This window comes from Chelativorans sp. AA-79, from assembly GCF_029457495.1.
Classification (GTDB): domain Bacteria; phylum Pseudomonadota; class Alphaproteobacteria; order Rhizobiales; family Rhizobiaceae; genus Chelativorans.
In genome coordinates this window covers 2,905,222-3,354,791 of sequence record NZ_CP120361.1, presented here as the reverse complement: position 1 = coordinate 3,354,791, position 449,570 = coordinate 2,905,222, and the positions used below count along the sequence as shown (strand labels likewise).

Annotated in this window: 435 protein-coding genes, 13 tRNA genes, 8 pseudogenes and 1 riboswitch (2 of these 457 only partly in view); of the genes and pseudogenes, 270 read left to right on the top strand and 186 right to left on the bottom strand. The window is 63.6% G+C overall.

Features of this window, described 5'->3' with window-relative positions; all coding sequences use genetic code 11:
* Positions 1-1,952, bottom strand: partial view of a PAS domain S-box protein gene (locus PVE73_RS16415; RefSeq protein ID WP_277363271.1) — the 5' portion only. Its footprint begins 661 nt before the window's first position; only the first 1,952 of its 2,613 coding nucleotides appear in the window; its start codon is at positions 1,950-1,952; its stop codon lies beyond the left edge, outside the window.
* Positions 1,953-2,442: 490 nt separating this feature from the next.
* Between PVE73_RS16415 and PVE73_RS16410 the strand changes: the two genes are divergently transcribed.
* Positions 2,443-3,180 carry a hypothetical protein gene (locus PVE73_RS16410; RefSeq protein ID WP_277363270.1) on the top strand — a complete coding sequence of 246 codons (738 nt, stop codon included), beginning with the start codon at positions 2,443-2,445 and terminating at the stop codon, positions 3,178-3,180.
* Positions 3,181-3,183: 3 nt separating this feature from the next.
* The gene (locus tag PVE73_RS16405; RefSeq protein ID WP_277363269.1) at positions 3,184-3,714 is read left to right on the top strand and encodes a hypothetical protein; all 531 of its coding nucleotides are present in this window, start codon (positions 3,184-3,186) and stop codon (positions 3,712-3,714) included.
* 128 nt (positions 3,715-3,842) lie between these two features.
* On the opposite strand, the gene PVE73_RS16400 is transcribed toward PVE73_RS16405, so the two are convergent.
* Positions 3,843-3,933, bottom strand: a tRNA-Ser gene (locus tag PVE73_RS16400).
* A 498-nt stretch (positions 3,934-4,431) separates the two neighbouring features.
* On the opposite strand from PVE73_RS16400, the gene PVE73_RS16395 reads away from it, so the two are divergent.
* Entirely contained in the window at positions 4,432-5,562 is a 1,131-nt protein-coding gene (locus PVE73_RS16395; protein WP_277363268.1) for a porin, read from the top strand.
* A 352-nt stretch (positions 5,563-5,914) separates the two neighbouring features.
* Here PVE73_RS16395 and PVE73_RS16390 read toward each other — a convergent pair whose 3' ends face one another.
* Entirely contained in the window at positions 5,915-7,960 is a 2,046-nt protein-coding gene (locus PVE73_RS16390) for a lytic transglycosylase domain-containing protein (protein WP_277363267.1), read from the bottom strand.
* 385 nt (positions 7,961-8,345) lie between these two features.
* On the opposite strand from PVE73_RS16390, the gene dapA reads away from it, so the two are divergent.
* Positions 8,346-9,227 carry a 4-hydroxy-tetrahydrodipicolinate synthase gene (gene dapA, locus PVE73_RS16385; protein WP_277363266.1) on the top strand — a complete coding sequence of 294 codons (882 nt, stop codon included), beginning with the start codon at positions 8,346-8,348 and terminating at the stop codon, positions 9,225-9,227.
* 27 nt (positions 9,228-9,254) lie between these two features.
* On the top strand, positions 9,255-9,728 hold the full coding sequence (gene smpB / locus PVE73_RS16380; RefSeq protein WP_277363265.1) for an SsrA-binding protein SmpB: 474 nt from the start codon (positions 9,255-9,257) through the stop codon (positions 9,726-9,728).
* A 73-nt stretch (positions 9,729-9,801) separates the two neighbouring features.
* Here smpB and PVE73_RS16375 read toward each other — a convergent pair whose 3' ends face one another.
* A complete protein-coding gene (locus PVE73_RS16375; RefSeq protein ID WP_277363264.1) occupies positions 9,802-10,473 on the bottom strand; it encodes a uracil-DNA glycosylase in 672 nt (223 codons plus the stop codon).
* Positions 10,470-11,054 carry an NYN domain-containing protein gene (locus tag PVE73_RS16370; protein ID WP_277363263.1) on the bottom strand — a complete coding sequence of 195 codons (585 nt, stop codon included), beginning with the start codon at positions 11,052-11,054 and terminating at the stop codon, positions 10,470-10,472. The genes PVE73_RS16375 and PVE73_RS16370 overlap by 4 nt, the downstream gene beginning before the upstream one ends.
* 302 nt (positions 11,055-11,356) lie before the next feature.
* Here PVE73_RS16370 and rpoZ point away from each other — a divergent pair, with 302 nt between their 5' ends.
* The 8 genes from rpoZ (at position 11,357) to recO (ending at position 18,732) form a co-directional block, all read left to right on the top strand.
* Positions 11,357-11,752, top strand: a complete 396-nt coding sequence (gene rpoZ / locus PVE73_RS16365) for a DNA-directed RNA polymerase subunit omega (RefSeq protein ID WP_277363262.1) — start codon at positions 11,357-11,359, stop codon at positions 11,750-11,752.
* 315 nt (positions 11,753-12,067) lie between these two features.
* Positions 12,068-14,317: a bifunctional (p)ppGpp synthetase/guanosine-3',5'-bis(diphosphate) 3'-pyrophosphohydrolase gene (locus tag PVE73_RS16360; RefSeq protein WP_277363261.1), complete on the top strand. Its 2,250-nt coding sequence runs from the start codon at positions 12,068-12,070 to the stop codon at positions 14,315-14,317.
* 177 nt (positions 14,318-14,494) lie between these two features.
* Positions 14,495-15,079, top strand: coding sequence for a DUF2062 domain-containing protein (locus tag PVE73_RS16355; RefSeq protein ID WP_277363260.1), 585 nt, complete (start codon positions 14,495-14,497; stop codon positions 15,077-15,079).
* On the top strand, positions 15,076-15,477 hold the full coding sequence (acpS, locus tag PVE73_RS16350; RefSeq protein ID WP_277363259.1) for a holo-ACP synthase: 402 nt from the start codon (positions 15,076-15,078) through the stop codon (positions 15,475-15,477). Before PVE73_RS16355 ends, acpS begins: the two co-directional genes overlap by 4 nt.
* A gap of 104 nt (positions 15,478-15,581) precedes the next feature.
* Complete coding sequence (gene lepB, locus PVE73_RS16345; protein WP_277367481.1) at positions 15,582-16,331, top strand: signal peptidase I; 750 nt, start codon at positions 15,582-15,584, stop codon at positions 16,329-16,331.
* A 6-nt stretch (positions 16,332-16,337) separates the two neighbouring features.
* Complete coding sequence (gene rnc, locus PVE73_RS16340) at positions 16,338-17,054, top strand: ribonuclease III (RefSeq protein WP_277363258.1); 717 nt, start codon at positions 16,338-16,340, stop codon at positions 17,052-17,054.
* A complete protein-coding gene (gene era / locus PVE73_RS16335; protein WP_277363257.1) occupies positions 17,051-17,968 on the top strand; it encodes a GTPase Era in 918 nt (305 codons plus the stop codon). The genes rnc and era overlap by 4 nt, the downstream gene beginning before the upstream one ends.
* 17 nt (positions 17,969-17,985) lie before the next feature.
* The gene (recO, locus tag PVE73_RS16330) at positions 17,986-18,732 is read left to right on the top strand and encodes a DNA repair protein RecO (RefSeq protein ID WP_277363256.1); all 747 of its coding nucleotides are present in this window, start codon (positions 17,986-17,988) and stop codon (positions 18,730-18,732) included.
* A gap of 131 nt (positions 18,733-18,863) precedes the next feature.
* Here recO and PVE73_RS16325 read toward each other — a convergent pair whose 3' ends face one another.
* Positions 18,864-20,102 carry an MFS transporter gene (locus PVE73_RS16325; RefSeq protein WP_277363255.1) on the bottom strand — a complete coding sequence of 413 codons (1,239 nt, stop codon included), beginning with the start codon at positions 20,100-20,102 and terminating at the stop codon, positions 18,864-18,866.
* A gap of 265 nt (positions 20,103-20,367) precedes the next feature.
* Complete coding sequence (locus PVE73_RS16320) at positions 20,368-21,264, bottom strand: mechanosensitive ion channel domain-containing protein (RefSeq protein ID WP_277363254.1); 897 nt, start codon at positions 21,262-21,264, stop codon at positions 20,368-20,370.
* Between the two features lie 303 nt (positions 21,265-21,567).
* Between PVE73_RS16320 and PVE73_RS16315 the strand changes: the two genes are divergently transcribed.
* Together PVE73_RS16315 and PVE73_RS16310 are read left to right on the top strand one after the other, a co-directional pair.
* Complete coding sequence (locus tag PVE73_RS16315; RefSeq protein ID WP_277363253.1) at positions 21,568-22,032, top strand: GNAT family N-acetyltransferase; 465 nt, start codon at positions 21,568-21,570, stop codon at positions 22,030-22,032.
* Positions 22,029-23,489 (top strand): RimK family protein, encoded by a 1,461-nt coding sequence (locus tag PVE73_RS16310; RefSeq protein ID WP_277363252.1) that lies wholly within the window; start codon positions 22,029-22,031, stop codon positions 23,487-23,489. The genes PVE73_RS16315 and PVE73_RS16310 overlap by 4 nt, the downstream gene beginning before the upstream one ends.
* A gap of 16 nt (positions 23,490-23,505) precedes the next feature.
* On the opposite strand, the gene PVE73_RS16305 is transcribed toward PVE73_RS16310, so the two are convergent.
* The 6 genes from PVE73_RS16305 to PVE73_RS16280 form a co-directional block, all read right to left on the bottom strand.
* Positions 23,506-24,120 (bottom strand): HD family hydrolase, encoded by a 615-nt coding sequence (locus tag PVE73_RS16305; protein ID WP_277363251.1) that lies wholly within the window; start codon positions 24,118-24,120, stop codon positions 23,506-23,508.
* Complete coding sequence (locus tag PVE73_RS16300; protein ID WP_277363250.1) at positions 24,120-24,986, bottom strand: folate-binding protein YgfZ; 867 nt, start codon at positions 24,984-24,986, stop codon at positions 24,120-24,122. The genes PVE73_RS16305 and PVE73_RS16300 overlap by 1 nt, the downstream gene beginning before the upstream one ends.
* Positions 24,987-25,056: 70 nt before the next feature.
* On the bottom strand, positions 25,057-25,731 hold the full coding sequence (locus PVE73_RS16295; RefSeq protein ID WP_277363249.1) for a cytoplasmic protein: 675 nt from the start codon (positions 25,729-25,731) through the stop codon (positions 25,057-25,059).
* Between the two features lie 129 nt (positions 25,732-25,860).
* On the bottom strand, positions 25,861-26,118 hold the full coding sequence (locus PVE73_RS16290) for a hypothetical protein (protein WP_277363248.1): 258 nt from the start codon (positions 26,116-26,118) through the stop codon (positions 25,861-25,863).
* A gap of 159 nt (positions 26,119-26,277) precedes the next feature.
* Positions 26,278-26,649: a TIGR02301 family protein gene (locus PVE73_RS16285; RefSeq protein WP_277363247.1), complete on the bottom strand. Its 372-nt coding sequence runs from the start codon at positions 26,647-26,649 to the stop codon at positions 26,278-26,280.
* Positions 26,650-26,691: 42 nt separating this feature from the next.
* Entirely contained in the window at positions 26,692-27,099 is a 408-nt protein-coding gene (locus tag PVE73_RS16280) for an NUDIX domain-containing protein (protein ID WP_277363246.1), read from the bottom strand.
* A gap of 80 nt (positions 27,100-27,179) precedes the next feature.
* Between PVE73_RS16280 and PVE73_RS16275 the strand changes: the two genes are divergently transcribed.
* Both PVE73_RS16275 and PVE73_RS16270 read left to right on the top strand, forming a co-directional pair.
* Positions 27,180-27,929 (top strand): SOS response-associated peptidase, encoded by a 750-nt coding sequence (locus PVE73_RS16275; protein WP_277363245.1) that lies wholly within the window; start codon positions 27,180-27,182, stop codon positions 27,927-27,929.
* A 73-nt stretch (positions 27,930-28,002) separates the two neighbouring features.
* Positions 28,003-28,623 (top strand): LysE family transporter, encoded by a 621-nt coding sequence (locus PVE73_RS16270; RefSeq protein ID WP_277363244.1) that lies wholly within the window; start codon positions 28,003-28,005, stop codon positions 28,621-28,623.
* Here the strand turns inward: PVE73_RS16270 and PVE73_RS16265 are convergent.
* The gene (locus PVE73_RS16265; protein WP_277363243.1) at positions 28,597-28,782 is read right to left on the bottom strand and encodes a transcriptional regulator; all 186 of its coding nucleotides are present in this window, start codon (positions 28,780-28,782) and stop codon (positions 28,597-28,599) included. The genes PVE73_RS16270 and PVE73_RS16265 overlap by 27 nt on opposite strands.
* Before the next feature lie 345 nt (positions 28,783-29,127).
* Here PVE73_RS16265 and cysS point away from each other — a divergent pair, with 345 nt between their 5' ends.
* From cysS to rarD, 5 genes are read left to right on the top strand one after another with little or no spacing between them, the layout of a single operon-like run.
* On the top strand, positions 29,128-30,618 hold the full coding sequence (gene cysS / locus PVE73_RS16260) for a cysteine--tRNA ligase (RefSeq protein ID WP_277363242.1): 1,491 nt from the start codon (positions 29,128-29,130) through the stop codon (positions 30,616-30,618).
* Entirely contained in the window at positions 30,615-31,013 is a 399-nt protein-coding gene (locus PVE73_RS16255; protein ID WP_346772371.1) for a VOC family protein, read from the top strand. The genes cysS and PVE73_RS16255 overlap by 4 nt, the downstream gene beginning before the upstream one ends.
* The gene (locus PVE73_RS16250) at positions 31,010-31,513 is read left to right on the top strand and encodes a GFA family protein (RefSeq protein WP_277363241.1); all 504 of its coding nucleotides are present in this window, start codon (positions 31,010-31,012) and stop codon (positions 31,511-31,513) included. Before PVE73_RS16255 ends, PVE73_RS16250 begins: the two co-directional genes overlap by 4 nt.
* A gap of 43 nt (positions 31,514-31,556) precedes the next feature.
* On the top strand, positions 31,557-33,170 hold the full coding sequence (cimA, locus tag PVE73_RS16245; protein WP_277363240.1) for a citramalate synthase: 1,614 nt from the start codon (positions 31,557-31,559) through the stop codon (positions 33,168-33,170).
* Between the two features lie 2 nt (positions 33,171-33,172).
* Positions 33,173-34,093 (top strand): EamA family transporter RarD, encoded by a 921-nt coding sequence (rarD, locus tag PVE73_RS16240; RefSeq protein ID WP_277367480.1) that lies wholly within the window; start codon positions 33,173-33,175, stop codon positions 34,091-34,093.
* Here rarD and PVE73_RS16235 read toward each other — a convergent pair.
* Positions 34,077-34,676: a TIGR00730 family Rossman fold protein gene (locus tag PVE73_RS16235; protein ID WP_277363239.1), complete on the bottom strand. Its 600-nt coding sequence runs from the start codon at positions 34,674-34,676 to the stop codon at positions 34,077-34,079. The two genes, rarD and PVE73_RS16235, sit on opposite strands and share 17 nt — an antisense overlap.
* Before the next feature lie 193 nt (positions 34,677-34,869).
* Here PVE73_RS16235 and PVE73_RS16230 point away from each other — a divergent pair, with 193 nt between their 5' ends.
* The 3 genes from PVE73_RS16230 to PVE73_RS16220 all read left to right on the top strand — a co-directional run bounded on the left by PVE73_RS16230 (position 34,870) and on the right by PVE73_RS16220 (position 38,913).
* Positions 34,870-36,507: a LysM peptidoglycan-binding domain-containing protein gene (locus PVE73_RS16230; RefSeq protein ID WP_277363238.1), complete on the top strand. Its 1,638-nt coding sequence runs from the start codon at positions 34,870-34,872 to the stop codon at positions 36,505-36,507.
* Between the two features lie 161 nt (positions 36,508-36,668).
* Entirely contained in the window at positions 36,669-37,031 is a 363-nt protein-coding gene (locus PVE73_RS16225) for a metalloregulator ArsR/SmtB family transcription factor (protein WP_277363237.1), read from the top strand.
* A gap of 4 nt (positions 37,032-37,035) precedes the next feature.
* Positions 37,036-38,913, top strand: coding sequence for an ABC transporter ATP-binding protein/permease (locus PVE73_RS16220; protein WP_277363236.1), 1,878 nt, complete (start codon positions 37,036-37,038; stop codon positions 38,911-38,913).
* A gap of 228 nt (positions 38,914-39,141) precedes the next feature.
* Here PVE73_RS16220 and PVE73_RS16215 read toward each other — a convergent pair whose 3' ends face one another.
* Positions 39,142-40,287 carry a hypothetical protein gene (locus PVE73_RS16215; protein ID WP_277363235.1) on the bottom strand — a complete coding sequence of 382 codons (1,146 nt, stop codon included), beginning with the start codon at positions 40,285-40,287 and terminating at the stop codon, positions 39,142-39,144.
* Between the two features lie 344 nt (positions 40,288-40,631).
* Between PVE73_RS16215 and PVE73_RS16210 the strand changes: the two genes are divergently transcribed.
* The gene (locus PVE73_RS16210) at positions 40,632-41,249 is read left to right on the top strand and encodes a transglutaminase-like cysteine peptidase (protein ID WP_277363234.1); all 618 of its coding nucleotides are present in this window, start codon (positions 40,632-40,634) and stop codon (positions 41,247-41,249) included.
* Positions 41,250-41,297: 48 nt separating this feature from the next.
* Here PVE73_RS16210 and PVE73_RS16205 read toward each other — a convergent pair whose 3' ends face one another.
* Positions 41,298-41,741 (bottom strand): hypothetical protein, encoded by a 444-nt coding sequence (locus PVE73_RS16205; protein WP_277363233.1) that lies wholly within the window; start codon positions 41,739-41,741, stop codon positions 41,298-41,300.
* Between the two features lie 196 nt (positions 41,742-41,937).
* Here PVE73_RS16205 and PVE73_RS16200 point away from each other — a divergent pair, with 196 nt between their 5' ends.
* The gene (locus PVE73_RS16200) at positions 41,938-42,633 is read left to right on the top strand and encodes a phosphatidylserine decarboxylase (protein WP_277363232.1); all 696 of its coding nucleotides are present in this window, start codon (positions 41,938-41,940) and stop codon (positions 42,631-42,633) included.
* A 2-nt stretch (positions 42,634-42,635) separates the two neighbouring features.
* Positions 42,636-43,448: a CDP-diacylglycerol--serine O-phosphatidyltransferase gene (gene pssA / locus PVE73_RS16195; protein WP_277363231.1), complete on the top strand. Its 813-nt coding sequence runs from the start codon at positions 42,636-42,638 to the stop codon at positions 43,446-43,448.
* A gap of 22 nt (positions 43,449-43,470) precedes the next feature.
* Here the strand turns inward: pssA and PVE73_RS16190 are convergent, their stop codons facing one another.
* From PVE73_RS16190 to rpsF, 11 genes are all read right to left on the bottom strand, one after another.
* A complete protein-coding gene (locus PVE73_RS16190; protein ID WP_277363230.1) occupies positions 43,471-44,187 on the bottom strand; it encodes a 2-acyl-glycerophospho-ethanolamine acyltransferase in 717 nt (238 codons plus the stop codon).
* A 185-nt stretch (positions 44,188-44,372) separates the two neighbouring features.
* On the bottom strand, positions 44,373-45,119 hold the full coding sequence (locus PVE73_RS16185; RefSeq protein WP_277363229.1) for an SDR family NAD(P)-dependent oxidoreductase: 747 nt from the start codon (positions 45,117-45,119) through the stop codon (positions 44,373-44,375).
* A gap of 28 nt (positions 45,120-45,147) precedes the next feature.
* Positions 45,148-46,620 (bottom strand): amidophosphoribosyltransferase, encoded by a 1,473-nt coding sequence (gene purF / locus PVE73_RS16180; protein ID WP_277363228.1) that lies wholly within the window; start codon positions 46,618-46,620, stop codon positions 45,148-45,150.
* A gap of 51 nt (positions 46,621-46,671) precedes the next feature.
* Positions 46,672-47,247 (bottom strand): CvpA family protein, encoded by a 576-nt coding sequence (locus PVE73_RS16175; RefSeq protein WP_277363227.1) that lies wholly within the window; start codon positions 47,245-47,247, stop codon positions 46,672-46,674.
* Between the two features lie 68 nt (positions 47,248-47,315).
* Positions 47,316-48,704: a DNA repair protein RadA gene (gene radA, locus PVE73_RS16170; protein WP_277363226.1), complete on the bottom strand. Its 1,389-nt coding sequence runs from the start codon at positions 48,702-48,704 to the stop codon at positions 47,316-47,318.
* A gap of 80 nt (positions 48,705-48,784) precedes the next feature.
* Positions 48,785-49,945, bottom strand: a complete 1,161-nt coding sequence (gene alr / locus PVE73_RS16165) for an alanine racemase (RefSeq protein WP_277363225.1) — start codon at positions 49,943-49,945, stop codon at positions 48,785-48,787.
* Position 49,946: 1 nt separating this feature from the next.
* On the bottom strand, positions 49,947-51,437 hold the full coding sequence (locus PVE73_RS16160) for a replicative DNA helicase (RefSeq protein WP_277363224.1): 1,491 nt from the start codon (positions 51,435-51,437) through the stop codon (positions 49,947-49,949).
* Between the two features lie 218 nt (positions 51,438-51,655).
* Positions 51,656-52,909, bottom strand: a complete 1,254-nt coding sequence (locus PVE73_RS16155) for a cyclopropane-fatty-acyl-phospholipid synthase family protein (protein ID WP_277363223.1) — start codon at positions 52,907-52,909, stop codon at positions 51,656-51,658.
* Between the two features lie 271 nt (positions 52,910-53,180).
* On the bottom strand, positions 53,181-53,798 hold the full coding sequence (rplI, locus tag PVE73_RS16150) for a 50S ribosomal protein L9 (protein WP_277363222.1): 618 nt from the start codon (positions 53,796-53,798) through the stop codon (positions 53,181-53,183).
* Positions 53,799-53,995: 197 nt separating this feature from the next.
* Complete coding sequence (gene rpsR / locus PVE73_RS16145; RefSeq protein ID WP_011581252.1) at positions 53,996-54,244, bottom strand: 30S ribosomal protein S18; 249 nt, start codon at positions 54,242-54,244, stop codon at positions 53,996-53,998.
* The gene (gene rpsF / locus PVE73_RS16140; RefSeq protein WP_277363221.1) at positions 54,244-54,681 is read right to left on the bottom strand and encodes a 30S ribosomal protein S6; all 438 of its coding nucleotides are present in this window, start codon (positions 54,679-54,681) and stop codon (positions 54,244-54,246) included. The genes rpsR and rpsF overlap by 1 nt, the downstream gene beginning before the upstream one ends.
* Positions 54,682-55,018: 337 nt before the next feature.
* On the opposite strand from rpsF, the gene PVE73_RS16135 reads away from it, so the two are divergent.
* Positions 55,019-56,140 (top strand): lysozyme inhibitor LprI family protein, encoded by a 1,122-nt coding sequence (locus PVE73_RS16135; protein ID WP_277363220.1) that lies wholly within the window; start codon positions 55,019-55,021, stop codon positions 56,138-56,140.
* Between the two features lie 5 nt (positions 56,141-56,145).
* On the opposite strand, the gene PVE73_RS16130 is transcribed toward PVE73_RS16135, so the two are convergent.
* The gene (locus PVE73_RS16130; RefSeq protein WP_277363219.1) at positions 56,146-56,907 is read right to left on the bottom strand and encodes an ABC transporter permease; all 762 of its coding nucleotides are present in this window, start codon (positions 56,905-56,907) and stop codon (positions 56,146-56,148) included.
* The gene (locus tag PVE73_RS16125) at positions 56,904-57,830 is read right to left on the bottom strand and encodes an ABC transporter ATP-binding protein (RefSeq protein WP_277363218.1); all 927 of its coding nucleotides are present in this window, start codon (positions 57,828-57,830) and stop codon (positions 56,904-56,906) included. Before PVE73_RS16125 ends, PVE73_RS16130 begins: the two co-directional genes overlap by 4 nt.
* Before the next feature lie 261 nt (positions 57,831-58,091).
* Between PVE73_RS16125 and fabD the strand changes: the two genes are divergently transcribed.
* From fabD to gmk, 7 genes are all read left to right on the top strand, one after another.
* Positions 58,092-59,033, top strand: coding sequence for an ACP S-malonyltransferase (gene fabD / locus PVE73_RS16120; RefSeq protein ID WP_277363217.1), 942 nt, complete (start codon positions 58,092-58,094; stop codon positions 59,031-59,033).
* Positions 59,034-59,064: 31 nt separating this feature from the next.
* A complete protein-coding gene (gene fabG, locus PVE73_RS16115) occupies positions 59,065-59,802 on the top strand; it encodes a 3-oxoacyl-[acyl-carrier-protein] reductase (protein ID WP_277363216.1) in 738 nt (245 codons plus the stop codon).
* Between the two features lie 240 nt (positions 59,803-60,042).
* On the top strand, positions 60,043-60,279 hold the full coding sequence (locus PVE73_RS16110) for an acyl carrier protein (protein ID WP_011581104.1): 237 nt from the start codon (positions 60,043-60,045) through the stop codon (positions 60,277-60,279).
* A 43-nt stretch (positions 60,280-60,322) separates the two neighbouring features.
* Positions 60,323-61,579 (top strand): beta-ketoacyl-ACP synthase II, encoded by a 1,257-nt coding sequence (gene fabF / locus PVE73_RS16105; protein ID WP_277363215.1) that lies wholly within the window; start codon positions 60,323-60,325, stop codon positions 61,577-61,579.
* A gap of 186 nt (positions 61,580-61,765) precedes the next feature.
* The gene (gene mltG / locus PVE73_RS16100; RefSeq protein WP_277363214.1) at positions 61,766-62,944 is read left to right on the top strand and encodes an endolytic transglycosylase MltG; all 1,179 of its coding nucleotides are present in this window, start codon (positions 61,766-61,768) and stop codon (positions 62,942-62,944) included.
* Between the two features lie 36 nt (positions 62,945-62,980).
* A complete protein-coding gene (locus tag PVE73_RS16095; RefSeq protein WP_277363213.1) occupies positions 62,981-63,868 on the top strand; it encodes a YicC/YloC family endoribonuclease in 888 nt (295 codons plus the stop codon).
* 2 nt (positions 63,869-63,870) lie between these two features.
* On the top strand, positions 63,871-64,527 hold the full coding sequence (gmk, locus tag PVE73_RS16090; protein WP_277363212.1) for a guanylate kinase: 657 nt from the start codon (positions 63,871-63,873) through the stop codon (positions 64,525-64,527).
* A gap of 20 nt (positions 64,528-64,547) precedes the next feature.
* Here the strand turns inward: gmk and rsmA are convergent, their stop codons facing one another.
* The 6 genes from rsmA to lptF form a co-directional block, all read right to left on the bottom strand.
* On the bottom strand, positions 64,548-65,375 hold the full coding sequence (rsmA, locus tag PVE73_RS16085) for a 16S rRNA (adenine(1518)-N(6)/adenine(1519)-N(6))-dimethyltransferase RsmA (protein ID WP_277363211.1): 828 nt from the start codon (positions 65,373-65,375) through the stop codon (positions 64,548-64,550).
* Positions 65,372-66,412, bottom strand: a complete 1,041-nt coding sequence (gene pdxA / locus PVE73_RS16080) for a 4-hydroxythreonine-4-phosphate dehydrogenase PdxA (RefSeq protein WP_277363210.1) — start codon at positions 66,410-66,412, stop codon at positions 65,372-65,374. The genes rsmA and pdxA overlap by 4 nt, the downstream gene beginning before the upstream one ends.
* Before the next feature lie 20 nt (positions 66,413-66,432).
* Positions 66,433-67,371, bottom strand: a complete 939-nt coding sequence (locus tag PVE73_RS16075; protein WP_277363209.1) for a peptidylprolyl isomerase — start codon at positions 67,369-67,371, stop codon at positions 66,433-66,435.
* Positions 67,372-67,467: 96 nt separating this feature from the next.
* Positions 67,468-69,774: an LPS-assembly protein LptD gene (locus PVE73_RS16070; RefSeq protein ID WP_277363208.1), complete on the bottom strand. Its 2,307-nt coding sequence runs from the start codon at positions 69,772-69,774 to the stop codon at positions 67,468-67,470.
* A 53-nt stretch (positions 69,775-69,827) separates the two neighbouring features.
* Complete coding sequence (gene lptG / locus PVE73_RS16065; RefSeq protein ID WP_277363207.1) at positions 69,828-70,910, bottom strand: LPS export ABC transporter permease LptG; 1,083 nt, start codon at positions 70,908-70,910, stop codon at positions 69,828-69,830.
* On the bottom strand, positions 70,907-72,088 hold the full coding sequence (gene lptF, locus PVE73_RS16060) for an LPS export ABC transporter permease LptF (protein WP_277363206.1): 1,182 nt from the start codon (positions 72,086-72,088) through the stop codon (positions 70,907-70,909). Before lptF ends, lptG begins: the two co-directional genes overlap by 4 nt.
* A gap of 317 nt (positions 72,089-72,405) precedes the next feature.
* On the opposite strand from lptF, the gene PVE73_RS16055 reads away from it, so the two are divergent.
* Complete coding sequence (locus PVE73_RS16055) at positions 72,406-73,905, top strand: leucyl aminopeptidase (RefSeq protein ID WP_277363205.1); 1,500 nt, start codon at positions 72,406-72,408, stop codon at positions 73,903-73,905.
* 31 nt (positions 73,906-73,936) lie between these two features.
* The gene (locus PVE73_RS16050; RefSeq protein ID WP_277367479.1) at positions 73,937-74,362 is read left to right on the top strand and encodes a DNA polymerase III subunit chi; all 426 of its coding nucleotides are present in this window, start codon (positions 73,937-73,939) and stop codon (positions 74,360-74,362) included.
* A 194-nt stretch (positions 74,363-74,556) separates the two neighbouring features.
* On the opposite strand, the gene PVE73_RS16045 is transcribed toward PVE73_RS16050, so the two are convergent.
* The 3 genes from PVE73_RS16045 to PVE73_RS16035 all read right to left on the bottom strand — a co-directional run bounded on the left by PVE73_RS16045 (position 74,557) and on the right by PVE73_RS16035 (position 78,149).
* Entirely contained in the window at positions 74,557-76,434 is a 1,878-nt protein-coding gene (locus PVE73_RS16045) for an ABC-F family ATP-binding cassette domain-containing protein (protein ID WP_277367478.1), read from the bottom strand.
* Positions 76,435-76,550: 116 nt separating this feature from the next.
* Positions 76,551-77,429 (bottom strand): hypothetical protein, encoded by an 879-nt coding sequence (locus tag PVE73_RS16040; protein WP_277363204.1) that lies wholly within the window; start codon positions 77,427-77,429, stop codon positions 76,551-76,553.
* Positions 77,430-77,636: 207 nt separating this feature from the next.
* Positions 77,637-78,149 (bottom strand): DinB family protein, encoded by a 513-nt coding sequence (locus tag PVE73_RS16035; protein ID WP_277363203.1) that lies wholly within the window; start codon positions 78,147-78,149, stop codon positions 77,637-77,639.
* A gap of 132 nt (positions 78,150-78,281) precedes the next feature.
* Between PVE73_RS16035 and PVE73_RS16030 the strand changes: the two genes are divergently transcribed.
* The 3 genes from PVE73_RS16030 (at position 78,282) to ndk (ending at position 80,111) form a co-directional block, all read left to right on the top strand.
* Positions 78,282-78,878, top strand: a complete 597-nt coding sequence (locus PVE73_RS16030) for a GNAT family N-acetyltransferase (RefSeq protein WP_277363202.1) — start codon at positions 78,282-78,284, stop codon at positions 78,876-78,878.
* Between the two features lie 43 nt (positions 78,879-78,921).
* On the top strand, positions 78,922-79,614 hold the full coding sequence (locus tag PVE73_RS16025; protein ID WP_277363201.1) for a glutathione S-transferase family protein: 693 nt from the start codon (positions 78,922-78,924) through the stop codon (positions 79,612-79,614).
* A gap of 74 nt (positions 79,615-79,688) precedes the next feature.
* Positions 79,689-80,111, top strand: a complete 423-nt coding sequence (ndk, locus tag PVE73_RS16020; RefSeq protein WP_277363200.1) for a nucleoside-diphosphate kinase — start codon at positions 79,689-79,691, stop codon at positions 80,109-80,111.
* A 181-nt stretch (positions 80,112-80,292) separates the two neighbouring features.
* Here ndk and PVE73_RS16015 read toward each other — a convergent pair whose 3' ends face one another.
* The 6 genes from PVE73_RS16015 to PVE73_RS15990 all read right to left on the bottom strand — a co-directional run bounded on the left by PVE73_RS16015 (position 80,293) and on the right by PVE73_RS15990 (position 84,747).
* Positions 80,293-80,775: a molybdenum cofactor biosynthesis protein MoaE gene (locus PVE73_RS16015; protein ID WP_277363199.1), complete on the bottom strand. Its 483-nt coding sequence runs from the start codon at positions 80,773-80,775 to the stop codon at positions 80,293-80,295.
* A gap of 2 nt (positions 80,776-80,777) precedes the next feature.
* Positions 80,778-81,029 carry a molybdopterin converting factor subunit 1 gene (moaD, locus tag PVE73_RS16010; RefSeq protein WP_277363198.1) on the bottom strand — a complete coding sequence of 84 codons (252 nt, stop codon included), beginning with the start codon at positions 81,027-81,029 and terminating at the stop codon, positions 80,778-80,780.
* A gap of 1 nt (position 81,030) precedes the next feature.
* A complete protein-coding gene (gene pgsA / locus PVE73_RS16005; protein ID WP_277363197.1) occupies positions 81,031-81,624 on the bottom strand; it encodes a CDP-diacylglycerol--glycerol-3-phosphate 3-phosphatidyltransferase in 594 nt (197 codons plus the stop codon).
* A gap of 177 nt (positions 81,625-81,801) precedes the next feature.
* Positions 81,802-83,793 carry an excinuclease ABC subunit UvrC gene (gene uvrC / locus PVE73_RS16000; protein ID WP_277363196.1) on the bottom strand — a complete coding sequence of 664 codons (1,992 nt, stop codon included), beginning with the start codon at positions 83,791-83,793 and terminating at the stop codon, positions 81,802-81,804.
* A complete protein-coding gene (locus tag PVE73_RS15995; RefSeq protein WP_277363195.1) occupies positions 83,763-84,521 on the bottom strand; it encodes an SDR family oxidoreductase in 759 nt (252 codons plus the stop codon). Before PVE73_RS15995 ends, uvrC begins: the two co-directional genes overlap by 31 nt.
* A gap of 22 nt (positions 84,522-84,543) precedes the next feature.
* On the bottom strand, positions 84,544-84,747 hold the full coding sequence (locus tag PVE73_RS15990) for a hypothetical protein (RefSeq protein ID WP_277363194.1): 204 nt from the start codon (positions 84,745-84,747) through the stop codon (positions 84,544-84,546).
* Positions 84,748-84,889: 142 nt separating this feature from the next.
* Here PVE73_RS15990 and PVE73_RS15985 point away from each other — a divergent pair, with 142 nt between their 5' ends.
* Positions 84,890-85,537, top strand: coding sequence for an outer membrane beta-barrel protein (locus tag PVE73_RS15985; protein ID WP_277367477.1), 648 nt, complete (start codon positions 84,890-84,892; stop codon positions 85,535-85,537).
* A gap of 78 nt (positions 85,538-85,615) precedes the next feature.
* Here PVE73_RS15985 and PVE73_RS15980 read toward each other — a convergent pair whose 3' ends face one another.
* The 3 genes from PVE73_RS15980 to PVE73_RS15970 form a co-directional block, all read right to left on the bottom strand.
* The gene (locus PVE73_RS15980; protein WP_277363193.1) at positions 85,616-86,272 is read right to left on the bottom strand and encodes a ribonuclease; all 657 of its coding nucleotides are present in this window, start codon (positions 86,270-86,272) and stop codon (positions 85,616-85,618) included.
* A 258-nt stretch (positions 86,273-86,530) separates the two neighbouring features.
* Positions 86,531-86,968: a hypothetical protein gene (locus PVE73_RS15975; RefSeq protein ID WP_277363192.1), complete on the bottom strand. Its 438-nt coding sequence runs from the start codon at positions 86,966-86,968 to the stop codon at positions 86,531-86,533.
* A gap of 59 nt (positions 86,969-87,027) precedes the next feature.
* Positions 87,028-87,891, bottom strand: a complete 864-nt coding sequence (locus PVE73_RS15970) for a 23S rRNA (adenine(2030)-N(6))-methyltransferase RlmJ (RefSeq protein WP_277363191.1) — start codon at positions 87,889-87,891, stop codon at positions 87,028-87,030.
* 106 nt (positions 87,892-87,997) lie between these two features.
* On the opposite strand from PVE73_RS15970, the gene PVE73_RS15965 reads away from it, so the two are divergent.
* Positions 87,998-90,100 carry a molybdopterin oxidoreductase family protein gene (locus PVE73_RS15965; protein ID WP_277363190.1) on the top strand — a complete coding sequence of 701 codons (2,103 nt, stop codon included), beginning with the start codon at positions 87,998-88,000 and terminating at the stop codon, positions 90,098-90,100.
* Positions 90,101-90,131: 31 nt separating this feature from the next.
* Here the strand turns inward: PVE73_RS15965 and PVE73_RS15960 are convergent, their stop codons facing one another.
* The 5 genes from PVE73_RS15960 to purM form a co-directional block, all read right to left on the bottom strand.
* Positions 90,132-90,590, bottom strand: a complete 459-nt coding sequence (locus tag PVE73_RS15960; RefSeq protein ID WP_277363189.1) for a hypothetical protein — start codon at positions 90,588-90,590, stop codon at positions 90,132-90,134.
* 122 nt (positions 90,591-90,712) lie between these two features.
* Complete coding sequence (locus tag PVE73_RS15955; protein WP_346772370.1) at positions 90,713-91,048, bottom strand: GNAT family N-acetyltransferase; 336 nt, start codon at positions 91,046-91,048, stop codon at positions 90,713-90,715.
* A complete protein-coding gene (locus PVE73_RS15950; protein ID WP_277363187.1) occupies positions 90,955-91,218 on the bottom strand; it encodes a hypothetical protein in 264 nt (87 codons plus the stop codon). The genes PVE73_RS15955 and PVE73_RS15950 overlap by 94 nt, the downstream gene beginning before the upstream one ends.
* A gap of 128 nt (positions 91,219-91,346) precedes the next feature.
* Positions 91,347-92,057 carry a phosphoribosylglycinamide formyltransferase gene (gene purN, locus PVE73_RS15945; RefSeq protein WP_277363186.1) on the bottom strand — a complete coding sequence of 237 codons (711 nt, stop codon included), beginning with the start codon at positions 92,055-92,057 and terminating at the stop codon, positions 91,347-91,349.
* Positions 92,054-93,118, bottom strand: a complete 1,065-nt coding sequence (gene purM / locus PVE73_RS15940; RefSeq protein ID WP_277363185.1) for a phosphoribosylformylglycinamidine cyclo-ligase — start codon at positions 93,116-93,118, stop codon at positions 92,054-92,056. Before purM ends, purN begins: the two co-directional genes overlap by 4 nt.
* 184 nt (positions 93,119-93,302) lie before the next feature.
* On the opposite strand from purM, the gene PVE73_RS15935 reads away from it, so the two are divergent.
* The 5 genes from PVE73_RS15935 to PVE73_RS15915 all read left to right on the top strand — a co-directional run bounded on the left by PVE73_RS15935 (position 93,303) and on the right by PVE73_RS15915 (position 97,763).
* Positions 93,303-93,860 (top strand): CDP-alcohol phosphatidyltransferase family protein, encoded by a 558-nt coding sequence (locus tag PVE73_RS15935; protein ID WP_277363184.1) that lies wholly within the window; start codon positions 93,303-93,305, stop codon positions 93,858-93,860.
* Positions 93,832-94,974 carry an AI-2E family transporter gene (locus tag PVE73_RS15930; RefSeq protein WP_277363183.1) on the top strand — a complete coding sequence of 381 codons (1,143 nt, stop codon included), beginning with the start codon at positions 93,832-93,834 and terminating at the stop codon, positions 94,972-94,974. The genes PVE73_RS15935 and PVE73_RS15930 overlap by 29 nt, the downstream gene beginning before the upstream one ends.
* Positions 94,974-95,675, top strand: a complete 702-nt coding sequence (hdaA, locus tag PVE73_RS15925) for a DnaA regulatory inactivator HdaA (RefSeq protein WP_277363182.1) — start codon at positions 94,974-94,976, stop codon at positions 95,673-95,675. Before PVE73_RS15930 ends, hdaA begins: the two co-directional genes overlap by 1 nt.
* Positions 95,676-95,854: 179 nt before the next feature.
* On the top strand, positions 95,855-96,523 hold the full coding sequence (locus PVE73_RS15920; protein ID WP_277363181.1) for an HdeA/HdeB family chaperone: 669 nt from the start codon (positions 95,855-95,857) through the stop codon (positions 96,521-96,523).
* Positions 96,524-96,668: 145 nt separating this feature from the next.
* A complete protein-coding gene (locus PVE73_RS15915; protein ID WP_277363180.1) occupies positions 96,669-97,763 on the top strand; it encodes an AbrB family transcriptional regulator in 1,095 nt (364 codons plus the stop codon).
* Positions 97,764-98,169: 406 nt separating this feature from the next.
* Here PVE73_RS15915 and PVE73_RS15910 read toward each other — a convergent pair.
* From PVE73_RS15910 to phaC, 3 genes are all read right to left on the bottom strand, one after another.
* A tRNA-Glu gene (locus tag PVE73_RS15910) sits at positions 98,170-98,245 on the bottom strand.
* 87 nt (positions 98,246-98,332) lie between these two features.
* Positions 98,333-99,577 carry a D-Ala-D-Ala carboxypeptidase family metallohydrolase gene (locus tag PVE73_RS15905; protein WP_277363179.1) on the bottom strand — a complete coding sequence of 415 codons (1,245 nt, stop codon included), beginning with the start codon at positions 99,575-99,577 and terminating at the stop codon, positions 98,333-98,335.
* 352 nt (positions 99,578-99,929) lie between these two features.
* A complete protein-coding gene (gene phaC, locus PVE73_RS15900) occupies positions 99,930-101,753 on the bottom strand; it encodes a class I poly(R)-hydroxyalkanoic acid synthase (protein ID WP_277363178.1) in 1,824 nt (607 codons plus the stop codon).
* Positions 101,754-101,831: 78 nt separating this feature from the next.
* Between phaC and PVE73_RS15895 the strand changes: the two genes are divergently transcribed.
* The 8 genes and pseudogenes from PVE73_RS15895 (at position 101,832) to recJ (ending at position 111,292) form a co-directional block, all read left to right on the top strand.
* Positions 101,832-102,194, top strand: coding sequence for a hypothetical protein (locus PVE73_RS15895; RefSeq protein ID WP_277363177.1), 363 nt, complete (start codon positions 101,832-101,834; stop codon positions 102,192-102,194).
* Positions 102,195-102,273: 79 nt separating this feature from the next.
* Complete coding sequence (locus PVE73_RS15890; protein WP_277363176.1) at positions 102,274-103,491, top strand: LL-diaminopimelate aminotransferase; 1,218 nt, start codon at positions 102,274-102,276, stop codon at positions 103,489-103,491.
* Positions 103,492-103,532: 41 nt separating this feature from the next.
* The gene (locus tag PVE73_RS15885; protein ID WP_277363175.1) at positions 103,533-104,843 is read left to right on the top strand and encodes a homoserine dehydrogenase; all 1,311 of its coding nucleotides are present in this window, start codon (positions 103,533-103,535) and stop codon (positions 104,841-104,843) included.
* A 168-nt stretch (positions 104,844-105,011) separates the two neighbouring features.
* Positions 105,012-105,523 (top strand): annotated as a pseudogene (locus PVE73_RS15880) (MarR family transcriptional regulator).
* Positions 105,520-106,674, top strand: coding sequence for an HlyD family secretion protein (locus tag PVE73_RS15875; protein WP_277363174.1), 1,155 nt, complete (start codon positions 105,520-105,522; stop codon positions 106,672-106,674). Before PVE73_RS15880 ends, PVE73_RS15875 begins: the two are co-directional and overlap by 4 nt.
* Before the next feature lie 37 nt (positions 106,675-106,711).
* The gene (locus PVE73_RS15870; RefSeq protein WP_277363173.1) at positions 106,712-108,250 is read left to right on the top strand and encodes a DHA2 family efflux MFS transporter permease subunit; all 1,539 of its coding nucleotides are present in this window, start codon (positions 106,712-106,714) and stop codon (positions 108,248-108,250) included.
* Positions 108,251-108,446: 196 nt separating this feature from the next.
* Positions 108,447-109,424, top strand: coding sequence for a class II fructose-bisphosphatase (gene glpX / locus PVE73_RS15865; RefSeq protein ID WP_277367476.1), 978 nt, complete (start codon positions 108,447-108,449; stop codon positions 109,422-109,424).
* Between the two features lie 59 nt (positions 109,425-109,483).
* The gene (recJ, locus tag PVE73_RS15860; RefSeq protein WP_277367475.1) at positions 109,484-111,292 is read left to right on the top strand and encodes a single-stranded-DNA-specific exonuclease RecJ; all 1,809 of its coding nucleotides are present in this window, start codon (positions 109,484-109,486) and stop codon (positions 111,290-111,292) included.
* Positions 111,293-111,329: 37 nt separating this feature from the next.
* Here the strand turns inward: recJ and PVE73_RS15855 are convergent, their stop codons facing one another.
* From PVE73_RS15855 to folE, 3 genes are all read right to left on the bottom strand, one after another.
* A complete protein-coding gene (locus PVE73_RS15855; protein WP_277363172.1) occupies positions 111,330-112,310 on the bottom strand; it encodes a patatin family protein in 981 nt (326 codons plus the stop codon).
* Positions 112,311-112,421: 111 nt separating this feature from the next.
* The gene (gene hisI, locus PVE73_RS15850; RefSeq protein ID WP_277363171.1) at positions 112,422-112,838 is read right to left on the bottom strand and encodes a phosphoribosyl-AMP cyclohydrolase; all 417 of its coding nucleotides are present in this window, start codon (positions 112,836-112,838) and stop codon (positions 112,422-112,424) included.
* Positions 112,839-112,841: 3 nt separating this feature from the next.
* Positions 112,842-113,510 carry a GTP cyclohydrolase I FolE gene (gene folE, locus PVE73_RS15845; RefSeq protein ID WP_277363170.1) on the bottom strand — a complete coding sequence of 223 codons (669 nt, stop codon included), beginning with the start codon at positions 113,508-113,510 and terminating at the stop codon, positions 112,842-112,844.
* A 231-nt stretch (positions 113,511-113,741) separates the two neighbouring features.
* On the opposite strand from folE, the gene PVE73_RS15840 reads away from it, so the two are divergent.
* The 3 genes from PVE73_RS15840 (at position 113,742) to thrS (ending at position 116,596) form a co-directional block, all read left to right on the top strand.
* Positions 113,742-114,188 carry an iron-sulfur cluster assembly scaffold protein gene (locus PVE73_RS15840; protein WP_277363169.1) on the top strand — a complete coding sequence of 149 codons (447 nt, stop codon included), beginning with the start codon at positions 113,742-113,744 and terminating at the stop codon, positions 114,186-114,188.
* Position 114,189: 1 nt separating this feature from the next.
* Positions 114,190-114,519 carry a membrane protein insertion efficiency factor YidD gene (yidD, locus tag PVE73_RS15835; RefSeq protein WP_277363168.1) on the top strand — a complete coding sequence of 110 codons (330 nt, stop codon included), beginning with the start codon at positions 114,190-114,192 and terminating at the stop codon, positions 114,517-114,519.
* Positions 114,520-114,622: 103 nt separating this feature from the next.
* Positions 114,623-116,596: a threonine--tRNA ligase gene (gene thrS, locus PVE73_RS15830; RefSeq protein WP_277363167.1), complete on the top strand. Its 1,974-nt coding sequence runs from the start codon at positions 114,623-114,625 to the stop codon at positions 116,594-116,596.
* A 28-nt stretch (positions 116,597-116,624) separates the two neighbouring features.
* Here thrS and PVE73_RS15825 read toward each other — a convergent pair whose 3' ends face one another.
* Together PVE73_RS15825 and PVE73_RS15820 are read right to left on the bottom strand one after the other, a co-directional pair.
* The gene (locus tag PVE73_RS15825; RefSeq protein ID WP_277363166.1) at positions 116,625-116,771 is read right to left on the bottom strand and encodes a hypothetical protein; all 147 of its coding nucleotides are present in this window, start codon (positions 116,769-116,771) and stop codon (positions 116,625-116,627) included.
* Between the two features lie 11 nt (positions 116,772-116,782).
* Entirely contained in the window at positions 116,783-117,736 is a 954-nt protein-coding gene (locus PVE73_RS15820; RefSeq protein ID WP_277363165.1) for a hypothetical protein, read from the bottom strand.
* Between the two features lie 113 nt (positions 117,737-117,849).
* Between PVE73_RS15820 and PVE73_RS15815 the strand changes: the two genes are divergently transcribed.
* Positions 117,850-118,434, top strand: a complete 585-nt coding sequence (locus tag PVE73_RS15815; RefSeq protein ID WP_277363164.1) for a nitroreductase — start codon at positions 117,850-117,852, stop codon at positions 118,432-118,434.
* Between the two features lie 664 nt (positions 118,435-119,098).
* On the opposite strand, the gene PVE73_RS15810 is transcribed toward PVE73_RS15815, so the two are convergent.
* Together PVE73_RS15810 and PVE73_RS15805 are read right to left on the bottom strand one after the other, a co-directional pair.
* Complete coding sequence (locus PVE73_RS15810) at positions 119,099-119,971, bottom strand: CoA ester lyase (protein WP_277363163.1); 873 nt, start codon at positions 119,969-119,971, stop codon at positions 119,099-119,101.
* Positions 119,971-120,423 (bottom strand): MaoC family dehydratase, encoded by a 453-nt coding sequence (locus PVE73_RS15805; RefSeq protein WP_277363162.1) that lies wholly within the window; start codon positions 120,421-120,423, stop codon positions 119,971-119,973. Before PVE73_RS15805 ends, PVE73_RS15810 begins: the two co-directional genes overlap by 1 nt.
* 123 nt (positions 120,424-120,546) lie before the next feature.
* Between PVE73_RS15805 and PVE73_RS15800 the strand changes: the two genes are divergently transcribed.
* The gene (locus tag PVE73_RS15800) at positions 120,547-121,686 is read left to right on the top strand and encodes a DUF2336 domain-containing protein (RefSeq protein ID WP_277363161.1); all 1,140 of its coding nucleotides are present in this window, start codon (positions 120,547-120,549) and stop codon (positions 121,684-121,686) included.
* A gap of 93 nt (positions 121,687-121,779) precedes the next feature.
* On the opposite strand, the gene parE is transcribed toward PVE73_RS15800, so the two are convergent.
* The 7 genes from parE to PVE73_RS15765 all read right to left on the bottom strand — a co-directional run bounded on the left by parE (position 121,780) and on the right by PVE73_RS15765 (position 129,654).
* Positions 121,780-123,828 carry a DNA topoisomerase IV subunit B gene (gene parE, locus PVE73_RS15795; protein ID WP_277363160.1) on the bottom strand — a complete coding sequence of 683 codons (2,049 nt, stop codon included), beginning with the start codon at positions 123,826-123,828 and terminating at the stop codon, positions 121,780-121,782.
* A gap of 198 nt (positions 123,829-124,026) precedes the next feature.
* On the bottom strand, positions 124,027-126,822 hold the full coding sequence (gene gcvP / locus PVE73_RS15790) for an aminomethyl-transferring glycine dehydrogenase (RefSeq protein WP_277363159.1): 2,796 nt from the start codon (positions 126,820-126,822) through the stop codon (positions 124,027-124,029).
* A gap of 10 nt (positions 126,823-126,832) precedes the next feature.
* Positions 126,833-127,201, bottom strand: coding sequence for a glycine cleavage system protein GcvH (gene gcvH / locus PVE73_RS15785; protein ID WP_277363158.1), 369 nt, complete (start codon positions 127,199-127,201; stop codon positions 126,833-126,835).
* A gap of 4 nt (positions 127,202-127,205) precedes the next feature.
* A complete protein-coding gene (gene gcvT, locus PVE73_RS15780; RefSeq protein WP_277363157.1) occupies positions 127,206-128,300 on the bottom strand; it encodes a glycine cleavage system aminomethyltransferase GcvT in 1,095 nt (364 codons plus the stop codon).
* 146 nt (positions 128,301-128,446) lie between these two features.
* A riboswitch (glycine riboswitch) is annotated at positions 128,447-128,533 on the bottom strand.
* Between the two features lie 111 nt (positions 128,534-128,644).
* Positions 128,645-128,914 (bottom strand): type II toxin-antitoxin system RelE/ParE family toxin, encoded by a 270-nt coding sequence (locus PVE73_RS15775; RefSeq protein WP_277363156.1) that lies wholly within the window; start codon positions 128,912-128,914, stop codon positions 128,645-128,647.
* Entirely contained in the window at positions 128,898-129,131 is a 234-nt protein-coding gene (locus PVE73_RS15770; RefSeq protein ID WP_277363155.1) for a DUF6290 family protein, read from the bottom strand. The genes PVE73_RS15775 and PVE73_RS15770 overlap by 17 nt, the downstream gene beginning before the upstream one ends.
* Positions 129,132-129,195: 64 nt before the next feature.
* Positions 129,196-129,654: a YaiI/YqxD family protein gene (locus PVE73_RS15765; RefSeq protein WP_277363154.1), complete on the bottom strand. Its 459-nt coding sequence runs from the start codon at positions 129,652-129,654 to the stop codon at positions 129,196-129,198.
* A 126-nt stretch (positions 129,655-129,780) separates the two neighbouring features.
* Here PVE73_RS15765 and PVE73_RS15760 point away from each other — a divergent pair.
* The 3 genes and pseudogenes from PVE73_RS15760 to PVE73_RS15750 all read left to right on the top strand — a co-directional run.
* A pseudogene (locus PVE73_RS15760) lies at positions 129,781-131,502 on the top strand (acetyl/propionyl/methylcrotonyl-CoA carboxylase subunit alpha); the annotation flags it as partial.
* Positions 131,490-131,717, top strand: a complete 228-nt coding sequence (locus PVE73_RS28260) for a hypothetical protein (protein WP_346772424.1) — start codon at positions 131,490-131,492, stop codon at positions 131,715-131,717. The pseudogene PVE73_RS15760 and the gene PVE73_RS28260, both read left to right, overlap by 13 nt.
* Complete coding sequence (locus tag PVE73_RS15750) at positions 131,647-131,793, top strand: biotin/lipoyl-containing protein (RefSeq protein WP_346772423.1); 147 nt, start codon at positions 131,647-131,649, stop codon at positions 131,791-131,793. Before PVE73_RS28260 ends, PVE73_RS15750 begins: the two co-directional genes overlap by 71 nt.
* Positions 131,794-131,811: 18 nt before the next feature.
* On the opposite strand, the gene PVE73_RS15745 is transcribed toward PVE73_RS15750, so the two are convergent.
* A complete protein-coding gene (locus PVE73_RS15745; RefSeq protein ID WP_277363153.1) occupies positions 131,812-133,083 on the bottom strand; it encodes a winged helix-turn-helix domain-containing protein in 1,272 nt (423 codons plus the stop codon).
* A 383-nt stretch (positions 133,084-133,466) separates the two neighbouring features.
* Here PVE73_RS15745 and PVE73_RS15740 point away from each other — a divergent pair, with 383 nt between their 5' ends.
* From PVE73_RS15740 to PVE73_RS15625, 24 genes are all read left to right on the top strand, one after another.
* Positions 133,467-133,832 (top strand): NADH-quinone oxidoreductase subunit A, encoded by a 366-nt coding sequence (locus tag PVE73_RS15740; RefSeq protein ID WP_277363152.1) that lies wholly within the window; start codon positions 133,467-133,469, stop codon positions 133,830-133,832.
* Complete coding sequence (locus PVE73_RS15735; RefSeq protein WP_277363151.1) at positions 133,823-134,395, top strand: NADH-quinone oxidoreductase subunit B; 573 nt, start codon at positions 133,823-133,825, stop codon at positions 134,393-134,395. Before PVE73_RS15740 ends, PVE73_RS15735 begins: the two co-directional genes overlap by 10 nt.
* Before the next feature lie 9 nt (positions 134,396-134,404).
* Positions 134,405-135,010: an NADH-quinone oxidoreductase subunit C gene (locus PVE73_RS15730; RefSeq protein WP_277363150.1), complete on the top strand. Its 606-nt coding sequence runs from the start codon at positions 134,405-134,407 to the stop codon at positions 135,008-135,010.
* 42 nt (positions 135,011-135,052) lie between these two features.
* A complete protein-coding gene (locus tag PVE73_RS15725; protein ID WP_277363149.1) occupies positions 135,053-135,421 on the top strand; it encodes a four helix bundle protein in 369 nt (122 codons plus the stop codon).
* Positions 135,422-135,487: 66 nt separating this feature from the next.
* Positions 135,488-136,678, top strand: a complete 1,191-nt coding sequence (locus tag PVE73_RS15720; RefSeq protein ID WP_277363148.1) for an NADH-quinone oxidoreductase subunit D — start codon at positions 135,488-135,490, stop codon at positions 136,676-136,678.
* Positions 136,678-137,964 carry an NADH-quinone oxidoreductase subunit E gene (locus tag PVE73_RS15715; RefSeq protein WP_277363147.1) on the top strand — a complete coding sequence of 429 codons (1,287 nt, stop codon included), beginning with the start codon at positions 136,678-136,680 and terminating at the stop codon, positions 137,962-137,964. Before PVE73_RS15720 ends, PVE73_RS15715 begins: the two co-directional genes overlap by 1 nt.
* A 10-nt stretch (positions 137,965-137,974) precedes the next feature.
* On the top strand, positions 137,975-139,279 hold the full coding sequence (nuoF, locus tag PVE73_RS15710; protein ID WP_277363146.1) for an NADH-quinone oxidoreductase subunit NuoF: 1,305 nt from the start codon (positions 137,975-137,977) through the stop codon (positions 139,277-139,279).
* Between the two features lie 23 nt (positions 139,280-139,302).
* Positions 139,303-139,644: a pentapeptide repeat-containing protein gene (locus PVE73_RS15705; protein WP_277363145.1), complete on the top strand. Its 342-nt coding sequence runs from the start codon at positions 139,303-139,305 to the stop codon at positions 139,642-139,644.
* The gene (gene nuoG / locus PVE73_RS15700) at positions 139,637-141,718 is read left to right on the top strand and encodes an NADH-quinone oxidoreductase subunit NuoG (RefSeq protein ID WP_277363144.1); all 2,082 of its coding nucleotides are present in this window, start codon (positions 139,637-139,639) and stop codon (positions 141,716-141,718) included. Before PVE73_RS15705 ends, nuoG begins: the two co-directional genes overlap by 8 nt.
* A 13-nt stretch (positions 141,719-141,731) precedes the next feature.
* A complete protein-coding gene (nuoH, locus tag PVE73_RS15695; protein ID WP_277363143.1) occupies positions 141,732-142,775 on the top strand; it encodes an NADH-quinone oxidoreductase subunit NuoH in 1,044 nt (347 codons plus the stop codon).
* A 34-nt stretch (positions 142,776-142,809) separates the two neighbouring features.
* A complete protein-coding gene (gene nuoI, locus PVE73_RS15690; RefSeq protein WP_277363142.1) occupies positions 142,810-143,301 on the top strand; it encodes an NADH-quinone oxidoreductase subunit NuoI in 492 nt (163 codons plus the stop codon).
* Between the two features lie 123 nt (positions 143,302-143,424).
* Positions 143,425-144,045 (top strand): NADH-quinone oxidoreductase subunit J, encoded by a 621-nt coding sequence (locus PVE73_RS15685; RefSeq protein ID WP_277363141.1) that lies wholly within the window; start codon positions 143,425-143,427, stop codon positions 144,043-144,045.
* A gap of 4 nt (positions 144,046-144,049) precedes the next feature.
* The gene (nuoK, locus tag PVE73_RS15680; RefSeq protein ID WP_277363140.1) at positions 144,050-144,358 is read left to right on the top strand and encodes an NADH-quinone oxidoreductase subunit NuoK; all 309 of its coding nucleotides are present in this window, start codon (positions 144,050-144,052) and stop codon (positions 144,356-144,358) included.
* Between the two features lie 13 nt (positions 144,359-144,371).
* Positions 144,372-146,360: an NADH-quinone oxidoreductase subunit L gene (nuoL, locus tag PVE73_RS15675; RefSeq protein ID WP_277363139.1), complete on the top strand. Its 1,989-nt coding sequence runs from the start codon at positions 144,372-144,374 to the stop codon at positions 146,358-146,360.
* Between the two features lie 3 nt (positions 146,361-146,363).
* Positions 146,364-147,866, top strand: a complete 1,503-nt coding sequence (locus tag PVE73_RS15670; protein WP_277363138.1) for an NADH-quinone oxidoreductase subunit M — start codon at positions 146,364-146,366, stop codon at positions 147,864-147,866.
* A gap of 15 nt (positions 147,867-147,881) precedes the next feature.
* Complete coding sequence (nuoN, locus tag PVE73_RS15665) at positions 147,882-149,318, top strand: NADH-quinone oxidoreductase subunit NuoN (RefSeq protein WP_277363137.1); 1,437 nt, start codon at positions 147,882-147,884, stop codon at positions 149,316-149,318.
* Between the two features lies 1 nt (position 149,319).
* Complete coding sequence (locus PVE73_RS15660; RefSeq protein ID WP_277363136.1) at positions 149,320-150,147, top strand: biotin--[acetyl-CoA-carboxylase] ligase; 828 nt, start codon at positions 149,320-149,322, stop codon at positions 150,145-150,147.
* An 82-nt stretch (positions 150,148-150,229) separates the two neighbouring features.
* Positions 150,230-151,837: a ribonuclease J gene (locus PVE73_RS15655; protein WP_277367473.1), complete on the top strand. Its 1,608-nt coding sequence runs from the start codon at positions 150,230-150,232 to the stop codon at positions 151,835-151,837.
* Positions 151,838-151,845: 8 nt separating this feature from the next.
* On the top strand, positions 151,846-152,250 hold the full coding sequence (gene mce, locus PVE73_RS15650; RefSeq protein WP_277363135.1) for a methylmalonyl-CoA epimerase: 405 nt from the start codon (positions 151,846-151,848) through the stop codon (positions 152,248-152,250).
* Positions 152,251-152,387: 137 nt separating this feature from the next.
* Positions 152,388-152,513 carry a hypothetical protein gene (locus tag PVE73_RS15645; RefSeq protein WP_277363134.1) on the top strand — a complete coding sequence of 42 codons (126 nt, stop codon included), beginning with the start codon at positions 152,388-152,390 and terminating at the stop codon, positions 152,511-152,513.
* Positions 152,514-152,607: 94 nt separating this feature from the next.
* A complete protein-coding gene (locus PVE73_RS15640; protein WP_277363133.1) occupies positions 152,608-152,877 on the top strand; it encodes a DUF1467 family protein in 270 nt (89 codons plus the stop codon).
* 375 nt (positions 152,878-153,252) lie between these two features.
* The gene (gene proS / locus PVE73_RS15635) at positions 153,253-154,581 is read left to right on the top strand and encodes a proline--tRNA ligase (protein WP_277363132.1); all 1,329 of its coding nucleotides are present in this window, start codon (positions 153,253-153,255) and stop codon (positions 154,579-154,581) included.
* Complete coding sequence (locus PVE73_RS15630) at positions 154,578-155,861, top strand: lipoprotein-releasing ABC transporter permease subunit (RefSeq protein WP_277363131.1); 1,284 nt, start codon at positions 154,578-154,580, stop codon at positions 155,859-155,861. The genes proS and PVE73_RS15630 overlap by 4 nt, the downstream gene beginning before the upstream one ends.
* Positions 155,862-156,551: an ABC transporter ATP-binding protein gene (locus tag PVE73_RS15625; RefSeq protein ID WP_277363130.1), complete on the top strand. Its 690-nt coding sequence runs from the start codon at positions 155,862-155,864 to the stop codon at positions 156,549-156,551.
* Positions 156,552-156,591: 40 nt separating this feature from the next.
* Here PVE73_RS15625 and PVE73_RS15620 read toward each other — a convergent pair whose 3' ends face one another.
* A complete protein-coding gene (locus tag PVE73_RS15620; RefSeq protein WP_277363129.1) occupies positions 156,592-156,945 on the bottom strand; it encodes a VOC family protein in 354 nt (117 codons plus the stop codon).
* On the opposite strand from PVE73_RS15620, the gene PVE73_RS15615 reads away from it, so the two are divergent.
* Entirely contained in the window at positions 156,935-157,231 is a 297-nt protein-coding gene (locus PVE73_RS15615) for a hypothetical protein (protein ID WP_277363128.1), read from the top strand. The genes PVE73_RS15620 and PVE73_RS15615 overlap by 11 nt on opposite strands.
* Before the next feature lie 47 nt (positions 157,232-157,278).
* Here PVE73_RS15615 and ggt read toward each other — a convergent pair whose 3' ends face one another.
* Together ggt and lipB are read right to left on the bottom strand one after the other, a co-directional pair.
* Positions 157,279-159,036 carry a gamma-glutamyltransferase gene (gene ggt, locus PVE73_RS15610; RefSeq protein ID WP_277363127.1) on the bottom strand — a complete coding sequence of 586 codons (1,758 nt, stop codon included), beginning with the start codon at positions 159,034-159,036 and terminating at the stop codon, positions 157,279-157,281.
* Position 159,037: 1 nt separating this feature from the next.
* Positions 159,038-159,775, bottom strand: a complete 738-nt coding sequence (lipB, locus tag PVE73_RS15605) for a lipoyl(octanoyl) transferase LipB (RefSeq protein ID WP_277363126.1) — start codon at positions 159,773-159,775, stop codon at positions 159,038-159,040.
* Between the two features lie 170 nt (positions 159,776-159,945).
* Between lipB and PVE73_RS15600 the strand changes: the two genes are divergently transcribed.
* Positions 159,946-160,030 (top strand) — tRNA-Leu (locus PVE73_RS15600).
* A 727-nt stretch (positions 160,031-160,757) separates the two neighbouring features.
* On the opposite strand, the gene PVE73_RS15595 is transcribed toward PVE73_RS15600, so the two are convergent.
* Both PVE73_RS15595 and PVE73_RS15590 read right to left on the bottom strand, forming a co-directional pair.
* Complete coding sequence (locus tag PVE73_RS15595) at positions 160,758-161,186, bottom strand: hypothetical protein (RefSeq protein WP_277363125.1); 429 nt, start codon at positions 161,184-161,186, stop codon at positions 160,758-160,760.
* Positions 161,187-161,341: 155 nt separating this feature from the next.
* On the bottom strand, positions 161,342-161,506 hold the full coding sequence (locus PVE73_RS15590) for a hypothetical protein (RefSeq protein WP_277367472.1): 165 nt from the start codon (positions 161,504-161,506) through the stop codon (positions 161,342-161,344).
* A 230-nt stretch (positions 161,507-161,736) separates the two neighbouring features.
* Here PVE73_RS15590 and PVE73_RS15585 point away from each other — a divergent pair, with 230 nt between their 5' ends.
* Positions 161,737-161,919, top strand: a complete 183-nt coding sequence (locus tag PVE73_RS15585) for a CsbD family protein (RefSeq protein WP_277363124.1) — start codon at positions 161,737-161,739, stop codon at positions 161,917-161,919.
* Positions 161,920-162,050: 131 nt separating this feature from the next.
* The gene (locus tag PVE73_RS15580; protein ID WP_277363123.1) at positions 162,051-162,401 is read left to right on the top strand and encodes an amphi-Trp domain-containing protein; all 351 of its coding nucleotides are present in this window, start codon (positions 162,051-162,053) and stop codon (positions 162,399-162,401) included.
* Between the two features lie 45 nt (positions 162,402-162,446).
* Here PVE73_RS15580 and PVE73_RS15575 read toward each other — a convergent pair whose 3' ends face one another.
* The 3 genes from PVE73_RS15575 to PVE73_RS15565 all read right to left on the bottom strand — a co-directional run bounded on the left by PVE73_RS15575 (position 162,447) and on the right by PVE73_RS15565 (position 164,649).
* Positions 162,447-162,968: a DUF6790 family protein gene (locus PVE73_RS15575; RefSeq protein WP_277363122.1), complete on the bottom strand. Its 522-nt coding sequence runs from the start codon at positions 162,966-162,968 to the stop codon at positions 162,447-162,449.
* Positions 162,969-163,086: 118 nt separating this feature from the next.
* The gene (locus PVE73_RS15570; protein WP_277363121.1) at positions 163,087-163,761 is read right to left on the bottom strand and encodes a BA14K family protein; all 675 of its coding nucleotides are present in this window, start codon (positions 163,759-163,761) and stop codon (positions 163,087-163,089) included.
* A 465-nt stretch (positions 163,762-164,226) separates the two neighbouring features.
* On the bottom strand, positions 164,227-164,649 hold the full coding sequence (locus PVE73_RS15565; RefSeq protein WP_277363120.1) for a hypothetical protein: 423 nt from the start codon (positions 164,647-164,649) through the stop codon (positions 164,227-164,229).
* Positions 164,650-165,077: 428 nt separating this feature from the next.
* On the opposite strand from PVE73_RS15565, the gene PVE73_RS15560 reads away from it, so the two are divergent.
* Complete coding sequence (locus PVE73_RS15560; protein WP_277363119.1) at positions 165,078-166,796, top strand: catalase; 1,719 nt, start codon at positions 165,078-165,080, stop codon at positions 166,794-166,796.
* Positions 166,797-166,852: 56 nt separating this feature from the next.
* Here the strand turns inward: PVE73_RS15560 and PVE73_RS15555 are convergent, their stop codons facing one another.
* Positions 166,853-168,655 (bottom strand): adenine deaminase C-terminal domain-containing protein, encoded by a 1,803-nt coding sequence (locus PVE73_RS15555; protein ID WP_277363118.1) that lies wholly within the window; start codon positions 168,653-168,655, stop codon positions 166,853-166,855.
* A gap of 129 nt (positions 168,656-168,784) precedes the next feature.
* On the opposite strand from PVE73_RS15555, the gene PVE73_RS15550 reads away from it, so the two are divergent.
* Entirely contained in the window at positions 168,785-169,558 is a 774-nt protein-coding gene (locus tag PVE73_RS15550) for an SDR family oxidoreductase (RefSeq protein WP_277363117.1), read from the top strand.
* A 161-nt stretch (positions 169,559-169,719) separates the two neighbouring features.
* Positions 169,720-171,152: pseudogene (gene mgtE / locus PVE73_RS15545) on the top strand (magnesium transporter).
* Here mgtE and PVE73_RS15540 read toward each other — a convergent pair.
* Positions 171,147-171,977, bottom strand: coding sequence for an RNA methyltransferase (locus tag PVE73_RS15540; RefSeq protein WP_277363116.1), 831 nt, complete (start codon positions 171,975-171,977; stop codon positions 171,147-171,149). The pseudogene mgtE and the gene PVE73_RS15540 overlap by 6 nt on opposite strands.
* Positions 171,978-172,173: 196 nt before the next feature.
* On the opposite strand from PVE73_RS15540, the gene PVE73_RS15535 reads away from it, so the two are divergent.
* The 3 genes from PVE73_RS15535 to PVE73_RS15525 all read left to right on the top strand — a co-directional run bounded on the left by PVE73_RS15535 (position 172,174) and on the right by PVE73_RS15525 (position 174,926).
* A tRNA-Tyr gene (locus tag PVE73_RS15535) sits at positions 172,174-172,258 on the top strand.
* Positions 172,259-172,601: 343 nt separating this feature from the next.
* A complete protein-coding gene (locus tag PVE73_RS15530; protein WP_277363115.1) occupies positions 172,602-173,564 on the top strand; it encodes a transferrin-binding protein-like solute binding protein in 963 nt (320 codons plus the stop codon).
* Between the two features lie 63 nt (positions 173,565-173,627).
* Entirely contained in the window at positions 173,628-174,926 is a 1,299-nt protein-coding gene (locus tag PVE73_RS15525; RefSeq protein ID WP_277363114.1) for a surface lipoprotein assembly modifier, read from the top strand.
* A gap of 5 nt (positions 174,927-174,931) precedes the next feature.
* On the opposite strand, the gene PVE73_RS15520 is transcribed toward PVE73_RS15525, so the two are convergent.
* Positions 174,932-176,056 (bottom strand): hypothetical protein, encoded by a 1,125-nt coding sequence (locus tag PVE73_RS15520; RefSeq protein ID WP_277363113.1) that lies wholly within the window; start codon positions 176,054-176,056, stop codon positions 174,932-174,934.
* 206 nt (positions 176,057-176,262) lie between these two features.
* On the opposite strand from PVE73_RS15520, the gene PVE73_RS15515 reads away from it, so the two are divergent.
* Positions 176,263-176,336, top strand: a tRNA-Gly gene (locus PVE73_RS15515).
* 62 nt (positions 176,337-176,398) lie between these two features.
* Here the strand turns inward: PVE73_RS15515 and PVE73_RS15510 are convergent.
* From PVE73_RS15510 to PVE73_RS15485, 6 genes are all read right to left on the bottom strand, one after another.
* Entirely contained in the window at positions 176,399-177,415 is a 1,017-nt protein-coding gene (locus PVE73_RS15510; RefSeq protein WP_277363112.1) for a hypothetical protein, read from the bottom strand.
* Between the two features lie 640 nt (positions 177,416-178,055).
* Positions 178,056-178,409 (bottom strand): hypothetical protein, encoded by a 354-nt coding sequence (locus PVE73_RS15505; RefSeq protein ID WP_277363111.1) that lies wholly within the window; start codon positions 178,407-178,409, stop codon positions 178,056-178,058.
* A gap of 84 nt (positions 178,410-178,493) precedes the next feature.
* On the bottom strand, positions 178,494-178,700 hold the full coding sequence (locus PVE73_RS15500; protein WP_277363110.1) for a hypothetical protein: 207 nt from the start codon (positions 178,698-178,700) through the stop codon (positions 178,494-178,496).
* A 38-nt stretch (positions 178,701-178,738) separates the two neighbouring features.
* The gene (locus PVE73_RS15495; RefSeq protein ID WP_277363109.1) at positions 178,739-179,386 is read right to left on the bottom strand and encodes an acyl-homoserine-lactone synthase; all 648 of its coding nucleotides are present in this window, start codon (positions 179,384-179,386) and stop codon (positions 178,739-178,741) included.
* 129 nt (positions 179,387-179,515) lie between these two features.
* The gene (locus PVE73_RS15490) at positions 179,516-179,761 is read right to left on the bottom strand and encodes a hypothetical protein (protein ID WP_277363108.1); all 246 of its coding nucleotides are present in this window, start codon (positions 179,759-179,761) and stop codon (positions 179,516-179,518) included.
* A gap of 185 nt (positions 179,762-179,946) precedes the next feature.
* Complete coding sequence (locus tag PVE73_RS15485) at positions 179,947-180,738, bottom strand: LuxR family transcriptional regulator (protein WP_277363107.1); 792 nt, start codon at positions 180,736-180,738, stop codon at positions 179,947-179,949.
* Between PVE73_RS15485 and PVE73_RS15480 the strand changes: the two genes are divergently transcribed.
* Together PVE73_RS15480 and PVE73_RS15475 are read left to right on the top strand one after the other, a co-directional pair.
* A complete protein-coding gene (locus PVE73_RS15480; RefSeq protein WP_277363106.1) occupies positions 180,737-181,081 on the top strand; it encodes a hypothetical protein in 345 nt (114 codons plus the stop codon). The genes PVE73_RS15485 and PVE73_RS15480 overlap by 2 nt on opposite strands.
* A gap of 393 nt (positions 181,082-181,474) precedes the next feature.
* Positions 181,475-181,834 (top strand): SPW repeat protein, encoded by a 360-nt coding sequence (locus tag PVE73_RS15475; RefSeq protein WP_277363105.1) that lies wholly within the window; start codon positions 181,475-181,477, stop codon positions 181,832-181,834.
* Positions 181,835-181,898: 64 nt separating this feature from the next.
* Here the strand turns inward: PVE73_RS15475 and PVE73_RS15470 are convergent, their stop codons facing one another.
* From PVE73_RS15470 to PVE73_RS15435, 8 genes are all read right to left on the bottom strand, one after another.
* Positions 181,899-182,384 (bottom strand): DUF2231 domain-containing protein, encoded by a 486-nt coding sequence (locus PVE73_RS15470; RefSeq protein ID WP_277363104.1) that lies wholly within the window; start codon positions 182,382-182,384, stop codon positions 181,899-181,901.
* 207 nt (positions 182,385-182,591) lie between these two features.
* Positions 182,592-183,537 (bottom strand): IS630 family transposase gene (locus PVE73_RS15465; RefSeq protein ID WP_246249038.1). Its coding sequence is split into 2 segments (ribosomal slippage): positions 182,592-183,198 and positions 183,197-183,537, totalling 948 coding nucleotides; the frame shifts between segments, so codons are not numbered across the junction.
* Between the two features lie 233 nt (positions 183,538-183,770).
* Positions 183,771-184,577, bottom strand: coding sequence for a hypothetical protein (locus tag PVE73_RS15460; RefSeq protein ID WP_277363103.1), 807 nt, complete (start codon positions 184,575-184,577; stop codon positions 183,771-183,773).
* A 13-nt stretch (positions 184,578-184,590) separates the two neighbouring features.
* Positions 184,591-186,048 carry an amidohydrolase family protein gene (locus tag PVE73_RS15455; RefSeq protein WP_277363102.1) on the bottom strand — a complete coding sequence of 486 codons (1,458 nt, stop codon included), beginning with the start codon at positions 186,046-186,048 and terminating at the stop codon, positions 184,591-184,593.
* Positions 186,049-186,442: 394 nt separating this feature from the next.
* Positions 186,443-186,799: a hypothetical protein gene (locus PVE73_RS15450; RefSeq protein WP_277363101.1), complete on the bottom strand. Its 357-nt coding sequence runs from the start codon at positions 186,797-186,799 to the stop codon at positions 186,443-186,445.
* A 394-nt stretch (positions 186,800-187,193) separates the two neighbouring features.
* A complete protein-coding gene (locus PVE73_RS15445; RefSeq protein WP_277363100.1) occupies positions 187,194-187,379 on the bottom strand; it encodes a hypothetical protein in 186 nt (61 codons plus the stop codon).
* Positions 187,380-187,811: 432 nt separating this feature from the next.
* A complete protein-coding gene (locus PVE73_RS15440; RefSeq protein ID WP_277363099.1) occupies positions 187,812-188,147 on the bottom strand; it encodes a hypothetical protein in 336 nt (111 codons plus the stop codon).
* Positions 188,148-188,307: 160 nt separating this feature from the next.
* Positions 188,308-188,502, bottom strand: a complete 195-nt coding sequence (locus PVE73_RS15435) for a hypothetical protein (protein WP_277363098.1) — start codon at positions 188,500-188,502, stop codon at positions 188,308-188,310.
* Between the two features lie 589 nt (positions 188,503-189,091).
* On the opposite strand from PVE73_RS15435, the gene PVE73_RS15430 reads away from it, so the two are divergent.
* On the top strand, positions 189,092-189,568 hold the full coding sequence (locus PVE73_RS15430) for a YetF domain-containing protein (protein ID WP_277363097.1): 477 nt from the start codon (positions 189,092-189,094) through the stop codon (positions 189,566-189,568).
* 16 nt (positions 189,569-189,584) lie between these two features.
* Here PVE73_RS15430 and PVE73_RS15425 read toward each other — a convergent pair.
* Positions 189,585-189,660 (bottom strand) — tRNA-Lys (locus tag PVE73_RS15425).
* Positions 189,661-189,873: 213 nt separating this feature from the next.
* Between PVE73_RS15425 and PVE73_RS15420 the strand changes: the two genes are divergently transcribed.
* Both PVE73_RS15420 and glmU read left to right on the top strand, forming a co-directional pair.
* Positions 189,874-190,611: a cytochrome c biogenesis protein CcdA gene (locus PVE73_RS15420; RefSeq protein WP_277363096.1), complete on the top strand. Its 738-nt coding sequence runs from the start codon at positions 189,874-189,876 to the stop codon at positions 190,609-190,611.
* 71 nt (positions 190,612-190,682) lie between these two features.
* Positions 190,683-192,056 (top strand): bifunctional UDP-N-acetylglucosamine diphosphorylase/glucosamine-1-phosphate N-acetyltransferase GlmU, encoded by a 1,374-nt coding sequence (gene glmU, locus PVE73_RS15415; protein WP_277363095.1) that lies wholly within the window; start codon positions 190,683-190,685, stop codon positions 192,054-192,056.
* Positions 192,057-192,174: 118 nt separating this feature from the next.
* Here glmU and PVE73_RS15410 read toward each other — a convergent pair whose 3' ends face one another.
* Positions 192,175-192,375, bottom strand: a complete 201-nt coding sequence (locus tag PVE73_RS15410) for a hypothetical protein (protein ID WP_277363094.1) — start codon at positions 192,373-192,375, stop codon at positions 192,175-192,177.
* Positions 192,376-192,712: 337 nt separating this feature from the next.
* On the opposite strand from PVE73_RS15410, the gene PVE73_RS15405 reads away from it, so the two are divergent.
* Positions 192,713-193,567: a Ku protein gene (locus PVE73_RS15405; protein ID WP_277367471.1), complete on the top strand. Its 855-nt coding sequence runs from the start codon at positions 192,713-192,715 to the stop codon at positions 193,565-193,567.
* The gene (ligD, locus tag PVE73_RS15400) at positions 193,567-196,062 is read left to right on the top strand and encodes a DNA ligase D (RefSeq protein ID WP_277363093.1); all 2,496 of its coding nucleotides are present in this window, start codon (positions 193,567-193,569) and stop codon (positions 196,060-196,062) included. The genes PVE73_RS15405 and ligD overlap by 1 nt, the downstream gene beginning before the upstream one ends.
* A 73-nt stretch (positions 196,063-196,135) precedes the next feature.
* Here ligD and PVE73_RS15395 read toward each other — a convergent pair whose 3' ends face one another.
* Entirely contained in the window at positions 196,136-196,948 is an 813-nt protein-coding gene (locus PVE73_RS15395) for a Ku protein (protein ID WP_277363092.1), read from the bottom strand.
* 159 nt (positions 196,949-197,107) lie between these two features.
* Here PVE73_RS15395 and PVE73_RS15390 point away from each other — a divergent pair, with 159 nt between their 5' ends.
* The 4 genes from PVE73_RS15390 (at position 197,108) to PVE73_RS15375 (ending at position 198,569) form a co-directional block, all read left to right on the top strand.
* Positions 197,108-197,746: a TerC family protein gene (locus tag PVE73_RS15390; RefSeq protein ID WP_277363091.1), complete on the top strand. Its 639-nt coding sequence runs from the start codon at positions 197,108-197,110 to the stop codon at positions 197,744-197,746.
* A 266-nt stretch (positions 197,747-198,012) separates the two neighbouring features.
* A tRNA-Pro gene (locus tag PVE73_RS15385) sits at positions 198,013-198,089 on the top strand.
* A gap of 80 nt (positions 198,090-198,169) precedes the next feature.
* On the top strand, positions 198,170-198,475 hold the full coding sequence (locus PVE73_RS15380) for an ETC complex I subunit (RefSeq protein WP_277363090.1): 306 nt from the start codon (positions 198,170-198,172) through the stop codon (positions 198,473-198,475).
* A 17-nt stretch (positions 198,476-198,492) separates the two neighbouring features.
* Positions 198,493-198,569: transfer RNA gene (locus tag PVE73_RS15375), tRNA-Arg, on the top strand.
* 90 nt (positions 198,570-198,659) lie between these two features.
* On the opposite strand, the gene PVE73_RS15370 is transcribed toward PVE73_RS15375, so the two are convergent.
* Entirely contained in the window at positions 198,660-199,097 is a 438-nt protein-coding gene (locus PVE73_RS15370) for a DUF3597 domain-containing protein (protein WP_277363089.1), read from the bottom strand.
* A 230-nt stretch (positions 199,098-199,327) separates the two neighbouring features.
* Positions 199,328-200,497: a cystathionine beta-lyase gene (locus tag PVE73_RS15365; protein WP_277363088.1), complete on the bottom strand. Its 1,170-nt coding sequence runs from the start codon at positions 200,495-200,497 to the stop codon at positions 199,328-199,330.
* Between the two features lie 249 nt (positions 200,498-200,746).
* On the opposite strand from PVE73_RS15365, the gene PVE73_RS15360 reads away from it, so the two are divergent.
* The 4 genes from PVE73_RS15360 to PVE73_RS15345 all read left to right on the top strand — a co-directional run bounded on the left by PVE73_RS15360 (position 200,747) and on the right by PVE73_RS15345 (position 205,402).
* Complete coding sequence (locus PVE73_RS15360; protein ID WP_277367470.1) at positions 200,747-201,772, top strand: amino acid ABC transporter substrate-binding protein; 1,026 nt, start codon at positions 200,747-200,749, stop codon at positions 201,770-201,772.
* A gap of 116 nt (positions 201,773-201,888) precedes the next feature.
* Entirely contained in the window at positions 201,889-203,079 is a 1,191-nt protein-coding gene (locus PVE73_RS15355; RefSeq protein ID WP_277363087.1) for an amino acid ABC transporter permease, read from the top strand.
* A 9-nt stretch (positions 203,080-203,088) separates the two neighbouring features.
* Positions 203,089-204,585, top strand: a complete 1,497-nt coding sequence (locus PVE73_RS15350) for an amino acid ABC transporter permease (RefSeq protein ID WP_277363086.1) — start codon at positions 203,089-203,091, stop codon at positions 204,583-204,585.
* Between the two features lie 13 nt (positions 204,586-204,598).
* Complete coding sequence (locus tag PVE73_RS15345; RefSeq protein ID WP_277363085.1) at positions 204,599-205,402, top strand: amino acid ABC transporter ATP-binding protein; 804 nt, start codon at positions 204,599-204,601, stop codon at positions 205,400-205,402.
* A 42-nt stretch (positions 205,403-205,444) separates the two neighbouring features.
* On the opposite strand, the gene PVE73_RS15340 is transcribed toward PVE73_RS15345, so the two are convergent.
* On the bottom strand, positions 205,445-206,653 hold the full coding sequence (locus PVE73_RS15340) for an FAD-dependent monooxygenase (RefSeq protein WP_277363084.1): 1,209 nt from the start codon (positions 206,651-206,653) through the stop codon (positions 205,445-205,447).
* A complete protein-coding gene (locus PVE73_RS15335; RefSeq protein ID WP_277363083.1) occupies positions 206,650-206,895 on the bottom strand; it encodes a zinc-finger domain-containing protein in 246 nt (81 codons plus the stop codon). Before PVE73_RS15335 ends, PVE73_RS15340 begins: the two co-directional genes overlap by 4 nt.
* A gap of 245 nt (positions 206,896-207,140) precedes the next feature.
* Here PVE73_RS15335 and PVE73_RS15330 point away from each other — a divergent pair, with 245 nt between their 5' ends.
* Positions 207,141-207,536 (top strand): RidA family protein, encoded by a 396-nt coding sequence (locus PVE73_RS15330; protein ID WP_277363082.1) that lies wholly within the window; start codon positions 207,141-207,143, stop codon positions 207,534-207,536.
* A 33-nt stretch (positions 207,537-207,569) separates the two neighbouring features.
* On the opposite strand, the gene PVE73_RS15325 is transcribed toward PVE73_RS15330, so the two are convergent.
* From PVE73_RS15325 to PVE73_RS15300, 6 genes and pseudogenes are all read right to left on the bottom strand, one after another.
* On the bottom strand, positions 207,570-208,256 hold the full coding sequence (locus PVE73_RS15325; RefSeq protein ID WP_277363081.1) for an ABC transporter ATP-binding protein: 687 nt from the start codon (positions 208,254-208,256) through the stop codon (positions 207,570-207,572).
* Entirely contained in the window at positions 208,253-209,002 is a 750-nt protein-coding gene (locus tag PVE73_RS15320; protein WP_277363080.1) for an ABC transporter ATP-binding protein, read from the bottom strand. Before PVE73_RS15320 ends, PVE73_RS15325 begins: the two co-directional genes overlap by 4 nt.
* Positions 208,995-209,966 carry a branched-chain amino acid ABC transporter permease gene (locus PVE73_RS15315; protein WP_277363079.1) on the bottom strand — a complete coding sequence of 324 codons (972 nt, stop codon included), beginning with the start codon at positions 209,964-209,966 and terminating at the stop codon, positions 208,995-208,997. Before PVE73_RS15315 ends, PVE73_RS15320 begins: the two co-directional genes overlap by 8 nt.
* 8 nt (positions 209,967-209,974) lie before the next feature.
* Complete coding sequence (locus tag PVE73_RS15310; protein ID WP_277363078.1) at positions 209,975-210,895, bottom strand: branched-chain amino acid ABC transporter permease; 921 nt, start codon at positions 210,893-210,895, stop codon at positions 209,975-209,977.
* A 300-nt stretch (positions 210,896-211,195) separates the two neighbouring features.
* Positions 211,196-212,332 carry an ABC transporter substrate-binding protein gene (locus tag PVE73_RS15305; RefSeq protein ID WP_277363077.1) on the bottom strand — a complete coding sequence of 379 codons (1,137 nt, stop codon included), beginning with the start codon at positions 212,330-212,332 and terminating at the stop codon, positions 211,196-211,198.
* Between the two features lie 29 nt (positions 212,333-212,361).
* A pseudogene (locus PVE73_RS15300) lies at positions 212,362-212,555 on the bottom strand (tryptophan 2,3-dioxygenase family protein); the annotation flags it as partial.
* A gap of 140 nt (positions 212,556-212,695) precedes the next feature.
* On the opposite strand from PVE73_RS15300, the gene PVE73_RS15295 reads away from it, so the two are divergent.
* Entirely contained in the window at positions 212,696-213,526 is an 831-nt protein-coding gene (locus PVE73_RS15295) for an alpha/beta hydrolase (protein ID WP_277363076.1), read from the top strand.
* Between the two features lie 27 nt (positions 213,527-213,553).
* On the opposite strand, the gene PVE73_RS15290 is transcribed toward PVE73_RS15295, so the two are convergent.
* From PVE73_RS15290 to PVE73_RS15275, 4 genes are all read right to left on the bottom strand, one after another.
* Positions 213,554-214,654: an alpha-hydroxy acid oxidase gene (locus PVE73_RS15290; RefSeq protein WP_277363075.1), complete on the bottom strand. Its 1,101-nt coding sequence runs from the start codon at positions 214,652-214,654 to the stop codon at positions 213,554-213,556.
* 26 nt (positions 214,655-214,680) lie between these two features.
* Positions 214,681-215,031, bottom strand: a complete 351-nt coding sequence (locus PVE73_RS15285; protein ID WP_277363074.1) for a RidA family protein — start codon at positions 215,029-215,031, stop codon at positions 214,681-214,683.
* 91 nt (positions 215,032-215,122) lie between these two features.
* Positions 215,123-216,238, bottom strand: a complete 1,116-nt coding sequence (locus PVE73_RS15280) for an FAD-dependent oxidoreductase (RefSeq protein ID WP_277363073.1) — start codon at positions 216,236-216,238, stop codon at positions 215,123-215,125.
* Positions 216,239-216,360: 122 nt separating this feature from the next.
* Complete coding sequence (locus PVE73_RS15275) at positions 216,361-217,968, bottom strand: ABC transporter substrate-binding protein (RefSeq protein WP_277363072.1); 1,608 nt, start codon at positions 217,966-217,968, stop codon at positions 216,361-216,363.
* 246 nt (positions 217,969-218,214) lie between these two features.
* On the opposite strand from PVE73_RS15275, the gene PVE73_RS15270 reads away from it, so the two are divergent.
* The 3 genes from PVE73_RS15270 to ppx are packed head-to-tail and all read left to right on the top strand — an operon-like array spanning position 218,215 to position 222,959.
* Entirely contained in the window at positions 218,215-219,168 is a 954-nt protein-coding gene (locus PVE73_RS15270) for a LysR substrate-binding domain-containing protein (protein ID WP_277363071.1), read from the top strand.
* A 60-nt stretch (positions 219,169-219,228) separates the two neighbouring features.
* Positions 219,229-221,433 (top strand): RNA degradosome polyphosphate kinase, encoded by a 2,205-nt coding sequence (locus PVE73_RS15265; protein ID WP_277363070.1) that lies wholly within the window; start codon positions 219,229-219,231, stop codon positions 221,431-221,433.
* A 5-nt stretch (positions 221,434-221,438) separates the two neighbouring features.
* On the top strand, positions 221,439-222,959 hold the full coding sequence (gene ppx, locus PVE73_RS15260; RefSeq protein ID WP_277363069.1) for an exopolyphosphatase: 1,521 nt from the start codon (positions 221,439-221,441) through the stop codon (positions 222,957-222,959).
* 21 nt (positions 222,960-222,980) lie between these two features.
* On the opposite strand, the gene rnd is transcribed toward ppx, so the two are convergent.
* Positions 222,981-224,159, bottom strand: coding sequence for a ribonuclease D (gene rnd / locus PVE73_RS15255; RefSeq protein WP_277363068.1), 1,179 nt, complete (start codon positions 224,157-224,159; stop codon positions 222,981-222,983).
* A 191-nt stretch (positions 224,160-224,350) separates the two neighbouring features.
* On the opposite strand from rnd, the gene aspS reads away from it, so the two are divergent.
* Entirely contained in the window at positions 224,351-226,135 is a 1,785-nt protein-coding gene (gene aspS, locus PVE73_RS15250; RefSeq protein ID WP_277363067.1) for an aspartate--tRNA ligase, read from the top strand.
* Positions 226,136-226,309: 174 nt separating this feature from the next.
* On the opposite strand, the gene PVE73_RS15245 is transcribed toward aspS, so the two are convergent.
* On the bottom strand, positions 226,310-227,500 hold the full coding sequence (locus PVE73_RS15245) for a hypothetical protein (RefSeq protein WP_277363066.1): 1,191 nt from the start codon (positions 227,498-227,500) through the stop codon (positions 226,310-226,312).
* Positions 227,501-227,735: 235 nt separating this feature from the next.
* On the opposite strand from PVE73_RS15245, the gene parC reads away from it, so the two are divergent.
* Together parC and PVE73_RS15235 are read left to right on the top strand one after the other, a co-directional pair.
* On the top strand, positions 227,736-229,991 hold the full coding sequence (gene parC / locus PVE73_RS15240; protein WP_277363065.1) for a DNA topoisomerase IV subunit A: 2,256 nt from the start codon (positions 227,736-227,738) through the stop codon (positions 229,989-229,991).
* Positions 229,992-230,132: 141 nt separating this feature from the next.
* On the top strand, positions 230,133-230,603 hold the full coding sequence (locus PVE73_RS15235) for an SRPBCC family protein (RefSeq protein ID WP_277363064.1): 471 nt from the start codon (positions 230,133-230,135) through the stop codon (positions 230,601-230,603).
* Between the two features lie 82 nt (positions 230,604-230,685).
* Here the strand turns inward: PVE73_RS15235 and PVE73_RS15230 are convergent, their stop codons facing one another.
* From PVE73_RS15230 to hemB, 3 genes are all read right to left on the bottom strand, one after another.
* Positions 230,686-231,435: an arginyltransferase gene (locus tag PVE73_RS15230; protein ID WP_277363063.1), complete on the bottom strand. Its 750-nt coding sequence runs from the start codon at positions 231,433-231,435 to the stop codon at positions 230,686-230,688.
* Between the two features lie 167 nt (positions 231,436-231,602).
* The gene (locus tag PVE73_RS15225; RefSeq protein WP_277363062.1) at positions 231,603-232,067 is read right to left on the bottom strand and encodes an RDD family protein; all 465 of its coding nucleotides are present in this window, start codon (positions 232,065-232,067) and stop codon (positions 231,603-231,605) included.
* Positions 232,068-232,141: 74 nt separating this feature from the next.
* Positions 232,142-233,173 (bottom strand): porphobilinogen synthase, encoded by a 1,032-nt coding sequence (gene hemB / locus PVE73_RS15220; protein WP_277363061.1) that lies wholly within the window; start codon positions 233,171-233,173, stop codon positions 232,142-232,144.
* 166 nt (positions 233,174-233,339) lie between these two features.
* Here hemB and PVE73_RS15215 point away from each other — a divergent pair, with 166 nt between their 5' ends.
* The 12 genes from PVE73_RS15215 (at position 233,340) to PVE73_RS15160 (ending at position 245,385) form a co-directional block, all read left to right on the top strand.
* Entirely contained in the window at positions 233,340-234,392 is a 1,053-nt protein-coding gene (locus PVE73_RS15215) for an enoyl-CoA hydratase/isomerase family protein (RefSeq protein ID WP_277363060.1), read from the top strand.
* Entirely contained in the window at positions 234,389-234,811 is a 423-nt protein-coding gene (locus PVE73_RS15210; protein ID WP_277363059.1) for a DUF6163 family protein, read from the top strand. Before PVE73_RS15215 ends, PVE73_RS15210 begins: the two co-directional genes overlap by 4 nt.
* A gap of 154 nt (positions 234,812-234,965) precedes the next feature.
* Positions 234,966-235,481, top strand: a complete 516-nt coding sequence (locus PVE73_RS15205; protein ID WP_277363058.1) for a MarR family winged helix-turn-helix transcriptional regulator — start codon at positions 234,966-234,968, stop codon at positions 235,479-235,481.
* 311 nt (positions 235,482-235,792) lie between these two features.
* Positions 235,793-237,052 (top strand): L,D-transpeptidase family protein, encoded by a 1,260-nt coding sequence (locus PVE73_RS15200; protein ID WP_277363057.1) that lies wholly within the window; start codon positions 235,793-235,795, stop codon positions 237,050-237,052.
* A 194-nt stretch (positions 237,053-237,246) separates the two neighbouring features.
* Complete coding sequence (glyA, locus tag PVE73_RS15195; RefSeq protein WP_277363056.1) at positions 237,247-238,560, top strand: serine hydroxymethyltransferase; 1,314 nt, start codon at positions 237,247-237,249, stop codon at positions 238,558-238,560.
* A gap of 36 nt (positions 238,561-238,596) precedes the next feature.
* Positions 238,597-239,061, top strand: coding sequence for a transcriptional regulator NrdR (gene nrdR / locus PVE73_RS15190; protein ID WP_277363055.1), 465 nt, complete (start codon positions 238,597-238,599; stop codon positions 239,059-239,061).
* Between the two features lie 74 nt (positions 239,062-239,135).
* On the top strand, positions 239,136-240,248 hold the full coding sequence (ribD, locus tag PVE73_RS15185) for a bifunctional diaminohydroxyphosphoribosylaminopyrimidine deaminase/5-amino-6-(5-phosphoribosylamino)uracil reductase RibD (RefSeq protein ID WP_277363054.1): 1,113 nt from the start codon (positions 239,136-239,138) through the stop codon (positions 240,246-240,248).
* Positions 240,248-240,862, top strand: a complete 615-nt coding sequence (locus PVE73_RS15180; RefSeq protein ID WP_277363053.1) for a riboflavin synthase — start codon at positions 240,248-240,250, stop codon at positions 240,860-240,862. The genes ribD and PVE73_RS15180 overlap by 1 nt, the downstream gene beginning before the upstream one ends.
* A 26-nt stretch (positions 240,863-240,888) precedes the next feature.
* Positions 240,889-241,359, top strand: a complete 471-nt coding sequence (gene ribH / locus PVE73_RS15175) for a 6,7-dimethyl-8-ribityllumazine synthase (RefSeq protein ID WP_277363052.1) — start codon at positions 240,889-240,891, stop codon at positions 241,357-241,359.
* A 3-nt stretch (positions 241,360-241,362) separates the two neighbouring features.
* Positions 241,363-241,869 carry a transcription antitermination factor NusB gene (nusB, locus tag PVE73_RS15170; RefSeq protein ID WP_277363051.1) on the top strand — a complete coding sequence of 169 codons (507 nt, stop codon included), beginning with the start codon at positions 241,363-241,365 and terminating at the stop codon, positions 241,867-241,869.
* Positions 241,866-243,080: an MFS transporter gene (locus PVE73_RS15165; RefSeq protein ID WP_277363050.1), complete on the top strand. Its 1,215-nt coding sequence runs from the start codon at positions 241,866-241,868 to the stop codon at positions 243,078-243,080. Before nusB ends, PVE73_RS15165 begins: the two co-directional genes overlap by 4 nt.
* Positions 243,081-243,246: 166 nt before the next feature.
* Complete coding sequence (locus tag PVE73_RS15160) at positions 243,247-245,385, top strand: sodium-translocating pyrophosphatase (RefSeq protein WP_277363049.1); 2,139 nt, start codon at positions 243,247-243,249, stop codon at positions 245,383-245,385.
* 73 nt (positions 245,386-245,458) lie between these two features.
* Here PVE73_RS15160 and PVE73_RS15155 read toward each other — a convergent pair whose 3' ends face one another.
* The gene (locus tag PVE73_RS15155) at positions 245,459-245,989 is read right to left on the bottom strand and encodes an outer membrane protein assembly factor BamE (protein WP_277363048.1); all 531 of its coding nucleotides are present in this window, start codon (positions 245,987-245,989) and stop codon (positions 245,459-245,461) included.
* 150 nt (positions 245,990-246,139) lie between these two features.
* On the opposite strand from PVE73_RS15155, the gene PVE73_RS15150 reads away from it, so the two are divergent.
* The 6 genes from PVE73_RS15150 (at position 246,140) to PVE73_RS15125 (ending at position 250,434) form a co-directional block, all read left to right on the top strand.
* The gene (locus tag PVE73_RS15150) at positions 246,140-246,685 is read left to right on the top strand and encodes a ubiquinol-cytochrome C chaperone family protein (RefSeq protein WP_277363047.1); all 546 of its coding nucleotides are present in this window, start codon (positions 246,140-246,142) and stop codon (positions 246,683-246,685) included.
* 3 nt (positions 246,686-246,688) lie between these two features.
* Positions 246,689-247,243: a DUF177 domain-containing protein gene (locus PVE73_RS15145; protein ID WP_277363046.1), complete on the top strand. Its 555-nt coding sequence runs from the start codon at positions 246,689-246,691 to the stop codon at positions 247,241-247,243.
* Between the two features lie 105 nt (positions 247,244-247,348).
* Complete coding sequence (gene plsX, locus PVE73_RS15140; RefSeq protein ID WP_277363045.1) at positions 247,349-248,401, top strand: phosphate acyltransferase PlsX; 1,053 nt, start codon at positions 247,349-247,351, stop codon at positions 248,399-248,401.
* 9 nt (positions 248,402-248,410) lie between these two features.
* Positions 248,411-249,382, top strand: coding sequence for a beta-ketoacyl-ACP synthase III (locus PVE73_RS15135; RefSeq protein ID WP_277363044.1), 972 nt, complete (start codon positions 248,411-248,413; stop codon positions 249,380-249,382).
* Positions 249,383-249,492: 110 nt separating this feature from the next.
* Positions 249,493-249,816 (top strand): integration host factor subunit alpha, encoded by a 324-nt coding sequence (locus PVE73_RS15130; protein WP_277363043.1) that lies wholly within the window; start codon positions 249,493-249,495, stop codon positions 249,814-249,816.
* Positions 249,817-249,921: 105 nt separating this feature from the next.
* Positions 249,922-250,434: a MerR family transcriptional regulator gene (locus PVE73_RS15125; RefSeq protein WP_277363042.1), complete on the top strand. Its 513-nt coding sequence runs from the start codon at positions 249,922-249,924 to the stop codon at positions 250,432-250,434.
* Positions 250,435-250,601: 167 nt separating this feature from the next.
* Here PVE73_RS15125 and PVE73_RS15120 read toward each other — a convergent pair whose 3' ends face one another.
* The gene (locus tag PVE73_RS15120; RefSeq protein WP_277363041.1) at positions 250,602-251,234 is read right to left on the bottom strand and encodes a MarC family protein; all 633 of its coding nucleotides are present in this window, start codon (positions 251,232-251,234) and stop codon (positions 250,602-250,604) included.
* A gap of 263 nt (positions 251,235-251,497) precedes the next feature.
* On the opposite strand from PVE73_RS15120, the gene gyrA reads away from it, so the two are divergent.
* The gene (gyrA, locus tag PVE73_RS15115; protein ID WP_277363040.1) at positions 251,498-254,296 is read left to right on the top strand and encodes a DNA gyrase subunit A; all 2,799 of its coding nucleotides are present in this window, start codon (positions 251,498-251,500) and stop codon (positions 254,294-254,296) included.
* A gap of 17 nt (positions 254,297-254,313) precedes the next feature.
* Here the strand turns inward: gyrA and PVE73_RS15110 are convergent, their stop codons facing one another.
* On the bottom strand, positions 254,314-254,448 hold the full coding sequence (locus PVE73_RS15110; protein WP_277363039.1) for a hypothetical protein: 135 nt from the start codon (positions 254,446-254,448) through the stop codon (positions 254,314-254,316).
* A gap of 192 nt (positions 254,449-254,640) precedes the next feature.
* Here PVE73_RS15110 and PVE73_RS15105 point away from each other — a divergent pair, with 192 nt between their 5' ends.
* From PVE73_RS15105 to glpK, 19 genes are all read left to right on the top strand, one after another.
* Positions 254,641-255,255 carry a LysE family translocator gene (locus PVE73_RS15105; protein ID WP_277363038.1) on the top strand — a complete coding sequence of 205 codons (615 nt, stop codon included), beginning with the start codon at positions 254,641-254,643 and terminating at the stop codon, positions 255,253-255,255.
* A 54-nt stretch (positions 255,256-255,309) separates the two neighbouring features.
* Positions 255,310-255,807: a pantetheine-phosphate adenylyltransferase gene (gene coaD / locus PVE73_RS15100; protein WP_277363037.1), complete on the top strand. Its 498-nt coding sequence runs from the start codon at positions 255,310-255,312 to the stop codon at positions 255,805-255,807.
* Between the two features lie 16 nt (positions 255,808-255,823).
* Positions 255,824-256,408, top strand: coding sequence for a peptidylprolyl isomerase (locus tag PVE73_RS15095; RefSeq protein ID WP_277363036.1), 585 nt, complete (start codon positions 255,824-255,826; stop codon positions 256,406-256,408).
* Between the two features lie 25 nt (positions 256,409-256,433).
* Entirely contained in the window at positions 256,434-256,910 is a 477-nt protein-coding gene (locus PVE73_RS15090; protein WP_277363035.1) for a peptidylprolyl isomerase, read from the top strand.
* 107 nt (positions 256,911-257,017) lie between these two features.
* Positions 257,018-258,094 carry a tRNA preQ1(34) S-adenosylmethionine ribosyltransferase-isomerase QueA gene (gene queA, locus PVE73_RS15085; RefSeq protein ID WP_277363034.1) on the top strand — a complete coding sequence of 359 codons (1,077 nt, stop codon included), beginning with the start codon at positions 257,018-257,020 and terminating at the stop codon, positions 258,092-258,094.
* The gene (gene tgt / locus PVE73_RS15080; RefSeq protein WP_277363033.1) at positions 258,091-259,221 is read left to right on the top strand and encodes a tRNA guanosine(34) transglycosylase Tgt; all 1,131 of its coding nucleotides are present in this window, start codon (positions 258,091-258,093) and stop codon (positions 259,219-259,221) included. Before queA ends, tgt begins: the two co-directional genes overlap by 4 nt.
* Before the next feature lie 152 nt (positions 259,222-259,373).
* A complete protein-coding gene (locus PVE73_RS15075; protein ID WP_277363032.1) occupies positions 259,374-260,783 on the top strand; it encodes a circularly permuted type 2 ATP-grasp protein in 1,410 nt (469 codons plus the stop codon).
* Positions 260,784-260,929: 146 nt separating this feature from the next.
* Entirely contained in the window at positions 260,930-261,871 is a 942-nt protein-coding gene (locus PVE73_RS15070) for an alpha-E domain-containing protein (RefSeq protein WP_277363031.1), read from the top strand.
* An 11-nt stretch (positions 261,872-261,882) separates the two neighbouring features.
* Positions 261,883-262,680, top strand: a complete 798-nt coding sequence (locus PVE73_RS15065) for a transglutaminase family protein (RefSeq protein ID WP_277363030.1) — start codon at positions 261,883-261,885, stop codon at positions 262,678-262,680.
* 34 nt (positions 262,681-262,714) lie between these two features.
* Positions 262,715-263,443, top strand: a complete 729-nt coding sequence (locus tag PVE73_RS15060) for a proteasome-type protease (protein ID WP_277363029.1) — start codon at positions 262,715-262,717, stop codon at positions 263,441-263,443.
* A gap of 77 nt (positions 263,444-263,520) precedes the next feature.
* Positions 263,521-264,285, top strand: coding sequence for a DeoR/GlpR family DNA-binding transcription regulator (locus tag PVE73_RS15055; protein ID WP_277363028.1), 765 nt, complete (start codon positions 263,521-263,523; stop codon positions 264,283-264,285).
* Between the two features lie 95 nt (positions 264,286-264,380).
* Positions 264,381-265,928 carry a glycerol-3-phosphate dehydrogenase gene (gene glpD, locus PVE73_RS15050; RefSeq protein ID WP_277363027.1) on the top strand — a complete coding sequence of 516 codons (1,548 nt, stop codon included), beginning with the start codon at positions 264,381-264,383 and terminating at the stop codon, positions 265,926-265,928.
* A complete protein-coding gene (locus PVE73_RS15045; RefSeq protein WP_277363026.1) occupies positions 265,912-266,988 on the top strand; it encodes an ABC transporter ATP-binding protein in 1,077 nt (358 codons plus the stop codon). The genes glpD and PVE73_RS15045 overlap by 17 nt, the downstream gene beginning before the upstream one ends.
* Positions 266,989-266,998: 10 nt before the next feature.
* A complete protein-coding gene (locus tag PVE73_RS15040) occupies positions 266,999-268,075 on the top strand; it encodes an ABC transporter ATP-binding protein (RefSeq protein WP_277363025.1) in 1,077 nt (358 codons plus the stop codon).
* Positions 268,072-268,941, top strand: coding sequence for a sugar ABC transporter permease (locus tag PVE73_RS15035; protein ID WP_277367469.1), 870 nt, complete (start codon positions 268,072-268,074; stop codon positions 268,939-268,941). Before PVE73_RS15040 ends, PVE73_RS15035 begins: the two co-directional genes overlap by 4 nt.
* A gap of 106 nt (positions 268,942-269,047) precedes the next feature.
* Positions 269,048-269,866, top strand: a complete 819-nt coding sequence (locus PVE73_RS15030; protein WP_277367468.1) for a carbohydrate ABC transporter permease — start codon at positions 269,048-269,050, stop codon at positions 269,864-269,866.
* Between the two features lie 2 nt (positions 269,867-269,868).
* Positions 269,869-270,150, top strand: a complete 282-nt coding sequence (locus tag PVE73_RS15025; RefSeq protein WP_277363024.1) for a DUF2160 domain-containing protein — start codon at positions 269,869-269,871, stop codon at positions 270,148-270,150.
* A 73-nt stretch (positions 270,151-270,223) separates the two neighbouring features.
* Entirely contained in the window at positions 270,224-271,951 is a 1,728-nt protein-coding gene (locus PVE73_RS15020; protein ID WP_277363023.1) for an ABC transporter substrate-binding protein, read from the top strand.
* Between the two features lie 76 nt (positions 271,952-272,027).
* Positions 272,028-273,527 carry a glycerol kinase GlpK gene (gene glpK / locus PVE73_RS15015; protein WP_277363022.1) on the top strand — a complete coding sequence of 500 codons (1,500 nt, stop codon included), beginning with the start codon at positions 272,028-272,030 and terminating at the stop codon, positions 273,525-273,527.
* Here glpK and PVE73_RS15010 read toward each other — a convergent pair.
* Together PVE73_RS15010 and PVE73_RS15005 are read right to left on the bottom strand one after the other, a co-directional pair.
* A complete protein-coding gene (locus tag PVE73_RS15010; protein WP_277363021.1) occupies positions 273,514-274,245 on the bottom strand; it encodes a LuxR family transcriptional regulator in 732 nt (243 codons plus the stop codon). The two genes, glpK and PVE73_RS15010, sit on opposite strands and share 14 nt — an antisense overlap.
* A gap of 154 nt (positions 274,246-274,399) precedes the next feature.
* Entirely contained in the window at positions 274,400-279,394 is a 4,995-nt protein-coding gene (locus PVE73_RS15005) for a hypothetical protein (RefSeq protein ID WP_277363020.1), read from the bottom strand.
* Positions 279,395-279,694: 300 nt separating this feature from the next.
* On the opposite strand from PVE73_RS15005, the gene PVE73_RS15000 reads away from it, so the two are divergent.
* The 3 genes from PVE73_RS15000 to PVE73_RS14990 all read left to right on the top strand — a co-directional run bounded on the left by PVE73_RS15000 (position 279,695) and on the right by PVE73_RS14990 (position 281,491).
* Positions 279,695-280,033: an Hpt domain-containing protein gene (locus PVE73_RS15000; RefSeq protein WP_277363019.1), complete on the top strand. Its 339-nt coding sequence runs from the start codon at positions 279,695-279,697 to the stop codon at positions 280,031-280,033.
* A gap of 91 nt (positions 280,034-280,124) precedes the next feature.
* The gene (locus PVE73_RS14995; protein ID WP_277363018.1) at positions 280,125-280,445 is read left to right on the top strand and encodes a 2Fe-2S iron-sulfur cluster-binding protein; all 321 of its coding nucleotides are present in this window, start codon (positions 280,125-280,127) and stop codon (positions 280,443-280,445) included.
* Between the two features lie 17 nt (positions 280,446-280,462).
* Complete coding sequence (locus PVE73_RS14990) at positions 280,463-281,491, top strand: NAD(P)/FAD-dependent oxidoreductase (protein WP_277363017.1); 1,029 nt, start codon at positions 280,463-280,465, stop codon at positions 281,489-281,491.
* Here the strand turns inward: PVE73_RS14990 and PVE73_RS14985 are convergent, their stop codons facing one another.
* Complete coding sequence (locus PVE73_RS14985; RefSeq protein ID WP_277363016.1) at positions 281,492-282,118, bottom strand: DUF922 domain-containing protein; 627 nt, start codon at positions 282,116-282,118, stop codon at positions 281,492-281,494.
* A gap of 184 nt (positions 282,119-282,302) precedes the next feature.
* Here PVE73_RS14985 and folP point away from each other — a divergent pair, with 184 nt between their 5' ends.
* The 3 genes from folP to folK are packed head-to-tail and all read left to right on the top strand — an operon-like array spanning position 282,303 to position 284,013.
* Positions 282,303-283,139 carry a dihydropteroate synthase gene (folP, locus tag PVE73_RS14980; protein ID WP_277363015.1) on the top strand — a complete coding sequence of 279 codons (837 nt, stop codon included), beginning with the start codon at positions 282,303-282,305 and terminating at the stop codon, positions 283,137-283,139.
* A gap of 9 nt (positions 283,140-283,148) precedes the next feature.
* Complete coding sequence (gene folB, locus PVE73_RS14975) at positions 283,149-283,508, top strand: dihydroneopterin aldolase (RefSeq protein WP_277363014.1); 360 nt, start codon at positions 283,149-283,151, stop codon at positions 283,506-283,508.
* Positions 283,492-284,013: a 2-amino-4-hydroxy-6-hydroxymethyldihydropteridine diphosphokinase gene (folK, locus tag PVE73_RS14970; RefSeq protein WP_277363013.1), complete on the top strand. Its 522-nt coding sequence runs from the start codon at positions 283,492-283,494 to the stop codon at positions 284,011-284,013. Before folB ends, folK begins: the two co-directional genes overlap by 17 nt.
* On the opposite strand, the gene PVE73_RS14965 is transcribed toward folK, so the two are convergent.
* From PVE73_RS14965 to PVE73_RS14950, 4 genes are all read right to left on the bottom strand, one after another.
* The gene (locus tag PVE73_RS14965) at positions 284,010-284,546 is read right to left on the bottom strand and encodes a hypothetical protein (RefSeq protein ID WP_277363012.1); all 537 of its coding nucleotides are present in this window, start codon (positions 284,544-284,546) and stop codon (positions 284,010-284,012) included. The two genes, folK and PVE73_RS14965, sit on opposite strands and share 4 nt — an antisense overlap.
* Positions 284,547-284,722: 176 nt before the next feature.
* On the bottom strand, positions 284,723-285,787 hold the full coding sequence (locus PVE73_RS14960) for a TIGR01620 family protein (RefSeq protein ID WP_277363011.1): 1,065 nt from the start codon (positions 285,785-285,787) through the stop codon (positions 284,723-284,725).
* Positions 285,784-287,250: a YcjX family protein gene (locus PVE73_RS14955; RefSeq protein WP_277363010.1), complete on the bottom strand. Its 1,467-nt coding sequence runs from the start codon at positions 287,248-287,250 to the stop codon at positions 285,784-285,786. The genes PVE73_RS14960 and PVE73_RS14955 overlap by 4 nt, the downstream gene beginning before the upstream one ends.
* Positions 287,251-287,334: 84 nt before the next feature.
* A complete protein-coding gene (locus tag PVE73_RS14950; RefSeq protein ID WP_277363009.1) occupies positions 287,335-287,847 on the bottom strand; it encodes a histidine phosphatase family protein in 513 nt (170 codons plus the stop codon).
* 251 nt (positions 287,848-288,098) lie between these two features.
* On the opposite strand from PVE73_RS14950, the gene dksA reads away from it, so the two are divergent.
* Complete coding sequence (gene dksA, locus PVE73_RS14945) at positions 288,099-288,515, top strand: RNA polymerase-binding protein DksA (RefSeq protein ID WP_277363008.1); 417 nt, start codon at positions 288,099-288,101, stop codon at positions 288,513-288,515.
* Positions 288,516-288,944: 429 nt separating this feature from the next.
* On the opposite strand, the gene PVE73_RS14940 is transcribed toward dksA, so the two are convergent.
* A complete protein-coding gene (locus PVE73_RS14940; protein ID WP_277363007.1) occupies positions 288,945-289,772 on the bottom strand; it encodes an arylamine N-acetyltransferase in 828 nt (275 codons plus the stop codon).
* 125 nt (positions 289,773-289,897) lie between these two features.
* Here PVE73_RS14940 and ilvA point away from each other — a divergent pair, with 125 nt between their 5' ends.
* The 5 genes from ilvA (at position 289,898) to PVE73_RS14915 (ending at position 295,951) form a co-directional block, all read left to right on the top strand.
* A complete protein-coding gene (ilvA, locus tag PVE73_RS14935) occupies positions 289,898-291,154 on the top strand; it encodes a threonine ammonia-lyase IlvA (RefSeq protein WP_277363006.1) in 1,257 nt (418 codons plus the stop codon).
* Entirely contained in the window at positions 291,151-291,699 is a 549-nt protein-coding gene (locus PVE73_RS14930) for a DUF1697 domain-containing protein (protein ID WP_277363005.1), read from the top strand. Before ilvA ends, PVE73_RS14930 begins: the two co-directional genes overlap by 4 nt.
* Before the next feature lie 315 nt (positions 291,700-292,014).
* Positions 292,015-293,352 carry a DEAD/DEAH box helicase gene (locus PVE73_RS14925; protein ID WP_277363004.1) on the top strand — a complete coding sequence of 446 codons (1,338 nt, stop codon included), beginning with the start codon at positions 292,015-292,017 and terminating at the stop codon, positions 293,350-293,352.
* A gap of 153 nt (positions 293,353-293,505) precedes the next feature.
* Entirely contained in the window at positions 293,506-294,726 is a 1,221-nt protein-coding gene (locus PVE73_RS14920; protein ID WP_277363003.1) for an MFS transporter, read from the top strand.
* A 184-nt stretch (positions 294,727-294,910) separates the two neighbouring features.
* Entirely contained in the window at positions 294,911-295,951 is a 1,041-nt protein-coding gene (locus PVE73_RS14915) for a cysteine synthase A (RefSeq protein WP_277363002.1), read from the top strand.
* A gap of 10 nt (positions 295,952-295,961) precedes the next feature.
* On the opposite strand, the gene PVE73_RS14910 is transcribed toward PVE73_RS14915, so the two are convergent.
* Together PVE73_RS14910 and PVE73_RS14905 are read right to left on the bottom strand one after the other, a co-directional pair.
* The gene (locus PVE73_RS14910; protein ID WP_277363001.1) at positions 295,962-296,849 is read right to left on the bottom strand and encodes an alpha/beta fold hydrolase; all 888 of its coding nucleotides are present in this window, start codon (positions 296,847-296,849) and stop codon (positions 295,962-295,964) included.
* Complete coding sequence (locus PVE73_RS14905; protein WP_277363000.1) at positions 296,846-297,058, bottom strand: hypothetical protein; 213 nt, start codon at positions 297,056-297,058, stop codon at positions 296,846-296,848. Before PVE73_RS14905 ends, PVE73_RS14910 begins: the two co-directional genes overlap by 4 nt.
* Positions 297,059-297,354: 296 nt before the next feature.
* Here PVE73_RS14905 and PVE73_RS14900 point away from each other — a divergent pair, with 296 nt between their 5' ends.
* The 5 genes from PVE73_RS14900 (at position 297,355) to PVE73_RS14880 (ending at position 300,827) form a co-directional block, all read left to right on the top strand.
* Positions 297,355-298,092, top strand: a complete 738-nt coding sequence (locus tag PVE73_RS14900; protein WP_277362999.1) for an alanyl-tRNA editing protein — start codon at positions 297,355-297,357, stop codon at positions 298,090-298,092.
* Positions 298,093-298,197: 105 nt separating this feature from the next.
* Positions 298,198-299,043, top strand: a complete 846-nt coding sequence (sseA, locus tag PVE73_RS14895) for a 3-mercaptopyruvate sulfurtransferase (RefSeq protein WP_277362998.1) — start codon at positions 298,198-298,200, stop codon at positions 299,041-299,043.
* A complete protein-coding gene (locus PVE73_RS14890; RefSeq protein ID WP_277362997.1) occupies positions 299,040-299,615 on the top strand; it encodes a GNAT family N-acetyltransferase in 576 nt (191 codons plus the stop codon). Before sseA ends, PVE73_RS14890 begins: the two co-directional genes overlap by 4 nt.
* 87 nt (positions 299,616-299,702) lie before the next feature.
* The gene (locus PVE73_RS14885; protein ID WP_277362996.1) at positions 299,703-300,269 is read left to right on the top strand and encodes an OmpA family protein; all 567 of its coding nucleotides are present in this window, start codon (positions 299,703-299,705) and stop codon (positions 300,267-300,269) included.
* A gap of 84 nt (positions 300,270-300,353) precedes the next feature.
* Complete coding sequence (locus tag PVE73_RS14880) at positions 300,354-300,827, top strand: DUF1203 domain-containing protein (protein WP_277362995.1); 474 nt, start codon at positions 300,354-300,356, stop codon at positions 300,825-300,827.
* Between the two features lie 46 nt (positions 300,828-300,873).
* On the opposite strand, the gene ald is transcribed toward PVE73_RS14880, so the two are convergent.
* Positions 300,874-301,989 (bottom strand): alanine dehydrogenase, encoded by a 1,116-nt coding sequence (gene ald, locus PVE73_RS14875; RefSeq protein WP_277362994.1) that lies wholly within the window; start codon positions 301,987-301,989, stop codon positions 300,874-300,876.
* A gap of 144 nt (positions 301,990-302,133) precedes the next feature.
* Here ald and PVE73_RS14870 point away from each other — a divergent pair, with 144 nt between their 5' ends.
* The 3 genes from PVE73_RS14870 (at position 302,134) to PVE73_RS14860 (ending at position 305,094) form a co-directional block, all read left to right on the top strand.
* Positions 302,134-302,607, top strand: coding sequence for an Lrp/AsnC family transcriptional regulator (locus PVE73_RS14870; protein ID WP_277362993.1), 474 nt, complete (start codon positions 302,134-302,136; stop codon positions 302,605-302,607).
* A gap of 125 nt (positions 302,608-302,732) precedes the next feature.
* Positions 302,733-304,706, top strand: a complete 1,974-nt coding sequence (locus PVE73_RS14865; RefSeq protein ID WP_277362992.1) for a bifunctional 2',3'-cyclic-nucleotide 2'-phosphodiesterase/3'-nucleotidase — start codon at positions 302,733-302,735, stop codon at positions 304,704-304,706.
* 97 nt (positions 304,707-304,803) lie between these two features.
* The gene (locus PVE73_RS14860; protein ID WP_277362991.1) at positions 304,804-305,094 is read left to right on the top strand and encodes a Dabb family protein; all 291 of its coding nucleotides are present in this window, start codon (positions 304,804-304,806) and stop codon (positions 305,092-305,094) included.
* Positions 305,095-305,174: 80 nt separating this feature from the next.
* Here the strand turns inward: PVE73_RS14860 and PVE73_RS14855 are convergent.
* Positions 305,175-305,882: pseudogene (locus tag PVE73_RS14855) on the bottom strand (transglycosylase domain-containing protein); the annotation flags it as partial.
* 348 nt (positions 305,883-306,230) lie between these two features.
* On the opposite strand from PVE73_RS14855, the gene PVE73_RS14850 reads away from it, so the two are divergent.
* Positions 306,231-306,776 carry a DNA-3-methyladenine glycosylase gene (locus PVE73_RS14850; RefSeq protein ID WP_277362990.1) on the top strand — a complete coding sequence of 182 codons (546 nt, stop codon included), beginning with the start codon at positions 306,231-306,233 and terminating at the stop codon, positions 306,774-306,776.
* Positions 306,777-306,918: 142 nt separating this feature from the next.
* Here PVE73_RS14850 and PVE73_RS14845 read toward each other — a convergent pair whose 3' ends face one another.
* From PVE73_RS14845 to urtA, 7 genes are all read right to left on the bottom strand, one after another.
* On the bottom strand, positions 306,919-307,095 hold the full coding sequence (locus PVE73_RS14845) for a hypothetical protein (RefSeq protein ID WP_277362989.1): 177 nt from the start codon (positions 307,093-307,095) through the stop codon (positions 306,919-306,921).
* Positions 307,096-307,256: 161 nt separating this feature from the next.
* Complete coding sequence (locus PVE73_RS14840; RefSeq protein WP_277362988.1) at positions 307,257-307,832, bottom strand: hypothetical protein; 576 nt, start codon at positions 307,830-307,832, stop codon at positions 307,257-307,259.
* Positions 307,833-307,930: 98 nt separating this feature from the next.
* A complete protein-coding gene (gene urtE / locus PVE73_RS14835; RefSeq protein ID WP_277362987.1) occupies positions 307,931-308,635 on the bottom strand; it encodes an urea ABC transporter ATP-binding subunit UrtE in 705 nt (234 codons plus the stop codon).
* A gap of 2 nt (positions 308,636-308,637) precedes the next feature.
* Positions 308,638-309,384, bottom strand: coding sequence for an urea ABC transporter ATP-binding protein UrtD (gene urtD / locus PVE73_RS14830; RefSeq protein WP_277362986.1), 747 nt, complete (start codon positions 309,382-309,384; stop codon positions 308,638-308,640).
* A gap of 5 nt (positions 309,385-309,389) precedes the next feature.
* Positions 309,390-310,565: an urea ABC transporter permease subunit UrtC gene (urtC, locus tag PVE73_RS14825; RefSeq protein WP_277362985.1), complete on the bottom strand. Its 1,176-nt coding sequence runs from the start codon at positions 310,563-310,565 to the stop codon at positions 309,390-309,392.
* Complete coding sequence (gene urtB, locus PVE73_RS14820) at positions 310,562-312,178, bottom strand: urea ABC transporter permease subunit UrtB (RefSeq protein ID WP_277362984.1); 1,617 nt, start codon at positions 312,176-312,178, stop codon at positions 310,562-310,564. Before urtB ends, urtC begins: the two co-directional genes overlap by 4 nt.
* Before the next feature lie 220 nt (positions 312,179-312,398).
* Positions 312,399-313,622, bottom strand: coding sequence for an urea ABC transporter substrate-binding protein (gene urtA, locus PVE73_RS14815; RefSeq protein WP_277367467.1), 1,224 nt, complete (start codon positions 313,620-313,622; stop codon positions 312,399-312,401).
* 131 nt (positions 313,623-313,753) lie between these two features.
* Between urtA and PVE73_RS14810 the strand changes: the two genes are divergently transcribed.
* The 10 genes from PVE73_RS14810 to PVE73_RS14765 all read left to right on the top strand — a co-directional run bounded on the left by PVE73_RS14810 (position 313,754) and on the right by PVE73_RS14765 (position 325,125).
* The gene (locus tag PVE73_RS14810) at positions 313,754-313,996 is read left to right on the top strand and encodes a hypothetical protein (RefSeq protein WP_277362983.1); all 243 of its coding nucleotides are present in this window, start codon (positions 313,754-313,756) and stop codon (positions 313,994-313,996) included.
* A gap of 76 nt (positions 313,997-314,072) precedes the next feature.
* Entirely contained in the window at positions 314,073-317,444 is a 3,372-nt protein-coding gene (locus PVE73_RS14805) for an ATP-binding protein (RefSeq protein WP_277362982.1), read from the top strand.
* A complete protein-coding gene (locus tag PVE73_RS14800; RefSeq protein WP_277362981.1) occupies positions 317,437-318,354 on the top strand; it encodes a response regulator in 918 nt (305 codons plus the stop codon). Before PVE73_RS14805 ends, PVE73_RS14800 begins: the two co-directional genes overlap by 8 nt.
* Positions 318,355-318,718: 364 nt before the next feature.
* Positions 318,719-319,933, top strand: coding sequence for a site-specific integrase (locus tag PVE73_RS14795; RefSeq protein WP_277362980.1), 1,215 nt, complete (start codon positions 318,719-318,721; stop codon positions 319,931-319,933).
* Between the two features lie 174 nt (positions 319,934-320,107).
* The gene (locus tag PVE73_RS14790; protein ID WP_346772422.1) at positions 320,108-320,260 is read left to right on the top strand and encodes an AlpA family phage regulatory protein; all 153 of its coding nucleotides are present in this window, start codon (positions 320,108-320,110) and stop codon (positions 320,258-320,260) included.
* 170 nt (positions 320,261-320,430) lie between these two features.
* Complete coding sequence (locus PVE73_RS14785) at positions 320,431-320,808, top strand: hypothetical protein (protein ID WP_277362979.1); 378 nt, start codon at positions 320,431-320,433, stop codon at positions 320,806-320,808.
* Positions 320,808-321,002, top strand: coding sequence for a hypothetical protein (locus tag PVE73_RS14780; RefSeq protein ID WP_277362978.1), 195 nt, complete (start codon positions 320,808-320,810; stop codon positions 321,000-321,002). The genes PVE73_RS14785 and PVE73_RS14780 overlap by 1 nt, the downstream gene beginning before the upstream one ends.
* Before the next feature lie 39 nt (positions 321,003-321,041).
* Positions 321,042-323,378, top strand: coding sequence for a DNA-primase RepB domain-containing protein (locus PVE73_RS14775; RefSeq protein ID WP_277362977.1), 2,337 nt, complete (start codon positions 321,042-321,044; stop codon positions 323,376-323,378).
* Positions 323,379-323,641: 263 nt separating this feature from the next.
* Entirely contained in the window at positions 323,642-323,824 is a 183-nt protein-coding gene (locus tag PVE73_RS14770; protein WP_277362976.1) for a hypothetical protein, read from the top strand.
* A 209-nt stretch (positions 323,825-324,033) separates the two neighbouring features.
* Complete coding sequence (locus tag PVE73_RS14765; protein ID WP_277362975.1) at positions 324,034-325,125, top strand: hypothetical protein; 1,092 nt, start codon at positions 324,034-324,036, stop codon at positions 325,123-325,125.
* A gap of 309 nt (positions 325,126-325,434) precedes the next feature.
* On the opposite strand, the gene PVE73_RS14760 is transcribed toward PVE73_RS14765, so the two are convergent.
* Entirely contained in the window at positions 325,435-325,623 is a 189-nt protein-coding gene (locus PVE73_RS14760) for a DUF3606 domain-containing protein (RefSeq protein ID WP_277362974.1), read from the bottom strand.
* A 472-nt stretch (positions 325,624-326,095) separates the two neighbouring features.
* On the opposite strand from PVE73_RS14760, the gene PVE73_RS14755 reads away from it, so the two are divergent.
* The 20 genes from PVE73_RS14755 (at position 326,096) to PVE73_RS14660 (ending at position 345,914) form a co-directional block, all read left to right on the top strand.
* Positions 326,096-327,004, top strand: a complete 909-nt coding sequence (locus tag PVE73_RS14755; protein WP_277362973.1) for a hypothetical protein — start codon at positions 326,096-326,098, stop codon at positions 327,002-327,004.
* Between the two features lie 137 nt (positions 327,005-327,141).
* Positions 327,142-327,576 carry a P27 family phage terminase small subunit gene (locus tag PVE73_RS14750; protein ID WP_277362972.1) on the top strand — a complete coding sequence of 145 codons (435 nt, stop codon included), beginning with the start codon at positions 327,142-327,144 and terminating at the stop codon, positions 327,574-327,576.
* The gene (locus PVE73_RS14745; protein WP_277362971.1) at positions 327,521-329,359 is read left to right on the top strand and encodes a terminase TerL endonuclease subunit; all 1,839 of its coding nucleotides are present in this window, start codon (positions 327,521-327,523) and stop codon (positions 329,357-329,359) included. Before PVE73_RS14750 ends, PVE73_RS14745 begins: the two co-directional genes overlap by 56 nt.
* Positions 329,359-330,660 carry a phage portal protein gene (locus tag PVE73_RS14740; protein ID WP_277362970.1) on the top strand — a complete coding sequence of 434 codons (1,302 nt, stop codon included), beginning with the start codon at positions 329,359-329,361 and terminating at the stop codon, positions 330,658-330,660. The genes PVE73_RS14745 and PVE73_RS14740 overlap by 1 nt, the downstream gene beginning before the upstream one ends.
* A complete protein-coding gene (locus tag PVE73_RS14735; RefSeq protein WP_277362969.1) occupies positions 330,650-331,243 on the top strand; it encodes an HK97 family phage prohead protease in 594 nt (197 codons plus the stop codon). The genes PVE73_RS14740 and PVE73_RS14735 overlap by 11 nt, the downstream gene beginning before the upstream one ends.
* Before the next feature lie 71 nt (positions 331,244-331,314).
* Positions 331,315-332,586 carry a phage major capsid protein gene (locus tag PVE73_RS14730; protein ID WP_277362968.1) on the top strand — a complete coding sequence of 424 codons (1,272 nt, stop codon included), beginning with the start codon at positions 331,315-331,317 and terminating at the stop codon, positions 332,584-332,586.
* A 57-nt stretch (positions 332,587-332,643) separates the two neighbouring features.
* A complete protein-coding gene (locus PVE73_RS14725; protein WP_277362967.1) occupies positions 332,644-332,814 on the top strand; it encodes a hypothetical protein in 171 nt (56 codons plus the stop codon).
* 2 nt (positions 332,815-332,816) lie between these two features.
* Positions 332,817-333,401 (top strand): head-tail connector protein, encoded by a 585-nt coding sequence (locus PVE73_RS14720; RefSeq protein WP_277362966.1) that lies wholly within the window; start codon positions 332,817-332,819, stop codon positions 333,399-333,401.
* A gap of 131 nt (positions 333,402-333,532) precedes the next feature.
* Positions 333,533-333,868, top strand: a complete 336-nt coding sequence (locus PVE73_RS14715) for a phage head closure protein (protein ID WP_277362965.1) — start codon at positions 333,533-333,535, stop codon at positions 333,866-333,868.
* Complete coding sequence (locus PVE73_RS14710) at positions 333,868-334,341, top strand: HK97-gp10 family putative phage morphogenesis protein (RefSeq protein WP_277362964.1); 474 nt, start codon at positions 333,868-333,870, stop codon at positions 334,339-334,341. The genes PVE73_RS14715 and PVE73_RS14710 overlap by 1 nt, the downstream gene beginning before the upstream one ends.
* Positions 334,342-334,358: 17 nt before the next feature.
* Positions 334,359-334,733: a DUF3168 domain-containing protein gene (locus tag PVE73_RS14705; RefSeq protein ID WP_277362963.1), complete on the top strand. Its 375-nt coding sequence runs from the start codon at positions 334,359-334,361 to the stop codon at positions 334,731-334,733.
* Between the two features lie 9 nt (positions 334,734-334,742).
* A complete protein-coding gene (locus PVE73_RS14700; RefSeq protein WP_277362962.1) occupies positions 334,743-335,456 on the top strand; it encodes a phage tail tube protein in 714 nt (237 codons plus the stop codon).
* Between the two features lie 7 nt (positions 335,457-335,463).
* Complete coding sequence (locus PVE73_RS14695) at positions 335,464-335,820, top strand: GTA-gp10 family protein (protein ID WP_277362961.1); 357 nt, start codon at positions 335,464-335,466, stop codon at positions 335,818-335,820.
* 323 nt (positions 335,821-336,143) lie between these two features.
* Positions 336,144-337,862, top strand: coding sequence for a phage tail tape measure protein (locus PVE73_RS14690; protein WP_277362960.1), 1,719 nt, complete (start codon positions 336,144-336,146; stop codon positions 337,860-337,862).
* 4 nt (positions 337,863-337,866) lie between these two features.
* Positions 337,867-339,462 (top strand): hypothetical protein, encoded by a 1,596-nt coding sequence (locus PVE73_RS14685; protein WP_277362959.1) that lies wholly within the window; start codon positions 337,867-337,869, stop codon positions 339,460-339,462.
* A 16-nt stretch (positions 339,463-339,478) separates the two neighbouring features.
* Entirely contained in the window at positions 339,479-339,982 is a 504-nt protein-coding gene (locus PVE73_RS14680) for a DUF1833 family protein (protein WP_277362958.1), read from the top strand.
* A gap of 4 nt (positions 339,983-339,986) precedes the next feature.
* Entirely contained in the window at positions 339,987-340,379 is a 393-nt protein-coding gene (locus PVE73_RS14675) for an NlpC/P60 family protein (RefSeq protein WP_277362957.1), read from the top strand.
* Positions 340,380-340,384: 5 nt separating this feature from the next.
* Positions 340,385-344,011 (top strand): host specificity factor TipJ family phage tail protein, encoded by a 3,627-nt coding sequence (locus PVE73_RS14670; protein ID WP_277367465.1) that lies wholly within the window; start codon positions 340,385-340,387, stop codon positions 344,009-344,011.
* A complete protein-coding gene (locus PVE73_RS14665) occupies positions 344,008-345,507 on the top strand; it encodes a hypothetical protein (RefSeq protein WP_277362956.1) in 1,500 nt (499 codons plus the stop codon). Before PVE73_RS14670 ends, PVE73_RS14665 begins: the two co-directional genes overlap by 4 nt.
* Before the next feature lie 2 nt (positions 345,508-345,509).
* On the top strand, positions 345,510-345,914 hold the full coding sequence (locus PVE73_RS14660) for a hypothetical protein (protein WP_277362955.1): 405 nt from the start codon (positions 345,510-345,512) through the stop codon (positions 345,912-345,914).
* Here PVE73_RS14660 and PVE73_RS14655 read toward each other — a convergent pair.
* Positions 345,911-346,237 (bottom strand): hypothetical protein, encoded by a 327-nt coding sequence (locus tag PVE73_RS14655; RefSeq protein WP_277362954.1) that lies wholly within the window; start codon positions 346,235-346,237, stop codon positions 345,911-345,913. The genes PVE73_RS14660 and PVE73_RS14655 overlap by 4 nt on opposite strands.
* A 353-nt stretch (positions 346,238-346,590) precedes the next feature.
* On the opposite strand from PVE73_RS14655, the gene PVE73_RS14650 reads away from it, so the two are divergent.
* From PVE73_RS14650 to PVE73_RS14625, 6 genes are all read left to right on the top strand, one after another.
* Positions 346,591-347,319, top strand: a complete 729-nt coding sequence (locus PVE73_RS14650) for a hypothetical protein (protein WP_277362953.1) — start codon at positions 346,591-346,593, stop codon at positions 347,317-347,319.
* Entirely contained in the window at positions 347,316-347,519 is a 204-nt protein-coding gene (locus PVE73_RS14645; RefSeq protein WP_277362952.1) for a hypothetical protein, read from the top strand. Before PVE73_RS14650 ends, PVE73_RS14645 begins: the two co-directional genes overlap by 4 nt.
* On the top strand, positions 347,519-347,791 hold the full coding sequence (locus tag PVE73_RS14640) for a hypothetical protein (protein WP_277362951.1): 273 nt from the start codon (positions 347,519-347,521) through the stop codon (positions 347,789-347,791). The genes PVE73_RS14645 and PVE73_RS14640 overlap by 1 nt, the downstream gene beginning before the upstream one ends.
* Positions 347,773-347,979, top strand: a complete 207-nt coding sequence (locus PVE73_RS14635; protein ID WP_277362950.1) for a hypothetical protein — start codon at positions 347,773-347,775, stop codon at positions 347,977-347,979. The genes PVE73_RS14640 and PVE73_RS14635 overlap by 19 nt, the downstream gene beginning before the upstream one ends.
* Before the next feature lie 13 nt (positions 347,980-347,992).
* Positions 347,993-348,280, top strand: coding sequence for a hypothetical protein (locus PVE73_RS14630; protein WP_277362949.1), 288 nt, complete (start codon positions 347,993-347,995; stop codon positions 348,278-348,280).
* 225 nt (positions 348,281-348,505) lie between these two features.
* On the top strand, positions 348,506-349,384 hold the full coding sequence (locus tag PVE73_RS14625; RefSeq protein WP_277362948.1) for a hypothetical protein: 879 nt from the start codon (positions 348,506-348,508) through the stop codon (positions 349,382-349,384).
* 4 nt (positions 349,385-349,388) lie between these two features.
* Here the strand turns inward: PVE73_RS14625 and PVE73_RS14620 are convergent, their stop codons facing one another.
* From PVE73_RS14620 to PVE73_RS14590, 7 genes and pseudogenes are all read right to left on the bottom strand, one after another.
* Entirely contained in the window at positions 349,389-350,024 is a 636-nt protein-coding gene (locus tag PVE73_RS14620; protein WP_277362947.1) for an NYN domain-containing protein, read from the bottom strand.
* A gap of 98 nt (positions 350,025-350,122) precedes the next feature.
* Positions 350,123-350,368, bottom strand: a pseudogene (locus tag PVE73_RS14615) (IS1 family transposase); the annotation flags it as partial.
* A gap of 1,123 nt (positions 350,369-351,491) precedes the next feature.
* Entirely contained in the window at positions 351,492-352,181 is a 690-nt protein-coding gene (locus tag PVE73_RS14610) for an SOS response-associated peptidase family protein (RefSeq protein ID WP_277362946.1), read from the bottom strand.
* Positions 352,182-353,007: 826 nt separating this feature from the next.
* Positions 353,008-354,063 (bottom strand): site-specific integrase, encoded by a 1,056-nt coding sequence (locus tag PVE73_RS14605; RefSeq protein WP_346772369.1) that lies wholly within the window; start codon positions 354,061-354,063, stop codon positions 353,008-353,010.
* A 47-nt stretch (positions 354,064-354,110) separates the two neighbouring features.
* Positions 354,111-354,479, bottom strand: a complete 369-nt coding sequence (locus PVE73_RS14600; RefSeq protein ID WP_277362944.1) for a hypothetical protein — start codon at positions 354,477-354,479, stop codon at positions 354,111-354,113.
* Positions 354,480-354,565: 86 nt separating this feature from the next.
* On the bottom strand, positions 354,566-356,062 hold the full coding sequence (locus tag PVE73_RS14595) for a tyrosine-type recombinase/integrase (RefSeq protein ID WP_346772368.1): 1,497 nt from the start codon (positions 356,060-356,062) through the stop codon (positions 354,566-354,568).
* A gap of 100 nt (positions 356,063-356,162) precedes the next feature.
* On the bottom strand, positions 356,163-356,402 hold the full coding sequence (locus tag PVE73_RS14590) for a helix-turn-helix transcriptional regulator (protein WP_346772421.1): 240 nt from the start codon (positions 356,400-356,402) through the stop codon (positions 356,163-356,165).
* A gap of 120 nt (positions 356,403-356,522) precedes the next feature.
* On the opposite strand from PVE73_RS14590, the gene PVE73_RS14585 reads away from it, so the two are divergent.
* Positions 356,523-356,822, top strand: coding sequence for a hypothetical protein (locus PVE73_RS14585; protein WP_277362942.1), 300 nt, complete (start codon positions 356,523-356,525; stop codon positions 356,820-356,822).
* Between the two features lie 1,070 nt (positions 356,823-357,892).
* Here the strand turns inward: PVE73_RS14585 and PVE73_RS14580 are convergent.
* Positions 357,893-357,967, bottom strand: a tRNA-Asn gene (locus PVE73_RS14580).
* A gap of 286 nt (positions 357,968-358,253) precedes the next feature.
* On the opposite strand from PVE73_RS14580, the gene PVE73_RS14575 reads away from it, so the two are divergent.
* Together PVE73_RS14575 and PVE73_RS14570 are read left to right on the top strand one after the other, a co-directional pair.
* On the top strand, positions 358,254-358,466 hold the full coding sequence (locus PVE73_RS14575; RefSeq protein ID WP_277367464.1) for a hypothetical protein: 213 nt from the start codon (positions 358,254-358,256) through the stop codon (positions 358,464-358,466).
* 195 nt (positions 358,467-358,661) lie between these two features.
* Entirely contained in the window at positions 358,662-361,346 is a 2,685-nt protein-coding gene (locus tag PVE73_RS14570; protein WP_277362941.1) for a DNA translocase FtsK, read from the top strand.
* Positions 361,347-361,418: 72 nt separating this feature from the next.
* Here PVE73_RS14570 and PVE73_RS14565 read toward each other — a convergent pair.
* Positions 361,419-361,492: transfer RNA gene (locus tag PVE73_RS14565), tRNA-Cys, on the bottom strand.
* Positions 361,493-361,811: 319 nt separating this feature from the next.
* Between PVE73_RS14565 and PVE73_RS14560 the strand changes: the two genes are divergently transcribed.
* Both PVE73_RS14560 and PVE73_RS14555 read left to right on the top strand, forming a co-directional pair.
* On the top strand, positions 361,812-362,690 hold the full coding sequence (locus PVE73_RS14560) for a manganese catalase family protein (protein ID WP_277362940.1): 879 nt from the start codon (positions 361,812-361,814) through the stop codon (positions 362,688-362,690).
* Positions 362,691-362,809: 119 nt separating this feature from the next.
* The gene (locus PVE73_RS14555) at positions 362,810-363,367 is read left to right on the top strand and encodes a DUF1003 domain-containing protein (protein ID WP_277362939.1); all 558 of its coding nucleotides are present in this window, start codon (positions 362,810-362,812) and stop codon (positions 363,365-363,367) included.
* A 21-nt stretch (positions 363,368-363,388) separates the two neighbouring features.
* Here the strand turns inward: PVE73_RS14555 and PVE73_RS14550 are convergent, their stop codons facing one another.
* Together PVE73_RS14550 and PVE73_RS14545 are read right to left on the bottom strand one after the other, a co-directional pair.
* Positions 363,389-363,652, bottom strand: coding sequence for a hypothetical protein (locus PVE73_RS14550; protein ID WP_277362938.1), 264 nt, complete (start codon positions 363,650-363,652; stop codon positions 363,389-363,391).
* Positions 363,653-363,738: 86 nt separating this feature from the next.
* Positions 363,739-364,392 (bottom strand): exopolysaccharide biosynthesis protein, encoded by a 654-nt coding sequence (locus PVE73_RS14545; RefSeq protein ID WP_277362937.1) that lies wholly within the window; start codon positions 364,390-364,392, stop codon positions 363,739-363,741.
* A 317-nt stretch (positions 364,393-364,709) separates the two neighbouring features.
* Between PVE73_RS14545 and tuf the strand changes: the two are divergent.
* Positions 364,710-365,884, top strand: a pseudogene (tuf, locus tag PVE73_RS14540) (elongation factor Tu).
* Here tuf and PVE73_RS14535 read toward each other — a convergent pair.
* On the bottom strand, positions 365,874-366,065 hold the full coding sequence (locus PVE73_RS14535; RefSeq protein WP_277362936.1) for a hypothetical protein: 192 nt from the start codon (positions 366,063-366,065) through the stop codon (positions 365,874-365,876). The pseudogene tuf and the gene PVE73_RS14535 overlap by 11 nt on opposite strands.
* A gap of 113 nt (positions 366,066-366,178) precedes the next feature.
* On the opposite strand from PVE73_RS14535, the gene PVE73_RS14530 reads away from it, so the two are divergent.
* From PVE73_RS14530 to rpoC, 9 genes are all read left to right on the top strand, one after another.
* A tRNA-Trp gene (locus PVE73_RS14530) sits at positions 366,179-366,254 on the top strand.
* Positions 366,255-366,485: 231 nt separating this feature from the next.
* Entirely contained in the window at positions 366,486-366,689 is a 204-nt protein-coding gene (gene secE / locus PVE73_RS14525) for a preprotein translocase subunit SecE (protein ID WP_277362935.1), read from the top strand.
* Positions 366,690-366,720: 31 nt separating this feature from the next.
* A complete protein-coding gene (nusG, locus tag PVE73_RS14520; RefSeq protein WP_277362934.1) occupies positions 366,721-367,245 on the top strand; it encodes a transcription termination/antitermination protein NusG in 525 nt (174 codons plus the stop codon).
* A 143-nt stretch (positions 367,246-367,388) separates the two neighbouring features.
* Entirely contained in the window at positions 367,389-367,817 is a 429-nt protein-coding gene (rplK, locus tag PVE73_RS14515; protein ID WP_277362933.1) for a 50S ribosomal protein L11, read from the top strand.
* A 6-nt stretch (positions 367,818-367,823) separates the two neighbouring features.
* Positions 367,824-368,522: a 50S ribosomal protein L1 gene (rplA, locus tag PVE73_RS14510; RefSeq protein ID WP_277362932.1), complete on the top strand. Its 699-nt coding sequence runs from the start codon at positions 367,824-367,826 to the stop codon at positions 368,520-368,522.
* Between the two features lie 347 nt (positions 368,523-368,869).
* Entirely contained in the window at positions 368,870-369,388 is a 519-nt protein-coding gene (gene rplJ / locus PVE73_RS14505) for a 50S ribosomal protein L10 (protein ID WP_277362931.1), read from the top strand.
* Between the two features lie 54 nt (positions 369,389-369,442).
* Entirely contained in the window at positions 369,443-369,823 is a 381-nt protein-coding gene (gene rplL, locus PVE73_RS14500) for a 50S ribosomal protein L7/L12 (RefSeq protein ID WP_277362930.1), read from the top strand.
* Positions 369,824-370,005: 182 nt separating this feature from the next.
* Positions 370,006-374,145 (top strand): DNA-directed RNA polymerase subunit beta, encoded by a 4,140-nt coding sequence (rpoB, locus tag PVE73_RS14495; protein ID WP_277362929.1) that lies wholly within the window; start codon positions 370,006-370,008, stop codon positions 374,143-374,145.
* A gap of 145 nt (positions 374,146-374,290) precedes the next feature.
* On the top strand, positions 374,291-378,493 hold the full coding sequence (gene rpoC, locus PVE73_RS14490) for a DNA-directed RNA polymerase subunit beta' (RefSeq protein WP_277362928.1): 4,203 nt from the start codon (positions 374,291-374,293) through the stop codon (positions 378,491-378,493).
* 268 nt (positions 378,494-378,761) lie between these two features.
* On the opposite strand, the gene PVE73_RS14485 is transcribed toward rpoC, so the two are convergent.
* Together PVE73_RS14485 and erpA are read right to left on the bottom strand one after the other, a co-directional pair.
* On the bottom strand, positions 378,762-379,043 hold the full coding sequence (locus PVE73_RS14485) for a transcriptional regulator (RefSeq protein WP_277362927.1): 282 nt from the start codon (positions 379,041-379,043) through the stop codon (positions 378,762-378,764).
* Positions 379,044-379,149: 106 nt separating this feature from the next.
* Positions 379,150-379,500, bottom strand: a complete 351-nt coding sequence (erpA, locus tag PVE73_RS14480; RefSeq protein WP_277362926.1) for an iron-sulfur cluster insertion protein ErpA — start codon at positions 379,498-379,500, stop codon at positions 379,150-379,152.
* 69 nt (positions 379,501-379,569) lie between these two features.
* Here erpA and PVE73_RS14475 point away from each other — a divergent pair, with 69 nt between their 5' ends.
* The 3 genes from PVE73_RS14475 (at position 379,570) to PVE73_RS14465 (ending at position 385,226) form a co-directional block, all read left to right on the top strand.
* A complete protein-coding gene (locus tag PVE73_RS14475; protein WP_277362925.1) occupies positions 379,570-380,790 on the top strand; it encodes a deoxyguanosinetriphosphate triphosphohydrolase in 1,221 nt (406 codons plus the stop codon).
* A gap of 60 nt (positions 380,791-380,850) precedes the next feature.
* Complete coding sequence (gene argS, locus PVE73_RS14470) at positions 380,851-382,608, top strand: arginine--tRNA ligase (protein ID WP_277362924.1); 1,758 nt, start codon at positions 380,851-380,853, stop codon at positions 382,606-382,608.
* 92 nt (positions 382,609-382,700) lie between these two features.
* Positions 382,701-385,226 (top strand): SPOR domain-containing protein, encoded by a 2,526-nt coding sequence (locus tag PVE73_RS14465; protein WP_277362923.1) that lies wholly within the window; start codon positions 382,701-382,703, stop codon positions 385,224-385,226.
* Between the two features lie 57 nt (positions 385,227-385,283).
* Here the strand turns inward: PVE73_RS14465 and PVE73_RS14460 are convergent, their stop codons facing one another.
* Positions 385,284-386,324, bottom strand: a complete 1,041-nt coding sequence (locus PVE73_RS14460) for a serine hydrolase (protein WP_277362922.1) — start codon at positions 386,322-386,324, stop codon at positions 385,284-385,286.
* Positions 386,325-386,442: 118 nt separating this feature from the next.
* On the opposite strand from PVE73_RS14460, the gene nagZ reads away from it, so the two are divergent.
* The 11 genes from nagZ to PVE73_RS14405 all read left to right on the top strand — a co-directional run bounded on the left by nagZ (position 386,443) and on the right by PVE73_RS14405 (position 396,019).
* A complete protein-coding gene (nagZ, locus tag PVE73_RS14455) occupies positions 386,443-387,462 on the top strand; it encodes a beta-N-acetylhexosaminidase (RefSeq protein ID WP_277362921.1) in 1,020 nt (339 codons plus the stop codon).
* 65 nt (positions 387,463-387,527) lie between these two features.
* The gene (locus PVE73_RS14450; protein ID WP_277367463.1) at positions 387,528-388,328 is read left to right on the top strand and encodes a ScpA family protein; all 801 of its coding nucleotides are present in this window, start codon (positions 387,528-387,530) and stop codon (positions 388,326-388,328) included.
* Positions 388,325-389,065 carry an SMC-Scp complex subunit ScpB gene (gene scpB, locus PVE73_RS14445; protein ID WP_277362920.1) on the top strand — a complete coding sequence of 247 codons (741 nt, stop codon included), beginning with the start codon at positions 388,325-388,327 and terminating at the stop codon, positions 389,063-389,065. The genes PVE73_RS14450 and scpB overlap by 4 nt, the downstream gene beginning before the upstream one ends.
* A gap of 55 nt (positions 389,066-389,120) precedes the next feature.
* A complete protein-coding gene (locus PVE73_RS14440) occupies positions 389,121-390,224 on the top strand; it encodes an ABC transporter ATP-binding protein (protein WP_277367462.1) in 1,104 nt (367 codons plus the stop codon).
* Positions 390,225-390,263: 39 nt separating this feature from the next.
* Positions 390,264-390,479 (top strand): twin-arginine translocase TatA/TatE family subunit, encoded by a 216-nt coding sequence (locus PVE73_RS14435; protein ID WP_277362919.1) that lies wholly within the window; start codon positions 390,264-390,266, stop codon positions 390,477-390,479.
* A gap of 34 nt (positions 390,480-390,513) precedes the next feature.
* Positions 390,514-391,101: a Sec-independent protein translocase protein TatB gene (tatB, locus tag PVE73_RS14430; RefSeq protein ID WP_277362918.1), complete on the top strand. Its 588-nt coding sequence runs from the start codon at positions 390,514-390,516 to the stop codon at positions 391,099-391,101.
* Positions 391,098-391,961, top strand: a complete 864-nt coding sequence (gene tatC, locus PVE73_RS14425; RefSeq protein WP_277362917.1) for a twin-arginine translocase subunit TatC — start codon at positions 391,098-391,100, stop codon at positions 391,959-391,961. The genes tatB and tatC overlap by 4 nt, the downstream gene beginning before the upstream one ends.
* Positions 391,962-392,024: 63 nt before the next feature.
* The gene (serS, locus tag PVE73_RS14420) at positions 392,025-393,323 is read left to right on the top strand and encodes a serine--tRNA ligase (RefSeq protein ID WP_277362916.1); all 1,299 of its coding nucleotides are present in this window, start codon (positions 392,025-392,027) and stop codon (positions 393,321-393,323) included.
* 1 nt (position 393,324) lies between these two features.
* Positions 393,325-394,083, top strand: coding sequence for a 5'/3'-nucleotidase SurE (surE, locus tag PVE73_RS14415; protein ID WP_277362915.1), 759 nt, complete (start codon positions 393,325-393,327; stop codon positions 394,081-394,083).
* Positions 394,080-394,730, top strand: a complete 651-nt coding sequence (locus PVE73_RS14410; RefSeq protein ID WP_277362914.1) for a protein-L-isoaspartate(D-aspartate) O-methyltransferase — start codon at positions 394,080-394,082, stop codon at positions 394,728-394,730. Before surE ends, PVE73_RS14410 begins: the two co-directional genes overlap by 4 nt.
* Before the next feature lie 104 nt (positions 394,731-394,834).
* Positions 394,835-396,019: a M23 family metallopeptidase gene (locus PVE73_RS14405; RefSeq protein WP_277362913.1), complete on the top strand. Its 1,185-nt coding sequence runs from the start codon at positions 394,835-394,837 to the stop codon at positions 396,017-396,019.
* Positions 396,020-396,038: 19 nt separating this feature from the next.
* Here PVE73_RS14405 and PVE73_RS14400 read toward each other — a convergent pair whose 3' ends face one another.
* Positions 396,039-396,917 (bottom strand): ATP-binding protein, encoded by an 879-nt coding sequence (locus PVE73_RS14400; RefSeq protein WP_277362912.1) that lies wholly within the window; start codon positions 396,915-396,917, stop codon positions 396,039-396,041.
* Between the two features lie 249 nt (positions 396,918-397,166).
* Between PVE73_RS14400 and yajC the strand changes: the two genes are divergently transcribed.
* The 5 genes from yajC (at position 397,167) to PVE73_RS14375 (ending at position 403,249) form a co-directional block, all read left to right on the top strand.
* On the top strand, positions 397,167-397,499 hold the full coding sequence (gene yajC, locus PVE73_RS14395; RefSeq protein WP_277362911.1) for a preprotein translocase subunit YajC: 333 nt from the start codon (positions 397,167-397,169) through the stop codon (positions 397,497-397,499).
* Between the two features lie 68 nt (positions 397,500-397,567).
* Entirely contained in the window at positions 397,568-400,138 is a 2,571-nt protein-coding gene (secDF, locus tag PVE73_RS14390) for a protein translocase subunit SecDF (RefSeq protein ID WP_277362910.1), read from the top strand.
* The gene (locus PVE73_RS14385) at positions 400,138-400,527 is read left to right on the top strand and encodes an Mth938-like domain-containing protein (RefSeq protein WP_277362909.1); all 390 of its coding nucleotides are present in this window, start codon (positions 400,138-400,140) and stop codon (positions 400,525-400,527) included. Before secDF ends, PVE73_RS14385 begins: the two co-directional genes overlap by 1 nt.
* Before the next feature lie 49 nt (positions 400,528-400,576).
* The gene (locus PVE73_RS14380; protein ID WP_277362908.1) at positions 400,577-401,374 is read left to right on the top strand and encodes a phytoene/squalene synthase family protein; all 798 of its coding nucleotides are present in this window, start codon (positions 400,577-400,579) and stop codon (positions 401,372-401,374) included.
* Positions 401,375-401,488: 114 nt separating this feature from the next.
* Entirely contained in the window at positions 401,489-403,249 is a 1,761-nt protein-coding gene (locus PVE73_RS14375; protein WP_277362907.1) for a DUF4153 domain-containing protein, read from the top strand.
* On the opposite strand, the gene trmFO is transcribed toward PVE73_RS14375, so the two are convergent.
* Complete coding sequence (gene trmFO, locus PVE73_RS14370; RefSeq protein ID WP_277362906.1) at positions 403,250-404,656, bottom strand: methylenetetrahydrofolate--tRNA-(uracil(54)-C(5))-methyltransferase (FADH(2)-oxidizing) TrmFO; 1,407 nt, start codon at positions 404,654-404,656, stop codon at positions 403,250-403,252.
* 120 nt (positions 404,657-404,776) lie between these two features.
* Between trmFO and PVE73_RS14365 the strand changes: the two genes are divergently transcribed.
* Positions 404,777-405,349 (top strand): hypothetical protein, encoded by a 573-nt coding sequence (locus tag PVE73_RS14365; protein ID WP_277362905.1) that lies wholly within the window; start codon positions 404,777-404,779, stop codon positions 405,347-405,349.
* A gap of 148 nt (positions 405,350-405,497) precedes the next feature.
* On the opposite strand, the gene PVE73_RS14360 is transcribed toward PVE73_RS14365, so the two are convergent.
* Positions 405,498-405,638, bottom strand: coding sequence for a DUF1127 domain-containing protein (locus tag PVE73_RS14360; protein ID WP_277362904.1), 141 nt, complete (start codon positions 405,636-405,638; stop codon positions 405,498-405,500).
* A 339-nt stretch (positions 405,639-405,977) separates the two neighbouring features.
* Between PVE73_RS14360 and PVE73_RS14355 the strand changes: the two genes are divergently transcribed.
* Together PVE73_RS14355 and tig are read left to right on the top strand one after the other, a co-directional pair.
* Positions 405,978-406,062 (top strand) — tRNA-Leu (locus tag PVE73_RS14355).
* Between the two features lie 86 nt (positions 406,063-406,148).
* Positions 406,149-407,573, top strand: a complete 1,425-nt coding sequence (gene tig / locus PVE73_RS14350) for a trigger factor (RefSeq protein WP_277362903.1) — start codon at positions 406,149-406,151, stop codon at positions 407,571-407,573.
* A gap of 69 nt (positions 407,574-407,642) precedes the next feature.
* Here tig and PVE73_RS14345 read toward each other — a convergent pair whose 3' ends face one another.
* From PVE73_RS14345 to PVE73_RS14335, 3 genes are all read right to left on the bottom strand, one after another.
* Positions 407,643-408,845, bottom strand: coding sequence for an MFS transporter (locus tag PVE73_RS14345; RefSeq protein WP_277362902.1), 1,203 nt, complete (start codon positions 408,843-408,845; stop codon positions 407,643-407,645).
* Between the two features lie 141 nt (positions 408,846-408,986).
* Entirely contained in the window at positions 408,987-410,132 is a 1,146-nt protein-coding gene (locus tag PVE73_RS14340; protein ID WP_277362901.1) for a peptidoglycan DD-metalloendopeptidase family protein, read from the bottom strand.
* Positions 410,133-410,325: 193 nt separating this feature from the next.
* Positions 410,326-410,808, bottom strand: a complete 483-nt coding sequence (locus tag PVE73_RS14335) for a peroxiredoxin (RefSeq protein WP_277362900.1) — start codon at positions 410,806-410,808, stop codon at positions 410,326-410,328.
* Between the two features lie 144 nt (positions 410,809-410,952).
* Here PVE73_RS14335 and PVE73_RS14330 point away from each other — a divergent pair, with 144 nt between their 5' ends.
* Positions 410,953-414,318, top strand: coding sequence for a DUF3971 domain-containing protein (locus tag PVE73_RS14330; RefSeq protein WP_277362899.1), 3,366 nt, complete (start codon positions 410,953-410,955; stop codon positions 414,316-414,318).
* A 739-nt stretch (positions 414,319-415,057) separates the two neighbouring features.
* On the opposite strand, the gene tyrS is transcribed toward PVE73_RS14330, so the two are convergent.
* The 3 genes and pseudogenes from tyrS to PVE73_RS14315 all read right to left on the bottom strand — a co-directional run bounded on the left by tyrS (position 415,058) and on the right by PVE73_RS14315 (position 417,679).
* Positions 415,058-416,311, bottom strand: coding sequence for a tyrosine--tRNA ligase (gene tyrS / locus PVE73_RS14325; RefSeq protein WP_277362898.1), 1,254 nt, complete (start codon positions 416,309-416,311; stop codon positions 415,058-415,060).
* A 417-nt stretch (positions 416,312-416,728) separates the two neighbouring features.
* Positions 416,729-416,872: pseudogene (locus PVE73_RS28255) on the bottom strand (DUF1508 domain-containing protein); the annotation flags it as partial.
* Between the two features lie 132 nt (positions 416,873-417,004).
* Positions 417,005-417,679, bottom strand: coding sequence for an alpha/beta hydrolase (locus PVE73_RS14315; RefSeq protein WP_277362896.1), 675 nt, complete (start codon positions 417,677-417,679; stop codon positions 417,005-417,007).
* A 227-nt stretch (positions 417,680-417,906) separates the two neighbouring features.
* On the opposite strand from PVE73_RS14315, the gene PVE73_RS14310 reads away from it, so the two are divergent.
* The 8 genes from PVE73_RS14310 to sufA all read left to right on the top strand — a co-directional run bounded on the left by PVE73_RS14310 (position 417,907) and on the right by sufA (position 425,542).
* Positions 417,907-419,067: a cysteine desulfurase family protein gene (locus tag PVE73_RS14310; protein ID WP_277367461.1), complete on the top strand. Its 1,161-nt coding sequence runs from the start codon at positions 417,907-417,909 to the stop codon at positions 419,065-419,067.
* A gap of 164 nt (positions 419,068-419,231) precedes the next feature.
* On the top strand, positions 419,232-420,746 hold the full coding sequence (gene sufB / locus PVE73_RS14305; RefSeq protein WP_277362895.1) for a Fe-S cluster assembly protein SufB: 1,515 nt from the start codon (positions 419,232-419,234) through the stop codon (positions 420,744-420,746).
* Positions 420,747-420,801: 55 nt separating this feature from the next.
* Positions 420,802-421,230 carry a GIY-YIG nuclease family protein gene (locus tag PVE73_RS14300; protein WP_277362894.1) on the top strand — a complete coding sequence of 143 codons (429 nt, stop codon included), beginning with the start codon at positions 420,802-420,804 and terminating at the stop codon, positions 421,228-421,230.
* 4 nt (positions 421,231-421,234) lie between these two features.
* Entirely contained in the window at positions 421,235-421,990 is a 756-nt protein-coding gene (sufC, locus tag PVE73_RS14295; protein WP_277362893.1) for a Fe-S cluster assembly ATPase SufC, read from the top strand.
* A gap of 17 nt (positions 421,991-422,007) precedes the next feature.
* Entirely contained in the window at positions 422,008-423,273 is a 1,266-nt protein-coding gene (sufD, locus tag PVE73_RS14290) for a Fe-S cluster assembly protein SufD (protein WP_277362892.1), read from the top strand.
* 145 nt (positions 423,274-423,418) lie between these two features.
* Entirely contained in the window at positions 423,419-424,660 is a 1,242-nt protein-coding gene (locus PVE73_RS14285; RefSeq protein ID WP_277362891.1) for a cysteine desulfurase, read from the top strand.
* A gap of 5 nt (positions 424,661-424,665) precedes the next feature.
* Positions 424,666-425,061, top strand: a complete 396-nt coding sequence (locus PVE73_RS14280; protein WP_277362890.1) for an SUF system Fe-S cluster assembly protein — start codon at positions 424,666-424,668, stop codon at positions 425,059-425,061.
* A gap of 94 nt (positions 425,062-425,155) precedes the next feature.
* Positions 425,156-425,542, top strand: a complete 387-nt coding sequence (gene sufA, locus PVE73_RS14275) for a Fe-S cluster assembly scaffold SufA (RefSeq protein ID WP_277362889.1) — start codon at positions 425,156-425,158, stop codon at positions 425,540-425,542.
* A gap of 139 nt (positions 425,543-425,681) precedes the next feature.
* Here sufA and PVE73_RS14270 read toward each other — a convergent pair whose 3' ends face one another.
* On the bottom strand, positions 425,682-426,179 hold the full coding sequence (locus tag PVE73_RS14270; protein WP_277362888.1) for a GFA family protein: 498 nt from the start codon (positions 426,177-426,179) through the stop codon (positions 425,682-425,684).
* A gap of 109 nt (positions 426,180-426,288) precedes the next feature.
* On the opposite strand from PVE73_RS14270, the gene PVE73_RS14265 reads away from it, so the two are divergent.
* On the top strand, positions 426,289-426,612 hold the full coding sequence (locus PVE73_RS14265) for a TfoX/Sxy family protein (protein WP_277362887.1): 324 nt from the start codon (positions 426,289-426,291) through the stop codon (positions 426,610-426,612).
* 44 nt (positions 426,613-426,656) lie between these two features.
* On the opposite strand, the gene PVE73_RS14260 is transcribed toward PVE73_RS14265, so the two are convergent.
* Both PVE73_RS14260 and PVE73_RS14255 read right to left on the bottom strand, forming a co-directional pair.
* Positions 426,657-428,126 carry a DEAD/DEAH box helicase gene (locus PVE73_RS14260; RefSeq protein WP_277362886.1) on the bottom strand — a complete coding sequence of 490 codons (1,470 nt, stop codon included), beginning with the start codon at positions 428,124-428,126 and terminating at the stop codon, positions 426,657-426,659.
* A gap of 174 nt (positions 428,127-428,300) precedes the next feature.
* The gene (locus PVE73_RS14255; protein WP_277362885.1) at positions 428,301-429,077 is read right to left on the bottom strand and encodes an NAD kinase; all 777 of its coding nucleotides are present in this window, start codon (positions 429,075-429,077) and stop codon (positions 428,301-428,303) included.
* A 136-nt stretch (positions 429,078-429,213) separates the two neighbouring features.
* Here PVE73_RS14255 and PVE73_RS14250 point away from each other — a divergent pair.
* Positions 429,214-429,289 (top strand) — tRNA-Thr (locus PVE73_RS14250).
* 966 nt (positions 429,290-430,255) lie between these two features.
* On the opposite strand, the gene PVE73_RS14245 is transcribed toward PVE73_RS14250, so the two are convergent.
* From PVE73_RS14245 to PVE73_RS14220, 6 genes are all read right to left on the bottom strand, one after another.
* Positions 430,256-432,166, bottom strand: a complete 1,911-nt coding sequence (locus tag PVE73_RS14245) for a hypothetical protein (protein ID WP_277362884.1) — start codon at positions 432,164-432,166, stop codon at positions 430,256-430,258.
* 246 nt (positions 432,167-432,412) lie between these two features.
* Entirely contained in the window at positions 432,413-432,769 is a 357-nt protein-coding gene (locus PVE73_RS14240) for a hypothetical protein (RefSeq protein ID WP_277362883.1), read from the bottom strand.
* Positions 432,766-433,212, bottom strand: coding sequence for a hypothetical protein (locus PVE73_RS14235; protein ID WP_277362882.1), 447 nt, complete (start codon positions 433,210-433,212; stop codon positions 432,766-432,768). Before PVE73_RS14235 ends, PVE73_RS14240 begins: the two co-directional genes overlap by 4 nt.
* Positions 433,213-433,328: 116 nt before the next feature.
* Positions 433,329-433,667 carry a hypothetical protein gene (locus tag PVE73_RS14230; RefSeq protein ID WP_277362881.1) on the bottom strand — a complete coding sequence of 113 codons (339 nt, stop codon included), beginning with the start codon at positions 433,665-433,667 and terminating at the stop codon, positions 433,329-433,331.
* Positions 433,664-434,005: a hypothetical protein gene (locus PVE73_RS14225; protein ID WP_277362880.1), complete on the bottom strand. Its 342-nt coding sequence runs from the start codon at positions 434,003-434,005 to the stop codon at positions 433,664-433,666. Before PVE73_RS14225 ends, PVE73_RS14230 begins: the two co-directional genes overlap by 4 nt.
* Before the next feature lie 22 nt (positions 434,006-434,027).
* Positions 434,028-434,588 carry a hypothetical protein gene (locus PVE73_RS14220; RefSeq protein ID WP_277362879.1) on the bottom strand — a complete coding sequence of 187 codons (561 nt, stop codon included), beginning with the start codon at positions 434,586-434,588 and terminating at the stop codon, positions 434,028-434,030.
* A 480-nt stretch (positions 434,589-435,068) separates the two neighbouring features.
* Here PVE73_RS14220 and PVE73_RS14215 point away from each other — a divergent pair, with 480 nt between their 5' ends.
* Positions 435,069-435,593 carry a hypothetical protein gene (locus tag PVE73_RS14215; RefSeq protein WP_277362878.1) on the top strand — a complete coding sequence of 175 codons (525 nt, stop codon included), beginning with the start codon at positions 435,069-435,071 and terminating at the stop codon, positions 435,591-435,593.
* A gap of 37 nt (positions 435,594-435,630) precedes the next feature.
* Here the strand turns inward: PVE73_RS14215 and PVE73_RS14210 are convergent, their stop codons facing one another.
* Positions 435,631-436,095 carry a hypothetical protein gene (locus tag PVE73_RS14210; protein ID WP_277362877.1) on the bottom strand — a complete coding sequence of 155 codons (465 nt, stop codon included), beginning with the start codon at positions 436,093-436,095 and terminating at the stop codon, positions 435,631-435,633.
* A gap of 12 nt (positions 436,096-436,107) precedes the next feature.
* On the bottom strand, positions 436,108-437,376 hold the full coding sequence (locus tag PVE73_RS14205; RefSeq protein ID WP_277362876.1) for a tyrosine-type recombinase/integrase: 1,269 nt from the start codon (positions 437,374-437,376) through the stop codon (positions 436,108-436,110).
* A gap of 670 nt (positions 437,377-438,046) precedes the next feature.
* Between PVE73_RS14205 and PVE73_RS14200 the strand changes: the two genes are divergently transcribed.
* Positions 438,047-438,931, top strand: a complete 885-nt coding sequence (locus tag PVE73_RS14200) for a bile acid:sodium symporter family protein (RefSeq protein WP_277362875.1) — start codon at positions 438,047-438,049, stop codon at positions 438,929-438,931.
* A 6-nt stretch (positions 438,932-438,937) separates the two neighbouring features.
* On the opposite strand, the gene PVE73_RS14195 is transcribed toward PVE73_RS14200, so the two are convergent.
* The 9 genes from PVE73_RS14195 to PVE73_RS14155 all read right to left on the bottom strand — a co-directional run bounded on the left by PVE73_RS14195 (position 438,938) and on the right by PVE73_RS14155 (position 445,746).
* A complete protein-coding gene (locus PVE73_RS14195) occupies positions 438,938-439,270 on the bottom strand; it encodes a DUF982 domain-containing protein (protein ID WP_277362874.1) in 333 nt (110 codons plus the stop codon).
* Positions 439,271-439,379: 109 nt separating this feature from the next.
* A complete protein-coding gene (locus tag PVE73_RS14190; protein WP_277362873.1) occupies positions 439,380-439,676 on the bottom strand; it encodes a DUF982 domain-containing protein in 297 nt (98 codons plus the stop codon).
* Between the two features lie 84 nt (positions 439,677-439,760).
* Entirely contained in the window at positions 439,761-440,120 is a 360-nt protein-coding gene (locus PVE73_RS14185) for a DUF982 domain-containing protein (RefSeq protein ID WP_277362872.1), read from the bottom strand.
* Between the two features lie 144 nt (positions 440,121-440,264).
* Positions 440,265-441,086 (bottom strand): carbohydrate ABC transporter permease, encoded by an 822-nt coding sequence (locus tag PVE73_RS14180; protein WP_277367460.1) that lies wholly within the window; start codon positions 441,084-441,086, stop codon positions 440,265-440,267.
* Positions 441,087-441,088: 2 nt separating this feature from the next.
* Complete coding sequence (locus PVE73_RS14175) at positions 441,089-441,955, bottom strand: sugar ABC transporter permease (RefSeq protein ID WP_277362871.1); 867 nt, start codon at positions 441,953-441,955, stop codon at positions 441,089-441,091.
* Between the two features lie 61 nt (positions 441,956-442,016).
* Positions 442,017-443,288: an extracellular solute-binding protein gene (locus PVE73_RS14170; protein WP_277367459.1), complete on the bottom strand. Its 1,272-nt coding sequence runs from the start codon at positions 443,286-443,288 to the stop codon at positions 442,017-442,019.
* Positions 443,289-443,344: 56 nt separating this feature from the next.
* The gene (locus tag PVE73_RS14165; protein ID WP_277362870.1) at positions 443,345-444,235 is read right to left on the bottom strand and encodes an ROK family protein; all 891 of its coding nucleotides are present in this window, start codon (positions 444,233-444,235) and stop codon (positions 443,345-443,347) included.
* Positions 444,232-444,945 carry a putative N-acetylmannosamine-6-phosphate 2-epimerase gene (locus PVE73_RS14160; protein ID WP_277362869.1) on the bottom strand — a complete coding sequence of 238 codons (714 nt, stop codon included), beginning with the start codon at positions 444,943-444,945 and terminating at the stop codon, positions 444,232-444,234. The genes PVE73_RS14165 and PVE73_RS14160 overlap by 4 nt, the downstream gene beginning before the upstream one ends.
* 51 nt (positions 444,946-444,996) lie before the next feature.
* Positions 444,997-445,746 (bottom strand): GntR family transcriptional regulator, encoded by a 750-nt coding sequence (locus PVE73_RS14155; RefSeq protein ID WP_277362868.1) that lies wholly within the window; start codon positions 445,744-445,746, stop codon positions 444,997-444,999.
* A 302-nt stretch (positions 445,747-446,048) separates the two neighbouring features.
* On the opposite strand from PVE73_RS14155, the gene PVE73_RS14150 reads away from it, so the two are divergent.
* From PVE73_RS14150 to PVE73_RS14140, 3 genes are all read left to right on the top strand, one after another.
* Positions 446,049-446,492 carry a PPC domain-containing DNA-binding protein gene (locus PVE73_RS14150; protein ID WP_277362867.1) on the top strand — a complete coding sequence of 148 codons (444 nt, stop codon included), beginning with the start codon at positions 446,049-446,051 and terminating at the stop codon, positions 446,490-446,492.
* Between the two features lie 90 nt (positions 446,493-446,582).
* Positions 446,583-448,373 carry a thiamine pyrophosphate-requiring protein gene (locus PVE73_RS14145; RefSeq protein ID WP_277362866.1) on the top strand — a complete coding sequence of 597 codons (1,791 nt, stop codon included), beginning with the start codon at positions 446,583-446,585 and terminating at the stop codon, positions 448,371-448,373.
* Between the two features lie 669 nt (positions 448,374-449,042).
* On the top strand, positions 449,043-449,570 hold the beginning of the coding sequence (locus PVE73_RS14140) for a SulP family inorganic anion transporter (protein WP_277362865.1). 954 nt of this gene lie beyond the right edge of the window; the window shows 528 of its 1,482 coding nt (coding positions 1-528); its start codon is at positions 449,043-449,045; its stop codon lies off the right edge, out of view.

Genomic DNA, 449,570 nt, shown 5'->3' with positions numbered 1-449,570 from the left:
CTTTTCACCTCCCAGTCCACCGACAGACGACCTTCCGGCACGGAAAGGGAGCCGTATTTGCGGGCATTGGTGCCAAGCTCGTGCAGCACCAGCGCCAGATGCAGCGCGGGCTGCGGATCGAGCGTCAGCGACGGGCCGGAAAGCACGATCCGCTCATCCTCGGCCTCGCCGAGCAGAAGCTGATCTCTGAGCAGGATCCCGACGTCGGCGCCCTGCCAGGAATTGTGGGTGAGCACGTCGTGCATGCGGGCAAGCGCGCGGATCCTGCCGCTGAAGCTCGTGGCGAACTCTGCCGGGCTGCTGGCCAGCCGCACCGTCTGGTTGGCGATGGACTGCACGGTGGCGAGCGTGTTCTTGACCCGATGGTTGAGCTCGCCGATGAGGAGGCGCTGGAGTTGTTCGACGCGCTTGCGGTCGGTGATGTCACGCGCCACTTTCGACGCGCCGATGACCCTGCCCGTTCGGTCGTGCACGGGTGAAACGGTGAGGGAGACGTCGATGCGCCGGCCATCCTTGCGGATGCGCTCCGTCTCGAGCGTCCTGATCGGTTCGCCGCGCTGGAGCCGGGACAGTATCTCTTCTTCCTCGCTGTAGAGTTCCGGCGGGATGATGGTGGTGATCGGCCGGCCGACGATCTCGTCCGCCGTGTAGCCGAAGACGTGTTCCGCGCCGGCATTCCAGGACCTGACGATGCCCTGCAGCGTCTTGCTGACGATGGCGTCGCTGGAGGAGGCGACGATGGCCGCCAGATGCGCCGATTCCATCTCCGCCTCGTGGCGCCGGGTAATGTCTTCGAGGAGGTTGACGGCGCCCGTCAGGCGCCCCTGCGCATCGAAGAGGGGCGCGGGATGCGGCATGTAGCGGACCGTGCTGCCGTCGGGGCGCTCCCCTATAAGCTCGATCCCGTCGACGGCCGTCTTCTCGCGCAGGGCGCGGGCGAGCGGTATGTCGTCCGGGGCGAGCGGCTCGCCCTCGGTCGTGCGGATGCGCCAGAAGATGGAGTAGCGGTCGACGCCGACCTGCGGCTCGCGGCCGGCCAGCGCCGCCGCCGCGCGATTGAAATAGGTGACGATGCCATCGGCATCGGTCGTGAAGATCGCCAGCGGAATGCTTTCGAGCACGTTGCGGAAACGCAGTTCGCTCTCGCGGATTCTCTCCTCGGCGAGTTTCGTCTTCGTCACGTCCTGGGTGAAGCAGCGGGTGCGCAAGAAGATTCCGTCGCGGAAGCAGCCGTTCGACGTGATGAGCACGTGGCGGATGGAGCCGTCCTTCGCCCTGAGCCTGGCGGGATAGCGGTCCAGCGCCTCTCCGCTCGACAGCCGGTTCAATATATCCGCGATCACGGGCTCGTCGGCGTGGAAGTCGGCGATGTGCCGGCCGATATACTCGGACCGCTCATAGCCGAGCATGTCGAGCTCCGCCCGGTTGGCGCGCAGGATGGTGCCGTCCTGGGCCACCACGTGCAGGCCGATGGCGGCATTCTCGAAGAAGTCGTCGAGATCGTCCTTGCTGCGCTGGAACTCCTCCTGGGCCTCCGCGAGCTGCGAGATGTCCTGGAAGCAGTTGATCGCTCCGGCGAAATTCCCGCCCGCGTCGAACAGCGGATCGATATTGACGAGCGCGGTGACGCGCGTGCCGTCCGGGCGCTCCACGATCACGCGCAGGTCCTTTGCCGGCTGGTGGTCGCGCAGGACGTCCGCCATGGGTGTCTTGTCGTGCGGCAGCGGGCTGCCGTCGGGCAGGAAGAGTGCATGGGCGCCGCAGAAGCGCTCATCCGTGTCGCCGATCCTGGGCGTTCGCCCCCACAACTCGGCGGCCTTGCGGTTGAACCGGGTGATGCGGCCGTCCGCTGCGCAGCAGTAGACGCCGATCGGCAGCGCCTCCAGGAGGGCTGCGGACTCGATGGAGTCGTGCGGTGTCGGAGGCTCGAACGCGACTGTGGAATCGTCCATCACATCTCTCGGCATGAAAAGAGCATCGAACGTCCGAGGACGGTATTTGTTCCCGAAAAAAAGAGCAACGAACCTTCGAGGACGGTATTTGTCCGGGCAGGAGCGATTTTCCAGAGGCGCTGTGGTTTGCGCGTGCGACACGCTCAAATCTTCAACGCCGGGACGTGGTGCACGCGGGCGCGGATTCTTATGGAACCCTGCCAATCCTGCGAAGCTCGGAAAGCGAGGCAGGATGGCGGGCCGAGAACGGCGAAACGGAGAACTACGTCTACGCTATAGCCCTCTATGCCCCTCCTTAATGTGGATGGTTCCGACGATCTTAGGCGTTTCGGAGCTAGGCGCGTCGGCCTTGTTCAACTCCTCCCGCACCGGGCAATGATGGCGTCCGCTTGGGCAAGGGAATGTGGCGCTATTCAAAAACAGAATTCTTGTAGGTTGACTGAAACTGCTCCAAAATTGCGCAATCATCAATTCACGCTGGGGGGCGTCAGTGGCTACCGAATTTAACCTACCGGGTTCCTCGTTCGAGGAAGTCCAAAAAATCATGAAGGGGTACAGCAGTGCTCCTGACCAGGCATCGCTGGATAACTTGGCTAGGCTTACAGGAATTCATAAGACGGTCATTAGCAGGAACAACAAATTCCTGACCGACGTCGGCCTCATCACAGGTGGAATGAAAAAGAGTGCCACCGAGTTGGGTAAGAAGCTTGGCCGCGCGCTCGACCATAAGCAAGTTGAAGATGCTCGGAATTACTGGAAGGAAGCTGTCCAGGGCAACGAGAAAGTATCTGGGCTCGTTACCACCGTTCGCATTAAAGGCGGCATGACTGAGAGAGATTTCTCCGATCATGTGCTGTATGTATCTGGTCAGAAAAACACCTCGGGCAATAAAACGGGGGCTCGCTGCGTTGTTGATGTATTGCTCGCAGCAAAGCTGCTTGAGGAGGAAAATGGCAAGCTGGTAGTGTCCGCTGCCCCAGCTAAAGAATCGCTTGCGGACGTCAAGCCGACAGCCGTTTCCTCAGACGCCTCTGCGACGGAGGAAACCGAGGATGAGAATGGGGTGGGCACGCTCCCTCCCACCTTGCCGGCAATTCCCAATAACGCGAATCTCACCCCACAGATTGCGATCAATATTCAGCTACACCTTCCGGAAACCGAGAATGCGGAGGTGTACGAGAAACTGTTTAAGGCTCTCCGCGAACATCTCCTCAGTCCGAGGGATTGACCGATGGGGCTTGAGGATTGGGCCACCCGAGTCAGCGGGGCGCGGCGGGCGGCGCACAATGTTCTGGCAAAGCATGAAAGCGCAGCATCGCGCATAGTGCTTTTGGAGGATCTCTCAAAACATCTTTCCGGGACTCCTGTGGACGTGCAGGATTATTTCAGCGAAGCAATCTCATGCCTCGAAAACGAACTGTACCGGTCGGGCATCGTTTTAGCTTGGGCGGGGCACTTCCATGTGTTTTCCGAAGTGTGTTTTCAAAAGCATGAAGCCGACATCCGGGCCGCGCGCCCGAAGTGGGCGTTCAAAGACCTCGCGGAACTGAAGGAATTAGTTGCGGAGTCGCAATTTCTGACCGTTGCGAAGGACGTGAAATTCACGACCAAGGCCAAGCTCCGAATTCTTGATGGACAGCTATCGCTGCGCAACCAGTGCGCCCACCCGACTCTCTACCGTCCAAGCATGAACGCGGCCATTGGGTATGTTGATGACATGATCCGGCAGACGCTTGCATATCTTCCGCAGCCCTCGCCTTAAACACACAGAGTCGCCTCGAAGATGGCTCCTTGTCGTTTCAGAGCATCTCATCCCGCCGCATTCCATTATTTTTAGAAAGGCAGGTGATCCTGAAAGCCATGCAGAAGTCCTGCAAAGTATGGCAAAAATGGCGGAGAGGATGGGATTCGAACCCACGAGGCCCTTTTGGGGCCTACTCCCTTAGCAGGGGAGCGCCTTCGACCACTCGGCCACCTCTCCGGTATCCGGACATAGCGGCAACCCCCAGCGAATGCAAGGCGGGGGAAGGGCCCGGGCACGGGGAAAACCGGCCGGCCCCGTGCGAGAGCATCCGGCGAATCTTACAGATCGTCGCATTCCCGTTCCGGCCGGCGATCCCGCAGGTCGAATCGGCGAGGATAGAGGCCGGCCCGGATCACCATGATTCGTGTTCTTGCCGCGCGTCTGGTGCGTGATTCAGGTGGCTTGCAAGGACGAACCGGGCGGATATCCTTACCAGATTGCTAACGCCGGCCGCAGTATCGTGGCTTTTGTGCAACAGGTTCTTTGCATAGCATCGTCCAACCCCGGCCATGGCGGCAATGACGGTTGAACAAGGACGCGCCATCGGTAATGTCAGCCACGGAGAAGGGGCGCCAGGGGCGCAACTTTTCACACGTTGGGGATGGGGCAGGGAACGCTGTCCTTCAGCAAAAGATACCCAGACCCTTTCTTTAGAACTTTGACTGGAGGTCAGAAATGAACATCAAGAGCCTTCTGATTGGCTCCGCGGCTCTCTCAGCAGTCGCGACGGGCGCCCAGGCGGCCGATGCCATCGTCGTTCCGGAGCCGGAGCCGATGGAATACGTGCGCGTCTGCGACGTCTACGGCGCAGGCTTCTTCTACATCCCGGGGACCGAGACCTGCCTGAAGATCGGCGGCTATGTCCGTTACGAGATCGGCTACTCCGACGGCGACATCTCCGAGCAGGAAGGCTGGCGCAAGATGGCGCGCGCCACGGTGACGCTCGACGCCCGTTCCGAGACCGAATACGGCACGTTGGGTGGCTTCATCGAGCTGCGCTTCCAGTCCGGCACGGACTATCCGGAGTATGTCGGCCCGCTCGTGAACGAGGGCGAGTACCTCTCTTACGACGTCACCTCGGCGACCTCGCGCGTGCAGCAGGCGATCATCGCGCTGGGCGGTCTCTCCATGGGTATCGCCGACACCCTCTATGCTGCCGGCCTTTCAGGTGAGTTCGACCGTCCAAGCGACCCCCGCGTCCACTTCATCCGTTACACCTTCGACGGCGCCAACGGCTTCCAGGCCGCGGTGGCTCTCGAAGAGGTCGACGAAGGCTACGACTGGACGCCGAATGTCGTCGGTAAGGTCGGCTTCGCCCAGGGCTGGGGCGGCGTGAACGTGTGGGGCGCCTATGACGCCACCGCTGAGGAGTTCGCGATCAAGGCCATCGCCGCCGCGAACCTCACCCAGGCTCTCTGGCTCGAGGCGATCGGTACCTATGAGAGCGGCATCAACTTCTACTCGGTTGATCCGGACGACGCCACGGGCGGCGACTTCTTCGGCGGCACGATCCTTGAGGGCTTCCGCGAGGGTGCCGAGTGGTCGGCCGGCGGTCTCATCGGCTACAAGTTCAACCCGCGCTTCAAGGCCTCGCTCGGCGCCCAGTACTTCAGCAATGTCGGTCATGACGCCGGCACCGCCTTCTACGGCGGCGAGGTCGACGCTCTCCGCGCCGGCGCCACGCTCGATTACGCGATCGTGGAGAACTTCACAGCCAAGCTGGCCGTCAACTACACGAGCTTCGACCTGCCCACGGGCGATCTCGACCAGTGGCACGGCTTCCTGCGGTTCGACCGCAAGTTCTAATCTCGGTTAGAGCAGAAGCTTGAAGACCCGGCGGGCTTGCCCGCCGGGTTTTTCTTTTGAGGCGCTTCGCTGGTGACGATGGGTGCCGGTGAGGTGTTTATCTTCCGAAATGGAATCGTTCCGAATGGGGATGATAAGGTCTGCCCGGCCATCCCTCTTGAAGGGGGGGCGTCCGACAGCTTCCTGGATCGGTTCTCTTCTGTTGCGGTCTGCGACAGTTGTCGCGACGGCTGATCGCCTTCCTCGTGGGGAGATGGCCGGCGAGCGAGCGGGAGGCGCGAAGGGCGTCGGCCCGTCCGGATGGTCACCCCCGAATGCAATTCGCTCCAGGGGGAGCCCCGCCGGCCTTGCGCTAGCCTCGGCCGTCCACCAGATCGTTCACGATGTCGAAGCGGCCGGTGAGCCGCATCTTGTAGACCTGATAGTTCTCCATCACGCGCTGCACATAGTTGCGCGTCTCGGTGAAAGGGATGCGCTCGATCCAGTCCACCACCGCCTCGATGGGCTGGCCGCGCGGATCGCCATAGCGCTCGATCCAGTCATTGGCGCGGCCGGGGCCGGCATTGTAGCCCACGAAGGTGAGGATGTAGGAGCCGTCGAACCGCTCCAGCTGCTCGCTCAGATAGGCCGCGCCAAGCGTTGCGTTATAGCCGGCATCGGAGGTGAGCCGCGTCGCGGAGAAGGGCAGTCCCTCCTTCTTGGCCATCGATCGGGCCGTGGCGGGCATGAGCTGCAGCAGCCCGCGCGCGCCGGCACCCGAGACCGCGCCGGCATTGAACTCGCTCTCCTGCCGGGCAATCGCATAGGCGAGCGCCTTGCCCGCGCCGGAGATCGAGGCCTTTTCCGGTATGGCGCCCAGCGGGTGCGCCAGCGCGCCGATATCAAGGCCGCGCCCGGCCGCGATCTTGCCCATCCGCAGCGCCAGGTAGTGGTCGCCCCGGCGTTCCGCCTTGGCCGCGAGCAGGGCGAGTTCGCCCGTGCTGGAAAGCTCGCGGGCGAGATCGCGGTAGAGCATCCCGGCCCACCGTTCGCCGCCGGCCCTCTCCAGCCGTTCGATGGCATGGACGGCTTCCCGAGCCGCGAAGGTCTTGCGGTCCGTAGCGGTCGGCTCGGGAGAGCGGGCGGAGATGGTGCTGCGCCCCAGATGCGCCGCCGCAAGCTGGCCGTAGAAGGCGGTGCCGTAGGCGGCGGCCTGCTCATAATAGGCGACGGCGCTGCCCGGCCCGCCGGCATCGGCCGCACGGGCGAGCCAGTAATAGGCGCGCGCCTTCGAGATCGGCCCGTCGGCGATTTCCGCGATCCGGGCGAAGTGGCGGGAGGCCGTCTCGGGCTCCTTCAATTCGCGCAGCGCATACCAGCCGGCATGGAAGGCGGCATCCGCGCGGCTCGCTTCGCTGCCGCCGGAATGGGCGGCGGCAACGCGGTAGGCGGTGCGCGGGTCGCCGTGGTCCAGAAGCTCGCGCGAGAGCACGCGCCGCTCGAACCACCATTCGTCGGCGTCGATCAGCATGGATGCGTCGCGCGGGGCGGCGAGGATCGCCTTTGCCGCCTCGTCGAACTTGCCCGCCCGGCGCAGATAGCGCGCTTTCGCGAAGTGATAGCCCGCCGAGCGCTGGTCGGCCGGCACGGCTTCGAGCAGCTTTCCGGCGTTCTTCTCGCCGCGGATGACCGCCGCCCACGCCTTGGTGAGCGCCTCCGCGCCGGCGCGCGCAGCCACCCGCTCGGCCGAGCGGATCCGGTCCTCATAGAGCATGCGCTCCATGCGGTGGCGATGATCCGACACGGCGATGAGATCGCCGAATTCTTTCAGGATCGCGGTCTCCTGCGCGGCTTCGAGCTTCTCATCGCGCCAGAAGGGGGAAAGCACCGCGCGCGCGGCCTCCACATCGCCGAGCGCCACATGCGCGCGGGCAAGCGCCACCGTACCGTAATAGGTGGTGGGGGACGTGTCGGCGAAGGCGGCGACGACGTCGCGTGCGGGCGGATTCTCGCGATAGAGCGCACGCTCGCCGTTGGCGCGCAGCCGCGCCAGGCCGGGCCAGCCGGAAAGCTCGTCGGCGGCCGCGGTGATCTCGGCGCTCGGAGCGGCCCCCGACATGGCGATAGCCCAGCTGAGGATGTGGCGGTCGAGCGAACCGGACGCCGCCGCATCGCGCGCCTTCATGGCGTCTGCGGCATCGCCCCTGGCGAGCGCGTCGAGCCCCTCTTTGAGCGTGGCGAGGTTCTTCTCCAGCAGCAGCCCCGCGGAAAAGGGAATGGACGCCACCGCCGATGCCTTGTCCAGCGGTGCGTATGGGCGCGGTTCCGGCAAGGGCGCATCCGCCGGCAGTTCGAAGGCCTGGGCGCCCGCCCCGTGAAGGAACACGAGCGCGAGCGCTGTAAGCGCGGCTTTCCTCATCGACAACCCCGTGTGTTCCGGGCTTTTCTCCGGAGCGAATCCGCTTCGCAAGGCAAATCCGCCCGCCTCCTTTTTACCCGCCCGAGGGTGAAACGCTCCTTAACCGAACGTTATCGCAAAAGGTGGCACTGTACGAATTCCCCATTTGCAACCCGGCGTGGCAAGATTAGGGCGCAGGCCTGTGCCCCTAAAATTCTGTGGTGTGGCCCGTGCGGATCGGATAGAAGCGCGCGATGGTCTCCGCCGGGATGCGGGGTTCCCGTGCATTTTGCAGCCGGCTGGAAACCTTTCGTCTGCAATTCCGCAGTAATGTGGCTAAACAGTTGGTGTGGCCGCGCCCGGAACTGCCGCAGGCGCCGCCCGAGAGGAGATCGGAGATTTCTCGATGTTCAGGGGTTCCATGACCGCGCTGGTGACGCCGTTCCGCCAGGATGGAAGCCTGGACAAAGAGGCGTTCGCGAGCCTGGTGGAATGGCAGATCGCGGAGGGCACGACCGGGCTGGTGCCCGTCGGCACGACGGGCGAGTCGCCCACGCTCACCCATGAGGAGCACCGCGAGGTGGTGCGCCTGTGCGTGGAGGTTGCGGCGAGGCGCGTGCCCGTGATCGCCGGCGCGGGCTCGAACTCGACGCGCGAGGCGATCGGCTTCGTGGAGCATGCGGAGAAGGTGGGGGCGGATGCAGTCCTCGTCGTCACGCCCTATTACAACAAGCCCAACCAGCAGGGGCTCTACGAACATTTCGCGGCCGTGGCGCGGGCCACAGGCCTGCCGATCTTCATCTACAACATCCCGCCGCGCTCGGTCATCGACATGGCGCCCGAGACGATGGGGCGGCTTGCCCGCGACTTCAGGAACGTCGTGGGCGTGAAGGACGCCACCGGAAAGGTGGAGCGTGTGTCGGAACAGCGGATCACCTGTGGCAAGGATTTCATCCAGCTTTCCGGCGAGGATGCCTCCGCGCTCGGCTTCAACGCGCATGGCGGGGTGGGATGCATCTCGGTGACGGCCAATGTGGCGCCCCGGCTTTGCGCCGAGTTCCAGGAAGCCTCGCTCAACGGCGACAGGGAGAAGGCGCTTGTCCTCCAGGACCGGCTGATGCCGCTGCACAAGGCGCTGTTCATCGAGCCGGGACTCTGCGGTTCCAAATATGCGCTGTCGCGCCTTGGGAAGGTGGAGAACGCCGTTCGCCTGCCGCTCGTCACCGTAGAGGCTTCCACCGCTGAGAAGATCGATGCGGCGATGAAGCATGCGGGCCTCTTGAACTGACGCGCATTCGCGCGCATTTCCCTGCCCATGGCCAAAGACAAGAACACGAACACCAGGACGGTTGCCGACAATCGCAAGGCGCGCTTCGCCTATGAGGTGATGGACACGCTGGAGGCGGGCCTCGTGCTTGCGGGCACGGAGGTGAAGTCGCTGCGCGAGGGGCACGCCAACATCCAGGAATCCTATGCTTCCGTGGAGGGCGGCGAGATCTGGCTGATCAACGCCCATATCCCGGAATATTTCGCCGGCAACCGCTTCAACCATGAGCCGCGCCGCCGCCGCAAGCTGCTCCTTTCCAAGAAGGAGATCGCGCGCATGGCGCAGGCGGTGGAGCGCGAGGGCATGACCATGGTGCCCCTCAAGCTCTACTTCAACGAGCGCGGCATCGCCAAGCTGCAGCTCGCCGTCGCGCGCGGCAAGAAGCTGCACGACAAGCGCGAGACCCTGAAGCAGCGCGACTGGAACCGGGAGCAGGCGAGGCTGCTGAAGGAGAGGGGGTGAAGAAGCGAATAGCGAACAGGGAGTAGCGAGTAGGGCGGTCGACAGCGAGCCGCCCGTTACGACTCGTAATTCGCTATTCGCTATTCGCTGCCAAAAACGCGCTCACCCTCCTGAACACCTCCACGAACATCTCTTCCGTCAACACACCGGTGTTCGTGTTGTAGCGGGAGCAGTGATAGCTGGAGAAGACGCGGACGGGGCCGACCTGCTCCTCGGCCCCGTGGATGAAGGGCACGGCTTTAAGGCGCTGGCCGAGCGCGCGCACGGTCGAATCATGGGCGATCTTGCCGAGCGTGACGATGGCCTTGAGGTTCGGGAAGCGGTTGATGGTGGGCACCAGGAAATTTTCGCGGCAGGTGCGGATCTCGCCGGTTTCCGGCTTGTTGTCAGGCGGCACGCATCGCACGGCATTGGTGATGGCCGCGTCGACGAGCTTGAGCCCGTCGTCCGGCCGCGCGTCGAAGCGCCCTTCCGCAAAGCCGAACCGCGTCAAGGTCGCGTAGAGCAGGGTGCCGGCGTAGTCTCCCGTGAAGGGACGGCCCGTCCGGTTGGCGCCGCGCAGGCCCGGCGCCAGCCCCACGATCAGAAGCTCGACGGCTTCATCGCCGCCTTCCGGGAGGAAGGTCGGGACGGGCGCGTTGAACCACTCCGGCTCGCGCTGCCGCCAGTCGGCGATGAAATTGTGAAGACGGGGGCAGAGGGCGCAGCCGCGGGGCGGCTCCATGCCGCTCGAGGCGAAACTCATTCGGCTTCGTTTTCCTCGGTGCCGGCAGGCTCCGCGCGCCGCGCCGGGCGTTCGCTCGGGTCGCGGCCCACGTCGGACTGCAGCGAGGCGAGGTCGATGAAGTGGTCCGCCTGGCGGCGCAATTCGTCGGAGATCATCGGCGGCTGCGACTGGATGGTCGAGACGATGCTCACCTTGCGGCCCTTGCGCTGCAGTGCCTCCACCAGGGTGCGGAAATCGCCGTCGCCGGAGAAGATCACGTAATGGTCGACGACGTCAGCGAGCTCCAGCGCATCGATGGCGAGCTCGATGTCCATATTGCCCTTGATCTTCCGGCGGCCGGTGGAATCGGTGAACTCCTTGGCCGGCTTGGTCACGACCTTGTATCCGTTGTAGTCGAGCCAGTCGATCAGCGGGCGGATGGAGGAGTATTCCTGATCCTCCACAAGGGCGGTATAGTAATAGGCGCGCAGGAGGTAGGCGCGCTTGTGGAAGCTTGCCAGAAGCTTTCTGTAGTCTATGTCGAAGCCCAGCGACCGCGACGTGGCGTAAAGATTTGCGCCGTCTATAAACATCGCGATCTTCTCGCGGGGATCAAACATGCTCAAATATCCTTCGTGGCAATCGCTGCGTAGGAATAGCCGCGACGCGCCAATTCAACGGGGACAACGTCGGTTCTATCTCCTGTTGACATAGTGCGGACTTGTTTTCATGCCAATGCCATTTAAATTGTAGGAGAGAAAAAACTGCTAACGACGTGCGGGCCTGCTTTGAAGCCGTTGCGCGGGTGAGTGACCGGCCGCAACGGGTTGAGGCGAGCCGCCATGGGTGTTGTGTTTTCTGCGCGGAAAAGCTATGGACCGCGCAGTTTCCGGAAATTTCATGTGAATGAAAGGGGCAGACTATGGCCCGTGTAACCGTTGAGGACTGCATCGACAAGGTCGAGAACCGCTTCGATCTGGTTCTCCTCGCCAGCCATCGCGCGCGGCAGATCTCGCAGGGCGAGCAGATCACCATCGATCGCGACAACGACAAGAACCCCGTCGTGGCGCTTCGCGAGATCGCCGACGAAACGCTGTCTCCGGGCGACCTCAAGGAGGCTCTGATCCACTCGCTGCAGAAGCACGTGGAGGTGGACGAGCCCGAGGCGGATCTGCCCGCGATCACCACCCAGCCGGAAGAGACGCCGGACGTCGATCTGGCTCCCGAGGAGAACATCGCCTTCGACCGCATGAGCGAGGACGAACTGCTTGCCGGCATCGAGGGCCTCGTTCCACCGGAGAAGAACGACGACTTCTGATCGGCATTTTTGCGCCGGCGTCCTTCCGAGGCGCCGCGCAGGGGACATTCTCCGGGCAGATTTCGACATGCGCCGCATGCCTGATGCGGCGCATGTTTTGCGTTCCAGCCAAGCCTGTCGAGATTAGGGTGTTGCCATGCCGTCGGCCCTCTCTCCTGCAAATTCCGGGGACTTGGCCTCGCTAAGCCCGGGAATTTGTTCTCTCCCCCGCCAGGGGGGAGACGGCAGCCTGCGCGACTATCTCCGCAGACCGTCGACATTGGCGATCGGCGGAGGCGAGGATAGCCATCCGCAGACTTTGGGGAGAAGCCGTCCATGATGCGTCAGTACGAGCTTGTCGAGCGTGTGCAGCGCTACAAGCCTGACGTGAACGAAGCGCTCCTGAACAAGGCCTATGTCTACGCCATGCAGAAGCATGGCCACCAGAAGCGCGCCTCGGGCGACCCCTATTTCTCCCACCCGCTGGAAGTCGCCGCGATCCTGACCGACATGCATCTCGACGAGGCCACGATCGCGGTGGCGCTGCTCCACGACACGATCGAGGACACGACGGCCACGCGCGCCGAGATCGACGAGCTCTTCGGCCCGGAGATCGGTGCGCTGGTGGAGGGCCTCACCAAGCTCAAGAAGCTCGACCTCGTCTCCTCCAAGGCCGAGCAGGCGGAGAATCTGCGCAAGCTGCTTCTGGCCATCTCCGAGGACGTGCGGGTTCTCCTGGTGAAGCTGGCGGACCGGCTGCACAATATGCGCACGCTCGACCACATGCCCGTACACAAGCGGCTGCGCATCGCCGAGGAGACGATGGACATCTATGCGCCGCTCGCCGGCCGCATGGGCATGCAGGACATGCGCGAGGAGCTCGAGGAGCTCGCCTTCCGCTACATCAACCCGGAGGCTTTCCACGCGGTGACCGAAAGGCTCGCCAATCTCATGGAGCGCAACCGCGGCGTGATCGGCGAGATCGAGGAGGCGCTGGCGAAGCTCTTCGAAAAGTACAAGATCAAGGCGGTGGTGAAAAGCCGCCAGAAGAAACCCTGGTCCGTCTTCCGCAAGATGGAGGCGAAGGCACTCTCCTTCGAGCAGCTTTCCGACATCTTCGGCTTCCGCGTCGTGGTCGACACGGTGGAGGACTGCTACCGCGCGCTGGGCGCGATCCACACGACATGGTCGTTGGTTCCCGGCCGCTTCAAGGACTACATCTCCACGCCCAAGCAGAACGATTACCGCTCGATCCACACCACCATCGTCGGCCCTTCGCGCCAGCGTGTGGAATTGCAGATCCGCACGCAGGAGATGAACACCATCGCCGAATATGGCGTGGCGGCCCATTCGCTCTACAAGGATTTCGGCTCCAAGCCGAACGGGCAGGGGCACCAGATATCCAAGGACACCAACGCCTATGCATGGCTGCGCCACACCATCGAGCAGCTTTCGGAAGGTGACAACCCGGAAGAATTCCTGGAGAACACCAAGCTGGAGCTCTTCCAGGACCAGGTCTTCTGCTTCACGCCCAAGGGCCGGCTGATCGCGTTGCCGCGCGGCGCAACGCCCATCGACTTCGCCTATGCGGTGCATACAGATATCGGCGACACCTGCGTGGGCGCCAAGGTCAACGGCCGCATCATGCCGCTGATGACGGAGCTGAAGAACGGCGACGAGGTGGAGATCATCCGCTCCAAGGCCCAGGTGCCGCCCGCCGCCTGGGAATCGGTCGTCGTCACCGGCAAGGCCCGCTCGGCGATCCGGCGCGCCACGCGGAACGCCATCCGCAAGCAGTATTCGGGGCTCGGCACCCGTATCCTGGAACGCGCCTTCGAGCGCGCCGGCAAGACCTTCGGCAAGGAAGCGCTGAAGCCCGTGCTGCACCGGCTGGCCCGCAAGGACGTGGAGGATGTGCTGGCGGCCGTGGGACGCGGCGAGATCACCTCGCAGGACGTCGTCCATGCGGTCTTCCCCGACTATAAGGACGAGCGCGTCACCACGCAAAATCCGAAGCAGCGGGAGGAGGGGTGGTTCAACCTGCGCAACGCCGCCGGCATGCTCTTCCAGATCCCCGGCCGGGCTTCGCGCCGCAGCCGGAAGGACAGGAACAAGGAGGCGGTTCCGGGGGAGAACGGCGCACTGCCGATCCGCGGCGTCTCCGGCGACCTGCCGGTGCGCTTCGCGCCGGAAGGGGCGGTGCCGGGCGACCGCATCGTCGGCATCCTGCAGCCGGGCTCCGGCATCACCATCTATCCGATCCAGTCGCCCTCGCTCACGGCTTTCGACGACCAGCCGGAGCGCTGGATCGATGTGCGCTGGGACATCGACGAGAACATGAAGGAGCGCTTTCCGGCGCGGCTTTCCGTCACCGCCATTAACGAGCCGGGCTCGCTGGCAACGATCGCCCAGGTGGTGGCCTCGAACGATGCCAACATCCACACGCTCTCCATGCAGCACACCGCACCGGATTTCACGGAGATGGTGTTCGACCTGGAGGTCTGGGACCTGAAGCACCTCAACCGCTTGATCTCCCAGCTCCGCGAGACGAGCTGCGTGAGCAGCGTGCACCGGGTGAACGGGTAGTCTCATTTCCGCCGCGGCGCCTGCGTATCGCCTTTGCGGCAAAGCGTTTCAACCTGTTTTTTTCGGCAGTGTCCATGCTTAGATAAAGGGCGGCGGAAGACGGTGTTAACGCGGTGGGGCTAAGCTCGTGGGCTGGTTGAACGCCTGCCATGGGCAATGGGATGCGGTAAGACGGGAATGTTGTTCAAGCGCAGGACAAAGGAGACGCTCGGGGAACGGCTGAAGACGGCGTTCTGGCCGCGTCGCTCGCTTCAGCGCTCGGTTGCCTATCTCGTCAAGCGCACGCTGCGCCTGAGCGCCACGCCCCACGCCATCGCGGCGGGGATCGCCGCCGGCGTCTTTGCTTCCTTCACCCCCTTCATGGGCTTCCATTTCCTCATCGCCGCGGCTCTTGCCTGGATTCTGCGCGGCAATCTGGTCGCCTCCGCCTTTGGCACCTTCATCGGCAATCCGCTCACCTTCCCGTTCATCTGGGGCGCGACGCTCGGTCTCGGCAAATTCATCCTGCGCGGCGAGCATCCCTCCAGCATCGGCCCAAAGGATGTCGGCCACCTTCTGTGGCACCTGGAATTCGAGAAGCTCTGGGAGCCTCTGCTGAAGCCGATGGCGATCGGTTCGCTGCCGCTGGGCATCGTCGCGGCGCTCGTCCTGTACGTGCTTACGCGTGGGGCCGCTGCCGCCTTCCACGAGGAGCGGCGCAAGCGCCTTGCAGAGCGGGCGCGGCGGCGCGCGGCCGCACAGGCTGGAGCAATGGCCTCATGATCATCGGCATCGGCAGTGACCTGATCGATATCCGTCGTGTGGAGAAGACGCTGGAGCGCCATGGCGAGCGCTTCACGAGCCGCGTCTTCACGGAGATCGAACGCGCCAAGTCCGACCGCAGGCGCCTGCGCGCGGCCTCCTACGCCAAGCGCTTCGCCGCCAAGGAGGCCTGCGCGAAGGCGCTCGGCACCGGCCTTTCCGGCGGTGTCTTCTGGCGCGATATGGGCGTCATAAATCTGCCCGGCGGAAAGCCCACGATGAATCTGACCGGTGGTGCGGCCGAGCGGCTGAAGGTTCTCACCCCCGCCGGCCATCGGCCGCTCATCCATCTGACCATCACGGATGATTTCCCGCTTGCCCAGGCCTTCGTCATCATCGAAGCCGTTCCGGAGCAATAACAAGGAAGCTGAGCATGCGGCCGCCCGGCGCATTGCCGCGCGGGCTTCGAGCCGATAAGACGAAACGCGAAGCGGCCGCCGGCGCGGCCGAACCCGAGGACGAGATGAGCGTGGCTGACAAATCACAGAAGAAATCCGGCGGGCTGGGCGAAACCGTAAGCGTGATCGTCCAGGCGCTGCTGCTTGCCCTGGTGATCAGGACTTTCCTGTTCCAGCCTTTCTCGATCCCCTCCGGCTCGATGCGTCCGACGCTGCTCGAAGGCGACTATCTCTTCGTCACGAAATGGGCCTACGGCTTTTCCCGCTACTCCTTTCCCTTCTCCCCGCCGATCTTTTCCGGCCGCATCTGGGGATCGGCGCCCGAGCGCGGCGATGTCGTGGTCTTCAAATATCCGCCCGATCCCTCGCTCGATTACATCAAGCGCGTGATCGGCCTGCCCGGCGACCACATCCAGATGCGCGAGGGGCAACTCTACATCAACGGCACGGCGGTGCCGCGCGAGAAGATCGGCGAGATCAACAATCCGGACATCACCGAGATGAACCGGCCCGTCGACGTCTACCGCGAGACGCTGCCCAACGGCGTTGCCTATGAGACGCTCGACCTTTCGCCCAATTCCATCGGCGACAACACGCGCGAATTCGTGGTGCCGGAAGGCCATTACTTCATGATGGGCGACAACCGCGACAATTCCACCGACAGCCGCTTCACCGTCGGTTTCGTGCCGGAGGCGAACCTCGTGGGCCGCGCCAACATCATCTTCTTCTCGATCGCCGGCGGCGCGAGCCCGCTGGAGATCTGGCGCTGGCCGGGCGAAATCCGCCTGTCGCGTTTCCTTACCTGGGTCGACTGAGGAGCGATGACGCGCCGGCGACCAAAGGGCCGCGAACTCGCCGATGCCGTGACGGAGCGCATCGGGATTTCCATCCGCGACATCGGCCTGCTCGAACGCGCGCTCACCCATTCGAGCGCGCGCGCCAAGGCGGGAGACTACCAGCGGCTCGAATTCCTCGGCGACCGGGTGCTCGGGCTGGTGGTCGCGGAGATGCTCTACGAGACCTATCCCGAAGCGCCGGAAGGCGAGCTGTCGCTGCGCCTCAACGCGCTCGTGAATGCCGAGACCCTGGCCGAGATCACCGAGGAACTGGGGATCGACACGCTCATCCGGACCGGAAGCGACCTGAAGGCGCTCGCCGCGCGCAAGCAGGTCAACCTGCGCGCCGACGTGCTGGAGTCGATGCTTGCCGTGATCTATCTCCAGGATGGGCTCGAAGGCGCGCGCCGCTTCATCCACACCCACTGGACGGAACGCTCCAACGCGGAAGGGGCGGCCCGCGCAGACGCCAAGACCGCCTTGCAGGAATGGGCGCACCAGGTCTCCGGTGCCACGCCGGACTACGCGATCGAGAGCCGCGAAGGGCCTGATCACGATCCCGTCTTCACCGCCGTCGTGCGCATTGCCGGCTTCAAGGAAGGGCGCGGACGCGGCCGTTCCAAGCGTGAGGCGGAACAGGCCGCGGCAACGGAAGTTCTGATTCGCGAGGCCGTATGGACGCCGATGGAAAGCCTGACATGACCGGAGCCGCTGAAACCCCGACGGGCACCCGATCCGGCTTCGTCGCGCTGATCGGCGCGACCAATGCGGGCAAATCGACCCTGCTCAACCGGCTCGTCGGCGCCAAGGTCTCCATCGTCACGCACAAGGTGCAGACGACGCGGGCGCTGATTCGCGGCATCGCCACTCATGGCAGGACGCAAATCGTCTTCATCGACACGCCCGGCATCTTCAAGCCGCGCCGCAGGCTGGACCGCGCCATGGTGACCACCGCCTGGGGCGGCGCCAGGGACGCCGACATGGTGGCCCTCCTGGTCGATGCCGAACGCGGCATCAGGGGCGATGCGGAGGCGATCCTCGATAGTCTCGGCGAGGTGCGGCAGCCGAAGATCCTGATCCTCAACAAGGTCGACCGCATCCAGCGCGAGAAGCTTCTGGTGCTCGCCGCCGAGGCGAACGGACGGGTCGCGTTCGAACGCACCTTCATGGTCTCGGCGCTCACGGGCGACGGCTGCGACGACCTGCTCGACTATCTGGCCGCCGCGCTGCCGGAGGGGCCGTGGTACTATCCGGAAGACCAGCTCTCCGACCTGCCCATGCGCCAGCTCGCCGCCGAGATCACGCGCGAGAAGATCTATCTGCGCCTGCATCAGGAGCTTCCCTATGCCGTTCATGTGGAGACGGAGAGATGGGAGGAGAGAAAGGACGGCTCGGTGAAGATCGAGCAGGTGATCTATGTGGAGCGCGAGAGCCAGAAGAAGATCGTGCTCGGCCACAAGGGCGCGACCATCCGCGACATCGGCCAGGCCGCCCGCGAGGAGCTCGCGCAGATGCTGGAGCAGAAGGTGCACCTCTTCCTGTTCGTCAAGGTGCGCGAGAACTGGGGCGACGATCCCGAGCGCTACCGCGAGATGGGGCTTGAATTCCCCGGATAGCGGCGCGACAAGCGACCATGGAATGGCATGACGACGGCATCGTGCTCGGCACCCGCAGGCATGGCGAGACCAGCGTCATCCTGGAGGTGATGACGGCCGCCCATGGCCGGCATCTGGGCCTCGTGCGCGGCGGACGGTCAAAGCGCATGCAACCCGTGCTGCAACCCGGAAACCGCCTGGAGCTGACCTGGCGCGCGCGGCTCGACGAACATCTGGGGATGTTCCAGGTGGAGCCGCTGGAGCTGAATGCGGCGCGGCTGTTGAACTCCGCCGTCGCGATTTACGGCATTCAGACGCTCGGCGCGCATCTGCGCCTGCTTCCCGAGCGCGATCCGCATCCGGGCCTCTACGGGGCGCTGGGCGTGATCATGTCGCATCTGGACGAGCCGCCGGCCGCCGGCATGCTGGTGGCCCGCTTCGAACTCGCCGTGCTCGATGAACTGGGCTTCGGGCTCGATCTCTCCCAATGCGCACTGACGGGCAGCCGGGAGGGCCTCGCCTATGTCTCGCCGAAGACGGGAAGGGCGGTGACGCGGGAGGCGGGGACGCCCTGGGCCGACAAGCTGCTTCCCCTGCCGTCCTTTCTCAGGACGGGAGGCGAGGCCCACTGCGATGGGCCGTCGCTCGCGCAGGCCTTCGCGCTCACCGGATTCTTCTTCACCCGCCATGTCTATGAGCCGCGCGGGCTCGCCGAGCCCGAGGCGCGGGCGGGGTTCCTCACCGCACTGATGCGCGGGCTGGCGGATGGAGAGAACGCAGCGTGAGCCATTGAGGCGCCGCTGCGACGGACTCCTCGATTCAAAGCGTTCTCGGCCGTCAGCGGGCGCTCGTCGTGGACAGGCGGCGGCTATGGAGCAAACCCGTGTGTCGGCCGGATGAACTGCCGGAACAAGGATCACTCCGCTGCCGCGAGCGCCGGCCGGTCCACCGGCTTCTCCTGGATCGGCCAGTGGACGATCGCGGCGAAGAGCCCGAGCGCCACGCTCAGCCACCAGACACCGATATAGGAGCCCGACAGGTCGTAGAGATAGCCGCCCAGCCACACGCCCAGGAACGAGCCGACCTGATGGGAGAAAAACACGAGACCGCCCAGCATGCCGAGATATTTCGTGCCGAACATGATGGCGACCAGCGCATTGGTGGGCGGTACCGTGGAAAGCCACAGGAGGCCCATGACCACCGAGAAGGTGACGACGGTCGTGGGCGTAGCAGGCAGCAGGATGAAGGCCGTCACGGCCACGGACCGCGCGAGATAGATGAGCGCGAGGAAAATGGGCTTCGAATAATGCTGGCCGATGACGCCCGAACTCAGCGCGCCGATGATGTTGAAGAAGCCGATCAGCGCCAGCGCGATCACGGCGTAGCGAGCGTCGATGCCGATATCGCCGAGATAAGCGGGGAAATGGGTGGTGATGAAGGCGAGCTGAAAACCGCAGACGAAGAAGCCCGAGACGAGCAGGACGAAGCTGCGATGGGCGAAGGCTTCGCGCAGCGCGGCGCCGAAGCTCTGCTCGAATTCAGCCTGGCGCACGCTGCCGCTGGCGGAGTTGCCTGCAAGCGGGATCGCCAGCAGCGGAAGTGCGAGCATGGCGATGCTCAGATAGACGAGCGTGTCTGACCAGCCGAACGCGTCGATCAGCCCCAAGCTGATGGGTGCGAAGAGGAACATGCCGGCGGAACCCGCCGCCGTGCCGATGCCGAAGACGAGACTGCGATTCTCCGCCGTGACGTTGCGCGCGAAGGCGGCAAGCACGACGCCGAAGGAGCCCGAGGCGACACCGAGGCCCACGAGAACACCGCCGCCGATATGCAGTACCGCCGGGGTGTCGGCGGTGGCCATGAGGAAGAGGCCGAGCGCATAAAGCACACCGGACAGCGCCAGCACGCGCCAGGTCCCGTAGCGATCTGCGATGGCGCCGAAGACCGGCTGGCCCACACCCCAGACGAGGTTCTGGATGGCCATGGCAAGCGCGAAGGTGCTGCGGTCCCAGCCTTTGTCCTCCAGCATTGGAAGCTGGAACAGACCCATGGCCGAGCGCGGGCCGAACGTCATGGCGGCAATGATGCAGCCGCAGATGACGATCAGCCAGGGAAAGGACGGGGACGCGGTGCGCGCGGAAACGGTGTCGGCCATGGCGGTAACCTTCGATTGCAGGAGCATAGCCTTAGCCAAAGTGCTCGTTGATTCAAATGAATTGAGAGGCCGCGCGAATTCAATAATTTTGATGCGTGGGAGCCGGAGAGGCCCCTCTCTCATAAATTCCGAGGGACCGGGTCTTCCGCCCGAGCCTCTGGAAATCGCTTTCTCCCCTTGGCCAGGAAGAAAGCGATTTCAACATTTTAGCCGGAGGCTTCGGGTTGAATCGAGGGAGGAGACGATTTGGTGAAGCGCAAAGACCTCAACCCGCCACCGCCTTTCCGCCTGCCTTGGCGGACGGCGGAGCACCGTCGGCCTGCACGAAATGGAGTTGCCGTTGCGGGAAGGGAATGGAGATGCCGTTCTCGTCGAAAGCCTGCTTGGCGGCCTTGGTGAGATCGAAACGCGTCTGCCAGAAGTCGCTGGTGGCCGTCCAGTAGCGCAGCGTGACGACGACGGAGCTGTCGGCCAGCGCATCCACGAACGTCTCCGCAGCGGGAGCGGCAAGCACCCTGTTGTCGCCCGTCGCCAGGTTCATCATCAACTTCTGGGCGAGGCCGATATCGTCGTCATAGCCGATGCCGATCGCGATGTCGTTTCGGCGGACGGCATTACGCGAATAGTTGGTGACGGCCTTGTTCCACAGCTCGCTGTTGGGCGCCATGACAAAGACGCCGTCGGCCGCCTTGAGTTCGGTGGCGAAGAGCCCGATCTCCTCCACCGTGCCGGCGATCCCGCTCGCGTCGATATATTCGCCGACGCGGAACGGTTTGAGCACCAGGAGCATGATGCCGGCGGCGATGTTCTGCAGCGTGCCTTGCAGGGCCAGGCCGATGGCAAGGCCGGCGGCGCCCAGCGCGGCGATGATGCTCGCCGTCTGCACGCCGAATTGCGCGAGCACCGTGACGCCGACAAGGATGAGCACGGCATAGCGGACGATCTTCGAAAAGAAGCGCCGGAGCGTTTCGTCCACCCCGGGGAAGCGTGCGAGCCCGGCCCGCGTCCACCGCTCCAGCATGCGTGCGGCGACGAACCCGACCAGGATCAGGATCACCGCGCCCACCGCCGAAATCGCATAGGCGAGCGCAAATTCGCGCACTTGCGCCCACATGAGCTCGGCAGTCGACACGATATTGGTTTCCGCTGCTTCGATATCCATGCAGGTATCCTCCTTGTCCCGACGGTAAAACAGGCTGCGTAAACAAAGCTGAAAGACAAAGACTAACCTCGCGTGCGCGCCATGCCAATTTGCGGGGTGAAAACGGCGGCGCCGATGGGTGGTCGCCGCAATTCAGCCGTGATCGACGGCTTTTAGCCGGAGGAGAAAATGCGTGGCTCACATCACCGGCAGCGGACAACCGTCTTTTCCACTGGAAGTGTCCGGGCGCGGTGATATGACTCGCAGCCTTGCGGCCGGTCGGTCATTGTCCCGCGGCCCCGATTCGAGGTGATCCGCCCACCCATGCATGCCGACATTCGTCCGGCTCGCGTTTCCGACATCGACACGCTCGTTTCCATCGAGAACGGCGTCTTCGATACGGATCGCATTTCCCGTCGCGCCTTCCTCAGCCATATCGGCAGCGGGTCGGCCTCGCTTCTCGTCGCCGACCGCGACGGCGCGATCGCCGGCTACGCGCTTTTGCTTTTTCGCAAGGGCGGCAGGACCGCCCGGCTTTATTCCATCGCGGTGGCGGTGGGGCATGCCTCTGCCGGCATCGGACGCAGGCTGCTTGCCGCCGCGGAGGAGGCTGCCCTTGCGCGCGGCTGCCCTATCCTTCGTCTGGAGGTGCGCGAGGACAATGCGCGCGCCATCGGTCTCTACCGGCGCTCGGGCTTCCGCCCGATCGGGCGCCGCGAAAACTACTACGAGGACGGTGCCCCGGCGCTGCGCTTCGAAAAGCATCTGGGAGGCTCCAAGGAGCAATGAGCTGGGTCATCCTCACCGGCAGACAGAGCGACCTCGACCAGGTCGCCACACCGCACAAGATCATCACCACCCGCGATTATCTCGCCCACCCGGCGCTTTTTCGCGGACAGCGCCCCAAGGTCATCAACCTGTCCAACAGCTACGCCTATCAGAGCCGCGGCTACTACGCCTCGCTGCTCGCAAGCTCGCGCGGGCACAAGGTGATCCCGTCGGTGGAGACGATGATCGATCTATCCGGCCGCAAGCTCTATGAGAATGCGCTGCCGGAGCTGGAGCAGGCACTCAACAGGTGTCGGAAGGAGCTGGGGGGAAGCTTCCCGGCGACCGTGGCCGTGTTTTTCGGCATCGGTCCGTCCAGGGCCTGGGACCGTTTCGCGCGCCTGTTGTTCGACTGGTTCCGTGCGCCGGCGCTGGAGGTGGTGCTCGAGGATGGCGAATGGGCGACGATCAGGAAAATCGGCTTTCTGCCGCTCGCGCGCATGAAGGCTGACGAGAAGGCCCGCTTCCTGGCGAGCCTCGACACCTATACGAACCGCCAGTGGCGTGACACCAAGGCCCGCACGCCCTCGCGCTTCACCTTCGCCACGCTGGTGGACCCGCAGGAAGTGCTGCCGCCCTCCAGCATCGGTTCGCTCAAGCACTGGTCGCGGATCGCCGAGAAGATGGGCGTGGAGGTGGAGCCCATCACCAGGAAGGACCTGCCGAAGCTCGCCAACTACGATGCGCTGTTCATCCGCGAGACGACGTCGATCTCCAACCACACCTACCGCTTCGCCCGCCGGGCGCAACAGGAGGGGATGCCCGTCATCGACGATCCGCTGTCGATGATCCGCTGCACCAACAAGGTCTATCTGAACGAGCTGATGCTTTTTAACCGCGTGCCCGTGCCGCCGACGGTGATGATCACCGGGCCTGGAGACCTGGAGGCGGCGGCCCAAACGCTTGGCTTCCCGCTCGTGCTGAAGATCCCCGACAGCGCCTTTTCCCGCGGCGTGAAGAAGGCTGGCAATCTCGCGGAACTGAAGGAACTCGCCACCAAATGGCTGGAGGATTCCGACCTTCTGATCGCGCAGAAATTCCTGCCCACCGAATTCGACTGGCGGATCGGCGTGCTGGGCGGCGAGCCGCTCTTTTCGGTCCAGTATCTCATGGCCAAGAAGCACTGGCAGATCGTCAACCACGAGCGGCGCGGCAAGCCGGACGAGGGCGGCTTCCGCAGCTTCACACTCGCCGGGACCCCGCGCGAGGTGATCGACGTCGCGGTCAAGGCCGCCCGCTGCATCGGCAGCGGGCTCTACGGGGTCGATCTCAAGGAGATGCCGGACGGGATCCACGTGATCGAGGTGAACGACAACCCCAATCTGGACCATGGCTGCGAGGATTCGGGCGAGAAGGATCAGGTCTGGGTGCGACTTACCCAGTGGTTCATCGACCGGCTGGAGCGGCAGGGCCGGTAGCGGCCTCCCAGATCGCTCAAGCCCTGCCGCGCAGCTTCTCGATCAGCTTGAAGCGGGCGAGATAGGCCGCCTGGGCGCGGCGGGCGGGGAGGGGCGCGAGGTTCAGCGTTTCCACCGTGAATCCCCGCGGGCGGCCGAAGAAGCGCAGGGCTTCGCCGTGGGCGAAACCGGCAAGCTCCGTCGCCTCGAAATAGGCTGCGATGCAGTCTGCCCGCTTGATCTCGGCCTTGAGTTTCGCCGGCGTGTCGGCGGGCAGACCGAAGCGCAGGTGGATCGCGCGGTGCAACCGCTTCTCGACGGACTTGTAGTCCTCGCCGAGCGTCGCCTTGAAAGGCGAGATCATGTCGCCGATCACATATTCGGGCGCGTCGTGGAGGAGGGCGGCGAGCAGCCAGTCGGCGGAGGCTTCCGTATGCATCGTCCGGAAGATCTGCTCGACGAGCAGCGAATGCTGGGCGACGGAAAAGGCGTGATCACCCTTCGTCTGGCCGTTCCAGCGGGCGACGCGGGCAAGGCCATGCGCGATATCGGCGATCTCGACGTCAAGGGGCGAGGGATCGAGCAGGTCGAGCCGCCGGCCCGAGAGCATGCGCTGCCACGCGCGCGGCGCGGCGCCGGCCTTGGCCGCCATCAGGTCGTGCCCGCCTGGCCGCCCGGAGCGGAGATGGAGAAACCGGCATAGGCCGGGACCCGCAGCGAAAGCGCCACCTCGCCTGCGGTGATGGGCGCGGCTGCCTCCATCGCCTCCGCCGCCCGGTCGATGCGCAGGATCGCGAGTCCGTCCTCGCCGGCGACCGTGCCGAGCGTGCCGATGGGGCGGCCGTTAGCGGTGACTTCGGCGCCGGAGGCGGGCAGGGCGCCTTCTCCGCGCACGATCACCAGCCGCCGCCGCGCCGTGCCGCGGTGATGCATGCGGGAGACCACCTCCTGTCCCACATAGCAGCCCTTCTTCAGCCCGACGCCGCCATTCTGGTCGAAGAGGACTTCGTGTGGGAAGGCTTCCCCCAGGGCATAATCGCTGCCGCTCTCCGCCACGCCGTGCTCGACACGCAGATGGTGCCAGGAGGACAGGTCGGCGCCACCCGCGGCGGCGCTGCCATAGTGCCGCACGACGTTCGGTCCCTCGGGAAAGCGCCGGTCGAGGACCGAGCTTGAAGCGCTTTGTGAGGCCGGTGAATCACTTTCCCACGATACCGAGACAACCTGTTCATCCGGCAGGGAGAATTCCATCTTGGCCCGCAGCTTGTAGAGTGTCAGGCGCTTGGCGAGGTCCTCCGCTGTGTCGCGCCGGCAGTCGAGGCGGAAGCCGCCGGCGCCGGTCCGCGAGATCACGAAATCGAAGAGGATCTTCCCTTGCGGCGTGAGCAGCGCGCCGGGTTTCGCCTCGCCTTCCGCAAGCGAGGCGAGGTCGGTGGTGATGACGTTCTGCAGCAGGCTCTCGGCGTCGGGGCCGGCGGCGAGGAGCACGGTGCGGTCGGAAAGCTCTACACTCGGCATGGACATTGAATCCGGTCTGAAGGCTTCCCGCTACGTAAGTCCCCCGGCCTTCTGCGGCAAGCCGGCCGCCTCAATCTCCTGCCACGAAGAAGAGCCAGCGCCCCTCCGGCGTGATGGCCGAGCGATAGAAGATGTAGGCGCCGAAGTTCTTCATCTCCTCGTAGTCGCTCGCCGTCAGCAGGGTGAAGAGTTCCACTCTTTGCGGCGGCGTCAGGTCGTCAATCGGGATGGCGAAGAAATAGGGCCAGACATAGTACTCGTTCTCCGCGCCGGGATTGAGATGCACGAACCCCGATTGCATGACCTCCAGCAGGATCGCCATGATCTCATGGCCCTCCTCGTCACCCGAGATCTGGCGCAGGAAGTCGACGGGATCGCCGTCGAGTTCGCCGAGGAGAAGCTGGGTTCTGCTGTCGCCGGCTCCGATCAGCGGTCTGAGCCGCTCGATGTCTCCGCTCTTGCACGCCTCTATGATCAGCCGCCGCATGCGCTGCACGGGCTCGGGCAGGCGGCTCTCGTCGTAGATCACCTCCGGGGTTTCGCTGGCCGTGACGTCGGGGCGCGTGGCATCGCCCAAGGGCTCCCTTTCCTCCGCCGGCGAGGAAAGGGAAGGGACCGGGACGATGCCGCCGGGCCTGCTTTCCTCTTCCGTGCCCGCCTGCCGGCCGGCATCGTAGCCGGGCAACGTGCCGCTCAGCGCCCGGGCCTCCACGGCAAGCGCCGCGAGGGCGGCGAGCGCGAGCATGGCCGCGGCAGCCGATCCTGAAAACCTTGCCGGTGAAGGGAGGGCGGGCATTCGCGCAACCTTATGTCGGTTCGCCGCCGGAGCGGCCCTAAGATCCTGCCCCACGCATAGCCAAAGAGGACGGCGATCTCAATGCCGGCTTCGATGTGGCAGGAAATCTCCCGCGAGCACGCGCTGACGCATGGTCTCCAGCAGCGTCATGAGCCGCTCCTCCTCGCCGTCCTTGCCCAGTTCGGTGAGCGCGGTCGTGAGTGCCGCCTCGGCGATGATCTCCGGTTCGATGCCCGCCAGCAGCCCCTCGGCCCAGGCCGCGCCATGGCATTCCGCGCAGGTCGTGCGCTTTTCTTCTTCGATCATCGCTTCGATATCGGCAAGAGTCATATGCATGGAAACACCACCCGTTCCCCGGCGTGCCGTCGCGTCCGGCACCGGATCCCAATCTTTGTCCCTTTTGCAACGGGTAGCATGAAAAATGCGGCGGGACGGAGACACCGGTCTGCGTGGTAAAGGAAGCGTAAAATTTTAAGGATCTGCCGCCGCCTGCGCTCAATTTCCGTAGCGCAGCGTGATCTCGTTCGTGAGTGTTTCGCCTTCCTTCATATAGCGGTCGATCGCCTGCAGGGCGGAATCGGTGCAACTCGTATACACGCCGGCGAAGGAACGGTAGCCGCGGTTGAAGCTCGCGACGAGCTTCGCCCTGCGCTCTTCCGACGGCGCCTCGGCGTCGAGCAGTGCTTCCATCTGCGCCCGCCAGACACCCTCCTTCTCGCCGCAGAGGCCGCGCAGGAAATGGACGGAGCCCAACACTTCGGCAAGCCGCATGAGCTGTGGATCATAAGGCGCCTGGGCGGCGGCCGGGGAGAGAGACAGGATCATCGCCGTCGCGCCGGCGGTGAGGAGCTTGCAAAGGGCTTTCATGAAAGGCGTTTCTTTCTGAATGTGCTGGAAGGCCATATGGAATCATAAGGGCTCGCAGGCGGCCAGCATGGCTTCCGCGACTGCAAGCGTGCTCGGCGTGACCGGCAGGCCGCGCATCTCCTCGAGCGTGTACCAGCCGGCATGATCGGCATCGTCGCCCGCCTCCATCGTGCCCTCCACCTCCGACGCCCGGAAGACTTCGAGCCGGTAGCGCCTGCCGCCCTCGCCATCGATGACGATCTCGCGGAAGAGGGCGATCTCGCCGGCGCAAAGCCCGGTTTCCTCGTGGAGTTCGCGCCGTGCCGCGGCTTCCCCGTCCTCCTCCGGCTCCACCCGCCCGCCCGGGAAGGCAAAGAGCCCCTTGGAAGGCGCCCGCCCTCGCCGCACGAGCAGGAAGCGGCCGCCCGACAGCGCAGCCACCGAAACGGCGTGGATATCGCTTCCGTTCATCGTTACATCCCTGATCCCGGATTCTACTCTAAGCATATCTGTGGCAAGAATGCCGCGCGAGGTCCGGCAGAGGTGAAGAAATGTGCGGTCGGTTTGCACTGACGGAGAAGCCGCAGGGCGTGGAGACGTTCCTCGGCCTTGCCGGGCTCGACGATTTTCCGCCCCGCTTCAACATCGCGCCCACCCAACCCATCCTGATGGCGATCGGCGGCGCGCCGCGTGCGCAAGGCTCGAATCTGCCGGACCGGCGTGCCGCGCTCGTGCGCTGGGGTTTCGTGCCCGGCTGGGCGAAGGACCCGAAGGACTTCCCCCTTCTCATCAATGCGCGCGCCGAGAGTGCGGCGGAGAAGGCCACCTTCCGGGCGGCCATGCGCCACCGCCGCACGCTGGTGCCGGCTTCCGGCTTCTACGAATGGCGGCGAGACGGCAGGAAGCGCGCGCAGCCCTTCTGGGTGCGCCCGAGAAAAGGCGGGCTCGTCGCATTCGCAGGTCTCATGGAAACCTGGACCGAACCCGGCGGCAGCGAGATCGACACCGGCGCGATCCTGACGACCGAGGCAAACAGCGACCTGTCATCCATCCACCCGCGCATGCCCGTGGTGATCCGCCCCGAGCATTTCTCCCGCTGGCTCGACTGCGTGAGATACGAACCGCGCGACATGGCCGACCTCCTGTCGCCGGTGGAGCCGGGCTTCTTCGAGGCGATCCCTGTCTCCGACAAGGTCAACAGCGTGGCCAATCTGGGCCCGGACCTGCAGGAGAGGGTGGAGGTGGACGCAATGGCGGAAGAGGCGCCGAAGGCCAGTACGGCCCAACTCAGCCTGTTCTAGGGGACTGACTGGCCCATGGGGATGGCGCCTCTGCCCATTGCCTGCCGCGTCGGAGTAGGGCAAACGCCCCCGCATGGATTCTGCTCTTTATACCGCCTTTCTTGCAGGTCTTCTTCTCGGCGGGTCGCTGATCGTTGCGATCGGCGCGCAGAATGCGTTCATCCTCAGACAGGGGCTGCTCCGGCAGCACGTCTTCATCCTCTGCCTGATCTGTGCCCTGTCGGACGCGGTCCTGATCACCGCGGGCGTGGCGGGCCTCGGCACGCTCGTCGCCCGCTCGCCCGTCCTGATCACGGCCGTCACGCTCGGCGGGGCCGTCTTCCTGTTCGCCTACGCGTTCTTCGCTTTCCGCCGCGCTTTCCATCCCGATGCCCTGAAGGCGGCAGGGAGCGGACAGGTGACCCTTAAGGCGGCGATCGGCGCCTGCCTCGCCTTCACCTTCCTGAACCCGCATGTCTATCTGGACACGGTGCTGCTGGTCGGCTCGCTCTCCGGCGCCTATGTGGGCGCGGCGCGGGCGAGTTATGCCGCTGGTGCGGTCAGCGCGTCGTTTCTCTGGTTCTTCGGCTTGGGCTACGGCGCACGGCTTCTGCAGCCGATCTTTGCACGACCCCAAGCCTGGCGCGTTCTCGACACGCTTATCGGCCTGGTGATGGCCGCGCTCGGATCACTCCTCGTCGCGCGGCTCGTATGAGCGTTTCGGCTCTTGCTTCTTGGCCTTCGGCTTGCACAGGAGCGCGGCATTGATCGCGGCGGGGCCCACCTGACGGTATTCCTTGATGAGCTCGGCCTTGTCTGCTGCCTCTTTCTCCTCGGGCTGCACTCGGTCCTTTATGGCGGTCTGTGAGGCCATGATACTGCCTGGTTTGTTCACTGTTACCTTGGTTTGGTAACTGATTCCGACGAAATCATGTTCCACGGGCCGTCGGCCAGCCCGTATGTCAGACTCCTACAGTGCCCTTAACACTTCGTTCCCAAGGTGTTGCGCGGGAAACACAGATCATCGCGCTTGACGGAAGCCCCGGCGAAGGTGATAAGGACGGCCATGAAAACGCTGTTCGCCATCATCGGCATTTGCATTATCGGCTAGCGCTCTCCGCTGGTCCGGTCGTTTTCGCCTTCTCCTTCCCGATACGAAAAACGCCCAGGCCAGCCGGCCGGAGCATCCTTATGGGTTCTAAACCACGGGATCGGGCATATGTCTGACGGGTTCAAGGGACTGAAGCTCTACAACACGCTGACGCGGCGCGAGGAGGCATTCGTTCCCCTCGATGCCGGAAATGTGCGCATGTATGTCTGCGGACCCACCGTCTACGACTTCGCCCATATCGGCAATGCGCGGCCGGTGATCGTCTTCGACGTGATGTTCCGGCTCCTCCGCCGACTCTATGGCGAGGACCACGTGATCTATGTGCGCAACATCACGGACGTTGACGACAAGATCAACGCCCGCGCGCTGCGCGACTTCGGGGCGGAAATCTCGGCGGGCAGGCTTACCCTCAACGAGGCGATCCGCCGGGTGACGGAGCGGACGGCCGAGCAGTTTCGCGAGGATGTCCAGGCATTGGGCAATCTGCCGCCCAGCGTCGAGCCGCGCGCCACCGAGTTCGTGCTGCCGCGCGAGGACGGCAAGACCGACATGGTGACGTTGATTCAACGCCTCATCGATCGCGGCCATGCCTATGCGGCCAAAGGCGAAATCCTGTTCGACACGGCCTCGATGCCGGACTATGGCGGCCTCTCCAAGCGCCGGCTGGAGGACCAGCAGGCGGGCGCGCGCGTGGCGGTGGACCCGCACAAGCGGAATCCCGGCGATTTCGTGTTGTGGAAGGAATCCTCCGCCGAGGAGCCCGGCTGGGAGGCGACCTTCACCGTGGACGGCAGCCCTCTCAGGATTCGCGGCCGCCCCGGCTGGCACATCGAGTGCTCGGCCATGTCGGCCGCCTATCTGGGCGAGGTCTTCGACATCCATGGCGGCGGGCTCGACCTGATCTTCCCGCACCACGAGAACGAGATCGCCCAGTCGCGCTGCGCCCACGGCACGCCGGTGATGGCCAATTACTGGATGCATAACGGCTTCGTGCAGGTGGAGGGGAAGAAGATGGCGAAGTCCGAGGGGAATTTCGTCACCATCCACGACCTTCTCGCGACGGAGAATTTCGGCGGCCGGAAGTGGCCGGGCGAGGTTCTGCGCCTTGCGATCCTCATGACTCACTACCGCGAGCCGCTCGACTTCTCGCTGAGGAAGCTCGAGGAGGCGGAGGCCGTGCTCGACGGCTGGTACCGCGCGGTCGAAGACACGGCGCCGTCCGGCGACGATGCCGCGGTGCGCAAAGCGCTGCTCGACGATCTCGGCACGACCGCCGCGATCGCCGCTCTGCACGATCTGCGCGCGCAGGCGGCCAGGGGCAGCGATGCTGCGAAAGCCGATCTGAAGGCGAATGCCGGACTGCTCGGGCTCTTGGAGAAATCGGCCGGCGCGTGGTTCTCCGGCAAGGCGGCAGGTGCTGCGGTCGACGAAGCCGCAGTCGAGGCGCAGATCGATGCGCGCCTCGCCTTCCTGCGCCAGAAGAACTTCGCCGAAGCGGACCGCATCCGGGAGGAGCTATCGAGCCAGGGCATCCAGCTCATGGATTATAAGGATCCCGAAACCGGTGAACGCAGGACGAAATGGGAGGTGAAGAGGTGATCGACCACATCGGCATCAAGGTCGCGGATTTCGACCGCGCAAAATCCTTTTATGACCAGGCGTTGGCGCCGCTGGATGCAAGACTAATGATGATGGTGCCCACGGAATATACTGGCGGCGTGAAGATCGGCGGCTACGGCCGCGACCGGCCGGTCTATTGGCTGCACGAGGAGAAGAGCTCCGGTGAGGCGAAGCACGTCGCCTTTACGGCGCGCACCCGCGGCGAGCTGGATGCCTCTTTCATGCGGCGATCGCGGCGGGTGGTAAGGACAACGGCGCGCCGGGGCTGCGCCCCCATTACCACCCGGACTACTACGGCGCCTTCGTTCTCGACCCGGACGGCAACAATATCGAAGCGGTCTGCCACGCGCCTGAGTGAAAGGAGAGAAGGATGAGCCTCGACAACAAGCCGATCTATACCGGCGGCTGCCAGTGCGGCGCGGTGCGGTTCCGCATCGAGGGCGCGCTGGGCGGTGCCTCCATCTGCCATTGCCGCATGTGCCAGAAGGCCTTCGGCAATTTCTACGCGCCGCTGGTCTCCGTTCGCGGCGCGGTCCTGCAATGGACGCGGGGCGAGCCGAAGCGATTCCAGTCTTCGAATCAGGTGAAGCGCGGCTTCTGTGCCGAATGCGGCACGCCGCTCACCTTCGAGGCGCCCGAAAACAGCAGTGACGGCACGGCACTCGCAATCGGTGCCTTCGATCACCCGGAGGAAGTGGCACCCACGCTCCAGTGGGGCATCGAAGCGAAGCTGCCCTATGTCGACACGCTCCACACCCTGCCGGGCAAGGACACGATGGACGATATTTCCACTGCCGATTACCTGACCGATCTCGTCTCCTACCAGCATCCCGACCACGACACGGACCAGTGGCCGCTGCTCAAGACGAAATGAGTGCTTTGCGCCTCTATTCCCCGTCACGCCTCAAGGTATTCGCATGACCAAGGAACGCATCTATCTCTTCGACACCACGCTGCGTGACGGGCAGCAGACGCCGGGCATCGACTTTTCCACCGAGGACAAGATCGCCATCACCGCACTGCTGGACGAGTTGGGCGTCGATTATGTCGAAGGGGGTTATCCGGGCGCCAACCCGACCGACACGGAGTTCTTCTCCAGGAAACGCACGCGGCGCGCGGCATTCGTGGCCTTCGGCATGACCAAGCGGGCAGGTGTCTCGGCCGCCAACGATCCTGGGCTTGCGGCACTCACGCAGGCCGAGAGCGACGCCGTGTGCTTCGTCGCCAAGAGCTGGGACTATCACGTGCGCGTGGCGCTCGGCTGCACGAACGAGGAGAACCTGGAATCGATCGTCGCCTCCGTCACGGCCGCCCGCGCCGCGGGCAAGGAGGCGATGATCGATTGCGAGCACTTCTTCGACGGCTACAAGGCCAACCCGGACTATGCGCTCGCCTGCGCGAAGACGGCCTACGAGGCGGGCTGCCGCTGGGTGGTGCTGTGCGACACCAATGGCGGCACGCAGCCGGGCGAGGTGCGCGAGATCGTCTCCGCGGTGATCGCGGCTGGCATTCCAGGCACGCATCTCGGCATCCACGCCCATGACGACACCGGCCAGGCGGTGGCGAACTCGCTCGCCGCCGCCGATGCCGGCGTACGCCAGATCCAGGGCACGCTGAACGGCATCGGCGAGCGCTGCGGCAACGCGAACCTCGTCACCATCATCCCGACCCTGATGCTGAAGCCCGCCTATGCAGACCGTTTCGAGGTCGGAATCACCGGGGAGGGGCTCAAGGGTATATCGCGGATCTCGCACGCCTTCGACGAGCTGCTGAACCGGGCGCCCAACTCCCAGGCGCCCTATGTCGGCGCCTCGGCATTCGCCACGAAGGCGGGCATCCACGCCTCGGCGATCCTGAAAGACCCGCAGACCTACGAGCACGTGGCGCCGGAGCGGGTCGGGAACGAGCGCCGCGTGATGGTCTCCGACCAGGGCGGCCGGTCGAACTTCATCGCCGAGCTCGCGCGGCGCGGCGTCCAGGTGGACAAGGCCGACCGTCGGCTCGACACGCTGATCGCGCTCGTCAAGGAGCGCGAAGCCCAGGGCTATGCCTATGAGGGAGCGGATGCGAGCTTCGAGCTGCTTGCGCGGCGAACGCTCGGCAAGGTGCCGGAATTCTTCAAGGTCGACGGTTTCCGCTGCATGGTCGAGCGCCGCTTCGATGCCCGCGGCAACCTGAAAACCGTCTCGGAGGCCGTGGTTCGCGTGACCGTCGACGGCGAGACGCGCATGTCCGTGGCGGAGGGCCATGGCCCCGTCAACGCGCTCGACATCGCGCTTCGCAAGGATCTCGGCAGGTATCAGGACGAGATAGCGGACATGACGCTGGCGGACTATAAGGTGCGCGTGCTCAACGGCGGCACGGAGGCTGTCACGCGCGTGCTCATCGAATCGCAGGATGCGACCGGCGACCGCTGGTGGACCGTCGGCGTTTCCGACAACATCATCGACGCCTCCTTCCAGGCTCTGATGGATTCCGTCGTCTACAAGCTGGTGAAGAACCGGGAAAGGACGGGCCTCGCGGCCGAATGACCATGATCGACACGGTTGTTGCTCCGCCCGCGAGCGAAGGCGAATCGCAGCGCGGCTTTCTCTTCGCGTTATCGGCCTATTTCCTTTGGGGGCTGCTTCCCTTCTTCCTGAAGGCGGTCGCCCACATCCCGGCCACGGAGGTGGTGGCCCATCGCGTCCTCTGGTCGGTGCCGGTGGCGGGCGTCGTCCTTCTCCTCCTTCGCCGCACGGCCGAGCTGAAACGGGCGATGGGCTCGCCGCGCACGCTGATGATGGCGGCGGCGACGGCGGCGATCATCACGCTGAACTGGGGCATCTATGCCTGGGCGATAGCGACCGATCGAGCGCTCGACACCGCGCTCGGCTACTACATCAATCCGCTGGTCTCGATCGCCATGGCCGCGGTGCTGCTTCGCGAGAAGCTCAGCCGCCTCCAGATCGCCGCGGTCGCGCTCGCTGCCTTCGCGGTGCTCGTGCTGACGGTCGAGGGCGGCGGGGTGCCCTGGATCTCGCTGGTGCTCGCGTTCTCGTTCGCCATCTACGGCTTTTTCAGGAAAACGCTGCCGATCGGCCCCAGCCAGGGCTTCTTCCTGGAAGTGCTGATCATGAGCATACCCGCGCTCGCCTATATTTTCTGGCTGCAATGGACCGGGCAGGGGCATTTCCGGCTCGACCAGCCTGGCAACCTCGCCCTGCTCGTCGCCTGCGGTCCCGCTTCGGCCGTGCCGCTCCTGCTCTATGCCTTCGGGGCGAAGCTGCTGCGCTACGCCACGATCGGCATCATGCAGTACATTGCGCCGAGCATGGTCTTCCTGATCGCCGTGTTCATCTTCAAGGAGCCGTTCAGCAGCGAGCGCGCCGTCGCTTTCGCGCTCATCTGGATGGCGCTGGCGCTCTACACCTGGCCGATGCTGAGGGCACTGCGGGTCAGAGCCGCTCGATGATGGCGGGATCCCCCTCGGAGGGGGAGCCGGCACTGACCAGAGCCGGGACGATCTCATCGATTTCGCCGATCACCAGTGGCTTCACGCGATGGCCGGAATGGATGAAGCCCTCGGCCTTCATGTGATCGATGAGCGAGAGGAACGGCTGCCAGAAGCCGCCGATATTGGCGAAGACGATGGGTTTTTCGTGCCGGCCGAGCTGCGCCCAGGTCATGATCTCGACGATCTCCTCCACCGTCCCGATACCGCCGGGCAGCGCGACGAAGGCATCGGACCGATTGAACATCAGGTGCTTGCGCTGATGCATGTCTTCCGTGACGATGAGGTCGTCCAGCCGGGAAAGCGCGGTTTCCGTGGCCTCCTTGTTCATGAGGAAGCGCGGGATGATGCCGGTGACCTGGCCGCCCCCTTCGATGCAGCCGGCGGCCACGGCACCCATGATGCCCTTCGTGCCGGCGCCGTAGACGAGGCGCAACCCCGCCTCTGCCAAGGCATTGCCGAGCCTGCGGCCGGCGGTGAGATAGGTGTTGCCGCGCCCCGTGGAGGAGCCGCAATAGACGCAGACGGAAGTGATCGTGTTCATGACCGCCCATTGGTGATGGTCTTGGCGACTCGGGTCAAGCGGCAATCGTCCGCCGGCGCCTTCTCCTCCGGGAGACATGTTGCCGCTGCGGCAACCGCAAAACCGGTGTGAAAGCCCTGTTTTCCAAGGCCTTCGCCTTGTCCTGCGGCGCAAAAGGCGATAGACCGCTCCCTAACGACATAGAGTTCGAAGTATGGTTACAACTCCGCTCAGAGCGCTGCTTCTCATCGCCGGAGTCCTGATCGTCGGCGCCGCGGTTTATTGGAGCGGCGTTTTCCACCCGCAGACCGAGAAAGCTTCGGCTGTGGCCGATGCTCCCGCACAGCCGACAGAAGTCCGATCCGGCGCGACCGCCGGGGATGCGGCGGAAGGCGGCGCGACCACGGCGATGGCAGGGGCCGACATTGCCTCCGGCCAAGAGAAGGTGGTTGTGCCCGCCTTCGATCTCCTGCGCGCAGAGCCGGACGGTTCTCTCGTCATCGCCGGCAGGGCCGAGGCCGGTTCCGAAGTCGAGATCGTCAGCGGCTCGTCGGTTCTCGCCAGAACCACGACCGGGCTTGGCGGCGATTTCGCCGCCGTTCTCGACGATCCGTTGAAGCCCGGCGAGCACAATATCGTCCTGCGCTCCACCTCGAAGGACAATGTCGCGGCCACATCGCTGGAGACGGCGGTCGTTTCCATTCCCACCGCGGAAAGCGGGCAGGTGGTGGCGCTGGTGCAGCAGCCCGGCGAACCGAGCCGTCTCATCACGGCGCCAGAGGCCGGGCAGCAGCCGCCGGGGATGTCGGGCGGACAGACGATGGCCGAGGCAGGGAAGGGCGGCGATGGCGCCCGCAGCGGGCCTGCGGGAGCCGCCGAACCGACGGGCGGGCAGGCAACCGGCGACGAAGGCGCGCCTGCCGAGATCGCCGAGGCCAAGCCGAATGCGGAGCCGGGCCGGGACGGAGATGCCGCCGGTGGTGCGGGCCAGGCCGCCTCGGACGCTGCCGCCCCGGCCACGGAAAGCTCGGCCGGCGACACATCTCAGGATGTGGCCCCGTTCATCGAGGCCGTCGAGATCGACGGACGGGACGTCTTCGCGGCGGGCAGGGCTGCGCCGGGCCGGCTGGTGCGGGTCTATGCGAACGACATCCTGCTCGGCCAGACCATCGCCTCGCCCGAGGGCCGGTTCCTGATCGAGGCCGAGCGCGAACTGCCGGTGGGCGACTACATCATTCGCGCGGATGTGCTGGCCGAGGACGGAGCCACGGTGATCGCCCGCGCCGCGGTACCCTTCGAGCGGCATCAGGGCGAGAAGATCGCCGCCGTGGCTCCCGCACGCCGGCAGGGCGATGGTTGGCCCCGGGCCGACGGCCGGGCATCTGCCGGAGGCAGTGACGGCAGGCCTGCTGCGGCAGCGAACGGAAGTCCGGCCGGCGATGGATCCACAGCCGGGGGCTCCACCGGCGCGGGGCAGGCAGGCGGCGGTTCCGCCATGATGCAAGCGACGCCACGCACATCCGCAGAGGTGGCCTCCGCCAGCCTGGATGCCCTGCAGGGAGCGGCTGGCGAAGCAGGGGTTTCCCCGGCGCTCGAACCCGTGGACGGCGCAGTCATCATCCGGCGTGGCGACACGCTCTGGGAGATCTCGCGCCGGGTCTATGGGCGCGGTGTCCGCTACACCACGATCTATCTCGCCAACCAGAACCAGATCAACGATCCCGACCGAATCTGGCCAGGCCAGATCTTCAGCTTGCCTGACGAGACGAATGAAGGCGAGAAAGCCGATCTCGGCGCCATAGGCGAGCAAGCTGTCAAGCCGGAGACCGCGGCTCAGAAGGCGGCGGAGTGATCCTGCCGTTGCCGGAGGGCACGCGGGAATTCGGTAGGGATCGCCTGCGGGATATTCTCCAACAGAACCGTGCATCGGTCATCGGCGAATAGAGCCGATCGAACCCTTTCTCCCGGACAAGCCTTGCGCGGAAAGCCATCATCGTATATCGCCGATATACGATGAAAGAGCATGACGAAGATCTCCTCTCCATGGCGACCGGCTGCTGCGCGCCGGAGGCGCTGGCGCGGGGGCTCGCTGCGCTTTCCCATCCGGCCCGCATCGAGATCCTGCGCCAGCTCGCCGCGGCTGATGCCTGTTGCTGCAAGGATGTCGCGGGGCGCCTGCCGCTTGCCCAATCCACCGTCTCGCAACATCTGAAGGTGCTTCTGGACGCCGGGTTGGTGCGCATGCGGCCGCAGGCCCAGCGGTCCAACTATACGATCGACAGGGAAGCGCTCCTTGCGCTGTCCCGTGCCTTCAACGGTCTGGTTTCCGACTGCATGGCCGCCAGTACCGCCCCATCCGAGAACGGGAAGAGCTGAGCCGATGGCCAAGACCGTTTCCGCCGAATCCGGCTCCGTGCTGCGCACGCTCGCCAATCTCTGGCCGTTTATGTGGCCCTCCAGCCGGCCGGACCTGAAGGCGCGCGTGGCCACCGCCGGTTTCTTCCTGGTGCTGGGCCAGGTCGTTCTGGTGCTCGTGCCCTTCTTCTACAAATGGGCCACGAACGCGCTTTCGGGCGGTGGAGCCCTGCCTGCCTATCTGCCCGCCTTCCTCGCCGCTCCGCTGATGCTGGTGGTGGCCTACAACCTGATGCGCATCGTCCAGCTCGGCCTCGACCAGCTCAACGAGGCGCTCTTCGCGCGCGTCGGCCAGAACGCGGTGCGCCAGCTCGCCCGCCGCACCTTCGTGCACATGCATTCGCTGTCCCTGCGCTTCCATCTGGAGCGCAAGACGGGCGGCCTGTCGCGCATCATCGAGCGTGGCACCAAGGGCATCGAATCCATCGTCCGGCTGGCGATCCTGAGCGCCGTGCCCACCATGATCGAGTTCGCGCTGGTCGCTGTCATCTTCGCGGTGAACTATGGCTGGATCTACGTGACCATCATGGCCGCCACCGTGTGCCTCTATGTCTGGTTCACCATCCGGGCGAGCGACTGGCGCATCGGCATCCGCCGGCAGATGAACGAGTCCGACACGGAGGCCAACACAAAGGCGATCGATTCGCTGCTCAATTTCGAGACGGTGAAGTATTTCAACAACGAGGCGATGGAGGCCCGCCGCTTCGATGCCTCCATGGGCCGCTACGAGGAGGCGGCGACGAAGACCTGGACCTCGCTCGGCTGGCTCAATTTCGGCCAGGGGGTGATCTTCGGGCTGGGCATGATGGCCTCCATGGGGCTGTCCGCCTGGGAGGTGATGCGGGGCACGCAGACGATTGGCGACTTCGTCTTCATCAACGCCATGCTGATGCAGCTTTCCGTGCCGCTCAATTTCATCGGTTTCATGTATCGCGAGATCCGCCAGGGGCTGACGGATATCGAGCAGATGTTCGACCTGCTCGACGTGCCGCCCGAGGTGAAGGACAAGCCGGGAGCAGGGCCGCTCGAGGTGACGGAAGGCGATGTGCGTTTCGAAAATGTGGTGTTCGCTTACGATCCCGCCCGGCCGATCCTGAAGGGCATCAGCTTCGACATCCCCGCCGGCCGGACGGTGGCCGTGGTCGGCCCCTCGGGTGCGGGCAAGTCGACCATCTCGCGCCTGCTCTTCCGCTTCTACGACATCCAGCAGGGCGCGATCCGGATCGACGGGCAGGATGTGCGCGACGTCACCCAGGAGAGCCTGCGGGCGGCGATCGGCATGGTCCCGCAGGACACGGTGCTTTTCAACGACACTATTCGCTACAACATCCGCTACGGCCGGCCCGGTGCCACGGACGAGGAGGTTCGCCGCGCGGCCGAACTCGCCCAGATCAGCGGTTTCGTGGAAAGCCTGCCGGACGGTTACGACACCATGGTTGGCGAGCGTGGCCTGAAGCTCTCGGGCGGCGAGAAGCAGCGCGTGGCGATCGCCCGCACCATCCTGAAGGCGCCGCCGATCCTCATCCTGGACGAGGCGACCTCCGCGCTCGACACGCATACGGAGCAGGAGATCCAGGCGGCCTTGGACATGGTGAGCCGGGGGCGCACCACCCTGGTCATCGCCCATCGCCTGTCGACCGTGATCGGCGCCGACGAGATCATCGTCCTGAAGGACGGGCGCATCGCCGAGCGCGGAACCCATCGCGAGCTGCTCGACGCACGCGGGCTTTATGCCGACATGTGGGCGCGCCAGCGTGAGGCGAGTGAGGCCGAGGAGCGCCTGCGCCGCGCCCGCGAGACGGACGAGATGGGCGTCGTGGTGCGCAAGGCGCCGACCTATTGAGGCGGAAGCGTGTGCGCTTTCCGCCTCACGACGCCCTTCGCTGCCGCAACTCAGAAAGCCTCGTTTGCGGCGGGACTGGCGCTCGGCGGCCAGGAAATGAGAATCTCATGCCGGCAGCAGGGTAGGATCGGGCAAGCCTCCCCGGTTACTGAAAAAAGGAGGACCGCTCTCCCTCGAGCAGCCCTCCAGTCGTACGGATCGCAATTGCGGTCCGCCTCCCGATGCGCCTTACCCTTTGAAACTTCCGTGCGCATCCCCCTTGCCCGAGTTTCCTGTTGGGCCGAAATCGCCGGACGAATGCGGCCCCGGTCCTTCACCGGCCGATCCGACGTTCTTGTCGTTGCCGGGATTCCCTTTGCCGCCCCAGCCGCCGCCGTGGCCACCGCCCCAGCCGCCGCCGTGGCCGCCGCCATGGCCGCCGCCGTGGCCACCGCCGTGGCCACCGCCCCAGCCGCCGCCATGGCCACCACCGCCGTGACCGCCGCCATGGCCACCGCCCCAGCCGCCGCCGTGACCGCCACCATGGCCGCCGCCGTGACCGCCACCATGGCCGCCGCCGTGACCGCCACCATGGCCGCCGCCGTGACCGCCACCATGGCCACCGCCATGGCCACCGCCGTTGTCGCCGCCGCCGTTGTCGCCGCCGCCGTTGTCGCCGCCGCCGTTGTCGCCGCCGCCGTTGTCGCCGCCGCCGTTGTCGCCGCCGCCGCCGTTGTCGCCGCCGCCGCCGTTGTCGCCGCCGCCGTTGTCGCCGCCGCCGCCGTTGTCGCCGCCGCCGTTGTCGCCGCCGCCGTTGTCGCCGCCGCCGCCGTTGTCGCCGCCGCCGTTGTCGCCGCCGCCGTTGTCGCCGCCGCCGTTGTCGCCGCCGCCGTTGTCGCCGCCGCCGTTGTCGCCGCCGCCGCCGTTGTCGCCGCCGCCGTTGTCGCCGCCGCCGTTGTCGCCGCCGCCGTTGTCGCCGCCGCCGTTGTCGCCGCCGCCGCTGCCGCCGCCGCCATTGTCGCCGCCGCCACCGCCGTTGTCGCCGCCGCCGCTACCGACGCCGCCACCGAAGCCGAGGCTGATGCCGCCGAAGTTGCTGTCTTCGCTGTTGCTGAAACGGCTTTCGCTGCCGCCGAAGGCGTTGATGGTGTCCTGGATGCGGCTCGTCGTGAGCGGCGGACATTGCGCCAGCTCTTCGCGGGTAAGCAGCCGGTTCCGATTGAGCGCGATGCAGCAAAGCGTATAATTCTGATCCGTCAGCGGACTGCACTGTTCACGGGCAAGAACCGGCCGGACGTTGCTTTGAGCCTGCGCTGGCACGGCAGCTACGGATGAGATGAATCCGACTGTTGCCAGCATTGTCGTGTTGTATATTATGTATTTTACGAGTCGCATTTCCTTTTCCCCCAACTCAAAGAAGATGCGACGGAACTTACATTTATAAGTTGATTATAAATATATATGTAACGCATTAGTTGTTGTGATCAATATTGATGAACGTATAGATCGAATTGATTGTCTCCCTGCCTGCTCTTGAGGTAATTCCTCCGTCATCCTCATTAGAAGGGTAGGCCACTTATCGTCCGCGCGGAGGACGCCGCCTCTCGCGCATTTGGGGGAAAGGCGAAGCTTTCCGCCCGTAACGTTTCGTTTGTGGAGAGCGCCTTCGGTGGCTTCGGCAGGAGTTGCTTAACGTTCCGGTGCCAATCTAGGGGATGCCTACCGACAGGGGTCCCACGATGCGTCCCAGAATAGCCTTGCTCGCTCTCCTCCTTGCAAGCGCAGGCTGCAGCAGCACTTCGACCGGTTCGATTTCGCCCTTGCCGGAGCGGACGGAAGCTTCCATAGGCGGCGGCACGCGCATGCAGATGCTGGGGCACGCTTTCGCACCCCCGGCGTTCCATGATTTCTGCAATCGCTATAAGGCCCTTTGCGCCACGGACGGGAGCTTGAGGCCGGTGGAACTGACCACCCGGCACCATGCCGAGCTCGCAAGTGTCAACAAGGCGGTGAACCGGCGCGTGATCGAGCGCTCCGATCTGGCCACGACGGGCCGGGAGGACGACTGGAGGCTGCCGGGGAAATACGGAGACTGCGAGGACTTCGCCCTTCTCAAGAAGGCGGAACTCATGAAGCTCGGCTGGCCGGCATCGGCCCTGCTTCTTACGGTGGCCCGCAGCGGCGGGGAGGGGCACACCGTGCTCACGGTGCGCACCACAAAGGGCGACCTCGTGCTGGATAACATGACCGACGCGGTGAAGGACTGGTCGCGCACGCCCTATCGCTATTTCGCGCGGCAGTCACCGGGGAATGGCCGGAACTGGGAGCGCATCGGCACGGCCAAACCGGTCATCTGACGATCCGGGTTGTAGCGCGCCACCAAAGGCGGCGCGCTACACTGTTACTCAGGCAAATCCGAAGAAGCGGCTGATGCCGCGCATCACCCTTGCACGGCGTTCCTTCCGGTCTGCATGCTGGCGTAGGCGCCTGGCAACCACCGGTCCCGTCATGCTGCCGTGATAGCGGCAGTCGCAGAGGAGCAGATGCGCATCATGGTCGCTCATGTCGAAGAAATCCATCGTATCGCCGAGCCGGTCGCTCTTGAGGCCTTCTTCGCGCAGCATGGGATCGCTGAATGCGACGGTGAGCGGCGTGTTGGCGCCCCGATAGGCCCGGCGTTCGTCGGGAGAAAGATATTCGACCCGCCTCAGCGCATTCAGCGCGCCTTCATGCTGGTCGAGCAGTTCCGCCCAACGCTCGATCCGTTGGCGGCGCGACATTCTGGGTTGCGGCGGTAGCGTGTAGGTCGTTGCGGTTGCGGTCAGTTCCTGCGGGCTCTGGTATTTCATGGAGGCCTCCCTCGAAATGTCCATCCATGAACCTGGAACTAGAGCGCGGGCGCAAAGCCGACAGGGCGGGAGTTTCTCCCGTGACAATCACAATTTATGTACAATTGAAACAATGAGACAGTCATCACCCCGCGTTGCAGGCGGAAGCCCTTTCCGATAGGAGGACCAGACCTCAGTTGCCGGGAAGCGGAGAGCCATGAGCCTAGCAGATACGATCAGGAACACGCTGGTGCCCATTCACCGCGAGGGGTACCGTTTCATCGCCGGCTTCGCGGTCGGCTCGGTCATTCTCGGCCTTGTCTGGGAGCCGCTCTTCTGGATCGGGTTGCTGCTGACGGCCTGGTGCGCCTACTTCTTCCGCGATCCGCCGAGAATCACGCCGGTGGACGACCGGCTGGTCATCGCGCCGGCCGACGGCATCGTCTCCTCCGTGGGGCCCGCGCTTCCTCCCCCGGAACTCGGGCTTTCCGGCGAGATGACGCGCGTTTCGGTCTTCATGAACGTGTTCTCCTGCCACATCAACCGCGCGCCGGTGCGCGGCCGCATCTCGCTCATCGAGCACCGGCCGGGCCGCTTCCTCAACGCCGACCTGGACAAGGCGAGCACGGAGAACGAGCGCAACAGCCTGATCATCGAAAGCCCGCACGGTCCCGTCGCGGTCGTGCAGATTGCGGGTCTCGTCGCGCGCCGCATCCTCTGCTGGGCCGAGGCGCCGGGCGAGATTTCCGTGGGCGAGCGCTTCGGCCTCATCCGCTTCGGCTCGCGTGTCGACGTGTATCTCCCGCGGGAGGCGCGCCCGCGCGTGGCCATCGGCCAGGTCTCCGTGGGCGGTGAAACCATCATCGCCGAGTTCGGCAGCGACGCTCCGCCGCCGTTCGTGCGGGTCTCCTGACCATGGCCGGACCGTTTCCTCCTTTCGAACCGCATGGCGGCGGTGGCCCGCGCATCCGCGAGATCCCGTTGCGCGTGATGGTGCCGAACCTCATCACGGTGCTTGCCATCTGTGCCGGGCTTTCCGGTATCCGGCTCGCCTTCGAGCACCGCATGGAGCTTGCCGTGATCATGGTGCTCATAGCCGCCTTCCTCGACGGGGTGGACGGGCGCATCGCGCGCATGCTCAAGGCCTCGTCGAAATTCGGCGAGCAGATGGATTCGCTTGCCGACATCGTCAATTTCGGCGTGGCGCCGGCCTTGGTGCTTTATGCCTATCTGCTCGATCGGGCAGGGGCCATCGGCTGGATCGCAGCGCTTCTCTTCGCCATCGCTTGCGGCCTGAGACTCGCGCGCTTCAACGTGATGCTCGACGATCATGAGCGCCCGGCCTGGCAGGCGGACTATTTCGTTGGCGTGCCCGCGCCGGCGGGCGCCGTCCTCGTGATGCTGCCCGTTTATCTCGGATTTCTCGGTATGGAGACGAGCCGTTCCGTAGCGTTTGCAGCTTGCGCCTATACGCTCGTCATCGCCTTCCTGCTGGTAAGCCGCCTGCCGGTCTACTCCGGCAAGGCTTCGGGCAGCCGCGTGCGCCGGGAACTGGCGATACCGCTGATGCTGGGCGTAGTCTTCTACGCCCTGCTGCTTGCGAGCTACACCTGGCTCACCATGGCCGTGTCGGCGATCCTCTATCTCGCCTCGCTCGTCTGGAGCGTGCGCGCCTATTCACGGCGCGCGGCACGGGAGGCGAAAGCGGGGGACGAAACGGCCGGCTGAAGATGCCGCCGCCGGCGGCCGATCAGGCAGGTTCATGCGTTTCCGCCCTGGAAGCCGTTTGGCTGCGCACGGCGAGCATGCGGTCGAAGAAGGCGTTCGCTCCCATCGGCTTCTCGCCATCGGCAAGAGCCACCATCTGCGGAACGGTCATGGGTTCGAGCGCCGTGATCCGGAATTTCGGCGCGAGGCGCGCGGCCTCGCCCGGTGAGAGCGAGAAGGGCGAGCGCACAGCACCCTCCACATGGATGGGCACGATCCGCGCGTCCGCATTGGAGGCGATGCGCGCGATCGCGCGGAACAGCCGGAAGGACTTGGAATCCGGCGAGACGTCATCCGGCAGATAGACCGCGAGGCGCCCGCCGGCCCTCAGCCGGCGCGCAAGACGGCGGCTGACGAAGACATGATGCGCGTTGAAAATGATCGTGCGCGCCAATGCGCGCCAGGGATCCAGCCAGAAACTGCGGGCCGAGGCTTCATCGAGAATGTGCAGCGTGTCGGGAGGCAGCAGGCAGAGCATCAGGGCCGGCTCGATCCGTGATCGGTGCCAGACCGCATAGATGACGGGAGGCTGCGCGGCGCGCGCGTTCCGCAGCCGCCTGTCTTCGATGCGGAAAAAGGCCTTGAAGGGAGCGTAGAGCATCCCCTGCTGCAGGCTGATCCCGAGCCGCAGCACGGAATAGATCCCGACCGCGAACCAAAGGGCGATGATCGCGCACAGGAGCGCAAGGGCCATCAGCATTCCGCACCTCTCCTCACCGGGCGTCCTCCTGCGGCAAGAACGATTTCATCGTCAGTATGGTTATGTGAAACGGGCGTGACCGACGGCCAGTGTTTTCGTTCCCGGATACGGCTTCTCGTGGCCGTTGCACGTAGCAAGGGTAACGGAAGAGCGGGCAAGGTCAATCCGGCCTGTGAAGGGATGGCCTATTCCGGCATCCGGTAATGCGTGAAGCGGTCGAGCCGGACATCATAGATGAGGCCGGTTTCGGTGAGGGAAGGGCTTGCGAGCGGCAGAATCTTCCCTGCCACCTCGCGCGGGTGGGGCAGGGTCTCGGGATTCTCGCCCGGCATGGCCTGTGCACGCATCGCCGTGCGCGTGGCGCCCGGATTTACGGCATTTACGCGAAGCGGCATGTTCCTGGTCTCGTCCGCCCAGGAGCGCGCCAGCGCCTCGACGGCCGCCTTGGAAGCCGCGTAGGGGGCCCAGAAGGCACGCGCCGAATGCGCCGCCCCAGACGACATGACGATCGCCCGGCCGGCATCGGAGGCCCTCAGCAGCGGGTCGACCGAGCGGATGAGCCGCCATGTGGAGGTGATGTTGACGGTCATCACCTTCTCGAAGGTCTTGGCCTCCACATGGCCGATGGGCGCGATCACGCCGAGAATGCCGGCATTGGCGACGAGCACGTCGAGCTTGCCCCAGCGCTCGTGGATCGCCCCGCCCATGCGATCGATCCCGGCCATGTCGGTCAGGTCGAGCGGCACCAGCGTGGCTTGCCCGCCGAGGGCCTTGATCTCGTCGTCCAGTTCCTCGAGCCCACCCACAGTGCGGGCGACGGCGATCACATGGGCGCCGGCGGCGGCCAGCCCTTTGGCCAGGAAATAGCCGATGCCGCGCGAAGCGCCGGTCACGAGCGCGATACGGCCTGAAAGGTCGAGAGGTTCGGTCATGCCTTGCCTTGTTCCGGGTGAGGGGAGGCTACTGCCCGCCGGCGGCCAGCAACGAGAGCTGGCGCACATTGTCGGTGCCGTGCTGATCGGTGAGCTGCGTGGGATATTCGGTGGTGAAGCAGGCATCGCAGAATTGCGGCGCCGCATCGTCGCGCTGAGCTTCGCCCACGGCCCTGTAGAGCCCGTTGATGGACAGGAAGCCGAGAGAATCGACACGGATGAAATCCGCCATCTCCTCGATCGACATGCGCGAGGCGAGCAGCTTCGCCGTCTGCGGCGTGTCGACGCCATAGAAGCAGGAGGCGCGGGTGGGCGGAGAGGCGATGCGCATATGCACCTCCTTCGCACCCGCTTCGCGCACCATCTGCACGATCTTCTGGCTGGTCGTGCCGCGCACGATGGAATCGTCCACCAGCACCACGCGCTTGCCCTCGATCGAGCGGCGGTTGGCGTTGTGCTTCAGCTTCACGCCCATGTGCCGGATCGCGTCGGTGGGCTGGATGAAGGTTCGGCCCACATAGTGGTTGCGGATGATGCCAAGCTCGAAGGGGATGCCCGCTTCCTGGGAGAAGCCGATGGCTGCCGGCGTGCCGGAGTCCGGTACGGGAATCACGATATCGGCCTCGACGGGGCTTTCCCGGGCGAGCTCCGCGCCGATGCGCTTGCGCACCTCGTAGACGTTGCGGCCCTCGACCGAAGAATCGGGGCGAGCGAAATAGACATATTCGAAGATGCAGAAGCGCTGGCGTACGGGCTCGAAGGGAAAATGGCTCTCGATGCCCTGCTCGGTGACGACCACCATCTCGCCGGCATCAAGGTCGCGCACGAAGCGCGCGCCGATGATGTCGAGCGCGCAGGTCTCCGAGGCGAGAATGTAGGAGCCGTCGAGATCACCCAGCACGAGGGGGCGAATGCCCAGCGGATCCCGGCAGCCGATCATTTTCTTGGAGGTGAGCGCCACCAGCGAAAAAGCGCCTTCAAGCTGGCGCACCGCGTCGATGAAGCGCGCGTTGAGGTTGTTTTCCTTGCTGGAGGCGACGAGATGGAGGATCGTCTCGGTATCGGAGGTGGAGGAGAAGATGGCGCCCTGTTTCTGCAGGCGCCGCTGCACGGTCATTGCATTGGTGATGTTGCCGTTGTGGGCGAGCGCCAGCCCGCCATCGGCAAGCTCGGCGAAGAAGGGCTGGACATTGCGAAGGCCCGAGCCGCCGGTGGTGGAGTATCGCGTGTGGCCGATGGCGCGCGAACCTTTCAGCCGTTCGAGCACCGCCGGCTTGGTGAAGGTGTCGCCGATGAGGCCGATATGCCGCTCCACATGGAACTGGCTGCCGTCGAAGGAGACGATGCCGGCCGCCTCCTGGCCGCGGTGCTGGAGCGCATGCAGCCCCAGCGTGGCGATCGCGGCGGCATCCTGGCGTCCGAAAATACCGAACACGCCGCATTCGTCGTGGAAATGATCGTCGGCTTCGCCCATCAGAGGCAAATTCTCAACTTCCGCCATCGCTGGCCGCCCCGTTTTTCCGTCGGTTCCGTTGGCGGCCATCTCAGGCCGTCAGTTGTTCGTTCCTGGCTCGCCCGCCGCGCCCGGCTGGGGCGATCCGCTCTCCGGGATCGCCGCATCGGGCGAGAGCCGGTCGAAAATCGCCGTCTCGGGATCCGCCGGCAGCAGGCCCTGCAGCCAGGTGCCCACAGCCTCCAGCAACGGCCGCGATTTCGCTTCGGTGATCCAGGTCGGCGGGTTCGATCCAAGCAACCAGTTGAGGAACAGAAGGGCCACCGCGACCACCAGGACACCGCGCGCGGCGCCGTAAAGAAAGCCCAGCGTACGGTCCAGCGCGCCGATTCGCGAATCCACGATGAAGTCGGCGATCTTCATGGTGATGATCGTTACCACGATCAGGGCCACGAAGAACACCGCTGCCGCAGCCGCGACGACGGCGAGCGTCGCGTTGTCTATATAGGGTGTTACATAGGGCAACACCACCGGGTAGAGGAAATAAGCCGCGATGGCCGCCAGAACCCAGGAGGCGATGGAGAGGATCTCGCGCGAGAAGCCGCGCACCATGGCCAGCATGGCCGATACGAGCGTGAAGCCCACGAGAATGCCGTCAAGCAGCGTGATTGGCATCTGTACCCCAGTTTTTCTTCACGCCAGGATATTCCTATACGCTCCTGTCGCGGCCTTTGGCCATTCCTTTATTCCGGTACCCGCGACCCCGCTATGCGGGCGACGAGATCCGCCAGTCCCTCGGGCCTGAACGCATCGGCGGCGATGCCGGCACCCAGATCCTCGTTGGCCGGCGGCATGACGGCCCGTGCGAAGCCCAACTTCTCGGCTTCCTTCAGCCGGCTTGCCGCATGCGCAACCGGGCGGACCGCGCCCGAGAGGCTGATTTCGCCGAAATAGACGCAATCGGGGGGCAGGGCAAGCCCGGTGAGGGAGGACACCAGCGCAGCCGCCACGGCAAGGTCGGCCGCAGGCTCGGAGATGCGGTAGCCGCCGGCGACGTTGAGATACACATCGTTTGTGGAAAAGCGCACGCCGCAATGGGCTTCGAGCACGGCAAGCACCATGGAGAGCCGGGCTCCGTCCCACCCGACCACCGCGCGCCGCGGGGTGCCGAGCGAGGAGGACGCGACCAGAGCCTGGATCTCCACGAGGACCGGCCGGGTCCCCTCCATGCCCGCGAAGACCGCGGCGCCGGGCGCCGCAGCGCTTCGCTCGCCGAGGAAAAGCTCGGACGGATTGGACACCTCCCGCAGGCCCCGGTCGCCCATCTCGAACACGCCGATTTCGTCGGTCGGGCCGAAGCGGTTCTTCACCGTCCGCAAGATCCGGTAGTGGTGCCCGCCTTCGCCCTCGAAGTAGAGCACGCCGTCCACCATGTGCTCCACCACGCGCGGCCCGGCGATCTGGCCCTCCTTGGTCACATGGCCGACCAGCACGATGGCCGCGCCCGTGGATTTCGCATAGCGAATCATCGCCTGCGCCGCCGCGCGCACCTGGGTCACGGTGCCCGGTGCGGATTCCACCATATCCGTCCACAGTGTCTGAATGGAATCGAGGATCACGAGGTCGGGCCGCCTGCCGTCCTCGATGGTGGCGAGGATATTCTCCACATTGGTTTCGGCGGCAAGCTCCACCGCGGTCTCCGCCACGCCCAGGCGCTGCGCGCGCAGCCGGATCTGCGCGACGGCTTCCTCGCCCGAGACATAGACGATGCGGTGGCCTCTTGAAGCGAGTGCGGCCGCCGCCTGGGTGAGCAGCGTCGACTTGCCGATGCCGGGGTCCCCTCCGACGAGCAGGGCGGAGCCTCGCACGAAGCCGCCGCCGGTCGCCCGGTCGAGTTCGCCGATGCCGGTGACGATACGCGGCGCATCCTCGATGTCACCCGAAAGGGTGGTGAGGGCCACGGGCCGCCCGGGCCGAGCCTTGCGAAGCGACTGCGGCCCGGCGCCGATGCCGCTCACCGTGCCTTCTTCCACGAGCGTGTTCCACTCGCCGCAGCCGTCGCATTTGCCCGCCCAGCGCGCGTGCACCGTGCCGCAATTCTGGCAGACGAACTGGATGCGGGGCTTGGCCATTCAGCCGATGACCTCTCTGCGAGATGCGCCCGTCTCGCCCCAGAGGGGGGCGTGCGGAGCGCGGCTTACCAGCATGACCGTCACGACTCCCCTCCCACATAGTCCCGATGATACCGCCGCCCGAGCGACGTCAGCAGCTCGTAGGAAACCGTTCCCGCGCCTTCGGCCACTTCGTCGATCGGCATGTTCGGCCCGAAGAGCTCGATGTGGTCGCCCACGGTCACCGCATCGGGGCCGAGTTCGGTCACGTCGAAGAGCGTGAGATCCATCGTCACGCGGCCGAGCACGGGAACCCTCTGCCCGTGGATGAAGCCCTTGGCTGCCGTCTGCCTGAGCGGAACGCCTGCGCCGGAGGCGGCACGGTGATAGCCGTCCGCATAGCCGGTGGAACAGACGGCGATGATGCTGTCCCGCTGGAGCGGCGTGGCGCCATAGCTTGCCGTTTCCCCGGCCATCGCCCGGCGCACCTGCACCACGCGCGTCTCGGCCGTCGCTACCACGCGCATCGGATTTGCAGCGCCGGTCACGGGCGTCCCGCCATAGAGCGCGATGCCCGGTCGGGTGACGTCGCAGAGGAAATCGCCGCCGAGAAAAATGCCGGCCGAGTTGCAGAGACTTGATTCGCTTTGTGGGAAAAGTGCCCTAACCGACTGAAATGATTCCAGTTGCCGGCGGTTCAGCGGGTGCCCGGGCGTGTCCGCGCAGGCAAGGTGGCTCATGACCAGGATGGGGGTGAGCGCGCCGGTGAGCGCGTTCTCCTCCGCAAGCGCCCGCGCCCTTTCCGGCGTCAGGCCGAGCCGGTTCATGCCCGTATCCACATGGACGGCGCACGGGCGGGGACGCTCGTCGTCCCAGCCATGGGCCTCCCAGAGCGAGAGATCGCTCTGGGAGTTGAGGACCGGGATCAGTCGCGCCTCGCGATAGGCAGCTGCCGCCTCCACCGCGAAGAGGCCGGCAAGCACGAAGATCTCCGCTTCGGCCAGCACCGCGCGTAGCGCCACGCCCTCATGCGGCAGCGCCACGAAGAAGCGCCGGCACCCCGCCGCCCAGAGGGCCCACGCCGCCGGGGCGAGTCCGAGGCCGTAGGCATCGGCCTTCAGCACGGCGGATGCCTCAGCCGGCGCGGAGCGCTGCGCGAGCAGCCGATAGTTCGCCGTAAGCGCATCGAGATCGATCGTCAGCCGACCGCCCGCCAGATGGGGCGGGGGACCGCTGTCGGTTCTGGGCGGGGGATATGCCACGCTACTCGAAACGCTCCGGCAGGTGCGAATCCTCCGCCAGATCGAAGAAGCGAGTGAACTCGCCCTGGAAGCCGAGGGCCACGGTGCCCGTGGGGCCGTGGCGCTGCTTGGCGATGATGACCTCGGCCTTGCCGCGCGCCTCGTTCATCTCCGTCTCCCACTTCAGATATTCCTCGGTGCCCGGCTTCGGTTCGCGGTTCTTGAGATAATATTCCTCGCGGTAGACGAAGAGAACCACGTCGGCGTCTTGCTCGATCGAGCCCGATTCGCGCAGGTCCGACAGTTGCGGGCGTTTGTCGTCGCGGTTTTCCACCTGGCGCGAGAGCTGCGAGAGCGCAATGATCGGCGTGCCGAGTTCCTTGGCGAGCGCCTTGAGGCCGGTGGTGATCTCGGTGATCTCCTGCACGCGGTTCTGCTGCGATTTGGCCGAGGAGCCCTGCATGAGCTGCACATAGTCGATGACGATAACGTCGAGGCCGCGCTGGCGTTTCAGGCGCCTGGCGCGCGCGGCGAGCTGGGCGATGGAGATGCCGCCCGTCTGGTCGATGAAGAGCGGGATCTTCTGCATCATCTGCGCGCAGCCGACCAGCTTCTCGAACTCGGCCTCGGTGATCTCGCCGCGGCGGATCTTGGAGGAGGGGATTTCGGTCTGCTCGGAGATGATACGCGTGGCGAGCTGCTCGGACGACATTTCGAGCGAGAAGAAGCCCACAACGCCGCCATTGGCCGCCTTGAAGGAGCCGTCTGCCTGCTGGGCAGGTTCGTAGGCCGCGGCGATGTTGAAGGCGATATTGGTGGCGAGCGAGGTCTTGCCCATGCCGGGACGACCGGCGAGGATGATGAGATCCGACGGCTGCAGGCCGCCCATGCGCCGGTCCAGGTCGCGCAGGCCCGCGGAGATGCCGGAGAGACCGCCGTCGCGCATGAAGGCGGCGTTGGCCATGTCGATGGCCGTCTTGGTGGCATCGCCGAAGCTCTCGAAGCCGCCATCATAGCGGCCGGTCTCCGCCAGCTCGAAGAGGCGCCGCTCCGCATCCTCGATCTGCGCCTGGGGTGCCATGTCGACCGGTGCGTCATAGGCGATGTTGACCATGTCCTCGCCGACCGTGATCAGCGCGCGGCGGACGGCGAGGTCGTAGATCGCGCGGCCGTAATCGGCGGCGTTGATGATGGTGACGGCTTCCGCCGCGAGCCGCGCCAGATACTGCGCCACCGTGAGCTCGCCCACCTTCTCCTCTGCCGGCAGGAAGGTCTTGATCGTGATCGGGCTCGCGATCTTGCCCATACGGATGAACTCGGCGGCCACCTCGTAGATCCTGCGGTGGAGCGGTTCGTAGAAGTGATTCGGCTTCAGGAAATCGGAGACGCGGTAGAAGGCGTCGTTGTTGACCAGGATCGCTCCCAGCAGGGCCTGCTCGGCCTCGATATTGTTTGGAGCTTCCCGATAAAGCGGCGTCTCCGGCGAGTTCAGCTTGCGGACTGCGTCGGCCATCTGGTTCCCATGTCAGTTGATGGCGCCCGGAACCAGCAGACATGATCCGGCGCCCCCCAGCCCGGTCCTAAACCCTCGGCGCCCGTCTTGTAAGCCAGCTTCATCACGATCGGGCCAAAGCGCACGATATCCACATCCAATGCAATCGACACCGCGAAAAGGGCTTTCCGGCCCCTTTCGCGGTTGACAGCGAATCACGATCCCGGTGGATTATATTCCTACTCCGCCGCGTCGGGAAAGGCAGTTCCGCCGCCGGGCGCGCCGATCCGTCTTTCGACCTCGCCGATATAGTCGCGCGTCACCGGCAGCGCATCGCGGCGCTTGGTGATCTGGATCTGGAAATTGACCATGTCCTGCCAGCGGAACGAGGCTTCGGACCCTGCGAGGTAGAACTCCCACATGCGCGCGAATCGCTCGTCATAGATCGCGACCGCCTTGTCGCGGTTGGCCATGAAGCGCTCGCGCCAGGCCTTCAGCGTCTCGGCATAGTGCAGTCTGAGGATCTCGATATCGGTGATGATGAGACCGGCCTTCTCGACGGCAGGCACGATCTCCGACAGAGCGGGGATGTAGCCGCCCGGGAAAATGTATTTGCGGATAAAGGCGTTGGTGACCGACGGGCCGGAGGTGCGGCCGATCGTATGGAGCAGCATCACGCCATTGTCGTCGAGAAGCTGGGCGCACTTGTTGAAGAAGGTGCGGTAGTGATTGATGCCCACATGCTCGAACATACCGACGGAGACGATGCGGTCGAAGGGGCCCTTGAGCGCCCGGTAGTCGACGATCTCGAAGCGCGCCCTGTCGGAAAGCCCCGTCTCCTTCGCGCGCCGTTGGGACACCGCATGCTGCTCTTCCGACAATGTCACGCCGAGCACATTGGTATCGAACTGGCGGGCGATGTCGAGACCGAGGCCGCCCCAGCCGGAGCCTATGTCGAGCACCTTCTGGCCGGGCTTCAATGCGAGCTTGGCCATGATGTGGCGCTTCTTGAGCTTCTGAGCCTCCTCCAGAGAAATATCCGGATCGGGGTAATAGGCGCAGGAATACTGCATGTCCTCGTCGAGGAAGAGCTTGTACATCTCGCCCGAGAGGTCGTAGTGGCGCGCCACGTTGCGCTTGGAGCGTCCGGCCGGGTTGAACTGGTGCAGGCGGCGGAAGAGATAGCGGATCCCTTCGCCGAATTTCATGGCCAGGGCTTCCGTGCCGCCGCGCTCGAAATTCTCATAGGTGACCTTCATCAGGGCCAGTGGATCCCCCTCGATGAAGTCCATCTCGCCGTCCATGTAGGCCTCCGGCGCTGCCAGCATCGGGTCGAGCGCGATGGCCCGCTCGGTGCGCCGGGAATGGATGACCACGTGAACGGGTTCGCCTGAGCCGTCTCCGAAGCGGTGCACCTCGCCGTCAGCGTCGGTTATGGCGAGCGACCCGATCCGTATCAGGCGGGATACAAATTTCTGAAGCAGAGGATTCATCGTAGCCTCCGTCTTGGGAGACGCGATTATGTAACAGATAGTTCGCCGTTGAAAAGACTTGGGCTTTTTCGAGGCAACGTCCTGCGGAAAGTCTGCTGACAACCCGCAGGGCATTGAAAGAAAAGGTAATTTCGAGAAGGGCTGCGGACCGCGCGTAGCGTGCCGGCTTGGTTCAAAAATTCTTAAACATTGGCTCAGCCGTGAAGCGGCAGCCGACGAAAAAAGGCCGGGCATCGCTGCCCGGCCTCGCGGAATTGATGTCGGAGCGACCTCAGGCGTTCTCTTCGCCGTCCTGGGCCTCGGCCTTGACTTCGGCCTCTTCCTCCTCCGGCTCCGCGTCGGGATCGAAGAAGGCATCCGGACGGGCACTCTCGTTGACGTCCTCGCCATAGATCGCCTCGGCCGAATCGAGCGTCTCGCCGCGGGCCTGGCGTTCGGCCTCCTCGGTCGAGCGGGCGATGTTCAGCGTGACGGTGACCGTAACTTCCGGATGCAGCGCGATCGCCACATTGGTGATGCCGATGGCCTTGATGGGGTGGTTGAGGTCGACCTGGTTGCGGTTGATCTTGAAGCCTTCCTCCGCCAGGACCTCGGCGATGTCGCGCGGGGAGACCGAGCCGTAGAGCTGGCCCGTCTCGGCCGCGGAGCGGATGACCACGAAGCTCTTTCCGTCGAGCTTCTCGGCCACGCCTTCGGCTTCCGTCCTGCGCTCCAGGTTGCGCGCCTCGAGCTCGACGCGCTGTGATTCGAACTTCTTGCGGTTCGCCTCGTTGGCGCGCAGGGCCTTGCCCTGCGGCAGGAGGAAGTTGCGCGCGAAGCCGTCCTTGACCCGCACGACGTCGCCCATCTGGCCGAGGCGCGGGATGCGTTCCAGAAGAATGATTTCCATGGTTCCGTTTCCTGTATTTGTACCCTGTGCGGGCTCAAAATGGACGGCAGGTCAGGAAACGGGCGCCCGTGAGGCTGGTTCGCTGTCCTGCCGCATGCTGGCAGTTAGGGGCGTGCCGCCCCAACTCGGGTCTTCTTCCCCTCGTTCCGCACCCGAAGCGGGGAGGGTGCGCGGGCGCCGAAACGCCCGCGCCTCGATCACTTCACCACGTAGGGAAGCAGGCCCAGGAAGCGGGCGCGCTTGATGGCGCGCGCGAGTTCGCGCTGCTTCTTCTGGCTCACCGCCGTGATGCGGGACGGCACGATCTTGCCGCGCTCGGAGATGTAGCGCTGCAGGAGCTTCACGTCCTTGTAGTCGATCTTCGGCGCGTTGGCGCCGGAGAACGGGCAGGTCTTGCGGCGGCGGTGAAACGGGCGCCGCGTCGGGATCTGGTTGATGTCGACCATTATTCACTTCCCCCATCTTCGCGCGGACGGCGCGGACGGTCGTCCTCGCGCGGGCGGCGCGGACCACGATCATCGAAGTCGCGGCGCGGGCCGCGATCACCACGGTCGCGATCGTCGCGGCGCTGCATCATGGCCGACGGGCCTTCCTCATGGGCTTCCACACGCACGGTCATGAAGCGCAGGACGTCTTCGGAGAGGCCCATCTGGCGTTCCATCTCCTTGACGGCGTCCGCCGGCGCTTCGATATCCACCAGCGTGAAATAGGCCTTCCGGTTCTTCTTGATCCGGTAGGCGAGGGACTTCAGTCCCCAGTTCTCCACCCGGCCGATCTTGCCGCCGCCGTTCTCGATGACGCCCTTGTACTGTTCAAGAAGCGCATCGACCTGCTGCTGCGAGAGGTCCTGCCGGGCAAGGAATATATGTTCGTAGAGAGTCATACTCTTGCCTTTCTTCAATTCCCTCTGCACGGGCCCCAGCGGCTAAAGCCTCAGCGACTTCTCTTGTCCGGGAGATACCCGGCCGAAGAAAGGCGCGTGTTCGAGACGGTCGAGAGCGGAGACACGGGAGGCGGAAGCCTTTGCTTCACAACGGGCGACAAGCGCCCGGCCCTCCGTTCAGCCCCCGGCTGGGACCGGCAGATCGCGCGCTTATACAGAGTTTTGGGAGGGATGCAAGCCTGCCGCGATCCGTACGGAATCGAGGCGAACGTTAACCCGAACGAAGAAGCCGACGTATATGATACCCCTTTTTCCGGAAGCTGTACCGAGTGAGGCGATGCGTATTTTCTGGTTTGCTCCCTTCCTGTTCCTGCTCGCCGCCGGCTTTGCCCCGATGGCGTACGGACAGAGCTTCGACTGCCAAAAGGCCGAGACTGATACGGAATGGGCGATCTGCAACACGCCGGAACTCGGCAAGCTCGACAGTGAGCTGGCCACGATATACCGCAGGCTTCTGGCTTCCGGGAAAGAAGTGCCCGACTTCAGGAAGAAGGTCGAGCAGATGCAGACTTCGTGGATTCACGGCCGACGCGATCTCTGCGGTGGCGACGTCGACTGTCTGACCACGGCATACAACGCGATCCAGGCGGCGTTGAACGCCCTTCCGCCAGCCGAGGCCGCACCTGCCGGCGCGCAGGCGGAAAACACCGTCGCTCCCGCCTGCGACGGCAGGGCCGACACGAGCGACCCGGCACCCGCCGCCCAGTTCGCAAGGTCCGTCTGCGGCAACCGGGAGATGCTCGAAACGGCACGGCGGATCGACGATGCGGCGCGGGCGCTGCGTCCGAAGTTGCCCGGCGCGTGGCGGACCGCCTTCGACGCGCAGCAGGCCGCTTTCCCGGGGACGCCGAACATGTGCCCGGGCGACGACCAGGCGAAGCTGGACCAATGCATCGCGACTGCGCTGAAGCAGCGGCTGGTGGACATCCAAAGCCTCGCCGCCTTCCTGGAAAGGCCGGTCCGCGACTGCACTCCCGCCGAGATCTCCGTCGAGGACAGCGATATCGGCGATGGCGGCATGTCCCAGAGCATCGCCGTCTATCTGTTCACCTATAAAGGGTCCGACGCCTGCGTGATCCGGGGTTATCCGGCGGTCTCGGTGCTGGACGGGCAGGGCAGGCCGCAACCGGATTTCATCGCCTATTCGGGAGGCACGTATTTCTCGAGGACGCCCGTCCCGCCGCTGCCGGTCGTCCTGTCACCGGAGAGCAGGACCGCCTGGTTCGCGGTCCATACCGCCAGTGCCTGTGATCCGGGAGTGGGGCCGCTCAAGGCGCGCGTGGCGCTTCCCGCCGCGCAGGATTGGATCAGGACGATAGACTATCCCGGCCCAATCTGCCCGAAACTGACCTTCACCCCTGCCGCCATGATCTCGACACTCCTGTCGTCCGTGTATTGACGGCACTACGCCTTGAGCCGGTAGCCCGTCTTGAAAATCCACCAGACGAGGGCGAGGCAGACCACCAGGAAGAGGCAGATCATCGTGATGCTCACGCCCACGCTCACATCCGCCGTCTCGTAGAAGCTCCAGCGGAAGCCGCTGATCAGATAGAGAACGGGATTGAAGAGCGTCACGTTGCGCCAGAATTCCGGCAGCATGTCGATCGAATAGAACGAGCCGCCGAGGAAGACGAGGGGGGTGACGATCAGGAGCGGGATCAACTGCAGCTTCTCGAAATTGTCGGCCCAGATGCCGATGATGAAGCCGAACAGGCTGAAGGTGACGGCGGTCGCCACGAGGAAGAAGACCATCCAGAAGGGATGGCGGATCTCGATCGGCACGAAGAGATGCGCCGTAGCGAGGATGATGAACCCGAGGATCAGCGATTTGGTGGCCGCAGCGCCCACATAGCCGATGACGATCTCCAGGAAGGAGATGGGGGCCGACAGCACTTCGTAGATAGTGCCGACGAATTTCGGGAAGTAGATGCCGAAGGAGGCGTTGGAGATCGAGTTCTGCAGGAGCGTCAGCATCATCAGGCCGGGCACGATGAAGGCGCCGTACTGGACACCCTCGACCTCCTGGATGCGCCCGCCGATCGCCGCCCCGAAGACGACGAAATAGAGAGAGGTGGAAAGCACGGGCGAGACCACGCTCTGAAGCAGCGTGCGCCGCATACGCGCCATCTCGAAGAGATAGATGGCCTTGATGGCTTCGAAATTCACCGTGCTTCCTCCACAAGGCTGACGAAAATATCCTCGAGCGTGCTCTGCTCGGTGTCGAGATCCTTCACGGAGATGCCGGCCCGATTGAGGTCCGCGAGCAGCGAGCCGATGCCGGTGCGCGCGGCCTGCGTGTCGTAGCGGTAGATGAGCCGCCGCCCCTCGTCCTCTATGTCGAGATCGTAGTGCGCAAGCGTTTCGGGAAGGCCGGCGATGCCGTCGATAAGCTCGAGCGTGAGCTGCTTCTTGCCGAGCTTGCGCATGAGCTCCGTCTTCTCCTCGACGAGGATGAGCCGGCCCTTGTTGATGACGCCCACGCGGTCGGCGATCTCCTCCGCCTCTTCGATGTAATGGGTGGTGAGGATGATGGTGACGCCGTTCTCGCGCAGGCGGCGCACGAGCTGCCACATGTCCTTGCGCAACTCCACGTCCACGCCCGCCGTGGGCTCGTCGAGGAAGAGGATCTTCGGCTCGTGCGCCAGCGCCTTGGCGATCATGACGCGCCGCTTCATGCCACCCGAAAGCTGCAGGATCTTGTTGTCCTTCTTGTCCCAGAGGGACAGGTCCTTCAGGATCTGTTCGCAGAGCGCCGGGTCGGCCTTCTTGCCGAAGAGGCCGCGGCTGTAGTTCACGGTCGCCCAGACGGTCTCGAAAGTCTCGACGTGCAGCTCCTGCGGCACGAGGCCGATCAGCTGGCGGGCGGCGCGGAATTCCTTGATGATGTCGTGCCCCTGCACGGCCACCGTACCGGCGGTCGGATTGATGATGCCGCAGACGATCGAAATGAGCGTCGTCTTGCCGGCACCGTTCGGGCCCAGCAGCGCCAGGATCTCGCCGTCGCGGATCTCGAGATCCACGCCGTGGAGCGCCGTGAAGCCGGAATCGTAGACCTTGGAGAGGCCGGAAATGGATATGGCGTTTTGCATGAGACCGTCGTTGGAAGGGAATGAAGGGCACAGGTTCACGCGTCAGGCGGGACGCGGGCAAGCGCCGCCGGCCAAAGCGCGCCACATATAGGCAAGTTGCCGGCCCGTTGCCATAGCGGACCGGTGACAGGCTGACATTTGCTGACAAAACGTCAGCGCAAGCACTTGGCAAGCATCGATGCGTCGGCGCAGCGGGCTTGACGCGGGCGGGCTCTTGCGCCACCACCTGCGCCCCAACGAACATCATATGGAGAACCGCCGATGAGCATCGCCTTCACCTTTCCCGGCCAGGGCAGTCAGGCTGTGGGAATGGGACGCGACCTTGCCGAGGCGTTTCCCGAGGCGCGGGCCGTGTTCGATGAGGTGGATGAGGCGCTCCACCAGCCGCTCTCCAAACTGATGTGGGAAGGGCCGGAGGACGAGCTCACGCTCACCGCAAATGCTCAGCCCGCATTGATGGCGGTCTCGCTCGCGGCCGTCCGTGTGCTGGAGAAAGGCGGACTTCCGCTCAAGGACAGGATAGCCTATGTCGCCGGTCATTCGCTCGGCGAGTATTCCGCGCTCGCTGCGGCGGGCACTTTCTCGCTTTTCGACACCGCCAGGCTCCTGCGCATCCGCGGCAATGCCATGCAGGCCGCCGTGCCGGTGGGCGAGGGGGGCATGGCCGCCATCATCGGCCTGGAGCCAACGGATGTGGAAGCCGTGTGCGCCGAGGCCGCGAAGGGATCCGTCTGCCAGATCGCCAATGACAATGGCGGCGGGCAACTCGTGATTTCCGGCGCCAAGCCGGCGGTGGAGGCGGCGGCCCGTCTCGCCACGGAACGTGGCGCCAAACGGGCGATCATGCTGCCTGTCTCCGCCCCCTTCCATTCCGCGCTGATGGCGCCGGCCGCCGAGCGTATGCGCGAAGCCCTGGCCGAGGTGGCGAAGACCGCGCCGGCGGTGCCGGTTGTCGCCAATGTCACCGTGAGCCCGCTGACGGATCCGCAGCAGATCGCCGACCGGCTCGTCGAGCAGGTGACCGGCCGGGTGCGCTGGCGGGAAACCGTCGAGTGGTTCGGCCGGAACGGCGTGGACACGCTCTACGAGATCGGCTCCGGCAAGGTTCTGACGGGCCTTGCGCGCCGCATCGACCGCGATCTCGACGCGGTCGCCGTCAACACGCCCGCCGATATCGAAACGGTGCTGAAGGCGCTACTCTAGTTTCCGGCTTTTCAGAAAGAGGGACCAAGCCATGTTTGATCTCAGCGGCCGCAAGGCGCTCGTCACCGGGGCCACGGGCGGAATCGGCGAGGCGATCGCCCGCGCGCTGCACGGGCAGGGCGCGACCGTGGGCCTGCACGGCACGCGCGTGGAGAAGCTCGATGCGCTGGCCGGCGATCTCGGCGAACGGGCCAAGGTCTTCCCCGCCAACCTCGCCGACCGGGAAGAGGTGAAGGCACTCGCCGCGAAGGCCGAATCGGAGCTCGGGGGCGTCGACATCCTCGTCAACAATGCGGGCATCACGCGCGACGGGCTCTTCGTGCGCATGAGCGACGAGGACTGGGATGCGGTGATCGAGACCAATCTCACCGCCGCTTTCCGCCTCACCCGCGAGCTGACGCACCCCATGATGCGCCGCCGCTGGGGCCGGATCATCAACATCTCCTCGGTGGTCGGCGTCGCCGGCAATCCGGGCCAGGCGAACTATTGCGCCTCCAAGGCGGGCCTCATCGGCTTTTCGAAGTCGCTCGCCCAGGAGGTTGCGAGCCGCAACATCACGGTCAACTGCGTGGCGCCGGGCTTCATCGAGACCGCCATGACCGACAAGCTGAATGAGAAGCAGCGCGAATCCATCATGGGCGTGATTCCCTTGAAGCGCATGGGAACGGGCGAGGAAATCGCCGCGGCCGCGGTCTATCTCGCCGCGAACGAGGCGGCTTATGTGACCGGTCAGACGATCCATGTGAACGGCGGCATGGTGATGATCTAGCAGGCTCCCGCGTGCCGCAGGGAATGCAAAGCCGGCCGGTGAATCCGGGGCGAAGCTTTGCTCTCCCGCCCATTCATGTTATGCGGCGCGCCGAAAACGCAGGTGAGTCGGCGCCCGTTCCGGCGGGAAGCGGACGCAATGAAGCTTGGGAAGCCGCTGACCCGGCCATCTTTTCAGCTTGATTAGCGTCAAACCTGCCGCTAACGAAGACCGGAAATTCATGAAGTCGAGGGTTCCCACATGAGTGATACTGCAGAGCGCGTCAAGAAAATCGTTGTCGAGCATCTCGGCGTGGACGCCGACAAGGTGACCGAACAGGCCAGCTTCATCGACGATCTGGGCGCCGACAGCCTCGACACCGTTGAGCTGGTCATGGCTTTTGAGGAAGAATTCGGCGTTGAAATTCCCGACGATGCGGCCGAGACCATCCTGACGGTCGGCGACGCCGTGAAATACATCGAAAAGGCCACCGCCTGAGCGGCGTCTTCACGCACGACCAGGAATGCGGGGCAAATCAGGAATGAGACGCGTCGTCGTCACTGGTATGGGGCTTCTCTCGCCGCTCGGCCTTGGCGCGGAGCAGGCATGGAAGAAGCTTCTTGCCGGCAAGAGCGGGGCCAGGCGCATCGACACCTTCGAGGTCGATGACCTGCCCTGCAAGATTGCAAATATCATACCGCGCGAGGGCGAGGGTGCATTCGACCCGGAGGCGTTCCTGGAGCCGCGCGAACTGCGCAAGGTGAGTGATTTCATCACCTACGGGATCGCCGCCGCCGACCTCGCTCTGGCCGATTCGGGTTGGGAGCCGAAGACCGAGGAGGAGCGCTGCGCGACCGGCGTTCTCATCGGCTCCGGCATCGGTGGCATCGACGGGATCGCCGAGAATGCGCTCATCCTGCGTGATCGCGGGCCTCGTCGTATCAGCCCCTTCTTCATCCCCGGCAACATCATCAACCTGGTCTCAGGGCAGGTGTCGATCCGTCACGGGCTCAAGGGCCCGAATCACGCGGTGGTCACCGCCTGCTCGACCGGCGCGCATGCCATAGGCGACGCCTCGCGGCTGATCATGCTGGGCGATGCGGACGTGATGCTTGCCGGCGGCGCGGAATCGCCCGTCACACGGCTTTCGATCGCCGGTTTCTCGGCATGCAAGGCGCTCTCCACGAGTTTCAACGACACGCCGGAGAAGGCCTCACGACCCTATGACCGCGATCGTGACGGGTTCGTCATGGGCGAGGGCGCGGGTGTGCTGGTCCTGGAAGAGCTGGAGCATGCCAAGGCGCGTGGCGCCAGGATTTATGGCGAGGTGGTGGGCTACGGCCTCTCGGGCGACGCCTACCACATCACCGCGCCGGCCGAGGACGGCGACGGGGCGTTCCGCTGCATGTCGGCGGCGGTGAAGCGCGCGGGGATCACGCCCGCCGATATCGACTATATCAATGCACACGGCACCTCCACCATGGCCGACACGATCGAACTGAAGGCGGTGGAGCGCCTTGTCGGCGATGCGTCCGGCAAGGTCTCGATGTCCTCCACCAAGTCCTCGATCGGCCATCTCCTGGGTGCTGCCGGCGCGGCGGAGGCCATCTTCTCAATCCTCGCGATCCGCGACAATGTGGCGCCGCCCACGATCAATCTCGACAATCCGGAAGCCGAGACGGCGATCGATCTCGTGCCCAACAAGCCGCGGGAGCGGCGGATCGACGTGGCGCTTTCCAACTCCTTCGGCTTCGGCGGCACGAACGCGTCCCTGGTGTTCCGGCGTTACGACGCCTGATCTCGGGCCGGCTGGCTCCGGCGGCGGATTCCCGGTGTGAGCGGGGGAGGCGGCCGGGATGCAGCACATGATCGGTTCGGCGGGACCTTTGTACCGGATGCCGGAAAATTGACGCTATTGTGCGTCAAATCGTGTAGATGATTCCGCCACAAAAACGCGTTGCATAATGATGGGGATTCGCTCGAGGTGACTGACCGGAAAGATCAGCCTTCAAGAACCTTCGTGCTCAGGTCGGCGCGCGAGACGCTGCGTCCGGAGGCAGGCACGCCCCCGCCGCCGAAGCGCTCGCGCCACTCTCGAAACCAGTTCGTCGTCTTCCTGAACTTCGTCATCTCCTCGATCGTCTTCGTGCTGGTGGTGGCCGGCATCGCCTTCTATGTCGGCAAGCGCACCTTCGACGGGCCAGGTCCGTCCACCACCACCGAAACGGTGATGATCAAGCCCAATACGGGCGTGCGCGAGATTGCGCGGACGCTGGAAAGCGAGGGGCTCATCAGCGATGCCCGCGTGTTCCTTCTCGGCCTTCGCGTGCACGGCGCCGACAGCAGGCTGAAGGCGGGCGAATATGAGATCAAGGCCGGCGCCTCCATGCGCGAGATCATGGAGCTTCTGGAGAGCGGCAAGTCCGTTCTCTATTCCCTGACCATCCCCGAGGGGCTCACGGTGGCGCAGGTCTTCGACAGGATCGCCGGGACGGAGGAACTGTCGGGCGAACTCCCCGAGGAGCTTCCACCCGAGGGCAGCCTTGCCGCCGACACGCTTCGCTTCACGCGCGGGCTTTCCCGCACGGAGGTCGTGGAGCGGCTGCAAGCGGATCAGGAAGAGCTGGTGAAAGGCATCTGGGAGCGCCGGGCGGAGGATCTTCCGCTCGATGACATCAACGAGTTCGTGACGCTCGCCTCCATCGTGGAGAAGGAGACCGGCCGCGCCGACGAGCGCTCGCGGGTGGCCGCCGTCTTCCTCAACCGGCTGAAGCGCGGCATGCGGCTGCAGTCCGACCCGACGGTGATCTACGGCCTCTTCGGCGGCGAGGGCAAGCCATCCGGCCGCCCGATCTACCGATCGGATCTCGACAAGAAGACGCCCTATAACACCTATCTGGTGGACGGACTGCCGCCCACGCCGATCGCCAATCCGGGCCGGGCCGCACTGGAGGCGGTGGCCAATCCGTCGCGCACGGACGAGCTCTATTTCGTCGCCGACGGCAATGGAGGCCATGTGTTCGCGACCTCGCTCGACGAGCACAATGAGAACGTGGCGCGCTGGCGCAAGATCGAGCGGGAAAGGGAGGCGGCCGCTGCCGCGGCAGAGCCGGCCTCCGGTGCGGCGGAGAGCCCGGAGGATGGCGAGGAGAGCGCAAACTGACGTGCTCCTTCGCGGAAGGAATCAGAGGCGGGCGGGATGACGATACAGAGCATGACGGGCTTTGCCCGTGCTTCCCTCGAGGACGACGTGGCGGCGGTGAGCTGGGAACTCAAATCCGTCAATGGCCGCGGGCTGGAAGCGCGGGTGCGCCTGCCGCCCGGCCTTGAACGGCTGGAGCAGCCGGCCAAGCAGCGCATCGCGAAACGCTTCTCGCGCGGCAACATCCAGGCCGGCCTGTCCGTATCCCGCGGCGCGGCACTGCGGCGCCCTGTCGTGGACGAGGACCTTTTGGACGAGCTTGCCCGGCTTTCCCGCAAGTTGCAGGAGGAGCACGGGACAGCCCCGGCGCGGGCCGATGGCCTGCTGGCGCTGCGCGGAGTGATGGACCTGCCGGACGCCGGCGACGACGACGAGACGGGCGAGCGGCTGGATGCACTCGCGCTTGCCGCACTAGACCATGCGCTCGATGATCTCCTTGCCGCCCGCCGAGAGGAGGGGGCGTCGCTTCGGCCCGTTCTCATGGATCGGATTGCAGCGATCGAGGCGTTGACGGAAAGGGCCGAGACAGATCCGTCCCGGGACCCCGCCACGATCCGCCTGCGCCTTCAGGAGCAGGTGAAGCTCCTGATGGATGCCGCCCCCGCGCTGGATGAGGCGCGCCTGCACCAGGAGGCGGCTTTCCTCGCCACAAAGGCCGATATACGCGAGGAGATCGACCGCCTGAAGACGCACGTCGCCGCCGCGCGCACCCTGATCGAGGGTGACGGGCCGGTGGGGCGCAAGCTCGATTTCCTTGCACAGGAATTTAACCGGGAATCGAATACGCTGTGTTCGAAATCCAATGCCTCTTCCGTGACGGCGATCGGCCTCGAGCTCAACGTGGTGGTCGACCAGTTTCGGGAGCAGGTGCAGAATCTGGAGTAGGAATGGAGCCCGCCTCGCCATCCGCCGCCATCCGCCGCCGGGGCGTGATGCTGGTGCTGTCCTCGCCTTCGGGGGCGGGCAAGTCCACCATCGCACGCAGCCTGCTCGAGAATGATGGCGGGTTCGAGCTGTCGGTGAGCGTGACGACCCGTCCGCGCCGTGCCAGCGAAATCGAGGGCGTGCACTATCACTTCAAGACCATGCACGAGTTCGAGATGCTGCGCGACGGCGGCGATCTTCTCGAATGGGCGGAAGTCCACGGCAACTGCTACGGCACGCCGCGCAAGCCGGTCGAGGAGGCGATCGCGGGAGGACGCGACATGCTGTTCGACATCGACTGGCAGGGCGCGGCACAGCTCCGCGAAAAGATGCCGGCCGACATCGTTTCCGTCTTCATCCTGCCGCCGACCATGAAGGAACTGCTGGCGCGGCTGACGCGGCGCGCCGAAGACACATCCGACATCATCGAGCGGCGGCTGAAAAATGCCCATCGCGAGATCGAGCAGTGGCGCGACTACGACTATGTCGTCGTGAACGACGATCTCACCCGCGCCTTCAACTCGGTCCGCTCCATCGTCGTCGCCGAGCGCCTGCGGCGCGAGCGCCGGCCGGGGTTGGAGGAATTCGTGAAGGGGCTTCTGACGGAGCGGCCGGAATAGTATCCTGCGGTTTGCTGCGCTCATATCGCCCGGGCCAGGCGGACGAATTCCTCCACTGAAAGCGTCTCGGCGCGTCGCGTGCCGTCGATGCCGACTTTTTCCAGGAGACGTTCGCCGCCGAGCGATTTCAGGCTCTGGCGCAGCATCTTGCGGCGCTGGCCGAAGGCAGCCTCGGTGGTTCGTGCGAGCTTGCCGATATCGGCCGGGAGCGGCTCGGGTCGCGGCAGGATCCGGACCACGGAGGAGGTGACCTTGGGCGGCGGCGTGAAGGCCTGTGGCGGCACGTCGAAGGCGATGCTGGCTTGCGTGCGCCAGCCGGAGAGCACGCCCAGCCGGCCGTAATGGCTGCTTCCCGGCATCGCCACGACGCGCTCCGCCACCTCGCGCTGGAACATCAGCGTCATGGATTCGTAGAAAGGAGGCCATATCTGTGGCGTAAGCCAGCGGATGAGCAGTTCCGTGCCGATGTTGTAGGGCAGGTTGGCGACGATCTTCACCTCGCCCACCCCCTCGGCCAGCGCGGCGAAGTCCGTCTTCATGGCGTCGCCCGCGACGATTTCCAGGCGGCCGGGATAATGTGCGGCGATTTCCTCGAGCGCTGCGATGCAACGGTCGTCTCGCTCGATGGCCACCACGCGCTTGGCGCCTTCCATGAGCAGCGCGCGCGTGAGCCCGCCCGGCCCGGGCCCTACCTCCAGCACGGTGGCATTCTCCAGCCGCCCCGCCGCGCGCGCGATGCGTCGGGTCAGGTTGAGGTCGAGGAGGAAATTCTGGCCCAGCGCCTTTTTGGCGAAAAGTCCGTGCCGCTCGATCACCTCGCGCAGCGGCGGCAGCCCGTCCATGCTCATGCGCTGCGCTTCGCGCTGTTGTCGGCGAGGATACGGGCGAGCTTGAGCGCCGCGATCAGGCTGTCCGGCCGGGCAATTCCCTGGCCGGCGATGTCGAAGGCCGTGCCGTGATCAGGCGAGGTGCGGATGAAGGGAAGCCCGAGCGTGACGTTCACCGTATCGTCGAAGCCTATGGTCTTGACCGGGATCAGCGCCTGGTCGTGATACATGCACAGCGCCACATCATACTTGCTGCGGGCTGCTGCGTGGAACATGGTGTCGGCGGGGAGGGGACCGAACGCGTCGATGCCCTTCTTCCGCAGCGCCTCGATCGCTGGCGCGATGACGTCCGCATCCTCGCTGCCCATCGAGCCGCCTTCGCCCGCATGCGGATTGAGACCGGCGACGGCAAGGCGCGGGGAGGGAATGCCGAAACGCTCCTTCAGGTCGCGGGCGACGATCTCCCCCGTCTTCTCGATCAACCCGGCGGTGAGGCTTTTTGGCACCCCGGCGAGCGCCTGGTGCACGGTGACGGGCACGGTGCGCAGCTCCGGCCCCGCCAGCATCATGACGGGCGTGGCTGATGCGCCCGCGACCTCCTCTGCCAGATGACCCAGGAACTCCGTATGCCCGGGAAAGCCGAACCCGGCGTCGTAAAGCGGTTTCTTGGCGATCGGGCAGGTGACGACGGCCGCCGTATGCCCTGAAAGCGTGTCCTCGACAGCGCGCCGGATCGCTTCGATGACGCCTGCCGCATTCACCGCGGATGGGAGGCCGGGCGTATCCACAAGCCGGTTCTCGATAGGCACTATCGGCAGGGCCTCGGAAAAGCGGCTCCCCGCCTCTTCTGGTGCGATCTCGGCGATGGGAATATCGAGACCGAGCCGCCGGGCGCGCGCGGCAAGAAGCGCAGGGTCGCCCAGCACGTAGAAGGGAGGAAGCGCCGCAGCCTTCCTCCCTTGCCAGGCGAGAAGCAGGATTTCGGGCCCGATTCCCGAGGGATCGCCGACCGTCAGCGCCAGGGCAGGTGCGGAATCCGTTCGCGCGGCGAGCGCCATGATTGCGACCCGGTCTTCTCTCAGCGGCGGACGATACGAGCCCTTTCGCGCAGCTGGGTAGTGTACTCCTTCGACATCTGCTCGAAGGATTCATCGCCCTCTTCCTGGTTCTGGAACACCATCTTGGCCACGTGGTCGTCGGAGACCTCGCGCGCGCTGCAGATGCCGATGAACTCGACGCCGCGTTCCGTCTCGCGAATGGGCGTGGCGCCGCCGGGACGGGTGTTGGAAATCTGCTCCTTCCACTCCGGCGGCAGCTCGGGCGCAAGCACGCGGCCCATGTCTCGCACGGTGACGTCGATCAGCCCCTTGGCGAATTCCACCGTGTTGGCGCAGCCGTTGAAGCGGTCACGCATGGCCTGCGCCTCGCGCTTGCGTCGCGCCATGATCTGCCCGCGCTGGGCGGCCGGCACGACAAAAATGACCTGCTGCAGCATATATTCGGTCGCCGTTGGCTTCTCCCCGCCCTGCTGCAGCATCTTCTGCACCACGTCCTGCTCGGAAAGGGAGGTGCCGGCGCGCGAACGGCCCTGCATCACGCGGCCCCAGCCGATCTGGGTGCGGATGAACTCCTTGAAATGGTCCTTGGTGACCCCTGCCTGTCCCAGTATCTGGTCGAGCTGCGCGGTGGTCATCTTGTTCGACGAGGCGAAATTCGCATAGGACTGGTCGACCATCGCCTGCGTGATGTTCACGCCCACGCGCGCCATCTCCTGCTGGCGCAGCGTCTGGTCGATCATCTCCTCCGCGGCCAGTTCGCTGATATTGCCCTTGCGCTGCATGAGCCTGAGAAGCGCTGCGCGCCGTTCGACGTCGTAGCTCGTGATGGGACGGTCATTGACGACATAACGGATCTCCGTCGCCTCGGAGGGGAGAATGGTCGCAGCGCCCACCCCCAGCACCAGCATCGCCGCCAGCGCCATCATGGCCGTCGACCGGCATATGCTCCGCACCGACATAATCTCCCTTTCCTTCATCATTTCACACGAAAAGAAACCAACAGTGATAATAGCATCACTTTTTTGATAGGCGAAACTGTGACGTCTTCTGCCGCGCTACTGTGCGGTGAAAGATGACAGACCGGCCGAAGAACTTCCGAAATCTCCGAGCGTGCGCAGCGAGATGGTGAAGCCGAAGCTGTTCTCCCGCTCTCCGGTGACCCCGTCGCGCTCTTGCGAGAAGGACATCAGATAGGTGAAGCACTCGTCGTCATAGGCAAAGCCGAAGGAGTTCTTCACGAGCGTCCTGCTTTCGATGTCGAAGGTTCCCGACGCGAAGCCGCGCCAGTTCTGGTGGAAGCGGATCGAGGCATGCCCGCTAACCTCCTGCCGGTCCTCGTCGAACCCGTAGAGCGGCTGGGATTCGATGAAGGCATACTGCAGATTGGCGGTCACCGGCCCCACCGCACCGCCCGCCCGCACATCGGCACGCTTGAGATCGAAGGTCTCCTCGTCCAGCCGCACGCCCGTCGAGAAGGCAAGACCGTTCGGCAGCGAGACCCCGACCAGTCCGACATAGTCTGATACGTCCGTCTCAAGCCCGGAATAGGCGCCGACATTCACCAGATCCGGCGAATCGTAAGGATTGTCGCCCGCAAGCTGATAAGATTGGCCAAAGAGGCCGTGCGCAGTCCAGCCATTTGCGAAACTGCCCGAGTAGCGGATACCCAGATTGGCGCGCGTGCCGCCTTCGATGCGGTCATAGCCCGAGAACTTGTCGCGTTCGAAGAGCGTGGTGGCGTCGAACACGAGCGACTGCGCATCCTCGTTCGGGATGCCGAGCCTGTCGTGATAGGGCTCGTCGGGCCGCGCGAAGAGCTGGGCCATGGGCTCGATGATATGCGCGGAGCCGGCCGCCGAGAACAGGATGGGCCACCGCGCTTCGATGCCCGCCGTCGCCATCGAGCGGTAATAGGCCGACCGGACCTCGCTCTCGGTCGTCATGCCGTTGATCGTGAAGCTCTGGATCTGGCCGACGGCGTTCTGCGAGTAGTCCGTGAAGATGGAATCACCGCGCGCATGCAGGATGGGCGTGACCACGAGCCCGGCGCTCGTAACGAAGGAGCGCCGCCACTCGGCCTCCGTGGTGAAGCGGCCCGAGTTCCCTTCCAGTCCCTGCAGCTTGGTTCCGTACATGCCCTCGTCGCGATAGAGCGACTGCGCGTTCACGTCGATGGTGAGTTCGCCGCCGGCGACCGACCTGTCGGGCGTGTACGAATAATCGAGATTGGGCAGGACTAGCGGCTGCGCGTCGTTGCGTCCACCTGTCACCGCGCTCTCCTGCACCTGGAAACGGTAACCCCTCAGGTCGAAATAGTTCCGGTCGTCGAGACCGGTGAGATAGACTTCCGACCGGTGCACCGCTTCCGAATAGCCTTCGATATCGTAGCTGCGGGAGAAGTTCTTGTCCGACTGGACCATGATGTTCCAGCCGGTCGACCAGCGCGGGTTGATCTGGAAATCGCCCTTGGAGGCCACCATGCCGCGGTCGGTCTCGTTGCCATCGACCTCGGTGGTGGCCCATTCTTCCGGATTCCGCTGGCGGATGCCTGCGATCCGGAGATTGTACTGGCCGTTGTTGAACTGCTGGCGCCACTCGGCTTCGCCCAGGAAACCCTGTTTGGTGTAGCCCGTCACCGAGACGGTGAGATCGAACGTGGGAGACAGGGCGAAATAATAGGGCACCTTGAGGCCATAGCCGCGCTCGCTTCCGCCGAGCACGCTGGGCATCAGGAAGCCGGACTTGCGCTCCACCGTCGGGTCGGCCACCTCGAAGAAGGGCAGATAGGCAATCGGCAGGCCGAACATCTCGAAGCGCGCGTTCTGGAAGCGCACGGTCTTCCGCTCGCCGTTCCAGATGATCTTCTGCGCCTTGATCTGCCAGAGGGGCGGGCGGTTCGGGTTCTCCTCGCAGGGCTCGCAGGCCGTGTAGACGCCCTTGTTGAAGGTGGTGATGCGCCCGCCCTCGCGCTCCGCGCTCTCGGCGCCGAAATAGGTCTTTTCGATCGTCTCGACCCTGAGCGCGCGGATAAAGCCTTCGCCGAGATCGTCCGTGAGGTCGATCTCGTCGGCATGATAGCGATTGCCGTCCTGATCGATGATCTCGACATTGCCGCTGCCGATCACCCGGGAGGTGGTCCGGTCGTAGGTGACGCGCTGCGCCACCACCCGATAGCCGCCATATTCGATCTGCACGCCGCCGACGGCGGTGATGGTGTTCCTGTCGTTGTCGTAGACCAGGGTGTCGGCGGCAAGCAGCATCTGCGCGTCCTGTGGCAGATCGCTCTCGTCGATGCCGGCCACCTGGGCCGCTGCGACAGAAGCGACCGCCACGATGGCGATGATCGCGACACCGGTTGTCATCCGCAGACGCGCCAAGCGGGCGGCTGCGCGGCCTCTAAGCACCGCAACCCCCACTAGCCGTCCTCCCTGAACAAAAGGAAAGTAACCCCAAAAAACATTGCCACCATGACCGGAGTCCACGCCGCAACCGGAGGCGGCACGAAACCGGCGTCGCCAAACGCCCTCACCAAAACCGAAATCACATAAAGCAGAAAGCCGGCGAGGACGCCACCGAGAATCACAGTGGCTGACTGGCCCATTCGCGTAAATCTCATGGAAACCGTCGCGGCGATGAGCGTCATGGCAATGAGAAGCGGCGGCAGTGTGATCAGGGAATGAAGCTGCATGGAAAAGGCGTTGGCGCGCAGGCCGAAAGAGTGAGCCGTGTCGATCATGCGGGGGAGGGCGAAGATGGAGACCGCCTCCGGGTCAGTGAGCTCCTGGCCGACGAATTCCGGCCTGAGATTCGTCGTCACCTCGGCTGATTCGAGTCGCTCCGGCGCGCTGCTGCCGCGTCGCCGCACCACGTCGACAAGTTCCCAGTGGCCCTCGCGCAGGAAGGCGGCGGCGGCGTCGAGCCTCTCGGTGATTCGGCCGTCGCGGATGATGAAGAAGACAGGCCGCACGAGCTCGGTGCCGCCCGCAAGCGCCGCATCGGCGCCGATCACCGTCTCACCCTGATCGGTTCGCTGCTTGAGCCACCTTTCGCTCTCCGCGTTGGAGGAGGTGCGTGCGCCGCGCACGGTCGCCTCCAGCTCCTGCGCGCTCGAGAACGACTTGGCGGCGATCGGGTTCAGCACCAGCACCGTCAGCAGGCCGAAGACGAAGGCGCCGAGGGCGATCGGGGTCAGGAACTGCCACGCAGAGATGCCCGCCGCCCGCGCGATCACCAGCTCATATTTGCGGTTGAGGCTGATGAGGGTCGCCATCGCCGCGACCAGCCCGATGAATGGTACGGCCTGCTGCATGATGATGGGCAGCTGGAGGGCGGCAAGCCCGAGCGCCCAACTCGCCGAAAAGCCTTCCAGGTCGCCGGCCCGCCCGGTGATCTCGGTGAAGGTCACCACATAGACGAGGGCAGCGACGCCGATGAAGTTCCACGCCGTGATCGCGGCGTAGCGGCGAAAGAAATAGCGTCCGAGGGTCGGGCCGATCATGCGCGCCCTCTTGCCGCCGGGCGCAGGCGGCCGATCGAGGTTCCAATGCTCTGGAAGCGGGCAACGAGCTTTTCCGTCCAGCTTGTGGGCAGTTCCATGACCCGGTGCGTGGCGATGAACCAGCTGCAGATCGCGATCGCGCCGAGCGGGACCGCGTAGAGGACGAAGCTGAAGAACGGCGTCGTCTCGGCCTCGTTGCCGGCATAGAAGCCGGCCCACCGCACCAGCAAGCCGATGGTCATGGTGGTGACCATGGGGTGAAGGCGCGTTTCGCGGAAGGAACGCGCGTCACCGGCAACAGCGATGGCGATCAGCGCGAAGACGATCGAGTAGAGCCATTCCGAGAAGCGCATATGCAGCTCCGCCCGGAAGCTCTGCGGATTGTTCGCGTAAAAGCTGTCGCTGGGGTCGGGATCTAGGAGCTCGGGCAGATACCGGTCTTTCGGGTAGAGCGTCGGTACGCCGTCGCCGCTCGAAAATTGCGAGAGGTCGAAGGCATAGGAATCGAAACGGATCACCGAGACGTCACCGTTGGCCGCTTCCCGCTGCACCTCGCCGTCGAGCAGCACGAGAATGCTGCCGTTCTCCCGCTCCACGGTGGTGCCGCGTTCTGCGTGGTAGACGAGCTTCATGTTCTCATCGCGCGTGTCCGCCACGAAGATGCCGCCGAGTTCGCCGTTGGGCAGCCGTTCGGAAATCTGCACGAACAGCCCGTCATCCACCTTCTGGAAGGACCCTTCCCGCAGCACCGTGGTGATCAGGTCCGCGTTGGCGTTGGCCAGGATCACGCGCATGCTCTGGCGCGAATAGGGCTCCAGCGTGTTGTTGATGGCGAAGCCGGCGATGCTCGCCGCGATGGCGATGAGGAGTAGCGGCCGGATGATCGTGGCGCGCGGGCTGCCGGCGGCGCTGATCACCGCCAGCTCCGAATCGGCGTTCATCGTCGCAAGCGTATGGGCGACCGCGATCCCGATGACGAAAGGCAGGATGACGGGCACGACCGCTGGCAGTGCCAGGAGGGCCACCATGAAGAAGGTGGCCGCCGACTGGCCGCTGGAGGTCACGAGGTCCAGCCGGTTGAGCACCTGCGTCGTCCACACGATGACGAGCAGCCACACGAGCGCAGCGGCGGAAATCGCCACCGTGCGGCGCAGGATATAACGCTCGATCACCTTCATCGGCCGACTTTGTTCCCCGTGTTGATGGCCCAACTAGGGCACGGCACGTGTTTTGAGGCACGCGGGAATCTCCCCGTGCGGAGTGGTACAACACGACCCTTCCGCCGCGGAAGACGCAGCAGGCAATCGTCCCCGCGCCAATCTGTCGCCGACAGGCCTAAGGAAGCGGAAAGGAACACGGTTAACGAAAGCTTAGCCGCGACGCTGAAATTCCCGTCTTCTCTAAACGGGTTTGGTTCTTCGTTCCACCCCTTGTCAAACCGCTCAAATCCGCCAAGATCGCGCCACCCTCCTTTTCTTCACGCACAGGACATCCAATGACCGATAAACCGACCGTCGCCTTCGCCAAGTTTGCCGCGCCGAAGAAAGGCAGCGTCATCGTGCTCGCGCCGGAAGGAGGCGATCTTGGCCAGGCCGCCGCCGCGGCGGATCCGGCCGGCGTTCTGCCGAAGGTCTTCGCCGCGGCCGAGTTCAAGGGCAAGCTTGCCGGCACCGTCGAGGCGCTCGCGCCCCATGGCACCGACTATGACCGCCTCGCGGCCATCGGCATGGGCAAGCCCGCTGCGCTCAACGAGCAGGCTTGGCTGCAGATCGGCGGCGCGGCCGCCGCTGCCGCCAGGAACGCGACCGAGGTGACGGTGATCGCGGATGCGGCCGGTCTCGAGCCCTCCGCCCGTGACATCGCCAATATCGGCCTCGGCATCCTGCTGCGCGCCTATGTCTTCGACAAATACAAGACGCGCAAGGAGGAGAACGGTGTCAAGCAGCCGAAGAACCGGAAGGATGTGACCTTCACCATCCAGTGCGCCGATCCCGGCGCCGCCAGAAAGGCCTTCGCGGAAGCCTCTGCCGTGGCGGACGGCGTGTATCTCGCCCGCGACCTCGTCAACGAGCCCGCCAATGTGCTGGGCCCGGTGGAATTCGCCGCCAAGGCGAAGGAATTGGAGGGACTCGGGGTCAAGGTGGAGATCCTCACCGAGAAGGAGATGAAGAAGCTCGGCATGGGCGCTTTGCTCGGCGTGGCGCAGGGCTCCGTCCGGCCGCCGCGGCTCGTGGTGACGCAGTGGAACGGCGGCAAGCAGAAGCAGAAGCCGGTGGCCTTCGTCGGCAAGGGCGTGGTCTTCGACACCGGCGGCATTTCCATCAAGCCCGCGGCGAGCATGGAGGACATGAAGGGCGACATGGCGGGTGCGGCCGCCGTGGTGGGCGTCATGCACGCGCTCGCCGCCCGGAAGGCCAAAACGAACGCAGTCGGCATCATCGGACTCGTCGAGAACATGCCGGACGGCAATGCCCAACGCCCCGGCGACATCGTCACCTCGATGTCCGGCCAGACGATCGAGATCATCAACACGGATGCGGAGGGGCGGCTCGTGCTGGCCGATGCGCTCTGGTACTGCAAGGAGGAGTACAAACCGCAGTTCATGGTGAACCTCGCGACCCTGACCGGCGCGATCATCATCGCACTCGGCAACAGCCATGCCGGCCTCTTCTCCAATGACGACGCGCTGTCGGAGCATCTCACGGCGGCGGGTCTCGCCACGGGCGAGAAGGTCTGGCGCATGCCGCTCGGCAGCGAATATGACAAGCTGATCGACACCAAGAATGCCGACATGAAGAACACGGGCGGGCGCAGCGCCGGCTCCATCACGGCCGCGCAATTCCTCAAGCGGTTCGTGGACGACACGCCCTGGGCGCATCTCGACGTGGCGGGCACGGCGATGGGCTCGCCGTCCTCAGAGATCAACCAGTCCTGGGCTTCCGGATTCGGCGTGCGCCTGCTCGACCGCCTCGTGGCCGATCACTACGAGAGATAGAGGGGTAGGGGTGGACGTCCTTTTCTACCACATGACCGAGTCGACGCTGGAAGAGGCGTTGCCTCCGCTTGTGGAAAAGAGCCTCGAGCGAGGCTGGCGCGTCGGCATCCAGACGGCGAGCGAGGAGCGTCGCGACGCGCTCGATTCACGGCTTTGGACCTTCCGCGACGACAGTTTCGTGCCGCACGGGACGGATCGCGAGCCCCATGCGGCCGAGCAGCCGGTGATCCTCACCACCACCGCCGCCAATCCCAACGCCGCGACGATCCGCTTCCTGGTGGACAGTGCGGAGCCGGGAGCGCTCGAAGGCTACCAGCGCGCCGTCTTCCTGTTCGACGGGCATGATGCCGGCCAGCTGGAAGCCGCCCGTGCGCAATGGAAGGTCATGAAAGCAGCCGGCCACGACGTCACCTATTGGCAGCAGGGGCCCGACCGGCGCTGGCAGAAGAAGGCGTGAGGGTAGGGGAGTAGGGGAGTATTTCGTTGCCCTTTGCTTGCTCGCCTTGCCGGTGGAAACGTTCAGGGATGGATCCTCGGGCTTGGCACGAGGATCCATGCCTGAACATCGACGCATTACCGGCAATCAAGAACACACAGGAGGAGAACTCGGTTCCGAGTGGCGGCCGGCTGCATCTTCAGCCACCGCCCCAACTACTCCGCCACTCCCTCCTCGTACTCCGCCGAAAGCTCCAGCCACTTCTCTTCCTGCCGCGCGATGGTCTGGACGAGTTCCCCGCGCTCCTTGGCAAGCGTTGCGACCTTTCCCGGGTCACGCTCGTAGAGCCCCGGGTCGGCCATCTGCGACTCGATGGATTCGAGCCGCTTTCGCATGCGCTCGATCAGGCCTTCCGTCGCCTTGATCTCCTTGGCGAGCGGCTCGAAAGCCGCACGGCGCTTGGCGGCCTCGCGCCGCCGGTCGGCCTTGGACGCCTTGTCGGCCTCGCGCTTCTCCCGGTTGCGGCTCGCGCCCCCGGTGGTGCGCGCGCGGTAATCCTCCATGTCGCCGTCATAGGGCCGCACCGTGCCCTTGTCGACGAGCCACAGCCGGTCGGCGCAGGACTCGATCAGGTGCCGGTCGTGGCTGATGAGGATCACCGCGCCCTCATAGCTGTTGAGCGCGTCGATGAGGGCCTCGCGGCTGTCGATATCGAGGTGGTTCGTCGGCTCGTCGAGGATGAAGAGATGCGGTGCGTCGAAGGAGGCGAGGCCCATCAGGAGGCGCGCCTTCTCGCCGCCGGAAAGTTCCTTCGCCGGCGTGTCCATCTTCTCAGTGGATAGCCCGAACTGGGCCACCCGCGCGCGCACCCTGGCCTCCGGCGCATCCGGCATCAGCCTGCGGACATGCTGATGCGCGTTCTCGTCCGGCCTGAGGTCGTCGAGCTGGTGCTGGGCGAAGATCGAGACCTTCAGGCCCGGCGCGAGCGTCACGGCCCCCGCCTCGAGCTTCAGCCTGCCCGCGATCAGCTTCGCGAAGGTGGACTTGCCGTTGCCGTTCGATCCCAGAAGCGCGATCCGGTCGTCATTGTCGATGCGCAATGTGAGGTTTCTCAGCACCGGCCTGCCCGGCTCGTAGCCCACCGCCCCGCCCTCGATGGCGACGATGGGGGAGGCGACCGCCTTCACGGGGTTCGGAAAGCGGAAGGGCATCACGTTCTCGTTGACCGCGGCGGCGATCGGCTGCAGCCGCGCAATGGCCTTCAGCCGCGACTGCGCCTGCCTTGCCTTGGATGCCTTGTAGCGGAAGCGCTCGACGAAAGCCTCCATATGCTTCTTCTGCGCCTCCTGCTTGGCGCGCATCTTCTCCTGCAGTTCCGCCTTTTCGGCATATTGCCGGGCGAACTGGTCGTAGCCGCCGCGCCAGAAGGTGAGCTTTTTCTGTTCCAGGTGCACGATGTTGTTGACCGCGCGGTTGAGCAGGTCGCGGTCGTGGCTGATGAGGAGCACGGTGTGGGGATAGCGCGCCAGATAGCCTTCGAGCCACAAGGTCCCTTCGAGGTCGAGATAGTTGGTCGGCTCGTCGAGGAGCAGGAGATCGGGCTCGGCGAAGAGCACGGCCGCAAGGGCCACGCGCATGCGCCAACCGCCGGAGAAGGATGAGGCAGGCCGTTTCTGTGCCTCCACGTCGAAGCCGAGGCCGGCGAGGATCGCGGCCGCGCGCGCTTCCGCCGAATGGGCGTCGATATCGGCAAGCCTCGTCTGGATCTCGGCGATTCGGTGCGGGTCCTTCGCCGTCTCGGCTTCGCGCATCAGGCGGTCCCGCTCGGTATCGGCCTTGAGCACGATGTCGATCAGGGGCTCTTCCGTGCCCGGCGCCTCCTGCGCCACCTGGCCGATGCGCGTGCCCTTGGGCAGGCTGATGGAGCCCGTTTCCGGCGAAAGCTCCCCCGTGACGGCGCGGAAAAGCGTCGTCTTGCCGGTGCCGTTGCGGCCGACAAGGCCGGCCTTAGTGCCGGCTGGCAGCGTGAGGGAGGCGTGCTCGATGAGGAGACGACCGGCAACGCGAAGAGAAAGATCGGTGATCGTAAGCATGGCCGCGAGGTTTTGGCCGAGGCGGCGCACGGTTGCAAGCCTGCGCGGCTCATTTTACGGCCGCCGACGCAAAACGGCCCGCGCGGACGCGGGCCGTTCCTGAACGATAGGTTTCTTTAGCGGCTTGCCATCTGCAGCAGACGGCAGAGCTCCACGAGGTTGCTCTCGTAGCTTGCCGGGCTGGACAGGATGCCGCGGCAGAGCTTCTTGTTGCGCCGGAGTTCCTCGTCGGACATGCCGGCCACGAGGCTGCGGATGGCGCCATTGCCAGCGCCACCGCCGCCGCCGGCGATGCCGCCGCCACCACCAGCGCCGCCGCCACCGCCGCCGCCGCCGCCACCACCAGCGCCACCGCCGCCGCCGCCGCCACCGCCGCCACCGCCACCAGCGCCGCCGCCGCCGAGGCTGATGTCGACATCGGCGTCGATCAGGCTGGAGCCACCGACATTGGCGCCGACGCTGGCATTGATGCCGTTGCTACCACCAATGCTCACATTGGCATCGGTGTCGAGAAGTCCGCTCGAGCCTCCGACATTGGCGCTGAGGTTGCTGTTGACGCCGTTGGCGCCGCCTGCGCTCACATTCGCCTTGGCGTCGGCGAGGCTGGAACCGCCGACGGTGGCGTCGACGCCGGCATTGACACCGTTGGCCCCGCCGATGGAGAGGTCGGTGTCGGAATCGAGCAGGGAGCCCCCGCCGCCGCTGAGCACGCCACCCTCGCCGAACAGCGATCCGCCGCCGATCGTGTTGTTGCTGCTGGCCTGGATGCCGCCGAGATTGACGCCGACATTGGTATCGAGGCCCCCATTGCTGTTGCCGCCGAGGCTGACGCTGGCGATACCGAGATCGATACCGAACCCGCCATCGCTGCCGCCAAGGCTCCCGCCACCGAGTCCTCCGCCGCCGAGATCAAGGGCGGACGCAGGCGTTGCGAGGCTGAGCGCCAGCGCGCCGCTCGCGATTGTCGTAAGAAGTCCCGTCTTGAACCTGAGCATGTTTCACTCCTGAGATTGTTGCCGTGATCAGGTGTGAAGAGCATAGCCAAGACATGCAACCAGTGCACGAAGAAGGTTCTGTAATAGTATGTAAGTTACTTAATAATGGATGAGATTAGTTTAAATTTTTAATTTTCGCGTTCTTGCTAATTGTTTCCCTTGCGTTTCATCATTTGTAAAGACTTTAGGCCAGGTCTCCGATAGCCTCTATGCGTAGTCCCGTCCCTCGGCCGTCCTGTGGAAATAGGCGAGGTCGAGCGAAGGAGGATTCTTGCCCAGCAGCGACAGGATTCCGTGGGCCTGCCCGCGGTGGTGCGCGTGGTGGTTGAAGAAGTGGGAAAGCGCGGGAGCAAGCCGCTGCGACACGACTTTTGGATCGACCACGGTCATATAGGTGAAGCGGCCGTCGAGGGCGGCTTCGTCCAGTCCGCCTGTCCATTCGAGGATGCGCCGGTCCTCGGCCTCGCGGGCGAGCCGCAGCGCCGGCAGCCCGGAATGCAGGATGGTATCGAGCCGCGCCGGCGCATCGCCCTCGCCGGTGAAGCGTTTCATCCAGATGCGGTCGGCGACGAGGATATGGTTGAGCGTCCCCATCATCGATTTGAAGAAGGCGCCCACGTCGCGCGTGAATTCCTCGGGCGTCAGTTCGGCCGCCGCTTCGTAAAGGCGCCCGTTCGCCCAGCGGTTATACGCCGCCATCATCTCGAAATGCTGCTTCATGCTTCCGCTCCCGCTCGTTTTCGGACCCTTGATGGTTATCGTAACTCTTTCGCCCGCACTCATGAATTCCATATATCTTTTCGTGTCGCAAAATCGATTGGAATGGCGTTTCCCGATGGGATAGGTGCAAGCGTGACGCTTCGCGAGAGCCCAACGGGGTATAACGCCGTGCAACTGGTCGAGCCGAGGATCGAACACCTGCCGGGTTGCGTCGCCGCATTGGAGAGCGGCCGGTCACCCGCCAATATTCGGGGAGGCGGCGTTGCAAGGGAGCAACTCGAGAAGATCAGGCGCGACGCGGCGGCGTTTGTCGAGACTCTGGACGATGTGGAAGCGAAGGGCAATCCCGTGAAGCTGCCCGACGGATCGCAGGTTCCGCGCCTGCCCGGATATCACCGGTGGATGTGGGACGGAGCATTCTGCGGCTCCATCGGCTTCCGTTGGCAGGAGGGAGCCTCGGAACTGCCGCCGCATGTCCCCGGCCATGTCGGCTATGCGGTCGTTCCCTGGAAAAGGGGGCGAGGATATGCGCGCCAGGCTTTGCAGATGCTTCTTCCGGACATCAAGGCGCGCGGGCTTGCTTTCATCGAAATAACCACCGACGCCAATAACATCCCTTCGCAGCGTGTCGTCACGGCATGTGGCGGGCAGTTCGTGGAGCGGTTTCTCAAGCCGGACATGTATGGCGGAGCTGAAGCTTTCCGCTATCGCATCGAATTGACCGCATAGCTTCTGCAGGATGCCGGCGGTATAGGGAATGATGGGAAAGCACATGACCATTCTGCTTTATGATCTCGTCGGTCGGGACGAGGCTCGTCCGTTCAGCCCCCATTGCTGGAAGGTCGCCTTCGCGCTGGCCCACAAGGGGCTGGCCTTCGAGCGTGTGCCCACGCGCTTCAGAGAGGTGCCCGCGGTCGAGGGCGGGGCGAGCAAGTCCGTTCCGCTGATCCGAGACGGCGAGCGGCTGGTGCGCGATTCCTTTGCGATCGCGCTGTACCTGGACGAGGCCTATCCGGACCGCCCGAGCCTGTTCGGCGGGGACGGGGGCAAGGCGATGGCGCGGTTCGTGGAGCGCTGGTCGCAGCTCACTTTGCACAGCTTCATCGGCCAGGCGGCGCTTTTGGACATTCACGGCCTGCTCGATCCGCAAGACCAGGCCTATTTCCGGCAGAGCCGCGAGCAGCGCTTCGGCAGGCCGCTGGAGGCGGTGCCGGCCGATCGCGAAGAGAGGCTTCAGGCCTTTCGCGCCTCGCTGGAGCCGCTGCGCACGCTCTTCTGGCATCAGCCCTTCATCGGCGGGGAGGGTCCGCTCTTCCCGGATTACATCGTCGCCGGCGCACTGCAATGGGCGCGCGTGTCTTCGCCCTTTCCCTTCCTGGCGGAGGATGATCCGGTGGCGGATTGGTTCGGCAGGCTCCTCGACCTCCACGAGGGACTGGGGCGCAGCGTGCCGGCCGCGGCCTGAACGCTCTTCACAGGGAAGCCAACCGCCGCTATAGACCCGCCATCTCGGAATTCCCCTGAAACGAAGGACATGAAATGGCGATCGAACGCACCTTTTCCATGATCAAGCCGGACGCGACCAAGCGCAACCTCACCGGCGCCATCACCAAGATGTTCGAGGATGCGGGCCTGAAGGTCGTCGCCTCCAAGCGCGTCTGGATGAGCCGCCGGCAGGCCGAAGGCTTCTATGCCGTCCACAAGGAGCGGCCCTTCTTCGACGAGCTGTGCGAGTTCATGTCCTCCGGGCCCACGGTGATCCAGGTGCTCGAGGGCGAGAACGCCATTGCCAGGAACCGCGAGATCATGGGCGCCACCAATCCCGCCAATGCCGACGAGGGCACCATCCGCAAGCTCTACGCCCTGTCCATTGGCGAAAACTCCGTACACGGCTCCGACGCGCCGGAAACGGCCGCCGAGGAGATCCGCTACTGGTTTTCGGAGACCGAGATCGTCGGCTGATCTCCTGGTAGGCAGGCTTTGAACTATAGAGCCGGGGCATGCCCCGGCTTTTTTGTCGATGACTTCGGAGAAGCTGGTGACGTGCCGGCGTTCAGGCATGGATCCTCGGGTCAAGCCCGTGGATCCATGCCTGAACATCAAAACGCCTCCGGCGCTTGTCGTCAGGACGGTCAGCGCTCTCTTACCTGATCTTTCGATCGGTCCAGCGTCCGAGCGCTTCCTCGTCCGCAGTCTTGGCCTCGACCCAGCGGCCGGGTTCTTCCCCTGCCGGATGCTCCTTCTTCCAGAAGGGCGCCCGCGACTTGAGGTAATCCATCAGGAAATCGGCCGCTTCCAGCGCCGCCCTGCGGTGCGACGAAGCCGCCACAACGAGCACGATGTTCTCGCCGGGGCGGACCTTGCCGAAGCGGTGGATGACGGTGAGGCCCGAAAGCCGCCAGCGCTCCGCCGCCTCCCGCGCGATGCGCGTGATCTCGGCTTCGGCCATGCCGGGATAGTGTTCCAGCTCCAGGGCTGCGAGGCGGCCGCCCTCGTCGCGGCAGAGTCCGGTGAAGGTGACCACCGCGCCCACATCCCTGCGTCCTGCCGTCAGCCGGCGCATCTCGGCCTCAAGGGCGAAATCCTCGGCCTGGACGCGTATATGGGGTTCGCAGCCGCTGGCCATGCTCAGCCTCCGGTCATGGGCGGAAACAGCGCCACCTCGCCATCATCAGACAGCTTCGTATCGTGATCGACGTGCTCGTGGTCGATGGCCACGCGGATCACCTGCGGATGTTCGAGCGCCGCGGCATAGCCGCCGCCGCGCGCCTTGAGCCATTCCAGGAGATCGGCCACGGTCTTCACCTCGCCGGGCAGGGCGACCTCCTCGGCCTCCCTGCCGATCCTCTCGCGCACCCAGGCGAAATAGACGAGCTTCATCTCATTCCTCGATGATGTGCTTCAGGCCGGCCCGGAAATAATCATAGCCCGTGTAGAGCGTTACGAGCGCGGAGAACCAAAGGAGCGCGATGCCCGTTTCGGTCACATAAGGCACGATCTTGTCCCCGGCAGGCCCCGCGAGCAGGAAGCCGATCGCCAGCATCTGGATCGCGGTCTTCCACTTGGCGAGCTGCGTCACCGGAACGCTGACCTTGAGCGCCGCGAGGTATTCGCGCAGGCCGGAGACGAGAATCTCGCGGCAGAGAATGATGATGGCGGCCCAGAGCGACCAGCCGGCGATGGTGCGGTCCGTATCGGCGGCGAGCAGCAGCAGGGAGGTCGCCACCAGCAGCTTGTCGGCGATCGGATCCAGCATCCTGCCGATATTGGAGGTCTGCTTCCAGCTGCGGGCAAGATACCCGTCGAAATAGTCGGTCACACTGGCGGCGATGAAGATGCCGAGCGCGGACCAGCGCGCGAAATCGCTCGATTGCAGCCGCCCCTCCAGGAAGAAGCACAGCACGATCAGCGGCACCGCCAGGATGCGCGCATAGGTGAGCAGGTTGGGCAGGTTGAAGGCGCGTTGCTGCGACATGGATTGCTGGCTCATGGTGCCCTAAGCATTTTGCAGCCAAATAAGACCAAATTGGCGTCCGGCCACCGGCGGCGGGAACAATTGAGGCGGTACCTCCGGTCATCCCGGAATAGCCCCCTCTCTACTCAAATCAGCAGGGTGCGCCGCGGTCAAGCCGCTGTCGGCGTGTTGCGGCCTCTAGCCGCTCTCGTGGAAATGGTTGTAGACCAGCCGCGCAATGGATTCGGAGATGCCGTCCACCTCCATCAGGTCCTCGATGCCTGCACGGCTCACCGCCTTTGCGGTGCCGAAATGATGAAGCAGCGCGCGCTTCCGGCCGGGGCCGATGCCGGAGATCTCGTCGAGCGGGTTCTTCACCATTTCCTTCTTGCGCCGCGCGCGGTGCGAGCCGATGGCGAAGCGGTGCGCCTCGTCGCGCAGGCGCTGCACGAAATAAAGCACCGGGTCGCGCGGCGGGAGCGTGAAGGGCGGCCGTCCTTCCATGAAGAAGCGCTCACGCCCCGCATCGCGATCCACACCCTTGGCCACGCCGATCGCCGTCACCAGGTCGGCGATGCCGAGATCGTCGAGGATCTGCCGCACGGCCGACATCTGGCCCTGGCCGCCGTCGATCAGGATGACGTCGGGCCAGGCCGGGAAGGCGGCATCCACCTCCGCCTCTTCCTCGCCAGTGCCGTTGCCGGGCAGGCCCTGCTCCTTGATGAGGCGGGCGAAGCGCCGCTGCATCACTTCGCGCATCATGCCGAAATCGTCGCCCGGCGTGATCTCGGTCGAGCGGATATTGAACTTGCGGTACTGGTTCTTCACGAAGCCTTCCGGCCCCGCCACGATCATTGCGCCGACCGCGTTCGTGCCCATGATATGCGAGTTGTCGTAGACCTCGATGCGCCGCGGCGCGGCCTCGAGCCCGAAGGTCTCCGCGAAACCGTCGAGCAGCCGCGCCTGCGAGGACGTCTCGGCGAGACGGCGTCCGAGCGCCTCGCGGGCGTTCTGAGCCGCGTGGTCGGTCAGGTCCTTCTTCTCCCCCCGTTGCGGCACGGAGACCGTGACCTTGCGTCCCGCGCGGGCCGAGAGCGCCTCGGCCAGAAGATCCTGATCCTCCACCGGATGCGAGAGGAGCAGAAGGCGCGGACAGGGCTTGTCGTCGTAGAACTGCGCCAGGAAGGAACCAAGCACTTCGGCGGGGCCGAGCGCCGGGTCGGCCTTCGGGAAGTAGGCCCGGTTGCCCCAGTTCTGGCCGGTGCGGAAGAAGAAGACCTGGATGCAGGTCTGGTCGCTTTCCTGATGGATCGCGAAGACATCCGCCTCCTCGATGCCCTGCGGGTTGATGCCCTGGTGGCTCTGCACGTGGCTCAGCGCCGAAAGCCGGTCGCGGTAGATGGCGGCCCGCTCGAAATCGAGCGCTTCGGAGGCTTCCTGCATGGCTGCGGCGATCTCCGCCTTCACTTTCGAGGAGCGGCCGGAAAGGAAATCCTTGGCCTCCGACACGAGCTCGGCGTAGTCATCCGGATTGATCTCGCCCGTGCAGGGACCGGAGCAGCGCTTGATCTGGTAGAGCAGGCAGGGCCGCGTGCGGCTCTCGAATACCGAATCGGTGCAGGTGCGCAGGAGAAAGGCGCGCTGGAGGGAATTGATCGTGCGCCCGACGGCGCCGGCGGAGGCGAACGGCCCGAAATAGTCGCCCTTGCGCGAGCGCGCGCCGCGATGCTTGAAGATGCCGGGCGCGGGGTGGTCTCCGGTGAGCAGAATATAAGGGAACGATTTGTCGTCGCGCAAAAGCACGTTGAAACGGGGGCGCAGGCGCTTGATGAGATTGGCCTCGAGCAGCAGCGCTTCCGTTTCGGTGCGCGTGACGACGAACTCCATCGACGCCGTCTCGCGGATCATGCGCTCGATGCGGTTCGAATGGCCGCGCCCCTGGGCGTAGTTGGTGACGCGCTTCTTGAGGCTGCGCGCCTTGCCCACATAAAGCACGTCGCCGTTCCGGTTCATCATCCGGTAGACGCCGGGCGCGTTGGGCAGCCGCTTCACGACCGCCTGGATCATCTCCGCGCCGATGGCGGCGGTTTCGCTGCCCGCGCTGTCCCAATCGAGCGCCGCATCCTGGAGCGCGCGCACAGGGGTAAGGTCCGCCGCGCTCACGCTGCGCCTCCGGCCGCATCGTTCCATGCGAGGTGCTTGCCGCCGTCGAGCGCGATCATCTGCCCCGTGACCGACGGCGTCTCCCACAAATAGCGGATTGTCGCGCCGAATTCGCTCAGATTCGGGCCGCGGCCGAGGATGAGCCCCGCCGTCTGCCGGCGGAAGCTCGCCTCGTCCTCGCCCCTGTCCGGCAGGGTGGGGCCGGGACCAATCGCGTTGACCCGGATTCGGGGCCCGAGCGCCTGCGCCATGGTGCGCGTCGCCGTCCACAACGCCGCCTTCGAAAGCGTGTAGCTGAAATGGCGCGGGGTGGGCTTCCACACGCGCTGGTCTATCATGTTCACAATCATGCCTTCATGGTCTTGCGGCAGGAACCGTACGAATTCCCTCGCCAGGATCGCCGGTGCCTTCACGTGGAGCGCGAAATGCCGGTCCCAGGTCTCGTCCGCGAAGTCTGTTACCGAATCTTCCTCGAAGACGGATGCATTATTGACGAGGAGCCCGATCGGGCCAAGCGCAGCCTCCGCCTCCTCTACCAGCCGCCCTGCCTGCGTGGTGTCAGTAAGGTCAGCCTGCAGAACATAGGCACTGCCGCCCGAATCTGAAATGCCGGCTGCAAGCTTTTCGGCTTCCGCACGCGATTGTCCGCAGTGAATCGCCACGGCGAAACCGTTCGCTGCGAGATCGAGCACAATTGCCCGCCCGATTCTTTTAGCTCCACCGGTGACGAGGGCACTTTGTTTTGCCGGCCTCATTCGCACATCCATTTTGTATTATTTAGATCGCCGCAAATATATACTCTTCCTTTTCAAATCCCCAGTCGCCTGGTTCGGCATCTATACCTTTGCCGGCGGCCACTATGGTTAGCAGAGTTTTAATTGAACAGCCCGACATGATCAAATTTGTTGCATCCGGGCCACACTCGCTGCCGTAGGGGAGGACAGGAATACATGTTTTCCAATTTAGCCATTTTGCGGCCATCTTTCACGGCTTTTCCATCGAGCCGGCGGAACCGCGCGGCCACAAACATCGTTATGCGCCCGCGGTTGGGGTACTTGGACGTTTGCCGGTTTCCGGGATGCGTCCATTCCTCGAATTTGCTCATGTGGCTAAGGAGATCACAATGAAGGCCAACAAGAACTCGATGCTAGGCTTTGCGGCCGCGGCCGCGATCGTCGCAATGGCGATGCCGGCCTATGCCGCCGACGTCGTCTACGAACAGCCGCCGGCACCGCCCGCGGCTCCGATGGAAGTGGCGCCGGTCGCCACCTGGGCCGGCCCCTATGCGGGTATCGCGCTCGGCTACGGCTTCGCCGGCGAGGTGAGCGCGGACGGCGGTCCCGACATCGATACCGACGGCTTCGTCGGTAACGTGTTCGGCGGCTGGCAGGGGCAGTCCGACCGGTTCGTCTACGGTGTCGAGGGTGACATCGGCTACAACGGCATGAAAGGCGACGAGGGCGGCGTGGACGTCGAGCACGGCGTCGATGGGTCTATCCGCGCCCGCCTCGGCTATGCCGCGACCGACAACGTGCTGCTCTATGCCACCGGTGGTGGCGCGGCGAGCCGGCTCGAAGCTTCGGCCCCGGGCATTTCCGAGTCGGAGACCGCTCTCGGCTGGACGGCCGGTGCCGGCGTGGACGTGAAGCTGACGCCGAAGTCCTTCGCACGTCTCGAGTACCGCTACACCGACCTCAGCGCGGACTTCGACGGCGGCGACGTCGACACGACCAGCAACCGCGTCCTGCTCGGCGTGGGTATGCAGTTCTAAGCAGGGCGGAAACGCCAAAAAAAGCCGGGCCCTGCGCCCGGCTTTTTCTTTTTGGGGCCATGTCCGTTCGATGAAAGATCACCGCACGGGCGGCATGGTCACGCTCCGCTGCCGGCAGGACTTCTCGTCCACCTCCTCGCACGGGCGGAACTCCAGATCACGTGTCATGCAGATGCGCACCTCGCGCAGGTAGCGCCCGTCGCAGACGACGGCGATCCCGGCGGCATCGAGCCCCGGATTGGCCGCGCGGAATTCTTCCTCCACCTTGTCCGGTGAAACGGAAAGCGGCCTTTCCAGCCTCGATAGACCCTCAGGGATTTCGATCCGGCCGCGCGCCTCGCGCAGCAGTGCGAAATAAGCCTCCTGCCCGAGACCGGTGCAAGAGCCGTGCTTGCGCCATTGGTGGCCGATCAGCCCGGCGGAAGGCACGATGTCGTGATAGGCCTCCACGAGGCGCCGCGGCACCCGTTCCGGTTGGCGGCTGGGGCAGAATTCGGGATAGCCGCTCTCAAATTGCGGCCACAGCCCATGCACCACGAAGGCATAGGGGCGGGCGGCGTCGCATTGTTCGGGATTGGCGTCCTCCGCCTCGGCCGCGCAGTAGCTCGGCGACCAGGACAGCGAAAGCACGTAGAAATCGAAGGTCCCCGGTTCGGCGCCGCGCTCGCCGGGCAGGGCAGGTGATGCGGTCGCCGCGGTGAGGAAAAGGGCGGCCGCCCACCTCCGCAGTCTCACCTCCGCCTGGTTTTGACGCGCACCGGCCGGGTGCGCCTGTGATACCAGAGCGGCAGCATCAGGGTCGGGAGAAGAAGCGGAAGATAAAACAGAGCCAAGAGATCCATCATGAAATCCTATATCGATATGCGAAGTCACCGTGGCAATACCCGCCTATTGGAACGGACAAAAAAGAACGCGCGGTTTGCACGCGCACGAAAATAAGTCTCAAAATCTCGTTGCGAGGCGGTGAATGGCCGGAAGAGGGGCCGCAGCCCCTCAGCGCAGAACCCGGCAATCATTGTTGTAGACGTTCCATCGGTCGAAGCCGAGGACGCAGAATTCGACATTGTCCCCGACGCCGGCGAAGCCCTGGCCATATTCGATCATGTACCAGATGGGCCGGTCCTCGCCCGAGGTGAGCCGGGCGGTGCCCGCGCAGTAGAGCCGCTCGATCGTGCCGTTGACGGTCCTGGGCTCATGCCTGGTAAGGTGCACGCCGTAAAGGTCGACGATGCCGACATCAGGCAGGTGCGGCACATGCGTGACCTGGTAGCGGAAATTGTTCTGGATGTTGCCGAGCACGCTGCGATGGCCGCAGATATCGTCCGTTCCCCGGTAGACACCGACATAATCGGCGGCCTCCACCGTGGCCGTCTGCATCACGGCCGAGAGGGCGAGTGCGAAACCTGCGGCGAATGCCGTTGGGCGTGCCATGGAGCGTCTCCTGATGATGCCGAGTTCGGGATGCAGTTTCCGCCAGCCATCCGTTCCGGTCAAGATGGCGTCTGCGCTTCCTCCGTCAGCTGTCGGGTGAAGAAGCTTCCGTTTCCATCCTCGCCGAGTAGGTTCGCCAGGACGGGAAGGAGGATGCGCAGCTCCCGTTTGAGGATGTAGGGCGGATTGGCCACGATAATGCCCGTCCCATCGAGCCGCGGCTCGGGCGAGGGCTGCCGGACCAGGAGGCCGACATCGAGGATGTCCGGTACGCCGCTTCGCGTGAGGGCCGCGCGGAAGCGGTCCACCTCTTCACCGTCCTTGATGGGATACCAGAAAGCGTAGATGCCGCCCGGCCAGCGCCGGTGCGCCTTCCTGAGGCCGTCCACCATGCGGGCGAATTCGCCTTCCTGCTCGAAGGGCGGGTCGACCAGCACCAGCCCGCGCTTCTCCTTTGGCGGAAGATGCGCGCCGAGCGCCAGCCAGCCGTCGAGCTCGATGATGCGCACCTGGTGGTCGCCCGCGAAATTCTCCTTGAGCGCTTCGGCATCCCGCGGATGAAGCTCGATTGCCGTCAGCCGGTCCTGCCGGCGCAGGAGGTGGCGCACGATCATCGGCGAGCCGGGATAAACCGCGAGCGAATCGCCCTGATTCACCGCGCGAACGGAATCGAGCAAGGGCTTGAGAAGATTCGCTGCTTCCCCCTCGATCGGAGTGGCGGTGAGTCGGCCGATGCCGCCCCGCCATTCGCCGGTCTTCTGCGCCTCCTCGGAGGAAAGATCGTAGAGCCCCACTCCGGCATGCGTGTCGATCACGCGGAAGGGCTTCTCCTTGCGCTTGAGGTATTCCACGACGCGTGTGAGCACGGCATGCTTCACCACATCGGCGAAATTTCCTGCATGATAGGCGTGGCGGTAGTTCATCGGCTCTTTCGCTCGGGCGTCCATCATTTAGGCTGATGGATCGCGTAAACGCTTTTGACCGGTCTGGACCTACTCCGACGAGGGCAAAACCGCTAGTCTCACGCGCATGAACACACATGCACCGCTCCGTATCGGCCATTCGGCCTGCCCGCACGACTGCCCCTCCACCTGCGCGCTCGACGTCGAGATCGTCGACGGCCGCATCGGCCGCGTCCACGGCGCCAAGGACAACAGCTACACCGCCGGCGTGATCTGCGCCAAGGTCGCCCGCTATGCCGAGCGCGTGCACCACCCCGATCGTCTCGTGAAACCGCTGGTGCGCGCCGGCGCCAAGGGGGAGGGCGCTTGGAAGGAGGCGAGCTGGGAAATAGCCCTCGACCTCGCGGCGGAAAACCTCCTCAAGGCCGAGGAGCGCTACGGCACCGAAACCGTCTGGCCCTACCAGTATGCGGGCACGATGGGTCTCGTGCAGCGCGATTCGATCCACCGGCTGCGCCACGCCAAGCGCTATTCCAGGCAGTTCGACACGATCTGCACCAATCCCGCCTGGGCAGGCTATGTGATGGGCACGGGCGCGCTTCGCGGGCCCGACCCGCGCGAGATGGCCAAGGCCGATTGCGTCGTCATCTGGGGCACCAACGCGGTGGCCACCCAGGTCAATGTGATGACCCACGCCGTGCGAGCCCGCAAGGAGCGCGGGGCGAAGATCGTCGTCATCGACGTCTATGACAACGCCACCATGAAGCAGGCCGATCTCGGCATCGTCCTGCGCCCGGGCACCGACGGCGCGCTCGCCTGTGCGGTGATGCACGTGCTCTTCCGTGACGGGTTCGCCGACTGGCCGTATCTGGACAGATATACCGACGACCCGAAAGGGCTGGAAGCACATCTCGCAACCCGCACGCCCGAAAGGGCCGAAGCAATCACCGGCGTGCCGGCGGCGGAAATCGAGGCTTTCGCACGGCTCGTGGGTGAGACGAAGCGCAGCTATTTCCGCCTGGGCTACGGCTTCACGCGAAACCGCAACGGCGCGGTGAACATGCATGCGGCGCTTTCGATCGCTGCGGTCACCGGCGCATGGCAGTACGAGGGCGGCGGCGCCTTCCACTCCAATTCCGGCATTTTCGGGCTGGATAAGGCGCTGATCGAGGGCACGGCCTTCGCCGATCCGTCCGTCCGCTCGCTCGATCAGTCGCAGATCGGCCGGGTGCTGACAGGGGATGCGGAAGCGCTTCACGGCGGCCCGCCGGTCACGGCGATGCTCATCCAGAACACCAACCCTGCCAATGTCGCGCCGGAGCAGCGGCTGGTGAAGCGCGGCTTCCTGCGTGACGACCTGTTCGTCTGCGTGCACGAGCAGTTCATGACCGACACGGCCAAGCTCGCCGACGTCGTGCTGCCCGCCACCATGTTCGTCGAGCACGACGACATCTATCGCGGCGGCGGCCACCAGCACATCATCCTGGGGCCGAAGCTCATCGACGCGCCCGGCGAAGCGCGGGAGAACATCTTCGTCATCGACGAACTGGCCAAACGCCTCGGTGTCGATCACATGCCGGGTTTCGGCCTGTCGGCGCGCGAGCATCTCGACTGGATGCTGGGCCGAAAAGGGCTGGGCACCTTCGACAGCTTCCGGCATGAGCGCTGGGCCGACGTGCAGCCGGATTTCGAGACGGCGCATTTCCTTAGCGGCTTCGGCCATCCGGACGGGAAGTTCCGCTTCCGGCCGAGCTGGACCGGAACGCCGGGGCCGAACCGGCCGCCCGAATCGATCGGCATTCAGGGGCCGCACGAGCGGCTGCCCGAATTCCCGGACCACGTGGATTTCATCGAGGCGGCTGACGCACAGCATCCCTTCCGGCTCGCCACGTCACCCGCGCGCACATTCCTCAATTCGAGCTTCACGGAAACCCCGGGTTCCAAGAAGCGCGAAGGCCGGCCGGAGCTCATGCTGCATCCCGAGGATGCCGCCGCTCTGGGGCTCGCGGAGGGCGACCGGGTGGAGATCGGCAATCACCGCGGCGAGGTTGTGCTCCACGCCAAAGTCTTCGACGGCCTGCGCCGCGGCATCGTCATTGCCGAGGGTATCTGGCCGAACGGCGCGCATGAGCGCGGGGAGGGCATCAACGTGCTGACAGGTGCCGACGCGATCGCGCCGTATGGCGGGGCGGCCTTCCACGACACGAAAGTGTGGATACGGCCTGCGTGAGGACAGGAGGGACCGCCGCTTCCGGCAGTCCCTAATATTTGAGCCCGAACTGGATTTCGATCCGGTGGTATCCGGCCTTTCCGCCGTTCCAGTCGTGGTAGACCTCGCGGCTCTCGCCGGAGAATTCGTGCCGTGACATCTCGATCTCCTTCACGAGTGGCGCATAGCCCTGCGTGAACAGTGTGCGCAGCGGCCCCTGGTGGGTGGCCGAGGCGACCATGATCGGCTCCAGATGAAGAAGCTCGAATGGTCCTTCATAGGCGGAGGAGGGCGCCACCGGGCGGCAGAACCGGCAGTCGAACGGCGTCCGCCCGTCCATGGGCAGGTTGTGCGAAATGAAGGTCCACGGGCCGGCGATGCCCATCCCGCTCTTCTCGATTTCTGCATCGATGGCGGGCGTCAGCTCGGCCGCCGCAAGCTTCACCTCCGGGATCGTGAGCCTGCGGAGGGCACTCAGCACCCACATGTCCGGCGTTTCGACAATGTTCATGGGGCATCTCCTTTGCCCGGACGGTTAAGGCGCGGAGCGTTTGGCAGCAAACGAAAATGGAGAATGGTTTTCCAAACAGGCTGGAAAAGTTATCGTCCGGAGGAAATTCATACTCCCTGCGCTCAGAAGCGCAGGTGAGCCATCGAGAAGAGGTCCTTGTACGTCCCTTCGGAAAAACCGGCATTCACATGCCTGCCTTCCACCTGGAAGCCGTGTTTCCGGTAGAGCCGGATCGCCGGCTCGTTATCGGCATAGACCGTCAGTTCCAGCCGCTTGAGGCCGCGCCAGTTGTCAGCGACGTCGCACAAAGCACCAAGAATGGCAGAGCCGATGCCGCGCCCGACGAAATCGTCGGCAACGCCCATCACGATCTCGCCGATATGGCCCTTCTCGCCGGCCCGTTGGGCAGGAGCGTGCCGTGCCCCACCACTTGGCCATCGATCTCCGCGACGATCCATGTGGCTTCCGGTCCCGCGCCGGAGATCCGCTTTTCCCATTGCTGCACCGTCTCGAAGGGCAGGCGAAGCGTTCCGCGCCGGAAGCCGGGCATGTTCGCGATACGGCACATGGCCTCCGCATCGCTGATGCGGATCCCACGAAGGGTGGGCTCGAGGCGGTCTGACGGCACGTCCGGCACTCTCTACAGGTTGCGCTTTCCATCAACCTAGCCTTCTTCCACACCGACCTGAAGAGGCTCAGGCAAGATGTCATGTGGTTGTTACCGAATGTTGCCTTGCTCCTTGGCCGGCGAGGCCCTCAGGGCGTCCGCCGCGCCAGGTCTTCCAGATTGACCGCTTCCTCCACGGAGGAGGGGACGACGAGGCTCGCCCGCTCGCCCCAGCCGATATCGGCGGAGGCGGCAAAGGCGGTCTTTCCCCCTTCCATTCGCGCGCGGCCGGAGGCGACGAGCGCCAGCGCCAGCGGGTAGAGCCGATGCTCCACGCGCAGCACGCGGTCGGCAAGCTCACCCTCTGTCTCGCCGGGTACGACGGGCACGGCGGCCTGTGCGATGATCGGTCCGCCATCCATCTCGTGCGTGATGAAATGCACCGTGCAGCCATGGATGCGCATGCCGGCTTCCAGCGCGCGGGCGTGACTGTTCAGCCCCTTGAAGAGGGGCAGCAGCGACGGATGGATATTGATCATCCGCCCTTCCCAGCGCTGCACGAAATCGGCGCTGAGGATGCGCATGAAACCGGCAAGGCAGATGAGTTCCGCCCCGTGCCGGCCGAGTGTCTCTTCCATTGCCGCCTCGTGGGCGGCCTTGTCCGCGAAGTCGCCGCGCGGCACGGCGATGGCCGGGATGCCGGCCGCCATCGCCGCCGTAAGCCCCGGTGCGTCCGCATTGTCGCTCACCACGCAGGCGATCTCGGCTGGAAAATCGGCTTCTGCCGCGGCCCGGATCAGCGCCGACATGTTCGAGCCGCGGCCGGAAATGAGGATCGCCGTCTTCTTCCTTGCCCTCATAGCGCAAGTGCCCCCTGATAGATCACGCCCTTGTCGCGGCGCGGCACGATGCCGCCCAGGATTTCCACGTGTTCGCCCGCCTGCTGCAGTACGGCCGCGACCTGCGCCGCCTGGCCGGCCGCCACCACGACGATCATGCCGATCCCGCAATTGAAAGTGCGCAGCATCTCCTCGGGCGCCACGCCCCCCGCGGCTGCGAGCCAGGAGAAGACGGGATGGACCTCGACGGCGTCGAGATTGATTTCCGCCGCGTAGGCCGGCGGCAGCACGCGCGGGATGTTCTCGGGAAAGCCGCCGCCCGTGATATGCGCCAGCGCCTTCACCCCATGGGTCCCGGCGATGGCTGCAAGGACGGGCTTCACATAGATGCGGGTGGGAGTGAGCAAGGCTTCCGCCAGCGGTTTCGCAGTGTCGAACGGGGCGGGATCATCCCAGCCGAGCCCGCTCAGCGAAACGATCTTGCGCACCAGCGAGAAGCCGTTGGAATGGGCGCCGGAAGAGGCGAGGCCCAGGATGACGTCGCCTTCCACGATGTCGTTGGTGGGCAGCAGCCGGCCGCGCTCGGCGGCCCCCACGGCAAAGCCCGCCAGATCGTAATCGCCGTCGCGGTACATGCCCGGCATTTCGGCAGTCTCGCCACCGATCAGCGCACAGCCTGCCTCCCGGCACCCCTCGGCGATGCCGGCCACGATGGCCGCACCCTGGTCCGGATCGAGCTTGCCGGTTGCAAAATAATCGAGGAAAAAGAGGGGCTCCGCGCCCTGCACCACGAGATCGTTCACGCACATGGCGACGAGGTCGATTCCTACCGTGTCGTGCCTGCCCGATTCGATGGCGAGCTTGAGCTTGGTGCCCACCCCGTCATTGGCGGCGACGAGCACCGGATCGGCAAAGCCCGCCGCCTTGAGATCGAACAGTCCGCCGAAGCCGCCGATTTCGCCGTCCGCACCCGGCCGGCGCGTGGAGCGCACCAGCGGCTTGATCCTGTCGACGAGCGCATTGCCCGCATCGATGTCCACGCCGGCATCGGCGTAGCTGAGGCCGTTCTTCTTCTGGCTCATTGGGCGTCTTTCACCGCGCTTTCCTCACCCGGCTATTGGCATGAAGGGCAGGGCATCGCAAGAAGCCTGACCGCATCGCACACAGCGTCTGGACCATTATTGCCCCTTGCGGTGCGCGACGGCGCCAGCCATTTATGCGTCACATGACCGTTTCGGTCCAGAAGGGGCGAACAGGGAAACCGGCTTGACCATACCCAATCTCATCACGCTGCTGCGCTTCCTGCTCGTGCCGGGCGTGGTGTTCGCATTGCTTGCAGGCGAGGTCGACTGGGCTTTCGCGGGCTTTGTCTTCGCCGCCGTTTCGGACGGGGTGGACGGCTTCATCGCCCGCCACTTCAACCAGAGGAGCGAGCTCGGCGCCTATCTCGATCCGATGGCGGACAAGCTTCTGCTCGTCAGCGTTTTCGTCGTGCTCGGCTATATGGGCAATCTTCCGCTGTGGCTGGTGGTCGCCGCCGTGTCGCGTGACGGGCTCATCGTGGGCGGCGTGCTCCTTTCCGCCATCATGGGCCAGCCCGTGGCCATGAAACCGCTCCTGGTGTCCAAAGCGAACACGCTGGTGCAACTCGTTCTCGCCTCGCTCGTTCTTGCGGGGCTTGCCTTCAACTTTTCCCTGGGGCCCCTCTATCCCGGCCTCGTCTATCTGTCCGGCCTCTTGACCGTCGCTTCCGGCGCGGCCTATCTCGTGGGCTGGATCAAGCATATGGGCGGTTATGTCGATACCGGCACCCCAGGAGAGTGAGGCGGAAGCGGCGCCGCGGCGGGTGCTGGCCCGGCAGGTCGTCTTTTGGCTGCTTGCAGTCGCCATCCTGATCCTGTTCCTCTATGTCTTCAGCTCCATCCTGCTGCCTTTTCTGGCCGGGATGGTGCTTGCCTATTTCCTCGATCCGATCGCTGACCGGCTGGAACGGCTGGGCTTGTCGCGGTTGGCCGCAACCGTGTTCATCCTCGGTGCGTTCATCATCCTGCTGGCGCTCGCGCTGATGGTGATCATCCCGGTCCTCGGCAACCAGCTTTCCGATTTCACCCTGCGCCTGCCGGAATATCTTACGCGGCTCCAGGCGATGATCACCAATCTCGACCCCGGCTGGTTCGAGGAGAAAGTGGGAGTCGATCCCCAGTCGCTCCAGGAAGGGCTGAACACACTGCTCACCCAGGGCGCGGGCTTCGTCGCCACGCTCTTCGCGTCCATCTGGAGCTCGGGCGTGGCGCTGGTGAACCTGGCGAGCCTTTTCATTGTCACCCCCGTGGTTGCCTTCTACATGCTCCTGGACTGGGACCATATGGTGGAGAGGGTCGACAGCTGGGTGCCGCGCGAGCATGTGGAAACGGTGCGCCAGATCGCCCGCGACATCAACACCGCCACTGCCGGCTTCGTGCGCGGGCAGGGCACCATCTGCCTGATCCTCGGCGCCTTCTATGCGATCGGGCTAACGCTGGTCGGCCTCAATTTCGGCCTCCTCATCGGCTTCTTCGCCGGCCTCATCAGCTTCATCCCCTTCGTGGGATCGCTCGTCGGGCTGGCACTCTCGGTGGGTGTGGCGGTCGTCCAGTTCTGGCCGGAATGGTACTGGGTGGTGGCGGTGGCGGTCGTCTTCTTCGCAGGGCAGTTCATGGAGGGGAACATCCTTCAGCCGAAGCTGGTCGGCCGCAGCGTCGGCCTGCACCCGGTCTGGCTGATGTTCGCCCTCTACGCCTTCGGCTATCTCTTCGGCTTCGTCGGCCTGCTGGTCGCCGTTCCCGCTTCCGCCGCCGTCGCGGTGCTGGTGCGCTTTGCGCTCGGCCGCTATCTCGCCTCGCCGCTCTACAGCGGTCACGGGGAACCGCTGGCCCGGCCCGAGGATCACCAGGCGTGATGCCGAAGGAGCAGGCGCCGCGGCAGCTTCCCCTCGAACTCGCCCATGCCGAGGCGCGCTCGCGCGATGACCTCGTCGTGGCGCCCGCCAACGAGCATGCGGTGGCTCTGGTCGAAAACTGGCCGGACTGGCCGGCGCCCGTCGTCGTGCTCGCCGGCCCCGAAGGCAGCGGCAAGACACATCTCGCCGACATCTGGTGCGGCCATTCCGGCGCCTACCCGGCCTCAGCCACGGGGATCGATGCCGAAGCGATCGCCGCCGCCGAGCACGGCCCCGTCCTCATCGACGATGCGGACAGTCCGCTCCTGGACGAGACGGGGCTGTTCCATCTTGTCAACACCATCCGGGGCGCGGACACCCACCTGCTTTTGACGGCGCGTCACCTGCCTTCGGCCTGGGGCGTGAAGCTGCCCGACCTCCTGTCGCGACTGAGGGCGGCCGCGGCGGTGGAGATCCGCGAACCGGACGAGATGCTGCTTGCGGGCGTGATCGTGAAGCTCTTCTCCGATCGCCAGGTGACGGTGGAGCCGCATGTCGTGCAGTTCATTCTGCGCCGCATGGAGCGCTCGCTTTCGGCTGCCCGGCGCGTCGTGGAAACGCTCGACAGGGTTGCGCTCGAGCGCAAGACACGCATCTCGCGAGCGCTGGCCGCCGAGGTGCTGGCCGGGATGGAAACGAGCCAAGGCAGGCTGGACGTCTAGATCCCGAAACGGCGACGCAGGGTCGCCTCTCCGATTTTGACCACGGCTACGCCTTTGTGAAGGCGGTGCGCCCCATTTTCGCATGAAATCCGCCCGGGGTCAGGGAACACGGACGGTGATTGGCTGTTCGGTCGCCGTGCATTCCAAGGCACGTCAACCACATCGGGAGAGATGCGAACATGAAAAATCTTCTTTTGACCTCGGCGGGCGCACTTGCGCTGACGATGGCGGCGACGGGCATGGCCGCCGCGCAGTCGGGCAGCAGCGGTACGACCACGCCTTCGACGGCTTCGGCCTCCGATATCACCTGCTCCCAGTTCGTGGCGCTGGACGAAGATCAGCTCGAGCGCACGCTCTATTTCATCGCCGGCTATCGCGCCGCGCAGCAAGAGTCGGGTACATCGGCCTCCGCTTCCGGCGCGATGCAGAGCGGCTCCGGTACCTCCGATACCACTGCGTCGGCCGACACCGGTGCGTCCGGTTCGGACACGATGGGTACAGGCACGAGCGACACGACGGCCTCGGCCGACACCGGTGCGTCCAGTTCGGACACGATGGGCGCAGGCACGAGCGACACGACGGCCTCGGCCGACACCGGCACGTCCGGTTCGGACGCGATGGGCACAGGCACGAGCGACACGACGGCCTCGGCCGATACGGACACCAGCGGCGCGCCCGCGGGCACCGACACCACAACGACGGCCGGTACATCGGCCAGCGGCGCTGGCGCCGGCACGGGCGGCACGGTTGCCGAAATCCCGGTGGAAGGCGTGATGACCTTCTGTCAGACGAGCCCCGAATCGCGCGTTTCCGACGCGATCGATCAGCAGTCCGGCACCGCCCAGTAAGGGCCGGGCTCCACATGACCACCCGCCGCCTGCAGGCGGCGGGTTCCTTTTGGGCGAAGCTTGCCTCGCTTGTCGGCGGTCTATCCTGCGCCGGTCCCGATCCGTCCGCCTTGCCTTTTGCGCGCCGGGGTCTATGACCGGGAGAATGGACGCGCCCGCCTCGCAGCAGACATCCGAAAGACTGGAGAAGGTGCCGCCGGCCCTGCAGTGGCTGATGCTCCTGCTGCTTTCGGCACTGTTTGCCGGCTTACTCGAGCTTCTCGGCTTGCCGGCGGCTGCCCTGATCGGGCCGATGATGGGCGGGGCGGTCATGGGCATCAACGGCGCCGCAGTCAGGGTGCCCAAGCCGGCCTTTGCCCTATCCCAGGGCGTGATCGGCATCCTCATCGCGATGGCGATCGAGCTCGACATCCTCGCCGCGCTCGCCGACGAGTGGCCACTCTTCCTCGGCATCGTGCTGTGCACGGTGACGGCTTCAAGCTTTCTGGGCTGGCTGATCAGCCGCTGGGGCATTCTGCCCGGCAGCACCGCCGTATGGGGCTCCGCGCCCGGCGCGGCCACGGCGATGGTGCTGATGGCGGCGGTCTTCGGCGCCGATCAGCGGCTCGTCGCCTTCATGCAATATCTGAGGGTGATGATGGTGGCGCTCGCCGCTGCGGTGATTGCCGGCCTGGTGACCGACGGGTCGGGAACGGCGAGGGAAGCCGTCCCGTGGTTCCCATCCATCCACGGCTCCGCATTCGCTCTCACGCTCGCGGTGGTCGTCGTCGGCACCACCGTCGGGCGGCTCCTGCGCCTGCCGTCCCCCTTTTTCCTCGGCTCGATGATCCTCGGCATCGGCCTCCATCTGGGCGGCGGCGTGCAGTTCCAGCTCCCGCCCTGGCTTCTCGTGGCCAGCTATTCGCTCATCGGGTGGGCGGTCGGCTTGAATTTCACCCGCCCGATCATCCGCCACGCTTTGCGTGCCCTGCCGCAGATCATCGGCTCCATCCTCGTCCTGATGGCATTCTGCGGCGTGCTCGCCCTGCTCCTCAACCGGTCGCTGGGAATCGATCTCCTGAGCGCCTATCTCGCCACCAGCCCCGGCGGGATGGATTCGGTGGCCATCATCGCGGCGGCCTCGAAGGATGTGAACATGTCCTTCATCATGGCCATGCAGATGGCGCGTTTCCTGTTCGTGCTCCTCTTCGGGCCGGCGATCGCCAGATTCGTGGCGAAAACCGTGCGCGAACAACGTTGATGCGCTCGCATGGATTGAGAGCGGAAATTTTTATGCTCGCAATGCTTGCAAATCCTCGCATTTCAGTGAATGATCGCCGCCATCAAGGGCGTTGAGGTTTCAAGCGGATATGCGTCACGGCGCAATTACCGGGTTTTGCGGGCCTGGGAGCGGCAATATGCCTGTCGGCCAATATGGCAGTAGGGGAGGGCTGGGGCAACCGGAAGAGGGCGGAGCGTAAAGCCACGGGCTGTGAAAAGGAAGGAGATGGGCTGCGATGCCAGGGCGGGCCGCGGCCGAGATGACCTTGCACTCGCGACGTCCATCCGCGCCTGCTCCCTTGCTGGTCAGGCACGGTGTCGGCCGCCGGAGAGGCCGGGGCCCGGCATTCCCGGTGGTCGCAAAGGCTTCAGGGATCGGAAGAAGTTGGCACGCCCAACGGGACTCGAACCCGTGTTTCCGCCGTGAAAGGGCGGCGTCCTAGACCGCTAGACGATGGGCGCGCACTCGGAACGAGGCGCTTATAGTGAGCTTCCCTCCCTCCGGCAACCCCGCCTGGGCAGCGACAGGAAAGATTTTTCGTTCCGGCATCAGCCGCGCCGGCCGCAGCGCCAGTTCCAGTCGCGCTCGGGGCCGATATCCACGTGCACCGCATTGGTGTGGCAGTAGGTGCCGACGCCGCCGCGGCCGGGAAGCGAGCGGGCAAAGCGTGCGATCTCCCACTTGCTCACGCCCTCGACGAGGATGTCTGCTGCGGCGCAATTCATGTGCTGGGAACGCGGAGCGCCCCGCACGCGGCGGTTATGTTCGGGGCTGCGATAGCCCGAAGTCACGATCACCTTCTTGCCGAAGCGGCGTTCGATCGCCTTCAGCGTGCTGACGAGTTTCGGCTTGAAGCAGGACACATTGACGCTCTCGCGCTGCTTGAGCAATCCGTTGGGCGCGAGCCGGGCGAGGCCCGCCGCCGAAGCCACCTGATAAACCGCCTCCGTCTGCTCGTAGACGTCGACGTCGCCGTCGTCGCTGCGCGTTCCCAGCCGGATTTCGAAGAGCTGTTCGCCGGGCCGGACGCCGGGCAGTGCATCCATGCTGAACATCGCCGCCTTCGCCGGCGAGGTGGAGGCGGTCGACGCGAGCGAGATGACGGGCTTGGCGCCTTCCTTGGCAGCCGGCTTCTCCGCCTGCGCATTTTCGGCCTCGGCCTGCGCCTCCGCGGCTGCCGTGGGCTCGGCCCTTACGCCCTCGGCCTTCTTGTCGGGGAAGGGCACACGCGGCTCGTCGGAGGACGAGAAGAAAGCGGAGAGGAAGCCACGCTTCTGCGGCTTGGCCGTCTGCGCCTCGGCTTCGGCGGCCTCGGCCGGCTGCTCCTCCTCGGCCTTTGTCGCGGGCTCCTCGATAGCGGCCGTTTCGACCGGCATATCGGTCACGGCCGCCGCAGTCTCCTCTTCCCGCATGGATTCCGATGGCGCAGCCGCCTTCTGGGACCCGGCGTCGCCGCCCGGGGCTTCAGCCCGGGCAGACGTGCCGTCCGCCGGCGTGGAGGCGAAAAGGCTGGCAAGGAAAGTGCGCTTCTTCGGCTCGGCGGGTTTTTCTTCCGCAACTGTCGGTTCTGAGGGAGCGTCGCTCGTGGGGGAGCTTTCCTCCGCCTTCGCCGATGATGCCGCGTTTTCGCGGCCAGGTTCGCTCTCGGATGCGGAAGCGTCGGCCAGCGCCGGCGCGTCCTCTCGCGCGGGCGTATCCGTCGCGGAGGGTTCACCCCCGGCACGGGCCTGCTGTGGTCTGGCGGAGGGGAGGGGCGTTTGCCCGTCCTGCTGCGCGGCGGCCTGGAGGTCCACCGTGGGGCTCCCATAGGAGACGGGGGCGAGGCTCAACTGCGCGTCGGTTTCGGAAGCGGAACAGGATGCGGCCAGGGCGCAAGCGAAGGCAACGCCAAGAATACGGCGCGCGGATAACTGACCGCGTTTCGCGTTTCCAGCCGAGGCCGGCTCAGTCGCAGCCAAAAGAGTCCCTCTCCGGCAATAATTCTGGGGAAATCTCCCCTCGCGATGCCCGAGCGCCCCTCGAAGCACTCGAACACGGCGCCCGTGGTAACGAAATTATCCTATTGTAGCAATATGCTTATCCCTGGTGGTGCCAGCGCGCACCCGCAGCCTTGTTCAAATCATGTTCCAGGCTGTTGTAATTCGTTCATGTCCTGATGCGGACATACTCTCCCGGTGCATCCCCCAGCCACTTCGTCTTCCTGTCGAGCTTGCGTGCGGGCACCCGTTCGCCATCCAGCTTCTCGATCCACGCCTGCCAGTGCGGCCACCAGGAGCCCTGCTGCTCCTTCGCTTGGGCGATCCATTCCTCGAGGCTTTCCGTCGGGCCCTTTCCCGTCCAGTAGCGGTATTTGCCGAGCGCCGGCGGGTTGACCACGCCCGCGATATGGCCGGAGGCTGACAGAACGAACTCCACCGGCCCGCCGAAAAGCTTGCTTCCGTGCAGGACGGATTTTGCCGGCGCGATATGGTCGTCCATCGTCGCGAGGTTGTAGACGGGAACCTTGATGTCGGAGAGCGACAGCCTCTTTCCGCGCAGCTTCGCCAGGCCTAGCGCCAGATTGTTCTGCAGATAGCAGTTGCGCAGGTAATAGGAGTGGTTGGCGGCGGCCATGCGGGTCGAATCGGCGTTCCAGTAGAGAAGGTCGAAGGGGAGCGGCTCGCGCCCGCGCAGATAATTGTTCACCACATAGGGCCAGATGAGATCGCGCGCGCGCAGCATGTTGAAAGCGGTGGCCATCCGGCTCCCTTCCAGAAACCCCTTTTTCTTCATGGCCTGCTCGAGGGCGGCGATCTGCTCCTCGTCGACGAAGACCTTGAGGTCCCCCGCGAAGGTAAAGTCCACCTGGCTGGCGAAGAAGGTGGCCGAGGCGATGCGGTCGTCCTTCTCCTGCGCCATCAGGGCCAGCGCGGCGGCGAGCAGCGTGCCGCCGACGCAATAGCCGATCGCATTGACCTTCTTCTGCCGCGTCTGCCGGGCGACCGTGGCGAGCGCGAACTCGATTCCGTCGCTCACATATTCGTCCCAGCCATAGGTCCCGTGCCGTTCGTCCGGGTTCACCCAGGAGATGACGAAGACGGTGTGCCCCTGGTCCACCGCCCAGCGGATGAAGGAACGGTCGGCATTGAGGTCGAGCACGTAGAACTTGTTGATCCAGGGCGGCACGATCATCAGCGGCCGGCGCAGCACCTTCTCCGTCGAAGGCTGGTACTGGATGATCTCGGCGAGTTCGTTGCGCGCCACCACCTTGCCGGGCGTGGTGGCGAGGTTCTTGCCGAGTTCGAATTTCGTGTAGTCGGCCTGGCGCAGCCTCAACTCACCGCTGCCGGCCATGATGTCCTGGGCGAGCATCTGCATGCCGCGCACCAGGTTTTCCCCGTCCGATTCGAAGGTCTCGCGCAGAAGCTGGGGATTGGTGAGCACGAAATTCGATGGCGAGAGAGCTTCGCTCAGCTGCCGGACATAGAAACGGGCCTTGTGGCGGGACTGTTCGTCAAGCCCCTCGGCGTTTTCCACGAGATCGGCCGCCCAGCGCGTCGTCACCAGATAGGCCTGCTTCAGGAAATCGAAGAATGCGTTCTTCGCCCAGTCCGGGTCTTCGAAGCGCTTGTCGCCCGGCTCCGGCGCCACCATGCCTTCCGCCGGCTCGCCGCTCAAGCGCCGGATCGAGTTGGCCCAGATCATCATGTAACTGGAGAAGAGCCGCGTCTGCGCCTCGATGGCGCGCGCAGGGTCGGAGACCCAGTATTCCGTGAGCTTGGAGAATGTCCGCACCATGTCACCGAACGGCTCGGGCACCGCGTCGCGCTTTTCGCCGTTTTCGCGCGCGCGCGCCCAGACCGCAGCCGCCTTCCCCGCCTCTTCCATCGCGCGGGCCATGTTCAGGGCGAAACGTTCCGGGTCCCGGACCTGATAGGCCCCGGCCGGGTCGAACGTCTCGCGGTTGTCCTTGTTTTCCGCGCCGGCCATTCTTCCTGCTGGACCTCCCCAAGGGCGCTATGCTCAAATAGCGCCGATTCAAATTACGTCGATGCTCAAGAAAAACATATGAAAATAGCGGCGCGCATACGACAGTTTTTCGCAATCGGCCTTGCGGCTCCATGTCTCACGCCGTTGCTGCTGGCAGGCTGCGCCGGTTATGGCGCCGGGCCGGATGGCGCATCCCGGCCCGTCGTGGCATCGCCCACCCAGCCCGACGGCTATCCCAATCTCAACCTGCCGGTCGAAGCCGCCGCTCCGCAGATCACGGAAGAGGAGAAGGCGCAGCTGACGCAGGAGCTTTCCGCGAAACGGCGCCGGCCCGAGGAACCGAGTGCCGCCGCAGCGGCGGAAGCCGAAAGGCTGCGGCGGCTGGCCAGGCAGCACCAGGAGGAAATGCTCAAAGAGATCGAGGGCGCAAACAGCCAGTAAACCCTCGCAACGAGAGACTATCGACCGCTTCCGCGAACGGGTGTATGAGGGCGGCGGTCCATCATTCCGGAATATTGCCATGGAAGAATTTCACAAGGTCCGCCGGCTTCCGCCATACGTGTTCGAGCAGGTCAACAGGCTCAAAGCCAGCGCCCGCTCGCGCGGCGCGGACATCATCGACCTCGGCATGGGCAATCCGGATCTGCCGACCCCGCAATCGGTCGTGAACAAGCTCTGCGAAGTCGTGCAGGATCCGCGCACGCACCGCTATTCCACCTCGCGGGGCATTCCGGGCCTGCGCCGGGCGCAGGCCGCCTATTACGGCCGCCGCTTCGGCGTGAAGCTCGATCCCGAGACACAGGTCGTGGCCACGCTGGGTTCGAAGGAAGGCTTCGCCAACATGGCCCAGGCGATCACCGCGCCGGGCGACGTGGTGCTTTGCCCCAACCCGACCTATCCGATCCACGCCTTCGGCTTCATCATGTCCGGCGGCGTGATCCGCTCGATACCTGCCGAGCCGGACCATAATTTCATTCCCATCGTGGAGCGGGCGGTCCGCCATTCGATTCCGAAGCCGCTGGCGCTCATCCTCAACTACCCGTCCAACCCGACCGCCTGCCTCGCCACGCTTGATTTCTACAAGGATGTGGTGGCCTTCGCGCGCAAGCACGACATCATCATCCTGTCGGATCTCGCCTATGCCGAGATCCATTTCGATGTCGATCCGCCCCCCTCGGTGCTCCAGGTGCCGGGCGCCATGGATGTGACCGTCGAGTTCACCTCCATGTCCAAGACCTTTTCCATGCCGGGCTGGCGCATGGGCTTCGCTGTGGGCAACGAGCGGCTGATCGCGGCACTTTCCCGGGTGAAGTCCTATCTCGACTACGGCGCCTTCACGCCGATCCAGGTGGCGGCTGCAGCCGCCCTCAATTCCAATGGAGGCGAGATCGAGGAGGTGCGCAGTATCTACCACCGCCGGCGCGACGTGTTGGTGGATGCCTTCGGCCGCGCCGGCTGGCATGTGCCGCCGCCGCCCGCCACGATGTTCGCCTGGGCGCCCATCCCCGAGCCGTTCCGGCATCTGGGTTCGCTCGAATTCTCCAAGCTGCTGGTGGAAAAGGCCGATGTGGCCGTCGCCCCCGGCATCGGCTTCGGCGAGCATGGCGACGATTATGTGCGCATCGCGCTGGTGGAGAACGAGCACCGCATCCGCCAGGCCGCGCGCTCGATCAAGCGCTTCATGGCCACGGCGGCCGAGATGCCCGACAATGTGGTGCCGCTCGCCGCGCACCGCTGAACGACGATAAATTCTCAAGCATTCGAAGAAAGGCTCCAGACATGGCCGAAGCCTTGCGCATAGGAATTGCCGGTCTCGGCACCGTCGGCGCGAGCGTCGTGCGCATGCTTGGCGAGAAGGGCGCCGAACTCACGCGCCAGTGCGGGCGCGAGATCGCGCCCGTCGCCGTCTCGGCGCGCGACCGCAGCCGCAACCGCGGCATCGATCTCGGCAATGCGCAATGGTTCGACGATCCCGTGGCGCTGGCGCGTTCCGACGGGATCGAGCTCTATGTCGAGCTCATCGGCGGCGAGGACGGGGCGGCACTCGCCTCCGTTCGTGCAGCACTCGAGGCCGGCCGCCATGTCGTGACGGCGAACAAGGCGCTTCTGTCCAAGCATGGCGTCGAACTGGCCGGGATCGCGGAGAAGAACGGCGTGCTCCTCAATTATGAGGCGGCCGTTGCCGGCGGTATTCCCGTCATCAAGACCATGCGCGAGGCGCTCGCCGGCAATCAGGTCAGCCGCGTCTTCGGCATCATGAACGGCACTTGCAACTACATCCTTACCCGCATGGAGGCCGAAGGGCTCTCCTTCGATGACTGCTTGAAGGAGGCGCAGCGGCTGGGTTATGCCGAGGCCGATCCAACCTTCGACATCGAGGGCCACGACACCGCGCACAAGCTGTCGATCCTGACGAGTCTCGCCTTCGGCTGCCGCATCTCGGCCGACGATATCTATCTCGAAGGGATCTCCAATATCACCCAGGCCGATATCCGCGCCGCCGGCGAGCTCGGCTACCGCATCAAGCTGCTCGGCGTCGCACAGAAAACCGAGAGCGGCGTGGAACAACGCGTCCACCCGACCATGGTGCCGGTGAGCTCCGTCATCGCGCAGGTGCACGGGGTGACGAACGCCGTCGCCATCGAGACCGACATGCTGGGCGAACTGCTGCTATCGGGGCCCGGCGCCGGCGGAAACGCCACCGCCTCCGCGGTGATCGGCGACATCGCCGACATCGCCAAGAGCCGCCCCGGTTTCCAGCACGGCCCGGTCTTCGGCCGGCCCGCAACCGAGCTTCGTCCCTACAAGCGCGCCGCCATGCGCTCCCATGCGGGCGGCTACTTCATCCGGCTCACCGTGCATGACCGCATCGGCGTCTTCGCCGCGATCGCCCGGCGCATGGCCGACAGCGACATCTCGCTGGAATCGATCGTCCAGCACGGGGATGCCACCGGGGCCGCCCACAAGACCGTGATCCTCGTCACCCACGAGACGACGGAGGCCGCCGTGCGCAAGGCGGTGGACGGCATCACGACGGATGGCCACCTGGTGGACAAGCCCCAGGTCATCCGCATCGAGCGCGCGGCCTGAGCGCAACCTCCCCCCCACCATCCCGGATAATCTTCGCTCCGCTCCGGCTTCCGGGACGGCAAGAGAGCTCGCGAATCTCCAATGCCGGCAGCGGAGTGGCACGGCTCACGGAAAAGTTTTTTGCGCTGCACCATTCCTCCTCTTGTTTGGTGAGCATGCTCATAATATATGGCGCTTATGAATAATTCGGGATCCAAATTCACCCCGCAATTGGAACGCCTCAGTTTTCTCCTGCACACGGTGCCCCGGTTGATGCGCAAGCGTTTCGAGGGGGCGAGAACCTCCACGGCTTGTCGGTCGCCCAGTGGCGCCTCCTCTCCTGGACCATGAAGGAGGACGGGGCGACGCAAGCGCGCCTCGCGGAACTCTTGGAGATCGAGCCGATCAGCGTTTCTCGCCTGATCGACCGGATGGAGGAGGGCGGCTGGGTCGAGCGCCGGCAGGGCGTGGAGGACCGGCGCGTGCGCATGGTCTTCCCCACGGCGAAGGCACGCGAGGTGCATAAGGACGTCAAGGCGCTGGTCGGCCAGACCTACGAGGAAGCACTGGCCGGCGTCGGCGAGGCGGAGCGTGCGGCCTTGGTAGGCGTGCTCGAGAAGATGGCGGAAAACCTTTCGGACGGCGAGACCGGATGCGCCTCGCCCAAGGACAAACCGGTAGAAGAGGTCGAGTCGAGATGAACGCGGTATCGAAAGCCCAGGAAAAGGCGGAGCCGATCGAGATCGATGAGGGGCAGGCCGGCGGTGCTACGGCGCTGCAACCTGTGCCGGCCAGGCCAAAAAAGAAGAACCGCTTGCGGCTCGTGCTGATGGTGGTCGTCCCGCTCGGGCTCGCCGTGGCCGGCGGCTGGTGGTGGATCACCGGCGGCCGCTATCAGGAGACCGAGGATGCCTATCTGCAGCAGCCGAAGGTCGCCATCGCTTCCGAGATCGCCGGCCGTGTGGTGGAATCCGATGTGGCCGACAGCATGCATGTGGCCGCAGGCGACGTCCTCTTCCGGGTCGATCCCGAACCCTATCGCATCGCGCTCGCCCAGGCCGAAGCGTCGCTCGAGGGCGCGCGGATCCAGGTCGAGCAGCTTCGCGCCGCCTATAGCCAGGCGGAGGCCCAGCAGCGCGACGCGGAGAGCGAGGTGGCCTATCTCGAAACCCAGCTCCAGCGCCAGCAGGACCTGTCGAAGAAGGGCGTGGCCTCGCAATCCGCGCTCGACGAGGCCGAGCGCAATCTACAGAAGGCCAAGGAGGCACTGAGTGCCGACCGGCAGGCCGTGGCGAGCGCACTAGCGGCGCTCGGCGGGAATCCCGAGATCGAGACGGACAGTCACCCGACGGTTCTCTCAGCGCTGGCCGCGCGTGACAGGGCGGCTTACGAACTGCAGCAGACCACGGTGAAGGCGCCGGCCGACGGCATCGTCTCTCAGGCCTCGGACTTCAAGGTGGGCAAGTTCGTGAGCGCCGGCACCGCTCTCTTCACCCTGGTCGAGACGCAGGATTCCTGGGTCGAGGCGAATTTCAAGGAAACGCAGCTCACGCACATAAGGCCGGGACAGAAGGCGGAAGTCATCTTCGACACCTATCCCGACCGGTCGGTCGAGGCGACGGTGGAGGACATCAGCGCCGGCACCGGCGCGGAATTCTCCCTGCTGCCGGCCCAGAACGCCACCGGCAACTGGGTGAAGGTGACGCAGAGGATCCCCGTGCGGGTGAAGCTTGATGCCGCGGACGCGGATCTGCCGCTGCGCACCGGCATGAGCGCGACCGTGACGGTCGATACCGAGGTGGCGCGCGGCTTTGCCGGCCTGTTCGGGGGTCCGGCGAACGCAGCCGAGTAGTCTGGCCACGGCAGGAATCACGGAACGGAAGATCACAATGGCTCAAGCGGCCTCGCATACCCATGAGGCGGTTCCGCATCGCGGGCTGATCACGGTCGCGATCATGCTCGGCACCATCATGCAGGTGCTGGATACGACGATCGCGAATGTGGCGCTGCCCTCGATGACCGGTGATCTCGGCGCCTCGCCCGACACGATCAACTGGGTGCTCACCTCCTATATCGTGGCCGCCGCCATCATGACGCCGGTCACGGGTTGGATTTCGGACCGCATCGGCCGGCGGGAGTTCTTTCTGGTCTCCATCACCGGCTTCACGATCTTCTCCATGCTCTGCGGCATCGCCTGGAATCTGGAGGTGATGGTTCTCTTCCGCCTTCTCCAGGGCGTGTTCGGCGCGGCCATCGTGCCGCTCGCACAGACCTTCCTGCTCGACATCAATCCGAAGGAGAACCACGGACAGGCCATGGCGGTGTTCGGTGCGGGCATCATGGTCGGGCCCATCATCGGCCCGACGCTGGGCGGCTGGCTCACCGAAACGCTCAACTGGCGCTGGGTCTTCTTCATCAACCTGCCGATCGGCATCCTGTGCCTGCTCGGCGCTGCCGCCTATCTGCCGCGCATCCCGCGCCGCCTGCGCGGGTTTGATTTCTTCGGCTTCGCCATGCTGTCGCTCGGTGTCGGCGCGCTGCAGCTCATGCTCGACCGCGGCGGGGAGGTCGATTGGTTCGCCGCGCCCGAGATCTGGATCGAACTCGGCCTGTCGATCACCGGCTTCTGGGTCTTCGCCGTTCATCTGCTCACGGGCGAGGACACCTTCATCGACCGCCACATCTTCCGCGACCGGAATCTCGTGACCGGCCTCGTCTTCATCTTCATCGTCGGCGTCATCCTGCTGGCGAGCCTGGCGCTCCTGCCGCCCATGCTCTCGCGCATCTTCGGCTACACGACCATGCTCACGGGGTTCATCATGGCGCCGCGCGGGGTTGGCACCATGATTTCCATGATCGTGGTCGGCCGGCTCGTGCGTTTCATCGATGTGCGCATCCTCGTGGTCGCAGGGCTGTCGCTGACGGCCTGGTCGCTCTACATCATGACCGGCTTCACGCCGCAGATGGACGGTCACCTCATCATCGAGTCCGGCATCATTCAGGGCATGGGGCTAGGCCTCGTCTTCGTGCCGCTGTCGACCGTCACCTTCGCCACGCTCGACCCGAAATACCGCACGGACGGCACGAGCCTGTTCAGCCTCACGCGCAACATCGGCTCGAGCATCGGCATTTCGGTCGTCACCGTGCTCTTGACGCACAACACGCAGATCAACCATGCCGAGCTGGCGGAACACGTCACGCCCTACAATCCCAGTCTGCAGGCTGTCTTGCCCGGCGCCGCGCAGGGCGATCCAGCCTCGCTTTCGATCGTGGACGAACTCGTGAACCAGCAGGCTTTGATGATCTCCTACATCAACGACTTCAAGTTCATGATGATCATCGCGCTCTGCGCCATCCCGCTGGTGCTTCTGCTCCGGGTGCCCAGGCGCGCGGCTGCCGGCGCAGAACCCGCGGCGGCGATGGAGTAGGCATCGCCCTCCTCCCGCAAGGAGGGCGGCCGGCATCTGCAGCCAAATCCCTCTGTCATAATTATTCAATCGATTCATGTTGCTAAGGGGAGCGGGGAGGACCTTGCCGTCCTTCCATGTCTTTGTCACAACAGCCGACAATGTCTCGCGTGCCCCCTTCGGCACGCTCATTTCCGGGAGAACAGGGATGACCTTCATGCCGAAAAGCCCCCATGCCGGCCTCGACCGGATTCTCACGCTCGAGCTCGTCCGCGTGACGGAACGGGCGGCCGTGGCGGCGGCGAGGCTGCGCGGGCGGGGCGATGAGAAGGCGGCCGACCAGGCCGCGGTGGATGCGATGCGTTCGGAACTGAACCGTCTGCCGATCAGCGGCACGGTGGTGATCGGCGAGGGTGAGCGCGACGAGGCGCCCATGCTCTATATCGGCGAGGAGGTGGGCGTGGGCGAGGGGCCGGATGTGGACATCGCCCTTGATCCGCTCGAAGGCACCACGATCTGCGCCAAGAACCTGCCCAACTCGCTGGCCGTGATCGCGATCGCCGAGCGCGGCAGCCTGCTCTACGCGCCTGATGTCTACATGGAGAAGATCGCCGTCGGACCGGGCTACCCGGAGGGAATCGTCGATCTCGACGCGCCGGCGGTGGAAAACATCGGGAACCTTGCCAAGGCGAAGGGCGTGCCGGTTTCGGAGATCACGGCCTGCATCCTTGATCGCCCGCGCCATGCGCGGCTCATCGAGGAGGTGCGCGACACCGGGGCGGCGATCCGGCTGATCGGCGACGGCGACGTGGCGGGCGTGATCCACACCACCGATCCCGACAACACGGGCATCGATATCTATCTCGGCATCGGCGGAGCGCCCGAGGGCGTGCTGGCAGCCGCCGCCCTTCGCTGCATCGGCGGCCAGATGCAGGGCCGTCTGCAGCTCAACACCGAGGAGAAGGTGGCGCGCGCGGCCAAAATGGGCATTTCGGATCCGGGCAAGGTCTACCGCATGGAGGAAATGGCGAGCGGCGACGTGCTCTTCGCCGCGAGCGGCGTGACCGACGGCAACCTCCTGTCCGGCGTCAAATTCGCCCGCGACTACATCCAGACACACACGATCGTCATGCGCTCCTCCTCCCGCACGGTGCGCGAGATCAAGGCGCGGCATCAAGATCTGGAAAAGTTCTGAATTTTCCCAATTCCGCCACTCAAAGGTCTATCCTGCACCAAAAGAGAACGGTGACGGGGTTGAGCGGCGAGAAACGGTATTTCCTGGGCGTGAAGGAATCGGCGCGCGGGGTGGGCTGGGAGCACCGGCTCGACCTGCGCGGCGAGAATCTCGCGCTCGGCATGGCGCAAAGCCATGGCATGCCGGAGATCGTCGCACGTGTACTGGCCGGTCGCGGCGTGCCTTCCGAAGACGCCGCGCGCTTCCTCGCCCCTTCGATCCGGGACTTGCTTCCGGATCCCGCAACCCTCACCGACATGGAAAAGGCCGCCCGCCGCCTCGCCGATGCGGCGGTCGCGGGTGAGCAGGTTGCGATCTTCGGCGACTACGATGTCGACGGCGCGGTCTCCTCAGCCATTCTGAAACGTTTCCTCGCCCATTACGGCGTGACGGCGGAGATCTATATCCCCGACCGCCTTTTCGAGGGCTACGGCCCCAATCCCGAAGCGATGCGTGAGCTGGTCCGCCGCGGCGCGCGCCTGATCGTCACGGTGGACTGCGGCACCAACAGCGGCCCGTCTATCGCCGCCGCCAACGAGATGGGCGCCGAGGTGGTGGTGCTCGACCACCACCAGGTCGGCGGCGCGCTGCCGGAGGCCGTCGCCGTCGTCAACCCCAACCGGGAGGACGATCTGTCGGGGCAGGGGCATCTGTGTGCTGCGGGCGTGGTCTTCCTGGCGCTCGTGCAGACGACTCGCATCCTGCGCGAGAAACTTGCCGCCACGCCGCCGCCTGACCTCCTCTCCATGCTCGACCTCGTGGCGCTGGCAACGGTCTGCGACGTCGTTCCGCTCATGGGCGTCAACCGGGCCTTCGTCGTGAAGGGGCTTCTGGCCGCCCGCCAGATGAAGACGCCTGGTCTTTCGGCGCTCGCTCGCGTCGCGCGCATCGGCGAGCCGCTCAATTGCCACCATCTGGGCTTTCTGCTCGGGCCCCGCATCAATGCGGGCGGGCGCATCGGCAATGCCGCACTCGGCAGCCTGCTGCTCGCAACGCAGGAACCCGGCGAGGCGGAGAACATCGCAGCCACGCTGGATCGGCTCAACCGGGAACGGCAGGAGATGGAAGCCGCGATGCTGGCCGAGGCGCGCGCGGAAGCCGACGCTGAATTGATGAGCGGGGCAGGGCCGGCCGTGCTGGTGACGGCAAGCGAGACGTGGCATCCGGGCATTGTCGGCCTCATCGCCTCGCGCCTGAAGGACCACGCACGCCGCCCGACCTTCGCCATCGCCTTCGACGCCAACGGCACGGGCACCGGCTCCGGCCGTTCCATCGCGGGCTTCGATCTTGGCCGGCTGGTGCGTGATGCCGTCTCCGAGGGACTCCTTGTCAAAGGCGGCGGGCATGCGATGGCTGCGGGCATTACGGTCGAGCGGAAGAAGCTCGGAGCGCTCCGCGCCTTCTTCGAGGAGAAGGCGGCGAGCGCGGTGTCGCTCCTGCGCGAGAGCGAGAGCCTGAAGATCGATGCCGCGCTCGCAGCCGACGGCGCGACGCTGGACCTTCTGGAAACGCTGGAGGCGGCGGGCCCCTATGGTTCGGGCCATCCGGCGCCCGTGCTCGCCCTGCCGCGCCATCGGCTGACGGATGCGAAGCTCGTGGGCAACGGCCACATCCGGGCCGACCTCCGGTCGCATTCCGGCGCGCGCCTTCAGGCAATCGCTTTCCGCGCCGCCGAGACCGAACTGGGGAATTTCCTCTTCGCCCATCGCGGCGCGACCCTGCACGTGGCGGGCCAACTCGCCGTCAACCACTGGAACGGCAGTCGCTCCGTGCAGTTCCGCATCACGGATGCGGCGAAGGACCAAGAAGCGACATCCAGGAAAAATTAGCCGCCGGTTTTCGGTTGGGAATCGCGAAACGAACCGTTCAGGTGAATACGGTGATCATCCGCTCCAGTTCGCCAAGCTGGGACTTGGTCGCCTCGTAGCCGATGCGGATCGCCTCTTCGGCGCGGTAGAATTCCGTGAGGCCGATATGGCCGAGCTTGGGCTGCAGGGAAAGGTCGGGCGGGTCGCCGGCCATGCGGGCGCGCGAGATGCGATCCTGGATGATGTTGAACGCCTCTACCATCACGCCCGTGATGCCGAGCCGCGCATCGTGCCGGCTCGGACCCCGGTCGACGACGAGAGGTGCTCTTTCTCCTTCGAGTGTCTTTCCTTCCTTCTCGGGCAGGTCGGCGCTGTGCCTTATGACCGCCGCGCGGCCGAAGACGTCGTAATGCAGGTTCACCGCCACCACGAGCGGCTGCTCGTAAGCCCGGCACACGGTGACCGGAACCGGGTTGACCAGCGCGCCGTCGATGAGCACACGGCCGTTGCAGACCACCGGCTCGAACACGCCGGGCAACGCATAGGAGGCGCGCATGGCCGTGATCAGGGATCCGCTGGAAATCCAGATCTCGTGGCCGGTGCGGATCTCCGCCGCCACGCAGACGAAAGGCTTGGGCAGGTCCTCGAAGGTGAGGCCGTTCAGGTGCTCCTGCATGCGTTGCGTAAGCTTCATGCCGCCGAAAAGACCGCTGCCGCGGAAATTGAGGTCGAGCAGGCCAAGGATGCGGCGGCGCGTCAGCGAACGGGCGAATTCCTCGAGCTGGTCCAGCTTGCCGGCGAGATAGCAGCCGCCGACGAGCGCGCCGATGGAGGTGCCGGCGATCATGGAGATCTTGATGCCCGCTTCGTCCAGCGCGCGCAGCACACCGATATGGGCCCAGCCGCGTGCGGCACCACCCCCCAGCGCCAGCGCGATGCCTCGGCCTTGGCCGATTTGAGGATGCGACATGGCGGGCGGTTTCATCGCGGGTTTTTCAGTGCTCTCGGTTTTTCCGCGCAGCGGCCCCCAGTCGAGCATCGCAATCTCCTGGTCCTGCGACAATGATGCCGCGGGTCCGTAATAAATTGATGAATGTGGGAACGAAAAGACCCGAAAAAGGAGACTTCCGCTCGTCCAAAAGCAATGATTTCACCTGTTTTCGGTCAGAATTGGGCGCCCGCCTTCCAGGCTTACATTCCGATAGAAGCAGGAGCGCCGGCCGGTGTGACAGGTTGCACCCCGGCCCGCCACGCGAACCTCGAGATGCACCGCGTCCTGATCGCAATCGGTGCTGATCCTCGTCACATGCTGCTCGTTGCCCGAGGTCTCGCCCTTCCTCCACAAGCTGGATCGGGAGCGCGACCAGTAGTGCGCGATGCCGGTTTCCAGCGTCTTCGCCAGCGCCTCGGCATTCATGTGGGCCACCATGAGCAGCGCGCCGTCATTCGCATCGGTGACGACGGCCGTGATCAGGCCCTGCGCATCGAAACGCGGCGTGAACGCTGTACCTTCCTCCAGATCGGATTTCTCGGCCGAAGGAGGGGCGAAACGAAGTTCTGCTTGCATATGTCAGCCCTTGCGGGGGTCGCGAACCATGGTGATGAAGCGAACCTGCTCCTCGGGCTGCGTCTTGAACCTGCCCGTGAAAGTGGTTGTGAGCGTGGTCGAACCCTGCTTGCGGATGCCGCGCATCGCCATGCACATATGCTCGGCTTCGATCATGACGGCGGCCCCGAGGGGCTTCAGCACATCCTGGATCGTGCTGGCAATCTGCGCCGTCATGGCTTCCTGCGTCTGCAGCCTTCGCGCGAAGATATCGACCACGCGCGCGATCTTCGAAAGGCCGACCACCTTGCCGTCCGGCAGATAGGCGATATGCGCCTTGCCGATGATCGGCACCATGTGATGCTCGCAGTGGGAGTGGAACGGGATGTCCTTGACGAGGACCATATCGTCATAGCCCGCAACCTCCTCGAAGGTGCGGCCCAACTCTTCCGCCGGGCAGAGATCATAACCGCCGAAGAGCTCCTGATAAGCCTTCGCCACGCGCGCCGGCGTTTCCCTGAGGCCTTCACGGTCGGGATCGTCGCCTGCCCAGCGCAGGAGCGTGCGCACGGCGGCTTCCGCCTCCTCGCGGCTCGGCCGGTCGGTCGCCGGCTTGTCGAGATAGGCCGGCTTCTCCGCCGGCGCGGTGTTCTGATCGGGCCGGGGCGGGAAATTCTTGATGATCGCGTCCATGTTAAGGCGTCTCCCGTAGCCCCTGCCGAGCAGGGGCGAGTTGAACGGTCACTGCCTTTCGCGGGTTGTTGGGAACTCAGTCCCGCCCGAAAGCGGCATGCGGTGCCGGCCGATCGGATACCCCGTCTTGCTCTCGGCCGGATACCCTCACTATATAGTTTTGGAACGGCGCAAATGAAAGTCACATGCGCGACAAGCCATGCTTGGTTCGCGCCGGCAGGCGGAAAATCCATGATCGATGACGTCTACAATGCAAAAATTCTTGGCTTTGCCGGAAATATCGGCCGTATCGGCCGGCTTGCGGATCCGGATGCCACCGCCACGGCGCACTCCAAGCTCTGCGGCTCGACGGTGACGGTGGATCTCAAAATGGCGGACGGCGTGGTGACCGACTTCGCCCATGAGGTGCGCGCCTGCGCGCTGGGCCAGGCCTCGTCCTCCATCATGGCGAGGAACGTGGTTGGCGCCAGCGCCGAGGAGCTTCGCGCAGTGCGGGAAGCCATGCGGCACATGCTGAAGGAAAACGGTCCGCCGCCGGAAGGCCGCTTCGCCGATCTGAAATATCTGGAACCCGTCCGCGACTACAAGGCGCGCCATGCTTCCACCATGCTCACCTTCGACGCGGTGGTGGACTGTATCGATCAGATCAAGCGCAAAGAGGCCGGCAAGGCCGCTTGATATGGCGGTTCCATCGGCAAAATATTCCCGAAACTGGTCCGGTCCCTGGCCGAAGACGCCGGGGCGGGTCTTCGGCACTGCTTTCGTGCGGCTATACCAGCTCACGCTCTCCGGCTTCATCGGCAATTCCTGCCGGCATTTTCCCACCTGCTCGGAATATGCCCATGAGGCGATCGCGCGTCATGGACTCTGGACAGGCGGCTGGATGAGCCTCTTCCGCGTCGTCCGCTGCGGGCCGGGCGGGACCCATGGCATCGATCCCGTTCCGGAGTCGCTCCAGCCGCGCCACAAATGGTGGGCGCCCTGGCGCTTGTGGCGCCTGAAGGCGTAGGCGCCTTCAGGTCTTTACGGCACGCCTCGATCTCGCTACATGCGACCCTGTTTGTCTTTTCACCACCCGCGTTCGTTGGCGGGACTGGATAAGGAGCATTTTCATGGCCGAGGCCGTTTCCCTGACATTTCCCGATGGCTCCGTCCGCGAGTTCCCCGCGGCGACGACCGGCGCGGCAATCGCCGAATCCATCTCGAAATCCCTTGCCAAGAAGGCCGTCGCCTATGCGCTCGACGGCACCTTGCGCGACCTTTCCGACCCGGTCGCCCGCAACGGCCGGATCGAGATCGTCACGCGCGAGGACCCGCGCGCGCTGGAGCTCATCCGCCACGATGCGGCCCATGTGCTGGCGGAGGCGGTGCAGGAATTGTGGCCGGGAACGCAGGTGACCATCGGCCCGGTGATCGAGAACGGCTTCTACTACGATTTCGCCCGCAACGAGCCCTTCACGCCGGACGACTTTCCCGCGATCGAGAAGAAGATGCGGGAGATCGTCGACCGCAACGAGCGCTTCCGCAAGGAAGTCTGGTCGCGCGAGAAGGCAAAACAGGTTTTCTCCGACAAGGGCGAGAGCTACAAGGTCGAGCTGATCGACGCCATTCCCGAGGGCGACGATCTCCGGATTTATTTCCAGGGCGACTGGTTCGATCTCTGCCGCGGGCCGCACATGGTCTCGACGGGGCAGATCGGCAAAGCCTTCAAGCTGATGAAGGTGGCCGGCGCCTATTGGCGCGGCGACGCCAACAACGCGATGCTGACCCGCATCTACGGCACCGCCTGGGCGGACCAGACGCAACTCGATGCCTATTTGCAGATGCTGGAGGAAGCGGAGAAGCGCGACCACCGTCGCCTCGGCCGCGAGATGGACCTGTTCCATTTCCAGGAGGAGGGGCCTGGCGTCGTCTTCTGGCATGCCAAGGGCTGGCGCATGTTCCAGAACCTCGTCTCCTATATGCGCCGCCGGCTGGACGGGGTCTATGAGGAGGTCAACGCGCCGCAGGTGCTCGACCATTCCCTGTGGCAGACCTCCGGCCATTGGGGCTGGTACAAGGAGAACATGTTCAAGGTGGAGTGCGCCGACGAGGAGGCGGAAGACAAGCGCACCTTCGCGCTGAAGCCGATGAACTGTCCCGGCCACGTGCAGATATTCAAGCACGGCTTGAAGTCCTACCGTGACCTGCCGATCCGGCTCGCCGAATTCGGTGTGGTCCACCGCTATGAGCCCTCAGGCGCCCTGCACGGGCTGATGCGCGTGCGCGGCTTCACGCAGGACGACGCGCACATCTTCTGCACGGAAGAGCAGCTTGCCGAGGAGTGCTTGAAGATCAACGATCTGATCCTCTCCACCTATGCCGATTTCGGTTTCGAGGAGATCCAGGTCTTCTTCTCGACGCGGCCTGAGAAGCGCGTGGGCTCGGATGCGCTCTGGGATCACGCGGAAGAGATCATGGGCGGCGTCCTGAAGCAGATCGCGGAGCGGTCGGGCGGCCGCATCAAGACGGCGATCAATCCCGGCGACGGCGCCTTCTACGGGCCGAAATTCGACTATGTGCTGAGGGATGCCATCGGCCGTGAGTGGCAGTGCGGCACGACGCAGGTCGATTTCAACCTGCCGGAGCGCTTCGGCGCCTTCTATATCGACAAGGATTCGGAGAAGAAGCAGCCGGTGATGGTCCACCGCGCCATCTGCGGCTCGATGGAGCGCTTCCTCGGCATCCTGATCGAGAACTATGCCGGGCACTTCCCGCTGTGGTTCGCACCGCTGCAGGTGGTGGTGGCGACGATCACCTCCGACGCGGACGAGTATGCGGAAGAGGTGGTGCGCAAGCTCAAGGCGGCGGGGCTCATCGCCGAAGCCGATCTGCGCAACGAGAAGATCAACTACAAGGTGCGCGAGCACTCGCTTGCCAAGGTGCCGGTGATCCTCGTCTGCGGCAAGCGCGAGGCGGAAGAGGGCACGGTGAACATGCGCCGGCTCGGCAGCCGCGACCAGGCTTCGCTGGCACTGGAGGCGGCGGTGGCGCAGCTTTCCGAAGAGGCAACGCCGCCGGACGTCCAACGCGCACGGGCGGAGTAAAGGGCGCCGGCTTCGGCCGGCGCTTTCCTCAGATGCCGCAGAGGGGAAAGCCGCGATCGAATATGCCGCAAGGCGGCCGGTCCGTCGTGGCACAGGCGTTGAGCCCGATCGACAGGAAAGCCGCCCCGAGAGCCAGTGTCAGGCCAAGCAGGATTCTTGAACGTCGGCTCCGCATGTCGCTCGTTCCTATTCGGAAAGCTCCTCGGCGTTTGGCGGCGCGAGATCATCCGGCAAAAGCTCGACATCCTGCTTCTGTCCCGGCGTCACCGTGAAGTCACGCTGATAGATGCGGTCGCGGTTCTTGGCCACGATCGTATAGTCGCCCTCGGGAAGGACCGTGGAGGCATAGGCGCCTACCGTGTCCATGACGATTTCACCCGTCTCGGTCAGGATGGACCAGGCGGTATCGGCGATCGCCTCGCCGCCCGGCTCGCGAACGAGCTTCAGCGTCACCTCCGCGGCCCTGTGCTCGACCGTGGCTTCCGTCAGCTCTCCGGCCTCGACGCGGATATCGGAGCGGATGACGGCGATCGGGCCGTAATTGGAGACGACGTGATAGGTGCCGGCATTGAGCCGCACCACCGCATTCGGCCGCACATTGGGCACGATCAGCGGACGCTCTCCGGTGGCGTCCGGCTCGGCCTCGTAGATGGAAAAGCGCAACTCCTCCTCGGGAATGCGGATGTCGCCGGGAAGCACCGCGTCGAGCTTCAGGCCGCCGGCATCGAGCACCAGGCTCTCGCGCTCCGCCCCGCTGCCCACCACCGTGATGCGCTTGGTGGCGCCTGCACGGCCGTAAGCCGCGTGGACGAGATAGCTGCCCGGCGCGAGCGCGAAGGCGCTGGTCCCGCCGTTCGCGGTCGCCACCAATGGCAGCTTGCCATCCGGGCCGGGCTCGGGCGAAAAGACCCGCCAGATGAGGCCGCGCGGGATTTCGGGCGACTCCTCGGTGAGCTGTGCGGAAAGGACGACTTCGGCGGTCTTGGCCAGGGCGACGGGCGTCTGTGTCTCGGGTGCCGCATATTCACTGAGACCCGGCAACTTGAGGCTGTCGGCGATGTCGTCCTGAGCCAGGGCGGGGCTTGCCGCGAGACCTGCAAGGAACGAGATGAGGATGATTCGTCTGACTGCCAACCACATGCTTGCCTTGAACCCCAAGGCGGTGGCAATTTCAAGGCTGTAGCCAGTGCGGGCCTTGTCTCGCCAGCGACGAAGGCCGTCCGGCCGCTTTTTCCACCACAGGAGAGTGTTTCTTGACCAATGCGGTGATCGATCTTTTGCTTGCGCGCCGTTCCGCGCCCATCCACGAGCTTGCGGCGCCGGCGCCGTCCGACGGCGAGCTCGATACGATCCTGCGCGCCGCCACGCGCGTGCCGGACCATGGCATGCTGACGCCGTGGCGCTTCATTCTCTATCGCGGCGAGGCGCGGGACAAAGCCGGGCGGATGCTGGCCGATCTCGCGGAGGAACGTGAGGGACCGCTGAACGAGGCGCGCCGCCAGCAGGAATTGACGCGGTTCTCGCGCGCGCCGCTCGTCATCGGGGTGATCTCCAGCCCGAAGGAAAACATCAAGATCCCGCAGTGGGAGATGTTCCTTTCGGGCGGCATGGTGGCCATGAACCTCATCATCGCCGCCGAGGCGCTGGGCTATCGCACGAACCTGATCACCAACTGGTATTCGGACGTGGAAGAGGGCCGGCGCATCCTGGGGCTGGCGCCGCATGAACGCGTGGTGGGCTTCGTCCATATCGGCAAGCACCCGGGCGGGGTGCCGGATCGCCCCCGGCCGGACGTGGCAGGCCTCGTCAGCGAATATGAAGGGCCGTGGGAGGCTTGAGTTTCGGGCCACGTGGAAGGCAGGCTCCTGGTTGCGGATGTACTTCACCGTCGCCACGCCCGCTTTCGCGTCTGGCCATTGATTGGTTTGGGAAGCGGGGCGCACTGTTCACGCCACAAAATTAAAAAAGGCGCTCCCAATGCGCCCCGCCGGAGTCTGTCCCGACCTCGGCCGGTCACTCGGACCCTTCTCCTTCCCGGCTGCACCCAATGAAGGGGGTGGTCTCTGCCGGGCCGAAGGAGAGCCCTAGCGGCTTCTCCGCGGTTTCCGCGATGCTGTCTCTCACCCAGCATCCGTTTTTCCGGAAACGGCGTCTGTCACCCACCGCCCCGGCACCGCCGGCCTGTCGCGGGCCCTCGGATCCCCGGGTTCCGATCCTGGGGAGGGAGGTTTCCGCCGCCCTCCCGAACACCCGGTGCGCATCCGGTTCCCGCGAGAGCGATGGGGAAAGAATAAACCGGGCTAAGAGGGTGGGGAGAAAAACAACGTGTTTTTGTTGATGGTGAATAGTGGATGGTGAATGAGAACAAAGGGTTGGCAGCAAAAGATAAACTCAAAGAGGCGAATTCCATTCCCGTTTGGATCGTGGAGTGCGGGCGCGGCATCGGCTCTCTTCCATCGCCCGCGACGCCAACGGATCCCATCCCACGGGCTGAACCAGACCCTAGGTCAGCCCTGCAAGGCGGGCGCGCGCCAGGATGCGCTCGGCGCGCAGGAGATGCGGCCGGTCGACCATCGCGCCATCCACGCTCGCCACGCCGGTTTCTCCCGCATCCGCGAAGGCGGCGACCACCCGGCGGGAATGGTCGACAGCCTCCTCCGATGGTGTGAAAGCGGCGTTGATGACGGGAACCTGCGCCGGATGGATCGCCATCTTCGCAGTGAAGCCGTCACGCTCGGCCTCGTCGCAGTCGCGCGAAAAGGCTTTCAGGTCCCGGAAGGCCGGGAAAACCGTGTCGACCGCCGGCACGCCCGCCGCACTTGCAGCCAGGAGGGTGACGGAGCGGGCGAGCGCGAAAGCGCCGGTATAGCGGCCGGTCTCGTCGCGTGCCGTCCGAGCGCCGATTTCGGCGGACAGATCCTCCGCACCCCAGGTGAGGCCCGAGAGACGCCTGCTCGAGCCCGCAAACGTGCCGGCGGCGAAGACGGCTTTCGCGGTTTCCGTGACGATGGGCAGGATGCGCGTTGCACCGTCTGCGATATCGTTCTCCGCTTCGTGCACCCTCAGCTTTGCCGAAAGCAGGGTGACGTCCTGTCCGCCCTCCGCCTTCGGCAGCATGATTCCGTGGGGACGGGCGGGCACGACGGCGGCAAGATCATCGTCGGTCAGTCCGGTCGAGAGCGCGTTCACGCGCACATAGAGGAGGGCAGGGGATTTCTGTTTCATGAGGAAGCCGGCGGCGATTCGGCGCGCTTCCTCCTTCCGCGACGGGGCGACGGAATCCTCCAGATCGAGAATCAGCACATCGGCGCCCGATTCCAGCGCTTTTTCAAGCTTGCGCTCAGAATCCGCCGGCACGAAAAGGAGCGAGCGCATCAGGCCGGCCTCTTCACGATCATCGCCTGCCGCAGGCAGCGCGCCACCAGGACGTCGGCCTGGTTGAAGGCGCGATGTTCGAAATCCACGATGCCCCGGTCCGGCTTGGAGCGGGATTCGCGCACGCCCTTCACCTCCGTTTCCACCCGCAGCGTGTCGCCGTGGAAGAGGGGATGCGGAAAAACCGTTTCCGTCATGCCGAGATTGGCGATGGTGGTGCCGAGCGTGGTGTCGTGCACGGAAATGCCGATCATGAGGCCCAGCGTGAAGAGGGAATTGACGAGAGGCTTGCCCCACTCCGACTTCTTCGCGAACTCGAAATCGATGTGCAGCGGCTGCGGGTTCAGCGTCATTACCGAGAAGAGCATGTTGTCACTCTCGGTGACCGTCTTGCGCAGGGGGTGATGGAACACCTGTCCCGGCGTGAAGTCTTCGAGGTAGAGGCCCGCCATCTAGTCTCCCTTTTTCGATGGGCCATTCTATCGGGGCCGGGCCGGCCTGCAAGCTGCCGTTATGGTAAACGATTTCTATACGAACAGCCGCTAGGCTCGATTCTCTCAGGCGGAGAACGGGCAGTGTCGGTCGTCCAATATTTCCTCAAATGGATCCCAAGGGCAAAGGTGTCGGAGCGCGTGCCGGCGGCGGCTGCCCTCGCGCGGGCCTATCTGCGCGGCGATCTTCCCTTCGAGGAGCGTCTGGCCGCGGAAGCCGCGCTCACGCTGCTGGCGGACGATCCTTCGCCCCAGGTGCGCCTTGCACTTGCGGAGGCCCTCTCGCTCAGCCACAAAGCGCCCGCCCAGGTGGTTGCGGCGCTTGCAGGCGACCAGCCCGAAGTGGCCGCGCCCATCCTCATCCGCTCGCCGATCCTCTCCGATGTCGATCTGGTCGACCTTGTCGCGATGGGCTGTGCGAAAATCCAGGCGCTGATCGCCTCTCGCCCGTCGGTTTCCATGGCGGTCTCGGCCGCGGTGGCTGAGGTTGGGGAGGTGGATGCCTGTCTCGCCCTCCTGCGCAATGGCGGCGCGCAGATCGCCGGTCTGAGCTTCCGCCGCATGATCGAACGCCACGGAGCCCATGCCGCAATGCGCGCCGCGCTGACGGGCGACCGCCGCCTGCCTTCCGATTGCCGCCATCTGCTTCTGGTCCGGGCTGGAGCAGCGCTCTCCTCCGCGCCGTTCGTCCTCGCGCTGGTGGGGCACGAGCGTGCGGAGAAGCTGACGCGGGAGGCTTGCATCCGGGCGTCGATCACGCTCGTGGATGCCACTGCAACCAATGAGCATTCCGCGCTGGTGGAACATCTCCGGCTGCGCGGGGAACTGACCTCCGGCTTCCTCGTGCGCGCGGTGGCGCATGGAAAGATCGACTTCTTCGCCGCCGCGCTCGTGGCCCTGACCGGCGCGCGCGCGGCGCGCGTGCACTCCATCCTGTCCGGCGGCAGGGACGGGGCGGTGAAGGCGCTTCTCGGCAAGGCCGGGCTCAAGCAGGTGACGCATCTGCCGATCGTCGCGGCACTGAAGATCTGGCGGCAGGTCGCCAATGCCGAACGGATCGCCGGCCCTCAGGAGGCCACCTGGCACATGCTGAAGGCACTGGAAGCGGACGCAGCGGCGATGGGAACCCCGACGGGCACGGCACTTGCCGGCCTGCTCCGGCGCATCCACCTGGAGGCGCTGCGGGAAAACGCGCGGCAGCAGGCGCAGGCGCTGGCGGCGTGATGAGAGCGAATAGGGAGTAGCGAATAGCGAATAGGGAGTTGGTGGGAAGCGAGTGGTTTCCCTATTCGCTACTCTCTATTCGCTACTCGCTCTTCAGATATCCAGCTCCTCCACGAACTCCGCATTCTCCTGGATGAACCGGAATCGGGCTTCGGGCTTGGTGCCCATCAGTGCGTCGACGGCGCTGCTCGTGGCCTCCGGTGTATCGAGCACCTCCACCCGCAGCAGCGTGCGCAGCTTCGGGTTCATGGTGGTTTCCTTGAGCTGCGCCGGCATCATTTCGCCCAGGCCCTTGAAGCGGCCGATCTCGATCTTTCCGCGCCCGGTGAACTCGGTGGCAAGCAGTTCGTCCTTGTGGACGTCGTCTCGCGCATACATGGTCTTGCCGCCCTGGGTGATGCGGTAGAGCGGCGGCACGGCGAGGAAGAGATGGCCGTTCGTGATGAGCTGCGGCATTTCCTGGTAGAAGAAGGTGATGAGGAGCGAGGCGATGTGCGCGCCGTCCACGTCTGCGTCCGTCATGATGATGACGCGCTCGTAGCGCAGGTCGTCGTCGCGGTATTTGGCGCGCGTGCCGCAGCCGAGCGCCTGGATGAGATCGGTGATCTGCTGGTTGGCGGCGAGCTTGCCCGAGCCGGCGCTGGCGACGTTGAGTATCTTGCCGCGCAGGGGAAGGACGGCTTGCGTGGCACGGTCGCGCGCCTGCTTGGCCGAGCCGCCGGCCGAATCGCCTTCGACGATGAAGATTTCCGCCCCGGTCGCCGCCCCCACCGTGCAGTCGGCGAGCTTGCCCGGAAGGCGCAGCTTGCGCACGGCGGACTTGCGGCTCACCTCCCTTTCCTGGCGGCGCTTGAGGCGCTCGTCGGCGCGCGCGATCACCCAGTCGAGCAGTTTGGAGGCCTCGGCCGGATTGTCGGCGAGCCAATGATCGAAGGGATCGCGCACCGCGTTCTCGACGATGCGCACGGCCGCGGCGGTGGCGAGCTTGTCCTTGGTCTGGCCGACGAACTCCGGCTCGCGCACGAAGACGGAGAGCATGCCGGCGGCCGAGATCATCACGTCCTCGGCGGTGATGATGGAGGCGCGCTTGTTGCCGGTGAGATCGGCATAGGCGCGCAAGCCTTTCAGCAGCGCCGTGCGGAATCCCATCTCGTGCGTACCGCCCTCGGGCGTCGGGATCGTGTTGCAGTAGGAGTTGAGGAAGCCATCGCCGCCATACCAGCTCACGGCCCACTCCACCGCGCCATGGCCGCCCTGCTTCTCGGTGCGGCCGGCGAAAGCCTCCTTCGTGACCTGGAATTCGCCGTCGATGGAGGCAGCGAGATAGTCCTTGAGGCCGCCGGGGAAGTGGAAGACGGCCTTTTCCGGCGTTTCGTCCTTCTCCTTCAGAAGCGAGGGCGCGCAATTCCAGCGGATTTCCACGCCGCCGAAGAGATAGGCCTTGGAACGCGTCATCCGGTAGAGGCGGGCGGGCTCGAACCTGGCGGCCGCGCCGAAGATCTGCGGGTCCGGCTTGAAGCGCGTGCGCGTGCCGCGCCGGTTGTGCACCTCGCCCAGGCTTTCGAGCGGGCCGAGCGGCGTGCCGCGCGAAAAGCGCTGGCGGTAGAGCTGGCGGCCGCGCGCGACCTCCACTTCGAGCATCTCGGAGAGCGCGTTGACGACCGACACGCCCACGCCGTGCAGGCCGCCGGAGGTCTCGTAGACCTTGGAATCGAATTTGCCGCCCGAGTGCAGCGTCGTCATGATGACTTCGAGGGCGGACTTGTCCTTGAACTTGGGGTGCGGGTCGATCGGGATGCCGCGGCCGTTGTCGGTGACGGTGAGGAAACCGTCCTCGGAAATCTCCACCTCGATGAAGGACGCATGCCCGGCGACGGCCTCGTCCATGGAGTTGTCGATCACCTCGGCGAAGAGGTGGTGCAGCGCCTTGTCGTCCGTGCCGCCGATATACATGCCCGGCCGCCGGCGCACGGGCTCCAGCCCTTCCAGCACCTCGATGTCGGCGGCGCTGTAGCCCTCGCTCGCATCGCGCGGGGAGGGCGCACGCTGCGCCTTGCGCGTGGGGGCAACCGGGTCCGGCTGCTTGACGCGCTCCGCGCTGGAGGAGCCGAGTTTTGCAAAGAGGTCGTTGGTGTCGTCCATGGAAATTGCTCTTCCCCTACGCGCCCACGAATCACATCGAGTTTGCCATGCTTTTCATGGCAAAGCGAAGGCCGTTCCGGTTCCGTTCAGTGGTTGTGGACGGGCTCTTAACCGAAGAACCGCCTCTCGCCAACCCGATAATGCGGTGCGCCTGTTAACAGGAGCGCACCGCATTCGTTAACGATCGCGGGCGAGGGCTCAACTCGCCAGCGCCTCCATGGGCGGGCAGGCGCAGACGAGGTTGCGGTCACCAGCCACATTGTCCACGCGGGAGACGGGCGGCCAGTATTTCGCGGCCCAATCCATGCTGCCGGACGGGAAGGCGGCCTCGGCGCGGGAATAGGGGTGGGACCACGTGTCGGCGATCAGCTCGGCCGCGGTATGCGGCGCGTTGACGAGCGGATTGTCGTCCTTCGGCCATTCGCCCTTCTCCACGCGCTCGGCCTCGCGGGCGATGGAGATCATCGCGTCGCAGAAGCGGTCGAGCTCGCCCTTGGGCTCGGATTCGGTGGGCTCCACCATCAGCGTGCCCGCCACCGGCCACGACATTGTGGGTGCATGGAAGCCGTAGTCGATAAGACGCTTGGCGATATCCTCGACCCCGATGCCCGCGCGCTCCTTGAAGATGCGGGTATCGAGGATGCATTCATGCGCTACGCGATCGTTGCGGCCCCTGTAGAGCACCGGATAGTGCGCCTTGAGCCGCTCGGCGATGTAGTTGGCATTGAGGATCGCCATCTCCGTCGCGCGTTTCAGGCCGGCGGCGCCCATCATGCGGATATACATCCAGGTGATGGGAAGGATCGACGCGCTGCCGAAGGGCGCCGCGGCCACCGCATGGGCCGAGCCGAGTTCCACATGGCCGGGAAGGAAGGGCTTCAGGTGCTCCTTCACGCCTATGGGGCCGACGCCCGGCCCGCCGCCGCCATGGGGGATGCAGAAGGTCTTGTGCAGGTTCATGTGGCAGACATCCGCGCCGAGATCGCCGGGGCGCGCCAGACCCACGAGCGCGTTCAGATTCGCGCCGTCGAGATAAACCTGCCCGCCATGCTCGTGGACGAGCGCGCACATGTCGCGCACGCCCTCCTCGAACACGCCGTGTGTGGAGGGATAGGTGATCATGAGGGCGGCGAGCCGGCTGGAATGCTCCGCCGCCTTGGCTTTCAGATCCTCCACGTCGATATCGCCGTGATCCGTGCAGCGCACGACGATGACGCGCATGCCGGCCATGGCGGCCGACGCCGGGTTGGTGCCATGCGCGGAAGAGGGGATGAGGCAGACGTCGCGCTCAGCCGCGCCCCGCTCGCGGTGATAGCGGCGGATGGCGAGAAGCCCGGCATATTCGCCCTGGCTGCCGGCATTGGGCTGCAGCGACACGGCATCGAAGCCTGTGATCTCGGAAAGCCAGCCCTCGAGCTCCGCGATCATGCGGCGGTAGCCTCCGGTGTGTGCTGCGGGCGCGAAGGGATGGAGCCCGTTCACCTCCGGCCAGCTCACCGGCATCATCTCGGCGGCGGCGTTGAGCTTCATGGTGCAGGAGCCGAGCGGGATCATCGCCCGGTCGAGCGCCAGGTCCTTGTCGGCGAGCCGGCGCAGGAAGCGCATCATCTCCGTTTCCGAGCGGTTCTCGTGGAAGACCGGCTGCGTGAGGAAGTGCTTTCCGCGCGCCGCGGCGGGTGCAAGGGCAGGAGCTTCGGTGGGCACGGAAACGTTGAAAAGGCCGGCGATGACCTCAAGGTCGGCCTCGGTCGACGTCTCGTCGAAGGTGATGCCCACGCGGTCGGCATCGATGACGCGGAGAACGCGGCCGGTCCTCTCCGCCTCGGCGGCGATGACTTCCGCCTTTCCAGGAACGGTGACCGTGACGGTATCGAAAATCCTGCCTCCGGCGAGCTCGAAGCCGGCGGCCTTGAACCCCGCATGAAGCCGCACGGCAAGGCCATGCACATGGCCGGCCATGGCCTTGAGGCCCTCCGGCCCGTGCCAGATCGCATAGGCTGCCGCCATGTTGGCGAGCAGCGCCTGCGCGGTGCAGATATTGGAGGTGGCCTTGTCGCGGCGGATATGCTGCTCCCGGGTCTGGAGCGCCAGGCGGTAGCCGGGGCGGCCATGGGCATCGGTCGACTGGCCGACGAGACGGCCGGGCATGAGGCGGGTCAGCCGGTCGGAGACGGCGCAATAGGCCGCATGCGGCCCGCCGAATCCCATCGGCACGCCGAAACGCTGCATGGAACCGACGGCGATCTCCGCACCCAGGTCGGCCGGCGTCCGGCTGAGCACGAGCCCAAGCGGGTCGGCCACGAAGATGACGATGACATCTCTCTTCTTCGCCTCGCGGATGATTTCGGCATGATCGCCATAGACCCCGTAGGTATCACCCCATGGGATGATGAGCGCGAAGGTATCGTCGTCGAGTTCGCTGCCGCGTGCGATCCCGATGCCGAGCGGCTCGGCACGGGTCGCGACCACGTCGCGGGTCTGCGGATCGAGCGCGCCGGCGACGACGAGCCTGTTGCGCCTGCTCTTGTGGTGGCGCCAGGCGATGCCGACGGCCTCGGCCGCAGCCGATGCCTCGTCGAGGAGCGAGGCGGATGCGACAGGCAGGCCGGTCAGCTCCGCCACGAGGGTCTGGAAATGGAAGAGCATCTCCAGCCGGCCCTGGCTGATCTCCGACTGGTAGGGCGTGTAGGCCGTGTACCAGGCCGGGTTCTCGAACAGGTTCCGCTGGATGACCGGCGGCACGTGGCAGCCGTGATAGCCCGCGCCGATGAAGCTCTTCAGAACCTTATTGTCACGCATGTAGTCTTGCAGCCCGGCCAGGGCCTCGGCCTCGCTCGCCGCCTCCGGCAGATCGAGCGGGCGGTCGAGGCGGATCGACTTCGGCACGGCCTGGCTGATCAGCGTCTCGAGCGACGGCATGCCGAGGGAGGCGAGCATCGCCTTCGTCTCGTCGCTGCGTGGGCCGATATGGCGGGTGGAGAAGGGTACGGTCATAGAAAATCTCCTAACCGATCGTCGCCTTGTAACCCGCTTCGTCCATGAGCCCCTCGAGTTCACCTTCGTCGGAAAGCTTCATCTTCCAGAGCCAGCCGTCGCCCATGGGGGCGCTGTTGACGAGGGCGGGGTCGCTTGAAAGCGCCTCGTTCACTTCGGTCACCTCGCCATTCACCGGCGCGTAGACGTCGGAAGCCGCCTTCACGGATTCGACCACCACCGCCGCATCGCCCTTCTTGAGCGCCTTTCCGGTTTCCGGCAGCTCGATGAAGACGAGATCGCCCAACTGCTCCTGAGCATAGTCGGTGATGCCCACCGTGGCCGTGCCGCCCTCGACGCGGATCCACTCGTGGTCGGCCGTGAAATAGGTCTTGCTCATCTGGTCATCCTTTGCGGTAGCGATGGGGCGTGAAGGGAAGAGGGTGGACGGCAAGCGGCACGCGACTGCCGCGGACCTCCGCTTCGAGCCTGGTCCCGGGCTCGCGACAGGCGGCGGCGACATAGCCCATGGCGACGGGATGGCCGACGGAGGGGCCGAAGCCGCCGGAGGTGACGCGGCCGACCACCTCACCCCGATCGTTCATGAGCACGGCGCCGGAACGGACGGGCTGGCGGCCCTCGGGCTTCAGTCCGACGCGAAACTCCCCGGGGCCTTCGGCGAGGATGGCACGCAGGGCTTCGGCACCGACGAAACCGCCTTCCTCGCGCAGCTTCCTGGGGATTGCCCAGAGGATCGCGGCACTCGCCGGGTCGGTGGTCTCGTCGATATCCTGCCCGTGCAGGCAGAGCCCGGCTTCGAGCCTGAGACTGTCGCGCGCGGCGAGCCCGATCCACATGGCACGGTCGTCGGCGAGGATCTTTTCCGCAAAACCCTGCGCTTCGTCCGGCGGCAACGCGATTTCGAAACCGTCCTCGCCGGTATAGCCGGAGCGGGTGGCGAACCAGTTCTCGCGCGGCTCGGCAGCCGTCATGAAGGTGAGATCGGAAAGATCCAGGCCCGCGCCCACCAGGACATCCTCGGACACCGGTCCTTGCAGGGCCAGGAAGACGCGGTCCAGCGCGTCCATGCGTATATCGAAATTCTCGGCGATGGTCCGGAAATGGGCCTCGTCCTTCGCCGCGTTTCCGGCATTGGCGACGACCATGAAGCGTTCCGGGCCGAGGCGCGTGGCGATGAGGTCGTCGATGATGCCGGCCTCGTCATCGAGCAGCACCGTGTATTTCGACCTGCCGGGCTCCAGGGCCACCGCATCGAGGGGGCAGGCGCGGGACAAGAACGCCGCAGCCTCCGCCCCCTCCACCGCGAAGAGCTGCATATGGGAGATGTCGAACAGGCCGGCCTTTTCCCGCGTGTGGACGTGTTCCTTCATCACGCCGGCCGGGTAGGTGAGCGGCATGCGCCAGCCGGCAAAGGCGCCGAAGCGTGCGCCGGCCTCCTCATGCATGGCTTCAAGCGGCAGATGTTTCAGGTCGCTCATCGGTCCTCCAAAGCTGCACGCACGCCGCTTGCGCGGCGCATCCGTGCCCCTCTGTCGGAAGCCTGAGAGACTCGCGCCGCCGGAACCCTGTCGGCTGCGCTTACACCTTCGGCGCGGGGGCGGTGCCCCGACTTTCCAGAGTGTCTAACCCGTCTACGGTTCCTTTTGCCTGAGAGATTTCGGGCGATTTCCCCTTCGGCGGCAGCCTTGCTGCTCTCTCCCACAGACAGGCAGGGTTTTACCCCTCGACGGTTCGGTATCTAGCGCAGGCAGGGTGGTTTGTCACCTGCCCGCATCGGAGGCCGGAACACTTCTTTGTGCAGAACCTGCGGCTTGCGGCAATGTCAGCGGTAGATCTCTCGCCGGTGGCCTATCTGCAGAACGAGAACGACGAGCTTGTGATCCTGGATGTCGCAGATGATCCGGTAATCGCCGACGCGGTAGCGCCAGAGGTGCTCAAATCTTGAACCTTGAAGTGCCGCACCCAGCTTTCGCGGATTGTCGAGCGTGGCTATCCGCTCACGCAGAAAACCGTAAATGCGTTTGCTTTCAACCCGCCCAATTTTCTTAAGTTGCCTCAGTGCGGCGTCATCGACCTCAATCGTCCAAGTCAAGCTCGCGTTCCACTTCCGCAAGCGTGTAGGTACGGCTCTCACCTCGCTTCAGGCGCTCCAGCACCTGTTCTGCAAGATAGATATCCTCCAGATCCTCAAGGTGCTGTTCAATGGCCTGACGCATATAATAAGCTGCCGTCCGGCCTGTTCGCTCGGAAAGGACACGCAATCTTTCATATGTCTCGTCTGGCAACCGGAGTGCTGTTTGCTTGCTCATTTTTCGCCGCTTTTGGGGTACGTGTATCCCAATATAGGCTGATTGATTGCTGGATTCCACATTTTTAACGCGCGCTTTCGCGCATCGCCCGCCGAACGAGGGTGTCGAGCGCCTGGAGGAAGGCACTGCGGTCCTTTGCGGTGAAGCCGGCATTGTAGCCCTTGATCTCGCCCGCTTCGCGCAGGTCCTGCTTCAGGTTGCGCATTGCCACGTCCATCCCGATGCTTTCGCGGGTGAAGGCGCGCCCGGTCGGCCCCAGAACATGCAGTCCTTTCTCGACCAGCCGGGCCGCCAGGGGCACGTCGGCGGTAACGGCGATGTCTCCCGCGTTGGCGTTCTCCACGATCCAGTCGTCGGCGGCGTCTGCCTTTCCGGGAACCACCACATGGCGGATCATGGGATCGCGCGAGGGACGCAGGCCGCCATTCGAGACGAAGACGACCGGCAGGCCGTGACGCCCCGCCACGCGCGTGACTTCTTCTTTCACCGGGCAGGCGTCGGCATCGACATAGATCACTGGCATGAACCTCTCCGTGGGTCGGACCCGAATACATCAACGAACGTCCGCGGTGTAGCCTCCTCCCGCACGTCCTTCTTGAGCGGCGTGCGACAAACCCATAGAAGGGATCACCGGAGGGGAAACGTCCGCATGTTCAGAAAGATACTGATTGCCAACAGGGGCGAGATCGCCTGCCGCGTCATCAGGACGGCCCGCCGCATGGGCATCGCCACCGTGGCGGTTCATTCGGAAGCTGACATCGACGCAATGCATGTGGAAATGGCGGACGAGGCGATCGCCATCGGGCCCGCGCCGGCGAATCAAAGCTATCTGGTGGCCGACGGGATCATCGCCGCCTGCAAGGAAACGGGCGCGGAAGCCGTCCATCCCGGCTACGGCTTCCTGTCGGAGAATGCGGATTTCTGCGAGCAGCTGGAGGCCGAGGGGATCGTCTTCATCGGACCGAAGCCCAAGGCGATTCGCGCCATGGGCGACAAGATCACCTCCAAGAAGATCGCGGCCGAAGCGGGTGTATCCACCGTGCCCGGCTTCATGGGGCTGATCAAGAATGCCGACCACGCGGCGAAGATCGCCGCCGAGATCGGCTACCCGGTGATGGTCAAGGCTTCGGCTGGCGGCGGCGGCAAGGGCATGCGAATCGCAGGGAGTGACGAGGAAGCCCGCGAGGGCTTCGAGCGCTCGCGCTCGGAGGCCGCTTCCTCCTTCGGGGACGACCGCATCTTCATCGAGAAGTTCGTGGAGGAGCCGCGCCATATCGAGATCCAGGTGCTGGCCGACGCCCACGGCAACTGCATTTACCTCGGCGAGCGCGAATGCTCCATCCAGCGGCGCAACCAGAAGGTGGTCGAGGAGGCGCCGTCACCCTTTCTCGACGAGGAGACGCGCCGGGCCATGGGCGAGCAGGCCATGGCCCTGGCAAGGGCGGTTGACTATCAGAGCGCGGGAACGGTCGAGTTCATCGTCGACAAGGAACGCAACTTCTATTTTCTCGAGATGAACACGCGGCTGCAGGTGGAGCATCCGGTGACCGAGCTCGTCACCGGCGTGGATCTCGTCGAGCAGATGATCCGCATCGCCGCCGGAGAACGACTCGCCATCGCGCAGGCCGATGTGAAGCTCGATGGCTGGGCGATCGAGAGCCGAATCTACGCGGAGGACCCGACGCGCGGCTTCCTGCCTTCGATCGGGAGGCTCGCACGCTACCGTCCGCCGCGGGAGGGCCGTGACGGGGAGGCGGTGGTGCGCAACGACACGGGGGTGGCCGAGGGCTCCGAGATCTCCCTTTATTACGACCCGATGATCGCCAAGCTCTGCACCTGGGCGCCGGAGCGCCTCGCCGCCATCGACGCGATGTCGGACGCGCTCGACCGGTTCGTGATCGACGGCATCGCCCACAATATCCCTTTCCTTGCGGCCCTCATGCGCCACCCGCGCTGGCGTGAGGGCCGGCTGTCGACGGCCTTCATCGCCGAGGAATATCCGGAGGGCTTCTCCACGCCTGGGCCTGGCGAGGCCGAGCGCGCGGTGTTCTGCGCGGTGGCCGTCGCGGTCGAGCTTCTGCGCCGCGACCGGCTTGACCGGCTGCCGGGACGGCTGGCGCCCCACTCGGGCGATCTCCGGCGCGATTGGGTGGTGAAGCTGGGTCAGGACTATGTGCCGGTCTCCGTCGTCGAGGGGATGGCGTCCATCCCGACCGAGCTCGATCTTGCGATCGAGGGAGCGGACCCGGTCACGCTCTCCTCGTCCTGGCGTCCCGGAGAACCGATCTGGCAAGGGCGGGTCGGCCGGCAGAAGGCCGCCGTCCAGCTCCGCCCCGTGGTGAACGGCTATGAGCTTTCCTGGCGCGGTGTGGCTTCCGTGGCCAAGGTCATGACGCCGCGCATCGCCGAGCTCGACCGCCTGATGCCCGAAAGCAGGACGGCGGATACATCCAAGAAGCTTCTCTGCCCGATGCCCGGCCTCGTGGTTTCGGTCGCCGTGCAGGAGGGGCAGGACGTGAAGGCGGGCGAGGTGCTTGCGGTGGTCGAGGCCATGAAGATGGAAAACGTGCTGCGTGCGGAGCGTGACGGCACGGTGGCCGCCATAAATGTGGTGCCGGGCGACAGCCTTGCCGTCGACGCCGTCATCATGGAATTCGCCTGAGGGCGCCCTGCCGGGCACTCACTCGGCCGGCTCGTCCACTTCCGGGAGTGCCGGCGGCACCTCCCGCTCCGGTTCCCGCAATGCCGTATCTCCTGCCGCCGCGAGCGCCGGCGCAAAGTCGCCCGAGCGGGCGACCTCGACCCTTTCCAGACCCAGCCATGCGGCCATGGAATTGAGCGCCCGCCAGAGCTCCAGCGCCGTTTCCGGCGGCGCGCCGGGCTCCGCGTGGGCGGCCTGTACGCGCAGGATTCCCTTCTGCCGGTCGGCCTTGAGGTCGACGCGGGCGACGATGCTCTCGCCGAGCAGGAAGGGGTAGACGTAATAGCCGTAGACCCGCTTGTGCGCGGGCGTGTAGATTTCGATCCGATAGTGGAAATCGAAAAGGCGCTCGGTGCGCGAGCGCTCCCAGATCAGCGGGTCGAAGGGGGCGAGCAGCGCCTGCGCCTCCACCCTCCGGGGAAGCCTCGCATCGCGGTGCATGAAGGCCTTCTGGGGCCAGCCCTTCACGGCAACGGGGAGGAGCGTTCCTTCCTCCACGAGTTCCCCGATGCGTGGATAGGCGTCCTCCGGCGAGAGACGGAAATAATCCCGCAGGTCGCTTTGGGTGGCGACGCCGAGCGCCTTGGCCGAGATCTCGACCAGCCGGCGCTGCGCGTCCTCGGGTTTCGGCGTCGGCGCCCCGTGGACGACCGGCGGCAGCACGCGTTCGGGCAGGTCGTAGAGGCGCTCGAAGCTGGCTCGCCGCGAATGCGTGGTGACGAGTCCGGCCCAGAAAAGCCATTCGAGCGCGCGCTTGGCTTCGCTCCACTGCCACCAGCCGGAGGTGCCCTTGTGCCCCTCGATATCCGAGGCGGCGAGGGGGCCGTGCGCGGTGACCTCCGCATGGACCTGCTCGATGAAGTCGCGCTGCTCGCGGCCGAAGCGCGCCAGTCCGCCATAGATGCCGCGGCCCTCCCGCGCCCGCTCCATGCGCCAGCGCATGAGCGGCTGGGTCTCCACCGGCAGCAGCGAGGCTTCGTGCGCCCAGTATTCGAAGAGCGCGCGCGGCTTTCGCGCGGCGGCCCGCTCGAGGAGATCAGCCGAGTAGGGGCCCAGACGCGAAAACAGCGGCATGTAATGGGCGCGCGCGGCCACATTGACCGAGTCGATCTGGAAGAGCGCGGTACGGCCGAGCACGCGCGACAGGTGCCGCCTTTCCACCGGACCGGCAGGGGCGCGGTCGGCAAAGCCCTGGGCGGCGAGGGCGATTCGCCGCACTTCCTTTATCGTGAATTTTTCCCGTGGCTTCATGGATTGCTTTAAAACCTCACATGGGCGTGTGAAGCTAAGGGCTGAGCGCGCTTGGCGCCACCCGGTTTGCGGCATAGCGGCGCAGGCTCCTGACATATTTTTCGCCCTCCCGCCAAATGGGTGCTTCAAACACGGCCCTGGGCATCCTAAATGCGGGTGGCGGTCGGCATGTTGGGCGGGTGTGCGGCTGGCTCTTCGGCCCGGAACGGCCTTGGGCGTCGGACGCCGCAATCTTGCCAAGGTTTGACTTGCGTCGCTGGACCGGCTGCGCTAACCCTCGCCGCGTTGCAACATGGGCTATGCCGCGCCGCCTATAAATCATGAATGTGCGGCAGCGCGCGCCCGGTACGGAGCCTGTTCGTCAGGCAACGGAAAGTCGGAACATGAACGATCTCTTGAGTTCATATCTACCCATCATCATCTTCATGGGCGTGGCACTGGCGCTTTGCGTCGTGCTCATCGCCGCCCCTTTCGTCGTCGCCTTCAGGAATCCGGATCCGGAAAAGCTGTCGGCCTATGAATGCGGCTTCAACGCGTTCGACGATGCGCGCATGAAGTTCGACGTGCGATTCTATCTCGTGTCGATCCTGTTCATCATCTTCGATCTCGAGGTTGCCTTCCTGTTCCCCTGGGCCGTGTCCTTCGGCGAGATCGGCTGGTTCGGCTTCTGGTCGATGATGATCTTTCTGGGCGTGCTGACGATCGGCTTTATCTATGAATGGAAGAAGGGAGCGCTGGAATGGGATTGAACGACACCCTCGTCGCGCCCAAGCCGCGCGGCATTATCGATCCGAACACGGGCAATCCGGTCGGTGCGGACGATCCGTTTTTCGGGACGATCAATGCGGAACTGACCGACAAGGGCTTTCTCGTCACGTCGTCGGAGGCGCTGATCACCTGGGCCCGGACCGGTTCCTTGATGTTCATGACCTTTGGGCTTGCCTGCTGCGCGGTGGAGATGATCCACACCTCCATGCCGCGATATGACAGCGAGCGCTTCGGCGTGGCGCCGCGCGCCTCACCGCGTCAATCCGACATCATGATCGTGGCCGGCACGCTGACGAACAAGATGGCGCCGGCGCTGCGCAAGGTCTACGACCAGATGCCGGAGCCGCGCTACGTCATCTCCATGGGCTCGTGCGCCAATGGCGGCGGCTATTATCATTATTCCTATTCGGTGGTGCGCGGCTGCGACCGCATCGTGCCGGTCGATATCTACGTGCCGGGCTGCCCGCCGACCGCGGAGGCGCTGCTCTACGGCATTCTTCTGCTTCAGAAGAAGATACGCCGGACGGGCACCATCGAGCGCTAGGATCGGATCATGAATGAAGAAGCGCTGAAGGACCTCGCGGGCTATATCGGGGAAAAGCTCGACGGTCGGATCCAGGACTGGTTCGTCGCCTGTGGCGAACTGACCGTCGTCATCGAGCCGGGCGACATCGTCGATGTGCTGACCTTCTTGAAGAGCGACGTCCAGTGTCAGTTCTTTGCTTTTGTCGATATTTCCGGCGTGGACTATCCCGCCCGCGAAAAGCGTTTCGAGGTGGTCTATCATCTTCTTTCGCCGCGCCAGAACCACCGCATTCGCGTCAAGGTCTCGGTCGACGAGGAAACGCCGATCCCCTCGACGGTCGACGTGTTCCCGGCGGCGAACTGGTATGAGCGCGAGATTTACGATCTCTATGGCGTGCTCTTCACCGGGCATCCGGATCTGCGGCGCATCCTGACGGACTACGGCTTCGAGGGGCACCCGCTCCGGAAGGATTTCCCGCTGACCGGCTTCGTGGAGGTTCGCTATGACGACGATGCCAAGCGGGTGGTCTACGAGCCGGTGAACCTGCGCCAGGAGTTCCGCAACTTCGATTTCCTCTCACCTTGGGAAGGGACGGATTACGTCCTGCCGGGGGACGAGAAGGCGAAGCAGTGAGAAGGAGCGAATAGGGAGTAGCGAATAGCGAATAGGGGCGCCTTGCCGATTAACTCCTACCAGGATTTGAGGGTATGGCAGTTGGCGATGGATTTAGCCTTCGATTGCTACAAGGTTACACGCGCTTTTCCGCGAGACGAGCTGTACGGAATGACAAGTCAAATTCGCCGTGCAGCCAGTTCGATAGCGGCGAACATCGCGGAAGGACATGGAAGAGAAAATACCGGTTCCTTTATCCAGTTTCTGCGAATCGCGCAGGGGTCGTTGAAGGAACTCGAGACTTATGTGGTGCTGGCAACGCGGCTTGAGTTCATAGATGCGAAGCGGTCGGCAGAGTTGCTTGGTGTGACGGAAGAGATTGGGAAGATGATCAGATCGATGATCAGACGGCTGCAGGAGAAGACGGCTTGATGCGCTGGCTCCCTATTCGCTATTCGCTATTCGCTATTCGCGTTCACGCCGAAAGGAAGGTGTCGCGTGGCTGAAACCTCCATCCGCAACTTCAACATCAATTTCGGCCCGCAGCACCCGGCCGCGCACGGCGTGCTGCGCCTCGTGCTGGAACTCGACGGCGAAGTGGTCGAGCGCGTTGATCCGCACATCGGCCTGCTTCACCGCGGCACGGAAAAGCTGATCGAATACAAGACCTATCTGCAGGCGATCCCCTATTTCGATCGGCTCGACTATGCCGCGCCCATGTGTCAGGAGCATGCCTTCGCCCTGGCCGTCGAGCGGCTTCTCGGCATCACCGTCCCGATCCGCGGGCAACTGATCCGCGTGCTTTACGCGGAACTCACCCGCATCATGAACCATCTGCTCAACGTCACGACGCAGGCGATGGACGTCGGCGCGCTCACCCCGCCGCTCTGGGGGTTCGAAGAGCGTGAAAAGCTGATGGTCTTTTACGAGCGCGCCTCCGGCTCGCGCATGCATGCGGCCTATTTCCGCCCCGGCGGCGTGCACCAGGACCTGCCGGAAAAGCTGGTCGAGGACATCGGCAAGTGGATCGACCCGTTCCTGAAGGCGCTCGACGATCTGGACGAGCTTCTGACCGAGAACCGCATCTTCAAGCAGCGCAACGCCGATATCGGCGTGGTGAGCCTCGAGGACGCATGGGCGTGGGGCTTCTCCGGCGTGATGGTGCGCGGCTCGGGCGCGCCGTGGGATCTGCGCAAGAGCCAGCCCTACGAGTGCTATCACGAGATGGATTTCGACATCCCCGTCGGCAAGAACGGCGACTGCTATGATCGTTATCTCCTCCGCATGGAGGAGATGCGCCAGTCCGCGAAGATCATGCGGCAGTGCGTGGAGCGCCTCCTCGGCAAGGAGCGGGTCGGTCCGGTCTCGAATGTGGACGGAAAGGTCGTGCCGCCCAAGCGGGCGGCGATGAAGCGCTCGATGGAAGCGCTCATCCACCACTTCAAGCTCTACACGGAAGGCTATCACGTGCCGGCGGGCGAGGTGTATGCGGCGGTCGAGGCACCCAAGGGCGAGTTCGGCGTCTATCTCGTGGCCGACGGCACCAACAAGCCGTACCGCTGCAAGCTGCGTGCGCCGGGTTTCGCCCATCTCCAGGCGATGGATTTCCTCTGCCGCGGCCATCTTCTGGCCGACGTCACCGCCGTGCTCGGCTCCATCGATATCGTGTTTGGTGAGGTAGATAGATAATGGCAGTCCGCCGTCTCGCAGACGAAGCCGTCCAGCCCCAGGGCTTTGCCTTCACCAGGGAGAACGAGGCCTGGGCGCATCATGTCATCGGCAAGTACCCGCCGGGGCGCCAGCACTCGGCGGTGATCCCGCTGCTAATGCGTGCGCAGGAGCAGGAGGGCTGGGTGACGCGCGCGGCGATCGAATATGTCGCCAGGATGCTCGACATGCCCTTGATCCGCGTACTCGAGGTGGCGACATTCTATACGCAGTTCCAGCTGGCTCCGGTCGGCACCCGCGCCCATGTGCAGGTCTGCGGCACCACGCCCTGCATGCTCAGGGGCGCCGGCGACCTGATCGAGGTCTGCAAGACGAAGATCCATCCCGAGCCCTTCCACACCAGTGAGGGCGGCACGCTCTCCTGGGAGGAGGTGGAATGCCAGGGCGCCTGCGTGAACGCGCCCATGGTGATGATCTTCAAGGACACTTATGAGGACCTGACGCCCGAGCGGCTGGAGGAGATCATCGATGCTTTCGAGGCGGGCAGGGGCGACACGATCGAGCCGGGGTCGCAGATCGACCGCTTCACGTCAGAACCGGCTTCCGGTTTCACCTCGCTCACCGACGAGAGTGTGGTCCTGAAGTTCCCCGAGGGCGGCCAGAAGGTCGCCAGGCGCGCCGGAAAGACCGGTGAGGGGACCGCGGTTCCCCCCACGCGTGCCGCCAAGCCCAAGACGGACGCTGTCGAGACCGCGGAGGCGATCAGGTCGCCGTCGCCGGTCAAGGCGACCAGGAACGGCGAGCGGCGCGCCAGCGTGCGGGCACCGAAGGAGAATGCGGCTCAAGCCGACCGCGTCGCCGAGGAGGCGGAGGTGACGTCGCGCACCCGCCACCACAGTGATAAGCCGAGGGACCAGGAGCCTTCGCTTCGCGCGCCGGAGCTGAAGAAGCGGAAGGCGGCTTCCGGCATGGATGTCGGGCCGGAATCGCCCGCGCCCGCGGAGGCGCCCACGGCCGGCAGGCCCGTCAAGGCGGTCCGCCCGCAGGGCATCGAGCGCCCGGCCCAGCCGGACGACCTGAAGATGATCTCGGGCGTCGGCCCGCGCATCGAGGGTATTCTGAACGATCTCGGCATCTACACCTATGCGCAGGTCGCCTCCTGGAAGAAGGCGGAGCGCGAATGGGTGGACGGCTACCTGAAGTTCAAGGGCCGGATCGAGCGCGAGGACTGGGTCAAGCAGGCCAAGGCGCTCGCCAAGGGCGGTGTCGCCGAATATGAGCGCGTCTTCGGCAAGAAGCCGCGCTGAGGAGAGACGGATGCTTCAGGACAAGGATCGCATCTTCACCAATATCTACGGCCGCTTCGACCGCTCGCTGAAGGGCGCGATGGCGCGCGGCCAGTGGGACGGCACCAAGGCCATCCTGGACAAGGGCAGGGACTGGATCATCAACGAGATGAAGGCCTCGGGGCTGCGCGGTCGCGGCGGCGCAGGCTTTCCGACCGGCCTCAAATGGTCCTTCATGCCGAAGGAAAGCGACGGCCGGCCGCACTATCTCGTCGTCAACGCCGACGAATCGGAGCCCGGCACCTGCAAGGACCGCGACATCCTGCGCCACGATCCGCACACTCTGGTGGAAGGCTGCCTGATCGCTGGCTTCGCCATGGGCGCGCATGCGGCCTACATCTATGTGCGCGGCGAGTTCATCCGCGAGCGCGAGGCGCTGCAGCGCGCGGTGGACGAGGCCTATGAAGCGGGGCTCATCGGCAAGGACAACAAGAACGGCTGGGATTTCGACGTCATCGTCCATCACGGCGCGGGCGCTTATATCTGCGGCGAGGAGACGGCGCTGCTCGAAAGCCTCGAGGGCAAGAAGGGCCAGCCGCGGCTGAAGCCGCCTTTCCCGGCCAATATGGGCCTCTACGGCTGCCCGACCACGGTGAACAACGTGGAATCCATAGCGGTCGCGCCGACCATTCTGCGCCGCGGCGCCGCCTGGTTTTCCTCCTTCGGGCGCGAGAACAACAAGGGCACCAAGCTCTTCTGCATCTCCGGCCACGTGGAAAACCCGTGCACGGTGGAAGAGGAGATGTCGATCCCCTTCCGCGAACTGATCGACCACCATTGCGGCGGCATCCGCGGCGGCTGGGACAATCTGCTTGCCGTCATTCCCGGCGGCTCCTCGGTGCCGCTGGTGCCGGCGGAACAGATCATCGATGCGCCGATGGATTTCGATTCGCTGCGCGACCTGAAGTCCGGTCTCGGCACGGCGGCGGTGATCGTCATGGACAAGTCCACGGACATCGTGAAGGCGATCGCTCGGCTCTCCTACTTCTACAAACACGAGAGCTGCGGCCAGTGCACGCCGTGCCGCGAGGGCACGGGCTGGATGTGGCGCGTGATGGAGCGGCTGGTGCGCGGCGAGGCGCACAAGCATGAGATCGACATGCTGCTCGACGTGACGAAGCAGGTGGAAGGCCACACGATCTGCGCGCTCGGCGACGCGGCCGCATGGCCGATCCAGGGCCTGATCCGGCACTTCCGGCCGGAAATCGAGCGGCGCATCGACGAGTTCACCCGCAACGCTCATCGCGCGGAGCCCGCGCTGGTGGCGGCGGAGTAGGGCGATGAAGGCGGAATAGGGCGATGAAGATCGAAGGGGAAAAGCACCGGATGACGGTGAGGAAAAGCGACCTGTCGGGGTCGGTTTTCGACGACGTCAATCTGTCTGGGTGCAGCTTCGAGAACGTCAATCTGTCGGGCGGTAAGTACCACGACATTAATCTGTCGGGCTGCACCTTCGATGACCTGAACATGTCCGGCTGGACGGTGAAGGACGTCAATTTTTCCGGCCTGCGAATTGAGAATGCCAATCTTGCCGGCGCGTCCATCACGAATTGCCGGCTGGAGGGCATGACGATAGACGGCATCGAGGTCTCGGACCTGATCGCCGCATGGAAAGAACGCGAGGCGCGCGATAATGGCTAGGTTGAAAGTCGACGGCACGGAGATCGAGGTTCCCGATCACTACACGCTGCTGCAGGCTGCCGAGGAAGCGGGGGCGGAGATTCCGCGCTTCTGCTTCCATGAGCGGCTTTCCGTCGCCGGCAACTGCCGCATGTGCCTGGTCGAGGTGAAGGGAGGGCCGCCCAAGCCGGCGGCTTCCTGCGCCATGGGTGTGCGCGACCTCCGTCCGGGACCGAATGGCGAGGTGCCGGAGATCTTCACCAAGACGCCGATGGTGAAGAAGGCGCGCGAAGGGGTGATGGAGTTCCTGCTCATCAACCATCCGCTCGACTGTCCGATCTGCGACCAGGGCGGCGAGTGCGACCTGCAGGACCAGGCCATGGCCTATGGCGTGGATTCCTCGCGCTTCCACGAGAACAAGCGCGCCGTCGAGGACAAGTATATCGGTCCGCTCGTCAAGACGATCATGACGCGCTGCATCCACTGCACGCGCTGTGTGCGCTTCACCACCGAGGTGGGCGGCATTTCGGAGCTGGGCGCCACGGGCCGCGGCGAGGACATGGAGATCACCACCTATCTGGAGCAGGCGATGACGTCCGAACTCCAGGGCAATGTGATCGACCTCTGCCCCGTGGGCGCGCTGACCTCCAAGCCCTATGCCTTCCAGGCCCGCCCCTGGGAGCTCACGAAGACCCAGTCCATCGATGTCATGGATGCAGTCGGCTCCGCGATCCGCGTGGACACGCGCGGCCGCGAGGTGATGCGGATCCTGCCGATCGTCAACGAATTCGTGAACGAGGAGTGGATCTCCGACAAGACCCGCTTCGTCTGGGACGGCCTCAGGACCCAGCGCCTCGACCGGCCCTATGTGCGCAAGGGCAAGCGCCTGCAGCCGGCAAGCTGGCCGGAAGCCTTCGAGGCGATCGCCAAGGCCGTGAAGAAGGCCGCGCCGGAGAAGATCGGCGCGATCGGAGGCGATCTCGCCAGCGTCGAGGAGATGTATGCGCTGAAACAACTCATGCAGTCGCTCGGTTCGCCCAATATCGACTGCAGGCAGGACGGCACCGCGCTCGATCCGAAGTTCGGCCGCGCGAGCTACATCTTCAACCCGACCATCGAGGGGATCGAGCAGGCCGATGCCCTGCTGATGATCGGCGCCAACCCGCGTATCGAGGCGGCGGTGCTCAACGCCCGCATCCGCAAGCGCTGGCGCATGGGCGAATTCCCCATCGGCGTGATCGGCGAAGGCGGCGAGCTGCGCTACGACTACACGCATCTCGGCGCCGGGCCCGAGACCCTTTCGGATCTGGCCGACGGGAAGGGAGACTTCCTGTCGGTGCTCAAGGATGCCAAGCGCCCGATGGTCATCGTGGGGCAGGGGGCGCTCGCCCGTCCCGACGGTGCGGCGGTGCTTGCCCGCGCGGCGAGGCTTGCCGGCGAAATCGGCGCGGCCTCGGCGGAGTGGAACGGCTTTGCCGTGCTGCACACGGCGGCAAGCCGCGTGGGCGGTCTCGATCTCGGTCTCGTGCCCGCCAGGGGCGGCAAGGACGTCGCCGGCATGATGGGCACGATGGAGGTGCTCTTCCTGCTGGGCGCCGACGAGATCGATATGAACGGGATCGGCGACGCCTTCACGGTCTATATCGGCACCCATGGCGATGCCGGCGCGCACCGCGCCGACGTGATCCTGCCCGGCGCGACCTATGCGGAGAAGTCGGCCACCTATGTGAACACGGAAGGCCGCGTGCAGATGACGAACCGCGCCGGCTTCGCCCCGGGCGATGCCCGCGAGGACTGGGCGGTGCTGCGCGCGCTGTCGGACGTGCTCGGCCACAAGCTGCCCTTCGATTCGCTGCAGCAGCTCCGTTCGCAGCTCTACGTCGAATATCCGCATTTCGCGGGCCTCGATGCGATCGAACCGGGGACGGCCGACCAGGTGCTGGCGCTCGCCGGGCTTTCCGGCAAGCTCAATGCCGCGCCCTTCCTCTCGACGGTGGCGGACTTCTACCTCACCAACCCGATCGCGCGGGCGTCCGCGGTGATGGCCGAGTGCTCGGCACTTGCGCGCGGCGAATTGAAACAGGCGGCCGAGTAGGGGGCGAGAACCGATGGAATCCTTTGTCACGCTCTACCTTCTTCCGGGCCTCCTGATTTTGCTCAAGTCGGTGGCGCTCATCGTCATCCTGCTCGTCGGCGTCGCCTATCTCCTTTATGCCGACCGCAAGGTCTGGGCGGCCGTCCAGCTTCGCCGCGGCCCGAACGTCGTCGGCCCCTGGGGCACGCTGCAGGCGTTCGCCGATCTCCTGAAGTTCGTCTTCAAGGAGCCGGTGATTCCGTCCGGCGCCAACAAGGGCGTGTTCCTTCTGGCGCCGCTGGTTGCCGCCGCCCTGGCGCTCTCCGCCTGGGCTGTGATCCCGGTGAGCGAAGGCTGGGCCATCGCCAACGTCAATGTCGGCATCCTCTACGTCTTCGCCATCTCCTCGCTGGAGGTCTATGGCGTGATCATGGGCGGCTGGGCGTCGAACTCGAAATATCCGTTCCTGGGAGCCCTGCGCTCGGCCGCGCAGATGGTCTCCTACGAGGTCTCCATCGGTTTCGTGATCGTGACGGTGCTTCTTGCCGTGGGGTCGCTCAACCTGACGGATATCGTGCTGTCACAGCGCGACGGGCTGGGCACCATGGTGGGCCTGCCGAACTCCTTCCTCGACTGGCACTGGCTCGCGCTGTTCCCGATGTTCATCATCTTTTTCATCTCGGCGCTCGCGGAGACGAACCGTCCGCCCTTCGATCTGGTCGAGGCCGAATCGGAACTCGTGGCCGGCCACATGATCGAGTATTCCTCGACGCCGTTCCTTCTCTTCTTCCTCGGCGAATATGTCGCCATCGTCCTGATGTGCGCGCTGACCACCATCCTCTTCCTCGGCGGATGGCTGCCTCCCTTCGATTTCGCGCCCTTCACCTGGGTGCCCGGGGTGATCTGGTTCGTGCTCAAGCTTGTGGGCGTCTTCTTCATGTTCGCGCTCGTAAAATCCTTCGTGCCGCGCTACCGCTACGACCAGCTCATGCGGCTCGGCTGGAAAGTGTTCCTGCCGATCTCTCTCTTCATGGTGGTGGCGACGGCGGCATTCCTGAAATTCACGGGGCTGGCATGAGAGGCCGCCCGTCCAGAATCGCTGGAGAATGACGATGTCAGCTCTTGCCCAGGCCGCCAAATCCCTTCTCCTGAAGGAGTTCTTCGGCGCGATCGTTCTGTCCATGCGGCAGTTCTTCTCGCCCAAGGCGACGCTCAACTATCCGCATGAGAAGGGGCCGATCAGTCCCCGCTTCCGCGGCGAACACGCGCTGCGCCGCTACCCGAACGGCGAGGAGCGCTGCATCGCCTGCAAGCTCTGCGAGGCGATCTGCCCGGCGCAGGCCATCACCATCGAAGCGGGTCCGCGCCGCAATGACGGCACGCGCCGTACCGTGCGGTACGATATCGACATGGTGAAATGCATCTATTGCGGCTTCTGCCAGGAAGCCTGCCCGGTCGACGCGGTCGTCGAGGGGCCGAATTTCGAGTTCGCGACGGAAACGCGCGAGGAACTCTACTACGACAAGGAAAAGCTGCTTGCGAACGGCGACCGGTGGGAGCGCGAGCTTGCGCGCAACATCGAGCTCGACGCGCCGTATCGCTAAGCGGCGGCGGTTGGGACTGCAGGAGTAGACGAGGGCGGGGCGCTCATTTAAGAGGGCCGGCAATCGGGGCTGAACGAACGGCCGGTGCGGCAGCGCCGGCCATGGAAACAATCGAGGGAATCGATGCTGACAGGACTCGAGGCGATCTTCTTCTATCTCTTCGCCTTCATCGCGGTTGCGGCGGCCTTCATGGTCATCTCGGCGCGCAACCCCGTTCATTCGGTTCTCTACCTGATCCTGACCTTCTTCAACGCGGCCGCACTCTTCCTGCTGACGGGCGCCGAATTCCTGGCGATGATCCTGCTCGTCGTCTATGTCGGCGCGGTGGCGGTGCTCTTCCTCTTCGTCGTCATGATGCTCGATGTGGACTTCGCCGAATTGAAGCACGGAGCGCTGCAATATGCGCCGATCGGCGCCATGGTGGGGATCATTCTCGCCGTGGAACTGATCGTGGTCCTCGGCGGCTACGCCTTCTCGCCGGAAATCGCGGCGGAAGTGGCCAAGCCTACGCCGGAGATCGCCGTGCGGCACAACACCGCCGCGCTGGGTGACATTCTCTACACGGACTATTTCTACTTCTTCCAGGTCGCGGGCCTCATCCTGCTCGTGGCCATGATCGGCGCGATCGTGCTCACGCTCAGGCACAAGCCGAACGTGAAGCGGCAGAACATCTCCGAACAGGTGGCGCGCACGCCGGCGACCGCGATCGAAATCCGCAAGGTGGAAACGGGCGAGGGGATCTGAGGTCATGGAAGTCGGCATCGCGCATTATCTCACCGTTTCGGCCATTCTTTTCACGCTCGGCGTCTTCGGCATCTTTCTCAACCGTAAGAACGTCATCATCATTTTGATGTCCATCGAGCTCATCCTGCTTTCCGTGAACCTCAACTTCATCGCCTTTTCGGCGGAGCTGGGCGATCTGGTGGGGCAGGTCTTTGCGCTCTTCGTGCTGACCGTTGCCGCGGCCGAGGCCGCGATCGGCCTTGCCATCCTTGTGGTCTTCTTCCGCAACCGCGGCTCGATCGCGGTGGAAGACATCAACATGATGAAGGGCTGAAGAGGGGACCTTCATGTATCAGGCGATCGTTTTCCTTCCGCTTGCGGGCTTTCTTATTGCCGGGTTCTTCGGCCGCTCCATCGGCGCGAAGGGGTCCGAATACATCACCTCCGGCCTGCTGGTGATCGCGGCCGTCCTGTCCTGGATCGCCTTCTTCTCCGTGGCGCTGGGCGAGGGCGAGGCCTTCACCGTCCCGGTGCTGCGCTTCATCTCCTCGGGCGCGCTCGACGTGGACTGGGCGCTCAGGATCGACACGCTGACGGCCGTGATGCTGGTGGTGGTCAACACCGTCTCGGCGCTGGTGCACATCTATTCGATCGGCTACATGCACCACGATCCCGATCGTCCCCGCTTCTTCGCCTATCTGTCGCTCTTCACCTTCGCCATGCTCATGCTGGTGACGTCCGACAACCTGGTGCAGATGTTCTTCGGCTGGGAGGGCGTGGGCCTCGCCTCCTATCTGCTCATCGGCTTCTGGTACAAGAAGCCTTCCGCCAATGCGGCGGCCATGAAGGCCTTCATCGTCAACCGTGTCGGCGACTTCGGTTTCGCGCTCGGCATCTTCGGCGTCTTTGTCCTCTTCGGCTCGGTCAATTTCGACACGATCTTCGCCAACACGGCCGCCTTCATGCCGGCCGAGGGCGGGGCGGGAGCGGCCGAGCCGGTTCTCACCTTCCTGGGCTATGCGCTCGATCCGCACGCCGCGCTGACCATCGTCTGCCTGCTTCTTTTCATGGGGGCCATGGGCAAGTCGGCGCAGGTGCCGCTTCATACCTGGCTTCCGGACGCCATGGAGGGCCCGACGCCGGTCTCTGCGCTGATTCATGCCGCGACCATGGTGACCGCGGGCGTCTTCATGGTGGCGCGGCTGTCGCCGATATTCGAACTGTCGGCCACGGCGCTGACGGTGGTCACCGCCGTCGGTGCCTTCACGGCCTTCTTCGCGGCGACCATCGGCCTTGTGCAGAACGACATCAAGCGCGTGATCGCCTATTCGACCTGCTCGCAGCTCGGCTACATGTTCGTGGCCCTGGGCACGGGCTTCTACAGCGCGGCGATCTTCCACCTTTTCACGCACGCCTTCTTCAAGGCGCTGCTCTTCCTGGGGGCCGGCTCGGTGATCCATGCCGTCTCCGACGAGCAGGACATGCGCAAGATGGGCGGGCTCAGGACGCTGATCCCGAAGACCTACTGGATGATGGTGATCGGCACGCTGGCGCTGACCGGCGTCGGCATCCCCGGCACGCTCATCGGCACGGCAGGCTTCTTCTCCAAGGACGCCATCATCGAGGGCTCCTTCGTCGCCCACAACGCCGTGGCGCCCATCGCCTTCACGCTGCTCGTCGTGGCCGCGGTCTTCACCAGCTTCTATTCCTGGCGGCTCATCTTCATGACGTTCCACGGCAAGCCGCGCGCGTCCTCCGATGTCATGCATCATGTGCATGAATCCCCGTATGTGATGCTGGTCCCGCTCTTCCTGCTGGCGGCTGGCGCCCTGTTCGCCGGCCTGCTCTTCGAGGGCTTCTTCGTCGGTCACGAATACGGGCATTTCTGGAAGGGCGCACTCTTCACGCTGCCGGAGAATGAGATCCTCGAGGAGTTCCACCACGTTCCGCTGTGGGTGAAGCTGTCGCCCTTCGTGGCCATGTTGCTCGGCCTCCTCATTGCCTGGCAGTTCTACATCCGCTCCCCGGAAAGCCCGAAGCGGCTGGCGGAGCAGCATCGTGGCCTCTACGCATTCCTCCTCAACAAGTGGTATTTCGACGAAGCCTACGATTTCCTCTTCGTGCGGCCGGCAAAGCGGCTGGGCACTTTCCTCTGGAAGAAGGGCGACGGCTGGTTCATCGACGGGCTCGGCCCGGATGGCATCTCCGCGCGCGTCGTCGATGTCGCCAACCGCGTGGTCAAGCTGCAGACCGGCTATCTCTACCACTATGCTTTCGCGATGCTGATCGGCATCGCCGCCTTCGTGACCTGGATGATGCTTGGGAGCTCGTTTTAAGAAATGACCGATTGGCCCATTCTTTCCACGGTCACCTTCCTGCCGCTCGTCGGCGCGTTCCTGATCCTGCTCATCCGGGACGACGGGGCGAGCGCGCGCCGCAACATCCGCAATGTGGCGCTGCTGACCACGGTCTTCACCTTCGTCCTCTCGCTCTTCATCTGGCTCGGCTTCGATTATTCGGTGCCCGGCTTCCAGATGGTGGAGAAGCGGGACTGGCTCGACTCCGGCATCTCCTACCACATGGGCGTCGACGGCATCTCGATGCTGTTCGTGATCCTCACGACCTTCCTGATGCCGTTCTGCATCCTGGCGAGCTGGGAAGCGATCGACAGCCGCGTCAAGGAGTACATGATCGCGTTCCTGATCCTGGAAACGCTGATGATCGGCGTTTTCTGCGCGCTGGACATCGTGCTCTTCTACGTCTTCTTCGAGGCGGGCCTCATCCCGATGTTCATCATCATCGGCGTGTGGGGCGGCAAGCGCCGCGTCTATGCGAGCTTCAAGTTCTTCCTCTACACGCTCGCCGGCTCGGTGCTCATGCTTCTGGCCATGATGGCCATGTTCTGGCAGGCCGGCACGACGGATATCCCGACGCTGCTCACGCACGCCTTCCCGGTGCAGATGCAGTATTGGCTATGGATGGCGTTCTTCGCTTCGTTCGCGGTGAAGATGCCGATGTGGCCGGTGCATACCTGGCTGCCCGACGCCCATGTGGAGGCGCCGACGGCGGGCTCCGTGATCCTGGCCGGCATCCTCCTGAAGATGGGCGGCTACGGATTCCTGCGCTTCTCTCTGCCGATGTTTCCCGAGGCGTCCGCGGCCTTCGCGCCCTTCATCTTCACGCTTTCGGTCGTCGCGATCATCTACACCTCGCTGGTGGCGATGATGCAGGAGGACATCAAGAAGCTCATCGCCTATTCCTCCGTCGCCCATATGGGCTTCGTGACGATGGGCATATTCGCCATGAACGAGCAGGGCGTGCAGGGCGCCATCTTCCAGATGCTCAGCCACGGCCTGGTCTCGGGCGCGCTCTTCCTCTGCGTCGGCGTGGTCTATGACCGCATGCACACCCGCGAGATCGCGGCCTATGGCGGCCTCGTGAACAACATGCCGAAATATGCGGTGGCCTTCATGGTCTTCACCATGGCCAATGTGGGCCTGCCCGGAACGAGCGGATTCGTGGGCGAGTTCCTGACGCTGCTCGCCGTCTTCCAGGTCAACACCTGGGTCGCCTTCTTCGCCACCACGGGCGTGATCCTCTCGGCGGCCTACGCGCTGTGGCTCTACCGCCGCGTGATCTTCGGGGCACTCACCAAGGAGAGCCTGAAGGGCCTGACGGATCTGTCCCTGCGCGAGAAGACGATCCTCTATCCCCTGGTGGCGCTCGTCATCTTTTTCGGCGTCTATCCGGCAGCACTCCTCGATACGACCACGGCTTCCGTCGGCGCGCTCCTCGACCATGTGAGCGCATCGCTCCAGACCGCGACCGCGGCCGCCAATTGAACGGGAAGACTTCGCATGACGTTTGATCTCACATCGAGCCTGGCTCTCGCGGTTCCCGAGGTGGCGCTCGCCGTGGGCGCGATGGTTCTCTTGATGATCGGTGTCTTCTCGGGCGAGAGGGCAAACACCACCGTGACCGGGCTTGCGGTGGCGCTGTTCCTGGCCGTCATCGTGTGGATCGTCGTCTTCCCCGCGGATGGCTGGGCATTCGACGGCGCCTTCGTCAGCGATCCCTTCTCGCGTTTCATGAAGCTTCTGACGCTGGTCGGCTCCGCCGTGACGCTGGTGATGTCGGTGGGATTCGCCAAGGCGGAGAAGTTCGACAAGTTCGAATATCCGGTCCTCATCATGCTCTCGACGCTGGGCATGATGCTGATGGTCTCCGCCAACGACATGATCTCGCTCTATCTCGGGCTGGAACTCACCTCCCTTGCGCTCTACGTGGTCGCCGCCATCAACCGCGACAGCGTGCGCTCGACGGAGGCGGGCCTGAAATATTTCGTGCTTGGCGCGCTCTCCTCGGGCATGCTGCTCTATGGCGTTTCGCTGGTCTACGGCTTTACCGGCAATACGGGCTTCGAAGCCATCGCCTCCGTGCTGGCGGACGGCGAGCGTCAGCTCGGCCTCATCTTCGGTCTCGTCTTCGTCCTTGCCGGCCTCGCCTTCAAGATCTCGGCCGTGCCCTTCCACATGTGGACGCCGGACGTATACGAAGGCGCGCCGACGCCGGTGACGGCCTTCTTTGCCGCAGCCCCCAAGATGGCGGCGGTGGCGCTGCTCGTCCGCGTCACGATGCAGGCCTTCGAGCCGATCGCGCTCGACTGGCAGCAGATCATCGTCTTCATCTCGATCGCCTCCATGCTGCTCGGCTCCTTCGCCGCGATCGGGCAGCGCAACATCAAGCGGCTGATGGCCTATTCCTCCATCGGCCATATGGGTTTCGCCCTGGTGGGCCTCGCCGCCAATTCGCCGGCCGGCGTGCGCGGGGTCATCATCTACATGCTCATCTATCTGGCCATGACGCTGGGCACCTTCGCCTTCATCCTGGCGATGCGCCGCAACGACACCAATGTCGAGCAGATCGACGATCTGGCCGGGCTCGCCGCCGCCAATCCCGCAATGGCCACCGTCATGACGATCCTGATGTTCTCCATGGCGGGCATTCCGCCGCTCGCGGGCTTCTGGGCCAAGTGGTACGTGTTCCTGGCGGCCATCGATGCCGGACTGGTTGCACTCGCCGTGATCGGCGTGCTCGCCTCGGTCGTGGCCGCCTATTACTATCTGCGCATCATCAAGGTGATGTGGTTCGATGAAACCGTCGGCGCTTTCCAGCCCATGGCGGGCGAGCTGCGCTTCGTGCTCTCGCTCTCGGGCGCCTTCGTGCTTCTCTACGTGTTCTTCGGCGGTCCCGTCGGCCGGCTGGCGGAAGCCGCAGCGATGACGTTCTTCTGAGATGTTCGCGCTCGCGCCTTCGGCTCTTGCCGCCGGTTACCGGCTGGAGGCGCATGAGAGCGTCGGGTCGACGAATGCGCTGGCTCTCGAAAGGGCGGCCGCGGGCGACGATCCCGGAAATCTCTGGATCGTTTCGAAGGACCAGACCAGCGGGCGCGGCCGGCGCGGCCGTGTATGGGCGACCCCGCCGGGCAATCTTGCCGCCACATTGCTTCTGGTCGACCGGATCGAGCCCGGCATGGCCGCCATCCTGGGCTTCGTGGCGGGACTGTCGCTCTCGGATGCCTTGCGCGCAGTTGCCCCGCAAGCGCGCATCGGCATCGGCGTCGACGGCGGAGAGGAGCGGCGGCAGCGCAGCCGCTTCGAGCTCAAATGGCCCAATGACGTGTTGGCCGATGGAGCGAAACTCGCCGGCATCCTGCTCGAGTCCTCACTGCTGGGCGACGGCCGCTTTGCTGTCGCCGTCGGCATCGGGGTCAATATCGTCGTCCATCCGGCCGATCTGCCCTATCCGGCCACATCACTGCAGGCGCTCGGCGTGGACTGTGACGCCGAACGGCTTTTTATGGCGCTTTCATCTGCCTGGGTGGAGAATTTCACGCTCTGGAAGAGCCCGGACGGCACGGCGGCCATCCGCGAGCGCTGGCTTTCGCAGGCTGCCGGGCTCGGCTCCGAGGTTTCCGTCCGCGCGGATGGCCGCGTCGTGCGGGGCGTGTTCGAAACAATAGACGAGCTGTGCAGGTTCGTCATACGCGAGGATGATGGATCGCGGCTCCTGATCGCCGCGGGTGACGTGCATTTCGGCGCAGTGGCGTCGGTGCGCGCCTGAGAGAACGGTAAGAGGAGAAGGCGTGGCGTCGGAAACAGCGGAACTGGTTTTCTGCCCCCTGGGCGGGGTGGGCGAGATCGGAATGAATTTCGGCCTTTACGGCTATGGTCCGCCTGAAAAGCGCCGCTGGATCGTGGTCGACTGCGGTGTCACCTTTCCGGGCGAGAACCTGCCAGGTGCCGACCTCGTGCTGCCGGACACGCGCTTCATCGAGGAGCAGCTGGACAATCTCGCGGGCATCGTCATCACCCATGCGCATGAGGACCACTACGGAGCGCTTCTGGACCTGTGGCCGCGGCTCAAGGCCAATGTGTGGATGACGCCCTTCACCGCCGGCCTGCTCGAGGCAAAGCGGCAAGGGGAGGCGAACGCGCCCAAGGTCCCCGTAACGATCTACCGGGCAGGTGAGACCTTCACCGTCGGCCCCTTCACGATCGAGGCCGTCGCCGTTGCCCACTCCATTCCCGAGCCCGTGTCGCTCGCGATAACCACGCCGGCGGGCACGGTCATCCACACCGGCGACTGGAAGATCGACCCGGCGCCGTCACTCGGGCCGAAGACGGACGAGGCCCGTTTCCGTGCGCTCGGCGAAAAGGGCGTGCTGGCGCTCGTCTGCGATTCCACCAATGCGATGCGCGAGGGCATCTCGCCCTCGGAGCAGGAGGTGGGCCAGGGGCTCCGGGAAGTGATCGAGAAGGCGCCGGGCCGCGTCGCCGTCACGACCTTTTCCTCCAATGTCGGCCGCATTCGATCCATCGCCGAGGCGGCGCGCGACGCGGGCCGGCAGGTGCTGGTGCTCGGCCGCTCGCTGCAGCGCGTCATCGATGTGGCCGCCGAACTCGGCTATCTCGACGGGCTTCCGCCGTTCCTCTCCGAAGAGGATTTCGGCTACATCCCGCGTGAGAACGCCGTCATCCTCTGCACGGGCAGCCAGGGCGAGGCGCGCGCGGCACTTGCCAAGCTTGCCCGCGACGAAATGCGCAATGTCGCGCTCGCCCCGGGCGACACGGTCGTCTTCTCCTCGCGCACCATTCCCGGGAACGAGAAGGCGATCCTCACGATCAAGAACCAGCTCATCGACCAGGGCGTACACATCGTCGAGGACGGCGGCGCGCTGGTCCATGTTTCCGGGCACCCCCGCCGCAACGAACTCAAGCAGATGTACGAGTGGGTGAAGCCGCGCATCCTCGTGCCGGTGCATGGGGAAGCTGCCCACCTCGTCGCCCAAGGCTCGCTGGGCGCGCTGTCCGGTATCCCGGAGGTGGTGCAGATCAGGAACGGCGACATGCTGCGCCTCGCGCCCGGCGCGGCCGAGATCATCGACCAGGTGCCTTTCGGCCGCATCTACAAGGACGGAAAGGTGATCGGCACGGACGAGGAGGTGGGCATACGCGAGCGGCGCAAGCTCTCCTTCGCCGGCCACGTCGCCGTCAATGTCGTGCTCGATGACCGCTACGATCTCGCGGGCGATCCGGATCTCGTGGCGATCGGCCTGCCCCAGGGAGATTTCTCGGGCGAGCCGTTGGAAGAGATCATGATCGATGCCGCGGTCGGCGCCGTCCGCAGCATTCCGCGCGGCAACCGCAGGGATCTCGACCTGGTTGGAGAGGCGGTGCGCCGTGCTGTCCGCTCCGCCGCGAACGATGTCTGGGGAAAGAAGCCGATCGTGACCGTCTTCGTCACCCAGTAGGAGGAGACATGTTGGGCAGGCTCAACCATGTGGCGATCGCCGTTCCGGATCTGGCGGTTGCCACGGCCACCTACCGCGACGTGCTGGGCGCGCGCGTCTCGCAAGCACAGGCTTTGCCGGAGCACGGGGTGACGGTCGTTTTCGTCGAACTCGGCAATACCAAGGTGGAACTGCTCGAAGCGCTCGGCGAGAATTCCCCGATTGCAGGTTTCCTGGAGAAGAACCCGGCCGGCGGGATGCATCATATCTGCTACGAAGTCGAGGACATCACGGTCGCGCGAGACCGGCTCGCGGCGAGCGGCGCCCGCATTCTGGGCGACGGCGAACCGAAGATCGGCGCTCACGGCAAACCGGTTCTCTTCCTTCACCCCAAGGATTTCCACGGCACCCTGGTCGAGCTTGAACAGGTGTGACGGCAGGCCGCGCCGGCGGTGGTTTCAAAGAGAAGGTGGAGGGAGTATTTAGGGGGATTGGTTGCCAAGCGCAGCGCTGATCACGTCGTGGTAGATCGATACAGCTCGAGAGGCTGGTTGCGCGGCGGCGTTCAGGCATGGATCCTCGGGTCGAGCCCGAGGATGACGAGGTGGAGAGGCCCTACAAAACTCCAACGCCGGTGATTGGCGGAAACGCCCATGCAATCGTCATCCTCGGGCTCGACCCGAGGATCCATGCCTAAACGGTGGTCATGGACGAGGCGCTTCCGGCGTTCTTCCGCCGCATTGTGCGGCAGGATCCAACGACAGCCAGCCATATCGGCAATGGAGAGTTCAATGAGCTGGATTTCGCTCACCGCTGTTTTTTTCATCTTGTGGTGGCTGATGCTCTTCGTGTCGCTGCCGTTCGGCCTGCGCACTCAGGACGACGAGCAGGAGGTGGTGCTGGGCACCACGTCCAGCGCACCGAAGGGCCCGCATATGCTGCGCGCCTTGATCCGCACCACGCTGCTGACGCTGGTCGTTTTCGGTGCATTCTATGTGGTCACGCGTGTGCTGGGATACTCTTTCGACGACATCCCGAGAGTCGTGCCCGATTTCGGCTGAATGGATCTTCGCCAAAAAAAAAGCAAGGCGCGAGCCTTGCAACTAGAACGCGTCCGATCCGTTCCGTTTCTTTAAACGGCGGCTGCGAAAGACCGCGCCAGGACCGTATCCTCCCAAGACTTTTGACCGCGTAAGGAGAGCGGATTGACGCTCCGCTCTCTTGTTTGTGTTGGGTACCTTAGACCAAGTTTTGACTCAATGTCACGCGAAATTTTGCAATGTGATGACTTGCTTGCCCGGTATGGTTGACATCTGCTCTGAAGAGCCCCCGCGTGGGGAGGCCGGGTTTTCAACCTGTCCCGAAACCGATAAGAAGCCTCACCAGACAGGCGGAAGGAAGTGATTCCGCCGGCCCTTTTCGTCACGGATTGTTCCATGCGACTGTCGCGTTTCTTCCTGCCCATCCTGAAGGAGAATCCCCGTGAGGCGGAGATCGTCTCGCACCGGCTGATGCTGCGTGCCGGCATGATCCGCCAGCAGGGAGCAGGGAGCTTTTCCTGGCTGCCGCTGGGCAAGCGCGTTCTCGACAAGGTCTGCCAGATCATTCGCGAAGAGCAGAACCGTGCGGGCGCGCAGGAGATCCTGATGCCCACCATCCAGTCCGCCGATCTGTGGATCGAGAGCGGGCGCTACAACGATTATGGGAAGGAGATGCTGCGCATTCGCGACCGGCAGGACCGTGCGATGCTCTACGGGCCGACCAATGAGGAGATGGTGACGGACATCTTCCGCGCCTATGTGAAATCCTACAAGGACCTGCCGCTCAATCTCTACCACATCCAGTGGAAGTTCCGGGACGAGGTGCGGCCGCGCTTCGGCGTCATGCGCAGCAGAGAATTCCTGATGAAGGACGCCTACAGCTTCGATCTCGATTACGAGGGCGCCAAGGCTGCCTATAATCGCATGTTCGTCGCCTATCTCAGGACCTTCACGCGGATGGGGCTGAACGCGATCCCGATGCGCGCCGACACGGGCCCGATCGGCGGCGATCTGAGCCACGAGTTCATCATCCTGGCTTCCACCGGCGAAAGCGCGGTGTTCTGCGACCGGGCGTTCCTGGATCTGCCGGTGCCGCCGGCCGATATCGACTTCACCAGCGATGCGGAAATCGGCGGGGTGGTCGCCCGGTGGACCGCGCCCTATGCCGCCACCGACGAGATGCACGACGAAGCCGCCTGGGAAAAGGTGCCGGAGGAGAAGCGCCTCGCCGCGCGCGGCATCGAGGTCGGCCACATCTTCCATTTCGGCACCAAATATTCGACGCCGATGAAGGCGACGGTGACGGGACCGGACGGGCAGGAGCATTTCGTCTCCATGGGCTCCTACGGCATCGGCCCGAGCCGGCTGACCGCGGCGATCATCGAGGCGAGCCATGACGAGAACGGCATCATCTGGCCCGAGAGCGTGGCGCCGTTCGAGATCGCCCTCGTCAATATGAAAGCGGGCGATTCCGACTGCGACCGCGTCTGCGAGGAGATCTATGCCGGACTGCAGGCGGCGGGCCGGGAGGTGCTCTATGACGACACGGACCAGCGCGCCGGCGCCAAGTTCGCCACCGCGGACCTCATCGGCCTGCCGTGGCAGGTGATCGTGGGACCGCGCGGGGTCGCAGCCGGGGAGGTGGAGCTCAAGAACCGCGCAACGGGCGAGCGGCAGACCGTGCCCGTCTCGGCGATAGCGGAGCGGTTCGGCGTGAATCGATGAGCAAGGCCGAGACGGCAAACGGGGGCATCAAACCCTTCTCCCATTTCGAGCGCCTGGTCGCCTGGCGCTACCTGCGTTCGCGCCGCAAGGAGACCGTCGTCTCCGTGATCGCCCTGATCTCCTTTCTCGGCATCATGCTGGGGGTGGCGACGCTCATCGTCGTGATGGCGGTGATGAACGGGTTCCGCAGCGAGCTTCTCACGCGCATCCTCGGCGTCAACGGCCATGTCGTGGTCCAGCCGGTGGATTCGCCACTCAGCGATTACGATGCCGTCGCAGGACGGATCGCCGGTGTGCCGGGCGTGCGCATGGCGATGCCGATCGTGGAGGGGCAGGTGCTCGCCTCCGGGCGCAGCGGGGCCGGCACGGGCGCGCTGGTGCGCGGCGTGCGCGCGGAGGACCTGACCGAGATCGGGCTCGTGGCGGACAATATCCGCGCGGGATCCCTGGTCGATTTCGCGGCCGGGCAGGGGGTGGCGATCGGTTCGCGCATGGCGCAGAATCTGGGCCTTGCGCTTGGCGACTCCATCACGCTCATAGCGCCGGAAGGGGACGTGACGCCCTTCGGCACCACGCCCCGCGTGAAAGGCTATCCGGTGACGGCCATCTTTGAGATCGGCATGTCGGAATATGATGCGTCGATCGTCTTCATGCCGCTGGAGGAGGCCCAGCTCTTCTTCAATGTCGAGGGATTGGCACAGTTCCTGGAGGTCTTTGTCGACCATCCCGACAATGTGGATTCGCTGCGCCCACTGATCGAGGAGGCCGCGCGGCGCCCGGTCTCGATCACCGACTGGCGCCAGCGCAACCAGGTGCTTTTCTCCGCGCTCGAGGTGGAGCGCAACGTCATGTTCATGATCCTGACCATGATCGTGCTCGTGGCTGCCCTCAACATCATTTCCGGCATGATCATGCTGGTGAAGGACAAGGGCCACGATATCGCGATCCTGCGCACCATGGGCGCGACCAGCGGGGCGATCATGCGCATCTTCCTCATGGCTGGCGCGTCGATCGGCGTGGCGGGCACGCTGGCGGGCTTCATCCTGGGCACGCTGCTTTGCCTCAACGTGGAATCGATCCGCGAGTTCTTCACCTGGCTTTCCGGCACGGTGATTTTCGATCCCGAAGTCTATTTCCTGAGCCAGCTTCCGGCCGACATGGAGAGTGGCGAGACCATCTCCGTGGTGCTGATGGCGCTTGTCCTTTCTTTCCTTGCAACCCTTTTCCCGGCCTGGCGCGCCTCGCGCCTCGATCCGGTGGACGCATTGAGATACGAATAGATGCCCGCAAGCGTTTTGGAACTGAAATCGGTCGATCGCCACTACGTCCAGGGACCGAACAGGCTCACGATCCTCAAGGGTGCCGATTTCGCCCTGACCTCCGGGGAAATGGTGGCGCTGGTGGCACCGTCCGGCACGGGCAAGTCGACGCTGCTGCACATCGCCGGCCTTCTTGAACATCCCGATGGCGGAGACGTGATCGTCAACGGACAGTCCTGCTCCGGGCTTTCCGACGACAGGCGCACGGCGATACGGCGCGGCGAGATCGGCTTCGTCTACCAGTTCCATCACCTCCTGCCGGAATTCACCGCGCTCGAGAATGTGATGATGCCGCAGCTCATCGCCGGCCTCAGCCAGCCGGAGGCGAAGGAACGCGCCGCGCAGCTTCTGGCCTACATGAAGCTGGGACCCCGCGCCGAACACAGGCCGTCCGAACTCTCGGGCGGCGAGCAACAGCGCGTGGCGATCGCCCGCGCGGTGGCGAACGCCCCCCTCGTGCTTTTGGCCGATGAGCCGACGGGAAACCTCGATCCCGCGACGGCGGGCTATGTCTTCGATGCGCTCGAAGCGCTCGTGCGCCATTCCGGCCTGGCCGCCCTCATCGCCACCCACAATGAAGAACTCGCCGCCCGGATGGACCGCCGCGTGACTCTATCCGAGGGCCGTGTGGTGGATCTCCCTGCCGGATGAATACGAACTGTAACGCCTCCAGGCAGGAACTCGACCGCGATCACCCTATGTGGGTGAGGATATTGACGAGCCTGCCGAAGGGATCGCGCACATAGAAGCGGCGCACGCCCCAGGGCTCCGTGGCCGGTCCGTATTCGACCGGGAGCCCAGCCTCCCCGACCCGCTCCAGCGCCGCATCCAGGTTGTCTACTTCGATGGACAAATCCGGGACGGAGGTGCCTGAGCCTCCCTCCGAGGCGAAGCTGATCTGCACCCGCATGTTCTCGTTCGAGCCGTAGGTGGTGATCCAGCCGTGATCCATCAGCACGTCAAGGCCGAGCACATCGACATAGAATCGCCTGGCTGCGTCCATCTCCGGCGTTGCGATATTGGCGACAATCCGCTTGACCTTCATTTCCCCTCCTGTCCTGGCGTCGGCGGCGCTCTTGTGGAAGGCTCCATTCCGGACCGGCGCGAGGGAGCCCGGAAATCGGCTTTACGCCATGTTAACGCTGTGCAGCGCGCCGGCGAACATTACGATTGACGAGAACATAATCGGAACATATAAGGATCATATCAAGATCGTTCTGCACTTATGCACAGGAAACAATCCAATGACCTACATCGTTCAGGACATCGCATCGCTGGTCGCCGTCAGCTCCTTCATTCTCGTTGCCGTCACCTGGATCCTCGCCCTTTAGCCGCCGGCGTCGATGACAGACGCCGCGCGGCATGGGAGGGATGCCGTTCAGTCGCCGAGGGCGACTCCCTCCCGTCGCGGATCGGCGCCGCCTTCCAGCCCTTCGGATGTGAAGGCGACGCCATGCAGGCCGGAATTGAGTTCGCCCGCCTCGACCTCGAAGCCGAGTGCCGTGAGGTCATCGGCAAATCCTTCCGCCGGCGTCCCGGCCTCCACCGTATAGGTGCCGAAGCGGTTCGTCAGATGGGGCAGGGAGATGGCCTGCTGCATATCCATGTCCCAATCCACGAGCGCGATGAGGGTATTGGCGACATAGGGAATGATGTTCGAGCCGCCGGGCGAGCCGAGCGCGAAGGCCGGCTTTCCGTCCTCCATCACGATGGTGGGCGACATGGAGGAGCGCGGGCGCTTTCCGGGCTCGACCCGGTTGGCGACAGACTTCCCGTCCTCCGTCGGAGAGAACGAAAAATCGGTGAGCTGGTTGTTGAGCAGGAAGCCTGCCGCCATCTGCCGCGAGCCGAAACCATTCTCGATCGACGTGGTCATCGAGGCGATGTTGCCCGCATCGTCGACGATGACGAAATGCGAGGTCGAGGGCTGTTCCAGGTCGATGCCGCGGATGCGCAGTTCGGCCTTGTCCCAGGGCGGCGTGCCTGCCTTGACCTCCTCCTCGGGAAGGGCGGTCGAACGGCGGATGAGGGCCGCGCGGTCCTGCAGATAATCCGGATTCAAAAGCCCCTTCGGCAAGGAGACGAAATCGCTGTCGGCCATGTAGAGCCCGCGGTCGGCAAAGGCGAGCCGTGTCGCGTCGCCGATGATGCGCCAGCTCTCCGGATCGTCGGGGCCGAGCCCCTCAAGATCGAAATGCGAGACCATTCCCAGGATCTGCCCGACCGTCAGCGCGCCGGAGGAGGGCGGCCCCATGCCACACACCTCGTAACCGCGATAAGGTGCGCAGACTGCCGGCCGCTCCTTGACCTCATAGGCGGCCAGGTCCTCGAGGCTGAGCAATCCCGGATTCGTCGGATGATCCCGCACGGCGGCAACGATCGCTTCGGCGATCTCTCCCGTGTAGAACGCATTCGCGCCCTGTTCCGCGATCGTCCGCAGTGTCCGCGCGTAATCGGGGTTCTTGAGAAGCGTGCCCTCGCGGAGCGGTTCGCCGGCCGCATCGTAGAAATAGGCCCGCGCCGCCGCCTCCTTGTCGAGCTTGCCGGCGTCGGCGGCGATCAGCGCATGCAGCCGCGGCGAGACCTCGAAGCCGTTCTCCGCCAGCGTGACGGCCGGCTGGAAGAGCTTGTCCCAACCGAGCTTGCCGTGGCGTTCGTGCACCTCCTCCATCAGCCGCACGACGCCCGGCGTGCCCACCGAACGACCGCCTATGACCGCGTCGAAGAAGGCGAGCGGCTCGCCCTTGTCATCGAGGAAGAGTTCAGGCGTGGCGGCCTTCGGCGCGGTTTCGCGGCCGTCGAAGGTGGTCACCTTGCCGCTCGACGCATCGTACCAGACCAGGAAGGCACCGCCGCCGATCCCGGAGGATTGCGGCTCGACCAGCCCGAGCACCGTCTGCACGGCGACGAGCGCATCGGCGGCGCTTCCGCCCTGGCGCAGCACCTCGAGCCCCGCTTCCGCCGCAAGCGGATTGGCGGCGGCGACCATGTGGCGTTTCGCCGTGACGGGCGCCTTCTCCTCGACGCCGCTGGCGATTTCGGGAGCAAGCGCATCCGCAGCCTGCTGCGCCGAGGCGGGTGCGGTAAGAAGGCCGAGCGCCATCGCGCCGATGGCGAGTTTCTCCCATGCGTCCATGTCAGGCACTCCTTTTCAGTGGTTCCTCCTGCGCGGCCGCGGCCGGCCCGAACAGGTCCTCGAAAGCTTGTTTCAGCGCCACGTCGAAATCGTCCATCGTGACGGGCAGGCCGAGATCGACCAGGCTGGTGACGCCGAAACCGGAGATGCCGCACGGCACGATGCCGGAGAAATGCGTAAGCTCCGGCTCCACATTCACGGCGATGCCGTGGAAGCTCACCCAGCGGCGCAGCCGGATTCCGATCGCCGCGATCTTGTCTTCCATGGGCGTGCCGTCGGGGAGCGGGGGCTTGTCGGGACGTGCGACCCAGACACCGATGCGGCCGTCCCGGCGCTCGCCGCGGACGTTGAAACGGGCCAGGCTGGCGATGATCCAGTCCTCGAGTGCGGTGACGAAGGCCCGCACGTCCTCGCGCCGCCGCTTGAGGTCGAGCATGACATAGGCCACGCGCTGGCCCGGCCCGTGATAGGTGTATTCGCCGCCGCGGCCGGTCTGGTAGACGGGCAGGCGGGCCGGATCGAGCAGGCTGCCCGAATCGGCGCTGGTGCCAGCGGTGTAGAGCGGAGGATGCTCGATCAGCCACACCATCTCGCCCGCCGTTCCGGCGCGGATGGCTTCGGCGCGGCGCTCCATGAAGGCGAGCGCGGTTTCATAGGGCGTCAGCCCCGGCTCGATCCGCCACTCCACGGGCGGCGAGGGGGAATGCGGGAGGAAGCGTGTCGGGTTTGTCTGGCTCATCGGCTTGATACTCCGCACTTTCTATGGCCCCGGGAAGGCAGGAAGTCGAGAGGGCGAGGCAGGCGCTGCGGCGTTGTTTTCTTTTTGCATATTTGCATTCGGCAGGCTTGTTTCGCCAGGGGTGATTTGCTACATGCCCCCCTGCCGGTGATTGCCGGCCTTCTTTCCGTGCGGTCGTGGCGGAATTGGTAGACGCGCAGCGTTGAGGTCGCTGTGGGGCAACCCGTGGAAGTTCGAGTCTTCTCGACCGCACCATTTCTTCTTTTTGCACTTCCAAGATATTGATTCTTCATCAAAATACGGGGTGCGGGCGTGCGCCGTCCGGCCGGCGCCGCGAAGGCCGTGGCTCTTGCATGTATTTCATGCGAACTCGGTGTTGCAGAACCACGAAAATTGCTGGATGGGGATGTTGCCTGAAACCCTGAAACGGCCAGCAGATTTTCATAGGCGCAGATGCGCAATGAAGTACGCCGGCGGCGCAAAGCCAAGAAGCGGAAGCAGGAGGGGCCTGAGACTAACCTTCTCCTTTGGTGTCAGCAGATCGCCTCATCGGATCGAGCGGCGGCTCGCTGACCAAGAATTTGGACCTGACCCACTCCGAGAATTTACCGTCCGCGATCCCGTTCTCGCGTGAGCATACGCTGGGTCCCGTCTCTACGTACAAGGACTTTCCATCAAAGCAGCCTGCGGTTTTGTGATTTGAGACGCGCGACCATCCCTTGGTCGTTTCGAAGACCATCAGCGATTCCCGAAAGAAGAAGCGGCCAACAACGCCACACTCGAGCGATGGGCAAGTGTATCTCTTCAGGCCGTCAACGGCGACCCATTTTCTTGCATCTGCGTGCGCTGGCGTTGCGGATGCAATGACGATCGCGAAACAAACGGCACCGCACCGTCTCGTCAAATGCGCTTGCATCTGTTCAATCCTGCGTCATGGCGACAAGCCCGCGCCATTCCCCGGCGCGGGCCATCCGCCGCGAGCTCAGCCCTCGGTTCTTGCCGGCTGAGCAACTGGCGAATCCGCCCGTGCCGGCAATTCTTCCATGGCGACCAACTGGTCTGCGCAGAGATCATTGGCGTCTTCCACCTGCTCCTTCAAGCCGGTGAATTGACTCCAGCCGCCCTCGCTAATGAAATCGTCGCGCTCCCAGGAGCTAGCTTCCTTCAGCTTGGCGAGATTCTGCTCGGCATTCGCAGAGGTGATGAACTTGTTGACGCAGAGACTGGCGACGAGTTCCGCGCGAGCATCGGACCGTGCCTGTTGAGCCATTTCAGTCGCCGTGCCGCCTGTGGTCCAGCCGCCAACGGTGAACCCGACAATCATGGTTGCCACGGCAGTGCCTACACATGACCACAGCCAGACTGCTTTCGACGGCCGATAAGCCTCCCAGCTTTGCATGAAGCTTGGCATTGTCTTTCCCCTTGTTGTTCACGGAAGTTTTCCGTTTGCAACAGGAGCGTAACCCACCACGGCTGCCATGTGAACCGCTGGAGCAAAGAAACTCGCAAGCTCGGCATTCGGGGGGCAACGGGATGGGTTGCCCATCACGCGGGCCTGCAATCAGGTCAGGACAGCGAACGAAAAGGCCTGCTGATGCAATATGGGCTCTCTTTCAGCCGCTTCTTCGGCGCATCCACAGACCGGCGGTCAACGCGTAGCCAGGTGATGAGGACGAGGCCATTCAATCCCTCCAGTGCCGCAACGATCCCCGTCGGCCCGGCGGCGTAGATCTCGCCAAACCCCAGCGTCGTGTAGCAAGTGATAGAGAGATAGAAGACGTCGGAAAGGCCTCCCGTGACCTCGCCGGCTAGGGACCCGAAGCTCGGCGTCCTGTCCGAAGGGGCTCTCCAGGATGCCGGAATATATATTGAGTCCTCCCTAACGAATTTCCGAAACTTTTGGGCTCGCCGCTTGTTTGAAGATGCCCGGTGTTGCTGCCGGCGAGAACTGGGAGAGCAAGATGCATAAGGATGAAGCCAAAGGTTCGGCGAAGAAGATGCGGGGGAGCGTGAAAGAAGCGGCCGGTAAGGCCACCGGTGACCAAAACCTGCGCGCCGACGGCAAGGCTGACAAGGCCGAAGGGAAGGTCCAGAAGGGCGTCGGCAAGGCCAAGGACGCCGTGAGGGATGCCCTGAAAAAGTAGATCGCAGTTGCGCTTTTCGCGCAGCATGCGATCGACCTCGGCGGTGCTCTTCGGACCAGACCGGCCGCCGCGTTCCTCGGGGGAACCATGCCGCAGGTCGATGGTTGGGCCCTCCAGATGGAGGAAGCACCATGCCAACCAACCCACATCCTGATGACCCCGCCGAGGGCTCACCGGAAGCGATCGACCATCAGTTGAAGCGGTCCGAGAGCAGCAAAAATGCGAAGACGGTGGACGATGACGGCGACAGTGCCGCCCGAGGACACAAGCCGGGTAGAGACATCGAAGAAGACTATCCGCTCCCGCAGTTCATCGAGAAGATTCGGGAGCTTGCCGATGCCCTGGAGGAGGGGAAGCGATTCCAGCTCCAAGTTGCCGGAGAAATGGTGTCGATCCCTGCGGACGCCGTCTACAACATCGAGTATGAGCGAGAAGGCGGCGAGGAAGAGATCGAGTTTAAGATCAAGTGGTCCGCGAAATAGCACCATTCCCTCCCGGCGGCGGCGCGAATGGAGGCCTGAAGACTCCTAACTCGCGATGCTCGATGTGCGACTCATTGTGCCGTAGCGCATCCAGAGAAGGAGAGCGCCAAGGAGAGGCACGAAGATGTCGGTGTAGAAAATCACGCCGGCATTCCCCGGCGCGAAGTTGCCGGCAGTGACCATTTGGTAGACGTGCCCTGCGGCCGCGCCCAAGAGGAAGCAGGCCGGACCGACAACAGCGGCCAGTCGCATTTCGAAGCCGCCCTTGAATGCCAGGAAACCGACCACGGCGAACCCAAGGCTCGCCCATCCCACCTCGGCTTGAAACGGGCTGTTTTCCCATCCGATAAAGGATGCGGCGAGGTCTCCGAGAAAGACGTGCATCACGAAGTTGTAGAGAAACGTGAAGCCGATCGCGAAGAGGGAATAATATGCCAGTGCCGACTCCGCGAGGGATGGATGCCCCGCCGCCCTTGGTCGTAGTTGTGAGATCGCGGTCGCGATTGCGGCGATGATGAGGAATGTGAGCGTGAAATTGCTCAGCAGGAATGCAACCAGTTGTTCCACGGCGCCCTCCGCACAATCCTAGTTTGTCAGGCTGCCAGCTCCTGAATCGCCGGCCTGCCCGAAGCCTGAACTGTGGCATAGCGGGCCCTTTCGGGACAGCGCCGTCCGCAGGTGGGCGTCATTCGCACTGCCGGCGCGGGCCGCCGCCGTAAGGCTGGTATGTGTTGTCTTCTGGCCGATACGAACGGTACCTGGCAAAGCAAGACCGAACATGTTCAGGCTCGAGATAGGCGCGCTGGTCCTCGCCGGGGAACGGTTCATTCGCATCGGCGGAAGAGCCTTCCGCCGATGCGTTGGTCGTGCTCGTCGCCTTCCGGGCGAAATCCGCGCGCTCAATGGTCTTGGAAAACGGGGAAACGCACTCGCGCCTCTCCCCGCTGTAGGCGTTGTACATGTTGTCGGCGGCGTCATAGGAGCGGTATCGTTCCGAACACCATTCAATGTGCGCTGGGCTTGGCACAGGTCGCGGGGATTGCTCCGGCGCGATCGAGGCCGTCGTTACCGGGTCGATCACCTGCTCGGCCTTGATCCCGTCGCTTCGAGGTCTGGACGCAAACCGCGCTTGCATCGCCGTCTCCGCTTTCGGTGCGTCAGCTCGCGAGGGCTTCGCAGCAGGCTCCACATTGGCGGCGACCCTGACGGGCTCGCTGGTCCACGGTCCGGAAGCACTTGCATAGAAGGGACGAACAGGTACCGGCTCGGCGGTCAGATACACAACGGCGAGGGCCGCACCGCTCACGAAAACGATGCCCGTCAGAAAGAAACCGCTTACGAAGGCGAGTAGGTATTTCATGCTGCGCGTCCTGGTTCTTGCCTCAGCTTCCAAAACAGCGCGCGCGACGGGTGGTTCCCTTCGGGTGGAGGGAGACAGGGTCAATGCCGAAGGACAAACTTCACAACAGCAGGGCAACTGCGCCCAGTATCGCGAGCACGGAGATAACGAGAAGTCCGTCTTCGGGCCGAACTCTACGCATGACACTCACCACTCACTGAAATGAGCACTCTACCACAGATATATGGAAAGCGCGCGGCAAAACTACAGGCTGACCAGCAGAGCTGCAGCCGTTACTGTGATAGCAATCACTATCAGCAGGATCGCGTCCTCCGGGCCCGACGATGGCTCTGGCAATTTCGTCCCTCCTTGTTGGTGCGCCCCAATCACCGGAAGGGAGGAGGTGTTCCACTCGGCTGGCGGGCCAGACCAGAGTTTTGAAAGTCGCCGGCCGGCAACCAGATCGGGGCGGCGGACGGACGAGAGCTACTCAGCCACGGCAACCGTATCGGCGAAGCAGGACGAGATTGCCTTGTTCGCGCCGAGGTCTCTCGCCCACCTTGCAATCTCGGGCGCTTCACCCTTCTCTGCGACGCCACCCCAGACTTCCTTGAAGACCGGTCTGCCGGACGAGGCATCGAAGAAAAAATAGCCTGGGTCCGCAACCGGAAGCTCGGCATAGACGACCGTCCATGTGCCCGATTGCATGAACTCCTGGACGTCAACCCGAGAGGGCCTGATGTTTTGGTCGAGGCTCTTGGCGACAAGCTTGGCAAACTCAGATTTGCGCTGCGACGTCAGCTTTGTATCGACGCCTCCGCATGGATCCGCCGCCACCGCATGTTGCGGGATTTGCAGAGCGCCGACAGACAGGCCGATCGCGACAAACAGCGTTGGAAATTTCGGCATTTAACGCATTCCTCGTGAAATCAGTCGCGGCGAAATTCATCGAAGGAAACCACACATGGCGCTCACCGACAAGGAGATGCCTCAAGAGGCGGTCGACGCCCTGGATGAGGCCGCAACCGCGAACTGACAGCGGATCGTCGTCTGCTGTGCTCGCGATCTGTTCGGAACGCCAATTGTCGCGCGGGCCGGCCGGCCATTCTTTCATTCTTCATCGGGTTGGAAGCCTTGCCGCGGGGAACAGATGACGCGCGGCGTGGTTTTAACGGCAGGAATCGCTGCCTCCCTCGAAGAAGATGGAAGGCGATGATCTCACGATCGTAGATGTGCGGTCGGACGGTGCGATCGCGGATGGAGCGAGTCGTCGCGTATGTGCCATGTCAGGCCGAAGCCGAAGACCACGGGCTCGGCCCTAAATGAGGACCTCGGAAATGAGCGAGAGCGACAAACCGCTGAAGCAGGGCTCGCCTGGTCGGAACCTCACCAACAGGCAGGGACACCCGATTTCGAACAACCAATCCCAGCGAACGGTTGGCAGTCGGGGGCCGGCGACCCTCGAGAATTACCCGTTTCTCGAGAAGATCACCCACTTCGACCGTGAGCGCATACCCGAGCGGGTGGTGCATGCACGGGGGTTCGTTTGCTATGGCGAATTCGAGGCCACCGGCAATATAGGCGACGAGCCTGCGTCCAAATACACACGCGCAAAGCTCTTCCAGGAACCGGGCAAGAAGACGCCGCTGGCCATCCGCTTCTCGACGGTGATCGGGGGACGCGACTCCTCGGAAGTCGCGCGCGACCCGCGCGGCTTCGCGGTGAAGTTCTACACGGAAGACGGCAACTGGGACCTGGTCGGCAACAATCTGGCGGTCTTCTTCATCCGCGATGCGATCAAGTTCCCCGATGTGATCCACTCATTGAAGCCGGATCCTATGACATTTCGCCAGGAGCCGAACCGGATCTTCGATTTCATGTCGCAGACGCCGGAATCGATGCACATGCTGACGCACCTGTTCTCACCGCGCGGCATTCCGGCGAGCTACCGCCATATGGAGGGATTCGGCGTCAACACCTATAAGATGGTGAACGCGCAGGGAGAGACGGTGCTGGTGAAGTACCACTTCCATCCTCGCCAAGGCATCGCGAGCCTGACCGCGGCGGAAGCCGAGCGCGTGCAGGGCAAGGACCTGGGTTCCGCGTCCAAGGATCTTTATGAAGCGATCGAGCGCGGCGACTGTCCGCAGTGGGATATGTATGTCCAGATCATGGAGGACCACGACCATCCCGAACTGGACTGGGATCCACTCGACGACACGAAGATCTGGCCGGAGAAGGACTTTCCCCTGCGCCATGTCGGCGTCATGACGCTTAATCGCAACGTGGAGGACTTCTTCAACGAAAATGAGCAGATCGCGATGGGCACCGGTGTGCTGGTCGACGGTCTCGACTTCTCGGATGACAAGATGCTGGTCGGCCGCACCTTCTCCTACTCGGACACGCAGCGGTATCGGGTCGGCACCAACTATCTCCAACTGCCGGTCAACCAGGCCAAAAACGCCGATGTCGCGACGAACCTGTCCGGCGGCACGATGTCGTATCGGCGCGAAATCGCGCCCGGGCAAAACCCGCACGTCAACTACGAGCCCTCCATACATGGCGGGTTGGAGGAGGCGGCCCGCCAGGGGCCTAACAATCCGCCGGAAATCAGGGGGCGTCTGACGCGCAGCGTGATCGAGCGGCGCAATGACTACATGCAGGCCCGCGGGCGCTACTGCACCATGATGGATTGGGAACGGGACGACCTCGTTCTCAACATGGGCACTCTGCTGGCGCAATGTGAGCGTGACGTTCAGGAGCGGATGATCTGGCATCTGTTCCTTGTCCACGATGACTACGGCAAGCGGGTCGGCGACATGATCGGCATCACGGCGGATGACATTCGCCATCTTGCACCTTTGCCGAAACAGGTGCTGACGGATGAAGACCAGAGACGGCTCGAACGCCTGGGCAACAATGGTGATGCCATCGACGAAACGATATGGGGTCAGTGGACGAGCTCTGTGAAGAATCTGCAGGTGTCTGCGGATGACGTCATTTCCGGCAGACTGCCGTCTGCCAAGGCAGGCGTGAGCAGCCGCGCGGCAGAGTAGTGATACCTTCCGCTTCGGGTTTAAATCTGACCCCCGCCGAGCCTCGACCTTGTGGTTCACGCAGCCTCGAAGGGCGGTACGATCTCCATCTCCGGCACGAGCACGAGGCCCTTGTCGGTGATGCGGATTTCCGGGATCACCGAGAGCGGGATCAGGTTGAAACCCATATAGGGGATGGAGCAGCCGGCCTGCTCCCATTCACGCTTGAGCGCCTTCACCTCCTCGGCCACCGCGGTCACGCGCTTGTCCGAAAGGAGGCCGGCGATGGGCAGCGGCACCATGGCCGTCACCTCGCCCTCCGCCACGACGCAGACGCCACCCTGCGCCTCCTCGATGGCGCGCAGCGCCACCTGCATGTCGCCCTCGTTCGTGCCGGCGACGATGATGTTGTGGCTGTCATGGCCGACGGAGGAGGCGACGGCTCCGCGCTTCAGGTTGAAGTTGCTGAGGAGCCCGTGCGCGACATTGCCTGACGACTTCCCGTGCCGCTCGACCACCGTGACGAAGCACAGGCCGTGCCGGTCGAAATGGTCCTGCCAGTTGTTCGCAGGCTCCAGCACGATCCGCTCATGGCCGAGCGTGATGCCGGGGAGCTCGGTGCGGATCGCATGCGCCACGACCTTTTCCACCGGCAGGTCGGGCGTAAGCTTCACGTTCTTCGGCAGCTTCACCGTGTGAAACGCGGCTTCGGGATAGCGGTAGGGGTTGGAAAGAGCCTCGTCGAGCAGCGGTGTGATCTTCCGGTCCTCCACGACGAGTTCGCCGCCATACCAGGTGTTCACGGGCTTGAAGGCGTCGTCGAGCAGCACGAGGTCGGCCCGCCGCCCGCCGCCAAGTCCGCCGATCTCGCCCTCCAGGCCGAATCGGGTGGCCCCGTGCAGCGAGCCCATCGCCCAGGCCTGCTCGGGCTTCATGCCGGCCTTCATCGCCTCCCGCGTCACCCAGTCGAGGCCGAAGAGCAGGAGGTCGTCCGCATCCCGGTCGTCTGTGCACACCGCGATGCGCTTGTGCGAGGCGCCGAGCTCGGTGATCGTCTTGATCGCTTCCGGCAGGCTGTGCCAGGGCGTGGTGGGCGGGCCGCCGCGCAGGAAGAGCCAGATGCCCGCCTCAAGCAGGTCGTCGGCGATCTCGCGGTCGATCGCCTCGTGGGTGTCCGTCACGCCCGAGGCCGCATACGCGGCGACGAATTCGCGGCCGTAGACATGGCCGGAAACCGGCCGGCCGCGCTGGAGCGCGGCGGCGAGGATCGCGTGGCTGCGCTCGTCGCCCATGGCCACCTGCACGAAATCCATCTTCTCTCCGAGCGCCACCGCCTCCGGCCACTTGTCGAAGAGGGCCGCGATCTTCCCGGCGGTCAGGTCGCCGCCAGCGGTTTCCAGTTGCGGCGAGGTTGCAGGCACCGTGCTGGGCACGGTGAGGAAGATCGAGAGCGGCGCCTGGCGTGCATCCTCCAGCATCGCCTCCACGCCGGCCACATCCATGACGTTGCCGATCTCGTGGCTGTCGCAGAAGATCGTCGTGGTGCCGTTGAGGAGGGCGGCCTCCGCATAGGCGCAGGCCGTCACCATGCTCGATTCGATATGGATATGCGGATCGACCAGCCCCGGCGCGACGAGACCGTCCGCGGCATCATGGATTTCGGCCGCACTCCCTTTATAGGCGCCGGCCGGCTTCACCGCGGCGATGCGCCCGCCGGTCAGCCAGATTTCCCGGTCCGGCAGGATACGCTCCGAATAGGTGGAGAGAACACGCGCGCCCCTGATCACCAGATCCGGCTCTGTCCGCCCGGAGGCGACATCGGCAAGCTGCCTCGTCATGGCTGCCAGCGGGCGCACGGAAAAGCGGGTGAGTGTGCTCATGATGACCTCGCGAATGGGAGACGGATGCGTGAGGGCGAGAATGGCCCTCGCGGAATGAAGGATCAAGCCGCCCCGCGAACATTCCCGTGGCTATGCGGTTAGGCGGACATGCAACGGGAGGACATAGGGATGCGCCTCGAAGGCAAGATCGCGGTCGTCACGGGTTCGGATTCGGGCATGGGTCGGGCCATGGCTGAAGCATTTGCGCAGGCCGGCGCGGATATCGCGGTGACCTACCACTCGGACGAGGAGGGCGCCGATGAGACCCGCAAACGCGTTGAATCGGCGGGCCGAAGGGCGCTTGTCCGGCAGCTCGACGTGAAGGACGAGACAAGCGTTGCAGGTCTGTTCGAGGCCGTCGTGCAAGAGCTCGGTGCGCCCGACATCCTCGTCAACAATGCAGGGGTGGGCGGCGGCGGTGCCGAGGTGGCCGACATGAAGACCGAAGACTTCGACCGGGTCGTCAGGACGGATCTCTACGGCCCCTTTTTCTGCTGCCGCGAGTTCATCCGCCTGCGCCGCGGGAAGGGCGGGGGCGGCAAGATCATCAACATCACGTCGGTGCACGAGGCGATCCCGAGTCCGCGGAGCGCCGCCTATGGCGCGGCCAAAGGCGGGCTTGTCACCTTCACCCGCTCGCTGGCGCTGGAGCTTGCGCCGCTGCGTATCAATGTCAATGCGATCGCGCCGGGCCTCGTGCGCACGCCGATGACGGTGGAGCGCACCGAGGATCCGCAGAAGATGCGCGAGGAACTGCCGCGCATCCCTCTCAATCGCCCCGGTGAGCCTTGGGAGATCGCCCGGCTTGCGCTCTATCTCGCCTCCGCGGATGCCGACTACGTCACGGGCCAGAGCTTCACGATCGATGGCGGCCTTGAGATGAACTGGGGGCAGGGCGCATGATCGGCGCCACCTTCTGACTGGTCTACCCCTAGGATAGCCGGCCGTTTCCGGACTTGCCGTGGTCCGGCGACTTTCCGGCGCTTTCCCGAATCCCGCGCTTTTGTTCCGGCAAAAGGCACGCTAGAGGTGGCGCGAAGCGCGTGAGCGTGCCGGGCATCTTTATGCAGGAGGGGCCGTCCTTGAGCGAGCCGGAAACCGAAGAGTGGCACGGCAACCCGGCCGAGGCGTCGGAGCGTGGCATCTATGGCGAGGACGGCTCGGTCTCGGCGCATTTTCTCGCGCATATAGGGGCCGCCATCGGCGACCGCGACACGCTGACGCTGCGCAGGGATGTGGGCGGGCTGCACCAATCGGAGATCGGTGACCTCCTCGAAGCCTTGATGCCCGAGCAGCGCCGCGCGCTCGTTCAGCTCATGGGCGACAAGTTCGACTTCACGGCGCTCACCGAGGTCGACGAGGCGATCCGCCTCGATATCGTCGAGAGCCTGCCCAACGCGCAGATCGCCCAAGCCGTCCAACAGCTCGATCGGACGACGCCGTCTACATCCTGGAGGATCTCGACCCGCAGGACCAGGACGAGATCCTGGCGCAGCTCCCCTTCACCGAGCGGGTGCGGCTGCGCAGGTCGCTCGGCTACCCGGAAGAGACCGCCGGCCGGCGCATGCAGACGGAATTCGTCGCCGTGCCGCCCTTTTGGACGGTCGGTCAGACCATCGACTACATGCGCGAAGACCAGAACCTGCCCGATTCGTTCTCGCAGATCTTCGTCATCGATCCGACCTTCCGTCTTGTCGGCGCCGTCGACCTCGACCGCATTCTCCGCACGCAGCGAACGGTCAAGGTCGAGGAGATCATGCGCGAGACGCGCCACGCGATCCCCGCCACCATGGACCAGGAGGAAGCGGCGCGGATCTTCGAGCAGTACGACCTCCTGTCGGCCGCCGTCGTGGACGAGAACGACCGGCTTGTGGGTGTTCTCACCATCGACGACGTGGTGGACGTCATCACGCAGGAGGCGGAGGAGGACCTGCTGCGCATGGGCGGCGTCGGCGACGAGGAACTGTCGGATTCCGTGCTTGCCGCGGAGCGCTCGCGCGTGCCCTGGCTGCTGGTCAACCTGGTGACCGCCTTCCTCGCCGCTTCCGTCATCAGCCTGTTCGACCGCACGATCGAACAGGTGGTGGCCCTTGCCGTCCTCATGCCCATCGTCGCCGGCATGGGCGGGAACGCGGGCTCGCAGACGATGACGGTGACCGTGCGGGCGCTCGCCACCGGGGACCTCGACATCTACAATGCCGGTCGCATCATCCGCCGTGAAATGGGCGTGGGGATAATGAACGGGATCATCTTCGCCACGCTTATCGGATTGGTGGCGGGAGCCTGGTTCCAGAATGCCGATATCGGCGTCATCATCGCCGCGGCCATGGTCATCAACATGTTCGTGGCCGCGCTTGCCGGAATCCTCATCCCCCTCCTGCTCGACCGTGTGGGAGCCGATCCTGCGGTGGCCTCCTCCGTCTTCGTGACGGCGGTGACGGACGTGGTTGGCTTTTTCGGCTTTCTCGGTCTCGCCACCTGGTGGTTCGGTCTATGAGCCCCCGGCGAGCCGCTTGCGGGCGATGTAGAGCGTGACCGCAGCGGCGTTGGAGACGTTTAGGGAGCGAATCGCGCCGGGCATGTCGAGCCGCGCAAGCGCGCGCACGGTCTCGCGCGTCTTCTGCCTGAGCCCCTTGCCTTCGGCGCCGAGCACCAGGGCGATCTTCCCGCCTTCGAGGCTATCCTCAAGCAACTGAGGCCCTTCCGAATCGAGCCCGACCGTGAGGAAACCGGCCTCGTGCAGCTCCTCCAGGGCATTGGCGAGATTCCGCACCTCGATATGGTCGATATGCTCGAGCGCCCCGGAGGCGGCCTTGGCGAGCACGCCCGATTCGGCCGGGCTGTGGCGCGCCGTCGTCACCAGGGCATCCGCCCCGAAGGCGACCGCCGAGCGTATGATGGCGCCCACATTGTGCGGGTCCGTCACCTGGTCCAGCACGAGCACCAGAGACGCGTCGCCGAGGGCCGAAAGCGGTTTTGGCGAGCGGGCCTCCGCCTCGATCAGAACACCTTGATGGACCGCATCGGCGCCGACAAGTCTATCGATCGCCTTCGGCTCGACCAGATCGGCCGGGAAGGGCAGGGCGGAAAGATCGCCGATCTCCAGGCGCTGCGCGGCATTCCTCGTCACCAGCATGCGGCGGATCGTGCGGGACGGATTGTCGAGCGCTGCCCGCACGGTATGCAGCCCGTAGAGCCGCACGACCCCTTCCGGCAGGTCTGTGGCGGGGCGCTGCCCTGATCCCGCCTGCTCGCGATGGGCGCGGCGCAGCCGGGCATAGTGGCTGTCCTTGGGGGTTCCGCTATTCTTCCGGTCGTTCATGGCGCCTCGTATAGACGAGCCGGCGCCCCGCGCCTATGGCGGAGAGACACCTGAACGCGATTTTCAACGGCGATGCGCTTTGACGCTGTTGACAGTGAGAAACGTCGTGGCCATAAGGCGCACACGGAAAACGGAAGACCATTGACCTGCGGCGCCGCTTTTCCCAAATGACTTCCTGCGCATGATGCAGCAGCGCGGAGGGGTGTCCGAGTGGTTAAAGGAGACGGACTGTAAATCCGTTGGCTTCGCCTACGCTGGTTCGAATCCAGCCCCCTCCACCATCCATCGCCTTTGTGTCCGAACCGGGCAGCAGAACGTTCCAGAAAGATGGGTGACAGCCTCTGGGTGAGGCTGCCGGTGGCCTGCAGGTTCTCAGCTCAAGATACGACATATCCCGGATCGCAGCGCACGAAGCCTGCCGGCCCAATGCCGTCGGTTGCCTCCCGGATGTCGAGCCTCCGGCCATAGGCATGCAGATCGGCCCGCGGGCTGTGCCCGGATGGCGCGGTCGTGACCATACCAATAAGACGATAAGTCGATTGCGACTACCAAATGGTAGTTGCGGCAAAACCGGCGGACGGCTTTCCATCCCTCCATATTGGGGCACAACTGTGGAGGGCCATCATGATCGACCGAAACCGGCTGCGCGGGGCAACCGCTCTTCTCGCGACTTTACTTCTGAGCGCCTGCGGCGGCGGAGGTTACACGTCTCTGCTGGACGACCCGGCATTTTCCGACGATGCCACGTTTGCGGAGGACGCAGGCACGGTCGGAGAGGCGCTCGCCAGCGGCAACACGCTTTCCGCTTACAACGGCAACATGATCCAGGCGGCACGTCACCAAGATGGTGCCTGGGTCGAGACAACGTCTCCCGAGTTCAAGATCACCAGAAACGATCAGGGCGGGATCGACGTGACACTGGGCGGTGAAACCGTCAGCTACGCGGCGGCCGATGTCTCGCCCGACGGGAACGGCTTCGAAAAGGAGCCGGACGGCAACTGGCGCGCACTCTACACCTGGAGCGCTCCGTCTGCTGCGGAGGCGCTCTCGGGCCAGAATGTCGAATATGATTCCCACCAGGTTTGGACATATTTTTGGGATACGACCGACGGCGGGACGACGAACGGCTATGCCGTCATCGGGACGGAGACCCGTCCATCCGCCCTCGAGGGCAAGGCAAACGCCACCTATTCCGGATACGCGGTAGCCGACGTCTATCAGAAGGGCAGCGACAGTTTCGATCGCCTCAGATATCGCGGCGATGTGCAAATGAGCGCAGATTTCGCGGCGGGAAAAATCGCCGGAAACATCGCCGGCGTGACCAGGGAAGCCAGAGTGAACGACGCCTGGACCGGCAATCGCGTGCCTGTCGCAGGGGCCATCGCCATGAACGAGGCTGACATAGAAGGGAACTCTTTTGCCGGAACCCTGACCGGTGATCAGGCTTTCGTGGCCGACATCGGCGAATTCTCGGGGACATATGGTGGCAAATTCTACGGGAAGGCAGGCGAGGAAGTCGGCGGCATCCTGTCGATCAACGACGCGGACTCGGTTGGCTCCGGCTTCTTCTCTGCCGGCCAGAACTGACGGAAATGGGGACAAGCATGCCTGCCCGACAGCACCGGGCATGCTTTGGGAGCGGGTATCCTCATGCACAGGGTTCTGGCCACGCTGGGGGCCGCGGCAGCGATGCTTTTATCGGCCGCGGCTCCCTTATGGTCCCAGCAACATGGAGCTGACAGAATAGCAGTCCTTGTCCGCGCGGGCGACGATGACGGCGCGCGGGCCGTCATCCGCCGGATCATGCGAGGAAAACCCGACGCTGCCCTCCACGTCGCGCATCTGGAAGGCGTCATCAGGATGCGCGACAAGGATTACAAGGAGGCGATCAGAATCTTTCGCCTCATCCTTTCCGTGGAGCCGAATTTCACCCCCGCCCGGTTCGAACTGGCCCGGGCACTTCTGAGAACAGGCGACCGGGACGGTTCGTCCTATCATTTCCAGGCGCTGGCCCGAGGGTCCGACGACGCGCCCGTCCGGCATCTCGCCGAGAGATATCTCGACAGGATCGACGGCTCCCGCGATTATGGCTTTTCCTATTATTTCTCTCTCTTACCGTCGACAAACGTCAACAAGGGCACCCACAACAGAACCTTCGAGGCAGGAGGGCTGGTATTCGCCATCGACGAGGACTCCAGGAAGGCGAGCGGCGTGGGGGCCGGAACTGGTGGCAGCGCCTTTCGGACCTTCCGCCTCGACGAGTCATATGCGGTGGTTGCCTCCGGCTGGGCAGACATCAGGAAATATTCGGAAACGACCGAAAGCGACGAGATCGGGGTCGGCGGATCCGTCGCGCTGTCGCGCCGGGCCGGCAGGCTGTCGTGGGCCGCAGGTCCGGCTGTCGAATACCGATGGGCGGCCGGTGATCCCTACCTGTTGCGCTACGGCATCACGGCGGGGGTCAGAGCGGTCGTCGGCGAGAGGAACACAGTCTCTTTCTCCCTGTCGAGCCGTGTTCAGGACTATGTCGACCAGGACTACAGGGACGGGCATATCCACATCGCGGGACTCTCCGTCCGCAGGGCCCTTTCACAATCGGATGCCTTGGCGGCAAGGCTGGGATTGACGTTCGAGCGGACGCAGCGCCGGCATCTCGACTACGATGGCGCCAGCCTCGGCTTGGAATACGACAAGGAGTGGCGGGGCGGCTTCATGACGAGCTTCTTCGGTTCGTTCGAGTGGCGGGACTATCTCGGGAATTTCCCGGCCACCGACCATCGCCGCGAGGACCGTCTCTTCTCCATCGGCGCAGGCGTCTCGCACAGGAAACTGAATTTCGCAGGCTTCACGCCCAAAGCCACATATAAATTTACGGACAGGAAGTCCAACGTCAGCTTCTACGAGTACGAGAGTCACGATTTCGGGCTCGCGCTGACACGGGAGTTCTAAGACGCTCACCTGGACTGATTTAGTCCGCGCACGAGAAGCAGCAGCTCCGATTGCCGGTGGACTCCCGTTTTCTGGAAGACAGCTTTCAGCCTCTGCCTGGCCGTGCTCTCAGCAATCCCGAGCGTGGAGGCGGCTTTCGCAACCGAGGCACCGGTGGCAAGTTCCAGGCACAGCATCGATTCAGCCGGGGTCAGGCCGAGCAGGCTGGAGATCCGCGCGGGATCGCCTATGGCGTGAAGCTCTGGATCCTTGAGAAGGATGATTGCATGGGCGTTCGGCGATACCGTGCGCACCACGGCCGGAGAGGAAATTGCCTCGACCATGATGGGCAGTCTGGCTGGCCGCTCGATCGAGATCGGCAGCACCTTTTCCGTATCGGCTGTCGAACGGCTCCAGTCGACAGCGGCGGCGACAAGCGACTGTAGCGGCAAATCGTTGCTGCCGTCCGCAGAAAGCAGCCTGCCACGCTTGATATGCAAGCAGCCTGCGTTCCGTGCGAGAAGCTCCTCGGCGCATGCGTTGAGGGCGATGACGCGCCCTCTGCCGTCGAGCAGGAGGGCAGCCTGCCCGATCGTGTCAAATGTGCTGAGACCGGTGGCGCTGCGGGCGCTTGCAATGAGGTTTCCGAGCTTTACCATACGTCTGAGGTGAGGAGTGATCTTTGCGAGCCGCGCAGCCTCCTCCGGGGTAAAGAAGCCCTCGTGCCGCGATCTGATCAGCGGCAGGCACCACGGATCGCCGTCCACCTTGAAGCCGATGGCGGCGAAACCGGGGAATCCCCATTTGAGATAGAGCTCGTTGTAATGAGGCAGCCCTTTCCGCTCCTCATCGCTGGCGAGGTCGTGCTCGATGATCACGGATTTTCGGTTGGAAAGGAAAAGATTCCAGCCTCTGATTGCCCGGTAATGATTCAGATACCAGCCGCCTGCGACATAGTCCTCAAGCAGGCCTCCATAGACGGAAGACGACGGAACGGTGGTCGCGTTCTCGTTGACATCCTTCGGGTAGAACATGGCCCCGGTTGCGCCGAGGGCGTGCGCAAGCCTGTCCAGAGCCGATGACCAGAGTTCCGGAAAGGCTACCGCTTCATAGCAGATATCGAGCGCGTTTTCGTAGCTCTCCCCATGCATTGTAGTCCCCCGACCCCGAAACGAAGGTTGCTACAAGCAATGGGCACGGTCAATTAGAATTGCAGGATATGCCGCTGCGGTAGGCTCAGCGGGCTCGATGGCGCACTGCGACCCTGGCCGGCCGGTGGAATCGCGTGGGCGCTCGACAGGGGCTGGTCGCACGGCTTGACCTTCCGAACGCGGTCAATTAGCTAAGACGCTCGCAAGCGGGTATAGCTCAATGGTAGAGCAGCAGCCTTCCAAGCTGAATATGCGGGTTCGATTCCCGCTACCCGCTCCAGGCAATCTCTTGAAAGTCCTGCTGTTTTACGATTGAGCATCACGAGCCGTTTCACAGGCGTTTCAGAGCCGTTTCACTTCCTCAGTTTCGAACGTGCTTCGGCGACTTTCCGGTTGTTCTCCAGATCGTCGTTTCGCACGTAGCGCCTCGTTCGGCCCTTCGTGCCCCATTTCGCATACCAGCCGCGAAAATCCTTGCCGGTGAGCTTCGGCACGAGCCGCTTGCCGACCGTGCGGCTGATGAGATTGAGCGACGGTTCGTAATCCCGTATCCGCGTCGAGTGCTTCAGCGTGTGGTATCAGGTGCGTAGCTTTGAAGGACTTTCGATGCCTGGGCGGGCGCGACATGGCAGATGCCATCTCGGCCTTCGTGGCATCGTGATCGCCGGCCTTGCGACTGACCACTTGCCAGATTGCCTCCTCGGTATCGGCGCAGACGACATGCACGTCGACGGCGCGCTTCTGCCGAAACCGCCAGCACCGCCGGACGGCCCCGTAGAAGCTCTCGTATGAGAGGCCCATGAAGGCCATGCGCGCGCAGTACTGCCAGTTGACCCCGAAGCCGCAGATGGAGGGCTTGTAAAGGAGTATGCGGATTTCGCCGCGGCTAAAGGCCTCGAGCCGTTCCTCCTTCTTTTCGATCGGCATCGAGCCGCGGATTTCAACGGCCTCGGGAATGGCTTCACGAACGGCATCGGCGTCGTAGTCGGTCTCGACCCAGATGATCCACGGTTCACCCGGCTCGGCCGAGACGATCTCCGCAAGCCTTCGGGCGCGCGCCTGGCTGGTCAGCCGCTTCTCGCGATGGATGGACGTGGCCGACATGTCGGGCGTGCGGAAGAGCCGGATTTGACCGTCCTTCTCCTCGCCGGTATCGATACCGCGATCGGCGGCAACCAGATGCCGATGCAAATTGAGCGCCGGCATTTCGAAACCGTCATCGGAAAAGCCCAGATCGGAGGGTTTGGACACACAGCATGCCCAGCTCGCCACCCAATCCCAGAACGGCCGAACCGCCGGCCTCTTCAGCCGATACAGGCCCATCTGCGTCTGGTCGGCGATGAACCAGCGCGACAGCATCTCGGGCGCTTCCATGACGCGGAGGAAATGTGAGTGCTGTCCAAGCTCGGTACGGTCATTCGGCGCCGGCGTTGCGGTGCAGGCGAGCCGGTAGGGCGTCCGCTCGAATGCTTTGATCAGCCGGCGCGTGGTCTTGCCCGTGAAGCTCTTCAGGATCGAGCTCTCGTCGAGGATGACGCCGCCCCAGAGGTCCGGGTTGGCGCTGACTATGACAGGCGAGTTGGGATCGGAGATCTTCGCGGTAACTTCATCGGCGCGAAATGCCGACAGCAGGTCGACTATGTAGCGAGGTTGAAAGCGGTATGCCCCTTTCCGGTGGCAATGGCCTTGTCGAGATACTCGCGTGCCGTGCCGAGTCCCTGTCGAGTTGCGACCAGCGCCACACGACCATCAGCCCAGACGCAGGGCATCTTCTCGTAACCTCTCGCGACCAAGGCGCGGGACGTCGCAGCGATGAGCTGTCGACGGTCCAACACATGATCTTGGGGAGGGCTGTCCGCGAACTTGGGCACAACGTGCCGTGCCGTAGAACCGGATCGCCGTTTCCTCTTTGTACATGCATATTCTGGCATCGAACGCCCCGTCGACTCCGGCCGGCGGGGCTTTTTTCTCGTGGAGCGAAGACGGCGCACACCGATCCTTATGGCGCCATCTCGTCAACAGGGCACCAGCCGACGAGTTGCTGGTCCGAAGCGAGTAACATTGGTGAGATGATTGCGCCGTTTGCCTCGTCGGGAATGTGATCGAACCACCCGGTGGCATGGCAATCTTCAATATACACCCGCGGATGCAACCGATCCGCGATCCCCGGAACACTTGGCGGGCTGCACCAGAGTGGAAACCTGTTGAGATAGTCGGCGGCAAAACAGACGGTCCCTCCCTCACGCAACGAACGGACCGCAACGATAAAGGTCTCCATCTCGCCCTCCGCCACTGGCGGCGATACATCGGCGGCCCGGTACCTGATTGTGATTGGTTTTTCAAACTGCGACATATTCGAGAATCCTCTGCATCGGAATATCTGCCGACCGCATGCGCTGGAATGAGCGAGGACGGCTACCTGCAATTGCTCGGGCACTCAGGATTGCTGAGGCTGTCGAATACGCCCCTCCTGAGCGACTTCGGCAGCCATCTCGATCATATAGGCGAAAAGCCTTGTATCGATCTCCTGCTTCATATGAGCCGCCAGGCGACGTGCCTCAAAAAGGTGCATTACGATCAGATCTCGTGTCGGAATCTGCATCAGATCTGCGCGGCTCGCAGCCGCAATGTTGACGGGACACATCACTCAACTCCTTACATGACTGTTCTGTTGGCCTTCGGTCAGGCTGCGATCGGCTGCGGGACGGGATAGGGACGCGAGAAGATGTGCTCATAGATCCCCAATCTCCTGCGCATCGTGGCGGCGACGTGCCTCGATATCTCGAACGCGCCGCAGCAGACCGGCCGCTTGCCGAAGCCGTCAGCTCGGCCGAGCTCGTCGAATGAGGCCCCGGCGCGCTTGTAGACACGTTTCAGACGCGGCTCATAATTGGCCACGATGGTTTCGATCCCGTAGGAGAGACCGCATTCGACGGTCGCGAGCAGGAGCAGCCCGAAAGCTGTGCCGGGAACTACCCCCGGAAAGTCTCGCGCCAGATTGGCGGCATGAACGCACGACCGAGTGGCCTCCCAAATACTCGGCGAGGACAACGCGGCGATGTCTGGTATCGTGTTCCGGAATACGTCCCTCAGGAGGGTAGGGCCGGTCGTGGGCATCAGCCGTAGCGAAGCATAGAGCGTCGTCCATTCAGGATCACACCACACCAGGTAAACGGGGCCGAGATCGTCGTAGCAATCCCGCTCGTGTTCTCCCTGGATGGGCACATCCCATTCAAGCATGTCATGAAAGACCTGCTTCCTAAGCCTGAACATCTCGCCCACGATGTTTTTGCGCTGGCCGTAGTGCGCCGGTTCTATGGTCGTAAACATTGTACCTCCATCCGATGTTGAAGTCGGGAGGGAGGTTGAACCGAGTATTATTGAAAGAAAATTCCCAATCGTGGCGGAGCAAAGTTGAGTCCCAAAGAGAGATACCTCAAAATTGGGGGTGCGCGTAACCTATTCAGAGATGTTTATCTTGGCATTATCGCGCGTTGTTTCAGTTGTTTCTGGCGGATTCGCGCACCAACCATTTAACGGGGCATGTGCTTTTTCACACGGGTCGAGATCGAGTTGGCCGTCGAACCAGGCTAGGCGGCGGCGCAAGACATCGGGCGCTGCTGCCCGCAGGCGTGCGCCGTCTTTTTTGAATGTGATGCCGCGCCGGTCGAGGAAGAGCCAGACCGTCGAGGGTGCCGCCCGCACTCGGTTCTCGGCGGCAAGGCGCTCCCCTTGGCGCCGGGTGCGTCGGCCGCCGCGCATCGTGCTCGATAAAGGTCAGGAGCTCCTGCAGCTTGTCCCGGCACAACTGCTGATCGCGTTCCTGCGCGTCGTCTCAAGTTGTTCCCCTCGCGAGTTCGCAAAGGACCGCAGCATCTGATCCTGTGTCATCATTGCCGCGTCTCGGCAATCTGAGACCACAGGATCACACGGTACTGTGTTGCTTTGGCAACCGCCTCCGTGATGGATGCGCAGCTGAGCTTTTGCCGGATCGATTTAAGATATGAGCGGACGGTGGACTCCGAAATTCCCAGCAGATGAGCTATGACATTGCCATCATTTCCTCTGGCGGCGAGCGCGAGGCACTCGATCTCGCGGCGCGTGAGGCGCGGAAACGGGTGGTCCGTCCCGAATAACTCTGCAATGGCCATCCGATGGAGCTCGAGGGCGAGTCTCTGAAGCTCGTCGACATTTGCGGAAATAAAGCTATCCCACTCCTCTCGGTTCTTGTTGGAAGTAATCGACGTCAGGGAGCGCCTGTTCTCACCGTCAACCGTAGGAATGGAATAGCCGTTGAGGCCGACATCGTGCGCCAGGGCGTCCTCCAGGAAAGGAAGCACGTCCGGCGCTACCTCAATCTCCGTCCAGTCAAAAGCCACCCGACGCTGAAAGCCTTCCTGAACGACCGGGTCGATCGTGAGATATCTTTTGATAAGGTACCGGGTGAGCCATTCAGCGGGATAAGTACTCTTTACATATGGTGCGTCGAGCGGGCCGATCGGTGTATAGCCGAGATGGAAGGTGACGTGATGCAGGTCGAATGCGTCCCTGATCTTGGCGACCGCGAGTTCTGCGGAAGATAGCCTTGCGATGTCCAGCCTGGTGTCGGATTCCTCGCTCATCGCCTTGGTCTCTCTACTCATCACGTCCCCCTCTACTCTCAAACTTGGATAAAATGCCATGATTTCCACCAACTCGTGCGCAACTCTTGGTTGGTATGGAGTTGTTTCAGGTGTGAGAAAGTCTAGTCTGATGCCCGATAAGAGATTGCAAGTTTTGTTCTCGGCCGCCGAGCTCGCCCGGCGTAAACGCGAAGACCTTGTGTTGGATGCAGCCGAGGCGACGATGGAGGCCCACAAGGTCGAAGCTGGCATCGTCGCCCTGAAGAGGGCGCTTAGGCATGAGCGAAAAGCCCCTCAGGATATTGAAGCGGCCGACCAGGCACGCTTTTGGGTCGAAGTCTATCTCAAGCTTACCGCAAACCGTGTGAAGCCTGTGCCGCGTGATGACAGTCATCTGCCTTAGCGGCAGCAGTATCGCGCTGACCAGAAGCTGCGTCGAAACGATTGCGCAGCGTGCAGGAAGGCACGCCGAAGACAAGCACAGAGCCACGTTCAACCATTACTTTTAAGACCGTGCGCGCTACTACGCGACCGCAGATCAAAGTCCCCCTTTAATGCCCCGTAGCAGATTAAACGCACAATTTTTCTTAAATGCAAGACCGAATTCAACCCTAGCGTTGGTAGGCTTCAGGAGCCCCGCCTCCTCGAAGCTTGTTCATGCGATGCCTTTCCGCCCTGCGAGAGGGCATCGGAGGTCATGTGCTGGACATCGCAAGCTGGCCAGATCGTCGGCGCGTCGGGGGGAACACGAGGCTCCTCTCCAAGTTGTGGGTGTTTCGCATTTATGGAGGGACCGATGCAATTTATCCCAACCCGTATTCATGGTGTTCTCGATTATCTCGTAGGGATACTGCTCATTGTGGCGCCCTGGCTGCTTGGATTTGCCAATGGCGGGGCGGCGCAATGGGTGCCCGTCGTCCTTGGACTGGGCGTGATCGTCTACAGTTTGCTGACCAACTACGAATTGGGTGTCATACGGGTTATTTCAATGCCCGTTCATCTGGCTTTGGATGTCATCGGCGGGATCGTTCTCGCTTCGTCGCCGTGGCTTTTCGGTTTCCAAGACCAAATCATCTGGCCTCATTTGGTGGTCGGCATCATCGAAGTGGTGACCGCAGCTTCAACTGATCGACAACCAGGCCGGCCGCGAGCTTAGCCATCGCGGCTTTCGCCACGAGACCTTCCCATTGCGCGGTAAGCTGTCTCACCTCAACGAGTGCTTACGTTATACGATCCTCGAACTCCGCTTCAGGATGTACGCCCACCCTGTGTTGATAAACCAGCGCTCCGCCCTTCCAGCCTGTGAAGACAAGCAGGAGAAAAACGATTGCCGAGAGCGCCAAGCCCCATGGTACAGCCCAATCCGCGCCGGTTGCGATCCTGAAGATAAAGCTGACCGACGCCAACGTAACGGCCACGACATTACCGATCATATGGTGCCAGGCATCGCTGATCGCGCGGACACGAGGATTGCCGAGAAAATCAGTGAACCCTGCGACCGCAGCTGCGGCACTCATCACGAGGCCCGCTCCAAGAAGCCACAATGACGCATCCGCCCAAAAGGTGTCTGCCGTGGCCCAAAATGCGAGATCGCTCGCGAAAACCGCGGTGAACAGAGCGATGGGAAATGGAATCAGCATTGGATGAATGGGATGGCCGCCCAGTTTGGCTGTGCTGGCGATGCCCAGAAGTTCACGATCCGTCATTCTGCAACTCCTGGCGATCAGGTCTGCCTACCTCAATCAGGAGCGGCGATATTGGTTCCTCTCCTCAGGTGGCGGTTGGCGACCGTCAGATCTCCAAATGAAGCGGATTTTGAGTCTCGGGGTAAAGGTTTACGGGGGCGGCGCCAAAACAGAACGGGATTCTGTGAGACAAAATTGGAGCAAACGACGTTCTAGAGCACGTCCGGCTTAATCCGGGTCATATCCAGCAGCCCTGAAGTAGTTTGCGCATTCTGCGGGAGTGAACTGGTCGAGGAGTGCGCCAGCGGTATCCCAGAGCGCTTTGATGGTGCGCTCGGCTTTTGCCCGCAGGAGCGCTTTGAGCTTTGAGAAGGCATTCTCGATGGGGTTGAAGTCCGGGCTATAGGGCGGCAGGAACATGAGGGTTGCACCGGCTTGCTCGATCGCGTCGCGGACGCCTGCTGCCTTGTGTGCCGGCAAGTTGTCCATGATGACGACATCGCCGCGCCTCAGGGTGGGGACCAGGACCTGCTCGACATAAGCGAGGAAGACGGTGCCATTCATGGCGCCATCGTAGACGAAGGGCGCGGTCATGCCGGACAGGCGCAGTGCGCCGGTGAAGGTGGTGGTTTTCCAGTGCCCATGCGGCATGCCGGCTCGGCAGCGTTCGCCGCATGGCGCGCGACCCCGCAGGCGGGCCATCTTGGTGGACAGGCCGGTCTCATCGATGAAGACAAGCCTGGCAGGGTCGAGGTCGAGTTGGCCTTCGAACCAATCCTGCCGGCGCTTCAGGACATCAGGACGGTCCTGCTCCAATGCATGCGCGGACTTTTTTGAACGTCCAGCCCCGCCCGCGCAGCCAGGCGCTCAGGGCACTGCGGCCGATACACACGGAGCGCTCGGCTGCGAGCCGCTCGACCATCTCGTTCAGCGTCACGTCCTTGTTCGCCTCGATCATGGCAACAACGAACGTCTCGTGCGCATCCAGGCGTGAGCCCCGCGGCTTGCCCTGACGCCGCGCCGAGCGTTCCCCGTTCTCACGCGCCCGCCTGATCCAGACAATTGCCGTCGAAACGCCGACGCCAAACCGTGCCGCGACGGAGCGCGCCGAAGCGCCTGCCGCTGCAGCATCCAGAACCCGCATCCGAAGATCCTCACCGTAAGCTCGAGCCATCGCCATCTCCTGCAACGGCGACGGTGAATCATAAAACCCAATCCGTGTCATCAACGCTACGACTCGGAGTTCAACGGACGTGCTCTAGGTGCGTCGATATGGAGTTGCGAAACCGGCTCGCGCTCTGTCATTTGGGTTTATCCCTCCGTCCGGATCGATCTCGACGAGCTCCAGTTCTCCAGATGCCGGCTTTCTAACTTCATCCCAGTCCCGGGTTGCGGCTTCCAGAGCCTTCAGAACCGGTAGGTCAAGCCGAGGACGGGGCCGGAAAGCGTGGTATCGAAGACGTGCCCATCGTCGTCATAGTCGACGGACAGCACCTTGTAGCCGGCCGACAACGTAACCTTTTTGTTGAACGAATAGTTGGCGGTCGCGAGCACCTGCCAGGTGAAGTCGGAGCCCGCCCCGAAGCCGCCGATATCGCCTTGTGAAAGAATGGAGAACCTGTCGTTGAAATGGAAATGGGCACGCGCGCCGACGACCGGATCGATCCAGTCAAAGTCGCTTTCGATGGTCAGCGACCGACCGGCGACCCTTACATTGAGGTCGTTCCAGAGATGCCAGTACCGCGCCCCGCCCAGCACGTCGAAGGTGAACCGCGGGGCGTCGTAGACCCGGTATCCGGCCTGCAGCGTGGCGGCGAACTGAGCCGTATCGTAGTCGGCGCTGATGGCGCCGATGATCGGAAGCGGTCTTGAGGTCGCGCTTTCGGCGATGTCCACATACATTACGTCGCCGGAGATGACGAACCGGTCCTTGCGTGCCCAGAAGTTGACGAAGCCGGCGACGTTGAGGTCGTCAAGGATGTCGGAGAAATCCTTCTCGACATGAATGGTCGGAGCACGCCGGAACGGCGACACGTCGCCCTCCATACCGGCTGCCCAGACATAGGGCGTGATCTGGAATATCCACTCGGACGATGCCGGCGCCAGCGGCGCAGTCACCGGCGCTTCGTTCATCGGTGCGATATCGGCGCCGTGGGCGGCGGTCGCCGCCAGAAGGAGAAGCGCGGCGGCCAGAGACGTCGCGTTTTTGCTCATCTATGCTGTCCCCTCAGCTCAACGATAATGTGTTCTTGTGAACTTGCCCGTTCTTCATGATGAGCTTCATATTCGATTCGGGATCGGCGACGAGCCAGATGTCGTCGAGCGGGTTGCCTTCGATGACGAGCACATCGGCGAGTGCGCCTGGCTCGATCACACCCACCTTGGCCCGATAGGGGTTCCTTTCGCCTGCCATGGCAAGAAGCTCTCCATTGCGACCAGTGGCCATGCGCAGCACGTCGACATTGTCAAACCAGCGAGAGAGCTTGGCGAGTTGCTTTCCTTGCGTGGGGGGCCCTTTCGGGTTGAACAGGATGTCGGTTCCCCAAGCCATGTTGACGTTGTGCGTCTTGCCGAGCTCGTAGGCGCGGATGGTGCCCTCGGCGATCTCCTGCTGCTGCTGCCTCTGTATCGGATCGGCCTTGGGATTGGCGTCCTCATCGGCGAGAAAGGGCTGCAAGCTCCACCACGCGCCTTCGTCGGCGATCATCTTGACCGTGTCCTCGTCGGCAAGCTGTCCGTGCTCGATGCACTTGACGCCGTTTTCCAAAGCCCTCTGGATGCCTTCGGGCGTGTAGACATGGGTGCAGACATAGGTGCCCCAATCCGATGCCGCGTCCACGGCGGCGCGGATCTCCTCGGCCGTGAACTGGTTGACGTGGATCGGATCGTAAGTGGACGAGACCCCACCGCCGGTCATGATCTTGATCTGGCTCGCACCCAGCAGGAGCTGTTCGCGCACGCGGCGGAGTACCTCGGGAACACCATCGGCGATCGCCGAGATGCCGGCTGCCTCGGGATGGCTGAGGTCGTTGCTTGAAGAGCGCGGCACCTCATAGCGCATGCGGAAATCGCCGTGGCCGGAAGTCTGCGAGATCATTGCGCCCGAAGGGAATATCCGCGGGCCCGGGAACTTACCCTCGTCGATCGCGCGCTTGAGGGAGAAGGACGGCCCGCCGACGTCGCGTACCGTGGTGAATCCGCGCATCAGGGTCCTGCCGGCCTCCTCGGCGGCGACGAGATGGATGTAGGGCACGTCCGCGGTCAGCGCCAGCACCTCGGGAATCGCCGCCATGAGCGTGTGCCAGTGGGCATCGATCATGCCCGGCATCAGCACCCGTCCGCCGCAGTCGACCACCTCCACGTCGGTGGCATCCTCGCCGGCCGGGACGAGCGCCTCGATCTTGTTGCCGGAAATGCGCAGGTTCGACCCCTCGATGAGCTTGGCTGACTGCCCGTCGAAGATGCGCACATTGGTGAAGAGAACCGGCTTGTCCGGCTCCTGGGCAAAGGCGGCAGCAGGTCCCAGCGAGGAGGCGGCCAGGGCGGCGGAGATGCCCCGCAGGACCGAGCGGCGCGACATCCCTGTGGTGAGGCGTCGGTTGACCCTGGCAAAGGCCGGCGTGTGGCAGTCGCATGCGACGCCGTGAACCAGACTTTGATACTTGCTGCCGAGGCGAAGTTGCATGTCGTATCCCCCTGTCTGGCAGGCTACCCCTCTCGCAGCACCTGTGTGATCTACCAGAGAAACAGAACTGCCTTAGTCAAGGTTAAATTATGCCGGCTCAAGCACCAACATACAATAGCGCACAGACATCTTGTTAAACCGAATAAGTTTACCATTCACGAAAGATCAATATCTGCAACTCGGCGCGAAGCTGTCATCTCGATGGACGAAGGGAAAGGCGTACCCGATTTTCGAGTTAAGCACGCCATCACAAACTCGCGAATGGGCTCGATCGCGACCTCGCTCCTAGGGGGTGAACGTCTTAAATCGCCATTGCGAACCCGAAGCCGAAAAGACTATTCCCGGGCCCCACTTTCGACTGAGCGGGAAAGCGAATGAGCAGCCGTTCGATGTTTCAAGCGTAGGTCTTGATTACTGCAACGCGGTTCGCCTTCGTATTGGTGAACTCGAATATGTGGCTGAAGCGCCGGCTGCGGCCATTTCCCAGCGTCGTCTGTCCACTGGCGGAGCCCACTTTCCCGTGGGAAATGGAGTGCTCGACGGTGACCGCAACTGGCGCCGTCCGGTCAGCCAGCACCTGAATCAAAGCGCCTATTCCGTGAATTGGCTCGTCCGAGACACCTTCCCAGACGACATCCTCACTGAAGTCTAGCGTGGTGGCTTCGCCAGTTTCCAAAGCGACCGCGACCTCCTGCACGAACTTATTCTTGGGAGAGTTCCCGCAATCTCTGCTGCGTGTGACTTCGGTCATCTGCCTTCCTGATCAGAAATCAAGTTGCCATAGAACCTCATGTGTCGAAGATTTAAGAAGCGATCAACTGATCCCTTCCTTATGCTTTACGCCAATGGGAGCAAGGGCTCGCGCGCTGGCGTGATACAATCGGACGGGGAAGACACGGTTAACGTTCAATATCGACGGGCGTCCGGCCTGAGAACAACGTGGGATTTTTCGTGGGACTTCTGGTTCCGCCTCTTACCACTGGTCGCCGTTTGTTCCAATTCGCGGAAGGGGCTCTATTTCGCACTTGCGCGGGAACCCTTGAGAATATAGGGATTTCAGCGCTTCGGAGCGTAGCGCAGCCTGGTAGCGCATCTGGTTTGGGACAATGTGGGCGCGCGCCGGTTTTCCCTTTTTTCACTTCGCCTTAGCAGATGCGTCGTTCGCCACCGTGGGATTTTTCCGTGGGGCCTTTTGCACGGTCGGACGCATGGGCTGTTTCCATGCCGGCGCGAAGATCATCCTTCGTCACATGGGCATAGCGGCTCGTCGTCGCGAGCTCGGTGTAGCCGAGCAGCTGCTGGGCGAGCTTGAGATTGCCGGTGGCCCGCACGAGCCGTGTGGCGCGTATCGTGGAAACGGAAATCGGAGAGCCCGGCGCGGCGGCGCGCGCGAGGTCCGGGTGGTGTGGGATTTTCCCTCGCTCGGGAGTGTGAGGGCGGTGGCGGTCGGGCCATGGGGTAGGGGATGAAACGCAGAGGGAACGAAGGGCGGCTTAGGCACCATTCCCAAGCCGCCCCGTTGAAACGGCTCGTTGAAATCGCTCAGCTTCTAGGTGCATTCCAAGCTGAATATGCGGGTTCAATTCCCGCTACCCGCTCCAGCGGACCGCTCCTGAGACTTCGGGTGCGAGGCTGAGCGGGATGAGCCCGGCGGCCATGACGCCGGTTACCGTCGGGCTGGCTTCGGGGCATACGAGCCGGGGCCGTACCGTCGGAACCGGACTCCTGCGTTCACTCGCCTCGCCATGGGTGGCAGGTGCCGCTCATTCTGCGCCGGCATCTGCCAGATGCATTGCAGAATGGCCGCCGGTCCTTTGCTGGCTGGGTGCCATATCCTCGATAGGGCACCACCCCACGATATACTGGTGGGGGCCAAGCAGCATCGGCGAGATGATCGTCCCGTTCGTTTGATCGGGAAGATGATCGAACCATCCGGTGGCATTGCAGCCGTCGATCTGGACGTGCGGGTACCTTCCACTGCCTGCCTTTGAAAGACGAGGCGGCCTGCACCACAGTGGAAATCCGTTCAGATAATCCGCCGGAAAGCAGACGATCTCGCCATTCTCCGCGCATCGGACGGCGACGATGAAGGTTTCCATCTCCCCTTCGGCTACAGGGGGCGGCGCATCGGCGGGCCGGTAGCGGATCGTGATCGCACTTTCGATTTTCTGCATCTCTAAAACTCTTCGCATGGTGTTGCGGCCGGCCGGGAACGCCGCACCGGCGACGGTCGCAGCCGGCTCCAGTCTCTTTGGAAACTCAGGCTGTCGCCTCGGCAGCTTTGACTTCCCCCTCCAAGGCCACTTCCGCGGCCATTTCGATCATGTAGCCGAAGAGTCTCAGGTCGATTTCCTTCTTCATAGGCTCCGCCAGGCGGCGCGCTTCGAAGAGATGCATGACGATAAGGTCCCGCGTGGGAATCCGCATCAGGTCGTGCTGTGCATTGGGTCGCATTACTCTACTCCTTACTCCTACTTTTTCGATGGTTACCAATCAGGCGGCGATCAGCCGTGGAACGGCGGGCCGCGCGAAGATTTTCCCGGAGATGCCCATTTTCATTCGCATCGTTGCGGCGACGCGGGGCGAGATTTGAAAGGCACCGCAGCAGAATGTTCAGCCCGCGCGCAAGGAATCAACCGAGCTCTGATACAAGAACCAGGTTCCGCCTTTCATTCGAGCATGTGTCCCTCCATTGCAACTTAAGGTTTTACTTTGCTTCCTCTATCATCGCACCTTTAAGCCGCATGATTGGAATGTTTCAAGTGTAAATTTTGTGTGTTATACACGCCATGCGTGCTGAATCGGTTGCGTCCGGATGGTGTTGTTCAGCTTAGGCGCGGGGAACAGGCGGGAAGCCTTGCCTTGCCATCTCGCCGGCAGGCATGTGCAAGCGAGGCCCACCAAAGAGACCGCCACGTCGAGAATATAAGAGGCCATTCCTCTCGATTTATCGCTCCGGGATCAGCCGAGAGTAGAGCGCGAGCCGGCAATCGGAACCTCCACGTTTGGATGCCGTTTCCTCCTTTGTAGCGAAGGGGGAAAGATGGTAGATCCTATCTTCTTTGAAAGCTGGGCAGGTCTCCTTCGAACGCTGTTCGTCGGCTCCACCGCCTACATCCTGCTGATCCTGTTGCTCAGGGCATCCGGCAAGCGCACCTTGAGCAAGATGAACGCGTTCGACCTCATCATCACCGTTGCTCTCGGCTCGACGCTTGCGACGGTTCTGCTCGACAAGAATGTTCCCCTGGCCGAAGGCATCACGGCTCTGGCACTGCTTATCTACCTTCAATGGGCCATCACCTGGGGCTCCGTCCGCTCCGATCGGTTCCAGGAGGTGGTCAAGGCCGAGCCGACGCTTCTCGTCAAGGACGGCCGCTATCTCGAACAGGCCATGCGTCGTCAACGCGTGAGCGAGGAGGAAATACTGGCCGCAGTCAGGCAAAGCGGGAAGGCGGATATGTCTGCGATCGATATGGTGGTCCTGGAGACCGACGGCAGCCTCAGCGTCATTCCACGCTAGCCCTGCCGAGCGTAGGTGGTGAGCGCGCTGGGGCTCGAACCCAGGACCTACTGATTAAAAGTCAGTTGCTCTACCGGCTGAGCTACGCGCTCGCGCGAGGCAGGGATGCCGCCCGCGAATAGCGGCGGAACATAGTGGCGCGCCCGCATCCGGTCAACCGCAAAAGCCGGCTCAGGCGCGATCCCCAGGCACTTTTGCGGCGTGTTGGGGGAGGCGGGGGCGCCTGCGTCGCAATGCCACGAGATGGTGATTGGAGATGGCGCCGTCGTGCCGTTATATCGGAGGCAAAGAAGAGGTCCGACCCGATGGCGATCGATATCGGCTATACAAGCGCCCTTTTCGCGGGAGCCCTGTCGTTCCTGTCGCCTTGCGTTCTGCCGCTCGTGCCGCCTTATCTCTGCTACATGGCGGGCGTGACGGTGGAGGATTTCCGCCGGCCGGCAGGCGCTGCAGGCGCGCGCTTGCCTCTTCTCGCCGCCGCGCTGGCCTTCGTGCTCGGCTTTTCCACCGTGTTCGTGGCGCTGGGGGCCGGCGCTTCCACGATCGGCGGTCTCCTGCGCGCCTGGCAGCAGGAACTGGCCGTGGCCGCGGGAATCGTCATCATCCTGATGGGCCTCAACTTTCTCGGCATCTTGCGCATCCCGCTCCTTTCGCGCGAGGCTCGGCTTCACGCCGAAGCCAAACCCGCCAATCTCGGCGCCGCTTACCTGATGGGCCTTGCCTTCGCCTTCGGCTGGACGCCCTGCATCGGGCCCGTGCTGGGACCGATCCTGACACTTGCCGGCGGCCGCGAGACAGTGGGCGAGGGGGCGTTGATGCTCGCCGTCTATTCCGCTGGGCTCGGCATCCCCTTCCTCGTGGCGGCATTCTTTTCCGACGCCTTCATGCGCTTCCTGCAGCGCTTCCGCATGCATCTGGGGCGCGTCGAGAAGGTGATCGGCGGGCTCCTGGTGCTTGCCGGCGTGCTCTTCCTCACCGGCGGCATGCAGAGCATGGCCTTCTGGCTGCTCGAGACCTTCCCGGCGCTCGGAACTCTCGGCTGAACCATTTTGCGCGGCAGGGCCGAAGTGGTAGAGATCGCTTTTATTCGCAGCGATTCAACGGACCGTTTTCCATGACCCATCGCACCTGTCTCGCCGTCATCCTCGCCGCAGGCGAGGGCACACGCATGAAGAGCGCCTGGCCCAAGGTGCTGCACAAGATCGGCGGGCTGGAGATGGTGGGCCACGTGACGTCCGCCGCATCGGCCGCCGGAGCGGACGGGCTGGCCTTGGTCGTCGGCAACGGGGCGGAGCAGGTCCGGGACTTCATCGAGAGCCGCCCGGTGAACGGAACGCGGCCCGACATCTTCGTCCAGGCGGAGCGTCTCGGCACGGCGCATGCCGTCCTGGCCGCCCGCGAGGCGATCGCCCGCGGATATGACGACGTGCTCGTCGTCTTCGGCGATCACCCGTTGCTCGACCCGGCGGTGCTCCTCGACGCTCGCACGAGGCTCGCCGAGGGTGCGGCGGTCGCCGTGCTCGGTTTCCGGCCGCCGGTTCCGACCGGCTATGGACGGCTGATCGAGGAGGGAGGGCGCCTTGTCGCGATCCGCGAGGAGAAGGACTGCTCCGAGGAAGAGAAGAAGATCGCCTTCTGCAACAGCGGCGTGATGGCCATCGCCGGAAAGCATGCGCTCGCCCTGCTGGACGAGGTCGGCGACGACAATGCCAAGGGCGAATTCTACCTGACGGACATCGTCGGGATCGCCAACCGGCAGGGCCTTCTGGTCGTCGCCGGCGAAGCCGGAAACGAAAGCGCGATGGGCATCAACAACCGGGTAGAACTCGCCGAGGCCGAGGCCGTGTGGCAGCGGCGGATGCGGAAGGAGGCGATGCTTTCCGGCGTCACGCTGATCGCGCCCGAGACGGTCTTCTTCTCCCACGATACGGAGATCGGGCCGGACACGGTTGTTGAGCCGAATGTCTGGTTCGGTCCGGGTGTCCGAATTGCGGCCGGCGTGCGCATCCACGCCTTCTCGCATCTGGAAGGCGCGGCGGTGGAGAGTGGCGCGACGGTCGGCCCCTTCGCCCGGCTGCGGCCGGGAGCGGAGATCCTTCAGAAGGCCAAGATCGGCAATTTCTGCGAAGTGAAGAATTCGCGCATCGAGTCCGGCGCGAAGGTTCCGCACCTTTCCTATATCGGCGACGCCACGGTGGGCGCGGGGGCCAATATCGGCGCGGGCACGATCACCTGCAACTATGACGGCTTCAACAAGCACCGCACCGAGATCGGCGCCGGTGCCTTCATCGGCACCAATTCCGCGCTGGTGGCGCCGATCACGATCGGCGCCGGCGCCTATGTCGCCTCGGGCAGCGTTCTGACCGAGGACCTGGCCGCGGATGCGCTCGCCTTCGGCCGCGCCCGCCAGGCAAGCTATGAAGGGCGCGGCAAGGCGCTGCGTGAAAAGCTTGCTGCGGAGAAGGCGGCCAAGCAGGCGAAGGGCTGAGCCGGCGTCTCGCGTTTCGCTCCGGCAAGCGAATTCCGTACCGCTCCCGCCGCTCTTCATTCCAAAGAAAAAGGGGCGCCGGAGCACCCCTTTCGGTTATCGGGCTGTCTGCGCGCCCTTACTGCGCGGGCGCGGTCGTTCCCGGCGTCGTCGTGGCGCCGCCCGTCATCGTGTCCGTGCCGGTCCCGTCGGTCGCGGGCGCAGGTGTCGCACTGGTGGTGGCGGAGTCCGTGCCGCTTTGCGGCGCCTGGTTGTTGTCGCAGGCTGCGAGCCCAAGAAGGGCTATGGAAGAAATCGAGGCAAAGATCAGGTTTCTCATAGGTCGATTATCCTTGTGGGTGCCGGGCTGGAATCTCCCGGTTGATCCCCCGCGCCGAGGATTTCATCATGAGAGAAGAAAATGACAAGATTTTGAAAGCAGAATGAGCAAGGAAGGGCTTCAAAAATATTTAAAGAGCGACTGATTTCCTATTGTTATCGTGATGTAGATCATTGAAATCTTAAAAAAGGAAACATTTCGTGATGTAAGACTACATAAATCGGGGTGGATCTATCCCAAGGGATGACAGCCTTCCTCTGAAGGAAGGTCGTGCGTTCCCGCGGCGCCGGGAACCTCTCGGTGCCGGCGGCGTTTGATTCTGCCTGGACAAGGGAGAATCAGTTTGGCGCCGCGTGCTTCCTGGAAGGGCTTCTTGAAGATTTCGGAACTGGCCTTTCCGGTCGGGCTGTACGCCGGGGCCACCACCTCCAGCCGTGTGTCCTTCCACATCCTCAACCGCAAGACCGGCCACCGGGTCCGCAGGCAGTATTTCGACGAGGAGACGGAGGAACCGGTCGAGTCCGAGCAGCAGGTGAAGGGCTACGAGACGGGCGACGACCAATATATCATCCTGGAGCCGGACGAGATCGCCGAGACCGTTCCCGAAAGCGACAAGACCATCCGCATCGAGGCCTTCATTCCCTGCGACGGCATCGATACGGTCTATTTCGACCGCCCCTATTACCTGGCGCCTTCGGGTACGGTGGCGGCCGATTCCTTCGCGGTGATCCGCGAGGGGATGCGGCGCAAGAAGGTGGCGGCACTCGCCCGCGCGGTGCTTTTCCGGCGCGTGCGCACGCTCCTCATGCGGCCGGAAGGCCCGGGGCTGGTGGCGAACACGCTCAATTTCGACTACGAGGTCCGCCCGGCCTCGGAGGTCTTCGACGATCTCCCGGACATCGATATCGAGGGCGAGATGCTCGATCTCGCCAAATACATCATCAACACCAAGAGCGGCGAATTCGATCCGCGCGCCTTCGACGACCGCTACGACCAGGCGCTGGCCGAGCTCGTGCGGGCCAAGATGGAAGGCCGCGAGATCAAGCTGCCGAAGCCGCCCAAGGAGACCAAGGTGGTCAATCTCCTCGATGCGCTGAAGAAGAGCGCGGAGGCGGGCGGCAAGGCGCCGAAGAAGGCGCGCGCCGGCACGCGCAAGAAGAGCGCGCCCGCCCAGCGCCGCAAGGCCGGGTGATGGCGCTTGCCGCCTACCGGAAGAAGCGCAATTTCGCCGCCACGCCCGAACCGGCCGGCAAGGAGAAGCGTTCGCCGCGCGGCGACAGCTTCGTCATCCAGAAACACGCGGCACGCCGCCTGCATTACGATTTCCGCATCGAGATGGACGGGGTGCTGAAAAGTTGGGCCGTGACGCGCGGCCCGAGCCTCGTGCCCGGCGAGAAGCGCCTCGCCGTCCATGTCGAGGACCACCCGCTCGACTACGGCGATTTCGAGGGCACGATCCCAAAGGGCGAGTACGGCGGCGGCGCGGTGATCGTATGGGACCGCGGCCGCTGGTCCCCGGTCGGCGACGCTAGGAAGGGCTATGCGAAGGGCCATTTCGAGCTCGAACTGCATGGCGAGAAGCTCAACGGCCGCTGGCATCTCGTGCGCATGGCCAAGAAACCCCGCGAGAAAAAGGAGAACTGGCTGCTGATCAAGGGCGACGACGAGTTCGCCCGCACCGAGGCGGACCCGGACATTCTCGAGGAGCGGCCGGAATCGGTGAAGACGGGGCGGGTGATCGCGGAGGTAGAAGGGGAGGCGCCGGGCTGGTCGTCCAAGACCGGGCGCATCGAGAAGCCGGCCGAGGAGACGCCGGCGCCGGGAAAATCTCCACTCCCCAAGCGGGCGAAGAAGGCCGGCTATCCCGGGTTCATCGAGCCGACGCTTGCCACGTTGCGCCCGACGCCGCCGCCCGGCGCCAAATGGCTGCATGAGATCAAATATGACGGTTACCGCCTCCAGGCCCATATCCGCAGCGGCAAGACGCGGCTTCTGACGCGCAGCGGCCTCGACTGGACCGAGAAGTTCGGACGGGCGATCACAGGCGCGCTGGGCGGATTGCCGGTGAAGCAGGCGATCCTGGACGGCGAACTGATCGTCGAAGGCGCGGGAGGCGCCTCGGATTTCTCCGCGCTTCAGGCGGCACTTTCGGAGGGGCGCACGGACCGCATGGTGTTCTGCCTCTTCGACCTTCTTTATGTCGACGGCCATGACCTCCGGCCCGTGCCCCTGATCGAGCGAAAGGCAGCGCTTGAGAAACTGCTGCAAGGCGCGCCGCCCGTGCTGCGCTACAGCGAGCATTTCGAGGAGGACGGCGAGCTCGTCTTCCGCCATGCCTGCCGGCTGAGCCTCGAGGGCATCGTCTCCAAGGCCGGCGACGCACCCTACCGCTCCGGCCGCGTCAAGGACTGGATCAAGTCGAAATGCTCCATGCGGCAGGAATTCGTCGTCGCGGGTTTCGTGCCGTCCTCCACCTTCGACCGGGCGATCGGCTCGCTGGTGCTGGGATACTATGAGGAGGGCCGCCTCATGCACGCCGGTCGCGTCGGCACCGGTTTCAGCCATGTCGTGGCGCAGGATTTGTTTAAACGTCTAGACAAATCGCGGATTTCCAAAAGCCCCTTTGCGAAGAAATTGACCGCGGAGGAGGCGCGCGGCGCGAAATTCGTGCGGCCCGAGCTGGTTGCGGAGGTGGAGTTCCGGACCTGGACGGCCGAGAACCTGATCAGGCACGCCGCCTTCCGGGGCTTGCGGGAGGACAGGGATCCGAAGGAGGTCGTCCGCGAGACGGGCGGCAGCAAGCCCGCCGGGCAGCCCGCGCCGGCCTTCCGGCTCACCCATGCCGACCGGCTCTACTGGCGGGATGCAGGCGTGACCAAGCAGGGCCTCGCCGACTATTACGCCGAGGTGTGGCCGCGCATGGGCCCCTTCATCGTCAACCGGCCGCTTGCCCTGGTGCGCTGCCCGGACGGCATCGGCGGCCAGTGCTTTTTCCAGAAGCACGCCTGGCGCGGCCAGTCGAACGAGATCATGAAGGCGGTCGATCCGCAGGACGACGAGCCGGTGATCGCCATCGACGGACTCCCCGGCCTGGTGGGGCTGGTGCAGGGCGGCACGCTGGAAATCCATCCATGGGGATCGCAGCTCGACGACCTGGAGCATCCGGACCTCATCAATATGGATCTCGACCCCGGGCCGGGGGTGGCCTGGGACAAGGTGATCGAGGCCGCGCGCGAGGTGCGCGAGAGACTGGCGCGGGCGGGGCTGGAAAGCTTCGTGAAAACCTCCGGCGGAAAAGGCCTGCACGTGGTGGCGCCACTGAAACCACGCGCGGACTGGACGGAAGTGAAGGCCTTCGCCAAGGGGATCGCCGATGCGATGGCGTCCGACAGTCCGGAGCGCTTCGTGGCCACGGTGACCAAGGCCAAGCGCAAGGGCAAGATCCTGATAGACTATCTGCGCAACGGCAGGGGCGCCACGGCGGTGGCGCCCTATTCGACGCGCGCCAGGCCCGGCGCGGCGGTCTCCCTGCCGCTTTCCTGGGACGAACTGACCCCCGCCATCACCGCCGACTACTTCACGGTCATGAACGCGCCGACGCGCCTGGCCGCGGTGGACAAGGATCCATGGGAGGATTTCCGGAGGGCGGCCGTTCCGCTCGGCAAGAAAACGAAGCGCGCAGCGTGATGTCGATCATCGGCAAGCCGGATCGGCTAGGCTCCTCGGCCGAGATATAGGCCGTCACCCGATCGGACCGCCATCAGCGGCTCTTCTTCTTCTCCTGCGAAATCGATTTGCGCAGCGCGTCCATGATGCTGACGACGTTGTCCGGAGGCTCGGGCTCCTCCGCCTCCTTCTTCTTGCGCGCCGGCGCCTTCTTGCGCTTCTTCTGCTTGCTTTCGATGATCTCCTTGAGCCGCTCCTGGACGGGGTCCTGCACCATGGCCGGGTCCCAGGGCTTGGTCAGATCGCCGATCAGCGTCTCGATGAGCGGGACGAGCCGCGATTCCACCTTCTTGTCGTCAACGGTGCCGAAGACCTCCTCCGGCGCGCGCACCTCGTCCCCGTAGCGCAGCGTCCACAGCACGATGCCCTTGCCGCGCGGCTGGAGCATGACGGCGCGCTCGCGGCGCGAGAGCACCAGCCGGGAGATGCCCACCGTGTCCGTCGCGGCCATCGCCTCGCGGATCACCGCGAAAGCCTCCTGGGCCACCTCGTCGTCAGGCATCAGATAATAGGGCTTGTCGAACCAGATCCAGTCGATCGACTGGGCGGGCACGAACTCGTCGATGTCGATGGTGCGGGTGCTGTCGAGACCGATCGCCTCGAGCTCCTCGTCCTCGAAGGTTATATATTTGCCTTCCTCGGTCTCGTAGCCGCGCACCTCGTCCTCATCCGCAACAGGCTTGCCGGTCTCCGCATCCACATAGCGGCTGCGGACCCGGTGCCCGGTCTCGCGGTTGATCGTGTGGAAGCGGATCTTCTCGCGATCGCTCGTCGCCGGCGTCAGCGAGACGGCACAGGTGACGAGTGAGAGCTTCAGATAGCCCTTCCAGTAGGGTCGCGGCGCCATGGGCCCTCCAAAGGCACGTCTTCCTGGAACGCGCAGCGGACAAGATGGTTTCACGGGTCGGGTGCTTCAATGTGACCGGGCCGCCGCCGTCGACAGGCACGCCAGCGGCAGCTAAGAACCGGCTGGTCGGCGCTCCGCCGTAGATTCGTGGGATCCTGGATGGAGTTTTTCACCGGAGCGGGCCTTGCGGCGTTGCTGCAGGTCATCGTGATCGATCTTGTTCTCGCGGGCGACAACGCGGTCGTGATCGGGCTCGCCGCCAACGGCCTGCCAGCCTCGCAGCGCACGAGGGCGATCCTCGTCGGCATTCTCGCGGCCACGGTGCTCCGCATCGTCTTCGCCACCATCGCGGTCGAGATGCTGCAGATCGTCGGCCTGGCGCTCGTCGGCGGCTTCCTGCTGCTGTGGGTCTGCTGGCGGATGTGGCGGGAAATCCGCGCCTCCCGCAAAGATGCGCCGCAGGGGGCGCTCGCCGCCGAGGCCGGTACCGGCGGGGAGGGCGCTCCCCGCAAGACCTTCCGCGAGGCGGCCATGCAGATCGTCGTGGCGGACGTCTCCATGTCTCTCGACAATGTGCTTGCGGTGGCGGGTGCCGCGCGGGACCACCCTTCGGTCCTCATTATCGGCCTCGCGCTCTCCATCGCGTTGATGGGCCTTGCCGCCTCGCTGATCGCGCGGCTGCTCGACCGCTACCGCTGGATTGCCTATATCGGTCTTCTGATCGTCCTCTATGTGGCGCTGGAGATGATCTATCACGGCTCTGTCGAGGTGTCCGGCCCACTGGCCGACCTGCTCTAGCGGCGCAAGCCCTTCATCGTGTGGGTACAGGCCGTCCCGTCCGCCAGCTCCGCCGCGGACCATTGCCGCCGCGCCATGTCGTGGCACCACCTATCTGCGCGCACGGATCCTCCCGCCCGGCCACCTGCGAATCGGCGCAGCGAAATGAAAAGCCGCCTGCAGCTTTGCGCGCGCGGGGTGTGGCCGCACTCGGGCGGAGATTTATCCCGTCAAGATGATTTTGCCCTTGCACCCGAACCCCGGAGATTATAGGGGTTCACGCGGTTCGGAGCGTAGCGCAGCCCGGTAGCGCACTTGACTGGGGGTCAAGGGGTCGTGGGTTCGAATCCCGCCGCTCCGACCAGAATCGGGCCTTTCGGCCGAGCTTTGCAGGGGCACCCGGACCATCGCGCGTTCGGGATGCTGAGAGAACGGGAAGTGCCAGTGTCCGCGCGCATCTACAGCCCTTCGCGAACCGCCATGCAGTCCGGCACCGCCAAGACCGGTCAATGGGTGCTGGAATTCGAGCCGGAGACGCCGCTCAAGATCGACCCGCTGATGGGCTATACGAGCTCGTCCGACACGCGGCGCCAGGTGCACCTGAGCTTTCCCACCAAGGAGGAGGCGATCGCCTATGCCCAGCGCAACGGCATCGCCTACCGGGTCGAGCCGGAAAAGGCGCCGCATCGGCGCCAGGTTTCCTACGCGGAGAATTTCCGCTATGACCGCAAAATCCCGTGGACGCACTGAGCCTTCCGTCCGCGCCCGGCCCCGTAGCTCAGCCGGATAGAGCACCGGCCTTCTAAGCCGATGGTCGCAGGTTCGAGTCCTGCCGGGGTCGCCACGATTTCAATACCCCGAAGACGGTCGCCCGCAAGAGCTGGCGCCATTCCAGCTTTGTTCTCGGGGTGTGCCGGGCGGTTTGCGGCGTGGCTCAATCTGGCACTTTTCCGCCGTTGGCTGCGAGCTTCTTCATGATCTCGGCCCTGAGCCAGCGGTTCACGGCGGCCCTGTCCTCCAGATCGCCGGTATAATTGAGCTTGCGGGCCAGTTTCCTGCGTGCGTCGAGACCGGTGCCGAGACCCAGCGCCTTCATGAGGCCGATGATCGACGTGCGCCAGTCGAGCTTCTGGCCCGTCGCCTTCATGCGCTTGTCGAGAACGGTTTCCAGATCCAGCGCGGACCGGGCCGGGGCCGGGAGCCTGCTTGCGGTGGACGTGCCGGCGATCACGAGTGGCCGCGCCGGCGGAGCGCTCGGCGCCTCGTCGGGCTCTCGGACTACGGAGCCGGTAGCCTCGAAATGCATGGGCGCCGGGCGGGGTGCCGCCGGATTGTTGAAGATGGCGCTTCTGATCCGTTCGAAGATACTCACGTCTTTTCTCCTTCACCAGCCCGCGCCCCCTTTCGTGCAACTAAAGCGCGAATATGAAGAGAGCGCAATCCGGAGGCAGGAGCTTTTGCGGGCGCCACGCAGGAATCCGCATCTTTCGCTTAACAACGTCTTGTGGGGCGTGATCAAGGACGGGCGGATGCGTCAAGGCAATCGCAATGGTTGTGGCGACAATCGGGCCGGCCGCCCCGTCACGGCTAGAAAATGGCTGGCTATCGCCCGCCTGCAGCCCTCAGGCCGTTTTCGATGTCCGCCTTCAGATCTTCGACATCCTCCAGGCCGATCTGCAGCCGGATGACGGGACCGGGATAGTCGCCCTTGGCGATCGTGCGGTCGGCAAGCGAGACGTCTACGGCGAGGCTCTCGAAGCCGCCCCAGGAATAGCCGAGTCCGAAAATGCGGAGCGCGTCGAGGAAGGCATGCGCCTCGCGCGTGCCGCCGCCGGCGAGCACGAAGGAGAAGAGCCCGCTCGCGCCCGAAAAGTCGCGTTTCCAGATCGCATGGCCGGGATGCGAGGGAAGGGCCGGGTGGAGCACCTGGGCGACCTCGTCTCGGCCTTCCAGCCAGCGCGCGATCGCCAATGCGCTTTCCTGATGCCGCTGGAGCCGTACCCCCATGGTGCGCAGGCCCCGCAGCACCTGGTAGACGTCGTCCGGCCCGGCGCAGGCGCCGAGCGTGATGAAGGCGTCGTGCAGCCTTTTCCAGCAGTCCGCATTGGCCGAGACGGTGCCCAGCAGCACATCCGAATGCCCGCCCGGATATTTCGTGGCGGCATGGATCGAGATGTCCACGCCGTGCTCGAGCGGACGGAAAAAGAGAGGGGTCGCCCAGGTGTTGTCCATCATGACGATCGCGCCGCGCGCATGGGCGGCCGCCGTGATGGCCGGGACGTCCTGCATCTCGAATGTGTTGGAGCCGGGCGATTCGGTGAAGACGACCCTGGTGCTGGGCTTCATGAGCGCGGCGATTCCGCCGCCCACGAGCGGATCATAGTACTCGACCTCGACGCCGAGGCGGGCGAGCATGCTGTCGGCGAAGCGGCGGGTGGGATTGTAGACGGAATCGACGATAAGCACATGGTCACCCGCCGAGAGGAAGGCGAGGAGCGGAACCGTGACCGCCGCAAGCCCCGACGGCACGATGATCGTGCCTGCCGCCCCTTCCAACTCGTTCATCGCCTCGGCAAGGGCGTCGGTGGTGGGCGTCCCGCGCGTGCCGTAGGTGTATTTCTGCTTGCGGGCGGCCATCGTGCCCGCATCGGGAAACAGCACCGTCGAGGCGTGCACGACCGGCGGGTTCACGAAACCGTGATATGCGCGCGGATCGTTGCCCGCATGGGCCAGCCTGGTGTTGATGCCTCCGTTTTTCCCGTTCCTGGCCATGTCGGCTGCGCTCCGTCCTCGTCAATGCATGATTGCGCCCGGCTTAGTGTCTCCCGCGGAAATAGACAAGCGGTAGGCCGTATCCACCTGCGCGAAGGTAAGCTCTTGACCCGGGCGCATTTATTAAATTTGATGAAGCCCGTGCTTGGGAGAAGAAAGCCTGCGGCCGCTGTGTCACGAAGAATGGACGTTACGGCTTCTGCACGTCACCTGGGGATAAGCCCTGCGTCATAAGAATAAGGGTCAACAATCATGAACAATCTCATCAAGGCATTGCTCGGTTCGGTCGTGATCGCTTCCGCCGCCGTCCCGGCCTCGGCGGCCACGCTCGACGAGGTGAAGAACAGGGATGCGCTGCGCTGCGGCGTCAATACGGGCCTGCCGGGCTTTGCATCCCAGAACGATCAGGGCGAATGGCAGGGCCTGGACGTCGATTACTGCAAGGCCGTGGCTGCCGCGATCTTCGACGGAGATGCGAGCAAGGTGCAATACTCGCCGCTCTCGGCCGTGCAGCGGTTCCCGGCGCTGCAGAACAACGAGGTCGACATGCTCGCCCGCAACACGACCTGGACCATGAACCGCGACACCGCGCTCGGCCTCAATTTCGTGGGCGTCAACTATTATGATGGCCAGGGCTTCATGGTCCGCAGGGATCTGAACGTCACCTCGGCGCTGCAGCTTTCGGGCGCCACGGTCTGCGTACAGTCCGGCACGACGACCGAGCTGAACCTGACCGACTACTTCCGCGCGAACAACATGGAGTTCAATCCGGTCGTCATCGAATCGCAGTCGGATGTTAACTCGGCCTATGAGCAGGGCCGCTGCGACGTGCTGACGACCGACGCCTCGGGCCTCTATGCCAGCCGTCTCGAGCTTTCAAATCCCGACGAGCACGTCGTTCTGCCGGAGATCATCTCCAAGGAGCCGCTGGGGCCCGTGGTGCGCCAGGGTGACGAACAGTGGTTCGATATCGTCAAATGGGTGCATTTCGGCCTGATCAACGCCGAGGAACTTGGCGTGACGCAGGAGAATGTCGAGGACATGGCGGCCAATTCGGAGAATCCGGATATCCGCCGCCTCCTCGGCACCGATGGCACCTTCGGGCAGGACGTCGGCCTTACCAACGACTGGATGGTGAACGTCATCAAGGCCGTCGGAAACTACGGAGAGATATTCAACCGCAATATCGGCCCGGACACGCCGTTGAAGATCCAGCGCGGCCAGAACGCATTGTGGACCAAGGGCGGCCTGCAATACGCTCCGCCGATCCGCTGATCAGGCTAGCCGGAGCCGCGCCGGGGGGCTGACCCCGGCGGGCGCGGCTCTTCCGTTTTGGCAGGCTGTGACAGGCTGTCCGAACGGGCAGCCCCGACGCCGCATAGGCGAACCAGATGACGGTCGAAACCTCGAGCATTTCAATGCCGCATGAGCGGGTAGGGCTCATGCGGGATTCCCGCACGCGCGGCCTGATCATCCAGATCGTGCTGATCATCGCCATCGTGGCCTTCGCCGCGTGGCTCATCAACAACACGGTCCAGAACCTGAGAGACGCGCGGATTGCCTCAGGTTTCGGCTTCCTGTCGTCGCGGGCCGGATTCGATATCGGGCAAGTGCCTATCGCCTACTCCGCCAATTCGAGCTATGGACGCGCCTTGCTGGTCGGCATCACCAACACGGTGATCGTCGCTTCCTCGGGCATCGTGCTGGCGACCCTGGTCGGCTTCATCATCGGCATCGGCCGGCTGTCGCGCAATTACCTGGTGCGTGGGCTCAGCACCGTCTATGTCGAGACCTTCCGCAACATCCCTCCGCTTCTGGTCATCCTGTTCTGGTATTTCGGCGTGCTTTCGGTCCTGCCGCTCCCCAGGCAGGCGGTGGAGCTTCCTTTCGGCGCCTATCTCTCCAATCGCGGGCTGCAGACACCCGCCGCCGTCTTCGAGCCTGCCGCCGTCTGGACGTTGGCGGCCTTCGTCCTCGGAATCGCCGGGGCCATCCTTCTTTCGCGGCGGAACAAGCGGCGGCAGATGCAGACGGGCGAGCGCCGCCCGATCCTGTGGCCGACGCTCGGGCTGATCATCGGGCTGCCGCTGGTGGTTTTCGCGGTGGCCGGTTTCCCGGTGGGCTTCGAAATTCCGCAGGCCACGCGCTTCAACCTGGTGGGCGGCTGGCAGATCAAGCCCGAATTCCTGTCGCTCTTCCTGGCCTTGTCCTTCTACACCGCCGCCTTCATCGCCGAGATCGTTCGTGCGGGCATTCTTTCCGTTTCCAAGGGGCAGACGGAGGCCGCCTCCGCGCTCGGCCTGAAGCGAGGCCAGACGCTGCGGCTCGTCGTCGTGCCCCAGGCTTTCCGTGTGGTGATCCCACCGCTGACGAGCCAGTATCTGAATCTCACCAAGAACTCCTCGCTGGGCCTTGCCGTGGGCTATCCGGAGCTCGTCGCCATCGGCTCCACCGTGCTCAACCAGACCGGCCAGTCCGTCGAGGTGGTGGCGATCTGGATGGTGGTCTATCTCGGGCTCAGCATCGCGACCGCGACCTTCATGAACTGGTTCAACGCCCGCGTGGCGCTGGTGGAGCGATAGGAGCCTGCGATGGAAGAACAGGTAGCAGCCTATGTCGCCCGCGAGCAGCAGCCGGCGCTTCCCCCGCCGCCCAGCGAATTCGGCACGGGGGCGATGCTGCGCAGGAATCTTTTTGCCACACCATTCGATTCCGTCATCACCATCGTCCTCGGTCTCTTCACCGTCTGGGCCGTCTGGCAGCTGATCCAGTGGGGGCTCACGACTGCCACCTTCGCGGGCACGGACCGGGAGGCGTGTCTTGCGGGCGAGGGCGGTGCAGTGGGGGCATGCTGGGCCTTCGTGCGCGCGAAATTCGGTCAGTTCCTCTACGGCCTTTATCCGCTCGGCGAGCGCTGGCGCGTTGATCTCGTCTTCGTTCTCCTGGTGGTCCTGGTGGCACCGCTGGCGATTCCGGCGGCTCCATACAAGAAGCTGAGCGGAATCCTGCTGGCGGTCGGCTTTCCCTTTGTGGCCCTGGTGTTGCTTACTGGCGGGAATATCGGCCTCAATGGCGGCTGGATCGCTTTCCTGATCATCATTGCAGCCTTCGTCTCCGCCGCTTTCGCCGGCGGCAACGCCGCCGTGCCGGCTTCCCTGCTGAAGGCAGCGACCATTCTTGCCGGGATTGCGCTCGTCATCCTTCTTCTCGCCAATATCGTGCCCAGCGGCCGCGTCCCGCTTCTCGGTTTCGACTTCTCCACATTGTCGCTGCTCGCCTTCCTGGCTGCGGTGGGATCGCTCAGCCTGAGCATTTCGTCGTCGCTGCGTGGCGGCACCTGGCGTTCCGCGGCCGGGATGCGCGTTCTCCTTCCTCCCCTGGTGACCGCCGTCCTGATCTTCGTCCTGGCTGCGGATTTCGGCCTGCGGCGGGTGCCGACGAATCTGTGGGGCGGCCTCATGCTCACGCTGGTGGTGGCGCTCACGGGCATCGCCGCTTCCTTGCCCATCGGCATCCTGCTGGCGCTCGGCCGACGTTCGCATCTGCCGGCGGTGCGCCTCTTCTCGATCATCTTCATCGAGTTCTGGCGCGGCGTGCCGCTGATCACCGTTCTCTTCATGTCCGCCTTCATGATCCCGCTGCTCCTGCCGGACGGGGTGACCTTCAACCAGTTGCTGAGGGCCTTGATCGGAGTGGCTGTCTTTTCGGCGGCCTATATGGCCGAGGTGATCCGCGGCGGGCTCCAGGCCATCCCCAAAGGCCAATATGAGGGCGCTCAGGCCCTCGGTCTGGGCTATTGGCAGATGATGCGCCTCGTCGTCATGCCGCAGGCGATCAAGCTCGTGATCCCCGGGATCGTCAACACCTTCATCGGCCTCTTCAAGGACACGAGCCTGGTCTACATCATCGGCCTCGCCGATCTCCTGGGCACCGTCCGCAGGGGCTTTTCCGATCCGAACTGGATCACGCCGAGCACCGCGGCCACCGGCCTCGTCTTCGCCGGCTTCGTCTACTGGCTCTTCTGCTTCGGCATGTCGCGCTATTCGATGTTCATTGAACGCCGGCTCGATACCGGCCACAAACGATAAGAGGGAGACCGGAATGGCTGCCCAGAACCTGCCCGCCGCCGAAGACATCCGTATCGATCGGTCCAAGCTCAAGATCTCCGATACCGATGTCGCCATCGAGATCGTCGGCATGCACAAATGGTATGGTGATTTTCACGTGCTGCGCGACATCAACCTCAAGGTGATGAGCGGCGAGCGCATCGTGGTCTGCGGGCCGTCCGGCTCCGGGAAATCCACCATGATCCGCTGCATCAACCGGCTCGAGGAGCACCAGAAGGGCAGGATCGTCGTCGACGGCATCGAGCTCACCAACGATCTGAAGAAGATCGACGAGGTGCGCCGCGAGGTCGGCATGGTGTTCCAGCACTTCAATCTCTTCCCGCATCTGACGATCCTGGAGAACTGCACGCTCGCGCCGATCTGGGTGCGCAAGACGCCGCGCAAGGAGGCCGAGGAGATCGCCATGCATTATCTGGAGCGCGTTCGTATCCCGGAGCAGGCGCACAAATATCCCGGCCAGCTTTCGGGTGGGCAGCAGCAGCGCGTGGCCATCGCCCGTGCGCTCTGCATGAACCCGCGCATCATGCTCTTCGACGAGCCGACTTCGGCGCTCGATCCCGAAATGATCAAGGAAGTGCTCGATACCATGGTGGACCTGGCGCAGGAGGGCATGACGATGATCTGCGTCACGCACGAGATGGGCTTCGCCCGCCAGGTGGCGAACCGGGTGATCTTCATGGATCAGGGGCAGATCGTGGAGCAGAACACGCCGGACGAGTTCTTCGACCATCCGCAGCACGAGCGCACGAAGCTCTTCCTGTCGCAGATCCTGCATTGAGAGAGCGGGGCCGGCGCGTCTGTATGCAGGGCGAACGGTCTTTCAAGGCTGCTTCGCGTCTGCGTCATAGCCGTAGAGCCAGTCGAGATCGGCCGCTAGGCTCGGTCCGCTCCGAAGCCGCAGCACAAGGTTGCGCGCCAATGCGGCGGGGCCCTCCGCATGCCACACGAACCGGTTGAAGTCGCCGCGCCTGGCCACGCGGCGCACGCGCCGCGACCGCACCTGCTCGAAGGTGGTCAATGCCGCGGGAAGGTCGGCCGTACCGGCCGTAAGCGCCGCCAGTGCGGCGGCATCCTCGATGGCCATGGCCGCACCCTGTGCCGCATAGGGGCTCAGCGCGTGCGCGGCGTCGCCGATGAGGGCGAGACCCCTGGCATCGGTCCAGCCCCCGCGTCCATCCACCGCATGGATGGGCCATGCTGTCCAGGCGCCGGCGTCCTCGATGATGGCCGAAAGCGCCGGCGCGGCGCGCTCCATCTTGCGCCGCAGGTGAACCCTGTCGGCGACGTTTGCCCAGCCGCGCCCTATCTCCGCGCTTCGTGCCACCACGACGAGATTGGTCGCCGTGCCGCCGCGCAGCGGGTAGGCGATGAGGTGGAAATCCGGTGAGAGCACGGCCGTCACCGCATCGGGTGCGATCGCACCCTCCAGCCGCCGGGAAAGCACTGCGCGATAGGCCACATAGCCGGTGTAGCGGCTTGGTTTGCCGGCGGTCAGACGCCTGAGCCCGGACCATACGCCGTCGGCGCCGACCAGCAGGTCGGCTTCGATCTCCCGCTCGCCGTCCTGCTCCCGCAGCTTGATCCTGGCACCGTGCAGGCCGAGATCGGCACCGATCACCTCGGCGCCCGTCGTGAGAGTGACCGCCGGTACCTGCCCGAGCGTATCAAGAAGGGCGCGCTGCAGGTCCGCGCGATGGGCGACCAGATAAGGCGCGCCCCAACGCTCTTCCGCCGCGTCGCCCAGGGGCACACGGGCAAGGGACGCGAGTGTTCTTGCGTCCTTTAAAACAATAGCCACCGGCGCGACCGCATTCTGCCGCAGGGCGTCCAGCACGCCGAGGGAACGGAGGATGCGGGTGGCATTGGGGGAGAGCTGCAGCCCGGCGCCCACTTCCTCGAGCCGCGCGGCGCGCTCGAAAATGGTGACTGCATTTCCTTTGGCGGCAAAGGCGAGAGCGGCGGTCAAACCGGCTATGCCGGCGCCGGCGACGACAATCCTGCGCTCAACCACGGCCGATTTCGGGATCAAACGGCCTCTTCGTCGAAGACGCAATCGGCCGGGACGGTTTCGTTCGCCTTGAGCTGCGGATTGTAGCGGTAGAGCGTCGAGCAATAGGGGCAGACGCGTTCCGAATCGTCGCCCATATCCAGGAAGACATGTGGATGATCGAAGGGCGGCGTGGCGCCGACGCACATGAACTCCTTCACACCGATCTCGATCGACGGATACCCGTTCGTGTTCTGGAAATGCGGTGTCGCGTGGCCAGCCATGGTAATCTCCGCAAGCGCTCGTCTTGATCTATCGCGCTGCGTTTGTAGCATAAATGACGTCTTTGCAAGCCCCCGCGGCGCTTTGGCCGCAGGCGCCGGCGGATGCCGATATGGCTTGAAATATAGTGGTTGCAGTACCCTCCTGTTGGGGGCTCTCTGCCGAAGGTGGTCATCGCCCGGCAGATTCCGGGTGGAGCGTGACAGGCCTGGTTTCGGCTGTCATTTTTGTGAATTGAGGGATTTCCATGCACAGCATCTTGCAGCCCAGGGGATGGAAGAAGCCCAAAGGCTATGCAAACGGTATTGCCGCACGCGGCAGGTTCGTCTTCGTCGGCGGGCAGGTTGGCTGGAACGAGGACTGCGTGTTCGAGACCGATGATCTGGCTGGCCAGGTGCGGCAGGCGCTCCTCAATGTGACGGCCGTGCTGGCTGAGGCCGACGCAAGGCCCGAGCACATCACCTCCATGACCTGGTATTTTACCGACAAGACCGAGTACTTGGCAAACCTCAAGCAGATCGGGGTCGTCTACCGCGAGGCGATGGGCTGGTATTATCCGGCCATGGCCGCCATGCAGGTGGCTGGGCTGATGGAGGATCGCGCCAAGGTGGAGATCCAGGCCATGGCGGTGGTGCCGGATTAAGGCTTCACGGCTGGGCGGTGAACTGAAGCCGCCTCAAACGCCCAGATACCTGTCCTGGAGCTCCGGCGTGAGCGCCTGAGGCGGACCTTCGAAGACAGTTGCGCCCTTTTCGAGCACGAAGCAGCGATCGGCCACGGGTAGCAGTTCCGAAAGCGTCTTGTCGACAACGAGGATCGATTGGCCGCCGGCCTTGAGCCTGGCGATCGCCGCCCAGATGTCCCGCCGGATCACGGGCGCCAGCCCCTCCGTTGCCTCGTCGAGGATCAGGAGGCGCGGATTGGTCATCAGCGCGCGGCCGATGGCGAGCATCTGCTGCTCGCCACCCGAAAGCGAGTTGGCGTACTGGTCGCGCCGCTCTGCCAGGCGCGGAAAGAGCCCCACCACCCGTCTGAAGGTCCATTCGCCGTCGCGCGCGGCGGCAAGCAGGTTCTCCGCAACGGTGAGGTTCGGGAAGCAGCGCCGGCCCTCGGGCACGAGCCCGAGACCCAGACGCGCGATGCGGTACGGCCTAAGCGCTGCGATCTCCCGTCCGGCGAAACGGATGGAGCCCGCGCGGGCGCGGGTGAGGCCGAAGACGGAGCGGATCGTCGTCGTCTTGCCCATGCCGTTGCGGCCCATGAGCGCTACGACTTCGCCCTCCCGGACTGCGAGATTCACGCCGAACAGCGCCTGCGATGCGCCATAGAAGGCTTCGACGTTCTTCAGCTCCAGCAGGCTCACGTCTCTTCTCCGAGATAGGCGCGGCGGACTTCCGCGTCATTGCGGATCTCGTCCACCTTTCCCGTGGCGATGATGCGGCCGTAGACGAGGACGGAAATGCGGTCGGCAAGCGCGAATACGGCGTCCATGTCGTGCTCGACCAGCAGGATTGGCGCCTCCTGCCGCAGGCCGTCAAGGAAATGCGTGAGGCTCTTCGAGCCCTCCGGCCCCATGCCGGCCATCGGCTCGTCCAGCAGGAACGCCCTGGGGCCGAGCGCCAGCGCGATGGCGATCTCGAGCTGGCGGCGTTCGCCGTGGGAAAGCTCCGCCGCCGGCACATGCGCGCGATGCGCAAGGCCGACGCGTTCGAGCATGGCCATGGCCGGCTCGGTCAAGCGCCGGTCGCGCATCACCGGGCGGAAGAAGCGCAGGCTCGAGCCGGCTCTCGCCTGCACCGCCAGCATGACATTGCGCAGGGCCGAGAACTCCTGCGCCAGCGAGGAGGTCTGGAAGCTGCGCGCGAGCCCCAGCCGCGCCCGCGCCGCCATATCGAGCCCGGCCATATCCTGCCCTAGGAAGCGGATCGTCCCGCCATCGGGCTTCAGCGAACCCGAGATCTGGTGGATGAGCGTGCTCTTGCCGGCGCCATTCGGCCCGATGAGCGCGTGGATCTCACCGGGCAGCAGCGTGAGGCTCACGCCGTCGGTGGCCTTCAGCGCGCCGAAATTCTTTCTCAAGTCGCGGATGTCGAGGACAGATTCAGCCATGGCGCTCCTTTCCCGCGACGAGGCCCATGAGCCCGCCACGTGCAAACAGCACGACGCCGAGCAGGATGAGCCCGAGGAAAAGCTGCCAGCGCTCGGTGATGCCGCCCAGCGCGTATTCGAACAGCACATAGAGCGCGGCACCTGCCACCGGCCCGAACAGGCGGCCCGTGCCGCCCAGGATGACAAGCACGATCAGCTCGCCCGACATGTGCCAGGAAAGCATCGAAGGGCTTGCGAACCGGCTGAGGTCGGCGAAGAGCGCGCCGGCGACGCTGGTGATCATCGCCGAGACGACGAAGGCGGTGAGCCGGATCCTGAACGGGGCGATGCCCACGGCGGCGAGTCGGACGGGGTTCTGCCGCGCGGCCTGGAGTGCCGCACCGAACCGGGAGCCCTGCATGGCCCGGAAAAGGGCAAGGGCGGCGATCAGCACGCCGTAGCAGATCAGGAAGAAGGGCAGCGGCTGCGCCGTGTTCACGCCCGGAAAGCTGTTGCGCACATAGATCGACAACCCGTCCTGGCCGCCATAGGCGGGCCAGGAGATGGCGAAATAGTAGATCATCTGCGCGAAGGCGAGGGTGATCATGATGAAATAGACGCCGGAGGTGCGCAGGCTCACCGCGCCGATGGGGACCGCCACCAGCCCGCAGACGGCGACCGCGACCAGCCAGATGACCGGCATGGAGGTGGTGGCCTGCAATCCGAGGAAAAGCGGCTCGGCGTTGAAGGCGTGGGTCGCCAGGATGCCCGCGGCATAGCCGCCGAGCCCGAAAAAGGCTGCGTGGCCGAAGGAGACGAGGCCGCCGAGACCGAGCGCCAGGTTCAGGCCGACGGCGGCGAGCGCCAGGATGGCGATGCGCGTGGCAAGCGTCACGTAGAACGGTTCGCCCATGGTGGATGCGGCAATGGGCACCGCGAGCAGAAGCAGGGTGAGGGCCAGGTTGGAGATGCTCTCGCGCGTCACGGCCCGTCTCATGATTGTGTGGCGAAGAGGCCGCTCGGCCTGAAAGCGAGGATAAGCGCCATGACGATATAGATCAGCATGGATGCGAGTGCCCCGCCGACAAGCGCTGCTTGCGAGGGTGGAAGCATCAGCGTCAGCGCCTGCGGCAGGAGGAAACGCCCCAGCGTGTCCGTCACCCCCACGAGCACTGCGCCGAACAGCGCTCCCTTGATGGAGCCGATGCCGCCGATGACGATGACGACGAAGGCGAGGATCAGCACCGGCTCGCCCATGCCGACCTGCACCGATTGCAGCGCCCCCACCAGCGCGCCGGCGAGGCCGGCGAGCGCTGCCCCCAGCGCGAAGACCACGGTGTAGAGCGTGGAGATGTCGACACCGAGTGCCGCGATCATCTCCCGGTCGGATTCGCCGGCGCGGATACGCATGCCGAGCCGTGTGCGGGAGATGAGGAGGTAGAGCTCGGCCGCCACGAGGACGCCCACGCCGATGATGACGAGGCGATAGAGCTGGTATTGGCCGCCGCCAGGCAGCGAGACCGCGCCCTGAAGCAGGGGTGGGATATCGAGGTAAAGCGGGAAGGAGCCGAAGAGCCAGCGTGTGCCTTCCGAGAAGATCAGGATCAGCGCGAAGGTGGCGAGCACCTGGTCGAGATGATCGCGCTCATAGAGCCTGCGGATGACGGTGATCTCGACGATCGCGCCCGCTGCAGCGGCAGCGGCGAGGCTGGCTGCAAGTCCGATCCAGAAGGAGCCGGTGGCGCCCGCCACCAATGCGCAGGCGAAGGCGCCGACCATGTAAAGCGAGCCGTGGGCGAGATTGATGAGCCCCATGACACCGAAGATCAGCGTCAGCCCCGCCGCCATGAGGAAGAGCATCACCCCGAGCTGGAGGCCGTTCAGGAGCTGCTCTATCAGGAGGGCGGTGGACAAGGGGCGGGATCCAGCTGGGAGCGCAAATGGTGAGCTTCGGGGTGAGGGCGGTCACCCCCTCTCTTGCGATTTCCAAGGCTTAGCCTCCACTTTGCTCCGGCTAAACCTAAGAAATCGCTTTCTCCCCCGCCAAAGGGGGAGATCAGGACTGCGCCGGCGCCGTTGCAAAAACATCTGCGCTGAGCGCCTGGCGGAAGAGGCCGATGCCGGCGCTATCTCCTCTTGGCGGGGGAGAAAGCAAATTCTTGGGCTTGGCGAAGCCAGGTCCTTGGAATTTGCAAGAGAGGGGTCCATGCCAGCCTACATCTTGCACTCGCTCGCATAGGCGTCATTGTGGTCTTCGAAGGCGGTACCCACGATCTTGTTGGTGAGCACGTCGCCTTCCTTCACCACCTCGCGGATATAGATGTCCTGGATCGGGTGATTGTTCGTGTTGAACTCGAGATCTCCACGAACGGAATCGAAATCCGCTTCCTTAAGCGCGGCGCGGAAAGCTTCCTTGTCCTTCACGCTCGCCTTGGAGAGGGCGGAGAGGATGAGGTTCGCCGTATCCCAGCTCTGCGCGGCGTAGATGGAGGGGAGCCGGCCGTATTCGGCCTGGAAGGCCTCCACGAACGTCTTGTTGGCTTCGTTGTCCAGGTCCTTTGACCATGAGGCGGAGTTCTTCACACCGAGCGCAGCATCGCCCACCGCAGGTAGCACGTCCTGGCTGAAGGAGAAGCTCGGCCCCATGACCGGGATATCCACGCCCGACTGGGCGTATTGCTTCATGAAGGCGATGCCCATGCCGCCCGGCAGGAAAAAGAAGACCGAGTCCGCACCCGAAGCGCGGATCTGGGCGATCTCGGCAGCATAGTCGGTCTGGCCGACTTGCGTATAGAGCTCGCCCGCGAGCTCTCCATTGTAGAAGCGCTTGAAACCGGTGAGCGAATCCTTGCCGGCCGGATAGTTTGGCGCAAGGATGAAGGTCTTTTTGGAGGTCTGGCTGGCATATTGCCCCATCGCCTCGTGGAAATTGTCGTTCTGGTAGGCGACGTTGAAGTAGTTCGGATGGCAGTTGGCGCCGGCAAGTGCCGAGGGACCGGCATTGGGCGAGAGATAGATGATGTCCTGCGCCACCGCGTTGGGCACCACGGCCATGGCGAGGTTCGACCAGATGATTCCGGTCATGAGGTCGACCTTGTCGCTCTGGATCATCTTCTCGGCGATCTGCACGGCGAGTTCGGGCTTCTGCGCATCGTCTTCGATGACGAGCTCGATCTCCTCGTTGCCGGACTGCTCGATAGCCAGCGTGAAGGCGTCCCGCATGTCGACGCCGAGCCCCGCCCCGCCGCCTGAGAGCGTCGTGATGACCCCGATCTTCACCGGCTCGGCATAGGCGCGCCCGGCCATGACCACAGACAGACCAAGCAGGCCTGTTGCGAGAACTTTTTTCATTGTTATTCCCCTCCCGTCATCTTGGATGGCTACAGTCTGGTGCGAACTTTCCAGAGTTCTGGAAACAGTTCAACCTCCAGCATCTTCTTCAGATAGGAAACGCCTGGTCTGCCGCCGGTGCCCCGTTTCAAGCCGATGATGCGCTCCACCGTCGTCTCGTGGTTGAAGCGTGAGCGGCGGAAATAGTCTCGTAATCGACCGGCTTCTCGGCGAATTCGTAGAGCTGCCGATTCCAGCCGCGCCATGCGTATTCCCGCTGCATGACACCGGCCGCAATTTCCTCCAAGCCCAAAGTCTATCGGGCGTGTTGACTCCGCCCAGGATCGGGCTGCTTCTATTGGGGCATAGACGGGGAGAGGTTCCATGTTCGAGCGTATGATCACCGATTGGGACGATGCCTATGCCAATGGTCCGAACATCCCTGGCGGCGACCGGTGGCCCGAGGCGTGGATGGAGCCCGCGCGGGCTTTTCGCGAGAGCCTTGCCGGCGTCGGCCGCGCCAGGCTCGACCTTCCGTATGGGGATCGTCCGCGCAACCGGTTCGACCTCTTCCTTCCCGAAGGGAAGCCCGGGGGCCTCGTCGTCTTCGTCCATGGGGGATACTGGTTGCGGTTCGACAAGAGCTATTGGTCGCATCTCGCGGCGGGAGCGGTGGAGAGCGGCCATGCCGTTGCCATGCCCTCCTACACGCTCTGCCCTCAGATTCGCATCGGCGGCATCGTGAAGGAGGTTGCTGCTGCGGTCGAAGCGGCGGCCGCCATGGTGGAAGGACCACTGATGCTGACGGGACATTCGGCCGGCGGACATCTCGTCAGCCGCATGGTTTCGGCCACCACACCGCTTGCCTCACGGGTGAGCGGGCGCATTCGCCGCGTGGTCTCGATCTCCGGCGTTCACGATCTGCGTCCGCTCATGCGCACCGGCATGAACGGGACGCTTGCGATCGACGAGGCCGAAGCCGCTGCCGAAAGCCCTGCGCTCCTGCGCCCCATGGAGGGCGCGCGCATCACCTGTTGGGTGGGTGGCAGTGAACGGGCCGAATTCCTGCGGCAGAACGCGCTGCTCGCCAATGTCTGGACCGGCCTTGGCGCGATCACCTCGGCGGTCGTGGAGCCCGACCGGCATCACTTCAATGTCGTCGACGGTCTCGCGGATCCACGTCACGCGCTGATGCGTACCTTGCTTGCGGAATAGGGGCGCCTTCCTGGTGAGACAGATCCTTCAGGTTCCCGATTGTGCCGTGTAGAGGACTGATTCATCGAGGTCCTCCACGCTCGAACAGCCCAGATGCCCGAGCGTGGTCCAGAATTCCCGCTGCAGAAGCTCCAGCGTGCGTCGCACGCCATGTTCACCGTCCGCCGCCAGAGCCAGCGCGATCAGCCGGCCGAGCGCCACTGCGTCCGCTCCGAGCGCGAGCGCCGTGGCGATGTCGCTGCCGCGCCGGATGCCGGAATCGAAGATGATCGGCACGTCTGGTCCCGCCGCTCTGCGTATGTCGGGCAAAAGGTCGAGCGCGGCGGGCGTGCGGTCCATCGTTCGGCCGCCATAGTTCGAGACATAGAGGCCGATCGCGCCGGCATCGAGGGATGCCTTGGCGTCGTCGGTGCTCTGTACGCCCTTGACGATGCAGGGAAGGGGCGCGCGGGAAATCGCGCGCGCCGCCTGCTTCCAGCTCCATCGCGGTTCGGTGAATTCCAGCAGTTCCAGAAGCGCAGCCGGATCGGAAAGCCCCGGCCCGAAATTGGGATTGCCTTTCTTGCCGCGGATGGAGAAGCGATCCTCCATCATGCGCTCGCGCCATTGGCGGATCGGCGAATAGGTGACGCAGATATATTTGTAGCCTGCCGCCCTGGCGCGCTCCATCATGTCGATCGCGGCGTCCTCCTCGCCCACGAAGGTCATCTGGAACACCGATGCGACGGAGGAGGCGGCCGCGATCTCTTCCAGCGAATACGAGGCGGCCACGGGCACCATCTGCTGGATGCCCGCCGACTCGGCCGCCCGCCCTATGGCCAGATGGCCTTCCGGGTGGAACACCGCCTCCTCGCCGAATGGAGCGATGAAGGCGGGGAAGCTCAGGTCGAATCCGAGCACATTGGTCCGCGTGTCCGGCTTGCTGATCCCGGCAAAGAGCGGCGTGACGAAGCGGTAGCGGTCGAAGGCTGCGACATTGTCCCTGGCCGTCACCTCCTCGCCGGTGCCGCACCAGAGGAAATTCCAGTCGATCTCGGAGAGATGCCGCCGGGCGTCCTCATGGATGCCGCGGAGCGTCGTGTATTTCTCGTCCGTCGCGTAGCGGTCGTCGATCCGCTTGTCCGTCATCGCGCTGCTCCCTGTCCGGCCGGTTCCTATTTCGTCGCGGCGATCAGCACGACTTCGATGAGCCGTTTGGGATCACCGAGGTCGGCGACGCCGATGGTGGCGCGCGAGGGCAGGTCGTCGCCGTCGAGCCATTCGAGCCAGGCCTCGTTCATCTCCTCCTTGCACGACATGTCGGTGATGTAGATGCGGGCGGAAAGGATCCTGGTCTTGTCCGACCCGCACTCTGCAAGCACGTCTTCGAGCTTCCGGCAGACCTGCCGGGTTTGTTCCTTCATGCCGACGGAGATATCGTTGGCGGCATGGCCGCCCAGATAGAGCACGCCGTTGTGCTCCACCACGCCGTGCATGATGCGGTGCTTGCGATGGCGTTTGATCATGAAACGTCCTTTCCTGATTCAAGTAGAAAACGTCTGCGCTCCGCCGCGGCAGCCGCGGAGGATAGGGAGATTTCGGCTGCTGCTCTTCGTGTCAGGTCGGCTGGCGGCCTGCGGGCGCATAGCCTTCAAGGGGAACGTCCGTCGTCCCGCCCGTGGCAACCCGTGCAAGCTGCCGGCCCGCGAACGGCCCGACGGTGAGGCCCGAGGCGCCGAGGCCGTTGCCGAGGATGAGGTTTCCGATATCCGGCACACGGCCGAGGATGGGCTTGATGGTGCGGGCCGCGGGGCGGAAGCCCACGCGGGTTTCGATATGGGTCGCTGCGGCGAGCCCGGGGGCGATCTTGAGCCCCGCGCCGAGCACTTCGAATTCGCCGGCGGCCGTCACGCGGTAGTCGAAGCCGGAATTGTCCTCTCTCGTCGCTCCGATCACCACGCGGGAATCGTCGAAGGCCAGCATGTAGTGGCTGCCCATGGGCAGGACGACCGGCCACGCGGCGGTCGCCACGCCGGGAAGGCGCAGATGGATGATCTGCCCCTTCTGCGGCGCGACTGGATGAAGAAGGCCGAGCGGCGCCAGGATCTGCGAAGCCCAGGCACCGGCCGTCACGATGATCTCGTCGGCGGGGATCGGACCGCCTTCATTGTCCAGGCATTCGGCACGGCCGTCCTTCAGCCCCAGCGTGACGTGGTCGCTGCGAAGCTTCGCCCCCATGGAGACGGCGACGCGCAGCATGGCCGCGGCAAGCAGCCGCGCGTCGACGCGTGCGCCGCCCGGGATGTGGATCGCCTCCAAGTCTCGGCGCAGCGGCGGGAAGAGGCCGTGAGCCTCCGCAGGGCTGATGCGCCGCACCGCGCCGGCTTCCGGCGCATCCTTGATCCGGCGGGCGATCCGTTCCTCCGCCGCGTCGAGCTCGGCCTTGTCCTCGGCAACCACCAGTGCGCCGACCTTGCCATAGCCGAGGCTGGTTTCGCCGCGCTCCCGCAGCCCGTCGATGAGCGTATCGTAATATCGCGCACCCTCGGCATACATGCGGTACCAGTCCGGATCGTCGGCCTTGGTCGCCCAGGGGCAGACGATGCCCGCCCCCGCGAGCGTCGCCTTGCCCTGGTGGGCTTCGTCGACGATTTCCACCTCCACGCCCTTCCGGACGAGGTGGTAGGCAGTGCTTGCGCCGAGAATTCCGGCGCCGATGATCAGGACACGCATGTCACTTCCGCAGTTGAGGCTTGGGTTTCAGGCTGGGGATCAAGAGGCGCCCGCGAATGGTCCGCCAAGGCCTCTTCCGGAGACGGACCTCGGAAAAGCGCCTTTCCGCGGGCGCCACGGCCTCACTCGACGGTCACCCCCGAAAGGCGGCTGGTGCCGAAGATCTGGGGCACATAGCCGTGCACCTTCTTGTCCACGGCCGTGATCATGTCCGCCCCGCCGAGGATCACCGCCGGCACCTCCTCGTGGAACACCTGCTGCGCCTCTTCATACAGCGCCTCGCGCTCGGCCTGGTCGGTGATCGAGCCGGCCTTGTTCATGATGGAGATGAACTCCTCGTTGCACCAGGCGCCGATGTTGGAGGGACTCGGTTTGCCGGACGAATCGCAGGTGAAATAGTTGTTCGGGATCTGGCTCGGGTCGGGAAAATCGTAGATGCCGCCGAACATGCCGACCTGGGCCTCGCCCGCGCGCGAACGCTGGATATATTCGGCCCATTCAAAGGTGACGATCTCGGCGTCCACGCCGATTTCCGCCCAATCGGCCTGGATCATCTCGGCGGCGCGGCGGCCATTTGGCATATATGGCCTGGCGACGGGCACGGCCCAGAGCTGCGTGGAAAAGCCGTTCTCGTATCCGGCTTCCTTCAGGAGCGTCTTGGCCTTCTCGACGTCATATTCATGGGCGCCGATATCGGCGGAGCCCCAGAGGGCAGGCGGGACCAGCGCCCCGGTCACCTTGCCCATGCCGTTATAGACGACTTCGACCAGCGGCTCCATGTCGATGGCGTGCGCGAGCGCCTCGCGCACGCGCTTGTCCTGGAACTTCTCCTCGCGGAAATTGAAGGTGATGAAACCCGACGACGCCACCGGCGTCTGCACCGGGTTCAGCTCGTCGCTGTTCTCGATGGTCTCGCGGTCCGCGAGATTGGGGTAGAGCGCGATGTGGCACTCTCCGGCCAGTGCGCGCTGCAGCCGCACGGAGGCATCCGGGCTGATCGCGAGGACCGCCGCGTCCACCTTGGGCGTGCGCGCCTCGTCGCCGATGGCGGCTCCCCAGGTCTCCTGGAAGGGGATGAGGCGTACCACGGAGTCGGTCTCGTAGGCCTGCAGCATGAACGGCCCCGTGCCGATCGGATCGCGGTCGAACCTTTCCGGCGCCCCCGCCTTCAGCAGCGCGTCGGCATATTCGGCCGAGGTGATCGCGAGCGACTGGTGCGCCATGATGCCGACGAAAGGCGCCAGCGGCTGCTTGAGGTGGAAGGCCACGGTGTGGTCGTCGATCTTCTCCACCGATTCCAGCGTGTCCGCCAGCTTGGTGTTGAAGGTGATATAGGTGCCGCCGCTCACCTTGCTGTAGGGATGGTCTTCCTGCATCATCCGCTCGAAGGTGAAGAGGACGTCGTCGGCGTTGAAATCGCGACTGGGCGTGAACCTTGCGTTCGACTGCCACTTGACGCCCTGGCGCAGCTTGAAGGTGTAAGTGCGGCCGTCATCCGAGATCGTCCAGCTTTCCGCCAGCGCCGGCTCGAGCTCGGACGTGCCGGCCTTCACCGATACGAGCCCATCATAGATCTGGCCGAGAACATAGGATGTCGTGCCGCTGCTCGTAAGCTGCGGGTTGAAAATCTCGGGGCTGCCCTCGATGCACACGGAAAGCATCGCCGCATGGGCGGGGGCCGCCGCCGACATGAAAAGCGCCAGTGTTCCGACGGAAAGTGCTGATCTCATTTGCCTCAGTCCCCTTTTGTTTATGCTTGTAGGCGAGCGCCTGCTCCCGCAGGGCTGCTGCCCCGGGTGCACTGCCGTTGAAGGTCGATAAGAACCGCTCGCCCGCCACGCCCGCTGCATGCGTACTGCGACTGCAATACTGGGGACGAATTGAAAGCATGCGTCACATGATTGTCAAATTGCTTTTCCTCCAGTCATTATAACCGAAAGGCATGTCGTGGCCCCGGCGGGCCGGAAGGAACGAGGATGAATATAAGGCAGATCGAAGCGTTCCACGCCTTCATGGAAACCGGCTCCGTCACGCGTGCGGGGGAGCGGCTCAGCATTTCGCAGCCGGCGGTGAGTAAGCTCCTGAAAGGCTTCGCCGATAGCTGCGGCTTCAAGCTCTTCGTGCGCAGCGGCGGGGGCCTCGTGCCCACACTCGAGGCAAAGCTCCTCGCATCGGAGGTGGAGCGGCTCATCGCCGGGACGGAGCGCATCGCCAAGGTGGCGGAAGCCGTGCGGAGCCGCGAATGGGGGCATGTGACGGTCGCGGCGATGCCGGCCCTTGCCTCGCGCTATCTTCCCCATGTGCTCGCGCCGTTCCTGGCCGAGCAGCCGGACCTGCGCTTCACGCTCCAGAGCCTGCGGTCCCCCCGCGTCGCCGAACTCGTGATGGCACAGCAGGTGGATATCGGCTTGAGCGTCCTTCCCTTCGACCATCCGCAGGTGGATGCGGAGGTGATCATGCGCTTCGATTTCGCCTGCTTTCTGCCGGCCAGCCATCCTCTGGTGAAAAAGCAGGTGATCGAGGTCGACGACCTGCGCAATGAAGCCTTCGTCTCGCTGGAGCGGGACGACTGTTCGCTGATGACCATCGACAGGGCCTTTCAGACGCGCGGGGTTCAGAAGCGCAACCGTATCGAAGTGCCGATGTCGGAAACGGCCTGCAGTTTCGTGGCGAACGGCGTCGGGGTCTCGATCCTTCCGCCTTTCGTCGGGATCGACTATCCGGCCGATCGTCTCGCAAGACGGCCCTTGCTGCCGAAGACCTCGATGGACCTGTGGCTGCTCACGCCGAAGAACCGTCCCCTGTCGCTCGCCGCCGAGCGGGTGGTGGATTTCATCCGCATCGCGCTCGCCCCCTTTGACGGCCGGAATCCTGCGGTGGGAAAGGGGGAAATGAACATGACACCCGTCTGTGATATGAAACTGTCGTAAAACCGTGTCACCACATAAGGCAGGACGCGGAGAGCCGTCCGAGCGGGAGCAAGCGAGGCCATGAACGAACTCAAGCCGGTCAAGAATGAGTTTCCCCAGGAGCCGGGGCCTGCGGCGGAGATCGCCCTGACAAGCCCGGATCGCTTCGTCAACCGCGAGTTCTCCTGGCTTCAGTTCAATCGCCGGGTGCTCGAGGAATCGCAGAACCCCTCCCATCCGCTGCTGGAGCGCGTTCGCTTCCTTTCCATCTCGGCGGACAATCTGGACGAATTCTTCATGGTGCGGGTGGCGGGTCTGGCAGGCCAGGTGCGCGAGGGCATCGTCACGAAGAGTGCCGACGGCCGCACGCCCGAAGAGCAGCTCGAGCACGTCCTGCGCGAGGTGAGCCGCCTGCAGGTCGAGCAGCAGCAGAGTTTCGCCTATCTGCTCGAGCTCATGAAGAAGGAAGGGGTCGCCATCGTGCGGCCCGACGCGCTCTCGCGCGACGACCGCGCCTGGGTGGAGCGGCATTTCCTGGAGGAGATCTATCCGGTGCTGACGCCGCTCTCCATCGATCCGGCGCACCCGTTCCCGTTCATCCCCAATCTCGGTTTCTCCATCGCACTTGACCTGGAGCACCTGACGAACAAGGAGACCATGACGGCGCTCCTGCGCCTGCCGGTCACCTTGCAACGCTTCATCGCGCTCCCCGAGCGCCCCAAGCTCGTGCGGTTCATCGCGCTCGAGGATGTCGTGGAGATGTTCATCGTCAAGCTGTTCCCCGGCTACAAGGTGAACGGCTCGGGCACCTTCCGCATTATCCGCGACAGCGACATCGAGGTGGAGGAGGAGGCGGAGGACCTCGTGCGCCTCTTCGAGACCGCGCTGAAGCGCCGGCGGCGCGGCTCCGTCATCCGTATCGAATTCGAGAGTTCCATGCCGGAGGACCTGCGCGGTTTCGTGGCCTCGCAGCTCGGCGTCCCGGGTTCGCGCATCAGTGTCCTGGAGCGGCCGCTCGCCATCAACCAGATCTCCGAGATCGTGAAGCTGCCGCGGGACGACCTGAAATTCCCGCCTTACAATCCGCGCTTTCCCGAACGCATCCGCGATCATGGGGGCGACTGCTTCGCCGCGATCCGGGAGAAGGACATCATCGTCCATCATCCCTACGAATCCTTCGACGTGGTCGTGCAGTTCCTGCGGCAAGCTGCCCAGGATCCGGAGGTGGTGGCGATCAAGCAGACGCTCTACCGCACCTCCAACGACAGCCCGATCGTGCGGGCGCTGGTCGACGCCTCCGAAGCGGGGAAATCGGTGACGGCGCTGGTGGAGCTCAAGGCCCGCTTCGACGAGGAGGCGAACATCCGATGGGCGCGCGACCTGGAACGCGCCGGCGTGCAGGTCGTCTTCGGATTCCTGGAGCTCAAGACCCACGCCAAGATTTCGCTGGTGGTTCGCCGCGAGGACGGGCGGCTCAGAACCTATGTGCATCTGGGCACGGGCAACTACCACCCGATCACCGCGCGCATCTATACCGACCTTTCCTATTTCACGGTCAATCCCGCGATCGCCCAGGACGTGGCGAAGGTCTTCAATTTCATCACGGGCTATGCCGAGCCGGATGTAAACATGAAGCTCGCGGTTTCTCCCTTTACGCTCAGAAACCGCATTCTCGAGCACATCGGAGCCGAGATCGAGCACGCGAAAGCGGGCCGCCCGGCACGGATCTGGATGAAAATGAACTCGCTGGTCGACCCTCAGGTGATCGACGCGCTCTATGAAGCCGGCCGCGCGGGCGTGGAGATCGATCTTGTCGTGCGCGGCATCTGCTGCCTGCGGCCCCAGGTTCCCGGGCTGTCGGAGAACATCCGCGTGAAGTCCATCGTCGGTCGCTTCCTGGAGCACAGCCGCATCTATTGCTTCGGCAATGGTCATGGCCTGCCCTCTGACGAGGCGATCGTCTATATCTCGTCCGCCGACATAATGCCGCGCAATCTCGATCGCCGCGTGGAGTGCATGGTGCCCATCACCAATGCGACTGTGCATGAACAGGTGCTTGGCCAGATCATGCTCGGAAACATCATGGACAACCAGCAGAGTTTCGAAGTATTGCCTGACGGCACCTCCCGGCGCATCGTGCCGGAGGAAGGCGAGGAAACGTTCAACGCCCAGGAATATTTCATGACCAATCCCAGCCTGTCGGGCCGAGGCGAAGCTTTGAAATCCCATGCGCCGAGGCGTATCGCTGCCTTCAAGCGGCGCAAGAAAGCGGTTGCGGCCGGCTGATCCGCGTGGGCATAGAGACGTCACAGGGCCGGTTGCAGGATCGGCGGCCGGTCGCCGTCATCGACATCGGCTCCAACTCCATCCGCATGGTGATCTACGAGGGGGTCGCGCGCTCCCCGACGGTCCTCTTCAACGAGAAGATGCTGGCCGGTCTCGGCCGCGGCATCGTCACCACCGGCGAACTCGACCCCGACGGCGTGACACGCGCCGTGCAGGAATTCCGCCGCTTCCGGGCCATTTGCGAGCAGGCCGGTGCGCGATCCCTGCATGTGGTGGCAACGGCGGCCGCCCGCGAGGCGAAGAACGGGCCTGATTTCATCCGCCGTGCCGAGGAGATCCTGGGCACGGATATCCAGGTGCTCTCCGGCCGCGAGGAGGCCCACTATTCGGCGCTTGGCGTGATCTCCGGCTTCTATAAGGCCGACGGGATGGTGGGCGATCTCGGCGGCGGCAGTCTGGAGCTGGTCGACGTCAAGGGGGAAGCGATCGGCGACGGCATCACCCTGCCGCTCGGCGGCCTGCGCCTGCGCGAGATGGCGGGCGGCTCCCTCGGGGAGGCGGCCAAGATTGCGCGCCGGGAGATCGCCCGGGCCCCCTGGCTCGGCCATGGAGAGGGCCGGGCCTTCTACTGCGTCGGCGGCACCTGGCGCAACCTTGCCCGCCTGCATATGTGCGCCACACATTATCCGCTCGAGGTGATGCATCATTACGAGATGGATCCTGTGTCGGCGACCTCGTTCCTGAAGCGCGTGGCCCGAGGCGATATCGACAAGATGCGTGGGATCCAGGGCGTTTCGAAGAGCCGCCGGGCGCTTCTGCCCTACGGCGCGACCGTGCTCCTGGAGATCATCGGCGCGGCAAAGCCGTCCAGGATCGTCTTCTCGGCCAATGGCGTGCGGGAGGGATATCTCTATGCGCTCCTCTCGGAGGGGGAGCGTGCCGCCGACCCGCTGATCTCCGCGGCCGAGGAGCTGGCGCTCCTGCGGTCCCGCTCGGTCACCCATGCGCATGAGCTTGCCGAATGGACCGGGGAAGCCTTCGCCGCCCTCGGCGTGAACGAAACGGAGAACGAGGCGCGCTACCGTCGCGCGGCCTGCCTGCTTGCCGACATCGGCTGGCGCGCCCATCCCGAATATCGCGGCACGCAGTCGCTCAACATCATCGCGCATGGCTCCTTCATCGGCATAGATCATCCCGGCCGCGCCTTCATCGCGCTGACGAGCCTGTTCCGCCACGAAGGGCTTTTCGATGACGCTCTCTCGCCCGAGATGCGCGAGCTGGCAACCCCGGTCTATGCGGAGCGGGCACGGCTCCTTGGCGGGCTGATGCGGGTGATCTATCTGCTTTCCGCATCCATGCCGGGAGTCATCCCACGGCTCAAGTGGCAAAAGCGGGACGACGGCGCGCTGGCGCTCCTCATCCCCGCCGATCGCGCCGCACTGATGGGGGAGCGGCCACAGGGCCGCATGGCGCAGCTTGCCAAACTCACCGGCATGAACCTCATGCTGGACATCGCAAGGGACTGAATTGCCGGCGAAGGGCCGGCCTCACTCCGCCGCGTTTTGCAGCGCGCTGTCCGGCGTGAATGTTTCGATCCGGCGACTGGCAAAGCGAAGCGCGATCTCTCCGCGCAGGAGTCTCAGCGCCTGGTCGCCGAACACCTCGCGCCGCCAACCGTGGAGGGCGGGAACGTCCGCCTTCTCTCCGTCGGCCGCGATTCGTTCGATATCGTCGGTCGAGGCGAGCATCTTGGGCGCCACGCCCTCCTTCTCCGCCACCAGCTTGAGGAGGACCTTGATGAGTTCGGCGGCGGCGGCCGCTCCCTCGGGGGCCTGCTGGTGCCTGGGCAGTTTCGGCAGCTCTTCCTTCGGCAGCGCGAGCGCATCGTTTACGGCCTTGAGAAGGCCGGCGGCCGGGGCAGAACGCTCCCAGCCCTTGGGAACGGTCCTGAGGCGGCCGAGCGCAGAGACGTCCCTCGGCTGCTGCTGGGCGACCTCGTAGAGCGCATCGTCCTTCATGACGCGCCCGCGCGGTACGTTGCGCTCCCGCGCCTCGCGCTCGCGCCAGGCGGCGATGTGCTGCAGCACGGCAAGCTCGATCGGCTTGCGCGCGCGCATCTTGAGTCGCTTCCAGGCGTCGTCCGGGTGCGGATCGTAGGTTTCGCACGCCGTCAGCACATCCATTTCTTCCTTCAGCCATCCCTCACGCCCCTCGCGCACGAGCTCTTCCTTCAGATGCTCGTAAACCGGTATGAGATGCGTGACGTCGGCCAGCGCATAGCGCAACTGCTTTTCCGAAAGGGGGCGATGGCGCCAGTCGGTGAAGCGCGAGCTCTTGTCGATATGCTCTCCGGTGATCTTCAGCACGAGCTGATCATAGGAGATGCTGTCGCCGAACCCGCAGACCATGGCCGCGACCTGGGTGTCGAAGATCGGGTGCGGGATGAGCCCGCCGCGGTTGTAGATGATCTCGATGTCCTGCCGTGCCGCGTGGAACACCTTCACCACATTCTCGTCCGCCATCAGGCGGAAGAAGGGAGCGAGGTCCATCCCTTCCGCCAGGGGGTCCACCAGCGCCGTGACGTCGGGCGAGGCCATCTGGATCAGGCAGAGCTCCGGCCAGAAGGTGGTTTCCCGGATGAACTCGGTGTCGATCGTGACGAATTCGGATTTTTCGAGCGCGGCGACCGCCTTTTCCAGCTCTTGGCGCGATTTGATCAGGTCCATGCCCTTTCTTAGGCGCTGGCGGAGCAAATGTGAAGAATATCATGTGCGGGCTGTCCCTTTCTCGCGCAAAGCGGGCCGCCGACGCGCCACCGCGCCTTGACAAAAGCGGGCGCACATGCGCTTTTCGCGCCGGTTTTTGGACGGGCATTCGGGCCCGCTCCCCGTCACCCTTCAGGACACGGAACAAGATAATGCACCGCTATCGCAGCCACACCTGCGCAGAGTTGAGGCCATCCGATGTGGGCCAGACCGTCCGGCTCTCCGGCTGGGTCCATCGCGTGCGTGACCATGGAGGCCTGCTCTTCATCGACCTGCGCGACCACTACGGGATCACGCAGATCGTCGCCGACCCCGATTCCCCTTCCTTCAGCACCGCCGAAACGGTGCGCGGTGAATGGGTGATCCGCGTCGATGGCGAGGTCAAGGCGCGCACGCCCGAGACCGTCAACCCGAATTTGCCGACCGGCGGCGTCGAGATCTTCGCGCATGAGATCGAGGTTTTGAGCCAGGCGAAGGAACTGCCGTTGCCCGTCTTCGGCGAGCCCGACTATCCGGAGGATATCCGCCTCAAATACCGCTTCCTGGATCTGCGCCGCGAGACGCTGCACAGGAACATCGTGGCGCGGACGAAGATTATCGCAGAGATGCGCAGGCGCATGGCCGAATCGGGGTTCACGGAATATTCGACGCCGATCCTGACGGCTTCCTCGCCCGAGGGCGCGCGCGATTTCCTTGTGCCGTCGAGGCTGCATGAGGGCAAGTTCTACGCGCTGCCGCAGGCGCCGCAGATCTACAAGCAGCTCATCATGGTGTCGGGCTTCGACCGCTATTTCCAGATCGCGCCCTGCTTCCGCGACGAGGACCCGCGCGCCGACCGCCTGCCGGGCGAGTTCTACCAGCTCGACCTGGAGATGAGCTTCGTCACGCAGGAGGACGTGTTCTCCACCATGGAGCCCGTCATGCGCAGCGTCTTCGAGGCGTTCGCGGAGGGCAAGCCGGTGACGCGGAGTTTCCCGCGCATTCCCTATGACGAGGCCATGCGGAAATACGGCTCAGACAAGCCGGACCTGCGCAACCCGATCGTCATGGAGGATGTTTCCGAACACTTCCGCGGCTCCGGCTTCAAGGTCTTCGCCAATATCCTGGCGGGCGATCCGAAGGCGCAGGTCTGGGCAATTCCCGCCAGGACCGGCGGCTCCCGCGCCTTCTGCGACCGCATGAACTCCTGGGCGCAAGGGGAGGGGCAGCCGGGCCTCGGCTATATCTTCTGGCGCCGCGAAGGCGAAGCGCTGGAAGGCGCCGGCCCCATCGCCAAGAATATCGGGCCGGAGCGCACCGAGGCCGTCCGCACCCAGCTTGGACTCGATGACGGCGATGCCTGCTTCTTCGTGGCGGGCGATCCGAAGAAGTTTGCGACCTTCGCGGGCGCTGCTCGCACGCGGGCCGGCGAGGAATTGAACCTCATCGACCGCGACCGCTTCGAGCTTGCCTGGATCGTTGATTTTCCGTTCTACGAATGGAACGAGGACGAGAAGAAGATCGATTTCGGCCACAACCCCTTCACCATGCCGCAGGGCGGGCTGGAGGCGCTGGAGAATCAGGAGCCGCTGTCGATCAAGGCGTTCCAGTACGACATGGTCTGCAACGGCTTCGAGATCGCTTCCGGGGGCATCCGCAACCACCTGCCGGAAGTGATGGTGAAGGCCTTCGAAATCGTCGGCTTCGATCGGAACGCGGTGGAGGAGCGCTTCGGCGGCCTCTATCGTGCGTTCCAGTACGGTGCGCCGCCGCATGGCGGCATGGCGGCGGGCATCGACCGCATCGTCATGCTTCTCTGCGGCGCGAAGAACCTGCGCGAGATCACCATGTTCCCCATGAACCAGCAGGCGGTGGACCTGCTCATGGGCGCACCATCGGAGGCAACGCCGCAGCAGCTCCGCGAACTCCACCTGCGTCTGGCGCCGGTCAAGGAATAGTGATTGCCAGCGAGGTTAACGTCTGACTGTTGGTGAGTTCAGGCTTGGATCCTCGGGTCTAGCCCGAGGATCCAAGCCTGAACGATCCAGCGGCAGCAAAACAATGGGTCGTCGGTCCAAGGAAAGGGAAGCAGCGGCGGGTCAGGTTTCGTCTGATCCGCCGTTTCGTCGAACCTATTGGTTCGCCTTCACCGAAAGCCCGATTTGCTTCACCAGCATTTCGGGCGAGGCCATCGCGGCGGCCGCCAGCATGGCGAAGGGCTGCGGGTTCTCCGGATTGGCGCTCAGCTCGATATTGGCCGGATTCTGGAGGAAGGTCGCGACCGCGTCGGCGACCGACGCGGCGGTTTCGGCGCCGAGATAGGGGCCGAGCTGTGCCGGGATGATGGCCTTTGCCTGCGCGATCAGGGCATCGGGCGTGGTGCCCATGCGGTCCGCCTGATAGTCGAGCAGCTTGCCGGTGAGCGAGTCGTCCACGAAACGGATCGTCGCCCCGTGCAACGTCAGCTGCTGCAGAAGGCCCAGCATGGCCATGCCCTGCGCGGCCTGGTTCTGCTCGTCCTTGCTCTCTTCCATCTGCCTGGCGATCTGGCTTATCGTCTGCACGAATTGCGGCGTGTAGCCACCGATATCGAACAGGAAGCTCAGCGTTCCCGCATCGTCGATCACCACTTCGTAACGTGAAAGTGTCAGCCGACCGTCGGAAGGCTGCCAGCGCCCCAACATTACCGCGCTGCCGCTGATCTGCTCATAGCCGAGGTCCTCGAGCGCGCTCGCCCCGTTGCCGCTCTCGACGAGCGACTGGAGATTGAGGGAGAAGGATTCCGCCCCGCTGTCGATGTCCATCGAGCTGTTGTCTTCGGGAATCGTGATCGTGGCGTAGACATTGCTGATGGATGCGAGCGGCCCGTCCTTGTTTTCCAGGTCGACCCGCGCCACCTCGGCGTGGTCGTAGCGCATCACGCCGCCGAACGGATCCGAATCGGCGCCTTCCGGCAGGACAAGGCCCTCGATCCTGGAGTCCACCATCGAAATGTTCAGGTCGCCTTCCTGGTGCTGGAAGGCATCAAGCTCGAGGGTGCCGACGCGATAGCTTCCGTCCGGCTCCTCGGTGACGTCCTGGAGCGTCAGCACACCGAGCTCGAAACCGTCGCCGCCGGCGGGACTGTTCACCCTCGCACCGGTGAGCGTCACGTCGTCCCCGTCGAGACGGGCGTTTTCATAGGTGAAGTCGATCTGCTGCTCGGCAAGCAGCGTCTTCAGGCGTTCCGCGACCGCGCCGGCTTCCAGCGCGAAGACGTGGGAAGTGCCTGCCGTTACGAGAAGGCCGGCAAGGAAGACAGTCCGGGGGCTGTAGCGTTGCATGGTGTTTCCCACGTTGGTGACCTCGTTTTGGACGAAACGGACCAGTTGTTGCGAAAGATCCGCGCCAGAAGATGACGGTGGACCCAGTCCCTGTCAATTTGGCGGCTTCGTTATGATGAATTCCCTGCAAAGCGGCTGACGCTGCCCCGAGGAGGGGGCCACTTCGCCGTGGACAGAGGGTTCTGCGCCACGACGCCCACTTGTCCCGACTCGCGATGTCCTTTAACCCGGCCGCATGGGAAAAGAGCTCGCCCCGCCCGGCAATGACGACGACAAGGCATCCCCGGTCGACCTGAAAAAGGCGCTGGAGGAGCGCTATCTCGCCTATGCGCTCTCGACCATCATGCACCGGGCGCTGCCCGACGTGCGTGACGGGCTGAAACCCGTGCACCGGCGCATCATGCACACGATGCGCCTCCTGCGCCTCAATCCGGATCAGGGCTTCGCCAAGTGCGCCCGCATCGTGGGCGACGTGATGGGCAAGTTCCATCCGCATGGCGATCAGTCGATCTATGATGCCTTGGTGCGCCTCGCGCAGCCCTTCGCCATGCGCTATCCGCTGGTCGACGGGCAGGGCAATTTCGGCAATATCGATGGCGATAACGCCGCCGCCATGCGCTACACGGAAGCGCGCATGACCGAGGTGGCGGTCGAGCTCCTCTCCGGCATCACCGAGGATGCGGTCGATTTCCGCCCCACCTACAACGAGGAGGACGACGAGCCGGTCGTGCTCCCCGGCGCCTTCCCGAACCTGCTTTGCAACGGCTCCTCGGGCATCGCCGTCGGCATGGCGACCTCCGTGCCGCCGCACAACGCGGCCGAGGTGTGCGACGCCGCGCTCGCCCTGATCGACGATCCCGATGTTCCCGTCTCGCGGCTGCTCGATTTCGTTCAGGGGCCCGATTTTCCGACTGGCGGCATCATCGTGGAGGGGCGCGCCTCGATCCGCGAGGCCTACGAGACCGGCCGCGGCGGTTTCCGGTTGCGCGCCCGCTGGTTCAAGGAGGACCAGGGCCGCGGGACGTGGAACGCGGTCGTCACGGAAATCCCCTACGGCGTGCAGAAGTCGCGGCTGATCGAAAAGACCGCGGAGTTGATCATCGCCAGGAAGCTGCCGCTGCTGGAGGATGTCCGGGACGAGAGCGCGGAGGACATCCGCATCGTGCTGGTGCCGAAAAGCCGCACGGTCGAGCCCGAACTCCTGATGGAATCGCTCTTCCGACTGACGGATCTGGAGACGCGCTTTCCTCTCAACATGAACGTCTTGTCGCGCGGCAGGGTGCCGGCCGTTTTGTCGCTCAAGGACGTATTGCGCGAGTGGCTCGACCATCGCCGTGAGGTGCTCGTCCGCCGCTCCCGCCACCGGCTCGCCGAAATCGAGAGGCGACTCGAAATCCTCGCCGGCTATCTCGTCGCCTATCTCAACATCGACGAGGTGATCCGCATCATCCGCGAGGAAGACGAGCCCAAGCCCATCATGATGGAGCGCTTCAACCTGACGGACAATCAGGTGGAAGCCATCCTCAATATGCGCCTGCGTGCCCTGCGGAAGCTGGAGGAATTCGAGATCCGCACCGAGTTCGACAAGCTCTCGGAGGAAAAGACGCAGATCGAGGGACTGCTGGCCTCCGAAGCCCGGCAGTGGAAGACCGTGCGCTGGGAAGTGGCGAAGGTCCGCCAGACCTTCGATCCGGAGAAGAATCCGGGCCTCGGCCGGCGCCGCAGCACCTTCGCCGACGCCCCTTCGCACGATCTGGAAGACGTGCAGCAGGCGATGATCGAGCGCGAGCCGATTACCGTGATCCTGTCGGAGAAGGGCTGGCTGCGCGCCATGAAGGGGCATCTGAGCGATCTGTCCACGGTCGCCTTCAAGGAGGGAGACGGCCTCAAGCTCTCCTTTCATGCCCAGACGACGGACAAGATCCTGCTCTTCACCACCGGTGGCAAATTCTACACGATCGGTGCCGACCGCCTGCCGGGTGGACGTGGTCACGGCGAGCCCGTGCGCATCATGGTCGATATGGAGAACGACCAGGCCGTCGTCACGGCCTTCGCGCATGATCCCGAGCGCCGTCTGCTGCTCGTTTCTCACGCCGGCAACGGCTTCGTCGTGCCGGAGAAGGAGGTCGTGGCCAACACCCGCAAGGGCAAGCAGGTCATGAATGTCAGGGCGCCGGACGAGGCGCGGCTGTGCATGCCCGTCTCGGGCGATCACGTCGCCATCGTCGGCGAGAATCGCAAGCTGCTCGTCTTCCCGCTGGCGCAGGTGCCGGAGATGGCGCGCGGCAAGGGCGTGCGCCTGCAACGCTACAAGGACGGCGGCGTCGGCGATCTGAAGACCTTCGCGATGGCCGACGGCCTGACCTGGCAGGACTCCGCCGACCGAACCTTCACGCGCAGCAAGGACGAGCTGACCGAATGGATGGGCGACCGCGCCGCCGCCGGACGCATGGCGCCAAAGGGCTTCCCGCGGACGGGCAAGTTCGGGTGAACAGCGGATAGACGCGCCGGTGAGGGCGCGTCGTCTCCCGAAGAGCCGCAAAGGTGATCGCGGGTGCAAAATCTAGTGGTGTCCTGTCGGATATCACTTTCCTCCATCGTCCTAGGCGCGAACCCATCCAAGGAGAGAACAATGACCACCCAGCCTGCCGACGACCGCGAACTCGTGCTCACCCGGATTTTCGATGCGCCGCGCGAGAAGGTCTATCGCGCCTGGACCGAGCCGGAACTCATGAAACAGTGGTTCGTGCCGAAGCCGTGGACCCTTGCGGCAGCCGAGCTCGACGTGCGGGTGGGCGGCGGAACCCGCATCGTCATGCGCGACCCGGAGGGGAAGGACTACCCCAACGAAGGCGTCTATCTGGAGGTGGTGGAGAACGAGAGGCTCGTCTTCACGGACGCCTACACGGCAGGCTGGCAGCCTTCCGGCAAGCCGTTCTTCACCGGCATCATCACCTTCGAGGACGAGGGCGGCAAGACGCGCTACACGGCCCGCGCCCGGCACTGGACCATGGAAGACAAGAAGGCCCACGAGGAGATGGGCTTTCATGAGGGCTGGGGCCAGTGCGCCGACCAGCTTGCGGAGCTGCTGAAGACGATGTGAGAAAGCGGATGGTGGCTGGCGGATGGGGGAAAACCGTGCGGACGCGCTCCCCTGTTTGCGACGCGCTACTTCCGTTCGCTTTTCACCCCTCGATCCGTTCCCACCCGTTGGGCCCCAGATGCTCCTGCGGCGTGAATCGGACCTTGTAGGCCATCTTGCGTGAGCCGTTCACCCAGTAGCCGAGATAGACATGCGGCAAGCCCGCCGCATTTGCGCGGCGGATGTGGTCGAGAATCATGAAGGTGCCGAGCGAGCGCTCCTCCATCTCGGGATTGTAGAAGGAGTAGACCATCGACAGGCCGTCGGCCATCTGGTCCGTCAGCGCCACGGCGATGAGTTCGCCTTCGCCGCGTCCCGTGATGAAGGAGTCCGCGCCGCGGCGGCGATACTCGATCATCCTCGTGTCCACATGCGTGTCCTCGACCATCATCGCATAGTCGAGCACCGTCATGTCCGACATGCCGCCGCGCCGATGGCGCGCGTCGAGATAGGTCCGGAAGAGGGAATACTGCTCGGTCGAGGGCTCTGCCTGGTGCGCCGTGCCGATCAGGTCGGCATTGCGTTTCAGCACCCGCTCCATATTCTTCGACGGCTTGAATTCCTGCGCGAGGATGCGCACGGAAACACAGGCGCGGCACGTCTCGCAGGCCGGCCGGTAGGCGATGTTCTGCGACCGGCGGAAGCCGCCCTGCGTCAGGAGATCGTTCAGTTCGGGAGCCTTCGCGCCGACGAGATGCGTGAACACCTTTCGCTCGAACTGCCCTTCCAGATAGGGGCAGGGCGAAGGCGCGGTGAGGAAGAATTGCGGCGATTGCGTCGGGTGCTGCGTCATGGTCGGCGGGCGATGCTCCTATGCCCTTTTTGGAATTTCGATCCGTCGCGAGGCCTGCCAGACCGCGGATCTGCGGCAATTCTCTGCTATGCCGCTACTACCATGAACCGAAGCTGAAAAAGGTCAATGGGGTTCTTGCGGCGGCGTATCGCCGCCGCCCGATATGCTTAATCCGCACGGACGACGACCGTTCCAAGCAAGAGGTCGTGCAGCGTGCGCTTGTAGCTCAGGAACCACGTAGCGAGCAGGATGAGCGGCGTGAAGATCGCGTTGCCGAGCCAGAAGAGAATGGTGTGGACCACCGCCAGCGTCCAGTCGACGCGTCGTCCGTCGAGCCGTTCGAGCCGGATGCCCATCATCCGCATGCCGATCGTCGACTGGTGGCGCCCGCCGAGCGTCAGCGCTATATAGCTTAACGCGGTGATGGGGCCCAGGATGCCGAAAAGCAGCCAGCCGAGGCCGATCGTGACGACGCCGAGGATGAACACGAGAAGCCCGACGGGGATGAGAAGCAAGCCGATCAGGAGGTAGTCGACGCAGAACGCGATGACGCGTCGCGTCAGCACGCCGTCGAAGCTGCGCGCATCGAAGCGTTCTTCTCCGGTCGGCACATCGATTGTCTTTGCAACCATCGCAAGATCCTCATGACAGGGTCGGGCGCACTGAAGATGGGAACGATGCGCGTCTTTTCAAGCATGACGATGCGCTACGCGGTCAGGATCTCCGCCACTTCCGGCGCGAAATAGGTGAGGATGCCGTCGCAGCCGGCCCGCTTGAAGGCGAGCAGGCTCTCGAGCATCGCCTCTTCCCCGTCGAGCCAGCCATTGGCAGCCGCTGCCTTGATCATCGAATATTCGCCCGACACCTGATAGGCGAAGGTGGGCACGCCGAACTCGTCCTTGAGCCGTTGGATGATGTCGAGATAGGGCAGTCCCGGCTTCACCATCAGCATGTCGGCGCCTTCGGCCAGGTCCTGCTCGGCTTCCCGCACCGCCTCGTCGGAATTGGCCGGGTCGATATAATAGGTCTTCTTGTCGCCCTTGAGCAGGCCGCCGGTGCCGATCGCCTCCCGATAGGGACCATAGAAGACCGAGGCGAACTTGGTCGCGTAGGACATGATCGCCACGTCCTGGAAGCCGTCCGCATCGAGCGCGTCGCGGATGGCGCCGATGCGCCCGTCCATCATCTCCGACGGGGCGATGATGTCGGCGCCGGCCGCCGCCTGCAGCACGGCAGCCCGAGCCACCTGCGCCACCGTCTCGTCATTGACGATGATTCCGTCGCGCAGGATCCCGTCATGCCCGTGGCTCGTGAAGGGGTCCAGCGCCACGTCGGTGATGATGCCGATTTCGGGCACGGCGGCCTTGACGGCGCGGCTTGCCCGATTGATCAGGTTGTCCGGATCGAGAATCGCCGAACCGGCGGCATCCCGCTTGGCCATGTCGATGTTCGGGAAGGTGGCGATCGCCGGAATGCCGAGCTTCGCCGCCCGCTCCGCCTCGCGCACGGCGAGGTCGACCGAATAACGGAACACGCCGGGCATGGCCTCCACCGGCTCCCGCCGGCCCTGGCCCTCGACGAGGAAGATCGGCCAGATGAGGTCGTCCACCCGCAGGTGGTTCTCCTGCACCAGCCGGCGCGACCATCCGGCCTTGCGCATCCGGCGCAGGCGGCGCCCGCCCGTGATCTCGTCCACGGTGCGGATCGGTTCCGATTTGAGGCGGCTGAACTTGTTCAAGGCGTTTGCTCCGGTTCGGCGGATTTCTATCACGCCGCCGCGCCGGCGAACAACAAGTCCGGGACAAAACCTTTCCTCGCAGCAGCGGAAAGAAAGGGAGCGATTGACGCAACCCGGTGCCGCATATAGGTCACCCGGAAACCCGGTGATGCGGGAGGAGTTCGGCTTGGACCAAGAACCCACCAATGGCGGAGAGGTGCTTTTCGAGCGACGCGGCGGCGCGGGCGTGATCACGCTCAACCGGCCGGCAGCGCTCAACGCGCTCAATCACCGCATGATCCAGGCCTTGAGCCGGGCGCTTTCGGCCTGGGAGGAGGACGAGGCGGTGCGCTTCGTCGTCATCAAGGGCGAGGGCAGGGCGTTTTCGGCCGGCGGCGATATCGTCGATGTCTACAAGGCCGGCCGTGCCGGCAAGGCTTCGCCTGATTTTTTTGCCGACGAGTACCGGCTGAACGCCCATATCGCCCGTTACGGCAAGCCCTATGTGGCCCTGATCGACGGCATCGCCATGGGCGGCGGCGTGGGGGTCTCCTTCCACGGCTCCCATCGCGTGATGACGGAAAATGCCGTCTTTGCCATGCCGGAGGTGGGCATAGGCTTCTTTCCCGATGTCGGCGGCAGCCATCTTCTTTCGCGATTGGGCGGTTACGGGATGTACCTGGCCCTGACCGGGAACCGCATCGGTTGGGGCGATGCGCTGCGCGTCGGCCTCGCCACTCATGCGCTGAAGTCATCGGATCTGCCCGATCTGCTCGAGCGGCTCGCCGGTGCCGACCATCCCGACGATGTCCTTCTATCCCTTGCCGCGGATGTGCCGGCCGAGGGGGACGAAGCGCGTTTCCATGCGATCGACCGGCATTTCACCCTAGGCACGCTCGATGACTGCCTGGTGAGCCTGCAAAGGGCGGCGGAGCACGAGGAGGACGAGTTCGCGCGCGAGATGCTGTCAACGATCAGGACGCGCTCGCCCACCAGCCTCCATGTCGCCTTTCGCGAGCTTTGCCATGGCGCTATGTTCTCCATGGATGAATGCATGCGTATGGAGTTCAGGATCCTCGTCCGCATGCTGAAGAACCACGATTTCTACGAAGGCATCCGTGCGGCACTCGTCGACAAGACGAGGGATCCGTCCTGGAAGCCCGCATCAATCGAGGCGGTCGACCCGGCCGCCATCGACGCCTTCTTTGCGCCCCTGGCCGAGGGGGAACTCGAACTGTGAGCGACGAGGTGGCTACGCGGCTGCCCATCAGGCCGTCGCCTTACGAATATGCGCTCGAACTCCTGCAGCGCGGCGTGGCGCTCGTCTGCTTGGTCGAGGGTATCGCCTACTGGGTGCGGCTCCTCGGCTTCTTCGAAGGGGCGGCCTGGCGCTTCGACCTGATGCCGTTCTACTGGCAGGCGGCCGCCGTACCGCTTGCCGTTCTCTTTCCCTTCGCGGCGGTGGGTCTGTGGATGCTCGCGTCCTGGGGACCGGTGGTCTGGTTCCTCTGCGCGGCGGCGGAAATCGGCATGTACGGCTTCTTCCCCGAGCTCTATGGGCGCCACCACCTGATCATTGCCTTTCACGCGGTCGTCGCGCTTTGCTATGCCGTGCTGCGTCTCCTCCTTTATATCGAGCGCCGGCGGGCGGCCGATTAACCGAAGTTAACGCCTTTTTAGCCCTATGTGCAGGCTCTTGGTCGTAATGCGTTGTTAAGCTTGGCGTTTAAGTCGAATTTTAGGTGCTTTCGGTAGCGTGTGGCCCAAGGTGAAAGACAAAAACTCACCGGCGTCAAAACGAAAGGCACCAGTCATGATCAATTCGCGATCCGCGACACACGATAGGTCTATCCACGAAGAGCGCGAAAGCGGTCTGCGCTCGCTCTACCTCGAAGCCCTGCAACTCGTCGAGAAGCTGCATCGCCGCCTGCTCGACGTGATCAAGGACGAGTTCGAGCGGCAAGGCCGCAGCGACATCAATGCCATCCAGGCATTGCTGCTCTTCAACATCGGCGATGCGGAACTGACGGCCGGGGAGCTGCGCTCGCGCGGCTACTACCTCGGCTCGAACGTTTCCTATAACTTGAAGAAGCTCGTCGACATGGGCTTCATCCACCACCAGCGCTCACGCGTCGACCGCCGGTCGGTGCGCATCAGCCTGACGCCCAAGGGGCAGGAGATCGCCGACGTCGTCTCCAAGCTCTACGACCGTCACATCGGCTCGATCGAGCAGGTCGGCGGCATCAAGGCGGACGAGTTCCAACAGATGAACCGGGCGCTGCAGCGGCTCGACCGCTTCTGGAACGACACGATCGCATATCGCATGTAACCGGTGCCTGTTTGACGGCCGGGGGCGACCGGTCACTGCGAAACCGCGACCGCGAAAGGCCGGCGATCCGATCGGACGCCGGCCTCTTTTGTTTTTGGAGGAGAGTTTGTACCCGACGCTCCGTTCCGGTGCGTCATGCTAATACCATAATTTGCGCCAAATGGAGGACAGATGCCGTTGCCGAGGGGTATGCTGCGGCTCCCAGTCCTGCGAGGGGGCGCGCAAGTGCAAGCCTGTTGGCGAAAAATTAACGCTGTTTCGGCGAGTTTCAGCCGCAAGCCAGTGGTTGCCTTGATCATAGAGGATCGGAGATGAAGACCAGTCGCCGTGTTTTCCTGGGTGGAGCCGGAGCCGCGGCCGCCGCCGCGCTGGCGGGGTCCGCCAAGGCGCAGACCGCGTTCGACGCGATCATCAATGCCCCGCGCAGAGGGGCATGGGAGGACCAGTTCGACGCGGAAGTTGGCAGCGGTGGAGGGCCGGTCGCCTCCAACCTTCCGGTCCTGAGCCCTGAAACGGCAGGTTATGTCGAGAGCGCGATTGCAAGCTACTCGAACATCGTTGCGAGCGGCGGTTGGCCGACCGTGCCGGCGACGAAGAAGCTGCAGCTCGGCGTCATCGATCCCGATGTGGAAGCGCTTCGCCGCCGCCTGATGGTCTCGGGCGACCTCTCGCCGCGGGCAGGCATGTCCCCGGCCTTCGATTCCTATGTCGACGCGGCACTCAAGCGCTTCCAGGCCCGTCACGGCCTTCCCGCCGACGGCATGACGGGGCGCTATACTTACAGCGCGCTCAACGTCTCCGCTCCGATCCGGCTTGGACAGCTTCAGACCAATCTCGGGCGCTTGCGGGATCTGACATCCAAGGATCTCGGCCGCCGCTTCGTCATGGTCAACATCCCGGCGGCGCAGATCGAAGCCGTCGAGAACGGCCGTGTTGTCCTGCGGCATACGGCGGTGGTCGGCAAGATCGACCGCCAGACGCCGGTCCTGACCTCCAGGATCAACGAGATCATCCTCAATCCGTACTGGAACGCGCCGGTCTCGATCGTTCGCAAGGACATCATTCCGTTGATGCGCAAGGACCCCGACTACCTCGCCAACAACAATATCCGCATGATCGCGCCTGACGGAAGCGAAGTGGACCCGCTGACGGTCGACTGGTCGACGGAGGAGGCGGCGAAGTACCGCTTCCGCCAGGATCCGGGAAAGATCAACGCGATGGCCTCGGTAAAGATCAATTTTCCGAACTCCCACGCCGTCTATATGCACGACACGCCGCAGCAGAATCTCTTCCGCGACGAGGAGCGCTTCCACTCTTCGGGTTGCGTGCGCGTGCAGAACGTGCGCGATCTGGTCGCCTGGCTCCTGCGCGACACGCCCGGCTGGGACCGCCGCCAGATCGAGACCACGATCCAGACCGACGAGGACGTGCACGTCAACCTGTCCGAACCGGTGCCGGTGCACTTCGTCTACGTCTCCGCCTGGTCGACGGGCGACGGCGTGGTCCACTTCCGCGACGACATCTATGGCTTCGACGGGGCTGCGGAACTGCAGATCTCCACGGCGATCTGACCGCAGCCGGTCATGATATTCTCTGAGAGGCCGCCTCCGGGGCGGCCTTTTCCGTTGGCGGGTCGCTCCAGCGCGGCATGTCGTCCCAATATATGGCGGGCGGTCAAAAAATCCGCGCAACACATGGTGACGTGTGTGGAAAAATGGTAATGCGCGTGCTCCGCCCATGGAAAGCCTCACGAAGGGTGACTGCAATGGCACACGTATCGACCGCCGCGGCCGAGACCGAGACTTTTTTCTCCCGGCCGCTCGAGGAAGCCGATCCCGAGATATTCAGCGCGATTCGCAGCGAACTCGGCCGTCAGCGGCACGAGATCGAACTGATCGCCTCGGAAAACATCGTCTCGCGTGCGGTGCTCGAAGCGCAAGGTACGGTGCTCACCAACAAATATGCCGAGGGTTATCCGGGCAAGCGCTATTACGGCGGCTGCCAGTTCGTGGACGTGGTGGAGGAACTCGCCATCGAGCGCGCCAAGAAGCTCTTCCATTGCGAATTTGCCAACGTGCAGCCCCATTCCGGCAGCCAGATGAATCAGGCCGTCTTCCTGGCGCTGCTGCAGCCGGGCGACACTTTCATGGGGCTCGATCTCAATTCGGGCGGCCATCTTACCCATGGCTCGCCGGTCAACATGTCGGGAAAGTGGTTCAACGTCGTCTCCTACGGCGTGCGCCGCGACGACCACCTGCTCGACATGGACGAGGTGGAGCGGCTTGCCCGGGAGCACAAGCCGAAGCTCATTCTCGCCGGCGGCACCGCCTATTCGCGCATCTGGGACTGGAAGCGCTTCCGCGAGATCGCCGACAGTGTCGGCGCCTATCTGATGGTCGACATGGCCCATATCGCGGGCCTGGTGGCGGGCGGTGCGCATCCGTCCCCGCTCCCGCATGCCCATGTGGTCACCACCACGACCCACAAATCGCTCCGCGGCCCGCGCGGCGGCATGGTGCTGACCAATGACGAAGAGATCGCCAAGAAGATCAATTCGGCCGTCTTCCCGGGCCTCCAGGGCGGGCCGCTGATGCATGTGATCGCCGCCAAGGCGGTGGCGCTCGGCGAGGCGCTGCAGCCCGGGTTCCGCGCCTACGCGCAGCAGGTGGTGGCGAATGCACGGGCGCTCGCCGCGAGCCTCCGGGAAACCGGCCTCGAGATCGTCTCCGGCGGCACTGACAACCACCTGATGCTGGTGGACCTGCGCCCCAAGAACGCGACGGGCAAGCGCGCTGAAGCCGCGCTCGGTCGTGCCAACATCACCTGCAACAAGAACGGCATTCCCTTCGACCCGGAGAAGCCCTTCGTGACGTCGGGCATCCGGCTGGGCACGCCCGCCGGCACGACGCGCGGTTTCGGCGTGGCCGAGTTCGGCGAGATCGGCAAGCTGATCGCCGAGGTGATGGACGGGCTCAGGGCCGCCAATTCCGACGAAGGCAACCTCGCGGTCGAAGAGGCGGTGAAGCACAAGGTCATGGCCCTCACCGAACGCTTCCCGCTCTACCCGTATCTCGGGTAGACGCTTTGCGGCTGAGGTTCATGAGCGAAGGTTGAGATGCGCTGCCCCTATTGCCAGTCGGAAGACACCCAGGTGAAGGACTCGCGGCCGGCCGAGGATGGGGCGGCGATCCGTCGCCGCCGCGCCTGCCCGGATTGCGGCGGCCGATTCACGACCTTCGAGCGCGTACAGTTGCGCGACCTCGTCGTGATGAAACGCTCCGGCCGCAAGGTGCCCTTCGACCGCAACAAGCTGCAGCGCTCCTTCGACATCGCGCTGCGCAAGCGCAATGTCGAGCCGGAGCGGATCGAACGTGCGGTCACCGGGATCGTTCGCCAGCTTGAAAGCTCCGGCGAGAACGAGGTCGGCACCGGCGAGATCGGCCTTCTCGTGATGGAGGCCCTGAAGTCGCTCGACGATGTGGCCTATGTCCGCTACGCCTCCGTCTACCGGAATTTCCGCGAGGCGAAGGATTTCCAAGACGTGCTCGGCGAGCTCAAGGGCGAGCCGGAGGTGGAATAAGCGAGGTGCGACGCCGACCGCGGCAGCCCAGAGGGGCGAAAGAGCAGCTATCCTGCCATGCCGGGGCGTTTTGAATGCCCGGCGCTTCCGTTCCCGAGACAGACCGCCGCTTCATGGCGGCGGCGATCCGCCTGTCGCGCAGGCATCTGGGCCTCACGGGCACCAATCCCTCCGTCGGCTGCCTGATCGTCCGCGACGATGGCGCGGGGCCTTTCATCGTGGGCCGGGCCGTCACGGCCATCGGCGGCCGCCCGCACGCTGAAACGCAGGCGCTCGAGGAAGCGGGGGAGGCGGCGCGTGGCGCCACGGCCTATGTCACGCTCGAACCCTGCGCCCACCATGGCCGCACGCCACCCTGCGCCGAGGCGCTGATCGCGTGCGGGGTCGCACGCGTCGTTGGGGCGGCAAGCGATCCGGACCCGCGCGTGAGCGGCAAGGGTTACGCCATGCTGCGCACCATGGGGGTCGAAGTGGTCGAGAAAGTGCTCGCCGAAGAAGCGGCCGACCTTCTCGGCGGTTATCTCACTCGGTCCATGAAGAAGCGTCCTGAAGTGACGTTGAAACTTGCACTGTCCGCCGATGGAAAGATCGGCGTGAAGGGCCAGGGGCAGGTCCCCATCACCGGGGAGGTCGCCCGCGGCCAGGTGCATCTCATGCGCGCCGAGGCGGACGCCATCCTGGTCGGCATCGGCACCGCGCTTGCCGACGACCCGGCGCTCACCTGCCGCCTGCCGGGGCTGGAGGCGCGCTCGCCGCTGCGCATCGTGCTCGACCGTCACCTGCGCCTGCCGGCCGGTTCTCAACTCGCCCGTTCCGCGCGCGACGTGCCTCTCCTGGTCACCGCCGCAGGCGATGCGGACAGGGCGCGCCGTGCCGTGCTGGCGGATGCCGGGGTGCACCTTCTCGGTGTCGAGGCCTTCGACGGCCACATCGCCCTGCCGGAGCTTCTGGAGGATCTCGCCGCGCGCGGGATTTCCACCCTGATGGTGGAGGGCGGCGCGTTCACGGCCGGCGAGTTTCTCGGTGAAGGCCTTGTGGACCGGCTTTGCCTTTTCATCGGCTCGCGGGAAATCGGCGCGGCAGGCATTGCATCGCCCGTCGATCCCGGCCATATCCCGTCGGGCTTTCGGAAGCGATGCGAGGCGCGCTTCGGTAATGATCTTTATCTCGAATATGTGAGGGCCTGATGTTCACGGGCATCATCACCGATGTGGGCACGGTTCAGCGGGTGTCGCCGCTTCAAAAGGGGCTGCGGCTCAGGGTCGAGACGAATTACGACCCGCGGAGCATCGATATCGGCGCATCCATCGCATGCGCGGGCGTGTGCCTCACCGTCGTGGCGCTTCCAGAGGAAGGCTCCAATCGGCGCTGGTTCGAGGTCGAGGCCTGGGACGAGGCGCTGCAACTCACGACGGTTGCGGACTGGAGGGAGGGCGCCCGCATCAACCTCGAACGCGCCCTGAAAATGGGCGACGAGCTTGGCGGGCACATCGTCTCGGGCCATGTGGATGGAACGGCCGTCATCCTTGAGCGCAGGGAGGAGGGCGATGCAGTGCGGTTCGAACTCGAGGCGCCGAAGGAACTGGCGAAGTTCATCGCGCCCAAGGGCTCCGTCGCCCTCGACGGCACTTCGCTCACGGTGAACCGCGTCGAGGGCAGCCGCTTCGACGTGCTCCTGATCCAGCACTCACTGGTCGTGACCACCTGGGGCGAGCGCCGGCCGGGCGACAAGGTCAATCTCGAGATCGATACCATGGCGCGCTACGCCGCACGGCTTGCGGAGGCGACCAAAGAGGCCTAATCGGCTCCTCTCGCCGGAGACAGGAAATGACAGACAGGAAGAAACTTCTCATCGTGGAAGCCCGTTTCTACGACGATCTGGCCGATGGCCTGCTCGAATCGGCCAGGGAGGCCCTCGACGAGGCCGGGGCGGACTATGACGTGGTGACGGTGCCGGGCGCGCTGGAAATCCCCGGCGCCATCGCGCAGGCGCATGGCGCTGCCCGGAAGGGAGGCGTGGCCTATGACGGCTATGTCGCCCTCGGCTGCGTGATCCGCGGCGAGACCTATCATTTCGAGATCGTCTCGAACGAATCGGCGCGCGGTCTCATGGACCTGACGGTGAGGGAGGGGCTTGCCATCGGCAACGGCATCCTCACGGTCGAGAATGAGGAGCAGGCCTGGGTGCGGGTGAGGGGACAGGAGGAGACGGGAACCGTCGAAAGCGCCGGCAAGGGCCGTGGGGCCGCGGATGCTGCGCTTCGCATGATCGAACTCAAGAAACGCCTTGGAGCGTAAGCGTTGACGAAACCTGCCGAACCGGGCCGTCCCGACAACTTCCGTCCCGCCAACAAGCGCGGTGCCGCACGGCTTGCCGCCGTGCAGGCGCTTTACCAGATGGATGTGGCCGGTTCCGGTCTCCTGGAGACCACTGCCGAATACGAGGCTTTCCGCCTCGGCAAGGAAATCGACGGCGACGTATACCGCGAGGCCGACGCGCAATGGTTCCGCGCGATTCTTGCCGGGGTGGTCGAGAACCAGACCTTCATCGATCCGGTCATCCGCCAGTCTCTCACGGAGGACTGGCCGCTTTCGCGCCTCGATTCCACTCTTCGAGCCATCCTGCGTGCAGGCGTCTACGAATTGACGCGGCGCGCGGACGTGCCGATGCCCGTCATTGTCTCCGAATATATCGACATCGCCAAGGCCTTCTATGGCGAGGAAGAAGAGCCTAAGCTCGTCAACGCCGTTCTCGACCGCGTGGCGCGCCGGGTACGGGGTGAAGGCAGGGGCAGGGATGCTTCGTGACGACGGAAGCCCTTTATCGTGAGGCGAGACGCACCGCTCTGGTTCTGGCGGCGGCGCAGGCGGTCGTCGGCGCCGCGGCGCCAATCGCGATCTCGCTAGGGGGCCTGGCGGGGAGCTATCTGCTCGGTCCCGACAAATCGCTCGCCACCGTTCCCGTCACCGGTTTCAATGTCGGCGTTGCTCTCACCACCATTCCCGCGGCGCTGCTTGCCAGCGCGCTCGGCCGCCGCTACGGGCTCATTTCCGGCACGGGCGTCACCGCCATAGGCGGCGTGGTTGCCGCCTTCGCCTTGTTCCAGGCGAATTTTTGGCTGTTCGCTTTCGGCCTGCTGCTCATCGGCGGCGGCAACGCCTTCCTGCAGCAATACCGTTTCGCAGCTGCCGACAACGCCCCGTCGGACTTCAAGCCGCGCGCCATTTCCTGGGTGCTTGGGGGAGGGGTGGTTTCCGCCATTCTCGGACCGCAGGTGGCGATCCACACGCGCGAATTCTTCGCGCCTGTCATGTTTGCGGGCGCCTTCGCCTCGATCATCGGCCTCGCCGCGCTCGGCGCGATGATCCTCTCGCTGCTGCGGCTCAGGAAGGACGACGCTTCCTCGGACGCTTCGCGCGAAGGTGAGCCCGCGCGCCCGCTGGGTGAAATCCTGTCGCGCCCACGTTTCATCACGGCGCTGTTCTGCGGCGTGAGCTCCTTCGCGCTCATGAGCTTCGTCATGACGGGCGCGCCGCTCGCCATGGTGGGGTGCGGCTTCACGCCGGACGAGGCGACGCTCGGCATCTCCTGGCATGTGCTTGCCATGTTCGCGCCGAGTTTCTTTACCGGCAACCTGATCGCGCGCTTCGGAAAGGAGCGCATCGTGGCGGCCGGCCTCCTCCTCCTCATCGGCTGCGGACTCGTGGCGCTTTCCGGCCTCCAGCTCTGGCAGTTCTGGCTGGCGCTGGTGCTTCTCGGCGTCGGCTGGAATTTCGGCTTCATCGGGGCGACCGCCATGGTGGCGGAATGCTACCGCCCGTCCGAGAAGAACAAGGTGCAGGGCGTGCATGATTTCCTGCTGTTCTCGACCGTCGCCTTCTCCTCCTTCATGTCCGGCCGTGTTTATCACGGTTTCGGATGGGAGGCGCTGAACTGGGTGATTTTCCCGGTCGCGGGCTTCGGCCTCGTGATTCTCGGCCTCCTGGCGCTGCGCCGCCGGCGGATGCGCCTTGCCTGATTTCGAAAGCCGGATAACCCGTCTGCGAACAATGGTTATACGAAGACCTTGACGGGACGCGGTGTCTTTCACAAAGTCGCGACCTGGGGTGCGGCATTTTCCGCCGTGGCCTTTCTCTAGGCCCGGGAGGGGTTCCAGCGGGCCGAAATCAAAGGATTGTTTGGCAATGACCATGCTTTACGTCGTCATCGCCTGCGGCCTGCTCTCTGTCCTCTACGCCATATGGGCTACGAGATCGGTCCTTGCGGCCGATCAGGGCAATGCACGCATGCAGGAAATCGCCGGTGCCATTCGGGAGGGGGCGCAGGCGTATCTTACAAGACAATACACCACGATCGCCATCGTCGGCGTGATCGTCTTCCTTCTGGCCTGGTGGCTGCTCACGTCGGTGGCGGCGGTGGGCTTCCTCATCGGCGCCGTTCTTTCGGGCGCAGCCGGCTTCATCGGCATGCATGTCTCCGTCCGCGCCAATGTGCGCACCGCGCAGGCCGCATCCAACAGCCTGGGGGCGGGCCTCGATATCGCCTTCAAGTCCGGCGCCATCACAGGCATGCTGGTGGCCGGCCTCGCTCTTCTCGGCGTGGCGGTGTACTACTGGGTACTGATCGGTCCCATGGGGTACGGTGCCGCGGACCGCCCCGTGATCGATGCGCTGGTGGCGCTCGGCTTCGGGGCTTCGCTCATCTCCATCTTCGCGCGTCTCGGCGGCGGCATCTTCACCAAGGGTGCGGATGTCGGCGGCGATCTGGTGGGCAAGGTGGAAGCCGGCATTCCCGAGGACGATCCGCGCAATCCGGCCACCATCGCCGACAATGTGGGCGACAATGTCGGTGACTGCGCCGGCATGGCGGCGGACCTTTTCGAGACCTATGCCGTGACGGTGGTGGCCACCATGGTGCTTGCCGCCATCTTCTTCAGCGGCACCGAGGTGCTTGCGAGTGTGATGATCTATCCGCTCGCCATCTGCGGCGCCTGCATCATCACCTCGATCATCGGCACCTTCTTCGTGAAGCTCGGCAGCAACAACTCGATCATGGGAGCCCTCTACAAGGGCCTGATCGTGACGGGGCTGCTCACCATCCTCGGCATCGGTGCGGCCACCTCGCTCACGATCGGGTGGGGCGAGATCGGCACGGTCAACGGTGCCGTCGTGACGGGCACGAACCTGTTCGTCTGCGGTCTGGTCGGCCTTGTCGTGACCGGGCTCATCGTCGTCATCACCGAATACTATACCGGCACGGGCAAGCGCCCGGTAAATTCGATCGCGCAGGCGTCCGTCACCGGCCATGGAACGAATGTCATCCAGGGTCTCGCCATCTCGCTGGAGGCGACCGCACTTCCGGCCATCGTCATCGTCGGCGGCATTCTGTCCACCTACCAGCTTGCCGGCCTGTTCGGCACGGCGATCGCCGTCACCACCATGCTGGGCCTTGCCGGCATGATCGTGGCGCTCGATGCCTTCGGGCCCGTGACCGACAATGCCGGCGGTATCGCCGAGATGTCGAGCCTGCCGCCGGAGGTGCGCCAATCGACCGACGCGCTGGATGCGGTGGGCAACACCACAAAGGCGGTGACGAAGGGCTACGCCATCGGTTCGGCCGGTCTCGGCGCACTCGTGCTCTTTGCCGCCTATTCCTACGATCTGCAGTATTTCGCGGCCAACAGCGCGGAGTTCCCCTATTTCGCGGATGTGGGCGATATCTCATTCTCGCTTTCCAATCCCTATGTGGTGGCGGGGCTGATCTTCGGCGGTCTCATCCCCTATCTCTTCGGCGGCATGGCCATGACCGCCGTGGGCCGCGCCGGCAGCGCGGTTGTGGAGGAGGTGCGCAGGCAGTTCCGCGAGAAGCCCGGCATCATGGAAGGCAAGGAGCGCCCGGATTACGCGCGGGCGGTGGACATGCTCACCAAGGCGGCGATCCGCGAGATGATCATTCCCTCGCTGCTTCCGGTGCTGGCGCCGCTCGTGGTCTATTTCGGGGTGCTGCTGATTTCCGGTTCCAAGGCTTCCGCCTTCGCCGCGCTCGGCGCATCTCTTCTGGGCGTGATCGTCAACGGTCTCTTCGTCGCCATCTCGATGACCTCGGGCGGCGGCGCGTGGGACAACGCCAAGAAGAGCTTCGAGGACGGGTTCGTCGACAGGGCCGGCGTCAAGCACATGAAGGGCTCCGACGCCCACAAGGCATCGGTGACGGGCGATACCGTGGGCGATCCCTACAAGGACACGGCCGGTCCGGCCGTCAATCCGGCCATCAAGATCACCAACATCATGGCGCTCCTGCTGCTCGCGGTCCTCGCCCACTGACGGCAGCATATGACGAACAAGAAGGCCCGCGAACCGCGGGCCTTCTTCTTACAGGGATTGGGGAATTCTCGGCTTACTGCCCGCCGCCGCCCGCCGCGCCCAGCGGATTGGCTGGCATTCCGCCCTTGGCCACGCCCGAGATCATCTGCGCAATGAAATTCTGGTCGCGACCGCTCGTCGGCGTCGTCCGCGAGATGAAGTCGAACACCTTGCCGTCCTTGAGGCCGTAATGGGCGATCTGCGTCACGCGCTGATCGGGCCCGAAATAGACGGCAAGCACCTGCTGGTCGACCAGCTTGGGGTTCATGAAGGCCGCACCCCGCACACGCTTCTGCGAGATATAGTAGAAGACCTCGTTGTCGAAGGTGGCCGTCGTGGATGGCGTGCCCAACGCGAGGAGCACCTGCTCGCGGCTGGACCCAACCGGCACCAGCTCCAGTGCCTGCGGATCGATGACATAGCCCTGGGTCAAGGTCTCCCGCGCATTGAGCGTCGAAGTCACATTGCTGCAGCCCGAGACCGCCAAGGCGGCACCGCCCACCGAAGCGGCAAGAAGCACCCGACAGGCATGGCTCCCATTGATTTTCCGTACCCGCAATGACATCTCCTTGATTCCCTGTGCCCGCCCGAGGCGGGCCGCCACCTTGCACAGGTCGGCAAAACCGGTAAACCAGCTTTCGCGCCGATGCAACTGGACCGATCACGGGTTCAGCCTGCAAGGGCGGTCGAATCCAAGCCGAAGGAGGCGTCCCTCATGTTCCAGTGGCCGTTCGGCGCGCAGAAGCGCGCCCGCCGACTTGTGGTGGAGGCGCTCTATGGGAAAATCGTGGCGGCAGCGCGGCGGCCGCAGCTTTACGCGGACTGGCATGTGCCGGATACGCCGCTCGGCCGCTTCGAAATGCTGTCGCTGCATCTTTTCCTTTTGCTGCACCGCCTGCGCGGCGAAACCGGCCCGCTCCAGGAGGTCGCGCAGGAGACGACCGACCACTTCTTCCGCGAGGTGGATCACTCCTTGCGCGAACTGGGCATCGGCGATCTCGGTGTGCCCAAGCGCATCAAGAAGCTCGCGCGCATGTTCTATGGCCGGCTTTCCGCCTACGGTCAGGCGGTGGATGCCGGCGACGAGGCCGCGCTCGCCGAGGCGCTGCGGCGGAACATCGTGCCCGACCGCGCAGTATGGAATGAAGCGGCGGCATTGGCGACCTATATGATGGAGGCCAACCACGCGCTTGCAGGGCTTGGGCGCGACGCGTTTCTTGCCGGAAGACTTTCCTTCCCGCCTTTGCCGCAGGAGGAGTAAGCCATGGAAATCCAGTCGGAAAAGAGCCCCGTCTCCCATGAATTGAATGTGCGCACCCTCCCGGCCAAGGGGGTGACGGTGGAAATGGAGGCCGACCCGGAACAGCGGTCGGACCTTGCGCGCATGCATGGACTGCTCTCGGTGGAGCGGTACCGGGCCGAACTCGTCGTCCGCCCGTGGAAAAAGGATGGTGTCCAGGTTTCAGGCCGCGTCGAGGCGGATATAACCCAGGCTTGCACCGTGACGCTCGATCCCCTGCCGGCGCGAATCGACACGGAGGTCGTAGCGATTCTCGTGCCGGAAGGATCGCGGCTGGCGCGGATCGAGGCCGACAGCGGGGAAATCTTCGTCGAGCCCGATGGCGACGACCTGCCGGAGGTCTTCGAGGGCGATTCGGTGGATGTGGGCGCGCTAGCCGAGGAATTCTTCGAGCTTGCCATCGATCCTTATCCGCGCAAGGCCGGCTCGCAGATCGGCGGGCCGGCGGAAGACGAAGACGCGCAAGAGGGTGGCGGACCGCTCTATGAGGCCATGAAGAAGCTCAAAGGGAATGGCTGACCAAGTGCAAAGCTGTGAAATGAAGGTTGTACCGCGGCGCAAACGCGTTATTTTCGCCGCACTTTCCAAGGGGCTCCGTTCCGTCCGACAGCTGAGGCATGCCGCGTGATACGCATATCGATCGATGCAATGGGCGGAGACCACGGCCCGGAAGTGACGCTTCCGAGCCTTCTGCGGGTGGCCGAGCGCCGGCCAGACGCGCGCTTTCTCATCTTCGGGCGCGAGGAAGAGGTTCGCCCCGTGCTCGACCGGCTGCCGCGCCTTGAGGAGGTGAGCGACTTCACCCATTGCGAGGTGGCCGTGCGCATGGACGACAAGCCGAGCCAGGCGTTGCGGAACGGCCGCTGGAAATCCTCCATGTGGCGGGCGATCGAAGCGGTGAAGAACGGTGAGGCGGATGCCTGCGTTTCGGCCGGCAACACCGGCGCGCTGATGGCCATGTCGAAATTCTGCCTGCGCACCATGGCTGATGTGGAGCGTCCGGCGATCGCCGCCATCTGGCCGACCATCCGGGGCGAGAGCATCGTGCTCGATGTCGGCGCAACGATAGGGGCGGACGCCCAGCAACTCGTGGATTTCGCGATCCTCGGTGCGGCGATGGCAAACGCCCTGTTCGATATCGACCAGCCGACGGTCGGCCTCCTCAATGTCGGCGTCGAGGAGATCAAGGGCCAGGAAGAGGTGAAGGAGGCGGGCCGCATGTTGCGCGACGCCGCGCTCGGCACCATGCAGTACCAGGGCTTCGTCGAAGGCGACGATATCGGCAAAGGCACCGTCGATGTGGTCGTGACGGAAGGATTCGCGGGCAATATCGCGCTTAAGACCGCGGAGGGGACCGCACGCCAGATCGCCGAATATCTGCGTGCGGCCATGAGCCGGACGCTGATGGCGCGCATAGGCTATCTCTTTGCGCGCGATGCCTTCCAGCGCCTGCGCGAGAAGATGGACGTGCGCAGGACCAATGGCGGCGTGTTCCTGGGCTTGACGGGAATCGTGGTGAAGAGCCACGGCGCCGCTGACGAGGAAGGATTTGCCGCCGCCGTGGAGCTCGCCTACGAGATGGTCAAGAGCGGCGTTTTCGAGAGAACGCGCGCCACGCTCGACCTTTACCATGCGCACAGGCCGGTGACGCCCACGGGGGCGGTCTCCAATGCTTAGGAAAACGGTATGATCAGATCCACGGTGCGTGGCGTCGGCTCGGCCTTGCCGCGTCGCATCATGACGAACAAGGATTTCGAGACGCTGGTGGAGACCTCCGACGAGTGGATCGTCCAGAGGACGGGCATCCGCCAGCGCCACATCGCCTCGGACGACGAGACCACCGCCTCGCTGGGCGAGGCGGCCGCGCGGCGCGCCCTCGATGCCGCGGGGCTGACGCCGGCCGACATCGACCTCATCGTGCTGGCCACCTCGACGCCCAACAACACCTTTCCCGCCACCGCCGTCGAGATTCAGGAACGGCTCGGCATGCATCACGGCTTCGCCTTCGACATGCAGGCCGTCTGCAGCGGCTTCGTCTATGCCGTCACCTCGGCGGACCTTCATATCCGCGGCGGGCTTGCCAGGCGCGCGTTGGTGATCGGCTCGGAGACCTTCTCGCGTATCCTGGACTGGACCGACCGCACCACCTGCGTGCTGTTCGGCGATGGCGCGGGCGCGATCGTGCTCGAGGCGACCGAGGGGCAGGGGACGATCGCCGACCGCGGAGTCCTGGCGGAGGCCCTGCGCTCGGACGGTTCCCACAAGGAAAAGCTGTATGTGGACGGCGGCCCTTCCACGACGCAGACGGTCGGTCATCTGCGCATGCAGGGCCGCGAGGTCTTCAAACATGCCGTGGGTATGATAACCGACGTGATCGAAGACGTCTTCCGCAAGGCCGGCATCACGGCGGAGGACATCGACTGGTTCGTGCCGCACCAGGCCAACAAGCGCATCATCGACGCTTCCGCCAGGAAGCTCGGGATCGCAGAGGAGAAAGTTGTCATCACCGTGGAGCTCCACGGCAACACGTCCGCAGCCTCCGTGCCGCTGGCGCTCGGCCACGCCGTGTCGGCGGGCAAGATCCGGCCGGGCGATCTCGTGCTTCTGGAGGCGATGGGCGGCGGCTTCACCTGGGGCGCGGTGCTCGTACGCTGGTAGATTTTTTGATGGCCCGAGGGCACTTCGGAGTCCTTGACCTTGGTCATCCAATTTTTTAACGTTCGCGCGTCGCTTGTATTTTCAATAGTTTCGATGATTGGAAGGGCCGGATGGGGGGAAAGACGGTGACACGAGCCGATCTCGCCGAGGCTGTCTACCGCAAGGTGGGCCTCTCGCGCACCGAGTCGGCCCAGATCGTCGAGATGGTGCTGCAGGAAGTCTGTGACGCCATCGTGCGCGGTGAAACAGTGAAGCTTTCTTCTTTCGCCACCTTCCAGGTCCGCGACAAGAACGAACGCATCGGTCGCAATCCGAAAACCGGCGAGGAAGTGCCGATCCTTCCGCGCCGGGTGATGACCTTCAAGGCGTCGAACGTGCTCAAGAGCCGCATCCTGAAGGCGCACCAGGCTCGCAAGGCCGGCAAGGAGCATTGACCGCAGTCGGCCTGCAGCCTCACGGGGGCTCCGTCCGCCGCTCTTGTCATGGACGCGCCTGCCTGCTGAAATGATCGGATCGAGTCGCAGGAGGCTTGGACATAAATGGACAAGAGCCCGGACGCGTTCCGCACCATCAGCGAGGTTGCCGAGGATCTCGATCTGCCCCAGCACGTGCTGCGTTTCTGGGAGACGCGGTTCTCGCAGATCAAACCGCTGAAGCGCGGCGGCGGCCGCCGCTATTACCGCCCGCAGGATGTCGAACTGATCAAGGGCATCCGGCACATGCTTTACGACCAGGGCTATACGATCAAAGGGGTGCAGAAGCTCTTGCGCGAGAACGGCAACCAGTTCGTGGCCGCCATCGGGCGCGGCGATGTCGCCGCGGTCGAGGTGATCGCCCAGCAGAAGGCGGCGGAAAGGGCCGCGTCGGAGGATGACCTCGTCGGCAAGCCCAAGGTGAAGCCCAGCCTGCGCTTCTTCGGCATGGGACGGGGCGACGAGGAGGGGCCGGTCTCTCCCGACGACAACAAGCTTTCGCGCGACAACCGCGCGCTGCTCCAGGAGGCGCTGTTCGATCTCCTGGAATGCAAGCGCCTGCTCGACCAGGTGCGCTGAAGCCCCGGGTTTCTCGCCGGGAGGAACACGAAATCTGTCTGTCTTCCGGGGAGCCACCGCAACTGCGCAAGCATTCGGTGCAATGACCAGACGCGAAAGCGGGCGTGGCCACGGTGAAGCGTGGCTTGAGTTCGGAACAGGGAATCGACGACGCCCTTCGCGCCCCCTCAACCGGCCAGGAAAAGCGCCCGCGCTCCATCGGCAACGAATTGCACGGCAAGGGCGGCGAGCAGGACGCCGAGCAGGCGTGTGAGAATCGAGCGGCCGGTTTCGCCGAGGAAGCGGTCGACGCGCTCCGCGAGCACGAAGACGAGATAGGTGATGAGGATGATAACCAGCAGAATCATCGCCAGCATGGCTTGGCCGCCGATGCCTGCGAAACTGGCGGAGATAAGGAGCGTCGCCGAGATCGCCCCCGGTCCGGCGATGAGGGGGATCGCCAGGGGAAAGGCGGCGATGTTGCGGATCGTGTCGCGCGTGATCGCCCGTTCGGCGCTTCGCTCATGCCGCTCCTGCCGGCGCTCGAAGATCATCTCGAAGGCGATGACGAAGAGAAGCAGCCCGCCGGCGACGCGAAACGCCGGAAGCGTGATGCCCATGACCGAGAGGATGGAACTGCCCGCCAGCGCGAACACTACGAGCACGCCGAGCGAAATCACGCTGGCGCGAACGGCGACCTGGTTGCGCTCGGCCCGGTTCATGCCTGTTGTGAGCGCCAGGAAGAGGGGCGCCAGGCCCGCCGGGTCGACGGTCACGATCAGCGTGACGAAGGCGTTCAGGACCGCCTCGAAGGAAGGCATGGCTATCTCCGATTCTCGTCCGGCATTCAGCCTATATCGGGCCGGCAAATGCAATGCGGGAGGCGCTTGCGGACATCGGAGACCTTGGCATATCCGCCGTCCGCGCACCTTTTCGCCACATTTTGCTGCGGGCGCGAAAGATAGTCCTTATCCTATTGGAAAATCGGGCGAAAATCCTGGTTGAAATCGCATGTGCGCATTGGTGTCCCGGGAGGGCTTCCTATATAAGATGCATATGATTCTCTCAACCAATGTGATCTGTCTTGACTGACCAGACGACGCCGGGCGGGCCGGGCGGACCCGACGACATCGAGCCGATCTCGATAATCGAGGAAATGCAGCGCTCCTATCTCGATTACGCCATGAGCGTGATCGTGAGCCGGGCGCTACCGGATGTGCGCGACGGCCTGAAGCCCGTGCATCGCCGCATCCTCTACGCGTCCCATGAGAGCGGCTATCACTGGAACCGCAAATATGTGAAGGCCGCGCGTCCCGTCGCCGACGTGATGGGTAAGTACCATCCGCATGGTGATGCCTCGATCTATGATGCGCTCGTGCGTATGGCGCAGAACTGGTCCATGCGTGTCCCGCTGATCGACGGGCAGGGCAATTTCGGTTCCATCGACGGCGATCCGCCGGCGGCCATGCGTTATACGGAAGCACGGCTGACCAAGGTCGCTCACGAACTGCTGGAGGATATCGACAAGGAAACGGTCGACTTCCAGGATACCTATGACGGGACAGGCAGTGAGCCGCGTGTCCTGCCTGCGCGCTTCCCCAATCTTTTGGTCAATGGCTCGGGCGGCATCGCCGTCGGCATGGCCACCAACATCCCGCCGCACAACCTTTCCGAGGTGGTGAATGGCTGCGTGGCGCTGATCGACAATCCGGCCCTGCAGCTCCCGCAGCTTCTGGAGATCATTCCCGGGCCCGATTTCCCGACCGGCGGCATCATTCTCGGCCGCTCCGGCATCCACAACGCCTATGCGACGGGCCGCGGCTCCATCATCATGCGCGGCCGGGCGGGAATCGAGCAGATCCGCAACGAGCGCGAGGCCATCGTCATCACCGAAGTTCCCTATCAGGTGAACAAGGCGCAGATGATCGAGAAGATGGCCGAACTCGTGCGCGAGAAGCGCATCGAGGGCGTCTCCGACATCCGCGACGAGAGCGACCGCCAGGGCTATCGCGTGGTGATCGAGCTCAAGCGCGATGCCAATGCCGACGTGATCCTCAACCAGCTCTACCGCTTCACGCCGCTGCAGACCTCCTTCGGCGCCAATATGGTGGCGCTCAACGGCGGCAAGCCCGAGCAGATGACGCTGCTCGACATGCTGAAGGCCTTCGTGGCCTTCCGCGAGGAAGTGGTGAGCCGCAGGACGAAATACCTGCTTCGCAAGGTGCGCGAGCGGGCGCACGTGCTGGTGGGACTGGCGATTGCCGTCGCCAATATCGACGAGGTGATCCAGCTCATCCGCCGCGCGCCCGATCCGCAGACCGCGCGCGAGCAGTTGATGGAGCGTCGCTGGCCGGCGCAGGACGTGGAGGCGCTGATCCTGCTGATCGCCGACCCGCGGCACAAGATCAACGACGACGGAACCTACAATCTCTCCGAGGAACAGGCCCGCGCCATCCTCGATCTCCGCCTGCAACGGCTGACGGCGCTGGGCCGCGACGAGATCGCCGACGAGCTGAACAAGATCGGCGCGGAGATCCAGGATTACCTCGATATCCTGTCTTCACGCGCGCGTATCCAGGGCATCGTCAAGGACGAGCTCATTTCCGTCCGCGACGAGTTCGGCACGCCCCGCCGCACCGAGATCACCGAGGGCGGTGCGGACATGGAGGACGAGGACCTGATCCCGCGGGAGGACATGGTCGTCACCGTCACGCACAAGGGCTACATCAAGCGCGTGCCGCTTTCCATCTATCGGGCGCAGGCACGCGGCGGCAAGGGCCGCTCGGGCATGTCGACCAAGGAGGAGGATTTCGTCACGCGGCTCTTTGTCGCCAACACGCATACGCCGATCCTCTTCTTTTCCTCGCGCGGCATAGTCTACAAGGAAAAGGTCTGGCGTCTGCCCGTCGGCACGCCGCAGTCCGTGGGGAAATTCCTCCGCAACATGCTGCCGCTGCAAGAGGGCGAGCGCATCACCTCCATCATGCCTCTGCCCGAGGACGAGGAGAGCTGGGCTGCGCTTGACGTCATGTTCGCGACCACCCGCGGCACGGTTCGGCGCAACAAGCTGTCCGACTTCGTGCAGGTGAACCGCAACGGCAAGATCGCCATGAAGCTGGAGGAGGAGGGCGACGAGATCCTCTCCGTCTTCACCTGCACCGAGGATGACGACGTGCTTCTGACGGCAGCCTCCGGCCAGTGCATTCGCTTCCCCGTCACCGGGGTGCGCGTGTTTGCGGGGCGGAACTCCGTGGGCGTGCGCGGCATCAATCTTGCCGATGGCGACCGGATCATCTCAATGGCCATTCTCGGCCATGTGGAAGCCACCCCCGCCGAGCGGGCAGCCTATCTCAAGCAAGCCGCTGCCGAGCGCCGGGCCGCCAATGGCGGCGACGAGGAGGAGATTGCGCTTACCAACGAGGATGTGGGCGAGGAGACCGACCTGTCGCCCGAGCGCTACGAGGAGCTGAAGGCGCGAGAGCAACTCGTGCTCACCGTCAGCGAATTCGGCTATGGAAAGCGCTCTTCTTCCTATGATTTCCGGGTCATTGGCCGCGGCGGCAAGGGCATCCGCGCCACCGACGTTTCGAAACGGGACGAAATCGGTCCGCTGATCGCCGCCTTCCCGGTGGCGCAGGAGGATCAGATCATGATGGTGAGCAATGCGGGGCAGATCATCCGCGTGCCGGTTTCCGGCATCCGCATCGCCAGCCGCGCGACCAAGGGCGTGACGATCTTCAACACGGCCGATGGCGAGCGTGTGGTCTCCGTGGATCGCATCTCCGAGCCCCAGAACGGGGAGGAAGACGATGCGCCGGATGCTCCCGACCAGGCGGATGACGTGCCGCTGCCGGATGCGGAAGATGCGGGCGGCGGCGCGTAGGCACGCGCCGCCATCAATCACCGGCGAAACGGATACCGCTCTTTCGGGATTCTGTTCTCCAGCTTCACGCGCTGAGCTTCCTGATGAAGGCCGAGGGCCGTGGCGATCAGCATGGCGACGGTCATGGCGGCTGCAAGCGTGTAAATCAGCATCGGACTGCCTCCTTGGCAGTGTTAACGGTGAAATGGCGGTTTGGTTCACCGCCTGTGCGACGTAAATGCCAGTCTCCTCACGAACCGGACCTGAAGGTCCCGTTCAACCACCGTTCATGAACTCCGGCCATCTTGCCAAGGACCCGTGGCTGTGGCTTTGCTGTGCATCAACTTACAGAGAGGCACGACGCCATGCCGGAAATCGCTGCGCTCCTTTCCTATACCGTCGCTTGCATCGCGATCATCATCGTGCCTGGCCCCACCGTGACGGTGATCATCGCCAATTCCATGCGGCACGGCTCGCGGACAGGGCTGCTCAACGTGCTCGGCACGCAGATCGGCCTGGCATCCATGATTGGGGTGCTGGCACTGGGGCTGCAGGCGATCGTCGCGGGCATGGGGAGCGTGTTCGAGATCGTGCGCCTGATGGGCGCGGCCTATCTGATCTGGATCGGCATCCGCATGTGGCGTTCGGACGGCTCGCTTGGCGCGGCCGAGGCGCCGCCCCGAACGGACGGTTCGCTGGTCGTCCAGGGCTTCGTGGTCTTCTGGTCGAATCCGAAGACGCTCATCTTCTTCGGTGCCTTCATTCCACAGTTCATCAACCCGGCAGGCAACACGGCCTCACAGACCCTGCTTCTGGGCGCAATCTTCATGCTCATCGCGGCCATTTCCGATTCGCTCTACGCCTTTGCCGCCGGCGGGGCGGGGGCGAAGCTGACCAGGGCGCGCGTGCGACTCGCGGAACGCGTTTCGGGCACATTTCTGATCGGCGGCGGCCTCTGGCTGGCGTTTTCGCGCCGCTAGCCCCGCAGCCATTGCACGAATTGCCTTCCCCGCCGAGGAGCGTTAGAAGCGGCCATGACTGAGCGCACCGCCTTTTACGCCGGCTCCTTTGATCCGCTGACCAACGGCCATCTCGATGTGCTGAAGGGAGCGCTCAAGCTCGCCGACACCGTCGTGATCGGTATCGGGGTCCATCCCGGCAAGAAGCCGCTCTTCACCTACGAGGAGCGCGTGGCGCTCATCGAGCGTTCGGCGGTGGCCGATCTGGGCGCGGGCGGCCGCATCAAGGTGGTGTCCTTCAACAACCTCGTCATCGATGCCGCGCGCGCCCACGGCGCCTCGATCATGATCCGGGGACTGCGGGACGGTACGGATCTCGATTACGAGATGCAGATGGCGGGCATGAACGAGACCATGGCGCCGGACCTGCAGACGGTCTTCCTGCCGGCAAGCCCCTCGGTCCGCACGATTACCGCCACACTCGTGCGCCAGATCGCCTCGATGGGCGGTAATGTGGAGCCCTTCGTGCCGGCCGTCGTCGCGGCAGCCCTTAAAGAAAAGTTCAAGGCCTAACCGGGAGACAGACCTTATGCGCCTCTTATCTCGCTTCGCACCCCTATGCGTTGCTGCCGTCCTCTCCCTCGGTGCCGGTGGCGCGCTTGCCGCCGAGCCCGAGAACACGATGATCATCCAGCTTGAGGGTGGCGAGGTGGAGATCGCGCTGAGGCCCGACCTCGCGCCGAAGCATGTGGAGCAGATCAAGACTCTGGTGCGCGAGGGCGCCTATGACAATGTCGCCTTCCATCGCGTGATCGACGGTTTCATGGCCCAGACCGGCGATGTGCAGTATGCCGACATGGAAGACGGCTATGACGCGCAGCGTGCCGGCACGGGCGGTTCGGAGCTTCCCGACCTGCCGGCCGAATTCACCAGCACCGCCTTCGATCGCGGTACGGTGGGCATGGCCCGCTCGCAGGACCCCAATTCCGCGAACTCGCAGTTCTTCATCATGTTGGCGCCGGCGCCGCATCTGAATGGCGCCTACACCGTGGTGGGCCAGGTGGAATCCGGCATGGAACATGTCGACAATATCAAGAAGGGCAATCCCGCCGCGAATGGGGTGGTTCAGGATCCCGACCGCATGCTGAGCGTGCGGATCGCCGCCGACCAGTAGAAGCGACAAGGAAAAGAGGCGTCTCATGGCTGAAATCAAGGACCCGGAAAACACGGTCGTCGTGGAGACGACCAAGGGCAATGTGGTGATCGAATTGCTTCCCGATGTGGCGCCGGCCCATGTGGCGCGCATCAAGGAACTGGCCCGCGAGGGATTTTACGACGGCGTGGTCTTCCATCGCGTGATCGACGGCTTCATGGCACAGACCGGCGATCCGACGGGCACCGGCATGGGTGGTTCCGAGAAGCCGGACCTCAAAGCCGAATTCTCGAACATGTCGCATGTGCGCGGCACCTGCTCGATGGCGCGCTCGCAGAACCCGAACTCGGCCAATTCGCAGTTCTTCATCTGCTTCGAGGATGCGCCATGGCTTAACAGGCAGTACTCTGTCTGGGGCCAGGTCATCGAGGGCATGGAGAATATCGACAAGATCAAGCGCGGCGAGCCGGTGCGCGATCCCGACTCGATCGTCTCCATGAAGGTCGCGGCGGATGTTGCGTAGAGGCGAGTAGGTGAATGGTGAAGGCTTCTGGCTTGTCGGTTGTCTAGATAAATAGACAACTGACGGCAGAGAAGCCGACCCATTCACCATTCACTAATGTCTCATCCATGCGTGTCGATCTCTTCGATTTTGACCTTCCGGAAGACCGGATCGCTCTGAGGCCGGCGAGCCCGCGTGATTCCGCACATATGTTGGTTGTGCGGCCGGACGGACCGCTGGAGGACCGCATCGTGCGCGACCTGCCGCAGCTTTTGCGGCCGGGCGATGCATTGGTCTTCAATGACACGAAAGTGATCCCTGCACGGCTTTCGGGCATCCGCCGGCGCGGCGAGGCGGTTGCCCAGGTGGAGGCGACCCTTCATATGCGTGCTGGCCCCGACCGCTGGAAGGCATTTCTGAAACCCGCCAAGCGCGTGGCCGTCGGCGAGCGCATCCAGTTCGGCCATGATGGTGAGAGCTGCTTCCTGGGTACGCTCGAGGCGACGGTGGTCGAGAAAGGCGAGGGCGGGGAAGTGCTGCTCGTCTTCGACTTTTCCGGTCCCGTTCTCGACGAGGCCATTGCGGCCGCGGGCCATGTACCGCTTCCGCCCTATATCGCCTCGAAACGGCCGGAGGACGAGCGCGACCGCGCCGACTACCAGACGATCTACGCCCGCGAAGAAGGTGCTGTGGCGGCACCCACCGCCGGGCTCCATTTCACGCCGGATCTCTTCACGGCCCTTGAAGCCGCCGGGATCGAGCGCCATTTCGTGACGCTGCATGTGGGCGCCGGCACCTTTCTGCCGGTGAAGGCGGACGATACGGACGCCCACAGGATGCATTCCGAGTGGGGGGAAGTGGATGCCGCGACCGCCGATGCCCTCAATGCCGTGCGGGCGCGGGGCGGGCGGATCGTCGCGGTGGGCACCACGTCGCTCCGGCTCCTGGAGAGTGCCGCGAAACGTTCCGGACGTCTCTCCGCCTGGGCCGGGGAGACTGATATCTTCATCACGCCCGGTTATCGTTTCCGGGCGGTTGACATCCTGACGACGAACTTCCATCTGCCGCGTTCGACCTTGTTCATGCTGGTTTCGGCCTTCAGCGGACTGGAAACGATGCAGGCGGCCTACCGCCACGCCATTGAACAGCGCTACCGCTTCTATTCCTACGGCGATTCCAGCCTGCTTTTCAGGAACGACACGTGACCGACACTTTCACCTTCCGCGTGCTCGCGAGCGACGGCAGGGCGCGGCGCGGCGAAATCTCCATGCCGCGCGGGACCGTCCGCACGCCGGCTTTCATGCCAGTCGGTACCGGCGGCACCGTCAAGGCCATGTATATGGACCAGGTGCGGGCGCTCGGCTCCGACATCATCCTGGGCAACACCTATCATCTGATGCTGCGGCCGGGCGCGGAGCGCGTGGCGCGGTTGGGCGGCCTGCACGAATTCGCCCGCTGGCCCTATCCGATCCTCACGGATTCCGGCGGCTTCCAGGTGATGTCGCTCGCGGCACTTCGAAAGGTGAGGGAGGAGGGCGTCACCTTCCGCTCCCATGTGGACGGCGTGGTGCATGAGATGTCGCCCGAGCGTTCGATAGAGATCCAGGGGCTGCTCGATTCCGATATCCAGATGCAGCTCGACGAATGCCTGCGCCTGCCTGCCACCGGGAAGGAGATCGAGCGCGCGATGGAGCTTTCGTTGCGCTGGGCCGAGCGCTGCAAGACGGCCTTCGGCGACCAGCCGGGCAAGGCCATGTTCGGCATCGTACAGGGAGGGGACGACAAGCGCCTGCGCCTGCGTTCAGCCGAGGCGCTCGCGGCGATGGACCTGAAGGGATACGCCGTGGGCGGCCTCGCCGTCGGCGAGCCCCAGGAGGTGATGCTCGACATTCTCGATGCGACCTGCCCGGCGCTGCCCGCCGATAAGCCGCGCTACCTGATGGGCGTGGGCACGCCGGACGATATCCTGAAATCGGTGGCACAGGGTATCGACATGTTCGATTGCGTGATGCCGACCAGGGCAGGGCGCCACGGGCTCGCCTATACGAGGCACGGCAAGATCAACCTCAAGAACGCCCGCCATGCCGAGGACTCGCGCCCGCTGGACGAGGAGAGCGATTGCCCCGCCACGCGGGATTATTCACGTGCCTATCTGCATCATCTGGTGAAATCCGGGGAGTCGCTGGGGGGCATGCTGCTTACCTGGAACAATCTGGCCTATTATCAGAGCCTCACGGCCGACATCCGCGCTGCGATCGAGGCTGGCCGACTCGCAGAGCGCACAGCCGAGATCCAGGAGAAATGGGAGAGAGGTGATCTGCCGCCTCTGTAGGCCTGTCTTGCGACCGCTCTGCCCATTCATTCGGCAGAGACGTGACAAAACCTGTGCAACCTGACCGCGATTTGGACACTCGCCCCTAAGGTACAGAAATTTCTTGCCAACCCTCTCCAAGGCGCGTTCAAATGCTCCTGAGGGAGTATGTCGTGAGCATATTCGACGAGATGCGCCTGGGGGGCCAGGCAAGGCAACCATACGAGCCTTACGGCCGCTGGTTCGATGCGCAAGACTTCCAGCGGCTGAAGGAAAAATCGCGGGATGCCGAGAAGGTGTTCCGGCGCACGGGCATCACCTTCGCTGTTTATGGCGATGCGGAAGCGGCCGAGCGGCTCATCCCCTTCGACATCGTGCCGCGTATTCTTTCAGGCAAGGAGTGGCGACGGCTGGTACAGGGAATCGAGCAGCGCGTGCGCGCTCTCAACGCTTTCCTTTACGACATCCACCACCGCCAGGAGATCCTCAGGGCAGGCCGCATCCCGCGCGACCTGATCGCCTGCAACAAGGCCTTTCTGCCCGAGATGATCGGCGTCAGGCCGCCGGGCGGAGTGTATACGCACATCATCGGCGTGGACGTCGTGCGGACGGCCGAGGACGAGTTCCACGTGCTGGAGGACAATGCGCGCACGCCCTCCGGTGTCTCCTACATGCTGGAAAACCGGGAGACGATGATGCAGCTCTTCCCGGAGCTTTTCCAGAAGATCAGGGTGATGCCGGTCGAGAACTATCCGCAATTACTGCGCGACTCGCTTGCCGCGGTGCGTCCGGTCAATTGCGACGGTGCGCCGACGATCGCAGTGCTGACGCCCGGCATCTTCAACTCCGCCTATTTCGAGCATGCCTTTCTGGCAGACCAGATGGGCGTCGAACTGGTGGAAGGGCAGGATTTGAGGGTTGTCGACGGCCACGTGGCCATGCGCACGACCCAGGGCTACAAGGCAATCGACGTTCTCTATCGTCGCGTGGATGATGATTTCCTCGATCCGCTGACCTTCCGGCCCGACTCCATATTGGGCGTGCCGGGAATCATGGACGTCTATCGCGCGGGCAATATCGCCATCGCCAACGCGCCGGGCACTGGGATTGCCGATGACAAGGCCATTTATTCCTACATGCCCGAAATTGTCGAGTTCTACACGGGGCGCAAGGCCATCCTGCGCAACGTGCCGACATGGCGCTGCTCGGAGCCCTCGAGCCTCGCCTATGTGCTCGACCATCTCCAGGAGCTGGTGGTGAAGGAGGTGCACGGCTCGGGCGGCTACGGCATGCTGGTCGGGCCCGCCGCATCGAGGAAGGAGCTGGAAGCGTTCGCGGCAAAGCTCAGGGCGAAGCCGGCTAACTATATCGCCCAGCCGACGCTTTCGCTTTCCACCTGCCCCGTTCTCACGGAGAAGGGCCTGGCACCGCGCCACGTCGATCTGCGGCCTTTCGTGCTTGTTTCCGATCGCATTCATATCGTGCCGGGCGGGCTCACGCGCGTGGCGCTGAAGGAGGGATCGCTTGTGGTGAATTCCTCGCAGGGCGGCGGCACGAAGGACACGTGGGTGCTGGATGATTAGAGGGCGAGTAGGGAATGGCGAGTAGCGAACAGGGAAGGAATGGAAGATGAAGTCGCAAAACTTCAAATGGCGTCAGATCCGCCATTCGCAACCAGCCGGTCGCCATTCCCTATCCGCTACCCGCTATTTCGCTATTCGCTAATCCTATGCTTCTCGGACGCGCTGCCAACGGCCTCTACTGGATGAACCGCTATATCGAGCGGGCGGAGAATATGGCACGCTTGGTCGATACGGGCCTGCGGCTCGCCCTTACGCAGACCAATGCGCCGGCCGACGAATGGATGTCGGTGATGACCAGCGCCGGTGTGCGCCAGGCCTTCGACGATGGAAACCGTAGCTATGACGCGGCGTCGGTCACGGATTTCCTTCTGCGTGACCCTTCGAATCCTTCGAGCGTGATGGCGTGCATGGAAACCGCCCGCATGAACGGGCGCATGATACGCACCGCGCTGACGCGGGAGGCCTGGGAGAGCATCAACGAGGCCTGGATGGCCTTGCGGCGCATTCTGAGCGAGCCCGTGGATGAGCGCGAATTGCCGGCCGTGCTCGATGCCATTAAACGCGAGACCGCGCTGATCCGGGGTTCCTTCCACGGCACCATGCTGCGCAACGAGATCTTCGATTTCGCCAAGATCGGCACGATGATCGAACGGGCGGACAACACCGCGCGCATCCTGGACGTAAAGTATTATGTGCTGCTGCCCTCGGCCACCTGGGTCGGCTCCTCCCTCGACAATCACCAATGGCAGACCATCCTGCGTTCCGTCTCCGCGCAGCGCTCCTACCGCTGGAGTTACGACGGAGAATACACGCCGGCCAATATTGCCGACTACCTGATCCTCAACCGGCGCATGCCGCGCTCTCTCGCCTATTGCTACCGAGGGATCTGCGATTCGCTTGGCTTTCTGGCGGAAGAGTATGGCACGCGGCATCCCAGTCATGACTTCGCCGATGCGAGGCTGCAGAAGCTGAAGACGGTCACGATCTCTGACGTCTTCGAGGAGGGCCTGCACGAATTCCTGACCGAGTTCATCCGCGACAACGCCGCCCTCGGCGATCAGATTGCCGCGGATTACCGCTTCTACTAGGGATGCGAGCCATGCGTCTCAAGATCTCGCACAGCACCGAATACCGATATGACGCACCACTTTCCTACGCGTTGCAGCGGCTGAGGCTATTTCCGAAGAGTGGATCCACCCAGACGGTGACGGAATGGACGCTGTCCATCGAGGGCGCACGGGAGGAGGTGCGCTATGACGACAGCTTCGGCAATGACACGCGCCTTCTGAGCATCGAGGGCGCGCCGCACCGGATCGTGATCACCACGTCCGGCCTGGTCGAGACGCAGGATACCAACGGCGTGGTGGGTGCCCATCGAGGACTCGCGCCGCTATGGCTGTTCCTCCAGGATACGCCGCTCTCGGAGCCGGGTGAGGGCGTGGCCTCGCTGGCAAAGTCGGTCGACGATGGTGGAACGGAAGTCGAGCGCCTGCATGCGCTCATGGAGTTGGTGCGCGAACGCGTTGCCTATACGGTTGGGGCGACAAACGCGGTGACCACCGCGGAGGAGGCGCTGGCCAAGGGGCAGGGGGTCTGCCAGGACCATGCGCACATCTTCATCGCCGCCGCCCGGCGTTTGGGTTTTCCGGCACGCTATGTGAGCGGCTATCTGCGGCTTGACGCGGGCGATGATCAGACCGCCAGCCATGCCTGGGCGGAAGCCCATGTGGAGGGGCTCGGCTGGGTGGGCTTCGACAGTTCCAACTGCATCTCTCCGGACGAGCGTTATGTGCGCGTGGCAGTTGGCCGTGACTATCGCGACGCCATGCCCGTGATGGGAATCCGGCTCGGCCATGCCGAAGAACAGCTTGCGGTCCGCATAACAGTCGAGCAGTAATCTCCTTGAATCACGATTCGCGCGCAGGGACCGCATGACCTATTGCGTCGGGCTCAAGATCGAAGGCGGGCTGGTGTTCATGTCGGACACCAGGACGAATGCCGGCGTCGACAACGTATCCACCTTCCGGAAGATGCATTGCTGGTCCAAGAAGGACGAGCGCGTCATCGTGCTGCTCTCGGGGGGAAACCTCGCAACGACCCAGGCGGTGGTGAGCCTGCTCGACGAGCGCACAAAGGCGGCCGAGGAGCGGATACCCTCGGTCCTCGGCACGCCGTCGATGTTCCAGACGGCACGCCTGGTCGGGGACACGTTGAAGGAGGTGATCCGCCAGTCGGCTTTCGAGGGCCAGAACGCGGACGCCTTCGGGGCGAGCTTCATCCTGGGCGGCCAGATCCGCGGTGGTGAGCCGCGGCTCTTCCTCATCTATCCCGAAGGCAACTTCATCGAGGCCGGCCCGGACACGCCCTTTTTCCAGATCGGCGAGACGAAATACGGCAAGCCGATCCTCATCCGCGCACATGAGACGACGCTAACTTTCGAGGAGACGGTAAAGCTGCTGCTCGTCTCCTTCGATTCGACGCTCAAATCCAACCTCTCCGTCGGCCTGCCGCTCGACCTGCTCTACTATACGCGCGACAGTTTCAAGGTGGGCTATCAAAAGCGCATCGAGCAGGACGATCCCTATTTCCGCACGATTTCCGATGGCTGGTCGAGTGCTCTCAAGGCGGCATTCAAGAGCTTGCCTGACTTTCAGCCCTAACTCGGTCTGCGCTCGACCATACTTTCACTGCTTTCGTTTTCTGCTATATGGAAGAAAAGCGAAACTGAGGGGAGCCGATGTTTCTGGCACCGCGCCACGAGGAAATCCTGCAACTTGCCAAGGAGCACGGCCGCGTCCTGGTCGAGGACCTTGTGGCGCGCTTCAACGTGACGCCGCAGACGATCCGGAAGGATCTCAACGACTTGTGCGATCAGCGGCTGCTCACGCGCATTCACGGCGGCGCGCTGCTGCCCTCGGGGATCGAGAACATGGAATATGAGGCGCGCCGCGATCTCCTCGCGGAGGAGAAGCGCGGCATCGGCCGTGCGGCGGCGGAACTCATCCCGAACAAGGCTTCGCTCTTCATCAATATCGGCACCACGACCGAGGCGGTGAGCGACGCGCTGCTCGATCACAAGGACCTGATGGTCATCACCAACAACATCAATGTCGCCAACAGGATGCGTGTCTATCCCGCCTTCGAGGTGATCATCGCCGGCGGCGTGGTGCGCGGCTCGGACGGCGGCATCGTGGGTGAGGCGGCAGTGGACTTCATCCGCCAGTTCAAGGTGGACTACGCCGTCATAGGAGTCTCCGCCATCGACGAGGATGGCTCGCTGTTCGACTTCGACCTGCGCGAGGTGAAGGTGGCGCAGGCGATCATGGCGAATTCGCGCCATGTCATCCTGGTTTCGGATTCCTCGAAATTCGAGCGAAGCGCGCCTGTGCGCATCGGCCATGTCTCCGGGGTGGACACCTTCATCACCGACCGTTGCCCGAGCGGAAACTTCCGCGCGGTTTGCCGCGATTCCAACGTTCGGCTCATCGAGGCCTGTGTCTGACCGGATCGCGCCTTCTATATTCGTTTGACATTCGCTTTATCTTCGTTTTAGCTTCGCTTTGAGGGCGGCTATCGGGCCCTGCAAGGGAGGAGCGGTTGGGCAACGGTCCAATCCATGACCTGTTCGTTGTCGGCGGCGGCATCAACGGATGCGGCATCGCGCGGGATGCGGCCGGCCGCGGCCATTCGGTCTTCCTCGCCGAGATGAATGATCTGGGAAGCGGGACATCTTCCGCTTCCACGAAGCTTGTCCACGGTGGCCTGCGCTATTTGGAGTATTACGAGTTCAGGCTCGTGCGCGAGGCGCTCATGGAGCGCGAGCTCCTTTGGCGGAGCGCGCCGCACGTTATCTGGCCGATGCGCTTCGTCCTGCCGCTCCACAAGGGGTTGCGTCCGGCTTGGCTCATCCGCCTCGGGCTCTTCCTTTACGACCATATCGGCGGCCGGAAACTCTTGCCGCCGACCCGCACGCTCGACATGCGTAGCGATCCAGCCGGAAAGCCGCTGAAGGCATCCTACCGCCGCGCGTTTGAATATTCGGACTGCTGGGTGAACGATGCGCGCCTCGTCGTGCTCAATGCGCGCGACGCGGCGGAAAAGGGCGCGGAGATCCGCACGCGGACGAAAGTGGTCGGTGCACGGACGGTAGGGGGCGCCTGGGTCGTCACCATCCGCGATCTGGAGACCGGTCTTCACGAGGAGATTCGCGCGCGGATGCTGGTGAACGCCGCCGGCCCGTGGGCGGACGAGGTGATCGCCGGCGCGCTCGGGCGAAATTCGGCCCATCACGTGCGCCTCGTCAAGGGCAGCCACATCGTGGTGCGAAAGAAATATGACGATCCGCGGGCCTATTTCTTCCAGAACGGAGACGGCCGGATCATCTTCTCCATTCCCTATGAAGACGAGTTCACGCTGATCGGCACCACCGATCAGGATTTCACGGGGGACCCGGCCAAGGTGGAGATCGGCACGGACGAGATCGCCTATCTCTGCGACGCGGCGAGCGAATACTTTTCCGACCCCGTGCGGCCGGAGGAGATCGTCTGGGCCTATTCCGGCGTGCGGCCGCTGTTCGATGACGGAGCGAGCAAGGCCCAGGAGGCGACGCGCGACTATGTGCTGAAGATGGACCGGTCCTTCGGCGCGCCTCTGCTGAACGTCTTCGGCGGCAAGATCACGACCTTCAGGCGGCTGGCGGAGGCGGCGCTTGACGATATCGAGGGAGCGATCGGCAGGCGCGGAAAGCCCTGGACATCGGATGCGCGGTTACCGGGCGGCGGCTTCGGCCCCCTCGAATTCGAGGAGATGGTGGCAGCTCTTTCCCGTGATTATCCGTTTCTGGAAGGCGGCCATGCGCGACGGCTCGTGCGGCTCTATGGCACCACCGCGCGTGATATACTCGGCGAAGCGGCGCGGCTCGATGATCTCGGCCGCTCCTTCGGCGCCGATCTCTACGAGGTGGAGCTGCGTTTTCTCGCGACGAGGGAGTGGGCCTGCACGGGCGAGGACGTGCTGTGGCGGCGCACCAAACGGGGACTGAAATTGAGCCGGGAGGAGGCTCAGGCAGTGGACGTGTTCATGCGCGACATCGCGGACGGGCAGAGGCAGACAGCGGGAGGAACTGGACGTGCTGGAGCTGCGTGACGTCTCCAAGGTCGTCTACGGGAAGACGCATATCAGCAATGTGTCGCTCAGGCTGGAGCCGGGTTCCCTGAACGTCCTGCTCGGGCCGACGCTCGCCGGCAAGACGACGCTGATGCGCCTGATGGCCGGCCTCGACCAGCCCACCTCGGGCGGCGTCTTCATGGACGGTAGGGATCAGGCCGGGGTGCCCGTGCAGAAGCGCAGCGTCGCCATGGTCTATCAGCAGTTCATCAACTACCCGTCCATGACCGTTTACGAGAACATCGCCTCGCCGCTGCGGGTGACGGGTGCCGACAAGGCCGTCATCGACCGGAAGGTGCGGGCGGCGGCGGAGCTCCTGCGCCTTGTGCCTTATCTCGACCGGCTTCCCTTGGAGCTGTCGGGCGGCCAGCAGCAACGTACGGCGTTGGCGCGCGCGATCGTGAAGGAGGCGAGGCTGGTTCTGCTCGACGAGCCGCTGGCCAATCTCGACTACAAGCTGCGAGAGGAATTGAGGGCCGAACTGCCGCGTATCTTCGCCGAGTCCGGTGCGATCTTCGTCTATGCCACGACCGAGCCCGCCGAGGCATTGCTGCTCGGCGGCAACACCGCGACGTTGAGCGAGGGGCACGTCACCCAGTTCGGGCGGACGATCGAGGTTTTCCGCAACCCCGCCGACCTGGTCACGGCGCAGACCTTTTCCGATCCGCCGCTCAACACGATCGAGCTGACGAAGCAGGGGGGGCGTTTCGTACTGGACGGTACGCCCGGCATCCCCGTTCCCACTCGGCTCGCGGGCATACCGGATGCCGGTTACACGGTCGGCTTTCGCCCGCATCACCTCTCGCTCGAGGACAGGGGCGGCGGCGTGCCGGTCGAGGCCCGGGTGATGGTGACGGAGATCACGGGTTCGGAGAGCTTCGTCCATGTGGACTATGCGGGCAATCGCTGGGTGATGCTGGAGGAAGGCATCCATCGCATCGAGGTGAGCGAGACGCTACGGCTCTTCGTCGATACGCGCCATATGCTGGTTTTCGACGAGACCGGCAACAGCGTTTCGGCGATGCAGATGGCGGCGTGAGGAGGCGAGCATGGCACGGATCGAGCTGAAGGAACTTCGTCACGCCTACGCCGCCAATCCGGAGAGCGAGACCGATTACGCGCTCCGGCGCGTGGACCACGTCTTTAAGGACGGTGGCGCCTATGCGCTGCTCGGCCCCTCGGGCTGCGGCAAGACGACGTTGCTCAACATCATCTCAGGCCTCATCAGGCCGAGCGAGGGCGCCATTCTTTTCGACGGGGTGGATGTCACCGGCCTGCCTACGGAGGCGCGCAACATCGCGCAGGTGTTCCAGTTTCCGGTCGTCTACGACACGATGACCGTTTACGACAATCTGGCCTTTCCGCTGCGCAACCGGCGCGTGCCCGAAGAAGCCGTCTCCCGCCGCGTGCGCGAGGTGATCGCGATGCTAGGGCTCGATGACCGGGCGGGACAGCGGGCGCAGGGCCTGACCGGCGACGAGAAGCAGAAGATCTCGCTGGGGCGGGGCCTCGTGCGGGCGGATGTGAATGCGATCCTGTTCGACGAGCCGCTCACCGTCATCGACCCGCATCTCAAATGGGCGCTGCGCACGCAGCTCAAGGAGATGCACCGCCGCTTCGGCCACACCATGGTCTATGTCACGCATGACCAGACGGAGGCGCTGACCTTCGCCGATACGGTCGTGGTCATGTATGAAGGCGAGATCGTGCAGATCGGCACGCCGGAAGAGCTCTTCGAGCGGCCGCGTCACACATTCGTGGGCTATTTCATCGGCTCGCCCGGCATGAACCTGCTGCCGGCCACGATCGAGGGTGCGACGGCCCGGCTCGGAAGCCAGTCGATCACGCTCCCGGGCGGGCTCGGGAAACCGCCGGTCGGCCAGCTCGAGCTTGGAATCCGCCCCGAATTCGTTCGCCTCGGGCGCGAGGGCATGCCGGTCGTCATCGGCAAGATCGAGGACATCGGGCGCAGGAAGATCATCCACGCGAGCCTGGAAGGCGAGGCGATCGCCATTGTCGTCAATGAAGACGAGGAGATCCCGGCAGAGCCGCACGTCGTCTTCGATCCGGCGCATCTCAATCTCTACGCCGGTTCCTGGCGCGTCGAACTGGGAGGGCCGCGCTGATGAAGACCGTGAACAACAAGGCCTGGTTCCTGGTGCTGCCGGTCCTGGCGCTGGTGGCCTTCTCGGCCGTCATTCCGCTCATGACGGTGGTCAACTATTCGGTCCAGGACACGTTCGGGAACAATGTCTTCTTCTGGGCCGGCACCGAATGGTTCGAAGAGGTTCTGCATTCGGACCGCTTCTGGGCGGCGGCGGGCCGCAACCTTGCTTTCTCCGCGATCATCCTGGCGATCGAGGTGCCGCTCGGCATCTTCATCGCGCTCAACATGCCGCGAAAGGGCTGGGGCGTGCCGGTCTGCCTCGTGCTGATGGCGCTGCCGCTCCTCATTCCTTTCAACGTCGTGGGCACGATCTGGCAGGTTTTCGGACGCATCGATATCGGCCTTCTGGGGCGTACCCTCTACGCGCTCGGCTTCGACTACAACTATGTGAACGATCCCGTCGACGCCTGGGCCACGATCATCCTGATGGATGTCTGGCATTGGACGAGCCTCGTCGTACTGCTCTGCTATGCAGGCCTCGTCTCCATTCCGGACGCCTATTACCAGGCGGCCAAGATCGACGGCGCGTCGCGCTGGGCGGTGTTCCGCTACATCCAGCTGCCCAAGATGCACCGGGTTCTTTTGATCGCCATCCTGCTTCGTTTCATGGATTCCTTCATGATCTACACGGAGCCATTCGTGCTGACGGGTGGCGGGCCGGGCAACACGACCACCTTCCTGTCGATCGATCTCGTGAAGCTCGCCATCGGCGAATTCAACCTCGGCGAGGCGGCTGCCATGTCGATCATCTACTTCCTGATTATCCTGCTCATGTCGTGGGTCTTCTACACGGTCATGACCAGCTACGGCACGGAGAAACGGTAATGGCGGCGGGCAAGGACAGCGCCGCAGCGGCGGCGGATCGATCGCGATGCGGCGGACGGAAGCGGCGGCTGCCGCCGCGGGAACGCAGACGCAGATCGGCCAGGAGATGATGCGGCGCGGCACGCGCTCGCGCTTCTGGTGGCTGGTGCCGACCATCTATATCCTTTTCCTGATGCTGCCGATCTACTGGCTCATCAATATGAGCTTCAAGACGAATACGGAGATCCTCGGCACTTTCTCGCTCTGGCCGGAGAACCCGACCCTCAGGAACTATCGCGTCATCTTCACCGATCCCGCCTGGTATTCGGGTTATATCAATTCGATCATCTATGTGGTGATGAACACGGTGATCTCGGTCACGGCGGCTCTGCCGGCTGCCTATGCCTTCTCGCGCTACCGGTTCCTGGGCGACAAGCACCTGTTCTTCTGGCTTTTGACGAACCGCATGGCGCCGCCGGCCGTTTTCGCACTGCCCTTCTTCCAGCTTTATTCGGCCTTCGGCCTGATCGACACGCACATCGCCGTCGCGCTGGCGCACTGCCTCTTCAACGTGCCGCTGGCGGTCTGGATCCTCGAAGGCTTCATGTCCGGCGTGCCGAAGGAGATCGACGAGACGGCCTATATCGACGGCTATTCCTTCCCGCGCTTCTTCGTGAAGATTTTCATGCCGCTGATCGCGAGCGGCATCGGGGTGGCGGCCTTCTTCTGCTTCATGTTCTCCTGGGTGGAACTGCTGCTCGCCCGCACGCTGACGACGACGGATGCCAAGCCAATCGCCGCCACGATGACGCGGACGGTCTCCGCCTCCGGCCTCGACTGGGGCGTACTGGCGGCGGCCGGCGTGCTCACGATCATTCCCGGCGCGCTCGTGATCTGGTTCGTGCGCAACTACATCGCCAAGGGCTTCGCCCTGGGGAGGGTGTGAGGATGGACTTCTCCTGGATGGCCTGGACCTGGCCGACGGCGCTCTTCTTCATCGCGATCGCGACTCTGCTTCTGAGCATGGGCGTGTGGGAATATTTCTCGCCGGGTGGCAATCCGCGCGTCGGCATCCTGCAGTTCGAGACGACACGCGGCGACCGGCTGTTCGTCTCGCTGCTCGGCGCTGCTTTCATAAATCTCGCATGGCTGGGGCTCGTCGGCCCCGGTCTTTGGTGGGCTCTCGCTCTCTCCATCGTCTACGCGGTTGGTGTGTTCCGATGGGTCTAGAGGGAGAAAATCGGGGGTGCCGCAAGCCCGCGGTGCTCCGGTAGCTGGTGCAAGAACGCTTAGGGAGGAAACCATGCAACGGCACTTGTTAATGACGACTTCGGCGCTGATGCTCCTGATGGGAGCGAGCAGCGCAATGGCAGGAATGGACGAGGCGAAGGAATTCCTCGATGCCGAGATCGGCGACATGTCTACGCTCGACCGCGCCGCGCAGGAAGCGGAGATGCAGTGGTTCATCGACGCCGCGCAGCCTTTCCAGGGCATGGACATCAAGGTGGTCTCCGAGACGATCACGACGCACGAATACGAGTCGAAGGTGCTGGCGCCGGCTTTCACGGCCATCACCGGCATCAAGGTGACGCACGATCTGATCGGCGAAGGCGATGTCATCGAGAAGCTGCAGACGCAGATGCAGTCGGGTGAAAACATCTACGATGCCTATGTCAACGATTCGGACCTGATCGGCACCCACTGGCGCTACCAGCAGGTGCGCAACCTGACCGACTGGATGGCGAACGAGGGCGCCGACGTCACCAACCCGGACCTCGACGTGGACGACTTCATCGGCAAGTCCTTCACGACGGCGCCGGACGGAAAGCTCTACCAGCTTCCCGACCAGCAGTTCGCCAACCTCTACTGGTTCCGCTACGACTGGTTCAACGACGAGCAGAACAAGGCCGATTTCCGAGAGAAATACGGCTACGAGCTCGGCGTGCCGGTCAACTGGTCGGCCTATGAGGACATCGCCGAATTCTTCACCGGCCGGGAAATCGATGGCCAGAGGGTCTATGGCCATATGGATTACGGCAAGAAGGACCCGTCGCTCGGCTGGCGCTTCACCGATGCCTGGCTTTCCATGGCGGGCAATGGCGACAAGGGCATCCCGAACGGACTGCCGGTCGACGAGTGGGGCATCAAGGTGGACGAGAACTCCCGGCCTGTCGGCTCCTGCGTAGCCCGCGGCGGCGACACCAATGGTCCCGCGGCGGTCTATTCCATCGACAAGTATCTCGAATGGCTGAAGGCCTATGCTCCGCCGGAAGCTCAAGGCATGACCTTCTCCGAATCCGGCCCCGTGCCGGCACAGGGTTCGGTGGCCCAGCAAATATTCTGGTACACGGCATTCACGGCCGACATGGTGAAGGACGGCCTGCCGGTGGTGAACGAGGACGGCACGCCCAAGTGGCGCATGGCCCCGAGCCCGCACGGCGTCTACTGGAAGGACGGCATGAAGCTCGGCTATCAGGACGTCGGTTCCTGGACGCTGATGAAGTCCACGCCCGACGACCGCGCCAAGGCGGCCTGGCTCTACGCCCAGTTCGTCACGTCGAAGACCGTGGACGTGAAGAAGAGCCATGTGGGGCTCACCTTCATCCGCGAGAGCACGATCCAGCATGACAGCTTCACCGAGCGCGCGCCGAAGCTCGGCGGCCTGGTCGAGTTCTATCGCTCGCCCGCCCGCGTGCAATGGTCGCCGACGGGCACCAACGTGCCGGATTACCCGAAGCTGGCGCAGCTCTGGTGGCAGGCGATCGGCGACGCGGCCTCCGGCGCCAAGACGGCACAGGAAGCCATGGATTCGCTTTGCGCCGAGCAGGAGCAGGTGCTGTCCCGCCTGGAGCGTGCCGGCATCCAGGGCGACGTCGGCCCGAAGCTCGCCGAGGAGCACGATCTCGAATACTGGCACCAGGAGGCGGTGGCCAAGGGCAACCTCGCGCCACAGCCAAAGATCGAGAATGAGAAGGAAAAGCCGATCACCATCAACTACGACGAACTGGTGAAGAGCTGGAACGATTCGTAATCGATCCACGTGCCCTGCATGAAACAGGGGGAGGCGGCACCGCTGCCTCTCCCGGCTTTTTTGCCCAGGAGGAGATATGAACGGCTTCGTCTTGGCCATCGACCAGGGGACGACCTCGACCAGGGCCATCGTCTTCGACCGTAAGATGCAGGCGGTCGGCATCGGGCAGGAGGAGTTCCCGCAGCACTACCCCGCCTCGGGCTGGGTGGAGCATGACCCGGAGGACATCTGGAGAAGTGTGGTCTCGACCGTCGAGGCGGCACTGGACAATGCCGGGATCGAGGCGAAGGAGGTGGCCGGGATCGGCATCACCAACCAGCGTGAGACGGTCGTGGTCTGGGACCGCGAGACGGGAAAGCCGATCCACAACGCCATCGTCTGGCAGGACCGGCGCACCGCGCCCTTGTGCGAGAAGCTGAAGGGCGAGGGCCTGGAGCCGCTTTTCGCGGAAAGAACGGGGCTGGTGCTTGATCCCTATTTTTCCGGCACGAAGCTCTCCTGGCTGCTCGACAAGGTGCAGGGCGCGCGGCAGCGGGCGGAGCAAGGCCAGTTGCTTGGCGGCACGATCGACAGCTTCCTCATCTGGCGATTGACCGGCGGGCGGGTCCACGCGACCGACGCGACGAATGCCTCGCGCACGCTTCTTTATAACATTGAGACCAACGCGTGGGACGAGGAACTCCTTGACATTCTCAACGTGCCCCGCGCGCTGCTTGCCGAGGTCAAGGATACGGCGGCCGAGTTCGGCACGACGGAAAGTGGCCTTTTCGGCGCGGCCATCCCCATTCTCGGCGTTGCGGGCGATCAGCAGGCCGCCACCATCGGCCAGGCCTGCTTCGAGCCGGGCATGCTCAAATCCACCTATGGCACGGGGTGCTTCGCCGTGCTCAATACCGGTCCGTCACTGGTTCGCTCGAAGAACCGGCTGCTGTCGACGATCGCCTACCGGTTTGACGGCGAGACGACTTACGCCGTGGAGGGCTCCATCTTCGTGGCAGGCGCAGCCGTGCAATGGCTGCGTGATGGATTGAGGATCATCGACAAGGCCGGCGATTCAGGGCCGCTCGCCGAACAATCCGACCCGACGCAGGATCTCTATCTGGTGCCGGCCTTCGTCGGCCTCGGCGCACCCTATTGGGATGCGGAGGCGCGGGGCGCGATCTTCGGTCTGACGCGCAACACCGGGCCTGCGGAGTTTGCCCGCGCCACGCTGGAATCGGTGGCCTTCCAAACGCGCGACCTACTCGATGCGATGCGCAAGGATTGGCCGGACGGTGGAGAGATGAAGGTCCTGCGTGTGGATGGCGGGATGGTGGCGAGCGACTGGACCATGCAGTGCCTCGCCGACATTCTCGACGCGCCGGTGGACCGGCCGACGGTCCTGGAGACCACGGCGCTCGGTGCCGCCTGGCTCGCCGGCTCGCGCGCCGGCGTATGGCCGGGCATGCGGGAGTTCGCCCGAAGCTGGGCGCTCGATCGTCAGTTCACGCCAGGCATGGGCGATGCGGAACGCGAGCGCAAATTGCGGGGATGGCGCGATGCCGTGCGCAGGACATTGAGCACTATGGAGCGATGATGCGCTTGTGGACCGCCTTGGCGACAGCCTGGGAAAGGTTTCTGCATTTGAGCTTCTGGCGGGCGGTCCGCAGATAGCTCCTCACGGTGTATTCCGAGAGCTTGAGGATCCCGGCGATATCCTTGGAGTCCTTGCCGCGCGCGGTCCATAAGAGGCACTCGACCTCGCGCGGGGCGAGAGCGGCGCCCAAAGGTGCGGCAAGAGACAACTCCTCGATCGCCTTCGCATGAAGGATCTGCGCTACCTCCGTTGCAGCGGATCCAAAACGGCCGATGAAGTCGATCCAGGCGTCGAGTTCCAGGTTCGCGCTCATCGAAAGAAGCGAACGCCTGGAAAAGCGGTCTATCGTGGGGATGGAGCAGCCATACGTTCCGATGCCGTGGGCGCGGGCGTCGGCCATGAATTCCTTCTCTCGCTCGTTCATGACGAGATCGTGCCACATGATCGGGTGCGTCGACGCGAAGCCCTCGCGAATGGTGGGGTCGAGATTGAGGTATGCGCGCAGGACATAGCGCGCGATCCATTCCGGCGGATAAGTGGTTCTGAGGAAAGGATAATCGAGAGGCCCGACGCCCGAGACGTTCATGTGGAAGGTCGTATGCGCCAAGCCGAGACCATCGCGCACCAGAAAGACAGCTTCTTCGACGCTCGTCGCGCGGCGTGCAGCCTGTATGATCTCACGTTCTGGCCGGATGGCACCGTCACGGCCATGGTTCATGCGACCCCCTATCTGTCCCAAATTGAGAATGCTCGGCAAAGTGGAGGATTGCAAGGGGGCCTATGCGTAGACGCGAAAACGTTACCAAGAAAAAGCCCCGGCGTTGCCGGGGCTTTCGCGGGCAGAGCCCGTGATCAGCTTGATCGGCGGCAGGTCAGCGCAGACGGCCGCTCGCGTGAGCCAGCATGGTGTAGACCTTGCCGGTATCCGAGGTGAGATAGGTCTGGCTCATCATATTGTCGCGATCGGTACGCGAGACATCGGCCAGCAGCTTTTCGAAATCGCGACAATACTGGTCGACGGCGTTACGGAACTCCGCGTCTGCCCGGTATTTGCGCTGGATCTCGTCGAAAGTCTGCTGCCCCTTCAGCGTGTAGAGGCGGCGCGTGAAAACGTTGCGTTCTCCACGGCGATACCGCTCCCAAAGCTCCACCGACGCGTCGTGGTCGATCGCCCGTGCGATGTCGAGCGACAATGAGTTAAGTGATTCCACCACGTGAAGCGGTGATTTCTCAGGAGAAGACGTGGTGGCATCGGCATGCGCTTCTTCGCGGGAGGCGCTGCGCAGGAGATCACGGATCCAGCCGCCACCGCCCGGAACCGCCTGGGGCGCGGATTGCTGCGCCGCGCGCGCCGGCGCGGGGCGAGGAGCGGCCTGCCGTGCCTGCTGCTGAGGCGTCGCATCCGCCCTCGGCCTTTCCACGATGCGCGGGGCGGCAGGTGCCGGTGCCTCGGTTATCATCTGGGCCGTCGCCTGGCGAGGTTGTCCCTGAGCCGGACCGGGCTGCGGGGCGGGAATGCTGGTGCCCACGTCATGCAGCCGTCCGGACTTCGCCACGATGTCGGAAAGCTCCTTGAGCGCGTTGATCTGTTCGGTGATCGCCCGGCGCATGGCCGAGGTGGACTGCTTCGCTTCCTCCGGAAGCTCGACGATACCGCGCTTCACATCCGCGCGGGTGGCTTCGATCTCTTCGCGGATCTCCTTTGCGCTGCGGCGCAAATCCTCCGTGGCGCCTGCGAAGCGGCTGGTCGCGGCCTCGACGACATCGTTGATGGATTCACGAATGGTCTCCATCGACTGGCGGGTTCTTCCTTCGGCCGACTCCACCGTACCTTCGATCAGGTGCTCGAAGGATTTCATGATCCGCTCGACACGCTCGGATTTCTCGACAAGCCCGTTCGCCAGCTCGTTCAGCGCCTGCTGCCGCCCCTCGAGGCTCTCGCCGAGGCTGCCCTGCGCCTTCTCGAGCAGCTCGGACGCCGTTTCGAGCACGCGGCTGTGATCCTCGAAGCGGCTGGCGATCGCGGAGATCTCGCTCAGGGTGCGATTGGAGAAGTCTGCCAACCGGCCGGAATTCGCGTTGATGAGGCTTGCGGAATTGGCGATCGTCTCTGCCGCCTTCTCCGCATTGCGGGCGAATTCCTGGGTCGTGCCGGACAGCCTTTCGTCCACCTGCGTCAAGTTGCTGGCAGCCATCTCGACGAGTTGACCGAGCTTGTCGCCGGAGGTTTCCAACTGACCGAGCAGTTCACCGACATTGCCCAGCAGATTGTTGCGGGCACGTTCCATGGCGCTGAGCGTCTCGGCCGTGCGGCTGGCCAGCGCGTTGACGAGAGCGGCGTTCTCCTGGCGCAGGCGCTCCGTCGTCTGCTGTGTGATCGCCTCGATGCCTTCGCGGAGTTCCCCGCCGCTCGTCTCGAAGCGCTCGACCAGCGGTCGTGCGGTCTCATCCAGGATACGTGCGATCTCGGAGGTGCGGCTCGCCAGCACCGAGTTGAATTCGCGCGTGCGCTCGTCCAAGCTGCGCACAGTCTCGCCGGTGCGCCGGGCGATGTGCTCGTTGATCGTCGCGAAGGTCTGGCCGATCGTATCGGCTGTCGAGACGAGATCGGCCTGCGTGCGCGCCAACTGCTGGCTTACATGCTGAGCGGTCTGTTCGGCGGTGGACTTCAAGCGCTCTTCGGCGCCGCCCAAACCTTCCTCGATCGCCGCTGTGGTGCGATCCGCGCTCTCTCCGAGCCGCTTTTCGACCTCGGCCACGCGGCTGATGATGGTCGATGCCGTGGAGCCGGCGGTCGTCTTCAAGCGGGTTTCGAACTCGGCAAGCTGCCCGGCGATCGCCGAAGCGCGCGCATCGAGCTCGGCCGAGGTCTGATGGGTGCGGGCGATGATGCGCTGATCCACTTCATCGAAAGTGCGCGTGACCAGGTTGGCATGCCCGGACAGAAGGGAGGAGGCCTCGTTGACCCGTGCAGCGACGCGGCCGTCGATCTCGTTGAAATTGTCCTGGAAGCTTTCGGTCCGCTCGGCTATCCGCTGGGCGGCGCCGTCGAAGGTGCGGTCGATCGTCTCCACGTGCTCGCCCAGAAGCCTCGCGGCCCCTTCGACGCGCCCGGCGATCCGGTCGGCGGCGCCGTCGAATGTGCGGTCGATATGCTCCACCTGGTCGGCGAGCGACCGTGTCACGGTCTCCACACGGCCGGCGATGCGCTCGCCGGCAGCGTCGACGGCCGTATCGATCTGGCTGACATGGCCGGTGATGGTCTGGACAACACCCTCCATGCGCCCGGCGATCCGGTCGCCCGCGGCATCGACGGCCACGTCGATCTGGCCGACATGGCCGGCGAGCGACTGGGCGACTGCCTCCACGCGCACTGCAGCCCGTTCGGCTGCACCGTCGAAGGTGCGGTCGATCTGCTCCACATGATCGCCCAGGCGACGCGCGACCTGCTCCGCGCGCGCGGCGATCCGGTCGGCGGCGCTGTCGAATGTGAGATCGATCTGGTCCGCCTGGGTGGTGAGGAGGTGCGCCGTGCCCTCGACGCGCGATGTGATGCGCTGATCGATGTCGTCGAGCACCTTCATCGTCTCCACACTCAGGGACGACGTCGCTTCCGTCACCTTGTCGCGCAGCGCGGAAGCGACCACGACGGCGCTGCTCTCCAGCGTCTGGCGAACCTTGTCGACGCCGATGGTCAGCGCCTTCTCCATGGTCCGTGTGCGTTCCTCGATCAAACCGGTATGGGCGGTGAAAGCTTCGTTTACATGATCGATATCGGCGCGGATGGCGGTCGTGAGCTCGTCGCGGTGTGCGCCGATCTTCGCAATATCCTCTTCGATCGCCGCGGAGAAGCTTCCACGCGTCTCCGCCAGCTTCTCGATCTGTCCTTCGATACGGTTCTCGAAGCTCGAATGGATTTCGTTGAGCTTGCGGATGTCGGACTGCAGGAGATCCGACAGGCGATCCTGGTTCTGCTCGAAGACGGTGACCTGGTTCCGGATTGCTTCGTCTACGCGTGCCTGGACCGATTCGAAGCGGCCGAGGCCGCTGTCTAGCCTGGCATCGAGCTCCGCATGGCCCTCCTTGAGCCGCTCGGCAAACTCCTCGGCTTTGCCCTGCAGCATGATCGAGGTGGAGGCCACCAGATCGGAAAGCTCGCCGTCGATGGTGTTTCTGCCGGTTTCGATGGCGGAGACGACATCCTGCTTGCCGCGCGCGAATGCGTCGGCCACATCGCGGGCGCGCTCAACCAACGTCTCATTGATGCTGCGTGCGCGGGCGTCAAGCGCGGACTCGAGCCGTTCGATGCCGGTGTCCAGAGCCTGGGCACGGGTGGAGAACTCCGAGAGCAGCGTCTCGCCGCGTTCGGTGAAGGTACGTTCGATCTCGCCCAGACGATCGGCAAAGAGCATGTTCAGGCGATCGGACGCGCTGTTCACGGAGGACATGAAGCTGCCGATGCGCTCGTCGAACACGGTGCCGAGCGCGCGGGTGGCCTGGTCCGTGCTCTCCGACAGGGTGGCCACGCGCGTGTCGAGCAACTCGGCAAGGCCGTTGCCCGACGTCGTGATCTGCTTGGAAAGGGTCTCGGCACGCTCGTTCAGCAACCGGCTGACCGTGTCGCTGGAACTGCTGATGCGCTCCAGGAATGCCTCGCTGGAATTGCCGAGGGCGGTGATCCGCGAATCGAGGAGGCCGGCAAGCGTTTCGCCCGAACCGGTGATCTGACCTGACAGGATCTCCGACCGTTCGTCGAGAATGCGGGCGACCGTCTCGCCCGTCGAGCCGATGCGTTCCGCGAAGGTCTCGCCCGACCGCTCGAGCACCGTCGTGAGCCGCTCCGCGGCGCCGTCGACGGTAAGCCGGATCTGCTCGCTGGTTGAATCCAGCTCTTCCTTTATGACCTCGTGTGCGCCCGTGATGGAGGCGCGGACACGTTCGGCGTGTCCCACGATGCCCTCGCGCTCGCTGCCGAGGCTGTCGACCAGAAGACGGATCCGCGCCTCGTTCTCCGAATAAGCGCGCTCCAGCTCATTGACCTCGGTGTGGACGAGGGTCTCCAACTCGACCGCCCGGGCCAGCGTGCGCTCGATGCCGTCACCCATCGCCTGCACTTCGCGGCGGATCGCCTGGCCCACCATCATCACCCGATCATGAGCAAGATTCTCCGGCTCGGTCAGGCGGAAGGCGATCTCAGCCATGTTACGGGCGGCAAGACGCATCTCCTGGGCGCGGCGGATCATCACCGCAAAGCCCCACAACAGCAGCACCGGCATAACGGCGGCGATGACCAGGCCGAATGCGGCAGGTGCCGCGAGCAACCCGTTCAGGCTGCGGATCTGCCAGATCTGCGGCCCATAGGCGAAGTGGGCGAAGCCGGCGCAAAGCGCGATCCAGACGACCGAGAGCGCGGCGGCGGCCCAATAGGCGGTGTAAGGCGCGCGCTGCTCCATCTTGCGCGCAAGGCGGAGATATTCGCCGTTCTGCTTGTCGTCGTTGGCCGGCAGGAAAGCGGGTGCGGCGGATGTGCTGGGCTGCTGTGCCTCGGCGCGGACAAGGTTCTCGGTAGGCTGCACGGGCTCGGTGGAGGAGGGGACGTCATCCGGCGCCGGTTCCATATCCTGGGCAAAAGGTTCCGGCTCGGCGCTTGCCGCCGGCTCCTCCGCGGTGGCATGATCGTCGTGCAGCCCCTCGCGCGCCAATTCCTCGGCAGCCAGTGTTATCTGGGCTTCGAGTTCCTCCATCGAGGCGGCCACGTCGAGATCGCCGTCCTCGACCGCCATCGACGCGGTCTCGAGTTCAAGGGCGTCCTCGAGTTCCTTCGCGAAGTCGTCCGCAGGTAACTTCTTCGTTGTATTGCGTGCCATGGCGCCGCCTACCCTGTACTTTACGGGATACATACGAGGCATCCCGAAATGGGATGCTCAAGACCCTTTTTTCGCCCACATCCTGCCCACTCGTATCGTAGTGGCACAAGTCGGTGATTAAAATACGTTTTAATGGCGATGCCCAGAAGTTTAAATATAAGGTTAATGAGAGACTGGCCGAATGCGGTATTTTTGCGGCGTCTCATTAACGCCTTGTCCATGGGGGTTAATTGGGATTAAACGGTAGCCTCTCCGCGGGTTCGCGTATCGGTGTTGAAGGTTTCAGACGGGGGCGGGAGTATGTCGGACTGGCAAAATGGCAACATTTCCAAATTGCTGCCGATCGATCTTGCACATCTTTCTCGTCAGACTCTTGGGGATGAATCGCTGAAGCGTGAGGTGCTGGGGCTGTTCCTCGTTCAGGCGACAGCCGCGCGAACCGAGCTTGCCCAGGCGAAGGGGGAGGCGCGCCGCAGCCTTGCGCACAGGCTGGTCGGCTCCGCCCGTGCGGTCGGTGCTTTCGCCATCGCCGCCTGTGCCGCGGAGCTGGAGGCTTCCCCCCAGTCCGAGGCGGCCGCCGAACAGCTTCCGCTCCTGATCGACGAGATGCAGCTTTTCCTGTCCGAGCAGATGGGCTGAGGACGGTCTCGACGGTTGACACGCCCCGCACAGCGGTTATCTCCGGCTATCACTTCTCCGCAGCCTGGACTGCCGCCGCCGGGATCGCCTCATGACCAAGCTGACATTCATCGCGTTCGACGGAACCGAGTTCGACCTGGAAGCCGAGAACGGCTCGACCGTGATGGAGAATGCCATACGCAACGGAGTGCCCGGGATCGAGGCGGAGTGCGGAGGCGCCTGCGCCTGCGCGACCTGCCATGTCTATGTGGACGAGCAATGGACGGAGATCGTCGGACCGCCGGAAGCGATGGAGGAAGACATGCTCGACTTCGCTTATGACGTGCGGCCCAATTCACGGCTGTCCTGCCAGATCCGCGTGCGCGACGAACTCGACGGCCTCGTCGTGCGCGTGCCGGAGCGCCAGGGCTGAGAAGGGGTAGACGAAGGATGGCATTCACCACGAAGACGGACGTGCTGATCGTCGGAGCAGGGCCGGTGGGCCTTTTCGCCGTCTTCGAGCTCGGGCTCCTCGACCTCAAATGTCATCTCGTGGACATTCTTGACCGGCCCGGCGGACAGTGCACCGAACTTTACCCGGAAAAGCCGATCTACGACATTCCCGCCTGGCCTGTGATCTCGGCGCAGGCGCTGGTGGACCGCCTGATGGAGCAGATCAGGCCTTTCAAGCCGCAGTTCACCTTCAACCGTGTGGTCAGCACGCTTGAGCGGCTGCCCGACGGCTCCTTCCGCGCGACCACGGACGAGGGTGAAGTGCTCGAGGCCAAGGCGGTGGTGATCGCCGCGGGCGGCGGATCGTTCCAGCCGAAGCGCCCGCCGATTCCCGGCATCGAAGACTATGAGGGCAAGAGCGTCTTCTATGCCGTGCGGCGTATGGAGGCGTTTCGCGGCGAAGACGTCCTGATCGTGGGCGGCGGCGATTCCGCGCTCGACTGGACGCTCAATCTGCAGCCGATCGCCCGCCGTGTAACATTGGTTCACCGACGGCCGGAATTCCGTGCCGCTCCCGACAGCGTCAACAGGATGTTCGCGCTTCAGGAGGAGCACAAGCTTGAATTCCAGATCGGCCAGGTGACCCGCCTTTCCGGCAAGGACGGAATTCTCACAGGTGCCACCGTGAAGGGGCCGGAAGGGGAGGTGGAGATACCCTGCACGCGGCTGCTCCCGTTCTTCGGCCTCACCATGAAGCTTGGCCCTATCGCCGACTGGGGCCTCAACCTTCACGAAAACCTCATTCCGGTCGACACCGAGAAGTTCGAGACCTCGGAGCCCGGTATTTTCGCCATAGGGGACATCAATCACTATCCGGGCAAGCTGAAGCTCATTCTCTCCGGCTTCCACGAGGCTGCCCTGATGGCCCAGGCGGCCAAGCGCATCGTCAGTCCTAACGAGCGCATTGTCTTCCAATACACGACGTCTTCCACCAGCCTGCAGAAGAAGCTCGGCGTGAGAAGCTGATCATCTGCCCTGCAACTGCCGCTTCTGGGCGGCTTCGATCTGCTGGAGGCGGTAACGCAGAAGCCGCATCATCCGGCTTTCGAAATTGATGCTCTCGATGCGATCGAATTTTTCCTGGGCGGCGTCGTGCTGGGCGAGAACGCGTTGCGTCGTCGCCTTCACGTCCTGAGCGAGCGCCCTGCACGTCTTTCTCCGGGGCAGGGCCTTCAGCGTGTTCTCGAGAAGCCGCGCATGGTTCTTCGCGATGCTCAGGTGGCTCTCTTCATGGCGCTTGATGTCACGGGAGAGGGTGTCCCAGATCATCCGGACCTCGGTTTCCGCGCGCCTGCGGTCCCGCCATCGCGGCAGGATCACCTTTGCTTTCACCGAGACGCGGGCATTGCCGACGCTGCACTGGCCGCGGGTTTCGGCATAGTCGATCCGCGTCGTGAATTCCATGTTGGTGGCGCCCGGATGGCGCTGGCCGGTGCTGTCGAGCTTGGGGCCGCGCGCGTGCAATTGCTGCTCGATTTCCGGCAGCGTCATGCCGCCGATCGGAAAATAGCTGTAGGTCTTGGAGATCGACGCCGCCGAGGCCGGGGTGAGCCCTGCTGCAAGCATGAAAAGGAAAGGCAGAGAACGTAACATTGAAAATAGCTCCTGCGCGCACCCCTCATGAACATTGCGCCAAGGAGACGGCGCACGCAATGAAAATCCGGAGGGCGAGGCGGTCTGCGCTTTCCGTTGGGTAAAAAGGTGTGTTGCCCGACGGAGGCAATTGATTTTGTGCGGTAGGAACCGCACAAGGATTTGTTCGCGACGGGGCATGAGGATGATCGAACCGCGGCAGTGGAACCTTGCTCACGGGCGCACCCTCCACCTTGGAGCGGAGGCGCTCATCATGGGCATCCTGAACGTCACGCCGGACAGTTTTTCCGATGGCGGCCGTTTCCCTTCGGTGCAAAGCGCGGTGGCGGCGGCGCGTGCTCTGGCGGCGCAGGGGGCGGCCATCGTCGATGTCGGCGGTGAATCCACGCGGCCCGGCGCCCGGCCGGTCAGTCCGGCCGAGGAACAGCGGCGTGTCCTGCCCGTCATCGAAGCCTTGGCGGGCGAACCCGATATCGTGATCTCGATCGATACTTACCGCTCCGAGACCGCACGGCTTGCCATCGAGGCGGGGGCGCATATCGTCAACGACGTGTTCGGCGTGCAGAAGGATCCGACCGTCGCCGCGGTCGCGGCGGAAACCGGGGCGGGGCTGGTGCTGATGCATACGGGCCGGGAGCGGCAGAAGTTGCCGGACGTCATCGCCGACGAGTTCCTGTTCCTGCGCCGTTCGATCGAGATTGCCCGGGAAGCAGGCAATGAGGACGGGCAGCTCGTGCTCGATCCGGGCTTCGGCTTTGCGAAGGAGTGGCAGGAAGACGCCGAGATCATGGCGCGCTTCGGGGAACTGATGGGGTTGGGTTTCCCGCTTCTCGTCGGCACCTCGCGCAAACGCTTCATCGGGCGCATAACGGGCCGTGAAATCGGGGAACGGGACATCGCGACGGCTGCGACGAGCGCGTTGCTGCGTATCAAGGGCGCTTCGATCTTCCGCGTCCACGATATTGCAGCGAACAGGGATGCGCTGCGCATCGCCGATGCTATGCTGGCAGCGGAGAAGTGAGGCAACGCCATGTATGTCATCCGGCTCAAGAACTGCGCTTTCTTTGCCCGGCACGGTGTGCTGGACGAGGAGGAGACGCTAGGGCAACGTTTCTATGTCGATGCGGAGCTATTCATCGAGCCGGGGACGGCCCTCGAAGAAGATTCCATTGAGAGCACAGTCGATTACGGCGTCGCCTTCACCTTGATCGAGGAGATCGTCACCGGCGGGCGACGATATCTCATCGAGACGCTGGCATTGAAGATCGCGCAGGCGCTGTGCGGGCGCTTTCCGCAGATCAGCCGTGCTTCGATCACGGTGCGAAAGCCCAACGCGCCCGTCGCCGGAGTACTGGATCACGTCGAGGTGACGGTTGACTGGCCCCAATAGGACCCGGGCCTTCCTGGGGCTCGGCGGGAATCTCGGCGATCCGGCACGCAGCATGGCCATCGCGCTCCAGACGCTGGACAGGCATGCGGATCTCGACGTCGCCCGTGTTTCATCGCTCTACCGGGCGCCGCCATGGGGCAAGACCGACCAGCCGGACTTCCTCAACGCGGTCGCCGAAATCGAAACCCGTCTGCAGCCGCGCGAGCTGCTTGATCTTTGTCTCGACACCGAGCGTGCTCTGAAACGGGAGAGATATGAGCGTTGGGGCCCCCGCCTCATCGACATCGACGTCCTGATGTTCGGCGATCGGAGGATTTCGCAGGACGCACTGGAAATCCCGCATCCGCGAATGCTTCAACGTGCTTTCGTGCTGGTGCCGCTGGCCGAAATCGCGCCGGGGCTGATGCTCGAAGGCAGATCGATAGGCGACCATCTGGAAACGCTCGATGCCGCCGGGATCGAGCGGATCAGCGACGACAGGTCCTGGTGGATGGAACCGGTCTAGTTTTGCGTCAGCGCGCTGACGGCTTTCGGGTCGACGCGCTTCAGGGTGATCCCGATCACCGGCACCAGCTCTTCTTCCACATGAACGGAGATCGTGACGTTCATCATATCCTTGCCGGAAAGCTGGGCGCGCATGGCTCCCGTCAGCGCGTTGCGGTGGATGGCGAAGACCGCATACTCGCCCTTGACCGAGCCGCCGATCACATCCAGGCCCTTGCCGGCCGCGCCATCGAGGAACGTGCCGCTGAAACCCGACCGGCTGCGCTCGACCTTGGCCGACATCGCCTGATTGAAGACGCCGACGCGGCAGCCGCCATCGAGCGACATGCCGACCTTGTCCTCCGGCGTCGAGCCGGCAAAATTGCAGACGAATTTCGTCCCCTTGTATTTCCCCGCGACGATCTCGCCGGGCCCGGTCCAGGCTCCCTCGATCCTCTCGAAGAACGCCCGCTCACGATCGGAAGCGGCAGCAGGGGCTGTAGCGCCGGCAACAAGGGCGGCTGTGGAAAGAAGGGCGACAATGCGCAGGAACATGGGACGGCGATCCACTGGCGACGACAATTTCGGAAGCATGAAGAAGTTTGGTTAAAGCTTTATCACTGTCCGGCCGACGAGGCGACCGGATCCGAGCTTATTTTGCGGTCGTGGATTGTTCCGGAGGACTGTCGGGGACTGGAGGCGGGGCCGCCGCAGCGTAAATCCAACGGCCTCTAGCTCCGGTTCCCGTCGGTTTTGGCAGCGAATTGCGTCAGCGCCTTCAGGAAATCGCCCATGCCGGGGCGCTCGACCGCACGAAACGGGAGGGGGCGTATGGCGGAGATGGCGGCGATGCCGATGCGGGCCGTCATCATGCCGTTGACCACGCCTTCGCCAAGGCGGGCCGAAAGCCGGGCGGCGATTCCGTGGCCGACGATCTGCTGCACGATGTTGTCGCCCATGGCCATCGAGCCGGTCACCGCGAGGTGGGCGAGTACATTGCGCGACAGGCGCAGGAAGCCGAGGAAGCCGGGCCGGCCGCAATACAACTCGGAAAGACGGCGCAGGAGCCGCGCCGCCTCGAAGATCACATAGCCCACATCCATCATTGCGCGGGGACTGACCGCCGTTACCAACGAAACGCGCTTGGCTGCATCCAGCACGAGCTTTTGCGCGCGCCGATCGAGCGGCGCCAGCAGCTCCCTTTCGGCGATCCCCAGGAGATCGCGGCCGTCGATGACGTCGTCTTCCATTTCCTTGATCTTCTGCCGTCCAACAGCCGTGTCCGGGTGGCTGTGAAAGAGCGCCGAGAGCTGGTCGATGACGGCCCGTGCATCCTTTGCATCGTCGCGCTCATAGGCGTCGTCGGCGCGCTGGCGCATCTTCTCCACCGAGGCCAGGCGGGAAAGCGCGAGGATTTCGCGGGCCAGGATGGCCAAAAGAGCGAGGGCGACCACCGCCGTGAGGGCCGCGCCCAGCCATCCGAGCCAATCCGCGCGCGAGAAGAGATCGCGAATGAGGCGATCCGCCCACAATCCGGCGGCGAGCGAGACGAGCATGCCCAGGGCTGCGAAGAAGATGGTGCCCAGCCGTGAGCGCCGTGCCGGGGCGGCTGGCGGGGGCGGGGCCGCCGCCGGTTCGAGTGAATCGAAGACGTCGATTTCGGCCGGCGTGACGGTAACCGTCTCGTCGAGTCTGACGGCCTGCGGCCGGCGCGTGTCTTCTCCCGCCTCCTTGCCGGCTTTGGCTTCCGGCGCGGGCTCGATCCGGAATGCGGCGGGGCGGCGCGGTTCGCTCATGCCAGCTTGTCTCCGAGAAGGAATTGCAGGGCGCGGTCAAGCCGAATGTGCGGCAGCGAAAGGGTGACGCCTTCCGCCGTGCGTTCGAGCCTGGGCGGGCGGAAGCGCACGAAGCGGATCGTCGGATCACCGGAAGGCGAGGGCGCGTCCTTGCGGAAAAGCGCTGCCGGGCTTTCCGGCAGGTCGCCCGGGAAGACCGCCGTCTCGGTTTCGCCGTCGAAGACCTCGTCACCAATGCTCTCACCGGCAAGCGGCGTGCCGATGATGACCGGAAGCGCCTGGCGGCCGCGCGTGACCTTGCCCTCACGGGTGGCACGCACGGCGGCCATGGCGACCACATCCACTGCGGCGCCGGAGAAGTCAGCCCGGGCGATCGCCCGTTCGGCCAGCCGTCTGACGATCGCCTGCAGGCGGTCATGGCTTTCGTGGTGAATGTGGTCGGCCTTGGTAGCGGCGATCAGGATGCGGTCGATCCGCCGTGACACCAGGCCTGTGAGCAGGCTTCCGCGGCCTGGACGGAAGCAGGCGAGAATCTCCGTCAATGCCCGCTCCAGATCCTTGACCGCCGGTTCGCCGGCATTGATCGCCTGCATCGCATCCACCAGCACGATCTGCCGGTCGAGACGGGCGATATGCTCGCGGAAGAAGGGTTTCACCACATGCGTCTTGTAGGCCTCGTATCGCCGCTCCATCATGGCCTGCATGGAGCCGGGTCGCGACCGGCGGTCGCTCAGCTTCGCGAGGGGAGCAAAGGTGAGGGCGGGTGAGCCTTCGAGGTCGCCTGGCATCAGGAAACGGCCGGGTGGCAGGGTCGAAAGGGCACGATTCTCCCCCTTGCAGGCCTGCAGATAGCCCGCGAAACTCTCGAACAACTTGCGCGCCAGCATTTCGTCGGCATCCGCGTCCGGATCGACGCCGGCGGCGAGATCGCGCCAGGGGCGGGCGATGTCCTCGCGGCCCGGCAGTTCGGAGAGTTCGACTGCCTCCCGGCTGAAGGCGCCGAAATCCTTGCCAAGAAGCGGCAGATCGAGCAGCCATTCCCCAGGATAGTCGACGATATCGAGCGAGATCTTCCCGCGCGAAAACATCCGGCCCCAGGCCGAGGCTGATTCGTATTCTATCGTGAGCCTCAGTTCCGAAATGGCGCGGGTCGAGGAGGGCCAGATGCGCCGGTCCACGAGATCGGCGATGTGGTCCTCGTACTGGAAGCGTGGCACCGCGTCGTCCGGCTGGTGTTCCAGATAGGCTTTCGCGATGCGGCCGGAGGACTGCGACTCGAACAGCGGCAACCGCCCGCCATGGACGAGGTTGTGGACGAGCGCGGAGATGAAGACCGTCTTGCCGGCCCGCGAAAGGCCAGTGACGCCGAGCCGCACCGAGGGCGACCAGAGGCCGGTGGTCCGGTCGGCCACCGTGTCGAGAGCGATTCGGGCTTCGTCGGCGAGCGTTGTCAGCGATGGCAAAGGCCGGTCCTCGTATGCTCTCAGCGGCAACCGGATATAGGCGATCGGACGGGAGAATGAAAAGGGTACGGGCGGTGGACGGGATTAAAGCATGTCAGACGGTGAAAGGAAGGTTGCGAGAATTCCCTTTCCCGAAGCGATGCGCCACAGCGGCTCCGCGAAATCGATCACGGCGAGCGCTCCAGCCGGAAATCCCCTGCCGACGGCCGTTCTCGCCTGCGCTTCACCGCTGCGCGGGAGCGAAAACGCCAGTTCCTGAACCATCGGATTGTGGCCGACCACGAGCAGCGAATCCGCCACCGGAGCCGTGGCGATCAGGATCTGATAATCCGCCGCGTCGCCCCGATAGAGTTCGGATAAATAGGTGGTCTCGGGGAAAGGGGCTGCAAAGCCCCTCGCGACGCCCTCCCAGGTTTGTCTTGCGCGCAAGGCGCTGGAGCAGAGAACGAAGGCCGGACGGAACCCCTCGGTTCGCATCGTGATGCCGAGCATTGCCGCATCCCGCTTTCCGCGTTCCGACAGCGGCCGGTCGAAATCGGCCCCGCCCGCCTTCGGATGCGAGGCTTCCGCATGCCTGACCAGATAAAGCCGATGCAAGCGCCCCTCCATCTCCCGGCGGCGTTCCCGCTCTTCCTGCTGAGGCCGATCTTACGGGTTCGCATGCCTGCGCGCAAAACCGATTCGGCGTTCAGGAAGGGAATTGAACCGTTTGAAGAAGCACGGCGCTGCGGATGCCTGGCGATTTCCACCTAAGGATGACAATTGCGTTATTCCGCTACCGTTAGTGCTTGTCCCAGCCTTCACACCCGAATATATAGGCGCCGCTGGCAAGCTGTGGGGTTAAATCCATGTCCGATCTCGTCGATGCCGAATATGTACCCTCTGAGGACGAACCCTTCATGAACGAGCGCCAGCGGGCGTATTTCCGCAGCAAGCTGATCAAGTGGAAACACGAGATCCTGAAGGAAGCCCGCGAAACGCTGGAGGCGCTGCAAGAGGAGAATGCAAACCATCCTGACCTTGCCGACCGGGCCTCATCCGAGACCGATCGGGCCATCGAGTTGCGCGCGCGAGACCGCCAGCGCAAGCTCATCGCCAAGATCGATGCGGCGCTCCAGCGTCTCGACGACGGCACCTATGGCTATTGCGAGGAAACCGGTGAGCCGATTTCGCTGAAGCGTCTCGATGCCCGTCCGATTGCGACGCTTTCCATCGAGGCGCAGGAGCGCCACGAGCGGCGCGAGAAGGTTTATCGCGACGATTGAGGCGCTTCGACCTCAACAGGAAGAAAAAGGCCGGGACATCCCGGCCTTTTCTTTTCGCCACTGTCCGATTCTCCTGCGTGTGTACCAAAGGTGAGAAGAGGATTCGGTTGCAAGCCTTTCAATGCAATGCACGTTATGCTAGAGATTAGTTGCAAAGGATTGGAGGCGATCGTGGGCAGCAATGTCTGGCGCTGCGATGGTTGTGGTGTGGTGAACGATTATCGCAAGATCGACGAGTGGAGGTGGGTGACGATCAGGATAACATCCCACCGAGGCTCGGATCTGCTTGCGGGGGACTACGAACTATGCCCGACCTGTCGTCTCCGGTTGGTCGAGGATGCCGACCCGAAGAGATGGCCGTACCGGCCTTCTGCATTGAGGTAGGCTGCGGCACCGGGACAGACGATATAGGGGCTGGCTGCGGGACGATCAGATGATCGCTTCGCGTCGGAGTGCGGCGGCAAACGCAGCGCTGTCCGGTACGTCGATGCCGAAAGCCTCCCGCAACACGGTCTCGATATCCGCAGCAGACGTCAGTTCGCGCACATCCTCAGAGCCGTCGGACCGGCGGAATCTGAAACGCCTGTTCTGGAGTGTCCGACGGCCCTCACGGGCCGGGCGGGCGACCGCCAGCGTCCGCCGAAACGGTGAACCGGGATTGGTCGAGGTGAAATAGCTGGTCACCTCGTAATCCACATCCAGCTGTTCCTCCAGCCCGAAGCGGAAGAGCGAGCGCCATTCCTCACCGACTTTCGCCCGCAACCGCCACATTCCTCCCTCGTGTTCGAGACGGAAGGTTTCGTGTGGCGTCCGCTGCTCGCAGCCGGCTTCCAGACGAAGCGGCGCGGTGAGCGTCAGACCGCCGAAGCCGACATCGGCGAGATATGTGCCTTCCGGCATCTCGACCCGTAGCAGCATATGGCTCCGGGGCGTGATCGCATCGTCGGCTCGGCCCCAGAGCACACGCGCGCCGAGCCCCGAAACACTAAAACCGAGCGCGTCCAGCGCAGCCATGAAAACCCTGTTGTGCTCGAAGCAGTAACCGCCCCGGCGGGAGCGAACGAGCTTCTCCTGCAGCCCGGCAAGGTCAAGCCTGACAGGGCGGTGCATCAGCGGATCCAGATTCTCGAAGGGGATGGCGAGCGGGTGGAGGAGATGGAGGGCGGAAAGCGTTTCGAGCGTCGGCGCGCGCGGTCCATCATAGCCGATGCGCCGAAAATATGCGTCGAGATCGAATGTCTCCGGTCCTTCCCCCATCGGCTCCCTTTCAGGGCAATTGCATGATGGCGGAGAGTGGCTTCGTCGGTGACGATATGCAATAGCAGCCAGACCGGAGGCGTCTTCTTTCCGTCGAACCCTCCGGCCGCTTGAAGGAGACCGGTATGAGCGCGTTTGTCGAGCGCGTCGGGCGGGCGGCGCAGTCTCTGCGCGCACTGTTTCCCGAAACGCCGCTGCAGCAGAACGATTATCTTTCCAGGAAGACAGGTGCGCGCATCTTCCTCAAACGTGAGGACCTGACGCCTGTCCGCTCCTACAAGCTGCGCGGTGCGTTCAACTTCATGCGCAAGGCGATCGCCGCCGGTGCGGGCGAGGAGGGTTTCGTCTGCGCGTCCGCCGGCAACCACGCGCAGGGTTTTGCCTTTGCCTGCCGTCATTTCTCCCGCAGGGGCGTGGTCTATATGCCGGTCACCACGCCGCAGCAGAAGATCGACAAGACCAAGCTTTTCGGTGGCGAATGGATCGAGGTGCGGTTGATCGGCGACTTCTTCGACGAGTGCAACCACGCGGCGAAGAGCTTCGCGGGCGAGAGCGGCGCGCTCATGGTCCCGCCTTTCGACCATGGCGATATCATCGAGGGACAGGCGACCGTGGCGCATGAATTGGCCGAGCAGCTTGATGGCCAACTCAGCGACGCATTGGTGCTCCTGCCGGTGGGCGGAGGCGGACTTGCTGCCGGCGTCACCGCGTTCCTGCAGGAGAGCGGCATTGGCGCCCACTTCGCCTTCGCCGAGCCTGCCGGCGCGCCGAGCCTGGAAAGGAGCCTTTCGGCCGGAAAGAGGGTGAAGCTGCCGCAGGTGGATAATTTCGTGGACGGCGCAGCCGTGGCGGAAATCGGGCGCGAGCCGTTCAGGAAACTCAAGAGCTTTTCACCGCAAGATATTAATCTTGTTCCTGAAAACCGCCTTTGTGCCACCATGATCGAGATGCTGAATATCGAAGGTGTGGTTCTGGAGCCGGCGGGAGCGCTCGCAATCGATTCCCTCAAGGATCTCCCGCGCAAGGAGATCAGGGGACGCACGGTCGTCGCCGTGGTTTCGGGCGGCAATTTCGATTTCGAGCGGCTGCCGGACGTGAAGGAGCGGGCATTGCGCTTCGAGGGGCTGAAGAAGTACTTCATCTTCCGTTTTCCGCAGCGGCCGGGCGCATTGCGGGACTTCCTCGAGCTTCTTGGGCCGGACGACGACATCACCCGATTCGAATATCTCAAGAAATCCGCCCGCAATTTCGGCTCGGTCCTGATCGGGGTCGAAACCAAGGACCCGCGCAATTTCGCCGTACTCAGGCGGCGCTTCCAGGAGTCCGGCTGGGCCTATCAGGACATCACCGACAACGACACGATTGCGAGCCTTCTGATATGAGGAGGGAAACGGTCTATATCGTGCTCTTCCGCGGGGTGGGCGGGGCAACGCAGCTTCCCGTGGAGCGCCTGCGCGCTGTTTTGAACGGAGCGGGCTTCGCCAACGTCTCCACCTATATCAACAGCGGCAACGCCCTGCTTTCTTCTCCGCTCGGCGCAGAGGAGGTCGCCCGCAAGGTCGCTGCCGCGGTCCGCGAGGGAATGGCCTTCCAGAAGAGCGTGCTTGTGCGGAGCCTTGCCGAGTGGGAGGAATTGATTGCGGGCAATCCCTATCCGGAGGTGGTCGGCGTGCCGACCAAGCTTCACGCCTTCGCCCTGGAGCGCGCACCCGAACCGGATGCCGTGCATGCCCTGCAAGCCAAGGCCGTGGGGACCGAACGTTTCGTCGTGAAGGGTCGCTCGCTTTATCTGCACGCGCCTGACGGCATGGGACGCTCGCTCTTCGCGCCGAAGATCGAGCCGACGCTGCAGGTGGCGATGACCGCCCGAAACTGGCGGACGGTGCTGGCCTTGCAGGAACGCGCCGCGGCGATCCCGCTGAATTGATGCGGCTTCTCTTTTCGCAGCGCACAACATTTCGTTTGCGCTTTCAGCCGCGATACTCCATATGAGGCCCATAGGCGCATGAGCCGGGTCTTCTGGCTTTCTCGAAACGGGACTGGTTGCGTCTCATCCTCCTCGGGTTCCCACCGAATCGGCAGGAAGGAAAAGCCCCGGACCATGGTCCGGGCGCGACAGCGCAGCCGTGCGGGCAAACCCGCCGCCTTGTCGTTCATCAAAACCACGGTTCGGCAGGTTGCGCCCTGCCATGGACCGATTTGCGCCTGCCTTTGAGGGCCGGCGCTCGAGAGAGAAAAACGATTGACCAATGACAATATTGCGAAACCAGAGGGTTTCGCCCGCCTCGGGATCACCGGCGCCCTTCTGAACGCCGCCAACGCCGCCGGCATGACCGAGCCCAAGCCCATCCAGGAGAAGGCGATTCCGCCTTTCCTCGCGGGACGCGACATTTTGGGCGTTGCCCAGACCGGCTCCGGCAAGACAGCCGCCTTTTCGCTCCCCATCCTTTCGAGGATCATCGGACTCGGCAACAAGCGCCGCCCGCGCACGGCGCGGGCGCTGATCCTCGTGCCGACGCGGGAGCTTGCGGTGCAGATCGAAAAGGTCGTGCGGGACCTTTCCAAGGGCGCCCATATCTCCACCGCGCTTGTCCTGGGCGGCGTTTCGCGCCACTCGCAGGTGAAGCGGATGGCCCCCGGCGTCGACGTCCTGATTGCCACTCCCGGCCGGCTGACGGATCTGGTGCGCGAGGGTGATGTGGTGCTTTCGGAGACCACCTGGCTCGTGCTCGACGAGGCGGACCGCATGCTCGACATGGGGTTCATCAATGATGTCCGGCGCATCGCCAAGGCGACGCACCCGGCGCGCCAGACCGCGCTCTTCTCGGCCACCATGCCGAAGGAAATCGAGATGCTGACGGCGAGCCTGCTGCGCGAGCCGGTCCGTATCGAGATATCGCCCCAGGGCACGACGGCGGCAGAAGTTCGCCAGAGCGTGGTCATGGCCCGCACCAAGCAGAAGCGCCTGGTGCTTGCCGAAATGCTCGCCGACGAGAAGATGGGCCAGGTGATCGTGTTCGCCCGAACCAAGCACGGTGCTGACCGCGTGACCCGCGATCTCCAGCGCGACGGCTTCGACGCAGCCGTGATCCACGGCAACAAGTCCCAGAACGCCCGGCAGCGGGCACTGAACGATTTTCGTGACGGTTCGGTGCGCATTCTCGTGGCGACCGACATTGCCGCGCGCGGCATCGACGTGCCCGGCATCAGCCATGTGGTGAATTTCGATCTGCCGGACGAAGCGGAAAGCTATGTTCACCGCATCGGCCGCACGGCGCGCAACGGCGCCGACGGCGAAGCGGTTACACTGTGCGATCCGAGCGAGTCGTCGAAGCTCCGGCAGGTGGAGCGGGTCATCCGCATGCGGCTCCCGATCGTGAAAGATGTCACGCGGGAACCCGATGCCGCACGGAGCAACGTCACACCCTTGCCGGCCAATGACCGCCCGCGCGGCGGCAAGCCCGAAGCCAGGCCCACGAAGAGCGCGGGCGACCGGACGGCGTCAAAACCGCCGCGCCGCAAGCGCAATCGCAAGGGTGGCCCAAAGGGCGCAGTCCGCTTCGCGTCCCGCGCCGCCTGAAACCGGAATACCGGAGGCCTGCCACGCGGCAGGCCTCTTTTTATCGACGCTGGACATCCTCACGCCGCGTCTGGCCCAATTGCCTGCCTTCCTTTCCTGGGATAGGCAGCCTCCACGAGAATCTCCGAGGAAACGGCGGGAGGAGGCGTTTCGATGGCAGGGATCGCGGCTCTCACGGCCGCCTATATCCTATCGCAGTTCTATCGCTCCTTTCTTGCCGTGCTGACGCCAGCGCTGACCGCCGAGCTCGGAGCGACCAAGGCCGATCTCTCGGCAGCGTCCGGCGCGTGGTTCGCTTCCTTCGCCCTCATGCAGTTCGCCGTCGGCGTGTCGCTCGACCGCTACGGCCCGCGGCGAACCGCCTCGGCGATACTTGGTCTTTGTGGCGGTGGCGGTGCGTTTCTCTTCGCTTTCGCCTCCGCGCCCTGGATGGTCATCGCCGCCATGGCGATGATCGGTGTCGGATGCTCACCGGTGCTGATGGCCTCGGTTTTCATTTTCGCCAAGACCTATTCTCCCGCGCGGCTTGCGGTCCTGATCTCCTGGCTCGTCGGTATTGGCACCATGGGCAATGTCATCGGCGCGGCACCGCTGGCGGCGGCGGCGGAAGCTTTCGGCTGGCGCGAGGTGATGGCGGGTCTCGGCGTGCTCACCCTGGCGGTTTCTGCCGCCATTCTCCTCTTCGTTCGCGATCCGGCTGCCGACGGTGCACCGTCCGGTTCCGGTCTTCGGGGCTATCTCGAGCTTCTGCGCATGCGCGTGCTCTGGCCCATCATTCCGCTCACCGCGCTGAGCTACGCGCCGGCAGCAGGCATCCGGGGCCTGTGGGCTGGACCCTATCTAGCCGACATCTTCGGTGCAGAATCGCTGCTGATCGGGCAGGTGACGCTCTTCATGGCACTGGCGATGGCGGCGGGCTCCTTTCTCTACGGGCCGCTCGACACTCTTTTCGGCACGCGGAAATGGGTGGCCGTGGCGGGCAACGGCGTCAGCGTGGTCGCCCTTGTCTGGCTCGCCGTCCTCCCCGCCGGAACGATGGGCAGTGTCACCGTGGTTCTGGTGGTGGTGGGCCTCTTTGGCGGCAGCTATGGCCTGTTGATGGCCCATGGCCGCGCCTTCCTGCCGCCGCATCTGACCGGGCGTGGGGTCACTCTCCTCAATTTCTTCTCGATCGGCGGCGTGGGAGCGATGCAGTTCGCCACGGGCGCTCTGTTCTCCGAGTTCAGCACGTCGGGCGAGCCGGCGGCCGCATATCAGTGGCTGTTCGGCTTTTACGCGGCGATGCTGGCCGCCAGTCTGGCAATTTACCTTATGGCACGCGACGTGCCGCCCGAACGGACGGTGCGCCACGCGCCCCAACCGGTGGAACGCTGATCAGGAAAATCCGTCCGCCAGGGAGCGGAATGGCCGAAGCATTTGCCACGGCGGGCGGGCAGACGCGAAAACAAGAGCTTGCCTTGAAGGGAGCCGGTTTTTAGGTTCGAGCCAAGGCATGATGAATATGCCGCAGGCGGCCCGCTCGCCGCAGAAGCCTTCCGCAGAACGAGGAATCGCCCCCATGTACCCATCGGTGATCGAAGCCATCGGCAACACGCCGCTCATCCGCCTGCGGCGGGCCTCGGAGGAGACTGGCTGCGAGATCTACGGGAAGGCTGAATTCATGAATCCCGGCCAGTCCGTGAAGGACAGGGCAGGGCTCTTCATCATCCGCGACGCGGAGAAGCGGGGGCTCCTTCGACCCGGCGGCGTTATCGTCGAGGGTACTGCCGGCAATACCGGCATCGGCCTGACGGTGGTGGCGAAGGCGCTGGGCTACCGTACGGTGATCGTGATCCCGGACACACAGAGCCAGGAGAAGAAGGACGCGCTGCGCATTCTTGGCGCCGAGCTGATCGAAGTGCCTGCGGTGCCCTACAGAAACCCGAACAACTATGTGAAAGTGTCGGGCAGGCTGGCTGAACAGCTTGCGCGCACGGATCCGAACGGCGCGATCTGGGCCAACCAGTTCGACAATGTCGCGAACCGCGACGGTCATGTCCGCACGACGGCCGAAGAGATCTGGAGCCAGACCGGAGGCAAGGTGGATGGTTTCGTTTCCGCCGTCGGCACCGGCGGCACGCTGGCCGGTGTGTCCGAGGGACTGAAGCACAAGCGCGGCGATATAAAGATCGGGCTGGCCGATCCCAGGGGGGCGGCGCTTTTCAGCTACTACACCGCCGGCGAGCTGAAGGCGGAGGGAAGTTCGATCACCGAGGGCATCGGCCAGGGCCGCATTACGGCCAATCTGGACGGCTTCGAGCCGGATTTTTCCTATCAGATACCGGACGAGGAGGCGCTGCCGATCATCTTCTCGCTCGTCCAGGAAGAGGGGCTCTGCCTCGGTGGGTCGACCGGCATCAATATCGCCGGCGCGATTCGGCTGGCCAAGGATCTGGGACCCGGGCATACGATCGTGACGATCCTGGCCGACTACGGCACGCGCTATCAGTCGAAGCTCTTCAATCCGGCCTTCCTGCGCGAGAAGAATCTCCCAGTGCCGGCCTGGATGGAGATGACGCCCGATATTTCCGTGCCGTTCGAGCCCGTGCCGGAGAACTGAGCGGCGGGCCTCAGTTTCGGCCGCCGTCGACGCGCGGCAGGTTTCCGCAGTCGTTCGGGGGCGGGGTGCCCGCGAGACTGTCCGCTATCCATTGCACGGCCTCATCGGTGCTCTCGGCAAGGATCCCGAGATGGTCGCGGCCCTGACCGAGATTGAAGCGCACGGGCGTGCCGCTGCGGCAGGCGAGTTCTGCGAAATCGAGCGTGACCTGCGGGCTTACGATCGGGTCCGCCGTGCCCTGAGCGAGGAACAGAGGCCCTCCGGCGCCGCTGGCATCCGGTACGTTGCGCGCGAGCAGCGTCTTCCAGGGCTCGGTCTCGGTCAGCTCACCATGGATGAAATCACGATTGATCGCCTTCTCGCGCTCGGCAAGGACGAGACCCTGCAGGGGGCCCTCCATGCAGTCGCTCGCAATGCGGTCGATGGCGGCAATGGCGTCCTGATCGAGCAGCGGCGAAAGCGGCGCGTCGAAAACCTTGTTCCATGACCACATCGCGAGCGCTGTGAGCACCTTGCCCGCCTTGCTCGGGAGATCGTCTTTCAGAAGCTTGGCGAGATCGGTGGCGGGTGCTGCGGCGGCCACGCCGGCAAGGTCCAGCTCCGGCGCGTAGGAGGCGGCGATCTGCCCGGCAAAAAGGGCGGCATGACCGCCTTGGGAGTGGCCCCAGACGGCGAATCGGTTCGTTGCGCCGGCGCCCCCGACATGGGCCGCGGCACGGACGGAATCGAGCACCGCTCGGCCTTCGCTCTCTCCCACGAGATACGGATGTGGCGAGGGCGTACCAAGTCCCGGATAGTCGGTGGCCGCCAGCACATAGCCGCGTTCGAGGAATTCCGCTGCGCCGGGCACATGCTCGAAGAAGTCCGCCCTCAGCGACGGGGCACAACGGCTCGTCACGCCTGTCGTACCGTGGGCCCAGGCGACGACCGGGCGCCCTTCCGCGGGGGCTCGCCCCGCGGCGCGGCGACCACGCCGGAAACGGTGATCGGTTCGCCGGAAAGGCCAGTGGAGACGTAGAGCACACGCCAGGCCTGTGCCTCGCCGGGGACGGGAACGGGCAGAGGTTCCACGCGAAGGACATCGCCGGGCGCTCCGGAAATCGTCAAGCTTTGCGTTCCGTAGAACGGGCCGGGTTCTGTCGGCTCGACGAGCCACCCCCCGGTAAGAACCGTTGCCACGAGCGCCGGGACAGCAAACGATCGCGGTTTTCCGGTCCTTTGATCCGCCATAGGGGTTCTCCGTGCAGATATGGGCTGCAGCTTCCTCAGATTAATTTGCTATCACCTTAAAGGAAACGGCAAAACTCCCCGGTTCCCATCCCGCAAGCTCGAGGGTATGTCTTTAGCCGATGCATTCGAGCCGGTTTTCAGGCGCACGATCACGACCACGAATGGAGAAAACGATGCGCACCGAGGCGCTGTTTCGTGAAGAGCCTTATCTGTCCTCCGCGGAAGCGGCCGTCCTTGGGATCAACGAGCGCGGCGGCGTTATTCTCGACCGCACCGTCTTCTACGCGACATCCGGCGGGCAGCCGGGGGATACCGGTCATTTCCTGCGTGCGGACGGCTCGAAGATCGCCATTGCGGCGACGGTGACGGGAGAAACCAAGGACGATATCGTCCATGTGCCCGCGGCGGACCAGGCGCTTCCGTCGGTGGGCGAGCAGGTGACGATCGCGATCGATTGGGAGCGGCGTCACAGGCTGATGCGCATGCACACGGCTTGCCATCTCCTGAGCGTGGTCTGTCCCTTTCCGATTACGGGGGCAGCCGTGGACGAAACGGATTCGCGCATCGATTTCGATCTGCCCGACGCAGGCTGGACCAAGGAAGGGGTGACGGAGCGCCTCATGGAGTTGGTGGAGGCCGACCACCCCGTCTTCACGCGCTGGATCGGCGAGGAGGAGCTTGCCGCCCATCCGAACCTCGTCAAGTCGAAGAATGTTCGCCCTCCGGCGGGTGCCGGCCGCATCCGGCTCGTCTGCATCGGTGAGAATTCATCCGTCGACAGCCAGCCCTGCGGCGGCACGCATGTGGCGCGCACGGGCGAGGTGGGAGAAATCCATATAGGCAAGATCGAGAAGAAGGGGCGGGAGAACCGCCGCTTCCGCATCCGCTTCGGCCCGCCACCCCCGGCGTGACCGGGCGGGGCACTTGCCGGAGGGCCGCCGACCCTATCTATTGTGATCGGCTCCTTTTCGCGGGATACGGCAGATGATTTGCTGAGGAAGTTTTTGGGTGCACGCATGAGCGACAAGAGTCCCTTCATTGTCTCCGCCGGATGGCTCGAGGAGCGGCTTGACGAGCCGGGCCTGTCGATCGTCGACGGCTCCTGGTACTTTCCGGGCCGCGACGCGCGGGTCGAATACGAGGCGGCGCACATCCCCGGCGCGGTGTTTTTCGATCAGGACCTCGTCGTTAACCCGGACTCGGACCTGCCGCATGCAGTGCCCGATCCCCTGACATTCGAGCGCCACGTCAGCTCCATGGGCATTTCCCGGGACGACACCATTGTCGTCTATGACGGCCCGGGGCTCATGTCGGCGCCGCGCGTCTGGTGGATGTTCCGGTCGATGGGGGCGGAGAAGGTCTTCGTGCTCGAAGGCGGTTTCGAGCGCTGGCGGGCCGAGGGGCGGCCGGTGACGAGCGAGCCGACCAAGATCGCCCCCACCGCGTTCGTGCCGGAATTCGATGAAAGCCGCGTGGTTTCCTTCGACCAGATGCGTCATATCGTGGAGAAGCGTGAAGCACAGATCGCCGATGCCCGCGCCCCCGGCCGCTTTGCCGGCACGGAGCCCGAGCCGCGGCCCGGCCTGCGCTCGGGCCACATGCCGGGCGCCGTGAACATACCGGCCTCGTCGCTGTCGGAGAACGGCGAGCTCCTGCCTCTCGATCGCCTGCGGGAGACGCTTGAAGCCGCAGGACTTGACCTAAACAAGCCGGTCGTGACCTCCTGCGGTTCGGGCGTCACCGCAGCGGTGATCTCCCTGGCGCTGGAGTCGCTCGGGCACAAGGACGCCCGGCTCTATGACGGCTCGTGGAGCGAGTGGGGGCGGCACGAGGATACGCCCGTCGTGAAAGAACGGAAATGACCGCCAAGGCGACATCGTCACGTGGCCGCGTCCTGACGGCCGTTGTCACCCATCTCCAGATGGGAGTGCAGCCGCAGCACTATCCGCCGGCTCCCGCCGGCATGCAACTCGCGCTTTTGAAGTGCCGCGACATGCCCCTCCACTTCTATCGCTATCTTTATGACCGGGTCGGCCGCGAGTGGCACTGGACCGCCGCTTTGACTCTGAGCGATAGAGACCTCAAGGAGAGGGTCGACAGCGACCGGGCGGACATCCGCGTCCTGTATCTGGACGGCGCCCCCGCCGGCTTTTTCGAACTACGCCTGCTTTCCGAGCAGGAGTGCAGGCTCGTTCATTTCGGACTGATGCCGCATGCGATCGGGCGCGGCCTCGGCCGCTGGTTCCTGGGCACCGCGATCCGTGCAGGCTGGGAACATGCGCCGCGCATCGTTTCGGTCGAGACCTGCACCCTCGACCATCCGGCTGCACTGCAGCTCTATCAGAAGCTGGGATTTTCGCCCGTATGGCGCCGGGAAGAGACGGTGAGCGAACTATCGCCCGAGGCCCGCGCCGCGGTTCTTCTCCGCTCCTGACATCCGGACGCAGCATATCGTTCCGTTCATGCCCGATTCAGGTGCGCTCGGCATGATGCGGCCGTTCGACCAATCCGGAGCATATTTATGCTGAACCGCCGCCAAATCCTGTTTGTCGCTCTTGCCTCCGCCGGGGCTACCGCGCTGCCCGGGGGCGCGCTTGCCCAGGCGGAAATGCCCTCCGAGGCGCAGATCATGCGCAGGCTGGATGCCGCCCCGCGCGAGCGGATCCGGCCCGAGGAGCGGGTGACGATCGACCAGTTCAAGCGCCGACCGGACCTGCGCCGCCGCGCACCTTCCATCGACATCCAGGCGATCAATTTCGCGTTCAACTCGGCCGAGATCCCGCCTTCGCAGTACCCCAAGGTCGACCGGATCGCAGCAGCCCTGCGCCAGATCGCGCGCCGGCGGCCGGGCACGCGCATCCTGCTCGAAGGCCATACCGACGCGGTGGGCTCCTACGGTTACAATTTTCGCCTTTCCGAAGAGCGGGCGCGCTCCCTCGAGAATATCCTCGTCCGGCATTTCCGCATCCCGCCACGCATGCTGGAAACGGTTGGCTATGGCGAGGAGTTCCTGCTCGTGCAGACGCCCTATGAGAGCTGGGAGAACCGCCGCGTGACCTTGCGGCGCATCGACGATTTCGTGCGATAGCTTTCCGAATCAGGAATCGGGTGGCCTGAACGCCACCCGATCTCCAATCTTCTCCGGATTCTGAAAGATGACGGGAGAAGATCGATGGGCCTTATCAAATTCGTCGCCATTCCCACGGAAGAGGCCAGAGCGCTGCAAGGAGGTGAGCGGGACGCTTACGGCAATCCGCCCGAGCGTCTCATTTCGGACGGCGATGGCGTACCCTGCCGTCACTGTCTGCATAACGTGCAGGCGGGAAAGCCTTACCTGGCTTTGGCGTACCGGCCGTTTCCGCATCTGCAGCCCTATGCGGAGACCGGGCCCATCTTCCTCTGCGCAGAGGAATGCGCAAGGGCAGAGGAAAGTGACGTGATGCCGGAGATGTTCCGCGCCTCGACCGAATTTCTTCTCCGTGCCTATGGGTACGACGACCGGATCCTCTACGGGACGGGCGCGGTCACCCCGAAGCAACTCGTCTGCACCCATTCGCACGAGCTGCTGCAAAGGCCGGACGTCGCTTACCTGCACCTGCGCTCTGGCCGTTACAACTGTTATCAGTGCCGCATCGAGCGGGCGTGAAAAAGCCCGTCTCAAAGGCGGCTGGATTGGACGGCTTTTCCGGCGGTCAGGCCGCCAGAACAGCCCTGGGCTCGGCCATCTCATAGCCGAGTGCCTCGGCCACGGCGCGATTGGTGATGCGGCCCCTATGTACGTTGAGACCGTTGCGCAGGTTCGGGTCGTCGGCGAGGGCTTTCAGCCCTTTATCGGCGAGTTGCAGGCCGTAATGCAGGGTCGCGTTGTTCAGGGCGTGGGCCGAGGTGACGGGCACCGCGCCCGGCATGTTCGCCACGCAGTAATGGATGATGCCGTCCACCTCATAGGTGGGGTCGGAGTGGGTGGTGGCATGTGAGGTCTCGAAACAGCCACCCTGATCAATGGCGACGTCCACCAGGACCGCGCCGTTCTTCATGCCGGACAGCATCTCGCGGGTAACGAGCTTCGGCGCGGCAGCCCCCGGGATCAGCACGGCGCCGACGACCACATCGGCGGAGAAGCATTCCTCCTCCAGTGCCTCGACGGTGGAGTAGCGGGTGTGTACGCGACCGTTGAAGATGTCATCGAGCTGGCGCAGCCGTGGAATCGAGCGATCGACGAGGGTAACATCGGCGCCGAGGCCGACCGCCATCTTCGCCGCATTCAAACCAACCACACCGCCGCCTATGATGGCAACCTTGCCAGGCAGCACGCCCGGCACGCCGCCGAGCAGAACGCCGCGTCCGCCATTGGCCTTCTGCAAGGCCGTGGCACCGGCCTGGATGGCGAGGCGGCCGGCGACTTCCGACATCGGCGCGAGCAACGGCAGGCCGCCGCGCTCGTCCGTCACCGTCTCATAGGCGACCGCCGTCACGCCGCTTTCGATCAGTCCCTTGGTCTGGTCCGGATCCGGGGCGAGATGCAGATAAGTGTAGAGGATCTGCCCTTCACGGAGTTGCACCCACTCGGAAGGCTGCGGCTCCTTCACCTTCACGATCATGTCGGAACGGGCGAAGACTTCCCCGGCCGTCTTGGCGATCGCGGCACCGGCGGCGCGATAGGCGTTGTCGTCGGCGCCGATCCCGGCGCCAGCGCCGGTCTCCACCAACACATCATGGCCATGGGCCACATATTCGCGCACCGCGCCCGGCGTGAGGCCGACACGATATTCGTGGTTTTTGATTTCCTTGGGACATCCGACACGCATTGCCGCCTCCAGCGAGCCTTGGTTCAAGTGTGTCCAAGCAAACCACAAACCGGCTCGCAGGTCCTTGCGAATATGTTTGCCCGGGGCGGCCTGTTTCGTTATTTCTTGCGTAATAGGGGGGCGATCAGGGAGGAAGTACGAAAGATGCGGCTCGACAGGATTGATATTGCTATTCTGGACGCCCTCCAGCAAGACGGGCGCATGCCCAATGCCGCACTGGCGGAGAAGGTCGGGCTCTCACAATCGGCTTGCTCGCGCAGGCTCGACAACCTGGAAAAATCGGGTGTGATCAAAGGCTATCACGCCCAGATTTCCAACGTGGCGCTCGGCCACAGGATGACGGTCATCGTGCATATCTCGCTCTCAGGTCAGTTCGAGAAAACGCTGTCGGAGTTCGAAGCTGCCGTGAAGCGCTGCCCCAATGTGCTCTCCTGTCATCTGATGTCGGGTGAGTACGATTACATCCTCCGGATCGCCGCCCGCGACCTGGAAGACTATGAACGCATCCACAAGGAATGGCTGACCGGCATGCCGCATGTCATCAAGATCAATTCCTCCTTCGCGTTGCGGGAAGTGGTCGACCGGACAGCCATCGGAATCCGCCCGGAGATGGCCTGAGGGCAGGGCGCGGGTCATCGCTCTGTCACCGGAATCTGCTGGACTGGATATCCTTCCAGCGCGACACTTCTCGACCACGGGCAAATGCCCTAACGAGAACAGCCTTCATCCAGAGGAGAAGATTCGTGGACGCCCTTCATCCCATTTCCCGACGCTCGTTTCTGTCAGGCGCTGCCGCCTCCGGCGCCCTGCTCGCGCTGCATCCCTTCTCCGCGCGCGCCGCCGCCGACCAGGCACACCTGCGCATCATGGAGACGACGGACTTGCACGTGCATGTGTTTCCGTATGACTACTACGCCGACAAGCCGAACGACACGATGGGGCTCGCCCGCACGGCTTCGATCATCGACCAGATCCGCGCCGAGGCGACGAACTCGATGCTGGTCGACAACGGCGACTTCCTGCAGGGCAACCCGATGGGTGACTACATCGCCTATGAGCGGGGCATGAAGGAGGGGGACGTTCATCCGGTCGTCAAGGCCATGAACACGCTGGGCTATGAATGCTCGACGCTTGGCAACCACGAGTTCAATTACGGGCTCGACTTCATGTTCAAGGTGCTGGCGGGGGCGAATTTCCCGTTCGTGTGTGCCAACCTGACCAAGGGGACACTGGCGGCGAACCCGCGGGACGACGAGCTTTTCCTCAAGCCCTACGTGATCCTCGACAAGAAGCTCACCGACGGGGCGGGGGAGGAGCATTCGATCCGCATCGGCCTCATCGGCTTCGTGCCGCCGCAGATCATGACTTGGGACGCGCGGCAACTGACAGGCAAGGCGATGACGCGCGACATCGTGAAGTCAGCCGAGGCCTGGGTGCCGCAGATGAAGGAGGAGGGCGCGGAGCTCATCATCGCGCTGTCCCATTCGGGCGTGGGGCCGGCGCAGTATGAGGAGAACCTGGAGAACGCTTCGCTGCTGCTTGCAGGCGTCGACGGGATAGACGCCATCGTGACCGGCCACAGCCATCTGGATTTCCCCGGGCCCAAGTTCGAGGGCGTGGTGGGCGTGGACAGCGCCAAGGGCCTGATCGGCGGCAAGCCCGGCGTGATGGGCGGCTTCTGGGGCTCGCATCTGGGGCTGATCGACCTGATGCTGGAGCGCGACGGCAATGCCTGGCGCATCATCGGCTCGACCAGCGAGGCGCGGCCCATCTTCACGCGCGTTGAGCGCAATGTGGAGCCCACCGTGGAAAGCAAGGCGGAGGTGGAAGAGGCCGCGCGTGCGGAGCACGAGGCCACGCTCGCCTATGTGCGCACGCCGGTGGGCAAGACGGCGACACCGCTGCATTCCTATTTCGCGCTGGTGGCGGACGATCCTTCCGTGCAGATCGTGGCGCAGGCGCAGGTCTGGTACATCAAGGAGATGCTGAAGGACGGGCCGCACAAGGACCTTTCCGTGCTTTCGGCCGCGGCTCCCTTCAAGGCCGGCGGGCGCGGCGGGCCGGACTATTACACCGACGTGCCGGCGGGCGACGTGGCGATCAAGCACGTGGCCGATCTCTACCTCTACCCCAACACGGTGCAGGCGGTGCTGATCACCGGGGCGGATGTGAAGGAGTGGCTGGAGATGTCGGCCGGCATCTTCAACCAGGTCGACCCCGGCAAGGCCGACCAGCCGCTGATCAACACGTCCTTCCCGTCCTACAATTTCGACGTGATCGACGGGGTGACCTACAAGATCGATTTGAGCCAGGCGGCGCGCTATTCGTCGGAAGGCGAGCTTGCCAATGCGGATGCGCACCGCATCACGGACCTGATGTTCGACGGAAAACCCATCGATCCGGAACAGAAATTCGTGGTGGCCACGAACAATTACCGGGCGGGTGGCGGCGGCCATTTCCCCGGCATCGGGCCGGACAAGGTGATCTTCGAGGCGCCGGATACGAACCGCGACGTGATCGTGCGCTACATCGTGGAAGAGGGGACGATCAATCCTTCGGCAGATGCGAACTGGACGTTCAAGCCGCTGGAGGGCACGACCGTTCTGTTCGAGACGGGTCCGAAGGCGGCGACGTTCGCGTCGGATGTGAAAGGCGTGAAGATAGAGCCGGCCGGCGAGGGACAGGAGGGCTTCGCCCGCTACCGCATCACGCTTTGACTCGCCGAACGGGCGCGCCTGCAAGGCGCGACCCTCTGCGGCATTGACATTTTCTGCTCGGGGACGAGTTTGCCGCCAGCAGCCTGGAGGCGGAGCCGTGATTCGACACATCGTCTTTTTCAGCGCCGCAAGGCGTGAGGACATCGACCGCATCGCAGAGGATCTGAACGGACTTGCCAGGATCCCGCACAGCGACTTCTTCGAGATCGGCTTGAACCGGAAAGTGGATCAGCTCGGAACGGATGTGGACGTTGTCGTCTACGCGGAATTCCGTGACGAGGCGGCGCTCGCCGCCTACAAGGCGCATCCGATCTATGCTGAGACGACCGCCAAAGTGCGGCCGCTGCGGGAACTGCGAATCGCGGCGGATTTTGTATCGAAAGCGTAAGGCATCTCCCCGGTGCTGCGCGTGTGATCCCCCGAAGAGCGCGTGGCAGAACTCGCAAAGGCGCGCCTGGCGGGTTTCGCCGGATTTAGCCCTGCATATTGCCGTTTCGCCCGTTCGGCCTCCGCGCGGGTAATCTTGTCATCGGCAACCATGAGGTCGAGCACCAGTTCGGCACGTCTGCGCGCGCCCTCGGGATTGTCGATCGGGTTGAGCAGGGAAGGCGCCCGGATCAGGCCCGCGAGCATGGCCGATTCGGCGAGGTTCAGGTCGCTCACATCCTTGCGGAAATAGATGCGTGCCGCCGCCGGCATTCCCGTGGCGCCGGCCCCGAGATAAATGTGATTGAGATAGCGCGCGAGGATCTCGTTCTTGCCGAGCTTGTATTCCAGCCACACGGCGACCACGGCTTCCTGTATCTTCCGCTTGAAGGTGCGCTCATGCTGGAGATAGGCGATCTTGACGAGTTGCTGCGTGATCGTGCTGCCGCCCTCGACGATCGCGCCGGCGCGGATGTTGCTCACCAGAGCGCGCGCTATGCCCCTCGGGTCGAGGCCGAAATGGTCGTAGAAGCGGCGATCCTCCACGGCCAGCACGGCATCGACAAGATGCTGCGGGAACACCTCCAAAGACGTATGAGATGATGCACTCTGCTGCGCCGATGCCGGCTGCAGCGAACCGTCCATGATCTCCTGCCAGGGGGTATCCTGCAGAGCCCACGCGAGGAGGGCGGCAACGGCGGCGAAGCCCGCCACCAGAACGAGGAGAATGCCGCGCAAGATGCGGTTCATGGCACCGGAGGCATGCTGCGATGCCGCAGATGGATGCTTGGCACGCTCCCGGGAGGTTTCGAGTCCGGCTCGTCTCAAGGCCGGATCCTTGCCGGGAGCGCGGCGGCCGCGGCCTTCGCCGCCATTCCCGTTGTCAGAGCTGCCGGCCGCCTCCGCCATATGTGGGTCTCCTCGTTTTGCCCCCGAAGCTGGGCGTGGCTGCCGTCTAAAGGACTCCAACGGGACATAGGCGTAATCGGTTGCGCGATGGCAACCAACGTTTCGGTGAATGCGGGCGAGGGTGGAGTTGACGCCTGGGCCTTCGGCTGCAATGGGATGACGCACCTTACCCGCTCATACCGAGGAAGCATGTCGCTGACGCGCTTTTTCTCCCGACCATCCTATGATGTGGCAAAAGACCTGATCGGCGCCGAGCTGTTCGTCGGTCCCGCCGGCGGCGTGATCGTGGAGACGGAGGCCTATGAACGCGAAGATCCCGCTTCGCACAGTTTCCGCGGACCTACAGCCCGCAACAAGGCGATGTTCGGCCCCTCGGCGCACGCCTATGTCTATCGTTCCTACGGGATCCACTGGTGCCTGAATTTCGTCTGTCTGCCGGGCAGCGCCGTTCTCATCCGCGCCCTGCAGCCCGTCTCCGGCATCGAACTGATGCAGGAGCGCCGGCGCACGACGGTGCTGAAGAACCTGTGCTCCGGGCCGGGCCGCGTGGGCGAGGCGCTCGGGATAGATGGATCCATGGATGGAGCGAAGCTCGACCGCCCGCCGTTCAAGCTGATCCTGGACGGGTACGGAGCGTCGGTCGTGACCGGTCCGCGGATCGGCATTTCCCGTGCGGCTGAGGTCGAATGGCGCTTCGGCCTGCAGGGATCCGACTTTGTCAGCCGCAGGTTCTGACGACAGGCCGAATGTTTGAAGCCGGGTTCAAGAGCGCGGATCCACGCCGTAAAGGTTGCAGGCCGACAGGAAATACCGTTTTTTCTGGCAAAACATCGATGCCGCTACGGGTTTCCGCGGCCGCGGCATGTTCGATCGGCTTCTACCGGCTTTCGCCTCGCTTCGTTCTTTGTTCGCTGCGCCGCCGGTCCATCTCGGCCCTGTATTCGTCGGGCGACATATAGCCCGCATCGACCCATGCCCGAAGCTGCGCCTCCTCCACTGCGCTGAGGGAGATCTCCTTGGGCGAGGAAGTATCTTTTGTGTCTGGAGCCGCCATCCTCGTTCCTCAAATCCGGCAAAGAACGCTGCAACATTCCCGCAGCCGATCCCTGCGTCGATTTGGGCCGCCTAGCCCCGGAAGCACTCGCCTGCAAGAGGGACATGCCTGATCCTGACTCGAACGCAGCCGGCATGCAACTGGTTCCCTCCTTGGGACCACTACAACGAGCAACTGCGGATCTGGGCTGCGTATTGGTTGGCCATGCTGGCGGCTCTCTGTGCCGCGGATTTTATGTGGGAGTTGTTTTTCCACCCTCCCTGCGCATAACCGGCCTGGCCGGCGTAGTAGGCGAGATAGAGGTTATAGGCATCATTCAGCGCGATTCCGTTGCGCAGGTGACTTTGCCGATGATACCAGCCGACGAAATCGACCGCATCGCTGAAGTCGTTGCGGTCGGCGGCCCATCTGCCGGTTTCCTGTTTATACTGTGTCCAGGTGCCGTTGAGCGCCTGGGAATAGCCATAGGCGGTCGACGGGCGCTTCCATGGAATGAAGCCGAGAAGCTTCTTGCGGGGCGGCCTTGCATGCGCTTTGTAGCCGGACTCCACGCGGATCGTCGCCATCAGAACGGGGACCGGAACCCCATAGGTCCGTTCGGTGCGTTTGGCGGCGCTGTACCAATTGTTGAACCAGCCGTCCTTCTGGTCGAAGACTGCACAGACGTTGTTGATGTTGCTGGGGGCACTGGCACACCCGCCGAGTGCGAGCAGCAAGAGCAGGGCAGCGGCGCGCATGGCAAAAACTCCACTTTTGCGCAACCGCTATCGGGAAAATCCTAACGTTCCCCTTAGCGAAAGGTTAATCGCCACGCCAAGGCGGATGGCCGGCCCATTCACACCATCAGGTGGCGCTTCACCTCGGGCCGTTCGAGATCGGCGGCTGGGCCCGAATGCAGGATTTCTCCGCGGTCCATGATGTAGATGCCGTCGGCGAGTTCGCGGCAGAAATCGAGATACTGTTCGACCAGCAGGATAGTCATCTTCAACTCGTCGCGCAGGAACTGGAGCGCACGGCCGATATCCTTGATGATGGAGGGCTGGATGCCTTCGGTCGGCTCGTCGAGGATCAGCACTTTCGGCCGCGTCACCAGTGCCCTGCCGATCGCCAGTTGCTGCTGCTGGCCACCGGAGAGGTCGCCGCCCCGCCTGGAAAGCATGTCTTTCAGTACGGGAAAAAGGTCGAACACCGTATCGGGAACGGATCGCTGCCCGGAGGGCAGGGTGGAAAAGCCTGTCTGGAGGTTTTCCTTGACCGTAAGCAGCGGGAAGATCTCCCGGCCCTGAGGCACATAGCCGAGACCGAGGCGCGCGCGGCGATAGGGGGGCGCCTTGCCAAGGACCGCGCCGTCGAAGCGGATTTCACCCTTGGCCACGGGTTGTATGCCGGCGATGGCCCTGAGCAGTGAGGATTTGCCCACTCCGTTGCGGCCGAGGACAGCGGTTATGGCGGCGGGCTTTGCTTCCACGCTGACGGATTTGAGCGCGCGGGCCGCTCCGTAATAGAGGTCGATGCCCTCGACGATAAGCGCTGTTGCCATGCTCATCTCCCCAGATAGCTTTCGATGACTCGAGGATCGGTGCTGACATGATCGAGGCTGCCCTGCGCCAGCACCGAACCTTCGGCCAGCACGGTGACGCGCGCGGCAAGGTCGCGGATGAAGCTCATATCGTGCTCGACGACGATCACGGAACGTGACCTGGCGATCTCCTTGAGGAGCTTCGCCGTTTCCACCGTCTCGGCATCCGTCATGCCGGCCACCGGCTCGTCGACGAGCAAGAGCTTCGGGTCCTGCGCGAGCAGCATCCCGATCTCGAGCCATTGCTTTTGGCCGTGGCTGAGATTTGCCGCCAGCTCGTTCCTGCGCCTGGTCAGCCGGATGGTGGCCAGGATTTCCTCCAGACGTGTCATGTCCACGTCAGAAGGATGGTAGAACCATGCGGAAAAGACATCGCGCGGCTTCTTCAGTGCCAGCTGCAGATTATCCCACACCGTATGGCTCTCGAAGACCGTCGGCTTCTGGAACTTCCGGCCGATGCCAAGCTCGGCGATGGCCGCCTCATCGAGCCGGGTGAGGTCGGTGCCGCCCTCGAAAAAGACCTCGCCCTCGTCCGGCCGCGTCTTGCCGGTGACGATGTCCATCATCGTCGTCTTGCCCGCCCCGTTGGGGCCGATGATGGCCTGTAGCTCGCCGTGTTCCACGATAAGCGAGAGATTGTTGATCGCCTTGAAGCCGTCGAAGGAGACGGAGACGCCGTTGAGATAGAGAAGTGCGTTCTTGTCGCTCATCACGCTCACTCCGCCGGCGAAGGTTCGAGGCTTGCCGTGGTCGGAGCATCCGCCGTTCCGTCTTCCGCGTCTGCCGAGGTGTGGCGGGCCTGCAGCGCTGACCAGCCCTGGCTGATGGTCCCGACAATGCCCTTGGGCAGGAAGAGCGTCACGGCCACGAACAGCCCGCCCAGCGCGAACAGCCAGAATTCGGGGAAGACTCCGGTGAACCAGGACTTGCCGGCGTTCACCAGCACCGCGCCGAAGATCGGGCCGACAAGCGTCCCGCGCCCGCCGACGGCGGTCCAGATCACGACCTCGATGGAATTCGCCGGGGCGAACTCGCCCGGATTGATGATGCCCACCTGCGGCACGTAAAGCGCCCCGGCGACGCCGGCCATGATGGCCGACGCAGTGAAGGCGAAGAGCTTGTAGCGGTCCACCCGGTAGCCCAGGAAGCGCGTCCGGCTTTCCGCGTCGCGCACGGCGACCAGCACCTTGCCGAGCTTGGAGTTCACGATGGTCGAGCAGACGATGAAGGAAAGCGCCAGCGCGATGGCCGAGGCCGCGAAGAGTGCCGCCCGCGTCGCGCTCGCCTGGATGGGCGCGCCGAGAATGTCCTTGAAATCCGTCAGGCCGTTGTTGCCGCCGAAGCCCATATCGTTGCGGAAGAAGGCAAGCATGAGGGCATAGGTCATCGCCTGGGTGATGATGGAGAGATAGACGCCGGTGACGCGGGAGCGGAAGGCGAACCAGCCGAAGGTGAAGGCGAGCAGCCCCGGCACCAGCACTGCCATGAGGGCGGCGAACCAGAACATGTCGAAGCCGTGCCAGAACCAGGGCAGCTCCTTATAGTTCAGGAATACCATGAAATCGGGCAGCACCGGGTTCGCATAGACCCCGCGGTCGCCGATCTGGCGCATAAGGTACATGCCCATCGCATAGCCGCCGAGCGCGAAGAAGGCGCCGTGGCCGAGCGAGAGGATGCCGCAATAGCCCCACACCAGGTCGAGCGCCAGCGCCAGCATGGCATAAGTCAGATACTTCCCGAACAGCGGCACGAAGTGGTTCGGCACGCGCAGCGGATGGCCTGCGGGCAGATAGAGGTTCGACGCGGGCACGGCGACGGCGACCAGAAGCAGGATCGCCACCACCCAGATTGCCTTGCCGTCCACGGCGCGCAGGAGTGTCTTCGTGATCATGCGTCCACCGCCCGGCCCTTGAGCGCGAACAGCCCGCGCGGGCGCCGCTGGATGAAGAGGATGATGAAGACGAGGATGAATATCTTCGCCAGCACCGCGCCGGCATAAGGCTCGAGGAACTTGTTCACCACGCCCAGCGTCAGGGCGCCCACCAGCGTGCCCCACAGATTGCCCACGCCGCCGAAGACGACGACCATGAAGCTGTCGATGATGTAGCTTTGGCCGAGATTGGGCGAGACATTGTCGATCTGGCTCAAGGCCACGCCCGCCATGCCGGCGATTCCCGAGCCGAGCCCGAAGGTCATGGCGTCCACCCAGGGCGTTCGGATGCCCATGGAGGAGGCCATGCGCCGGTTCTGCGTCACCGCCCGCATCTGCAGCCCCAGCGGCGTACGGTTCAGCACGGCCAGCAGAACGGCAAAGACGACCAGCGCGAAGACGACGATCCACATCCGGTTCCAGGTGATCGACAGCCCGCCCAGTTCGAAAGCCCCGGACATCCAGCTTGGGTTCCCCACCTCCCGATTGTTCGGCCCGAAGATGGTGCGCACCGTCTGCTGCAGGATGAGGCTCAGGCCCCAGGTCGCGAGCAGCGTCTCCAGCGGTCTCCCGTAGAGCCAGCGGATGATGCCGCGCTCGATGGCGATGCCGACAAGGGCCGTGACAAGGAAGGCGAGGGGGAGGGCGATGGCGAGCGAATAATCGAACAGGCCAGGGAAGGAGGTGCGGATCACCTGCTGCACGGCGAAGGTGGTGTAGGCGCCGAGCATGACGATCTCCCCGTGTGCCATGTTGATGACGCCCATCACACCGAAGGTGATGGCAAGTCCGATGGCCGCCAGGAGCAGAACGGAGCCGAGCGACAGACCGTACCAGACATTCTGCAGGCCATCCCACATGGCGAGTCTGTCCTCGATATGGTCAATGCCTCGCTCGATGGCGGGTATCAGCTCCGGTGGGGCATCGGTGAGCGAATTGGTCAACACGCCAAGCGCCTCGCGGTTGCCGCGGGCGGTGAGCGTGTCTATCGCTGCGGTCTTCTCCTCGATCGCGGCATCGGTCTTCAGGATCGTGGTGGCCCGCGCAAGCTCCATCACGGCCTTCACGCCGGCATCCGTCTCGGCGGCCAACGCCTCATCCAGCAGCTCCAGCGCGTCCGGATCGGCGTTCCGGAGCAGACTCCGCGCTGCCGTCAGGCGGACGGACGGGCTGGGGCTCATAAGCGTAAGCTGCCCGATGGCGCTGCGGATGGCGCGGCGCAGGCGGTTGTTGACGCGGATCTTGTCGAGATCGGAGGAGGGGGCAGTGCCCAGCGCCTCGCCCGAAAGCGGGTCGCTCAGTGCATAGTCCTCGCCGGCGCGCCTGGCGACCACCACGCGGCCATCCTCTTCCCGTACATAGAGATCGCCTTCGCCGAGCGCGTTCAAAAGGCCTGCCAGGCGGTCGTCCCCGGTGGCGGCAAGATCGAAGATCACCTTCTCCCGGTCGGAGTAGCTGCCTTCGGGGAGGGCGTTGACGAGGGCTTCGACGTCCTGCGCCAGGGCACCAGGTAGAGCGGCGAGGAGCAGCGCCAGCGCAATAAGGAATTTGTGGACGAAACGGAGCAGGTGCATCGTGTTTTCCTTGGAACTGCGGGCTCCTTCACGCCCCCTCTGTCCTGCCGGACATCACCCCCTCAAGGGGGGAGATCGGCCGTCCGCCAGGTTCCGCGCATTCTGCAGCGCTGGCGATTGGCGAAGACAGTTTTGATAGCCAATCTCCCCCTTGAGGGGGAGATGCCCGGCAGGGCAGAGGGGGGTAACGGGACACAGCCTTCGCCGCACCCCAAACAAATCAGCTCGCGCCGCCGCAGCTCTTCGTCTCGGTGTTGTAGTTCCCGCAGTTGATCGGAGCGGTCCAATCCGCCTCGATCATCTTCGATTCCGGCAGGAAGTCCGACCAGGCATCGCCGGGCACCAGATCTTCCGTCTCCCACACCACCTCGAACTGCCCGTCGTCCTGGATCTCGCCGATCAGTACCGGCTTGGTGATGTGGTGGTTGGGGAGCATCTTGGCCACGCCGCCCGTCAGGTTGGGGGTCTCTAGCCCGATGATGGCGTCGAGCACGGCGTCGGTGTCGGTGGTGCCTGCCTTCTCGACCGCCTGGACCCAGAGATTGAAGCCGATCACATGTGCTTCCATCGGATCGTTGGTCACGCGGTCTTGCTTGCCGGTGAATTCGCGCCACTTGGCGATGAATTCCTCATTCTCCGGCGTGTCGACGGACTGGAAGTAGTTCCAGGCGGCGAGATGTCCCACCAGCGGTTCGGTGTCGATGCCGGCCAACTCCTCTTCGCCGACGGAGAAGGCCACGACCGGGATGTCTTCCGCCGCTATGCCCTGATTGGCAAGCTCCTTGTAGAACGGCACGTTGGCATCGCCATTGATGGTGGAAACCACCGCCGTCTTCTTGCCCGCCGAGCCGAAGGCCTTGATGTCGGAGACGATCGTCTGCCAGTCGGAATGGCTGAACGGCGTGTAGTTGATCATGATGTCCTCGGCGGCCACGCCCTTGTCCATCAGATATTGCTCGAGGATCTTGTTGGTCGTGCGCGGATAGACATAGTCGGTGCCGGCCAGCACCCAGCGCTCCACCCCTTCCTCGTTCATCAGGTAGTCGACGGCGGGAATGGCCTGCTGGTTGGGCGCCGCACCCGTGTAGAAGACGTTGCGCTGGCTCTCCTCGCCCTCGTACTGCACGGGGTAGAAGAGGATGGAGTTGAGCTCCTCGAAGACCGGCAGCACGGATTTACGGCTGACGGAGGTCCAGCAGCCGAACACGGCCGCCACTTTGTCCACCGAGATCAACTCGCGCGCCTTCTCGGCAAAGAGCGGCCAGTCGGAAGCCGGGTCCACCACAACGGCCTCCAGCTTCTTGCCCAGAAGGCCGCCCTTCTTGTTCTGCTCGTCGATAAGGAAGAGCATCGTGTCCTTCAGCGTCGTCTCGGAGATCGCCATGGTGCCCGAGAGTGAGTGGAGGACGCCGACCTTGATCGTGTCGTCCTGGGCGAAGGCCATTCCTGCCGGAAGGCATGCTGCGCCGAGCACCGTCGCCAGGACCGCGCGGCGGGTGAATTTCATGCTCATGTCAGTTCCCCTCAAAGGATCGGTGGGCCGAAAGGTGTTTCTGGCCGAAGGGAACTTTGCAGATGGGCGCGGAGAGTTCCTATACGTCGAACAACGTAGGTGCAGGCTTGCGTCCATCGCCCGATGCCCGCGTGATTGCGTGGACAGACGTGCAGGCGATCGACACGCTGTACCTATCGGCCATTATTGTAATGGAGCTCAGGTTTGGTGCCGCTGCCTGCCTGCCCGCAGGCGCAGGGACTGGCTGCGCCTGCGTCGTCAAGGGCAAATCCCTTTCCGCGCCAAGCTGTCCGTCCAATTTTTAAGCATGTTGCAGAACTGATCAAAAAGTAGTCATCTATCCCGTGGAAAGGGGTCAGCCAGCGGGGACATCGAACAGGTATGGCGCGGCAGCGGATACTACCCATCAGACGCGAGTATAACCGCTGGGTGGCGAACCAGACGCTCGAGGATTATGCGTTGCGCTTCACCGCCAAGAGCGCACGGCGCTTTTCCAGCCAGCGCATCTCGCAGACCGCCATCGGCGCCATCTCCTTCCTGGCGCTGGAGGCGATCGGCGGGGCGATTACGCTTTCCTACGGCACCGTCAACGCCATCGCTGCCGTCCTCGTCGCCTCGACCGCAATCCTGGCCGTGGGCATGCCGATCTCCCGTTATGCGGCACGCCACGGGCTCGACATCGATCTCCTGACGCGCGGCGCGGGCTTCGGTTACATCGGCTCCACCATCACCTCGCTCGTCTATGCGAGTTTCACCTTCATCCTGTTCGCAATCGAAGCCTCGATCATGTCGGGCGCCTTGCAGCTCGCCTTCGGCCTGCCGCTCTGGATCGGCTATATCGTCAGCGCCGTGGTGGTGATCCCGCTGGTCACCCACGGCGTGAAACTCATCAGCCGTTTCCAGCTTCTGACCCAGCCTGTCTGGATCGTGCTCAACATCCTGCCCTTTCTCTTTATCGCCTTCATGGATTGGGAGAAGTTCGACCTCTGGCGCGCTTTTCCTGGCATCCACCAGGCCTCGGGCAGCATCCCGGTTCTGGAGGTGGCGAAGTTCGGAGCCGCCTCCGCCGTCATTCTCGCCCTGATGACGCAGATCGGCGAACAGGTTGATTTCCTGCGCTTCCTGCCGCCCGGGGCCCCTGCGCAGAAGCGCCACCGCCTCGGCGTTTTTCTCGCCGGTCCCGGCTGGGTGGTGGTCGGCGCGCCGAAGCTTCTGGCTGGCTCGTTCCTGGCGGTGCTGGTGCTTTCGACGGGCGTACCGGTCGAGTACGCATCAGAGCCGGCGCAGATGTATGCCGCGGCCTTCGGCTACATGATCCCCGACGAGACCCTGGCGCTGGTGCTGATGGCCGTCTTCGTGGTCGTCTCGCAGCTCAAGATCAACGTGATGAACGCCTATGCGGGCTCGCTCGCCTGGTCGAATTTTTTCTCGCGCCTCACCCACAGCCACCCCGGTCGCGTCGTCTGGCTTCTCTTCAACGTCGCCATCGCGCTCCTCCTCATGGAACTCGGCATCTATCGCCTGCTAGAAGCCACGCTTGCCACTTTCTCTATCGTTGCCATGGCCTGGCTTTGCACGGTCTCGGCCGATCTTTTCGTCAACAAGCCGCTCGGCCTTGCCCCGCCAGGCATCGAATTCAAGCGCGCGCATCTCTACGACATCAACCCCGTCGGCCTCGGCTCCATGGCGCTGTCGGCGGGCATCGCGCTTGCCGCCCATTTCGGCGCCTTCGGCGAAATGGCCGCCGCGCTCGCCCCCTATATAGCGCTCATCACCGCCTTCATCGCGGCCCCGGCCATCGCCTATGCCACCGGCGGCAAATATTATCTGGCGCGCAAGCCGCGCAAGACCTGGGCGGGCGAGGGTGCCATCACCTGCTCTATCTGCGAGCACCCGTTCGAACCGGAGGACATGGCCTGGTGCCCGGCCTACGCCGCGCCCATCTGTTCGCTCTGCTGCTCGCTCGACGCGCGGTGCCACGACCTCTGCAAGCCCAAGGCCAATGTGCGGGCGCAAGCGATGAGCCTCGCCGAGGGCCTGCTGCCCGCCTGGGCGGTCGGGAAGCTCCAGACCCGTCTCGGCCGTTTCGCCATGGCGATGGCCTTCGCCGTGGCGCTCATCGCCGCCATCCTCGCGCTCGTCTATTCCTTCGCTACGGAGGTGGCGCCGGAGACGGCGGAGGTGGTGGGCGGTACGATCGCCGTGGTCTTCTTTGTCTTCTGCGTAGTGGCGGGCATCGTCACCTGGTTCCTGGTCCTGGCGCACGACAGCCGCAGGATCGCGGAGGAGGAGAGCGCCAGGCAAAACACGCTTTTGCTGCGCGAGATCGCCGCGCACCGCAAGACGGATGCGGCGTTGCAGCACGCCAAGGAGAAGGCGGAGGCCGCCAACCAGGCCAAGAGCCGCTACGTCGTCGGCCTTTCCCACGAGTTGCGCACCCCGCTCAACGCGGTGTTGGGCTATGCACAGATATTGGAGCGCGAGGAGGACGCACCTATGCCCTGGCGCTCTTCCATCAAGGTCATCCGCCGCAGCGCCGAGCATCTCTCCGGCCTCATCGATGGCCTGCTCGACATCTCCAAGATCGAGGCCGGAAGGCTCCAAGTCTATTCCAACGAGATCAACCTGTCCGATTTCCTCGATCAGATTGTCGGCATGTTCCGCCTTCAGGCCGAAGCCAAGGGCCTGACATTCCGCCACGAACGCGACCCGAGCCTGCCGCATTACGTGCGCACGGACGAGAAGCGCCTGCGTCAGATCCTCGTCAACCTTCTCTCCAATGCCATGAAGTTCACCGATAGCGGCCATGTGGATTTCGCCATTCTCTACCGCTCGGAGGTGGCGACCTTCAGGGTGAGCGACAGCGGTCCGGGCATTCCGGCTGAAGATCTCGAGCACATTTTCGAGCCTTTCATGCGCGGCCAGGCCGAGCGCAACCGCCTTTCCCCCGGTCTGGGCCTCGGGCTGACCATCACCAGACTCCTTTCCGAAACCCTCGGCGGCGAGATCAGTGTCGAGAGCGAGCCGGGGAGGGGCTCAATGTTTCAGGTGCGCCTCATGCTTGCCAAAGTCGACCGGCCGGCCGCACTTGCCGCGCAGGATCGTCCCGTGCGCGGCTACAAAGGGCCGCGCCGTACGATCATGGTGGTGGACGACAATGCCGAGCATCGCGAGATGATGCGGCAGATGCTGCAGCCGCTCGATTTCACGGTGCTTACCGCCTCCGATGGACCGGACTGCCTGACGTTGATCGAAGGCGTGCGTCCGGACCTCTTCTTCATCGATATCCTCATGCCAGGCATGACGGGCTGGGAACTGGTGGAGCGGCTCAGGGAAAGGGGTGTTGCCGCACCGGTCATCATGCTCTCGGCCAATATCGGTGATGGTATCGCCAGGTCGAGTCGCGATGCCGGCCACGATGACTCCGTCGCAAAGCCTTTCAGCCTGCGCCAACTCCTGGAGAAGATTGCCGCGCAGTTGCAAGTCGAATGGCTGGAAGAGGGAAGGGAGGAAAACCCGGCGATCTCTGTCGACGGAAACGGCCACGCATTGAAGTCGCCCGGCGCAGAGCATGTGCGGGAGCTTCTGAGCCTTGGGAGGATCGGCCATGTTCGCGGCATCGACCGCAAGCTGACAGAGCTTGCCGCTGCACCCGAAAACGCCTCCCTTGTCGATCGCCTCCGGGCGCATATGGAGGTTTATGACTTCGCCGGATACACGAGGCTTCTGGAGAGCGTGAGCGCCGATGAGTGAAATCGCCCCCGAGGGGGACATCGTGCTGGTCGTGGACGATTCGCCCGAGGCGCTGGGTTTCCTTACCCGCACACTGGAGAACGCGGGCGTGACGGTGCTCGTTGCCACAAGCGGTGAGGCAGCGCTGGGCATCGCCGAGCGGGCCACGCCCGACGTCATCCTCATGGATGCGGTGATGCCCGGCTTGGACGGATTCGAGACCTGCCGCCGCCTGAAGATCCTGCCGGGTGTCGCGCATGTGCCGGTCATCTTCATGACGGCGCTGACGGAAACCGAGCATGTGGTGCATGCACTCGAATCGGGCGGTGTGGATTTCCTGACGAAGCCCATCAATCTCGAGGAGTTGCGCGCCCGCATGCGCGTGCATCTCGCCAATGCTCGCCGCGCCCAGAGTGCGCGCGTTGCGCTCGATGCCGCCGGTCGCCACCTGATGGCGTTTTCCGCCGCGGGGGCGGTGCAATGGTCCACCCCACAGGCGACCCGGCTTCTGGACGGGCCGGGAGCGGGCGAGGGATCTCTTCAGATCGTCGAGGAGAAGGTCCGCGAATGGCTGGCGGGGCGTGACCCCGTCGGGCTCGTCGGCGAAAGCTTGCCGGTGAAGCTCCACGGCCCCCGCGCGTTGCAGCTCGTCTGTCTTGGCACTGTCGCGCCCGACGAACATCTTTTCCGCCTCATTGCGCAGGACGAGGGGAATCAGGAGGACATGCTGCGCCAGCATTTCGGCCTGACGCTGAGGGAAAGCGAAGTGCTCTTGTGGATCGCGCGCGGCAAGTCGAACCGCGACATCGGCGAGGTGCTTGGGTTGAGCCCCCGCACCGTGAACAAGCATCTCGAACAGGTTTATGTGAAGCTGGGCGTGGAAAACCGTGCATCCGCTGCCGTGAAGGCGATGCACGTGCTGAGCGGTTAGAACGGCGGGCTATTTTACTCGCATGAGGGACGGGCCGCATTGGCTGCCGGCCGGCGGTGCCTCAAGCACATAGGAATCGACGAAACCTGCTGGACTGGTCTTCACGCCGACCCTTCCACAGAGCGAATAGCGTCGTCGCCCCAATTGTACGAGCGTAGGAAATCTGTGCGTTTCAACGCGCTTCGCAGGAAAATGGCTCCCCGGGCCAAATACAAACTTCTATCTTTTGCGTCCATATTGTTTCTCGTAAGTGGCTATCAAACAATTGTAATCACTGAATTTTCCTTCGGTTGCCAAAATGGTTGAAATGCCCTAGACCATTATATCAACCAACACAAATTAGGAAAAATGTTAGGAAAAGAAGGTGGCCCGCAATCTTCTGACATTCGCAAAAATCAAGGCAAGTACCAAGGCAAAGCTTCGTGACGGTGACGGCCTGTGGCTTCATACGAGCAAAGCTGGTCACCGATATTGGGTGTTTATTTATATCCGCCAAGGTAGACGCCGAGAAATGGGCCTCGGCCCTTATGGCAGCGGCACGGGGCAAGTGTCGCTTGCCGCGGCCAGAGCAAAAGCCGATGCAATCCGCGCGATCCTTGGCGAGGGGAGAGACCCGTTCACGGAACTGCCCGAGCGCCGCGTGGTGGTGAAGCCGAAGACATTTGGCGAGGTTGCCGACGCTTACATCGACGCGTGCGTGGATGGCGGCAAGTGGCGCGGCGCAAAGACGGAAGCTGGCTGGCGCAACACCTTGACCAACCACGCCAAGCCGCTGCGCAAGATTCTCGTTTCCGAGATCACGACAGAGGATGTTTTGCGCGTCCTAAAGCCGATTTGGCACGAGAAGCACGAGACGGCTACCAAGTTGCGCGAGCGTATCAAGATGGTGCTCGACTCTGCAAAGGTGCAGGGCTTCCGCGCTGGAGACAATCCCGCAAAATGGACTGGGCATCTACAACAGGTGCTAACGCTTCCCGATGAAATGAAGCGCGGCCATCATGCGGCGATGCCCTACAAAGACATCCCCGCCTTCATGGTGAAGCTTCGCGAAGTGGAGGGCATGGGAGCACGGGCGTTGGAATTTACCGTCCTGACTGCGGCAAGGAGTGGTGAAACGCGGGGTGCTACTTGGGATGAAATCGACCTAGAAGAGAAGCTGTGGACCATTCCCCCGCACCGTATGAAAAGCGGCAGGCCGCACCGCGTCCCGCTCTGCAATCGCGCCATAGATCTATTGAAGGAGGTGAAAGCCAAGCGGCTTTCGGATCTTGTTTTTCCTGGCATGAAGCCCAAAAGCCCTCTTTCGGATATGACTCTCTCAAAGGCGCTCAAGACTGCGGACGGCAACGGCTACACCGTTCACGGTTTTCGCAGTTCCCTACGAGACTGGGTACACGAAGAAACCGATTACCAGACCGAGATTGCTGAAGCGGCACTTGCGCACGCTACAGGATCTGCCGTGGAGCGGGCTTACCGTCGCGGGGATGCGCTGGAGAAGCGCCGCGCCCTTCTTTCCGATTGGGCAACCTATTGTGCCAGCGGCAAACAGGCGTTGGGCCAGCGCCAGCATTCGGGTTGACAATAAAGTGGTAAAAAGGTCATATGGACGACTGTACCTAAACGCAAGGCACAGTACGACATACAAACCAAATCTACCATTTCTAAAAACCTCGTCAACCCCCTTTGGAGGAAAAAATTGAAAGCAGCAAACGACAACGTTCCGCCGCTCGTTAGCCTTAACGACGCGGCCCGGATGTGCGCTATGTCCAGAACGATGGTGAACCGCTACCGCGCCGAAGGTCGATACCCGCAGGCGGTTCCGTTGGGGGACCGCCGAATTGCTTTTGTGCGGGAGGAGGTTCTGGCCTGGATTGACGCCCGCATAGCGGCGAGGACGGCCGCCTAGCATCACTTGAAACAGCTTCCAGTCACCCGCCGACCCAAGGGCGCCGCCTAATTACTGGCCGCCACTCAGGCGCCTTACAAACTCCCGCCTTTGGCGGCACATCAACACCAACCACGCCCCACAACAAACATCAATTGCCGCGCCCTCAGGAGCGCGGAGGAGGATCTTTCATGTTCAATCGGACCGTATACACGGAAGGCCGCGGATTCCGCCTGGAACGCGAACGTCGTGAAGCGCATGACAAAGCCGAGCGGATCAGGGGTTTCGGGCTCGCGATTGATTACCTCGATGGGTGGCCGCACGACGCTCGCCCCATCGATCATTCGCCCGTTCTCAGTCTTGAGAAGGTACTGCCTGGCGGATTTGAGGATGCCGCACAGCGTCGATTTGGGTTCGTCGAATTCGCGGGCGAAGGGACTCCGCCACGAACGGGTGCGCTTCGTTCAGTGGGCGACGCCTTCTTTGCGGATAGACGCGTGGCGGATTTCGTTTGGCAGGCCGTTATCGAAAAAATTGAGAACGACGCTGCACAGGGGGCCGCCGCCTGATGCAGCCCAAGATCCTCACAATCCGACCGGCGCAACTCGGCGCCGGTGGGCGGACGGTTGCGTTTGTCGACGTTCAACTCACAGACGATTGCCGACTGTTCAATTTGCGCCTCGTCGATAGCGAGAACGGCCGCCGGATCCATGCGCCTTCGGCTTTCGGCAGCAGCGTCGCCCATCGCTTGCCGCTGAACTAATCCGCCTCACCATTATCGCTCTCGGAGATATCGACCACCATGTCAGCCGCAGCGCCGCAGCCTGAAACTTCCTCCTCGTTCGACGAAGCAGCCATCCGCAGCCACGTTGAGATACTGCACCAACTGGCGGCGGGTCTTTCAGGCAAATTTGTGGTCTCCGCATTTTTCGCGAACCCCATCGGCGAAGATCGGGCGGGGGGTGTTATCAGCCATCACCGTGTCGGTGATGTCGCTGGGACGGTCCAAGCTGTAATGGCTCATGCGGAAACTCCGAACGCGAACGTCTACATATGCCCAAGTTTGATGCACCCGGCTCTGGAGCGTGGCAAAAAGGGCAGTGAGGCGGATGTCATCGCCGTTCTGGCGCTTGTGGCGGATATGGACGACGACACTGGCCGTTCAGGCACGATGCCCGCTGAACCGAATTACGTAATCGAGAGTTCGCCGGGAAACCACCAGTGCTTTCTGCTGCTCGATAGACCGCTTTCTCCGCAAGAAGCCAAGCCGCTCGCATCTGGCCTGAAGCGCGCAGCCAACTGCGATCATTGCACCGCGGATGTGTCGCACGTTTGGCGCGTGCCAGGTACGCTGAATTGGCCGAACGCTAAGAAAATTTCTCGCGGGCGACCGGTAGATCCGGCGACTGTCGGTGTTGCCGCCGAATGGGACGGCACGGTCACATCTGTCGACGACCTGCGCGCCGCGCTGGCACCGCACATGCATGCCGCGGCCGAGGCGCGTTCGTTCCAGCTAGGCGAACTGCCATCAATCGACGGAATCGAGGTCAGTGCCCATGCCGCTGAGATGCTCGCAGCGGATGATGTCGGCTATCGCTCGGAGCATGCCGCGAAGGTCGTTGAACAGCTTGCGTACGACGGCCTAACTGCAGAGCAGGCATTTGTCGTGTTCATGTCGGCGACGGGGAACTGGTTCCTGCGCTACACCACTGAGGACCGCGCAAGAACTGACTTTTTGCGCTGTTGGGGCAAGTACGGTGCACCCCACGTAGAGTACCGCGAAAGGGGCGCGGCTGTCATAAAAGGCCTTCTTTCAAAGGCGCGGCCGACAGCCGCGAACGACAACGACCTGGATGCACCCGCACGCAAAGTCCCAACTCCGCCGACAATGCACCCCGACCCATTCAATCCCGACGCGGCCGGAGGCCTGCTCAGAGACATCTCAAGATGGATCACTGAAACTGCAATAATCCCGGTGCCGGAGCTTTCGCTCACGGCGGCAATTGCGCTGATTGGTGGGATGTTCGGGGACAAAGCTCTTGGGCCGACACGGAGCGGACTAAACGTCTTCATGGCCACCGTTATGGGAGTGGCTTCCGGAAAGGGTCATGCACCAAAATCTATAATCCACCTAGCTAACGCGGCGGGCCGACCTGGCGCCGTCACGAACGGTGACCCGACGTCGTTCGCAGCAATTGAACGCATGTTAAGGCGCAACGCCAGCACGGTCGTCGTGATGGACGAGTTCGGCTTGCTGCTCCAAGACGTGAACTCCAAGCGTGCGAATTCTGCCTCGGCGTCAATCCGGAAATTGTTGTTGGCGATTTACGACCAAGCGGACGCAGTCTTCCATGGGCGGCAATACGCCAGCGCAGATGCCAAGCCGGACGACAGCCCCATAATGGGGCCGGCGCTCACAGTTCTGGGCATGACGACTCCAACGACACTGTACGCCGGCTTGTCGGAGGACTCGCTGTCTGACGGCATGCTGTCGCGTTTCGTGTTCATCGAAGGCCAAGGACCAGAAGAAATTCGACCCCCCCGGCTTAATCGCGAAGTCCGGATCCCGCGGCAATTACAGGTCGATTTGCAAAGGGCGGTAGGCGAGTTTCCGAAGGGTGACAATCCTCTTGGTATAAATAAGGTCGTTATCCCCTTCGATGGCGGCGAGTACGGTAAAGCGTACAATCTTTGGGCCGACATCTTTCGCTGGCAGTCCAATCGAGGCTGGAACGAGCGCGAATACAATGTGAACGGGCGCGCAGCCGAGAACACCATTCGCTTGGCGTCGATACGTGCGGTCAGCCGCAATCCGGCGGATCCCGCCATCACAGCCGATGACGTGTCTTGGGGTTGGGGTATCGTGCACCGGTCCATACAGATCGTGACCGAAGGCGTCGACAGGCACATGTCCGGCTCGACCGTCGAAGCGCTGCGCAAGGCCGTTGTGCGGGCACTAGAAAAGTCGAATGACAGAACACTGCCCTGGTCCTTCCTCCTTCAACGGGAAGGCGTGAGCGCAGCACGCCAGGATGAAGTGGCAGAGGCACTCTCCTGGCTAATTGATACCGGCAAAGTCAAGGAACTGACTGGCAAAGCAAAACCTGGCCCACGATGCCGGTTTCAACTTGTGGCATGAGCCACAAAGCCGGGACAAGTTGTGGCACCCCCTCTGATGAAGTTGTGGGCGTTGTGAAAAAATTGGAGGAACGTCACAACAAGGAAGGGGAAACAAAAAACCAATAAAAACAGATATATAATATAAGAAAGATATCTTCTATAATCTAAGTTGTGAAATTGTGAGAATCCTTCCTCCGCCTGAGTTTTCCGTATCCCTTTCTGTGTGTGTCTAGGTGTTTGCACAATTTCACAACTTCACAACGACAGCCAGGAGAACACTGAATGACCATTACCGTTTACACAACGAAAAATGGCAAGCGTATCGAGCACGAGATCGATCCCGATCAGGTCGATGAGCTAGATGAGATCTCTGGCGACGAGCAGCTCGCCCTGGTTTGGTGCGAGACGCACGAGACATGGGAATGGCACTGGGTCGATCGTGATCTGCTGCCGGGAGGGCGCTAACGTGCCAGGCCCACAACGTTTGCGCACTCATCGCCAACAGGGCGCACCCGCCTGGCGCGGACCAGCGCCGAGCATGACGCGTGATTTCCATTTGCCACCGTGCGGCGTCACAGCGCTCGATCGGCTCAATGCTGCGGCCAGGGGTGTGTACGTGACGACGCCCCGTCCTCACGTGGCGGCGAACGACAACAGGAAAGGGGAGGGACAGGATGCAGCCTAAGCCCGAAAACAGCCATGAAAAGAAGTACGCAGAATTCTTGGAAGGGTTGGCGATTTATATGGAGCGCTTACGGCAGCCCAGGGCGCCGAAGGCGGCCAACGACAACGCGAGGGAACCAGAGCCACTGCTGGCGTTCAGGGGCGGGCCGCCATCTGCCGGACTGGGCACAAACTGGTCGCTCACCCCCTCCGGGACATACTCCTTTGATTCGGAAAATGACACCGACGAGGCTGGCTACCAGGTCGAAACCCTGCACGAAATGGCTCCGACGCCGAACGCTATCATGCGCGGCTTGCAAGGCGTCGAATTCAAGCAGATGGCCCATGCCAAGGTTGGTGGTGGTGGACATATCGAACTTATCCCCATTTCCGGAGACGTTGAGTACGGAACCCACATTGATGACGAGGGCAAGGAACATTGTGTGGTCATTCGGCTGGGGCGCTGGAAATTCAGCGACGGCACCCAAACCGAAAAGGGCCGCAAACGCAAACCGGGCTGCAGGACAAAGACGATCGAGGCGCCCATAAAGCTTCCCGTAGGCGCAATGAGGGAGACGCGTGAGAAGGCTACATCTCCGCGGGGCGGTGAAGGTTCATACGCCGGAAGCAAACCATATTTCGAGGAGATTCTGGGCGCGAAGTATGATTACAAACCCGGTGGCAAACGCCGCGGCGGCAAATCCCGTAGCGCGGAAGAGAGTCGCGCGCTGCTTGCGGAGGCAATCGCGAACACTCCTGTGATGCCTGCCATCAAAAAGTGCCCACCTGGCATTGCCAGCGGCAGCAACTACCGCCCTCGTGATCTATTTATCGGCTTGCAGAAGACGACATGCGCTGGTGGCGGCGCAATGAACTGGCAGGAACTGGGCGAGGCGATTGAGGAACGAAAGGCATGGTTCCGGTGGGTTGACGAATTGAAGGATGAGGATCGGAGGGCAATCGACGCGGCGATGAACGCGCGCAACTACGCTGATGTCGGCAAAGCGTTGGGATATGACGGCGATTATGCCGGAAAGGCAGGGAAGCGCCTGCTTTTCGCTGCGAACGACAACGCGCAAAAAATTCTGAAAAAATCGGCGTAACTTGTCCAATTATCCAGAATGGTTCCACCTATAGATTGAAGGGCCAATTGCCCTGTCCTACACACTTGCGGCGACTGCCGCCCCGGTGCCGCTCGCGACGAGCACTGGGTAACTATCCCCCGCTCAGGCGGTACCAACAGCAGTCGGCGCGTTTCTCCTCCTCCGCAGCCGCTGCATGGGCTTAGTGGTGAAGCGGTGCGCGCTAACGCGCAGGACCACCAACGCGTTGCAAGGACGCGACCAATTCACCCGAATGGGCACCCGAGAATAAGACCCGCGTCGCCTCTCGCAGAAGCGCACCCTGGTGGGTTACTTTTTCTTCAGCTTAGCGGCAGCTGTGTTGGCTTTGTCGCGAGATGGACCGTACTTATTCACGATCCTCCGCGCATCCTCTATTGAGATCTGGTGCTTGCGGGCGAAATAGCCCACCTCGTAGGGCTGCTCGCCCGCAACCCGCTTCCGATCAGGTCCACCGCGTTTCGATTTGTCATCAGCCATTTTCTGTTCTCCTCCACAGTAGAGCTAGAAAATCACTATCGAGGCACATGGGCAAGATTACCGATCGCCGCTCCCCCGAGTCACAAGCCTATCGCCACCTCTACAGAGACAAACGGTGGTGCGGCCCTCGCGGGATCAGGCTGCAAGCGCTCATCAGAGATTGCTTCACCTGCCAACGGTGCCACTGCCTGCTGGTAATGGGGAAGCCGAACCACCCGCGAGCGGCCACGGTCAATCACAAAGTTCCGCATAGGGGCGGCGCGCTGTTGTTCTTCGACCTCGGCAACACCGAGACCGTCTGCAAAACCTGCCACGACGGCCGCATTCAGCGTGAGGAAGCGAGAGGTTATTTGATCGGCAGTGACGACAGCGGCCGGCCGGTGGATCCGAGGCATCCGTGGAACTCAAAATAGCCATATTTCCAGTCGCGGTAACCGCGAATTAACCTGAACCTTGGGTTATGATGCACCTTATGAGCATGTCGCGATTCGTAGTGGCCTTTGAGGGACCTGGCGTTGAAGTTGGGACGATAGACGTTCGCGATTTAGCTCCGGCGTTGCTCTCGCTTAGCAAGGCTGTGGATGCCGCCAACCGAGCCATTAATGGCGACAAGGTGCCGGCACAGATACAGGTTAGGGCGACTGCGGTAGGGTGCTTCGAAGTTGACCTCAATCTTGTATTGCATGGCTGGGAGGCAATAAAAGGGCTTCTGCTTTCCGAAGATGGGCAAGCGGCGGCCCAACTTTTGGGATGGTTAGGCTTTATCGGCACGTCCGGCGCTGGTCTCATCCAGCTATATCGTTGGCTTGACGGGCGCATACCGGACAAGGCCATTCAAGCCGGTTCCAGCGTCACACTTAAGGCGGGTGAGGAGTCGTTCACTGTTCCCATGGAGGTCCTGAGGCTTTACCGCGAAGTCTCCGTAAACCGTGCTATCGGCGAACTGTTGGACACGTTGGAGGGTGAACGTGTTGAGCGAATCGAGTTTCGCCGCGGGTCAGGACTCCCAGCCGACGAGATTCTTACACGTGCGGATAGAGTTGCATTTAGATTTCCAGAACCTGAAGATGAGACTGTTGTAGATGATACACGCCGAATGGCCCTGTCCATCAGGAGCCTTGCCTTCCAAGAGGGCAATAAGTGGCGGCTGTTTGATGGTCAGAACGTAATCACTGCAACTATAGACGATAAGGATTTCCTTGCGAGAGTAGATAGGAACGAGGTTCGCTTTGCAAAAAGCGACGTTCTAATCTGCATGGTCCAGACGGTTCAAAAGCAGGGTGCTGACGGCCTTAAGACTGAACACACGGTGAAGAAGGTCCTAGAGTATAAGCCGGCGCCTTTGCAAATCGATATGTTTTCTAACGGTGCGAAGGGCTGACCACCCGGCCCCAGAGTACCACCCTGCTTGGGCGCATGTAGCCGTGCACGAGGGGGAGGGTCAGTCTCTCCACCCCATAGTGTCCAAGACCCGCGCCCCCCCTCCGTTTGCACTCAAAGCATTTTTTAGAAGGGGGGATGTCGGTCATCCCCGTTTGGGATGGTATGCCCGCAGCCGTAATTGAACCCGATTGGAGTGCGATCTTCAGTGACGAAGGCGATATCGCCGAGGCTCGTGAACAGTGGTCGACCGTTACTGACGAGCTTGCAGCTGTGGGCACCCTGGCCACCGCGAATGGCAACACCGTGACGCGACTCGTCGAGTTCCGGGTACAGTTCCGGAAAGCTGCGCGGCACGTCGCCCAGCATGGCGCCATATTGGCAGCGCAACGTGCGAAGGTCGGCCAATGGAATCCATATTGGGCGGTCATGAGGCAGGCCGACGAGCGTATCGTCGTCCTGGAGAGCAAGCTCGGGATTGATCCTGTCAGCCGCGGGAAGGCAACGAAGGTGGATCGTGGCAAAAAGATCAAGAAGGCCGCGGACGCCTATCTCGGCGCGCCCGGCAGCTGATGACGTTGCGACGCAATTCTCCCTCAATGTTCTGGACGAGAAGATTGTCGCCGGCGAGTTTGTCAAAGGCGCCTGCCGCCGACATCTGAAGGATCTTGATGACGGCGCGGCGCGCGGGCTCGTATACCGTCCCGACAAGTTGACGCACGCGACCGGCTTCTTCCCCGCCGTCCTTACCGTGACGGAAGGCGCGAAGGAAGGCCAGCCGTTCAGCCTCCTGGCTTGGCATGAGTTTGTGGCCGGCTCGCTGTTCGGCTGGTATCGATCGGATGGCCTGCGCCGTTTCCGAATGGCGTGGATGGAGACCGGGAAAGGGCAGGCCAAAAGCCCGTTCATGGCCGCGATCGGCCTATACATGATGGGATTCGCCGGAAAACAGCGGTCTGAATGCTATGCTATCGCCGGCGACAAAGACCAAGCAAATGTGCTCTTTAAAGACGGCGTCGCCATGTGCCGAGCCACCATGCCGGACTGCGAGGAGGGCGATAGCCTTGAATCGCGCGGCGAGGTGGTGATCCGCGGTACTGCAGATAACGCTTGGAAAATCGAACATCCTGCCACCGGATCGAAATTCCAGTCACTGGCGAGTGGCGATTCAATATCTGGCCCTCGCCCCTATGCAGTGCTCGCCGACGAAATTCATGAGTTTAAGTCGAGCTATGCTCTACAAGTTTGGAAAGCGGCCATCGACAAGGTGTCGGGCGATCCGCTGATGCTGCTTGGAACGAACACTCCGGCCACCAACCAGATTGTTGGCACCGAGTACAGTGAGATGTTCCAGAAAATTGCGCTGGGGCAAGCGGTGGATGACAGCCTCTTCGGCTTCATCGCCCGGGTCGATAAAGGGGACGATCCCTTCAACGACGAAAGGTGCTGGCCGAAAAGCTTGCCAGCGCTCGGCGTGACATATCCGATCGAAAACGTTCGGCAACGGGTCAAGACGGCCAATCTGTTGTTGTCGGAAGCGCTTTCGACCAAGCGTCTCTATTTTGGCATTCCGGTGGGAACCGATGGCTTCTGGATTTCAGAGGACGCGTGGAAAGCGGTTCAAGGTGTTGTTAACGAAGCTGAGATGGCGGGCAGCCCTTGCTGGCTCTCTCTCGACCTGTCGAAGAAAAACGACCTGACCGCACTGTCGGCCTGCTGGCGGAAGGGCGGGCACCTGTACGTCAAGACCTGGTACTTCACTACGAAGGCCGGGATTCACGATCGTGCGCGGGACGACAATGCGCCTTACGACCAATGGTCGGAGAAGGGACTGATGGAGGCCGTGCCCGGCGCCACGATCGATTACGAGTTCGTCGCAGCCAAGGTGCAGGCTCTCTGCAAAGAGCATGACGTCCAGTTCCTCGCCTTCGACGCTGCAAAGATTGGCGACTTCATTGACGCCTGCGGGCGCATCGACTTCGACGTCTGGAAATTCGAGGGGCCGGATGAGCCGACTGGCGACGGCCTGATGCTGGTCGGCCATGGCCAGGGAACGCGGGTCGTCTTCAAGGAAAAAGCGCTGTGCATGCCGCGCTCGATCGAGCAGCTTGAGGACGCCATTCTCGCCGGCTCGATCACGATCGACGCCAGCCCGGTCACCACGATGTGCGCGGCCAATGCCGCCATCGTTTCGGACGCGATGAACAACCGGGCGTTCGACAAGAAGAAAAGCCGGGGCCGGATCGACGGCATGGTCTCGATAACCGAGGCCGTCGGCGCCGCGCATTCAGAACTGATCCCATCGCCGCCAGCGTCGCCGTGGGATGATCCGAACTTCAAATACGAGGCGGCATAATGGGCCTATTCGGACCAAGCGAACAGGAGATCGAGACGGCCGTGAATGCCGCTCTGGACAAGAGGGCCTCGATCGAGAACCCGTCTGTCCCGCTCTCATCGCAAAACGTCCTCTCTTTCCTCGGGCTTGATGCCACGTCCTCTGCCGGAGAGCGTGTCACGATCGAAAGTGCGCTTGGCGTTCCGGCGATCTGGGCTGCCGTCAACTTCCTTTCTGGTACGCTGGCCAGCCTCCCGCTGCATCTCTACAAGCGCGGTAAATCGGGTCGCGAGCGGGACACAAGCGCTCTCGGCGTTATCCTTCACGATGCCGCCAACGATGAGACGTCTTCATTCGCGTGGCGCAAATACATTTTCGACCAGGTCTTCACCGGAGGTCGCGGAGTCACCTTTATCGAGCGGTCGGCCGGGAAGAAGGTCATCAACCTCTGGCCGCTCAACCCCGATTGCCTGACCATCAAGCGCATTGATGGCCGCAAGGTATACCAATACAAGGATGGCAAGCGCACCGTTACATACGAGGCGTCGGAAGTCATCGACATCCCCTTCATGCTCAAGCGGGACATGCTGTCCCACTATTCGCCGATCCTGTCGAACCGGGAGGCGATCGGCCTCGCGCAGGCTGTTACGAAATACGGTGCCAAGTTTTTCGAGGGCGGCGGCGTACCTCCCTTCGCTATTGAGGGTCCGTTCCAGTCACCTGGCGGAATGCAGCGCGCAGCCGACGACATGGACACTGCCGTCCGGAAGGCATCGAAGGAAAAGCGGCTGGCGCTGTCACTCCCGGCCGGTCACAAGATCCACCAGCTTGGCGTCGATCCAGAGAAATCGCAGCTCGTCGAACTGCAGCGCTTCATCATCGAGCAGGTGGCGCGCATCTATTCGCTGCCGCCGATCTTCCTGCAGGACCTGACGCGCGGGACATACTCCAACACCGAGCAACAGGACCTCCACCTGGTAAAGCATACCCTTCGCCGATGGCTGACGCAGTTTGAGCAGGAGCTCAACCTGAAGCTCTTCGGTCGGGCCAGCGCACGCCAGTATGTCGAGGCGAATGTCGACGGTCTCCTCCGGGGTGACTTCAAGACCCGAATGGAAGGCTATGCCAGGGCGATCCAGACCGCGCAGATGACGCCAGACGAGGCGCGCGACATGGAGAACCGTCCTGCCAAGGGCGGCGAGGCCGACATGCTCCACATACAGGGCGCCACCGTTCCTCTCGGGAGTCAGCCCATCCGGGGCATCGGTGACAATGGCGGCCCGCCCCTGAACGACGAAGGGAACAACAGCAATGCAGCGTGAAATCCGCGGCGGCTTGCCCGCTGAAATTCGTGCCGACGAGGACGTCGTGAAGGTCTCGGGCTACGCGGCCGTTTTCAATCAGGCGGCGGATATCGGGTGCTACTTCCGCGAGATCATTCACCCTGGAGCTTTCCGGGCCGCCATCACGCGAGACGACGTGTCGTTCCTCATCAACCACGCGGGCTTGCCACTTGCACGATCGCGCTCCGGGAAAGGAACGCTCATGCTCGCCGAAGACGACCATGGCCTCAAAATCGACAGCACGCTCGACGCGGACGATCCCGACGTGATGCGCATCGTTCCCAAGATGAAGCGCGGCGACCTCGATAAGATGTCCTTCGCCTTCCGCGCCACGCGGCAGGAGTGGGACGAGACCGGGGAAATCCCGGTGAGGCACGTCTATGAACTCGACCTATTCGACGTGTCGGTCGTCACGGAGCCGGCTTACGAGGGAACGGAGATCGGCTTGCGTTCCCTGGAGGCCCATCGGGAGCAGGTTCGCAGGACGCTAAACTTTCATGCCGCCAATGCCAGGATGCGCATGAAAATGAACCTCGCTTTGAGAGAGCGAGAGAACGGCTAATCGGCGCGCGCCGGTAGCCTATTCGCAGCCGCCTCTGGGCGGCTTTTTTCATGCTCATCCAAGGAGAACCCATGAGCACGATTAAGGAACTGCGTGAGCAGCAGGCGCGCATCGCGACCAACGCGCGCGCCAAGTACGACGAGATCAAGGACAACACTCCGGCGGAACGTGTCGCCGAAATCGAACGCGAGTTCGACGCCATGATGGCCGACCACGACAAGATCGGCGAGCGCATGGAACGCCTTCAGAAACTGGAGGAGGCCGAGAAGCGCGCGAATGATGGAGATCCTCGTCGCCCCGCAGGAGACAACTGCGAGACGCGCGCCGGCGGTGATGAGGAACCGAGGATCGAGTACAAGGACGTCTTCGTGAAGGCGATGCGCTTCGGCGTTGCAGATCTGTCGCGTGAAGAGCGCGGCGTTCTTGTGGCCGGCCGTTCGCTTGACAAGGACATCGAGCAGCGAGCGCAGGCGACTTCGCCTGGTGCGGCCGGCGGCTACACCATTCCGGAAGGCTTCTCTGGTGAGATCGACAAGGCTCTCGCCGCGTGGGGGCCGATGCTCGACGAGACGGTTGCGCGTCAGTATCCGACCGCGACCGGCAATCCAATCCCCTGGCCGACCAACGACGACACGGCCCAGCGCGGCGAGCTGCACACGGAAAACGGCGCCGTAACCGATGACGGCAGCGGCGACGTCACCCTCGGGCAGAAGACGCTCAATGCATACCTATACGACTCCAAGGTCGTGAAGGTGTCGATCGAGCTTCTGCAGGACAGCTTCTTCGACTTTGAGGGGCTGTTGAACGAACTGTTCGGAGAGCGCCTCGGCCGCACTGGCAACGACGTCCTGACGGTCGGTGATGGCGCCGATAAGCCGAACGGCATTGTGACGGCCTCCACCTTGGGGCTGACGGCGGCGAGTGCCACCGCAGTCACCGGCGACGAGCTGATTGATCTCTTCCACTCTGTGGACCCCGCCTATCGGGTGTCGCCGCGCTGCTTCTGGCAGTTCAACGACACCACCCTCGGCTCCATCCGGAAGCTCAAGGACGGGCAGGGCAATTACCTGTGGCAGATGGGAGACGTGAAAACCGGCGCTCCGGACACGTTGCTCGGCAAGCCGTACAAGATCAACCAGGCCATGGCTTCGATCGCGACCGGCAACAAGTCCGTAATCTTCGGCGATCACAGCAAGTATGTCGTGCGCCGAGTCGGCAACATGCAGATGATCGCTCTGCGCGAGCGCTACATGGACAATCTCCAGGTCGGCTTTATCGCCTTCATGCGGCTCGATGGCGAATTGCTCGACGGCCGCGCAGTCAGGCACCTCATCCAGGCCTGAGTTTGGCTCATCACGGCGGGCGGCTGCGGCTGCCCGCCTTATAATAAGGAGAGTGAAATGTCCGAGCGCAAATTCGTGAAGATCAAAATGGTCCTGAGCGGCGACGTTCGAACCGTGGCGGCGGAGGATGCCGACACGCTGACCAGGCGAAAGCAGGCCGTGCTTGTCAGGGGTGACACGCGCGAGAAGGCAGTCAGGGGCGACGAGACCGAGAAGGCTGTGAAATAGCCATGTGGCACGGCGTGACAGTCGTCGAGAAGCCTACTGGCGAGTTGATCCCGCTCGCCATGCTGAAGCAGCGGTTGCGCATCGACGTGCCAGATGACGACCAGCTCTTGCCGGAGCTTCTCAAGGGGGCAGTCGCGCGCATCGACGGGCCTAACGGCATTGGCGTTGCGATGATGCAGCAGACATGGCGGAAGACCATGGACTGCTTCCCGTGCAAGATCCTCCTGCCCGGGGCGCCGATCACGCAAGTCATATCGATCAAGTACATCGACGACAGCGGCGCAGAGCAAACGCTTCCCCCGTCGGCCTACCGGGCGAATGTGGACGTTGAGCCGGCGGTGGTCGAGCCTGCGTTCGGGGGTTCCTGGCCGTCGGTGCGGAATATCACCGGCGCGCTAAAGGTCGACTATCAGTTGGGGGTAACTGACGCGGCCGATGTGCCGGCCGATCTGATCGATGCCGTGTGCCTCCTGGTCGCGCACCGCTATGAAAATCGCGAAGCCGTTGCCGACGGGGGGCTGGCGGAACTTCCCCTTGGCGTAACCGCCATCCTCAACGAACACAGTCGCTCGCACGTCGCGGCTTAGCTTTCAGGGAAATCGAAATGGCTGATGTAACCTTTCCCGTCGCCGGAGGTGAGTTGAAGAAGCTCCAGGACATGGGCGACGGCACGCATGCAGATGTCGTCGCTTCTGCTGGCGGATCGTAGGTGAATTGCATGCCTGGCGCAGGAAAGCTTGATCGACGGATTACGATTCAGCGGGCAACGTCGGTTCCGAACGATCTGAACGAACCCGTCAAAACATGGGTGGATCTCAAAACCGTTTGGGCCCGGCGCACGGATGCCTCGGATGGTGAGCGATTTGCGGCCGGCCAGGTGGGATCGTCGCTCACGACCCGGTTTGTCGTGCGCTCCTCGTCCGTCACGAAGACGGTCTCGCCGCTCGATCGCCTGTCTTATGGCGGGATCTGGAACATCAAGGGCGTGAAGGAGACCGCTGAGGGGCGGAATCGGTTCATCGAGATCACGGCTACGCGGGACAGCGACGTCTGATGGTCACACGAGTTCGCGTCGAAGGGCTGCGCGAGCTGGAGCAGGCCCTTTCCGAGTTGCCCAAGGCCACCGGAAAGAACGTTCTGCGCCGTACGCTCCGCAAGGCCGGTGAGCCGATCGCAGAGGATATGCGCGCCAAGGCTCCGGACGATCCGGACACCAGCGGCGAGGACCTCCGAAATTCGATCGGCGTCGGCACGAAACTTTCGCCCAACCAGCGCAGCGCGCATCGCAAGATGTTCAGGGACGACCGCGCCTCGGTGGAGATGTTCGTGGGGGCCGGGCCCGTGCCGCAGGCCATCCAGCAAGAGTTCGGGAACGTGAATCACGGACCGCAATCATTCGCCCGCCCGGCATGGGATGCCGGCAAGGACGGTGCGCTGGAGACGATCAAGACCGAGCTCGGCAATGAGATCGGGAAGGCTGCAAAGCGCCTCGCACGCAAAGCCGCTCGACTGGCTGCAAAGGGCTGAGATCAATGGAAGCTGCATTGACTGCGCTCCTGGCGTCCGTTGCCGGGGGGAAACGGTATTGGGGCAGGGCGCCTCAGGAGGTCGACCCGGCCGACGGTCCCTATATCGTGATGCAGCGGATCGACGCTCTTCCCGACTACACCATGGGCGGGGCCACCGGGTACGTGCAGAGCCGCGTTCAGCTCGACGTGTATGCGATCACCTACACGGCGTTGCGTGACACCGTGCGCGCCATCGAAGCCGCCATTTCCGGATACCGCGGAATGGCGGCCGGCACGCACATCTACGGGATTTTCTTCGACAGCCAGCGCGACTTGCCGGCGGCGGACGCTGGGGAGGTGAACAACCTCCTGCGCCGCTCGGTCGACATCATCATCCACCATGCACAATAGGAGCATGTAATGTCCGAAACAGAAGCAAGGATCGGCTACGGCTCGGTCTTTGAGATGGCCGATCTCGCCACGCCGACGGTCTTCACCTACATCGCGGAGGCGTACAACTATGCGCCGCCGTCCGAGACGACCGACACGCCGGACGCCACGAACTTCCAGTCCCCGAACCGGACGAAAGAGTTCGTCGAGGGGCTTACCGATCCGGGCGAATCTTCGTTCGAAATGAACCTCGTCCCCGGCTCCGCGAGTGATAAGGCTTTGATCGCCGCGAAGGGAAAGAAGAAGTGGTGCCGCTTCACCTGGCCCAACGGCGTGCAGATCATGTATATCGGCCTGCGCCAGGGCTATGAGCGTTCGGTCCCGAACGACGACAAGATGACCGCCACGGTGACGTGGAAGGTATCCGGTGATCCGATCCAGACCGATCCGACCGCGCCGCGCAACCTCGTCGCAGCAGCCATCACGGGCACGCCGCAGGTCGGCGCACCGCTCACCGTCGACCCTGGTGTGTGGGCCGGCGCGATGGAAATCGCCGTGCAGTGGCAGAAGGACGCGGGCGGCGACGGCAATTTCGCGGATATTACCGGCGCCACCGGGAGCGCGTATGTGCCTGTCACCGCCGATGTCGGCTCGAAGATCCGTGTGACGCTCACGGGCTCCAATGCTGATTTCGACACCTCTGCAAACTCTGCCGAGACCGCGGCAGTGGTGGCGGCGGCATAGGTGATCCATGGCTAATCCAATCCGCGGCGAAGTCACACTCCAGGCCGGCGACGAGGCGTTCACTCTCTCGTTCTCGGTGAATGCCATCGTCGAGCTTGAAGATCATCTCGACTTGCCGGTCTCCAAGATCGCCAACCTCCTGAACGATCCCGAGAACGTCCGAATGAAGACCGTAAGGGCGCTCATCTGGGCGGCGCTGCGCGATCACCACGAGCATGTGACGATCATCGAGGCGGGGAAACTGGCCACGCGGGTTGGCGTGGCTGGCTGCATGGAGAAAGTCGGAAGGGCATTCCAGCTCGCATTCCCGGACGCGGAGGACGAGGAGAAGACATCGCGCCCTCAGAAGGCGAAGGCCGGATAGACTGGCTTTCGCTGCAACGAACCTGGATCGAATGCACGGCCGATGACGGGCAACGGTTCTGGTCCCTCACGCTGCGGGAAATCAGAAACGTCATTCAAGGTCATCTCGCCCGTCTGCGCCGCGAGCACAACGATCGCGCCTGGGCAGTCTGGCACACCGCCAAACTGACGGCCTACGCCCCGAAGAAGGAGAGTGATTTCCCTCCTCTTCACAAACTGCAGAGCACCGATCGACCCAAAGGCCAGCGCAAGCGCACCTGGGAAGAGGACTTTGCGGCCATGTCGGCGTGGGCGCAGGGAGCCAGCCGCATCAAGGGATAGAATATGGCATCCGCAGTCATTGGTGCTCTGAGGGTAAACCTCGGGATCGATACCGCCGCCTTCTCCGATGGGCTGAAGCGGGCGCAATCCGGCCTTCAGAAGTTCGGGGCTTTCGCGAAGCAGGGCTTGCTTGCAGCCGGCGTTGCGGCGGGCGCTGCGGCGGGCGCGTTCGGGATGATGGTGAAGGGCACCATCGATTCGGCGGACGAGATGTCGAAGGCGGCGCAGAAGTTCGGCATCCCGATCGAGGAGCTTTCGCGCCTCAAATATGCGGCCGACCTGTCAGGCGTCTCCTTCGAGGCGCTCGGCACCGGCGTCCGCAAGCTTTCCCAGAACATGAACGACGCCGCCAAGGGCATGGGCGAAGGGAAGGAGGCCTTCGAGCAACTCGGCATTTCCGTCACCAATGCAGACGGTTCGCTGAAATCCTCGTCGCAGGTCATGGCGGAGATCGCGGACAAGTTCGCCGCCATGCCCGACGGGGCGGAGAAGACGGCCCTCGCGATGGATCTGATGGGGCGTGCCGGGGCCAACATGATCCCGCTGCTCAACGGCGGTTCCGAGGCGCTCAACAAGCTGATGGCGGAGGCCGACACATTCGGCCAGGTCTTCACCCAGGAGATGGGCAGCCAGGCGGAGGCGTTCAACGACAACCTGTCCCGTTTGCAGGGATCGTTGGCCAACATCGCCGCTGGCGTGGCGACCGACCTTCTGCCCCACCTGGAGCGCTTCTCGGCATGGCTTGTCGAGAACGCGCCGGCAATCCAGCAATGGGTTGCCGCAATCGTCCAACAATTCGTGGTCTTCGGCCAGAACCTCGCCCAACTCAAGACCGAGATCGATGCGCTCATCGCCGGTTTCGTAGCCTTCCGCGACGGCGTCACGACCGCCTTGAACGAAATCGACGCCACGCTGCGCGCCTGGTCGGAGCAGATCGTCGGCATCTTTCAGGCAATCCCCGGCCAGATGATGGAGATCGGTGACCAGATCATCGACGGCCTTTGGCAGGGGCTCCAGTCCAAATGGGAGAGCGTCAAGAGCTGGGTATCCGGGGTTGCGAATTACATTCCGGACATCTTCCGTTCCGAGACGGAGACGCATTCGCCTTCGCAGGTGATGCATGACATCGGTGTCGACATCATGCAGGGCCTCGCCAACGGCATGGAGGGAATGCGCGGGGACGTCGAGAGCGTTGCCGGCAACATTGCTTCTACCGTTGCGGATGCCTTCACCGGGCTGATCACGGGATCGCGCAAGGTGGAGGACGTGCTGAAGAGCCTCCTCGATCAGCTCATCCGCATGTTCGCCAACAAGGCGTTCCAGGCGATTTTCTCCGCCTTCAGTTTCGGAGGTGGCGGAGCGCTGACGAGCTTCGCGAGCGGCATTCTGTCGGGGCAATTCGCCGGCCTCTTCGCCACCGGTGGGACCCTGGGCGCCGGGCAGTGGGGCATTGCCGGCGAAGCCGGGCCGGAGATCGTTCGGGGGCCGGCTGAGATCATTCCGGCCGGCGCCGCTTCGGCTCGAGGAGCGTCAACGCTGACCGTCCGCTTCGTCGACAGTTCCGGCAACGAAGTCAAAACCGCCGAAGTCAAGGGCGGCGACATGGGTGTCGATCTGGCTCTTGATCGCCTCATCGCCCAGAAGGTCGCATCGCCGGGCTCGGAAATCAGCCGGGCGCTGGAGAACCGCTTCGGCCTGCGCAACACCCTGGCATCGAGATAGAGCCTTGACCAACTGGCCCTTTACGCTTCCGCAATCCATGCGCCTGAGCGGTTTCAACCGCGGACTGCCGGACAACCGTCTGCGCTCGCAGAACGACGTCGGTCCCGCAAAGGTCCGGCGCCGCGCGTCCCTTGCGCCTTACCCGATTTCCGGGGACATGATCATGACCCGGGAGCAATGGGGCCTTCTGGCGGATTTCGTCAACCGCACCACCGGTGGCGGCACGCTGCCCTTCTATTTCCCCGATCCGTTCACGTTCGATCAGATGGGCATCGTCATCGACTTTGCAGACACCCCGACCGCCACGGTGGCGGGATCGCCTCTTCTCGTCCGCTTCGGTTCCGCACTCCCGGCGATCAGCGAGGACCTGGGCGAGTATGTTCGCGTGGATATCGAACTGGAGATCATGCCCGGCCCGAACGATGATTTCGACGGGCCTGTGGCCGACTTCCTGACCGTCAGCCGATCTTCCACGGCGACCTATTGGGATTCGAACGGAACGATGCAGACCGCAGCTCCCAATGTGCTGCGGCTGGACCACGATCCGGCAACGGGTGAGCCGCTGGGGGCGTTTATCGAAAGGCAGGCGACGAACCTTGCGCTTCAGTCCGGCAATCTGTCCATTGCTCCTTGGGCTTGGGGCGAAGGCGGTGCGTCCACTATCGAACCGGGTGATCCCGCGCCGATCGCCGGCGAAACCTTTTGGCGGATCACCAAGGATGATAGTTTTTCCGACAGGAGACAGGGCGTTGCACTGCCGACAAGCACGAGCCGTTTCACCGCGTCTGTCTTCGCGAAACGGGGCAATGTCGATGTCACGCGATGGTGGATTTCCCTTGGCGGAACGTTGAACGGAACCGCCGAATTCTCTTTCAATTTTTCCACCGGTCAGATTGTCGGTGCGCCTGGAACCGCTGGCAACATCACGCTGAACGCCTTCGGCGCGATTCCAATCGGTGATGGTATCTATCGCTTCTGGATGGATATCACCCCGGGCAATTCGACGCTCGCGATCGTGTTGCTCGCCAACAACACCGGCGGCACGGGGGATCAGCACCAATATTGGGGCTACGAACTTGAGCTGGGCGGTGGCGCGCCCTCCTCATACATTCCCACCACGGCTGCGCAGGCCACGCGTGCCGCCGATATCGTGACGAAGGACCTTGGTGGCCTCCCGTTCTCTGATGACGAGGGGACGTTGCTGATTGAGGCGCAGGATCAGCATGTCTTTCCCACGTCGGGGATACGCTACTATGGTGGTGTTACTCCCGGATCAGGCACAAGCAGCTACTTCGGCATAGGGCTCTATTCCACGGGTCATATTGGGGCCAGATCTTTCGGCTCCTCCACGCCCACTCTGCCATATGTGCCTGGACAAAAGCGGATGGCGGTCGCATGGGGCGGTGGCGATCTCGCTTTCTCGATAAACGGGTCACCTGTTCAGCGCACATCCCTTTCTCAGGCGCAATCGGGCCTCACGCTGTTGACGATCGGCTCTCTTGCGCAGGGCGCATCCTTCGTCGCGGGGTGCCACATCAAACGCATTGAGCTACGCGCCCTGTGCCTTACCGATGCTGAGCTGCAGCAGATGACGGCGTGAAGAGGACCGTGCGCCAATGAGCAGGACAGTCTCCAACACCTTCCGGAAGGCTCTCTATGCGCGCGAGACGGACGAGGTTGCCGTCTGCCTGATGACCGTCACGCATCCCGAGCTCAGCGAGCCAATTCGCCTCTCTACCGATCCGACGCAACGCATAAGCATCGATCCGATGATTTACGGCACCGTCAGCCGAGGAGAGAACTTTCCGTTCGTCCCGATCAATGTCGTCCTCTCTGAAGACAGCGACGACACCGCGCCGACGGCCTCGCTGGAGATCGACAACACCGACCTTTCTCTAATCGCGGCGATGCGATCGATCACGCAAGCGGCAAAGGTCAAACTTGAGATGGTGCTTGCCTCCGATCCGGACACCGTGGAGATCGAGTTTCCCGAGATGATGGTGTCTGCCGTCACCTACAACGCCAGCATCATCAGCTTCACGCTTACGGTGGACGGCCTCGTGGCGGAGCCCTTTCCCGGCAACGCCTTCCTGCCGAGCACCTTCCCAGGCCTGTTCTAAGCCCATGGATTTCTCGCGATATGTCGGCCTCCCGTGGACGAGCGGGGGGCGCTCCTTCGATGGCATCGATTGCTGGGGCCTCGTGTGGCTGTTCTATCGGCATGAGAAGAGCATCGAGATCCCCGACTATTCGGAAGCCTACGACGATGCCACCGATCGCGAGCGCATTTCCGGGCTGATGACATCGGGCGTCGTGTCCTGGGTGGAAGTGCCCGCCATGCATGGGGCCGTGGCTCTGATGAGGCGCGGGCGGGCTCCGTCGCATGTCGGCATCGTCGCTCCCGGGCGGAAGCTGCTCCACATCGAAAGCACCACGGGATTATCCTGCATCGCGCCCATCACCGCCGACATCGAGCGCCGCACCATTGGGCATTTCCTTCTGAGGTCCGAATTGTGAACGTGATGCTGCGCTCGCGCGAGGTGGAAATCCTCGACGCGCCAAAGGTCCAGATCACCGTTGCGCGCCATCCCTTCATGGCGAAGGCGCATATTGCGACGGTGCTCGGCGGCGACACGGTTGCCGAGATCGTGGACGTGCATTGGGCGGAGAAGCGACCTTGCGCCGTCACGGCCGACGGGCGTCCGGTCGAGCGCTCCCGGTGGCATAGCGTCGTTCCGCGCGAAACCGTTGAACTCGTCGGCGTCCCGCAAGGGCCTGTCGTGGCGTTCTTCGGCGCGATCTTCGGAGCGATCGGGTCGGCCTTCACCGCCATTACCGGCGCGCTCGGCGGTCTGCTCGGCGGGGGCATCTTTTCCGGGCTGGCGGGAAAGCTTCTCGGGCTCGGCCTCTCGATCGCCGCGAGGTATCTTTTCAACGCGCTCTTTGCGCCGCCCACTCCGCAGCTCGCGCGGCAGCCTGAGGCCTCTCCGACATACACGATCGGTGGCGCCCGCAACGAGACGCGGCCGTTCGGCCCGGTGCCTGTCGTGCTTGGGAGGCATCGCATCGCCCCTCTCTATGCCGCGCAGCCGTATACGGAGAACATCGGAGATGACCAGTATCTTCGATCGGTCTTCTGCTGGGGGCATGGCCCGCTCGCCATATCCGATATCAAAATCGGTGAAACGGCGATCTCGCAATTCGAGGACGTGGCAGTCGAGACGCGCCAGGGTTTTGCCGGCGACCCGCCGCTGACACTCTACCCCGCGCAGGTGTTCCAAGAAGACCTGAGCATCGAGCTCGATCACAATCAGGCGAACGTCCGTACCTCCGCGCCGGACGTCGACGAGGTCATCGTCGACTTGACGGCGCCGCAGGGCCTTTACCGCGTGCGTTCCAGCAATGGCGAATATCTGGCCTACACCGTCGTCGTCCGGCTGGAATACAGGCCGGTCGGATCGCCCGCCTATGCCACCTTCGTGGAAGCCACGCTCACCGGCGACGATGGCACTGCGCTGCGCCGCTCTTACCGGCTCCAGGTGCCGCGCGGGCAGTATGATATCCGCGTCACCCGCACGACGCCCATGGAGACATTCGAGGACGACACGGTCTTCGAGGATGTCTTTTGGACGGCGATCCGGGGGCTCAGGAACGAGACGCCGATAAAGACCGACGTGCCGATGGCTCTGACGGCAATCAGGATCAGGGCGACGGCTCAGCTTTCGGGCAATATCGAAACGCTCAACGGCATGGCCATGTCGCTCGTGACGAGCTGGAACGGTTCCGCATGGGTGCCGAACCAGCCGAGCAACAACCCTGCCGATCTGTTCCGGCACGTGCTCCAGTGCTCTGCCAACAAGCGCCCGGTCGCGGACAGCCTGATCGATCTCGACAAGCTGGCGGAGTGGCATCAGTTCTGCGTCCTGAACGGATTCACCTTCAACCAGGTGCGCGACTTTTCCGGCTCTGTCTGGGAGACCTTGCGGGACATCGCGGCGGCCGGCCGTGCGGTTCCGACGTTCGTCGACGGCAAATGGTCGGTGGCCTGGGATGCTGACGATGCTCTCGTTGTCCAGCACTTCACGCCGGCCAATTCAGCGGGCTTTGTCGGCCAGCGCGATTTCGATGAGGATGTGCATGCGTGGCGCGTGCGCTTCATCAACGAGCGCGAAGGCTACCTGCAGGACGAGAGGGTCGTCTACGCCGACGGATACTCCGCGGCAAACGCGACCAAGTTCGAGGGCCTTGAGTTCCCCGGCGTGACCAATCCGGACCTGATCTGGAAGCTCGGCCGCTACCACATTGCCCAGCTCAAGCTCCGGCGGGAAACCTACGAACTCACGACCGACTTCGAGCACCTGGTCTGCACGCGGGGAGACCGCGTTCGTGTGACGCACGACGTCCCGAAATGGGGCCTCGGATACGGTCGCGTCAAGTCAGTTTCCGGCGACAGGATCATCCTCGACGGCGATGTGACGATGGCGACGGAAGGCAGCTACGCCATCCGGTTCCGCAAGAATGACGGGTCCTCACTGCTCCGCCACGTGGTAACCGACGATAGCGGCACGACCAATGAAATCGTCCTCGTGCCCGGAGGTGACGCCCCGGAACCCGGCGACCTCTATATGTTCGGGGTGGTGAACAGCGAAAGCGTGGTTCTCCGGGTCAAGGCCATCCGGCCCGGAACCGACTTCTCGGCTCGCCTGTCACTGGTCGACGACGCTCCGGCCATCTATCTGGCGGATCAAGGGGCTATTCCCCCGTTCCAGACAAACATCACGGAGCCGGTTGATCTCTTCAGCCAGCCGCCGCGCAACCTGATCGTGAGCGAGATCACGCTTCTCTCTGATGGCGCGATCTTCTCCGGCGCCGAGCTTTCGTGGCTTCCTCCGTCGCTTGGATCGCCCACGGCCTATCTCGTCCAGTGGTGGAGCGATACCGCGCCCGACGTCAAGGAACTCGTGACCGTGACCGACGCACGGTACACGGCGCGCAACCTCAGCGCCGGTTCGTACCGGTTCCAGGTGAAAGCGGTCTATGCCGGCGGCACGTCCAAGTGGCTGTCGGCCGACCTCAATGTCGTGGGGCCATATCGGGTGCCTCCGGACGTTCAGAACTTCCGCGCTGCGATTGCCGGGTCGAGCATCATTCTCACGTGGAGCGGCACGAGCGAGAATCTCGTGAAGGATTACGAGATCCGATATTCGCCCGCGGTTTCAGGCGCGTCCTGGCCATCCTCGATGGTGCTCGTGCAGGGTGTGGAGGCCACAAGCTATACCGCGCCCTATGCGAAGGGCTCCTACTTCATCAAGGCGCGGTCGTGGCGGCACGTCTACAGCACCAACGCCACCGGCCTCATCGCGCGCACGGAGCCGATCTCCGCCCTGAATGCCGTCGAGGCGGCAACCGACGATCCCAACTTCGACGGGACTTATATCGGCACTTACTATGACGACTTCGCCGGTGGCGTGATCCTGTCGGACGCAACCAAGTTCTTCAACGGGCAGCAGTTCTTCACCGGCGGGAAGTTCTTCGCCGGCATTCGCGCATCGCCGGGATACTACGTCCTGGCCGAAAGCGTCGACCTGGGAGAAGTGTTCACGAGCCGCCTGTTCGCACAATTGACGGTCGGCGGATACCGCCTGGGCGACCGGTTCTTCGACGGTGGCCAGTTCTTCAGCGGCGGCAGCTTCTTCTCGGCTCAGCCCGACCAATGGTCCGCAACGCCGCAGGTGAGATACACCAATGACGATCCCGCCGGACCGGCCACATGGTCGGAATGGGAGGACCTTCAGGTGGGCGACTATACCGGCCGGGCATTCCAGTTCCGCGTTCAGATGCAAAGCTTCGCGACATCGGTGACGCCGCTCCTGACGAGCGCAAAGTTCTTCGTCGACATGCCCGACAGGATCGTTGCCGCGGAGGACGTCCAATCCACCGACGCAGGGATAACGATCGGCTTCGTGCCGCCATTCAAGCGGCTGAAGGCCCTCAACATAACCGGCCAGGATCTCCAGCAGGGGGACTATCACGTCATCACCGCGAAGAGCGAGAGCGGGGCGACCATTACCTTCTACAACAGCGCGAATAGCCCGGTGAACCGGTCATTTGACTACCAGGCTGTCGGATACGGGAGCATGAACGCATGACAAGAGCGACGACGTGGGGCGTTCCCCGCAATGCCGGCGAGGCAGACCTTACGCAGGAGCAATGGGCGACGAGGGCAGACGAATCCCTCGACGCTCTCCTGTCCAGCCAGAAGGGCAGCGGCCGCCCTGCCTATGCCGTCCCCGGCATGGTGTGGGTTGACGATTCCGCGACCCCCTGGGGCGTCTACGTCTATGATGGAACGGACGACATCCTTGTCGGATACGCGGACGCAGCCAACAACTTCTTCCGGGGCAAGGTGGCCAAATATTCCGCCAAGTCGGGTGCATATGTGGCCGTGCTTGGCGACAATGCGACGTTCTTCCGCTTCAGTGCCGGCGCTACGCTGACTTTGGATGCGGCAAGCGCGCTCGGCGCGGATTGGTGGTGCCTGGTCAAGGCGGATGGCGGGGCCGTTACCGTCGATCCGAACGGCCCGGAGACCATCGACGGCTCCCCCACGCTGTTGATCGCCCAGGGTGACAGCGCCTTCATCTTCTGCGACGGGGCAGCGTTCTATACCGCCTATGTGAAGAGCACGGGCGTTTCGTATTCCGCCCAGTCTCTCACTGCCGCGCAGAAGGGGCAGGCGCGGGCGAATGTCGGCGCCGATCTCCTCGGCGGCCTCCGCAACAAGGTCATCAACGGAAACTTCGATTTCTGGCACCGATCGACGAACGCGGCCACCAGAGAATATGTGGCTGATCGCTGGCGGATGAGGACGGCGGGAGGGATTGGCGCGCCGATCTACAGCCAATCCCGGCAGCAGTTCGCAATGGGACAGACGGATGTCCCCGGAAACCCGCGATATTTCGCCCGAGTAGGGATCATCAGCGGCAGCCTGAGCGGCCAGCTAATGTTTCGCTTCGAGCAGCGCATTGAGGGCGTGGAGACCCTTTCCGGGAAACAGGTGACCGTCACCTTCTGGGCAAAAAGCACGACAGGGACGCCGGAGATCTCGGTCGGCTATTCGCAGGACCTGGGCACAGGTTCGGGAACCTTTACCGGCACCGGGACGATCGGCGCTCCCGTGACCCTTAACGCAAACTGGCAAAAGGTCTCGGTGACCGGGACCATCGCCCCCCTGAGCAACGTCACGTTCGGAACGGGCGACTATCTCGCCGTGGGCGTGAATCTACCCCTCAACTCCGTGGGAACCACGGTCGACATCGCCCGCTTCTCCATCGTCGAGGGTGACGCCACGGCGGAGGCCGACCCGTTTTCGCCGCGCCATCTCGGGCAAGAGCTGGCGTTGTGTCTGAGATACTACGCTCTTTTTACAACGCTGGCCGTCACGACAGCGAACACGAACTCATCATCGTTTCCGGTCCCGATGAGGGCGACCCCGACGCTAACGACCGTCACCTTGAATGCGGGTTCGGGTGCTCAGTACGCGGCAACGGCCGCTTTGAATGGTGTTGGCGCCGTGACTTACTTTCAGCATGTGGCCAACTCGGGAATTGCCACCGCCACCATTGCAGCCGATTCGGAGCTTTAGACATGGAAGTCGTAGGATATACGTCCGCTGGGGTGATCGAAGTCATTGTCGACGGCGTCCGGTCGATGGTCCCAGATGACATGGGAAATCGCCACCGGCAGATGATTGCCGAGTGGGAGGCCGAAGGCAACGAGATCGCACCATACGAGCCAGTCCCCAATCCCTTGGGGCCGCTCACCGCAAGGCAGATTCGGCTCGGCTTGATCGCCTCCGGCATCTCTCTCGCCCAGGTGGAAGCCGCGATCGAGGCTATCCCCGACGAGGGGGAGCGGGAAACCGCGCAGGTCGAGTGGGAATATGCGACTCAATTCCTGAGGCATCATCCTCTCATGGTCCAGATCGCCACTGTGCTCGACCTTACGGACGAGCAGGTGGATGCCATGTGGGCCTCGGCTCTGACGCTCTAAATGGACGGATGATGAACCACGGCCGGCGGGGATAGAGGCTCGGCGGATTCCACCTCCGGCGGGTCTGTCAATTGACACTCCGTCAGTTCCTTCATGGCTGCCGGAGATCCCCGCAGACTGATCTTGGTGACGGTCTGCGGCCCAAAGGTGACGTGGAGGAAGTGGCGCCCGATCAGGGCGTCGGTGAAAGTCTGAAGGGCGACGTTGGCGAAAAGGAATGGAGTGCCGCCGATCGAGACGGCAACCGCCTCGGCATTGAAAGCCTCCGCATCATCGAACTTGAAGCGTAGCGGGTATCGCTTCCCCGGCTCCACCGCGCCCATTTCCGGTTGCCGATCCCGACATACATCACCGCGGATTCCGACCGGTCACGGAAGCCAACCCGGAGGACCGTTCCATCGGAGAACAGCACCGACGCGAAGCAGGCGCCCTGGATGGTCATGTCCCTGTTGATCATCCAGTCGCCCACATCGTTCCACGGCAGCACATCGTGAGCCGCCGTGGGCCGTAGCATGAGCGACGACAAGACCGCGAAGGCCAAGCAAAAATTGCGCAGCATTTAGCACACCCCCAAGCCGGCACCGATTGTGGAGATATTCGCTCCGAAATCAACCACCCCGTGTGCAATTTTTGCGCGAATCAACCCACTCCGCTTTCCAATTGAAAGGACATGGAAATGTTTAACGACGTGCCCGCCGGCGCGGCGATCCTGCTCGCCTTCGTCTATGAAACGGAGACGAGCCGGACGCCGCCCAAATGCTATGAGGTCATTTACGGCCAGAAGCAGCGCAAGCTTGCGAAGCCGCTCACGAGCATGACGCTCGGGGACATCGTGGACGAACAGCGCAAGTGGTCGAAGAACCACGGATCGAGCGCGGCCGGCGCGCCGCAGTTCATGCGCGCTACCCTCATCGACCTATCGAAGGAGCTCAGCCTTCGCGGAGATCAGATCTTCGACGGCGACTTCCAGGATCGGCTTGCTTTCCATCTGCTCAAGCGCCGCGGCTACGAGGCGTTCATGGCCGGCAAGATCAGCCGCACCGAGTTCGGCAAGCGTTTGGCTCAGGAGTGGGCATCCTTCCCGGTGTTGGCGGACTGCCAGGGCGCGCATCGCAAGATCAAGCGCGGGCAGAGCTATTATGCCGGCGATGGGCTCAACAAGGCGCTTGTCGCGCCCGAGGTGGTAGAGCGCCTGCTTGACCGCGTGAAAGCGGCAGGGAAAGCCTCCAGAGCGCCGGAGCAGCCATCGCCGGTGCCCGAACCCTCACCGGCCCCGAACCCCGCGCCAGTACCCGCGCAATCCGGCAAAGCTGGCCTCCTCGCTATCATCATCGCCCTGCTCGCGGCCGGCGGCGCATGGATCACGAATCTCCCCTGCAATCTGATTGGAGTGCTCTGCCAATGAGTGGTCTCATCGCGCGTATCATCATTCGCTACATCGCGGGCGCCCTCGTCGCCAAGGGCCTCCTGTCGGCCGAGGATGCCTATTTCATAAACGCCGATCCCGAGCTGGTCGACCTAGTGACCACCACCATCGGTGCCGGTCTCATGATCGCGACGGAATGGTTCTATTGGCTCGCCCGCAAACTGGGGTGGGAGCGGTGATGGACGCGCTCCTTTCGCTCATCCCCGGAGGGTTGGTCACCACCCTTGTGGCGAGCATTTCTGCGGTATTGCTCGTGATCTGGAGGGCTTTCGCCACCGGCCGGGCAAGCGGCAGGAACGAGGAGCGTGCCAGGACCTCTGCCGAGCGATCCGAATCCGTCGAGGAACGCCTTGAGATGCATCGCGAGGCGACAGAGGCCGAGCGCCGCGCCGCCGGCACGACTGACGAGGAAGCGCGCAAGGAGGCTCTGAAATGGGCAAAGCCGCGCTGATCCTCCTAGCCTTCCTCGCAGGCTGCGCCATGCGGTCAGAGGAGCCGTCGCCGGCCGATCCGCGGCAGATCTGGTGCGACTTCAACTCACCACGTCGGGACGCCACGCCGGACACTCCCCGCGCGGAGCTCGATGAGATCAACACCCATAACGCCAAAGGGGTCGCCTGGTGCGGCTGGGAACCGTGAAGGAGCGGGGGAATTGAACTGGACAGACGTGAAACTCATCGCGGCGATCGCGGGCGGTCTGCTGATCGCATTCCTTCTCTCAACCGCGAACACGGTGAAGGCGCGGGTAGCGAGCGTGGCATCGGGCCTCTTCTTCGCCATTTTCCTCACGGAGCCGCTCATCAATTGGGCCGGGCTCGAGTTCTCCGTCTGGCAATATGCCGTGGCGGGCTTGCTTGCTATGTCAGGCGATAGGCTGGCCCGGCGCATCATGCAGGTGGTCGACACGGGACGCCTGCCTGTAAGCGGAGGACGGTCATGAGGCGGATGAAATCGACCAAGGCGCAAAATCGCTTGGACGTGGCCCTTCTCGTCGCCTGGGGCCTCTTCTTCGTGGCGGTGATCCTGTCCCACGCCTAGGCAACTTCCGCACAAAATAGGTGGCGAATGATTCCGCCATACCCTTCGATTCACAAACCTAAGTCCCGCTAGAGCAAAAAGATGCTACTACGCCCAAGGTGCGTATTCTCGACGCTTGGGGTGATCGATGGAATGGGCGAAAATAGCTCAGTATTTTTCCTATGTCGCAGAGCCGGGCGCAGCAAACACATTCATCATAGGTGCCGTGGGCGCATTCTTTGGTGCTGTTGGCGCCCAGGTGATTGCAAGCCGATTTCACCGGCGGCAGATGATAGTGCGTGAGCTTAACGCTGTGAACGGCGCAATGACGCACTGCTTCGCAATCACAAACCACCTATTCTCATTGAAGAAAGATTACATCTCCCAAATACACGCCGAATACATGCGCGAAAGAGGAAGGTATCTAAATTTCCTGGAAGAAAAAAAGAACCACACCGGCCCGCAGCCGCTAGCATTTAATTACCATGCAGACCTAAGAACGCTCCCGAACACCTTTGTAAATCCTGCTCCCCTGGAGCGACTTGTATTCGAAGCGATATCGTTCAGAGGTTTGGGTCTAGCCACCGCAGTGGCGCTTTTCAGCACGCTCGATGAGTTGGATGCCTTGCTCGCCGAGCGAAATGAACTTGCCCGCGAGATCCGACAAATCCCGCCGGACGAGCCTGAGTACAAGGTCAACGTGTACTTTGGGGCGGACACTGCGAACGGTGTCACAGATCAGCGATATTATAGCTGCATGGAGGGACTTGCCAGTCTTACAGACCATGCGATCACCTTTTCGATGCTCCTAGCTGACAAACTCTATGCACACGGGAAAAGGCTCAGGCTTAGGGGTGTTTGGAGGTCTTTCTTGATTGGGCTCCCCCGGGTCGACTCGATCGATTGGAGCACGGCCGAGTCCGATGGCTTGATTCCCCGTGATGTTGATAGTACGGCCTTCGTCAACGCGTTTCAGCCCGCGCCGGGAATGTTCTTGAAGCTTTGGCGTCGTCTCGCGAAACGGTAGTGTCTCAGTTTGAAATTTGTGGCTTCTTCGGACGATAATCGCGCGTATCAAGGCACTTGTCGTAAGTGGCCCGCTCGATAGGAACCCAGTCGGTCTTGTTGATACCTCGCACCTTGAAAGCGGGGCTGTGCGGATAGGCGGATGCCATTTTGATCCATCGCTTTCGTTCTTGAGAGATGGTGCGCAGCTCCTCGGCGACTTCGGAAAGGTCCTGATCGCGACAAAAAAGCAGCGCCACGTCATACGCGTCTTCGTGCGCCAACCGGATCACATCGAGCGCGATCCTAACGTCAATGCCTTTTTCGTCGCCGTCTAAGAAGGAATGCTCACTTCCGTCCGGGAACTTGATCGTCTTGTTCCGATAGCGGAGGGCGCGTGTGTAGACATGAACTCCATCGCGCCCCATTTGAGCGCCCTTGGCGACCCAAAAATGGTTCCAAAAAGCATTATCTCCGGGATCAGGTACGCCTGTGTAGAATCGGACACCGCTACACTGCCATCCCTTCTCCGCACAGATGGCCTTTGCCAGTGCGTCCGGATCATAGTTCGGGAAACTATACCCAAACGCCTTCTTTGCGCAGTGAAAGAGGTTTTGGCCGTCGAAAAAAGCAACGGCTCGAATGGGATCAGGCAGCTTCATTTGCTGCCCCCAAATGCAATAACCCCGCCGGAGGCCTTGCGGCGTGTCCGACGGGGGAGAAGTTGATACGAGCTAATATGGTCATGCCCTCCTGAACGTCAAGTTAATTTTTGCGCCTTTTTATAAGGACCGCGCGGTCCCGGCTTCGGCGCTACAGCGTCCATCATCGCAACCAGATCGTCCATAGACCATAGCTTGTCAGTGACGCCAGCGGCCATTGCAGGGGTCATGCGAAGCGTCTTGTGCATCTTAATGAAATTGTACCAGACCGTGTAGATCGCGACCATATGCACGTGGTTTTCAAACTTCTTTGAGAAGGCATTCGTCAGGCGGGTGAAGCGGCGATTTGCAAAAAAGAGGCGAGACGCGCTAGACTAGATCTGCTGGTCTTTTGAGACTCGCCGCGTGGTTTTCGATCCGACGCCAGTTATGGCTTCTCGGTATTCTGTGGCAGGCGCAAGTTATCTTTGGGGCGGTAAAACCGCAACGCAGAGATGAGGGAAGCGCCGCAACGGGCTAGCGCGGCCGAGTGTAGTGCTCAGGATCGTTTGATGCGACGCGCTGAGCGTCGTGCGTGCCCTTGCGGCCGAGAGGTCATCAGGTGGTCTCCCTCGCAGCAGGCAGGTTGGGACCATCAGCAGCGCGGCGGCCGGCGCCGCGGCCGCCTGCACCTGGCTGACGGGGCGCCCGCCGCCTTAGTCCGGAAATCGACTCGTTATCAAAGTTGAACGAGCGCCAAATTTACGTTGCCGTGATTTTCGTCCTAACGTTGGTGCCTTCAGGAACGAAGTTTGTGGCAAAGACTGTTTGGACTTGCGAAGGCTGTGGGGCGGAAAGCCCGATTCGACCGATAGACGAGTGGCGAAGGATACAAATTTCGGTGTCGCACATTGGTGGGATGCCCATTCTCTCGAAGACAATGGAGCTCTGTCCCACCTGCCAGAATAAGCTTCTGAAGATGGTCGATCCCGAGATATGGCTAAGGCTGTTAAAAATGGTCTAGCTGCCCAGACTGCCTTGCACCACCGGTAGGAACCGATCCCGCGCTTCCGCGTTTTCAGGTAATCCTGGCATCGGATGCCTCGCTGGCCGAAGGGCTGGCGGGGCATTTTTTGCGTCATGGCGTCAGTAGCTACGCGTGCAACTAGCGGTCGCCGCCCCAGATCACTTGACCGCCATAGCGATATGCGTACCGCCGTGCCTCACGGCAATTTGTCGGCGGCGGCTGATGGCCGGCCGGGCGATCGTCGAACCAGACGCGACAGCTTCCCGGCGGAGGTAGATGGCCGCGAGGGATGCGATAAGAGTGCCGCCTGTAATCCTCGCGGTCGCGTTCTCTCCAGCCGCGGTAGTCGCCCCCATGGCGGTCCCAAACGCGGTAAGATCCCTTGCCGCTCTCATCCTTATATGGATCGGCAAGGGCGGGCGAGGCGATCAAAACGGCGGCAACAGGCACTAATAGATATTTCAGCATCGGGCTAACCTTACCATTTGCTCGTCACGGCAACCTTTTCGTATGCCGTCTGAACGGGACCTGAACTTCGAGGTGAGGATCGCGGGCATGGCCTTCGGGTGGATCGGCCCGACAACGCCGTTCGCGTCGGTCGTCAGGAAGCCGAAGAGGTCGATGCAGATCCGGCCTTCCTTCACCTTGCGCACACACTCCCAGTCCGGAACCCAGATGCCGGCGAAGAAGGCGAGGGGGCGTTCATCGCTCAAGGCGAACCATGCGTTCGGGATCGGCCCTCCGTTGGCCCTGGCAGGATCCGGCTCGGCAAAGCTCGTGAAGGGAACGACGCAACGGTTCGGCACGCCGAGCCATCGCGCCCAATGCTTGCTGTCGACGCGGCGCACATTGGTCGTGCCGCGATCGGGCTCCATCTTCAGCAACTCGTCGAAATCGAAGTCCTTGCCCTTGGCGCGAAGTTTGTCCGCGCGCTTCTTGGCCGCCTGAAACAGCGCCTGGCTGGAGGAGGGCAGGCCCCACCGCACGCGCACCAGCTCGCGCTCGCCATCCTTCCCGTTCCTGACGATCGGCGCCGGCGTGTCGGGATAGACCTGAATGGACGGTTCTAGATTGCCGGCCAAGTCCCTGATGAACAGAGAGAATTGCCGGATGGCTTCATGATTGGTGGTGGCGTTGTAGAGATTGCACACGCGCTTGCTCCTCGCGTATCCCGTCTACAGTGAACGAAAACAGAACAAAAGAGTCAAGAGGCTCTTGACGCGCGAGGAATTTGTTCCTTTTTCTCGGGCATGCCCGAACCATATTGGCCGAAAAAGAAGGGATCATACACGCTCTCGGACGCTGCGAAGTCCTGCCGGTACGCGAAACTGCACTGCCGGTATTGTAAGACAGAACGCCACTATCTGATTGAGGAACTGAAAGTCGCTTTTGGCAACATTGAGTGCGATGATATCGCTTTCCGACACAGTTGGAGGTGCACCAATTGCGGACAGCGCAACATGATCGATTTCTCAATCGTGAACCCATCCGCGGCCGAGTTGCAGAAGATCAACCTGCGGCGAATTTCCAGGATTGTTTACGTTCGGCGGGTGATCTGGCGGGATGAGTGATGGGTGATCTAAGCGCAACGCGCGCTGGCCTGTGGACATATTCGTCTTGATTTGACACCAATTCGGATACAAGGTGGGCAACGACCAGCTGCCTACAATGGAGACCCGACGGCGGTCTCCGAAGGCGGGCGTAGCCCACGCCAGCCAACTGGCCAGAAGGCAACCGAGTGGTTATGCGGTGGCAGCCGCTGCCACTCGGTTCCGTCGCATTGGCAATTTCTACGTGACAGGAAATCATCTCGAAGCGCAAGCCGTCTGTTTCTTCGGTTCCTTGTTCCACGGGCTTTCTGGGGATAACGCGGAGAATTGCACGTGGGGAGATCGCAATCTGCGGCGGATGACCTGCTAGTGGGGCTATCGCGACGATGCTGATCCAACGCAAAGTTCGCGGCGCGCCTTTACCTGCTCACTTCGAGTTCCTTCTCCTCCCCGTCCCTTCCGCCAGTCGCGACCACCAGTCCTTCGGCGAAGCAACCCATGGCAGGCTGCGCCACAGGTCCGGAACGGGCAGCATGTCTATCGCCTCAATGAGCGGCTTCTGCGGCACGTTCGTGTAGTGCCTGCTCATGTCAGTAGCGGCATGGCCTAGTATCTGATCCTTGATGTGCGGATGAACGCCGGCAATCACTAGGCCAGTCGAAACCGTGTGGCGGCCGGTGTAGGGCGACACGTCCTTGATGCCGCTTCGCCGCCTGGCACCGTTGATGGCCGTCTTCAGACCGCCTCCGCCTTCCTGCACTTCCGTGTATGGCTTGCCCCGCGGCGTCCGAAACAAAGCACCGCCGTCCTTGGCACGCTCGACCAGTGGCCCAAGCCACTCACACAAAAACGAATGCAGGGGCACGCCGCGCGGCTCGCCGGTCTTCGACGATCGCACTACAAGCCAGCGGTTCTCCAGAGACACGTCGTCTGCGGTGAGCGCGAAAGCCTCGATCGGCCGCAGTCCGGTATAGAATAGAGCCGTCATGATCATTGCTGGCGCTGGGCTCATGGCTGCAACGAACCGCGCGGCTAGCTCGTAGTCTACTGGCCTGGTGCCGCTTCTTGACGACCTAGCTCGCACTAAGGTGGCACCTCTGGGCTTTCGAGGGCGACGCCATTTGCGAACGTCTGCCCAGTTATTCCCGGCGGCATGGTTCCACACAGCAATGAACGGAGTATAGAACTGGCGATTGCGCGTTTGAGCCTGCGCGTTCGGGTAAAGTTTGCGCGCCGCCTCGTCTAAATCGTTCTGGGTGATGTCCTTTAAGCGCTTGCTGGAAAATCGGTCAAGGAGACTGTTAACAAACCGCGGCGGTGCTCCCGTCAGAAGATATGAATCTAGAGCATCTTTGAAGGTCTTCGTAGCTTTGATGCCCCAAGTTTGTTCATCCAGAAGGCGGCTTTCTTCCCGGATTCGAAAAATCTCAGCGCGCTCGCGATCGTAAAGCTTGGTGCTTTTATAGACGTGCTGGCCACACACTGTCCCCCGTATCCACCAAATGCTGCCACGTCTCACAAGTTTGAGGGTCACGATTTGGTCTGTCTGGAGATCCCGTTCGCTTCCTGATCCTGCTCTTCCCGCTTCTTTAGAACGGTCTTACGCGGACCTTTCCATTGCCCGACCCGATCAACCCCGCTCGCAACTCCCGGAAAGTGCCCATCCAGGTTCAAATACTTGCGATAGAAACTCCTTACCAGCGGTACCGGGCGGCCGCCGTGGAACTTATCCACTCCGGGAAATCCTGGCTTTGCAGATAAAATCGGCAGACTTTCCTTTGCCCATTTAGCGGCTCGCTCTCTACCGACTATCGCGATTGCAATCTCCTTGTCGGTCGCGAAGAGCGGCAGGTGATCGAGGGCATCACAATCGAAGGGGCGTGAGCTTGGTTTTTGCATATTATGGCCATTGATCCGAACCGGTCTACCGTGCCACGACTCCACTGCGCATATCAAGCGATTGAGAAATATACGATTCCACCCATCTATTTCTGTTCGTGGGAAGCCGGAATATGCTCCTCAGCAATTGCTTGATAGAGGTTGAACAAAGCCGTTTGTGCCTCTGAAGCCAGCCGGTACCAATCCGGATTGGCGAGTACGGCGGGATGCTCGCAAAGGTGACGATCTACCGAATCCATGAAGATGGATGCTCCTTCCATAGCCTCATGGCAGCCGAAGCTGCCGGGACCAAACGCCTTGGTAAGTTCTTCTGGAGTCATCTCCCGGTCGTCGGCAGCCTCCTTCAATCGCTCCAGCCGGAACGCCTCGGTTTCCTTTAGGGTGAAGGAAACGCGGGGTTGGAAACTCGCGCCGCGCATAAGGCATCTTTCCTTTCGCCTGGACTTGTGGCTGGCACCATCTTCCGAAGAGATGAAGTGTTCAAGCTTCGCCATCGCCTGGTCGGCCAGGGCGCCACGCCCACCAAGGTAGTGGGCGTCAAGAATTGCTTCGACATCGCGCAAGCTGTGGCCCGTGATGGAGGCGATTTCAGCATTGTTGCAGCCGGCGAGGGCAAGTCGCGTTACTGCTGTGCCGCGGAGGTCATGGAAATTCAGCTTTTCTTCCTTGTTGGTGGGGAGTCCGGCCTTTTTGTAGGCGGCAGACCAGCTCGCCCGAAACCCATCTTCCGTCCAGGGGCGCCCTCGTGTGTTGACGAGTATAGTCGAGGCGTCTTTGCCGCGCATGTCCACAACCTTGGGATTTTTCTTTGCGCGCTCAGCCATTGCGGCATTGAGCAACACTCGAAGCGGCTCGCCAACAGGGACGGTGACGCGTGCACCCGTCTTTCCCTGGCGAACGCGCAGTCTCTTGCCGTCGTAGGCGTTCCATGTAGCGCGCAATAGGTCACCCTCACGCTGGCCGGTCCATAGCGCCATCATAAGCGCCATGCGGATTGGTGCGCTTGCTACGGCAAGCACGGCGTTGATGTCGCCTTCCTGCCATACCTTTTCGGCGCGGTCGGCCTTATAAAGCCTGCGGCCGCGTTCGCAGACGTTCACCTTAATGCGCCCATTGTCCTTCGCCACGGATAGAACGCGCGCCAAAGTCACCCACGCGTAGTCCGCGGTACGCGGCTTGTCTGCCATGGTGTCGCGCCACTTCTTGAAGTGCCCTCTGGCCTCTGGGTCTTGCAGCTCCTGAATGTTCATTAGCGCGATGTCGTCTGCCTCTATCAACTTTAAATAGCGATCGTAGCCGCGCTTCGATTTGTCAGATAGCTTCTTGTATTCGGATGAATCGCGAAATTCATCTACGAGGAGATGAAGGTTCTGCGGACGGATCGCCCTGACACTCGCCACAGCCCGCTCATATGCCGGCCACAATCGATCGTCGACGACCGTAAGTGCTCGGCCATCTAAGTCAAAAAGACGTGGCCCTCCTCGCCAAGCATAAAGGTACGTGCGTGTACTTCCGTCGGCGAGGCGCTTGGTCGCTTTCGCTATGCCCTTTGGTTTTTGAGAACGTGATGACTTATTGAACATGGCAGACTCCGCATTGGCCGCAACGATGAGCACAGCGGTGCGGAGGGGTCAAAGCGGGATTGCACAGCAACAAGCGGTAAGTGGCTGCCTGGAATTTCGCCTATTGGCGGGATTGGAGGCGAACTCCGGGACCGCCAGATGTGGTTTCGCCATCCGCCAGGAAGATGATGCCTTGGGCTTCAAACGCCCGGCGAAGAACATCTAGCGTAGCGTGCTGCGGCGCCGATTTGCTGCTTTCAAAGTTCCGAATGGTGGCGTTGCCAATTTTGGCCGCCTCAGCAAGCTGCTGCTGTGACCAGTCTAGGAGTGCCCGTGCGGCACGGCATTGTGCAGGTGTCATCATAAGCAAGTTGTAGCATGGTGGAGATAAAAGCGCTAGCGATAGCGAATATCGCTTGCATTGGCGTTAATAGTCGCTTATCGCTACCTCTATCGAAATTCGCTAGAGGAGACAAAAAACATGCTCAACACAGTAGCTGACAACCGCACAGCCCTCCGCGACCGCCTCGCCGAAATCGGCACCGCGCTGGAGCCACAAATTTGCGACCTTGCCCGCAAGGCGCTTGTCGCGGACGCATTCATCCAGATGGTGATGAAGGATTTTCAGGCACACGCCGATTCCGGCGCCAGCGGCGCCTCCATTCTGACAGCGATGGACAACGATTTCGAAGCACTGGAATCGCTGGTTATTGATCTCAACCACATGGCCCACGATCTGCGGTCGGCATACGATACAGACAGCGCCGAGAAGCCGGCATGAACAAGGCGCGCCGTCGATTCCTCCGATGGTACCTGTTCGGCCTGCAGGAAGGCGGGTGTTTCTATTGCGGCGAGCCAATGAGCCTAAGCTTCTCGCGCCGTGATAACATGTGGGGTAATTCCGCCACTCTCGAACACCTGCAGCGCAGGGCGGATGGAGGGGGGGGACACGCGGCGCAACATTGTTCTGGCGTGCCGCGAGTGCAACCAGCGGCGCGGCGAGATGGATCCGGAGACCTATCGCGCGTTGCGGGGCGATCGGCGGATGACGTAAGATCAATTGCGCGGCCAATCGCCATGCGTGACCCATGGAACACCCGCCGCGCGTGCCCCTTTCGTCGAGAGGCGGGAGGGGTTTTCGTCCGTGCGCTTGCAATAAATTGCGGGTATCAAGAGACTTCACCAGACTTCGAACAAGACGGATTCTACGAAGTTGAAAACGTGGGGCAGCAAAGGCCAAGCCGATCCCCTTGTGGACGCCATCGCAGCGCGCGCCGTCCTGCGAGACGCGTATTTGGCAGGCCGTGACTTGCGCGACGCAATTAACGGCCAAAACCTTCAACGAGTACGGATAGCCTGGGTTACCTCGCTGACGCTACTTCGTTCCGTGGGGCACGTTCTAGCGAAGGTCGATTCCAGTCGTTCAAAGTGGATTGCCCAAGCGTCAGATCAGCAGTTTGCGGCGCTGAAGGCGGCACGCTTCGAGAATGTTATCTTTTGGGAGTTTGTCGAAGTTGAGCGTAATCTTGTACTGAAAGAATATGCCTCATCGATCATCGATCAAACTAGCGAACCAGAATACGGGTTGCGGCATGGGCTTGTCCTGAGAGACATTCTGATCGGAATTGACCTATACACTCCGCAAGCTGCAAGCGAAGCGGCGCTATCATGGTGGGAGCAATACCTCGAACGAGTCGAGTCACTCGCTACCAATATGCGGCACTCGTCCAAACGCAGGAAGAGGCGGAGCCCGGCCAGGACTGATAGGCTGAGTTAGATTAGGAAACAGATTGGGAAAAGCCTAGCGCGTTGAGAAAATCGTATGTGATTTCAACGCGCTTCGCAGGAAAATGGCTCCCCGGGCCGGATTCGAACCAGCGACCAACCGGTTAACAGCCGGTTGCTCTACCGCTGAGCTACCGGGGAATGCCTTTGCTCTGCCGTGTGGCGAGCCTATAGCAAACAGATTCGGGCTTTGCAAAGCGAGTTTCTGTAATTTTTTCACATGGAGGAAAGCAGAGGCTCGCAATCCGCGCCGGTGCGCCACATATGGGTGACCACCACCGGTCCCTCAAGGCACCAAAGCGAAGGTCTCGGGAGCCGGGACAGAGGAAGCATGCAGCAGAACGATGCGTCGCACGACGATACGAAAAAGGGCGGGGCCGGCGAAAGGGCGCATCACCACATCGCCTTCGCCGGCCGGCGAATTCGCATGCCGCAATCCCGCATCGCACGAATTCTGATCGGCTCCGCTCTGGTGGTGCTCGGCCTCTTCGGCTTCCTGCCCGTTCTCGGCTTCTGGATGGTGCCTCTCGGCCTCTTCATCCTCTCCTACGATGTGCCATCCATAAGGCGGCGGCGCAGGCGCCTTGAGGTCTGGTGGCACAAGCGGCGCCAGAAGAAGACCGGCAAATCCTCCTCGTAATCCCGATTCGCCGAGAAGGCGCTCGCTCTCGGGCCTTTCCAGGGGCGACCGTCGCTGCGGGGAGCCTTCCGGCCTGTTGCTCTGCGTCCCCTACGGCAATTTTTCGAGCGTGGGCGGCCGATTTATGGAAGCTGTTAACCTTCACATTTTATTGCCGGAGAGGACATTCGCTGCGAACTTCCGAGTCTTCACGTCATGCATTTTACCCGGACAAATTTTTCGACTGCAGCACTGCGCCACGACCGCCGGACCGAGTTGCCGGAGGGGCGCGCGCAGGACGCGTCACTGGACCAAACCCAGGCCGGCAGCGCCGGCTTCTCCCGCCGTCAGGAAGCACCGGTACCGCTGGCCGTGACGGGAGGAACGATGGGGAATTTCGGCCGGGGCGGGATTGGCTCCACACGCAAGGGCGTGGACGCCACGCCCCCCGCGAAATCTTCGCAAGCAGGTTCGGAACGGCCTTTCGAAGACGAGCCGTGGCAGAACCACTTCTACCTTGCGCCCAATGTCCGCTTCACGCGCACGCCGGAACGCGAATTCATGAAGCGTCGCTCTCCCTCCGAAGAGCAGAAGGAGACCGCTTCCGGCCCGCAGGAAGCAGCCGGTCGGCGGGAAGAAGGTCGCCCGACAGCCGAGACTGCCGTCAGCGAAATGGCCGCGAGGACGGGGAGGCAAGTCGAATCGGCCGGCCTGCCGACAATCCCGTATCCGTTTGGATCGGTGCTTCATCTCGGGCTCGATGCGCAGATGGCCGAGGCACCGGTCGCAGCCGGATATATCTCGACCAAGACGGATCCTGGCACCTCCGGCGTGCGGGCAGCGGAACGGCAAGCCGAGCCCGCGGGCAAGGCCGGAGCGGCACGAGAAGCCGGCCCCTTGTCCTATCTTTCCGATCATGCATTCTTCGATCTCATGCCTTTGACGGTGCAGGAGGCTCCAGTCCCTGCGCCCGTGGCGCACCCTTCCAGGGCCGAGGAATGGCCCCGGGCGGCGTTGCCGGCGTCCCTGAGCGCACCCGCTGCGCCAGCGCCGGCGAAAGCCGCGATGGCGATCCCTTCAACGGAGGTCACCAACCGCTTCCGTATCATCGAATGCCGCACTGCCGTGGATGCCGAGCCGCAGGAGATGGAAGATGCCCGGCCGACGCGAGTCCCGGCCGATGAGCCCTCTCAGGCAGGTGAAGACATGCCGCAGAGGGAGCGCGCGGAAGTGGCACCGGCAAATGACGATCGCCACGTCGCCCCGGCGGGCAAAGTGCTTGCGTTCTCGCCGCCGCCGGCAAGCCGCTCTCCCCTTGCCGTGTCTGCGACGCGGCGGCCTGCCGCCGACGGTTCCTATGAGTTTCCCTCCGCCGATCTCCTGCAGAACCCGCCGGAAGGGCAGGGCTTCTACATGACCCAGGAACAGATCGAGCAGAATGCAGGACTCCTGGAGAACGTGCTCGAGGACTTCGGCGTGCGCGGCGAGATCATCCATGTGCGCCCCGGCCCGGTCGTCACCCTTTACGAATTCGAACCGGCGCCCGGCGTGAAGTCCTCGCGCGTCATCAATCTGGCGGACGACATCGCCCGCTCCATGTCGGCGGTGTCGGCGCGCGTGGCGGTGGTTCCCGGCCGCAATGTGATTGGCATCGAACTGCCCAATGCGTCGCGCGAGACGGTCTATCTGCGGGAGCTGATCCAGGCGAACGACTTCCGCAGGACCGGCTACAAGCTCGCGCTCTGCCTCGGCAAGACGATCGGCGGCGAGGCAGTGATCGCAGAGCTCGCCAAGATGCCGCATCTGCTGGTCGCCGGCACCACGGGCTCCGGCAAGTCGGTCGCCATCAACACGATGATCCTTTCGCTCCTCTACCGGCTGAGGCCGGAGGAATGCCGGCTGATCATGGTGGATCCCAAGATGCTGGAACTGTCGGTCTACGACGGAATCCCGCATCTCCTCACGCCCGTGGTGACCGATCCGAAAAAGGCGGTCACCGCGCTGAAATGGGCGGTCCGCGAGATGGAGGACCGCTACCGCAAGATGGCGCGGCTCGGCGTGCGCAACATCGACGGCTACAACCAGCGCGCCGCCTCGGCGCGCGACAAGGGTGAGCCGGTGCTCATCTCCGTGCAGACCGGTTTCGACCGTTCGACCGGCGAGCCGGTCTACGAGGAACAGGAGATGGATCTCGCCCCCATGCCTTATATCGTCGTGATCGTCGACGAGATGGCCGACCTCATGATGGTCGCGGGCAAGGAGATCGAGGGTGCCATCCAGCGCCTTGCCCAGATGGCGCGCGCGGCGGGCATCCACCTTATCATGGCGACGCAGCGCCCGTCGGTCGACGTGATCACGGGTACCATCAAGGCCAATTTCCCGACGCGCATCTCCTTCCAGGTGACCTCCAAGATCGACAGCCGCACGATCCTCGGCGAACAAGGAGCCGAGCAGCTTCTGGGGCAGGGCGACATGCTGCACATGTCCGGAGGCGGACGCATCGTGCGCGTGCACGGCCCGTTCGTTTCCGACGAGGAGGTGGAGCAGGTGGTGGCCCATTTGAAGACGCAGGGACGCCCGGAATATCTGGAAACCGTCACTGCGGATGAGGAGGAGGAGCAGGCGCCCGAGGAGGACGGCGCGATCTTCGACAAGGGCGCGATTGCCTCCGAGGACGGAAACGACCTCTATGACAAGGCCGTCAAGGTGGTGCTTCGCGACAAGAGGTGCTCGACATCGTACATCCAGAGGCGGTTGGGCATCGGCTACAACCGTGCGGCATCCCTCATCGAGCGCATGGAACAGGAAGGGCTCGTGGGCAAGCCCAACCATGTCGGGAAACGCGAGATCCTGATCGGCAGCCGGGACGTTGCCGCACCGCCCAGCGATGATATGGATTGATACGCGGGTATCACGCGTGCGATTTCAACAAAAAAGGCGCTGCGGTCCAGCGCCTTCATCGCATGTGGCAATTGGAGGCCTCGCCCGGAATCGAACCGGGGTGCAAGGATTTGCAGTCCTCTGCGTAACCACTCCGCCACGAGGCCCTGTCGCTTCGGAACGACGGGAGGTTCAATAGGTTGCGCCGATTGCGGCGTCAAGCAGCGACCGCTCGTTCTGAACGATTTCCTCTACCGTTCCAGACATCCCGTCGGTTCGGAGTTCACCTCATGTGCTTTAGTGCCCGACCGGCCACAAGGTCTGCAGGACTGTGCGAAAGATGGGCGAAGTTCCGCCCGGATAACAAAAACTTGCACCGATCGGAAATTCTGCTCGCTCTCTCGAGAGAGGAACATGCGGCATTCTCCGGGGTTCGCCGAGATGCCGTGCGCGTCGCCGGTGGCTTCCCAATCAGAGGAGAGCAAGATGTTCTTTCGCACCAACCAGTTCCAGTACAATGCCAAGCCGGACCGGCCGGACCCCCTTTATGCAAAGAAGCTCCAGGAGGTGCTCGGCGGCCAGTGGGGCGAAATCAGCGTGATGATGACCTATCTGTTCCAGGGCTGGAATTGCCGCGCGCCCGCGAAGTACCGTGACATGATCCTCGACATCGGCACCGAGGAGATCGCGCATGTGGAGATGCTGGCGACCATGATCGCCAGGCTTCTGGAAAGCTCTCCCGTGGAGGCGCGTGAAGATGCCGCCAAGAACTCGGCGGTTGGTGCCGTGCTCGGCGGCTCGCGGATTGAGGATGTGATCGTTGCCGGCATGAACCCGCAACATGCCATCGTTTCCGGGCAAGGAGCCACCCCGACCGACAGCGTCGGCTATCCCTGGACCTCCCGCTATACGATCGCTTCCGGCAATCTTCTCGCGGATTTCCGCTTCAATGTTACGGCCGAATCCCAGGGGCGGCTGCAGGTCTGCCGCCTTTACGAGCTCACGGATGACCCCGGCGTGCGCGACATGCTTTCCTTCCTGATCGCGCGCGACACCATGCATCAGAACCAGTGGCTGGCCGCCATACAGGAACTGGAAGCAGACGGACTCGACGCTACGCCGATTCCCCAGAGTTTCCCGCAGGAGCGCGAACTGTCGGAGGTGGCCTACCAGTTCTGGAACTGCTCCGGAGGAACGGAGAGCGAGGCGGGCCGTTGGGCGAGCGGCCCGACGCCCGACGGAAAGGGCGAGTTCGAATATCTGGCCGATCCGAAACCCATGGGCGAGGTTGTTGAAGAACTTGGGCAGGGCGATCCGCTGATGCATGGGACGCCGAAGAAGCCGATGCCGCCCGCCGCGTCCTGAGAGGGAAACCCCTCCCGACGGAGAAAAAAGGCGGGTGCACGCGAGGAGGAACATTCTTCCTGTCTTTTCGTTCAGCCAAACCGGCAGCCGCGTCTGCCGTGTTTCGGCCCAGGACAGCGATGACTTCTCAGACCTTGCGCCCGCCTTCCGACCACAAGCTCACGAGCGCGCTCAGGCACAACATCGAGGCGATCGAAAGGCGGCGCGCGAGGGATGCCGCCGAGGCGACCCTTCAGGAGCGGATCGCCGACGCGATCACCCGTTTCACCGGGAGCATGCGGTTCGTCTATCTGCACCTGGCCGTCTATGGGAGCTGGATTCTCTCCAATCTCGGTCTGATACCCGGCGTGCCGCGGTTCGATCCCAGCTTCGTGATGTTGGCGATGGCGGCCTCCGTCGAAGCGATTTTCCTGTCGACCTTCGTGCTCATCAGCCAGAACCGCATGGCCGCGGCGGCCGATAAGCGCGCGGATCTCGACCTGCAGATCAGCCTCCTGACCGAGCACGAGTTGACGAAGCTCTCCGAGATGGTCGCCGCCATCGCCGACCGGCTGGATTCGAAGGCGCTTCCGGATACGGAAGTAAGCGAGATCGGAGCGGACATCGCGCCCGAGGCCGTGCTGGATGAAATAGAGGCGAACAGGCGGAAGGCGAAAGAGGAGAAAGGGAACCGTTGATCGCCGGCGGATGCGCCGCCGCTAATCGCGCCTGACGATGATGGGCCGGTAGACGACGACGGGATCGGGGTCCCACCGGTCGAATTCCGCCATGCGGTAGCGCCGCTCCGCGCGCCGGTCGAGATCGATGCGCTGCAGGCATTCGGCGAACGCATCCGTTCCGGGGCGGAAGCCGTAGGAGCGGCAGTTCTCCTCGTCGAGCGCGCGCTGCTCTTCAGGCGTGATGGTCGCGCAGCCCGCCAGACCGGCCGCGAGCATCAAGCAGGGAATGGTCAGCGGGCGCATTCGAAGCCTCCGATCGCAGGCACTTTACATCCGGTTCGGGCCGCTTCCAAGCAGCGTGGGGAACGCCCCGCGCATGGCGGAAGTTCCTAGAACTGCCTCGTAAGAAGGAAGACGGCGCCCTGGACGAGGGCAAAGACGACACCGCCTGCGACAATGAGGGAGATCGCGGCGAGGATCACGCCGAAGATGGTCCAGACGCCGTCGCGGCCGAGAATCCCGAAGGAGAACACCGAGATCGACAGCGCGGGCAGCATGTTGCCGAGCGGTACGGGCAGGAGGAGTATGATCGCGAGCAATAGGCAGATGGCGCCGATCGCATGTTCGGCCGTGGCGCCCGCGAGGAGCGGGAGGCGCGGGCGAAGCAGTCGCTCGGCCCGGCGCAGCCAGGGGCCGGCGCGCTCCATGAAAGCGGCGAAATCCGTGCGGCTTACCGATCGTCCGCCGATGAACCTCGGAAGCCACGGGCGCTGCCCGAGCATCAGCTGCGCGGCGAGATAGACCAGCGGCAGCCCCAGGAGGCCGGAAGTCCCCGGTGGCATCGGCAGGGCGTTGGGGAGCGCGAAGACGAGCATGAGGGCGCCGAACGCGCGATCCTCCATGGCAAGGAGCAGATCCTCGACCGAGATGCGCTCGCGCGTGGCGTCGTCCGCCATCGCCTGCAGCAGCCGCGAGAAGCGGCGCGGCGCGGCGCGCCGGCCCGGCGGATTGGAAAGATCGTCCGAACGCAGGCTGTCGAGCATTCTCCACGTCTCGTTCGAGATGTCCCGGTCGCTCTCCTTAGCCGGTTTCAGCGACCTGATTGTGACGGAACGGCCACCGGTTCCTTCCGGCGTCCGATGCGGCGACCCGCTCCCGAACGAGCCGGCACCGCGCAAGCTCGCTTCACGGACTGCCCGTCCCGCGTTGGCCGCGGCGGCGCAACCCGGCCGCAGGCAGGATCGCCCTCCAGTCGGCATCCCTGTGAGGGTTCGCACCGAGAAGGGGCTTGTTTTTTGCGGTCTTTGTCGTTAATCGCCCCGCAACTGAAACCAAACCATGCCGCCCAAGGGAATTTGAGATGGCCAAAGGTAAATTTGAGCGTACGAAGCCGCATGTGAACATCGGGACGATTGGTCACGTTGACCATGGGAAGACGTCTCTGACGGCAGCGATCACGAAGTTTTTCGGCGAGTTCAAGGCCTACGACCAGATTGACGCTGCGCCTGAGGAGAAGGCGCGCGGGATCACGATCTCGACGGCGCATGTGGAATACGAGACGGAGAACCGTCACTATGCGCATGTGGACTGCCCGGGGCATGCCGACTACGTGAAGAACATGATCACGGGCGCGGCGCAGATGGACGGTGCGATCCTTGTGGTGTCTGCCGCCGACGGCCCGATGCCGCAGACGCGCGAGCACATCCTTCTTGCCCGGCAGGTTGGCGTTCCGGCGATCGTGGTGTTCCTGAACAAGGTGGACCAGGTGGACGATCCGGAGCTTCTGGAGCTTGTGGAGCTGGAGATCCGCGAGCTTCTGTCGAAATACGAGTTCCCGGGCGACGACATCCCGATCATCAAGGGTTCGGCTCTTGCGGCGCTCGAGGATTCCAACAAGGAGATCGGCGAGGACGCGGTTCGCGCGCTGATGAAGGAAGTGGACGCCTACATCCCGACGCCGGAGCGTCCGATCGACCAGCCGTTCCTGATGCCGATCGAGGACGTGTTCTCGATTTCGGGCCGCGGCACGGTTGTGACGGGCCGTGTGGAGCGCGGCGTGGTGAAGGTTGGCGAGGAGGTCGAGATCGTCGGCATCCGGCCGACCTCGAAGACGACGGTGACCGGTGTTGAGATGTTCCGCAAGCTGCTCGACCAGGGCCAGGCGGGCGACAATATCGGGGCGCTTCTGCGCGGCGTGGACCGCGAGGGGTGGAGCGCGGGCAGGTTCTTGCCAAGCCGGGTTCGGTGACGCCGCACACGAAGTTCAAGGCGGAGGCCTACATCCTGACGAAGGAGGAGGGCGGGCGCCATACGCCGTTCTTCACGAACTACCGTCCGCAGTTCTACTTCCGCACGACGGACGTGACGGGCATCGTGACGCTGCCCGAAGGGACGGAAATGGTGATGCCGGGCGACAATGTGACGGTGGACGTGACGCTGATCGTGCCGATCGCCATGGAGGAGCGCCTGCGCTTCGCCATCCGCGAGGGCGGCCGCACCGTCGGGGCGGGGATTGTTGCTTCGATCACCGAGTGATCGAAGCTGATCCGGTTGCACCGACCGGATTCAGGGATTGCAAAACGCGCATGGCGCGTTTTGCGGCAGGCGCCGGAATCATCGCACGCATCACCGAGTGATCCTGCAACATTCTCGACCTGAAGGGCGGCTTCGGCCGCCCTTTCTTTTTGCGGTTGATGCGTGCGACGACATTTTCCATATGAGAAGCTTCAGAGCAGGTGGACAGCGGCACAGAAGGCCAGAAATAGACTTGCAGGCAGTGCAAACAGGCTCTAGAAGGCGGGCTCGACACGGGCTTCAGAGCCTGGGAATAGGGGTATAGCTCAGTTGGTAGAGCGGCGGTCTCCAAAACCGCAGGTCGGGGGTTCGAGCCCCTCTGCCCCTGCCACTCTCCATTCCTGCCCAACCGCGATGCCGTCAAAAGGCACTTGCGCGTCGAGGGAATCGGAACTATGTAGGGCACAAGCAAACGGTGCGTGGAGCTGGGGAGCAGCTTTACGCGCCCTTGTCGTATGTGCAGAAATTGGTGATTCGTTTGATCCGATTCGCATCACGGCCGGGGCATAGCCGTCACAGGACCAGGGTTTTCCCTGGATGCTTCAACAAAAAAGAGCGATAGATGGCCTCTAGGACCACGAACCCTTTTATTTTTTTGCAGCAGGTGCGGTCGGAGACAGCGAAGGTGACCTGGCCTTCGCGTCGGGAGACGCTGATCTCGACCGCCATGGTGCTGGCTTTTGCTGCTTTGGCCGCGATCTTTTTCTTTGCCGCTGACCAGGTGATGGCGTGGGCAATCGAGCTGATCCTCGGGATCGGCGTCTGAAGTCGTCCGGCAGGGAAGGAGTTATTTTTAGATGGCGCGTTGGTATATCGTCCACGCTTATTCCAATTTCGAGAAGAAGGTCGCTGAATCGATCGAGGAGCAGGCACGCCAGAAGGGGCTTTCTGGCCTGATCGAGCAGGTGGTCGTGCCGACCGAGAAGGTCGTCGAGGTCCGCCGAGGCCGCAAGGTGGATGCCGAGCGCAAGTTTTTTCCGGGTTATGTGCTGGTCAAGGCCGATCTGACGGATGCCGTGTTCTCGATGATCAAGAACACGCCGAAGGTTACGGGCTTTCTGGGCGATGCCCGCCCGGTGCCGATCACGGAAGCCGAGGCCGAGCGCATCCTGACTCAGGTTCAGGAAGGCGTGGAGCGCCCCAAGCCCTCCGTTACTTTCGAGATCGGCGAGCAGGTGCGCGTGTCCGACGGCCCCTTCGCCTCCTTCAACGGCTTCGTGCAGGAGGTGGACGAGGAGCGCTCGCGCCTCAAGGTGGAGGTTTCGATCTTCGGGCGCGCCGTGCCCGTGGATCTGGAGTTCGGTCAGGTCGAGAAGTCCTGACCGGCTGTTCCGGTTTCCGGAGCAAACCGGTGGAAGGGGTTGGTCGCGTAGCCGGCGACCGTGGGCTCCGTACCACCAGACTGCAACCGCCGCGGCATTTCCCTCTGAAAAGGGGGCCGGCATGACGACAAGGCAGATGAGAGATGGCTAAGAAGATTGCAGGCCAGCTCAAGCTTCAGGTCCCCGCGGGGTCGGCGACGCCGTCGCCGCCGATCGGTCCTGCGCTTGGTCAGCGTGGCATCAACATCATGGAGTTCTGCAAGGCATTCAATGCGCAGAGCCAGGAGATGGAGAAGGGTTCGCCCATCCCGGTGGTCATCACCTACTACCAGGACAAGTCCTTCACCTTCACCATGAAGACCCCGCCGGTGAGCTACTTCCTGAAGAAGGCGGTGAACCTGAAGTCGGGATCGAAGGAGCCGGGCAAGCAGTCCGCCGGCCAGATCTCGCGCGACAAGGTGCGCGAGATCGCCGAGGCGAAGATGAAGGACCTGAATGCGAACGACGTGGATGCCGCCATGCGCATGGTGGAAGGTTCCGCCCGTTCCATGGGTCTCGAGGTGGTGGGGTAACGAGAGATGGCCAAGATTTCCAAGCGCGTGGCCAAGAGCCGCGAAAATCTCGACCGTAGCCGCTTCTATGCCCTCGAGGAGGCGGTGAAGGTGTTGAAGGAGCGGGCGACCGCCAAGTTCGACGAGACCATCGAAGTGGCGATGAATCTCGGCGTCGATCCGCGCCATGCCGATCAGATGGTGCGCGGCGTGGTCAACCTGCCGAACGGCACGGGCCGCTCGGTGCGTGTGGCCGTGTTCGCCAAGGGCGACAAGGCGGACGAGGCGAGGGCCGCCGGCGCCGATGTGGTCGGCGCGGAGGACTTGGTGGAGACCGTGCAGAAGGGCGAGATCAATTTCGACCGCTGCATCGCCACGCCGGACATGATGCCGTTGGTCGGCCGTCTCGGCAAGGTGCTCGGGCCACGCGGCCTGATGCCGAACCCGAAGGTCGGCACGGTGACGGCGGATGTGGCTGCCGCCGTGAAGGCTTCGAAGGGCGGCGCCGTCGAGTTCCGCGTGGAGAAGGCCGGCATCGTTCATGCCGGCGTGGGCAAGGCGTCCTTCGACGAGAAGGCGATCGCGGAGAACATCCGCGCGTTCGCCGATGCGGTCGTGAAGGCCAAGCCCGCGGGCGCCAAGGGCAACTACGTGAAGCGCGTCGCACTCACCTCGACCATGGGCCCGGGTCTCAAGATAGATACCTCGACCCTGGCGGTGTCTTAAGATTCGCGGGGAGGGACGTCCTCCCCGCCACATTCGGGCCGGAAACGGCCCGGATCCGGAGGGAAACCTCCGGACATCCTGTCCGAGATTGCAGGCGGCTCGCCTTAATTCTGATGAAGGGCCTGCATGAGACGGGTAAGACCCGGACAAAAGCTTGGGACATTCCCAGGCCGATGAACGGTTCGAACCGTGTTTGCCTTTTGTCTGATCGCCGGCTTGAAAACCGGCATGGCGAAAGGGGGCAGGATCCTCGAGCGTCGTTCGGGTGATCCCTAACCGGAAAGCCCGGCGGCAAAAGGCAACCCGGCGCAGCACTTCGCGTGAGGCGCCGTTAACTGGAGAAGGCAGTGGAAAGAGCGGAAAAGCGCGAATTCGTCACGAGCCTGAATCAGGTGTTCGAAAGCACCGGATCGGTCGTCGTGGCACACTATGCCGGTCTCACCGTCGCGCAGATGAACGACTTCCGGTCGAAGATGCGCGCGGCGGGCGGGAGCGTCAAGGTCGCGAAGAACCGTCTCGCCAAGATCGCTCTTCAGGGTACCAAGTCCGAAGGCATTCAGGCCCTTTTCGAGGGCCAGACGCTGATTGCCTATTCGGATGATCCGGTTGCTGCTCCGAAGGTCGCAAGCGATTTCGCCAAGGGCAATGACAATCTCGTCATTATCGGCGGCGCGATGGGCGCGACCACGCTCGACGCCGACGGCGTGAAGGCTCTTGCCTCGCTGCCGTCGCTGGATGAGCTCAGAGCAAGGATCGTCGGCATGATCCAGACGCCGGCAACCCGGATCGCCCAGGTCGTCAACGCACCGGCAGGCCAGCTTGCCCGCGTCGTTGGTGCCTATGCCCGGAAGGACGAGGCGGCGTGAGGCCGTTCCTCGGAACCAGAACCAACACTGTTCGAACTGTGAAGGAAATGAAAAATGGCTGATCTTGCGAAGATCGTTGAAGACCTTTCGAGCCTGACCGTCATCGAGGCGGCCGAGCTTTCGAAGATGCTGGAAGAGAAGTGGGGCGTCTCCGCGGCGGCTCCGGTGGCTGTGGCTGCGGGCGGCGGCGGCGCGGCTGCTCCGGCGGCGGCTGCCGAGGAGAAGACCGAGTTCGATGTCGTCCTGACGGAAGCCGGTGCCCAGAAGATCAACGTGATCAAGGAAGTGCGCGCGATCACCGGTCTCGGCCTCAAGGAAGCCAAGGATCTGGTCGAGGGTGCGCCGAAGCCGGTCAAGGAAGGCGTGTCCAAGGACGAGGCCGACAAGCTCAAGGCCCAGCTCGAAGGAGCCGGCGCCAAGGTCGAGCTGAAGTAAGTAAGCTCCGCAGGCTCCGCGGGCGGATTTTCCGCCCGCGGAGCCAAAGCGGAAAAGGTGAAGGCGAAAACCTCTTTCCTGAGGGCCGGAAACGGCTTTTAGGAAACGGGTTTTTTGCCCGTTTAGAATGGCCGCTCGAAGCGAGCGGTTCGTGGCAGGCAAGCGGCAGGCAAGGAGCGACGATGGCCCAGACCCAGACTTTTAACGGTCGCAGGCGCGTACGCAAGTTTTTCGGGAAGATTCCGGAAGTTGCGGAGATGCCGAACCTCATCGAGGTTCAGAAAGCATCCTATGACCAGTTCCTCATGGTCGAGGAGCCCCAAGGCGGGCGCCCGGACGAGGGGCTGCAGGCGGTTTTCAAGTCCGTGTTCCCGATCTCGGATTTCGCCGGAACGGCGATGCTCGAATTCGTGAAATACGAGTTTGAAGCCCCGAAATTCGATACCGAAGAGTGCCGTCAGCGCGATCTCACCTATGCGGCGCCGCTGAAGGTGACGCTGCGCCTCATCGTGTTCGATCTCGACGAGGACACGGGTGCGAAATCCATCAAGGACATCAAGGAGCAGGATGTCTACATGGGCGACATGCCGCTCATGACGGATAACGGCACCTTCATCGTGAACGGCACCGAGCGCGTGATCGTCTCGCAGATGCACCGGTCTCCGGGCGTCTTCTTCGATCACGACAAGGGCAAGTCCCATTCGAGCGGCAAGCTGCTCTTCGCCGCCCGCGTCATTCCCTATCGCGGTTCCTGGCTCGACATCGAGTTCGACGCCAAGGACATCGTTCATGCACGCATCGACCGCCGGCGCAAGATCCCCGTTACCTCGCTGCTGATGGCGCTCGGCATGGACGGTGAGGAGATCCTCTCGACCTTCTACAACAAGCTCACCTTCATGCGCGACGGTGACGACTGGCGCGTGCCGTTCTCTGCGGAGCGTTTCCGCGGCATGAAGGCCACCGCCGACGTCATCGATGCCGATTCCGGCGAGGTGGTGCTGGAAGCCGGCAAGAAGATGACCGCCCGCATGGCGCGCCAGCTTGCCGACAAGGGGTTGAAGGCGATCCGCGCGACGGAGGACGATCTTCTCGGAAATTATCTCGCCGAGGACATCGTCAACATGGAGACGGGCGAGATCTTCCTCGAGGCCGGCGACGAGATCGACGACAAGACGCTCAAGGTCCTGCTCGAGACGGCCACGGACGAGGTGCATTTCCTCGACATCGACCACGTCAATATCGGCGGTTACATCCGCAACACGCTGGTCGCCGACAAGAACGAGACCCGCCAGGAAGCGCTGTTCGACATCTATCGCGTCATGCGCCCGGGCGAGCCGCCGACGCTCGAGACGGCCGAGTCCATGTTCCACTCGCTGTTCTTCGATCCGGAGCGCTACGACCTTTCGGCCGTGGGCCGGGTCAAGATGAACATGCGGCTAGAGCTCGACTGCCCGGACACCGTGCGCGTGCTGCGCAAGGAAGACATCGTGGCCGTCGTGAAGACGCTTGTCGAACTGCGTGACGGCAAGGGCGAGATCGACGACATCGACAATCTCGGCAACCGCCGCGTGCGTTCGGTGGGCGAGCTCATGGAGAATCAGTATCGCCTGGGGCTGCTCCGCATGGAGCGCGCGATCAAGGAGCGCATGTCCTCGATCGAGATCGATACGGTCATGCCGCAGGACCTGATCAACGCGAAGCCGGCGGCCGCCGCCGTGCGCGAGTTCTTCGGCTCGTCCCAGCTCTCGCAGTTCATGGACCAGACGAACCCGCTGTCGGAGATCACCCACAAGCGGCGCCTGTCGGCGCTTGGCCCTGGTGGTCTGACCCGCGAGCGTGCCGGCTTCGAGGTGCGCGACGTGCACCCGACGCATTACGGGCGCATCTGCCCGATCGAGACGCCGGAAGGCCCGAATATCGGCCTCATCAACTCGCTCGCCACCTTTGCCCGCGTGAACAAGTACGGCTTCATCGAGACGCCGTACCGCAAGATCGTCGACGGCAAGGTGGCCGAAGAGGTGATCTATCTCTCGGCCATGGAAGAGGCCAAGCACTATGTGGCCCAGGCCAACGCGCAGCTCGACGAGGAAGGCCGCTTTGCCGACGAGTTCGTGGTCTGCCGCCACGCCGGCGAGGTGATGATGGCCCCGCGCGAGAACGTGGATCTGATGGACGTCTCCCCGAAGCAGCTCGTTTCGGTGGCCGCGGCGCTCATTCCGTTCCTCGAGAACGATGACGCCAACCGCGCGCTGATGGGCTCGAACATGCAGCGTCAGGCCGTGCCGCTCGTGCGCGCCGAGGCGCCCTTCGTGGGCACGGGCATGGAGCCGGTCGTGGCGCGTGACTCGGGCGCCGCCATCGCAGCCCGCCGAACGGGCATCGTCGACCAGGTGGACGCGACCCGTATCGTTGTCCGCGCGACGCAGGACGTCGATGCCTCGCAGTCGGGCGTCGACATCTACCGGCTGCAGAAGTTCCAGCGCTCGAACCAGAACACCTGCATCAACCAGCGGCCGCTGGTGCGCGTGGGCGATCAGGTGAACAAGGGCGACATCATCGCCGACGGTCCGTCGACGGATCTGGGCGATCTGGCGCTCGGCCGCAACGTGCTCGTGGCCTTCATGCCGTGGAACGGCTACAATTACGAGGACTCCATCCTGCTTTCCGAGCGCATCGTGCGCGACGACATCTTCACCTCGATCCACATCGAGGAATTCGAGGTGATGGCGCGCGACACGAAGCTCGGGCCCGAGGAGATTACGCGCGACATTCCGAACGTGTCGGAAGAGGCGCTGAAGAACCTCGACGAGGCGGGCATCGTCTATATCGGCGCCGAGGTCCAGCCGGGCGATATCCTGGTGGGCAAGATCACGCCCAAGGGCGAAAGCCCGATGACGCCGGAAGAGAAGCTTCTGCGCGCCATCTTCGGCGAGAAGGCATCCGACGTCCGCGACACCTCCATGCGCATGCCGCCCGGCACCTACGGGACGGTGGTCGAGGTCCGCGTCTTCAACCGCCACGGCGTGGAGAAGGACGAGCGCGCCATGGCCATCGAGCGCGAGGAGATCGAGCGGCTCGCCAAAGACCGCGACGACGAGCAGTCGATCCTCGACCGCAACGTCTACGCGCGCCTGTCGGAGATGCTGATCGGCACGGAAGCGATCGCCGGGCCCAAGGGCTTCAAGAAAGGCACTGCGCTGACGGCGGAACTTCTCGACGAGTATCCCCGTTCGCAATGGTGGCAGTTCGCCGTCGAGGACGAGAAGCTCCAGAGCGGGCTCGAAGCGTTGCGTGCCCAGTACGACGAATCCAAGAACGCGCTGCAGCAGCGCTTCATGGACAAGGTCGAAAAGGTGCAGCGTGGCGACGAGATGCCGCCCGGCGTCATGAAGATGGTCAAGGTCTTCGTGGCGGTGAAGCGCAAGATGCAGCCGGGAGACAAGATGGCCGGCCGTCACGGCAACAAGGGCGTCGTGTCCAGGATCGTTCCCGTCGAGGATATGCCGTTCCTCGAGGACGGCACTCATGTGGACATCGTCTTGAACCCGCTGGGCGTCCCTTCCCGCATGAATGTCGGGCAGATCCTGGAGACGCATCTCGGCTGGGCCTGTGCGGGCATGGGCCGGCAGATCGGTGAACTGATCGACGCCTACAAGGAGCAGGGCGATATCAAGCCGCTCCGGGCGAAGATCGAGACGCTGATACCGGACAATGACCGCAACGAGCCCGTCCGCCAGTACGATGACGAGAGTGTGATCCGGCTGAGCGAGCAGTTGCGCCGCGGCGTCTCCATCGCCACGCCCGTCTTCGACGGCGCGCATGAATCCGACATCAACCGGATGCTGGAGGAGGCGGGTCTCGAATCGAGCGGACAGGTGACGCTCTATGACGGACGCACAGGCGAGTCGTTCGACCGCAAGGTGACCGTGGGCTACATCTACATGCTCAAGCTGCACCACCTGGTGGACGACAAGATCCACGCCCGTTCCATCGGCCCGTACTCGCTCGTCACCCAGCAGCCGCTGGGCGGCAAGGCGCAGTTCGGCGGTCAGCGCTTCGGCGAGATGGAGGTCTGGGCCCTGGAGGCTTATGGCGCGGCCTATACGCTGCAGGAGATGCTCACCGTCAAGTCGGACGACGTGGCTGGCCGCACCAAGGTCTATGAGGCCATCGTGCGGGGCGACGACACCTTCGAGGCAGGCATCCCGGAAAGCTTCAACGTGCTCGTCAAGGAGATGCGGTCTCTGGGGCTCAATGTGGAGCTCGAGAACTCGCGCCTCGACACGCCCCCGCCGGCGCAACTGCCTGAAGCAGCCGAATGACGACATACCGGCACGCCGCGGCTTTGTCCGCGGCGTGCAAGACCCCTGATGGCAGGGCTCCGAGACGGAACGAGGCAATTTTGCCGTCCGGCAGCCGCCATCGCATTGTGATCAAGGGACGCGAAGTCCCGCAAAGGAGATCGGCATGAACCAAGAGGTCATGAACCTGTTCAACCCTCAGGCGCCGGCACAGACCTTCGATTCCATCCGGATTTCGCTGGCCAGTCCCGAAAAGATCCTGTCCTGGTCCTACGGCGAGATCAAGAAACCGGAGACGATCAACTACCGTACCTTCAAGCCGGAGCGTGATGGCCTGTTCTGCGCGCGCATCTTTGGTCCCATCAAGGACTACGAGTGCCTGTGCGGCAAGTACAAGCGTATGAAGTACAAGGGCGTCATCTGCGAGAAGTGCGGCGTGGAGGTCACGCTCAGCCGCGTGCGCCGTGAGCGCATGGGCCACATCGAGCTTGCCGCCCCGGTCGCGCATATCTGGTTCCTGAAGTCGCTGCCGAGCCGCATCGGCACGCTGCTCGACATGACGCTCAAGGACATCGAGCGGGTTCTCTATTTCGAGAACTACATCGTGACCGAGCCGGGCCTGACGGCGCTGAAGGAAAACCAGCTCCTCTCTGAAGAGGAGTACATGATGGCCATCGACGAGTATGGCGAGGACTCCTTCACCGCCATGATCGGCGCGGAGGCGATCCATCACCTGCTGTCCAGCATGGAGCTGGAGAAGATCGCCGGCGATCTGCGCTCGGAGTTGGCATCGACCACATCGGACCTGAAGCAGAAGAAGCTTCTGAAGCGGCTCAAGGTGGTCGAGAACTTCATGGAATCCGGCAACAAGCCGGAGTGGATGGTCATGAAGATCATACCGGTCATCCCGCCGGACCTGCGCCCGCTGGTGCCGCTCGACGGCGGCCGTTTCGCGACGTCGGATCTCAATGATCTCTACCGTCGCGTCATCAACCGCAACAACCGCCTGAAGCGGCTGATCGAGTTGCGCGCGCCGGGCATCATCATCCGCAACGAGAAGCGCATGCTGCAGGAAGCCGTCGACGCGCTGTTCGACAATGGCCGCCGCGGCCGCGTCATCACGGGCGCCAACAAGCGCCCGCTGAAGTCGCTCTCCGACATGCTCAAGGGCAAGCAGGGCCGTTTCCGCCAGAACCTGCTCGGCAAGCGCGTCGACTATTCGGGCCGCTCCGTCATCGTGACGGGCCCCGAGCTCAAGCTGCATCAGTGCGGCCTGCCGAAGAAGATGGCGCTCGAGCTCTTCAAGCCCTTCATCTATGCGCGCCTTGATGCCAAGGGATACTCCTCGACCGTCAAGCAGGCGAAGAAGCTGGTGGAGAAGGAGAAGCCGGAAGTCTGGGACATCCTCGACGAGGTGATCCGCGAGCATCCGGTGCTGCTCAATCGCGCCCCGACGCTGCACCGCCTGGGAATCCAGGCCTTCGAACCCATCCTGATCGAGGGCAAGGCGATCCAGCTTCATCCGCTCGTCTGCACCGCCTTCAACGCCGATTTCGACGGCGACCAGATGGCCGTGCACGTGCCGCTGTCGCTCGAGGCTCAGCTCGAAGCCCGCGTGCTCATGATGTCGACCAACAACATCCTGCACCCGGCTTCCGGCGCACCGATCATCGTGCCGTCGCAGGACATGGTTCTGGGGCTCTACTACCTGTCCATCATGAACCAGAACGAGCCGGGCGAGGGGATGGTGTTCGCCGACATGGGCGAATTGCACCATGCGCTGGAGAGCGACGTCGTCACGCTGCACACCAAGATCAAGGGCCGGTTCAAGACCGTGGATGCGGAGGGCAATCCCGTCTCCAAGATCTACGAGACGACGCCGGGCCGCATGATCATCGGCGAGCTTCTGCCGAAGAACCACAATGTCCCCTTCGACATCTGCAATCAGGAGCTGACCAAGAAGAACATCTCCCGGATGATCGACACGGTCTATCGCCACTGCGGGCAGAAAGAGACGGTGATCTTCTGCGACCGCGTGATGGCGCTCGGTTTCAGCCATGCCTGCCGGGCCGGTATCTCCTTCGGCAAGGACGACATGCTGATCCCCGACACGAAGGTGAAGCTGATCGCGGAGACGGAGGCGCTCGCCAAGGAGTACGAGCAGCAGTACAATGACGGCCTGATCACGCAGGGCGAGAAGTACAACAAGGTCGTCGACGCCTGGGCCAAGTGCTCGGAAAAGGTCGCCGACGAGATGATGAAGCGCATCAAGGCGATCGAGTTCGACGACAATGGCCGTCAGAAGCCGATGAACTCGATCTACATGATGTCGCATTCGGGCGCCCGCGGTTCGCCGGCACAGATGCGCCAGCTTGCCGGCATGCGCGGCCTGATGGCCCGTCCGGACGGCTCCATCATCGAGACGCCGATCATCTCGAACTTCAAGGAAGGCCTCACCGTGATGGAGTACTTCAACTCCACCCACGGCGCGCGCAAGGGCCTTGCCGACACCGCGCTCAAGACGGCGAACTCGGGTTACCTGACGCGGCGTCTCGTCGACGTGGCGCAGGACTGCATCGTGGTCACGCCCGACTGCGGGACCGAGAAGGGGCTGACCATGCAGCCCATCGTGGATGCGGGCCAGGTCGTCGCCTCCATCGGCCAGCGGGTGCTGGGCCGTACCGCGCTTGAGGATGTGGTGAATCCGGCTACGGGCGAGGTGATCGTTTCGGCCGGCCGCCTCATCGACGAGCGCGACGTGGAGGCGATCGAGGCCGCCGGCATCCAGACCGTGCGCATCCGCTCCGCACTTACCTGCGAGATGCGCACCGGTGTCTGTGCCGTCTGCTACGGGCGCGATCTGGCGCGCGGCACGCCGGTCAATATCGGCGAGGCCGTCGGCGTCATCGCCGCGCAGTCGATTGGCGAGCCGGGAACCCAGCTCACCATGCGCACCTTCCACATGGGGGGCACCGCGCAGGTGGTTGACCAGTCCTTCCTCGAGGCATCCTTCGAGGGCACGGTGAAGATCCGCAACCGCAACGTGGTGCGCAACTCGGACGGCCACCTGGTCGTCATGGGCCGCAACATGGCGGTGCTGATCCATGACGAGGCGGGCGCCGAGCGTGCCTCGCACCGCGTCGCCTACGGCTCGCGCCTCTATGTGGACGAGGGCGACAAGGTGAAGCGCGGCCAGCGCATCGCCGAATGGGATCCGTACACCCGCCCGATGCTGACCGAAGTGGAAGGCACGGTGGCCTTCGAGGATCTGGTGGACGGTATGTCGGTGCAGGAGACGACGGACGAATCCACCGGCATCACCAAGCGCGAGGTCATCGACTGGCGGTCCACGCCGCGCGGTTCCGACCTCAAGCCGGCGATCACCATCCTCGATTCGAAGGGCAAGGTGGCCAAGCTCGCGCGTGGTGGCGATGCCCGCTTCCTGCTCTCGGTGGAGACGATCCTGTCGGTGGACTCGGGCGCCAAGGTCAGGCCGGGTGACGTCATCGCCCGTATCCCGACCGAAAGCGCACGGACAAAGGACATCACCGGCGGTCTGCCGCGTGTGGCCGAGCTCTTCGAGGCGCGGCGTCCGAAGGACCATGCCGTCATCGCCGAGATCGACGGCACGGTGCGATTCGGCCGCGACTACAAGAACAAGCGCCGCATCATCATCGAGCCGCATGACTCGACGCTGGAGCCGGTGGAGTATCTCATCCCGAAGGGCAAGCCGTTCCATCTTCAGGACGGCGACGTCATCGAGAAGGGAGACTTCATCCTCGACGGCAACCCCGCGCCGCACGACATCCTGGCGATCAAGGGCGTGGAGGCTCTGGCCTCCTACCTCGTCAACGAGATCCAGGAGGTCTACCGGTTGCAGGGCGTCTTGATCAACGACAAGCACATCGAGGTGATCGTTCGCCAGATGCTGCAGAAGGTCGAGATCACGGCCCAGGGCGACTCGACCTACATCCCCGGTGATCACGTGGATCAGGTCGAGTTCGACGAGGTCAACGATCGTCTGGTGGAAGAGGGTAAGAAGCCTGCGGAGGGCCAGCCGGTTCTGCTCGGCATCACCAAGGCCTCGCTGCAGACGCCGTCCTTCATCTCCGCCGCCTCCTTCCAGGAGACGACGCGTGTTCTGACCGAGGCCGCCGTGGCGGGCAAGATCGACACGCTGCAGGGGCTGAAGGAGAATGTCATCGTCGGCCGCCTCATCCCGGCGGGCACCGGCGGCGCCATGGCGCAGATCCGCCGCATCGCCCGCTCGCGCGACGAGCTGATCCTCGATGAGCGGCGCAAGGAGTCGGGCGCCGAGACGGCCGAGCCGATGCTGACCGATATGAGCCGGGCGGGCGCTGCCGAGTAACACCGCCTCCTTCTGGGACTGAAGAACCGCCGGGCCATGTCCCGGCGGTTTTTATTCTACCGCCTCATGATCTATCGGCGGTTGTCTGTCACTGTGAGTGACGCAACGCTACGGGGCCGCGACGGACGCGGTCCCGCTGCGAAAAGACGCTTCTGCTGAAATCGGGGAAGGTGGCTTCGGGCTCGACATCGACAACGTCGAAGCGGTGAGTCGAGGGGCCGGCGGTGGCCGGCAAGTCGAGCTGGTCTTGAACTGAGCTGTTTCGGGCTCAGTCCTCCTCGTCGAAGGTGACGATCGCGATCTCGCCTTCGGTCGCGCCCTGCCAGGCCGACAAATGGGGCTCCTCGTCGGGAGCCTCTTCCATTTCTCCGATCTGGTCCAACTCGGCTTCCGCATATCCTTCCTGCGCCAGGGCCTCGAGGGCCAGGCGCACGGCGGTATCGTCGTCCGGCGCGGTGAGCATCACATGCACGCCCTCGCTGGCCTTGCCCTGTTCGCGCCAGACGCGTCCCGTGATGATCATGACGGGCGGCCGTTCATTGTCGTTCATGTGATCGCTCCGGTTCTGCGCACTCCCATCATGCGACAGTGGCATTTATGGCGGGAGAGGAACAGGGCAAGAAGAGGCGCTCCCGTCCGGGCAGCGTGAACCCCGGCTAAATGGAAAAGCTGGTCCCGCACCCGCAGGAGGCGACCGCGTTGGGATTCCTGATCTGAAACGACTGACCGATGAGGTCGTCGACGAAATCGATCACCGAGCCGCCCATATAGACGAGCGAAAGCTCGTCGATCAGGACAGTCGCGCCGCCCTTCTCGATAACGACATCATCTTCGTTGCGGCTCTCCACGAGATCGAACTTGTAGGAAAATCCCGAGCATCCGCCACCCTCGACGGAAACGCGCAGCGCCGTCTTGTCGGGTTCGGCGGCGAGAATCTTGACGATCCGCGTGGCTGCGGCGTCGGTCAGGTCGACGCCCTTCATCTCCGTCTTGGCATCAATGCCCATGGGTCACCTTGCTTTCGTCCGGAATAGATAGGTATGAACGGTTGGACGGCGAGTCAACATGCAGCAGCGATGACAGGCCCGGCAAATCTCGACGGCATCGGCTTTGGCTATCGGCCGCGCGCGGTCTATGCCTGCGATCCCGCTCGCTCGCGCGGCCGTTTCCATCCCGAGCCCGAAAGCCCCACGCGCACGCCGTTCCAGCGTGACCGCGACCGCATCATCCATTCCACCGCCTTCCGCCGGCTGAAGCACAAGACTCAGGTCTTCATCGCTCACGAGGGCGATCACTACCGCACCCGGCTCACCCATTCCATCGAGGTGGCTCAGATCGCCCGTGCCCTCGCGCGTGCGCTGTGCTGCGACGAGGACCTGGCCGAGGCGATCGCGCTGGTCCACGATTTCGGCCACACGCCGTTCGGGCACACCGGAGAGGATGCGCTCAACGAGAAGATGGCCCCGTGGGGCGGCTTCGACCACAACGCGCAGTCGCTCAGGATCGTGACGCGGCTGGAGCGCCGCTACGCGGAATTCGACGGGCTGAACCTCACCTGGGAGACGCTCGAAGGGCTCGTCAAGCACAACGGCCCGCTGACGGACGCGAAGGGAGCCGCGCTCGAGGCTCCCGTGCCGGAGGCGATCCGAAACTACTCGGAACTGCATGACCTGGAATTGAACCGGTTTGCGAGCATCGAAGCGCAATGCGCTGCGATCGCGGACGATATCGCCTACAACGCACACGACATCGATGACGGGCTGAGGGCAGGGCTCCTGACGCTCGATATGCTCCGGGATGTCGGATTGCCCGGCCGTATCCTGCAGGCCGTCAAGGAGCGCTACCCGGATCTCGATCCCGTGCGCCGCGGCCACGAACTCATGCGCCGCCAGATCACGGTGATGGTCGAGGACGTGATCACCACCGCGCGGGAGAAGATCGAAAGGCTGAACCCGGTTTCGCTGGACGGCGTGCATGATGCAGGGTGCACCCTGGTAACCTTCTCCGAGGCAGTGGCCGCGGAAGAAAAGGAGCTGAAGGCCTTTCTCTACCGCAATCTTTACCGTCACCCGTCCGTGCTCGCCGTGCGGCAGGTGGCGGACAGGATCGTGCGCGAGCTTTTCGACGCCTATTTCGCCGATCCGCGCGAGATGCCGGAGGGATGGCGCGAGGGTCTCGACCGGGCGGAAGAACGCATCAAGGCGCGCGACGTCGCGGACTTTCTGGCGGGGATGACCGACACCTACGCACTCAAGGAACACGAGCGCCTGTTTGACCGCACCCCGGATTTGCGTTAGGCGCAGGCGGCTTGGCCGCGGCTCGCGCCGCGGCGCCCAAACAATCCGGGACAAACGTCCATGAATATCTTTGCCGATTTCTCCGATCGGGTCCTCAATGCCGTGAAGGCGCTCGGGCTCAAGCCCAAGGAAGGCGGCGAACTCGATTTCTCGCGCGTTGCCATCGAGCCGCCGCGCGATCCCAGCCACGGCGACATCGCCACGAACGCGGCCATGGTTCTCTCCAAGGCGGTCGGAGAGAACCCCCGCGCGCTCGGCGAGCGCCTCGCCGCCGAACTCGCGCGGGATCCGGACGTGGCGGAAGCAAGCGTGGCGGGACCTGGTTTCGTCAATCTTCGGCTCGGAAATGGCTTCTGGCAGGCGCGGCTCGGCGAGATGCTGGATCTTGCCGGGGACTATGGACGCTCGCGCATGGGCGACGGCCACAAGCTCAATGTCGAATATGTCTCGGCCAACCCGACCGGCCCGATGCATGTGGGGCATTGCCGTGGTGCGGTGGTGGGCGATGCCCTGGCGAACCTGCTCTCCTTCGCAGGCTACGGTGTCACACGGGAATACTATATCAACGATGCCGGTGCGCAGATCGACGTGCTCGGGCGCTCGGTGCTCATGCGCTATCGTGAAGCGCTCGGCGAGAATATCGGCCAAATCCCCGAGGGGCTCTATCCGGGTGACTACCTGGTGCCGGTGGGCAAGGCCCTTGCCGGGCAATACGGCACGAAGCTTCTGGAAATGCCGGAGCCGGAGGCCCTCGCGATCGCGAAGGACACGACGATAGACGCAATGATGGCCATGATCCGCGAGGACTTGGCCGCGCTCAACGTCCATCACGACGTGTTCTTCTCCGAGCGGTCTCTGCATGCCGGAAACGGCGGCATGATCCGTTCGGCCATCAACGACCTCACGCTCAAGGGCCATGTCTACAAGGGCAAGCTGCCGCCGCCCAAGGGCCAGCTTCCGGAGGATTGGGAAGACCGGGAGCAGACGCTCTTCCGCTCCACGGAAGTGGGGGACGACATCGACCGGCCGCTCATCAAGTCCGACGGCACCTTCACCTATTTCGCCGCCGACGTGGCCTATATGAAGGACAAATATGCCCGCGGCTTCGAGCATCTGATCTACGTGCTCGGTGCCGACCATGGCGGTTACGTGAAACGGCTGGAGGCGCTCGCCCGGGCCATTTCGGATGGAAAGCTGCACTTGACCGTGCTGCTTTGCCAACTCGTGAAACTCTATCGCCACGGCGAGCCGGTCCGCATGTCCAAACGGGCAGGGGAGTTCGTGACCCTGCGCGACGTCATCGACGAGGTCGGACCTGACGCCGTGCGCTTCATGATGCTCTACCGCAAGAGCGATGCGCCGCTCGACTTCGATTTCGCCAAGGTGACGGAGCAGTCGAAGGACAATCCGGTCTTCTACGTGCAATATGCCTCGGCCCGCTCCCACTCGGTTTTCCGGCAGGCGAGGGAGCAGCTCGGTGTCGAGCGCTTCGATCGCGCTGCGCTGCGCGCCGCCCTTCACCGGCTCGAAGACGAGGGCGAGATCGCCCTGATTCGCAAGCTCGCGGAATACCCCCGGTTGATCGAGAGCGCCGCCCAGGCGCTGGAGCCGCACCGGCTCGCTTTCTATCTCTATGAACTAGCGAGCCAATTCCATGCCCAATGGAATCGCGGCACGGAGACAGACCGCTTACGATTTGTTAAAGTTAACGACCCAGAGTTGACACATGCCAGGCTGGGTCTGGTGCAGGCTGTCTGCGATGTCGTGACATCGGGACTGACGCTCATTGGAGCGGATGCCCCGGAAGAGATGCGCTGATCGCGGGTTAATACTGTCACCTTTTGCCCACAATGGCTTGGTACGGCCAATTGCAAGTATGACGTCGCCGGCGTCCGACCGGGTGTGGGAAGATGGCTGATAGTACATTCAAGACGAGTGCGGATGCGAACGACCTGCCGCAGGACGATCCTTTCGCTGAACTGACGCGGATCATGGGGCATGATCCCAGAACCGTCACGCCGCATCGCCCGGCGCCTTCGGATTCGACCGACGATCTTGCGCTCGATCTCGAAAGCGAACTGATGGGCGACCTGGGGCAGGAGCAGGACAGTGCTTCCGCCGTCGAAGATGCCTCCAACGATCTCTCCCCCGACGAGTGGCATGCGAGCATCACGCCGTCGTCTGCGGCCGAGCCCGATTTCGAGCGCTCGCTCGACGCGCTGTTGGACGAGGCTTTTGTCGAAGACCAGCCGGAGGGCGTCACCGAGGCTTTCGCGGAAGAGCCGGTGGTGGAAGAGCCTGAGACTTTGCCGGAAGAGCCTGCTGCTTTCCTGGAAGAGGGCGTGCAGCAGCCCGACGACTTTGCATCCGGCCAGGAGGAAGTCGACCACAACGAGTTGGGCCTCCTCGATGAGGAACTTGCCGCGCTGGATGAAGATTTCGCGGCCGAGGAGATCGCCTCCGTCAATGCCGCCGCCGAGGAACCGCAGGCGCACGTCCCTGAATTTTTTGAGAGCGGTCACGAGCCCGCCGCTTCGGCTGATGATGATGTGCCCTTCGACTATGCGAGGGCAGCTGTCGAGCGGCCCGACTTTCTCGCGTCATCCTCCGAGGACGAGCCGGCAGACGACAGCGTGGATTTGCACGAAACCTCGATGTGGGGAAGCGCTCAATCCTGGAGCTACACCCAACAGGCCGAGGAATACCAAGAGGCCGAGACCGAGGAGTACCGGGAGCCTGAACCTCAGGTGACGGAAACACCTGATCGAGCCGACCAGGCTTTTGCTTGGAGCGGCGGGCAAGCCGCCGATGCTGAGGCCGAACCCGCGGCAGACGCGATTGCCCCCGCATCCTACAGCGACGACCTTCCTCCCGAGATCGATACGGTCGAGGTGCCGGAAGCCGCCGTTGCGCTCGCCGAGCAGTTCGACATACCCGAAGTACCGTACAAGGAGGAGGCGAAGCCAGCCTCCGAGCTCGACGAGATCGAGGAGATCCTCGCCGGCGCCTTTGGCGAGACGGCGGAGCAGGGCGAGCAGCAGGGCGATACCTGGGCGGAAACCTCCCCGGCCCGGGAGGATGGGGAAGCCGGTCGTTCGTCGGTAGAAGACGATTTCCTGATGGCCGGCATCGGTGCCGCCACGACTGCGGCCGCCTTCGCCGGCCAGCCTGCCGCGCACACCCAGGCCGACGACTGGACGAATCGGTATGACGATCCGGCCCAGTTTGCGCCCGTACCGGGTGTTCAGCCGCCCGCGGCCTCCCGTGGTTCCCGGCTCAATTCGAGGCTCATGATGGCGTCCGCCGTCATCGGCGGAGTGGCGATTCTGGGCGGAGTGGCCTTCTTTGCCCTCTCCTCCGGGGAGAGCGGCGAACCGGTCCTGCTGTCGGCCGATGCTTCACCCGTCAAGATGCGGCCGGAAAATCCCGGCGGGATCCAGATTCCGAACCAGGAGAATCCCGTCTACAAGCGCGTTTCCGGCGAACAGACCGACCCCGCGGCCGAGCAGCCGCGCCTCGTTTCCTCGACCGAGGAGCCTGTGGTCCTGCCCCTGCCGGATGAAGGGGAACTGGGCCCTGAGGAAGACGTGGCCGGCGGGACCCTGCCCCAGGAGGACGTATCGTCAGCCCCGGTGGAGGAAGCAAGTGCGTCCTCAACCGGCAGTTCAACCCCTGCCGACACGTCGCTGGCGGCGTTATCGGGGCAGGACAGGGCAGACGAATCCACAGATACGGCAGGCGAATCCACTGATACGTCAGGCGAACCGACCGGTACGGCAGGCGAACCGACCGGTACGGTGGGGGAACGTCTGACCAGCAGCCTCCGGCAAGAACAGCTCGATGACAGCGTCGTTACGGTCACGCCGCATCGCGTGCGCTCGCTTGTGGTGCGCCCGGATGGTACGATGGTTCCCCGCGAGGTTCCGCAGCCTGTGCGAGCCGAGCCCGGCGCGGCCGAAATCCGGGGGGAGAGTGTACCCGGCGGCAATACCGGCGAGGATGCCGCACAGGCGCAGCAGGATGCGCAGGACACCGCGGCGCCCGCCGTTCCGAGGACCGGACCGATCCCGCCCTCGCGGCCCGGCAATATCGCGCGGCAGCCGGCCCGGCAGGAACCCGCGTCCGCGCAGCAGCCGCAGCAGGTGGCCGCTCTGGGAACCCAGCAGCCGGCGCAGGCTGCGACCGCTCCCGCCTCGGAATGGTCCGTACAGATCGCCTCCCAGCCCAGCGTGGAGGACGCTCAGAAGTCCTATCAGCAGCTGGCGCAGCGCTATGGAAACGTGCTGCAGGGAAAAGGCGTCAACATCGTCAAGGCGGACATCGAAGGAAAGGGCACCTACTATCGCGTGCGCATTCCCTCCGCTTCGAAGGAGGCGGCCATCCAGCTCTGCACGCAGCTCAAGTCGGCCGGCGGGAACTGCTTCGTCTCGAAATAGGCCCGATACCATTGGAACAGCTTGAAGCCGTCGCGTGCATCGCGGCGGCTTTTTTGCTCAGTTCCCGCTCTCGCGAGCTGTTGCGGTGATGATGTCCTCCATCAGCCCGTGAAGGTCGTCGCGATGTCCGTTGCGGGCGGAAGGCTGGTTCTCCGCCGAGGTCATGACCACCGTGAGATCGAGGCCGGGCACGATATAGATCATCTGGCCGCCATAGCCCCAGGCATAGTTCACGCGATGGCCGGCCATGTCTTCGATGAACCAGCCGTAGCCGTACTGGCCGTCGTGGAAGACCGAGCGTGTGCGCGGCTCCCAGGACGTCTCGATCCACTCCCGCGACACCACCTGCTCATCTCCAGCCCTGCCGCCGTTGCGGTAGAGTTCACCGAAGGCGAGCATGGATTTCGGCGTCATCGCCATCTGGTTGCCGCCGAAGTAGATGCCCTGCGGATCGCGGTGCCATCCGGCAATGGCGAACCCGTCCAGCGGCTCCAGCCACTCCCTCGCAAGATCGAGCGTCGATCGCCCGCTTTCGCGTGTCAGGATTGCCGAGAGCAGATGCGTGTTGCCGGTGGAATAGAGCATGCCGGCGCCGGGATCGTCGGCGAACGGCTCTGCAAGGGCGGCGCGCACCCAGTCGCGGCTTGCCACCCAACGCCCGTAATTGGGCCCCGAAGTACGGCCAAGGCCGGCCTGCATCGAAAGGAGATTGCCGATCGTGATCTCGCGGATGCGCGGGTCGGGGTCGTCGGGCAGCTTGTCACTGAGCAGCGGCGCGATCCTCTGCTCCGGGCCTTCCAGGATTCCCTTGTCGATGGCGATGCCGACCAGGGCCGATACAACCGATTTCGAGGCGGACTTGATGTTGGTCGGCTCATCGGTCGAATGGCCGCCGAAGCCCACGTCGACGAGGATTTCGCCGTCCCGCGCGACGATCAGTGTCTCCAGCGGGGCCAAGGCTTCCGCGCGTTCGATAATCTCCGCGAACGATAGCCGTTCTTCCGGGGCTTCGGAGGTATCTACCGGCTGGGCCGCCACGGATACGGCGCCGAGGATCAAGAAGGGTAACGGAAGGAGGGTGGCGAGAATCGTCTTCATGAGCGCTAAGATAGCGTCAGTCGTGGCCATCCCAAGGCATTGTGCGAAATGGTCCGGACTCCCCTTTCAGGCCAATGCCGCAGGTGCCTTGCCGGACGGATGCCGCTATGCTTACGCCATGAGCGAATCAAAAGCGATGATCCTCGGGGCGTCCGGAACGCGGCTCACCCCGGACGAGATGACCTTCTACCGCGACGAGCGGCCGTGGGGCTTCATTCTCTTCGCCCGAAACATAGCCGAAACGTCCCAGGTGCAGGACCTTGTGGCGGCGATGCGCGACAGCGTTCGCCGCCCGGAGGCGCCGGTCTTCGTCGATCAGGAGGGCGGGCGCGTGCAGCGGCTTCGCCCGCCGATTGCTCCGAATTACCCAAATGCAGCAGCGCTCGGTGCTCTCTATGAGGAGAACCCCGAAGCCGGCTTGCGCGCGGCCTGGCTGCTGTCGCGCCTGCACGCGTTCGACCTTGCGCGCCACGACATTTCAGCCGATTGCCTGCCTGTGCTGGACGTTCCCGTGCCCGGCGCGCATGACGTGATCGGCAACCGCGCCTATGGTCAGGATCCCGATGCCGTGGCGGCGATCGGCAGGGCGGCGGCGGACGGGTTGCTGGCCGGCGGCGTGCTACCCGTCATGAAGCACATTCCCGGCCACGGCCGGGCGGGGGCCGACAGCCACAAGGCCCTGCCGCGGGTGGAAGCGGCCATCGAGGACCTGCGTGCGCGGGATTTCGTGCCGTTCAAGGCGCTTTCCGACCTGCCCATGGCGATGACCGCTCATGTGGTCTATACCGCCATCGACGCGGAGAACCCCTCGACCACCTCCGCGCGCGTCCTTGTGGAGATCGTGCGCGGCGAAATCGGGTTCGACGGGCTCCTGATGAGCGATGACGTCTCGATGAATGCGCTTTCTGGGGATTTCGGCGCCCGCGCGCAGGCAATCCTTGCGGCGGGCTGCGATCTTGTCCTTCACTGCAATGGCGAAATGGAGGAAATGCGGGCGGTTGCCCAACGGGTGCCGGAATTGTCCGGCAAGGCTGCCGAGCGTGCGGAAAGGGCACTCGCCCGTTGTCACGACCGGGACGATATGGACGAGACGACGGCGCGCGCCGAGTTCGGCCGCTATTTCGAGGCGGTCGTCTGATCGAGCAGGATACGGCATTGACCGAGCAAGGACAGCAAGCAGCAAAAGCGGGAAAGCCCATCCCGATGGACAAGCTGTGGGATGAGGAGGCATCCGAGCGCGGCGTTTCCGAGCCGGTGCTCGCCGTCGACGTGAATGGTTTCGAGGGACCGCTCGACCTGCTTCTCCATCTTGCGCGCAACCAGAAGGTGGATCTTGCGCGCATCTCCGTGCTGGCGCTTGCGGAGCAGTACCTGCAATTCATCGAGAGTGTGCGCAAGATGCGGCTCGAGCTTGCCGCCGACTACCTCGTGATGGCCGCCTGGCTGGCCTATCTCAAGTCGCGGCTCCTGATCCCGAAGCAGCGCGGCGACGAGGAGCCCACCGGCGAGGAGATGGCAGCGCTCCTGCAGTTCCGGTTGAAGCGGCTCGAAGCGATCCGGGATGCCGCCACCCGCCTCATCAACCGCAACCGGCTCGGGCGCGAGGTCTTTCCGCGCGGCCTGCCCGAGCATGTGATCGTGGAGAAGAAGAGCGCCTATACGGCGTCTCTCTACGATCTGCTGACCGCCTATGCCAGCCAGCGGCAGCGGCGCGCCGTCACCAATGTGCAGATCGCCAAGCGCGGCGTGTGGTCGCTCAAGCAGGCGCGGGACATCCTCACCCGCTTGATCGGCGAGCTTCCCGACTGGACGGCGCTCGACCGCTTCCTGATCGCCTATCTCACCCGGCCCGAGGAGCGGGCAACCGCGGTCGCCAGCACCTTCGCCGCCTCGCTGGAGCTCGTTCGCGAGGGGGCGCTCGAAATCAGGCAGCAGGAACCCTTCGCGCCGATCTACATGCGCGGCGGCCGGAAACGCCGCGAGGAGACAGAGACAGCGCCATGACCGAAACCGCGTCCGCAAACGTCATTCCCTTCGCCGCCGAGGGCGAAACGGAAGCCGCGCCGGAAGACCGCGCCTCCTCCGCGATCGCCTTCGCCGAGGCCAAACGGATGGCAGAGGCCCTCGTGTTCGCCAGCGCCACGCCGGTCTCCTCCAAGGCGCTCGCCGAGCGCCTGCCTGACGGCATCGACATTCCCGCGGTGATGGCCGCGCTCAGGAAGGACTACGAGGCCCGCGGCGTGAATCTCGTGCGCGTGGAGGACTCCTGGGCGTTCAGGACGGCCGGCGATCTTGCCTTTTTGATGAGCCGCGAGGCCGTGCAGCAGAAAAAGCTCTCGCGCGCGGCCCTCGAGATGCTTGCCGTCATTGCCTACCACCAGCCCGTCACCCGCGCAGAAATCGAAGAGATCCGCGGGGTCGAGACGTCCAAGGGCACGCTCGACCTCCTGCTCGAGACTGGCTGGATCCGCATGCGCGGCCGGCGCCGCACGCCGGGCCGGCCGGTGACCTATGGCACGACGGCCGAGTTCCTCGACCATTTCGGGCTCGAGGAATTGCGCGACCTGCCGGGCATCGACGAGCTCAAGGGTGCGGGCCTGCTTTCCTCGCGCATGCCCTCCAACTTCTCCGTGCCGCAGCCGCCGGCCGATCCCGACGCCATGACGGACGAGGAAGATCCGCTGACGGATATCGACCTTGAGGAACTCGGTCTGTTGACACCGCAGATCGAGGATGATTGACGCTGTTTCCGGGGCAAGGCTCCCGGAAAGCGGGCAGGGTGAGAACGTCGCAGAGATGAACGAGACCGTGGAGAAACCCGCGCGGGTGACCGCCGGCGTCACCTTCGCCGCGCGGCTTGCCTTCGAGGCGGTGAGCCATCGTTTCGCCGCCGGCCAGACGACGCTCGACCGGGTGTCGCTTGCGGCCGAGCCGGGCGAGGTGCTCTGTCTTCTGGGCCCGTCGGGATCAGGCAAGACGACGCTGTTGCGCATTGCGGCCGGTATCGAGGCGCAGACCTCCGGGCGAGTTCTCCTGAACGACCGCGAGATCGCGGGCCCGGAGGTCTTCCTGCCGCCCGAGCAGCGTTCGATCGGCCTCGTCTTCCAGGATTTTGCACTCTTCCCGCATCTCACGATCCTGGACAATGTGCGTTTCGGCCTGACGGCGCTGTCGCGGGATGAGGCAAAGCGAGAGGCGATGATCGCACTCTCCCGTGTCGGGCTCGAGCGCTACGCATCCGCCTATCCGCATCTTCTTTCCGGCGGCGAGCAGCAGCGCGTGGCGCTTGCCCGCGCCCTCGCGCCCCGCCCGGCCGTTCTTTTGATGGATGAGCCTTTTTCCGGCCTCGATTCGCGCTTGAAGGACGCGGTGAGGGCCGAGACGCTCTCCATCCTGCGCCAGAGCAGGGCGACGGCGATCGTCGTCACGCACGACGCGGAGGAAGCCATGCGCATGGGCGACCGGATCGCGCTTCTGCGGGGAGGCCGGCTGGTGCAGGTGGGAACTGCGGAGGAGCTCTATCTAAGGCCGGCAGATCTCTTCGTGGCAGGCTTCTTCTCCGAGCTCAACCTGTTCGATGCGCGGGTGGCGGGCGGCCGGGCCGAGACCCCGGTCGGCCAATTTGCCGCACCCGGACGAAAGGACGGCGATGCGGTGACCGTGGCGATCCGGCTTCCCGGCTTCGAAGTCGCCGAAGGCGGCGGTCAGGTGGAGGCGAGGGTGGTTTCCCGCCGTTTCCTGGGCGTCGTGGAACTCCTGGAGCTTGCGGTACCTGGTGCGGACGAATATGTGCGCGCGCGCATCCGTGCCGGCCAGCTTGCCGCCGGTGTCCGCGACATATGGCTGAATGTTCGCCCCGCAGACGTACTAGTGTTTGAAAGACGGCGCGAAAGCGCATAAATCAGAGAAAGACCTCTCTAACGGGTAAAGAGATCAATCATGGGTTCCTTTTCAATCTGGCACTGGCTCATCGTGCTCGTGGTGGTGCTGCTCCTGTTCGGCCGCGGCAAGATCCCCGAACTGATGGGCGACATGGCCAAGGGCATCAAAAACTTCCGCAAGGGAATGGGCGACGAGGCCGAGGACGCGAAGACGGTCGAGCACCGCGCCGAAGAGCCGGTGACGGACACGAAGCAGAAGGCGAGCAAGTCCTAGCCTTCGCTCGGTCTGTTCCTCGGAATATTAGACGATGCTCGATCTCGGCTGGTCCGAAATACTTGTCATTGCGATCGTGCTGATCGTGGTTGTCGGGCCGAAGGATTTGCCGCGTGTTCTGCGCGGTTTCGGCCGTACGACGGCGAAGTTGCGGTCGATGGCCGGCGATTTTCGTCGCCAGTTCGACGAAGCGCTGCGTGAAGCCGAACTCGATGACGTGAAGGGACTGGCGGACGATTTCCGCAAGCTCGATCCCCGCGCCGAGATCCGCAAGCATTTCACTCCCTTGGAGGAGGCCGGCCGGGAAATCCGCGACGGTCTCGGCGAGGCGGCGAAGGCGAAGCCGGCGGTCACCGGCACTGCATCCACACCCGAACCGGCGGCGCCGCTGAAGAACGGCGCGGCCAGCCTGCCGGGTGACGGCGGCTCTTCCGCTGCTTCGGCGACCCAGCCGGCCGCAAAGGCTGAACCGAGCAAAGACACCAAACCCGCCGTCGCGAAGAAAAGAACCCCGGCGGCAAAGCCCGCGTCCGCCAAGAAGACGTCCGCTGCGAAGGCTACGGCCGCCACGGCTCGAAAGCCTTCCGCGCGCAAGAAGAAGACAGCAGGAACCGCCTCGTGAATGCCAGGGACGACGAAGACGAGGTGGAAAAATCCTCGGCGCCGCTTATGGAGCATCTGATCGAGCTGCGCTCTCGGCTCATATGGGCCATCGGCGCGTTCTTTGTCGCCTTCCTCGTCTGCTTCTTCTTCGCCAAGGAAATCTTCAATCTGCTGGTTATCCCTTTCCAGTGGGCATCCCGATGGGCCGGGCTCAATTCCGAGCAGGTCGATCTCATCTATACTGCGCCGCAGGAATTCTTCTTCACGCAGATCAAGCTTGCAATGTTCGGCGGTCTCGTGATCGCCTTCCCGATGATCGCCACGCAGGTCTACAAGTTCGTCGCGCCGGGGCTTTATCGCAACGAGAGGCGGGCGTTCGTGCCGTTCCTGATCGCCTCGCCGATCCTGTTCCTCAGCGGTGCGGCCCTCGTCTATTTCTTCTTCACGCCGATGGTGATGTGGTTCTTCCTGTCCATGCAGCAGGTGGGGCCGGAAAATGAAGTGCAGATATCGCTTCTGCCGCGCGTTTCCGAATATCTCGGCCTGATCATGACGCTGATCCTGTCCTTCGGGCTGGTTTTCCAGTTGCCCGTCGTGACCACGCTGTTGGCGCGTGTGGGACTTCTTTCCTCCCAGGCGCTGGCTGACAAGCGCAAGGTCGCGATCGTGATCGCCTTCGTGGTCGCCGCCGTTCTGACGCCTCCCGATCCGGTGAGCCAGATCGGTCTTGCGCTTCCAACCATCATTCTCTACGAGATTTCCATCTGGAGCGCCCGGATGGTGGAGCGCAAACGCGAGGAACAAAGGCAGGCTGCCGAAGCCGCTGAGGCGGAGGAGAGCAGCCCGGCCTCGGCGGATGCCGGCACGGGCCCGGCCTGATTCCCTCGGCTTGATTCTCCTTCCGGGTGGTCCGAAGGCCTTTTCACACCCGGATTTTGAATCATGCTCGATATTCGATGGATTCGCGAGAACACCGATGCTCTCGTGCACGCTCTTGAGAAGCGCGGACAGGACGGGGGCGGGGCGCGATCCATGGTTGATGCGATCATCGCCGCCGACGAGGCGCGCCGCAGCCATTTGACGAAGCTCCAGGAAGCGCAGGAGCGCCGCAATGCCGCCTCCAAAGAGATCGGCAAGGCTATGGGCGCCGGCGACAAGGAGACGGCCGAGCGCCTGAAAGCCGAGGTGGCCGAGCTCAAGAGCTTCGTCCAGGACGGCGAGGCGCGGGAGCGCGAGTTGGACGAGGCGTTGCGCGACCTGCTTGCGGGCATCCCCAACATACCGCTCGACGATGTCCCGGTGGGGCCGGACGAGACCGCCAATGTGGAAATCCGCAGGAGCGGCAAGGCGGAGGTCCCCAACTGGGCGAAGGAGCATTTCGAGATCGGCGAGGCGCTCGGCCTCATGGATTTCGAGCGGGCCGCAAAGCTTTCCGGCGCGCGCTTCACCGTACTCACGGGTACGCTCGCCCGCCTCGAACGCGCGCTCGGTCAATTCATGCTGGATCTGCATACGACGGAGCACGGCTATACGGAGGTGCAGCCGCCGCTTCTGGTGCGCGACGAGGCGCTGTTCGGCACGGGGCAGTTGCCGAAATTCGCGGAGGATCAGTTCCGCACCACCGACGGCCGCTGGATGATCCCCACCGCCGAAGTCCCGCTCACCAATCTCGTGCGCGAGGAAATCCTCGACGCGGAAAAGCTCCCGCTGCGCTTCACGGCGCTCACGCCCTGCTTCCGCTCGGAAGCCGGTTCGGCGGGGCGGGATACGCGAGGCATGCTGCGCCAGCACCAGTTCTACAAAGTCGAGCTCGTGTCCATCACCGATGCCGAGAGCTCGATGGAAGAGCATGAGCGCATGACCGCCTGCGCCGAAGAGGTGCTGAAGCGGCTTGATCTGCCGTATCGTACGGTGGTGCTGTGCACCGGGGACATGGGTTTCGGTGCCCGGAAAACTTACGATATCGAGGTCTGGCTGCCCGGCCAGAAGACTTATCGTGAGATCTCGTCCTGCTCCGTCTGCGGCGACTTCCAGGCCCGGCGCATGAACGCGCGCTATCGCGCGGCGGGCGACAAGCAGCCGCGCTTTGTCCACACGCTCAACGGCTCGGGCACCGCTGTCGGTCGGGCGCTGATCGCGGTCATGGAAAATTACCAGAACGAGGACGGCAGCATTAGCATTCCTGAAATCCTGCAGCCTTATATGGGCGGGCTGAAGAAGATCGAACCGGCAAGGAGCTGACGTGCGGATCCTCCTCACCAATGACGACGGCATTCACGCCGAAGGGCTGGCGGTCCTCGAGCGGATCGCAAGAACGCTGTCCGACGACGTGTGGGTGGTGGCGCCGGAGACCGACCAGTCCGGCTTTGCGCATTCGCTTTCGCTGTCGGAGCCGCTCAGGATGCGCAGGATCGACGACCGCCATTTTGCGTTGCGCGGCACGCCGACGGACTGCGTGATCATGGCTGTCAGGAAGGTGATGGATACGCCGCCCGACCTTGTGCTTTCGGGCGTCAACAACGGGACGAACATCGCCGATGACGTGACCTATTCCGGCACGGTGGCGGGCGCGATGGAGGGCACGCTGCTCGGCATCCGCTCGATCGCATTCAGCCAGGACTATGATTTCGTCGATGATGTGCGGATGATCCCGTGGGAGACCACCGAAGCGGTCGGTCCCGCGCTCTTGGAAAGGCTCGTGACGACGGACCTGCCCCAGGGGGTGTTCCTGAACGTCAATTTTCCCCGCTGCGCACCCGGGGAGGTGAAGGGGACCCGCGTCACCGCCCAGGGCAAGCTGGTGCACGGCCTGTCGATCGACGAGCGCCGCGACGGCCGCGGCTTCCCCTATTACTGGCTGCGCTTCGGGCGGCAGAAGTCGGAGATTCGCGAGGGCACGGACCAGGCAGCCGTGCGGGACGGCTATGTCTCCGTAACCCCGCTGCATCTGGACCTCACCGCGCATGAGGTGCGCAGCGCGCTGACGAAGGCGCTTGCATGACCACCGGAGAGGAGGAGCGCGAGGGCTTCGCCGCCTTCATGCTGCGCATGCGCGCGCGCAACGTGGCTTCGAAGGAGCTTTTTGCGGCCATGGAGGCCACGCCGCGCAGCGGCTTCGTGCCGGCGGAATGGAAGGGCCGGGCCTGGTCCAACCGCACGGTGCCGATCGAGTGCGGCGAGACGCTGGAGTCCTGCGATCTGCATGGCTCCGTGCTCAATGCCCTCGATCTACAGCCCGGCCTGCGCGTGCTCGAGATCGGTACAGGCTCGGGCTATACCTCGGCTGTCATGGCGCGCATGGCGGGACGGGTCCTGACCCTCGACCGCTACAGGACGCTTTGCGAGCAGGCGCACCAGCGTCATGAGGCTTTCAACCTTTCCAACGTCATCGTGCGCCAGGCGGATGGAAGCGAAGGGGCGAGCGACGGGCCGTTCGATCGCATCGTCTCATGGGCCGCTTTCGAGGAACCGCCTCGCCGCTTCGTCGACTGCCTTGCCAGCGGCGGCATCATGGTGGCACCGGTGGGGCCGGGCGATGACGTGCAGATGATGAGCAGGTTCACCAAGATCGGCAGCAGGTTCGAGCGCGAGGATCTGGAACCCGTCCGTTTGCAGCCCCTCACCAAGGGTGTCGCCCAGGCTCTCTGACCGATTGGGTGAAATCGACGCTGAAATCTCGGGTTGCTTAACTGCCCAGTAAGATTAACGCGCTTTATAATGAGCCCGAACAATGGGAATGCGCGGGTAGCCTCATGCTCTTGGGAATCACACAGCGGCACAGGACATTGCTTGGCAGGGGTGCGGCGGTTCTCCTGATCGGAGGATTGGCCGGGTGCAGCTCCACGAATTTCACCGACGGCCTCACCACCAGCTCGACGGCGCCCGTCACCGTCGCCCAGGCGAATCAGCCTTATCCGGGTGACGTCGTGCGGCCGAAAGCGGATGTCGGCGGAGGCGGGATCCTGCAGCCCGCCGCTCCCGTCTCTTCGCTGCCGCCGCCCTCGGCGCCCACCTATGGCGCTTCGACCAGCGCGGCGCCGGTGTCCTCGAATGTTTCGTCCTCGCCGCTTCCCCCGCCCGGCGGCGCATCGCGGTCAGCCGCAGCGCCGGCGCCCGTGGAGCAGCCGCGCAGTTCGGGGGGGCAAATGGCAGCTGTGCCGCAGGCTCCCAAACCTCAGGCGCAGGGCGGCACCTACACGGTCGCCTCCGGCGACACGCTTTATGCGATCTCACGCCGGACCGGCGTAAGCGTGGACCGGCTGAAGCAGGCGAACGGTCTTGGTGACGGCTCGATCCGCATCGGCCAGGAGCTGGCAATTCCCGGAGCCTCGACGGCCGTGGCTTCCGCGGCGCCTGCCCGCAAGTCGGATCCGGTGAACGTCAGCGCGACGCCGTCCGCCAAGCCTGCTGCGCAGAAGCCGGTCGTCGCTGCCAACACGAAGAAACCCGAGGCGGAAGAGGAGCCGAAGGTCACCGCCTACACGCCGCCCGCCGAATCGAAGCCCAAGGCAGTGGAAGCCGTGGATCAGACAGAGGTCGCGGCCCTCACGCCCGAAGCGACCGGAGTCGGCCGGCTCCGCTGGCCTGCCCAGGGGCGTGTCATCGGCAGCTTCGGCAGCAATGGCGGACGAAAGAACGACGGCGTGGATATCGCGGTGCCCGAGGGAACCGCCGTACACGCGGCGGAGAACGGCGTGGTCATCTATGCCGGTGACGGCCTGAAGGGCTTCGGCAACACGGTTCTCGTGCGCCACGAGGACGGGCTCGTCACGGTCTATGGCCACGCTTCGGAACTGAAGGTGAAGCGTGGCGACAAGGTGCGCCGAGGCCAGGAGATCGCGCTTTCCGGCATGACGGGCGATGCCGAACGGCCGAAGCTGCATTTCGAGGTGCGCAAGGGGACGAGCCCTGTCGATCCCATGACATATCTGCGCTGAGACGGCAGGGGCCGCCCGCTCAATCCTTCAGCTTCTGCCCCAGCCGTCCGGCGAGATCCTGGATGAATTGCCAGGCGACGCGGCCTGACCGGCTGCCGCGCGTGGTTGCCCATTCCAGCGCTTCCGCGCGCAGTGTGTCAGCATCGATCACGAGCCCGTGATAGCGGACATATCCTTCGATCATGGCCAGATACTCGTCCTGCGAGCATTTGTGGAAGCCGAGCCACAGGCCGAATCGGTCTGACAGGGAGACCTTCTCCTCGACGGCCTCCGACGGGTTGATTGCCGTGGAACGCTCGTTCTCGATCATGTCACGCGGGAGCAGGTGACGGCGATTGGATGTCGCATAAAGGATGACATTGTCCGGACGCCCCTCCACCCCGCCTTCGAGCGCGGCTTTCAGCGATTTGTAGGACGTGTCGTCGTGATCAAAGGAAAGATCGTCGCAGAACAGGATGAAGCGGTAGCGCGCATCCTTCAGGAGCGTCATCAGCTTCGGTAGGCTTTCAATGTCCTCGCGGTGGATTTCGACGAGCTTCAGATTTCCCGCTTCCGTTTCCCGTGCGCGGTTGACCCGTGCGTGCGCGGCCTTGACCAGCGAGGACTTGCCCATGCCACGGGCCCCCCAGAGAAGGGCATTGTTGGCAGGCAGCCCTGCGGCAAAGCGGCGCGTGTTGTCGATCAGGATGTCGCGCACGCGATCGACACCCTTTATGAGGCTGATATCGACCCGGTTCACATGCGGCACGGGAAGAAGGCTGCAGGTCTCCGCCTGCCAGACGAAACAGTCCGCCGCGTCGAATTGGGGCTCCGGCGCTGCAGACGGGGCAAGGCGCGAGATCGTCTCGATCAGGCGGTCAAGCTTTTCATTCAGTGTTTGCAGGGCCTTGTCTGTCATCGCGGTTCATCCTCAGGACAGTACCGTACGGTACGGTTCTGACATGGGGCCTGGTCCTTTGCAAGCCGTGAAGGGGGCGAAGCGGTACGCTCTTCGTCTTCGCGCCGAGGGTGCGAGGGAAGCGCTGCCGTGTGTTGGAAGCCTAAGACGTGAGCAAGCGCCAGAGGCGGTTGCAAACAGGGGCCGAACATCTATATTCCGCGCAGTTTTGACGGCTGGGCTCAGCCTCTGCATCTCAGGAGTTTCTTCATGTTTGTAACACCGGCATATGCCCAGGCGGCGGGAGCACCGGACATGTTGGTCAGCATTCTGCCCTTTGTGCTGATCTTCGTGATCATGTATTTTCTCATCATCCGGCCGCAGCGCCAGCAGATGAAGAAGCGCAACGAGATGCTCGCCAATGTGCGCCGCGGCGACACGGTCGTCACCGGCGGCGGCCTTGTCGGGAAGGTGACCAAGGTCATCAACGACAGTGAGCTGGAGGTCGACCTTGGCGGAACGAAAGTGACCGCGGTGCGCGCCATGCTTGCCGACGTGCGCGTGAAGGGTGAACCGGCGGCGCCCGACAAGGCCGCCAAATAAGCCCGCACGAAGCGGGATACCGGGCGCGGCTCGCAGAGCGTGGGCCGGCCTGAACGATAAGAGACATCATGCTACATTTCTCGCGCTGGCAGACCTTCTTCATCTGGCTCACGGTGGCGCTGGGCGTCGCATATGCCGCCCCGAACGTCATACCGTCCTCCTATCTGTCGTCCTTGCCGAGCTGGGCGCCGACGAGCCCGATGACGCTGGGCCTGGACCTGCAGGGCGGCTCGCACATACTCCTTCAGATCGACCGCGAGCAGCTCATCAGCGAGCGCCTCACCAGCACGCGCGACGACGTGCGGCGTCTGCTGCGCGATCAGAGGATCGGCTATACGGGTCTTTCGTCTTCCGGCCACTTCGTTCAGGTGCGCATACGCGATGCAGCCCAGGTGGAGGCCGCCAAGCAGGCGCTCGACGAACTGCTGCAGCCGGTCACCGGCGGACTTATGGGCACGAGCGCCATCCAGGAGTTGGAGTTGAGCGAACCCGAGCCCGGCCTCCTGCGGCTCACTCTGACGGATGAAGGGATCAGCTACCGGCTTGCCAGCGCGCTCACGCAATCCATCGAGGTGGTGAGCCGCCGTGTCAACGAGCTCGGCACGACCGAACCCGTCATCCAGCGCCAAGGGGACGACCGGATTCTCGTGCAGGTGCCGGGCCTGCAGGATCCGCAGCGCCTGAAGGATATCCTCGGCACGACGGCCAAGCTCACGTTCCAGATGGTCGACCAGTCGGTGCCCGTACAGGAGGCGCTGCAGGGGCGTCCGCCGGCCGGTACCACGGTCATGTATTCGCGCGACAACCCGCCCGTTCCCTTTCTCATCGAGGACCGGGTGATCGTTTCGGGCGAGAACCTCGTCGATGCCCAGACCGGCTTCGATCAGCTCACGAACCAGCCCGTCGTCACCTTCCGCTTCGACACGCGTGGCGCGACGCGGTTCGGCCAGGCCACACAGGAGAATGTCGGCCGCCTTTTCGCGATCATTCTTGACGGGCAGGTGATCTCAGCGCCGCGGATCAATGAGCCGATCCTCGGCGGAAGCGGCCAGATTTCGGGCAGTTTCACGGTTCAGAGCGCAAACGACCTCGCGGTCCTGCTGCGTGCCGGCGCACTGCCTGCGGATCTCAACATCGTGGAGGAGCGGACCGTCGGGCCGGGCCTCGGCCAGGATTCCATCGAGGCGGGCAAGATGGCGGCGATCATCGGCTCGATCCTCGTCGTCGTTTTCATGTTCGCCGCCTATGGCTTCCTCGGTCTGATCGCGAATCTTGCGCTCGTGGCCAATGTCGCCATGATCGTCGCGGTGCTTTCCGTGCTCGGCGCGACACTGACATTGCCCGGCATCGCCGGCATCGTGCTCACGATCGGCATGGCCGTCGATTCGAACGTTCTGATCTATGAGCGCATACGGGAGGAGAGGCGACTCGGGCGATCCGTGGTCCAGGCCTTCGATTCGGGCTTTCGAAAGGCCTTGGCCACCATCATCGATTCCAACATCACGACGCTGATCGCAGCCGTCGTCCTCTTCTTCCTCGGTTCGGGCCCCGTGCGCGGCTTCGCCGTGACGCTCGCCATCGGTATCGTGACGACGGTCTTCACCGCCTTCACCCTCACGCGCTGGCTGGTGGCCCAATGGCTGCGTCGCAACCGTCCCAAGGAACTGCCGCGCGGTTATATCCGCCTCGTGCCGGAGGTGACCCGCATCCCGTTCATGAAGGTGCGGCTGCAGGTCTTCGCCTTCTCGATGCTGCTTTGCATCGCCTCGGTGGCCCTGCTGGTTACGGTCAAGCCGAATTTCGGCATCGATTTTACCGGCGGGACCCTGATCGAGGTTCGGGCAAAGACTGGTGAAGCCGATATCGGCGACATACGCCAGCGGCTTTCGGCGGCAGGCATTGCCGACGCACAGGTGCAAAGCTTCGGCACCGAGACCGACGCCCTCATAAGGATAGGCACCGCCCCGGATGCAGGCGAGGAAGCCGGCAACATCCTGGTCCGCAATGCCCAGGACGCGCTTTTGGCGGATTACGACATCCGGCGCACGGAGCTTGTCGGCCCTACCGTCTCGAACGAACTCGCCTGGGCCGCCGTCATCGGCGTCTTTGCGGCGATGGGCGGCATCCTGGTCTATGTCTGGATTCGGTTCGAATGGCAGTTCGCCGTGGGCGCGATCATAGCCACGCTGAACGACATCATCCTCACACTTGGATTCATCACCATCACGCAGCTTCAGTTCGATCTTTCGACCGTGGCGGCAATTCTCACGATCGTGGGTTATTCGCTGAACGACACGGTCGTCATCTATGATCGCGTCCGCGAGAATCTCAGGCGTTACAAGAAGATGCCGCTTGGGCAGCTGCTCGATCTTTCGGACAACGAGATGCTGTCGCGCACGACGATGACATCGGTCACCACCTTCCTGGCGCTGCTCGCCCTGTTCATCTTCGGCGGGGAGGTCATCCGCTCCTTCGTGGCCTCGATGCTCTTCGGCATCTTCATCGGCACGTTCTCGTCGATCTTCGTCGCCGCGCCGAGCCTCGTCTTCTTCAAGCTGCGGCCGGTCAGCGGCCCGGTCGTGGAAACTGAGCCTGCCGCGGCCGATACGGACGCGGCAAGGCAGATCCCCACGCGGTGATGGCGGGCGGAGCGGAGATACGCGCGGCCCATTTCCCAGGCCGCGCGCCGATAGATGCCTATGGCAATGGCGGCTTCCGCTTTGCCGAGATGTCCCACCGTGGCTCGCTGCTGTGTCTACCGTCCGGCATCTATGGCTGGGAACCTGCGGACGTCGAGTCGCTGGAGCTAGAGGATTTCGGCCGCGCAATGGCGGAAACGTCCGAAATCCAGATCCTTCTGGTGGGAACGGGCGCGATGCTGAGGCCGTTGCCAGCCGGGCTGCGCGAGCAACTGAGGGGAGCGGGGTTGTCGGTGGAAACCATGTCGACCGGAGCAGCCGCGCGTACCTTCAACGTGCTTCTGGCGGAAGAAAGGGCCGTCGCCGCCGCCCTGATCGCCGTCGAATAACATGACACCGGCGCAAACCGAGGCAGGTCGTGTCGTCCGTGAGGCCGACATGGACCGCTATCTCGCGGCCCTCTACGCTCCGGTGGAAAAGCGCGGTGCCCTTTTTGCTCTCTATGCCTTCAATGCCGAAATCGCGGCCGTCCGGGACCGTGTGAGCCAGCCGCTCCCGGGAGAAATCCGCTTGCAATGGTGGCGAGACACGCTTGCCGGCACGGACACCATGGTGGAAGCCGCAGGGCACCCGGTGGCGGTCGCTCTTCTCGACGCCGTCCGCACCTACCGTCTTCCCCTGGAACCCTTCCAGAACATGATCGAGGCGCGGATCTTCGACCTTTATGACGACCCCATGCCGAGCCGGACCGACCTGGAGGGCTATTGCGGCGAGACCGCTTCGGCGCTGATCCAGCTTGCGGCTCTCGCCCTCGATCCGGATGCTGCGGCCAGAACTGCCGCGCTGGCCGGCCATGCCGGCTGTGCCCAGGCGATCACGGGGCTTCTGCGGCTGTTGCCAATCCATCGCCGGCGCGGCCAGTGCTATGTCCCGCTTGACCTTCTCCAGGCCGCGGGGACCACCCGCGACGGCCTCGTCTCGGGCGATGACCGCGCGGGCGCGGCGCGGGCCGTCTCCGCCATGGCCGCGCTTGGGCGGGAACATCTCGCCGCCTTCAAAGGCGGGGCAGGGGCGCTCCCCGCCACGCTGCGTCCGGCCTACCTGCCCCTGGCGCTTACCGGCGCCTATCTTGATCGCCTGCAGTCCGGCACCGTCGATCCGCTTGAAGAAAGCGCCATGCTTTCGATTCCACGCCGGCACTGGCTTCTTCTGAGGCATGCAATGCGCGGCTGGTAGTGCAATCCGGCGGAAGTTCCCGCATTTTCTTGCGCACACGCCCCATTTCCGCCCCTGTTTCTTTGCTCCATCGTGTCGTTTTCATTAGGTTCATTGCGATAGGGGGAGATTGACATGACCGCGTTGGCGGAATTGAAGACTGGTGGTACCGGCTGGCGGCACGTCATCCTCGAAATGCTCACCGGCCTGCGGGCGGCTCTTCTCCGCTTCCCCATTCCTGTCCTGTTTCTCGCCGCCGCGACGATACAGGCCCTTCTGCTGATCGCCGACATCCATCTCGTTCGTTTCGAGGCAGAGCCGGGCGAGCCCGAAGTGGATATCGTGTTCGGCTTGGCGGGCGGAGCTCTTGCGGCACTCGCCGCATGCCTTTTTGGCGAGACGCATGGCCTCTCTTCGCCGGTAAAGGCGGTGGCGGGACTTGCAGCCGGCATCGCGGCCGCAACGCTGCTCGCCTTCGCGGACACTTTTCTCGCGATCGAATGGACGCTGCTGAGCGCCCTCGTCGGCCTCGTCCTTGTCGCACCCTTCATCGGCCGCGGCACGAGCGGCTCCTTCTGGATGTTCTCGGCTCACGTCGCCTTCGCGGCGCTTCTCGGCATATTGGCCCTGCTGCTCTTCGCCGGCGGGATCTCGGCCATCCTGGCGAGCCTCACCGTCCTGTTCGGCCTGACGGTGCCTGACGATCTCTACAGCTATGTCTGGACCTTCACCGGCCTATTCGCCGCCCCGTTGTTTGCCATGGGACAGTTCCCGGACGGGTTCGACGAGCAGCCGAACCAGGTACTGGCCGGCTTCATGGATCGCGGCATGCGGGCCCTGGGCGATTTCGTCGCCGCGCCCCTCCTGATCGTCTATGCGGTCATCCTGCATCTCTATGCGCTGAAGATCGTGGTGACCGGAGAGGTGCCCGAGGGGCAGATCGGCTGGCTCGTGCTCGTCTACGGCCTGTGCATCTTCGGCGCGCTCCTCGTGGTCAACCCGTTCTTCGACCGGGCCCGCGCGCCGACGCGCCTTTTCCTGCGTCTATGGCCGTTCTTCCTGCCGATACCGCTTGTGCTCTTGTTTTATGCCCTTGGCGTGAGGATCGGCGCCTATGGCGTGACGCCGGAACGCTATCTGCTCGGGCTTTTCGGCCTGGTGACTGCCGCTATCCTGGCCGTTCAGCTTTTACCCCGTCTGCGCGGCGACATCCGTGTGATCGCCGGGATCCCGATCGCCGCCCTTATCCTCGGCAGCTTCGGGCCGCAGGGTGCCGTGGGCGTTTCCCTTTCGAGCCAGGCTGGCCGCTTCCTTGCAATCGCAAGGAACCCGCCGGTCGAAGGAAACCGCCATGAGGAAGCGCTGGCTGCGTTGCGGTTTCTCGACAGCCACAGGGCTCTCGCACGCGTGGCGCCGGAAGGGACCGCTATATCCTACGAAGCGGGTGGAGGTTACAGGGCGACGGCGCTGGCCTGGGGGCTCGATCCTTCGAAAGCCGCTGCGGGACCGAGAGGAATCACATTCGTCGAGGGCTCCGGCCCGACGGTTTCCATGGTGGCGGGATTCGATGTGATCGTGCAGAACCTGCAATTGGCGATAAACGAAGATTCTGCCGTTTCGGCGGACCTGCCTTCCGGAACCAAGCTCACCTTCACCCTGGAGCCGGACGCGGTGATCATCGCGAGAGGCGAGGAGCGGACGCGCTTCCCCATAGGGCAGCAAGAGATCGAGCGGATCGCGCGCGAGGATCATGGCAACAAGGTCGAGATCCGACTTGAGTCGAGCGGTCGCAGGGTCCTCGTCCTGCCGTCCTACCTCTATGCGGATATCGGAGAGCCCTCGAAGCTGCAGAATCTCCAGGGCACGGTCCTGCTTCGGGCCGAGGACTGGCGTTGACTACTCGGCAGCGGCGCGCGTGGCCAGACCCAGCCATGCGCTGCAGTCCGCGAGTGCACGCGCCGTGATCGCGCGCTTCTTGGCGATCGTCTTTTCCTTTCCGCGCAGGCGCTTGCCTTCCGATCTGGGCGCCTCCACGGGCGGAAAGAGACCGAAATTCACGTTCATCGGCTGGAAGGAACGCTTTCCCGGCTCGTCCGCCGAGAGGATATGGCCGCCGGTGATGTGGTTGATGAGCGCGCCGAAGGCCGTTGTCGGTGGCGGAGGCGTGATGGCGCGGCCCGATCGTGCCGCAGCCGCGAACCGGCCCGCCATCAGGCCCATCGCAGCGCTCTCCACATAGCCTTCGCAACCGGTGATCTGGCCGGCGAAGCGCAGGCCGTGCCGCGATTTCAACTGAAGTGTCCCGTCCAGCAGGACAGGGGAATTGATATAGGTGTTTCGGTGCAGGCCGCCGAGCCGGGCGAACTCCGCGTTCTCCAGCCCGGGGATCATGCGGAAGATGCGCGCCTGCTCGCCATATTTCAGTTTCGTCTGGAAGCCCACGATGTTGTAGAGCGTGCCCAGCGCGTTGTCCTGGCGCAGTTGCACCACGGCGTAGGGCTTTTCATCCGGCTTGTGCGCATTGGTGAGGCCCATGGGCTTCATCGGCCCGTGGCGCAGGGTTTCCGGCCCGCGCTCCGCCATCACCTCGATGGGAAGGCAGCCGTCGAAATAGGGCGTGCCCTCCCACTCCTTGAATGCCGTCTTCTCTCCGTCGAGCAGCGCCTGGATGAAGGCCTCATATTCAGCCTTGTCCATCGGACAATTGATATAGTCCTTGCCCGTGCCCCCCGGCCCCGTCTTGTCGTAACGGGACTGGAACCAGCAGACATTCATGTCGATGGTGTCGAAATGGACGATCGGCGCGATGGCATCGAAGAATGCGAGCGCCTCCGCGCCGGTGGCCGCGCGGATCGCCTCGGCGAGCGAAGGGGCGGTGAGGGGGCCGGTGGCGATGATGGCCTGGTCCCATTCGACCGGTGGCAGACCGGAAACCTCTTCGCGCACGATCGTGATCAGCGGGTGTTCTTCGAGAAAGCGCGTCACTGCCTGCGAGAAGCCCTCGCGGTCGACCGCGAGCGCGCCGCCGGCCGGCACCTGGTTCGCATCGCCGGCGCGCATGATCAGCGAGCCGGCAAGCCGCATCTCGGCGTGCAGCAGGCCGACAGCATTCGTCTCGGCGTCGTCCGAGCGGAACGAGTTGGAGCACACGAGCTCGGCGAGCCCGTCGGTCTTGTGCGCATCGGTCCCGCGCACGGGCCGCATCTCGTGCAGGATCACCGGTACGCCGGCTTCCGCCGCCTGCCATGCAGCTTCCGAACCCGCGAGCCCGCCTCCGATCACATGAATAGGTGCCTTGTCCATGGCCCGGAAATAGGTCGAAGCGGGAACCAATGCAACGAAAACCGGCGCTCGCGCGTCTTATGCCGTGAAACGGCAGTGAGGGCGGGTTTGATCGGGTCGACCACGGAGAGGCTTGCGCAAATGCAGCGGCGTATGCCCGCCCTGCTGCTTTTTCTGCTCGCTCCCTGCATGCCGGCTGGAAGCCAGGAGACGCAGCCGTGGATCGACATCTGCAGCGGCTATGGCTGCAACTACCGGACACGCCTGATGATCGATGCCGGAACGGTCCGCGATCTGGCTGGAATCATGCCAAAAGGTGCCACCTCCGCAAGGGCCGAGCGTGCCGCGATCGCGAAAGCGGTGCAATATTTCGAGCGCCGCTCGACACAGGCGATCGGGGTGGCCGATGCGCCCAAGGGAACATTCGCCGGCGGGCGTGTGAAAGGGCAGATGGACTGCATCGACGAATCGACCAACACGAGATCGCTCCTGATGCTGCTCGCGGACTCGGGGCTTCTGCGGCATCACCGGGTCGAGCCGAATACATCCCGCGGCGTGTTCCTGGACGGCAGATATCCGCACTTCACCGCCGTCATCCGCGACGGCGGCGGAATGCGCTGGGCTATCGATAGCTGGTATGAGCCCGCTGGCGGTCCGCCGGACATCATGCCCCTGGCCGAGTGGCGCAAGCGGGGTGTCGGGGGAGAGCGTTAGTGGAGAGTGCTGCACATAAAACAACACCCGCCGGGGGAGGAGGTCCGGCGGGTGTCGTTTTGATCGACCGGCGATCGGGAGGAGGAGATTGCCGGTCGTTATCCGTCAGGATTGGGAGGAGGTAATCCTGACGAAACTCTTGTCTACGTTAGACCGACTTGCGGGCCACGTAGGGAATATCGCCGCGGGCGATGCCCAGGTCGCTGAGCTCGCGGGTGGAGAGGCGGCTCAGCTCGTTGACTGTCTGCCGGTAGCGGCGCCAGTTACGATAATTGCGGATCAGGTTCATTGTCTTGCTCGCTTTGTTCGCTTGGTTCGTCCAACCTTGTGACCCCTAGATAGTCGGGGTCGACGCCCAGCGGTAGTGCGAATGTTGCATGGCAGCAATGCATGTTGTGCAATGCACCATAATGCCGCCACAAGCCTGTCCAAATGCGGTTGCGGCCCCGCCATCTTTCTTGACGAAACGTCGTTGCCGCGCGCTGCCTCTCATTGTCCCGATGGAACCGGGAAGTCGTGTTGTCCTGCGCCTGTGCCGAAAAAGCCCGTTACGGGCAAATTTCCTTTGATAGGCGGAGCCCAAATGATATAGAACCCCGCGCTTTCGAGGGCGCCGGCCTTTCGGAAAGCGGGTGTGGTGGAACTGGTAGACACGCCAGATTTAGGTTCTGGTGGCGAAAGCCGTGGGGGTTCAAGTCCCTCCACCCGCACCAGGCCACCCCTGGACACGGATTTTCGGCAGGCTGGGCGGCGAGGTGCCTCCGAGCCGCCGGCACGAGTGAACATAAAGGTTTGATGAATGCAGGTTAGCGAGACGCTCAATTCCGGTCTTAAGCGCGAGATCAAGGTCACCGTGCCGGCCGAGGATATGGAAGCCCGCCTCACGGCGCGCCTGGAGGATGCCAAGAACAAGGTGCGGCTCAAGGGCTTCCGCCCGGGCAAGGTGCCGCTGCAGCATCTGCGCCGCATGTATGGCAAGTCCTTCATGGCCGAGGTGGTGAACGAGATCCTCAACGATTCCTCTCGCACCATCATTTCCGAGCGCGGCGAGAAGCCCGCCATGCAGCCGGAAATCTCCATGACGGAGGACGAGAAGGAGGCCGAGAAGGTGCTCGCCGGCGCGGCGGATTTCGAGTTCTCGATGTCCTACGAGGTGATTCCGCCGATCGAGATCAAGGACTTCTCCAACATCAAGATCACCCGGCCGGTCTACGACGTGCCGGAGGAGGAGGTGGAGGAACAGGTCAAGCGCGTGGCCGACTCCGTGCGCACCTACGAGCCCAAGAAGGGCAAGGCGGAGAAGGGGGACAAGGTCACGCTGGACTATTCGGGCAAGCTGGACGGGGAACCCTTCGAGGGCGGGTCCGCCACCGATTCCGAGGTCGTGATCGGCCATGGCCAGTTCATCCCCGGCTTCGAGGAGGAACTGACCGGCCTGAAGGCGGGCGACACCAAGTCATTCAAGATCACCTTCCCCGAATCCTATGCGGCCGAGCATCTGGCCGGCAAGGAAGCCGAGTTCGAAGTGACCGTGAAGCAGGTGGCCTCGGCCGAGGAGCTCACCATCGATGACGAGCTCGCCAAGAAGCTCGGCCTGGAATCGGCCGACAAGCTGCGCGAGATCATCCGCGGGCAGCTCGAGAGCCAGTTCGGCCAGATGACGCGGCAGAAGGCCAAGCGGCAGCTTCTCGATGCGCTCGACGAGACCTACAAGTTCGAGGCGCCGTCCAAGCTTGTTCAGGCCGAGTTCGACAATATCTGGTCGCAGGTGACGCGTGACCTCGAGTCCGCCGGCCGCACCTTCGAGGATGAAGATACCACCGAGGAGGAGGCGCGCGCGGAATATCAGCGCCTTGCCGAACGCCGGGTGCGCCTCGGCCTCGTTCTGGCGCAGATCGGCGAAGAGGCGAACGTCCAGGTCTCCGATGACGAGATGCAGCGCGCGCTGATCGATTCGATCCGCCGCTATCCCGCGAACCAGCAGCAGGAGATCTACGAATTCTATCGCCAGAACCCGCAGGCGCTCGCCTCGGTCCGCGCCCCTCTCTTCGAGGAGAAGGTCGTCGATCAGCTCCTGTCGCAGGTCGACGTGACGGACAAGAAGGTGAGCCGCGAGGAACTCCTGGCCGAGGAAGAGGAAGGCGAGGAAAAAAAGCCGAAGGAAACGGCCAAGAAGAAGGCCGCACCCAAGAAGAAGGCCGCCAAGAAGGACGACGCCGAGTAAGCCTCGCTGAGACGGTTTCCCCCTGAAAACCCCCGGCCGTGAGCCGGGGGTTTTTATTACCGGACGCTTTTATGCAGGCTGCAGCCGGGTGCGCGCCAGCGGCGGGAAGCCGAGGGCGATACCGACGGCGCCCAGCCCCACGATGGCCGAACCGATGAAGAGCCAGGCATAGCTCTGGAACGTGTCGAACACCCAGCCGCCGGCGAGCGGTCCGAAGGCCATTCCCAGGCTCGATAGCATGGTGGCCGCGCCAAACACGGTGCCCAGGATGCGCTGCCCGAAATACTCGCGGGCAAGCACCGCATAAAGCGGCATCACGCCGCCATAGACGGCGCCGAATAGAACGGCGAGCGCATAGAAGGCCTCAAGCCTGCTCACGAAAAGATAGGCTGCGATCGCGAGTGCCTGCACCATCAGGCCTGTGACCAGCACCTGCTTGACGCCGAGGCGGTCCGCCATCACGCCGAAGAGGAGCCGCCCTCCCAGTCCCGCGAGCCCCTCGACGCTGTAGATGCTCACGGCCGCCATCGGGGCGATGCCGCAGACCATCGCATAGCTCACCATATGGAAGATCGGGCCGGAATGGGCCGCGCAGCAGGCGAAGAAGGTGAAGCCGAGAACGAGGAACTGCGGTGAGCGCAATGCCTGCATGACCGACATTCCGCTGTTCCCGGCAGAAAGCCCGGATGCGGCTTCGCTGGCGGCGGGAGCCGGCGGACGGCGGACGAGCAGAGCCGTTGGCAGAAGCAGCGTCCAGGCCAGGATGCCGATGGCGAACATGGCCGTACGCCAGTCATAGGCGGAGATCAGCCAACGCGCGAGGGGCGAGATCGTCATCGGCGCGACGCCCATCCCGGCCGATACCAGAGAAACGGCAAGTCCGCGGTTCTCTTCGAACCAGGCGGTGGTGGCGGCGATCATTGGCGCGAAGAAGGCGCTCGCGGACAGGCCGACGAGGACCCCGTAGGTCAATTGGAATTCGAGCAGCGAGGTGGCCCGGCTGGAAAGCACCAGCGCAAGCCCCAGCAGCATGGCGCCTGCCAGAACGACGATGCGGGCGCCGAAACGGTCGCTCGCCGCGCCCCAGGCGAAGCCCCCGAGCCCCATGACGATGAAATTGAGCGTCATGGCGCTCGATATCCCGGCGCGGGACCAAAGCGTGTCCGTGCCGATCGGCTCCAGGAAGATCGCCAGCGAGAACATCGTCCCGACGGCAACGCAGCCCATCAGCGCGCCTGCGCCGACGATCACCCAACGATAGGAATGGCTCATCTGATTGTCCTCTCCACCACGACATCATGCCGTCGCAGGGAGGAAACATGTCCATACCCGCCGGACGGCTGCACGGAGGACGGACCATCCCATCCGGGGCCGACATTTTGCGTGGCGCTTTTTTTGATGGGCCGAGAGGAGCTACAGAAGCTTGCCGAGGCTTTGCCCTGCGGTCATGAATTTCTGCGGATTGACGGGCACGCCGCCCTTGCGCACCTCGTAATGAAGATGCGGGCCGGTGGAGCGCCCGCTGCTTCCGACGCGGCCGATGACCTCGCCATCGCTGACCTTGTCCCCCTTACGAACCAGCATCCCGCTCAAATGGGCATAGCGGGTACGCATGCCGTCGCCGTGATCGATTTCGATCATGCGGCCATAGCCGCCGTTCCAGCCCGCTTCGACGATCGTTCCGGCAGCGGCCGCGCGCACGGGAGAACCCGGCGCGGCGCGCAAGTCCAGGCCGGGATGATAGGCGGGGCGTCCGAGAAGCGGATCCCGGCGCATCCCGAAACCGCTGGTGACGGCGGCTCCCGGTACGGGCGAGATGATGGGGAGGCGACGCACGGTGCGCTTCACGCTCTCAAGCCGATCGAGCGCCTCTTCCAGTTCCCGCACCCGTTCTTCAAACGGTGTGCCGCCCATTGCCGCGATCAGTGGCCCGCCGGCACCTTCTTCGCCATGTCGGCCGGCCATCTCGATTCCGGCTGCCTCCAGTGCGCTGCCGATGGCCTCCACGGTCTGGTAGGTTTCGTCGGCAAGCCTGCCGATCTCTGCCGTCTGCTCCGTTTCCAGATCGCGCAATGAGCGGTCGAGGGCATGGAAAAGCGCGTCCGTGCGCCCGGCCTCTCCTCCGCCTCGGATCGGCCAATGGATATTCGGCGCCGCGCTGCCGGCAAAAGCGCTGCCCGTGATCGCGGCATGGTCGATCTCGTCTTCATCGATCGAGGCACGGACCTCCGGGCGCGGCGTGGGGAAGGGGATGGGCTCCCCCGTCGCTCTCAGGTCTTCGGCGCGTTCCAGAACGGGGCCGAGCCAGCTGTGCCGCTCGGAAAGGCGCTCCTGTCTTTCGAGCAGTTCCGTTATGCGGCGCTGCAAGCTTTCCTGTTCCGCGGTCTGCCGACTGGTGAGGCGTTCGATCTCCGCCTCGAGTGCGAAGATCCGATTCTCATAGGTTTCCTGCAGGCGCGCGCGGTGCGCGGCCGCTTTCCCGATGAAGTCGTCACGCACCACAAGATAGAGGCAGGTAGCCGCCAGCAGTGCGACCAGCGCGCCTGAAGCCAACACCATCCATGGCCGCGTGGTGAAATAGCGAAACTCATCGCCGCGAGCGACGATAATGGTCGTGGGGAGGTGGAGCTGCCGAAGAAATCGCCCAGCACATGTTTCCAGCCTCACGGGTCGACCGCCTGTTCCCTGTGTCTCGATGCGGCTGATTACACAATCTTAGGGTTAACAAAGGGTTGTGTGGAGCCGGGCGGTCTTATGTGCCGGGAGCCGCGAGCGCCCGGGCGGCCCTGAGAACCGCGTCCAGATGGCCCTTGAGCCGCACCTTGCGCCAGACTTCCGCGACGCGGCCGTCGGGTGCGATCAGAAAGGTGCTGCGCTCCACGCCCATATAGGTGCGGCCATACATGCTCTTTTCCGTCCACACGCCGTAGTCCTGCACGACCTTCTTTTCGGGATCGGCCAGAAGGTCGATCGCAAGGTCGTGCTTGGCCCTGAACTTGTCGTGGCTCTTCAGCGTATCGGGCGAAAGGCCGATGACCGGAATCCCGAGTGCGTCGAACTCGCCTTTCCGGGCCGAGAACTCGATGGCCTGTGCCGTGCAGGTGCTCGTGTCGTCCTTTGGATAGAAGTAGAGCACGACCGGCTTGCCACGGAGGTCAGACAACCGAAATGTGCGCCCGCCATCCTGCTGCAGTTCGAAATCGGGCGCCATATCGCCCTTGTCCGGTACGGCCATTTTCCTACCCTTCTTTTGTGTTTAGGCGCAAATTCAACAAAGTGTTGGAATTCTAGGACGGCTGGGCCCATCCTGCGGACGGGCCCGACTATAATCTTTGAAGCGGATTCGCCAAAATCGGTCCAGACTTTGACGGGAACATTGGTGGCGCACGAAACAGGCGATCATGAAAAGGTGCGCTTCCGGCGGGAAGAGATCGCCCCCCTGGGGAGCTTCCCGTCCGCCTGCCTTCGGCCGCCTTCCATCTGCCGCGCAAAGCGATCGCGTCTGTGGCGCTGGCTGGCACGACCGGCAGCCGCCCTCATGCTTTTGGTCCTGCTCCTCGGCGGGGGGCTCTATGCCGTCGGCGTCGACGCGATCGGCAATGAGAGGCTGAGGCTTCAGGCCGAAAGAGCCATCGAGAGCCTGGTGGGTGTCGATGTGGACGTCTCGATCGGCGACCTCCGGCTCGGCCTGGGCAGGTCGAGCCTCTTTGCGCTCGAAGTGCATGATGCGCGCATCGTGCGGGCAAGCGACAAGGCGCCCATCGCCAATGCCGGCCTGCTGCGTTTCGGCTTGCGGGCCATACCGCTGCTCAGCGGCAAGATCGAGCTTGCCCGCGTCGCCATGGCGGACGCCCAGCTGACGCCGGCCGAGATGTCGGCGGGGAGCGGGCCGAACCTCACGGCGCTGCTCACACGGCCTGCCGCGATCAGCCCCGACGATCTGAGCGGCGCCGTCTTCAATGCGATCGAGCGCGCCTTCGAGATCACGCGCGGGGCCGGCCTGTCCAGCGTCAGCCTGTCCAATATCGGATTCCTGGCCGGTGGGGAGACGATCCCCGGCCTTCTCGTCGACGGCCTCGACATCACGCGGGAAAGCGACACGGACATCCATCTGGAAGGTGCCGCCCACTATCGTGGCCGAAGCCTTTCCTTCGAGGGCACCGCCGCGCGTGATCCGGGCACGAACAGGATCTCCGCCCTCTCCATGACAATATCGGCGCCGGATGAAAGCGGCGGGCCCCATGCGCCGAACGGCTTCATCCGCTCCATGGGCGCGTTCGAGCTCGCGCTCTCCGGCAGGGCAGCCGGCGGAGAAGGACCGGGCTTCCTGCGCATCGACGTTCAGGCAGGCCGGATGCTGCTCGGCTTCGGAGAGGACGAAATCCCCCTCGACAATGCGGCGGTTTCCGTGGCCGCGGCCGCCGGCGACAAGGTCTTCTCGGTGACGGGAGCCAGGCTCGAATCCGGGCGCACACATATGAATTTCGAGGGCACTTTCGGTCCGGAAAGCGGGCCTGAGGGATTGGCGGTCTATCGGGTCGACCTCGTGTCGCGCAATTCCGTGCTTGCGCCGGCGGATTCCCCGGAACCACCGCTTCCGTTCGCCGTCAGGGTCGCGGGCCGGCTCGATCCGGCTGCCATGCGTTTCTCGGCCGATCCGATCGAGGTCCGCACGACAGGGGGTGAGCTGAAGGGCAGCTTCGCGCTCACGCTGGAAGAGGGCAAATCGCCCGGCCTGCGGCTCGCGCTGCAGGTGGGCAGCATGCCCACGGCCCATGTGAAGCAGTTCTGGCCATGGTTTGCAGCCCCGGGCGCGCGCAACTGGACGCTCGAGAACGTGTTCGGCGGGACGGTGCGCGAGAGCGGCCTGACGCTCGAGGTTCCGCCTGGCCGGCTCGGCAACGGCGTTCCGCTCGGCCCCGACGAGGTCTTCGGCCATTTCGCGCTGTCCGATACGCGCTTCAACATCGCCGGCGACCTTCCGCCGGTACGCGACGGCAACGGCTCCGTCGATTTCGCAGGCACGGATGTGAAGGTCGGCCTCGCTTCGGGGCGGGTCTATATGGAGAGCGGCCGGACGCTCGACGCCAAGAACGGCACGCTCATCATCGACGCCTCGCGGGAGCACCGCCGCATCGGCAAGCTGGAGATCGATGTCGCCGGCGAGGCGCCGGCAATCCTGCAATTCGTCTCCTACCGGCCGATCGCAGCCTCCCGCTTCCATGACTTCAAGCCGCAGGACCTCAGCGGAGAGATGTCCGGTCATGTCAGCACCGACATTCCCCTGAAAGCGGACATCCCGCTGGACAGCCTCGACTGGCAGGTGGCGCTCGATTACGAAAGCCTTTCCATCGCCAAGCCCATCGAGGGGCAGCACGTCACGGACGCGAAGGGACGCCTGCTGGTCGATCCCGGCCGGGCCGAGTTCTCGGCTGCCGCCAAGCTCGACGGCATCCCCGCCGACCTGCATATCGTGGAGCCCTTCGGCGCGGCGGCGGAGCGCGTGCGACACGTCGAACTGAAGATGGACGACGCTTCCCGCGACAAGCTCCTTCCGGGGCTTGGGACCCTGGTCTCCGGACCTTTTACCGTGGTCTACGACAACAGCGGCCCGGACGAGCGCGACAGGATCAGCGTCAAGCTGGACACGGCGCGGCTGGAGATACCGTGGATCGGCTGGCGCAAGGGGGCCGGAATCCCGGCAACCGCCGATTTCCTGATGGATCGTGACGGCGACACCATCCAGCTCTCCGATTTCTCGCTCCGGGGCGAGAGCTTTTCCCTCGCCGGACAGGTGCGGCTGGAGGGCGGCCGACTGCAGGAGGCCCGCTTCCAGAAGGCGCGATTCAATCGTGGCGACGATTTCGCAGCGACGATCCGCAGGAATGGCAACGCCTATTCCGTTTCGGTGGACGGCGCCGCATTCGATGCGCGCGGGCTCATCAAGGAAGTGCTGAGCGAACACGGGGAATCGGAAGGCGAGGGCGCCGGAGGCGACGCCACACCGGTGACCGTGAAGGCCTCGCTCGCGCAGGTGGACGGCTTCCACGGCGAGACGCTTGCCCAGGTCGAGCTTGCCTATTCGAACAGCGGCAGGAAGCCGGACGAACTGACCCTGGCCGGCGCGACCACGTCCCATGGCGGCGTAAAGGTGGCCAAGACATCCCATGAGGCGGCGACGACGGTCCATGTCTCGTCCAGCAATGCCGGGGCGGTGTTCCGGTTCCTCGATCTCTACGAGCATATGGAAGGGGGGCAGCTCACGCTGGCGCTCCAGGGCGCGGACAATGAGAACCTGTCCGGACAGATCGACATCCGGGACTTCTGGATCGTCGACGAACCGCGGATGCGCTCCCTGGTGGCGGCCACCAAGGAGAAGGGCCGGCTAGACACCACGCGCGTGCATTTCGAGCGGGGTGCGGCCGCGTTGGCGAAGGCTCGCGGGAGCCTCGGCATTGTCGATGGCGTGCTGCGCGGGCCCGTGATCGGTTCCACCTTCCAGGGCACGCTCTACGATCCCAACGACCAGATGGACATTACCGGCACGTTCATGCCGATCTACGGCGTGAACCGCATCTTCGGGGAGCTTCCGCTGATCGGGCAGATCCTCGGCAACGGGCGCGACCGGGGCCTGATCGGCATCACCTACCGGCTGAGCGGCGCGGTGGAAGAGCCGAGGCTCGAGGTGAACCCGCTTTCGGCCGTCGCGCCCGGATTCCTGCGCGAGATCTTCGAGTTCCGTTGAGCCGGTAACCTCGAATATCCACCTGCGCTTCACCGAAGGGCAGGACGCGCGTCTCGCCGTTGCCACGCCCGGTTTGCACCGTCTGGCCATTGTCAAAGACCTTGGGAAGCGGGGCGCACTGTTCACGCCACAAAATTAAAAAAGGCGCTCCCAATGCGCCCCGCCGGAGTCTGTCCCGACCTCGGCCGGTCACTCGGACCCTTCTCCTTCCCGGCTGCACCCAATGAAGGGGGTGGTCTTGGCCGGGCCGAAGGAGAGCCCTAGCGGCTTCTCCGCGGTTTCCGCGATGCCGTCTCTCACCCAGCATCCGTTTTTCCGAGATGCTGTCTCTGACCCAGCACCCCGGCACCGCCGGCCTGTCGCGGGCCCTCGGATCCCCAGGTTCCGATCCTGGGGAGGGAGGTTTCCGCCGCCCTCCCGAACACCCGGTGCGCATCCGGTTCCCGCGAGAGCGATGGGGAAAGAATAATACGAGCTGAGAGGGTGGGGAGAAAAAGAGTGCAATGAGCGAGTGGCGAAATAGAGAATAGCGAGTGGGAACAGTTGGTTGGCGGCGAAAGATAAACTCAGAGGGGCGAATTCCATTCCCGTTTTGAGCACCCTCGCTGGGCCGTTACACGCTTCCTGTGAGGTGGCACCGGCCTCACTTCCCGGTCGCCGGCAGACCGTTATCGGCAGGACAGGAGCACTGCTGCTGGCGGGTAGGGCGGCTGCGCAATCCCAAAACCCGCCTTCCACTTCAATGCGGGCGCAACAACACGTGCTTCTTGCGCCCGAAGGAAAGCTTGATGACGCCCTCGGCGGTGACGTCGCCGCTGCCGATGACTGCGCGATCATCGGTGACGGGCTTGTCGTTCACCCGGATCGCGTTGTTGGCGATCGCACGGCGCACTTCGCCATTGGTCGCGGCAAGCCCCGCCCGGACGACCGCGGAAAGCACGCCGATGCCGGTCTCGACCTCCGACCGGGGCACGTCCACGGTGGGAAGGCTTTCGGCGAGCGCGCCTTCCTCGAAGGTCTTGCGCGCCGTCTCGGCGGCTTCCTCGGCAGCGGCGCGGCCGTGCAGCAGAGCGGTCACTTCCGTGGCCAGGATTTTCTTCGCCTCGTTGACCTCGGAACCCTCCAGCTTTTCCAGCCGGGCGATCTCGTCCATGGGCAGAGCGGTGTAGAGCTTGAGGAAGCGGCCGACATCGGCGTCCTCGGTGTTGCGCCAGTATTGCCAGAAATCGTAGGGGCTGAGCATCGCAGGATCGAGCCAGACGGCGCCGCTCTCGGACTTGCCCATCTTGGCGCCCGACGCCGTCGTCAGCAGCGGCGAGGTGAGCGCGAAGAGCGTCGCGTCCTCCATGCGCCGGCCGAGATCGATGCCGTTGACGATGTTGCCCCACTGGTCGGAGCCGCCCATCTGGAGTCGGCAGCCGTAGCGGCGTTGAAGCTCCACGAAGTCGTAGGCCTGGAGGATCATGTAGTTGAACTCCAGGAACGAAAGCGACTGCTCCCGGTCGAGCCGGAGCTTTACCGACTCGAAAGACAGCATCCGGTTGACCGAGAAGTGGCGGCCGACATCGCGCAGGAACGTCACGTAGTTGAGATCGAGCAGCCAGTCGGCATTGTTGACCATGACCGCATCGGCCGGACCCTCGCCGAACTCGAGATAGCGGCTGAAGGACTTCTTCATGCCCGCCAGGTTCTGTTCGATGATCTCAGGGGTGAGCAGCTTGCGCGCTTCGTCCTTGAAAGACGGATCGCCGATCATCCCGGTACCGCCGCCCATCAGTGCGATCGGCCTGTGCCCCGTCTGCTGGAGCCAGTAGAGCATCATGATCTGGGTAAGGTGCCCGACATGGAGGCTGGCGGCCGTCGGATCGTAGCCGATATAGCCCGTCACCGTCTCGCGCAGGAGCAGCTCGTCCAGACCCGTCTCGTCGGAGATCTGATGGATGAAGCCGCGCTCGGAAAGAATGCGCAGGAAATCGGACTTGAACTCGGGCATTTCTAGAATCCCTTTGCGGGGATGGGGTGGGAGGACGAGCGGGCGTTTAGCACCACACGGGCGCCGCGCACAAGCTTCCGGCGAGCGAAGGGCAGGACGGGCGCTCCGGAACGCTGCGCCGGATGGGATCAGCCACGCAGGCTCCGTCATCCGGAAATGCCGGCCGGAGGAGCACCCAGGGTGATAAAGACGGCGGCCCGACCTCGAATGAAGCCGGGCTGCAGTAGAAACTCAGGCCGTGGCCTTGGCCTTCTTGGCGGCGGACTTCGCCTTGGCCGGCGCTTTTGCCGCCGCTTTCGGCTTGGCAGCCTTCGCCGGGGCCTTGGCTTTCGCCGCTTTTGCCGGCGCCTTCGCAGCGGCCTTGGCGGGAGTCTTCTTGGCCGCGGGCTCCATCTCCTCCACCGTGGCGGAAGCGACGTTCTTGCGAAGCGATTCGATCGCCTTCACCGCGGACGCCTTCGCCTTGTAGCCCTCGGAACTGAACATCACTTCGCCGTTATTGGCGCGGAACCGAAAGCGCGTCTCGCCCTTCTTGTCCTTGTAGAGTTCGAATTTGCTCACTGCTGTCTTCCCCAAATAGCAGGCGCTGATTCGCCGCATGCGAAGCGTCTCACGCAGTAAGCCAGCTGTCGACCCACGCGCGTTGTTTTGTCCCTTCAAGGCTATAGTTCGCTTAACGGCGGATCCGATGCTTCATCTTAGGCGTTTCGGGCGGGGCTCGGCGAGTTCTCCTCTGAGCCGTCGATCGAGATACTCCGCGCATTCTTCGATCAATACATCTGATGCATTGGTGAAGAAGTGGTTCGCGTCGGGGATCGTATTCTGCGTTATGGTAATGCCCTTCTGCGACTGCAGCTTGTCCACCAGGGTCTGCACATCTGCGGGCGGCGCCACGCGATCGGCGCTGCCATGGATGATGAGACCCGAGGACGGGCAGGGCGCGAGGAAGGAGAAATCATAGATGTTCGGCTGCGGGGCGATGGAGATGAAACCCTCGATCTCCGGCCGGCGCATCAGAAGCTGCATGCCGATCCAGGCGCCGAAGGAATAGCCGGCGACCCAGCAGTTCTTGGAATCGGGATGCAGCGACTGCACCCAGTCGAGCGCGGCGGCGGCGTCCGAGAGCTCGCCCGTGCCGTGGTCGAAAGCCCCCTGACTCCGCCCGATGCCGCGGAAATTGAACCGCAGTGTCGTGAAGCCACGCTGCTGGAACATATAGAAAAGATCATAGATGATCTTGTTGTTCATCGTGCCGCCGAACTGCGGATGCGGGTGCAGGATGAGCGCAATCGGCGCATTCTTCTCCTTCGACGGCTGATACCGGCCTTCGAGACGTCCGGCCGGGCCGGTAAAGATTACCTCGGGCATTCTTACTCCACCTTGACCCCTTGCCAACAACCGCGTAGCCGGTCGGCGGTGCGCGGCAGGCCTTGACGCGGGGCCTTTGCCTCCATAGAAGCTACTTTAGAACTGTTCAAAACTGGGCGGCCTATGTCGCCCGTCGGCAGCCGCGTAGATAGGACGGCTTGCCTTGGAACTTCAAGGAAATAACGCCTTCCCCGCGACAATTGTGGCAGAAGGCATAACGGATGGATATGGCTGCACCGCGCATCTACCTCGATTACAACGCCACGGCGCCGCTGACGGATGCTGCGCGGCGCGCCGTGATCGAGGCGCTCGATGCGGCGAACCCCTCCTCCGTGCATATGGAGGGCCGCACGGCGCGGCGCGTCGTGGAGGAGGCGAGGCGCGATGTGGCGGCACTCGTGAACGGCGAGCCGGCGCATGTGGTCTTCACCTCGGGCGCGACGGAAGCCGCGACCATGCTGCTCTCGCCGGACTGGACCATGGGGCGGGCGCCGCTCGGTTTTTCGCGCCTCTATGTAAGCGCGGCCGATCATCCCTGCATGCTCTCCGGCGGCCGCTTCCCCCCGGAGGCGGTGGAGCGGGTCCCGGTGGGGCCGGACGGGCGCATCGACCTTGCCGCGCTCGAACGCGCGCTTGCCGCCCATGACGGCGCGCGTGGCCTGCCGCTCGTTGCGACCCATGTGGCGAACAACGAGACCGGCGTGATCCAGCCGATCGAGGAGATCGGCGCGCTGGTGAAGAAGGCCGGCGGGGTTACGATCCTTGATGCCGTTCAGGCGGCAGGAAGAATTTCGTTCGACATTTCATTTGGATACGCAGACTTTCTCATTCTTTCCTCGCACAAGATAGGCGGCCCGAAGGGCGTTGGCGCCGTCGTGGGCGCATCCGATCTCATGATGCCCTGCGCACTGGTGACGGGCGGCGGCCAGGAGAAGGGCCACCGTGCCGGAACGGAGAATGTCGCGGCCATTGCGGGATTCGGCGCCGCTGCACGGGAAGGGATGTCGGCGCTGGCACGCATGGGCGAGACGCAGGCGCTGCGCGAGCGCCTGGAGGCGGTCATCCGCGATCTCGTGCCCGACGCGGTGATTTATGGCCGGGAGGCTCCGCGCCTGCCCAACACCGTGTTCTTCTCGATCCCCGAGATGAAGGCGGAGACGGCGCAGATCGCCTTCGATCTGGCGGGCATCGCGCTTTCGGCGGGTTCGGCCTGTTCCTCGGGCAAGGTGGGGCCGAGTCATGTGCTGCAGGCCATGGGTTTCGGAGACCAGGCGGGAGCGCTTCGCGTCTCCATCGGGCCGGCGACGACGGAAGAGGAGATCAGCGCCTTCGCCGCCGCGCTGGAAAAGGTTGTCGCACGCCGGCGGGCGAACACGGCCGCTGCGTGAGGGTCGAAGGGGTGCCGCGAACACCGGGAGAAAAATGGAGTAAATGACACATATTTTGTGATCGCATGGGTGAATTCGGCACGCGGATTCCCTAAATACCGGCATAAGCTGCCAGAATTGCAAAACGGCCGGACCTTGACTCCGGCATGGATGGAGAAACGCTGATGCCTGCAGTGCAGGAGACAATCGATCAGGTCCGATTGATCGATGTGGACCAGTACAAATACGGGTTCGAGACGCTCATCGAAAGCGACAAGGCGCCCAAGGGCCTCAACGAGGACATCATCCGCTTCATCTCGGCCAAGAAGGGCGAGCCGGAGTGGATGACCGAGTGGCGCCTCAACGCCTACCGCCGCTGGCTCACGATGGAGGAGCCGAGCTGGGCGCGCGTCAGCTACCCGAAGATCGATTTCCAGGACATCCATTACTATTCCGCCCCCAAGCTCCAGGCCGGGCCGACTTCGCTCGACGAGGTGGATCCCGAACTCCTGCGGACCTACGAAAAGCTGGGCATTCCGCTGAAAGAGCAGGAAATCCTGGCCGGTGTGCGCAAACCCGGCGACGGCGAGGCGGAGCCGAGCGACAATGTCTATTCCTCGGGTCGGGTGGCGGTCGATGCCGTCTTCGATTCCATTTCGGTCGTGACGACCTTCAAGAAGGAACTGGCCAAGGCCGGCGTCATCTTCTGCTCGATCTCGGAGGCGATCCGCGAGCACCCCGAACTGGTACGCAAATATCTGGGCTCGGTGGTGCCGCCGACCGACAATTTCTATGCCACGCTCAATTCCGCGGTCTTCACCGACGGCTCCTTCGTCTATGTGCCGAAGGGCGTGCGCTGCCCGATGGAGCTTTCCACCTATTTCCGCATCAACGAAAAGAACACGGGCCAGTTCGAGCGCACGCTGATCATCGCCGACGAGGGCGCCTACGTCTCCTATCTGGAAGGCTGCACGGCGCCGCAGCGCGACGAGAACCAGCTGCACGCGGCCGTGGTCGAGCTGATTGCGCTCGACGACGCCGAGATCAAGTACTCGACGGTGCAGAACTGGTATCCGGGCGACAAGGAAGGCAAGGGCGGCATCTACAACTTCGTCACCAAGCGTGGCGACTGCCGCGGCAAGAACTCCAAGATCTCCTGGACCCAGGTCGAGACGGGCTCCGCCATCACCTGGAAGTACCCGTCCTGCCTGCTGCGCGGCGATAACAGCCGCGGCGAGTTCTATTCAATCGCGGTCTCGAACGGGCACCAGCAGATCGATTCGGGCACCAAGATGATCCATCTCGGCAAGAACACGTCGAGCCGCATCATCTCCAAGGGCATCTCGGCCGGAAACTCGAACAACACCTATCGCGGCCAGGTCTCCGTGCACCGCAAGGCGGAGAACGCGCGCAACTTCACCAATTGCGATTCGCTGCTGATCGGGAACGACTGCGGCGCGCATACGGTGCCCTATATCGAGGCCAAGAACTCCACGGCCCAGGTGGAGCACGAGGCGACGACCTCGAAGATCTCCGACGACCAGAAGTTCTACGTGATGCAGCGCGGCATCCCGGAGGAGGAAGCGATCGCGCTGATCGTGAACGGTTTCGTGAAGGACGTCATCCAGGAGCTGCCGATGGAGTTCGCCGTCGAGGCGCAGAAGCTGATCAATATCAGCCTCGAGGGGAGCGTGGGCTGATGCGCTTCGCAAACGTCATCCTTGGGCTTGTCCCGAGGATCTGCAGCTTGGCGGAGTGAGACATGACGGCTTTGTCTATATGATGTCCGACAAGCCGCGTGGAGTGATCTACATTGGTGTAACCAGCGACCTGCATGGGCGTGTCTGGGAACACCGTAATGACATACACCAAGGCCTTACCGCCAAATACAAGGCGAAGAATTTAGTCTGGCTCGAACGACACCCGAACATCGTTCTGGCCATTCAACGCGAGAAGTCCTTGAAGCGCTATCGGCGCGAATGGAAGACGAATCTGATCGAGGAACTTAACCCGACCTGGCTGGATCTGTACGAGCGCATTGACGAGATCGAAAATGTCTATCGACCTCACCCGAGCACGAGAATGTGGGGGGACAACATTGAGAGATCAGCAGATCCTCGGGACAAGCCCGAGGATGACGCGCTCGCGGGGCAAGCGCTCGGAAACGCAATGAACTGGATGTAAGAAAATGCTTGAAATCAAGAACCTTCACGCCCGTATCGCCGAGGACGGCACGGAGATCCTGCGCGGGGTGGATCTCGCGGTGAAGCCCGGCGAGGTCGCCGCCATCATGGGCCCGAACGGCTCCGGCAAGTCGACGCTCTCCTATGTGCTCGCCGGCCGCGAGGACTATGAGGTGACCGAGGGCGACATTCTCTTCAAGGGTGAATCGATCCTGGAGATGGACCCCGCCGAACGGGCCGCAACCGGCATCTTTCTCGCCTTCCAGTATCCGATGGAGATACCGGGCGTTGCCACCATGGAGTTCCTCAAGGTGGCGATGAACGCCCAGCGCAAGGCGCGCGGGCAGGAGGAACTGAAGATCCCCGAGCTTCTGAAGCGCGTTCGCGGCGCGGCCCAGGAGCTGAGCATGGACATGAACATGCTGAAGCGGCCGCTGAATGTGGGCTTTTCCGGCGGTGAGAAGAAGCGTGCGGAGATTCTGCAGATGAAGCTGCTCGAGCCTGAGCTGTGCGTGCTCGACGAGACCGATTCCGGGCTGGACATCGATGCGCTGAAGATCGTGGCGGATGGCGTCAACGCGCTGCGCTCGCCCGATCGCGCCATCGTCGTCATCACGCATTACCAGCGGCTGCTCGATTATATCGTGCCTGATACGGTGCACGTGCTCTACAAGGGGCGTGTCGTGAAATCGGGCGAGAAGGAACTGGCGCAGGAGCTGGAGAAGAACGGCTATGCCGGCCTCATCGGCGAGGCGGCCTAGGGCGCGGGGCAGGGATGATGAACATGCAGCTTCAGGTAAGACACACCGCTGCCGAGGAAGCACTGCTTTCGGCCTATTCGGAGCGCGCCGCGAGCCTTCCCGGCGACGCCGCGACGACGGACAAGCGCGAGCAGGCGGTGGAGATCCTGAGAAGGGGCCTGCCGAACCGCAAGGTCGAGGCGTGGCACTACACGGATCTGCGCCGGCTCCTGTCCTCCGTGCCGAGCTTCGAGGCCGGCGCCCATGCCGAGCCGCGCGCACCGCTTTTGCCGGGCTCGGTCGTCCTGCCGGTGCTGAACGGGATTGCCAGGCTGACGGAGACGCCCGCGGGCGTTTCGGTTGCGACCATGACGAACGAGCTGGCCGACGGCAGCTTCGCGGCGGAGCTCTCGGTCGTCGGGACCGACGACGCGGTGGGCGCCATCAACGCCGCCTTCGTGACGGACGGCTTCACCCTCGGCATTCCCGCGGACACTGCGCTGGAAAAGCCGATCGAGCTGCAGAACGTGCAGGCGGGCGGTCAGGTGCACACACGTTTCGCGGTCCGCGCGGGCGAGCGCGCGAAGGCGACCATCGTCGAGCGTCAGCTCGGGGACGGGGAAGCACTGGTGTCCTCCGTAAGCCACCTCGATGTGGGCGACGGCGCCGAGATCTTCTGGCTGATCATTCAGGAGCAGCCGGAAGACACGCGCCATCTCGGCCAGATCAATGTCAGGATCGGCAAGGATGCAAAGCTTACCCTGTTCATCATGAACACTGGCGGTAAGCTGGTGCGCCAGGAATTGCGGATCGTCGCTGAAGGCGAAGGCTCCGAGTTCCGTCTGCGCGGCGTCAACCTGCTTTCGGGCGATACCCATTGCGACGTGACCATGGTCCTCGACCATGCCGCACCGGCCACGGTGTCGACCGAAACCATCCGCAACGTGGTGACCGGCAAGGCGGAAGGCGCTTTCCAGGGTCAGATCCGCGTTGCCCGCGAGGCGCAGAAGACCGACGCCAAGATGGCCTGCAACACGCTGCTCCTGTCGGACGAGGGCGGTTTCTCCTCCAAGCCCGAGCTCGAGATCTTCGCCGACGACGTGGCGTGCGGCCATGGCGCCACGGTAACCGAGATCGAGCCCGCGCACCTCTTCTATCTCATGGCGCGCGGCATCGACGAGAAGACGGCGCGCGGTCTCCTGGTGAAGGCTTTCGTGGCCGAGGTGATCGAGGAGCTGGAAGACGAGGCGCTCGTCGAGGTGCTGGAAAGCAGGCTCGACGCCTGGTTTGCCGCGCACGGGTAAGGTTGCGAGGGCCGGGAGCCGTTGAGAGACGCGGCCGGTTTCCGCATAAGGTGCAAGGAATGCTGAAGGGCGTTCATTTTTGAATCCGGCCGTGCCTTACGTTCAACGGCCAAGGGTCCCGGGCCTCCGGGATGACGAGGTTGGAATGGACCAGAAGATCGAACAGGCCAGCTACGATATCGAGGCGATCCGCCGGGATTTCCCCATCCTTGCGCGCGAGGTCTACGGCAAGCCGCTCGCCTATCTCGACAATGCCGCCTCGGCCCAGAAGCCGCAGGCCGTCATCGATGCGGTGACGCACGCCTATGCGAATGAATATGCGAACGTGCATCGCGGCCTCCACTTCCTCTCCAACGCTGCCACGGAAGCCTATGAAAAGGCACGAGAAACGGTGCGGCGTTTCCTCAATGCAGGAAGCGCGGAGGAGATCGTCTTCACGAAATCGGCCACCGAGGCGATCAACACGGTCGCCTATGGCTATGCCATGCCGCGGATCGGGGAGGGGGACGAGATCGTCGTCTCCATCATGGAGCATCATTCCAATATCGTTCCCTGGCATTTCCTGCGCGAGCGGCAGGGCGCGAAGCTCGTCTGGGCCCCGGTGGCCGACGACGGCAGCTTTCAGATCGAAGAATTCGAGAAATGCCTGACGGAACGGACGAAACTCGTCGCCATCACGCATATGTCGAACATGCTGGGCACCATCACGCCAATGGCCGAGATCGTGCGTATTGCGCACGAGCGGGGCATTCCGGTCCTGGTGGACGGCAGCCAGGGCGCCGTGCACCTCCCGGTCGACGTCGCCGCGCTTGATTGCGATTTCTATGTCTGCACGGGGCATAAGCTCTACGGCCCGTCCGGCATCGGCGTGCTGTACGGCAAGCGCGACAAGCTCCAGGAGATGCGCCCGTTCCAGGGCGGCGGCGAGATGATCGAGGACGTCTCGATCGACAACGTCACCTACAACGACCCGCCGCACCGTTTCGAGGCAGGCACCCCGCCGATCGTGCAGGCGATCGGGCTGGGTGCCGCGCTCGAATACATGGAGCGGATCGGTCGCGAGAACATCGCGGCGCATGAGGCGGAGATCTCGAAATACGCGCATGAGCGGCTCGGCCAGGTCAACTCGCTGCGCATTTTCGGCACGGCGCCGGGGAAGGGGGCGATCCTCTCCTTCGAGCTTGCCGGCATCCATGCGCATGACGTGGCGATGGTGATCGACCGCTCGGGCGTTGCGGTGAGGGCCGGCACGCACTGTGCCCAGCCGTTGCTCAAACGTTTCGGCGTGACCTCGACATGCCGCGCCTCCTTCGCCATGTATAATACAAGGGCCGAGGTGGATGCGCTGGCCGAGGCGCTCGACAAGGCGCGGAAATTCTTCGGGTGAAAAGCATGAGTGAAGCCCACGACAAGCCGGAAACGGACGCTGCGGAACAGCCGGCGGACGCCGTTTTTTCCGCTTCCGCAATCCCGCAGGAAGAGCTCGCGCGCATGACCGACGACATCATCGGCGCGCTGAAGACGGTCTACGACCCCGAAATCCCGGCGGATATCTACGAGCTTGGCCTGATCTACAAGATCGACATCGAGGACGATCGTTCGGTGAAGATCGATATGACGCTGACGGCGCCCGGCTGTCCCGTGGCGGGCGAGATGCCCGGCTGGGTGGAGAATGCGGTAAGCGCGGTCGACGGGATCGGCAATGTCGAGGTCAACATGGTCTTCGATCCGCCCTGGACGCCGGATCGCATGTCGGAAGAGGCGCAGGTGGCGCTCGGCTGGTACTGATCTGGGCAAGGCGCTTGCAACGCGACGCTTTCCCGACCATTTTAAAGAGAGAACCTTTCCGCGAGTCTTGACCTCGCCGCGAATGGAGAAACAGATGGGTCGATTTCAGGTAATGACGATGTCCGATGCCGCGGCAGCCCGCGTGCGTGAGATCGTCGAAACGCGCGAGGGCGCGCGCGGCATCCGCGTGGGCATCAAGAAGGGCGGCTGTGCCGGTATGGAATATACCGTCGACCTGGTGAACGAGCCGGACCCGAAGGATGACCATGTCGAGCGTGACGGCGCCCATGTCTATGTGGCGCCGGAAGCGGCCCTTTTCCTGCTCGGCACCGAGATGGATTTCGAGGTCACCAAGATCAGGACGGGATTCACCTTCCACAACCCGAATCAGAGTTCGGCCTGCGGCTGCGGGGAATCGGTGGAACTCAAGCCGGCGGATTTGAAGGTGCTGGCCGAAGCGCGCGCAGAGGGCGCGGCTTGATCCTTGTAAGCTGACAATCAACGCTGGCGGTTTTTCAATGTTCAGGCGTGGATCCTCGGGTCAAGCCCGAGGATGACGAGGTGGGGAGATTGCTGCAAATCTCCAACGCTGGCGATCGGCGGAAACGCTGTTGCCATTCCTATTCCACCCACATCCCGTTCCGCCGATGCCACTCGGCGATGGACTCCTCCGGGTAGAGATCGAAGGCGGTGTCGCTTTCGCGAATGTCCGGCTCGACCCAGTTCGCCTTGTATTTCAGCATGAGATGCACGCGGCCCGGCGGCACGGGCAGATCCGTGTCGATTGCGGAGGCGAAGGGATGGACGAGTTCGGGCCAGGTGGGATCATAGAGCCAAAGCGCGGATCCGCATTCCCGGCAAAAGCGGCGCTCGCCCGTCGACGTTTCGCAATGAGGCCGCTCGTCGTCCTGGATTTCCGCACGATAGAGACCGAGATGCTCTTCGCCTTCGATGGTGAGGGTGGACGAATCGGCGCCAAGATTGATCGCATAGCCCCCGCCGCCCTGCTGCTTGCGGCAGATGGAGCAGTAGCAGAGCTGGTAGGGGGCCGGCGTATGGCTTTCGACCGAGAATTTCACCGCGCCGCAACGGCACGAGCCTTTCAAGAGCATAGGCATCGGCAACTCCTGCACATCAGGGAGGGAGGTTAGAGGGCCGTGCGGCGATTGTCAGCAGAGTCCGGGAGCGGTTCCTGACAAGGTGTGAAGAAGATGCCATTGTGCGGCCATGACGGACGACGACATCCACGACCTCTTCGCCGGCCTGGGGCCGGTCGTGATCAAGCGCATGTTCGGCGGCAAGGGCATCTATCACGACGGCCTGATCATCGCGGTGGATCTGCGCGGCGAACTCATGCTGAAGGGCGATGAGGAAAGCGCGCCCGATCTTGAAGCTGCGGGTTCCCGGCAGTGGACCTATGTCGGCTCGCGGCACGGCAAGCTGGTTTCAATGCCCTACTGGACGGTGCCCGATGTCGCCTTCGATGATCCGGACGAGTTTGCAATTTGGGCCCGCAGAGCCTTCGAGGCAGCCCGGCGGGCGCAGAAATAGCATGGGTTGAGGAGAGCGTCCCCGCGAAAGCGGCAGGTGCCGGATCAGACCTTGCCCGGCACCTTCATGAAGTCGGGGATGTCGTCGCCGAATCCGACCGGCGTGTCGGGCTCGCGCTCCGGCTTCTCCTGCCTGCGGCCGCGCTGCTCCTCATTGGTGGCGCGGATCATGTCCTTGCGCTCGCGCCTGCGGTCTTCCCGCCTGGGGGAGGGCTTCTCGGAGGGCTGGGCGGCCTCTTCGGCGGGTTCTTCCGCGCGCCGGCTCTTGCCCTGTTCGCGCCTTTTTCCACCGCGTTCCCCCCGGGCGCCGCGGCGCGGCTTTTCATCCGCCTCGTCCTCGGCCGACAGGGTGGAAAGATCGCCGTCGAGCCATTCGATGTTCTGGCCGATCAGCTTCTCGATCCCGTCGATATATTTCCGGTCCGCGCGGGTGACGATGGTGAAAGCTTTGCCGGACCGGCCGGCGCGGCCGGTGCGGCCGATGCGGTGCACATAGTCTTCCGAATGGGTGGGCACGTCGAAATTGAAGACGTGACTCACATCCGGGATGTCCAGGCCGCGCGCGGCGACGTCCGACGCGACGAGGAGCTTGAGCTTGCCTCTGCGGAAATTCTCCAGCATCGCCATGCGCGCGCGCTGGTCCATATCGCCGTGCAGCGCACCGGCGTCGAACTCGTGGCGAACCAGCGAGCGGAAGAGGGTGGCCACTTCCGTCTTCCGGTTGCAGAAGATGATGGCGTTCTTGAGGTCGTCGCCTTCGGAGCGGATCAGATCGCGCAGTTTCTCACGCTTCGCCCAGGGCTTGGAGCCGGACTTCACCAGGCGCTGCGTGATGTTGACCGCGGTCGAGGCCGGTTTGGAAACTTCGACGCGCACCGGCCCCTGCAGGAACTGCTGGGTGAGCTTGGTGATCTCCGGCGGCATGGTGGCGGAGAAGAACAGCGTCTGACGCGTGAAGGGGATGAGCTTGCAGATGCGCTCGATGTCCGGAATGAAACCCATGTCGAGCATGCGGTCGGCTTCGTCGATGACGAGGATCTCCACCCCCGTCAGAAGCAGCTTGCCGCGCTCGTGATGGTCGAGCAGGCGGCCGGGCGTTGCGATCAGCACGTCCGCACCGCGCTCCAGCTTCTTCTCCTGCTCGTCGAAGGAAACGCCGCCGATCAGAAGCGCGATGTTCAGGCGGTGGTTCTTGCCGTATTTGACGAAATTCTCCTCCACCTGGGCGGCGAGCTCGCGCGTCGGCTCCAGGATCAGCGTGCGGGGCATGCGCGCGCGAGCGCGGCCCCGCTCCAGCCTGGTGAGCATCGGCAGGACGAACGAGGCTGTCTTGCCCGTTCCCGTCTGGGCGATGCCGAGCACGTCCTTGCCCTGGAGGGCATGGGGAATGGCGCCGGCCTGGATGGGGGTCGGCGTGGTGTAGCCGGCATCGGTGACGGCGGCCAGGACCTTGGCCGACAAGCCGAGTTCGGCGAACGTTACGGCTTCCTGTTCAGTTTCTTGTAAGTCTGACACGTAGTGGTTGTCTTTGCTGCTCTTCGCATAACCGCGCGTTGGCGCGTTTCGGATGGTCACGACCTGTGACCGGGGCCTAAGGTGTGGTGCGGCCAATGTCAACAGCAAGTATCGGCACGACACGCGCAGTTTACCGGCCAGCGCCCTTGCGACCTCTTCCCGGGAAACAATCGGTCAATAGCGGAATTGTTCCGAAAGGATGCGCTCCTCCCAGGAATGGCTGGCATCGAAGAGGATCGTCGCCGTCATGTCGCGGGATTCGCGTATGGTGACCGTCCGCACCGACTTGATTTCCGTATTGTCGGCCACTGCGTTAACGGGCCGCTTGTCAGGTTCGAGAATGGCGAATTCCACCGTCGATCGGTTGGGCAGGAGTGCCCCGCGCCAGCGCCTCGGGCGGAAGGGGCTCACCGGCGTCAGCGCGAGGAGCGGGGCGTCGAGCGGCAGGATCGGGCCGTGCGCGGACAGATTATAGGCCGTCGATCCTACCGGCGTGGCGACCATGATGCCGTCGCAGATCAACTCGTCGAGCCGCACCTGGCCGTCGATGGCGATGCGGAGCTTGGCCGCCTGGTAGGACTGACGCAGGAGCGACACCTCGTTGATCGCCAGCGCTTTGGAGGTCGTGCTCTCATGGTCGACGGCGATCATCTCCAAAGGGCGGATAAGTTCCGGGACCGCCTCCGCGATGCGCTCGCGCAGCCCCTCCTCGCGATATTCGTTCATCAGGAAGCCGACGGTACCCCGGTTCATGCCGTAGACCTTCTTGCCGGTCCCCATGGTCTCGCGCAGCGTCTGCAGCATGAAGCCGTCGCCGCCCAGAGCGACGATCACATCGGCATTCTCCGGCCGTTCCTGGCCGTATAGCGCGGAGAGGCGGGCGGCCGCCTGCGCCGCATCTTCCGTCTCGGTCGAGAGGAAAGCGAGGGCGAGCGACGAGGACGTGTTCATGCGGCATTCTTCCCGTTGCGGAAGGAGGGCAAACCGGTAGCACGCCCACCCGCCTCTGCAAAGGCGCTCGGCGACCGCCCGATACGGCGAGAAGCCGTTTTACTTGCGGACCGATTGTGCTATTCCCCTTTGCCATGCCCTTGTAGCTCAGTTGGTAGAGCACCTGATTTGTAATCAGGGGGTCGCGGGTTCGAGTCCTGCCGGGGGCACCATTTAACTCTCTGAAATCGTTTTGTATTTTTCTTCTGCTGCTTAGCGGGTGAGACCAAAAGTCTTCTCCTGTAATGACGCAGTAATGACGCGGTGCGTCTAATGAAGCCTTCGGCTGAATGAGCTAGAAGCTCTCAGCTAACGAGCGTTAGCGAAGTTATGTCCCTCCGGGACGATGACGCGGTGCGTCTAATGGTTTCTCCCTTCGCTCGTCAACCGACGGCTAGGCAAGGAGGGGCATAACACCACGGGCTGGTCCCTTGAGTGTCCGTCGCCGCGCGAGTACCCCACCGGGACCCCCTACCAAGGGGGACACCCCTCCCCTTCGAATAAAGGTATTACCCGGAGAAATTTTCTCGTGGAAATTCTGGAATCCGGGGATGAGCTAGAAGCTCTCAGCGGAGTTATGTCCCTCCGGGACGATACTGCCAGCAGGACGACCCTAAGCCCGAAGTGGTTCAACTGGCATTGTCCTAGAGCCGGATACTTTTGCTGGCTGAACTCACGACCGTACAGCCCGCATCCTTTGGCTAGATGAAGACTGAATAGGGTTGAGAGGAATCGTACGAGCGAAGAGAGGACGGCTATCTGAATCCACGGGCGGGATACCTGAGCCGGGTTCTTTCAGCCCGAACCCCTTAGATTGTTGTCGAAACCAAGTGTGCTCTTCTTGAAGCAAGGCTTCCACGACCAAGGGTCCCGAACTCAATGAATCTGGCCGGGCTGGATTCGGCCAATGGAGCCGTAGGGAGAACTACGGTCGAAAGGTGGAACACTTGGCTTCTATGAGTCTCTACAGACCAATGGCTCCTACGGACTTTTCTGGCCGTAAGGTGGCCGAAGGCCATGCCAGTCATAGTTTGTGTAGTGAAGTCACCATAGGGCTATATAGTAAGATCACTACATTAAATCTCAAATTCTTTAACCGTCTCCCATAAGCAACAAAGTTTATGGTTCCGTTCCGATCACTACATTACAGCAGCCTCATGGGGTTGCCAGAATCTTCCCGGTCTCCTTCCGCTGCCGGGTTCGTACATGATCCACTTTGCCTTTAATGCTGGGTCGAAATCGGGATGGTTTAATACGTTGTTGTTGAAGTTCCCGCGATCCATCCCTAGTGCCTCTCGGACCTCTGTCGTCGTGACGCTACCGGAAGCTGCTACTGCGTTGGTGATAAACTCAACGGCCTCTCGGACCTTCCCCCTCAGCCTATCCTTCGAGGTTTTCCCATCTGGATACCAATCCTCGACCGTTGCTCCGGGGAAAATCTCAAGAAGCTGCCCCTGAGGGACACCAGTATCCGAGCGGGTGGCGAAGATGACGTATAGGTGGCATCCGTCAGGGCATTCGCCCTTGACCGTCTTCCTAATAGCCCCGCGTCCGGCAGCTTGAAAGATATGGTGTGAAATTTCGCCTAGCTGGATGGCCTTCACATCCTCCTTCGAGAACTCGTCATCGACCGAAAGGGCCTTGGCTCCCCGCCCCATAGCCTCGTAGCTCGCGGAGTCGTAGTGTAGGATTCCAGCGAGGATGACATATCGACAATCCTTGAATTCATTCGTCGCGCTATGTCGTCCCCAATTGCAGAAGCGGACCTTCGAAGCCCTATCTGTCGGGATGCGCCTCTCAAGCGTTTTCCTCATATCCGGACTGTTCTTCCCCGGCTGCTTTTGATGATGAACGATCAAGATATCTTCGTCTGTCGGAATCTCGGAAAGCATCTTCATGACGCCATCGGCTATGACGTTCATCGTCTCTGGTTTGCGATGTTGTCCTTTCCCCGCCCCCTTGTCCCAATGATGGATCACAAGGCCAGGATAGAGCTTAGGCGGCTGCGGCAGTTCCTTTAGATCACCACGTGCCTTCCAGAAGCGATATGTTTGCCGAAGCCCTCCGCTGGCGTCGAGAATCAGCATGGGCGCAAGATCACTCGGATAGAGCGGGTCCCACCCGAGCGTCACATTGCCGCTGTGGTTGTCACGATGAACACGGACTTCCCGTCCCGAAAGCCACCAATAGGTCCCGGCCTTCTCTTGATTGCTGTCCGAGAACCTCGACTTAAAATCGTTCAGCGTCAGTCCGCTCTTATCGATGTCCGGCATCTGGATTCGGTTGCCTTCGAACGTCCGGAGACTGGTAGCAAACTCTTCGGTCAAGTCCGCGAGGGCCTTGTCGTTTAGATGTCGCTCGATCTCCTCGGTGAGGCTCAGAAGTCCGCGCCTTGTGAGTGTATGTGCGACGGATGGAGTCGTAGTCTCATCCCATATCCGAACCGCACGGGGCCTGCCATTGTAGTGGAATTCCTTCATATCCGCGAAGACTGGCCGCTCGTCCACACCGTTGCCCTTCGCGAAGGATTCTAGCTTTTGCTGTGTGGTAAAGAGGACAGAGGCGTTGGTAGGATCATCACGCCCTAGAGCGTTGATCTCAAGGTTCGACGTAAGGACGCCCACGTCATCCCGCCTCAAACCCATAAGAGATATAAGCGTCTCAATCTCAGCCAGCCGAGACAGAAAGATGATTACGCCCACGTCTCGGAAAGCTTCGTCCCTTAGAAGTTCTCTCGTGCTTTGAATGATGGTCGTGGTCTTGCCCATGCCGGGAGCTAATGACGACAGATAGTATGCCGGGGGTAGCTCACCTGTCGCCATTGCCTCATAGATTTCGGCGATCATCGAGAGTGCTAAGCGCTGCTCGCCGTTAGGATCGTGTTCCCAGTCTCTAAAGAGGTCTTCCGTCTGCTTGAAAGCTCGCTCATGGAGAGGTGGACAGACAGAAGCTAACGATTCCGGAATTGCTACAACTACGGGAACTTCTGCTTCAACTGGAATGCCTCCCAGAGCCTTCTCAATCTCTTCAAATGCTGAAATGGTCTTCATCTTCGTCTTTCTGAAAAATAGAATCCGCTTGGCTCCGCCAGAAGGCAGAACCACGGCAACCAATGGCAGTACGGACCAACGGGCCGGACTATTATGATCGATCTGAAAGGGGTTTCTTTGAGCCTAGCTCTATCGGCTCTGCGCCACCTAAGACGCTGGTGCTGGGCGGCACCCACGAAATTCGCTCCCAAACCCGAAAAGTAGGAGCTCGACAGCGGAGTGTCAAGGCTGCGAAAATGCCGCTCGTTACAGCCAATGAGGAATGCCGATACGGACCGGCCCGTCAGGCACTTGGAACCCCCCATCGTCTCCCGCTGTATCGCTTCCTGCCCTTGGACGCAGCGCAAGAACAGCCCTCCAAGCCTCCGGGTCGATCTTTCCGAATCTGTCTCGCATCTCGTCTAGCAAATCAGGAACAGACGGATATCGCCTATAGACCTTCGCTACCGAGACTGGATTGTGCTTGTAGGCATCGTGGTTGAAGGTCCCCGCCGAGTACGATTTCGGCATTTCGATATTCAGCCTCATGACAACGTATGGGGACGGGGAGCCATCTTCGTAGACGACCCCCCATGCCGGGTTCAGGCGGATTATCTCCGTCATGCCATCACCCGCTGATACTCGTACTCAGCCTTGCGGTGCGAAAACGGCAGCGAATTCTCCATCGACAGGAGCGATGCACCCTCGTTCTCAAATTCAGCCCGCGTCATAGTCCCGTCAGCAATTCGCCTGTCGAGCTTATCGAGCCAGCATTCTTGCTCAGAGCAGAGGGTGAAATCCCGGCGAATTAGCCGAACCCTCAATTCTTGGACATCGGAGTGATCGAGCGCGGCGGCTTCATCGCGGGCGGGAAGAAGAACCTCACAGGTGATCTTCTGAGCCTCACGAAGCGGCTGCTTCGCAGAACGGATTCTGTCCCGTAGGTGACGCCTTCTGAGCGGAGGTAGCTTTACGTTTGCGTCCAAAAGATCGAGCGCCTTCCTTTCCGTTCTTTGGCGCTGACGGGATTTGCCCAAAATAGGCAATGGTAGATTGGTTGATTTCATAAAAACGTCTCTCATAATATGTTGATTCTATTGGAAAATTTATGGCTTAAAAATCAAAATCCGGGAAAGGGGTAGTTAGGTGCCACCCCTCCCGAAATCGGCTTCAAAATCAACCACTATGCAGCGGTAGACAGCAAAGCCTTGTCGTGATTGATCGAGAACCCTCCGTCCAAGACTGACAGATTCCCCCGGCGGAGATTCAGCTTGTTGCCATCCCTATAGACGACACGTTGTCCGGGCTTGGCATCTGTCAGGACTCTGGCGATAAGGACTTTGATCCCGTTCGGACCACGGGAACCGACATTCCCGCCGCGAAGCTGCCAGTTCGGATAGACACCAAGGGCGATGAGTTCGTTGTAGTCAGAAAGATCAAGAATTGCCTCCTGTCGGCCATCCCGAGCGAGAGGTACAGCGACGGCGGAGCCTTCTAGGATACGAACACTACGCGCCTTCATTTGTCGTCACCTCCGGTGCCCCAGCCTCTCGACCTAGCCGCATGGGTTCCGACCAGTAGATTCCGGCTGTCAGCGAGTTCCTTGGCGAGCCTCGTTAGCCGCTCCCTCTTTACATCGTCCGGCTCGCTGGACTTCTCAATCTCCCGAAGACGATGCTTGATGATAGGATCAATCCCCGCCTGCTGTTTCCTTCGCGCCCAAACGGATTGCGAGGACTGCAATGGAACAGATTGTCCTGCTTCCTGAGTTTCAATCCCTTCATCCCGTTTAAAGGGGTCTTCGAGAGGCGAAAAAATGTCATCGCTGATTTCTTCAAAATTTGTATCAAACTTATTCATAACTACTCCTAATATTGTTCACTTATCTTAACGCTCGCGGGTTAACGCGAATTCTCTTACTTCCATCTGCTGAAATGTGGGAAATCTCTAGAGGAATTTTTTTATCTTCGCAGTATGCATCCAGAACAGAGTTGACCCGGTTGATATCGGTAAAGCTCCCGTTCAATTTCCCCGGTGCCGGGACATCAATGATCTTCCCGGATTTTTCCCTCGCTCCAAACTTCAATGAGTAAAGGGAGAACTCGTCTTTGACGATCTTGACGTATCTTCGCTCTTCACCGTCACCCATCCAAATCAGAGTGTAACGGAAGATTTCCTTTCCGACGAACACGGCTTCTTCGGTGGAAAGCTCCCGGAAATCGTCGGGCAACGGTTCTAGTTCGGGCTCGGACGTCCAGATTGGAGGTTGATGGATTTCCGCCCTAGCTCCATCCTCGTCGAGGTCTCCGAAGATATTCCCGTGGTGGTGATGATGATAGGTGACGGGTTCGGAAAACCCCTCGACAAGTTCACCAAAGGAACCGCTCGTAGACGAAGGCGGTCTAGGTGGATTAAATGTCGGCTCAAATGCATTCTTTGCCAAAGTAATACTCCTTTCAATAATATACCCTCTTGGAACCGGTCAGCCCGGCCAAGACGTTCAAACGATGCTTAAATGAGAGTGCCCGAAGGCTCTTGCGACCTCTCCGAGGTCATAACGAAGGAATGAAAATAAGAATTATAAAACTCTTAAATTTTCACTATCCTACAACACATTATACCATATTTTTAAGTAAAAGTCAAGAGTAATATAAATGTAAATCTGTTGAGGTATTGATATGAAATGAAATTCATAGGTCCTTGGGTACAGCAAGACTCTCCCGCATACAGAAGCAAACAGGCTAAAATCCAGAGCGCAAGCTGACGGATAGCGACATCTGCACCACTAATGACCTAACAAGAGGCTCGCCTAGCAGGGCTTTTCCGTCTCACGAGCTACTTCAGACCAGAGTGACGAAGCAACCTTGTTAATGTTGCAGTGATAGACGAGAGACTGGAGAATTTTATCGACGAGAGGTATGCAATGAGCATTATACGACCGCAACAAAGATTGGTCGCGCATCTTGCGGGTGCCGTGATGTTCCTAGCGGCGGCATTGCCTGCCCAAGTCTCCGCTGATGAAAACGCTAAGCTTGATTCTAATGAACTCGACGCGGCGGCCATCCGCTTGGTGAAGGTGATCGTGTCGGCTCCGCTTTCGGAACAGATGGCACTCTCCGAATGGCTGCGCAAGCGAACCGAAATCGCCACGCTCTTAACCGAATGCGGCACAACGTATCTTCGGATGAAAAATGCTAAACGCTTCACGCAAGAAGAAAGAGAATCGTTCGAAATAAACGGCACTGTATTTGTGCTCGCAGCACTAAAACTTCTTTTTGATCAAGACAAATACGAACTATCCTCCTTTAAGGTCACAGTTTCCAATAATGTTAATCGCCGGATCGAGACCGATTCTCGAGGCAATTCGATTGAGTTCCTAAAGACATGTCAAGATTTATCCAGTGAGCACCTCATTTTAGCGCGAATAAGCTCGATTCTGCTGAAGTGATACCTTTTTCATAGAGATGCATTTTGATTTTTTGGCGTTAGGCAATTCTAGGGAGCCTGTCCTGATTTTTAACCAATCCATCCGCAGCCAGTATTTGCCGCCTCGTAATTGCGCGGGACCCAATCCAACTTTGTGGAAAAACCTTACGTGCTATATTCTCAGGCCCGTTGAAAATCACCGTTCCCCTCAGCGCGTCAAAATCAAGCTCAAAGAACAGTAGATGGTTAGCTTTTGGACTGAGCCCGTTAAATGCGGGACCACGTCTTGTACCTGTCGCCTTAACCTGAACAGTCCGGCCATCTGGCGCTCTGCCATCTATGCCCGCTCCCCTCCCGATTGGTTTCACTCCGAAGAGTTCTGCTGCAATTGCCTCGCCTATGTCACCGACAAGCTTGCCGTCGAACGTGAAGGTCAAATCAGTGCTGGCGAAATGTTGCCTTAGAGCGTTGCGCGCCTGAACAAGACGGGCAATCACTACCGGTAAAACAAAATCCCTCTCCATGATCCCGTCTCCCTACGCTGCCTCAGCCTCAGGATTTTCTACTTTGTCGGAGACTATCTCTCGAACCCTCTCGGCCCAAGCTTCGATAGCCTCTTTCCGCTCTTTCAGGAACTCGTACCGCTGATACACGCCCTTGATGCCCGAGCGGGACCCCGAGACGTGATTCAAGAGCCTGTCGGCAACATCGGTCGGAAATCCCATCTCTGCCAGACCAGACGCCATTGTCCGCCTGAGGTCATGGATACGCCACGGTGAGAAGTTGTCCGCCAGATGCTTCTTCATTTCATCGTCTAGCGCCCGCTTCATCTTCGAGTAGCCGGAGATATGGCTTTCTCCCCTTGCTCCCGGAAGGACATAGCCGGTTCCTTTGCCCTCAGGGGCTTTAGGCAGTTCGCTCATTGCCTCGTCCGAGAGGTGGACGACATGGGCTTTTCCGTTCTTCGCTCTCTCGGCTGGAATGGTCCAAGTCTTCTGGTCGAGGTCGATTTCCTCCCATCTAATCCCGGCGACTTCCTCTCTCCGTTGCCCGGTGAGCAAGAGAAGACGATAGAACCGACGCCACGTATCAGAGAGTTCGCCTGTCGCCTTCCAGAATGCTTTGATCTCGTCCGATGATAGGAGCCTGTCTCTCGAAGAAACCGGAGACGGAGACGACATCTCAGCCATAGGCGAGACCGTGATTATCTCCTGCTCGACGCAGTAACGGAAGAAGGGGCGAAGGGCAGCAAAGAGATTCCTGGCCGCTGCCGGTCGGTCTGACTTCCTAGTAAGCATCTTTCGGATATCGGCCTTCGCGATCTCAGTGACAGCGGATTTAAGCAACCCCTCGGCTTCGAAAGCCTGCTTCATAGCGCTCTTGGCTTCCGTCTTGTAGCGGGACGGGAGAGAGTTCTTGCGGGGATCGCTGTCAGGGTCAGGAATGAAGAGATCCAGTGCCTCAGAGACCTTCATCCCGTTCAACCTGTCTCTGGTCTCCCTTCGGGCCTGTCGTCGGATATCGATGGGATTAGCCCCCTTCGCGATATCCCCGATGTGAGTTTTGGCGAGGGTCCTTGCCTCATCGAGCGTCATTCCGTTCTTGGTCTTCCCGATGACATAGCGAATAGCTTTTCCCCCTCGACCACCTGCCCACTTTTGGACGAGAAATGAGACATCCCCTGTAGCAGTCACGTAGGCTCCGAAGCCCGCAAGCTCGGTATCCCAGAGATAGGTTGCCTTCTTGGATGACGCTGCGTGAGAGCGATTCTTATCTAGGGTCTTCTGGGTCAGTTTCAGGCGCATGGCGTCCTCTGTGCATCTCCGTGTCATGACAATGTAACGACCAACTGGTCCATGTAATGACTCTAGCAGAGATGTAATGACATGAGAATCCCTGTCGGGATGGTAGACAAGAGGATCGGCAGGCAGGAAGAGACAGGGGCGGATTCAACCGTGGATCGAGGTCAGATCAGGGGACAAAGGAGGACCAGTTAGAAGAGGTCAAAGCAGGCGATATCATCGTTTAGATGCAATAGGTTACATGATATTCGGACTTACCCTAGAGGTCTCTCGCTCCTTAGGACAAAAACTCCGTAGATTGGAGAGCGCTGACCATTATACTATATTGATAATAAACACATTTCTCAGTTGGTAGAGCTAGTCACTCACGCAGTGAGAGGACCGACGACCGAAGGTCGATAGGAGCCAAGGGCTCTAGGTCCGGTGACGTCCGTTGCAATCTAGGAGTGAGGTACGAACTCCGTCGAGACCCCTTGATGAGCGCCAGCGAATCTGGTCTAGAGATTGCATACACCTGATTTGTAATCAGGGGGTCGCGGGTTCGAGTCCTGCCGGGGGCACCATTCCACGACCTTTCGAACGCCGCCCGGTTCGGCATTTTTCGCCTTGCCTTGAGGGGCGGCACGCGTTTTCCTGTCGCAACGCCTGTTGCGTCGGGAGATTCGGGGGGACCATGCAGTCGAGCGCCGTCCTGAGCATCGGCCTTCCGGTGGCCCTGTTCATCATCATGCTCGGGCTCGGCCTGTCGCTGACGCCGCAGAATTTCACACAGGTCCTAGCGAAGCCGAAGCCGGTGGTCATCGGTGTCCTCTGCCAGATGGTCGTGATGCCGCTGTTGTTCCTGCCACTGGTCTACTGGTCGGAACTGCCGCCGGCGATCTCGGTCGGCATGATGCTGCTGGCCGCCAGCCCCAGCGCCACCTCCGCCTCGCTCTACACATATCTCGCCCGTGGGGACGTGGCGCTGAGCCTCACGCTTGCCGCCGCCACGTCACTTTTGGCTTTGGTGAGCCTGCCCTTGATCGGCAATCTCGCCATGGAGCTGTTCTATGGTGGAGCGGCGGCGGTGACCGTCGAGATCAAGCATATCCTGCAGATATTTGTGATCGCCATCGTCCCCGCGGCGATCGGCGCGTTCATCCATGGCCGGAGGCCGGCGCTCGCCGCGCGGCTGGAACGGCCCGTGAAGCTTCTCGCAACGCTTTTCATCGCGGCAATCGTCGTCATCGCGCTGATCGGCAATTGGGGATTGCTCATGGAATGGGGACCTGTGATCGGTGCGACCACGCTCGCCTTCAACCTCATGAGCTTCGCCGTCGGCTATCTCGCGCCGAGAATGATGGGAATCGAGCGGCAGAGGACGATCGCCGTGGCGATGGCGACCGGTATCCACAACGCAGCCCTGGCCATTACGATCGCACTCAGCGAATACATGCTCGACAATCCCGAGATGGCGATCCCACCGGCACTCTATGGCCTGACCGCCTATATCACGGGGGCGATCTTCGTCTGGCTGCTTAACCGCAGGCCCGTTTCGCCCCTGCCCAGCGAGGGGTGAGGGGCACTACTCCTCGCGCAGGATCCGCGCGGCCCTGGCGGCGGTGACGAAGGCGCGTCGCGCCGAAGAGGGCGGCCGTTCGCCCCGGATGACGGCAAGGCACGCCTTCAGTGCGCGCATGCGCTGCGGGCAATCCATCTCCGGCCATTCGTGCAACAGCGCGTCGAGGGCGACCCTGGTGTTCACGACCACCCGATCGCGGTCGACGCGCCTTCGCTCGATGACGACCGGCTTGTGGAACGGACGGTGCCGCAACGCCTGCGTGGAACGCAGGTCGGTCCTGCTTTCGCGCGAAGCCCGCTCTCTGCGGCTGGTGGAACCGATGGAATCGGTCAACATGAAGCCTGCCCCTTGGATGTAACCCGCTGGCTCAGAACGCCCAAGGAACATCCAGGTTCCACGTGCTTTCAATTTTTCCGAGAAATACCGACCACAGTACACCGGTCCGTCAGCGGTAGAGCGGTTTCAACTCCCCGTTCTCGTAGAGGCTGTCGAGGGGGACGTCCCTTGCGATGAGTCCGGAAGCATTGGCAAAGGCGACGAAATGCTTTCGCGCTTCCTCCGCCCACCGTGGATCGGCGCTCGCTGCAAGGCACGATTCCATGGCCCGGTTGAGAATCCGGCCCTCCTGCGTCGGCCATGCCATGAGCAGATCCAGAGCCTCCTCGGCGCTGTAGATTTCCGTCACCGGTTCGCCGGCCCGCATCACGATGCGGACCGGAAGGGCGAATTGCGCTGCATACATCGATGCGCTCCTTCTCCTCAGGGGAGAAAGGGTAAATTAGCGCTGTGCTGGGCGGCCGGCAACGGCCGGAATCCGCGGCGGCGGTCATTCTTCGGTCACAAGGATGCGAGCCTCGCGCGCGGCTTCTTCGAAAGCCTGCTTTGCATATTGGGGACCGTACCTGCCTTCCAGAACATCGAGGCAGGCGATCTGCGCGGCCAAATGCTTCTCCTTTCCTTCTTCAGATGCAGGCCAATGCAGTATCAGGAATTCCGCCGCCATACGCGCAGAATTGACTTCCACGGGAAGGTTGTTTCCATTGCGAACTCTTACCGGCTGATTCCATATACTTGGGTTCATTCCAGAAAAACGCGCAAGATCAATCCAGGTTTGATCACGAATGAATACGGCTTGTGAAAGAAAACAGGCTTGCCGAGAGCTGAACGAACATTGTCTGGCAATCACGGCGAAGGACCTTCGGCGATCGCGGCCGGTCAGCCGGCGAGGAAATCGGAGACCAGCTCGATGTTCAGCACGATGATGAGCGCCACCGCCGCAAAGGGAAGCTGCAGGCTGGGGATGACCTGGCTCAGGATCGTGCCGTCCGGCTTAGCCCTTGACCGCGCCCGCCATCAGAGAGCTGCTGATCTGGCGGTACATGAGAAGGCCGAGGATCATCGGCGGAAGCGCCCCGACGATCATCACCGCCGCGGCCACGCCCCATTGCACGCCGCCGCCGCTTGCGGCGAAGAAGAAGGAGGCGCCCACAGTCACCGGCACGGCGTTGGACGTGGTGAGCATCAGGCCGAAAAGGAACTCGTTCCAGGCCGTGATGAAGCCGAAGATCAGGCTCGTCGCGATCGCCGGTCGGCATACCGGTGCGATGACCCGAAGCAGGATGCGCGTACGGCTGGCACCGTCGATCAGCGCCGCCTCGTCCAGGTCGAGCGGCACATCGGAAATGGCATTGACGAGGATCACCAGCACCAGAGGTATGTTGACGATGGCGAGTACCAGAGCAAGGCCGATGCGCGTGTCGAGCAGGCCGAGCCACTGGAACATCATGTAGATGGGAATGGCAAAGATGACGAGCGGCACGGCGCGCAGGTTGACGATGAGCGGCAGCAGGGTCTTCGCGCCGATCCCACCCCGTACCATCGCATAGGCCGTGGGGAGAGAAAGAAGCACCGCTATCGCCGTACCGATCGCCGCCGCGGCAAAGCTGTTGGCGAGGTAGAGGAAGATGTTGAGCCGATCGGAAACCTGCAGCACGGTCAGATAATTTTCCAGCGTCGGGGCCTGGATGAACAGCCCCGGATTGGCCGAGATTTCGCGTGCGCTCTTGAACGAGGTGACGAGCGTCACGATCACCGGGAAATTCACGGCCAAGGCGGCGATCGCGAAGACGATCCAGCGCAGAAGGGTGAGCATCGTCATCTCCTCTTCCGCCGGGCAAACATGTTGAGGCCGTAGAGAATGGCGAAGGAAACCAGGAAGAGCAGAACGGAAGCGGCCACCGCCTTGCCGATGGCGCCCTGCTTGAAAAAGGCCTCGTAGATGTAGATCGACAGCGATGCGGTCGATCCGCCGGCACCGCTGCCGGTCAGCACATAGACATTGTCGAAGACGCGGAAGCCGTCGATGAAGCGGATGAGCAGCGCAACGGCGATGGTGGGGATCATCAGAGGCAATTCGATGCGCGTCAGGCGCTGCAATGCGTTGGCCCCGTCAATCGCCGCTGCCTCGCGTACCTCCCCGGAGATGGCGTGGTAGGCCATGTGGAAGAGGAGAAAGGCGAACGGCGTCCACTGCAGCGTCTCGACGACAACGAGCGTCCAGAAGGCCGAGCTGGGTCCGAGAAAGGCCGGGCTGTTGCCGAACCACTGCCAGAGATAGTGCGGCACCGGGCCTGCAAATTCGTGGAGCACCAGCCGGTACATCAGGCCTACCAGGGCCGGCGCCACCATCAGCGGCAGCATCAGGATCGCGAGCGGCCAACTGCGTTCCTTGAAGAGTGGCGCAAGGAAGATGGCGAGGAACAGGCCGAGCCCGCATTCCAGGACCGCCGTCAGCACACCGAAGCGCAGCGAGAACCAGTTGGCACGCCAGAAGGCGCTGTCCTGAAGCACGGCGGCGAAGTTGCCGAACCCCGAGAGGGTGGGGCTGCGCAGCGTGGCGAAGCTGATGTCGGAAACCGAGTAGACGAGATTCACGAGCGCCGGAAAGCCCAGGCACAGAAGCAGAAAGGCCACCAGAGGGGTGGCCAGGAGGCTCCATTCGGTGCGTTCGGCAACCTGCATTCTTCTTCGCCGTTCCGGGTTCGGGGGGGCTGACGGCGAGGGCCGCCGTCAGGCCTCATTGTCATTTCAGGAGTTCGGCCATGCCCTTCTCGGCATTGGCGAGTGCGGCGTCGGCGTCCTGCTGGCCGGACCAGTAGCCCGTGAACTCCTTCGCCTGCAATTCGTAGACGGCGAGCGCATTGGCGGAGGCGCCGCCGGTCATCACATAGCCATAGGAACCGGCATATTCGCCGAGCTTGACGAGGTCCGGCCGCTCCTCAGCCACTTCTTTCACCGCCTCCGCCGAAAGCGCCGGCGCGCCGCCGTTGCGGGCATAGACGAGGGCGGCTTCCCTGGTGGAGAGCCAGGTGAGGAACGCCTTCGCGCCCTCCTTGTTGGCAGCGTTCCTGTTGAGGCCGAACCCGAGCCCGTGAATATGTGTCTTGCGCCCCTCAGGGCCCGCAGGCGGGGCCATGGTTTCCGTCACCTCGGCTACTGCGGGCGACTTGCCGGGGCTGGTGAGGTCCGCCGCCGCGGCGTTCCACTGCAACATCGCCGCGACCTGGCCCGCCGCGAAGGCGGCGTTGGCCTCGGCGAATTCGTATGAGAGCGAATCGCGCGGCGACGCACCCGCGTCGTAGAGCAGCTTGTAGAGCTCGAGGCCCTTGCGATAAGCATCGGAGGCGACGGTGATATTGCCCTCGGCGTCCATCCAGTCGCCGCCATAGGAACGCGGGATGGACTGCCAGACCATGATATTGAAGAGCAGATTCTTGAGCTGCAGCACCGTGCCGTAGCGGGTCGGGCTGTCGGGGTTGATGGCCTGGGTGAAGTAGAGCGCCGTCGCGGCGTAATCGTCCCAGGTCCATTCATCAGGGTCTTTCGGCTCGAGGGCCTTGCCCAGATACTCCTGCGAAATCTCGGCATAGCGCGCCTTTGCCGCATCGTCGTCCATCAGTCCGTCGATCAGGTCCTTGCGGTAGTACATGAAGTGCAGCGAGAGGTCCGTCGGCACGCCATACTGCTGGCCGTCGAACCGCATGGTGGAAAGCACTGCTTCGCCATAGAGCCCGGATGCTTCGTCCGACAGGGTCACAGGCTCCATGAAGGGTGCATAACGGCCGATCGAGTAGGTGGCGAGCAGGTTGACGTCAAAGGCGTCGGAGCCCGCGGCGAGATCGGCCTGCAACTTGTCCCAGAAGCCGTCGCGGTTGAAGAACAGGAGTTCGACCTTGTTCTCGTCGGAAATGTCGGGCTTGGCGTTGTAGGCTTCGGCCGCCGCCCGCAGCGCGGTCTCCTCTGGTCCGCCCGGCCAGCCGAGCACGGTTACTTCCGCATGGGCGGCGGTCAGCATCAGCCCGCCGGCAAAGACGCTGCCCAGAAGGCGCGTCGCGGTTTTCGAAATCGTCGTCATGTCGCACTTCCCCTTTCGTTGTCTCTCTGGTTTTTGGCGAGATCCGCGATGCCAACCACGCCGGCCTTGTCACCGAGCCGGGCGGGAAACGGCTTCGGGCGCAACCTTTGCGGCACGTCCGCGAGGCAGGCTTCGACCCGTTCCAGGTAACCGGGTGCAAGCCCGATGCCGCCGCCGATCACGATGCGCGGCGGATCGAATGCCAGTTGCACGTTGCGGCAGAGGAGCGCGGCCCGGCGAGCCGAGAGCGCCACGATCTCCTCCGCCCATCGCTCGCCGCCGTCCATGGCTTCGAAGACGTCGCGGGCGGTCGCCCCCGGCCGGCGGCCGGCGGCCATGCCGGCGATCCAATTGCCGGAGATATGATCCTCCGTCGCGCTGTCGCTCGCGGCGGCATGCTCGAAATCCTGCACGCGCAGCAGCCCGAAATGGCCGGCGATGCCTTGAAGGAGCCGGCCATCGAGGATAACGCCGCCGCCGATCCCCGTGGAGATCGTAAGGAAAATCATGTCCCCGCCCGCGCCCGCGCCGAAGCGGTGTTCGCCCCAGGCGGCGGCCTGCGCGTCGTTGGCGGCAAAGGCGGGGAGGGCGGTCAGCGCCGATATGGTTTCCGTGAGCGGGAAACGGTCCGGGATATCGAGAGTCTTCTTGTTCAGGGCCGACCAATGCCCATCGTCGACAATACCCGTGACGGCCACGCCGACGCGATCGTACCGCCCGTGCCAGGGGGCGACCTGCGCGAACAGCGCTTCCAGCCAGTCTTTGGGGCCGCCGCTGCTGGGTGTGGGCATGCCGAACGTCTCGACGACCGCACTGCCCTCGACGAGCGCGGCCAGCATCTTCGTGCCGCCGATATCGAGCGCCAGCGTGGTGCCGGGGAGGGTCATGGCGCGGATGCCTCCATGGCCGCAAACTGCTCGTCCATCTCGGAGCGGAACCAGGAGGTGATGTGCTCGGGCCGCGTGATGGCCGAGCCCACGACCACCGCATGAGCGCCCGCGGCCAAGGCTTGCCTGGCGTCGCGCGGCAGGCGAATGCAACCCTCCGCGATGACGTTGGGCGTCAGCGCCCGCATCTCGCGGACAAGCACCAGGTCGGGTTCGGTGGGCTCCGGACCCCCGGTATAGCCGGAAAGGGTGGAGCCCACGATATCGGCACCCCCTGCGAGGGCGGCGCGCGCATCCTCGATGGTTGCGCAGTCCGCCATCGCGGCCCTGCCGTGGGCGTGGATGCGGCGGATCAGATCGGCCGCGGCGACGGGCCTTTCGCGGAGCGTGGCATCATAGGCGATGATGTCGGCGCCCGCCTTTGCGAGTGTGTCCACGTCTTCGATCCAGGGGGTGATGCGGATCGGAAAGTCGTCGAGGTCGCGCTTGACGAGGCCGATGATCGGCCTGTCGGTCGCCGCGCGCACGGCCCGCACGTAATCCGGCGATTCGATGCGCAGGCCCTGGGCGCCGCCGGCAAGTGCGGCAAGCGCGAAGGCGACGACGATCTGCGCCGAATCCATCGGCCCGCCCTTCACCGGCTGGCACGAGACGACCAATCCATTCCGCAGTTTCTGAAGTTCCACCGGCACGCGGGCACCCTCGATCACGACGTGATCTTATTCGCACTGGACCAGATAGCAACCGGTTTGTAACTGGTATTATCTATGCAGCTCGATCACGAAGTCGTAGACATCGCCGCGATAGCGCGTCTCGGTGAACTCCACGATCTGTCCGTCGCCCAGGAAGCAGCGGCGCTCCACCACCAGCAGGCCGATATCCTCGGGCGCCTTCAAAAGCTGTGCCTCCTCCCGGCTGATCGGGCTCGATTGCATTCGCTGGATGGCGCGCACGGGCATGGCGCCCCGCGCGTCGAGCGCTTCGTAGAGGGAAGCCCCTACCTCTTCCGGCTTGGGCAGGAAGCGCGCAGGCAATGACGCCGTCTCGATGGCAATCGGCGTGCCGTCGGCGGTGCGGATGCGTTTCAACCGGGCCACCCGGTCGGTGGCCGAAAGACCGAGCGCCATCATCTCCACGGGGGAGGGGCGGGAGATCTCCTTGGAAATCCAGATGCATCCGGGCTCGAGGCCGCGCCAGCGCATGTCTTCCGAAAAGCTCGTCATAGTGGCAAGCGACTTTTCCAGCCGCGAGGAGACCATGGTCTTGGCCCCGTGCCGGCGGTTGAGGAGTCCGTCGGCCACGAGCTCGTCGATCGCTTTCCGCACGGTCACGCGGGAAATGGAGAGCTCCCCGCAGAGCGTCCTTTCGCTGGGAATGACGGCGCCGCGCTTGAGGCGCGAGGACGCGATGGCCTCGCCGAGCGCGGCCTTGAGGCGGCGGTAAAGCGGCTCCGCACTGTTCCCCTCGGTGACACTGCGGCGCAAGAAGTCCAGGACTGCAGTTTCCTCCACCGGCGTTTTCCCCGTTTTCGAGACCGCAACCGTTTTCCACAAATTTTCCGCCAGGTTCAAGCTGGTATTGCCGCTGGTTGCGTCGCGAGTTCTGCGGCGGTTGCTTCCACCAGCGCCGCTTCGAGCTTCGCGAGTTCCTTCGGGAAGAGGAGGGACGGCGGGCGAGCTCGTCAGGGAGCTTAATATCATCGAGCCGAAGGACTGTACGCGGCGAAGTCGCGGAACGATAGGCGGCCGGCGGCGTTGGCGAAAACGCGGCTCGCAGTCCCTCCCCGGAAGTCACTGTGATCGGAGGCAGTATCATGCAGAGCAGAATCCTGGCGGAAGAGAACGGACAAAAGACTTACGCCGTGGTGATGGAAACGGGCGACGAGGTAATGACGTGCCTGCAGGACTTCGTTGACCAGGAGCGGCTTTCGGCCGCCGAATTCTCGGCCATCGGCGCCTTCAGCGACGCGGTGCTTGCCTATTTCGACTGGGAAAAGAAGGACTATCTCCACAATTCCGTCGACGAGCAGGTGGAGGTCGCCTCCCTCAATGGTGATGTGGCGCTGGCGCCCGACGGCAAGCGGGCCATCCACATCCACACGGTGCTCGGCCGGCGCGACGGCTCAGCACTCGCCGGCCATCTGAAAGAGGCCCACGTGCGCCCGACGCTGGAGATCATCCTGACGGAGAGCCCCGAGCACCTCCGCAAACGTTACGACCCCCAGAGCGGGCTGGTGCTCATCCGCCCCGAAGGCTGAACGGCGGCTTTCATTGCGCGGCGAGGAACATCAGGCCGTTTGGATAAGTTGGAATCCGACCTGCAGACTGCCAGCGGCAAGGAGAACAGCATGGCCAATATGGTCGCCGATTTCATGCTCGACCGCCTCCAGGAATGGGGCGTGAAGCGCATCTACGGCTACCCCGGCGACGGCATCAACGGGATCCTCGGCGCGCTCGGCCGGGCCGATGGCGGAATGGAGTTTGTCCAGACGGCGCATGAGGAGATCGCCGCCTTTGCCGCATGCGCACACGCCAAATGGACGGGCGAAGCGGGCGTGTGCCTGGCGACGTCCGGGCCGGGCGCTATTCACCTCCTCAACGGGCTTTATGATGCGAAGCTGGATCACGCGCCCGTTGTAGCCATCGTCGGGCAACAGAAACGCATGTCGCTGGGTGGACACTACCAGCAGGAGGTCGACCTTATTTCGCTCTTCAAGGACGTTGCAGGCGAGTACGTTCATATGTGCTCGGACCCTGCGCAGATGCGCCACTTGATCGATCGGGCCATGCGCATAGCGCTCGCCGAGCGGACGGTCACCTGCATCATCGTGCCCAACGATGTCCAGGAGATGCAGGCGGTGCCTTCCCCCCCGCGCCAGCATGGTGCGCTCTTCTCGGGCGTCGGCTATCCCGAGCCGACCCATGTGCCTGGCGAACAGCAGCTCAAGCGCGCGGCCGAGGTGCTCAACAGCGGCGAACGCGTGGCAATCCTGGTGGGGGCGGGCGCGTTGCACGCAGGTGGCGAGGTCATGAAGGCGGCCGATATTCTCGGCGCCGGCGTTGCCAAGGCGCTGCTTGGCCGCGCCGTGCTGCCGGACGACCTGCCCTTCGTCACCGGTTCCATCGGCTTGCTCGGCACACGGCCCAGCTACGACCTGATGATGGGCTGCGACACGCTGCTTATGATCGGCTCCAGCTTTCCCTATTCGGAATTCCTGCCGCCGGAGGGCCAGGCGCGCGGGGTGCAGATCGACATCGACGGGCGCATGCTTTCCATCCGCTACCCGATGGAGGTGAACCTCGTCGGCGACAGCGCCGCCACGTTGCAGGTGCTGATCCCGCATCTAAAACGCAAGGAGGATCGTTCCTGGCGCGAGGAGATCGAGAAGAACGTGCGCGAGTGGTGGGAGGTGATGGAAGAACGCGCGATGGCGGCCGCCGATCCCATCAACCCGCAGCGGGTCTTGTGGGAGCTTTCGCCGCGCCTGCCCGAAAACTGTATCATCAGCGCGGATTCGGGCAGCGTGGCGAACTGGTTCGCGCGCGACCTCAAGCTGAAGCCGGGAATGAAGGCCTCGCTGTCGGGTGGGCTTGCCACCATGTGCCCGGGTGTTCCTTACGCGCTGGCGGCCAAGTTCGCCTATCCCGATCGTGTGGCAATCGGCCTGGTCGGTGACGGTGCCATGCAGATGCTGGGCAATGGCGGCCTCATCGATGTTGCCAAATACTGGCAGCGATGGAGCGACCCGCGGCTGGTCATCCTGGTTCTCAACAATGGTGATCTCAACCAGGTCACCTGGGAGCAGCGTGTAATGGGAGGCGACCCGCGGTTTCCGGACTCGCAGAACGTGCAGGCTTTCGACTATGCACGCTACGCCGAAATGCTGGGGCTCAAAGGCATCCGTGTGGAAACGCCGGAGGCGGTCGGCCCGGCCTGGGAAGAGGCACTTTCCGCCGACAGGCCCTGTGTGGTCGACGCCGTAACGGACCCCAAAGTGCCGCCGCTGCCGCCGCACGTGACCTACGCCCAGGCGAAGAAATATGCCGAAGCGGTCATGAAGGGAGACCCCGAGGCGATCGGCGTCATCTGGCAGTCCTTCAAGCAGGCCGCGCAGGGCGTGCTGCCGACCAGGCACTAGCGGCGACGGATGCCTTCACCTTGATCCTGAAGCCCTGAGGCTGCCGAAAGGCAGGGCGAGGGGATCGATGGGTGGCGCGGTGCGAAATTTCGGCCGCGGGGGCTCGCCTTCGAGGCCATCTCGGCAGTGGACAATGCGCTGTGGGATCTGAAGGCGAAACTGCTCGGCCGCCCTCTGGTCACGCTTCTCGGCCAGGTGGGCGCTGCCTTGGGAACGTCGATCGCGGCTCTTGCCTGGTACTCGCGTATTCTCGACGGGCTGCTGACGCCGCTCGGCTTGATCTTTTCCTGCATTCCCGTCCTGGCGCGGCTCCTGGACTATGACGTGCGGACGGTGCTCGCTATCGTGGCGATCCTTCTCTTCTTCCCCTACTTTGTTTTCACCTCCTCCGCTTGCGCGCATTGCCACCCGGGAGCGGCGGCGTTTCTGCAACACTGTCATGCAATTGCGTCTACGGCTTTCAAAACGAGGCTCAGGCCACTAAAGAGTGGGATATTGCATCGCAACATCGTCTCTTCCGCGGTCTCAGATGTTGTGCATTCCGCGCCTCCCGCTCACGCTTTCCTGAGCGGCGGCGGCTCGGTGTCGCTTTGGGAACGCCCCGACGTCCCGTCAGTGTTCCACTGCGCTCGCTTCCCGAGCGCTATTTGCAATCGAGGTTTCTCTTCAATGCTCTTTTCCAAGATCCGCGACGAATGGCTTGGCAATATTCGCGGGGATCTCCTTGCCGGGCTCGTCGTCGCGCTCGCGCTCATCCCCGAGGCCATCGCCTTTTCCATCATCGCGGGAGTCGATCCGAAGGTCGGCCTCTATGCCTCCTTCTCGATCGCTGTGATCATCGCGTTCACCGGCGGGCGCCCCGGCATGATTTCGGCGGCGACGGCCGCCACTGCCGTCCTCATGATCACGCTCGTCAAGGATCACGGGCTGCAATACCTGCTCGCCGCAACGGTCCTTGCCGGCGTGCTGCAGGTTGCGGCCGGGCTCTTCCGTCTCGGCGATCTGATGCGCTTCGTTTCGCGTTCCGTCATCACCGGATTCGTGAATGCGCTCGCCATTCTCATCTTCATGGCGCAGATACCGGAACTCGTCGGCGTGCCCCACATGACCTACGCGATGGTGGCCGGCGGACTGGCGATCATCTACCTGTTTCCGCACCTGACCAAGGCAGTTCCCGCGCCGCTCGTCTGCATCGTG

What these genes read in the sequence shown, in the direction of transcription:
- PVE73_RS16405 (WP_277363269.1), top strand. Translation starts at nt 3,184, where the DNA reads ATGGGGCTTGAGGATTGGGCCACCCGAGTCAGCGGGGCGCGGCGGGCG.
- PVE73_RS16395 (WP_277363268.1), top strand. Translation starts at nt 4,432, where the DNA reads ATGAACATCAAGAGCCTTCTGATTGGCTCCGCGGCTCTCTCAGCAGTC.
- PVE73_RS16390 (WP_277363267.1), bottom strand. Translation starts at nt 7,960, where the DNA reads ATGAGGAAAGCCGCGCTTACAGCGCTCGCGCTCGTGTTCCTTCACGGG.
- dapA (WP_277363266.1), top strand. Translation starts at nt 8,346, where the DNA reads ATGTTCAGGGGTTCCATGACCGCGCTGGTGACGCCGTTCCGCCAGGAT.
- smpB (WP_277363265.1), top strand. Translation starts at nt 9,255, where the DNA reads ATGGCCAAAGACAAGAACACGAACACCAGGACGGTTGCCGACAATCGC.
- PVE73_RS16375 (WP_277363264.1), bottom strand. Translation starts at nt 10,473, where the DNA reads ATGAGTTTCGCCTCGAGCGGCATGGAGCCGCCCCGCGGCTGCGCCCTC.
- PVE73_RS16370 (WP_277363263.1), bottom strand. Translation starts at nt 11,054, where the DNA reads ATGTTTGATCCCCGCGAGAAGATCGCGATGTTTATAGACGGCGCAAAT.
- rpoZ (WP_277363262.1), top strand. Translation starts at nt 11,357, where the DNA reads ATGGCCCGTGTAACCGTTGAGGACTGCATCGACAAGGTCGAGAACCGC.
- PVE73_RS16360 (WP_277363261.1), top strand. Translation starts at nt 12,068, where the DNA reads ATGATGCGTCAGTACGAGCTTGTCGAGCGTGTGCAGCGCTACAAGCCT.
- PVE73_RS16355 (WP_277363260.1), top strand. Translation starts at nt 14,495, where the DNA reads ATGTTGTTCAAGCGCAGGACAAAGGAGACGCTCGGGGAACGGCTGAAG.
- acpS (WP_277363259.1), top strand. Translation starts at nt 15,076, where the DNA reads ATGATCATCGGCATCGGCAGTGACCTGATCGATATCCGTCGTGTGGAG.
- lepB (WP_277367481.1), top strand. Translation starts at nt 15,582, where the DNA reads ATGAGCGTGGCTGACAAATCACAGAAGAAATCCGGCGGGCTGGGCGAA.
- rnc (WP_277363258.1), top strand. Translation starts at nt 16,338, where the DNA reads ATGACGCGCCGGCGACCAAAGGGCCGCGAACTCGCCGATGCCGTGACG.
- era (WP_277363257.1), top strand. Translation starts at nt 17,051, where the DNA reads ATGACCGGAGCCGCTGAAACCCCGACGGGCACCCGATCCGGCTTCGTC.
- recO (WP_277363256.1), top strand. Translation starts at nt 17,986, where the DNA reads ATGGAATGGCATGACGACGGCATCGTGCTCGGCACCCGCAGGCATGGC.
- PVE73_RS16325 (WP_277363255.1), bottom strand. Translation starts at nt 20,102, where the DNA reads ATGGCCGACACCGTTTCCGCGCGCACCGCGTCCCCGTCCTTTCCCTGG.
- PVE73_RS16320 (WP_277363254.1), bottom strand. Translation starts at nt 21,264, where the DNA reads ATGGATATCGAAGCAGCGGAAACCAATATCGTGTCGACTGCCGAGCTC.
- PVE73_RS16315 (WP_277363253.1), top strand. Translation starts at nt 21,568, where the DNA reads ATGCATGCCGACATTCGTCCGGCTCGCGTTTCCGACATCGACACGCTC.
- PVE73_RS16310 (WP_277363252.1), top strand. Translation starts at nt 22,029, where the DNA reads ATGAGCTGGGTCATCCTCACCGGCAGACAGAGCGACCTCGACCAGGTC.
- PVE73_RS16305 (WP_277363251.1), bottom strand. Translation starts at nt 24,120, where the DNA reads ATGGCGGCCAAGGCCGGCGCCGCGCCGCGCGCGTGGCAGCGCATGCTC.
- PVE73_RS16300 (WP_277363250.1), bottom strand. Translation starts at nt 24,986, where the DNA reads ATGCCGAGTGTAGAGCTTTCCGACCGCACCGTGCTCCTCGCCGCCGGC.
- PVE73_RS16295 (WP_277363249.1), bottom strand. Translation starts at nt 25,731, where the DNA reads ATGCTCGCGCTCGCCGCCCTCGCGGCGCTTGCCGTGGAGGCCCGGGCG.
- PVE73_RS16290 (WP_277363248.1), bottom strand. Translation starts at nt 26,118, where the DNA reads ATGCATATGACTCTTGCCGATATCGAAGCGATGATCGAAGAAGAAAAG.
- PVE73_RS16285 (WP_277363247.1), bottom strand. Translation starts at nt 26,649, where the DNA reads ATGAAAGCCCTTTGCAAGCTCCTCACCGCCGGCGCGACGGCGATGATC.
- PVE73_RS16280 (WP_277363246.1), bottom strand. Translation starts at nt 27,099, where the DNA reads ATGAACGGAAGCGATATCCACGCCGTTTCGGTGGCTGCGCTGTCGGGC.
- PVE73_RS16275 (WP_277363245.1), top strand. Translation starts at nt 27,180, where the DNA reads ATGTGCGGTCGGTTTGCACTGACGGAGAAGCCGCAGGGCGTGGAGACG.
- PVE73_RS16270 (WP_277363244.1), top strand. Translation starts at nt 28,003, where the DNA reads ATGGATTCTGCTCTTTATACCGCCTTTCTTGCAGGTCTTCTTCTCGGC.
- PVE73_RS16265 (WP_277363243.1), bottom strand. Translation starts at nt 28,782, where the DNA reads ATGGCCTCACAGACCGCCATAAAGGACCGAGTGCAGCCCGAGGAGAAA.
- cysS (WP_277363242.1), top strand. Translation starts at nt 29,128, where the DNA reads ATGTCTGACGGGTTCAAGGGACTGAAGCTCTACAACACGCTGACGCGG.
- PVE73_RS16250 (WP_277363241.1), top strand. Translation starts at nt 31,010, where the DNA reads ATGAGCCTCGACAACAAGCCGATCTATACCGGCGGCTGCCAGTGCGGC.
- cimA (WP_277363240.1), top strand. Translation starts at nt 31,557, where the DNA reads ATGACCAAGGAACGCATCTATCTCTTCGACACCACGCTGCGTGACGGG.
- rarD (WP_277367480.1), top strand. Translation starts at nt 33,173, where the DNA reads ATGATCGACACGGTTGTTGCTCCGCCCGCGAGCGAAGGCGAATCGCAG.
- PVE73_RS16235 (WP_277363239.1), bottom strand. Translation starts at nt 34,676, where the DNA reads ATGAACACGATCACTTCCGTCTGCGTCTATTGCGGCTCCTCCACGGGG.
- PVE73_RS16230 (WP_277363238.1), top strand. Translation starts at nt 34,870, where the DNA reads ATGGTTACAACTCCGCTCAGAGCGCTGCTTCTCATCGCCGGAGTCCTG.
- PVE73_RS16225 (WP_277363237.1), top strand. Translation starts at nt 36,669, where the DNA reads ATGAAAGAGCATGACGAAGATCTCCTCTCCATGGCGACCGGCTGCTGC.
- PVE73_RS16220 (WP_277363236.1), top strand. Translation starts at nt 37,036, where the DNA reads ATGGCCAAGACCGTTTCCGCCGAATCCGGCTCCGTGCTGCGCACGCTC.
- PVE73_RS16215 (WP_277363235.1), bottom strand. Translation starts at nt 40,287, where the DNA reads ATGCGACTCGTAAAATACATAATATACAACACGACAATGCTGGCAACA.
- PVE73_RS16210 (WP_277363234.1), top strand. Translation starts at nt 40,632, where the DNA reads ATGCGTCCCAGAATAGCCTTGCTCGCTCTCCTCCTTGCAAGCGCAGGC.
- PVE73_RS16205 (WP_277363233.1), bottom strand. Translation starts at nt 41,741, where the DNA reads ATGAAATACCAGAGCCCGCAGGAACTGACCGCAACCGCAACGACCTAC.
- PVE73_RS16200 (WP_277363232.1), top strand. Translation starts at nt 41,938, where the DNA reads ATGAGCCTAGCAGATACGATCAGGAACACGCTGGTGCCCATTCACCGC.
- pssA (WP_277363231.1), top strand. Translation starts at nt 42,636, where the DNA reads ATGGCCGGACCGTTTCCTCCTTTCGAACCGCATGGCGGCGGTGGCCCG.
- PVE73_RS16190 (WP_277363230.1), bottom strand. Translation starts at nt 44,187, where the DNA reads ATGCTGATGGCCCTTGCGCTCCTGTGCGCGATCATCGCCCTTTGGTTC.
- PVE73_RS16185 (WP_277363229.1), bottom strand. Translation starts at nt 45,119, where the DNA reads ATGACCGAACCTCTCGACCTTTCAGGCCGTATCGCGCTCGTGACCGGC.
- purF (WP_277363228.1), bottom strand. Translation starts at nt 46,620, where the DNA reads ATGGCGGAAGTTGAGAATTTGCCTCTGATGGGCGAAGCCGACGATCAT.
- PVE73_RS16175 (WP_277363227.1), bottom strand. Translation starts at nt 47,247, where the DNA reads ATGCCAATCACGCTGCTTGACGGCATTCTCGTGGGCTTCACGCTCGTA.
- radA (WP_277363226.1), bottom strand. Translation starts at nt 48,704, where the DNA reads ATGGCCAAGCCCCGCATCCAGTTCGTCTGCCAGAATTGCGGCACGGTG.
- PVE73_RS16160 (WP_277363224.1), bottom strand. Translation starts at nt 51,437, where the DNA reads ATGGCCGACGCAGTCCGCAAGCTGAACTCGCCGGAGACGCCGCTTTAT.
- PVE73_RS16155 (WP_277363223.1), bottom strand. Translation starts at nt 52,909, where the DNA reads ATGAATCCTCTGCTTCAGAAATTTGTATCCCGCCTGATACGGATCGGG.
- rplI (WP_277363222.1), bottom strand. Translation starts at nt 53,798, where the DNA reads ATGGAAATCATTCTTCTGGAACGCATCCCGCGCCTCGGCCAGATGGGC.
- rpsR (WP_011581252.1), bottom strand. Translation starts at nt 54,244, where the DNA reads ATGGTCGACATCAACCAGATCCCGACGCGGCGCCCGTTTCACCGCCGC.
- rpsF (WP_277363221.1), bottom strand. Translation starts at nt 54,681, where the DNA reads ATGACTCTCTACGAACATATATTCCTTGCCCGGCAGGACCTCTCGCAG.
- PVE73_RS16135 (WP_277363220.1), top strand. Translation starts at nt 55,019, where the DNA reads ATGCGTATTTTCTGGTTTGCTCCCTTCCTGTTCCTGCTCGCCGCCGGC.
- PVE73_RS16125 (WP_277363218.1), bottom strand. Translation starts at nt 57,830, where the DNA reads ATGCAAAACGCCATATCCATTTCCGGCCTCTCCAAGGTCTACGATTCC.
- fabD (WP_277363217.1), top strand. Translation starts at nt 58,092, where the DNA reads ATGAGCATCGCCTTCACCTTTCCCGGCCAGGGCAGTCAGGCTGTGGGA.
- fabG (WP_277363216.1), top strand. Translation starts at nt 59,065, where the DNA reads ATGTTTGATCTCAGCGGCCGCAAGGCGCTCGTCACCGGGGCCACGGGC.
- PVE73_RS16110 (WP_011581104.1), top strand. Translation starts at nt 60,043, where the DNA reads ATGAGTGATACTGCAGAGCGCGTCAAGAAAATCGTTGTCGAGCATCTC.
- fabF (WP_277363215.1), top strand. Translation starts at nt 60,323, where the DNA reads ATGAGACGCGTCGTCGTCACTGGTATGGGGCTTCTCTCGCCGCTCGGC.
- PVE73_RS16095 (WP_277363213.1), top strand. Translation starts at nt 62,981, where the DNA reads ATGACGATACAGAGCATGACGGGCTTTGCCCGTGCTTCCCTCGAGGAC.
- gmk (WP_277363212.1), top strand. Translation starts at nt 63,871, where the DNA reads ATGGAGCCCGCCTCGCCATCCGCCGCCATCCGCCGCCGGGGCGTGATG.
- rsmA (WP_277363211.1), bottom strand. Translation starts at nt 65,375, where the DNA reads ATGAGCATGGACGGGCTGCCGCCGCTGCGCGAGGTGATCGAGCGGCAC.
- pdxA (WP_277363210.1), bottom strand. Translation starts at nt 66,412, where the DNA reads ATGGCGCTCGCCGCGCGAACGGATTCCGCACCTGCCCTGGCGCTGACG.
- PVE73_RS16075 (WP_277363209.1), bottom strand. Translation starts at nt 67,371, where the DNA reads ATGTCGGTGCGGAGCATATGCCGGTCGACGGCCATGATGGCGCTGGCG.
- PVE73_RS16070 (WP_277363208.1), bottom strand. Translation starts at nt 69,774, where the DNA reads ATGACAACCGGTGTCGCGATCATCGCCATCGTGGCGGTCGCTTCTGTC.
- lptG (WP_277363207.1), bottom strand. Translation starts at nt 70,910, where the DNA reads ATGATCGGCCCGACCCTCGGACGCTATTTCTTTCGCCGCTACGCCGCG.
- lptF (WP_277363206.1), bottom strand. Translation starts at nt 72,088, where the DNA reads ATGAAGGTGATCGAGCGTTATATCCTGCGCCGCACGGTGGCGATTTCC.
- PVE73_RS16055 (WP_277363205.1), top strand. Translation starts at nt 72,406, where the DNA reads ATGACCGATAAACCGACCGTCGCCTTCGCCAAGTTTGCCGCGCCGAAG.
- PVE73_RS16050 (WP_277367479.1), top strand. Translation starts at nt 73,937, where the DNA reads ATGACCGAGTCGACGCTGGAAGAGGCGTTGCCTCCGCTTGTGGAAAAG.
- PVE73_RS16045 (WP_277367478.1), bottom strand. Translation starts at nt 76,434, where the DNA reads ATGCTTACGATCACCGATCTTTCTCTTCGCGTTGCCGGTCGTCTCCTC.
- PVE73_RS16040 (WP_277363204.1), bottom strand. Translation starts at nt 77,429, where the DNA reads ATGCTCAGGTTCAAGACGGGACTTCTTACGACAATCGCGAGCGGCGCG.
- PVE73_RS16035 (WP_277363203.1), bottom strand. Translation starts at nt 78,149, where the DNA reads ATGAAGCAGCATTTCGAGATGATGGCGGCGTATAACCGCTGGGCGAAC.
- PVE73_RS16025 (WP_277363201.1), top strand. Translation starts at nt 78,922, where the DNA reads ATGACCATTCTGCTTTATGATCTCGTCGGTCGGGACGAGGCTCGTCCG.
- ndk (WP_277363200.1), top strand. Translation starts at nt 79,689, where the DNA reads ATGGCGATCGAACGCACCTTTTCCATGATCAAGCCGGACGCGACCAAG.
- PVE73_RS16015 (WP_277363199.1), bottom strand. Translation starts at nt 80,775, where the DNA reads ATGGCCAGCGGCTGCGAACCCCATATACGCGTCCAGGCCGAGGATTTC.
- moaD (WP_277363198.1), bottom strand. Translation starts at nt 81,029, where the DNA reads ATGAAGCTCGTCTATTTCGCCTGGGTGCGCGAGAGGATCGGCAGGGAG.
- pgsA (WP_277363197.1), bottom strand. Translation starts at nt 81,624, where the DNA reads ATGTCGCAGCAACGCGCCTTCAACCTGCCCAACCTGCTCACCTATGCG.
- uvrC (WP_277363196.1), bottom strand. Translation starts at nt 83,793, where the DNA reads ATGGAACGATGCGGCCGGAGGCGCAGCGTGAGCGCGGCGGACCTTACC.
- PVE73_RS15995 (WP_277363195.1), bottom strand. Translation starts at nt 84,521, where the DNA reads ATGAGGCCGGCAAAACAAAGTGCCCTCGTCACCGGTGGAGCTAAAAGA.
- PVE73_RS15990 (WP_277363194.1), bottom strand. Translation starts at nt 84,747, where the DNA reads ATGGCCGCAAAATGGCTAAATTGGAAAACATGTATTCCTGTCCTCCCC.
- PVE73_RS15985 (WP_277367477.1), top strand. Translation starts at nt 84,890, where the DNA reads ATGAAGGCCAACAAGAACTCGATGCTAGGCTTTGCGGCCGCGGCCGCG.
- PVE73_RS15975 (WP_277363192.1), bottom strand. Translation starts at nt 86,968, where the DNA reads ATGGCACGCCCAACGGCATTCGCCGCAGGTTTCGCACTCGCCCTCTCG.
- PVE73_RS15970 (WP_277363191.1), bottom strand. Translation starts at nt 87,891, where the DNA reads ATGAACTACCGCCACGCCTATCATGCAGGAAATTTCGCCGATGTGGTG.
- PVE73_RS15965 (WP_277363190.1), top strand. Translation starts at nt 87,998, where the DNA reads ATGAACACACATGCACCGCTCCGTATCGGCCATTCGGCCTGCCCGCAC.
- PVE73_RS15960 (WP_277363189.1), bottom strand. Translation starts at nt 90,590, where the DNA reads ATGAACATTGTCGAAACGCCGGACATGTGGGTGCTGAGTGCCCTCCGC.
- PVE73_RS15955 (WP_346772370.1), bottom strand. Translation starts at nt 91,048, where the DNA reads ATGGATCGTCGCGGAGATCGATGGCCAAGTGGTGGGGCACGGCACGCT.
- purN (WP_277363186.1), bottom strand. Translation starts at nt 92,057, where the DNA reads ATGAGGGCAAGGAAGAAGACGGCGATCCTCATTTCCGGCCGCGGCTCG.
- purM (WP_277363185.1), bottom strand. Translation starts at nt 93,118, where the DNA reads ATGAGCCAGAAGAAGAACGGCCTCAGCTACGCCGATGCCGGCGTGGAC.
- PVE73_RS15930 (WP_277363183.1), top strand. Translation starts at nt 93,832, where the DNA reads ATGTCGATACCGGCACCCCAGGAGAGTGAGGCGGAAGCGGCGCCGCGG.
- hdaA (WP_277363182.1), top strand. Translation starts at nt 94,974, where the DNA reads ATGCCGAAGGAGCAGGCGCCGCGGCAGCTTCCCCTCGAACTCGCCCAT.
- PVE73_RS15920 (WP_277363181.1), top strand. Translation starts at nt 95,855, where the DNA reads ATGAAAAATCTTCTTTTGACCTCGGCGGGCGCACTTGCGCTGACGATG.
- PVE73_RS15915 (WP_277363180.1), top strand. Translation starts at nt 96,669, where the DNA reads ATGGACGCGCCCGCCTCGCAGCAGACATCCGAAAGACTGGAGAAGGTG.
- phaC (WP_277363178.1), bottom strand. Translation starts at nt 101,753, where the DNA reads ATGGCCGGCGCGGAAAACAAGGACAACCGCGAGACGTTCGACCCGGCC.
- PVE73_RS15895 (WP_277363177.1), top strand. Translation starts at nt 101,832, where the DNA reads ATGAAAATAGCGGCGCGCATACGACAGTTTTTCGCAATCGGCCTTGCG.
- PVE73_RS15890 (WP_277363176.1), top strand. Translation starts at nt 102,274, where the DNA reads ATGGAAGAATTTCACAAGGTCCGCCGGCTTCCGCCATACGTGTTCGAG.
- PVE73_RS15885 (WP_277363175.1), top strand. Translation starts at nt 103,533, where the DNA reads ATGGCCGAAGCCTTGCGCATAGGAATTGCCGGTCTCGGCACCGTCGGC.
- PVE73_RS15875 (WP_277363174.1), top strand. Translation starts at nt 105,520, where the DNA reads ATGAACGCGGTATCGAAAGCCCAGGAAAAGGCGGAGCCGATCGAGATC.
- PVE73_RS15870 (WP_277363173.1), top strand. Translation starts at nt 106,712, where the DNA reads ATGGCTCAAGCGGCCTCGCATACCCATGAGGCGGTTCCGCATCGCGGG.
- glpX (WP_277367476.1), top strand. Translation starts at nt 108,447, where the DNA reads ATGCCGAAAAGCCCCCATGCCGGCCTCGACCGGATTCTCACGCTCGAG.
- PVE73_RS15855 (WP_277363172.1), bottom strand. Translation starts at nt 112,310, where the DNA reads ATGCTCGACTGGGGGCCGCTGCGCGGAAAAACCGAGAGCACTGAAAAA.
- hisI (WP_277363171.1), bottom strand. Translation starts at nt 112,838, where the DNA reads ATGCAAGCAGAACTTCGTTTCGCCCCTCCTTCGGCCGAGAAATCCGAT.
- folE (WP_277363170.1), bottom strand. Translation starts at nt 113,510, where the DNA reads ATGGACGCGATCATCAAGAATTTCCCGCCCCGGCCCGATCAGAACACC.
- PVE73_RS15840 (WP_277363169.1), top strand. Translation starts at nt 113,742, where the DNA reads ATGATCGATGACGTCTACAATGCAAAAATTCTTGGCTTTGCCGGAAAT.
- yidD (WP_277363168.1), top strand. Translation starts at nt 114,190, where the DNA reads ATGGCGGTTCCATCGGCAAAATATTCCCGAAACTGGTCCGGTCCCTGG.
- thrS (WP_277363167.1), top strand. Translation starts at nt 114,623, where the DNA reads ATGGCCGAGGCCGTTTCCCTGACATTTCCCGATGGCTCCGTCCGCGAG.
- PVE73_RS15825 (WP_277363166.1), bottom strand. Translation starts at nt 116,771, where the DNA reads ATGCGGAGCCGACGTTCAAGAATCCTGCTTGGCCTGACACTGGCTCTC.
- PVE73_RS15820 (WP_277363165.1), bottom strand. Translation starts at nt 117,736, where the DNA reads ATGTGGTTGGCAGTCAGACGAATCATCCTCATCTCGTTCCTTGCAGGT.
- PVE73_RS15810 (WP_277363163.1), bottom strand. Translation starts at nt 119,971, where the DNA reads ATGCGCTCGCTCCTTTTCGTGCCGGCGGATTCTGAGCGCAAGCTTGAA.
- PVE73_RS15805 (WP_277363162.1), bottom strand. Translation starts at nt 120,423, where the DNA reads ATGGCGGGCCTCTACCTCGAAGACTTCACGCCGGGACAGGTGTTCCAT.
- parE (WP_277363160.1), bottom strand. Translation starts at nt 123,828, where the DNA reads ATGGACGACACCAACGACCTCTTTGCAAAACTCGGCTCCTCCAGCGCG.
- gcvP (WP_277363159.1), bottom strand. Translation starts at nt 126,822, where the DNA reads ATGACCGTACCCTTCTCCACCCGCCATATCGGCCCACGCAGCGACGAG.
- gcvH (WP_277363158.1), bottom strand. Translation starts at nt 127,201, where the DNA reads ATGAGCAAGACCTATTTCACGGCCGACCACGAGTGGATCCGCGTCGAG.
- gcvT (WP_277363157.1), bottom strand. Translation starts at nt 128,300, where the DNA reads ATGAGCGACCTGAAACATCTGCCGCTTGAAGCCATGCATGAGGAGGCC.
- PVE73_RS15770 (WP_277363155.1), bottom strand. Translation starts at nt 129,131, where the DNA reads ATGAGCAAGCAAACAGCACTCCGGTTGCCAGACGAGACATATGAAAGA.
- PVE73_RS15765 (WP_277363154.1), bottom strand. Translation starts at nt 129,654, where the DNA reads ATGCCAGTGATCTATGTCGATGCCGACGCCTGCCCGGTGAAAGAAGAA.
- PVE73_RS15745 (WP_277363153.1), bottom strand. Translation starts at nt 133,083, where the DNA reads ATGAAGCCACGGGAAAAATTCACGATAAAGGAAGTGCGGCGAATCGCC.
- PVE73_RS15740 (WP_277363152.1), top strand. Translation starts at nt 133,467, where the DNA reads ATGAACGATCTCTTGAGTTCATATCTACCCATCATCATCTTCATGGGC.
- PVE73_RS15735 (WP_277363151.1), top strand. Translation starts at nt 133,823, where the DNA reads ATGGGATTGAACGACACCCTCGTCGCGCCCAAGCCGCGCGGCATTATC.
- PVE73_RS15730 (WP_277363150.1), top strand. Translation starts at nt 134,405, where the DNA reads ATGAATGAAGAAGCGCTGAAGGACCTCGCGGGCTATATCGGGGAAAAG.
- PVE73_RS15715 (WP_277363147.1), top strand. Translation starts at nt 136,678, where the DNA reads ATGGCAGTCCGCCGTCTCGCAGACGAAGCCGTCCAGCCCCAGGGCTTT.
- nuoF (WP_277363146.1), top strand. Translation starts at nt 137,975, where the DNA reads ATGCTTCAGGACAAGGATCGCATCTTCACCAATATCTACGGCCGCTTC.
- PVE73_RS15705 (WP_277363145.1), top strand. Translation starts at nt 139,303, where the DNA reads ATGAAGATCGAAGGGGAAAAGCACCGGATGACGGTGAGGAAAAGCGAC.
- nuoG (WP_277363144.1), top strand. Translation starts at nt 139,637, where the DNA reads ATGGCTAGGTTGAAAGTCGACGGCACGGAGATCGAGGTTCCCGATCAC.
- nuoH (WP_277363143.1), top strand. Translation starts at nt 141,732, where the DNA reads ATGGAATCCTTTGTCACGCTCTACCTTCTTCCGGGCCTCCTGATTTTG.
- nuoI (WP_277363142.1), top strand. Translation starts at nt 142,810, where the DNA reads ATGTCAGCTCTTGCCCAGGCCGCCAAATCCCTTCTCCTGAAGGAGTTC.
- PVE73_RS15685 (WP_277363141.1), top strand. Translation starts at nt 143,425, where the DNA reads ATGCTGACAGGACTCGAGGCGATCTTCTTCTATCTCTTCGCCTTCATC.
- nuoK (WP_277363140.1), top strand. Translation starts at nt 144,050, where the DNA reads ATGGAAGTCGGCATCGCGCATTATCTCACCGTTTCGGCCATTCTTTTC.
- nuoL (WP_277363139.1), top strand. Translation starts at nt 144,372, where the DNA reads ATGTATCAGGCGATCGTTTTCCTTCCGCTTGCGGGCTTTCTTATTGCC.
- PVE73_RS15670 (WP_277363138.1), top strand. Translation starts at nt 146,364, where the DNA reads ATGACCGATTGGCCCATTCTTTCCACGGTCACCTTCCTGCCGCTCGTC.
- nuoN (WP_277363137.1), top strand. Translation starts at nt 147,882, where the DNA reads ATGACGTTTGATCTCACATCGAGCCTGGCTCTCGCGGTTCCCGAGGTG.
- PVE73_RS15660 (WP_277363136.1), top strand. Translation starts at nt 149,320, where the DNA reads ATGTTCGCGCTCGCGCCTTCGGCTCTTGCCGCCGGTTACCGGCTGGAG.
- PVE73_RS15655 (WP_277367473.1), top strand. Translation starts at nt 150,230, where the DNA reads ATGAATTTCGGCCTTTACGGCTATGGTCCGCCTGAAAAGCGCCGCTGG.
- mce (WP_277363135.1), top strand. Translation starts at nt 151,846, where the DNA reads ATGTTGGGCAGGCTCAACCATGTGGCGATCGCCGTTCCGGATCTGGCG.
- PVE73_RS15645 (WP_277363134.1), top strand. Translation starts at nt 152,388, where the DNA reads ATGGATCCTCGGGTCGAGCCCGAGGATGACGAGGTGGAGAGGCCCTAC.
- PVE73_RS15640 (WP_277363133.1), top strand. Translation starts at nt 152,608, where the DNA reads ATGAGCTGGATTTCGCTCACCGCTGTTTTTTTCATCTTGTGGTGGCTG.
- proS (WP_277363132.1), top strand. Translation starts at nt 153,253, where the DNA reads ATGCGACTGTCGCGTTTCTTCCTGCCCATCCTGAAGGAGAATCCCCGT.
- PVE73_RS15630 (WP_277363131.1), top strand. Translation starts at nt 154,578, where the DNA reads ATGAGCAAGGCCGAGACGGCAAACGGGGGCATCAAACCCTTCTCCCAT.
- PVE73_RS15625 (WP_277363130.1), top strand. Translation starts at nt 155,862, where the DNA reads ATGCCCGCAAGCGTTTTGGAACTGAAATCGGTCGATCGCCACTACGTC.
- PVE73_RS15620 (WP_277363129.1), bottom strand. Translation starts at nt 156,945, where the DNA reads ATGAAGGTCAAGCGGATTGTCGCCAATATCGCAACGCCGGAGATGGAC.
- ggt (WP_277363127.1), bottom strand. Translation starts at nt 159,036, where the DNA reads ATGGACGCATGGGAGAAACTCGCCATCGGCGCGATGGCGCTCGGCCTT.
- lipB (WP_277363126.1), bottom strand. Translation starts at nt 159,775, where the DNA reads ATGAGCCAGACAAACCCGACACGCTTCCTCCCGCATTCCCCCTCGCCG.
- PVE73_RS15595 (WP_277363125.1), bottom strand. Translation starts at nt 161,186, where the DNA reads ATGCCAAGCTTCATGCAAAGCTGGGAGGCTTATCGGCCGTCGAAAGCA.
- PVE73_RS15585 (WP_277363124.1), top strand. Translation starts at nt 161,737, where the DNA reads ATGCATAAGGATGAAGCCAAAGGTTCGGCGAAGAAGATGCGGGGGAGC.
- PVE73_RS15580 (WP_277363123.1), top strand. Translation starts at nt 162,051, where the DNA reads ATGCCAACCAACCCACATCCTGATGACCCCGCCGAGGGCTCACCGGAA.
- PVE73_RS15570 (WP_277363121.1), bottom strand. Translation starts at nt 163,761, where the DNA reads ATGAAATACCTACTCGCCTTCGTAAGCGGTTTCTTTCTGACGGGCATC.
- PVE73_RS15565 (WP_277363120.1), bottom strand. Translation starts at nt 164,649, where the DNA reads ATGCCGAAATTTCCAACGCTGTTTGTCGCGATCGGCCTGTCTGTCGGC.
- PVE73_RS15560 (WP_277363119.1), top strand. Translation starts at nt 165,078, where the DNA reads ATGAGCGAGAGCGACAAACCGCTGAAGCAGGGCTCGCCTGGTCGGAAC.
- PVE73_RS15555 (WP_277363118.1), bottom strand. Translation starts at nt 168,655, where the DNA reads ATGAGCACACTCACCCGCTTTTCCGTGCGCCCGCTGGCAGCCATGACG.
- PVE73_RS15550 (WP_277363117.1), top strand. Translation starts at nt 168,785, where the DNA reads ATGCGCCTCGAAGGCAAGATCGCGGTCGTCACGGGTTCGGATTCGGGC.
- PVE73_RS15540 (WP_277363116.1), bottom strand. Translation starts at nt 171,977, where the DNA reads ATGAACGACCGGAAGAATAGCGGAACCCCCAAGGACAGCCACTATGCC.
- PVE73_RS15530 (WP_277363115.1), top strand. Translation starts at nt 172,602, where the DNA reads ATGATCGACCGAAACCGGCTGCGCGGGGCAACCGCTCTTCTCGCGACT.
- PVE73_RS15525 (WP_277363114.1), top strand. Translation starts at nt 173,628, where the DNA reads ATGCACAGGGTTCTGGCCACGCTGGGGGCCGCGGCAGCGATGCTTTTA.
- PVE73_RS15520 (WP_277363113.1), bottom strand. Translation starts at nt 176,056, where the DNA reads ATGCATGGGGAGAGCTACGAAAACGCGCTCGATATCTGCTATGAAGCG.
- PVE73_RS15510 (WP_277363112.1), bottom strand. Translation starts at nt 177,415, where the DNA reads ATGCTGTCGCGCTGGTTCATCGCCGACCAGACGCAGATGGGCCTGTAT.
- PVE73_RS15505 (WP_277363111.1), bottom strand. Translation starts at nt 178,409, where the DNA reads ATGTCGCAGTTTGAAAAACCAATCACAATCAGGTACCGGGCCGCCGAT.
- PVE73_RS15500 (WP_277363110.1), bottom strand. Translation starts at nt 178,700, where the DNA reads ATGTGTCCCGTCAACATTGCGGCTGCGAGCCGCGCAGATCTGATGCAG.
- PVE73_RS15495 (WP_277363109.1), bottom strand. Translation starts at nt 179,386, where the DNA reads ATGTTTACGACCATAGAACCGGCGCACTACGGCCAGCGCAAAAACATC.
- PVE73_RS15480 (WP_277363106.1), top strand. Translation starts at nt 180,737, where the DNA reads ATGATTTCCACCAACTCGTGCGCAACTCTTGGTTGGTATGGAGTTGTT.
- PVE73_RS15485 (WP_277363107.1), bottom strand. Translation starts at nt 180,738, where the DNA reads ATGGCATTTTATCCAAGTTTGAGAGTAGAGGGGGACGTGATGAGTAGA.
- PVE73_RS15475 (WP_277363105.1), top strand. Translation starts at nt 181,475, where the DNA reads ATGCAATTTATCCCAACCCGTATTCATGGTGTTCTCGATTATCTCGTA.
- PVE73_RS15470 (WP_277363104.1), bottom strand. Translation starts at nt 182,384, where the DNA reads ATGACGGATCGTGAACTTCTGGGCATCGCCAGCACAGCCAAACTGGGC.
- PVE73_RS15460 (WP_277363103.1), bottom strand. Translation starts at nt 184,577, where the DNA reads ATGAGCAAAAACGCGACGTCTCTGGCCGCCGCGCTTCTCCTTCTGGCG.
- PVE73_RS15455 (WP_277363102.1), bottom strand. Translation starts at nt 186,048, where the DNA reads ATGCAACTTCGCCTCGGCAGCAAGTATCAAAGTCTGGTTCACGGCGTC.
- PVE73_RS15450 (WP_277363101.1), bottom strand. Translation starts at nt 186,799, where the DNA reads ATGACCGAAGTCACACGCAGCAGAGATTGCGGGAACTCTCCCAAGAAT.
- PVE73_RS15440 (WP_277363099.1), bottom strand. Translation starts at nt 188,147, where the DNA reads ATGGAAACCTTCATCGTCGCCGTCCGATGCGCGGAGAATGGCGAGATC.
- PVE73_RS15435 (WP_277363098.1), bottom strand. Translation starts at nt 188,502, where the DNA reads ATGCGACCCAATGCACAGCACGACCTGATGCGGATTCCCACGCGGGAC.
- PVE73_RS15430 (WP_277363097.1), top strand. Translation starts at nt 189,092, where the DNA reads ATGGTAGATCCTATCTTCTTTGAAAGCTGGGCAGGTCTCCTTCGAACG.
- PVE73_RS15420 (WP_277363096.1), top strand. Translation starts at nt 189,874, where the DNA reads ATGGCGATCGATATCGGCTATACAAGCGCCCTTTTCGCGGGAGCCCTG.
- glmU (WP_277363095.1), top strand. Translation starts at nt 190,683, where the DNA reads ATGACCCATCGCACCTGTCTCGCCGTCATCCTCGCCGCAGGCGAGGGC.
- PVE73_RS15410 (WP_277363094.1), bottom strand. Translation starts at nt 192,375, where the DNA reads ATGAGAAACCTGATCTTTGCCTCGATTTCTTCCATAGCCCTTCTTGGG.
- ligD (WP_277363093.1), top strand. Translation starts at nt 193,567, where the DNA reads ATGGCGCTTGCCGCCTACCGGAAGAAGCGCAATTTCGCCGCCACGCCC.
- PVE73_RS15395 (WP_277363092.1), bottom strand. Translation starts at nt 196,948, where the DNA reads ATGGCGCCGCGACCCTACTGGAAGGGCTATCTGAAGCTCTCACTCGTC.
- PVE73_RS15390 (WP_277363091.1), top strand. Translation starts at nt 197,108, where the DNA reads ATGGAGTTTTTCACCGGAGCGGGCCTTGCGGCGTTGCTGCAGGTCATC.
- PVE73_RS15365 (WP_277363088.1), bottom strand. Translation starts at nt 200,497, where the DNA reads ATGGCCAGGAACGGGAAAAACGGAGGCATCAACACCAGGCTGGCCCAT.
- PVE73_RS15355 (WP_277363087.1), top strand. Translation starts at nt 201,889, where the DNA reads ATGACGGTCGAAACCTCGAGCATTTCAATGCCGCATGAGCGGGTAGGG.
- PVE73_RS15350 (WP_277363086.1), top strand. Translation starts at nt 203,089, where the DNA reads ATGGAAGAACAGGTAGCAGCCTATGTCGCCCGCGAGCAGCAGCCGGCG.
- PVE73_RS15345 (WP_277363085.1), top strand. Translation starts at nt 204,599, where the DNA reads ATGGCTGCCCAGAACCTGCCCGCCGCCGAAGACATCCGTATCGATCGG.
- PVE73_RS15335 (WP_277363083.1), bottom strand. Translation starts at nt 206,895, where the DNA reads ATGGCTGGCCACGCGACACCGCATTTCCAGAACACGAACGGGTATCCG.
- PVE73_RS15330 (WP_277363082.1), top strand. Translation starts at nt 207,141, where the DNA reads ATGCACAGCATCTTGCAGCCCAGGGGATGGAAGAAGCCCAAAGGCTAT.
- PVE73_RS15320 (WP_277363080.1), bottom strand. Translation starts at nt 209,002, where the DNA reads ATGGCTGAATCTGTCCTCGACATCCGCGACTTGAGAAAGAATTTCGGC.
- PVE73_RS15305 (WP_277363077.1), bottom strand. Translation starts at nt 212,332, where the DNA reads ATGAAAAAAGTTCTCGCAACAGGCCTGCTTGGTCTGTCTGTGGTCATG.
- PVE73_RS15295 (WP_277363076.1), top strand. Translation starts at nt 212,696, where the DNA reads ATGTTCGAGCGTATGATCACCGATTGGGACGATGCCTATGCCAATGGT.
- PVE73_RS15290 (WP_277363075.1), bottom strand. Translation starts at nt 214,654, where the DNA reads ATGACGGACAAGCGGATCGACGACCGCTACGCGACGGACGAGAAATAC.
- PVE73_RS15285 (WP_277363074.1), bottom strand. Translation starts at nt 215,031, where the DNA reads ATGATCAAACGCCATCGCAAGCACCGCATCATGCACGGCGTGGTGGAG.
- PVE73_RS15280 (WP_277363073.1), bottom strand. Translation starts at nt 216,238, where the DNA reads ATGCGTGTCCTGATCATCGGCGCCGGAATTCTCGGCGCAAGCACTGCC.
- PVE73_RS15275 (WP_277363072.1), bottom strand. Translation starts at nt 217,968, where the DNA reads ATGAGATCAGCACTTTCCGTCGGAACACTGGCGCTTTTCATGTCGGCG.
- PVE73_RS15270 (WP_277363071.1), top strand. Translation starts at nt 218,215, where the DNA reads ATGAATATAAGGCAGATCGAAGCGTTCCACGCCTTCATGGAAACCGGC.
- PVE73_RS15265 (WP_277363070.1), top strand. Translation starts at nt 219,229, where the DNA reads ATGAACGAACTCAAGCCGGTCAAGAATGAGTTTCCCCAGGAGCCGGGG.
- rnd (WP_277363068.1), bottom strand. Translation starts at nt 224,159, where the DNA reads ATGGACCTGATCAAATCGCGCCAAGAGCTGGAAAAGGCGGTCGCCGCG.
- aspS (WP_277363067.1), top strand. Translation starts at nt 224,351, where the DNA reads ATGCACCGCTATCGCAGCCACACCTGCGCAGAGTTGAGGCCATCCGAT.
- PVE73_RS15245 (WP_277363066.1), bottom strand. Translation starts at nt 227,500, where the DNA reads ATGCAACGCTACAGCCCCCGGACTGTCTTCCTTGCCGGCCTTCTCGTA.
- parC (WP_277363065.1), top strand. Translation starts at nt 227,736, where the DNA reads ATGGGAAAAGAGCTCGCCCCGCCCGGCAATGACGACGACAAGGCATCC.
- PVE73_RS15235 (WP_277363064.1), top strand. Translation starts at nt 230,133, where the DNA reads ATGACCACCCAGCCTGCCGACGACCGCGAACTCGTGCTCACCCGGATT.
- PVE73_RS15230 (WP_277363063.1), bottom strand. Translation starts at nt 231,435, where the DNA reads ATGACGCAGCACCCGACGCAATCGCCGCAATTCTTCCTCACCGCGCCT.
- PVE73_RS15225 (WP_277363062.1), bottom strand. Translation starts at nt 232,067, where the DNA reads ATGGTTGCAAAGACAATCGATGTGCCGACCGGAGAAGAACGCTTCGAT.
- PVE73_RS15205 (WP_277363058.1), top strand. Translation starts at nt 234,966, where the DNA reads ATGATCAATTCGCGATCCGCGACACACGATAGGTCTATCCACGAAGAG.
- PVE73_RS15200 (WP_277363057.1), top strand. Translation starts at nt 235,793, where the DNA reads ATGAAGACCAGTCGCCGTGTTTTCCTGGGTGGAGCCGGAGCCGCGGCC.
- glyA (WP_277363056.1), top strand. Translation starts at nt 237,247, where the DNA reads ATGGCACACGTATCGACCGCCGCGGCCGAGACCGAGACTTTTTTCTCC.
- nrdR (WP_277363055.1), top strand. Translation starts at nt 238,597, where the DNA reads ATGCGCTGCCCCTATTGCCAGTCGGAAGACACCCAGGTGAAGGACTCG.
- ribD (WP_277363054.1), top strand. Translation starts at nt 239,136, where the DNA reads ATGCCCGGCGCTTCCGTTCCCGAGACAGACCGCCGCTTCATGGCGGCG.
- PVE73_RS15180 (WP_277363053.1), top strand. Translation starts at nt 240,248, where the DNA reads ATGTTCACGGGCATCATCACCGATGTGGGCACGGTTCAGCGGGTGTCG.
- ribH (WP_277363052.1), top strand. Translation starts at nt 240,889, where the DNA reads ATGACAGACAGGAAGAAACTTCTCATCGTGGAAGCCCGTTTCTACGAC.
- PVE73_RS15160 (WP_277363049.1), top strand. Translation starts at nt 243,247, where the DNA reads ATGACCATGCTTTACGTCGTCATCGCCTGCGGCCTGCTCTCTGTCCTC.
- PVE73_RS15155 (WP_277363048.1), bottom strand. Translation starts at nt 245,989, where the DNA reads ATGTCATTGCGGGTACGGAAAATCAATGGGAGCCATGCCTGTCGGGTG.
- PVE73_RS15150 (WP_277363047.1), top strand. Translation starts at nt 246,140, where the DNA reads ATGTTCCAGTGGCCGTTCGGCGCGCAGAAGCGCGCCCGCCGACTTGTG.
- PVE73_RS15145 (WP_277363046.1), top strand. Translation starts at nt 246,689, where the DNA reads ATGGAAATCCAGTCGGAAAAGAGCCCCGTCTCCCATGAATTGAATGTG.
- PVE73_RS15135 (WP_277363044.1), top strand. Translation starts at nt 248,411, where the DNA reads ATGATCAGATCCACGGTGCGTGGCGTCGGCTCGGCCTTGCCGCGTCGC.
- PVE73_RS15130 (WP_277363043.1), top strand. Translation starts at nt 249,493, where the DNA reads ATGGGGGGAAAGACGGTGACACGAGCCGATCTCGCCGAGGCTGTCTAC.
- PVE73_RS15125 (WP_277363042.1), top strand. Translation starts at nt 249,922, where the DNA reads ATGGACAAGAGCCCGGACGCGTTCCGCACCATCAGCGAGGTTGCCGAG.
- PVE73_RS15120 (WP_277363041.1), bottom strand. Translation starts at nt 251,234, where the DNA reads ATGCCTTCCTTCGAGGCGGTCCTGAACGCCTTCGTCACGCTGATCGTG.
- PVE73_RS15110 (WP_277363039.1), bottom strand. Translation starts at nt 254,448, where the DNA reads ATGCTGATTTACACGCTTGCAGCCGCCATGACCGTCGCCATGCTGATC.
- PVE73_RS15105 (WP_277363038.1), top strand. Translation starts at nt 254,641, where the DNA reads ATGCCGGAAATCGCTGCGCTCCTTTCCTATACCGTCGCTTGCATCGCG.
- coaD (WP_277363037.1), top strand. Translation starts at nt 255,310, where the DNA reads ATGACTGAGCGCACCGCCTTTTACGCCGGCTCCTTTGATCCGCTGACC.
- PVE73_RS15095 (WP_277363036.1), top strand. Translation starts at nt 255,824, where the DNA reads ATGCGCCTCTTATCTCGCTTCGCACCCCTATGCGTTGCTGCCGTCCTC.
- PVE73_RS15090 (WP_277363035.1), top strand. Translation starts at nt 256,434, where the DNA reads ATGGCTGAAATCAAGGACCCGGAAAACACGGTCGTCGTGGAGACGACC.
- queA (WP_277363034.1), top strand. Translation starts at nt 257,018, where the DNA reads ATGCGTGTCGATCTCTTCGATTTTGACCTTCCGGAAGACCGGATCGCT.
- PVE73_RS15070 (WP_277363031.1), top strand. Translation starts at nt 260,930, where the DNA reads ATGCTTCTCGGACGCGCTGCCAACGGCCTCTACTGGATGAACCGCTAT.
- PVE73_RS15065 (WP_277363030.1), top strand. Translation starts at nt 261,883, where the DNA reads ATGCGTCTCAAGATCTCGCACAGCACCGAATACCGATATGACGCACCA.
- PVE73_RS15060 (WP_277363029.1), top strand. Translation starts at nt 262,715, where the DNA reads ATGACCTATTGCGTCGGGCTCAAGATCGAAGGCGGGCTGGTGTTCATG.
- PVE73_RS15055 (WP_277363028.1), top strand. Translation starts at nt 263,521, where the DNA reads ATGTTTCTGGCACCGCGCCACGAGGAAATCCTGCAACTTGCCAAGGAG.
- PVE73_RS15040 (WP_277363025.1), top strand. Translation starts at nt 266,999, where the DNA reads ATGGCACGGATCGAGCTGAAGGAACTTCGTCACGCCTACGCCGCCAAT.
- PVE73_RS15030 (WP_277367468.1), top strand. Translation starts at nt 269,048, where the DNA reads ATGATGCGGCGCGGCACGCGCTCGCGCTTCTGGTGGCTGGTGCCGACC.
- PVE73_RS15025 (WP_277363024.1), top strand. Translation starts at nt 269,869, where the DNA reads ATGGACTTCTCCTGGATGGCCTGGACCTGGCCGACGGCGCTCTTCTTC.
- PVE73_RS15020 (WP_277363023.1), top strand. Translation starts at nt 270,224, where the DNA reads ATGCAACGGCACTTGTTAATGACGACTTCGGCGCTGATGCTCCTGATG.
- glpK (WP_277363022.1), top strand. Translation starts at nt 272,028, where the DNA reads ATGAACGGCTTCGTCTTGGCCATCGACCAGGGGACGACCTCGACCAGG.
- PVE73_RS15010 (WP_277363021.1), bottom strand. Translation starts at nt 274,245, where the DNA reads ATGAACCATGGCCGTGACGGTGCCATCCGGCCAGAACGTGAGATCATA.
- PVE73_RS15005 (WP_277363020.1), bottom strand. Translation starts at nt 279,394, where the DNA reads ATGGCACGCAATACAACGAAGAAGTTACCTGCGGACGACTTCGCGAAG.
- PVE73_RS15000 (WP_277363019.1), top strand. Translation starts at nt 279,695, where the DNA reads ATGTCGGACTGGCAAAATGGCAACATTTCCAAATTGCTGCCGATCGAT.
- PVE73_RS14995 (WP_277363018.1), top strand. Translation starts at nt 280,125, where the DNA reads ATGACCAAGCTGACATTCATCGCGTTCGACGGAACCGAGTTCGACCTG.
- PVE73_RS14990 (WP_277363017.1), top strand. Translation starts at nt 280,463, where the DNA reads ATGGCATTCACCACGAAGACGGACGTGCTGATCGTCGGAGCAGGGCCG.
- PVE73_RS14985 (WP_277363016.1), bottom strand. Translation starts at nt 282,118, where the DNA reads ATGTTACGTTCTCTGCCTTTCCTTTTCATGCTTGCAGCAGGGCTCACC.
- folP (WP_277363015.1), top strand. Translation starts at nt 282,303, where the DNA reads ATGATCGAACCGCGGCAGTGGAACCTTGCTCACGGGCGCACCCTCCAC.
- folB (WP_277363014.1), top strand. Translation starts at nt 283,149, where the DNA reads ATGTATGTCATCCGGCTCAAGAACTGCGCTTTCTTTGCCCGGCACGGT.
- PVE73_RS14965 (WP_277363012.1), bottom strand. Translation starts at nt 284,546, where the DNA reads ATGTTCCTGCGCATTGTCGCCCTTCTTTCCACAGCCGCCCTTGTTGCC.
- PVE73_RS14960 (WP_277363011.1), bottom strand. Translation starts at nt 285,787, where the DNA reads ATGAGCGAACCGCGCCGCCCCGCCGCATTCCGGATCGAGCCCGCGCCG.
- dksA (WP_277363008.1), top strand. Translation starts at nt 288,099, where the DNA reads ATGTCCGATCTCGTCGATGCCGAATATGTACCCTCTGAGGACGAACCC.
- PVE73_RS14940 (WP_277363007.1), bottom strand. Translation starts at nt 289,772, where the DNA reads ATGGGGGAAGGACCGGAGACATTCGATCTCGACGCATATTTTCGGCGC.
- ilvA (WP_277363006.1), top strand. Translation starts at nt 289,898, where the DNA reads ATGAGCGCGTTTGTCGAGCGCGTCGGGCGGGCGGCGCAGTCTCTGCGC.
- PVE73_RS14930 (WP_277363005.1), top strand. Translation starts at nt 291,151, where the DNA reads ATGAGGAGGGAAACGGTCTATATCGTGCTCTTCCGCGGGGTGGGCGGG.
- PVE73_RS14920 (WP_277363003.1), top strand. Translation starts at nt 293,506, where the DNA reads ATGGCAGGGATCGCGGCTCTCACGGCCGCCTATATCCTATCGCAGTTC.
- PVE73_RS14915 (WP_277363002.1), top strand. Translation starts at nt 294,911, where the DNA reads ATGTACCCATCGGTGATCGAAGCCATCGGCAACACGCCGCTCATCCGC.
- PVE73_RS14900 (WP_277362999.1), top strand. Translation starts at nt 297,355, where the DNA reads ATGCGCACCGAGGCGCTGTTTCGTGAAGAGCCTTATCTGTCCTCCGCG.
- sseA (WP_277362998.1), top strand. Translation starts at nt 298,198, where the DNA reads ATGAGCGACAAGAGTCCCTTCATTGTCTCCGCCGGATGGCTCGAGGAG.
- PVE73_RS14890 (WP_277362997.1), top strand. Translation starts at nt 299,040, where the DNA reads ATGACCGCCAAGGCGACATCGTCACGTGGCCGCGTCCTGACGGCCGTT.
- PVE73_RS14885 (WP_277362996.1), top strand. Translation starts at nt 299,703, where the DNA reads ATGCTGAACCGCCGCCAAATCCTGTTTGTCGCTCTTGCCTCCGCCGGG.
- PVE73_RS14880 (WP_277362995.1), top strand. Translation starts at nt 300,354, where the DNA reads ATGGGCCTTATCAAATTCGTCGCCATTCCCACGGAAGAGGCCAGAGCG.
- ald (WP_277362994.1), bottom strand. Translation starts at nt 301,989, where the DNA reads ATGCGTGTCGGATGTCCCAAGGAAATCAAAAACCACGAATATCGTGTC.
- PVE73_RS14870 (WP_277362993.1), top strand. Translation starts at nt 302,134, where the DNA reads ATGCGGCTCGACAGGATTGATATTGCTATTCTGGACGCCCTCCAGCAA.
- PVE73_RS14850 (WP_277362990.1), top strand. Translation starts at nt 306,231, where the DNA reads ATGTCGCTGACGCGCTTTTTCTCCCGACCATCCTATGATGTGGCAAAA.
- PVE73_RS14845 (WP_277362989.1), bottom strand. Translation starts at nt 307,095, where the DNA reads ATGGCGGCTCCAGACACAAAAGATACTTCCTCGCCCAAGGAGATCTCC.
- PVE73_RS14840 (WP_277362988.1), bottom strand. Translation starts at nt 307,832, where the DNA reads ATGCGCGCCGCTGCCCTGCTCTTGCTGCTCGCACTCGGCGGGTGTGCC.
- urtE (WP_277362987.1), bottom strand. Translation starts at nt 308,635, where the DNA reads ATGGCAACAGCGCTTATCGTCGAGGGCATCGACCTCTATTACGGAGCG.
- urtD (WP_277362986.1), bottom strand. Translation starts at nt 309,384, where the DNA reads ATGAGCGACAAGAACGCACTTCTCTATCTCAACGGCGTCTCCGTCTCC.
- urtC (WP_277362985.1), bottom strand. Translation starts at nt 310,565, where the DNA reads ATGATCACGAAGACACTCCTGCGCGCCGTGGACGGCAAGGCAATCTGG.
- urtB (WP_277362984.1), bottom strand. Translation starts at nt 312,178, where the DNA reads ATGCACCTGCTCCGTTTCGTCCACAAATTCCTTATTGCGCTGGCGCTG.
- urtA (WP_277367467.1), bottom strand. Translation starts at nt 313,622, where the DNA reads ATGGCCTTCGCCCAGGACGACACGATCAAGGTCGGCGTCCTCCACTCA.
- PVE73_RS14810 (WP_277362983.1), top strand. Translation starts at nt 313,754, where the DNA reads ATGGGCGCGGAGAGTTCCTATACGTCGAACAACGTAGGTGCAGGCTTG.
- PVE73_RS14805 (WP_277362982.1), top strand. Translation starts at nt 314,073, where the DNA reads ATGGCGCGGCAGCGGATACTACCCATCAGACGCGAGTATAACCGCTGG.
- PVE73_RS14800 (WP_277362981.1), top strand. Translation starts at nt 317,437, where the DNA reads ATGAGTGAAATCGCCCCCGAGGGGGACATCGTGCTGGTCGTGGACGAT.
- PVE73_RS14790 (WP_346772422.1), top strand. Translation starts at nt 320,108, where the DNA reads ATGTGCGCTATGTCCAGAACGATGGTGAACCGCTACCGCGCCGAAGGT.
- PVE73_RS14785 (WP_277362979.1), top strand. Translation starts at nt 320,431, where the DNA reads ATGTTCAATCGGACCGTATACACGGAAGGCCGCGGATTCCGCCTGGAA.
- PVE73_RS14780 (WP_277362978.1), top strand. Translation starts at nt 320,808, where the DNA reads ATGCAGCCCAAGATCCTCACAATCCGACCGGCGCAACTCGGCGCCGGT.
- PVE73_RS14775 (WP_277362977.1), top strand. Translation starts at nt 321,042, where the DNA reads ATGTCAGCCGCAGCGCCGCAGCCTGAAACTTCCTCCTCGTTCGACGAA.
- PVE73_RS14770 (WP_277362976.1), top strand. Translation starts at nt 323,642, where the DNA reads ATGACCATTACCGTTTACACAACGAAAAATGGCAAGCGTATCGAGCAC.
- PVE73_RS14765 (WP_277362975.1), top strand. Translation starts at nt 324,034, where the DNA reads ATGCAGCCTAAGCCCGAAAACAGCCATGAAAAGAAGTACGCAGAATTC.
- PVE73_RS14760 (WP_277362974.1), bottom strand. Translation starts at nt 325,623, where the DNA reads ATGGCTGATGACAAATCGAAACGCGGTGGACCTGATCGGAAGCGGGTT.
- PVE73_RS14755 (WP_277362973.1), top strand. Translation starts at nt 326,096, where the DNA reads ATGAGCATGTCGCGATTCGTAGTGGCCTTTGAGGGACCTGGCGTTGAA.
- PVE73_RS14750 (WP_277362972.1), top strand. Translation starts at nt 327,142, where the DNA reads ATGTCGGTCATCCCCGTTTGGGATGGTATGCCCGCAGCCGTAATTGAA.
- PVE73_RS14740 (WP_277362970.1), top strand. Translation starts at nt 329,359, where the DNA reads ATGGGCCTATTCGGACCAAGCGAACAGGAGATCGAGACGGCCGTGAAT.
- PVE73_RS14735 (WP_277362969.1), top strand. Translation starts at nt 330,650, where the DNA reads ATGCAGCGTGAAATCCGCGGCGGCTTGCCCGCTGAAATTCGTGCCGAC.
- PVE73_RS14730 (WP_277362968.1), top strand. Translation starts at nt 331,315, where the DNA reads ATGAGCACGATTAAGGAACTGCGTGAGCAGCAGGCGCGCATCGCGACC.
- PVE73_RS14725 (WP_277362967.1), top strand. Translation starts at nt 332,644, where the DNA reads ATGTCCGAGCGCAAATTCGTGAAGATCAAAATGGTCCTGAGCGGCGAC.
- PVE73_RS14720 (WP_277362966.1), top strand. Translation starts at nt 332,817, where the DNA reads ATGTGGCACGGCGTGACAGTCGTCGAGAAGCCTACTGGCGAGTTGATC.
- PVE73_RS14715 (WP_277362965.1), top strand. Translation starts at nt 333,533, where the DNA reads ATGCCTGGCGCAGGAAAGCTTGATCGACGGATTACGATTCAGCGGGCA.
- PVE73_RS14710 (WP_277362964.1), top strand. Translation starts at nt 333,868, where the DNA reads ATGGTCACACGAGTTCGCGTCGAAGGGCTGCGCGAGCTGGAGCAGGCC.
- PVE73_RS14700 (WP_277362962.1), top strand. Translation starts at nt 334,743, where the DNA reads ATGTCCGAAACAGAAGCAAGGATCGGCTACGGCTCGGTCTTTGAGATG.
- PVE73_RS14695 (WP_277362961.1), top strand. Translation starts at nt 335,464, where the DNA reads ATGGCTAATCCAATCCGCGGCGAAGTCACACTCCAGGCCGGCGACGAG.
- PVE73_RS14690 (WP_277362960.1), top strand. Translation starts at nt 336,144, where the DNA reads ATGGCATCCGCAGTCATTGGTGCTCTGAGGGTAAACCTCGGGATCGAT.
- PVE73_RS14680 (WP_277362958.1), top strand. Translation starts at nt 339,479, where the DNA reads ATGAGCAGGACAGTCTCCAACACCTTCCGGAAGGCTCTCTATGCGCGC.
- PVE73_RS14675 (WP_277362957.1), top strand. Translation starts at nt 339,987, where the DNA reads ATGGATTTCTCGCGATATGTCGGCCTCCCGTGGACGAGCGGGGGGCGC.
- PVE73_RS14670 (WP_277367465.1), top strand. Translation starts at nt 340,385, where the DNA reads ATGCTGCGCTCGCGCGAGGTGGAAATCCTCGACGCGCCAAAGGTCCAG.
- PVE73_RS14665 (WP_277362956.1), top strand. Translation starts at nt 344,008, where the DNA reads ATGACAAGAGCGACGACGTGGGGCGTTCCCCGCAATGCCGGCGAGGCA.
- PVE73_RS14660 (WP_277362955.1), top strand. Translation starts at nt 345,510, where the DNA reads ATGGAAGTCGTAGGATATACGTCCGCTGGGGTGATCGAAGTCATTGTC.
- PVE73_RS14655 (WP_277362954.1), bottom strand. Translation starts at nt 346,237, where the DNA reads ATGGGCGCGGTGGAGCCGGGGAAGCGATACCCGCTACGCTTCAAGTTC.
- PVE73_RS14650 (WP_277362953.1), top strand. Translation starts at nt 346,591, where the DNA reads ATGTTTAACGACGTGCCCGCCGGCGCGGCGATCCTGCTCGCCTTCGTC.
- PVE73_RS14645 (WP_277362952.1), top strand. Translation starts at nt 347,316, where the DNA reads ATGAGTGGTCTCATCGCGCGTATCATCATTCGCTACATCGCGGGCGCC.
- PVE73_RS14640 (WP_277362951.1), top strand. Translation starts at nt 347,519, where the DNA reads ATGGACGCGCTCCTTTCGCTCATCCCCGGAGGGTTGGTCACCACCCTT.
- PVE73_RS14635 (WP_277362950.1), top strand. Translation starts at nt 347,773, where the DNA reads ATGGGCAAAGCCGCGCTGATCCTCCTAGCCTTCCTCGCAGGCTGCGCC.
- PVE73_RS14625 (WP_277362948.1), top strand. Translation starts at nt 348,506, where the DNA reads ATGGAATGGGCGAAAATAGCTCAGTATTTTTCCTATGTCGCAGAGCCG.
- PVE73_RS14620 (WP_277362947.1), bottom strand. Translation starts at nt 350,024, where the DNA reads ATGAAGCTGCCTGATCCCATTCGAGCCGTTGCTTTTTTCGACGGCCAA.
- PVE73_RS14600 (WP_277362944.1), bottom strand. Translation starts at nt 354,479, where the DNA reads ATGCAAAAACCAAGCTCACGCCCCTTCGATTGTGATGCCCTCGATCAC.
- PVE73_RS14595 (WP_346772368.1), bottom strand. Translation starts at nt 356,062, where the DNA reads ATGTTCAATAAGTCATCACGTTCTCAAAAACCAAAGGGCATAGCGAAA.
- PVE73_RS14590 (WP_346772421.1), bottom strand. Translation starts at nt 356,402, where the DNA reads ATGACACCTGCACAATGCCGTGCCGCACGGGCACTCCTAGACTGGTCA.
- PVE73_RS14585 (WP_277362942.1), top strand. Translation starts at nt 356,523, where the DNA reads ATGCTCAACACAGTAGCTGACAACCGCACAGCCCTCCGCGACCGCCTC.
- PVE73_RS14575 (WP_277367464.1), top strand. Translation starts at nt 358,254, where the DNA reads ATGCCGCAATCCCGCATCGCACGAATTCTGATCGGCTCCGCTCTGGTG.
- PVE73_RS14570 (WP_277362941.1), top strand. Translation starts at nt 358,662, where the DNA reads ATGCATTTTACCCGGACAAATTTTTCGACTGCAGCACTGCGCCACGAC.
- PVE73_RS14560 (WP_277362940.1), top strand. Translation starts at nt 361,812, where the DNA reads ATGTTCTTTCGCACCAACCAGTTCCAGTACAATGCCAAGCCGGACCGG.
- PVE73_RS14555 (WP_277362939.1), top strand. Translation starts at nt 362,810, where the DNA reads ATGACTTCTCAGACCTTGCGCCCGCCTTCCGACCACAAGCTCACGAGC.
- PVE73_RS14550 (WP_277362938.1), bottom strand. Translation starts at nt 363,652, where the DNA reads ATGCGCCCGCTGACCATTCCCTGCTTGATGCTCGCGGCCGGTCTGGCG.
- PVE73_RS14545 (WP_277362937.1), bottom strand. Translation starts at nt 364,392, where the DNA reads ATGCTCGACAGCCTGCGTTCGGACGATCTTTCCAATCCGCCGGGCCGG.
- PVE73_RS14535 (WP_277362936.1), bottom strand. Translation starts at nt 366,065, where the DNA reads ATGGAAAATGTCGTCGCACGCATCAACCGCAAAAAGAAAGGGCGGCCG.
- secE (WP_277362935.1), top strand. Translation starts at nt 366,486, where the DNA reads ATGGCCTCTAGGACCACGAACCCTTTTATTTTTTTGCAGCAGGTGCGG.
- nusG (WP_277362934.1), top strand. Translation starts at nt 366,721, where the DNA reads ATGGCGCGTTGGTATATCGTCCACGCTTATTCCAATTTCGAGAAGAAG.
- rplK (WP_277362933.1), top strand. Translation starts at nt 367,389, where the DNA reads ATGGCTAAGAAGATTGCAGGCCAGCTCAAGCTTCAGGTCCCCGCGGGG.
- rplA (WP_277362932.1), top strand. Translation starts at nt 367,824, where the DNA reads ATGGCCAAGATTTCCAAGCGCGTGGCCAAGAGCCGCGAAAATCTCGAC.
- rplL (WP_277362930.1), top strand. Translation starts at nt 369,443, where the DNA reads ATGGCTGATCTTGCGAAGATCGTTGAAGACCTTTCGAGCCTGACCGTC.
- rpoB (WP_277362929.1), top strand. Translation starts at nt 370,006, where the DNA reads ATGGCCCAGACCCAGACTTTTAACGGTCGCAGGCGCGTACGCAAGTTT.
- rpoC (WP_277362928.1), top strand. Translation starts at nt 374,291, where the DNA reads ATGAACCAAGAGGTCATGAACCTGTTCAACCCTCAGGCGCCGGCACAG.
- PVE73_RS14485 (WP_277362927.1), bottom strand. Translation starts at nt 379,043, where the DNA reads ATGAACGACAATGAACGGCCGCCCGTCATGATCATCACGGGACGCGTC.
- erpA (WP_277362926.1), bottom strand. Translation starts at nt 379,500, where the DNA reads ATGGGCATTGATGCCAAGACGGAGATGAAGGGCGTCGACCTGACCGAC.
- PVE73_RS14475 (WP_277362925.1), top strand. Translation starts at nt 379,570, where the DNA reads ATGACAGGCCCGGCAAATCTCGACGGCATCGGCTTTGGCTATCGGCCG.
- argS (WP_277362924.1), top strand. Translation starts at nt 380,851, where the DNA reads ATGAATATCTTTGCCGATTTCTCCGATCGGGTCCTCAATGCCGTGAAG.
- PVE73_RS14465 (WP_277362923.1), top strand. Translation starts at nt 382,701, where the DNA reads ATGGCTGATAGTACATTCAAGACGAGTGCGGATGCGAACGACCTGCCG.
- PVE73_RS14460 (WP_277362922.1), bottom strand. Translation starts at nt 386,324, where the DNA reads ATGAAGACGATTCTCGCCACCCTCCTTCCGTTACCCTTCTTGATCCTC.
- nagZ (WP_277362921.1), top strand. Translation starts at nt 386,443, where the DNA reads ATGAGCGAATCAAAAGCGATGATCCTCGGGGCGTCCGGAACGCGGCTC.
- PVE73_RS14450 (WP_277367463.1), top strand. Translation starts at nt 387,528, where the DNA reads ATGGACAAGCTGTGGGATGAGGAGGCATCCGAGCGCGGCGTTTCCGAG.
- scpB (WP_277362920.1), top strand. Translation starts at nt 388,325, where the DNA reads ATGACCGAAACCGCGTCCGCAAACGTCATTCCCTTCGCCGCCGAGGGC.
- PVE73_RS14440 (WP_277367462.1), top strand. Translation starts at nt 389,121, where the DNA reads ATGAACGAGACCGTGGAGAAACCCGCGCGGGTGACCGCCGGCGTCACC.
- PVE73_RS14435 (WP_277362919.1), top strand. Translation starts at nt 390,264, where the DNA reads ATGGGTTCCTTTTCAATCTGGCACTGGCTCATCGTGCTCGTGGTGGTG.
- tatB (WP_277362918.1), top strand. Translation starts at nt 390,514, where the DNA reads ATGCTCGATCTCGGCTGGTCCGAAATACTTGTCATTGCGATCGTGCTG.
- serS (WP_277362916.1), top strand. Translation starts at nt 392,025, where the DNA reads ATGCTCGATATTCGATGGATTCGCGAGAACACCGATGCTCTCGTGCAC.
- PVE73_RS14410 (WP_277362914.1), top strand. Translation starts at nt 394,080, where the DNA reads ATGACCACCGGAGAGGAGGAGCGCGAGGGCTTCGCCGCCTTCATGCTG.
- PVE73_RS14405 (WP_277362913.1), top strand. Translation starts at nt 394,835, where the DNA reads ATGCTCTTGGGAATCACACAGCGGCACAGGACATTGCTTGGCAGGGGT.
- PVE73_RS14400 (WP_277362912.1), bottom strand. Translation starts at nt 396,917, where the DNA reads ATGACAGACAAGGCCCTGCAAACACTGAATGAAAAGCTTGACCGCCTG.
- yajC (WP_277362911.1), top strand. Translation starts at nt 397,167, where the DNA reads ATGTTTGTAACACCGGCATATGCCCAGGCGGCGGGAGCACCGGACATG.
- secDF (WP_277362910.1), top strand. Translation starts at nt 397,568, where the DNA reads ATGCTACATTTCTCGCGCTGGCAGACCTTCTTCATCTGGCTCACGGTG.
- PVE73_RS14385 (WP_277362909.1), top strand. Translation starts at nt 400,138, where the DNA reads ATGGCGGGCGGAGCGGAGATACGCGCGGCCCATTTCCCAGGCCGCGCG.
- PVE73_RS14380 (WP_277362908.1), top strand. Translation starts at nt 400,577, where the DNA reads ATGGACCGCTATCTCGCGGCCCTCTACGCTCCGGTGGAAAAGCGCGGT.
- PVE73_RS14375 (WP_277362907.1), top strand. Translation starts at nt 401,489, where the DNA reads ATGACCGCGTTGGCGGAATTGAAGACTGGTGGTACCGGCTGGCGGCAC.
- trmFO (WP_277362906.1), bottom strand. Translation starts at nt 404,656, where the DNA reads ATGGACAAGGCACCTATTCATGTGATCGGAGGCGGGCTCGCGGGTTCG.
- PVE73_RS14365 (WP_277362905.1), top strand. Translation starts at nt 404,777, where the DNA reads ATGCAGCGGCGTATGCCCGCCCTGCTGCTTTTTCTGCTCGCTCCCTGC.
- PVE73_RS14360 (WP_277362904.1), bottom strand. Translation starts at nt 405,638, where the DNA reads ATGAACCTGATCCGCAATTATCGTAACTGGCGCCGCTACCGGCAGACA.
- tig (WP_277362903.1), top strand. Translation starts at nt 406,149, where the DNA reads ATGCAGGTTAGCGAGACGCTCAATTCCGGTCTTAAGCGCGAGATCAAG.
- PVE73_RS14345 (WP_277362902.1), bottom strand. Translation starts at nt 408,845, where the DNA reads ATGAGCCATTCCTATCGTTGGGTGATCGTCGGCGCAGGCGCGCTGATG.
- PVE73_RS14340 (WP_277362901.1), bottom strand. Translation starts at nt 410,132, where the DNA reads ATGGTGTTGGCTTCAGGCGCGCTGGTCGCACTGCTGGCGGCTACCTGC.
- PVE73_RS14335 (WP_277362900.1), bottom strand. Translation starts at nt 410,808, where the DNA reads ATGGCCGTACCGGACAAGGGCGATATGGCGCCCGATTTCGAACTGCAG.
- tyrS (WP_277362898.1), bottom strand. Translation starts at nt 416,311, where the DNA reads ATGCCCGAGTTCAAGTCCGATTTCCTGCGCATTCTTTCCGAGCGCGGC.
- PVE73_RS14315 (WP_277362896.1), bottom strand. Translation starts at nt 417,679, where the DNA reads ATGCCCGAGGTAATCTTTACCGGCCCGGCCGGACGTCTCGAAGGCCGG.
- PVE73_RS14310 (WP_277367461.1), top strand. Translation starts at nt 417,907, where the DNA reads ATGGCTGCACCGCGCATCTACCTCGATTACAACGCCACGGCGCCGCTG.
- sufB (WP_277362895.1), top strand. Translation starts at nt 419,232, where the DNA reads ATGCCTGCAGTGCAGGAGACAATCGATCAGGTCCGATTGATCGATGTG.
- sufC (WP_277362893.1), top strand. Translation starts at nt 421,235, where the DNA reads ATGCTTGAAATCAAGAACCTTCACGCCCGTATCGCCGAGGACGGCACG.
- sufD (WP_277362892.1), top strand. Translation starts at nt 422,008, where the DNA reads ATGAACATGCAGCTTCAGGTAAGACACACCGCTGCCGAGGAAGCACTG.
- PVE73_RS14285 (WP_277362891.1), top strand. Translation starts at nt 423,419, where the DNA reads ATGGACCAGAAGATCGAACAGGCCAGCTACGATATCGAGGCGATCCGC.
- PVE73_RS14280 (WP_277362890.1), top strand. Translation starts at nt 424,666, where the DNA reads ATGAGTGAAGCCCACGACAAGCCGGAAACGGACGCTGCGGAACAGCCG.
- sufA (WP_277362889.1), top strand. Translation starts at nt 425,156, where the DNA reads ATGGGTCGATTTCAGGTAATGACGATGTCCGATGCCGCGGCAGCCCGC.
- PVE73_RS14270 (WP_277362888.1), bottom strand. Translation starts at nt 426,179, where the DNA reads ATGCCTATGCTCTTGAAAGGCTCGTGCCGTTGCGGCGCGGTGAAATTC.
- PVE73_RS14265 (WP_277362887.1), top strand. Translation starts at nt 426,289, where the DNA reads ATGACGGACGACGACATCCACGACCTCTTCGCCGGCCTGGGGCCGGTC.
- PVE73_RS14255 (WP_277362885.1), bottom strand. Translation starts at nt 429,077, where the DNA reads ATGAACACGTCCTCGTCGCTCGCCCTCGCTTTCCTCTCGACCGAGACG.
- PVE73_RS14245 (WP_277362884.1), bottom strand. Translation starts at nt 432,166, where the DNA reads ATGAAGACCATTTCAGCATTTGAAGAGATTGAGAAGGCTCTGGGAGGC.
- PVE73_RS14240 (WP_277362883.1), bottom strand. Translation starts at nt 432,769, where the DNA reads ATGACGGAGATAATCCGCCTGAACCCGGCATGGGGGGTCGTCTACGAA.
- PVE73_RS14235 (WP_277362882.1), bottom strand. Translation starts at nt 433,212, where the DNA reads ATGAAATCAACCAATCTACCATTGCCTATTTTGGGCAAATCCCGTCAG.
- PVE73_RS14230 (WP_277362881.1), bottom strand. Translation starts at nt 433,667, where the DNA reads ATGAAGGCGCGTAGTGTTCGTATCCTAGAAGGCTCCGCCGTCGCTGTA.
- PVE73_RS14225 (WP_277362880.1), bottom strand. Translation starts at nt 434,005, where the DNA reads ATGAATAAGTTTGATACAAATTTTGAAGAAATCAGCGATGACATTTTT.
- PVE73_RS14215 (WP_277362878.1), top strand. Translation starts at nt 435,069, where the DNA reads ATGAGCATTATACGACCGCAACAAAGATTGGTCGCGCATCTTGCGGGT.
- PVE73_RS14210 (WP_277362877.1), bottom strand. Translation starts at nt 436,095, where the DNA reads ATGGAGAGGGATTTTGTTTTACCGGTAGTGATTGCCCGTCTTGTTCAG.
- PVE73_RS14205 (WP_277362876.1), bottom strand. Translation starts at nt 437,376, where the DNA reads ATGCGCCTGAAACTGACCCAGAAGACCCTAGATAAGAATCGCTCTCAC.
- PVE73_RS14200 (WP_277362875.1), top strand. Translation starts at nt 438,047, where the DNA reads ATGCAGTCGAGCGCCGTCCTGAGCATCGGCCTTCCGGTGGCCCTGTTC.
- PVE73_RS14195 (WP_277362874.1), bottom strand. Translation starts at nt 439,270, where the DNA reads ATGTTGACCGATTCCATCGGTTCCACCAGCCGCAGAGAGCGGGCTTCG.
- PVE73_RS14190 (WP_277362873.1), bottom strand. Translation starts at nt 439,676, where the DNA reads ATGTATGCAGCGCAATTCGCCCTTCCGGTCCGCATCGTGATGCGGGCC.
- PVE73_RS14180 (WP_277367460.1), bottom strand. Translation starts at nt 441,086, where the DNA reads ATGCTCACCCTTCTGCGCTGGATCGTCTTCGCGATCGCCGCCTTGGCC.
- PVE73_RS14175 (WP_277362871.1), bottom strand. Translation starts at nt 441,955, where the DNA reads ATGCAGGTTGCCGAACGCACCGAATGGAGCCTCCTGGCCACCCCTCTG.
- PVE73_RS14170 (WP_277367459.1), bottom strand. Translation starts at nt 443,288, where the DNA reads ATGCTGACCGCCGCCCATGCGGAAGTAACCGTGCTCGGCTGGCCGGGC.
- PVE73_RS14165 (WP_277362870.1), bottom strand. Translation starts at nt 444,235, where the DNA reads ATGACCCTCCCCGGCACCACGCTGGCGCTCGATATCGGCGGCACGAAG.
- PVE73_RS14150 (WP_277362867.1), top strand. Translation starts at nt 446,049, where the DNA reads ATGCAGAGCAGAATCCTGGCGGAAGAGAACGGACAAAAGACTTACGCC.
- PVE73_RS14145 (WP_277362866.1), top strand. Translation starts at nt 446,583, where the DNA reads ATGGCCAATATGGTCGCCGATTTCATGCTCGACCGCCTCCAGGAATGG.